Genomic DNA, 339418 nt, shown 5'->3' with positions numbered 1-339418 from the left:
TTTATTCAGAATCGGTTTTTCGTCATAGAACAAGGCCCTCGAAACGACTACACGTTTCGAGGGCCTTTCGTTTGTGAAACTGAGTTATGTCCCAGCCTCTTGTTTTTTTGTTAATCGGCATAAAAAAAGACGAACCTGGATTACTCCAGATTCGTCTAACAGAAATTATTTTTTGATATCGAATGTCGTGCTGAGGAAGTCGACGACTTCTTCTGCTGTATCCATATCAAGCACTTGCTCGACGATTGCTTCACATTCTGACTTGTTGAGGCGTGTCATCAAGCTACGTGCGCGAAGGACAGATGAAGCAGACATCGAGAACTCATCAAGACCAAGCCCAAGAAGGATTGGGAGTGCCAATTCTTCTCCTGCCATCTCACCACACATGCCGACCCATTTGCCTGCTTTGTGTGCTTCTGTGATGACGTTGTTCAAGAGGTTCAAGATTGCAGGATTGAACGGTTGGTACAGGTACGATACTTTTTCGTTCATCCGGTCTGCCGCCATCGTGTATTGAATCAAATCGTTCGTTCCGACAGAGAAGAAGTCGACTTCTTTTGCGAACTGACGAGCCATGACCGCAGTTGCTGGGATCTCGACCATCATACCGACTTCGATGTCTTCTGATACAGTGACACCTTCACCTTGGAGATTTGCTTTCTCTTCAAGGAGAAGTGCTTTTGCAGCACGGAACTCTTCGATTGTTGCGATCATTGGGAACATGACAGCGAGTTTACCGTATGCACTTGCACGAAGAAGTGCGCGCAATTGTGTACGGAACAAGTCTGTTTGATCGAGACAGAGACGGATCGCACGGTAACCGAGGAACGGGTTCATCTCGTGTGGGAGATCAAGGTACGACAATTCTTTGTCGCCACCGATATCGAGCGTCCGAATGACGACTTTTTTATCGCCCATTGACTCGAGAACTGTTTTATATGCTGTGAACTGCTCGTCTTCCGTTGGGAATGTCTCTGCATCCATGTAGAGGAATTCTGTACGGTAGAGACCGACAGCTTCTGCTCCGTTTTCAAGCACGCCTTTGACATCGTTTGGTGTACCGATGTTTGCAGCGAGCTCGACGTGGTGACCGTCAGCCGTCATTGTTTTTTCGTTCTTGAGTTTTTTCCACTCTTCTTTTTGTGCGATGTATGCTGCACGTTTTGCTTCATACTCAGCGACTTGCTCTTCACTTGGGTTGACGATGACATCACCTTCCGCACCGTCAAGGATGAGAAGATCGCCGTGTTTAACGTCCGTCAAGACAACTTTTGTTCCGACGACTGCTGGGATTTCGAGTGAACGTGACATAATGGCAGAGTGCGATGTCCGGCCACCAATGTTCGTTGCGAAACCTTTAGCATACTTACGATTCAATTGTGCCGTATCTGAAGGAGTCAAGTCTTCCGCGATGATGATGACTTCTTCGTTAATTTGAGCTGGAGTGACGAACGTGATACCGAGAAGGTGAGCCATCGTCCGTTTCGTGACGTCGCGGACGTCCGCTGCACGTTCACGCATGTATTCGTTATCCATTGATTCGAAAATCATGACCATCATGTTCGCGACTTCATCGAGTGCTTTCGCAGCATTTGCTTGCTCGTCCTCGATTTTTGCGTTCACCTGACTAACGATTTCCGGATCTTCTAGGATTAGAAGGTGAGCCGAGAAGATCTCCGCTTTATCTGGACCTAATTCTTTTAAGGTATTTTCACGAATGACTTCGAGTTCCGTCTTCGATTTTGCGATTGCTGCTTGGAAACGTTCTTTTTCCGCAGCCGCATCCTCGATTTTGTGCGATGGAATCTCAAAGACCGGTGTTTCCATCACGAATGCCTTTGCAATCGCGATCCCTGCAGAAGCGCCAATTCCTTTGATGTGTTGTGCCATGTGCATTACCCTCTTTTCAGTAAGTTTTTTTAACGCGACGACTTCGTTTCTTAGCTATCTATAGATACCCATAAACGCCTCTCTCTTAACGAGCCTTCTGCGCACTCTCCCTTGAATGAAAACGTAGACATTTCCCGGAACAGCAAACGCATCGTTTCTTGAAGTGTCTCAATATTTCACCTGTTTAATCCTATCATATTGTGAAACGGGCAACAATTGTTTGAAACCAAGCATTTCGACAAATTGGCAAACAAGAATCGTGTAAGCGTTTGCGATTCGTTGAGAGGCTATCAGTTGGAAAATGACTGAAAACACTTCATACTAATAGGTATTAGATAAAGGGGGAATTTTTATGCAAACGAATCAACCCGTAGACGTACTGATCGTCGGGATATCAGGGAATCAACCGCTTGATGAACGATTACAAGCACTGTATGGTGACAAACTAGAAGAGTGGGTCCGTCAAGGTGATATCTCAACGAAACGGGGAGAACTTCGTCTGTTGCCGACGTTATCGGGAGACGTCGCACGTGTGCTGTTCGTCGGACTTGGGAAAGTCGATCAACTCTCGCAAGACAACTTGCGCCGTTTGCTCGGAAAAGCCGCACAACATGTCAAAGCACGCCGCTTAGAACAGGTGACAGTCGACGCGACGACGTTTCCAGGTCAACCGGTCGAACTGATTGCTGAGACATTCACCCTCGCTACATATGAGGTCAAACATTATAAAACATCTCCTTCTAAAGCGTACACGCTTCATCTGACGGTCTTACCTTCTGAAGACGAGGCAGTGCGTCGCGGAACAGCCTTAGGGGAAGCAACGAACTTGGCGCGACGTCTCGTAACGATGCCGGGAAATCTTTTGACGGCGCCAGCGCTTGCGGACGAAGCACACTTCATCGCGGAGCGTCATGGACATGATCTCCGAATCATCGATAAGGAAGAGATGGAAGCACTTGGCATGGGTGCCTTGCTTGCCGTCAATCAAGGATCGGTCATTCCGCCGAAGTTGATCGTCCTTGAATACAAAGGCTCAGTAGAAGCACCGATTGCTGTCGTCGGAAAAGGTGTCACGTTCGATACAGGTGGTTATTCGATCAAACCAAAAGACGGGATCGTCGGGATGAAAGGAGATATGGGAGGCGCAGCAGCAGTTCTTGGTCTGTTTGAAGCACTCGGTCAACTCAAACCTGATGTTCACGTCATCGGCGTCATTCCGGCAACGGATAACATGATTTCTGGTGATGCTTTCAAACCGGATGATGTCATCACATCGATGGCAGGAAAAACGATTGAAGTCTTGAACACGGATGCAGAAGGACGACTTGTCCTCGCAGATGCAGTCACGTACGTGAAAGAGTACCAGCCGAAAGCCATCATCGACCTCGCAACATTGACAGGTGGTGTCCTTGTCGCCCTTGGAACAGAAATCACAGGTGCGTTGACGAATGATGCGTCACTTTACGAACGCTTTGAACAGGTGACGAAAGAGACGAACGAGATGGTTTGGCAAATGCCATATGTCGATGCGTTCATCAAACAAGTCCGCCGCTCAGATGTCGCAGATTTGAATAACTCACCGGGACGCATGGGACACATGATCTTCGGTGGTGCGTTCGTCGGGGAATTCGTCGGCGACACACCATGGTTGCACCTCGATATCGCGGGAACATCGGAACAGAATCAAGCGTCTGAGATTGGTCCAAAAGGAGCAACGGGTGTCATGGTTCGTAGTCTGTATCGATTCGTCGAGCAAGAAAAATGAGACGTTGGAATCTACTCGGCGTCTTGTTGACGATTCTTACCGTCGTCTGGTACTTGGATGCACGAGATCGTCTATCGCTCGGTCTTGCGACATTTATCGGTATCTTCACGGTCTTATCACTACTGCGTTCTTTCCGGGAGAAGACGAATGCACGTCATCGGGATTGATGCGGCAAAGGCAGGATGGGTCGTCGTCAGGTACGAAAATGAGACGTACTCAGGATCAATCGAACCGACGCTTGGACAGATCCCGCCAGCCGACCGAATTTGGATCGATATGCCGATCGGTTTGATGGAAGGACGACGCGAAACAGATCAGCTGTTGCGACAGGAACTGCGCCCCGGACGAACGAGTAGTGTCTTTAATGCACCATTTCTCAGTGCGTTGACAACATCAAGTTATATGGAAGCAAATGATTTAGCGAAACAACATGCTGGTATCGGACTTTCGAAACAAGCGTGGTATCTATTGCCGAAAATCCGAGAAGTCCGTCATGCGTATCGATCTGAAATGATCGAATCACATCCGGAAGTCTGCTTTGCACGCCTCGCCGGTCATCCGGCACGTTTTTCCAAGAAAACAAAGGAAGGCATCGCGGAACGAATCGAATTACTTGAACAATACGATTGTCCCCCGTTATGGGAACAGCGTCAGCCGAACGTCGCGATTGATGATTGGCTTGATGCTTGTCTGCTTGCGACCGGTGCACGTTTTCCATGCGATTACTTTCCAGCAAGTCAACCAGTGGACACGGAAGGGTATCCTTTATATGCCGCTGTACCCAAAAAATCACCCTCACCGAAATGGTGTGGGTGATCCTTTCACGAAGTCCCAGATGTAATGGAAAATCTGTGCATTGTAGAGTGCTTTTAAGATGACGGCAATCAATGGTCCAAGGATTAACCCGAAGACGCCGAAGAATTTGATCCCGACGAACAACGCAATCAATGCCGTAATCGGTTGAATGCCGATGTTATCGCCGACGATCTTCGGTTCCATGATGTTGCGCTGGAGAATGACGATGGCGTACAAAATGCCAAGTCCAATCGCAAGCGTCGTATCTCCAGTAATCACCGAGTAGGCGATCCAAGGCAGGAAGACGGAACCGGTACCGAGATACGGTAAGATGTCGAAGAAGGCAGCGATGAAAGCAACTGCGAATGGATGATCGACACCAATGATGAACAAACCAATCAAGACGATGAAAAACGTGATCGTGATCAACGTGAGCTGCGCTTTAAGATAGCCAAATAAGGCAGATCGTAAGCTCAAGAAGACCGACTCGACACGAGCGAACCAAGGAAGCATCTCGTAGCGCTTCAATCGCATTTCGTACTGGTGCCAATCCTTTGCGATAAAGAACCAAGCGAGTAAGACGATGACGAAAATCAACGCAATCGATGGCAAAGTCGCAAGAACAGATTGAAGCATCATCGCAACACTTTTTGAGCCTTCTCCAATCGCACTCGCAAGCGAACTACCGAGCGATTGAATACTGTTTTGGACCGTATTTTGTTGGGATGGTTCTAATGAACGTAATGCTTCGGACGCATCGTTCCAAATCGGTGCCAGTTTTTCGTTGTATAGCTTTTGAAAATACAGACTCAACTCCTGGATTTGTGCCGGTAATTGATTGGCGACAAATACGAGACCGCGAATCAACTGCATGATGATCAAGGCAAGCGAACCGATCAATAAACCACTGATCAAAATGATGGACAACAACGCACCCCATCCACGATTGATCCGTAATCGCTTTTGAAAGAAATCGACGAGCGGACGGCTGAAAAGAGCAAGCAGAAACGCAAAGACAAACGGGTACAAAATGGACGAGAGGCGGATGAGTAACCATCCAACAGCTACGAAGGCGAAGATCACCGTCAAGAACCGGGCCATTTGCCAAAGACGTTCAGTCGACACAAGCAACACCTCTTACTGGATTATGTAGAATTGATATCATCATATCATGTTTAGGTAGGGAACGAGTCATTCAAAAGGAGGAGAAAGCGATGCGTAAAAGAGAAATCGGATTATTTGCTGCATTGATTGCTGCGACATCCGTTGGAATCCGAGAATGGAAGAAAAATCAGGCGTTTGCCAAACGTGTCAAACAAGAGACGGAGGCGCAAGTACGTCAAGCAATCGTGGAGGATCAGACAGATGGAACAGATGAAGATACTGCAACAAAAGGTTGATGCGACGATTCGTTCACTCGGAGGTTATTTTCGACCGCTATCTGGTCTCGCACGCTTGACAGAAGAAATCGGTGAAGTCGGCGAAGCACTCGAACAAAGAGATCAAGAAGCTCTTCGTTCAGAACTTGTCGACGTTTTGATGATCTCGACGTGTCTTGCCAATCAATACGTGACGGATCTTGCGGTGCAACATGAGACGCTCGGAACGGTAAACGATGATCAGGATGGTTCCTTTTATCGACTTGTGCATGAAGCTGGTCAAGTCGCACGCGTCATGAATGGATACGAAGGGGATAAACCGCCTAAAGCGAAGGATACAATTGTTCCAATCGGTCATTCTATCGCACGTCTGCAACGGGAATTATTTCGTTTAGCACGACCACTTCAACTCGATTTACTGTCGGAAATCGATCGGACGAATGAAAAGAATCTCAAGCGGGATAAAACACGCTTTGCCTTGACACGTGATCCCATTACCGAAAAAACGATTGATCACTTCCGGAGTGCGACAGGAAGTGAGGCACGTCTCTGGGGAGCCCCTGCGTACGAAGAGAATCAAACGCTAAAGGAGAATATGGAGACGGCACTCCCTTCGCTCCGGCGTTTCCTACGTTGTGCAACGATTGAAGGAATCGAGGCGTTCGTCTTCGAAGCACCGATGGAACGCTCGCGTAGTCTAGTTGAAGTCAAAGAGCTGGCGGATGAAATGGGACGTTTGATCAAGGAACGGACACCGCTTGACTTTAAGGACTCACCGTATCGGGTGGAAGTCTTTGCGCCACAACTCGGTCCAGTCTCGCCGTATCATGCGGAAGACGACTATCGGATGTTTCTTGTTTTCTATGTCGATTAAAAATAAGCCGCCTGCTCGTTTGAGCAAGCGGCTTATTTTTAGTGTGAATGAGACGATGTTGTCTCATCCTGAGTCTGCCATTTTTTCATGAAGCGCTGAATGCGCGCGATGGCTTCTTGCAGTTGCTCGATTGAACTCGCGTAACTTGCCCGGACATAGCCTTCACCGCTTGCTCCGAAGACGGATCCTGGAACGACAGCGACGCGCTCAGCGAGCAACAATTGCTCGGCGAACTGCTCACTCGTCAGCCCGGTATGACCAATGTACGGAAAAGCATAAAAGGCACCGCCTGGTAAGTGCGTCGGGAGACCCGCATCGTTTAACGCCTTGACGAAGTAATTCCGGCGTTGGCGATAACTTGTCACCATATCAGGGACCGTCTTATGACGAGAACGGAGCGCTTCAATTCCTGCAAACTGGACGAGTGTTGGTGCACACATCATTCCATATTGGTGGACCTTCAGCATCGATTGCGTGATCGCAGGTGGTGCGCAAGTGAAGCCAAGCCGCCAGCCCGTCATCGCGAAGGCTTTCGAGAAACCATTGATGATGATTGTCCGCTCCCGCATACCAGGAAGGGTCGCAAAACAAATCGCTTCCGTTTCGTAGGATAGCTCCGCATAGATTTCATCACTGATGACATATAAATCATGCTTTTGAACAAGTAACGCGAGGTCCGCTAATTGATCGCGTGTCATCGTCGAGCCTGTCGGATTCGATGGGAAACAGAAAATGATTGCTTTCGTTTTGTCCGTCAGCAACTGTTCGATCGTTTCCGGTTGAATCGCAAAACCGTCTTCTGCGTGACATGCAGCGGCGACAGGAATTCCTCCAGCAAGTTCGATCAAGGGGGCATATGAAACGAACGCCGGTTCAACGACGATGACTTCATCTCCCGGATTGATCAAACTACGAAACGCAAGGTCAAGTCCTTCCGAAGCTCCGGTCGTGACGATGATCTCTTCCGTCGTCGAATAGGAGATGGCGAACTTTTCTTGCATGTAAAGCGCGATTTCCTGACGTAACTCGAGTAAACCGGCGTTAGCACTGTATGCTGTGTAGCCCTGTTCAAGTGCTGCAAAGCTTGCTTCTCGGACGTTCCATGGCGTGACGAAATCGGGTTCACCGACACCAAGTGAGATGACATCTTCCATCGATCCGGCTAAATCAAAGAAACGACGAATGCCGGATGGGGCTAGCTGTTCGACACGTGTTGATAAAGATTTCATGGAGACACCTTCAATCGTTTGTCGTCATCATCCTGACTGAAGAGAACGCCATCGTGCTTATACGTCTTTAAGCGGAAATGGGTCGTCGTCGAGATGACGGAGTCGAGTGTCGATAATTTTTCAGAAACGAATTGAGACACTTCTTGTAGCGATTTGCCATCAAGTACGACTTGTAAGTCATATGCGCCTGACATCAGATACAGGGACGTCACTTCCGGGAAACGATGGATTCGCTCTGCGACTTCATCAAAGCCGCGTCCCCGTTTTGGTGTGACTTTGACATCGATGAAAGCTGTCACGCCGTGATGGGCATGAATCTTTTGCCAGTCAATGACGGCGGTATAGCCGAGTAGGACACCGTCACGTTTGAATGTTTCGATCGAAGCTGCTACTTCTGACGCTTCCCAATCGAGCATCTGCGCAAGTAAGTTTACGTCCATCGGACCATTTTGTGTTAATAGTGCTAATAATTCGAGTTGTTTTTCGGTGTACATGGAATCACTCACTTTCTGTCAATTGACCATTGAAGGTACGGCGTGTCTGTCGCAATCGTGCGCGTCGTTCTTCCTGAACAATATGGAAGTTCTTCATTTCACGTGTCGGAAGTTGATGTTTTTCGACCAGGCGGTCAAAATAGACGCGTCGCGTTGCGTCTTGTCGTGCCGACTCATGATTGCCGGACGGGTTGAAGGCGTACAGGACGGTTGCTCGTGCCGGATGTAACACTAAATGATCCTTACCGACGCGTAAAATCCAGTCCCAGTCCCAGTAGTTGAAGACGTCTTCATCAAACAGACCGAGTTGATCGTGGAGCGATTTACGGTAGAGCGATCCGGACGGAATGTACGTCGAGTCTTCTCGGATCGTCTCCGGATCATACGGGTACGCGAACGGTTCGGAATGGAGTGCAATCCGGTGACCGTCTTCCCAGCGATACGTAAAGAGCTCCGCGTCCGTATACGTTAGATCCGCGCCGGCTTCGAGATCACCGACTGCCTCTTCGAGATGACTCGGTAATAAGAGGTCATCGTCATCATGAAGTAAGATATACCGACCGGAAGCGAGCATGACACCGTGATTTCGAGCACGGACGTGATGATTTTCAGGTAACTCGACATATGTGATCTGCAGACGATCCTGATAGGCAGAGGTCACTGCTGAGACATCGTCGCCATTATTGTTTAGGACGATGACATCGAAGTCCTGATAGTGTTGACGTGTCAACGCTTCTAGCGCTTCTGCTAGTTCGCGAGGACGATTGTATGTCGGGATGATGATGGATACGGTTGGCATCAGCGATCGCTCCTTGAACAAAGACACCTGTTCAGGAACAGGTGTCTTCTTGTTTTTTTACATGTTTGCTTCGATACGTGGTAGCAGCTCATTCCATTCTGCTTCTGGTTCTTTCGTGACCGTCACGAAGTCGCCGTAAGCGAATAGATTATCGATGCCGTCGATCGCGATCAAAGATGCGAGCAACGTATCTTCCGGTGTATCTTCTTTTTTGACACTCGTACTTTTCGCACCGAAGCGCTGTTCCTCGAGCGTGATTTTGACGGAATTCGGGTTTGGTGTGTAATCGACTTGCATAGGTAAGCTCCTTTCAACGTACATACGTATATGCCATATGTCATCTTTTCGTGATAGTTGGATTCAATCCTTCTTCCTCCAAACGGAAGATCGGTACGTTCAGTATATCAGAAAATTCGAAGAGAATATTTTTCTTCTGATAGGAGAAATGACTCATCTTTATTTTAAGGGTTCGCGTGAACTTATAATATGTTTTACTCGCTATCTCAATATATCTCAAAAGGCGTCATGATGCCTTTTTCAAATTGTTTGACCTGAATTTCAAAGCAAGGGGTTATTTTTTTAGATTTCAGTGATAACCTATATCTTGTACATTAACAGGTTTAAAAACGTCTAAAACGTCTATATATAGAGTGATACTTGTAGAGTTCTTTCTATATGTAGGACGTCTTTTTTTAGTTTAGCGTATTTCATCGTGTAATGCGAACCTGTTTAACGATAGAGAATGGGAGTGGTTCATAGTGGCATCTCCACTGAATACAGCACGCATCTTTAAGGGTGCAATGACAATAGAAGACGTATATGTCGTGATTCGACAAGCGACGGAAACGTATCCGGAACTTGATATCGACCGCTATACAGAACGTGCCATCCGAGCGCTTGAAGGGAAGTCCTTACAAGCAGATCAAGTCTATGAACTGTTAACGATGCATGCACTCGATATGTTGAAGGCAGAAGAGCCGAACTGGACATTCGTAGCGACAGCGACTTACTTAAATCGGTTATATCTAGAAGCGGGTGAAAACCGCGGATATGCAGCGGAAGAACGATATGGTTCGCTGTATACATTGATTGAAAAGCTGACAGAAATCGGTATCTTCACGAAACATTTACTGGATGCGTATTCGAAAGAAGACATCAACGAACTGTCGGCAACGATTGATCCTTCCCGCGACCACCTGTTCACATACATTGGCCTTCGGACACTGGCAGACCGGTATCTTGCACGTGATCACGTCAAAAATTTGTACGAGCTACCGCAAGAACGATTCATGGTCATCGCGATGACGCTGATGCAGAACGAACCGAAGGAACGTCGTTTAGAACTCGTCAAAGAAGCCTACTGGGCATTGTCGAACCTCTACATGACGGTCGCGACACCGACGCTTTCGAACGCCGGTAAATCATATGGTCAACTCTCATCATGCTTCATCGATACAGTCGATGATTCGCTACGCGGCATCTATGACTCGAACACGGATGTAGCGACACTTTCTAAGGGTGGCGGCGGAATCGGTGTCTACATGGGGAAAATTCGCTCACGTGGATCAGACATCAAAGGCTTTAAAGGTGTTTCAAGTGGTGTCATCCCATGGATGAAACAATTGAACAATACGGCAGTCAGCGTCGATCAGCTCGGTATGCGCCAAGGATCAATCGCCGTGTATCTTGACATCTGGCATAAGGACATCCTCGAGTTCTTAGATGCGAAGCTCAACAATGGGGACGAGCGACTTCGGACACATGACTTGTTCACGGGCGTTAACTTACCAGACCGCTTCATGCGTGCTGTAGAAGCACGAGAAGACTGGCACCTGTTTGACCCACACGAAATTCGGACGATTATGGGCTTCAGCCTTGAAGATTATTTCGATGAGACAGAACAAGGCGGTAGCTTCACGGAACGATACGAAGCATGTGTCAACGAACCGCGTCTCAGCAAAAAAACAGTCCCAGCGATTGATCTCGTCAAACGCTACATGCGTTCGCAACTTGAGACAGGGACGCCATACATGTTCTTCCGTGACGCCGTTAACCGTGCGAATCCGAATAAACATGCAGGCATGATCTATTCATCAAACCTGTGCTCGGAAATCATGCAAAACATGAGTCCGACCACCGTGACAGAAGAATATACAGAAGACGGTAAAATCATCGTCACGAAGACACCAGGTGACTTCGTCGTCTGTAACTTATCATCGATTGCGCTTGCACGTGCGGTTCGTTCAGATGTTCTCGAACGATTGATTCCGATTCAAATGCGGATGCTTGATAACGTCATCGACTTGAATACGATCGATGTTCCGCAAGCACAATTGACGAATCAAAAATACCGTGCCGTTGGTCTTGGAACATTCGGTTGGCATCATCTGCTCGCGCTCGAAGGTATCCGTTGGGAATCGGTCGAAGCGGTGCAATACGCAGACCGTCTCTACGAGAAAATCGCTTACTTGACGATCGATGCGTCGATGCAACTTGCGAAAGAGAAAGGCGCGTACCGTCTCTTTGAAGGTTCAGAATGGCAAACAGGAGAGTACATCAAACGTCGCCACTACAAAACGACGGATGAACTCGATTGGGATCGTCTCCAAGCCGACATCACGGCGCACGGGATGCGGAACGCTTACTTGATGGCAGTCGCACCGAACTCATCGACGGCGATCATTGCGGGAAGTACGGCATCGATTGATCCAATCTATAAAAAAGTCTACTCAGAAGAGAAGAAAAACTATAAGATCCCAGTTACCGTTCCGGATTTAACACCGGAAACGAACTGGTTCTATAAATCAGCGTTTGAGATTGACCAGTTATGGAGCATTCGTCAAAATGCTTCGCGTCAGCGTCACATCGACCAAGCGATCAGCTTTAACCTGTACGTGAAAAATAACGTCAAAGCAAAAGAATTACTCGAGATGCACATGGAAGCATGGCAACTTGGGATGAAGACGATCTACTACACGCGTTCGACGACGGTTGAGATCGACGAATGTGAATCGTGTTCATCATAAGATAAGGAGGACGATATCATGAAGGCAGCAATCGTATATGCGTCATTGAGTGGAAACACGGAGGAGGTGGCAGAACTCGTCGCGAAGACGTGTTCTGAGATGGGAATCGAGCCGACGATGTTGTTTGCGGACGAAGTGACGACGTATCAGTTAATGCCTTATGATATCGTCTATTTTGGTTCGTATACGTGGGGAGATGGGCAATTACCCGACGATATGCGCGACTGTCTTAGAACGGTTTTGAAGGAGAGCACGCATGCGATTCCGCAGGCAGCTGTTTTTGGAACAGGGGATAAGATGTTCGTCAAATATTGTCGCGCCGTCGATGAGATGGCGTATCACCTCTCGAAATTCGGGGTCCCGCTTGCCGGAGAACTGTTGAAAATCGAACAGTCACCACGCAATCGCCCGCATCTCGTCAAGGAATGGACAAGACGGACCATTCTTCAATTACAGCAAGAAGGAGTCGAAGCACATGGAACAGCTACAAAAAATCAAACTGCTTGATGCACGTCATCCAAATCGCGCGACAGCGATCATCGGTGGCGAAACAAGTGCCATCGTCAACTGGAACGACATTGCGTATCCACAGTTTTACTCGATCTACAAACAACTGTTATCGAACTTTTGGATTCCAGATGAGATTTCAATGTCAAAAGACATGCAACAATGGAATCAATTGAGCGAACGAGAACAAGATGCATTCAAACGAATCATTGGGCTACTCTCGATCCTTGACTCGGTTCAGACACGCTACATCTTGGAATCAGCGATGTTTACATCGGATTCATCCGTTCATGCGATTCTCGCCATCATCGCACAACAGGAAGTCGTTCATAATCAATCGTATAGCTACGTCTTATCCAGCTTAGTTCCATTGGCTGAACAAAACCGGATTTTCGATATCGCGAAAGACGATGACATGGTCATGAAGCGCAATGCATTCATTCTTGATTTATACGAAGATTTCCAAAATGACCGGACTCCAGAAAACTTCGCGAAATCACTCGTTGCTTCAATCGTTCTTGAAGGGATCAACTTCTATTCTGGCTTTGCTTTCTTCTATAACCTAGCGCGCCATCAGAAGATGGTCGGAACATCGACGATGATCAGCTATATTCAACGTGATGAATTGCAACACTCGTACTTCATCAGCCAGTTATTACGTGCTGTCTTGTCAGAGCATCCAGAAATCGATGCAGATGGCTCATTCACACAATTCGTCTACGACACGTTTAAGCGTGCCGTGGATCTTGAAATCGAATGGAGCGAATATGTCTTGCGTGATCTAGACGGTCTGGACGTCAGTGAAATGCGTGACTATGTCAAATATCTTGCGAACAAACGCCTTCGCGTCATCGGTTTGTCGGACCTCTACGAAGGACACGACGAAGACGTCATGCCATGGATTCGGGCATATTCAGATGATTCGATGAACGCAACGAAATCGGACTTCTTCGAACAAAAATCACGTTCATATGCGAAGGTAACGGATGCGAATGGATTCGATGACCTATAATTGATGATTGCTTCTACTCTATATTTCCTTTACGCTAGGACAGGTGAGGTTCTGCTCGACTCGCAGAAAAACAAGTCCTCATGACCCTGGAAGATGCGACGCATCTGAAGCGGCATGAGGGCTTGTCCGCGGAAAGCGAGCAGACCGCGACTGTCCGTTTTTATTAGAGCGTTTTGAAAGTCGCTCACATCACTTTTCGGTATCTGTTTTTTAGGTCAATTGAGTAAAAGAACAAAAAAAGGGCCGAACTCGGAAAGTTCGGCAGAATCAGGGGGAATACTTGAAGTCTTGCTACTAAAATGTTCCCTTGTGAAATAAAAAATAAACAAATTCCAAAAATATTTTTTACGATACAAGAAAAGTGTGTTATTATAAGTTGATGAATTTAGTTAGGGAGTGTATACATTATGGCAAACTTTGAAAAAGACCAAGTCGTTACTGGTAAAGTAACTGGTATTCAAAACTTCGGTGCTTTCGTAGCACTTGACGAGCAAACACAAGGTCTCGTCCACATTTCAGAAATCTCACACGATTACGTAAAAGACATCAACGATTACGTAAAAGTTGGCGATGAAGTAACTGTTAAAGTTCTCGACATCGACGAAGCTAACAAAAAAATGAAGCTTTCGATCAAAGCAACTCAGGAAGCTCCAAAACGTGAAGCACGCGCGAAAGGTCCACGCAAAAACGCTGGACGTCGCGATGCAGGTCCTGCTTTCAAACAAGAAGAAGCACCTGGATTCAACGTTCTTAAAGGTAAATTGGAAGAATGGATTGAAAAATCAAACTTCCAAAAATAAGCCACATGAGAGAATCGACATCGGTCGGTTCTCTTTTTTTTGCGATTGTTACATGCAATAAGCATTAAATTAGATGCGAAAGGGGAATGTGTGGATAATGTAAGGTGTTCATTACTTATTGAGGAGGCAACACAGATGGAAAACTTTGAATATCGCAATCCAACAAGACTTATTTTTGGTGACGGTCAAGTCAGCCAACTGAAACCACAACTCGAAGCACTCGGTGCGAAGAAAGTCATGCTCGTCTTTGGCGGTGGAAGTATTAAACGTAACGGCGTCTACGATGATGTCACACGTGAACTCAATGCGGCAGGAATCGAGTACGTCGAATGCGACGGTGTCGAACCGAACCCGCGCATCGAAACTGCAGAACGCGGAATTAAAATTGCACGTGAAGCAGGCGTTGACGCACTACTTGCACTTGGTGGCGGTTCTGTCATCGACTGCACGAAATTGATCGCAGCAGGTATCCCGTATGAAGGCGAAGCATGGGATCTCGTCATCGGTAAAGCGACACCCAAAACAGTCATCCCATTCGGAACAGTCTTGACGCTTGCAGCGACAGGTTCTGAGATGAACTCAGGATCGGTCATCACGAACTGGAAAACACAAGAGAAATACGGTTGGGGTAGTCCGCTTACGTACCCAACATTCTCAATTCTTGATCCGAAATACACAGTCAGCGTACCGAAAGATCAAACGATCTATGGTATCGTCGATATGATGAGTCACTGCCTTGAGCAATACTTCCACCCTGCACATGCACCGGTTCAAGAACGCATGACAGAAGGTGTCATGAAAGCAGTCGTCGAAGCAGCACCAAAACTCGTGAACGATCTCGAAAACGTGGAACTTCGTGGAACGATTCTCTTCGCTGGTACGATGGCACTCAACGGTGTTCTTCAAATGGGAGCACGCGGCGACTGGGCATCACACAACATCGAACATGCTGTCTCAGCTGTTCATGACATCCCACATGCAGGTGGACTCGCCATCCTCTTCCCGAACTGGATGCGCCACGTACTCGACGAATCAAACGCACATCGTTTCGTCACACTTGGTGAGAACGTCTTTAACGTCGACACGGAAGGTAAATCAGAGATGGAAGCAGCACATGCAACAATCGACGCGATTAGTGCTTTCTGGACATCACTCGGCGCACCAAACCGTCTTGCGGATTACGACATCAAAGAAGATACAGTCGATTCAATCGTCAAGTCAGCAATGACTCGCGGCGACTTCGGAAACTTCAAATCACTCGGAAACGAGGATGTTCGTCAAATCGTGACAGCTGCCCTATAACAACTCGTAACATTTGCTAATCTTTTCACAAAAGACTTGAACGACCTTCCTTCTTGCGTTTTAATGAAAAGGAAGGTCGCATTTCGTTGCGAATGAATAAGGAGGACGATGGCATGTCAACAGTACGTTTTGATTATTCGAAAGCCCTACAATTCGTAGGTCAACATGAAGTAGAACACATGACGGAGACCGTAAAGACGCTCCACCATGCGATTCATGCAGGAACAGGTGCAGGAAGTGATTTCTTAGGATGGGTAGATCTTCCGACGAACTACGATCAAGCGGAGTTTGCACGTATCCAAGCGTCTGCAGAAAAAATCAAGTCGGATTCTGATGTGTTGCTAGTCGTCGGAATCGGCGGTTCGTATCTCGGTGCACGTGCGGCAATCGAGATGCTTGGACACTCATTCCATAACTTGTTATCAAAAGACGAGCGTAAAGCACCACAAATCATCTATGCAGGGCATAATATCTCATCAACGTATCTGCATGATTTATTTGAAGTACTTGAAGGAAAAGATGTATCGGTCAACATTATCTCGAAATCAGGTACGACGACAGAACCAGCAATCTCGTTCCGTCTCTTGAAAGCATTCATGGAAGAAAAGTACGGTAAAGCAGAAGCGAAACACCGGATTTACGCAACAACGGACAAAGCCCGCGGTGCATTAAAAACACTCGCAGATTCTGAAGGATACGAAACATTCGTTATTCCAGATGATGTCGGCGGACGTTTCTCTGTGTTAACGCCAGTTGGTCTATTACCGATCGCAGCAGCAGGAATTTCGATCGAAGAGTTAATGCAAGGGGCACGTGACGCACAAGAGCGCTACGCGAGCGAAAACCTAGCTGACAACGAAGCGTACCAATACGCAGTCGTCCGAAATGCATTGTATGCGAAAGGGAAAACGATTGAGCTACTCGTCAACTACGAACCAGCACTTCATTACGTATCAGAGTGGTGGAAGCAATTGTACGGCGAATCTGAAGGAAAAGACTTCAAAGGTATCTTCCCAGCAGCAGTTGATTTCTCGACCGATCTTCATTCAATGGGACAATATGTCCAAGAAGGTCGTCGTGATCTGTTTGAGACAGTCATTAAAGTCGGACAAGCGCGTCACGCGTTGACGATTGAAGAAGACGCTCAGGACCTTGATGGATTGAACTTCCTCGCAGGACAGTCGATTCAGTTCGTCAACGATAAGGCAGCAGAAGGCACATTGCTTGCGCACACGGACGGACAAGTTCCGAACCTGACAGTCGAACTTCCAGAGATGACACCGTATCACCTCGGATTCCTGTTCTACTTCTTCGAAAAAGCATGTGCGATGAGTGGTTACCTCCTTGGAGTAAATCCATTCGATCAGCCAGGCGTCGAAGCGTACAAGAAAAATATGTTCGCTCTTCTTGGAAAACCAGGATTCGAAGCAGAAAAAGCAGAACTCGAAGCACGTTTGAAGTAATACAAAACGACAGTCGATTGTTCCTTAGTGGAACATCGGCTGTTTTTTTTACGTTCACGAGATGAGGACGAGTAATCATTTTCCAGATTTATAGGCAATCCTAGCGTTTTCACTTTTAGAATACCCGTGAAACAGGTAAAGTGAAGTTAGAAGAAGAAATGAGGTGCACGTACGTGATTACATTCTTGGATTATTATCAAAATCAAGTGGAGTTAAGTTTTGAGGACCATCCGTTCTCGGATCGCCCTCTACATGTGTGGGTCATTGCCGTGTACGAAGGGAAATGGTTGCTGACCCATCATAAGCAACGCGGATATGAATTTCCGGGTGGGAAGGTTGAACCGGGTGAAACGGCAGAAGAAGCCGCACGTCGTGAAGTGATGGAAGAGACAGGCGGAAAAATCGATTCCTTGAAGTACATCGGGCAATATCGTGTTGCCGGAAAAGGGGATACGATCATTAAAAATATCTACTTCGCGCAAATCGAATCGCTGTCATCCCATTTGGCTGTAGATGAAACAGATGGTGCTTTTCTGTTCGAGGAACTCCCTGATCGTCTCGATACGAACCGACAATACAGTTTCATGATGAAGGACCGCGTCCTTCCAGAGACACTCCGTGTACTTAGCGAACGCCGATTGGTTTGAACTTCCGCGGCAAGGTCCGTTTCGGACGTTTCGGATGTTCTATACGACGACAGACGGGGAGCGCGTCGGTGCCTATATCGTACTTCCGCAAGTCGCGAACGGACAGGGGATTCTCTACTTGCGAGGTGGCACACGATCTATCGGAATGGTTCGACCGACACGGCTGCTCGCGTTTGCGCAGGCTGGTTTTTTCGTCATGGCACCTTTCTATCGGGGAAACTTAGGCGGAACAGGAAAAGAAGATTTCGGACATCGGGATGTCGAAGACGCATGCAGTGCTTTCGATTGGTTGCAACAACGTGTCTCGCATGTTCATGCATTCGGATTTTCTCGTGGGGGGCAAATGGCATTACTCCTGGCTCATCATCGTCCAGTTTCGCGGACGGTGTCGTGGGCAGGCGTGACCGAGTTGACATGGACTTACGAGGAGCAGAAGACGATGCAAAAAATGTTGCGTCGCTATACGGGGGGGACACCAGACACCGTACCTGAGGCGTATAAGGTGCGCTCGCCGCTTCATGTCGCTCCTCAAGGTGAAGTATTATTGATTCACGGTGCGTATGATGAGAACGTTCGTTTACGACATGCGACGGCTTATGCTGCACGTCATCCCGACCAAACCCTGCTTCAGACTTATGCGTATGCACATCAGTTCCCGATCCATGAAAAATTACGTGTGACGCGTGATATTTTGACTTGGTTCGAGACAGGCATTTGGAACCGATATGATACATGATTCAAGCAATACGACGTTTGTCGTATTGCTTTTTGTATTTTGGAAGATGAAGCATAGAGATTGAAAAAACAGACCATTGATACATTGTAAAAAACAATAATCTCCTAAAAAGTAAACTTTGATATAATAGAAACCATCTGAGGACAATGGAGGGGGCAGGAGAACGATGGATATCTTATTAGCACGTCAACCCATCGTTAATCGAGTTGGATCAATTGATGCATTTGAATTATTGTATCGTTCGATTGAACAAATGACTATTTTTGATGGGGATTTAGCGACGATGGATGTATTGACGAATACACTCGTCCATATGGGGGTGGAACATGTCGCGGAAGGAAAAAAACTTTTCGTCAACTTTACGTCAGATTTGTTGAAAAGTGATCTGATTCATTATTTAGATCCTAACCGATTCGTCATTGAAATTTTAGAGACAGTTGATATTGATACTGAAATGTTGTCTGTTCTGCATAGTTGGAAAGAAGCAGGCTTCACATTAGCACTTGATGATTTTGTGACAGATTTACTTCGACAGCACGGAGCGGAATTGTTTGCGTTGATCGATTTAATTAAAATCGACATCGAGGCAATTTCCCCTCGCGAGCAAAGTGCCATTTTGCATATCGTTCGACGTAATTATCCTCATATTAAGATGCTTGCTGAACGTGTCGAGACGCACGAGGACCATACACGTTGTCTTGATATGGGGTATGACTGGTTCCAAGGCTATTTTTATGCTAAACCGATGCTGATGAAAGGGAAAGCTGTTCCACCACAATTGCCGGTGTTGTTAAAGATGCTGAAGTGGCTTGATACGGATGAGAAGTACGATGAAGTCATTGATGAAATCGAAGCCAATCCGTATATCAGCATCCAGGTATTACAACTAATCAATTCTCCGGGAGTGGGATTACGCAATACAGTTAGTTCCGTTCGTCAAGCGATCTCACTACTTGGCTTCGCTCAACTTAAAAGCTGGATTTCGTTGATTGTCTTACGTGAAATGAAGCTCGCAAGTCCTTATGAATGGTCGAATGAGTTGCTGCGTTCTTCCTTACATTGCGCAAAGCTCTGTGAGTTGTTTGCAACAGAAACAAGGACGCTGCAACAAGAGAGTGCCTATATGATCGGCTTGTTATCGCATATCGATGCGTTATTGTCCGTTGATATTGACGACATCATCGATCAATTGCCAATCGAGGATTCCTTGAAGATTGTCCTCCAAGGAAAAGACCATCCGTTCCGGGATTGTCTAGTGCTTGCGATCAGCGCAGATCGCGGTGATTTCGAACAGTTCGAATTGCTCAGTCAACGGTTAGGTGTATCACTTTCGCGAGCATATGCGTTACTGACGGAAAGTCAGGAGTGGCTTATGCAAAAAGAGATGCATCTTCAAGAAGAGACAGATGCCATTCTATAAAAAAAAGAGCCCTGAGGCTCTTTTTTTTATAGACATGGACCTGCTGACTTGATCGCATCCGTCGCACTTTCGAAACGAAGGAAATTATGTTGGAATTTCTCAGCAAGCGAACGCGCTTGTGTGTTGTATTCGTCAGGATTTGACCAGACGCGTACCGGATTGAGTAATTCACTTGGAACACCAGGAACTTCAAGTGGCATATGAAGTCCGAAGATTGGGTGCTCTTCTGTTGGAATCGCTGCAAGTGTTCCGTTGACGGCAGCGTTGACCATCGTCCGTGTATACGATAGCTTCATTCGACTACCTGTCCCGTAAGCACCGCCTGTCCAGCCTGTGTTGACGAGATAAACGGTCACACCGTGACGATCAATCAGTTCTCCGAGCATCGTCGCATACTTTTCAGGTATCAGTGGAAGAAATGGTGAACCGAAGCATGTCGAGAACGTTGCTTCCGGTTCCGTGATACCACGCTCTGTTCCAGCAAGTTTTGATGTATAACCTGATAGGAAATGATACATCGCTTGTTCTTTCGTCAATTTACTGATCGGAGGCAAGACGCCATACGCATCAGCCGTCAAGAAGACAATCGTCTTCGGATGACCAGCCCGTGATGGAACAGCGATGTTATCGATCGCTGTGATCGGATAAGCAGCACGTGTATTTTCTGTCAACGATGTGTCATCGTAATCAGGATGACGAGATTCATCGAGCACGACGTTTTCAAGGACAGTTCCGAAACGGATCGCATCAAAAATTTGCGGTTCTTTTTCGCGTGACAGATTGACCGTCTTCGCATAACATCCACCTTCAATGTTGAAGACGCCGTCATGCGACCAACCATGCTCATCGTCACCGATCAATTGACGGCTATCGTCTGCTGACAGGGTGGTCTTACCAGTACCGGATAGACCGAAGAACAAGGCGACGTCGCCTTCGTGTCCGACGTTTGCTGAACAGTGCATCGAAAGGACATTTTCTTGTGGTAAGAGGTAGTTCATGACGGAAAAAATCGATTTTTTGATTTCGCCCGCATATTCGGTTCCGCCGATCAAGACGATCCGGTGTTCAAACGACATGGCGATGAATGTCTCGGAATTCGTTCCGTCAACGGTAGGATCTGCTTTGAAATGTGGCGCGTAGACGACCGTGAACGGTTCGAAGGCAGCCACTTCAGGATACTCGCGTAAAAAGAGTTGTTTGGCAAACAGGTTATGCCAAGCGTATTGTGTGAGCACACGAACCGGAAGGGTGAAGTGCGTATCTGCCCCAGCAGCAGCTTCTGTGTAGTAGAGCTGATCGGCTTCGTTCATGTAACGAAGAACCTTTTGTAACAATTGTTCAAATTTGTCTCCATCCATCGGTTGGTTAACATGACCCCAATCGATGTGAGACTCGCAGGAAGAATCACGGACGATGAACTTATCTTTTGGTGAACGACCTGTAAATTTCCCCGTTTCTACAGATAGTGCGCCGTTCTCAGCAAGGACACCTTCTTCGTTTCGAATCGCATGTTCGACAAGTTCAGCAACAGATAGTTGTTTGAACACATGCTCTTTCTTGAGTAGTTCTTCGATATTCAGGACCGTCATCGGCATCCTGACCCCACCTTTCCCCTACGTTGGTTTTGGCTCACTGCATTTAGTATGACACATTCATTATATATGACATACTAAAGGGAGCGCAATCATTTTCTGGTGCTGATTTCTATTTATCTGGAAACGCTTTCAGCATTAATAGTTTAACATCTCTTTTAAAAAGTTTCGACTAGAATTTGAAACCTTGCTTGACAGAGTAGGTACAACTTTATATCATGTAATTCGTAACGGATACTCTTATTCTGAGCAGGTGGAGGGAACAAGGCCCGAAGAAACCCGGCAACCGTCCTACATTAATTCATATATTAATGAGGGAAAAGGTGCTCTCCTGAAGCGAAGTAAACACTTCGAACGATAAGAGGGTAAAGGAAGAACGCACAACCTTTCCCTGACCATTTTTTGGACTTGGAAAGGTTTTTTTCATTTTACCGTCCCACTCAACTAGGGGAAATGAGTACACCGTCAAATTCTTTTTTGGGAGGGTCATACATGACAAACCTTAATCGCCGACTATTCACGTCGGAGTCAGTCACTGAAGGTCATCCAGATAAAATCTGTGACCAAATTTCGGATTCAATCCTCGATGCGATTCTTGCAGCGGATCCAAACGCACGTGTTGCGGCAGAAACTTCTGTTACAACAGGTCTCGTTCTCGTTGCAGGTGAGATCACGACATCCACTTACGTCGACATTCCAAAAGTCGTTCGTGAAACGATTCGTGAAATCGGCTACACACGCGCGAAATACGGTTTCGATGCGGATACATGTGCTGTATTGACATCGATCGATGAGCAATCAGCAGATATCGCTCTTGGTGTCGACCAAGCGCTTGAAGCACGTGAAGGTAGCATGTCTGATGCAGAAATCGATGCAATCGGTGCAGGAGACCAAGGTCTTATGTTCGGTTACGCAACGAAAGAAACACCAGAACTCATGCCACTTCCAATTTCGCTTTCGCACCGTCTCGCACGCCGTTTGGCAGAAGTGCGTAAAAACGGTCAACTCGACTACCTTCGTCCGGACGGAAAAACACAAGTCACGGTCGAATACAACGAGAACAACGAGCCGGTTCGTGTCGATACGATCGTCATCTCGACACAACATGCGGAAGAAGTTACGCTTGAGCAAATCCAAGCTGATTTGAAAGAACACGTCATCACACCGGTCATCCCGGCTGAATACATCGACGCAGCAACGAAATTCTTCATCAACCCAACTGGTCGTTTCGTCATTGGCGGACCACAAGGAGATGCTGGATTGACTGGTCGTAAGATCATCGTTGATACGTATGGTGGATACGCACGCCACGGCGGTGGAGCATTCTCAGGTAAAGATCCAACAAAAGTCGACCGTTCAGCTGCATACGCAGCACGTTACGTCGCGAAGAACCTCGTTGCTGCAGGTCTTGCAGACAAAGCAGAAGTTCAACTTGCGTACGCAATCGGTGTCGCGCACCCTGTATCAATCGCAGTTGATACATTCGGCACAGGAAAACTTCCTGAAGCACAACTCGTCGAATTGGTTGCTGAAAACTTCGATCTTCGTCCAGCTGGAATCATCAACATGCTTGATCTCCGTCGTCCGATCTATCGTCAAACAGCTGCATACGGTCACTTCGGTCGTACAGATGTTGAGCTTCCATGGGAGCAAACAGATAAAGCAGCAGTTCTTGAAGAACAAGCAAAACGTTTCGCATAATCAAAAAGTCCGGAAATCCTATGTGGGTTTTCGGGCTTTTTTGTTTCCGCGGAACTTTGCAGGAAACGAATGTTTTTTCTAGAAAAGGGTAAAAGTACATGAGTCGATTTGTATGAGTATAAAGGGGGGGTCCGATTATGGAAATACGCGAAGCTATTCCAGCTGATGCAGGACGTATTCATGACATTGCTATCACATCTTGGTTGGATACGTATGAAGAAATCTATTCCGAACGTTCGAAAGCGCATTTCGTGCAGGAGGCGTATCCGCAAGAAGAAGTCGTTCGTGCGATCCGGACGGCGGAAGAAGCACGGGGAGAGTATTTTTATGTCGGAATCATCGACGAGGAAATCGTCGGTTTCATTCATGCTGTTGATGTCGAAGGAACATGGGAAATCATTCGGCTTTACGTCTTGCCGGAATATCAGCAAAACGGAATCGGAAGACGTCTGATTCGTGAACTCGAACGACAAGGAGCCGTCCCACTCGAAGTCTACGTGGAAGCACGTAACTATAAAGCGCGTCAATTCCTGACCTCATTTGGTTTTGAAGAACTTAGTGAGATGACGGAAGAAGTGTTTGGGCAAGCGGAATCAGTCGTTCGTCTTCGCCATGTTGCCTCGTGAAATCCGTCTCGGGACGGTTTCGTTTGCGTTTGAAATAAGGTATCGTGAAAAGGAAGTATGAAGTGAAGAGGTGAGTTTGTGGTTGAACAACCAACAGGAATCATCGTATTAGTCTATCCGTTACAACTGCGTGCCCGTCCGAGTGAAGCTTTGATTCGAGTACTCGAAAGAGAGTATGAAGTGCTACTCGTCGACGCACCACGTCGCATTTCGTTTGAAGAGCACGGTCAACTGTTAAAAGAAGCATTACGCGAAGCAGGAAAACGAAAGCTACCGATTCATATCATCGCCTGTAGCATGGGGGCACTCGTCGTCAATCGTCTGTTGCAAGAATATGAACTACCAGTCGCAAGTCTTGCGTTCGTTTCACCATTGTTTGATTGGCATCCGTCGAAACAACTCGGAGGTGTCAAACAAGTCTTCGCGAGTGCGTTTGATCGTTTCCGTCCTGATGCGCCACTCGGTACGTTGCCGTTTGGTCAAAGTACGGAAGATACCGTTCGCATCGGTGAACTGACGTATGCGCAGTACCGGGAAATCGAAGAAGAGATCGTCGTACATGACGAGGAACGAAAAAAACTGCCTCGTGTAAACTTGGCTTGTTTTTATGCACCAGACGATCAGTTCGCAGACGTCAAACTGACACTCGAAGTATGTCGGAAAATGGGTGGCGATCAGATTTACTTACAACGTCTACACGGTTTCCCGCATTTCAGCTTTGAACGGTTGAATACACGGTTTGCGGAAAAATTATTGTTGTTTTTTAAATTAGTCGAAGAATGAAAAAAGTGATGGTTTCCATAGCGGAAGCCATCACTTCTTTATTTCTACTGTCAGCGCACTTTTTTCTCGATCGCGATGATGAACGGTGGATGATTCTGTTGATTCAAGAAGCGGTACTGAAGAACGGCATAACCTTGCTGATCAAGGGCTGTGACGTAATCTAGGACAGCATCGCGTTCCCGTTTTCCTTCAAGATGACCGTGATAGACGACAAGGACGACAAGACCACCAGGTGCAAGTACCGGGAGGAGAGCGTCGAGTGCTTCAAGCGTCTCTTCACCTGTCGTCGTGATCGATTTATCACTTCCAGGCAAGTATCCGAGATTGAAGACGCCGGCACGAACAGGCCGTCGTTCGTCCGAAAGACGCGCACCAACATGGATGTGACTTTCGTGATAAAGATCGACACGTTCTAACATTCCGGCTTCGTCGAGACGTCGTGTCGATTCCTCGATGGCTTGAGCTTGGACGTCGAACGCAAGGACTCTACCTTCTGGACCGACGCATTCTGCTAAGAACTGCGTATCATGTCCATTTCCGGCAGTCATATCGACGACGCAGTCACCAGGTTCGATGACGGACTCCAGTAATTGTTTCGTATAAGGTAGTACACGGGCAAGTGACATGGCATAGACTCCTGTTCCTATGGGCTGTTTTTCTCTTTATACATGATCATCGTATGTATGATTCCTCCTGCATTATACCATCTTTTGAGTCATTGACGAAAAGTGAAGTGGCTTGACAGGCGTGGGAGGGATTGCGTAAAGTGGCAAGGTTGAGAATGAAATAGGAGGACCAAAGGTATGCCAAAATTACCAAAAGCGGTCTGGATCCTCGTCCTTGCGATGGCCATCAATACGACGGGATCCTCTTTTTTATGGCCGTTCAATACATTATATATTCATGAATATTTAGGGGAGTCGATGACAAAAGCCGGAATGGCGTTATTCGTCAACTCAGCCTTAGCAATCGTTGGGAACTACTTAGGCGGAAAAGCGTTTGACCGACTCGGTGGAAAGAAAACGCTTGTCATCAGTGTCATCGGACTTGTCCTGTCTTCCGTCGGCTTGTTGCTATTTCATCAGACGTATATTGGATACGTCGCGATGCTTGGATTGATTGGATTCGTCGGTGGGATGGTTTTCCCAACGATCTACGCAATGACGGGCGTCATCTGGCCGGAAGGCGGACGCCGCGCCTTTAATGCGATCTATGTCGCGCAAAACGTCGGTGTAGCCCTCGGGACAGCTGTTAGTGGTCAAATTGCTGCTTTTTCGATTCAGTACATCTTCATCGCCAATCTCGTTCTCTATATCGTCTTTGCCATCATTTTGTTTGTCGGTTTGTCCTGGATTCAGGCGCCAGCGCGGATGCATGCGGCACATGACGAGATCGAAACGACACGCACACCACTTTCGCGCGGATCCGCACGGACGATGTTGCTCGTTTCGATCGGTTATGCCTTACTTTGGTTCGTTTATGTGCAATGGCAAGGGACCTTTGCTGTCCATACGAAATCGCTCGGTGTCACGATTTCCGAGTACTCGATTCTTTGGACAATCAATGGAGCGCTTATCGTGTTCGCACAACCTTTATTAACACCAATTCTTCGTTGGTTTGGAGATGATTTGAAACGCCAACTGATGACCGGGACAGGGATCTTTCTTCTCTCTTATCTAATTGTTCCGTTTGCAGGCGGCTTCAAGATGTTCCTCGTGGCGATGATCATTCTGACAATCGGTGAGATGTTCATCTGGCCAGCGGTTCCTGCAATGGCGGCGCGACTTGCGCCAATCGGAAAAGAAGGAGAATTCCAAGGATACGTTAATATCGCTGCTTCAGCAGGACGGATGATCAGTCCGACAGTTGGAGGTTTGATCTACGATTTATCAGGTATGTCAGCAGTTTTCTTGACCTTAATTGGATTGATCCTGTTAGCAGGAGTTGTTTTCCTTCGTGCTATTCCTAAAACCACATCATGAGCTTTATTTTGTGAGACAGCGGACAATAGATCAGCTGTCTTTTGTTACATCATTCGTTCGAAAATTATAAAACAAACATTTAATAATATGGAATATTTCGGCAAAGAAACGGGTACTTTCTAATCAAGAACTTGAAAAGAAAGGTCATATGAACGTTGCTTCTTTTTGACTGGAGGTGCACGGATGGAAAGGTGTCAATTCATCACAGATGCCGCAACTTGGACGACACACGTACAGAAACAGCCTCTTGATATCTTCTATAGTCACCAATACGTCACGCTCAACGCTAGACCGTCTGAGCAAGCGGTATTATTTCTTTATGAAGGTCATGCAGGAACACTGTTTTATCCTTTTTTGAAGCGTCGTATTTTTGATACGCCTTATTCAGATCTCATTACCCCGTACGGCTATGGCGGACCGGAAATCATCGGTCGACTGACTGCGTCCGAGATCCAGCAGGCTCGTTTATCCTTTGAGAGGTGGGCGGAGCAAGAATCGATCGTCTCGGAAATGATCCGCTTTAATCCATTAACAGGTAATGAACGGTTTATGCAGGACTGGACAAAAGTTTCCTTCATCCGTCATACGACGAGTATTGATTTGCGTCCTTCACTTGAAGATATCATGCAGACATTTCATAAGAAGACGAGAAGCATGATTCGTAAATCGCTTGCTTCACCCTTAACCGTCAGAACAGGAACACGGGACGATCTACCTGTTTTTTTAGCGTTGTATCATGAAACGATGGACCGGAAGAATGCCTCGGCTCATTATTATTTTACCGCGACGTATTTTGAGCAATTGATGGAGACGAACCCACTTTGTGAGCCCTTATTACTGATGGCGGAAATCGACGGAAAAGCGGTTGGGGGATACTTCGTATTGCTTGGAAAAGAATACGCCCACGGTCATTTGATCGGCTGTAAGCGGGATGAAGCGAAGATGTTCCCGAATCAGCGACTTGAGTACGAAGCAATTCTTCAGGCAAAAGCACGGGGACTCGTCGAACAACATCTTGGGGGCGGGTATCAAGAACGGGATAGTCTTTTTGAGAGTAAATGCCGTTACACTGGATATCGACTATTTGAGTATCATCAAGGAAAATCCATCCTGCAGCCATCACTATATGATTTGCTCTGCGTACGATACGGATCAAATGCTGATTCCGATTATTTTCCGGCGTATCGACAAGCTGGTATTCAGGTGGCAACTAGTTAAATAGATAATGAGAGTATGAAAACGACTACATCGTGTAGTCGTTTTTTTGATATGCTGAAGTCAGGATCGATCAATAAAGGGGGAGTTATCGTGAAAAAACGCGGTCTGATTTTTGATATGGACGGGGTTATCTTAGATAGTGAGATTCGCTACTTTGAAGTGCATCAACAGATGTTCAAAAGGTTATCGATTCCGCTTGATCCGGTTCAGTATGCGACGTTCATGGGAAAAACAGGAGATGAAATGTGGGAAGAACTCGTCGCCCAGCATCAGCTGAAAGAAACAGCTAGTGCGTTGCTTGAGGAAGAACATCGCTTGTTTCAAATTCATGCAAAGCCGGAAGAGTGTGGATTAAAAAAAGGCGTCACACAAGTCATCGAACAAGCGGCGACTCTTGGTTACGATATCGGCATTGCTTCTTCGAGTTCACTTCAGAAAATCGAACGTGTCATCCGTCATTATGGGCTTCCGATCACGCACTACGTCAGTGGAGAAGAAGTCATCCGTTCGAAACCGGATCCCGCGATTTTTCGACTTGCGGCAGAGCGGATTGGACACGCACCCGAGAACTGTCTCGTCATTGAAGACGCTGCGAACGGGATGATTGGTGCGAAAGCAGCAGGCATGGAAGTGATTGCGCTTCTTGATGACCGGATGCCAACGCAACGCTTAGAGCAAGCGGATCATGTCGCGCAATCACACGCAGAAATCGAGGAAATTTTACGGAAGCGTTGACGCTTGAGGAAGAAACAGATTACACTAGAAAAAGATAGTCAAATGCATGGAACTGAAGTAGTAGGGGAAAGGTGCCGTCAAGAGAGCTGGTGGAAGGTGCGAACCAGTCGGTAACAACCGTGAACTCGTCAGGGAGCACGATTCGTGAAGTCGTAGTAGCGAATCCGGTCTTTCACACCGTTATCCGTGAATCAAGCGGTCTGTCATAGACAGACAACGTGGGTGGTACCGCGGAAGCCAAACCGGTCTTTCGTCCCTTTTCTTAGGGGCGGAAGACCGGTTTTTTTAGATTAGAGGAGGAAAAGACATGCCGTACAATCATCGCGAAATTGAACCGAAATGGCAGGCGCGTTGGGATCAAGACAACGCCTTCGTCACGACAGAAGATCCAGAAAAAGAAGGGTTCTATGCCCTTGATATGTTCCCGTATCCGTCAGGTGCTGGACTCCACGTTGGTCATCCGGAAGGTTACACAGCAACGGATATCCTCGCACGGATGAAGCGGATGCAAGGATACAATGTCCTTCACCCAATGGGATGGGATGCGTTCGGATTACCAGCAGAACAATACGCGCTCGATACAGGAAACGATCCACGCGAATTCACAGCGAAAAACATCGAGACGTTCAAGCGTCAGCTTAAAGAACTTGGATTCTCGTATGACTGGGATCGTGAAATCAACACAACGGATCCAAAATACTACAAATGGACGCAGTGGATCTTTACGAAGTTGTATGAAAAAGGACTTGCCTTCGTAGACGAAGTCGCAGTCAACTGGTGCCCGGCACTTGGAACTGTCCTTGCGAATGAAGAGGTCATCGACGGATTATCCGAACGCGGAAATCATCCGGTTGTGCGTGTTCCGATGCGTCAATGGGTCTTGAAAATCACGGAATATGCGGATCGCCTTCTTGAAGATCTGGATGATCTCGATTGGCCGGATTCTGTCAAAGAGATGCAACGCAACTGGATCGGGAAATCTGAGGGTGCTGAGATTGATTTCACGATTGATGGACATAAAAAACAAGTCACGGTCTTTACGACACGTCCGGACACGATCTTCGGTGCGACGTATCTAGTACTTGCACCGGAGCATCCATTCGTAGCTGACATCACGACAGCGGATCACAAGGAAGCCGTCGATGCGTACATTTCGCAAGTCCAAACGAAGTCAGATCTCGAGCGAACGGATTTAGCGAAGGAAAAAACGGGTGTCTTCACGGGTGCTTTTGCGGTCAATCCGATCTCAGGCGATCGTCTTCCAATCTGGATCGCTGATTACGTCCTTGCTTCTTACGGAACAGGTGCGATCATGGCTGTTCCAGGACACGATGAGCGCGACCACGAATTCGCGAAACAATTCGACTTACCGATCGTTGAAGTCGTCGCGGGTGGAAATGTCGACGAAGCAGCCTACACAGGAGAGGGCGAACACGTCAACTCGCATATGCTTGATGGACTTGGGAAACAAGAAGCAATCGAGACGATGATCACTGAACTCGAAACGAACCAAGTCGGTCGTAAAAAAATCACGTATCGACTCCGAGACTGGTTGTTCAGTCGTCAACGGTATTGGGGCGAGCCGATTCCAGTCGTTCATATGGAAGATGGTTCAATGAAAACACTCAATCAAGAGGAATTACCGCTTGAACTTCCAATCATTCCAGAAATCAAACCGTCTGGTACGGGCGAATCACCACTTGCGCTTGCTGAAGACTGGTTGGATTACACAGATCCTGAAACAGGAATGAAAGGCCGTCGCGAGACGAATACGATGCCACAATGGGGCGGAAGCTGCTGGTACTACCTTCGTTTCATCGATCCACACAATGAAGAAGCGATTGCGGATCCAGAAAAATTAAAATACTGGCTTCCAGTCGATATTTATATCGGTGGGGCAGAGCATGCTGTTCTCCATTTGTTGTATGCACGGTTCTGGCATAAAGTCTTGTATGATGCAGGCGTCGTACCAACAAAAGAACCATTCCAGAAGTTATACAACCAAGGAATGATCCTTGGAGAGAACAACGAGAAAATGTCAAAATCTCGCGGTAACGTCATCAACCCAGATGAAATCGTCAAGTCGCATGGTGCTGATACGTTACGTTTATACGAAATGTTCATGGGACCACTCGATGCATCGGTTGCCTGGTCTGAGAACGGTCTTGACGGAGCGCGTCGTTTCCTCGATCGCGTTTGGCGCTTGTTCGAACGGACAGCAGACATTCAAGACGTCACGGAAGTCGATGCTGACTTCGAACGGACATACCACCAGACCGTCAAGAAGGTCACGGAAGACTTCGCGAACATTCAGTTCAACACCGGGATTTCGCAACTCATGGTCTTCGTCAACGAAGCGAATAAACAGCCGGTTCTCCCGCGTCACTTCCTTCGTGGATTCATTCAATTGTTAACACCGGTCGCACCGCACCTTGGTGAAGAACTGTGGGAACAACTTGGCTTTGAAGAGACATTGACGTATGCGGCATGGCCAACATTCGATGAATCAAAACTTGTCAGCGATACGATGGAATTCGTCATTCAAGTGAACGGTAAAGTTCGCTCGAAAATCGAAATCAACATCGATGCGACAAAAGAAGAAATCGAAGCACTTGCCTTTGCTGATGAAAAGACACAAGAATGGATTGGCGACAAGACGGTTCGGAAAGTCATCGTCGTACCGAAAAAATTGATCAATATCGTGGCGAACTAAGCCATAACCCCTTTCATTCACTTGATGCGAATGGAAGGGGTTTCTTCATTTCCGTCGCAAGTGCGCTTTTTTTTTGAACGTCCTTCTGCTACACTGAATCAGAAACCGAGAAAGAAAGGCGATTATCATCAATGAAACGATCTTATATAGTCTATACAACGATTTTTGCTGTCGTTTCGGGGTTGATCCTTTGTATACTGCTCGTCTTCTCGAAGCCAGAGACGTTGTCACGTATTCAGGAAACGTTCGCGAAAATCGAGACGCAATCGAAGCATCAGGCAGCTGTCAAACAGGTGCCACCGAAAACGCCTTCAGCCATTCCGAATCCAGAAGAACCGTTAATTAAAAATGTTCAACAGATGTTATATGATGATTCCATAGGTTCGTACCTCGTCGTAACAGAGGACTACCGTTTCTTTGAAATCAGTGGAACTGGAGAACGTATCAATGCGACGTTTCAGTTGGAAGAAGGGAAACTCTTATTGTCTGGTCTTGACGGGATGACACTCGTTGACGGAGAGACAGTCGCTTTATTGACGTCGAATCAAATTCTAGTCACGATTAAACGAAAAGATGGCGTCTGGAGTGAAGAAAAACGCGAAAAAGTACAAGGGACGACGATTCGAGACAGTTTCCATGGTCTTGGATATGATGCGAAGAAAAAAGAATTCTATACAATCAATCAAATTCGCTCGATTGGTCGTGTTGAATTGACTTACTTTGCAATGAAAGAGGACAAAATCAAGATTGATCCAGATGCTTCGGAAAAGAAGAAGCGTGCCTTAAAGAAAAAGCAAAAACCACCGTACTTGTCGATCATCAAACGAGAGAAAATCGAAGCGGCGAGCGGAATGCGAAGTGATGCGAAAAAAGCATTTGAATCCAGATTCCGTCCGATTGGTCTTGCAGAACGGCAAGGTCGGATCTATACGTTAGACTCAGAAGCACTTTATCTTTATTCGATTGATCAGAAAGAGAAAACGATTACGGGGGAGACAGCGAGTCCGAAAGTGTATGGATCAAAAGGAATCTTTGTACAAGATAATGAATTGTTCGCCTTAGTCGTCACGGATAAATTCTCAAGTCGATCGTTCACACCGATTGACTGATGTAGAAAAAAGACCCGATTTCTCTGATTAACAGAGACAAATCGGGTCTTTTTTGTATTAAGAGACAGTGTCACGTGCCATCTCTGCAGCGTGACTACCGGCACAATGCCCCGTCACGAACGCAGCTGTGATATTGTATCCACCTGTATAGCCATGGATATCAAGAATTTCGCCAGCGAAGAATAATCGCTCCGCCTTTTTCGACATCATCGTTTTGGGATCAATCTCTTTAATCGAGACACCGCCACCAGTGACGAAGGCCTTATCGAAATCGAGCGTTCCTGTTGCTTTGAGTGGGAATCGTTTCAATTGTTGCAGGAAGTCCGTCCAGTCCTGTTTCTTTACTTGTGTACAAACTTCATCGCCAAAGCCGATTCGAGCGAACAGGAGTTCAAGCAATCGTTCTGGTACAAAACCACGAAGGGCATTCCGAACCGATTTCTTCGGATTTGCCGCAAGTGCTGCCTGGAAGCGTTCTGTTAATGCACCAAGCGACTCATCCGGGAAGAGATCGATCGATAGATGAACGATCGTCTCTTTCGATCGTTTGCGCTCTTTGATCGTATATTGGCTACACCGTAAAGCGATCGGACCACTTAAACCGAAGTGTGTGAACAGTAGATCACCCGTATGTGTCTTGATTGCTTTGTCCTTTTTACCGTGAACCGTTAAGGCAACGTCACGCAACGACAGTCCTTGTAATGTTTTTTCATGAATGAACGTATCACCTAACAAAATCGGGACTTCCGTTGGGAAAAGTTCCGTGATCGTATGACCCGCTTTTTCAGCCCACGGATAGCCGTCACCCGTCGAACCCGTGTGCGGAACAGATTGTCCGCCGACCGCTACGATACAACTTTTTGCTTCAAGACGCATGCCGTTTTCTAAGATGACAGCTGCAAAAGAACCATCTGGATGGAAGTCGAGCGTAGCGACTTGCGCGTCTGTTTGAATCTCGGCGCCATGTGCACGGATTTGATCGATCAATACACGAACGACGTCTGCCGCCTTATCCGAGACCGGGAACATCCGACCGTTATCCTCTTCTTTGAGTGCGACACCAAATCCTTCGAACAAATCGATGATCGATTCATTATTAAATTGAGAAAAGGCGCTATAAAGGAAACGTCCGTTTCCTGGAATCGACTGGACGAGCTCATCGAGTGGCTTTCGGTTCGTGACGTTACACCGTCCGCCGCCAGAGATTGCGAGCTTTCGTCCTAATTTATTTCCTTTATCGAGCAGGAGCGTCCGGGCTCCGGCTTGTAAAGAGGCGAGCGTCGCCATCAAACCGCTCGGTCCGCCTCCGATTACGATTACATCGTACATAAGGTCACCTCATTCATAGAATTCTGCTTGTTTCACTTTAGCAGAAGTTGCGACTGTAAACAAACCGTCTCTTTCAATTCAAGATAGACAGCGGTATAATGATTTGCAATTGTGTACGAGAGAACTTGTATAATGAGACAGTCACGATTAGAGTGTCGATTTAAAAATTAGAAAGCGTGAGGGATGTTACCATGTCCACAGTCAGTAATAAGCAGTCTACTTCTTCCGGCAATGCAGGATTCGTTCGTGGAACGATGCTCCTGTCCGGTGCGTCACTGATTTCCCGCGCACTGGGTTTGATTTATCTCTTTCCGTTTCAGTTCATGGTCGGTGCGACAGGTATCATGTTTTATACGTATGCCTATAACTATTACACGATCATGATTGGTGTCGCGACAGCGGGGATTCCTGTTGCCGTCTCAAAATTCGTCGCCAAATACAATGCGTTAGGAGAATATGATACGAGTGAACGATTGTATCGATCTGGTCTAAAGATCATGTCCTTGACCGGGGTTGTTTCTTTTCTTGCCTTATTCTTCCTTGCACCGTATTTAGCGCACCGGGCCATTCCGGGCGGTGACGTCGATTCAGCCTCATACGTCGATGCCGTCACGATGACGATTCGAGGGGTTAGTTTTGCGTTACTCTTGATTCCACCGATGAGTATGACGCGTGGATATTTCCAAGGATATCAATCGATGGGTCCAACTGCGATTTCGCAAATCCTAGAACAAATCGTTCGGATCATCTTCTTGCTTGCAGGAGTCAGCATCGCCATCTATTTATTTGATTCTGGGGTTGCATGGGCAGCGACGATTGCAACATTTAGCGCCTTTATTGGCGCAATTGGAAGTATAGCCGTGCTGATTTATTACTTCCGCAAGCGTGCCAGTGGTTTACAGGAACTACGCGCTACACAAACCGTCCGTTCGCCGGATCGCCCGTTAACGGATTTGTATAAAGAGTTGTTAGCATATGCGATTCCAATCGTCATGGTTGGAGTTTCGACGCCGCTTTATCAAGTCATCGATCAGAACACGATGAATGCCGCGTTACAAAGTATCGGTTATACACTCGAAGCTGCTGGAAATGCGACGGCCTATCTGATTGCGGATAGTCATAAGATCGTCTTGATTCCGGTCTCTGTCGCAACGGGCTTATCTTTGTCTGCGACGCCACTATTGACAGCCTCATTTACGCAGGGGGATATGCGAAAGGTACGGGCTCAAATTTCACAGATCTATCAACTCGTATTCTTTATTACGATTCCAGCTGTCGTCGGTATGATTCTCCTCAGTGAAGAAACGTTCCACGTCCTGTTCCCGAAAGATCAGGCAGCATGGGTCTATCTGTTGAGTTATGCACCAAGTGCCTTGTTCCTTGCCCTTTATTCAGTCACGGCAGCGGTCCTTCAAGGGATTAACCGTCAGTACTTTACGATCATCGCAACACTTGCTGGATTACTTGCGAAGTATCTCTTGAATGCACCGTTGATTCATTTGACGGGTGATGGAACAGGTGCTGGATATGCGACGATCATCGGCTATCTCGTTGCGACCGGTTTGATGTTCTTCCGGATCACACAAACGGTGAAGTTCCCATTCAGTACGGTCTTACGCCGGACGTCGTTGATCTTGATCATCAGCGCCTTGATGGGAGCGGGTGTCGCGCTCGTCAAGTGGGGAACGGTATCCATCTTGCCAGAGACGACATGGGCGTCTCTATTGATTCTGATCGTAGGGGCAGCAGTCGGAATCGTGATTTTTGCAGGACTCTCGATTTGGAGTGGCTTAGCAGAAGTCGTATTAGGACGTAAAATTTCATTGAAACGAGGACGAGGTCATGCGTCTAGATAAATTGTTATCCAACATGGGAGCAGGCTCCCGAAAAGAAGTGAAGCTGCTGCTGAAGGCAGGGGCGATTCAAGTCGATGGAGAGATCGTGCGTGATCCGAAACAACATGTCGATGTCGAGACGCAACAGGTTCTGATGTATGGGGAACCGGTTACGTATCAAAAATACATCTACTTGATGATGAATAAACCACCGGGTGTCATTAGTGCAACAGAAGATAAACGAGATGAGACCGTCATTGATCTGTTGTTTGAAGACGTGACGTATTTCAAACCGTTCCCGGTCGGACGACTCGATAAAGATACAGAGGGTCTATTGCTGTTGACGAATGATGGGTCGTTTAATCACGCTTTAATGTCTCCAAAGAAACACGTCGAAAAAACGTATTACGCAGAAGTGACAGGTGTCTTGACGCAAGAAGACATCGAAGCGGTTGCGGCAGGCGTCACGTTAGAAGACGGCTACCGAGCAAAGCCGGGAAAACTTGTCATCTTATCGACGACAGAAACGGACTCGACGCTTGAATTGACGATCACGGAAGGGAAGTTCCATCAAGTCAAACGGATGATGCTTGCGCTCGGGAAAGAGGTCACTTTTTTAAAGCGCCGCTCGATTGGGCGCTTGGAACTTGATCCGGCACTTGCGCTCGGAGATTATCGTGAACTGACGCCAGCGGAACTGTCTTTGTTTGAGTGGCAACCTGAATAAGCAAAACGAAAAGGCGGTGGAATGAGCGTACATTCCATCGCCTTTTGTTATGGGTTTCGATTATTGATTACGCAATGCTTCTGCGATTGGATAAGGACCACTGAGTACTTCGAATACACGAGATTGTGTCGGATGATCGATCAAGTGAACGAATAATGCTGCGATATCATCACGCGACACCTTACGATCTTCGTATGAATCGAAATGCTCTTTCGTTTCGACAGTGCCTGCCGGGTCGTCGTAGCTGAGTGGACCAGGACGTACGATCGTATAATTGAGTCCGCTTTCCTGGAGGTGTGCGTCTGCTGTTGCTTTAGATTCGAGATATACTTTCAATTCACCTTTTGGTTCTTCGGTACCTACTGAACTGAGCATCAGGAAACGATCGATACCGTTGGCTTTTGCTGCATCGATGACTTTAATTGCGCCTTCTTGATCGACGGCGCGCGTCAATTCGTCTGATGCGCCACCAGCACCCGCTGCAAAGATGACGACGTCCGCATTACTGATGACACCACTGACATCCTTCGTCAAATCCCCAAGTCTGACTTCAGATGCACCGAGTGCAATCAAATCGTTGATTTGATTTTCTTCTCGTACGACCGCGATTGCTTGATGATCACCTTGTTTAGCGATCAATTCGACCATCTTGCGTCCGGTCGTTCCGTTTGCTCCAATGATTAAAATATTCATTCTTCTCAACTCCTTCTCCCAATAGCTATACCCCACGTTTTAAAAAAGATAACAAAAAAAGACGCGAAGAATCGCGTCATCGAAAGATATACATAGTGAAACAGTGGATCAACCCGCTTGCTTTTGTTTCTTGCTCGACGTCCATGTACCGCGTCGAGGGCTCACAATGAGATTGTTGTATTCGAGCACGTTCAAATCCCGCTGAACGGTCCTTGAAGTGATGCCAAACTCTTCAACCAACTCTGCTGTCGTAGTAGCTCCGTTCTCTTGGATGTAGAGATAAATCGATTTAATCCGGGTCAACATACGGTCTGTAGAATCTTTCATTGGTATAACCACTCCCCCAATGGATAGAATAGTGTTCTAAAGCTTCGGGTGACAAAAGACAATGCAATATCCAGTTGTTTCGCCTTTAGTATAACGTTTTGATGTTAAATTGCAAGTGATTTAACCGAACGTTTGCATAAAAAACATATTCAAACAGATTGTAAAGTCGATAGTTGGAGTTTTAATATCGTTTAATGTTCGTTATTTAAACAAATAAAAAAGAAAACAGAATTTGGATGTTCGTATCTGAACGAATATTCGCTATACTAGAAAGGTGTATAGGAAACGAATTCAACCCAGAATGAAGGAGCGAAATCAGATGGTGAATTGGAAAGAAGAAGTACTCGCGCGTCGCGAGGACTTATTAGAGGATTTAAAAGAACTACTGCGGATTCCGAGTATACTTGATGAATCAACAATCGAAGAAGGTGCACCGTTTGGTCAAGAAGTCAAACGAGCCCTTGATTGGATGCTCGCGACAGGGGAACGAGACGGATTCAAGACAAAAAATGTTGATGGATACGCCGGACATTTGGAATATGGTCAAGGGGAAGAGTTACTCGGTATTCTTTGTCACTTAGACGTCGTACCAGCTGGTGGCGATCACTGGACATACGGTCCATTTAACCCAACGCTTGTCGATGGGAAACTGTATGCGCGCGGTGCAATCGATGATAAAGGACCGACGATGGCAGCTTATTATGCCTTGAAGATCGTCAAAGAACTCGGATTACCGCTCTCAAAACGTATTCGTTTGATTGCTGGAGGAGATGAAGAGAGTGACTGGCGTTGTGTGAATCATTACTTCAAACATGAAGAAATGCCGACTCTCGGCTTTGCACCAGATGCCGACTTCCCGATCATCAATGCGGAAAAAGGACTGTATGATGGGTTATTGATGCAAGGGAAACCAGCGCAAGCATCTGATACAGGCTACCATCTCGTTCGTTTTGAAGGCGGCGAACGTCCGAACATGGTTCCGGGTCATGCCCAAGCACTTCTTCGTGTCGTCGAATTGGGGACGCTTGAAACGGATTTCCATACGTATCTTGAAGAACAAGGCTTGTCTGGGACGGTCAAGCAAGAAACGGAAGGTCTTGTTCTTGATGTGAACGGTGTCGCAGCCCATGCGATGGAGCCGGATAACGGTAAAAATGCTGCCTTACATTTAGCACGTTTTCTCAATACGCTTCACTTGGATTATAACGGTCGTCGTTATATTCAGCTTGTCACGCACATGTTCCGTGATTCTCGCGGTGTAGCGATTGGTGTCGCTGCTTCAGACGAGACAGGTGACTTAACGATCAACGGTGGTGTATTCCGGTATGCAGAAGAGCAAGGAACAGCGTCGATCAACATCCGTTATCCTTATTCAGCAGACTTCACGGAACGCTTGCAAATCATCAAGGAAGCGGCAGCGGGATATGGCTTCGAGTTACAGACTCGAACACATATGACACCACACCATGTCGATCCGGATCATGAATTGATTCAGACACTGAGTGCCGTGTATGAACGTCATACGAACCAACCAGCTGATCTGATTGCTATCGGTGGTGGTACATATGCACGTTCGTTAACGGCAGGGGTTGCATTTGGACCAGTCTTCCCAGGTGGTCCTGAAGTCGCCCACCAAGTCGATGAATATGTTGATTTTGAAGAACTCTTGCTTGCTGTCGCGATTTATGCAGAAGCAATTTATGAACTCGCAAAATAATGACTGATGATCCCCCGCATCGTGAAGATGGGGGGATTGCTTCTTGAAAGGAAGTTCCGTGTGAAAAATCGTCAAACTTATCATTTCCAAGCGTTATATTTCTTTATTTTCTTTGGACAAGGTGCACTCATTCCGTATCTTGCGCTTTATTTTTCAAGCGATGCGTTCGGTCTGTCCGCTTCAGAGATTGGTACAATCGTTGCGATCGGACCGATTCTCTCTATTTTCTTACAGCCCGTTTGGGGCATCGCGGCAGATCGACTCGGAAAGCCGAAACGTCTCTTACTCGTTGCCATGCTCGCCGCTGGAGTATTTACATTAAGTTACTTACTGACGTCCGCTTATCTACTTTTACTATTGATTTCATGTGTCTGGGCATTATTCCAGTGTGCGCATATTCCACTCGTTGATACATTAGCGATCGAATATACACGAAAACGTAAGGTAGATTATGGCGCTTTGCGTCTTTTTGGATCAGCTGGTTTTGCTTTAGCCGTCTTCATCCTTGGACAAATCACTGAGGAGGGTGGACTTGGTCTGATTTTTTATGCGACCGGTGCAGCGTGGGTTCTTGGTTTTCTTGTGTTGATCGGTATTGAAGAAACGGGGAGCGTACACATTTCACATCAACAACAGGTACCGTTGAAACAACTTTTTTCGAATCGACGTTTCTTATTATTCTTAGCGGGAGGGAGTTTGATCTTCGGACCGATCTTCGCCAATAACTATTACTTTGGCAGCTACGTCACGATTCGTGGAGAGACAACCGCGCTCGTCGGGACCTTGTTCTTCGTCGCCGTTCTGTGCGAAATCCCGTTCATGCGCATCGCTTCGCGTTTATTGTTACGATTCGGAGCGATTCCAGTTCTTGTCTTCATTTCCTTGCTGTCAGCTGCTCGTACGGCGATGATCGCATTAGAGCTTCCGATCGTCATGCTTTGGGTATTGTCTGCGATGCAAGGAATGATCGTCGGATTGTTGATCCCTGTTGCATTAGACTATGTTCGGTCACTCGTTCCAGAGACGATGGTCGCAACAGCTGTCAGTACATATATGGCAACGACGACAGGGCTAGCGACAGCGCTGTTTAACTTGATGAGTGGGTTTGTGCTAGACCAAAGTACAATCTATACCGTCTTTTGGGTATATACAATTAGCAGTATTCTTGGTGCCGTCCTGTACAGTGTCAGTGGTCGAATGAAGGAGTGAAGATACGATGAGACAGGAACGACACTTTTTCGTTGCCTTACCGATTCCTTCTGAAGATTTAGCAAATATCGCTAATCGTTTATCTCTATCTGATTACTTTCGAAATGTCTATACGTTAGAAGAGTACCATTTGACGCTTCGTTTTTTTGGTCCATTGGATGAAAAAGAACAACGATCGTGGAAACAGCAACTGCAGGAGATTGCGCGCACGATCGAACCTTTCGTACTTCGATTAGATCGTCTAATTACCTTTGGACAAAGCGAGCGACCACGTGTCGTCGGATTCGGAACAGAAGCAGAGGAATTGTTTCGATTAGTGCGTCTGATTGATCCAAGTGCGACTAAACCATTCGTTCCGCATGTCACGATCGCGAAGAAGTGGCGCACGGAGGCGGAAGAATGGACGACGAATCCGATACAACCGGTGGAATGGACTGTTCGTGAACTTATTCTGTTTGAAGTACGACCAGGCGTTTCGCCGCGATATGAACCGGTTTACCGGATTCATCTAGGTAAAGAGGAATGAGGTGATCCCCATCGCAATCTTGATGAAACTATATGACTTAGATAGTCGATTTGAAAAAAATCCGCTTGAGATGACAAAACGGTTCGGTGAACATCAGGCGCTTGATTACGCTCATGTCTATCGTAGATGGGAGGCTGGAGAATTATTTCCCGGGGAAACGCTCATCCGTCCGAAGAAGTGGTGGCAAGTGATGAAAAAAAGCGAAGTCATTCAACTTCCGGGTAAACAATTATCTCGAAGAGCGTTTGATAAATGGTACAAAAAACGTCTCGAGTTACAAAAATTATTAAACGTCACTGGTGGAGCGGGCGAAGAGGACATTTGGCGGATTCCGTTAAAACGTCATTTAGACTTTTATCAGATGTTACACCTCTTGAATGAACAGTATGCAATGTTTTATCGCGCCGTCATTCAATATCAAGTCGGGGAAGTCGAATTGAGTCCGTTCGTCGTCGGTCCATCCGCGATTTATATCATGGAATGGCTTGACGGTGACGAAAGTATCTATCATATCCGGCGAGATAAGTTGTGGCGGGAACAACCGTTCAAGGCATCCACAAAACAAATTTTGAATCCGAACATCGGTTTAAAGCGGACGGAAGATATTCTACGAGTCGTACTTGGGCGAGATTATGTCTTGCCGATCGAACGAGTCATTTTAGCACCTTCAGGTTATTTTGATCAGATTCCAAAAGAGACGACGACGACTTACGTCAATAAAGTCGAGTTTCCAAACTGGCTGCAACGAATGAATGCAAGTGCGCCGCATACAAAAGCGTTTCAGATGCGGGTGTGTGAAAAAATCCTAAAAGAGACCGTATCGATCCCGTTTCAAATGGCAATTCTAAGTGAAGGGCAGTCAGGAATTCAAGAGTAGGGGAGGAAGCGACGGCATTGTCGTTGCGAAAGACATGACGAACCAAGAGGTGGTAATACCGGTGATCCGGGCAGAGTTCTCATCGTTTCGAAGCATCCGAGTCGAGGTCGAAGGCAATCCGTCAATCCACTGGTCGCTTGAATGTGATGGGAAACCGCTTGAAATTCAACAGACCGAAATGCATCGAGAGGAACAGTTCGTGATTTATGAGTTAACGGTTCTTGAACCAGTCGAGTTAGAATGCCGCTATGAGGTGTTCGGAGCAGGCAGGTCAATCCGTGTCGTTCCTGATCGATTAGTTCGGACGGAAGCGTTCGAGCGAAAGTACCGTTACGAAGAGAAGCTCGGTGTCTGGGAAGAAGACGATACGTATCATTTTGCTGTCTGGTCGCCTGTCGCAGAGCAAATCGTGTGTATCGTATACGATCAAGATGAACAGGTACTCGGAAGACACAAGATGGAGCGACAAGAGCAAGGTACCTATCACCTTCGACTTGGGCAAGAATCAGCAGAACGATGGTACCGCTATGAAGTGACGACGTACGTTGGCACACATGAAGTCGTCGATCCATACGCTCATGCGATATCGGAGAACGGTCGTTACGGTGTCATCGCCGACGTTGAACAGACGATTTCCGAGTGGTTTCCAAAGCGAGTCGCGCGTCCTCTGTTCGTCAAACCGTCGGACGCTGTCATCTATGAAGCAAATATTCGCGATTTTACGATTGATCGTTCCGCTGGTTCAAGTCATCCGGGACAATATGCAGGGGTGGCGGAACGTGGAACAGTTTCTTCTCGTGGACATGCGACAGGTCTTGATTATCTTCTTGATCTCGGGATTACGCATCTGCAGCTGTTACCGGTCCACTTCTTCGAAACGACCGATGAACGAACAAGGTCGCCATATAACTGGGGATACGATCCGATGCTTTGGTTCGGATTAGCTGGGAGCTACGCGAGTTCGGTCGCACCGCTCGTTCGCGTCCGAGAATACGCGGATATGGTGGAGCGACTCCATGAAGCAGGGATTCGTGTTACGTTCGATGTCGTCATGAACCACGTTTTTGTTCGGGAGCGTTCCTCTCTTGAACAGCTCGTTCCGGGTTATTATTTCCGTTACGAAGTAGACGGCACGCTCTCAAACGGAACGGGTGTTGGAAACGATACCGCATCCGAGCGATTCATGATGCGTCGACTCATCGTTGATTGCTTGACGTACTTTGCTCGTGTCTACCGCATTGATGCGTTTCGATTTGATTTAATGGGCATTCATGACATTGAGACGATGAATGAAGTACGTGCAGCACTCGATGCGATTGATCCTACGATTCTTGTGTATGGAGAGGGCTGGGATCTTGCGACGGCATTGCCGGAACGATTCAAAGCGATGAGCGCCTCGGCTGCGCAAATGCCGCGAATCGCTCATTTTAATGACGTGTTCCGTGATGCCTTGAAAGGATCGACGTTCAGTGCATACGATCGAGGATTTGTTGCCGGAGACGGATGGAAAGAAGGAGAGGTCCGAAACGGGATTGCGGGTAGTGTTCATATCGATAACCAAACGTATGGACGTTTTCCGGAACCGACGTATTCGATCAACTATGTCGAGGCGCACGATAACCATACGCTGTACGACAAATTGAAGATCTCCTGTCCGGAAGCGGACGAACTTCAGTTATTACGGATGAGTCGATTAGCTCAAACGATCGCTTTGCTTGCGCAAGGCATTCCGTTTCTGCATGCGGGTCAAGAGTTCTTGCGTACGAAACAAGGTGTCGAAAACAGTTATAATGCATCGGACGAAATCAACCGAATGGACTGGGAACGCCGGGATGATCATCTCTCACTCGTTACGTATATCAAGACGATTTTACAAATTCGCAGAATGCATGGCGGATTCCGTCTACACCGGTCGAATCAGGTTCGAGAACTGCTTCGTTTCATCAACTTACGTCCGGGTGTCATCGCCTACGAAGTCGAAGCGATCCATTCGTACGATGCGTGGCAACGCACGCTCGTTGTCTACAATACGACGCACGAAATCGTGGAAGTCTCACTCGATCACTCGCGCTGGAATGTACATGTCCAAGGGGATGATGCCTCGGTCGACCCGCTTCTGAAAGGTGTCGATAGGATTCAAGTCCTTCCGTTGTCAACGACGATTGCGACGTGTTAAGATAAGCATTGTGCCTTAGGCAAATCTACTAAAAAAGTTGAGCGGATTATAATGGAAATAGATATTTTAGATGCGCTTGGCGAAGGCTGGACCCTTACGCCAGCAGGTGGAATCACAGGAGAAGCGTACATCGCTTCAACCGGACAATCAAAATTGTTCTTAAAACGAAATTCATCGCCGTTCTTGGCGATTTTATCCGCGGACGGAATCGTCCCGAAATTATTATGGACGAAACGAATCTATAGCGGGGATGTCATCAGTGCGCAACAATTCATTGAAGGCGACGAGTTGGAGCCGGAAATGATGGAACGTCCGGAAGTGGCGCGTTTGCTTGGGAAAATCCATGATTCGAAGGAATTGCTGTTCATGCTACAACAGCTTGACCAACGTCCGATCGAGCCTGATGAGTTATTGCGCCAATGTCACTTATATTTTCAACCAGAAGACTTAGAGAATCCAGAACTGGTAGAACTTGCGATGGATTATCTCGAACGAAATCTGGAGCAAGTAAGAACGGATGAACAAGTCGTCTGTCATTCAGATCTAAATCATAATAATTGGTTGACGGGAGCGGACGGTCAACTCTACCTGAACGACTGGGATGATGCGATCATTGCCGACCGTGCGTATGACCTCGGGATGATGTTATACAGTTATGTCGATGAAGCGGCTTGGCCTGAATGGTTTGAGCATTATGGTCATCCGTTGACGAATGATCTGAAACAACGAATGCATTGGTATGTCGTAGCGCAAGCTGTATTATCCTTGTATTGGTATGAAGATATGCGTCATCCGGATGTCGAGGACAGCTATCATTTTCTAGAACAGTTACTTGAATACTCGAACGACTAAAAAGCGTGTCATTCCGAAAAGGAACGACACGCTTTTTTGATTAACCTTCTGCGATTTTAATCTCTTTTTCAATATCATGACTTTCAAGATCCGCCGACCGATACGCTTCAGTCGTTGGTAAACGTAAATCAAGCTGCGGTTTTTCTTCGAATGTGACGGTGACGTTCTTGACCGTGTAGTCAAAGACATGGCCTCCGCCCGCGCGTTCAGCATCGATGAAATGAAGATGATATCCAGCGACGGCGATACCGTGACCGAACCGTGGTGTGTAGTAACCGGCGAGTGTTCCTTCCGTTTGTTCGAAAGTACGCGCGCTTTGAGAGGCGACAGCTTCCGTGATTGGAACGAACGGTTTCTCTTGACGTGCGACGGTACGTGTCTGCACCTCTGTGAACGTTCCATCAATTCGAACGGCATAAAAACTATTGATCGTCGGTAGTTGTTCATTCAACCAGTGTTCGAATTCCGATTTTGACATCTCTTCTGTCACGGAGAGCGTTTGCTCTGGCACGAAACGGGTCAATGTCGCAAACGGCGTCGTCGTCTCAGGCTGAAGTGGCCGAGCGCTACCGTCTGAACGGAGCTGGTAGAACTGACCATCAAAACCAATCATCTCACCATCCAAGTGGTCGAACGTTCCAATACCAAAATTCCGTTGATCAAGAACGGACGCGTATGTGACTTCACTCTCGAATACTCCGTCGAGCAGTGCCATCATCGTTGAAATCTGGACGAGCGTTTTATCGTGTGTCATGTGAATCCTCCTCAGTTCAATTGATCGAGATGAACTTGTTCTCCGAGCGCGATGTTGTCGCGATAATCAATCGGAACATCGACGATGACTGGTCCTTCTGTCGCGAGTGCTTCATCCATGATTGCGGCTAGTTCAGATGGATGATTGACGCGTAATCCTTTTGCTCCGAAACTCTCAGCATATTTGACGAGATCGACGTCACCAAATGACGTACCGGATTTCCGTTTGTATTTCATCTCTTGTTGGAACGCGACCATGTCGAATCCGCTATCACGCCATACGAAGTGGACGAGTGGTGAGTTCAAACGAACAGCTGTCTCAAGTTCCATCGCCGAGAAGAGGAATCCACCATCACCTGAAATCGAGACGGCCTTCTTACCAGGACGTACGAGTGTTGCTGCGATTGCCCAAGGAAGCGCGACACCAAGCGTTTGCATCCCATTACTAAAGAGAAGGTGACGTGGTTCGTACGAACGGAAATGACGTGCCATCCAAATATAGTGAGAACCAACGTCGACTGTGACCGTGACATCATCCGCAATTTTTTCACGTAACGTCTTCATGAAATAGAGTGGGTGCGTCAACGGAGAATCCGCGACAGGAGGAACATCGCGATCGACAAGACGTTGATGTAATCCTTCAAGGAATTGAGCTGAACTTTCAGGTAATGTGAGTGGTTGCAGGCGCTCGGCGATTGCATCGACCGTTTTCGCCATATCACCGACAAGCTCGCGGTCTGGGCGATAGAAGTGGTCAATTTCAGCACGCATTTGATCAATATGGACAAGCGTCCGGTCGTGCGTCGGTTGGTTCCAGAATTTCGGATCATAGCCAATTGGGTCATAGCCAATCGAGAGGACGAGATCCGCTTCTGCGAGCAGTGCATCTCCCGGTTGGTTACGGAATAGTCCGACGCGTCCATAGAAATTCGATTCAAGCTCACGTGATAATGTGCCGGCCGCTTGGAACGTCTGGACGACAGGAATCGAGACGTGTTTGAGCAGGGAACGAATCGCATGTACGACGTCCGGCTGACTCGCACGCATACCGAGCAACAAGACAGGTAGCTTCGCATCTTGGATCAAACGAGCTGTTTCTTCAACCCAAGCTTCTGGTGCAACACCGAGCTTCGGTGCTTCAACCGCACGGAATGCCGTGACGTTCGCTTCGCTCAATCCGACGTCTTGCGGGATACTAACGAAAGCAGCCCCAGATGTCGTTTCCGCTGTTCGGAAAGCATTGGACAGTACTTCTGGAATATTATCGGCATCTTGCACTTCTGCACTGAAGTTCGTAATCGGTGTAAAGAGTGCCTGATTGTCCATGGACTGATGTGTTCGTTTTAAGCGGTCTGCTCGTGTAACGGCTCCGGCGATTGCGACAACTGGGTCACCTTCAGAGTTTGCTGTCACAAGACCTGTCGCTAAGTTTGATGCGCCTGGGCCAGATGTTACAAGTACAACGCCTGGTTTGTCTGTCAAGCGACCAATGGCTTGAGCCATGAATGCAGCATTTTGTTCGTGACGTGCAACGATGAGTTCAGGTCCCCGATCCTGTAACACATTGAAGACGGAATCAATTTTGGCGCCAGGAATACCAAAAATGTAATCTACACCCTGTTCGATGAGTGAATCGACGACTAAGTCTGCACCTGTTTTCTTCTGTACTAGTTCTTTTGAATCACTGTTTTTATTTTCGTTCATTACAATTCTCCTTTTTACCAACGTTTTTTGGTGTTCGATAGCTGTAATAAATAATCTGTTTCGAAAAAAGTATACATCTGTTTCATGGTAAATCCAACCTAAATTCGTTTAGAGAATAAAAAAAGTACCTTGTGTACGATTACACAAGGTACAGAGATTGCGCTTATTCAACGTCGACTTTTCCGAAAGTCGCCCAGACGAATAAGGCACAGATGCCCATGACGAGAACGATGGGGGAGCCCCAAGCAATCAAGAAGTCTTCCATGGTATAGCCCTCCTTTTTAGTTCTTACGTACCTTTAGTGTAGTAGATTGCTCACTGTTTCTCAAGTGACGAACTGCTGAACATTCTTCAATCGGGATTGAAGAAGTTCTTATATAATTACCCGAATCATGATAAACTTATCTGCGGATAATTTAAGTTTGGAAAGGATGAACGATAGTGCGTTTACGACATAAACCATGGGCACAGGATTATATGAAGGAACAATCCTCGATCTATATAGCAGAACCAGCATCCCTGAAAGGAAACTGGGCGACAGAGTTTAAAAATGATAATCCGATCTACATCGAAGTGGGGTCAGGAAAAGGAGCCTTCATTACAGGGATGGCAAACCAACATCCGGAGATCAACTTCATCGCGATTGAACTTTTTGAGAGCGTAGCAGTGACGATCGTTCAAAAATTAGTAGAGGCTCCACAAGCAAATGTTCGCGTCTTGACGGTCGATGCGAAAGATTTACGTGATTACTTCGAAAAAGGTGAAGTAGCGCGCGTTTATTTGAACTTCTCGGATCCTTGGCCGAAGACACGCCATGCGAAACGTCGTTTGACGTATAAAACGTTCCTCTCAACGTATGAAGACATCTTACCTGCGAAAGGACAAATCCATTTCAAGACTGACAATCGAAAGTTGTTTGAATCGAGTCTGATGACGATGTCGGCATACGGTATGCGTTTTGACTGGATGTCGCTTGATCTACATGCGAATGAACCGGAGGATAACGTCCGGACAGAGTATGAAGAGCGCTTTTCTTCAATGGGTCAACCAATTTATCGGATGGAAGCAACATACCAAAATTAATTTAGACAAAAAGTTTTCTTATTTTCCTGGTATTTCTTTCACACTTTTTTCTTATTAATTGGTACAATGTTGTTGACTGAAGAACTTGTACTTATAGGTAAAGGGGGAATTTGGGGATGTGGCAGAAAAGCTTAGCCTTCGTAACGGCGCTCTTTCTCGCGTTAAGTATCGGTCAATCGGTACTTGCTGCGGTTGATACCTCAGAAATGACAAAAGCATTAAATGAGGAATTACCAACGACGCATTACGATTATAAAAAAGGTTCGGTCAAAATCGAGGATCCGAAGACGTTCACGAACGGAAAAGGAGAAGAAGTCATTGGCGGAATCGCTGTCATCAAGACAGTTCGTGACGGCATCTTCATCACAATCAAACGTGAAATTCACTTCTTCAATGCCGATAGCGGTAAATTGTTGACGAATGCCGACGCTGCAAAAGTTGATGGCGTAAAAGAATACATCGACAGCAACTCGGATAATCTTCATCAAAAAGTCGTTTACTGGTTACCGGTACTCTTGATGTTGTTGATCATCGCTGTACCAGCGATCGTCTTATACATCGTCGTACCACGTTTGTACTCTACTTCGGAATACATGAATCCGATTTATGAGCGCAACGATAACCCGCGCTAATCAAAAAAACCTCTACCCGTTTGGGTAGAGGCTTTTTTTTATGCTAACAACACAAAGATGAAAGCGAGTATGGCGGGTAATCCTTGTTTAAGTAAAATGGAACGATTAGCCGTCAAGGCGCCATAGAGTGCGGCGATGATCACACAAGCTAAAAAGAACAGTTGGACAGCAATATCTTCACGGATCAGACCAAACAGAAGACCAGCAGCTAAAAATCCATTGTAGAGACCTTGATTGGCAAAAAGCGTCTGGATTTGCTTAGATGCGACCGCTTCATCCGTCAGTCCGAATGTACGTCGTGCCGCCTTAGAGGATAAAAAGAACATTTCAAGAGCCATGATATAAAAGTGCTCTAAGGAAACAAGTAAAACGAAGATAGTAGCAAGAATGGACATGAATCATACCTCCTTTATAGGAACGTGAAAAAAAGACCGTACTTCATCGATTGAAGCACGGTCTTCTGATTAAGCGTATTCGAGTAATGCGCCAGTTTCGGCATCGACTGTGAATTGATACGTTTTTTCGTCATCACCTTCAAGGACCGAGATGCCACCTTTATAACTTTGGTAGTCACGTGACTCATATGCGTAAGCCTCCGGTGTTGCAGAGATCCATGCACCTTGGACACGTCCTTTTGCTGAAAATGTGCGTTTCGTGATTTCGAGCGCTTCTTCGGCAGAAAGTTGTTTATTGTCAACGGCCTTCTTCACTGCGAAAGCGGCGACGACAGCTGCTGCCAATCCGATAATCCAATAGCGTTTTTTCATTAAAATTCCCCTCCTTACAGGTTCTATTCCTACTGTACCAAATAATTCGTTCAGAGAGAAACAAAAGGTTAAGTGATTGAAGCAATTTTTTGTATAATGGGTAACAGGAGGCGATACATATGAATGAAAAAACGAGAGAGTTATTTCGAACACTGACGGAATTAAATGGGGCACCAGGGTTTGAACACGATGTTCGTCAGTTCGTTCGCGAACGCATTACACCTGTCACGGATGAGATCGTTACAGATGGACTGGGTTCGATTTTCGGGAAGCGAACAGGGGATGCGACAGGACCGAAAGTCATGGTTGCCGGACACATGGACGAAGTGGCATTCATGGTGACGCAAATCACGAAGAATGGGATGTTACGGATCCAACCGCTCGGTGGTTGGTGGAGTCAAGTATTGCTTGCCCAACGGTTCTCGATCTGTACAGACAACGGTATCATCCCTGGTGTCATCGCGTCGATTCCACCACACTTATTAACAGAAGAAGTACGCAATAAGCCAATGGCAATCAAAGACATGTTCATCGATATCGGTGCGGATTCAAAAGAAGAAGCGGAATCGTTTGGTGTACGTCCGGGTATTCCGGCAGTACCATTTTTCCCGTTCACACCGATGGCGAATCCGAAGAAAATCATGGCGAAAGCATGGGATAACCGCTATGGTGTCGGAATGGCAATCGAATTGTTGGAGGAGACGACAGCAGCGGATCATCCGAACATTTTGTTCTCTGGTGCAACGGTTCAAGAAGAAGTCGGATTGCGCGGTGCCCAAACAGCGACGACGCTTATCGATCCTGATGTGGCGTTCGTCGTCGATGCGTCTCCTGCCAATGATGCGTCAGGAGACAAAACGGAATTTGGTCAACTCGGACAAGGACCATTACTCCGTATTAAAGACAGCGTCATGATTCTTTCGAAAGAGATGACGGATTATGTCCTTGATACGGCAGAATCGAACAAGATTCCGTATCAATACTACGTCGGTGCAGGTGGAACGGACGGCGGTGTCATCCATCGCTCGAACAATGGTATTCCAACAACAGTCGTTGGTTTACCGGCACGTTATATCCATACGCACGCATCGATCATGCATACAGATGATTATGATGCGGCGAAGGAATTGCTACGAAAACTCGTCACGAATCTTGATACGACGACGCTTGCAACATTGCAAGTCAAGTAAATAACGAACGGGGAGGACCATCCTCATGAAATAGACGGCGGACTTATAATCCGTCGTCTATTTTATTGTAGTGAGAACATAATGATGTTGATTGTCTTGTCAGCTGGAAAAACAGCCTAGTCGAATCGAAAGTGGATTTGGTATAATGATACGCGATGTTGAGTAAAGGACGTGACAAGATGTTCAAGCAAAAGGGAATTTCACTTAGCCCTAAAGTATATTTCATCACTGTATTAAGTTATATGGCGCTTGGTTTATTCAGTTCGCTGATCATGGGCTTGATTGTTCAAACAATCGGAGAAGGGTTGGTAGATCGTGGTATCGAAGCAAGGTTTCTTATTCAATTAGGCGAGCAGGCGATTGCTCTGACGGGACCAGCGATCGGTGTCGCCGTAGCGTTTTCGCTTGAAGCACCGCCACTCATCTTATTTGCAGCAGTTGCGGTTGGAGCATTTGGATATGAAGCTGGCGGACCGGCAGGTAGTTACATTGCGACGCTACTTGCAACAGAAATCGGAAAACTCGTGTCAAAAATGACGCGACTCGATATTCTGTTGACGCCGTTCGTCACGTTGCTAGTTGGATTCGTTGCTGGACGTTATGCCGGGAAATGGATTGGAAAAGGCATGACCGATCTGGGTGAAATAATTCGCTGGGGGACGGAACGCGAACCGTTGTTCATGGGTATCTTCATTGCTACTGTGATGGGACTTGCATTGACAGCGCCAATTTCAAGTGCCGCACTTGGAATCATGCTTGGATTGGATGGACTTGCTGCGGGTGCTGCGACGATCGGCTGTGCCGCTCAAATGATTGGTTTTGGTGTCATCAGTTATCGTGATAACGGAATCGGGGGCGTCATCGCACAAAGTATCGGCACATCGATGCTCCAAGTCGGAAACATCATCCGCAATCCTTGGATTCTCATTCCGCCTACGATCGCAGGTGCTATCCTAGCGCCATTCGCGACTGTTCTGTTGATGCTTGAGAGCAACCCAGAAGGCTCAGGCATGGGGACGAGTGGTTTTGTTGGTCCATTGATGTTGTTGAAGACGATGGGGTTTGAAATGGAATACTATGTAGCCGTCATCGTATTATGTTTTATTGCGCCTGGCATCATCAGTTATCTCATCTATCGGTTATTACTTCGACTCGGTCGGATTCAAGATGGTGACTTGAAAATCGAATATTAAGTACAAAAAGCTGATTCTAAAGAATGTGTCTGTTTGACCGAATGGTGGATAAACAAGGACATACCTTTTGAATCAGCTTTTTTTCATTTCATAAAGAGAATCCGAATGAACTCGAATAAAAACTCGTGAAGAAGATGTAAAGATAAACGAGATAGAGGGGTATCAAGTAACGCATGCGCACGACAGGTAATTTCCGAGCAAGTCGTTTTCCGAGTGCTTCGAGTAGAATGATGACCGCGAAACCGACAACTAAATATAAAAAGATTTCGGGTAAGCTCCGTTCGGAATCAATGAAGGAATAGCCGTAACGTAAACAACTCGTCATGCCGATGAAGCCGACGAAGCGTTCGAACGGATGTTTGATTGGTTGATCTGCCATAGTGAAGTCCTTTCAAGGTGTTTTCTAGTTGCAGTATAGCAAACCGAGCACAAAAACGCACAGTCACATTTGAATATGCTATGATGAGGGCAATGACTTCTAGGGAAATTAAAGGAGGAAACCATCATGAAAACATTACAATCCAAACAAGAATTCGATACAGCAAAACAAGGCAAGGCCGTCTTTTTATTCTCAGCAAACTGGTGCCCGGATTGTCGCTTTTTAGATCCGTTCATGCCGGAAATCGAGCAGACGTTTGACGCGTTCGAATTTTACTATGTCGATCGCGACGATCACATTGAAATTGCCCAGGAAATGGACATCTTCGGAATTCCAAGCTTTGTCGCGTTCCGAGATGGTGAAGAAACAGGGCGTTATGTCGGCAAAGAGCGGAAGACACCAGAACAAGTGACAGCATTTTTAGAAACGGTTTAAGAAAAAAGCGAGCGCTGACTCGCTTTTTTTCATGATAGAAAGGATGAAATCAAGTGGAACTACAACAAATCCGAAGAATGATGACACAAACATTCGAAGAAGAAGGTTATACAACGTATTTCGATCGTGAAAAGTCCGTGTTACGAATTGAGCGGAAGCATGATAAATCAGGCGTTGATGTCGGATTGAACCCGCTCGTCGCAAAAGCAAAACGAAGAGGTGTCATCGCAGTCGAAGAGACGATCGAATACATCCGTGCTGTACTCGGACAAACGGATCAAATTTCACTCGTTGGACAAGAACAGAAAATATTCCCTGTCATTCGGGCTAAATCGTTTGCTGATACGACAAAAGAAGGAAAAACGCTTGTCAGCACACCACATACTGGTGAGACGAAAATCATGTACGCACTTGATTTAGGGGCGACATATCGTTTGATTGACGAGGAGTTATTGGCATCTGCAGAATGGACGGCTGAACAGCTGTCGGAAGCTGCACGTTTTAACCTGAAATCGCTCGATGCGCCATTTAAACAAGATGAAGTAGCGGGGAACATCTTTTATTTCTTGAGTCTTGGAGACGGATATGAGGCGAGTCGTGTCTTGAACAAGACATTGTTAGCTGATTACGCGGCGCGAATCGAAGGGGAATTCGCTGTTGGTATTCCACACCAGGATGTCTTGATTTTTGCCGATATCCGCAATGACGCTGGATATGATGTCTTACAACAACTCATGTTTGATTTCTTCTCGAACGGTCGTGTACCTGTTACGGCATTGCCATTCTTATATGAAGATGGCAATCTTGAGCCGGTCTTCGTCCTTGCGAAAAACAAGCAGCCGAAAGAGTAAAGAATCTGATACAATAGGCATTGTGAGAAAGACGGAAGGGAGTCATGGATTGAATGAATGTGTTTTATAATAAAGAGGGCGTCGGTGACGTCTTAATGATCATTTTAGAAGACGCACCACGTGCGGAAGTGACGGCGACTCGTGAAGGAGACGTAGCAACAATCAAGCATGGTGATCGTATTGTTGGTTACAACTTGTTTGAGGCGTCGAATACATTTACGATCGAGTCACAAGGACCGGTTGAATTGACGGAAGAATTGGCAGCACGCATCCAAAACGAACTTGCAAACCGAGATATCGAATTGTCACTCGAACAAGTTGACTATTCTCCGAAATTCGTTGTCGGGTTTGTTGCTTCTTGTGAGAAGCATCCGGATGCTGACAAATTATCGGTCTGTCAGGTAGAGGTGGATAACGGAACTTTACAAATCGTTTGTGGAGCGCCGAATGTAGCGGCGGGTCAAAAGGTCGTCGTCGCTAAACCGGGTGCGGTCATGCCGTCTGGGTTAATCATTCGTCCTTCAGCATTACGTGGCGTACCGTCAAGTGGTATGCTCTGTTCAGCGCGTGAGCTCGGACTTGCCAATGCGCCACAAGAAAAAGGGATTCTTGTACTTGATGATACATCAGCAGTAGGGGAAGCATTCTCAATCGGTCGATGATTCGACCGATTTTTTAACAAGATGGAGGGGTGAACGTATGAGTAATCGTTATGAACAGTCACTAAAGGAGCAGGCTGCCCGAATTCGTCGAGAGCTTGCGGGGGAACGTGAGACAAAGCCGGTAGAGCGTCCGAAAAAAGAGGAGCGCGAAGACCGCTTCGTTTTAACAGATGTTCCTTCACCGATTTATGGATTCCAACGTCCGAAACAATCTGTATCTGAAACGGTAGAAGCTGCGGAAGAAACAAAAACCGTTGAACAGGTTTCAGATGCAGATGAACAGGGAATTACTGATGAGGTTACTTTGACGGAGCAGGAGGCTGTTGCGCCGGAAGAAGTTGTCTTAGACAATGCAGAAGCAGATGCTGGCTTTGTACCGGTGACGGACGTTGAATTACTTGTACCGGAACCTGAAGCCAATCAAGATCACGTAAGCGAAGTCGAATTGCCGACCGTACCTGAAACAGAAGAAACGGTTGTAAAAGAGCGGGTAAGTGAAGCGCCTTCTACACGTGAAACCGTAGAAGAGCAAACTGTTCCGATGGATACATCGAGCGAGGCACTTCTTGATGATCAAGAAGCAGAGAAGCAACAATCGGAAGAAGTCACTTCGATTTTGGATCCATCTGTTGCTGAAGCGGAAGCAGTAGCACCCGTTCAGTCGGAAGTGAAAAAGCCGGTTGGACCGCCTGTCAATGTCGTTATGACGACAAAAGACTTGATGGCGATGTATCGTGCGCGTCGAGAGCAAAATAATTTACATGGTAAAAAATAAATCGGTTTGCTATAATGGTACAGGTTTTGTACCCGAGCCCGATGGTACGGACCGGAACGTGAATTGGAGGGCTTTTATATGACAAAGTATCATTTTGTTGGAATCAAAGGAACAGGGATGAGTGCGCTCGCCCAAGTACTACATGAGATGAATCATGAGGTACAAGGTTCAGACATCGAAAAGCACATTTTTACTGAAGACGCGTTACGGGCTAAGGGAATTCCATTTTTCCCGTTCAATGCGGATAACATCAAAGAAGATTATGTCATCATCCAGGGGAATGCCTTTGGAGATGATCATCCAGAAATCGCACGGGCAAATGAACTTGGTTTAACGATCCATCATTATTACGATTTCTTAGGACACTTAGCAAATGAATATCGTTCGGTCGCCATTACAGGCTCACACGGAAAAACGTCGACGACAGGTTTGCTTTCACACGTCTTGAGCGGTATTACACCGACGGCCTTCTTGATCGGAGACGGAACAGGGGCAGGAGTAGAAGATGCGAAGGCATTCGTCTTCGAGGCATGTGAATACAAACGTCACTTCTTATATTACAAGCCGGATTACGCTATCATGACGAACATCGACTTCGATCATTCGGATTATTTCACGGGAATCGATGATGTCGTTTCGGCTTTTCAAGAGATGGCGATGCAGGTCAAGCAAGCAATCGTTGCTTGTGGAGATGACGAACATCTTCAAAACATTCAAGCGAATGTACCTGTTCTTTATTATGGATTCGGAGAAAACAATGATTTCCGAGCTGAAAATGCGACATCAACGCCAGACGGCACATCGTTTGATGTCTATTTACGTGATGATTTCTATGGCACGTTCCTGATTCCAGGATTCGGTCGTCATCATGTCTTGAATGCATTATCTGTCATTGCGATCTGTCAGTACGAAGGATTGAGTAAAGAAGACGTTGCTGAACGTTTAGCAACATTCGGTGGAGTGAAACGCCGCTTCAGTGAGTCAGAATTTGGCACACAAATCTTAGTAGACGACTACGCACACCATCCAAAAGAGATCAGCGCAACGATCGAGTCGGCACGGAAGAAATATCCGGATCGTGAAGTCATCGCGATTTTCCAACCGCATACGTACACACGCTTGAAATCATTCATGGATGATTTTGCGACATCTTTACGTGAAGCAGATGCGACATATCTATGTGAAATCTTTGGTTCAGCACGTGAGCAGGAAGGGCAAGTTCGAGTCGAAGATTTGCAGGAGAAAATTCCGCAAGCTTCTATTCTGACGCGCGACAACGTTTCTGTCCTACGTCAGCATGAAAATGCTGTGCTTCTATTCATGGGAGCGGGCGACATTCAAACGTATCAGCATCAATATCAAAGTGTAAAATAAGTGAGAACCAAAAGTGTCACTCGATTAGAGTGGCATTTTTTTGTCGTAAATTTGAATTGTGATAGTAAAATCAAAAAACTGATAGGGAAAATCTAAAATAGGATTGCATCTTGAAATAAAGTTTGAAATAGTGTGTATGTGTTGAAGTTATTATAGAGAGGAAAGACACCATGGGACAGATTTTACTCATCTTATTGCTCCAGTTGATTTACGTTCCTGTTTTGACATTGCGGACGATCATGCTTGTTAAAGGACGGACCGTCATTGCCGGACTCTTTGGGACGGTCGAAACATTGATTTACATTTTTGCACTAGGAATCGTGTTCCAAGACTTAACGACACTTGGTATGGTCGTTTATGCACTCGGATTCGGACTTGGTATACTCATTGGTGGATATGTCGAACGAAAACTAGCCATCGGTTACAATATGATCCAAGTACACACACAAGAATTTCCGGCAGAACTCATTCAAGTCATCCGTGATAATGGTTTCGGTGTGACGCATTATCAAGGACAAGGTCGAGACGGTGTTCGTTACCGATTAGATGTCCTTGCGGCACGAACACGTATGAAAGTGCTCCGTAACCTCGTCGAGGAGTATGAACCGAAAGCATTTCTCGTTGCCTTCGATTCCGTCGACTTCAAAGGCGGATATATGCTAAAGGGATTAAAACGTCCGCGATAATCCAATCTTCCTGAAAATGATGTTTATCCTTTGTTATTTAAGGATAAAGATGAATTAGAACATCAGGAAAGGGGAATATCAGATGATCAGTAATCATGCAAAATCAGCTTTGAATCAACAGGTCGCAAACTATGGGGTCCTATTCGTTAAGCTCCATAACTACCATTGGTATATTAAAGGTCCAGACTTCTTGACGCTTCACGAGAAGCTTGAAGAACTCTATACATGGGTGTCTGAGCAGTATGATGTCGTTGCGGAACGTCTCTTGATGAATAACGGGACACCTTCAGCGACGCTAAAAGAATATTTAGAACAAACGACACTCGAAGAAGCAAAATCAGGTTTGTCAGCAGATGAGATGATCGATTCGGTCATTAAAGACTTCCAACAAGTCCGAAAAGAGATGCTTGATGCGATTGAACATCTTGAGGCACAAGACGTAACAGTGGAAGATGATCTGCTTGGTCAAGCGAAGGAAATCGAAAAACAAATTTGGATGCTTCGTGCGACATTGAAAAAATAAGATATAGAAAACGGATGCCCCTGTCCTATGAAGGACGAGCCATCCGCTTTTTCTTATTTCAGGTTTTCAGGATTGAGGACTTCGAGTTCAGGAAGGACGAAACGACCGTCTTTACGGATCAATACGTCGTCAAACCAGATCTCCCCACCACCGTAATCAGGGCGTTGGATGTTGACGAGATCCCAGTGAACGGATGAATCATTACCGTTGTAGGCTTCTTCGTAAGCTTGACCCGGCGTGAAGTGGAAGCTGCCATCGATTTTCTCATCGAACAGAATATCTTTCATTGGATGCTGGATAAAGGGATTGACGCCAATCGCAAATTCACCGACGAAACGAGAACCCGCATCTGTATCGAAGACTTGGTTGATACGATCCGTATCGTTCGCCGTCGCTTCGACAATTTTACCGTCTTTGAACGTCAGTTTGACGTTTTCAAACGTGAATCCTTGATACGGAGATGGTGTGTTATATGAGATGACACCGTTGACGGAATCTTTAACGGGTGCCGTAAAGACTTCACCGTCCGGAATATTGGCATTTCCGGCACATTTGATTGCTGGGATGTCTTTGATCGAGAACGAAAGGTCCGTTCCTGGTCCGACGAGACGAACACGATCCGTCCGGTTCATCAAATCGACGAGCGGTTCCATCGCTTGTCCCATTTTTTCGTAATCAAGCGTACAGACATCGAAGTAAAAGTCTTCGAATGCTTCTGTCGATTGATTGGCAAGTTGAGCCATCGATGCTGTCGGGAAGCGAAGGACGACCCATTTCGTTCCTTTGACGCGATCCTGTGTATGCATCTTACCAATCGTTTGACCGTACAGTTTCATTTGTTCAGCTGGTACATCCGATAGTTCATTGATGTTATCACCAGCTCGTAATCCGATGTATGCATCCATCGCCTGCATCTGCTTACGTTCGATGTCTGCCATCAATTGGAGTTGCTCTTCTGAAGCATTTCGGTATAATTTTCGTAGGATACGATTATCCTTAAGTAAGACGAACGGATGACCGCCAGCCGCGTAGGCAGCTTCTACGAGTGCTTCGACTAGTTCACGTTCGATACCGAAATTTTCAATCAATACTTTTTCACCAGGTTCAAGGGCAACCGAATAGTTGATCAGATTCGTTGCCAGTTGAGTAAGACGTGGGTCACGCATGAAATTTCCCCCTCGAAATGGATGATGTAGGTTTCAATTATCATTGTAACGGAAATAAACCATTTGGAGTAGCAGGAACGACTTGCTACATGTCGAACTAACAACAAAAGACTACGCAAAAAATTGGAGGCAAGAACCATGGAAATCACATTAGGCGGAATCGCCGGATTAGTCGCTGCGATCGCATTCGTAGTACTCGTCATTTTCCTTGCCCGTGTACTAAGTGCTGCAAGTAAGACGCTGAACAATGTAGCCAACACGACAGCAGGACTTGAACGTCAATTGGACGGTATCATGATGGAGACGACAGCGTTGTTACATAAGACGAATCGTCTTGTCGATACGATTGAAGAAAAAACCGAGTTGCTTGCACCTGTTGCAAACTCGATCGAAGAGCTTGGTACGTCCTTGAATAAAGTAACAGATTCTGTCCGGACGGTATCCGATACGGTCGCTGGTGCGGCAGATACGAATAAAGACCAGATTGCACAAGCAGTCCGTTGGGGCTCAGTCGCTGTAGAATTATTCAAAAAAAATAAACCGGCAGAAACAACAGTTTCAAATCATACGACAGCAACGACGACAGTCGAGAAAAAACCACGTCGTCGATTCCGGAAAAAAGCAGAGACACCGGTTACACCGGAAGTCGTATCCGTCCCGGACGTCGAAAGCATTCCAGATGAGTTGAAAGGAGATCGTAAATCATGACGAAACAACACCCATATCAAACACAAGATTCTTCTAAAGGAGGAGGTTTCCTCGCGGGAATCATCGTTGGTGGATTGATTGGTGCCGCGGCAGCTCTCCTTTCTAGTCCGAAATCAGGTCGTGAGATGCGCGACTTAATCGACGAGCGTACGGCTCCTGCACGTCAACGTTTGACAGAACAGACGCAAGTTGTTCGCGAAAAAGCAGAACCACTCGTAGGAGAATGGATTCAACTGGCAAAAGACAAAGCAGCACCTGTCATTGAAAAAGCGAAGAATAATTCGACGGTTCAAGAAGCGGCACAATACGCTGGTTTTGAGAAGGATCAGGCAAGTATCGATGCAGCTCTCGCAGAAGCAGAACAGCTTGTACGTGACATCGAGCGTGAAATTGGGGACGAAGTCGATGGCGCATCCGTGGCAGAAGAAATCGATACGGAAACGGTCGTTGATCTTTCAGAGCTACGGGAACAGTTAGCGGAAGAGCAAGAGGAAGACAATGACCCACAATCTGATGTGAATCATAAGAAATAAGAAGTGAATACGGAGCTCTCATCATGAGGGCTCTTTTTCTATGTTTCTTTATAGAGAAAACGTAGAAAAAATTATATGAAAAAACGTAATTTATTTTCATATTTTAAGAAATCATGCAGCTTCTTTATGTACAACATGGAAAGAGTTCGTTATAATTAGTTGCTATTACGAGCTATATGCTGATTAGGGAGTGGTAGGACATGGATCAACACGCAGAATTAAAAAGATTACGGGATGAACTCGATTTAGTGAATGCAGAATTATTGGAATTGATGAACCGACGTGGTCAAATTGCTGTCGAAATCGGAAAAGTCAAACGAGCACAAGGGCTTGACCGTTACGACCCTGTTCGGGAACGTCAAATGCTCGAATCAATTGCTGCTAATAACCATGGACCTTTTGAAACAGGACGCCTTCAGCATGTATTTAAAGAAATTTTCAAAGCTTCTCTTGAATTACAAGGAGAAGATCGGACTCGGAAATTACTCGTATCACGGAAACAAAAACCGACGAACACGATCATCCGAATCGGAGATGCTGTCATCGGAGATGGTTCTCAACAATTGATTGCTGGACCATGTGCGGTCGAGAGCGAGGAACAAGTATTCGAAGTCGCGGAACAACTCGCGAAACACGGCGTGAAGTTCATGCGAGGTGGAGCGTACAAACCACGCACATCACCTTACGACTTCCAAGGTCTTGGACTCGAGGGTCTAAAAATGTTGAAAAAAGCAGCGGACGCGCACGGTTTGCATGTCATCACTGAAATCATGACGCCGAGTGCGGTTGAATCTGCTTTACCATATGTCGACATTATCCAGGTTGGCGCACGCAACATGCAAAACTTCGATTTACTAAAAGAAGTCGGTCGTACAAATAAGCCGGTTCTTTTAAAACGAGGACTTGCTGCAACACTCGAGGAGTTCATGTACGCGGCTGAGTACATCATGGCAAGTGGTAACGATCAAGTCATTTTGTGTGAGCGCGGCATTCGGACATATGAACGTGCAACACGGAACACGCTTGATATCTCAGCAGTTCCAATTCTGAAGCAAGAGACACATCTTCCTGTCATGGTCGATGTGACGCATTCGACAGGACGGAAGGATCTTCTGTTGCCAACAGCGAAAGCGGCTTACGCGATCGGTGCTGATGCTGTCATGGTTGAAGTCCATCCGTTTCCGGCACTCGCACTATCTGATGCGAACCAACAACTTGATTTCCAAGAATTCGATACGTTCGTCGAAAACTTGACGACTACCTTTCCGGCACTAAACGTTCAATGATTTTCGAAAAAGGGTGACCTAAAGCGAATGAAAACGTTTTACAATGAAGGAAGAATGGGAAAAGAAAACTATCTTTTCCTGTCTTCCTTTCGTGTTGCCTAAAAATGAAAACGAAATGAAAACACTTGAGATGGATCATACTAAAGGAGGAATTTGTTTTGAATAGTAATATTACGATTTATGACGTCGCACGAGAGGCGGCTGTCTCGATGGCGACCGTATCGCGTGTCGTCAACGGGAATCCGAACGTTAAACCATCCACACGAAAGAAGGTCCAAGATGCAATCGAACAACTGGGTTACCGCCCAAACGCTGTTGCTCGTGGACTTGCAAGTAAAAAAACGACGACTGTCGGTGTCATCGTACCCGATATCTCGAACATCTTTTTTGCGGATTTAGCACGGGGGATTGAAGATGTTGCGACGATGTATAAATATAACATCATTCTTTGTAACTCCGACCAAAATCGAGAAAAAGAAATCCATTTGCTCAATACATTACTTGGAAAACAGGTTGATGGGATCATCTTCATGGGTGGGCGTCTACATGAGGATCTCGTTCGTGAATTCAAGACATCACCTGTGCCCATCGTTCTCGCTGCGACACTAAATCAAGATTATGACCTTCCTGCCGTCAACATCGATTACGAAAGTGCTGCACATGACGCCGTCAAATCATTGATTGACCGTGGACATGAACGGATCGGGTTCATCACTGGTCCACTTGAACAGCAAATCAATGGCGAAAAGAAATTTGCTGGTTATCGTCGAGCGCTCGAAGAGGCGAACCTTCCATTCAGCGAACAAAACGTCGTCCTTGGAAACTATACGTATGATTCAGGAATGAAGGCGATGAACCAGTTGCTTGAACTTGGAGAAGATTGCCCACGTGCGATTTTTGCTGGAACAGATGAGATGGCTCTTGGTGTCATCCATGCCTTACAAGATGCCGGACACCGTGTTCCAGAAGACTTTGAAGTCATCGGACACGATAATACACGTCTTGCGACGATGATTCGTCCGAAACTGACGACTGTCGTTCAGCCGATGTATGATATTGGAGCAGTCTCGATGCGTCTTTTGACAAAGATTTTGAACAAAGAAGAAATCGAAACGAACGATGTCACGTTACCACACCGAATCGAACAACGGGATTCGACACGCCCTTAATCGAAAAAGCGTCTCTTCTCTCAAGCAAGCTGCTTGAAAAAAGAGACGCTTTTTCATTTTGTGACGGTGATGAGTTCATCTTGGTGATGGTGGAGTTGATCATTTTCGACGTGCAGACGCACCGTCGTCTGACCGGGGGCGTTCAATGTGACTTTTCCGCTGTATGCATCACCTTTTTTAGTTAATGGAACATAATTATGTTTTTCAATACCGGTTTCAATGACTTCGACTTGAACGTTCGCCTTTAATGGTTTTCCATCGAGAAAAACGTGAAAGGAGACAGGGAGGTCAGCACCAGCCTTTACTTTCGTCGCACCCATATAATGGACAGACAGACCATCGACGGCTTCGTGTTCATGCGATGCTTCCTCTTTTTCATGTGAATGATCCATGACGACAAAAGAGATCTTATCCATGTGATGGAGTCCTTTTTTATCATTAATATGATAGAGACCTTCGTATTCACCTTCAGCAAGTTTGGCTTCTGCTTGATAGAAACCTGTCTTTTTCAAGGTTGCTTTGAATTTTTGATGTGCCCCATCTTGTTTTCCAGCTTTCCAAACTTCAAACGTCACGTCCTCAAGGTTGACGGGCTTTTTCTTTTCGACCGCGGATGCTTTAAAGACGACGGCATCTTCATCCATTGTCTTTGCTGGGATATCGACAGTGACGTCGACGGTCGGTTTTCCGGCCCCTTGCATGTTATCGTGATCCATTGCCTGCTTTTCATTCCCACATCCTGCAAGTACGATCCCTGTCGACAGAATGAGACCGGAGTAAAGCCATGCCTTTTTCATGATGATTCCCCCAACTATTCGTTTACTAAGTAAAAATTCCATATTTAGTATAGCAACAAGATGTGAACTCCGAACGAAATAAATGTGAAGATAAAAAGTCAATTAATCAGCGGAATAGGGGGAAATCGCTGTCAGTTGTTTTTTACGTTCATCGTTTACGAATGGCCAAATCAATCGTTTGACGGTCTCCCAATTTTTTTCTTCAATTTCAGGACGTCTTGGAATTGCGGGATAAAGTGGTGACGGATCATGCCAGTGCGTGGGTGGCGCTATTTCCTGTCCGCCCCATCGTTCTTGCCATGCAATTGGAATTTCCCCGTGAAAAGGATCTTGTCCTGTCATGGCAGCAAAAACCTGACTCCACGCGCGAGGAACGACACGATACCAATCATAACCACCGCCGCCTAAAGCAACGATTTTTCCATCTGTATACTTTTCTGCCGCAGCCACAGCGATTTGAGGAATCTTTTCATAACTTTTCATCGTTAAGGATAGATGCGTCAATGGGTCAAGCACGTGCGCATCAGCGCCATTTTGTGTGATGATGAGATCCGGTTGAAACAACTCGCATGCCTCAAAGAGTGCCGTCTCATAAGCAAGTAAAAACGAATCGTCTTCCGTAAAAGCATCCAGTGGTACATTCCAGCTAAAACCGTATCCTTCTTCAGATCCTCTCTCCGTTACCATCCCCGTTCCTGGAAATAAGTAGCGCCCCGTTTCATGGAGAGATAGTGTCATGACATCATTTCGATTATAAAAGGCCCATTGCACACCATCCCCGTGGTGAGCATCCGTATCGACATAAAGGATTTTACAGTGATATTTTTCAATCATCGCCGCCATGGCGACAGCCGTATCGTTATAGACACAAAACCCTGAAGCACGTCCGCGGAACCCGTGATGTAATCCACCGCCGATATGAAAGGTGCGTTTATACTGACCAGATAAGACGAGGTCACATGCTTCAATCGTTCCGCCGACAAGGAGGGAAGCACCCGAATGCATGTCTTGAAACAAGGGAGTATCTTCCGTACCAAGACCGTACATCTGTGCCTTGAGTGGTGATAATACTCCGGTTCCGGCTGCTTTGACAGCAGCAATATAATCCTGATCATGAACGAGTGCCAATTCTTCATCGGTCGCATGACGTGGGGCGATACAAGGGATGTCATCTAATTGATGCATCGATTCAAGCAAGGAAACGGTTAATTCGAGACGGATTGGGTTAAATGGGTGGGTCTCGGAAAATCGATAGGTTGCTTCTTCAGGACTATACAGATAAGCAAAATCCTTCATCTGCTCACATCCGGTCCAAGTACATCGAATCCTTCTTTGCGTAACTTCTCGATGATCCGAATTGGATTCATCGTCTGAACACGAAACGCAACAATCCGGACATAAGGATCGTCTGTTGGATACACGAGTACATTTAAAATATTAATATTCGTTTTAGCAAGCAGTGCGGAAATCTTCGCTAATGTACCTGCTGTATTCTCGACACGGATCTCGATTTGGGAACTTGGTTCGAGTGCACCCGTCAACTGAACGAATGTCCGTAACAGATCCGTTTCCGTGACGATACCGACAAGACGTCGACCGCGGACGATTGGCAGGCAGGATAAGCGATATTCATAAAACAGCACAGCCGCATCTTCTAGAAAATCAAGCGGATGGGCCGTGACAGGGCTTTCGATCATAATGCTTGAAACGGGATACTGTAGGTCTTGTTTTGCTGTGTCCGGATGAAAGATGCTACTCGCGCTTTGAATTTCCTTTAGTCCGACAAGACCGACGAGTTCATGACGGGCATTAACGACGAGAATATGACGAATCTGATGACGTTGCATGAGTTCAACCGCATGCGCGATGGAATTCGTCGGTTGCATCGTGATGCACGTCGTATTCATGATTTGTTCGATTAACATGACGATTCCTCCTCGAGCTCAGTCATACATGAAGCGTCTTCTCAAGCGTAGCGCATCAAAATGAGCGACGACTTCAGGTGAGACGTGTTTTCCGATACGTGCCATCAGGCAGTTAGCAGGGTGGGAGGCGATTTCCGGATCATCGGTCGGGAAAAAGACAAGACCACCATGGTTCATCATCTTCTCCATGATCTTCCGGTAATCCCACACTGATAGTCCACTCCCTTTTAAGTCCCAATGCCAATAATATTCAGTCGTTAGAATTAAATAATGTTCCATGGCAGGATCTAGCATGGAGATTTCAAGCAATTTTTTACCAATCTGTTGTCCGCGGAACCGAGAGGAGACTTCAATCGCCCCGAGTTCCAAGATGTACGGATTGTTTCCCTCACTCCATGTTTCATAGGGATCAGGATATAAGTAAGTCACATAACCGATGATTTCCGTTCCTTGACGAGCGACGATGATCCGTCCTTCTTCAAGGTCTGCGATCTCAACGAGCGCTTGATGTTGTTCAGCGGGTGGACGAAAAGCCGTTAACCCTGAATCGAGTGTATACGTTGCTAGTGTTTGACTCGGTACGGGACCTTCGATGTCAACAGGACCGAGTGATGTTTCATGCGTCCGATGATTGAATTGTTTTTCAAACATGTAAGCGTCACCACCTTCCTACTCATTATAGACGAAAGCGCTTGAGTAAAGAGAGGGATTTTTTAACAAATTGACGGCAAATGGATTGAACTGACGGATAACTAGCTTATAATAAAGAGGAAAACATAGAAGGGGAGGAACGAGACATGAAAGTTTTGAAAGCGCTTCCGGGGAAGCATTGGTTAGCAGAGTATGATGAAACGAACACGTACGACTGGAAAGATGCTGAGCAGTACTTTTCATGGGCGACAACGGGGAAAGTCAACATGGCCTATGAAGCAATAGACCGCCACGCAGAAGGCGAGCGGGCGAACAAGGATGCGCTGATCTATTTCGATGGAATGACGGAACAACGATTCACCTATGCAGACATGAAACGATTGACGAATAAAGCGGCAAACGTATTAGTCGATGCAGGAGTCAAAACGGGTGACCGGATTTTCATCTTCATGCCACGCTCACCAGAACTGTACTTTGCCCTACTTGGTGCACTGAAAGTAGGGGCGATCGTCGGTCCGTTGTTTGAAGCATTCATGGAACAAGCTGTTCGTGATCGTTTAGTTGATTCTGAAGCGAAACTACTCGTGACAACGAAAGCGTTGCTCCCGCGTGTTCCAGTTGGGGAACTGGAATCACTTGAAAAAGTAGTACTCGTTGATGAAGGCGTTGAAGAATCAGAAACATTACTTGATTTCCGAAAAGCGTTCAAACAAGCATCCGATGTATTCGAACCGGTCTGGTTGGATCGTGAAGACGGATTGATCTTGCACTATACTTCAGGATCGACAGGGAAGCCAAAAGGTGTCCTCCATGTTCAAAATGCGATGATTCAGCATTTAATGACAGGACGTTGGGTACTCGATCTACAAGAAGACGATGTCTACTGGTGCACGGCTGATCCAGGGTGGGTCACAGGAACAAGTTACGGTATCTTCGCACCGTTCTTAAATGGGGCAACGAACGTAGTTGTCGGTGGACGTTTCAATCCAGATTTCTGGTATAGTGTTATCGAGAAGTATAACGTAACGGTCTGGTATAGCGCGCCAACTGCTTTCCGGATGTTAATGGGAGCGGGGGCGGACGTCGCGAATCACCATGATCTTTCAAGTCTTCGTCATGTGTTGTCTGTCGGAGAACCATTGAATCCAGAAGTTATTCGTTGGGGAAAAGAAGCATTTGACCAACGCATTCATGATACATGGTGGATGACAGAAACGGGCGCGATGATGATTTGTAACTACAAGTCGATGGACATTAAACCGGGATCGATGGGGAAACCAATTCCAGGAACCCAAGCTGCGATCATTGATGATCAAGGAAACGAGTTACCACCGTTCCGGATGGGTAACCTTGCCTTGAAAACACCGTGGCCATCGATGATGCGTCAAATTTGGAACAATCCACAAAAATATGAATCCTATTTCTTTAAAGGATGGTATGTGTCAGGCGATTCTGCCTATATGGACGATGAAGGCTATTTCTGGTTCCAGGGGCGTGTTGATGACGTCATCATGACCGCTGGAGAACGGGTCGGTCCGTTTGAAGTTGAAAGCCGTCTCGTTGAGCACCCAGCAGTCGCGGAAGCCGGAGTCATCGGGAAACCAGACCCGGTGCGAGGCGAAATCATTAAGGCATTCATTGCCTTACGTGATGGTTATGAGCCAACGGATGAATTAAAACAAGAAATCCAAGCATTCGTCAAGGAAGGTCTAGCTGCTCACGCGGCCCCAAGAGAAATTGATTTCCGAGATAAGTTGCCGAAGACACGAAGTGGTAAAATCATGCGCCGTGTTCTGAAAGCATGGGAGTTGAACTTGGAAACGGGCGATTTATCGACGATGGAGGATTGAACATGAAAAAAGGATGAATCACCGAAACAGGTGATTCATCCTTTTTGTTAGTTTTCAGAAGCAGCATCTTTTTTCTTTTCATCTTGTTTCTTTTGTTGCTCTTGCTGTTTCTTCGCATCTGCCTCTTTTTTCTTAGCGTCCGCTTCAGCTTTCTTTTTTGCATCGGCTTCAGCTTTTGCTTTTGCATCGGCTTCAGCTTTCTTTTTTGCATCGGCTTCAGCTTTTGCTTTTGCATCAGCTTCGGCTTTTGCGTCGGCTTTTGCTTTTGCGTCGGCTTTTGCTTTTGCATCGGCAGCACGTTTTGCGTCATCTGCTGCTTTTTTCTTTGCCTCAGCATCTGCTTTTTCTTTAGCTTGATCTTGTTGTTTTTGTTGATCTTCTTTCTTCTGTGCGTCTGCCTCTTTTTTCTTTTCTTCTACTTCTTTCTGTTTCTTCGCTTCGGCTTTTTTCTTTGCTTCTTCTGCTTTTTTCTTCTTATCTTCTTCTTTGAAGCGACCACTGTTTTGGAAGTCATTTGCTGTTACAGAAGATGGTTGCGTGAAGCGGGCACCAGATTTGAAGTAACTGCTGTTCGCACCATACGATGCATTCGCCATCTGTGACCAGAGCGTCTGCGTACGTTGGTAGTACGTTGACGGACCGATGAGTGAGTTGTTCTGGTCGTGTCCTGTCCAGACGGCAAGGGTTACACCAGGAGTAGAACCAACAAGATAAGAGTCTTTGACATCGTTGGTCGTACCCGTCTTACCGGCCCAATCTCCCGGTACGTTCAATCTAGCTTTAGCGAACGTCGCTGTACCTTTCGTGAAGACACCACGCATCATATCAAGTGTCAGGTAAGCTGTTCGTGGTTCATAGATCCGTTTTTTCTTCGGTTTTGCTTTATAGATATCTTTTCCGTCTTTCGTGATTTTCGAGATGATGTACGGTTGGACGAATTCACCATAGTTGGCAAGTGTCGCGTAAGCACCTGCGAGTTCGACAGGTGTGATTTCCATCGTTCCGAGTGCCGCAGAAGGGGCATAACGGATCGCATCAGGTACTTCAACTCCCATATCGACGAGTTTTTGAATCGAATTCGACATGTTCATCTTCTCGTAAATCTTAACGGCCGGTACGTTCAATGATAGTTCTAATGCCGTACGAACCGTTACATTACCACGGTAACGTCCACCTTCGTTCTTGATCGGACGGTCGCCAGGTTGACGTGGTACAGTCTGGTAGTAGTACTCCTCATCATTAACGGTAGACCCTGGTGTGATCAAGCGATTTTCAATCCCGTTCGAGTAAACGAGGATTGGTTTTGCCGTTGACCCGATTTGACGTTTGGCTTGGAATGCCCGGTTGAAATCGTCAGCTTTTCCATCCATATACCGTCCGCCGACGAATCCGAGGATACGTCCCGTTTCATTTTGAACCATGACTGCTGCTGTTTCTTCTGGATCCTGTTTCGAAACGCTTTTTTTCGTTTTTGGATCGACGACTTGTTTGTATTGCATGCTTCCTGGGAAGTTCGCACTGTTCTTCGCAGGTTGTTGCATCGCTTCATGAATTTTTTTATCAAGTGTCAAGTGAACTTTGTAGCCGCCTTGGCGCAGTGCAACAAGTGCTTGATCTTGATAGTTGGCACGCACTTCTGCCAGTTCAGACGGTTTCACTTCATCTTCTTTCACGCCATCTTGTTTCATCAGATACTTTGTCATGATTTTCGTCGCTTCACGTTCGGCTAAATCGTAGACATACGGATACGTATCACGAGAACGTTTTGATTGTTTCGCGAAATCTTTCGTAATATCATGCTTGATTGCTTTTTCGTACTGTTCCTTCGTGATGTTTTTCGCGACATACATCCGCTTCAATACTGTTTTCATCCGGTTGACGCTTGGCGTCAAGTCCTTTTTGACAACGCCACCTTGAAGGTAAGGGGTGTAGTAATAAGGGTTTTTAGGAATCCCAGCGAGAAAAGCTGCTTGTGGTAACGTCAGTTTTTTCGCGGATTTGTTGAAAACTCCTTGTGATGCAGCCTCGATCCCAGCGATGTTACGACCGAGTGAATTGCGACCGAATGAGACGACATTCAAATACGCTTGTAAAATTTCATCTTTTGACATCGCGTTTTCAAGGCGCAATGCTAAAAGAATTTCTTTCGCTTTCCGTTCGAATGAGACTTCGTTCGTCAAGATTTGGTTTTTGATTAATTGTTGTGTTAGCGTACTTCCGCCTGTGCGCGACGCAGAATTCGTTAGTTCTTGTAGAACTGCTCGTAATGTCGCTTTTGGAACGACACCATCGTGTTGATAGAAGTCTACATCTTCCGTTGATAAAAGCGCATCGATCAAGTAAGGAGAAATCTTCTTGATATCGACAGGCTGACGTTCTTCATCTGTTGAGATGTTCGTCAGCTTTTCACCACTTCCCCAATAAATTTGGCTTGTGACGGCATAGCTGTTGACTTGTTGTTTCATTTCAGTCAATGGTGGTGCTTTTGTGTCCTTGACGAGCGAAGCGAAATAGCCGCCCGCTGCACCAACAGAAAAACTACCGACGAGTAAGACAGCTATGATGAGGAACAAAATGATGTTCCATGAAACATCATATGTGATATTTGACCAGTGCCGAACGGCTTTCGTCCGGGGATGATTCCAAAACTTGAACCAGTTCTCGCGCATAAATGATCTCCTTTGCATCTTAAACTTAGGTGTAAATTAATATTAAATCACAGATAGACGTATTATACCATAAATCTACTAATGAAATCGGACTTGACAGCGGATTCGCCTTCGACGTATCATGAAACCATCTTATTTTCGTATATTGCGCTAAACCATGATCGGAATATAGTAGTAAGTCACTCCCTGTGACAGAGACCTAGTGGTGCTGCGAACTAGGACACAGTGAACTTATGAATTACGCTTCCAGGAGTTTCTTGAGAAATCAAGCGGTCCGTCCCGTTATCGACGAACCAAGTGGTCCTTTTACACAAAAGGACAATTAGGGTGGTACCACGGAATATTCCGTCCCTTCGTTTTAGACGAAGGGACGGTTTTTTTTGTTAATAGTGAACTTTAGGAGGAGAAACAATGACGTTATTAGAGGATTTAGAATTTCGCGGGTTAATTAACCAAATGACAGATGAAGAAGGGCTGAAAACACTACTCGAGAATCCGACGACGCTTTACACAGGCTTCGATCCAACAGCAGATTCACTTCACATCGGACACTTGTTGCCGATTTTAGTCTTAAAACGATTCCAACAAGCGGGTCACCATGTCGTAGGTCTCGTTGGAGGGGCAACTGGGATGATTGGGGATCCGAGTGGTCGCGCAACGGAACGGTCATTGAACACATCGGATATCGTCGAAGAGTTCGCGAATCGGATTAAAGATCAACTGTCACGTTTCTTACCACTTGAAGGTGAAAATCCGGTCACGATCGCCAATAACTTAGACTGGACGAAAGATTTGACAATCATCGATTTCTTACGTGATATCGGAAAACACTTCCCGGTCAGCTACATGCTTGCGAAGGACTCTGTTGATTCACGTCTTCAAAACGGTATCTCATTCACTGAGTTCTCATACATGTTACTTCAATCGTTTGACTTCTTGAAACTTTACGAAGACAAAGGATGCCGTCTTCAAGTAGGAGGTAGTGATCAGTGGGGGAACATCACAGCAGGAATGGAGCTGATTCGTCGTGCTGGTCATGAAGAAAAAGCATTTGGATTGACAGTACCGCTCGTTACGAAAGCGGATGGTCAGAAATTCGGTAAGACAGCTGGCGGTGCGGTCTGGTTAGATGCTGATAAAACGTCACCGTACGAGTTCTACCAGTTCTGGTTCAATGTAGACGATCTCGACGTCATCAAGTTCTTGAAATACTTCACGTTCTTGACGCACGAAGAACTCGATGCACTTGCAGAAGAAGTCAAGGCAGCACCAGAGAAGCGCGTCGCACAACGTCGTCTTGCAGAAGAAATGACGGTTCTCGTCCACGGTGAAGAAGGTCTGACACAAGCACAACGTATTACGACGGCACTCTTTAGCGGAGATATTAAATCGTTGCAAGTCGAAGATATCGAAGATGCCTTCAAAGGCATGCCACGCTTTACACTTGGCGAATCAAACAACCTCGTCGACGTGCTCGTTGAGGCGAAGATTAGTCCGTCAAAACGTCAGGCACGTGAAGACGTCACGAACGGTGCGATCTACCTCAACGGAGAACGCGAGCAAGACTTAACGAAAGAAATCACTGAATCAGATGCAATCGGTCGCTTTACGATTGTACGTCGCGGAAAGAAAAAATACTTTGTCGTCGAGCATGCTTGATGATATACGAAACGCTCTCTGCACATAGATGCAGAGAGCGTTTTATTTTTTTTAAGCTGTCCGGAATAAGCGGAGTGGTAACAAACGAACGGCGATCGTCGTGGCAATGACGGCCTTGATCGTATCCCATAGGATGAAGGGGTAGTTGATCGCAAAAGCATCTTTAAACGACAGATCGAGTACAGCCATCAGACCGAATGTTCCGAGCAGGTAAACTAAACCAAGTCCGAAGACGATCATTCCAATGAAGAGGGGAACGAAGCGATGCGTTTTTTCAGCAACCAGTCCAATGAAGAAGCCTGCAATCGGAAAGGCAATCAAATAACCGGCAGTTGGTCCGACGAATGGAGCTAGTCCACCTTTTCCGCCGAGAACAGGTAGACCAGCTGCTGCGAGCAATAAGAAGATCAAGACAGCAAGTCCACCACGTTTTCCACCGAGGATCGCACTGACCGTCATGATGGCGAGCATCTGGAGTGTGATCGGAACAGCACCGACGAGTTGGATTTGTGGCATAGAACTGACGGCTGCAATGATGGCAGCACCGAGGGCGATGAACGTTAAATCTCTTGTTTTCATGAATGAAGTCCTCTTTTCTATTTGTGTTAACTATGTATGTTTATAGGTTAACACAAATAAATAATTGGCGTCACTCTTTTTTTAAGACCAGGTATACATTTTCATGATATGTACAAAAAAAGCACCCACCGAAGTGAGTGCTGGAACAATCGATTAACGTGAGTAGTACTCGACGACGAGTTGTTCTTGGATTTGATCGTTCAATTCAGAACGCTCAGGAAGACGGACGAACGTTCCTTCGAGCTTCTCAGCATCGAAAGTAACGAAGTCTTTAGTTGCTGGAGCAACTTCGAGTGCTTCTTTGATAACGACAAAGTTCTTCGATTTTTCGCGAACTGAGATCGTTTGACCTGGTTTCACGCGGAACGACGGGATGTCGACGCGAGCGCCATCAACTTGGATGTGACCATGGTTGACGAGCTGACGAGCAGCACGACGTGTACGAGCCATACCCATACGGTAAACGACGTTATCAAGACGTGTTTCAAGTAAGAACATGAAGTTCTCACCGTGGATACCAGGCATTTTGCCAGCATCGTTGAACATACGGTTGAATTGGCGTTCGTTTACTCCGTACATGTGACGAAGCGTTTGCTTCGCTTGAAGTTGAAGACCGTACTCAGACATTTTACGACGGCTGTTACCGTGTTGTCCTGGAGCGTACGGACGTTTTGCGATTTCTTTTCCTGTTTCAGTAAGTGAGATACCGAGACGACGTGAAAGTTTCCAAGCTGGACCTGTATAGCGAGCCATAATAAGACTCCTCCTTAGTGTTCGTTATTATTTGCATAAAAATAATAACGCCATCAAACCCACGTTACGCCCATTTCATGATGTGGCACCCTCGCTTGATAGCAAAGTTACACGATGCCCCTCCGGTTATTCACCGAGTCATGAAATGTGATACGTAAGCGATTTGACCGCTATCGTTATCATTTCTGCACTTTTACAAGTATACGGTGTGGACAATCGACTGTCAATCAGAATTACAGATGACGAAGTAGTGTCGTACAGAATGCTTCTAAACCAGCTTGATCGACTTCATCGAAACGGTTGAATTCTGGACTGTCGATATCAAGTACACCGATCGTTTGGCCGTCTTTGACGAGTGGGATGACGATTTCTGAATTCGAAGCCGCGTCACACGCGATATGACCTGGGAACTGATGAACGTCTTCGATGCGTTGTGTCGTTTGTTCGGCTGCTGACGTTCCGCAGACACCACGACCGAATGGAATACGAACGCATGCTGGAAGTCCTTGGAACGGTCCGAGGACGAGTTGGTTTTGTTCCATATCTGTCAAATAAAAACCGACCCAGTTGATGCGGTCGAGGAATTGGTTGAGTAACGCACTTGCATTCGACAAGTTCGCGACTTGATTATCTTCTCCCATTAATAACGCATCCAGTTGTTTTGACAGCATGTCATATTGTTTCGTCCGGTCACCTTCATATGTCTTTGTTTCGAACATAATAAAATTCCTCCCGTGAAAAGCGTATTTTTTTTAGTTTAACGAGTTTTCATGTAGCTGACAAACAATTGATTTTTGGACAAAGGATTCAAAACAGCGGAAGAAATCAGGAAAAGCCTCTGTAAATCTATGCAAAACGGTTGCGCTATACTATTATAAGGATAAGATTATTGCGATTTAGAGAAAATCTAAAGTCGTACGACAGAGTGGAGGTCGTGACAAATGTGGGCATGGGTGATCGGAGTCATCGTCATCGTATTACTCGTCATGCTATTTAGCATGATCAGTCGAAAAAAATACTACACGAAAATCGATGAACTTGATATGCGAAAACAAGGCATCGTCAGTGCATCGATTCCAAAGGAGTTGCAGGACTTAAAGCAACTACCGATGGCGGGTGAGACGGAGACGAAGTTCAGCTCCTGGCATCAAGCGTGGGAAGAATTACTAACGGTCCATGTCGCCCAAATCGATGAAACACTTTATCGAGCGGAAGAAGCGCTTGATAAATATCGGTTCATCGCCGTCAAGAATGACCTCGAAGTAACGGAACAATTGATTGCAGAACTCGAAGGGTTGATCGATGAGATGCTTGTCGAGATGTCGACGTTCAAAACGAATCAATCGGTTCTAGCAGAATTGAAAGCGCAAGGGGAGGCCGATTCAGGGCAAGTTCGGAAATCATTACTGATTCAAGCGAATTCATTCGGTCCGGCACTCGGGCGTCTAGAAGAACGAAGTGAACAAATTGATGCGCATTGGAATGAGATGTGCCAATACGAAGCTTCAGGCGAAGTGACGAAGGCGTACGAAACAAGCTTGTTGCTTGAACAAGAAGTAGCAACGACACGTCACCTTGTCGAGCTCGTACCGAAACAATGGAAGATTCTCGCTCATGAATTGCGTCAACGGATTGATCAGCTCGGAGCGGGTTATAAGGAAATGTCGTTAGATGGGTATCCACTTGAGCCCCTCGGTCTCCAATCCGAGATTAAACGGTTCGAGGAACAACGCCTGAGTCTTGCTGAAAAAATCGAGAGACTTGAAGTCGATGGTTTGGAAGAGGCGATTCAACAGTTATCAGCCGACGTTGATCAAATGTACGATACGTTCCGTCGTGAAGTTGATGCACGTCATCAAGTGAAAAAAGAAAATCAATCCTTGAAACAAAAAGCATTACGGATGCGCGAACGGATTCATCAGTTAGCACAAGAGTTCAGTATTTTACGTGAAAAGTATGAAATCTCAGCAGATCTTGGAATTCACTACGAAACGATTCAGCGTGACGAAGAGCTACTATTTGAAGCGGCAAAAGATCTCGATGAGTCGATTGCTGGGAAAATCATTCCGTTCAGTATGCTCGAAGATCAAATGCGCGATGCGATTCGCTTAGAGGAACAGTTGATGATTCAGTACGAACGCTTTACGGTCGAACTTCAAGCGCTTCGAAAAGAAGAGACAGAAGTGCGCGAACGGATCGTCGAATGGCGTCATCAGCTCTCGCAAACACGTCTTCGTCTGAAACGACTTGGATTACCGAACTTACCAACGGAAGTCGAAGAAGCACTACGGAATGCGAATCGTTCGCTACAGACGCTTGAGACACGGCTCGAAGAGTTACCGTTTAATGTCCGATCGATCGTTGCACAAAGTCAAGACGTCCAAGAAACGTTTAAACATGTGCAAGAACGGTTAGATACATTAGTGTTCGAAGTCACGTATGCCGAACGGCTCGTCCAGTATGCGAACCGATACCGTCGCCACGACAATGAGATACATATGTCGCTGACGATCGCGGAAACGAAGTTCTTAGCGGGAGACTATGAACGTACGATCGTCTTAGCGGAACGTGTCCTAAATGAATACGATCCGGACGCGATCGAACGCATTAAACGATCGTGTGCACCAGAGGAAACGTTGCACGTTTAAATCAGGATCGACAATTCAGGGTGACCGTCATGGTCACCCTATTTTTGTAAAAAGAGGAGTGATTAGAATGGGAACACTATACGTAAACGGATTGATTCGAACGATGGCACATGAAGAGGACGTCCATTCAGCGATGTTTGTCGAGAAGACGCGGATCATCGCAATGGGGGAGGAAGGAAAACTACGTCGACGTTTCGGTAGACGTATTGATCAGATTCAAGACTTGAACGGAAAAGCTGTTTATCCAGCCTTCACAGACGCACATATTCATCTGATTGGCTACGGGGAAGCGATCAACCGTGTCGATGCCTCGCGTTATACGACGCTTGAAGCATTAGGACAAGCTTTCCTCAAGGCAGAACCAATCAATGGGATTCACGTGGCGGAAGGATATGACGAAACGAAACTTGACCGTGCGCCGACAAAAGCATGGCTGAATCAGTTGTTCCCGGACGCTCCTGCCTTATTAAAACGGACAGACCGGCATACCGCACTTGTCAACGATGTTTTATTCCAACAGCTCGGCTATAAAGCATCGACTGTCATCGATGGTGGAAAGATCGGCTTATCGGATAACGGCGAAGCTGACGGATTTTTGTACGATGCGGCGCTTGAACCTTTGTATGCGTTACAAGCTGGAAACTTAGAACGAAATAAATCGTCACTCCGATCAGCAATCAAGAGTTTGTATCAATACGGCATCATTGCGGCACATACAGAAGATTTATCGTATCACGGAGATGTCGCGGAAGTCCTCCAAGCATATAAAGAAGTGACAGAAGAGACAGGCTTCCATACACATCTACTCGTTCATCATCTTATCATCGATGAGTTCGTGCAACAGCAACCAATTTTGCCATCAACGATGTCAATTGGTGCGATGAAACTATTCGTCGACGGCGCACTCGGAGGACGGACAGCTCTTCTCGGTCGTGGTTATTCTGATGATCCGACGACACGTGGTATCGAAGTGCATACACCAGAACAACTCGAACAACTCGTCAAGCGTGCACGTAGTTACGGGTTTACAGTTGCGGCACATGTCATCGGTGATTTAGCGATTGAACGATTCGTACAGGTGCTCGAGAAATATCCAGCACCAAAAGGCAAGCGGGATCGGATCATTCATGCGACGGTCGTTCGACCAGAAACGCTTGCACGAATTCGGAAGTTACCGGTCTTGATTGACGTTCAACCGGTCTTTTTACTGGATGACGCAGACTTTATCGTCGATCGACTCGGATTGAACCGCTTAGACTGGAGTTATCGTTTACGTTCGTTAGCTGAGACCGGCGCATTATTATGCGGTGGGGCAGATGCGCCGATCTCTGACCCCGATGTCCGGCGTTCCCTGTATGCAGCGACGGAAGGAACAGCGGGACGTGTCAATAAGGCGAATGAGACGTTATCGATGTACGAAGCCTTGTTACTCTTTACGAAAAATCCACATCTCGCGACCGAGACACATGGACGCAAAGGATTACTCCTACCAGGATACGATGCCGATTTCGTCATCTTTGAAGAAGACTTCTATCGCTTGCGTGGTGAAGCCATCTTGAATAACCGTTTAGTGAAGACTGTCCAAGCTGGTAAAATCGTCTATCAGGCAGAAGCAACCTTAGTTTGATGTTGCTTCTGCATAGTGCGAAATAGCTTCTGAATAAAAAGAAGATAGTCCAGGTGCATACGCATCGTAATAAGCGCGAAACCGTTCGTCGGACACGTACATCTGACCGAGTGACTCAAAAATAGATAACTCACATGGGTAATAGTACGTATCGATGAAGTCATGTTGTTCTTTCACGATTTGTTGAATGTCTGGATCTGTCGCCTTGTGCCCGTCGCGGTAGAGAGTCGTCAAGCGCTGATCGAGTTGCTTGTGCATGGCACTAAGTCTTTCTTTCTCATTTGGGGTACGTTGTTTTTGTCTTTTTGCACTGATTCGATATGCGTCGGTGTCACCGTAGTGTTCCTCGACTTCCTCTGCATGTTGCTTTTCGTGCATGACGATCTCTTCGTGACGTAAACCGCGGAATAATTGTTCATCTTTCATGGGGAGTCCTCCTATTAAAGTGAGTAATGTTTGTTCAGCGAGTTGAGCGAGCATCTGATAATGCGAAGCTTTTTCTTGAAGTAGTACAATTTGTTTTTTCAATATCGTGTGATGACTGGAGTCAGATTGTGTAAGTAATCTTTGGATTTCTGACAGCGGAAAATCAAGAGAGCGATAGAGAAGGATTTGTTGTAAACGTAAAAGATCCTCACTGCTATAATATCGGTGACCGGCATCGTTGCGCTTTGGCACAAGGAGACCGAACGTCTCATAATGATAAAGCGTTCGTTTTGTGACGCCGGTAAGTTTGGCGATTTCCTGAGTGGAATACATCATCTGTGTACCTCCTTTGATTGGAGTATAAGGGGTGACGTAACGGAAGACGCAATAAAAAAATCTGCCCTGAGGAGGCAGATTTTTTTATTGTCATAAGAATGAGCGTTGAATCTTATGCCAAAATGTATTGTTCGTCAATTTGACGGTTTTAAGTTCTTTTTCAGAGAGCTGGATATCGACTGAATCCGTTCGTGTCAGGCTGAGTGCTTCGTTATCCATCCCGATGATCGGATAATCGTTTCCGTCCTCAATGATGCGTAACGAGAGTTTCCGTCCGCGGTTCAATAGGAAAGCAGAACCGAGTGTCCGGTACCGGTTATTGTTAACGGAAGCGATCTCGCTGACTTGAAGACAGTGGATCAATGGATCGACGATCGCACCAGAAAGTGACTTGTTATAAGCCGTAGATCCCGTCGGTGTTGAGATGACCATTCCATCCCCGCGGAATGTCTCAAACAGGAAGTCATCGATATAGACTTCGATTGCGAGTGATTTGATGATGCTCGACTTTACGGAACATTCGTTCAGACAGAGCATCGGTGGTCCACCGTTGATGGATGCTTCAAGTAGTGGATAACGACGTACTTCGATTTCGCCATCCGAGACACGATTGCCCGTCTCTTTAAAGATTGCTTCGACCGCAGAAAGATCATTGATATCAAAGTCACAGTAGAACGAGTTTGGTCCTTCAGCGAATCCGACATAGATCGCATCATCACGGAAACCTGTGAAGCGTGCCGCCTGCAAGAAAGCCCCATCTCCACCAATCGAGACGATGATGTTTGCTTGTCGATGATCTTGGACGACATTCAGTCCGTATCGTGTACCGACATCAATCAACTTTCGCACCTGCGTCTCGTGTCTTTGTGTATTTCGGTAGTACAGGTAGACATTATTTCGAGCCATGGTCAATTCCCCCTTGAAAGCGTTTCATGAACTCTTTTATTATACCTGTTTTTTAGAAAGACGGGTACTGAAGTCCATCAATTATGGCAGAATACTTGCCATCTTCGCAGATCATTCCTATAGTTAAATAGAAAATACAGTATATCCAATCAGGGGAAAAGGGGAATTCATATGGCAACGTTTAAAGGAAATCCAATCACACTTCAAGGTACAGCGGTTCAAGTCGGACAAACAGCACCGGACTTTCAAGTGTTAGCTAACGACTTATCGCCCGTAACACGTGATACATACCAAGGTGTTCGAATCATCAGTGTCGTCCCATCAATCGATACAGGGGTATGCGATGCGCAGACTCGTAAATTTAACGAAGAAGCAGCTAAAATCGAAGGTGTGACGGTCATGACGATCTCAAACGACCTTCCGTTCGCGCAACGTCGTTGGTGTGCGTCAAGTGGTCTTGATCAAGTCGTGACATTGTCTGATCACCGTGATCTTTCATTCGGTACACAGTACGGCGTGGCAATCGAAGAATTACGTCTGCTTGCTCGCTCTGTCTTCGTCTTAGATTCGAACAACGAAATCACGTATGTCGAATACCTCGAAGAATCAACGGATGAGGTAAATTTCGAAGCAGCACTCGCTGCAGCACGTGAAGCGAAGTAAGAATGGTTTACAAACGACGCTGAAGCGTTACAATGGAACTAATGATAGAAACGGCTCCCGCTCTACGGGGGGCCGTTTCGTTTTGGAGAGGATGACGTACATGGAGCCGTTAGAAAAGTTATATAAGGAATTAACACGTCAAACAAAACAAATCGAACGTGATCTTGATATGCCTTACCTAGAAGCGTTGACGACTGTGATTGACCGGTTGAACGATCGCCATACTGAAAATGTAGACAAAGAGGTCATTCGAAAGGCAGTATCGCTTGCTATTTTAGAAGGGATGAAACAAGCGCAACCGAACCATTTGCCGACGCCAGACAGCGTCGCTTTGTTTGCTGGTTATCTAATCGGGAAATTGGTAGGTAAGGAGGACATCCGACTACTTGAATTAGGAAGTGGAACAGGTGGTATGTTACACGCTGTCTTGAGTCAGCTTTCGACGGGCACATCTGCTGAAGCAGTTGAGGTAGATGAGACGTTAATTCGTTTATCGGCAGCGGTAACGGAATTACTCGACTATCCTGTTACGTATACGCATCAAGATGCGTTACGACCTTTGTTGCTAGATCCAGTTGATCTTGCGATGGCTGATCTCCCAGTCGGTTATTATCCGGATGAAGAGGCTGCTGCTTCTTACATCTTGAAGCGAGATGAGGGTATGAGCTATAGTCATTTCTTATTGATCGAACAAGCGATGCAATACGTCAAACCAGGTGGGTTCGGTGTTTTTGTCATTCCGAACGGTTTGTTCCAGCATGATACGGAAGGCAAGTTGAAACAGTACTTTGAATCAAAAGCGCACGTCATCGGCATTTTACAATTGCCGTTAACCATGTTCAAACAAGAACAGGCAGCAAAAAGTTATTTGATTGTCCGTAATCATTTAGCCGGTATGAAGATGCCAAAACAAGCGTTACTTGCTGAACTACCATCTTTCACAGATGCCCGTGCGTTTGGTGGTATGGTGAAACAGATTGATGAATGGATTAACACAGAATTAAAATGAATTACGCAAAGTGATTGAAATCTGTCGTTAATTTGACTATTCTAGTTGTAGAACAGAAATAGAAGAAAAACTAAACAGATGTGAATGTTCATTGGATTCAAATGGAAAAGGGGAAAAATCATGGCAAAAATTATGGCGGTAAACGCAGGTAGTTCGTCTTTGAAGTTCCAATTGCTCGAAATGCCGAACGAAACGATGATTGCAGTCGGACTCGTTGAACGTGTCGGTAAAGACGATGCAATCTTTACGATTAAATATGGTGAAGGACAAAAGTATACAGATGTCCTCCCGCTTGCAACACATAAAGAAGCAGTCGAGTTATCACTCGAAAAATTAATGGAGTTCGGAATCATCTCGTCTTACGATGAGATTAAAGGTGTCGGACATCGTGTTCTTCATGGTAAAGAAAAATATGCAGACTCTGTATTGATCACGGATGAAGTCATGCAAGATATCGAGTCGTATACAGAACTCGGACCACTTCACATTCCACCAAACTTGATCGGAATCCGGGCATTCCAAGCATTGCTTCCGGAAGTGCCGCAAGTGGCGGTCTTCGATACGGCGTTCCATCAAACGATGCCAGAAGAAAACTTCCTTTACAGCTTACCGTATGATTACTACACAGAATACGGTATCCGTAAATATGGTTTCCACGGTACGAGCCACAAATATGTTACGGAACGTGCATCTGAATTACTTGGTCGTCCATTAAAAGACCTTCGTTTGATCTCATGTCACTTAGGTAGCGGAGCATCAATCGCAGCAGTTTCGGGTGGCGAATCAATCGATACGACGATGGGCTTCACACCGCTTGAAGGAATCACGATGGGAACACGTTCTGGTTCACTTGACCCAGCTTTGATTCCATTCTTAATGGAGAAAACAGGGAAAACAGCGGAAGAAGTCTTGAACGTCATGAACAAAGAGTCTGGAATCTACGGACTCTCAGGTCTTTCAAGTGACTTGCGTGACGTCCAAACGGCTGCGAAGGAAGGAAACCACCGTTCAGAGATGGCACTCCGTATCTTCGCGAACCGTATCCACGGATACATCGGGCAATATGCTGCTGAGATGAATGGTGTTGATGCCATTATCTTCACAGCTGGTGTTGGGGAAAACTCAGATTCAATCCGTGAGCGTGTCCTACGTGGTCTCGAATTCATGGGCGTTTACTGGGATCCATCACTCAACAATGGAGCTCATGGAGAAGAACTCTTCATTAACTACCCACACTCACCAGTCAAAGTCATTATCATTCCAACGAATGAAGAATTGATGATCGCACGCGATACAGTTCGTGTTGGTGGATTGGTTGCTCAAAACGCATAATTTTTAAAAAGGACTGAATCGTTAATACGACGATTTAGTCCTTTTTTTGATGAAATCCCAGAAAAGTGATACGCGAACGTATGATCTATTGTTACGACGTTTGTCATACAACGAAAAAAGAAGCGTCATCATCGTAAAAATAAACCTAAAAAAGGGTCATTTCTTAAAAAAATGAGTCTTTTGTAACATAACGGTAATAGTACAGACATATTTTTGTGGTCTATATGTAACGGCACTACTTGCTTTTGTCATGTATATTAATCTCAGTTAACAAACACGAAACAATGATGGAGGAGAAAATACATGATGAAACGAATGCTCGCAAGTGTTTTAACGGTCGTGTTAGCACTCAGTTCGTTCGCAGGTCTTCAAGCAGAGGCTGCAACTAAGAAAAGCGTCAAGTCAACAGTCGATAGCCTAGTCATTCGTCAAAAAGCTACTACTTCTTCGAAGAAACTCGGTCTTCTATATAAGAACCAAACGTTATCGTACAAAGCAAAAACAGGGAACTGGTACAAAGTAAGCTACAAAGGTAAGACGGCTTATCTTAGCGCGAGCTACTCGAAGGTCGTGACGTCAAGCGGATCAAAAAAACAATCTACGGGCGGTTGGAAAACAGTCACGAACGTGAGTGCGACAGCCTATACACCGTATGATCCAGGCAGTGGTAACCTGACAGCAATCGGTTGGAACATCAAAAGCTCGAAAAAGAAAGTCGTAGCTGTTGATCCACGTGTCATTCCACTTCGTTCGACAGTCAAAGTGTATTATAAAGGGAAGTTGAAAGGGACATATACAGCTGCTGATACTGGCGGTGCCATCAAAGGTAAGAAGATGGATATCCTTTACTACTCTCGTTCAGAAGCATTCAACTGGGGTCGTCGTACCGTTACAGTAAAATACAAATGATTTCAAACCATCGGACATCGGTTCGATGGTTTTTTGTTTAAGCAGGTCGTCAAAAAGCCTCTCTTCCTTTGAGATGAAGGGAGAGAGGCTTTTGTTTGATAGAAGAGTGGTTCATAAACGAACGATCAAGACGTCACATTTTGCGTAACGCGTAATGCTTTCAGAGACACTACCGATGAAGAAACGCTCAACAGCGTTTAAGCCGGTCGCGCCACAGATGATTAAATCAGCATCGTGATTAGGAGCAAGTTTTTTGGCAATCGTGACTTTTGGAGAACCGTATTCAATTGCAACTTCGACTTCCTGTACACCGCGGTCTTGAGCGGTCTTGACATATTCGTCTAGCAATTCCTTCGCGTAAGATTCAGCACGTTCCGTGATGGTACGGTCATATGCTTCTACTGTTGCGAACGTCCGTGTATCAATGACGTGTGCGATGATCAATTTTGCATCATTTCGCAATGAAACATCGATTGCCGTCTCGAAGGCACGTTCTGCCTCTTTTGAGCCATCTACTGCTACAAGTACATTATGATAGACGATTGCCATGATGAATCCATCCCTTCGTAATCGATATGATGAGTACACCCTAATTATACCATTCTCTTACTGGAAGCGGACGAAACATTCAACGAGTTCTAAAAATTGTCCTACCTTTCCATTCCGTCGTAAGATGGAGTCAGTGAAAGGGGGCGATGCCAAGATGAGGCACGCGTTAATTACAGCAGGTACAAAAGGACTGGGAGAACGAGTAACACGCCAGTTATTGGAAGAAGGATGGAAAGTAACAGCGTTCCATCGTTCTGAACCCGAGTTTACACATCCGAATCTTGTGACGATTCAAGCAGACGTGACGAACCAAGAAGAAGTGGAACACGCAGCTCAACAAGCGATTAACGAGCAAGGTCGGATTGATGCGTTGATACTTAATGCAGGACCATATATATTCGAGCGGAAAGCATTAGTAGATTATAGCGATCAAGAATGGAATGAAGTCATTACCGGGAATCTGACCGCTAGTTTCTGGTTATTACGTCAAGTATTACCCGTCATGCGTAAGCAAGCCTATGGTCGAATCATCACGTATGGTTTTCCGGAAAGTGCGACAGCGCCAGGATGGGTGTGCCGGGCGGCGTTCGCTGCTGCTAAAAGCGGGATGGTGAGTTTGACGAAGAGTGTGGCGCTTGAAGAGGCAGAGCACGGCATTACGGTCAACATGGTCAATCCGGGGAACATCGTCGGTGATAACAAGACGAAACGGATTTCCGAAGCAGAGCAAGATGAAGAAACACCAGTCGGAAGAACGGGTGTCGGGGAAGATATCGCTCGCGCCATCTCCTTCTTACTCGCAGAAGAATCAAGTATGATCACAGGTGCGATTCTTGATGTGACAGGGGGCGTCAATGTCGTCCATCAATCCCGTAAGTAAATAAAAAACACCTAATCCATCGCTTGGATTAGGTGTTTTTACTGATTTAAGATGATGGAATCGATTGAAGGTGTTTTGGTGTGCGAGTTAACGCAACCGGACCTTCCGCAGTAAGATGGATATCATCTTCGATCCGGACGCCGCCGACTCCGGGAACATAGATACCTGGTTCGAGCGTGTAGACGATACCAGCTTCAGCCGTCAGTAAGTTGTTCGAAGCGAGGGACGGGAATTCGTGAACCTCGATTCCGAGTCCGTGACCAACGCGATGTGTGAAGTACTGACCGTAGCCAGCCTCTGTGATGACGTCGCGGGCTGCTTTATCCAACGAGCCGAGTGTCGTACCGATCTGACTCGCTTTTGTCGCGGCTTCAAGTGCTTGGCGGACCGTTTCATAGATTTTCGTCTGTTCTTCGCTTGCCTGACCATAAATGAAGGTCCGTGTAATGTCTGAACAGTAGCCTTTCCAAATGACACCGAGATCGAATAGGACGAAATCGCCTTCTTGGATGACGCGGTCACCTGGGACACCGTGTGGATCAGCACTGTTTGCACCAAATAGGACAAGCGTATCGAACGACATCTCGCGGACGCCTTTTTTCTTCATTTCATATTCGATTTCCGCAATGACTTCGATTTCCGTGATACCTGGACGGATCGCTTGTTTACCGATTTCGATCGCTTCATCCGCAAGTGCTGCTGCTTCTTGAAGGATAGCAATTTCTTCCGGTGTTTTCTTCAAGCGAAGCGCTTGTAAGGACTCACCAATATCAAGAATGGCTGCATTTTCAAGATGTGAGCTCAGTTCTTGATATCGACTAAACGTCATATGTTCACCTTCAATACCGATCCGATTGTTTGAATGTTCAAATGTCTTGAATAATTCAGCTAAACGATCGAATGGATTTTCATGATCCTCATACGTGACGACGTCTCCTTCCCAAGGACTCGCTGCAACGATACTTGCTTCGAGTGCCGGACAGAATAATACATGTTTGCCGGTTACATCAACGAGGACTGCCATGACACGTTCGTGTGGTTCTGCGTAGACTCCTGAAAAGTAAAAGACATTCGCCTTTGAAGTAATGACGGCTAAATCGATTCCTTGTTCTTTCAAGAAAGCACTAATGTAATTCGTACGTTCGCTCATATGTGACTCCACCTCTCTACTCATTTTCTACATAAGTATACCATCGTCCGATTCGAAAAACATTTATCGTAAATCAGACTAGTACACGTTTTCATCTTTGGAGTAGTACAGTATAATGACAGGAGAGTAGAAAAAAGGAAAAGAAGGGATACAGTATGCCTACGAAACACGAACAGATCATTCGACATATCGAAGATCTTGATGTCGGAACGAAGATTTCCGTCCGACAAATCGCGAAGGACTTGACCGTATCCGAAGGAACGGCCTATCGCGCCATCAAGGAAGCGGAGAATCTTGGGTTCGTCTCGACGATTGAACGAGTCGGAACGATTCGAATCAAAAAGAAACAAAAAGAAAATATTGAGAAGCTGACATTCGCGGAGGTCGTGAATATCGTCGATGGTCAAGTTCTCGGTGGAAGAAACGGATTACACAAGACATTGACGAAATTCGTCATTGGCGCAATGAAGCTTGAAGCGATGATGCGTTACATCGATGTCGACAGTCTCGTCATCATCGGGAACCGTGAAAAAGCACACGAACTTGTGCTTGAAGCAGGGGCCGCTGTATTGATCACCGGTGGATTTGATACAACGGAGGATGCAAAACGATTGGCGGATGAGATGGAGTTACCCATCATTTCGACGTCATACGATACATTTACGGTCGCAACGATGATCAACCGAGCGATTTATGATCGATTGATCAAAAAAGAAATCTTACTCGTCTCGGATATCTTGATCCCTTTACATGATACGTTCTATTTACAGACGACGGATCCAATTTCACGTTGGCACGAGTTGAACGAACAGACGAAACACAATCGTTACCCTGTCATCGATGAACAAATGAAGGTCGTCGGTGTCGTGACGGCGAAGGACATCATTGACCGTCCACATGACTGGGCTGTTGAAAAAGTCATGACGCGGCATCCAATTACGGTCGGCATTCGAACGAGTGTCACGAATTCTGCGCATCAGATGGTATGGGAAGGCATCGAAATGTTACCGGTCATTGACCAGTATGGGCGATTGCTTGGGATCATTAGCCGTCAAGATGTCCTCAAGGCGTTGCAACTGGCGAATCGCCAGCCGCAGGTCGGGGAGACGTTCGATGATCTGATCACAGGGCAGATTAAAGCGGCAGAGGACGAACGGGGACCGTACTTATCCCTTGAGGTTTCTCCACAAATGACGAATTTCATGGGGACTGCTTCAAGTGGTGTATTGACGACGCTTCTCGTCGAAGGGGCGACGCGAATGTTGCGTCACATGAAGAAAGGTGACCTTGTCATTGAAAACGTCAGCATCTATTTCATTAAACCTGTTCAGATCGAGAGCACGGTAACGATCCGGGCCAATGTCTTTGACGTTGGTCGGAAATTCGGGAAAGTCGATGTCGAAATGTATCAAGGTACACAAATCGTTGCGAAAGCACTCGTGACTTCGCAACTCATCGATCGTTAAGTGAATACAAAAAGAACCGAAGTCGATTGACTTCGGTTCCTCTGAATCTCGCTCAGGATTGCTCCATCTCACGGACGACATATGGATAAATCTTTTTGTAACGGATGAATCCAGCGATGAATGAAGCAACACCGACGATGATTAAAATAGAACAGACAACTTTTCCGACGAGTGTCGTTAATCCGTTCCCGGAAACGAACTGATTGACGGCAAATAGGATGACGAACAGACTCAACCAAATGCTCGCTTGTGTATTGAACAAGTATTTTCGGTTCGTACTTTTCGTATGGAACGCGCGGCGTTTTGCTAACAAATACCCACCAAGCGAGAAAACGATGAGGGCGATGAGGATGAATTGCATGTTAAAAGGACCTCCTTTTTGTCTTCATCTAGTATCATATCAAGATTAGAGGAGCTGTGCACAGTGAAAGAGCAAATCAAACAAATGATTGAAGCTGCAAATACGATCATCATTCATCGTCATGAACGACCAGATCCCGATGCACTCGGTAGTCAGTTCGGCTTACAATTGACATTGCAACACCAGTTTCCTGAGAAAACAGTCTTGTCGGCAGGTGAGATGGCGACATCATTGTCATTTATGGGGAAGCTTGATCGGGTAGAAGACGAATTATACAAAGAGGCGTTAGTCGTGATTTTGGATACGGCGAATCAAGCACGGATTGACGGGAAGATCGCGATGACAGGAAAAGACGTCATTAAAATCGACCATCATCCCGATGAGGATCCATACGCGTCAGTGCAACTCGTCGATACGACGATGAGTTCGACATCGGAACTGCTCGTTCATCTATTGAATGAATGGGGATACGACATTCCGGCATCAGCTGCTATTCAATTCTATGCGGGAATCGTCGGTGACACGGGACGTTTTCAATTCCGTGGTACGACGAAACGAACGTTTGAAGTCGCGGCGCAATTGATTGATGTAGGGATTGATACAGATTGGTTGTATCGCAATATGTACCAAACAGAACTGGCGGCGCTTCATCTACAAGGATATGTTCTTCAACATCTCCAATTGACGGATCAAGGCGTCGGTTATGTCGTTTTGACACAGGATACATTGAAGCAATTTGGAGCAACGGTCGAACAAGCATCGTTACTCGTCAATAGTTTTGCCGGTTTACAAGGAATGAAGTGCTGGGCGCTGTTCCTCGAAACGGATATGGAAGTTCGCGTCCGAATTCGCTCGAAGGGTCCAGTCATCAATGAAGTAGCAAAAGAATTCAATGGCGGTGGACATCCAATGGCGTCTGGTGCGACGATTGAACAGTTAAGTGAAGTCAAACGTGTCGTTAATCGTCTGAATGAGGTCGCTGCGAACTTCCAGTTTTAAATGGAAAAAAGGCTGCTCGGTCTCATTCCTCTCATGAGGAAGTGGAGCGAACAGCCTTTTTATGCTTATTTCGTTTTTGTTTCTTCTTGCGGAATGAACCATACGCCACGATCTGTGTGGTCTTCAATGACATTCAGTTGAAGTTCAGCGACCGACTTGCGAATCTTCTCAGCGATTTCTTCCGTTTCAGTAAAAGCAGTAACACCTAACTTGAGTTGTTCAACCTTTTCACGTGCGATTTGACTACGATTCAAAATCATGAGAAATGCTCCTTCCGTACCCGTCATGATATTTCTATACTTATTGTAGCGAATAATAAATCAGATGGCGAGTACTTGAGTTAGTTAGATATGAATGTTCTGAAAACTTTTTAAGCTTTCATCAGAAGAGAGAGGAGAATAGAAGATGCACTTAAATGTCCGGACACAATATAGTCCCTTACAAAGTTTGATTCGAATCGAGACGTACCTCGATGAGCTTGTTCATCGTCAGCTTGGACGAGCGATCATCTGTGAAACGACATTAACCGGAGTTCCGGCATTCATCGAGGCGTGTCAGCATCGACAGTTACAACCGGTCATTGGCTGGGAACAGCGAATCGAGGAAGAAGACTGTTGTATCTTGTGGTTTGCTTTTTCTTCTGATGGCTTACGGCAATTGTACCGATTAGCTAGTGAACAACCGGTTATTGAAGCCTCATCGCTCATTGCGGTGCTCGTTCCGCTTCGTCAGGCATCGGAAGATATGACACGTCTACGTCGTTCCGTCGTGCAGTGGATGGGACACGTTCAAGGGGCGCGTACATATATGGGAGTGACTTCGAGTCGCTCGACGGTCGAGCGAGAGAGTCGCATGCGTTATCGGGAAGTAGCCGCATCACTCGGTGTAGAGACAATCCCGGTCGATCCTGTCCGTTATCTTCATCGAGCTGAAGCCCCAGCTTATCAAGCAATACGTGCGATCCGTGAAGCAACGACGTTCCAAGATCAAAAAACAGATCGTCTGATGCATTTAAAGACTCGAGAAGAGTTACTCGAAGACTTTACGGAGCGAGAAATCACGATGGCTGAGCAATTTGCCGCGACATCTGAACGCTTAGAATTACCGTTCCAGCAACGTCCATTACCACGCGTCGCAGAAGATTCGAATGCGATGCTGCGGACGCATGCTGAAGAAGGATTACTGGCACACGGTCATGAAAGTAAAGAGGCGGAGGAACGTCTCGCCTATGAACTGTCCATCATCGAACAAACCGGATTTGCTGATTATTTCTTGATCGTCGAGGAACTTATTCGACGAGCAAAGGCGAAAGGCATTCATGTTGGACCTGGTCGTGGGTCGGCAGCAGGCTCTCTCGTTAGTTATGCGCTTGGAATCACGACGGTTGATCCGTTGAAATATGGATTACTCTTTGAGCGGTTTTTGAATCCAGAGCGGATTTCGATGCCGGATATCGATATTGATATCGAAGATGAACGACGCGAAGAGGTATTAGAAGATCTCGTAATGCGTTATGGAAAAGACCATGTCGCCCAAATCGGAACATTATCAACGCTTGGTGCCAAAGCCGCTCTGCGAGATGTCGGACGAACGCTGGAGTTTTCAAAAGATGAACTGGATGCTGCAGTCAAACAACTTGGGAAATCGACGACGTTACAAGGAATCGAACAAAATAAACAGACGTATCGCTGGTTCTCTGGAAGTGAAAAACGTCGACAACTCTTACAGCTAGCGCAAGCAGTCGAAGGTCTCCCGCGACAACGTTCGGTTCACGCAGCCGGCGTCGTCATCGGGTCAGAGAATCTCGTCGAGACGACACCCTTAGAGACAGGACCGAACGAGCGATACGTGACGCAGTTCCTGATGCAAGCATTAGAACGTCAAGGATTACTGAAGATTGACTTGCTGGGACTGCGCAATCTTAGTCGTTTGCGTCGGATGGAAGAATTGATTCGAAGAGAACACCCCTCTTTTACGCTCTCGCAAATTCCAGAAGAAGATCGTGCGACGTTCCAAGTCTTTGCCCGCGCTGAGACGGATGATATCTTCCAATTCGAATCACCAGGCATGAAACAAACATTGCGAGAAGTGAAACCGAATCGATTTGAAGATTTGGTCGCCACGATGTCGCTCTATCGTCCAGGACCGATGAAATTCATTGATCTGTACGCAAAACGAAAAGCCGGTCAACCTTATCAGATGGTACATCCTGTATTAGAAGAGGTGCTGGCGTCGACATATGGCATCATCGTCTACCAAGAGCAAGTCATGGAAATCACACGGCGAGTGGCTGGTTTTACGCTTGCTCAAGCAGATATATTACGACGTGCGATTTCCAAGAAGAGTACGGATTCACTCGAACAGGAACGTCTCCATTTTTTAGAAGGTGCACGAACGAATGGATTCGATGATACAGTAGCACATTCACTTTATGAACAAATCGAACGTTTTGCCGGATATGGATTTAACCGAAGTCATGCAGTCGCCTACTCAAAGATTAGTTATGCCCTTGGGTATATCAAAGCGCATTTCCCGCAAATTTTCTTTCTCGTTTCGGTGGAACAACCGGAACGCCTCGTCCGGTTGATGCGCGAACGACGTCTCCCTGTCCTATCACCGGACGTCTGGATTTCCGATTATCGTTCTTCACTAGAGGGAAAGGGGATTCGACTTGGAATCCATGTGATTAAAGGTATTTCCGAGCGAGAGTTCGAACGGTTAAAAGAAGCGTCGAAGCACACGGCGACGATCGCCGATCTATTGACTCATGTCGGATGGGGTAAAAAGGAACGAGCAAAAATCGAATTACTACTTTATAGTGGCGCATTAGACCGAGCGACGCACGGCGATCGTGGACTCGCTGAACAAGAGGTGCTCGAGTACTTCACGGAATCATCGAATACCTTATTACCGGACGAACTGGCAATCCTCGGGAAACGCCGGACACAGAAGTCATCGAAACGAAGCGATTCCGACTGGGCACGCCTGGAACGAGATGCACTCGGATTCTGGTTAACGTATTCTCCTTTGACGACAGCGATGAAAGCACCGGTCGAATCTGCTTATTTTCATGATCTTAGTGTCGGAGCAGACACGCATTATTTAATCTGCTATATTGATCAAATCCGAGAATTCAAGACGAAACGCGGTCAAGAGATGGCGGTCATTCAAGCGGTCGATGGGTATTCAAATGAAGAAGTCGTCGTATTCCCAAGTCAGTATGAGCGGTTCCGTCGTTCTCTTTATTTAGGGAATGTCTTATTGATCGAATTGAAGGTTCAAGATCGTGAAGGGGAGCGCCAATTCATTTTGGAACGGCTCCGGCCACTCGGACAAGATGTATTGTTCGTCAAGCTAACATCAAAAAATGAGCTAGCCACACTCGAACAATTGTTAGAAGCTGCGCCGGGCGATATTCCAGTCGTCGTTCGCTACGCTGATTCACGCGAGACGAAATCGTTACCGCCACTTTATGCGGTTCGGCATGATGAGGAATTATTAGCTCGTCTACGTATGCAGTTTGGTGAGGATCATGTTGTCCTGAAAAATGTGCCTCGCTCAAACTAGTAGTAGGTAATAAGATTTGTTATAATAAAGGGTAATTGGTCTGACCAATGCCACCGATTAAAGCAACCGACTGAAGGGTCAGAAAGGTGGTGCCGTATCGATATGGAGAAGAAACGAAATGCGTTTGAAGCCAATATCGCGGCGATTAAATTGATGATCGAACAAGATGGATTAGTTCCAGGAGACCGAATCCCATCGGAACGGGAACTGGCAGAACGACTATCCATCAGCCGACCGTCCGTACGAGAAGCATTACGGACGCTCGCTTATTTAGGCATCGTCGAGACACGGCACGGAGGCGGAAGCTTTCTGTTGAACCGTGACGATCATACCTATATTCAAATCATCGCTCAATTCTTAGTGACTGGCGATTCGAAGTTCGAAGACTTGGCAGGAACGCTCCGCTTGCTTGAGCAAGCAGCGCTCGCGCAGCTGGATGACCTTTCGGTGCTTGCACCAGTCGTTGCATCCGATGCAGCGTTTCGTGAGACGTTGATTCAGGCGGTCGATAACGATCTGTTTGAACGAATCTGGCGACAAGTCAATGCCTTCCATAAAAGCTTCGGTCAAGGGGAACTCTATACGCAAGTGGAACGGGAACAACTCTTGAACCGCCCATAGATGACAAGGGGGAACTGAACGTGCAAGCATTTTTTCGAAAACCTAAAAAGTTCGTCACGTTGACTTCAAAGGAGCAACGTGTCGATGTGCCTGTTGGCTTAATGACAAAATGTCCGAAATGTAAATTGATCCAATATACGAAACAACTAGAAGCGAACCTACGCGTCTGTTCATGTGGATATCATCATCCATTGACTGCGCAAGAACGTTTTACGCAATTATTTGATGAAGGTTCGGTAACATATTTTGATCTGCCGGCAGTTCAAGCGGATCCCCTCGGATTTGAGGACTATCCGGAAAAATTAAAAGGAGATCAAGTCAGAACGGGTCTTAAGGAAGCGATCGTCTGTGGCGTCGGGAATGTGAATGGTCACCCACTCGTCGCTTGTGTCATGGATGCGCGATTCCGGATGGGCTCGATGGGAGCTGCCGTTGGTGCTGCAATTTCTGAAGCTGTTCGTTACGCGACGAAACATCGTCTACCTGTCACGATATTCTCTGCTTCAGGTGGGGCACGGATGCAAGAAGGAATGGTCAGTCTCATGCAGATGGCAAAATCAAGTCTCTTTTTAAAACAGCATTCAGATGCAGGGTTACTCTATATTTCTTGTATGACCCATCCGACAACCGGTGGTGTATCAGCAAGTTTTGCGATGCTCGGTGATTTCAACATTGCTGAACCGGGTGCGTTGATTGGATTTGCGGGTCGTCGGATCATCGAACAGACGATTCGTGAAAAACTACCGGAAGATTTCCAAACAGCAGAATTCTTATTGCAAGCAGGTCAACTGGACGATGTCGTATCACGACACGATCTGAAGACGTACTATACGCGAATCTTAAAGCTACATGCGGAGGGAACGAACCATGCAACCATTTGACCAACCAGTCATCGCGTTACGCGAAAAAATTCTTGAGCTTCATGACATGGCGGAAACGCAAGGACTTGACTTCAAGGAAGAACTGCAACTTCTTGAAGAACGCCTTCATCGGTTAGAACTCGATATTTACGGGAATATGAAAGCGTGGAATCGTGTTCAGTTGGCACGTCATCCAGAACGTCCAACGACACTCGATTACATTGAATCGATTTGTGAAGATTTCATCGAACTGCACGGTGATCGTCATGGGTATGATGATGCAGCAATCGTCGGTGGAATCGGAACGCTAAATGGTCGTCCCGTGACGATCATCGGTCATCAACGCGGAAAAGATACAAAAGAGAACATTCGTCGTAACTTCGGAATGCCACATCCAGAAGGGTACCGGAAAGCACTGCGTCTCATGCAACAAGCGGAAAAATTCAACCGACCGATCATTACGTTCATTGACACGAAAGGAGCATATCCAGGACGTGCGGCAGAAGAACGCGGTCAAAGTGAAGCCATCGCGAAAAACTTGTTTGAGATGGCTGGGATGACTGTGCCAATCATCTCGATTGTCATTGGTGAAGGCGGTTCAGGTGGTGCTTTAGGAATCGGCGTTTGTGATCAACTCTTGATGCTTGAGAACTCGACGTATTCCGTTATCTCTCCTGAAGGTGCTGCAGCATTATTGTGGAAAGATGCGAGTCTTGCGGAAAAGGCTGCAGAATCGATGAAAATCACAGCACCTGATTTGTTACGCCTTGGAATCGCGGATGCTATCATTCCTGAAGTCATCGGAGGAGCACATCTTGATGTGTCATTACAGGCGGATAAATTAAAATCTGTCTTGGTACAGAAGCTCGAAACTTTGGTTCATCTGACCAAGGAAGAGCTCCTCGATCAACGGACCGAAAAATATCACCAAATTGGCACATAAGCACCATGTAATCGCTATCATGATTGATATTCCTCATTTCCGGAATTGATGATGAAAAAGATAGTGAAAGTTTATGCAATCTGCCCTGTTGTAAAACAAGAAAACAACGTGCTATTTTAGATTCAGATTAATGGAGAGGTGATTAACGTGAGTTTAAAACGGATTGCTGTCTTAACGAGTGGCGGCGATGCACCAGGTATGAACGCCGCGGTGCGTGCTGTCACGCGTAAAGCGATTTTTCATGGCTTAGAAGTATTCGGTGTCTACAACGGGTATCAAGGATTAATCAACGGGGACATCGTCCAGTTGAACCTTGGATCAGTCGGTGACATCATTCAACGAGGTGGAACGTTCCTACGTTCAGCACGTTGCCCTGAGTTCCGTACAGAAGAAGGACGAGCAAAAGCGGTCGTCAATCTTAAGAAATTTGAAATTGATGCACTCGTCGTCGTAGGCGGAGACGGGTCGTATCGTGGTGCCCAAAAATTGACTGGACTTGGCTTCCCGACAATTGGACTTCCAGGTACGATCGATAACGATATTCCTGGAACGGACTATACGATCGGTTTTGATACAGCGCTCAATACGGCGCTTGAAGCGATCGACAAAATCCGTGATACAGCATCGTCGCATGAGCGGACGTATGTCATTGAAGTCATGGGACGCGATGCGGGTGATATCGCATTATATGCAGGACTTGCTGGTGGAGCAGAATCGATTCTTGTTCCTGAACGTCCTGAAGATTTAAAAGAAGTCCTCGATCGCATTCAAAGTGGTGTCAACCGCGGTAAGAAACACTCGATCGTCATCGTCGCTGAAGGTGCAGGTCGTGCTCAGGACGTGGGAGACGCTATCGCAAAAGAAACAGGTCTCGATACACGCGTCACGGTTCTTGGTCACGTTCAACGTGGTGGAGCACCGACGGCAGCGGACCGTGTACTTGCAAGTCGGATGGGGGCACATGCCATCGAAATCCTACTTCAAGGAAAACAAGGACGTGTCGTAGGTGTACGTGGTGGCAAGATGATTGATCTCGATATCGATGAGGCACTCGACGCAAACAAACATGAGCTGGATCTTGAAATCCTTGAGCTTTCAAAACAGCTTTCGATTTAACGAACGTCGATAGGATTGGAATGGGCAAGAGAACTTGGCCAAACACCGTAGGAGGTTTATGGAATATGCGCAGAACTAAAATTGTATGTACGATCGGACCGGCGTCAGAAAAACGACTCCCAGAAATGATCGAAGCAGGTATGAACGTCGCTCGTTTGAACTTCTCACACGGCGATTATGAAGAACACGGTGCACGAATCACAGATATCCGTCGTGCAGCAAAAGAAGCAAACAAAATCGTTACGATTCTTCTTGATACGAAAGGTCCAGAAATCCGGACGCATACGTTCGAAGAGGGAAAAGCACTTCTCGTACGTGGACAAGAAGTCATCGTCGTCAGTGGTGACGCAAACGAAATCGTCGGAACAAAAGATAAGTTCTCTGTTACGTATGAAGGACTTTATGATGACGTCGAAGTTGGTTCGATGATCATGCTTGATGATGGTCTCATCGGTCTTCGTGTCGTTGAAAAACTTCCAAACCGTGAACTTCGTTGCTCTATCGAAAACGAAGGTGTCATCAAAACGAAAAAAGGTGTCAACTTGCCAAACGTGAAGGTTAACCTTCCTGCTTTGACAGATAAAGACGTAGCTGATATCGAATTCGGAATCAAGAGCGATGTCGACTTAATCGCACCATCATTCGTACGCCGTGCGTCTGACGTCGTTGCGATTCGCCAATTGCTTGAGAAAAACAATGCGACTCACATCAAAATCTTCCCGAAAATCGAGAACCAAGAAGGCGTCGATAACATCGAAGAAATTCTCGCGATTTCAGACGGTTTGATGGTAGCGCGTGGCGACCTCGGTATCGAGATCCCGACAGAGGACGTAACACCAACTCAAAAAGACTTGATCAAGCTTTGTAATGACTTTGGTAAACCGGTCATCACAGCAACACAAATGCTTGATTCAATGCAACGTTTCCCACGTCCAACACGTGCTGAAGCATCAGACGTTGCGAACGCGATTCTTGATGGTACGGATGCAATCATGCTTTCAGGTGAGACAGCAGCAGGGGACTACCCGATTGAATCTGTCAAAATGATGCACTCGATCGCAAAACGTACAGAAAAAATGCTCGACTACAAACTCTTGTTGAAAGATCGTCAAACTCGCAGTGAGCACACAGTAACGGATGCGATCGCTCAAGCCGTTACGCACACAGCGATCAACTTGGATGCAAAAGCAATCTTGACACCGACACAATCGGGCTACACAGCATCACGTATCTCGAAATACCGTCCGGAGCCGAACATCGTCGCTGTTACACCAAGCGCACGTGTCGCACGTCAGTTAAACATCGTATGGGGTGTGTATCCAATCGTCGTCGATCATCTCTCAGACAACACGGATGATATGTTGACACTTGCTGCAGATACAGCGAAAGATGCTGGTTTTGTTACAGACGGTGACCTCGTCGTCATCTCGGCTGGTATCCCTGCTTTGACTGCTGGTACAACGAACATGCTAAAAGTTCACATCGTTGGTAAAGAGATCGCAAACGGTCGCGGAATCGGCGAACGTGGTGTTGTTGGTGAAGTCGTCATCGCAAACAATGCTGAAGAAGCAAATGCGAAAGCGAAACCAGGCATGATCCTCGTTACGAACTCAACAGATCGTGACATGATGCCTGCAATCGAATTGGCTGCAGCAATGATCACAGTAGATGGTGGATTGACTAGCCATGCTGGTATCGTTGGACCATCACTCGGTAAACCGGTCATCGTTGGTGTTGAAAATGCATTGACAGTCTTCAAAGACGGTCAAATGATCTCAATCGATCCATTGACAGGTAAACTGTATAACGCATAATTCATTCATGACGGACGTGACTTAGGTCATGTCCGTCTTTTTTTCATGAGGAGGACGTATGGAAGCTTATCTATTTTTGATTGCCCTCGTCTTCATCGGGGTCATCGCACAAAATAAATCATTGATCATCGCTGCTGCTTTCCTGTTGATCGTCAAGGCGATCGGACTAGATGGTCGATTATTTCCATCCTTGCAGGCAAAAGGAATCACGTGGGGTGTCACATTGATTACGGCTGCGATTCTTGTACCGATCGCAGCAGGGGATATCGGATTTAAGGAACTTATTCAAAGTATTCGGGGGCATATCGGCATCATCTCATTTTTATCAGGAATCTTCGTTGCGATCGTAGCGGCACATGGTGTTGGTCTGATGAAAGAAGACCCACTTGTCACGACGGCATTGCTTGCCGGAACGATTCTCGCAGTTGGACTCTTTCGGGGAGTACCCGTTGGTCCGCTAATTGGTGCTGGGATTGCTGCGCTTGTCATCGGAATGTGGGATATCATCGCAAAAACGTTCACGGGATGAGCAGGATCAGCAAAGAATACGAATTAATTTTTTGATAATAGTATGCAAGTTCATTCACTTTTTGGGTAATTTTGTTTATACTAAGAACAGAAACAAGATGGTCTATTCAAGAGTACAGCGGTACAAGCATGGGGAACGACTCTTGAGTGGACGTCTTTTTTTCAATACGGAAATGAAAGCGTTTTAAATTTCTGGGGAAAAAAAGGGGGATTATTGTCATGACGCAAACTAAAGGTTTAGAAGGAATCGTCGCGACGACATCGAAAATCAGTTCGATCATCGATAGTCAATTGACGTACGGCGGTTATACAATTGATGATTTGGCGGAGCACGCCTCATTTGAGGAAGTCGTCTTCTTATTATGGAACGACCGTCTACCAAAAGAAGAGGAATTGAAGCAACTGTCGGAAGCACTCATTTCCGAAGCACCAGTTGCGACTGCCGTTCTCGAGACGATGAAGGCAGCACCAAAGTCGGCGAATGCGATGGCAATGATTCGAACAGCGCTCTCTCAACTCGCGCTTTACGATGAAACATCAGAAGATATGTCGACAGAGGCGAATTACGCTAAAGCCATCAAATTACAAGCGCAAATCGCAACACTTGTTACGGCTTACGCGCGTATTAAAAAAGGGCAGGAACCAATCGCACCTAAAACAGGTCTTTCTTACGCTGCAAACTTCCTGTTCATGTTGACAGGCGAAGAGCCGACAGAAGTGGCTGAAAAAGCGTTCAACCAAGCGCTTGTTCTTCATGCAGACCATGAGTTGAACGCTTCGACATTCACGGCACGTGTTTGTGTTGCGACACTCTCTGACGTCTACTCAGGTGTGACAGCAGCGATGGGTGCATTAAAAGGACCTCTTCACGGTGGAGCGAATGAAGCCGTCATGAAGATGCTGTTAGAAATTGATTCGGTTGAAAAGGTTGACGAGTATGTTCATAATAAACTTGAGAACAAGCAAAAAATCATGGGCTTCGGTCACCGTGTCTACAAGGACGGCGATCCACGTGCGAAGCACCTTCAGGAAATGAGTCGTCAGCTGACTGCTCAAATCGGGGAACCGAAATGGTATGAGATGTCAGTTAAGATTGACGAGATCGTCCAGTCGGAAAAAGGATTGAAACCAAACGTTGATTTCTATTCCGCTTCTACGTACCATGCACTTGGACTTGATACAGAACTTTTCACTCCAATCTTTGCGGTAAGTCGAATGTCAGGTTGGTTGGCGCACATTTTAGAGCAGTATAGCGATAACCGTCTGATTCGTCCACGTGCAGACTACACGGGTGAAACGCACCGGACATATGTGTCCATCGAAGAACGTTAAAAGGACGGAGAGGAGTAATCCTCTCCTGATTTTTGATGTAGATTACAATTACTTAAGGGGGATTTTTAGACATGGCTACACTTCAAGGCGAAAACATCACAGTAACGAACGGTACACTTCAAGTTCCAAATGCTCCAATCATTCCATTCATCATTGGTGACGGAACAGGACCTGACATCTGGAATGCTGCGGTACGCGTATTTGATGCAGCAGTTGAAAAAGCCTATAACGGTGAGAAGAAGATTGAATGGAAAGAAGTCTATGCTGGCGAAAAAGCATTCAACAAAACAGGTAACTGGTTACCAGAAGAGACACTCGATCTCATCCGTGAGCACATCATCGCAATCAAAGGACCACTTACGACACCAGTCGGCGGCGGTATTCGCTCATTGAACGTTGCATTACGTCAAGAGCTTGATTTGTACACATGCCTTCGCCCAGTTCGTTACTTCACAGGTGTTCCTTCACCGGTTAAACGCCCAGAAGATACAGATATGGTCATCTTCCGTGAAAATACTGAAGACATCTACGCAGGAATCGAATATGCAGAAGGTAGCGAAGGCGTTACAAAACTGCTTGAATTCCTTCAAAACGAAATGGGTGTCAACAAAATTCGCTTCCCTGAGACATCTGGTCTTGGAATCAAACCGATTTCAAAAGAGGGAACAGAACGCCTCGTTCGTGCAGCAATCGAATACGCACTTGAGCACAAGCGCGCTTCGTTGACACTCGTTCACAAAGGAAACATTATGAAGTTCACTGAAGGAGCTTTCAAAAACTGGGGTTATGAGCTTGCTGAGCGTGAATACGCAGAGCACGTCTTCACTTGGAACCAGTACGATCGTATCAAAGAAGAAGAGGGAACTGAGGCTGCGAACAAAGCACAAGCAGACGCTGAAGCTGCTGGTAAGTTAATCGTAAAAGACTCAATCGCTGATATCTTCTTACAACAAATCTTGACTCGTCCAAAAGAGTTCGATGTCGTTGCGACAATGAACTTGAACGGTGACTACATCTCGGATGCACTTGCTGCACAAGTGGGTGGTATCGGAATCGCACCTGGAGCAAACATCAACTACATGACTGGTCACGCGATTTTTGAAGCAACTCACGGTACAGCACCAAAATACGCTGGACTTGATAAAGTAAACCCATCATCTGTCATCTTGTCAGGCGAAATGATGTTCCGTCACCTCGGTTGGAACGAAGCAGCAGATCTCATCATCAAATCGATGGAAACATCGATCGAAGCAAAAGTCGTCACATACGACTTCGCACGTCTCATGGATGGTGCGACTGAAGTGAAGTGTTCTGAATTCGCGGACGAACTCATCAAAAACATGTAATCCGATCAGGAGGAATGAGTCGATGAACAGACGGAAGAAGATCGCAGTCATAGGAAGTGGCTTTACGGGCGCGACGACGGCACTTTACCTTGCCCAGCAAGAGTTAGGTGATATCGTCCTCGTCGACCGACCAGAGCAAGAAAATCCGACGAAAGGAAAGGCGCTTGATATGCAAGAAGCAGCGCCGATCCTCGGATTTGATGTTTCGGTAAAAGGGACATCGGATTATGCAGATATCAAGGACGCAGATATCGTCGTCATCACTGCCGGCATTGCTCGAAAGCCGGGCATGAGCCGCGAAGACCTTGTCAGTACGAATGCTGCCGTCATGACAGCTGTGACGAAGGAAATCGTCGCGCATGCACCAGAATCGATCATCATCGTTTTGACGAACCCGGTCGATGCGATGACGTATACGGTCTATCAAGCATCTGGTTTTCCGAAGGAACGTGTCATCGGTCAGTCCGGAGTCCTCGACACGGCGCGTTTCCGGACATTTCTAGCAGAAGAACTCAATGTTTCTGTGAAGGACGTATCAGGGTTCGTGCTCGGTGGACACGGAGATGATATGGTACCGCTACTGCGCTATTCTCAGGCAGGAGGAATTCCGATTGAGAAGCTCATATCGAAAGAACGACTCGATGCGATCGTTGACCGGACCCGTAAAGGGGGCGGTGAAATCGTTCAGTTACTCGGAAACGGTTCCGCTTATTACGCGCCAGCAGCGGCAATTGCTCAGATGGTCGAAGCGATTTTGAAGGATCAGCGACGTATTCTTCCGGCAATCGCTTATCTCGAAGGCGAATACGGATACAACGATATGTACTTTGGTGTACCGGTCATTCTTGGTGGGAACGGTGTCGAGCACGTCTACGAACTCGAGCTGACTGTCGATGAACAAGAAGCATTGAACCGCTCTGCGTCTACCGTCCGTTCGGTACTCGACTTATTAAAATCCTGAATCTAAAAAAGACGAACCTGTCACTTTCGACAGGTTCGTCTTTTTCGTCTCGTTACAGTAGGTGTTGCGAGTTTTGACAATGCGGACAGGTCAGCCGATCACATCAAACGATAGATTTTTCGAGAAGACCATTTTTGAGACAAACGGTGCATCGGGCCATGATATAAGCTTCTTTTACATATAAATGTGTAAAGTAAAATGGTTAGTTCACACCATGTGATCCATGTAGTATAAAAGTTCCAATTTTAAAAAACATGTAGAATAAATGCTTGTATTAGGGTAAGGACAAAGGTACGTCATTTTATTCCACTAAGGGGGATTTTACATGCGCGCCGTAACGTACCAAGGAACAAAAGATGTTCAAGTCAAACAAGTACAGGATCCATCGATTGATAAAAACGATGACATCATCGTAAAGATCACCTCGACTGCAATTTGTGGTTCGGATCTACACATTTATCAAGGGAATATGCCGGCTCACAAAGACTATGTCATTGGTCATGAACCGATGGGCATCGTTGAAGAAGTTGGACCAGGAGTGACGAAGGTCAAACGGGGAGACCGCGTCGTGTTACCGTTTAACGTTGCTTGCGGTCACTGTTTCTTTTGCGAACATGATATGGAAAGTCAATGTGATAACTCAAACGGAAATCCGCATGTCGATACAGGTGGATATTTTGGTTTTACAGAAGAGTTTGGTGGACATCCCGGTGGTCAGGCGGAATATTTAAAAGTACCATTTGGAAATTTCATGCCGCTCGTAATTCCTGAATCGTGTGAACTAGAAGATGAAGCGTTGTTGTTCTTATCTGACGTTTTACCTACAGCATATTGGAGTGTCCTGCATGCTGGTGTGAAAAAAGGGGACACGGTCGTCGTACTCGGATCGGGACCTGTCGGACTGATGACACAAAAATTCGCATGGATGCAAGGTGCGAAACGGGTCATTGCGGTGGATGATCAAGTCTATCGATTAAATCACGCCAAAGTGACGAATAAAGTCGAGACCGTGAATTTTTCAGATCATGCAGAAAGTGGTGCCTACATCAAAGAATTGACGCAAGGTGGGGCAGATGTCGTGATTGATTGCGTCGGTCTTGATGGGAAGATGTCACCTGTTGAAAAAATCGAACAAAAGATTGGTTTGCAAGGGGGAACGTTGAGTGCCATTGATATTGCGAAGGATGCTGTCCGGAAGTTTGGTACCGTACAGTTGACGGGTGTCTATGCGAAAAAATATAATCAATTTCCACTCGGCGACTTTTTCACTCGGAATATCACACTGAAAATGGGACAAGCACCCGTCGTCCATTTGATGCCGGAACTGTTCCAGAAAATCATCAATAAGGAATTTGATCCGACGGACATCGTGACGCATCGAGTGGCACTCGATGATGCTGCTGCAGCCTATCAAACCTTCAATGATCGAACAGATGGATGCATCAAGGTCGTTCTAAAACCATAAGTCACTTCACATGCAAACAACCCATCCAAAATCGGATGGGTTGTTTGCATTAAAAGAAGAAAACTGGCCACAAGATACCGACAGCTAAACCGAGTAAGAGACCAACGAATACTTGAAACTCAGTGTGACCGACGAGTTCATTCAGAAGAGGGGTCTCATGACGAATTCCCTTAAAATAATCATTGAGTAATTTTGCCTGAACACCAACAGCTTGTCTGACACCCGTCGCATCATACATGATGATTGTGGCAAATATGGCAGCTAGTGCGAAGAGCGAAGATGAGAAACCTTCCTGAAAACCGATGACCACGGCTAACGCGACGACAGTCGAGCTATGTGAACTAGGCATACCACCGGAAGCAAACATGATCTCCAGGTCGAACTTTCGGGTCCGTACCAAACTCGTAACAAGCTTCGCTGCTTGAGCGATGAACCATGCCGTGATGGCTGCAAAAAGGGGATGATTCCATTCCATACATTCTACCTCCTACGATTGACGATATGTATTGATTCCCCGTTTTTATCGCTTTTACACGAATGATCAAGAGGGATTCATCGTCTCCTTTAAAGATTATGTAAAGAAACAGCAGAAAGATTTGTGATTTTCCAGTAAAAGTCGGTAAGATGAAGACAGACGAAGCGGATTCCACGGAATTCCTCATTCGAAAGAACGAAACTTGAGGGGGATGCAAGGTTTGAAAGATAAAATTATCGTGGTAGATGATGAATTGTCGATTGCAACACTATTGAAGTTTAATTTAGAGCAGGCTGGTTTTGTCGTCGAAACGGCACATGATGGAATGTCAGGTTTGAAATTAGCGGAAAAACAAGATGCCGCACTGATCGTACTGGATCTTATGTTGCCGGAACTCGATGGTCTGGAAGTATGTAAACGACTACGTCAACAGAAAATCAATACACCGATCTTGATGCTGACGGCAAAGGATGATGAGTTTGATAAGGTGCTCGGTCTAGAACTCGGTGCGGACGATTACCTGACAAAACCGTTTAGCCCACGCGAAGTCGTTGCCCGTGTAAAAGCGATTTTACGACGGATGAGTCATCAGACAGCATCCCCGGATGAGGTCACGGACGGAACGATTCTGATTGGTGACGTCAAAATCGTTCCGGATAACTACGAAGCTTTCAAAGCAGAAGAACGTCTTGAACTTACTCCTAAGGAATTTGAATTGCTCGTATATCTCGCTAAAAATAAAGGACGTGTCTTGACACGAGATCAACTGTTATCCGCGATTTGGAATTATGATTTCGTCGGCGATACGCGTATCGTGGATGTGCATATCAGTCACGTCCGTGAAAAAATCGAACCGAATACGAAAAAGCCGATTTATATCAAAACGATTCGCGGTCTCGGGTATAAGATGGAGGAGCCGAAACCAGAATGAGTAAGTATCGGAAACGGTTCATCTTTAAAATGATTTCTTTCATTAGTTTGGTGCTGGTTGCACTCGGTTTTCTACTTGGACAATCATTTAAGGAATTCTATGTTCAAAATGAAAAAGAAAAACTGATGGATGAAACCTCGCTTGTCGAGACGATCCTACAAGGGCGCGAAGTTTCTGATATGGCACAGTACGTGAATCAATTGTATGCCGAATCCAATTTTGACATGATCTTATTTAACGGACGTGGGGAAATCATCGCAGGTACCCCTGTTGATGTCACGAAACTGAAAGTAGCAACGCTCAATTTCTCAGCGATTCCCAAAGATGGCACGTTTGAATCGAAGACGGATGACAGTGTCGTCCAGTTCACGAAGCCTGTTCCAACAGCAGATGGTGGAGAAGTGTACGTCAGTTTCATTCGTTATGCTAAAGATTTGAATATTATCTATTCACGGATTTGGACGGTCATTTTCTTCTCACTCCTTGCTTCGCTCGTAATCATCTTTTTGACAATCTATCGTTCAACGAAACGGTTCCTACGACCAATTGCGGAGGCGACCGATGTGTTGCACGAACTGTCACATGGGAATTACAAGTCACGCGTCTACGAGTTAGCGGCACCAGATGAATCACGTGATTTAGGACGCTCGATCAATCTCCTCGCACGAAATCTAGAGAATGCATCATCCGGTGAAGCGATGCAACGGGCACGACTCGAATCCTTGATCGAATACATGGGAGCCGGTCTCATGCTGATTGATGAAAAGGGTTATGTACTACTTGTTAACCGTACCTATCGGGAGATGTTCCATATTCACGAACCATCTAGTGGAAAATTATATTACCGCGTACTTCCGAACGAAAAGATGAGTCAGGTGATTGAAGATGTCTATCTGACAGAAAAACCGAATCGCAAACAATCGAGTGTCCGTTTCGGCATCAACAGTCGGACGTTTATGGTCAGTGCCGCACCGATTTTTGATAAGAACGGTCGCGTGCAAGGAACGACCGTTGTCTTCAACGATATTACGGAAATTAAAAAGCTGGAACAGATGCGCAAAGACTTCGTTGCGAATGTCAGCCACGAATTAAAAACACCACTGACGTCCATCAAGGGGTTTGCAGAAACGTTACTCGATGGTGCGCAAGATGTTCCGGAAATCCGGGAACAATTTTTGCGGATCATTCATGATGAATCAGAACGAATGCAGACATTGGTCGAAGACTTGCTCGAACTATCGCGACTGGAACAAGACAACTATCAGCTTGAGACAGCAATCGTTGATGTGACGAGTCTCGTTCGCGAAACCGCTGAGCTGTTGCATCGACGAGCAGCGGAAAAAGAGATGATGATTCATATCGAAACGGAAGAGGAAGTCTTCATCCGGGCAGATTTGAATCGGTTGAAACAAGTCGTAGTCAACTTAGTTGCGAATGCGTTGAACTACACCCCGAACGGTGGTAACGTCTGGATTCAACTCGAGGACGGAGAAGAGTCTGTCCAACTCATCATCAAAGATGATGGGATTGGTATTCATCCGAAGGAGACGCAGCGTATCTTCGAACGGTTCTATCGTGTCGATAAGGCGCGAAGCCGTAATTCAGGTGGAACGGGTCTCGGGCTGGCCATTGTTAAACACATCGTTGATCTTCACCATGGGGAAATTGATGTCGAATCGGCGGAGCAACAAGGAACGACGTTTACGATTCGTTTACCAAAACATGGCTGAATTTCACAGTGGATTCACAATTCCTTAATAGATGTATCTTATGATGAAAGTACCTTCTTCATCATCTGTATGGCGACTGGATCAGCTCCCATGTCGTCATGCCCTTGGCGGTTGACTCTCCTTGAGTCAATCGTCTTTTTTTGGTCATTTTTAGCGAACAAATGTGTGCAGAGTGATACAATAGGGACAGAAAATCGATTAAAGGGGCGTAGATGATGGAAAATAAATTGTTATTGATTGATGGGAACTCATTGACTTATCGGGCGTTTTTCGCTTTACCACCAATGACGGACGCGCAAGGACGAAATACGAACGCAGCCTATGGCTTTACGATGATGTTATTGAAGTTGCTTGAAGAAGAGCAACCGACACATATGCTCGTTGCCTTTGATGCTTCGAGTGAAACATTCCGTCACGATGTCTATCAGGAGTATAAAGGAAGTCGGGAAAAAACACCGTCCGAACTACGAGAACAATTCCCGATCGTCCGAGACATCTGTGAAGCACTCGGTATTCAAATGATGGAACTCCATCGCTATGAGGCAGATGATTTGATTGGTACGCTCGCACGGACAATGCCAACGGATCGGACGCGGATTGTCACAGGAGACAAAGATTTACTTCAACTTGTCACGGATAAGGTCGAAGTCTTGATCACGAAGCGTGGGATCACGGACGTCCAGTGCATGACAGAGGAACTGTTTGCTGAGACGTATGGTGGTCTAAAGCCGATTCAAATGATTGATTTGAAGGGGTTGATGGGTGATAAATCGGATAATATTCCAGGGATTCCTGGGATTGGTGAAAAGACGGCTGTTAAATTGATTTCGGCATACGGTTCTGTTGAAGGACTGTACGAACATGTCGAGGATTTAAAAGGGAAGCAGAAAGAAAAAGTCATCGCGAACGAAGAGCTCGCACGACTGTCGAAAGAACTCGCGACAATCAAGGTGGATGTCCCGCTCGAGACGACGCTAGATGATTTGCAAATTCGCAATGTCGATACCCAAGTTCCTTATTCATTGTTCCAGTCACTTGGCTTCAAGTCATTGACGAATCGATTCGCCCCTGTCGTCAAAGAAGAGGATAAAGAACAATTAAACGTCGTGACGATCACTTCACTTCCTAAAGACGTCACGGATGCCGTATTGATTGCAGAACAGCTTCGAGAAGATTACATGGAAGAAGACATCATTGGATTTGCGATAGCAACGCCTGACACGATCTATGTTGCTGCTCCGACGCTCGTCGAGGATCCAGCATTCCGTCAATGGATCGAGTCGGAACATCAAAAGATTTGTCTCGATGCGAAACAAGTCGCATTTGCATTGCGTAAACACGGCTTGACATTGAACGGGTACGAAGATCTGTTATTAGCAGGCTATTTGTTAAACTTAAGTGGCGGTACAACACTCGCTTCGATCGCTGGTCATTATGCATTAATGGCGCCGAATGAGGAAGCAGTACTCGGTAAGGGGGCGAAACGTCTCGCGCCAGAAGATGAAGCTCTTCATCCTTATTTAGCTGAGAAAGCACGGATGGTTGAATTGCTGTTCCCAAAAGTCCGAGAAGAACTGAAGGCGAATCAACAATACGATTTATATGAAACGTTAGAGCGTCCACTATCAGGTGTCCTCGCTGAGATGGAATGGACTGGGATTCGCGTAGACGTCGCGACGCTCCAAGAGATGCAAGCGGATCTTGCTGGGCGTTTAACAGAACTTGAGACATTGGTCTTTGAAGCAGCAGGTGAGTCGTTCAATATTAATTCTCCGAAACAACTCGGTGTAATTTTGTTTGAAAAACTCGAACTCCCTGCCTTTAAGAAAACAAAGACGGGCTACTCGACTGCCGCAGATGTCCTTGAAAAACTGCGTCCGCTGCACCCAGTCATCGATCACATCATGCTTTACCGAGAACTGCAAAAGTTGCAGTCGACGTATGTTGAAGGATTGCAAAAAGTCATCAAGGAAGATGGAAAAATCCATACTCGTTTTGCTCAGACAATCGCTCAAACAGGTCGTTTAAGTTCGGTCAATCCGAACCTTCAGAATATCCCGATCCGGATTGAAGAAGGACGAAAGATTCGAAAAGCCTTCGTTCCGAGTCAAACAGGCTGGTCATTGTACGCTGCTGATTATTCACAAATCGAATTACGTGTCATGGCCGATATGTCGCAGGATCAGACGCTTGTCGATGCGTTCCTCCATGATGAGGATATTCATACTCAAACGGCAAGTAGTGTCTTCGGTGTCGAACCGGAAGATGTCACAGGAAACATGCGGCGTCAGGCGAAAGCCGTCAACTTTGGAATCATTTACGGAATCAGCGATTATGGATTGTCTCAAAACTTGAACATCACACGCAAAGAAGCGCAATCATTCATCGATCGTTATTTCGAGTTGTTCCCGCAAATCAAACAGTTCATGGATACAGCAATCGAGACGGCACGAGCAAATGGATTCGTCGAAACGTTGATGAACCGTCGCCGCAATATTCCGGATATCAATTCGAAAAACTTTAACTTACGTGGTTTTGCTGAACGTACTGCGATCAATACACCGATTCAAGGTTCGGCTGCAGATATCATTAAAAAAGCAATGCTTGATGTTCATGCTGCTTTGAAAGCATCTAATCTGAAGGCACGCTTGTTATTACAAGTACACGATGAATTGATTTTTGAAGCACCAGACGAAGAACTCGACGCTTTACAAGCACTTGTCAAACAAGCGATGGAGCAGACCGTCGAACTATCCGTACCGCTACGCGTCGATGGGGGCGCAGGGCATACGTGGTACGAAACGAAGTAAGCAAGGAGGAATAGATGTGCCTGAATTACCTGAAGTCGAGACCGTTCGCCGCAGTTTAGAACGTTCGGTCTCTGGAAAGACAGTCTCTTCCGTCAAAGTCTACCATCCGAAAATGATTCGGGGGATGGAAGTGGCGCCATTTGCAGATGCCTTACATCAAGAAAGGATCGAACGCGTCGAACGTCGCGGAAAGTTCCTGCTCTTTGATTTTGATCGTTTTTATCTCGTCAGCCATTTGCGGATGGAAGGAAAGTACTTCCCATATCCACAACCGGTTGAACGGGATAAACATACGCATGTCGTCTTCCGTTTCACGGATGGTTCGGAACTTCACTATAATGATGTTCGGAAGTTCGGAACGATGGAATTACGTGATAAGCAAACAGCGATGCAGACTGCTCCACTGGCACAACTGGAGCGTGAACCATTTGATCCGGAATTTACAGCAGAAGTGTTAGCGGAGAATTTAATTCGTAAAAAGAGAAGTCCAATCAAAACGGCACTGCTCGACCAGTCCATCTTCCTTGGTCTCGGTAACATCTATGTCGATGAGACCCTTCATGCTGCACGCGTCCACCCGTTGACGAAAGCCGGCGCCTTGACACTCGACGATATCTCACGCATTCATCAAGCCGGTGTCAACGTTTTACGACAAGCGGTGGAAGCAGGGGGAAGTACGATCCGGAGTTATGTCTCGCCGTCAGGAAAAGGTGAATTCCAGCTTCAACTTGCGGTATATGGTCAAAAAGGGGAACCGTGTCCTCGTTGTGGTACAGCCATCGAAAAAATCAAAGTCGGTGGACGGGGAACACATTTCTGTCCGACGTGCCAACAGGTTGCCTTATGAGAGTCGGTCTGACAGGGAGTATCGCAACCGGTAAAAGTACGGTTTCTAGCTATTTAAAACAAAAAGGAATAGCGGTCATCGATGCGGATCTCATTGCGCGAGAAGTCGTTGAGCCGGGAGGGCGAGCATATGATGCAGTCCAACTGGCATTCCCAGAGGCGTTTGAAAAAGGACGTCTTGTCCGTCCAAAGCTCGGGCAAATCATTTTTCAAGATAGTGAAAAACGACAACAATTGAATCAGTTGATGCACCCGAGTATTCGACAACAGATGCTCGAAGCAGCAGATGCCTATGAACGTTCAGGACATTCTCTCGTCGTATTTGATATTCCGTTACTGCTAGAAGGGGATTGGCGAAACCTGTTCGAACGCGTCGTTGTCGTCTATTGCCCAGAAGATATGCAGTTAAGAAGATTGATGCAACGTAATGATTTATCAAAAGCAGAAGCGTATGCACGTATCCATGCGCAACTCGGCATCGAACAGAAAAAAGAGCTTGCAGATGATGTATTCTTCAATGACGGTAGTATTGATTCGTTATACCAACAAATCGATGAGTGGTTAAGTCGGTATGGTGATTGATGCAAATGATGACAAGTTATGAAAAACATGAAGTGAGAGAAGTTTCCATCTTCTCTCACTTTTTTTAGAGAACATAATGAAATCGCTTACATTTCATGATATAGTTCTATCTGTAAACGGAGCTACATCCGTCACATTGAAGGGGGATCCGCACATGGGAGTCAAGGTGGCAGTCAATGGTTTTGGTCGAATTGGTCGAATGGTCTTTCGACGTCTGATCGCTGAGGGGAAAAGCGAAGTCGTAGCAATTAATGCGAGTTATCCAGTCGAAACACTCGCGCATTTAATCAAGTATGATACGGTACACGGAAAATTCAATTATCCGGTCGACATCATCGATGGGGCGTTGATGGTTGACGGAAAAGAGATTCAAATCGTCAGTGAACGCAATCCTGAGCTATTGCCGTGGGGGGAACTCGGCATCGATATCGTCGTCGAAGCAACAGGGAAGTTCAATTCGGATACGGGCGCTGCGAAGCATTTAGTGGCAGGAGCAAAAAAGGTCGTCATCACGGCACCTGCTAAAGGGGATGTTCGGACGATCGTCATGGGTGTCAATGATGACATGTATGATCATGAAACGGATGATATCGTTTCGAACGCATCGTGTACGACGAACTGTCTCGCACCTGTCGTACAAGTCATCGACCGTGCATTCGGAATCGAATCCGGTCTCGTCACGACGGTTCATGCGTTTACGAACGATCAAAATAACATTGATAACCCGCATAAGGATTTACGGCGCGCCCGGGCATGCGGCTCATCGATCATTCCGACGTCGACAGGCGCGGCAAAGGCGATTGCGCTCGTCTTGCCACATTTGGAAGGGAAATTAAATGGACTCGCGCTTCGTGTTCCGACACCGAACGTATCACTCGTCGATCTCGTCGTCGAAGTCAGTCGGGATACGACGGTCGCTGAAGTGAACGAAGCCTTCACGAAAGCAGCGGACGGTGCGCTTGATGGCATTCTCGGAATGACGATGGAACCGCTCGTCTCAATCGACTTTAACGGAGAAGAACGTTCGACGGTCGTCGACGGGCTCTCGACGATGGTCATGGGTGGTCGTCAGGTGAAGGTCCTCGCTTGGTACGATAATGAGTGGGGTTACTCATGCCGCGTCGTCGATCTCGTACACCTCGTCTCGGCACACTTAGAGGCGATGGAAACCGTTGAAAAAGAACTTGAATTAAATTAATTATAATGGGCAGATCCCAGCAATGACGGGGGCTGTCCCGTTTTTTTTCTTAAAATATATTAATTTTTGAAATTTATCCTTGTGTATCTTTTTGATACTCGCTATAATTCAAATCGTGAACTTCAATCGGTCTGGCAATCGCAGCTTAAAGGGTTAGGACCTCTCTGGACTAACTTTCCCCCGTGGGTGCGAACGACTCAGGCGCAAAGTAAGTGATCAACTACTTTGAAGACCATTGAATGTAGGGGGGATCCACAAATGGATACTATGGGAAGACACATTATTGCAGAACTTTGGGATTGTAATCCTGAAAAATTGAACGACATGGAATTCGTTGAACGACTTTTCGTTGACGCAGCACTTCAAGCAGGTGCAGAAGTACGAGAAGTAGCATTCCACAAGTTTGCACCACACGGCGTCAGTGGCGTCGTCATTATCTCTGAATCGCACTTAACGATTCACAGTTTCCCAGAGCACGGGTATGCATCGGTTGATGTCTTTACTTGTGGGGATCGGATCGATCCAGCCATCGCAGCGAACTACATTGCTGAAAAGCTCGATGCGAAAATCCGTGAAAATGTCGAAATTCCACGTGGTATGGGACCTGTTCAAGTTCCAGCGGCTACTGTCCAGCACGTCAACTGACAATACACACGAATTCGTCAAGCCCTCGTCGTTCAGACGAGGGCTTTTTAATATGTCTGACGTCTGTTATTCTTAATAGTAGAAGAAACAAAGAAAAGAGGATGACCATGGGACTGAAGGAACGTTTGCAAAAACAGCTAGAGACATCCGATACACATAAAAACGAAAACCTACGCACACACTACTACGCAGCAACTGTGGAAATGTTATTTGCTGGTTTAGAAAATATCTTAAAGCAAGATGGCGGAACGGTTCGTCGTGTTGACGCGGAACGTGGAGAACTCGCTTTTACCTTAAAAGAAGTCGATGGACTTGCGACAGTCATCATGGTGGCAGGCGGACGTACTGCCGTCGATCTCTTCTTACACCGTGAAAGTCTTCTCGGACCTGATCTCGAGAAACAAATTGAGCGAATCTATGCATCACTTGATGCAGGGTATCGATTAAAGATGATTGGAACAAAAGAAATCACGTGAACGGAGGTACGGCATGCGCTGTCCAGCCTGTAATTTTAACGGAACAAAAGTACTGGATTCAAGACCAGTCCAGGATTTCGGTTCGATTCGAAGAAGACGTGAATGTGAGTCTTGTGGCTATCGTTTTACGACATTCGAAATGGTCGAGCAGACCCCTTTAATCATCGTAAAGAAAGACGGAACGCGTGACGAGTTCAATCGCGAGAAAATTCTACGCGGATTAGTGCGTGCCTGTGAAAAACGACCGATTTCGATTGAACAGCTAGAAACAGTCGTCAGTCGGGTCGAAAAGGCATTACGAGCGACAGCTCAGCATGAGATTCCAAGTGAGCAGGTCGGACGTCTCGTATTAAATGAACTAGCATCCGTTGACGAAGTGGCATATGTCCGCTTTGCGAGTGTTTATAAACAATTTAAGGACATCAATGTCTTTTTCCAAGAGCTCTCTGAACTGATGGAGCGACATCAGGAAAATGACCGTGAGAATTGAACGTGATATAAGAGAGGTCGTCTGTCCGGTCAGCGCACCTCTCTTTTTCTCCCTAAGGAAAGGACGAGTCAGATGGTAGAACGTGAACTTTCCGGTACCGACCTTTGCTTAGTGATGAGCAATGGTGTCGTCGACCGTGAAGCTTATCAATCTTTATATTATTTATACCAGCCGATTATCGGTGTTAAAGCGCTTGGGCTCTATCAAACGTTTTGGAGTGAGATGATCCCAGGGAAAACGAAATCCCAGTATATTTCCCATGCGGAACTCGGAACACTACTCGGGTTTTCCGTCGATGAGTTCAAGGAAGAGTTATTTAAGCTAGAAGGGATCGGGTTGATTCGAACGTTCGAAGCGCGCCAAGCCGCTTATCGTTACATTTATCAAATCCGGGTTCCGCTCGCGCCGAACACCTTCTTGAATGACGGGGTGTTATCGAGTCTGCTGTTCTATCGCGTCGGTGAAATCCGGTTCCGGTCGTTACAGCATCGTTTTCGGACGGAGCCGCTTCCGAAGAACATCGTTGATCGGACGGTTCGATTTGATCAAGTGTTCGACGTAAAAGCTGGTCTTGCTTCCGCTCATCAGCCGAAAGCTTATGCGAAACAGGAACGTGCGGTATATGAATTCGACTATTCGTTTGATCTAGAAGAGATGAAGCGACAGACCGATCGTTTCCTGCCACGAACATTTTACTCAAAGGCAATCGATCATCTGCTCGTGAAGCTTGCTTACGTCACGCAGTCGAATGAAGCATTGATGGCGGAACTGTTGAATGCCCGTTTCCGTCACGAAGCGTACTTGCCGATGACCGATGCTGAGAAGCAAGAACGCTGCAAACAGATGATGTTGTCAGCGAAACAAAAACTCAGCCGGGAGAAAAAAGCGAAGGTCGCCTCACTAGACACGATCGAGGTCGGAGACATCGAAGCGACGGAGACGATGGAAAGCACCCATCCGAAGCATTATGTAGCGAAGTTGCGAAAGGTCAAAGCGTTGTCTGAACGGGATGAAGAATTGATCCAACAATTGATCATCGATTATGAGATGTCGTCTGGGATCGTCAATGCTGCGTACTACTATGCGCTCGTCATCAAAAAAGATAATCGCTTCAGCAAGAACTTCCTCTTATCGATCGTTGATGATTGGAAACAGAAGGGATACGTGACGGCATCCGAGGCACTAGCGAAGACGCAGGAGCAGGATGAGTTGATTTCAAAAAAGCAGGAGCAAAAACAAGAACGTGCGCGTCAAACCGTTGGTGGTCGCCGGGGACGGACAAGCAACACGAATGGCGGTCCGAATCCGAAGTGGTTGCAAGAAGAGAAAGCAAAACAGCAGCAGTACGAAGCCTCTAAAAAAGCGAGTTTCGAAGCAGATGTTCCAGATGATGAAGAAATGGAACGGATCTTACGAGAACTGAAGGGGAACTAAAGGAGTCGAGACATGGAACATATCCAATCATCTATCGAAAAAATATTAAGTCGACCGGACGTCGCAGAATCGGTTCGAGCGATTCAACAACGAGTGTTGTCTCATCCAGGTGTCGTTATGTTCTTGCGGACACATCCGGAAATCGATCAACGGATGATCGAGCGGGGCATGCTCAAATTGAATGAATATGCGGAACAGATGGACGGAAATCGACTGATTGAAAGTAAGGCAGTCATCGAAGGGTACCAGCCGATCCTGCACGTCGAAAAAGGACAGATCGTCGTCTCGTATGAGAAGTCGCAAGCGTTAAAAGACCGAGAGGATGAACGTGCGCTTGAGAAGAAATTTAAGAGCCTGTTCCTGCCGGATGAAGTCCGCGATGCGAACTTCAGTGATTTTGACTTATCGACGACGGACCGTAAGCTTGCCTTGCGTGCGGCGTCTCAGTTCCTCAATCATCTCCGCTCGAAGGAGACGGTCAAGGGATTATACCTTCATGGTAGCTTTGGTGTCGGGAAAACATACCTCTTGGCTGCGATCGGGAATGCTTTGAAAAAAGAACGGATTGCAACGATCCTTGTTCATGCCCCTGGGTTTGTCGCTGAAGCGAAACGGCGGATTCGGTCTGACTCATTCGATACATTCCTCGAAGGATTTCAAACGATTCCAGTCTTGTTGATTGACGATATCGGTGCTGAATCGATCAGTCCGTGGGTACGGGATGAATTGTTCGGGATCATTTTGCAGTATCGCATGATGCATCGTCTGCCGACATTATTCAGCTCGAACTTATCTTATGATGAACTCGAGCTCCATTTCGGAATCACAAATGATCAAGGCGATAAATTAAAGGCTGCACGACTGATGGAACGAATCCGGACGACGACGCAACCAATCGAGTTCCTTGGTGAAAATCGACGTCGCTACTAATTTTTCTTGTCAAGGAAGCAACGAATTCGTTATACTAATGACACGTCAATAGACGATGCAACGATTGAGGATATGGAGTATGAAATGAACCAAACTAGCGAGAGAAGAACGGTGGAAGCTTCTCATGGCATCATTCATGTCTTTACTCCCTCATAGCACGAACGGGGCTAATCCGTTTGCGCCTCACGCCCGTTAACGCGTGTTCGAGCCGAACCAGTGCATGGTCCGGGAACGAGGGTGGTACCACGAGATTAAGACTCGTCCCTTTTTAGGGATGAGTCTTTTTTATTTTGTAAAAGGGGGAAACAGTCATGTCAAACATCGCACTTACATTTCCAGACGGCGCCGTAAAGGAATTTGCAGCCGGCACGACAGCTGAAGAAGTGGCAGCTTCGATCAGCCCAGGTCTTCGTAAAAAAGCCTTTGCTGCTAAATTGAACGGGCACGCCATCGATTACCGTCGTCCAATCGAAGAGGACGGTACAATTGAATTGATCATGCCGGATTCAGAAGAAGGACTCGACTTGATTCGTCACTCATCAGCTCATTTGATGGCACAAGCCATCAAACGTCTGTATCCGGATGAAACGATTCATCTTGGAATTGGACCGACAATCGAGAATGGTTTTTACTATGACATCGATATGGAACGTCGTCTGACAGAAGAGGACCTTCCAGAAATCGAGAAGATGATGAATAAAATCGCCGGTGAAAACTTGCCGATCGAACGAGAAGTCGTCTCGCGTGACGAGGCACTCGCCATCTATAAAGAACTCAATGATCCGTTGAAGATTGAATTGATCGAGTCGATTCCTGCTGATCAGGATTTGACGATTTACCGTCAAGGCGAATTCTTCGATCTCTGCCGTGGACCACACGTTCCAGCGACAGCGAAGCTACAAGTCTTCAAATTGATGAGCATTGCTGGTGCTTACTGGCGTGGTGATTCGAAAAACAAGATGTTACAACGGATTTACGGTACAGCATGGGCAACAAAAGATCAGTTGAAACAACACCTCCACTTCCTCGCTGAAGCAAAAGAACGGGATCACCGGAAACTCGGGAAGGAACTTGGTTTATTCTTCACTTCTCAAGAAGTCGGTCAAGGACTTCCGATGTGGTTACCAAAAGGAGCAGCGATCCGTCGGACAGTCGAGCGTTATATCGTCGATAAAGAACTCGAACTTGGGTATGAGCACGTCTATACACCGGTCCTCGGTTCAGTCGATCTATACAAGACATCGGGGCACTGGGATCACTATCAAGATGACATGTTCCCGAAAATGGAGATGGACAATGAAGAACTTGTTCTTCGCCCGATGAACTGTCCACACCATATGATGATCTATAAGAACGAACCACGTTCGTACCGTGATTTACCACTTCGTGTCGCGGAGCTTGGTGGCATGCACCGTTACGAAATGTCTGGTGCCTTGACTGGTCTTCAACGTGTTCGTTACATGGTTCTTAACGATGGACATACGTTCGTCCGTCCTGACCAAATGAAAGATGAGTTTAAAGCCATCGTTCATCTCATTCAAGAAGTCTATGCTGATTTCGGGATCACAGATTACAAGTTCCGTCTTTCATACCGTGACCCAGCGGACAAAGAGAAGTACTTCGACAACGATGCGATCTGGGAAATGGCGCAACGTGAGTTGAAAGAAACAATGGATGAGCTCGAACTCGAATACTTCGAAGCAGAAGGCGAAGCCGCATTCTACGGACCAAAGCTTGACGTTCAAGTTCGGACAGCGCTTGGTAAAGATGAGACGCTCTCAACAGTCCAACTCGACTTCCTCTTACCAGAGCGATTCGAATTGACATACAAAGGGAACGACGGACAAGATCACCGTCCAGTCGTCTTACACCGAGGTGTCGTATCAACGATGGAACGATTCGTTGCTTACTTGATCGAAGAATACAAAGGCGCATTCCCAACATGGCTCGCACCCGTTCAGGTGAAATTGATTCCGGTTTCTGGTGTTCATGAAGACTATGCTCGTGAAATCAAAGCGATCCTGTTGAAAAAGGGAATCCGCGTCGAAACAGATTTCCGTGACGAGAAACTCGGTTATCGTATTCGTGAAGCACAAGTCAATAAAGTACCGGTCATGCTCGTTTTAGGTGACAAAGAAGTTGAATCACGCGAAGTCAACATTCGTCGTTACGGTTCAAAAGACTCGAGTAATGCATCACTCGAACAATTCATTGCAGATTTAGAGCAAGAAATCGCAAATCGTTCAAAATAATTCATGTATACAAAAACAATCCGCCCTGCTGATGTAGGGCGGATTGTTTTTGTGATGGGATGCTTGAAAGAAACCAATTTCATACCGATGAAACAGGTAGAACATCCAACTGAATCTATCTAAAATGACCAAATGTCATTTTTCCTTTAATTGGATAAATGCTATAATAGACCTTCAGTGGATGAAATGTTTTGAATAATAGGAAGGAAGTTACAGATTGAAGAAAACAACCCTCGCTGTATTCATCGCTTCTTCACTTTTAATCGGTATTCATCCGAGCGAAGCGAAGGCGACAACGATTAAAAAAACATACCGGATTACACCAAAAACAGAAGCGATTGACCCAGCAATCCGTAAATATACGACCTATAATGCAAAGACACGCAATCATTATACGATGCGTTCTTATTTGGAACGACTTGAAAAAGAAGGGGGAGGCACCCTCGTTCTAACAAAGGGAACGTATCTGTCCCCGTTACGTGTTGGTATCCCGTCCAATACGACGGTGATCCTAGAGGATGGTGTCATCATCAAAAAGACGACAGAGACAGGGACGACAAAGATTAGTTCGACGACGAGTGTCTTTGATTTCGTTGCGCCATCGGTTTTACGTCTGAATAAAAAAGTTGGCAAATATAACGGTTCCCAGAATGTTAAACTCGTCGGTAAGGGGAATGCACAGATCGACTTGAATCAATATGCGCGTGGTTCGGCTTTCGCTATTGCCCATAATCAAAATTTGTACATCGGCGGTATTACGGTACGGAATCAAAAGGGTTCACATGCGATGGAACTTGATGCAACGAAGAAGGCAGTCATCGAAAACATGAAATTCGTCGATGCCGTCATGATACCGAATACAGGTCCGAATGAATCGATTAATCTCGATACCCCAGATCCAATCACGAAGGGTTTCAACTGGAAGTGGTCGAATCAAGATGGCACTCCAAATGAAGATATCACGATTCGTAATAACTTATTCCGTAACATCAATGTGGCAATCGGCACACATCAATACACGGAAAACAAATTACACACGAATGTCCGGATTGAAAAAAACACGATTGACGGAACGAAGGATTATGCGATTTCGATGATGAACTGGGAGAATCCAACGCTCCGCTACAATACGATCCGAAACGTGCATCGAGCAGATGGAAAAGCGATGACGATTCTCGGTAGAGGAGTTGTCGGAGGGACAATTCGCTACAATCGATTGGAAGACGCGGATCGCGCGATTCAAATGCAACCGTTCCAAAGTAACGGCTATGCTCCAATCTATAATACGTTTACAGCAGATCAAAAACGGTACATGCAACAAAATACAGTCAAGCAGGTTGGACTCGATCAAATCGTCTTATTCAAAAAACTGAACGAGTTCACGTATAAAACGGCAGAGCGTTACGATTTTATTCCATACTAAGACACAAACAAGCACCCAAGACTAGTGTCGAGGGTGCTCGTTTTGCGTTATGAACGCATTTGTTGCAGGAACGGTTCGATATTGACTTGAAGCGCTTCTGATAGCTTCTGACCGAGTGATGCATCAGCACGATAGAAGTTACAGATTGCGAGCAGGACCGTATTTTCATGACGGACTTGCTGAAGGTCGTTGACGAGGTTCTTCAGAAGAGCTGCTTGCTCTTCTTCTGTCAGACGACGGTATACTTCTCCGGCTTGACCAAAGTTATTCGTCTTCTCGATTTCGAGACGACCGTGTTTATCATCAAGCAACGGTTGATTTTCTTCCGTATACTCGGGTGTTTCTTTTGGTTCTTCTTGATAACGGTTCGGTTCGTAGTTGACCGGACTCGTTTGCTGACCGACCGGCATTGCACCGTCACGTTGGTAGTTGTTCACTTGTGCAAACGGACAGTTGATTGGAAGTTGTTGATAATTCGTGCCAATACGGTAGCGTTGTGTATCTGAGTAAGAGAACAAGCGACCTTGTAGTAACTTATCTTCAGATGGCAACATCCCTGGAATCAAGACACCTGGGTTAAAACCAACCGATTCTGTTTCAGCAAAGTAGTTGTCGACATTTTTGTTCAATGTCATTGTACCAACGTGTTGGAACGGAATGACATCCTCAAACCAATCTTTTGTCGCGTCGAGCGGATCGAAATCGAACTGATCGACGTCAGCCGGATCAAGTACCTGTACGAACAGATCCCATTCCGGGTAATCGCCATCTTCAATCGCTTGGAACGTATCGTTTGAAGCATGGTTGAAATCTTTTCCTTGAATCTCTGTTGCTTCTTCAGCTGAGAGATTATGAACACCAGCTTTTGGTACCCAGCGTAGTTTCACATAAACCGTATTACCGTGTGCATTCACCCATTTGAACGAGTGAACGGAAGAACCACGCATTTTACGGTAGCTTGCAGGAATACCCTCATCCGTGAAAAGGTGCATGAGCATGTTCGTCGATTCCGGACGAAGTGTCATGAAGTCCCAGTAACGGTCAGGATCTTGAATATTCGTGCGTGGATCTGGTTTGAGAGAATGGACCATATCCGGGAATTTCATGGCGTCACGAATGAAGAAGACAGGAAGGTTGTTCCCGACGAAATCCCAGTTTCCTTCTTCTGTATAGAACTTGACAGAGAATCCACGTGGATCGCGGAGCGTCTCTGGAGAATGCGTGCCGTGAATAACAGTCGAGAAGCGGGCGAAAACAGGAACTTCTGTCCCTTCTTCTTGTAAAAACGCAGCTTTCGTGTACTTTTTCATCGAATTTTTGACAGTGAAGACACCGTGAGCACCAAAGCCACGAGCATGTACGACGCGCTCAGGTACACGTTCCCGATCGAAATGGGCCATCTTTTCAATTAATTGATAGTCTTCTAATAAAGTTGGTCCGCGACGTCCAGCCGTACGTGAATTCTGGTTGTCTCCGATTGGTACACCTTGATTGGTCGTTAATCGTTTTTCAGTCATCTGTTATTCTCCCCTTTATGTAAGATTAAATTAATTATAAAACAATAATCATTCTAAATAAACAGTTTTGCTTGCGAATGTTCTGAATCTTTTTTCATGTTATGAATGTACCCGTGAAAAACAGGTTAGAAACTTCTTGCTTATCCGTAAAAGGATTGCTATTATAATCAAGTATGTGAGCAACGTTCTGTAAGAACATAGAAAGCGGCTTGACATCACGGGAAAACAAGTGCTATGATAGCAAAGTGAAATGACAACAAAGCAGAAGCATCCCGCTTCTCACCATGTATGATAACTCGTACTGGTTCATCATGAAGATACGCAATGTATAGCAAATGCTGTGCCTTGGCGTTCCTTATGAGTGTGGGCGGGAAAAACTGCCGACGCTTTTTTTATAGCGTTTTCTATCATTCATTTTTCGTGCAATGCACGATGGAGGTGCTAACCATTAGCAAAGATCTGTTAATCAATGAAAGCATCCGTGCCCGGGAAGTTCGTCTTATCGGAGCGGATGGTGCTCAACTAGGTGTCCAATCACGCAACGAAGCGCTACGTCTCGCAGAGGAAGCGGAACTTGACCTCGTCATGGTCGCTCCACAAGCGACACCGCCAGTTTGTAAGATCATGGACTATGGTAAATACCGTTTCGAGATGCAAAAGAAGGACAAAGAAACTCGGAAGAATCAGAAAGTGATTCAGATGAAAGAAGTTCGTCTTAGCCCGACGATCGAGGAGAACGACTTCCAAACGAAATTCCGTAATGCGAAGAAATTCTTGGAGAATGGTAACAAAGTGAAAGCGAGTATTCGTTTCCGCGGTCGTGCCATCACTCACTCGGAAATCGGTAGACGCGTTCTCGAACGCCTCGCAACGGATTTAAGTGAGTTCGGTGTTGTGGAACAGAGACCGAAGATGGAAGGACGCAGCATGTTCCTCGTGCTTGCTCCTAAGAAAGAAGACTAATCGAATCGAAGTAGGAGGGAATCTCTCATGCCTAAAATGAAATCGCACCGCGGTGCTTCTAAACGTTTCAAACGTACTGCTTCTGGCAAATTGAAACGTGGTCGTGCTTACACAAGCCACTTGTTCGGTAACAAATCAACAAAAGCGAAACGTAAATTACGTAAAGCTAGCATGGTATCTACGGGTGACTTCAAACGCATCCGTCACATGATCGCGAAGTAATTTATCCAATCGTATACAGATTTAGGAGGGAATTTATATGCCACGCGTAAAAGGCGGATATACGACTCGTCAACGTCGTAAAAAACAACTCAAATTAGCTAAGGGCTACTACGGCTCGAAACATACACTCTTCAAGGTTGCGAAACAGCAAGTCATGAAATCTCTCATGTACGCTTACCGTGACCGTCGTCAAAAGAAACGTGACTTCCGTCGCCTCTGGATCACTCGGATCAATGCGGCAGCACGTATCAACGGTCTTTCTTACAGCCGCATGATGCATGGTCTTAAATTAGCAGGTATCGACGTTAACCGTAAGATGCTCGCTGACCTCGCAGTTACAGATGCAACTGCATTTGCTTCACTTGCTGACACAGCAAAAGCAAAATTGAACGCTTAAGTTCTACAATTCGTCGGGGAATTTAATTCTCCGACGTTTTTTTCGATTTAATGATAAAATAAGAAGGCACGTCGATGAGACGGTCATATGATTTTTTTAGATAGAAGGAGAATTAAAGATGGATTGGTTGACACTTTTTGAGATGCAAGAACAGTTGGATAAACGGATTCAGTCAGAACATCAATTAACAGGCAATCAATTCGACGAGCGTCTGCTTGCCTTATTGGTCGAACTCGGTGAACTTGCGAACGAGACACGTTGCTTTAAGTTCTGGTCGAACAAGGGACCATCCGCTCAAGTCACAATTCTTGAGGAATATGTCGATGGCGTCCATTTTCTACTCTCACTAGGTCTAGCGCTTGAGTACAAGAAGAGTCATTTTACAGAAGGTGACTTCTATTTGACAGCAACAGATGCTTTTTTAGACGTCTATAACAAAACGAATGTTTTTGCAATTTCGCGGACGGAACAAAGTTATGATGTTCTGATTGGTGCATACCTTGCATTAGGTGCTACACTAGGCTTTACACAGGATATGATTTTCAAGGCTTACATTTCTAAAAATGAAGCAAACCATGTGCGACAAGACAACGGTTACTAAGGAGGAAATCAGATGAACGAACAATTACATATGCTAAAACGTCTCACGGACGCAACAGGTGTACCGGGAAACGAAAAAGAAGTCCGGAGCCTCATGCGTGAATATTTAGAACCTCATGCAGAAGCATTCCACCAGGATGGTCTCGGTAGTCTGTTTGCTGAACATAAAGGCGCAGGCGAAGATGCACCACGTGTATTGATTGCTGGTCACATGGATGAAGTCGGATTCATGGTCACGAAGATCGATGAAAAAGGATTCCTTCGTTTCCAACCACTCGGCGGTTGGTGGGGTCAAGTCCTCTTGGCACAGCGTATGAACATTGTAACGTCATCTGGTGAAGTCATTCCAGGTGTAATCGGTGCAAAACCACCTCATGTTTTACCACCGGAAGCGCGCAATAAGCCGGTCGACATTAAAGATATGTTCATCGATATCGGTGCTTCATCAAAAGAAGAAGTCGACGGTTGGGGAATTCGTCCGGGTGATACGGTCGTTCCACATTGCGAATTTACTGTGATGAAAAATGAGAACTTCTTGATGGCAAAAGCGTGGGACAACCGGATTGGTTGTGCCATCGCAATCGAAGCAATCAAACGCTTAAAAGCAGACGGTCATCCGAACACGATTTTCGCAGGAGCGACTGTTCAGGAAGAAGTCGGGTTACGTGGGGCTCAAACCGTCGCACACCTGCTGAAACCATCAATCGCCTTTGCAGTCGATACAGGTATCCCAGGTGATACGCCAGGAATGACCGATCGTGAAGCATTGTCTAAATTAGGTGAAGGCGTTCAAGTCATCATGTTCGATGCAACGATGATCGCACATCGTGGATTGATCGATTTCGTGACGAAAGTCGCAACAGAAGAAAATATCAAGTATCAACTGGACTTAACGCCAGGTGGCGGAACGGATGCAGCAAAATTCCATTTGTCTAATACAGGTGTTCCATCACTTGCATTGACTGTACCGATCCGTTACTTGCACACGAACGTCTCAATCATGCATAAAGCCGATTTCGAGGCAGCTGTCGATTTAGTCGTTGCTGTCACAAAACGTCTTGATGCGGAGACCGTCCAAGCGATCTACGAGGGGTAATAAAATAATGAAGCACATCGCATCAGCAAAGAACGAAATCGTTAAACAATGGAAAAAACTCTTAACGAAAAAAGGACGTCTGCAGACGAACCGTTTCTTGATCGAAGGAGAACATCTGATTGAAGAAGCTGTTCGCGCTGGAATCGTCAAGGAATTGATCGTGCGTGAATCGTACCAAGTACCAGGTTCTTGGAAAAGAAATGCCGATGTCTTTACGATCGATGAAGCCGTCATCAAAGTACTGGCTGAGACGGAAACGTCGCAAGGCATCTTCGCTGTCTGTGAGATGAAACAAGCTTCGGCACAATTAGAACGAGGACGCTATTTGTTGCTCGATCGTCTACAAGATCCAGGGAACGTCGGGACGATGATTCGGACAGCTGACGCAGCTGGATTCGATGGTGTCGTCGTCGGACCGGGAACAGTTGACGTCTATAACGGAAAAGTCATCCGTGCGACCCAAGGATCGCTGTTCCACCTACCTGTCATCTCCATGCCGCTCGAAGAGGCAGTCAATGCACTGCACGAGCAAGGAATTGCGGTAATCGGCACGGCGTTAGAAGGAGCGACGTCTTATCAAACGATCGCACCGATGGATGCACTTGGTTTGATCATCGGGAATGAAGCACAAGGCGTTGCGCCAGAATTGCTCTCTTACTGTGATGAGCGTGCTTACATCCCGATTCGTGGTAAGGCAGAGTCATTGAATGCAGCAGTAGCAGCAGGCATTTTGCTCTATCATTTTGCAAGCGTGGATTGAAACCGACAGGCGTTCATGCTAAAGTGAACATCAGGAATACATCACGGACGTTGATGGAACAGAGTACGTTAGGGAATGATTCAATCAGGGAGAGGCAGTCATAGACTGAAAACTGCTTCGTGAATCTGCTAACCGAATTCACTCCGGAGTCGCACGAGAGATCGTGACGGGATGCGCCCGTTATCGCGCAATTGGAGGACTTTTCGATTGAAAAGTCAAACAAGGGTGGTACCACGGTGTTTACATCGTCCCTTCGGCATTTGCCGGAGGGACGTTTTTTTATATCTTCAACTAAAGGAGTGGGAAAGATGCGCGAGCAATTAGAAGCATTACGCGATGAAGCGTTGACATTAGTCGATCAGGCAACAACACAAAAAGATCTTAATGACGTCCGAGTCAAGTATCTCGGGAAAAAGGGACCAATCACAGAAGTATTACGAGGAATGGGAAAGTTATCAGCGGAAGAACGACCAGTCGTCGGTGAGATCGCTAATACGGTCCGTCAAGCGATCCAAGAGCAACTCGAACAACGTCTGACAGCTGTTAAACAGCAGGAGATGGATGCGAAACTGGCAGCGGAAGCGATTGACGTCACTTTACCAGGTCGTCCGAAAAAGGTCGGTCATGCGCACCTCTTGCAACAGGTGTCAGATGAGATCGAAGACATCTTCGTCGGACTCGGTTATACGATTGCGGAAGGTCCAGAAGTCGAGCAAGATCTTTTCAACTTCGAGATGTTGAATCTGCCGAAGGATCACCCAGCACGTGATATGCAAGATTCATTCTACATCACGGAAGAAATCTTGATGCGAACGCATACGTCGCCGGTCCAAGCACGGACGATGCTCGCTTCTAAAGGGGAACCGATCCGCATTCTCTGCCCAGGTAAAGTCTATCGCCGGGATGAAGATGATGCGACGCACTCGCATCAATTCATGCAAGTCGAAGGACTAGTCGTCGGAGAATCGATTTCGATGGCAGACTTAAAAGGAACGCTTGAAGCCTTCGCGAAGCAGATGTTCGGTGAAGCACGTGAAGTCCGCTTACGCCCAAGTTTCTTCCCGTTCACGGAGCCGTCCGTCGAAGTCGACGTCTCGTGCTTCAAATGTGGCGGTAAAGGATGTAACATCTGTAAACAGACGGGATGGATTGAAATTCTGGGCGCTGGAATGGTTCATCCTCACGTTCTCGAAATGGCTGAATATGATAGCACGAAAATGTCAGGTTTCGCATTCGGAATGGGTATCGAACGGATTGCCATGTTGAAATACGGTGTCGATGATATTCGCCACTTCTATACGAATGACGTTCGCTTCAGCGAACAGTTTTAAGGGGGAACGCAGATGTTAGTCTCAAAACAATGGTTGAACGAATATGTGGATGTCAGTCACACATCAGGACAAGATTTGGCTGATTTGATTACAAAGAGCGGAATCGAAGTCGAAGGCGTCGATGTCCGGGATGAAGCGTTGAACAACATCGTCGTCGGACGTGTATTAACGAAAGAAAAACATCCAGAAGCAGATAAATTGAATGTCACGACGGTCGACATCGGGCAAGACGAACCGGTCCAAATCGTGTGTGGTGCACCGAACGTCGAAGCCGGACAAGATGTCATCGTCGCACGCGTCGGAGCTCGCCTGCCAGGTATTAAAATCAAACGTGCCAAATTGCGAGGTGTCGTCTCAGAAGGGATGATCTGTTCACTCGAAGAACTCGGATTCGAAAAGAAATATATCCGAGAAGATGAGCAGGACGGAATCCATACGTTCCGTGAACCAGTCACACCAGGACAAGACGTTTTGGAGTTACTCGGTCTACGCGATGAAATCCTCGAGCTTGGATTAACACCGAACCGTTCGGACTGCCTCAGCATGTATGGTGTCGCATACGAAGTGGCGGCGCTTTACGATACGACACCGACTTTCCCGGTCGTTGAAGTCAACGAAGCAGAGCCAGCGACGGCAGTCGACGTGACGCTTGATTCAGAGGACTGCCCGTTCTACGCGGCACGAGAAATTCAAGGCGTGACGATTCAAGAGTCACCGACTTGGTTAAAAAACCGCTTGATCGCGAACGGCATTCGTCCGATCAACAACGTCGTCGACGTTACGAACTTCGTCTTACTTGAGACAGGTCAACCGCTTCATTCATTTGATGCTGAAAAACTCGGAAAACGGATCGTCGTGCGTCAAGCGCACGCAGGAGAGTCGTTCACGACGCTCGACGAAGTAGAGCGAATACTTGATTCTTCGATGCTGGTCATCACTGACGGTGAACACCCGGTCGCGCTTGCTGGAGTCATGGGTGGAGCAAATACCGAAGTGGACGGTAATACGACATCGATCATTTTAGAGTCTGCTTATTTCGCACCGATTTCTGTCCGGAAGACGAGCCGTGTTCTTGGACTCCGTTCTGACTCGAGTGCGCGTTTTGAAAAAGGTGTCGACCCACGTCGTGTCTTGTTAGCACTCGATCGTGCTGCAGCTTTGATTGCTGAACTCTCGGGTGGAACGGTTCAAGCCGGTGTCGCTCAAGCCGGAACGCTCGAGCTTGACGATCATTTGATTGAAGCGAGTGTCTCGTACATCAATCATCGTCTTGGTATGGAAATTGAAGGAACGGTCATGCAAACGTTACTCGAACGTCTTGGTCTCGGTGTTGAATTATCGGGGGATGCCTTGACGGTCAGCGTACCGACTCGCCGCCAAGATTTGAAAATTCCGGCTGATTTAGCGGAAGAGGTCGCACGTCTCTATGGATATGATGCACTGACTTCAAGCTTACCGTCTGAAGCGAGCCGTGGTTTCTTACCAAAACGGAACATCCATCGTCGTCATTTACGTCGGACATTGCAGGGAGCGGGTCTCTCACAAGCGATCACGTATTCATTGACGAGCGAGCAACGTGCGATGCAATTCAATGAACGGGAAGATCTGCATCCAGTCAAACTGGCGATGCCAATCAGTGAAGCACGTTCGACATTGCGGACATCACTCATTCCGGGACTCCTTGAAGTCGCACAACATAACGTCGCTCGACAGCATGCAGATGTCGCATTCTATGAACTCGGTAGTGTTTATCTACAACGAGATGCTTCACTTGAGACACTTCCAATCGAACAAGAAATGATTGGTGGCGTCGCAGTTGGTGTATCAGAACAACACCGTGCTCATGGCACACTTGTTAAAACAGATTTCTTCGTCATGAAAGGAATCGTCGAGACACTCGCATCTGCGTCTGGTATCACGTTGACGTTTGAGGCAGCGAGCATTCCATCGATGCACCCAGGGCGGACGGCACGTATTCTGCTTGATGGAGAAGCAATCGGATTCGTCGGTCAAGTGCATCCTGGTCTGTCAAAAGAACAGTATGGTCTAAAAGAAGTGTACGTCTTCGAGTTAGAGGCAATGGCATTGCGTTCGAAGGAAGAACAGGTCTACTCGGAAATCTCACGTTTCCCATCGATGACACGTGACTTAGCAATCGTCGTTGAGCGATCAGTGACGGCACAATCAATCGTCGATGTCATGACGGAGGCGGCCGGTCCACTTCTACAGGCAATCGAATTATTCGATGTCTATACGGGAGAGAACGTTGGAGAACATGAAAAATCGTTCGCCTTCTCTCTTCGTTACCAAAACAAAGAACGGACGCTCGTCGACGAAGAGATTACGACAGCGCAACAGCGAGTCGTTGATGCAGTGAAAGAAACTTTCAATGCGGAACTTCGTGCATAATCAGAATGAAAAAAACAGCCGCTTTCCTCTTAGAGGAAGGTGGCTGTTTTCGTTTGACGAGATAGATTTAAGAAGCTAGTTCTTCTGCTTCAGATGATGTAGCTTGTCGTTTCGTAAAGATAAAGTACAGTAGACCACTTACGAGAACGATTAGACTACAGGATAAGAACATATTCGAATAGCCGATACCGCTTGCGACTGTGGCGAGAATCAAGGCACCGATTCCGAAGCCCGTGTCGTAAGCAAGGAAAAAGGTCGAGATGGCTTTCCCTTTCTGTGCGGGAGGTGCGAAATTCAAGAGGACGGTTTGAAGACCCGGGAAGATAGATGCCGAACCGACACCAATGATGACGGCAGCAGTCAATAAACCGGCAAAAGAAGGATACATGCCGAGAATGACAAAGCCAATCATATAAAGAACAAACGATGGCAATAACACGAATGCGGCACCCCGCTGGTCGAACAGTTTTCCGGCAATTGGTCGAATCCCGACCATTCCAAGAGCAACTAACGCATAAAAATAAGAAGCATATGCCACATGTCCGATCGAGTCCGTATACAGTGAAATGAACGCTGAAGTACTAGAAATTGCAACGCCTGCCAAAAGGGTCGCTACTAACAAAAGTGGACGCGATAAAAAGAGAGACTGGCTTAAACGAAATGCGGATGTGCTTGGAATATGTTGGCTTGTTAGTGGCAGACGCATCATTAACAATAAGGCGATGATGGCTAAGGCAGCAACCGTGACGAAATAAAGAGCAAAGGCTTTTTCTTGAATAAAGGTTAGACCGATGACAGGACCAAGAACGGATGCCAAGTTCATCGATAGTACAAAATATCCCATACCTTCGCCTTGACGTGTTTTTGGGATCAATGTCGTGACAGCGAGACTGATTGAAGAAGACAACATCCCAAAACTAAAACCATGAATGATACGGATGATGATCAAATAGAAGAATGATTCCAGTGGTAGGACGAGCAGGTAACAAATGCTCATCATTGTAAAGAGAGTCGCAGAGATCATCAAGACGCGCTTCAAATCGTAACGATCCAACCAGTGACCAATCAATGGACGAGAACAGACCGTTGCCAGGATGAAGCTAGTCACAATCCATCCGAGTGCTGAAGCAGAGACTGGAAACTGCTTAGCAGCCAGTAAAGGCAGTGAGGCATTGAGTAGGTAAAACGTGATGAAGAGCAATAGATTGATGACCAACGTCATGACGTAATGACGTGAAAATAATCGAGTGGTCATGAGGATTCCTCCTGTCGATGTAGAGTGAGTAAGTGTGTCATCCATTCACCGAGTTGTTGCTGATCGGTAAGGGGGAAGGTGGCAAGTAATCGTTGATGTGTCTCTTGGACAGCAGCGTCGATTTGGTCGAACCGTTCGATGGCTAAAGGTGTCAACGAGACGAAGTGTGTTCGTCCTTCTTTCGTTCGAGTGATGAATCCGAGTGTCTCAAGACGTGAAACAGTTTTTGTCACAGCTGGTTTTTCGATGATCAAATAATGTGCCAATTGAACTTGTGAAACAGGTTGTAATAACGCAACTGCTTTCAATAGCGCCCATTGACCCGTATGTAAGGAATATGGAGCTAAGGTAGCATCAACTTCTCGTTTGACGAGACGTGATACTTTGGATAATTGTCCGAGGACATCTTCTTGGGTATAAAGCATTTTTATTTCTCCTTTAGTTAACTAGTTAACCTTAAGAGTGTATCAAAGCTGGGTGAGAGGTGCAAGATGAAAAAACTTCTTGCATGTATTAACAGGAATGAGGTTCTTAAATGAAAAAGATTAAGCAATGCTCGAACGGGGTATGTTCCGTAAAAGGGTATTTGTTCAACTTAAAACATCGAGTGCTTACTCTTACGATAAGTTGACTGTACTATTTGGACATAGAGAGAAGAAAGGAAGAGTACATCATGAATCGACTAGCGAAGCTTCTGACTGAATTATTGCCAATTCCTATAAATGAAGCAATCAATCCATTGATCACGAATATCGCCACCGATTCACGTCAAATCAAACTGAATGGACTGTTTATTTGTATCAACGGTTACACCGTTGATGGTCACGATTATATCAATCAAGCAATCGAAAATGGAGCTGTGGCGATTTTGGCTGAACGCCCGTTTCCCGACTGTCCAGTTCCTATCATCATCGTACCGGATACAAAACGACTTGCAGGTCAAGTCGCGAATCGCTTTTACAACCAACCGAGTCAAAAAATGCGTGTTTATGGTGTAACAGGAACGAACGGAAAAACGACGACAACGAAATTAGCGTACGATCTCTTTCGGGCGACTGGTGTGAAAGCCGGCATGATCAGCACGGTCGGTGCACGGATCGATGAAGAATTCATCGAGACGCCAAATACGACGCCCGAAGCGATCATTCTGCATCGATTATTGTTCGAGATGGTTGAACAAGGCGTGACGGATTGTATTATTGAAGTGTCTTCTCATGCGCTCGCTGAAGGGAGAGTCGAGGGAGTTTCCTTCCATTCGGCAGCCTTTACGAATTTATCGCATGATCATCTTGATTATCATCATTCGATGGAAGAGTACGCCAAGACGAAAGCTTTGTTGTTTCAACAAGTTGCTGCGTCAAACGGACAGACCATCGTCTTAAATCGAGAAGACGGTTGGAGTCGTGTCATGCGAGATGCCGCACCTTTGCAACCAGTTATTTGGTATACGACGCAACCACACCGGACGTCACAAATCGCAGTCGAATGGCTGACCGACACCATCAATGTCCGGATCGATGAGACGACGACACGTGTACCGACAGCTTTACTTGGTGAATTCAATGCGGCGAATTTAGCGGCAGCAATGGGATTATTGCGGGCAGGCAATGCCAATCTGTATGCACTGATTCGTCATATTCCAGAACTGGAGTTACCGAAAGGACGACTTGAACGACTGGAATGGACTTCTTGCGAAATCTATCTCGATTATGCGCATACCCCAGATGGTCTAGAAAAATGTTTACAGGCACTTACTTATATAGGCGAGTCGCTATCGATTGTCTTGAGTGCAGCTGGAGAGCGTGACCGATCAAAACGAGCGGAGATGGGACGAATCGCAAGTAAATATTGCGAACATATCATAGCAACTGTTCATGATGCGAGATCAGAGGCTCCGAATCAGATCATCGATGAGTTAATTGTTGATGTTCCGAAAGAGCGGTTAATTGGGTGTCACACGTCTCGTCATGAAGCACTCGTACAAGCCGCGCATCTCGCACATCGAGGGCAACGCGTCGTCATTGTCGGAAAAGGGCATGATGAGGTGGAACGAATCGGAACTAAAACGATTCCATTTAATGAAAAACATATACTGCTTGCGGAACTAGAACGGCTGTCTGAAGGAGAATCCGTCATTTAAAAACCGACCATTCCGCAAGGGTCATGGTCGGTTTCGTTTCGTAGCTAATTGTTGTGCCTTTTTTGTATTCGCAAAATGAGCTTTCGCCCAGTCACGCAGTTTGTCAGAGCCATAACGTAAAATCAGTGAAGCCGCGACTTGGTCAACCTTGGCGCCAGCACCTTTAGGAATGACGACACCTGTTGACTCACTTAACTTGTCCATTTCCTTGAGAAAAATCGCACGAGCGATGATGGATGAAGCAGCGACGGCGACATGAAGTTGTTCCGCTTTAGTCGAGAAGTAGACATTTTCTCGAACAGGATTCACGACACCAGATAGGTGTTTATAATAGACACTTTTTTCGGCGAACTGATCAATTAAAATCGCTTCTGGTTTCGTCTCCAGTTGGTCAAGAAGCCGCTCGATTACATCATTATGCATCAGGGCAGTCATCTTTCCTTGAGTCATCGACCGTTGCATCTGATTGTATTCTGGATTATGTAGAATACGATATGTGTACGGAATGACAGCATGGAGATCGCGAGCAATTCGACGAATCTCGATATCGTTCAAATGTTTGGAGTCTCGGACACCGAGTTCGTGAAGAAGTGCAATCTGCTTTCGATCAACAAAGGAAGCGGCGACGACGAGTGGACCAAAGAAATCGCCTTTCCCGACTTCGTCACTACCAACGACGGACCATTCCGAAAAACCATTCGGTAACGTTGAAACAAGTGGTTCTTTCGACTTAGTCGGCGAAGCCGTACCGAAACGTGTAGCGATAGCTTCGGCTTGCGGTCCTTGAAACATCACTTTTCCAGAATTATAAATCGTGATGACACAACCAGGAATCTTAGCAGCAAAACGGGCATACGGAGGAGACTTCGTCTCGTTCTGTTTGAAGTTCTGTATGACTAAGTCCTGTTTTTCTTTAGATAAGCGTAAAACGGTCGTTCCCATAGGCTAACCTCCCTTTCCGGGATTAAGCATACCATCCTTAAGACCGATGGGGGACTTCTTTTCCTAAAACGAAAATGATGGTACTATATGAAAGAAGCAAAGTATGAGGAGGACAGAAAAATGGCTGATTCAGAAGGGTTGAACCGGACGACGATTCATATCGCAGGCAATGATTATACGATTGTCGGAACGGAGTCGCCAGAACACGTACGCGAAGTGGGTCTCCTCGTAGATACGAAGATTCGAGAAATCCGAGAACAAGCACCACAACTCGACGTTCGTCAAATCGCCGTCCTAGCGGCGCTTAATATTGGTAGTGATTATGTAAAAATTAAAAAGAATTTGGGTGAACTATAAACTATGATTTCTCTCGTTATCTTATTACTTCTCGCCTTAGGTGTCATGACAGGGGTCCGAAGGGGAGTTGTGTTGCAGGCCGGTCATTTGCTCAGCCTGATCATTTCCTTCATCGTTGCACTGTCGTTCTATGAGGAACTGGCTACGAAATTCCGATTGTGGGTACCATATCCGTCTACACTGGATGATGCGGGAATCGATTTGACGATGTTCGCGATTCCAAGTTCAGCACGACTCGATGAGGTGTTCTACAAAGCCTTTTGGTTCGTCGTCCTGTTCTTCGGTACAAAAATCATCTTATCGATCTTATTGTCGATGTTTGATTCGTTGACGAATGTCCCGATTCTAAAACAAGTCAAAGGGTTATTAGGTGGCGTCTTTGGTTTCATCGAGATGTACATCTTCATCTTCCTGCTCTTGTTCTTAGCGGCATTCGTTCCAATCCAATCGATACAGGATGCGATCGCGGACTCGAGTTTAGCAAGCTTCATTATCCAGCACACCCCGCTTCTTGCGAACTGGCTGATGGATCAAGTTGGATTGATAAAATAAACAGGCTCCCACGATTGGGAGCTTTTTTTGAGGGGAGAACTGCACATGCGTACGATTCAAGATGCGATGCGTCATTTGGAACGGATATCGGTCTACCTAGAGGTCAAAGGGGAAAATCCATTTAAGATTAATGCTTTTCGGAAAGCAGCAAGTATTCTCGAAGCATCCGATGCTGACTTCATGGCGATCGAGGATTTCACGGCGATGAAGGGGATCGGGAAAGGAACGGCTGCTGTTCTAGAGGAATATCGGGAAACGGGAACGAGCACGGCACTGACAGAACTCGAACAAGAAGTGCCAGAAGGATTGATCGCCTTATTGAAGATTCCGGGTCTTGGTGGAAAAAAGCTCGCTAAACTGCATGAAGTCGGCGTCATTGATGCAGATTCCTTTGCAGAGAAATTAGCAGATGGTACAGTCGAAGCGATGCCTGGATTCGGCAAGAAGACGGTCGAGAAGTACGTTAAAGCACTTGAAACGTTTGAAACACGACCGGAGCGATTACCATACGGTGTCATGCGAAAGATCGTCGCTGAATTGAATCAGACACTTGCATCGTTTGAGGCAATCATTCGTTTTGAAGTTGGAGGAAGTTTCCGTCGAGCAGAAGAGACGTGTAAGGACCTTGATTTCATTCTCTCAACGGATGAACCGGAACGAATCAAGGAGCAGCTTCTAGAACTGTCGCTCATCGATGAAGTCATCGCAGCTGGCAGCACGAAAGTATCGCTCATCTTAAAACGAGACGTTCATTATATCGCGGTTGATTTCCGAATCGTGGATGATGCGGCGTATGCATCTACATTACATCACTTTACGGGTTCGAAGGATCACAACGTCCGGATGCGCCAACTCGCAAAAGAGCGAGGAGAGAGTATTTCTGAATATGGTGTCGAGACCGAGCAAGGATTAGTGCAACCGAACACAGAAGAAGAATTGTTTGCGCGATATGATTTACCGTTCATCGCGCCTGAATTACGAGCGGGACGTCATGAATTCGAGCAAGATTTATCACGTCTCTTGACGGAACAAGATATTCAAGCCGATGTTCATATGCATACGACATGGTCAGATGGTACGTTGTCTGTTGAAGAACTAGTCGATGCCTGTGCTGCACGCGGATATACATGGATGGCGATCACGGATCATAGTAAATATATGAAATTCGTCAATGGATTAACGGAAGAACGTCTGCGTGCACAACGTATTGAAATCGAAGCGGCACGCGAGAAACATCCCGATATGACAATTTTATGTGGTGTCGAGATGGATATCTTGCCCGATGGATCACTTGATTATGAAGATGAGTTCTTAAAAGAAATGGACTATGTCATCGCCTCGATCCACTCGAAGTTCGATCAGACGGAAGAAGAGATCATGCAGCGGCTCGAGAATGCTTGTCGTAATCCTTATGTTTCCTTGATTGCTCATCCGACGGGACGAATCATTGGAAGACGAGAAGGATACGCCGTCAATGTCGATCGATTGATCGAACTAGCAGCAGAGACAGGAACAGCGCTTGAGATGAACGCGAATCCAGCACGTTTTGATTTAACGGCAAGTTCGCTTGCGAAAGCGAAGGCTGCCGGCGTGAAGATTTTAATTAATACGGATACACACCGACCAGAAATGTTAGAAGATATGAAACTTGGAGTCCTCCATGCTCGTAAAGCTTATTTGGAGGCGTCTGATGTCATCAATACGTGGTCTGTTGAAGAAGCACTCGAATTCTTCGGTCGAAAACGTTTAGGAGTGGATTAAATGAATGCCAACGCATTACGCGTTTTAGAATATGAGAAGTTAAAAGAAAACATGCTCGCCTTCACGGCTAGTTCACTCGGAGCACAGTTCGTCCGGGCAATGCGTCCGGCGGAAGACTTCGAGCAGGTCAAGGAACTGTTAGCTGTCACGACGGAAGCAACGACGGTCTACCGGTTGCGTGACCGTTATCCGTTCGGTGGATTGACGGACGTCCGAAGTGAAGTCAAACGGGCAGAGATTGGCTCTGTCCTCTCGACGAGTGAACTTCTAGCCGTCGCAGACGTCGTCTACTCGGGACGTCAAGTGAAGGCGTTCCAAGAACGGCTACACGAAGACCATGCGGATCTACGATTACCGCGCCTTGATAGTCGAATCGAGCAAATCACGAAGCTCGTCGAGATCGAACAGGGGATTCGCCATGCCATCGACGATCAAGGGACTGTCCAAGACTCAGCGAGTGATAAATTACGAGCGTTACGCAGTCAGTTACGCTCGCTCGAAGGACAAGTTCGTTCAAAAATCGATAACGTCTTACGTAGTAAAGCGAAGATGCTGTCTGACGCCATCGTGACGATGCGAAACGATCGTTATTGTGTACCGGTCAAACAAGAATACCGTCAAGCGTTCGGCGGAATCGTCCACGATCAGTCGGCTTCTGGAGCAACGTTGTTCATCGAACCGCAAGCTGTCGTCTCTGCGAACAACGAAATTCAAGAAGCGCGTTTGAAAGAACGGGCGGAAATCGAACGAATTCTTGCACAACTATCGGCACTTGTCGGTAGCGTTGGTGATTCGCTACGCATCAATCTGGATGTATTAGCAGAACTTGATTTCATCATGGCAAAAGCATTATACGGTCATCAGATTGGAGCGGTCGAGCCACGCTTGAACGAAAACCGCCATATCATTCTGAAGGAAGCACGGCATCCGTTCATCCCGAAAGAGGAAGTCGTACCAATTACCGTATCACTGGGTGGGGATTTTACGTCACTCGTCATCACCGGTCCGAACACCGGCGGTAAAACAGTTACCTTAAAGACGATCGGTCTTTTGCAATTGATGGTGCAATCGGGACTATACGTGCCAGCTGCAGATGAGACGGAGCTCAGTGTCTTTGATGCGATTTATGCCGATATCGGGGATGAACAGTCGATTGAACAAAACTTATCGACGTTTAGTTCACACATGACGAACATCGTCTCAATGATGGAAAAAATCGATTTTATGAGTCTAGTACTGTTCGATGAGTTAGGTGCGGGAACGGATCCGACAGAAGGGGCTGCCCTAGCAATCGCGATTCTTGATGAAGTGAAGCGACGCGGAGCACGTGTGGCAGCGACGACGCACTATTCAGAATTAAAAGCGTACGGCTATAACCGAGAAGGGGTCGTCAATGCGTCGATGGAATTCGATGTCGAATCACTCAGTCCGACCTATCGCTTACTCATCGGTGTACCTGGACGCTCGAATGCGTTCGAGATTTCAAAACGTCTTGGACTCGAAGGCCGGATCATCGACGCGGCACGTGGTCAAATCGGTAGCGACGCACAGTCTGTCGAGACGATGATCGAACGATTAGAAGAAGCGAAACAGCGGGCTGAAACGTTAGAGGCACAGTTGTTAGAAGAGAAAAAACGACTTGTCGAAGAGAGAGAGCAGTTCGAGCAAGAACAAGCTGAGATCCAGGAAGAGAAAAACGAAATTCTGGCAAAAGCGGAAGAAAAAGCAACACGTGCGGTCGAACGCGCTCAAAAAGAAGCAGAAGGCGTCATCAAACGTCTGAAGGAATTACGAGACGCTGGTGCCGTCAAAGAGCATGAACTGATCGAGGCGCGGAAGCGACTCGAAGATGCGAAGCCGAGTCTGCAAGAGAAGCGGATAGCTAAAGTAAAAGCAAAATACGACCAAACGCCGCGATTTGATAAAGGCGAAGAAGTTAAAGTCACGACCTTCAATCAAAAAGGCTACATTATCAACCAACAGGCGAACGGCGAGTATACCGTCCAAGTCGGCATCATGAAGGTGAACGTCAAACCGGAAGATCTCGCGAAGGTTGGCAGTACACCAAAACGTCCACAAACGAAAGGGCGCTCTGGTGGAACGAGTGTGACGAAACAATCGACACCTTCGGCTGAACTGGATTTACGTGGCGTGCGTGTCGAAGAAGGGTTGTCGAAGCTCGAACGCTTCATGGACCAAGCCTTGTTATCGAACTACGACCACATCCGTGTCATTCATGGCTTGGGTACGGGAGCGATGCGACAAGGTGTCCAAGAATTCTTGAAAGGTCATCGTCACGTCAAAGGTCACCGGTTAGGTGGTCAAGGTGAAGGCGGACACGGTGTGACGATCATCGAACTGAAATGAGGAAAGCAAGATGAACATTTTTGAGAACGTCTATGTCTATACGACAGCGCTCTATTCGGTCGCGGGATTACTGATCATTTTGGGGCTTGCACTTTTTGAGTTGACAACCCGGTATAAAAACTGGGAACATATCAAGAGTGGCAACATCGCTGTTGCGTTAGCAACAGGTGGAAAAATCATCGGACTCGCCAATATCGTTCATTTCGCTGTTCAAGGGGGAGAACGAGTCGGGTCGATATTTCTTGAAAGTGCCTTTGGCTTCTTATTGTTGATATCGACATATTGGATCTTTGAATTCCTGACACCGAATTTGCCGGTAGACCGTGAAATCGAGAATGGCAACATTGCTGTCGGTATCATTTCATGCGCTTTATCGATCGGCATGTCCTACGTCATCGGATCAGCGTTAGTGGGGTGAATCCGTGTTAGAACGTTTAGCGAAAATCATGTTCGGGGTTTCGATCGCCTTTTTGGTTGTCGGTATCCTCTGGATTGTATTTAATTAAAAGAACCGGTCTTACCGTGTGATCATTCCGTACTGACATCGTTTCAGTACGGAATTTTTATTGAGCCACGCCTAATCAAAAAAGGAGGAACGCATATGAACGTACGAAAAACATCAACAACGACAGAAACGAGACGCCGTGCTTTCGAGGCGATGCAATTGATCTCTTGGAAGGACATCTTCTGGGTTATCATCGGGTCGTCGATTCTCGCCTTTGGAATCAACTACTTTACGATTCCAAATGATCTCTCAGAAGGTGGATTGATTGGGATCACGGTCATTTTCTACTATCTTTACGGTTGGGATACGGGACTTGTCTCCTTACTTGCGAACGCTTTGCTGTTCGTTGTCGGTTATCGATTCCTTAGCCGGAAGACGATGCTTTACTCAGTCATCTCAGTCGCCGTTACATCGTTTGTCCTCTCTTCGACAGCAAACCTTGCGACATCATCGGATAGCCGTTTGATTGGTACGGTCTATGCGGGTATTTTGATTGGTGTCGGAATCGGACTCGTCATTCGTGCGGGAGGAACGACGGGCGGTGGTGTCATTATCGCTCGACTGATGAATAAATACTTGAATCTCAGTATCGCAGTCTCGATGTTCATCATCGATGTCGCTGTTGTCGGTGCGTCAGGTTTTCTATTTGGAGAAGAGACGATGCTGTACACGTTAATTGCGATTATCATCGGTTCGTATTTGATTGATCTCGTCAGCGAAGGATTGAATGTCCGCGAAGCGGTCACGATCATTAGCCATCGCCAAGAAGAAATCGCGACGATTCTGACGGAGACGCTCGGACGTAGCGCAACTGTCATCCACAGTCATGGTCATTTCACGAAACAAAAGAATGACATGTTGTATATGATCGTCGATAAACGACAACTGGCACCGTTGAAACAAATCGTCGAAGCAGCGGATCCCCGCGCCTTCGTCGTCATTCATAAAGTGCGAGAAGTCATCGGGGAAGGATTCACATATCCCTCCCGGTAATATGGATTCAAAAGTAGCACCTCTCTTTTTCGGAAATCGAGAAAGGGAGGTGCTGCTTTTTTAGTATTAAAATTTTGATTGAAATAACCAAAAAAACAAGCAGATTCAATTTCTTTTTTTGGATTTTACTGGCATGTCGAATTCAAATCAACGTATAATGAAAATGAATAGTAATTCATTATCAGGGAGGGAAACGTATGGAATCCGTTTGGTTATCTGATTATCCAAAGCAAGTACCCGTATCGATTGATTACCGAGAAATACCTCTTTATCAGGCACTTGATGAGGCAGCGACTGATTTTCCAGAACAACGTGCCTTAAGTTTCTTAGGGAAACGTATGACGTTTCGTGAAGTGTGCGACGAAGCACATGCACTCGGAAGTTTACTTCAAGAGCATGGCCTCAAAAAAGGAGATCGTGTCGGACTGATGTTACCGAACTGTCCCCAGTATATGATCAGTTATTATGCTGTCCTCTATGCTGGTGGAATCGTCGTGCAGGTGAATCCGCTCTATACGGACCGTGAACTCGAACAGATCCTCATCGATTCAGGTGCACATCTGCTCGTGACCCTCGACCTACTTTATCCGAAAGCATCTCGCGTCAAAGCGGCGACGGCACTCAAAACGGTCGTGACAACAAGCATCGCGGATTATCTTCCCTTCCCTAAAAATAAACTGTATCCCATTAAAGCACGGAAAGATAACAACATCGTCATCGATACGACGGGTTCGATTCCATTTTTATCGCTACGTGGTTATGAACCGATTACACCGGTTGCGATTCAACCGAAAGAAGATGTCGCGGTTCTTCAATATACGGGTGGAACGACAGGTGCTCCAAAAGGTGTCATGCTGACGCACTATAACCTGAGTGCGAATGTCGAGCAAATCGACAAATGGTTTTATAAATATGAGCGGGGAGATGGACGAAAACTGTTAGCTGTCGTTCCGTATTTCCATGTCTATGGCATGACATGTAACCTCAATTTCGGTATTTTTAATGCCTATGAGCAAATCATCGTTCCAAAATTCGACATCGAACAAGTATTGAAAATGATTCATAAGGAAAAACCAAATCTGTTCCCTGGTGCACCGACGATGTATGTCGGTCTGTTGAACCATCCGAAGCTAAAGAAATATGATCTGTCTTCAATCGAAGCTTGTATTTCAGGTTCAGCTCCACTGCCGGTCGAAGTCCAGGAAAAATTCGAAGCATTAACGGGCGGACGAATCGTTGAAGGATATGGTTTGTCTGAGACGAGTCCGGTGACTCATACGAACTGTATCTGGGATCGCCGGATTCCTGGAACGGTTGGTATTCCGGTACCCGATACGCAAGCGAAAATCGTCCAAGCGGATGGAGAGACACCCGCAACTCCTGGTGAGATCGGTGAGATCATCGTCACAGGTCCGCAAGTCATGAAAGGATACTGGAAACGACCAGAAGAGACGCAAGCTGTTCTTCGAAACGGTTGGTTGCACACGGGAGACCTTGGCTATATCGGCGAAGATCATTACTTCCGGATCGTTGATCGGAAAAAGGATTTAATCATTGCTTCCGGATTTAATATTTATCCACGTGAAGTCGAAGAAATCTTGTACGAGCATCCGGCCGTCAAGGAAGCCGTCGTCATCGGTGTTCCGGATGCCTATCGTGGAGAGACCGTCAAGGCGTTCATCGTCGTCAAGGATGAGATGACGGTCACAGAAGAAGAGCTTGATCAATTCTGTCGTAAACAGTTAGCGTCATTTAAAGTGCCAAAGCAGTACGAATTCCGACAAGAGTTACCGAAGACGTTCGTCGGGAAGATTCTCCGTCGTGTTCTTGTTGAAGAAGAACGTGCCAAACAACTCGAAGAAAGCAGTTGACAGGACAAAATGGCATGATAGAATAAATATGAATGAACCATCATTCATTTTATGCGTTAGGAGATAGTGGAATGAAACGAACAATGTCAAAGAGTGACCGCATCATTGATGCCGCCGTAAAAGTCATCGCTAAAAACGGCTACCATGGAGCGAAGGTGACCGCCATCGCAAAGGAAGCCGGTGTTGCGGATGGAACGATCTATCTGTACTTCAAGAATAAAGAACACCTGCTGATTTCGCTATTCCAAGCGAAAATGGGAAGTTTCATCGAATATTCCGAAGGACAAATCGCGAATCACACGTCAGCGACAGAACAATTGGCCGCATTGATCGAGGCACATCTTGAGCAATTATCCGTTGATTATGATTTGGCTGTCGTCACGCAAATCGAGCTACGTCAATCCAATCAAGACATGCGCCAAAACATTGCCGCCGTCTTGAAACCGTACCTGCATCTGATTGACCGTGTCATCAAGCACGGGATGACGACAGGCGAGTTTTCAAACGAACTCGATTATCGATTAGCGCGTCAGATGATCTTCGGAACAATCGATGAGGTCGTGACGAGCTGGATGGCAAGTGGATTCAAATATGAGTTGCTTGAGACACGCGACGGGATCCATCGGATGTTGATCAAAGGGCTGAGTTAAGCCCTTTTCATGACAACAATTATGTAAGCGGATACAAAGAATGATGGTGAATAGACGATAAGGGGGAGCATGAGATGGAAATCTATGTACTGTTGAAACGCACATTCGATACGGAAGAAGCAATCCAACTCGAAAATGGTCAAATCGATGAGGATGGGGCTGAGTTCATCATTAACCCATATGATGAATATGCGGTAGAAGAGGCGATTCGTGTCCGTGATGCACAAGGGGGAACTGTGACGATCGTGACGGTCGGTCCGGAAGACGCGGACAAAGAATTACGAACAGCACTCGCAATGGGAGCGGATCAAGCAGTACGCATCTCGATTGAGGATGACATCGAAGAGGCGGATCATTTCACGATTTCTGAAGTACTTGCTGGTTATTTAAAAGAACAGACAGTCGATCTTATCATCGCTGGAAACGTCGCAGTTGATGGCGGAAGTGGTCAAGTGGCACCACGCGTCGCAGAATTGCTCGATATTCCTTACGTGACGACGATCACAAAACTCGAACTCGACGGCACGAAGGCTGTCGTGACACGTGACGCTGAAGGGGATACAGAAACGATTGAAACAACACTTCCGTTACTCGTGACTGCGCAGCAAGGACTGAATGAGCCACGCTATCCAAGTCTTCCGGGGATCATGAAAGCGAAAAAGAAGCCGCTTGAAGAACTCGAACTCGATGATCTTGAACTCGATGAAGATGAACTCGCACCACGTCTAGAGACGATTGAACGTTTCTTACCACCGAACAAAGCAGCCGGTAAGATTCTCGAAGGTGAACTAAACGAGCAAGTCGCGCAGCTCGCATCATTATTACGTAACGAAGCAAAAGTGGTCTAAGGGGGAGAAACGAATGACAAAAGCATTAGTACTCGCAGAATCACGGGATGGTAGTTTACGGAATGTGTCGTTTGAGGCAATCGCAGCAGCGCGACGTGTCGCGGATGAAGTCATCGCGGTCCTGATTGGACACGATGTCGCAAAGGATGCCGACGCATTAGCATCACGCGGAGCGGACCAAGTCCTCGTCGTCGAGGATGAGCGTCTTCTACACTACACGCCAGACGGTTATGGACAAGTCTTCCTCGAGTTGATGAACCGGACGTCACCCGACGTGCTCGTCTTCGGTCATACGTCGCTCGGTAAGGATTTATCACCGAAGATCGCGGCAAAACTGCAAGCCGGTCTAATCAGTGATGTGACGGCGATTGAAGGGGAAGGCGCGGAAGCAACTTTCATCCGACCGATCTACTCAGGGAAAGCATTCGAGAAAGTCAAAGTCGCAGAAGGCAAGACACTCTTTACGGTCCGTCCGAATAACATCGATCCGCTCGAAACGGGGAGTTCACAAGGAACGGTCGAGTCGGTTACGGTTGAACTGAAGGATTTACGGACGATCGTCGCAGACATCGTACGCAAAGCAACAGGCGGCGTTGATTTGTCAGAGGCAAAAGTCATCGTCGCAGGTGGACGAGGCGTCAAGAGTTCGGACGGCTTCGCACCGTTACAAGAACTAGCAGATGTCCTCGGAGGAGCAGTGGGTGCTTCGCGTGGTGCTTGTGATGCAGACTACTGCGATTATGCGCTTCAAATCGGTCAGACGGGGAAAGTCGTTACACCAGACTTGTATATCGCGTGCGGGATCTCGGGTGCGATCCAACACTTAGCAGGGATGTCGAATGCCAAAGTGATCGTTGCGATCAATAAGGATCCAGAAGCGAACATCTTCTCTGTCGCGGACTACGGGATCGTCGGAGATTTGTTCGATGTCGTACCGTTATTGACAGCTGAATTCAAAAAAATGCTCGTTCACGGATAAGTTTGAAGACCGGTGCCATTATCATGGTGCCGGTTGTTTTTGCGGATTTTTCGCGTGAGCAGTTTCGTTTGTTGGAAGAGACTGCTATGATATACTCGAATCAATAAAGAGATCACCCATTTTTTTACCGGGTGGATCTACTCATTAGGAGGTTATGATCAATGGCAATCGTACACGCAACTAGCCAATCATTTAAAGAAGAAACACAAGAAGGACTCGTCCTTGTTGATTTTTGGGCAACATGGTGTGGACCATGTCGTATGCTCGCACCAGTTCTTGAAGAACTCGATGCTGACATGCAAGATGTAAAAATCGTTAAAGTTGACGTGGATGCAAACCCAGAAGTAGCTGGAGCATTCCAAGTTCAAAGTATCCCGACGCTCGTTCTCTTCAAGGATGGACAACCTGTCAACAAAACAATGGGCTTCATGCCAAAAGACGCACTTAAAGAATTCGTTGAAACATCTAACTAATTCTTTCTTGCATATCAAAACAGACCGTTCTGCACAGGCAGAACGGTCTGTTTTTTTAGATTACATAGGTGTGCAAAGTTCGATGAGGTGACCATCCGGATCAAGCACGTACGCAACGACTTGCCCCCATGGTTTTTCAACAGGCGTGAGTACGGTCTTGTATCCGGCAGCTTCCACCTTTTGAAAAAGCGTAGGGACGTCATCCGTGACGAAACCAATCTCTAACGTCTGCTGCGCTTTTCCGCTTGGGATCGTGTAATCCGGAATCAACCGTTGCACGTCTTCACGAGTATTGAAGGCAAGTGTTGTCTGACCGGTCTCGAACTCAATGTAGCTTCCGTGCTCCGCTTTGACGGATAAGCCAAGAACGTTTCGATAGAATGTCAGCGTCCGTGCAGTGTCTTCAACGTATAAAATCGTATAGCCGTATTGAATCATCAAAAAGCCTCCTATCAATCCTCGAATAACGAAGCAATGTCTGAAGCAGGTGTCGGGTAAGCAAATCCAGTCTGTTGCATCGAAGTACTAGGGATCCGGTGTTGCATCGCAAACGAGAAATAGTTTGCGAGTTCCGCCGCATTGACACCAATGAAGTGTGCGCCTAGTACTTGATCATCTTCCCCAACGAGCACTTTCGCCCGAGCAAAACTATCCTTGATGCGTGCGTTCGTTTGCCAAGAGGACGTATCAATCAAGCGACCACGGTACGGAATACCTGCTTTTTTTAAGGAAACTTCCGTTTCACCGACGAGGGCAAGGTTCGGCGCAGTGAATACGACGCTAGGTACAGGGAGCAGTTCCAGTTTCCGGTTATTCCCTTCGAGCATGTTATCGGCAGCGAGTCGTCCTTCGGTTCCAGCAAACGGCGTCAACGCGGGATTCCCGCTGACAGCGACATCTCCTGCGGCATAGATATGTTCGACAGAAGACTGCAGGTACGCATTGACATGGATTCCTTTTTCATTATGGGAAACACCGATTTCTTCGAGTCCGAGTTGGTCGATACTTGCGACACGTCCAGTCGCATTCAAGACGACGTCCGTCTTCAACACGTCACCGTTCGATAAACGAAGTGATTCCTCTTCGTAAGCGACGACCTCTGCTTCTTTGATGATCGAGATGCCAAGTGCTTGCGTAGCATCGAGTAAGACATCGACGAGTTCACTCTCGAATTGTTTTAAGGGGTTAGAACGTAGAACAATCGTGACGTCTGCACCAGCAATCCGAGCAAGATGCGCGAACTCGAACGAGATGTACCCGCCACCAATACAGACGAGTCGACGTGGGAGGTCTTTTAGTTCCAAAAATTCATTACTCGTTATAAAACGTTCACTACCGGGTACAGATAACTCGCGAGGGCGTAAACCAGTTGCGATCAGGAATTGTTTCCCTTCGATTTCTTCTTCACCAATTTGGAGACGGTGTGAAGAGACGAAGCGGGGTTCGCCGTGGAAATAGTCGATGTCCGTTTCCTCGTATCGTTTTCGTGTTTGTTCCGGAATGGCGCGCGTGTATTCATTCTTGCGCTCCATCAACTGGCGCCAATCGATTGAAATTAATCCCTTTACGCCATATCCGAGCAAGCGCTCGACCGCATCCTTCGTCTCACTACCCGTCAGCAGAATTTTTTTAGCGTCACACCCACGTTGGGCACATGTGCCCCCTGGCGTGAAATTTTCAACGATGGCAACACGTAGTCCTTTTTCAGCAAATTTATAAGCCGCTTGATTTCCAGCGGAACCTGTTCCAATCACAATGCAATCATATGTACGCATTTTTCATCCTCCGTATGTCATAATCAATGTATGGTATTTACCCGAACGAATAAAACTAAAAACGGTGAAAGGAGACATTTATTTGGGACATCAAGAACATATCAAAGCGAAATTATCCCTTTTGCCTGATGAGCCGGGATGTTATCTACACAAAAATGAATTTGGTGAAGTCATTTATGTCGGAAAAGCAAAAAATCTCAAGAACCGTGTCCGTTCCTATTTCACAGGAGCACATGATATCAAGACGGAACGCCTCGTTGCGGAAGTTCGTGATTTTGAATACATTATTACAGCGAGTGAACTAGAAGCGTTATTGCTTGAGATGACGCTTATTAAGAAACATGATCCGAAGTACAATATCATGTTGAAGGATGACAAATCCTATCCTTATCTGAAGATTACGAATGAGACATATCCGCGCTTGATTACGACGCGTAAGTTGAAGAAGGATGGCGGACATTATTTTGGTCCTTACCCGAATGCATATGCAGCGAACGAAACGAAACGTCTGTTAGATCGTTTATATCCGCTACGCAAATGCCAGCCGATGCCGAAGAAGCTCTGTCTGTATTACCATATCGGTCAGTGTCTCGGTCCATGCGAAATACCGAATCTCGAGTCGGAACAAAAAGCGCTCGTTTCGGAAATTCGACGTTTTTTGTCCGGAGACACGAAGGAACTCGTCGAAAGCTTGAAGCACAAGATGGCGGAAGCAGCTGAGACGATGGAATTCGAGCGTGCCGGAGAATTACGGGATCAGGTCCGAGCCATTGAGTCGATCATGAACAAGCAAAACATGATTACAGCAGATTTGACATCACGCGATGTATTCGGGATTCACGTTGATAAAGGCTGGATGTGTGTCCAAGTCTTCTTCCTCCGCGGCGGAAAGATGATTGAACGTGATGTCTCGCTCTTCCCAATCTACGGAACACCAGCAGAGGAACTCGAGAGTTTCATCGTCCAGTTCTATGAGAAGAACATCAAACCAAGTGAACTGTATGTACCACCACTCGTTAATCAACTTCTGCTCAAAGAGGCGCTCTCGATCAAAATTCATGTTCCGGTCCGAGGATCAAAACGGAAATTACTTGATTTAGCAACGAAAAATGCTGAAAACGCGATTTCGGAACGTTTCGAACTACTCGCGCGGGATGAGAAACGGACCGTTCAGGCAGTAGAAGAACTCGCTGATGCAATCAATGTTCATCCATTGTCCCGAATCGAGATCATCGATAATGCGAACATCCAAGGAGCGGATGCCGTTTCGGCGCTCGTCGTCTTTGAAGACGGTAAACCACTGAAAAAAGAATACCGGAAGTTCAAGATTCGGACGGTTCAAGGACCGGATGACTATGAATCGATGCGGGAAATCGTTCGTCGGCGTTATCGACGCTTGTTACTTGAGGGAGCGCGCCTTCCGGATCTCGTCCTGATTGATGGAGGAGTCGGACAGTTGAATGCTGCTTTAGAAGTCATTCAAGATGAACTCGGCCTATCCCTGCCGGTCGGCTCATTAAAAAAAGATGACAAACACCGGACGAGTCAGTTGTTGTTTGGAGAGGATGCGCGATTGATCGAACTCAGCCCTCGCTCAAGTGCATTTTATTTACTTCAGCGTATGCAAGATGAGGTCCACCGATTCGCGATCACATTCCACCGCTCGCTTCGTTCGAAAGGGATGACCCGTTCCTTGCTCGATGAGATACCAGGAGTCGGACCAAAACGACGCCAACAGCTGATCCGTCATTTCGGGTCGATGCGTAGTCTAAGACGTGCGACGATCGAACAGTTGGCTGAGGCAGGATTGCCTGTGAAATTAGCGGAAACCGTTGCTGAGTATTTAAGCCAAGCGAATGAAGAATGAAAAAAGGCCGTCCTCGTGAAGAGAGCGGCTTTTTTTATGGCATTAGTTGTTGATGTACTTCTCGTAGTACGAACCGAAATCACGCTGGTTCCACTGATGGTAGTGACCTTGAAGCCACTCGAAGGATTGTTCAGACAACTCCTTGAATGTTTGCGGAACATTCATGTCGCCTTGGCGAAGACCACCGAGAATCGTGACCGAATGATTTAATGAGCTATTCGCGAACTCGAGCATCTTTTGTCCTTCGTATTGTTTTTCAGCGATGGCAAGTAATGTCTTATACAGATCCTTTACATGCTCCAGTTGTTTTTTATCAACGTCGATCGAATAATGTTTGCCACCAATCTCGAACTTGATCTCGACATCGAGGTCGACTGTTCCGGCCGTTTCGAACATGACGTGGCGAATTGGATAATGTGCATATGGATAGCGGTAGAGTACACGTTTTGAACTGACAGCACTTTCTCCATCAAGGTGAATCAAGGCTAAGTTCGTAAAGCAATACTCGTCAGATTTGGACTTGATCAAGAAATAGATTTTTTCGCCGTCTTCATGTAAAACATAATCGTCAGCGGCTGCCTTGTCGAAATCATCAGGATGAATGACTTGTCCGATATCACTGAATCCCGTTAAATCTGCTGCTAGTTTTTTGAACATGTAAAGTTCCTCCTCGCAATTTGTGTACGCATGATTTTACGATCACTTGCTACAAAAAGTTTCATGAATCTATTTCGATGTTGAAAATAAAGATTCCTGTCACATTCTATGTAAAGTTCAACCGATTGGTTCGAGTGGATCTTTTGGATCAATTTGGACCGTGATTTGAACAAACTCTTTACTCGTCTCAGCATATCCTTCCGCAACACATCCGTTAAAACGAGAAAACTGTTCAGCGAGGAAACCGGCTTCGAGTTGAAAGTAGCCTTGTGGCCGTTCATCTCTCGTCGTATCAGGAGGAGACAGTACGAACGAGATGACCGTTCCTTTACGTTTCTTGATTTCGAGCATTCCCCAACCGGCTTGTTCAAAGAATGAGGCCAATTCAGATTCATCCACGACAGGGAATTGACGCGCGAGACGTTTACCTGCCCAGTAGATGACTTGCCGATAATCCGATCCTAGAAGATCGGTTAACACATAATCCCGGATCAGTTCGATTCCGAAAAGTGGTGTTTGGTTTGGTGTAACATCCATCATGATTCACTCCTATCTGCCAACCATTATACCGAGATGATTCTAGCAGGTCATTGTTTTCCTGAAAAAATTTGCAGTTAAATGCAACGGCTCGGGTTGTCTTCTAAAAAGGACAGGAGTAGAATAAGTGATGAAAAGACGAATTTCCTTATGAAAGCGCTTTTCTACCAAAATGCGCCAACGGTTGATTGGCAAACAAAAGGGGGGATTTGGATGGCGAATCATCGTGATTTCGTGAGTCGTAAAATACACTCACTGCTCGGCGTCATTCCAATCGGGTTATTTTTACTTTCGCACTTAACGACGAACTACTTCATCGTACGTGGTGAGGAAGACTTCAATAAGGCCGCGGAATTTGTGGGGAGCGTTCCGTATCGATTGTTCTTAGAGATCTTTGTCATCTTCATTCCAATCATCTTGCATGGTGTCTACGGTGTTTACATCGCATTCACGGGTTCTGCGAACACAGGACGATATACATATTTCCGGAACTGGATGTATGTCTTGCAACGGTTTAGCGGAGTGTTCCTCGTCGTGTTCATCACATGGCACGTTTGGGAGACTCGGATTGCCGCTGCGATGGGAACAGAAGTTGATGCGAGCATGATGCAGAACATCGTCGATAACGGATTCATGTTAGCGTTCTATATCGTCGGGATCTTGGCAACGACATTCCACCTCGCGAACGGACTATGGACGTTCTGTATTACTTGGGGAATCACGCAGTCACCAGCATCTCAACGGGCGATGTCTTACGTGGCAGCACTCGTATTCATCGGTTTATCGTTTGTAGGCGTACGCTCGATCTTAACGTTTGCAGGCGTGTTGTAAGGAAAGGGGAACTGACAACATGGCGAACAAGAATCTTGTCATCATCGGCGGAGGGCTTGCCGGTCTGATGGCTACGATAAAAGCAGCAGAGCAAGGCGTACCAGTTAAGTTATTCTCACTCGTACCCGTCAAACGCTCACACTCTGTTTGTGCACAAGGTGGCATCAACGGAGCAGTCAATACGAAAGGGGAAGGGGATTCACCATATCAGCATTTCGATGACACGGTATACGGTGGAGACTTCCTCGCAAATCAACCACCTGTTCAAAAAATGGCGGAAGCAGCACCGAAGATCATCCATATGTTCGACCGCATGGGTGTCATGTTCAACCGGACACCGGAAGGGTTACTCGACTTCCGACGCTTCGGAGGAACGTTGCATCACCGGACGGCATACGCTGGAGCGACGACGGGGCAACAGTTATTGTACGCATTAGATGAACAGGTTCGTAAGTTCGAAGCGCAAGGTTTGGTAGAAAAATATGAAGGATGGGAATTCCTTCGTGCCATCATCGATGACAATGGCATCTGTCGTGGAGCGGTTTGTCAAAACCTCCGGACGATGGAAATCGAGGCATTTGCCGCGGATTCTGTCATCCTCGCGACAGGTGGTCCTGGGGTCATCTTCGGAAAATCGACGAACTCGGTTATCAACACAGGACAAGCGGCAGCAGCTGTCTATCGTCAAGGTGCGATCTATGCGAACGGTGAGTTCATCCAGATTCACCCGACAGCGATTCCTGGGGATGATAAATTACGTCTCATGAGTGAATCAGCACGTGGAGAGGGCGGTCGCGTCTGGACGTATAAAGACGGTAAACCTTGGTACTTCCTTGAAGAGAAGTATCCGGCATACGGAAACCTTGTCCCACGAGATATCGCGACACGCGAGATTTTTGACGTCTGTGTCAATCAAAAACTCGGCGTCAACGGGGAGAACATGGTTTATCTTGATCTATCACATAAAGACGCAAAAGAACTCGACGTCAAACTCGGTGGAATCCTTGAAATCTACGAAAAGTTCGTCGGTGATGATCCACGAAAAGTACCGATGAAAATTTTCCCGGCTGTTCACTATTCAATGGGTGGACTATGGGTCGACTACGATCAGATGACGAATATTCCTGGACTATTCGCAGCAGGCGAATGTGATTATTCGATGCACGGAGGAAACCGTCTCGGAGCGAATTCACTTCTTTCTGCGGTATATGGCGGAATGGTCGCCGGACCGTCAGCGATCGCGTATATGAGTGAACTTGAGACATCGGTTCATGAGATGAGCGAAGACGTCGTCGAAGCGCATAAGATCGAAGAAATCAATCGTTTTAACGATATCTTATCGATGGAAGGTACAGAAAACGCGTATCAGATCCACCGTGAACTTGGAGAAATCATGACGGATAATGTCACGGTCGTCCGTTATAACGATAAGCTCGAAGAGACACTCACGAAAATCAAGGAACTTCGTGATCGGTTCACGCGCATTTCGGCAACGGACACAGCGCGTTGGAGTAACCAAGGAGCATCGTTCATCCGTCAGCTCGATCACATGCTCGACCTAGCCGAAGCAATTACGCTCGGTGCCTTAAAACGTGACGAGAGTCGCGGGGCGCACTACAAACCGGACTTCCCGGAACGTAATGATGAACAGTTCTTGAAGACGACGATGGCTCGTTATACGAATGGTCATCCAGAAATCTTCTATGAAGATGTCGACACGTCGTTGATTCCACCGCGGAAACGCGACTACAGTAAGAAGTCGAAGAAAGAGGTGAAAGCATAATGGCGACACCACTCGAATCATCTACTACGCAAAAATCGGTTCAATTCATCGTTCAACGTCAAGATGGACCTGATGGTAAACCGTATGATGAAGCGTTTGAAATTCCGTACCGTCCGAACATGAACGTCATCTCTGCTTTAATGGAGATTCGTCGTAATCCTGTGAATGCAGCCGGTGAAAAAACGACACCGATCAACTGGGATATGGGTTGTCTAGAAGAAGTATGTGGCGCTTGTTCCATGGTCATCAACGGTACACCACGTCAATCGTGTACGGCACTCGTCGATAAACTCGAACAACCGATCCGCCTTCAACCGATGCAGACATTCCCAATCGTTCGTGACCTTCAAGTCGACCGTCAGCGCATGTTTGATGCGTTGAAAAAGGTTAAAGCATGGGTTCCGATCGATGGAACGTACGACTTAGGTCCAGGACCACGGATGCCAGAGAACAAACGTCAATGGGCGTATGAGTTATCGAAATGTATGACATGTGGCGTGTGTCTCGAAGCATGTCCGAACGTCAACGATCGTTCGACGTTCATCGGACCAGCATCGATCTCACAAGTTCGTCTATTCAACTCGCATCCAACAGGTGCCTTCCATAAGGAAGAACGTCTTGAAGCGTTGATGGAAGATGGCGGGATCATGCAGTGCGGTAATGCTCAAAACTGTGTCGAGGTTTGTCCGAAAGGCATTCCGCTGACGACTTCGATCGCAGCGATGAACCGTCAAACGACACTTCACTCATTCAAGAAGTTCTTCGGTAGTGACGAAGGACGGACAGGTGAAGCAGTTAGTTCATAAGTTATTAAAGAAGGAGCCTGCTCCTTCTTTTTTCATTCAGACAGGAGGAACCGATTGTGCGCGTACCAGCTTATATTCCAGAACTCGAATCATGGCTTGAACAAATGAAACATGGAACACGACTCGACGTCGCTGTTCGTTTTGCAGAGACGGATGCCTATGGTCATATGAATAACCGGGTACCGTTCGTCTATTTCGAGGACGTTCGGACATTGATGTTAGAGGAGACCGGATACTCGCTTGCAGAAGACGGGATCATCGTCGTTGCGGATGCCCAGTGTAATTACATTCGCCAAGTGTATCCACGGACACGTCTCGCCGTCTATGCGTACCCAGTACATGTCGGAAGTGCATCGTGTGACGTCCATTATGCGGCATTTGATGAGCAGGGTGAACTGATGTTCACAGGACGGACATCGATGGTACAAATCAATCGTGCCGGGAAAGCATTCCCATGGAGTGAGACATATAAAAATTCCTTGCAGAATCGATTCGAATCCGTTATCATTTGATAATGAGTTCACATATTCGAAAACGACTCACTAGTACGTTATTAGTGAAGGGAGATTTCTTAATCATGGAAAAAACATTCAAAGTCATCGCGGATTCAGGCATTCACGCTCGTCCCGCTACTCAGCTCGTCAACACAGCTTCTAAATTCCAATCAGACATCAACTTGGAATACAACGGAAAGACTGTCAACTTGAAGTCAATCATGGGTGTTCTTTCACTCGGAATCGCGAAAGATTCAGATATCAAAATCGTTGCAAACGGTGACGATGCTTCTGAAGCAATCACGACTCTTTCAGATATGCTGACTAGCGAAGGTCTTGCTCAGTAATCCTGTAATCGTACATTCTCGGACGCCGGTCTTGCACCGTCGTCCTTTTTTGTTACCATAAGATTGAGAGAAAGAGGTGGAGAAGAGTGAATCGAGCGATTGGAGTACTGGATTCCGGAGTCGGTGGATTGACGGTCGCACGTGAATTGATGCGACAGTTGCCCCATGAGCGAATCATCTATGTCGGGGATACACTACGTTGTCCGTATGGTCCACGTCCAGAAGAAGAGATTCGTGAGTTTACGTGGGAGATGATTGATTATCTCGTACAACAAGATGTGAAATTGATCGTGATCGCCTGTAATACAGCTACGGCTGTCGTCTTAAAAGAAGCGCGAGAACGTTTAAATATACCTGTCATCGGTGTCATCGATCCGGGTGCCCGTGCAGCAGTCAAGGTGACACGTACGAAACGAATCGGTGTCATCGGAACGAAGATGACGATTACAAGTAATTCCTACGAGAAGGCGTTACGACATGTCGAAGGACAAGTCGTCGTTGAATCGTTAGCGTGCCCGCCATTCGTTCCGCTCGTCGAGTCGATGCAGACGGATGGCGCATACGTCGAACGTGTCGTTGCGAATACGCTACGACCTTTGATGAATTACGATATGGATACACTAATACTCGGGTGCACCCATTATCCGCTCTTAGCAGATGTCATTGGACGGGTCATCGGACCAGGCGTTCAACTCATCTCTTCAGGGGATGAAACCGCACTCGAAGTAGCAGCACTACTTGACTACAACACGATTTCAGCAGATGTGACACAAACACCAGAACATCGTTATTACGCGACAGGCGATATCCGCTCATTCGACCAAATTGCAACGGACTGGCTCGATCAGCCCATTCATGCGGAGCGCATCGTCCTTGGAACGGAGGAAGATTAAATGCGGACAGACCAACGAACGGCGGACGATCTCCGTCCAGTACAGTTATCGGTTGACATCAATAAACACGCGGAAGGTTCGATTTTGATTGAACTGGGTGATACGAAAGTCCTCTGCACGGCGACCGTCGAGGAAAGGGTACCACCATTTCTGCGTGGAAAACGCCAAGGCTGGATCAATGCGGAATATTCGATGTTACCGCGGGCAACCGCTCAGCGGACTGCACGAGAAGCCGTTCGCGGCAAACAGACGGGACGGACGATGGAAATCCAACGTCTCATTAGCCGATCGCTTCGGGCGGTCGTCGATCTAGAAAAACTTGGTGAACGGACGATCTGGATCGATTGTGACGTCATTCAAGCTGATGGCGGAACACGAACAGCATCGATCACCGGTGGATTTTTAGCACTCGTTCGAGCTATCGATCAACTGATTCAAGCGGGAAAACTGACCGATACACCAATCAAAGAGGGCATCGCCGCCATCTCAGTTGGAATTGTCGAATCGAATGCCTTACTTGATTTATGCTACGAAGAGGATGCTGCAGCTGAAGTCGACTTCAATCTCGTCATGACCTCATCCGGTAAAATCGTCGAGATGCAAGCAACAGGAGAAGAGTCGACCTTTTCCCGTCAAGAGATGCTCGAAATGCTCGAACTTGGGGAAAAAGGTATTAAGGAACTGATTGAAGCCGGTCGCGAGGCACTCGGTGTTTCGTGGTGGTATGTAGGAGAAGAAGTGGGGGAACATAAATGAAAGTCATCGTCGCAACACATAACGCTGGTAAAGTGAAGGAACTCGAAAGCATGCTTGGGCGTCTCGGCTATACAGTCGAGTCGTTACTCGATCATTCGGATGCTAAAGAAACGGATGAGACAGGTGAAACATTCGAGGAGAATGCACTCTTAAAAGCAACAGAAGCAGCAGCCTACTTTGGTCACGCAGTACTTGCTGACGATTCAGGTCTTGAAGTCGATGCTTTAGATGGCGCTCCAGGTGTCTACTCGGCACGCTTCGCGGGTCTTGAAAAGTCGGATGCAGCGAACAACGCTCTACTACTTGAAAAGTTAGAAGGTGTTCCGGAAGAGGAGCGGACGGCACGCTTCGTTTGTGTACTCGCGCTAGCAAAACCAACAGGCGAAACATTGACGGTACGCGGAACAATGGAAGGGCGAATCGGTTTTGAAGCAACGGGATCGAACGGTTTCGGTTATGACCCATTGTTCGTCACGGCAAGTGGACAAACGGCTGCTGAGTTGACGAAAGAAGAAAAAGCGATGATCAGTCATCGTGGCAATGCATTGCGCAAGCTCGAACAGGACTTAACTACTTTCCTAGGAGTGTGATGAAAATGAGAGCGTTGATAGTTAGTGATAGCCATGGACTAGAACAAGAACTGCTTACGATATTCGAACGGCATCAGGACGTGGATTTGGCTTTTCATTGTGGAGACTCTCAATTGACGCGCGACATTGAATCGTTATATCCATATCGTGTTGTACGGGGGAACTGTGATTATGGACACGATTTCCCGGAAGAAGTCACGTCGGAAATGGACGAGCATAAGGTCCTCTGTGTCCACGGGCATCGTCAGGACGTCAAATATAGCCTAGATGTCTTGCAACATCATGCGAACGAAAAGCAAGCTGATATCGTTTTGTATGGTCATTCTCATGTTGCGAAGGCGGAGTATCGGGATGGTGTGTTATTCATCAATCCAGGATCGATTCGGATGCCACGCCATCGTCCAGACAAGACGTATGCGATTCTTGAAGTAGAACAAGACCGCTATTCTGTCGATTTTCTTGACGTGAACGGGGATCGCGTCAATGCACTTCACCTCGACGGAACATTTTTGTAATAAAATAAATGCAATCTTTGTAATGTGATTGACACGAAAGAATTGTTCTAGTATAGTTTATTCGTGTTGACACGTCCCAATAGCTCAGCAGGATAGAGCAACGGCCTTCTAAGCCGTCGGTCGGGGGTTCGAATCCCTCTTGGGACGCTATAATTAAAATAGAGACTGCCCTTACGAGGGCGGTCTCTTTTTTTTATTTCAATTTTCGTTTATAATTAAGGTATCATGAACTCGAAAGGGATGAAAGCGATGTGGAAGAAAGTTGGTACAGTCCTGTTACTCAGTACGTTTCTTGTAGGGTGTAGTGAGATTTCAAATACAGTTGATGATGCAAAACAACAGGTCAACGATGTGAAAAATAGTGTCGATTATGCTGGAGAACTTCAAGGGATTGCGAAAGATACGGCACAAGTCACGTCCGACTTATCTTCTTCTTTGAATGAAGCGGCTGCGAAAGCACGCGAATCCACGAATCCGGAGCAAGCGCTCGACCAACAAGTCGAAAAGTTAAAGGAAAACGGAACGATTGATCAGTTCAATCAAGAGCTGGACCAAATCGACCAACGATTGGCGGGACTTGAAAATCCACCGCAAGAGTTACAAAATTTAAGTGCAAAGCTCGAGCAATTCGTGAATCAATCAGAAGATATCACACGACTTCTTGAAACAGACGTCTCTCTCGATACATTAAATCGTCTTGGCATCGAACAAGCAGGGAAATTACAAGAGGCGATCACGAACTGGACATCATTGCTTGATCCATTCACAAACTGAACAGTGAATTAAAAGGAGTGTCGGAAAATGGGGACATCCCGCTGGATGGAACACGAATTAGAAGCGGAACGAGTGCGCATCCTCCGTTTGCCCGCATCTGAACAGGAACGGCTGGTCAAGGAATTAGAGACTGACCAATTGACAGGAGAAGACGTATTATACCGACTCTATGTCATTCAACCGCTATTACTGCATGACCGTGAACGATACGAAACTGTAGCAGAACGTTTTCTTGAAGTCGAGGGTGTGGAGCAAGTGCTCGCACTCTTTCTTTATGAACTCGGAGAACGGTATCCAATGAAGCTCGCTCTACGCTCGGCGTCACCGTATCTGCCGTATGGACTTGCGCTTCGGTTAGACGAGATCAAACAGCGGATGACGGTGCGAGAACAAAAGACGACACCGGTTCAAAAAAACAATGTTACTCAGAGTACTGTAACTTCCGGAACGGCGTTGATGCATGTGTTGCAACATGGAAGCTGGGTCGAACAAATGCGCCATTTGGCTGGTGCTGAATTCGAACGGACACCTGCGCTCTTTGACTACATCACACACAAGTATCTTCGTGCTCAGGATACAGAACATCAAAGCCTACTCGTCATCGATCAGTTATTAGGAAGTGTGATTGAGCATCTGTCCTATCCGGCAGACATTTATGTGCCACATTTAGATGTACACTGGACGATCTCGACGCGTCAAGATTTAGAAGAAGTGCTGATTGCGCATCAACAGGAACAACAAGCGTTACTCGCATCGATGCATACATTAGAAAAAATGGATCCTTTTCGAGCCTTGCTCGTCTTACGTTCGGACCAGTTGATTCATCTTGAAGAACGAGAAGCAATCGGGTCGGATATGGAGAAGTGGCTTCTCGCATGCGAAGAACTAGCCGGTCTGTCGTTTGAAAAAGAAGAGCCGGAACGTGACTTGAGTCCGCTAGCGAAGCGATTATATCAGGGGGTGCATATCCTCTATCCGGAAGTCATCGCATTCGAGCAGATTTACTTCGATTGAGACATCTGGAAACGATTCGTTCAACAGTGGTAATCGTCAGAACGATTGTGCTATAATGTGACTTGTTGTACACACATGTACGCTAATTGACAATTTTGGAGGGACTCAGCATGACTGCAAAATGGGAAAAACAATCAGGTAGCCTCGGCGTCCTCACGTATGAAGCGCCTGCTGAAGCATTTGATAAAGCGGTAGACCAAGCGTTCAAGAAAGTCGTTAAGACTTTGAACACACCAGGTTTCCGTAAAGGAAAAATGCCACGCGCAATGTTCAACAAAATGTACGGTGAAGAAGCACTGTACCAAGATGCACTCGATATCCTTTATAAGGACACAATCGAAGGTGCAGTCGTCGAATCAGGAATCGAGCCAATCGCGCTTGAAAACATCGACGTTGAAACACTCGAAAAAGGCAAGCCAGTCGAATTCAAAATCACGTTCGTCATCGAGCCAGAAGCTACACTCGGTGAGTACAAAGGTCTTGAGTACACAGCAGTTGAAACGAACGTTACTGACGAAGACGTCGACGCTGAACTCAAAACATTGCAAGAACGCGGTGCAGAACTCGTCGTTAAAGAAGATGGCGTCATCGAGAATGGCGATACAGTCGTATTCGACTTCGCAGGTTTCGATGGGGAAAACCAATTCGACGGCGGAACTGCTGAGAACTACTCACTCGTCATCGGTTCTGGAAACTTCATTCCTGGATTCGAAGAGCAAATGGTCGGTTTAAAAACTGGCGAGCAAAAAGATCTTGAAGTGACATTCCCAGAGGAATACCACGAAGCATCACTCGCTGGAAAACCAGTTACATTCAAAGTAACAATCCATGAAGTCAAAGCGCAAGAGCTCCCTGAATTGACAGATGAGTTCGCAAAAGAGATGGATGAAGAAGTTTCTTCCCTCGACGAGTTGAAAACAAAAATCCGTACGCGTCTCGAAAACACACGCAAACAAGAAGCTGATGCTTCAATGCGCGATGAGTTAGTCGAAGCGGCTACGAAAAACGCGACAGTTGATCTTCCAGAAGTCATGGTCGAAAACGAAGTCGAGCGTATGGTTCAAGAGTTCACACAACGTATTCAATCACAAGGCATCGACCTCAACATGTACTTCCAGTTGACTGGAACGACAGAAGAGGCAATGCGTTCTGAAATGAAAGAGCAAGCGGAAGAGCGCGTTAAAGCACGTCTCGTCCTTAAGCAAATCGTTGCTGACGAAAAAATTGAAGTAACAGACGAAGAAACACAAACTGAACTTCAATCAATGTCAGAACTCTACAACATCCCTGCAGATCAACTTGAAACGATGCTTGCACCACAAGGTGGTCTTGAAACGCTTAAAGGCGATCTTCAATTCCGTAAAGCTATCGATGTTCTCGTCGACAACGCAAAAGCAAAATAAGCCATTTCATGGTTTTCGATCGACTTCAAGCCCAATTTCTGGTCTTGGAGTCGATTTTTTTGTACGATAGGTCAAACAAGGACAAACAATCCTTGGTTCAGGACATCAAACTGTAAATCGTTCGTCCAGGATTTGAAAGACTTTCCTTGTTCATGCTACAATCATAAATAGTAAAACGTGAGACGGGATGCTACAGGCATCCATACAATTTCCACGTTAAAGGGGTGGACCTTTATGTTTAAATTCAACGAAGAAAAAGGTCAGCTAAAATGTTCTTTCTGTGGAAAGACACAAGAACAAGTACGCAAACTTGTTGCTGGACCTGGCGTTTACATTTGCGACGAGTGTATCGAACTCTGCAATGAAATCGTAGAGGAAGAACTCGGTACAGAAGAAGAAGTCGAGCTGAAGAATGTTCCAAAACCGCATGAAATTCGTACGACACTTGACGATTATGTCATCGGTCAAGAAAAAGCGAAAAAATCGTTATCTGTAGCGATGTATAATCACTATAAACGAATCAATGCTGGTGGTCGCGCAGATGATGTCGAGCTCTCAAAATCAAACATCGTCATGATCGGTCCAACAGGTAGCGGTAAGACACTTCTTGCCCAAACGATGGCACGTATCTTAAACGTACCGTTTGCGATTGCAGATGCAACAAGTTTGACGGAAGCCGGTTATGTCGGTGAAGACGTCGAGAACATCTTGTTGAAACTCATCCAAGCAGCGGATTACGATGTCGAGAAGGCTGAAAAAGGAATCATCTACATTGATGAGATCGATAAGATCGCTCGTAAATCAGAAAATCCGTCAATCACACGTGATGTTTCTGGTGAGGGTGTTCAACAAGCCTTGCTGAAGATTTTGGAAGGAACTGTTGCAAGTGTACCGCCACAAGGTGGACGCAAACATCCGCATCAAGAATTCATCCAAATCGATACGACGAACATCTTGTTCATCGTTGGTGGAGCATTCGATGGTATCGATCAGTCGATCAAACGTCGTCTCGGTAAAAAAGTCATCGGCTTCGGAAACGATTCAGAGAACCGTAACCTCACACAAAAAGAAATTCTAGCAGCCGCATTGCCAGAAGATCTTCAAAAGTTTGGTTTGATTCCTGAGTTCATCGGTCGTTTGCCAGTCATGGCAACACTCGAGCCACTCGATGAAGAGGCACTCGTTCAAATCTTGACGAAACCGAAAAACGCCCTCGTGAAACAATATAAGAAAATGCTTCAACTTGATGATGTCGAACTCGACTTCACGGAAGATGCACTTCTTGAGATTGCAAAGCTCGCAATCGAACGTAAAACAGGTGCGCGTGGTCTTCGTTCAATCATCGAAGAAACTATGCTAGATATCATGTTCGAAATTCCATCGCGTGAAGACATCGCGAAAGTCATCATTACAGCAGAAACGTTGACTGGTAAGCGCGGTCCAACGCTTGAGTTGAAAGATGGTACAATTGAACATGGGAAAGAAAAAGAAACGGCGTAACACCGTGACAAATCGGCTCGGAGGCTACTTGTACGCCTTTCCGAGTCTTTTTGTTTAGGAGGAATTCGAATGAAGAAAAAACAATATCCACTTTTACCGTTACGCGGTGTCGTCGCGTATCCGTTGATCGGATTGACGATTGATGTCGGGCGTCCGGTATCCTTAAAAGCCTTACTTGCATCAAAGGAACACGAGATCGATCTCGTCGTCGTCACGCAACGTGATCCAGAAGCAGAGCCGTCTGTCGACGGGTTGCATCAGGTCGGTACACTTGTTCAAATCGCGAAGATGAGTGAACTTGGGAATGATACAGTTCGTGTTCGTGTTATCGGGAAGGAACGCGTCCGGATTGAAAACGTTGAGGAGACGGACGAAGGATATCAAGCAGTCATCGAACCAATCGAGAAGATGGACATCAAAGGGGCGAAACAAGAAGCGCTCGTTCGTCTAATTAAAGAACAGTTCGGTCAACTCGTCTCTCGGATCAAAGGCATCGGAACAGATGAGCGTCGCCGGTTCGAGACCTATGAACGTCTCGACTCATTGACGGACTATATCACGTCGAAGTTACCGATCGATATCTCGAAGAAACAGGAGTTCCTCGAACAACAGGATCCGGTCGAACGGGGATTGATGTTGCTTGACGTCATGAAACATGAATATGAAGTCGTCGAACTCGAACGTGAGATGCGTGAACGGACGAAGAAGACGATTGAACAATCGCAACGCGAGTATTACTTGCGGGAACAATTGAAGACGATTCAGCAAGAACTCGGTGGCGAGTCGGCATCCGTTGAAAGCGATGCGACGAAATATCGAGAGCAACTGTCCATGCTTGATTTACCGGAAACGACGGTTGCGAACGTCGAGAAGGAAATCAGTCGTTTAGCTGTCGTACCAGCAACGAGTCCCGAACATGGGGTCATTCGTAACTATCTCGAGTGGTTCTTCTCGTTACCGTGGAACGAAGCAACGGACGATTTCTTGAACGTCTCAGCAGCTTCGGAACAGCTCGACGAGGACCATTATGGTTTAGAAAAGGTCAAAGAACGAATTCTTGAGTATCTCGCCGTTCGTCAATTGACGGATTCGCTACGTGGTCCGATTCTTTGTTTATCAGGTCCTCCGGGGGTCGGGAAAACGTCGCTTGCTCGTTCGATCGCAACAGCGCTCGAGCGGAAGTTTGTCCGCGTCTCACTTGGTGGCGTGCGCGATGAAGCGGAGATCCGTGGACATCGCCGGACGTATATCGGTGCGATGCCAGGTCGAATCATCCGCGGTTTAAAACAAGCAGGAACGAACAACCCGGTCTTCTTACTGGATGAGATTGATAAGATGTCAAATGACTTCCGTGGTGACCCATCGTCCGCGATGCTTGAAGTTCTTGATCCGGAACAAAACAACAGCTTCTCCGATCACTACATCGAAGAACCGTTCGATTTATCAAATGTCCTCTTCATTGCGACAGCAAATGATGTCTCGAACATCCCAGGACCGTTGCTCGACCGAATGGAACTGATTCAGATTGGTGGCTATACGGAACAAGAGAAGACGGAAATTGCCGTTCGTCATCTATTATCGAAGCAACTTGCTGAACACGGTCTGAAAAAGAGTCAATTGACGGTCAAAGCAGACGCGCTAGAAGAAGTAGTTCGTCGTTATACACGAGAAGCCGGTGTCCGAAATCTTGAACGTGTCCTCGGCTCACTTTGCCGGAAAGCAGCAAAACAAATCGCGATGGGTGAGAAGAAGCGGGTGACGGTGACGAAGCGTAATCTAGATGATTTCCTAGGTAAACCGATCTATCGTTATGGTCAAGGCGAGCTAGAAGATATGATTGGCGCAGTGACTGGTTTAGCGTATACTGCTTTTGGGGGCGATACGTTGACGATCGAAGTCAGTCTTGCTCCGGGTAAAGGGAAACTGCAGTTAACCGGGAAACTCGGTGACGTCATGCAAGAGTCCGCTCAGACTGCGTACAGCTTCGTCCGAGCAAATGCGACGTCCCTTGGCATCGAACCGAACTTCTACGAAACGCAAGACATCCACATCCACGTCCCTGAAGGTGCTGTACCAAAAGATGGTCCATCTGCTGGTATCACACTGGCAACAGCACTGATTTCCGCCTTGACGAAGCGTCCGGTTCGCCGGGACGTCGGGATGACAGGTGAAATCACACTACGTGGACGGGTCTTACCGATCGGTGGACTAAAGGAAAAGTCACTCGCAGCACATCGTGCGGGCTTGACGACCGTTCTTCTACCACAAGATAATACGCGGGACATCGATGATATCCCGGAAAGCGTCCGCGCAGGAATGGAATTCATTCCGGTCGCGACGATGGAGCAAGTGCTCGAACATGCATTAAAAGGAGAGTAACATGAAAATTTATAAAGCTGATTTTATTACGAGTGGCGTAAACCCGGAACATTATCCGGAGCCATTGTTGCCAGAAGTGGCACTCGCAGGGCGATCGAATGTCGGAAAGTCCTCTTTCATCAATAAACTGGTTCAGCGAAAAGCACTCGCGCGGACATCTTCGAAACCAGGTAAAACGCAAACTTTGAACTTCTTTAACATCAATGATGAAGTCATGTTCGTCGATGTACCGGGTTACGGGTATGCGAAAGTCTCGAAGACGGAGCGTGAAGCGTGGGGCAAGATGATGGAGAAGTACTTCACACAACGTGAAATCCTCAAAGGTGTCGTACAGCTCGTCGACATCCGACATGATCCGTCTGCGGATGACGTGACGATGTACGATTTCTTGAAGTATTACGATCTACCGGTCATCGTCGTTGCGACAAAACTCGATAAAATCAAAAAGAGTCAACGTGATAAACATATCGCGGCAATCAAACGTAAATTGCAATTTGATGGTCAAGATACCTTAATTCCTTTCTCATCTGAGACAGGAGAAGGCGTCGATGCCGCATGGGAAGCGATTTATCGTCTTCTGTAAAAAATGAAACGTTTTGTTCTCCTATAATAGGAGAACAAAACGTTTTTTTTATGAGGGTTTAAAGTAATCTAAAAATAGTATCTAATTATTTCCTTACAACATTTTTGATTTCCATTATATGAACATCATTTGATTCACGTTACAATGATAGGAACAAATTGTTCTAGTGGGAGGCTATGCCAATATGAGGCGTTATAAATGGACGTTCGCAATCGTCGTCTTACTCGTTCTGACACCATTTGCCATTTGGTTCTTGAAGCAGGAAAAGACATTAAACATTGCGCTATTCGATTACACGAACGGAACGGAAGAGCGAGAGCATGCCGGAACGACGTGGTTATTGAATCACTTAAAGATCCGAAATACGCAAGGGCAAGATTATACGTATTCGGACTACATCAACCGTTATGATGGTACACAAGGTAAAAAAATGTTACAACAAGCCTCTAAAGCAGATGTGCTGTTGTTTACGGATACGTACGGAAAATCATATGACGTCAACGGGAAAAAAGAACATCGTGGTGGCTTGACGACAGAAGACGTCGAGCTCGCAACTGAAGCGATTTCGCAAGGGAAAACCGTCGTGGCGGAATTTAATACAGCAGCAAGTCCGACGTCAGTCGAGCGGTCCAATGCGTTTCGACAATTATTCGGGACGGCTTGGACAGGATGGATCGGTCGATTTTTCCCAGATTTAACAAAACTGCAAGGTCTTGAGAAAAACGTCGTAGCTCAATTAAAAACACAAGCGAAAGAAAAAGAGTTCAAACTATCAGGTCCGGGTTATGTTTTTATTAATGATTCGACCGAAAAAGCTTTTTTCGTCAATGATGACACTCCTTTACTTTACAAGTGGGATCAAAATAAGGGGAATGCAAAAGATGAGGTCCGTTATAACTACTGGTTCGAGATTCTTGAACTAGATGGCGGGAAACAACAAGCGCATTTCTCTTGGAACCCTTCGAAACAGACACAAGCAATGCTTCGAAAATACCAGTTGCCGCTTGAGTTTCCAGCGTATGTCACGCAAGGAAGTGGTCACTATTTTGCTGGTGATTATACGGACGTCGCGGATATCCCACGTTATTATCGATACAGTGGTCTCGATTGGTTCCGCAAACAGTTCATCCTCGATAGTGCGGAAAGTGAATCAGCGTTCTTCTGGAAGATTTACGCCCCGACGCTGACGCGGATTCTTGAGGATACGAAACGGATCTCGACACAAACTGCGAAGGTCAAACCACTTTCACAAACGAAGGTCGGTAACCAAGAGTTGCGGACCCGAGCTCGTGAAGGACAGGACACACTTGAGATGTATCAAGATGGTGAATGGAAGCCGTACTTCGTTAAGGGTGTCAACATTGGACTTGGTCGACCAGGTGCATTTCCTGGGGAACATGCCATCAGCCGAAACGAATATGATCGTTGGTTGAAGGAAATCGGAGCGATGGGGGTCAATACGATTCGTGTGTACACGTTGCACCCTCCTGCTTTTTACGATGCATTAAAAGCTTACAACGAACAGGCGAAACAACCGATTTATCTCATGCAAGGCATGTGGGTCGAAGAGAAGCCGTTCGAGGAACTAAAAAATGCATTCGATCCAAAGTTCATGAAGATGACAGATACGGAAGCAAAACGAATGGTTGATGTCATTCATGGAAACGCAGTCGTTAAAGAAGTTGTTGGTCATGCTTCCGGAACATACACTTCAGACGTCTCGCAATACGTTTCAGCATTCGTCTTCGGAATCGAATGGTTACCGGAAGCTGTCGTTGAAACAAATAAAAAGAACAAAGGAACACGTTTCGAAGGACAATACGTAACGACGACGAAAGAAGCGTCTCCTTTCGAATCGTGGTTAGCAGGTCGGATGGATACGGCGACTGCACACGAAATCAAAGAGTACGGTACAACACGACCAATCGGTTCGACGAACTGGCCGACGACGGATCCGTTGAAACACCCAAAAGAGATTGAGGAAGAACAGGACCTCGTCTCCATTGATTTCAATCACTTAAAAGCAACGAAGGATTTCCCGGGTGGCTTGTTCGCGTCTTACCACATCTATCCGTACTATCCTTCGTTCATCAAGGAAGAGTACAGTCAAAAAACGGACAAAGGATCTGAATCGTATGCCCGTTACTTGAAGAAGATGAAGGATTATCATGATATGCCGCTACTTGTATCAGAATTCGGAATTCCGAGTTCTCGCGGGAAGACGCACCTCGGACCAAATGGTTTCGATCAAGGGCATGTCAGTGAGAAGAAACAAGGCGAACTCGTCGCACAACTCTATCAAGACATTAAAGACGTCAAAACAGCCGGTGGACTCGTCTTCATCTGGCAAGATGAATGGTTCAAGCGGACGTGGAACACGATGGATTATGATGATGCCAATACGCGTCCCCGTTGGTCGAATGTCCAGACGAGCGAACAACATTTCGGTATGCTTGGTTTCCTGCGTTCAGATATCGTCATTGACGGGAAATTGGATGATTGGAAAGGGTATGCACCAGTCGCTGAAAATAAGGATCAAGCGATATATATGACATCCGACGAAGCCTATCTCTATTTGCGTATCGACCGGAAAAAAGTAGAGCCGACGACACTTGCGCTATCGACGAAACCAAACGATGGGAATACGAAAGTCGGTCCGTTGATGCTTGATGAAGGAGCGGAATATCGCCTGACGATCGATCAGAAGGCGCGCATCGATGTCGATGCTCGTTATGATATCTTCCGTTATCACTATGGTCTCAAGATGCCGTTTGAGATGGTAAAACCACCGTCTGATCAAAAAGACAGCGGTAAGTTCGTTCCAATTTATCAAATGCTCGATTATGCAAGACGCGACCCGGTGACGAAAAAAATCGTCAAACCAGCCGTCAAGTGGGACACGGGTGTTCTACATGAAGGAGAACCAGACGATATCTTGACAGATATCTCAGATATCACGAAACCAACCGTAGAGCTCCGTATTCCATGGATGGTCTTGAATATGCGAGACCCTAGTAAACATGAAATCATCGGTGACTTCTGGAAAGATGGATTAGAAGCGAAGATGATTACGGAAGGAATCGAAGTCACAGGTCAAGTCGGTGAGACACGTATCCCTGAAAAAGATCGTGGTTTCTACAACTGGGCAGAGTGGACGAATCCGCAACAGCGAGAAGAACTGAAACCTGTCTATCGGACGATGAAAAAAGCATTCACTGAGGGAGGAAACTAAATGCGACGTGAAGAGATGTGGAAATTAATCAATCAGTCGTTTGAATCAACAAGTCAAGATCGTGAGGTCAGTTCGACGATTGAATGGACGGAAGAAACCGTCCGGCAATCGTCGACGAATACCTTGTTCGTGCACACAGTCGGACAAATGCCGGAGGCGGTCAACGGATTGATTGAAGAGGGATGGTGCGTGCGGACGGACATTTCTTATGCCGATGTCGTTCTCGCAAGCGAACCTGTCATCGAGGAACGAATTCCTGTCGTGTATTTTAATACAGAGACTTCTTTCTATGGTTTAGAAAATGCGCGAGAAATTCTACCGGCGACACTATCGCGGGAGCTTGTCCTTGACCGGCTAGCGCGTTATAAAAAAATCCATCATATCGCGGATGTCGTCGTCGTAACGGAAGATCCGCATATCCGTCGGATGATGGAACGGGAACTGACGGAACGCTTCGAACGGTTCGTAACATTCGAACGAGCAGAAACATTCCTTGACGAGTACGTAGCATCCCGTCCGTACTTACTCGTGTTTACGTCAGCATTACCACGAGCAGATGGGCTGGAATTACTACTGCGAGCAAAACATCAGAGTGTCGCACCGTTCCAATCGATGATGATCTCGATGTACAACCGTGAACGCGATCATGTTCTTGCGATTGACCGAGGTGTTGATTACATTATGACCCTTCCGTTAAAAATCGAAGAATTCCGCGCGTGGATCCGAAAAGTTGAGGATGGCCGATGATGCAGGCGATTCTAGTATTTATCGTTGTACTCGTTTTCTTACAAGGTGGAGCATTGGTCTATCTCGTCGTTCAAAAACGAAAACGTGCCAACCGCGAGCATGCCCGTAGCGATTGGCAACTTGTCTTTCGAGATGACATCTACGACTATGCGACAGGTGAACGTCAGGACATGCCGACGGTTCAAAAAGGAAACGAGGATTTAGCTGAGCTTGAACTCTTCGCACTATCCAACTTAACAGCAACACCGGCACATCTCGAACGAGTGCAAGCTTTTGTCGCTGCTAATATGCATGCCTATTACGAACAACAATTGAAGCATCGCCGGATTGACCGTCGCTTGAACGCTTATGAGGCCGTCTCTCAATTCCGTTTGGTAGCAGTCGCACCGATGATTCATGCGCGTTGGGGAAACACGATTGAAAAAGAAGAGAGCGATGTCATCGTTCGGACCCTCGTCTCACTATCACCGCAAGATGCGATCGCCATCGCCAAGCAAGAAAATGGGATTAGTTTCTTCGGTGCGATTCTTGCGGTCGGTCGTAGTCAAGACTTAGAGGAATGGGTGGCTGCGTTTGAAGAATTGACACTGTCCTTTAAGTTAGCGATCCTTCAGTTGATCTTTGATCGCGATGAGACACGTTATATCGCACTCGTTCGTGACAAGACGACAGATGAAAATCCGGAAATCCGAAAACGTGCCCTTCGTGCGCTCACGCGAATCGGGCTTGAGGAGGACTGGAAGTTATATGTGCCTTACTTGGAAGAAGAATCAAGTTGGGTTGAGCAAATGCTTGCCCTTCGTTTCCTAGAACATGTCGTTCCAGCCGATGCGATACCAGCGATCTTACCGTTTGTCGGTAGTCGATCGTGGTGGGTCCGGACGGCTGCCTTTGATGCGCTGCTTGCTTGTGGCGGGATCGAACAATTGGCAAAGGTATCAAGTACACACCCCGACCGCTATGCGCGTCAAAAAGCTACAGAACGGTTGGCAAAGGAGATGAAACATCATGTCGTCTGAGACAATCCAAGCCATTATTGAAGTCCTTTCATGGACAGTGTTGATTTATATGTTACTCGTCATCGTGTTCTATTCGATGCTTTACCTGATTTCAGCTCAAATGGTGCGACGGCAACGCTTCCGTCGGAAAGAGAGCTCTTACTTGCCACTGATGCGCTCTCTCTATACACGGCCGGTCAGTATCCTTGTACCAGCGTACAATGAGGAATATACGATCGTCTCGAGTGTCCAAGCTTTGCTAGCACTTGACTATCCGGAGCATGAAGTCATCGTCATCAATGATGGTTCAAAGGACGGAACGATGGACGAATTGTTCCGATCGTATGAGCTGGAGAAGGAAATCCGCTATCCGAGGATTCTAATTGGTTCGAAGCCGGTCAAACAAGTCTACCGTTCGCGGATCGATAGTCGTTTGATCGTTATCGATAAAGAGAATGGTGGAAAGGCGGATGCCTTGAATGCCGGTATCGACCATTCCAGTTATCCGTATTTCTGCTCGCTTGACGCGGATTCGATTTTAGAGCGGGATGCCCTATTAAAAGTCATGAAACCGATCGTCGAGTCCGACGAAGAGGTCGTCGCGACATGCGGTTCAATCTTCCTCGTCAATGGCTGTACGATTGAAGGTGGTGAAATCGTCGAGATTCGGACACCAAAACAACGGATCGTCTTGATGCAGATGATTGAATATTTCCGAGCATTCTTATTTGGTCGCCTTGGACTTAGCCGTTTCAACATCTTATTGATTGTCTCTGGTGCGTTCGGTCTGTTCCAAAAGAACATCGTTGTCCAGGCAGGTGGATACAAGGAAGGACTTGTCGGTGAGGACATGGAACTTGTCGTTCGTTTGCACCGATACATGAAGGAAAATAAACTCGATAAACGCATCGAGTACGTTCCGGCACCAGTCTGCTGGACGCAAGCTCCGGAGTCAATGGAAGTGTTACGGTCACAACGAACACGTTGGCACCGTGGGCTAGCTGAGACGCTCTGGACCCATAAGCGCATGATCGGTAATCCGAAGTATGGTTCTGTTGGTGGCGTTTCGATGCTATATTTCTTTTTGATTGAATTACTCGGACCTATCGTTGAACTGATCGGATATTTCATCATTCCGCTCAACCTGCTCGTCGGGACGCTTAACTTTGAATTTGGTATCGTCTTATTGGTCGTCGCTTTACTCTATGGTTCCTTATTATCAGCAGGTGCAGTATTATTGGAAGAGTGGACGATGCACCGATTCAAGAACGTCAAAGAATTGATTCGGTTGTATTTATGGTCCTTGACCGAGTCGTTCTGGTACCGTCCGATTTTAGTCTTCTTCAAACTAGGTGGATTGATTCAATTCTTGACTGGTCGAGGAAACTGGGGACAGATGGAGCGCCAACGTCTCGAAGACGTCACCGAGGAAAAAGTCGGCTGACGAATAGGTATGAGGAGGATATGCTAGGTGGATTTGTTACGAAACAAATGGTTTAAAGCATTAATTTGGGTATTAGTGATTTTTCTTGTCATCTGGGTCGGTACAAAGATCTCATTTTTATTCCAGCCGATAAAAGTCATGCTGGCATTGATCTTCCCACCGCTCATTATTGCGGGTATTTTCTATTACTTCACGCTTGGGATCGTAGATGCGTTGCAAAAACGAGTCAAGAAACGTGGTCTTGCCGTGTTGATCGTTTTACTTGGTTTCATCACGATCCTGACGATCGCAGTCGCTTCAATCGGACCGATCTTAGTTGAGCAGGTGACCGATTTTGCAACGAGCATTCCGACGCTCGTCATCGAATTGCGTGATCAAACGTTAAATTTACGCGATCAGCTGATGGACAATCGTTTTATCTCGACCTGGGTACATGAGAATACAGATTTATTTGATAAGTGGACGAATGAAGCAACATCGTATGTCGGTACCGTCTTCAAGTCCGTCTCAACGTCCGTTGGAACGATTTTCGGTGTCATCTCTTCGACGGTCTTAATCATCGTCTTAGTGCCGTTCATCTTAGTGTATATGTTGCTTGACGGGTATAAATTCCCTGACTCCGTCGTGAAATTGTTACCGCGTAGCTACGAAACGGAAACGCGTAAAATTCTGCACGACATGCACGTGACAGTGAAGCATTACGTCAACGGACAGGTCATCGTCTCAATCTGCGTCGGTGTGATGTCCTTGATCGGCTTTTTCATTGCTGACATTCAATATGCGTTATTACTTGCCTTATTCTGTACGGTGACGAACATCATCCCGTATCTTGGACCTTACATCGGTGCCGTCCCGGCAGTCATTGTCGGATTCATTGATGATCCGATCAAAGCGGTCTATGCGATCATCACGATCGTCGTCGCGCAACAAATCGAATCGAACTTGATTTCTCCTTACGTTCAAGGAAAAACACTCAAGGTCCATCCCTTGACGATCATCATCGTTTTGCTCGTTGCCGGGAAAATCGGTGGCATCATCGGTGTCATCTTGGCAGTTCCGACCTATGCGGTCTCAAAAGTCGTCATTCAGAACATCGCTCGGATTTATCGTTTACGTCAGCAACGTCTCGACGTACCGGACGTGACGGTATCACCTGAATCGTTGAAGTAAAGTGTAACCCTCTGCTCTTTTTAGGAGCAGAGGGTTTGTGATTTTTACGGGAGAGGGATAAGGTAGAAGAAGAGAAAAAATGAAGAAGATTTCACAACTTCGACTCATTTTAGTTTATAAATTGATTGGAATCTTTTTTATAATGGTTATAATGTAGGATAGAGAACGAAAAGATAGATCGGAACGAAATCTTTGGACGTAAGGGGTAGAGCGCATGCATATCGTAGTGGTCGGCTTGAATAACAAAACAGCGCCTGTATCAATACGCGAACAAGTCTCATTTGGGGAGCATGAGATGAAGGGAGCGGTCGTCGCATTGCGCGATGAAAAAAGTATCTTTGAAAGTGTCATCGTCTCGACATGTAACCGGACGGAACTGTACGTCGTGACGGATCAGCCACATACAGGACGGTATTATACAAAACGTTTCCTTGCAAACTGGTTTGGTTTGACGATGGAAGAGCTCGAGCCGTATCTCTTCATCCATGAAGGATTCGATGCGATGAAACATCTGTTCCGCGTGACAAGTGGTCTTGATTCAATGATCGTCGGTGAAACGCAAATCCTTGGTCAGGTCAAGACAAGCTTCTTCATGGCACAGAAGCTTGAAACGACAGGAACGGTCTTTAACAAACTCTTCAAAGAAGCGGTCACGCTCGCCAAACGGGCTCACGCAGAAACTGGAATCGGTGAAAATGCCGTTTCTGTCAGTGCTGCTGCCGTCACGCTTGCCGAACAGTTACTCGGATCGCTTGAAGATAAATCGATTGTCGTCATCGGTGCGGGAGAAACTGGCGAATTGACGACGCTCAACTTATATGAAGCAGGAGCTCGTGACATCACGGTCTTTAACCGGACGCTCGCCAAAGCAGAAGAGGTCGCGAATCGGTTCGAAGGATCAGCGCATTCGATTAATGAAATGCAGTGCGGTTTGCTTCGGGCAGACATCGTCATCTCTTCAACAGGTGCAAAACGTGCCATCATCAAACGGGAAGACATCGCAGCAGCACAGCTGTTCCGTCACGATCGTCCATTCTTGTTGATTGACATCGCAGTACCGCGCGACATCGAACCGACCGTTGGTGACTTGCCAGGCGTTCATTTATATGATGTCGATGATCTGACATCGATCGTCCAGCAAAACATGGCGGAACGGATGAAGGAAGCGGCGAAAATCGAACAACGAATCGAAGCGGCAATCGCTGAGTTCGAAGGGTGGATGACGACACTTGGTGTCGTGCCGATCATCACGGAATTACGAGACCAAGCATTGCGGATTCAACAAGAGACAATGCAAAGCTTGGAACGGAAATTACCGGAGATGTCAAAACGTGAAAAAACCGTCATTGGTAAACACATGAAATCCATCATCAATCAATTGTTGCGTGAACCGCTATCTTACATCAAAGATGCGGCAGCGAAACCGGATGCTGATGAGCGGATTGCGCAGTTCATGGATACGTTCGCATTAAACGAAGACTTGTTTGATGGGCTCGAAGATGAAATCGTGACGTCAGAAGAGACGACACCTTCAGCAAAAGCTGTGAACCGGTGAACAAAGTACGATTTGTGTTACAATAGAAAATGCATGGGGCGGACTTGTGCCGCCCCTTTATCATTGTACAGGGGGATTTTAGCATGCGAAAAATCATTGTTGGATCGCGAAGCTCGAAGCTAGCGATGACACAAACGAAATGGGTCATTGACCAGTTGAAACAAGCCGGCGCGCCGTATGAGTTCGAAATCAAGAACATCATCACAAAAGGAGACCGCATTTTGGATGTGACGCTCTCAAAAGTCGGTGGTAAAGGGTTATTCGTAAAAGAGATCGAACAGCAGATGATTGACGAAGAAATCGATTTTGCTGTTCACAGCATGAAGGATTTACCGTCTGAACTACCGGATGGTCTCATCATCGGTGCCACACCGGCACGTGTCGATGCGCGTGATGCCTTGATCACGAAAACAGGAGAAGGTCTTGCTTCCTTGCCAGAAGGTGCGGTTGTCGGCACGAGCAGCTTACGTCGTGGATCACAATTGCTAAAACTCCGCCCTGATTTAAAAATCGAATCGATTCGCGGGAACATCGATACACGACTTGATAAATTAAAAAATGGTCCGTTTGACGGGATTCTGCTTGCAGCAGCTGGTTTAAAACGGATGGGTTGGTCTGAAGATGTCGTTTCGGAATATCTTTCAACAGAAGACATGATTCCAGCTGTCGGTCAAGGAATCCTCGGTATCGAATGTCGCGAACATGATCAAGAAGTACGTGATCTCCTGCACCTGATCCATGATCAGATGACAGAAAAAGTGGCATACGCAGAACGCGCTTTCCTAGCAGCCATCGAAGGTAGCTGTCACGTTCCGGTCGGTGGATTCGCGACGATTAACGAAGACATGTCAACGACACTTGTCGGATTCATCGGATCCGTCGATGGGGAGCAAATTCTAATCGAGCGCGAATCAGGTCTTGACCCGATGCATCTCGGTCAAGACGTTGCCGAACGTCTGCTTGCTTCGGGCGGTCGTGAGATTCTCGCAACACTTCCGGATGACTTGTAAGCAGGTATTGTTCACGGGAAGTCGACCACCGACGAACGAGCAGATGGCGCGACTGCGTGACGTCGCAATCGAGTCGGTGCATTATCCGGTCATTGAAACGCGACCTGTTTCGTTTACGTTGCCGAAGGGAATTGATTGGCTCATCGTGACGAGTCCGAATGGCGTCCACCGGGTTGCTGATGCATTGCCTGAATTAGCAGAAACGCGTATCGCGGTCGTTGGACGAAAGACAGCAGATGCACTTGCGAAGTATGGTCGAACAGCCGACTTTTGTCCGTCAACCTTTACAGGAGACGCACTCGTCGCAGAACTGGGACCATACTTGTCTGACGGCGATCATATCGTTTTTGCGCGAGGGAACCGATCGCGGCAAGCACCGGTCGATCAGTTACGAAAACTGAATCGATATACGATCGAGGATATCATCACCTATGAAACCGTCACCCGTCGACTACCTGAAGCTCTTATCAGAAATGCCACCTATATTGGACTGCAGAGTCCTTCCGCTGTCGAAGCGATTGCTCCGCTAGACCTGAAGACGACCTTCATCGTCATCGGGACGATCACGGAGCAAGCAGCAAAAGCAGCCGGACTTCAACCGATTCATGTCGCCCGTGAATTCACGGTGGACGGCATGATTGATCGTATCATTGAGGAGGAATCAGCATGAACACATTAGAATACGCACGTCACCGTCGTTTACGCCATACCGCATCACTCCGGTCACTCGTCCGCGAGAACCAGTTGCATAAATCGGATTTGATTTATCCGATCTTCGTTGCTGAAGGCGAAGATATCAAACGCGAAGTCAGTTCGATGCCAGGCGTCTTTAACTTATCACTCGATCATCTGACGGCTGAGATTGAAGAAGTCGTCGCACTCGGAATCGAATCTGTCATCTTATTCGGTGTCCCGCACGACCACTTAAAAGACGAACAAGGATCAGGTGCGTTTCACGATCACGGGATCGTTCAAGAGGCAACACGTCTCGTCAAAAAAGTTGCTCCGCAGCTAACGGTCATTGCCGACACATGCTTATGTGAATATACGTCGACAGGTCACTGTGGAATCGTCGCTGACGGAACGGTCGATAATGATGCGTCATTACCGCTTCACGTCAAAACAGCCATCTCACAAGCTCAGGCGGGTGCCGATGTCATCGCTCCATCATCAATGATGGACGGATTCGTCGCAGCGATTCGTCAAGGGTTGGACGAGAACGGCTTCAGCCATATTCCGGTCATGAGCTATGGCGTTAAATATGCATCTGCTTATTATGGTCCATTCCGTGACGCGGCAAACTCGGCACCAGGAGAAGGCGACCGGAAAGGCTACCAAATGGACCCAGCAAACCGTCGCGAAGCGTTCCGAGAAGCAACAGCGGACGTCGATCAAGGAGCTGACTTCATGATCGTCAAACCTGCGCTTGCGTTCATGGACATCATTCGTGATGTGCGCGAGCGGATTGATCTACCAATCGTTGCGTATAACGTATCGGGTGAGTATGCGATGGTCAAAGCTGCAGCCCTGAACGGCTGGATCGACGAAGAACGAATCGTCCTTGAGACGATGCTTGGCTTTAAACGAGCAGGAGCTGATTTAATTATCACCTATTTCGCAAAAGACATTTGTCGTTACCTGGAGGGGTCGAAATGAGCTTAATTAACCAGAACTCAAAATCAAAAGAAGCGTTCGAGCGGGCACTCCCGCTCATGCCGGGTGGTGTCAACAGCCCAGTCCGTGCTTATAAATCAGTTGGGATGACACCAATCTTTGCAGATCATGCGAAAGGATCAAAGCTCTATGATATCGACGGAAAAGAGTATATCGATTACGTCCTGTCATGGGGACCGATGATTCTCGGTCATGCCGATCCAATCGTCACGTCAGCGATTCAAGAACAAGCGACGCGTGGCTGGAGTTACGGGACACCAACAGAAATCGAATCAGCGATGGCGGAAGTCGTCATCAGTCGTGTACCGTCGGTCGAAGTCGTCCGGATGGTCAATTCGGGTACAGAAGCGACGATGGCTGCCCTTCGTCTCGCGCGCGGCTATACAGGTCGGACAAAAATCTTGAAGTTCGAAGGCTGTTACCACGGTCATGGGGACTCACTCTTGATTAAAGCAGGTTCAGGTGTCGCGACACTTGGACTACCGGATTCACCAGGCGTTCCAGCGCAAATTGCGAGCATGACACTGACGGTTCCTTACAACGATTTGGATGCTGTCCGGATCGCGTTTGAAAAACACGGCGACGATATCGCTGGTGTCATCGTCGAACCGGCTGCTGGGAACATGGGCTTCGTGCCACCAGAACCAGGATTCCTTGAAGGCTTACGGGAAATCACATCAGAAAACGGTGCGTTATTAATTTTTGACGAAGTCATGACCGGTTTCCGTGTCGGATTCCACTGTGCGCAAGGACACTTCGGTGTCACGCCGGATATCACGTGTCTCGGTAAAGTCATCGGCGGCGGAATGCCAGTCGGTGCTTATGGCGGACGTCGTGACATCATGGAACAGATCGCACCACAAGGTCCAATTTATCAAGCAGGTACGTTATCCGGGAACCCACTTGCGATGGCAGCGGGTCTAGCGACACTGACGCAATTGAAACCCGAGCACTATGAAGAGTTCGACCGGAAAGCGAGCCGTCTGTCTGAAGGCTACCTGAATGCTGCGGCGAAATATAACATTCCACTGACGACGAACCGTGCGGGTGCGATGTTTGGTGTCTTCTTCACGGATGAACGTGTCACGAACTTCGAAAAAGCGAAAACATCGAACCTTGAGATGTTCCGTTCGTATTATCAAAAGATGGCGGCGCGTGGTGTCTTCTTACCACCATCACAATTCGAAGGTCTCTTCCTCTCGATTGCCCATACGGACGAAGATATCGAACAGACGATTGAAGCCGTCGAATTGACGTTCAAGGAACTCCAAGTTGAGTTCGATCGTTAAGCAGTTCTTGACGATTGCTTAAACTCTCGGCTAAAATGAATAAAGAAGAAAATGGCAACAGCGATGACGGGAAGAGTAATCCTGTATTCGTACCGGCGTAGAGAACACATCCTTGGCTGAAAGATGTGACGGACGAACAGGAGGAAGGTCACCCCACGAGCTGGTATCGTGAGTCTTACGAGCGATATCCGTCCTCCACACGTTACGTGGCTCGAGGGCATCCGATGTTGGATGAACTAAGGTGGTACCGCGGAAAAAAGCAACGGCTTTCTTTCGTCCTTAGCATAGGACGAGAGAAGCCGTTTTTATTATGGACAAAAAGGGAGCGATCAGGATGCAGGAATTATCAATGCCAACGAAATATGATCCGCAGGCAACGGAAGAAAAATGGCACGACTTTTGGTTAAAGGGAGAGTACTTTAAAGCTGATCAAGATCCGGAGAAAGAGCCGTACACGATTGTCATTCCACCACCGAACGTCACAGGTAAATTACACCTTGGTCACGCTTGGGACACAACATTACAAGACATGCTGACGCGGATGAAACGGATGCAAGGGTTCGACGTCCTGTATCTACCGGGAATGGACCATGCTGGTATTGCGACGCAAGCAAAAGTCGAACAAAAACTGCGAGCAGAAGGGAAATCACGTCTTGAAATGGGTCGTGAGAAATTCCTCGAGCAATCTTGGGCATGGAAAGAAGAGTATGCGTCAACGATCCGTGCACAATGGGCAAAACTCGGTCTTGGACTCGATTACTCGCGTGAACGCTTCACGCTCGACGAAGGGTTGTCGGAAGCAGTTCAAGAAGTCTTCGTTAAACTTTACGAAAAAGGCTTGATCTATCGTGGCGAATACATCGTTAACTGGGACCCAGCGACGAAAACAGCGATCTCGGATATCGAAGTCATCTACAAGGATATCGAAGGGGCGTTTTACCACCTCAGCTATCCACTGACGGACGGTTCAGGTCATGTTGAACTAGCGACGACACGTCCTGAGACGATGCTTGGTGATACAGCGATTGCCGTGAACCCGAAGGATGAGCGTTACGCTCACCTCGTCGGAAAAACGATCACGTTACCAATTGTTGGTCGCGAGATTCCGATTGTTGCGGATGAATATGTCGACATGGAGTTCGGTACAGGTGTCGTGAAGATTACACCTGCACACGACCCGAACGATTTCGAAGTCGGTAACCGCCACGAATTACCACGTGTCCTCGTCATGAATGAAGATGGAACGATGAACGAGAATGCAGGTAAATACGAAGGCATGGATCGTTTCGAATGCCGGAAACAAATCGTTGAAGATTTAAAAGCAGAAGGTGTTCTGATCAAGATTGAACCACACTTGCACTCTGTTGGTCACTCGGAACGTTCAGATGCAATCGTCGAGCCGTATCTCTCATTACAATGGTTCGTCAAAATGGAACCACTCGCGCAAAAAGCACTCGAGGAACAACAAGGACCAGACAAGGTCAACTTCGTTCCACAACGCTTTGAAAACACATATGTACGCTGGATGGAAAATATCCGTGACTGGTGTGTTAGCCGTCAACTATGGTGGGGACATCGCATTCCGGCTTGGTACCATAAAGAAACAGGCGAAGTATACGTTGGCAAGGAAGCACCAGCCGATCTCGAGAACTGGGAGCAAGACAACGATGTTCTCGATACATGGTTCTCTTCAGCCCTTTGGCCGTTCTCAACAATGGGTTGGCCGAATACGGACGCAGCGGATTATCAGAAATACTTCCCGACATCGACACTGGTTACAGGGTATGACATCATCGCGTTCTGGGTATCACGGATGATCTTCCAATCGTATGAATTCACGGGACAACGTCCATTCCAAGACGTCTTGATCCACGGATTGATTCGTGATTCGGAAGGACGAAAAATGTCGAAATCCCTCGGAAATGGGATTGATCCGATGGATGTCATCGAGAAATACGGTGCTGATTCACTGCGTTGGTTCTTAACGACTGGATCGACACCAGGCAACGACCTCCGCTTCTACTGGGAAAAGATTGAAGCAACGTGGAACTTCTCGAATAAACTGTGGAACGCAAGCCGTTTTGCCTTGATGAACATGGATGGTTTAACATTTGATCAGATTGATTTGACAGGCGAAAAATCACTCGCAGATAAGTGGATCCTGACACGTTTACAGACGACGATCGATGACGTGACACGTCTATCGGATAAATATGAGTTTGGTGAAGCAGGACGTATTCTCTATCACTTCATCTGGGAAGACTTCTGTAACTGGTATATCGAGATGGCGAAGTTGCCGCTCAACGGAGAAGACGAAGCAGCGAAACAAACGACGCGTTCGGTTCTTGCCTATACACTCGACCGGATCATGCGCTTAATGCATCCGTTCATGCCGTTCATCACGGAAGAAATCTGGCAACACTTACCGCATGAAGGTGAGACGATCACACGTGCCGCATGGCCGACACGCGAGGCGTCACTCGACTTCCCGGAAGCTGTTCCAGCATTTGAAGCGGTTCAGAACGTCATCCGTTCGGTTCGTAACATCCGCGCGGAAGTGAACGCACCGATGTCGAAACAGATCCAACTATTCATCTCGACGAATGACGCACGTGTTCAAGACGACTTGTCGTCAAACAGCTCGTACTTGCAAAAGTTCACGAACGCGTCTGAACTCCGGATTGAAGAGCAAATGCCAGCCCCAGAAAAAGCGATGAGTGCGATCGTAACGGGAGCAGAATTGTTCATCCCGCTCGCAGACTTGATCAACATCGAGGAAGAAATCGCGCGCTTGAATAAAGAACTCGTTAAGTATACGAAAGAAGTCGAACGGGTCGAGAAAAAACTCAACAACCCTGGCTTCGTCGGCAAAGCACCAGCACATGTCATTGATGAAGAAAAAGCGAAGGCACTTGATTATACGGAAAAACGTCAAGCTGTCGAAGCACGCATCAACGAACTCTCACACTAATTACAGCAGTGGCTCAAGTCTCCTTGAGCCACTTTTTTTAAAGGAGCGAACAGCATGAGGACGCGAGAAGATGTATTGGATTGGTTATCGAGCTTACTAGCATTCGGCGTCAAACCAGGTCTTGAACGGATGCAGGCGATGTTACTGGAATTACAGATTGACCCGGACGCGATTCCGACGATTCATGTCGCCGGAACGAACGGAAAAGGATCGACGGTCGCGTTCTTGCGTGAGATGGGGGTTGCGGAAGGATTGCAAATCGGGACATTTACGTCACCGTACATCATTCAGTTTGAGGAACGAATCATGTTGAATGGGGTACCGATCGCAGAAGACGATCTCGTTACAGCTGCCATCGCGGTTCAAGATGCCATCAGGCACATCGATCCGGCACTCGGTACAGTCACTGAGTTCGAAGCATTAACAGGACTTGCTTTCTATTATTTTGATCAGATCCGTCCGGATTTCGTTATTTATGAAGTCGGACTCGGTGGACTGTATGATTCAACGAACGTCTTCAAAAAGCCGGTCGCAGCAATCATCACATCAATCGGTCACGATCATCAAGCGATTCTCGGAGATACGCTCCAAGAGATCGCCTTACAGAAGTTCGGCATCATCAAACAAGGGACACCGGTCATCGCCGGGAAACTGCAAGAAGAACTGACTGTACCGTTAATGGCATATTGCGGTGACCGGAATGCGACCTTGAAATGGAGCCAGGAAGCAATCATCCGTTACCGGTTAAAGGAAACCGGGACCTGGGCGACGTACGACGGGATTCCAGAGACCCGCTTAGGTCTTGAAGGCCATCATCAAGTTCATAATGCGGCGAACGCCGTCATTTGTGCGCGACGTCTCGGATGGTCGAAAGCGGCGATCCGAAAAGGGCTACGAGAAGCGAAACATCCAGGTCGGTTTGAAACCATCTCGCGCAAACCACGAATCATTCTCGATGGTGCGCATAATCCGGAAGGCATCACGGCACTTGTTGAACGGTTAAAGGAAGAATCAAAACCCGTGACGTTGCTCTGTTCGATTTTGCGTGATAAAGACCGGTCGGCGATGCTTGCGCAGCTACGCAACGTTACACCAGATATTTACGAGACGACATTCGATTTCCCGCGAACAAGGACACTCGATGAGTTACAACAAGACGGGGCTAATGTAACGACGGTCGAAGAGTTCTTCGATCAATTGGAGATGGACCGGACATACGTCGTGACGGGATCACTCTATTTTATTAGTGAAGTGCGTCATTATTACGCTTCCATTTTTACAAAAAAGGGAAAATCCTGATTCTCTCGTTATAATGAAATGGGGGAGTATAGTCCCATATTTTGATGACACGATGAGGAGACGATAAATGATGAAGCAGTGGATCCGTCTAGCCTTAGCTACCTTACTGATTTTTTCAAGTTTTACGTATATACAGGAGCCACATTCTATAGCCGCAACGGGTGAAAAGTTTAAGATTTTAGAGATTCGCGATGAATGGTCAATAACAAATCGAATTAATCCGAATGCAGATATCACTTCGCTATTAACCGGACTTGATTCAGCGCGTTTTGATGTTAAGAAGATGACCGTCAAGGAACTTAACGCCTCACGTTTTCCGTTAGATGGAGCGTTTGATGCAATTGTTTTTGATCCTTCAATCAATAGTAATGATCAAGAGAAATATTCAATTAAATTATCTGAGTTTGATAAAAGAAATCATAATACAAGTAAAATCGAAAATGATATTACACGACTAAAAAGTAATGAAATCCTCAATGCATATGTTCGAAAAGGACTACCAGTGTATCTGCATAAAGATATCTTCACGCATGATCAAAGTAATTTCTCAAAGGTCTTGAAAAACTATATATCGACACAAGCAACTGTTTCTTACGAAAATATCAATGATGTCATTAACTCATTGAAGCAAAAAATCAACGTGCGTCCCCGTATCTCGAATGTGACGGTAAAGCAAGCAGGAAACACATTGTCGTCTATCGGTTCGATAGCGGTTCCGAATCGACCAATTGAGTTTAGTTATACTCTTGATCAGTCGATAACTGATACTACAGCGACACTTTATATCGATTTTGACAGTAATGATCAGTTCGATGAATCAGAAAAAGTTGATGAATTACCAGCCGCAGCTAACGGGAAACTTACCTATACATTTGACGTTCCGAGTTATACAGGACCACGACAGTGGATGATTCGAATCAATAAAAGCAATGGATTGTCAGACTATAAGACAGGTAGTTTTTTAATGAAAGATCAATTAGCTGAAGCAAAAGTACTTCAGGTTCTTGGAACGAGAGGAACTGGTTCTCTTCTAGATAATCTAAAAGGAGAAAATTTAAGTAAAAATGATTTTTATAATTTTAATTTAAATGTCATAGATTCAGCTAAATTTTCGAGTGAAGTAACTTCAAAAGATTTAAATGCTTCATATGATATGTTGATTTTCGGATTCCAAGATTCTTATGGTACTGCTAGTCTTACTGACCTGGCATTTGATAAAGTTAAGTCATTTACGAATACGGGACAGGGACTCATGTTAACACACGATACCATCTTTAGATCAAATGTAAAAAATGCTCCAACTCGCTGGGAAGCAGACTACGCTAAAGCATCGGGTCAAACCTACTATACAAATATGGGATTTGCAGCACCTAAAAAATCCACGAAAGCCATTCGACAAAATGAAGGGCAAATGACATCATTTCCTTTTACGTTAGACAATGAGATTTCGATTGCGCAAACACACAATCAATATTTTGCTCTTGATTTAGAACAACCGGATTTAATACCTTGGTATAACATTAAGGAAATAGAAGCAGATACGGAGACTGGTAGGACAGTAGGAGATGCTCGAAATCACTACTATATGTATACTAAGGGAAACATCACGTATTCAGGTGCTGGACATACCTCTTCTTTTACTGATGTAGGGGAGCGGAATTTATTTACGAATACGATGTATCGTGCCTTTATTGGTGCGAACCATAAACCTTTAATCAAAAGTCTTTTACCATATGACAAATCAAGTTATCTTGAAAATGAGCCTTTAGCAATCTCATACCAAATAAACGACTACGATTTACAAGATCGTGAGTTAAAGACGCGCATCTATATTGATGATGAGAAAGTGTTTGAAAACAATAAGTTGAAAAACAACTCATTCGTCAGTCAATCGTTTGAATCGAAACTTAAAGGAAAAACGAGTGTAACGATCCGAATTGAAGCAGAAGATCAACGGGGAGCAAAAACGATTGAGACACGGACCGTTCAAGTCGTGCGTCCGGCTGCATCCGCACCATTCGTCCTGTCCCGTTCGATTGATCCAGCAACGATCCCAAAAGGGGAAACAGCCGATATCACCTATACCGTCAAAATGTCTCCGATGATGCAAAAGGATGCCATCGGAAATAACGGATACATCATGGGTCAGTTCTCGGTGACGATGGAAAATATTCTGTTTAACGAACAATTCCCGAGTAACCTTGAAATCTTATCGGCGACGGGGCTGACTGGGACGAATATTACCGGTCAGACGATCAAAGGAAATCTTCCGGACATCGAATATGATGAGGCAATTGAAGGCGTTCATAAAGGGGAATGGATCGCGAATCAATCGGAAGTGACGTTTACTGTCAAAGTACGTGCGAAAGATGCCGCAGGAGTTCATTTACTCGATAAAAAAGACAACACGTTGACATCAATAAAAAATATATATCGTGATAAAAAGAATGGGAAAGATAAATCGACGACCGTCGCAAATGATCCACAAGCTTTTCCGACGATTGGTTATGCACTGACACCATCCTTTGCGACAAGTGTGAAGATTCCGTCCGTTAAGATGGATATCACGACACCATCTTATAAAGTCTTGCCAGAAATTAATCCTTTAGGCAGTCAATATGGCGCATTAAAATGGTCGATTGTGGATTCGGAAATCGCATCGATTGATGAAGCTGGTGTCATCAAACCGAAAAAAGTCGGAACGACACAGATTAAACTCGTCGTACCAGTCGGAAACGGAAAAGAGTTGACAGCGACTTCAGAACTCGTCATCAATGATGTATTTGGAGAGTTAACCGTTCAAAATATACCGGATACATTATATGTGGGAGAGACAAAATCAATGTCAGGAATTGCTTCGATGGTATCGGGACGAAACACACCGATTCAATGGATCATCACGAACGATTCTCGTGTGACGACGAATGGCTTAACTAAAAATACGTTGGAGCTGACAGGAAAGACGCCAGGAATGGTCACGGTCAAAGCGGTTGTACCTGCAACAGCCGGAAGCTCAACTTATCTTGCTCAGTCACAAGAGTACACGATCCAAGTCAAGTTACCGGAACTATCGGTCTCTCCAAGTAATCTGGAATTATGGGTCGGATCGAATCAAGACGTGACAGCGACGTTTAAACCAAACTACCCATTATCATTTACGGCATCAACTGTAAGTGGTGCGATTGAGTTGAAACAGACGGCGTCAGGTTACGCGATTACAGGTAAAGCCGGTACACCAAATGGACCAGTCGAAGCGTTACTAACGTTAACTGATTTCCCGGATACAGTCGCGAAGACGCTCGTACGGGTACGCGAGAATCCAATCAATCTGACAGCTGATGATATCGCGATGACGATGAAAGATGATAAGAAATCACCGGTTCTGCGCTGGTTCCCAGTGACGGCGACGGAGCGATTCTATCGCTTGGAAGTCCTTCAAGGTAAGGAATACGTCAAAATTGATGCAACAGGGCAAGCATTGCAACCGTTGCGTCCAGGTGTGGCACGTATCAAGGTAACGGCATTAAAAGAGAATAAAGAGGTGCTCGAAGTCGTGAAAGATAATCAAAAAACACCACTAACGACGACATTTAAGGTAACAATTGGTTCTGAATCAGGAACATCAGACTTGGATGGAGATGTTTACTAAGAAGTGGGGACGCGAGATATGAAACGCAAACGAATCATTGCCGTCCTCTTGATTTTAATTATCATTGGAATCGGGGGGGCGGTATACGTCACAAAAGCAAATCAACACGCAGCACTTGAACAAGGACTACGTTCGGAAAAGCCAGAACGACTTGCTACAGCGTTAAAGGATGCCTCTTTATCGACAAAGGAGAAAAATCGTTACATTCGTCGATTCCAAGAAACACTCGCCTTTGACAAGGCGAAGCTTCTCCTTGACGAACAGACCGTCCAAAATAAAGCGAACTGGTTTTATGCAGCGCAATTCACACCGCGTAGTACGGTAGCTGAATGGTTGGCACAAGGTGCAAAAATCAGTCAACTGAATGCGCAAGGTCAGTCGGTCCTTCATGTCGCGACAAGTGTGAATCGATCGATTGATGTCTATACGCTTCTCGTGAAAAAAGCTTCAAAAAAAGAAATCAATCGGATCGATGACTTCGGACATACACCACTCTTTTATGCCACACTGGATCAAAACGATGCGGCGATTAAACTGTTATTGCAAGCAGGAGCTGATCCGAATCGTGGGAAAGAGCAACCAGTCTATGAAACGGTTAAACAAAATCGAAAAGATTTGTATGTGATGTTACAACAGAATGGTGCAACGGTAGAAAAGAACAAGGTGAAAAAGCTTGTTAAACAATACCGAGCAACGAAATTTTAATCAAAAAAAGAGTCGTTCGTCGCTGACGAATGACTCTTTTTCATGCTCCTTATGGTTGAATACGTTTTGGTGTTTCAACATACAATTGGACGGCTCGGTTGAGTGGAAGTAGTGCCGTAGGGTTTTTCAATACTGTCGCATCATACGCCATGCGTAAACGGGAAGCTTCGAAGTCCGGTGATTTGTTGGCGACCATCAGTTTTTCGAGCTCCGTCACGTTTGCAGGGAACGCATTTTCAGGTAAACTCAGTTTCCCACGGTAAGCATTGACTTCGAGTTCTCCTTTCGTGAAGATTCCTCCACGTACATTCATCGTCGAACCAACAGAATAAATCGTATTTTTTTGATCGTCGTCACTATATAGAAACGCATTTAAATCAGGTGTAGTCGTCTGAGGCGTCGAAAATTTATTGACGCGGTTAATGACAAGATTTCCTTTACTAAGTAAAATCAATGTATTTTGTTTCGCAGTTGAAGTCAGCCCTTGAATGTTTGCGTCATCTAGACGACTCGTTCCAGTCGCATAAATCGTCGTTGCAAATCCAACATTTCCTCGAATCAGTAAGTTGCCAAGAACAACGAGAGGACGCTTGATCTCAAGCGGCTGGGTCAAAGGGTTCAAAGAAGAAATCGTTAAATTTCCGTTAATGATTAAAGGTTCGAGTGTTTCTTGAACAAGATCATCTGTCAATGTCACAGTATTGCCTGTGTTTAATGCTGGACTGATCATTTGTCGCTTCGTATCAAGTTCTGTTAAAAATGGTCCCGTTAATATAGATTGTGGAATTGAAGAATTTTTTAATGCAGAAGCCACTTGCGTAAAAGGCGTATTCACTGGTAATTTCAAAAAATCGTTCAACGCATAGTCGAAATCGAACGGAACTAATGTTTCTTTCGTTGATACTAGCTCCGTTGCACCTTTCGGATCAAAAATCGTTTTATCACACACGAGGTAATCCCCACACTTCAATAATGGCTGAGTCTTCTCTTGGAAAACGCGTACCTGACCTGCGATGTAGGGAAGTGCTTTAGTATTAGTGAAGGTACCATCCTCATTATTGTATTTGAATATCGGGGTCGCAGTTGCTTGCAGGGCGTTGCGGGAAAAAATATTACCTTCGATCAAGGGAGCACCATTTAAGATGACTTGATCATCTGAGCCTAACGTATAGTACAAAAAACTAGGAATGGCAGATAAATAGACACGTTGTCGATACGTTTTTTTTATTGTCGGCTGGTCGCCTTTTTGTTTTGAAACTGTCGCTGTTAAATCAAACGCTTTGACCCGGACGTTTGATGCGGTTTCATTCAGCTTGACGGTCACGTTCGGAACAATTGATTTTAAGGGTAAAACGATAGAATTATCGAGATTCTCAAACAATGCTTGAGAAGAAGTCGTTGGTGAAGTCCCGGTCGTCTTAGAGACGATGTTTTGCAGGGAGGCGACTGCTAAATCAAGATCATTTTGTGTCGTCGTCTCGACATCGATATCTGTCTCACGGATTTCAGTTAAGCGATTCGACTGTAAGCTGATACCGATCGTCGCAACAGCGAGAACGGACAGGACTGTTAAAGTCACAAGAACGAAAAGTAATGTATAGCCTTCTTCGGATTTACGCATACCGTGTTCCTTTCTGAGTTAAAATCCAATCGTACTCGTGAAGGTCTGAACTTCCTCATGATCTGTCGATTGAATTGTAGTTGTAATCGTTAAAATACCGTGAATGACGTAGCGACCCGGATACGTTCCTGATGTAATGGTTTGATACTCCGGACTCGATAACTTGAAAGTCTGTAGTAATTCAGTTTGGTCGTCGATTGACTGTGTCGCTGATTCATACGTTAGTTCGGTACTGTCCAATGTTTGTTCTGCAAATGTATAACGGACTGGTCTCGCTTTCTCTTCTGAAGAAGATGATTCTTCTGTTGCGTCAAAAGGTTCGAATCCACTGGCGCGTTCAAGTAATCCAGTATCGGCGTTCAAGACAGGAAGTGATCTTTTATAAAACGATAATTGTTTTGCTTCATCGACCCGAATTGCATCAAATCCACTGATTTCATTTAAGATGATACCGACTCGACTATCAGCTTCACTGCGTAGTTCACTGATGATCCCAGTTGCCCGAAAGCTTTTCGTACCCGAAATGAATACGGTCAAAATGACCGCACTAAAGATCGAGGCAATGACGATCGCAACAAGCAATTCGACAAGTGAGAATCCATCATTTTGTTGTCGGAAAACTTTGATTGAGCGTCGCATTCGTAATCGATCCTTTCAATGACGTAATCGGTTCAGATGTACCTTCTATATAGACGAATACATGTAGGTCAAGAAGATTTGGATTAACGACTCCTTCTATCTTCCGAGGTGTCACACTGTATTTGACGTCAAAGGCAATATTATTGATTTCAGGATTAGTAAAGATTGATGTACATATAGCCGATAGTCCACAAGAAGGAGACGTGGGCTCGGGAATGACATAGTTTCCATTTAGATAAGTGGCTTTGTCTGCTTGTGTAGATAGAGAACTAAAAGCGAATGGTTCGTCACGTGTCGCTTCTAAAGCTTCTCGCTTGATATAAGATGTTGCATTTTTTGCCAGATAATTCGCGAACGTCAACTCTGTACTGTCACGCGAAGCAACCAGGGACTGAGAAAAAATACTGATAAGAGATACCGATATGATAGATAAAATCGTAATACTGACTAGTACTTCGATTAGCGAAAAACCGCCTTGCTCGCGATGCATGGATTCACCTCTACTTCATGATAGATGAGGATGAAAGATCCTCAATGATTTTTCTAGAAAATCAAAAACAGCACCTATTCACAGATCATGAAAGGATTTGTCAGGATAGGACTTATGTTTCATCATAATATTCATTATAATGGAAATACTAGGCACCTGAAATGATTAAATTCATACAGAAAGGAAACAGATGATGATTAATCCGAAGCGTTTTGTTATACATACACTCTTATTACTTGTACTTGTAGCCCTGATTTACGTACCATCGTTTGCCTTGATTTCCTTTACCGGTAAAGCAACGGCACCCACGACATTTTCTGAGACAGCACGTATTGGATCGGTTCCAGTCAGTGGCATGGATCGAAAGGAAGCACAATCGAAAGTCGAGAAAGCGATTACGGAGTGGACGAAGAAAACGCCGCTGTCAACTGGAACGGGAGAAGAGACGACACCGATTCCAACAGAAGTCGTGAAAATCAACGCTGATGACTCTGTTAAAAAAGCTTCTTTGAAAAAAGGCGGAGACTTGATGGTTGCGATAGACGAAGCGGCTCTTGAGAACTTTCTGGCGTCACAGCCGATTAGTTACTCGGATGAGCAACGCCTTGCTTTTAAGACATGGTTAATTGATACGAGTAAAACGTTACAGGAAGGGAACTTTGATCCTGCTCAATCGGAAGCTGCAGTCGATCCGGCAGGTGAGGTCGTATCGACAGTATCATTCTCGACGCGGTCTGCCGCTGAAGAACAGATGATCACGGCAATGATGAATGTGGAGATCAAGCCGGGACAATTGATGAATGTCAAGACGTACGGCATGGATGCAGTCGCAGGATCGTATGTCGGTAGCAAACTATACGAACTGTTCGCAAAGACTCCATTTGAAATCGTCGAACGGATGCCACATACGTCATTACCAGACGGCATCACACTAGGATATGATGTCAAAATTGATGAGAAAACAGATTTTGCCGTTCGTAATACACAAGCATCGATCTATCGTATCATTGCGACACAAAACGGAAGTGATGTCACACTTGAATTGCAAGGCACGCCGTTCAAAGAAACGGTTACGACCGTCCTTGAAGGCGAAAAATCGATTCCGTTCCGGACGATTACACGTTATTCTGCAACGCTTACGGCAGGAACGACAAGTGATACTCAAGCGGGAGAGGACGGAAAGTCAATCGAAGTCTATCGCGTGACGAAGACGACTCAAGGTGAGAAAAAGCAGTTATTATCCCTTGATTTCTATGCAGCAATCCCAGCAATCATCACAAAGAGTAGTCAAGAAGAACAAGCACCTGTCGTCGTACCTGAACCGGAAGACGACACGAACTCTGATGATTCGAGGGATACGAATGATTCCAATGATTCAACGAATACAGATGAGACAGACGATCAAACGACGGATGAACCGCAGACGGACGGAGTTGAGACACCGGATACACCAACGTCTCCGACAAGTCCGACGACACCCGACACACCGGATAGTAATGAAACGGGTGACCCTGCTTCACCAGTAGAAGGTGAAACAACAGGGGAACCTGTCGGATAAGAAGGAGGAGAAGAGATGAACTGGACGACGATAGCAATTGAACTCGGTATCATTATCGGTCTAGCGACGATCATCTGTGGACTGATGTTTGCGGTGACGATTCCTTATGTGACGACGGTGACGACGAAAGCGATTTTATCTGTTGCGGCGATTTTGATCGTGACGTTGATCTATTTCAGTATTCAACTCGACTGGATCACGAACCCACTCGTTCTCACGGGGATTGTCGTCTTATGTCTGTTGACGGCAGTCGTGACAAGTGTAGTTGATGAAAAACATCAAAAACCGGATGTGTTAGAGGAAGAAGAAACATGGCACGCGGAAGGATGACTCGTTAAATGGCAATGAAACGAAAACGTTTAGGGGAAATGTTGATCGAAGAAAGCCTTGTGACGGAACAGCAAGTCGAAGAGGCGTTGACGGTCAAACGATCGACCGAAAAACTCGGCGATGCACTGCTTCGACTCGGGCACTTGACGGAACAACAACTATTAGAAGCACTGCACCATCAATTGAAGATTCCGATCATCCAGCTATACAACTATCCAGTTGACGTAGCTGTCACGAAACTAATTTCAAAAGACTTGGCACAGCGGCACACGCTCGTTCCGGTTTATCGGGAAGGAAACCGTTTATTTATTGCCATGGCAGACCCAATGGATTTAATCGCGATCGATGATTTACGTATGCAGACCGGTTTATCGATTGATGTCGGAATCGCGACACGTGACGAAATCAGACGAACGATCCTGAAGTATTATGACATTGATTCGTCGTTACGGGAGCTACTAGAATCCGATGACATGATGGAGTCGGATCAATCTCGTGATGTCGTAACGCGTGAAGATGCACCCATCATCCGGCTCGTCAATCAAATTCTAGAGAACGCGATTGCCCAGCGTGCATCGGACATTCATATGGATCCGCAGGAAACTTCGATGACGATCCGAATCCGGATTGATGGAGAGTTGCGGACGGAGAACAATTATCCGAAACAGATCCAAAGCATTCTGACGACCCGGATCAAAGTCATGAGTGAACTTGATATCACCGAGTCACGCTTACCACAGGATGGACGGATTAAATATGTCTTTAACGGGTTACCGTATGATTTCCGTGTCTCGACCTTGCCGACTGTTTACGGTGAGAAGGTCGTTATCCGGATTCTTGACAGCTCCAACTCGAACATCTCGATTTCAAAAATCGGTTTTAGTTCACGAAACGAGTCACAGTTCCGGGAGATGCTGAAGCGCCCGAACGGGATTATCTTGATCACCGGTCCGACTGGGTCCGGGAAATCGTCGACATTGTATGCCGCGTTAAATGAGTTGAATGACGAGTCACGCAACATCATCACTGTTGAAGATCCGGTCGAGTATCAAGTCGATGGAATCAACCAAGTTCAAGTCAACGCGAAGATTGGGTTGACGTTTGCGAGTGGTCTTCGCTCGATTCTTCGTCAGGATCCGAACGTCGTCATGGTCGGGGAAATTCGAGATATCGAGACGGCTGAGATTTCGATTCGCGCCTCGCTGACAGGACACTTGGTTCTTTCGACCTTGCACACGAACTCTGCCGTTAGCTCGATCACGCGATTGATTGACATGGGAGTCGAACCGTTCCTTGTTGCCGCTTCAATCAGTGGATTGATTGCACAACGACTCGTTCGCCGTGTCTGTCGCGATTGTGGCGAAGTTCATCCGATTTCAACACGAGAGCAAGAGTTATTTGATCAAGAAGGAATCGAAGCGACGACGGTCATGCGTGGACGTGGTTGCTCGTCTTGTAACATGACGGGGTACCGCGGACGGGTTGCGATTCAAGAAGTCATCATGATTGATGAAGTGTTACGCCGAATGATCATGAATCAATCGACGGAAAGTGACATCACAGCGTACGTTAAGGAGCAAGGACAACGATTCCTACTTGCAGATGGTCTATCAAAAGTCGCGGACGGGATCACGACGACAGAAGAGATTTTACGGACGGTGATTTCAGAATGAACAGTACGATGGAACGGGCACAAATCGAAGATATTTTACGCTCCTCAAAAGAACGAGGAGCGTCAGATGTTCACTTGACGGCGGGATCACCGCCCGTCTTTCGGATCAACGGGACGTTGACACCTTTTGGGACGGAGAAGATGAAACCAATCATCATTGATGGATTTGTGCAGTCATTGATCACGGAAGAGATGTATCAACAGCTGAAACAGGACCGGGATATCGATTTTTCGTTCGGTGTGACCGGTGTCGCTCGGTACCGGGTCAACTGCTTTTATCAACGGGGTGCTTTGTCAATGGCGTTTCGGACGATTCCGACTGAGGTACCAACGCTTGAGCAATTAGCGTTGCCTCCTGTTTTAAAACGATTCTTAACAAAACCACACGGCTTGATTCTCGTCACGGGTCCGACTGGTTCTGGAAAATCGACAACGCTTGCAGCGATGATCAATGAAATCAATCAGACGATGTATAAACGAATCATTACGCTCGAAGATCCGATTGAATACTTACATAGTCATCATAAAAGCCTAATCGATCAGCGAGAAATCGGGATCGATGCGCCACGCTTTGCAACCGGCTTACGTTCAGCGCTCCGTCAAGATCCAGATGTCATTTTGCTTGGGGAAATGCGGGACCTTGAGACGATTGCGACCGCCGTGACGGCAGCGGAGACGGGTCACCTCGTCTTTGCGACAGTTCATACATCGACGGCTGCCTCAACGGTTAGCCGAATCATTGATGTTTTCCCGTCAGAGCAACAAGATCAGATTCGAGCTCAACTGGCGAACGTCCTTGCGGGTGTCATCTCGCAGCGCTTGATGCCGCGTTCGGATGGAACAGGTCGCGTCGCAGCCCTCGAAATCATGGTCGATACACCAGCTGTCTCGAACTTGATTCGGACCGGTAAGGAATATCAGATTCAATCCGTCCTGCAGACGGGTAAACAATACGGCATGCAGACGATGCAGATGGCATTGCAGGATCTCGTCAGTCGGGGATTGATTCCGGCTTCTGCTGCATCACCGTACATATCGGGGTGAACACATGGCAGTATTCATTTATGAAGGTCGGACGATGGCCGGCAAACGAAAGAAAGGCAAGATTACAGCACTAACGAAACGAGAAGCCGCAGAACGATTACGAACGGATCAGATTGCTGTGACTTCGCTTCAAAAGCAAGAGTCGAAAGGATTAAACACCGAGATTACGTTTCTCAGTGCAAAACCGAAAATTGAACATCTCGTCATGTATGCCCGTCAGTTCGCGACACTTGTGCGGTCCGGTGTCTCAATCGTCAAGGCGACGGAAATTCTGCGGAAGCAGACGGAGTCGAAACCACTCGAACGGGCGCTCGTTGAGGTCGAAGATGACTTACGGAGTGGGATTCAGTTTTCGCAAGCGATTGAAAAACACCCACGGGTCTTTGATACATTCTTCGTCAGCATGGCGATGGCGGGAGAAGCGAGTGGGAATCTCGAGGAAGCACTTGATAACATCGTCACCCAACTTGAAAAACAATATGAAATCAAACGGAAAGTCATCTCGGCATTGATCTACCCAGCGGTCGTTTCACTCGTTGCCGTGGGGGTAGTCGTCTTCTTGATGATGAACGTCGTACCAACGTTTGCATCGATCTTTGATCAGCTTGGTAGTGAGTTGCCTTTGATCACGAAGCTCGTCGTCGCCGTATCGGATTTCTTCGTCGCGTACTGGTGGGTCATGTTGTTAATTGCTTTTGGATTAATTGGATTACTGTACTTTAATTTAAAAAACGAACGCCAACGACTATTTTTCGATCGCTTTTTATTAATTATTCCCGTTTTTGGTCCCCTGATCCAAAAGTCGCAGATTGCCTTGATGACCCGGGGGCTGTCCGTCCTGCTTAATGCTTCCGTCCCAATTTTAGCCTCACTCGACATCACGGAGCGAATCGTCACGAATCGGATCATCCGGAAAGGGATTGCGGGCGCCAACGAAGCGATGGCACGTGGCATTCCAATGCACGAACCACTTGAGAAAAACAAATATTTTCCACCTCTCGTCACGCAGATGATTGCGATCGGGGAAGAGTCAGGACGTCTTGATACGATGCTGACGGAAGTCGCGAACTTCTATGAGACAGAAGTCGAGACGACGACAGACCGTTTAAAGTCAATTATTGAGCCACTCTTGATCGTTGTCTTAGCAGCAATAGTTGGTGTCATCGTCATTGCCGTCGTCGTACCGATGTTTAAAATTTACTCGGATATACAAGCGAGTTGACAATTGTAAAAACATTTACCTGATGTGAAAAAAAGACATATTCTACAAAAAATATGGTGCTACTATAATAGTATTCATCTGGATAGTATTACCTACTAACCAAGAACAGTGAAAAAGTACTAGGAGGCATAAAGAAAATGGTAGAACGTTTAAAAGAAATCTGGTTAGATGCAAAACAAATGCGCGATGAGCGTGGATTGACGTTGATCGAGTTACTCGTCGTCGTCGTTATCTTAGGAATCATTGCAGCAATCGCTGTCGTCGCAATCGGTGGATTGATTGAGAACTCACGTAAGGATGCCGTTGTTTCGGATGCGAAGCAATTAGTTGCAGCAGCAAAACTTTATACATCTTCAAATCCTGTCCAACCAGGTGAAACAGTGAAAGTTGGAGTTAATGACAATAACAACGCTATCGAGGCTAATGATGTTTCTAAAGGTACTGCAGCAGCACCGCGTACTGACACTTTGAAAAAATATATTGATGATATGAAGGATGCATTAAACTCAGATGAAGATTACAAAAATTCATATGTAGTCGTCACTGAGAAAAATGGTTCTTACACATATGCAGTTACGTTAACTAGTAAATCAACAGATTATACTTATTTCAATGCTTCAGCTCCTTCAGCATTGAAGCGCGGTGGAGTACAAGAAAAGAAATAATTACCACCCCCTCCTCGGGGGTTTTTTTCTGAACTTTTTTGAAAGGGAGGTCGTGTCATGACGATCGTCTTCACGGTTTATTTTTTCTTGTTAGGCTTACTTATCACGTCGTTTACGAACGTTGTCGGTCTGCGCGTCCCGGTCGGGGAGTCGGTCGTTCATCCGCGCTCCCATTGTCCAACGTGTGGCCATGTCTTAGGACCGCTCGAACTGACGCCAGTGCTCGGCTATGCTCTGCTCGGTGGGAAGTGTCGTTCTTGCGGACAATCGATTTCAATCAAGTACCCAGCTCTTGAATTACTCGGAGGGATTCTTTACGCCTATGCCTTTTGGCAGTTCGGCTGGTCGATGGAACTGGCGTTGACGCTCGTCCTGACGAGCTTGCTGTTTATCCTGACAATGTCGGACTTAGCCTACATGCTGATTCCGAATAAAATTTTACTTATCTTTTTGCCAATTGCCTTGATTGTGCGCTACCTTTCTCCACTCGAAAACTGGTATAATCCAATTATTGGTGGAATCGTCGGGTTCGTTCTATTATTCGTCATCTTTCTTGCTTCCCGGCGTGGTATGGGGGCAGGGGATGTCAAGTTGTTCGGACTACTCGGAATCTTCCTTGGACCGCTTCACGTCGTCATTGCCTTGTTCGTCTCGGCATTCGTTGGTTCCGTCCTTGGCTTAACATTACTTGGACTCGGACGCGTGAAACGGAAACAACCCATTCCCTTCGTTCCGTCAATTGCCGTCGGAACATTACTGACATATTATTTTGCGGATGATTGGGTATCGTGGTACCTCGATTTACTGCTTTAAGAAAGGAAGAACGTACATATGGCGCAACGGCGTAAAGGGACTTATATCTACTTTAATTTCACCGATGTTGCAATTTTCGGTGCAGTCGTCAAAAAAGGCGTCATCAAGCGCCGGGCAGTCGTCGCGCTGCCACCAGGAACACTGCAAGGGGGCTGGTTGCAGCCGGAAGCCTCGCTTGATTTCATCTTTGACGGGTTACTGACGAAACTAAAAGTACCGCGTGGTTCGCAAGCGGTGCTCGCGCTCGATGGTTCACTCGTTCTCGCCCGGAAACTTGATATTCCGGAGACGATCGAGACGAATCAAATCCGTGGCTATTTGTTTATGGAGATCGGACATAGTATCGTCTTACCGTTTGAAGAACCATATTTTGATTACACGGTTCTTGAAGAAGACGGCAAGCGGGAAATCATGCTCTATGCCGCTCCAAACGAAGCGCTAAAGCAATACACGCAACTGTTCAAACAAAAGCATTTGCGACTGGTCGCAGCTGAACCTCAACCGCTTGCGACCTACTTCGGGATTGAATCTCATCACCCAGTCGCGACGGAAGCTGATACGTTATTGATCTGGAATGCGAATGCGACGAATCACCAGCTGATCATTATCGAAGATCACGTGCCACGTCTGATTCGCTCGGTCGACACGTTTGCGGCTGATGCGTGGGATGTTGATGTCATCGATGATCAATTGCATTATCGTTACCGCTCGGATGATCCGACGGTCGAACTCGTCTTAGATGAGATGTTGCTCGAGTTCTCGCGTGTACTCGATTTCTATCGTTTTTCGCTCGCGCGCGAAGGACGAGAGATCACGAATGTCGTCCTTGCGGGGGACTTCCCGTTCCGTGATGAACTGGCAACACGTTTCCGGTCGAACTTTGATTTGAGTCTCGATGAAATTCCAGATATGATGACGATCGACGGACAGTCAATTCCACGAGCGTACTTACCGCTCGCTGGTCTTGCTTCACCGCGAAAAGACCGCATCAACTTATTACCGGAAAACGACGAAGCACCGAAATATCCGCTTGTCGCTTCACTCATTCTGTTGTTGTTCGGCGGACTCGCTGGTGGTTATCTCTACTGGCAAACCGATCAATTCGCGGATCGCGTCGAATCGACGAACGATCAAATCCGGATCGTCCGTCAGTTGCAGTCGGAATCGGATCAATCGGCAAAGCAGGAAGTCGCGCAACTCAAACAGACAGTCGAAGGACTCGAGACGACGCCACGTCCTGCCGTACCGACGCTTGAACGGATTACCCGTTATCTCCCGGAACGCGGTTATATTCTTCAATTCGCGTATGGTGCGGATCATGCCGTGACGATGACGACCCAATTCGAGACGCTTGATGAACTAAACGATTTTTATCGTGAATTGTTGACGGATAAAGTCTTTTCAGGAACGAACCTTGCGAGTGTGACGACACGGACGATGAATGAAAAGGCGGATGTCGTCACGACGACGACGGTTGATCCGACGACCGGGCAAGAAATTCCGACGACGGAAATCACACCGTCGGATGATGCGAAATCTGAAGAACCCCGTTATATCGGACAATTTTCATTGAACGTTAACCCGACGGAAGTCGTCAAAGGCGAAACGAACGAAGCTGATCCGGCAGTACCAAAAGAAGATCAGCCGTCTGAATCGGAAACGGATAGCTCGACGGAAGCGACTCCTTCAACCGATCCGACGACGGAGACGACTGATCCGAATGTAACGACTGAAATCGAGGAGGTGCCGGACAATTGAAACGTTATAGTAGCTTCATCCTCCTCGGTCTAACGATCTTGATCGTTCTCGGTGCGGTCGGTTACTTCGGTTATACGACGTATACGACACACCAAACGTTGCAAGAAAAAGAAGCGACGTTGAAACGGGAACAGATGGTGCTCGAGCAAGCGAAAGCGAACGAACAGAAAGTCGACGTCGCTGAGTCGAGCTTCCTGCAACAAAAAGTCCCGGTGACGGCAGCGAACGATGACGTCATCGATGCGATTAACGCGTCGAGTCAGATTGCCGGTGTCAAAGTCCAGTCGATCACGTTTGGTCAGGCGACCACAACGCCACAGTCACCGGTGACATCAACGCCTGCCGTTGACGGAGCAATGGCGACGGAGTCTGATCAAGATCAAGCGACAACAGCTGCGGCGACAGGAACAACCACAGCGAATGCGACGCCACTTCCGGCGTCATTGACGGTTGAAGCCCCGTCGTATCTTGAATTGATGGCATTCTTAAAACAAATCGAGCGGACGGATCGAATCACGGTCTTACGCCAAATTCAGTTATCGGGACCGGAAGAACCGGGTCCGAGTAGCGGAACGCTTTTGCTTGAGGATGAGATGCTTTCATTCACAGTCGAGATCGAATCGTATTATCGTCCGGACCTGACGAAGTTGACGCCGGATAAACAAACGCCACTCGAGGAGAAGACGCCGAAGTCGGATCCATTTGTCGATGTGACAGGAAATTAAAAGAAAACAAGCGGTTCCTATGCTGTTAGGGACCGCTTGTTTTTTGTTAGACTATTCGATGACTCGAATTATCCGATTCGAAATTAATGGGAAAGAACGTGATACTGATGATAACGCAACCACACTTGATTCTCGCCTCGGCTTCACCGCGCCGGACGGAACTCTTGCAACAAATCGGAATCGTTCACGCAGTCGTACCAGCGAATGTCGTCGAAGAAGCGCCGTACCCGATGTCCCCGCATGAATATGTCCGTCATCTATCGCAAAAGAAAGCGCGAGCGATTACAGCGGACGGTGTCATTCTGGCAGCTGATACAGTCGTTGCAATTGACGATATGATTCTCGAGAAGCCGGCAGATAGGGGAGAGGCACGGGCAATGCTTGCCCGTCTATCGGGACGCGCACATGAAGTCGTGACAGGAGTAACGATTCGCTTTGGTGAGAAGGAAGAGACATTCGACGTGACGACACACGTTCGTTTTGGTGCATTGCCAAACGAATGGATCGAAGGCTATATCGCGACGACCGAGCCCTACGATAAAGCGGGTGGGTACGGTATTCAAGCGATGGGTGGCCTGTTCGTCGAAGCGATCGAGGGCGATTACTATAATGTTGTCGGATTGCCGATCCACGAAATCACGAAACGTCTCGCGTCCTTTGCGATCAAGCCGATGTTTGCGTAATCCTGAAACAGAGAGGTCGGATGCTGTGATTGAATGGCCGAAGGATATGGTTCAGTTGAAAGGCTTAGCACAAGCGACGACAGTCGAGTTACTGGCATGTCTTGTCCGAAGCGGAACGCGCGACCGGACACCGCTTGAAATCGCGGAAGAATTACTGCACATCTATCCTTCACTGATCGAACTCGAGGCAGCTGGAGTCGGTGGACTCGAGAAAGCACCAGGTGTCGGGAAGGCAAAGGCGTTGCAAATCATGGCGGGACTGGAACTCGGTCGCCGTCTCGTCACGGAACCGAAGTGGGTTCGACCGACGATCCGTTCACCGGAAGACGCGGCGGAGCTGTTGTTAGAAGAAATGCGTCTCTATCAACAGGAACATTTCATCTGCCTGTATTTGAATACGAAAAATGAGGTTGTCTCGAAAAAGACGTTATTCATTGGAGGATTGAACACGTCAATCGTCCACCCGCGAGACGTCTTCCGGGAAGCGATTCGCTGCTCGGCTGCGAACTTCATTGCCGTCCATAATCATCCGTCCGGTGATCCGACGCCAAGTCGGGAAGATATCGAGGTATCCGAGCGACTTGTTGAGGCAGGACGACTCATTGGAATCAGTTGTCTTGACCACATCATCATCGGGCATGGACAATTTATTAGTATGAAACAGCGCGGATTTATGTAAGAATAACGTCTGAAGGGAAAGTTTCGTTTCTTTCCGTCAGACGTTTTTTTGTGTGTTTTCTAAGGCGAACTGTAAACAAGCTGTAACGTTTTAACGCTTTCCAATGAAGGCTTTTCCGTTATAATTAGTGAAGTGTATTCTCAGAGAGGGGTTTTTTGAATAATGTTTGGATCATTCAGCCGTGAAATCGGCATTGACTTAGGTACGGCTAACACGCTCGTGTATGTAAAGGGGCAAGGAATCGTCGTCCGTGAACCGTCCGTCGTTGCTTTCCGTACGGATACAGGGAAAATTGAGGCGGTTGGTAATGCAGCAAAAAACATGATCGGTCGTACGCCGGGTAACGTGACTGCACGACGCCCGATGAAAGACGGGGTTATCGCGGATTATGAAACAACCGCTACGATGATCAAATATTTCATGGATCAAGCTTCAAAGAAAAAAGGCTTGTTCTCTTCTAAGACGAACGTCATGATCTGTGTACCAAGCGGTATTACATCGGTCGAAAAACGTGCGGTTGAAGATGCAGCGAAACTTGCGGGTGCGCGTGAAGCATATACAATCGAAGAGCCATTCGCAGCAGCAATCGGTGCAGGTCTTCCGGTTTCAGAACCAACAGGCTCGATGGTCGTCGATATCGGTGGTGGTACGACAGAAGTTGCTGTCATCTCACTCGGTGGTATCGTCACAAGCCAATCGATCCGTGTCGGTGGTGATGAGATGGATGAGTCTATCATTCGTTACATCAAATCGAAATACAACTTGATGATTGGGGAACGGACAGCTGAGACGTTGAAAATGACGATCGGTTATGCTCGCATCGATGAAGAATCAGAGAACGAAACGATGGAAATCCGTGGACGCGACCTCGTCACAGGTCTTCCGAAACAGATCGAAGTCACAAGTGCTGAAATTTGTGACGCACTTTCAGATACGGTCGAAGCGATTCTTGCAGGTGTTAAGCACACGCTTGAGCAGACACCTCCTGAATTATCAGCAGACGTCATGGACCGCGGTATCGTCTTGACAGGTGGTGGGGCGCTCTTGAAGAACCTTGATGCTGTCATCGAAGACGAAACACGTATTTTGACACTCGTTGCGGAAAACGCACTTGATTGTGTCGCAATCGGTACAGGAAAATCACTCGAGATGATGAATGTCCTTCGTTCGAAATCAGGCATCTCGCAAAAAAGATAAGGACGGGATGAGCGATGAAGCGATTTTTAAATAATCGAAAACTGCTCATCACACTCCTTAGTTTTCTCCTTTTGGTGATCTTGATCGGGATTTCGCTACAAGGGCGTAACCAATCCCACTGGTATCAAAGCTTCGTGCGCGATACCGTGGGCGTCGGTCAACGCCTTTTCGCGACACCGATTGGCTGGATTGATGATACGGTCACTTCGATTAAAGAAGTGCGTGACGTGTACAAAGAAAATGAACACTTGAAATCACGATTGAACGACTATGCCGGCAATGCCGTTAAAGTCCGTGATCTTGAGCGTGAGAATAAAGAATTAAAAGACATGCTCGACCTCAAAGGTTCGATTCGCGACTATAAACTGTTACCGGCAGAGATGATCGGGCGGACATCGTCCGAATGGCAACGGTTCGTCACGATTAACATCGGCGAACAAAAAGGTGTCAAACCGAACATGGCCGTCGTAACAGCAGATGGATTGATCGGTCGCGTCATCCAGGCGAGCGCCTATACGTCCCTTGTGCAGTTGATGTCTGATACGAGTCGGACGAATAACGTCTCGGCAACGGCAGACGACACGAAAGGAAAAGGAGTCTTTGGAACGATCGAAGGCTTCGATGAAGAGACGAAACTACTCAAGTTCACGAAAATTCCGAACGACGCGAAGTTGAAAAAAGGGCAGACCGTCACGACGTCCGGTCTTGGCGGAAAGTATCCGAGCGGGATCGTCATCGGAAAAATCGAAGAAGTGAAATCCGATCAGTATGGGGCTTCGAAAATCGCATACGTCAAACCGGCAGCAGACTTCGAACAGTTCGGTCATGTCTTCGTGATTGAACGCGAAGCGAAGGAACCTTTCGCTGAGACCGATAAGGGAGGGGACACTCGTGAATAACGTTAAGTTGTTTTTCGCCGTGTTCCTTCTTTTTATCTTAGAAGGAACGTTGTTCGCGGGACCGCTTGGAGATGGTTCGCCGTATGTCATTCATACGACCTTGATCGGTCTGATGTTCCTCGGTCGGTACGGGAAGCTTGAACAAGCACTCGGATTCGGACTCGTTTTCGGATTGCTCTATGATTTCGTGTACTCGGATATTATCGGGATTTACTTATTTGCGTTATCCGCCATTCCGCTTTTTAGTAGCTTCGTGCTAAAATATGTAAAGGAGAACGTATTGACGATTCTCGTCACGTTCACGTTCAGTGCCATTTTGTATGAACTCGATATATATTTCTTCACGGCTTCGGTCGTTGGTGTCGGGGTTTCCTTCCAAGAACTCGCGACACAGATCATTCCAAGGAGTTTGGTTGCCCAGTTGATCGGGATCATCATCCTGTATTATCCGATGACCCGACTCGTGCAGTCGACCCTTGACGAGAAAAGAGGATGAGTCATGATTGAGCGTAAACGTTATGTAACGATGAAAGGCCATCGTGGTGGCCTCGCCGTCTATGTGAATGAAAGGTGCAGTGTGGATGAATTTCTTGACGATTTAGAGTTGACGCTTGCGGACAAATCCGTCGAGAACGGACGCGCCGTACCCATCACCTTCTTCTTCGGTCGACGTTATGTCGATGAAGGGGTGTTGACGGCCGTCGAATCTATCGTCGCGCGACATGATTCCTTTTCTTTCAAAGGCTATGACAGTGAGTGCATCACGAAAGACGAGGCAAAAGCCTTATACGGAGAGCGGACGTTTCATTATTTTGGTGGAACGGCACGCAGTGGGCACGTATTAGACGTTGAAGGTTCGATCGTCATCATCGGAGATATTAATCCGGGAGCGGTCGTCCATGCGACAGGAAGTATCTATTGTCTCGGAGCTTTGCGTGGTACCGTTCATGCAGGTAAAGGTGGTAATAGGGAAGCAGTCATCGCTGCAAGTGTGTTGCAACCGAAATGGGTCGCGGTCGCTGGAACCGTCCATGAGGAGCCGGATGACGCACCGATTCCTGCTCTCGATATGGGCTGTGCATTTTTAGGCGAAGACGGGGTGGAATTCTCCCGCCTTCAAACCGTTCCGCTTGCGCGGATGGATCAGTTTGCGATTGATAGTGAAAGAGGGTGACGGATATGGAACAAGTGAAAGAACAGGTACATATGGAGGCGAAGACGAATATGGGACGCGCCATCGTCGTCACATCCGGTAAAGGCGGCGTCGGTAAGACAACGACGACGGCGAACATCGGAACAGCACTTGCATTGATGGGGCATTCGGTTTGTCTCGTCGATACAGATATCGGGTTACGCAATCTGGATATCGTGCTTGGTCTCGATAACCGGAGTATCTATAACATCGTTGACGTCGTAACGGGACAATGTAAATTGCACCAAGCGCTCGTCCGCGATAAGCGTTTTGAAGAGATGTATCTGTTGCCTGCTGCTCAATCAAAGGATAAGTCCTCCGTCACACCCGAACAGGTGAAGGCAATCATCGATACGCTGAAACTTGAATACGATTTTGTATTGATTGACTGCCCGGCAGGAATCGAACAAGGATTCATGAATGCGATCGCTGGAGCGGATGAAGCTGTCGTCGTAACGACACCGGAAAAAGCAGCCGTCCAAGATGCGGACCGGATCATTGGGATGCTCGAACGCTCAGAACGAAACATCGTTCCAAAACTCGTCATCAATCGGGTGCGTTCGCACATGATGGCATCAGGTGATATGCTCGATATCGATGAGATCATGCGTATTCTTTCAATCGATCTGCTTGGTCTGATCATCGATGATGAAGAAGTCATCGCCGCTTCGCACCGCGGTGTGCCTGTGACGATGAATCCGGATAACCGGGCTGGACTCGGCTACCGGAACATCGCCCGCCGGATTCTCGGAGAATCCGTGCCACTGCTTGATTTAAATGAACAACCGCAAAAAGGGTTCTTCGTCAAATTGAAGAAGATGCTTGGGATGAAATAAGAATGGGAAATTAGACTAGGACGACATCGTCGCGCCTAGTCTAATTTTTTTGGAGGGATCAGTATGCGATGGATTAGTGAACAGACCGCTTCACTCGAACGATTGGCGTTGGTCGAAGGCGGTCGATTGATTGAATATCACGAACGGATGCGTGACGAGATCCGGGTCGGAACGTTCGTTTATGCCAAGGTCGACCGGTTGCATCCGACGCTCGGAGCAGCCTTTTTGATCGCGACTGACGGTACGCCGCTTTACTTACCGCTTAATGAAACGGTGGAAGCACTTCGTCGCTATCCGGACGTGCCAACGATCGGACAAGCCGTCCAGGTCGGGCAGACATTGCTCGTTCAGGTCGTCAAGGAAGGGGTCGCACCGAAGCAACACAAGGTGACGCAGAACATCACTTATGGTGGACGTTATCTTGTCTATTTCCCGTACGGTCGCCGCGTCCGTTTCAGTCGGAAGTTGGATCTCGTCGTCCAGCGTCAACTGGCGGAGCAATTGACGACGACGGAAGAAGAAGGGATTCTTTACCGGACGGAGGCAGCGAAAGCATCAATCGACGAATTGAAACAAGAGTTACAGTCATTACGGATACGGCATAAAGAACTTTTGCAGGCGCCGCGTCTTGAGCAAGACGAGGCATTGATCGTCCAGGAAGCGAAGCGACTTCCGCATGTCACCGATGCGCTCGTCATGACGCGTCAGGAAAAAGAACGACTCGAATTACTCGGTCTGTCCGTTGAACGATCGCTACGAAAAGGGCGCTTACCTGAGATGGAAGCCATTGATGGGGCAATCGAAAAAGCGATGCAACGGGTCGTTTGGCTCGACGGAGGAGCGTATCTCTTGATTGAAGAAGTCGAGACGATGACTGTCATCGACGTCAACAGCGGGAAGATGATTTCCGTCAAGGAACAAAAGCGGACGTTTGACCAGATCAACGAAGCGGCTGCCGTCGAAGTCATGCGGCAATTACGGTTACGTAATATCAGCGGGATGATTGCAATCGATTTTTTACGTGGCTCAAGTAAAGGTCAGACACGGGTGACCCAACTTCTCAAAGAACGAGCCGCACTCGAGACGAAACAAATCGAAGTGTATGGATTTACGAAGATGGGCTTATGCGAACTGACGCGACAACGACACGGAAAATCATTGCAGGAACGATCGCAGGAATCCGGTCAATGGACACGATTAAGCGTCTATCGGTTGATTGAACCGAAATTGCTTGAGATTGCGACCTATGCGGAAGCGGTCGTGATTCGCGCGCCGCGTCACTTGTTACAAGACGAATTCATCTCTCGCCAACCACTCGAGGTGCACGTGTTAGAAGGCGATCCAGCCGTCCTATTCACTGGGTCGTCACAGGACTGTCTCGATTTCATCAAGCGATCGGAATAATCCTTCAGAACAGCATTGACAAGGTGGAAGAACGTTTGGTATTCTGAATAACGTTAGTTCGTTTGGAAGCACCCAAATGACTACAACCGCACAGACCGGGTTTTAAAGCATCTGCTGCCCGTGATGGCGAGTCTGAGTTCCTAAGAGGAGGTGCACGTAATGTACGCAATTATCAAAACTGGTGGTAAACAAGTCAAAGTCGAAGCTGGCCAAGAAATCTACGTTGAGAAATTAAACGCAGACGTCGACAGCACAGTTGAATTTGGTGAAGTATTGATCCTTGGTGGTGACGATGTTAAAGTCGGCGCTCCACTCGTAGAAGGTGCGAAGGTCGTAGCAACGGTCATCAAACACGCTCGCGCGAAAAAGATCACTGTCTTCAAAATGAAAGCGAAAAAGAACTACCGTCGTAAGCAAGGTCACCGTCAACCTTACACGAAGGTCCGCATCGAGAAAATCGAAGCGTAAGCCATGATACGTGTCAAGATTCGACGAGATGAAGCGGAACTCGTCCGCTCCATCGAAGTGACAGGACATGCCGAGTTTGCAGAACCAGGTCTCGACCTTGTCTGTGCCGGCGTATCGTCGGTGATCTTCGGGGCATACAATGCCATAGAAGCATTACTCGGGCAGGTCCTGCTCCTTGAAATGGCAGAACAACAAGAAGGTGGCTACTTTTATGTAGAACCGTATGCTGACTTAGCACCGGATGTCAGTGAACGCACCCAATTGTTACTGGAGGCGACTTTGGTCCAGCTTGGTACCATCGCTGAAAGTTACGGTGAGTTTATCCAACTTGAACAAGTATAGGAGGTGGATTCCACATGTTGAAACTTAATCTTCAGTTCTTCGCATCGAAAAAAGGGGTAGGTTCGACAAAGAACGGTCGTGACTCGCAATCGAAACGCCTTGGGGCGAAACGTGCAGACGGTCAAACTGTTTCTGCTGGTTCAATCCTCTACCGTCAACGCGGTACGAAGATTCACCCAGGTATGAACGTCGGACGTGGTGGCGATGATACACTTTTCGCAACTGCAACTGGTGTCGTTCGTTTCGAACGTCTCGGACGCGACAAGAAACAAGTCAGCGTTTACCCAGCATAAGGATCGACGAAGCAGACTCTAGCCACTTTCGAGGGTTAGGGTCTGTTTTTTTTAGGAGGGAACGACCGATGGAGGAACAACAGGTACTTGATCTTTTAAAGACTCTTCGTCACGAGTGGTTGAACCGGATACAACTCGTCCGTTCGTATGGCGCGATCGGAGACGAACAAGCAGTCGAGTCGATCTGTTCGGCGTACCGGGAGCAAGCATCTCGGGAAGGACGTCTAGCGCGAATCGGATTGCCGAAAACCGCACTGGCGTTGCTGCAAGCTGAATGGTCAGGCAAAACTGTGACGTATGATGTCATCGGAGCACCCCACATGGAAGATGAACGGCTGAAGCAACTCGTCGAAGCAGCCATCACCATGATTGATGTAGGAGTAGGAGAAGTATCCGTGACCTTCCACGAGGGCGTGACCATCGAGATCTATCGGGATCTACTAGATATGTCGCGCCTTAAGGATCTAGTGACGCCGATGGAAATCGAGTCGCAGACGGAAAATGAGTGTGTGATTGAGATTGAAAGTCTTCCATTTGAGGAAGAGAAGTAAGAGGAGGGATCCGACATGTTTGTCGATCAGGTAAATATTTATGTAAAAGCAGGTGACGGAGGACGTGGACAAGTAGCGTTCCGTCGCGAGAAATACGTTCCGGACGGCGGTCCTGCTGGCGGTGACGGTGGTCACGGAGCTCACGTCGTCCTTGAAGTCGACGAAGGACTTCGGACATTGATGGACTTCCGTTACAAACGTCACTTTAAAGCGGTTCAAGGTGAAAACGGAATGTCAAAAGGGATGCACGGTCGTAAAGCTGAGCATTTAATCGTCAAGGTTCCACCAGGCACGGTCGTCTATGATGATGATACGAACGCGGTCATCGCTGACCTCGTCCATCATGGACAACAAGCGATCGTCGCAAAAGGCGGACGTGGCGGACGTGGAAATACACGTTTTGCGACACCAGCCAACCCGGCACCTGAACACGCGGAAAACGGTGAGCCAGGGGAAGAGAAGTACTTGAAGCTTGAACTGAAGATGCTAGCAGACGTTGGTCTTGTCGGCTTCCCGAGTGTCGGGAAATCAACGATGTTATCTGTCGTTTCAGCAGCACGTCCAAAAATCGGCGCGTATCACTTCACGACGATCACACCGAACATCGGCGTCGTCGAAACGGAAGATAGCCGTAGCTTCGTCATGGCTGACTTGCCAGGATTGATTGAAGGCGCAAGTGAAGGCGTCGGACTCGGTCACCAGTTCCTGCGTCACGTCGAGCGGACGAAAGTGATCGTCCACGTCATCGACATGAGTGGGATGGAAGGACGCGATCCAATCGAAGACTACAACATCATCAATAAAGAACTCGCGGACTATAATCTCCGCTTGACAGAGCGTCCACAAGTCGTCGTCGCGAACAAGATGGATATGCCGGATGCGGCAGAACACCTTGAAGCCTTCAAGGAAGCTTTCCCAGAGCTTGAAGTATTCGAAATTTCAGCAGCAACACGCCAAGGATTACGTGATCTCTTATTCCGAATCGCTGACCTCGTTGATGCGACGCCAGAATTCGGTCTTGAGGAACTCGAAGAGAAAACAGCGACACCACGTGTCGTCTACGGTTATGAAGCACCTGAAGCCGGCTTTACGATTTCGAAAGATGAAGACGACTGCTTCGTCATCAAAGGACCACGAATCGAAAAACTCTTCACGATGACGAACTTCATGCGTGAAGAATCGATTAAACGTTTCGCTCGGACACTGCGTCAAATGGGTGTCGACGAAGAGTTACGTCGTCTTGGTGCAATCGACGGCGATGTCGTTCGAATCCGTGATTTCGAATTTGAATTCGTTGAGTCATCCTTCTAAGCGGTTCATTCCATTAAGAAACGGAGTGTGAAAGCATCGTGGACCCATTGCCCATGATTTCATTCGTTTGGTTAATTCCGATTCTCATCTTATCCGCGTTCTTTTCCTCAGCCGAGACAGCACTCGCGAGTGTCAATCGGTTGCGGTTGTTGCACCAGTCTGAAGCAGGGGACGCGCGTGCGTCCCGTGTGTTTCGGTTGCTTCAACGTTATGAGGAGACATTGACGTCGATTTTGATCGGGAATACGCTCGTCAATGTCGGCTTCATCTTGTTTGGCGGCTGGTGGATCATCCAGTTCGCCGAGACAATCGCAACGCAGACCATTGCCTTTCTTGGGCTGTTCTTTCTGTTGCTGTTGTTTGGAGAATTGATTCCGAAATCGTATGCCCGTGAGCATACGGAACGTTACGTGTTATTGATCGGACGTCCACTGCGCTTCTTCTTACTGTGCTTTCGACCGCTTGTCTTCCTGTTACTCCGCTTACGCCAGTTTGCGCTTCGATTGATTGGGGCCGATCCGAAAGGGCCACTCGTGACCGAACAGGAACTCAAGGCACTCGTCGATATCAGTCAGGAAGAGGGAATCATGGGAATCGCTGAAGCTGAACTTGTCCACCAGGCGGTTGATTTTCAACATGCAACGGTAGAGAATGCTTTGACGCCACGCATGGATATTCAAGCGATCGATATCGATGCGCGGCTCGAAGACATCCTTGCAGAAGTACAAAAAGGCGGCTATTCTCGTCTACCGGTCTATAAAGATTCGATTGATCACGTCATTGGTGTCTTATCGGAGCGGGACTTTCTGCGTGCATACGTGAAGAATGGTTCCGTCGATATCCGGGAATGGATTCGACCGGTATCGTTCGTCGTACCACAGACACGATTGATGGATTTATTGCCGGAACTCAAAGTCAAGCAGTCCCATATGGCAGTCGTACTCGATGAGTTCGGAGGGACGGCAGGTCTGATCACCCTTGAGGATATTTTAGAAGAAATTGTCGGGGAGATTTGGGATGAACACGATGAATCATTGGAATACACGAAACGGATTGGTCCAGAACAATTCGAATGTCTAGCGGAGTATGACATTGAAGACTTCTGTCAGCAATTTCAATTGACGATGCCGGACACCGATGCCCAGTCACTCGGGGGATGGATCATGGAGGAAAGCGGACAACTGCCGGACGTCGGAACGGCGATGCGTTATGAACGTGTCACGTTGACGGTCTTGCATATCGAGAACCGCCGCGTCCGGAAAGTCTTAGCGACGTTTGATCCTCCCGCTATGATGCCAGAGCTCCCGCTTGAATCGATGTAACAATAAAAACCGCTCATTCCTTAGGAATAGGCGGTTTTTTGATGTTCAGACATCGAGTTCCGAGACGAGGATTCCAAGATGGTCAAGTTTTGCGATAGCTGCTTCTAGTGCGTCTTCATGATCCGCTTCAAGCGTATGGATATGGACTCCGTCGGTCAAGCTCGACAGTGGAGTAGCTTGTGTCTCCTCTAGCTGTTCAAGCAGTACACGGACATCTCGGCGGCTTTTTAGCATCAACTCACCTGTAATGAAGCCGTAGACAGGATGCTCGATGATGACATCCCGGATGACGACGCCTTCGTCAACGATGGCATCACATTCATCCTTTAATTGCTCGATGCCGTGGCGACAGACGATCTTGCGGCGTAATTTCGAACCGTCGATTTCAGGGTCATTGATCAAATACCCACGAGCTGTCGCAATGACGGGATATCCTTTTGCTTTTAACAATGATAAATCCTGCACGATCACTTGGCGGCTGACGCCTGCTTGTTTCGCCAGTGCTGTTCCCGTAACAGGTTGTTCACTTTCCTCAATCATACGAAGTAATGATTTCCGGCGTTCTTCTCCGGAGATGCGTTTCCCCATGATGTCTCCTACCTTTCTCCAGTGTCATGAGATCGTGTTCAACACATCAATGCACTGTTCGATTTCTTCGTTCGTCGTGTGTCTTCCAAAACTGAGTCGGATCAATCCATGAGCCGCCGATTCATCGAAGCCGATGGCGCGTAATGTCGCATTCGGACCATTTTCTCCAGCCCGACAGGCACTACCGGCGGAAACGGCGATTCCAGAACGATTCAAGGCGAGCAACGCGTGTTGACCGTCCCGTTGTTTCGTATGGATGGCACAGATCGAAGCCAGTTGCGTTGGAGATTCAACGATCAGATAACGAGACGAAGACAATGTTTTTTTTAGCATACCACGAAATACCTGACTGGATGCCTGGATTCCTGGATTTTCTAAGCGCGACGCCTCACAGGCAGCGATGAAGGCGGCAATTCCCGGAACATCGACTGTGCCTGGGCGAATCCCGAACTCATGATGTCCTTCGTAGTATGGACTAAAGAGCGGTCGTCGCAAATACAGAGCACCTAACCCTTTAGGACCGTAGACTTTATGGCTACTCATCGTGTAGGCGTCAAAGGAGTCAATGGTAACATCATCTTTTAAAAATCCTTGAACCCCATCGCAATGAAACAAAATCCCGCGTGATTGACAATATACTGCAATTCGTTCGACTGGGAACCGAAAACCGGTATCCGAATTGACGTGTTGAATCGAGACGACACCAACCTCTTCCGTACAAGCCGTAACGAATCGATCCCAGTCGAACGTTCCGTCCGGCAGTAGAGAAAGATGACGTGTTTCTTGTGCCCAACGCGCAAGTGGAAGCAAGACCGAGTCGTGTTCACATCGAAGTGTCAAGACAACTGATTTGTTACTCTGTCGTATCAAGTGTGTCAAAGCGATGTAATTTGCTTCTGAACCGCTTCCTGTAAAGATGATAGATCCTTCTTTTTGAGCTAATTGTTGCATCAGGTACTGTCGTGCTCGTTGAAGCAGGCGTTCTGCATCCCCACCGATGTCATGAAGAGAAGAACTGTTGCCGTAGAACGATTGAGCGGCTTGTTGATAATGGTCGAGTGCTTGTGGATGCAGCGGAGTAGTAGCTGCGTAATCGAGATAGATCATGAAAAAATCCTGTCCTTTCGTCTTGTCACTCAGCTAAAAGTATGCCAAACTTATTGTCAAGTCAATAGTAAACATTTAGATATAGAGGTGTAAAACATATGTCTTTACATAAAAGGCTTGAGACGGATGTATTGATCATCGGAACAGGGCTTGCTGCGATTTCGGTCGCCTTGCATCTTCCGCCTGGAACTGAAGCGTTGCTTGTCACAAAAGGCACGCGATTTGAGACCAACTCTGTCCGAGCACAAGGTGGGATTGCTTCTGCTTATGCGGAAGTTGATCATCGTGGTCATTTTGAAGATACGTGTCAGGCGGCAAAAGGGCGCATCAATCCGTCCACTGTTGATTATGTGACCCGATCAGGAGCCGAGGCAATGGAATTCTTGTTACGACAAGGTGTCCTGTTTGATCAATCCGAGGGAGAGTTCTTGCTCGGTCGAGAAGGTGCGCACCGTTTGCCGCGGATTTATCACTCTGGCGGGGACGAGACTGGCAAACGAATCATGGAGACGTTAATGCCGCGAGTGCCTTTTCCGATTCTTGAGCAGACGTGTATCACGGAATTGATTCAAGTAAATGGACAGGTTGTAGGTGCAGTTGGATATAGCCATGGAGAACCGATCGAGATTGTGGCGCGAGCAACGATTCTCGCTACTGGTGGGGTTGGTGGAATATTCGCGTCGTCGACGAATGATCCATCGATTCAAGGAAATGGGATTGCACTAGCTTTTGAAGCGGGAGCGAGGATTCGTGATCTCGGCTATATCCAACACCATCCGACGGTACTTGTTCATGCAGGTCGCTCAGAAGGTTTGATTACGGAAGCACTACGCGGAGCAGGAGCCATTCTTGTGACGAAAAGCGGGGACCGGATCATGGCAGATCATCCGATGCAAGATTTAGCGGCGCGCGATGAAGTCGCAAAACGAATCCATGAGGTGCGAAAACACGAACCGGTCTATCTCGACACGTCAAAAGTCGTCGACCGGACAAAACGGTTTCCAACGTTTGTTGAAAAATGTGAAAAACTGAACATAAATCCGGATTTCGTTGAAATTGCACCAGGTATCCATTTCTTGATGGGTGGAATCGAGACGGATCTGACAGGGCAGACGAATGTCGAAGGACTTTACGCGGTCGGCGAGACAGCATTGATCGGACTGCACGGTCGAAATCGTCTGGCGTCGAACTCGCTTCTTGAGTGTGTCGTCATGGGGAAAGCAGTAGCAGAACAGCTCGAGTTGTTACCGGGACTATCAGTAAAACAAGTGAAACGACGTCCAGGAACACTTCGTTCCGTAACAGACCGTTTATCGCAGGTCATCGGTGTCGAAATGGATATTAGGCAGGTACAAGAATGTCTGGATGCGTTAAAAGGCTGGGCATTAGAAGAATCCGGACAGGAAGCAGAAGAAAATCGATTACGTTACGTGACAGCATGTCTATTGCTTGAAGGGGCGCGAAGTCGGTTGACAGGAGAGGATGAGAACATTGAACAAGTGGCAGTTACGGCAACAACTGGAGGCATTTTTAATCGAGGACATCGGACAGTGGGATATCACGAGTGAAGGATGTCTGACGGGACAAGAACGCGGAACCGGTCGTTTTTTAGCAAAGGAAGACGGTGTCTTCTGTGGAGGAGACATTATTCGTGAGATGGCGCATCTGTTACAAGTCAACGTGACGATTTATATAACAGAAGGGACGGTCGTCACGCGAGGAACGCTCCTTGCTGAGTGGTCTGGTTCGTTACAGGATATTTTAAGCGGAGAACGCGTCGCTTTGAACCTTGTGCAACGCTTATCTGGGATTGCGACGCAGACACGTCAAGCGGTCGAGGTAGTAGCAGGACGAATCCGAATCACGGATACACGGAAGACGACTCCTGGATTACGGATGCTAGAAAAACACGCCGTTCGCGTCGGTGGTGGCTATAGTCATCGCGGACGACTCGATGACGCGGTCATGATCAAAGATAACCACATCACGGTCGCGGGATCGATTACGGAAGCGGTGATGCGAGCAAAACGAGTTGCAGGTCATACGACACCAATCGAAGTCGAAGTTGAGACGGAAGCGGAAGTGCTTGAGGCAGTGGCTGCAAAAGTCGACATCATCATGCTCGATAACCGGACACCAGCAGAAATCAAACAGCTCCGGCAATTGATTCCACCACATATCACGGTCGAACTATCCGGCGGGATTACGATAGACACGTTATCAGACTTCGTGGATAGCGGAGCAGACGTCATCTCACTCGGTGCGTTGACGCATTCAGTAACAGCACTTGATATTAGTATGAAAATCGAAGGAGGAAAAAAAGATGTCATTTGATCTATTACGTCACGAAGGGATTCCGGCGTCATACTTACAGCAATCAGAAGCAGAATTGATTGCGATCATCGAAGGGGTCAAAGCACGGATGGGCAGTCGCTTATTCTTACCTGCCCACCACTATCAAAAAGACGAAGTCGTCCAGTTCGCGGATGCGACGGGAGATTCGCTCCAGCTTGCACAAGTCGCGAAGCAGATGACAGAAGCCGAATATACGGTCTTTTGCGGTGTTCACTTTATGGCGGAGACGGCAGATATGCTGACCGATGCGTCACATACGGTCGTTTTGCCTGACATGCGTGCTGGCTGTTCGATGGCAGATATGGCGAATGATATACAAACGGAGCGTGCCTTTACGATCTTGACGGAACGGTTCGGAGATTCGATCTTACCATTGACGTATGTCAATTCGACAGCAGCCATCAAAGCATTCGTCGGTCGTCACGGTGGGGCGACGGTGACATCATCGAACGCTGTCCAAATGGTCGAGTGGGCGCTTGCTGAACGAGACATCTTATTCTTCCTGCCGGATCAACATCTCGGTCGCAATACGGCACATGCGCTCGGAATTCCGTTAGAGCAGATGGCGATTTGGGATCCGATTCGCGACGAACTCGTTTTTGACGGGGAGGACCAAGACGTCCGCGTCATCTTATGGAAAGGGCACTGCTCGGTGCATGAGAAATTCACAGTCGGTCAAATTGAACAGTTCCGTAAGACGGATCCGGAGCGAAAGATTCTCGTTCACCCGGAATGTTCGCATGAAGTAGTAGCAGCGTCTGATCTCAATGGATCAACTGCGTACATCATTCAACAAATCGAACAGGCTGCTCCTGGAACGAAGTGGGCGATCGGAACAGAGATGAACCTCGTCAATCGACTCGCGACGACTCATCCGGATCTTGACATCGTGTCGCTCAATCCGTTCATGTGCCCGTGTCTGACGATGAACCGGATTGACTTGCCGCATTTGGCTTGGGCGCTCGAACAGGTCGAAGCAGGTGAGCCGGTCAACATCATTAAAGTCGACGCAGAGACGACGCGGCATGCCGTATTGGCGCTCGAACGAATGCTTGAGCGTTCGTAAAATAGAGAGTGAGAGCGTGGTCGTGCAAACGATCACGCTTTTTGTCTTCTGATTGAGAGAGCGAACGTATGTATTGATTTTTGCTGAAGAACGCTTTGAAGCCAAACGAAGATGTATGCTACAATAACACGAGAGTTTGTTTATAGATGGGAGCGTTCCACATTGATAGAATTCGTACGCGGCGAAGTCGCTTATGTCTGTGCGGAATTCGTGACGGTAGAAGTTGGCGGGATTGGCTACAAGATCGTAGCACCGAACCCGTTTTTTTATCGGACCGGAGACGAACAGATCATCGTATATACGTATCACTATGTCCGTGAGGACCAAGAAGTCTTATTCGGATTCCGTTCCCGGCGTGAGCGTGCCTTGTTCACGAAGTTGCTCGGTGTGACAGGGATCGGACCAAAAGGAGCGCTTGCAATCGTCGCATCAGGGAATGTCGATGCGCTTGTTGAAGCAATCGAACAAGAAAAGGAAAGTTATCTCGTCAAGTTCCCAGGTGTCGGCAAAAAGACAGCAAAACAAATGACACTCGACCTAAAAGGAAAGTTAGCAGAGCTCGCGCCAGACTACGTACCGAGCGAAGGCTTGTTCGCACAAGGTAACGCAGAGCTAAACGAAGCCTGTGAAGCTCTGACGGCGCTCGGTTACAGTGATCGAGAAGTCGAAAAAGTCAAAAAAGCGTTGCAGGCAGAAGTCCTGTCAACGGATCAATATGTTAAACGGGCACTCCAGTTGTTATTGAATGTGAGGTGAGGACATGGAAGAGCGCATTTTGTCAGAATCCGCCCATGCGGAAGATCAAGAAGAGTGGAGTCTGCGTCCTCAGACGCTCGAGCAATATATCGGGCAGGAGAAAGCAAAAGGAAACTTAAGTGTCTTCATCGAGGCGGCAAAAATTCGTCAGGAAACACTCGATCACGTTCTTCTCTACGGTCCTCCAGGTCTTGGTAAGACGACGCTTGCGACAATCATCGCAAACGAGATGGGGGTCGGCATCAAGACGACAGCCGGTCCTGCGATCGAACGACCAGGTGATCTGGCGGCAATTCTCTCATCACTTGAGCCGGGAGACGTCCTGTTCATCGACGAAATTCATCGGTTGAGTCGATCGATCGAAGAGATTCTATATCCGGCGATGGAAGACTATTGTCTCGATATCGTCATCGGTCAAGGGGAACTCGCGCGTAGCGTTCGGATCGACTTGCCACCATTTACACTCGTCGGTGCGACGACGCGTGCCGGGATGCTGTCGGCACCGCTACGTGATCGTTTTGGCGTGACGCTGAAGCTTGAATATTATACGATGTCAGAGTTGTCTGCCATCGTGACCCGGACATCACGTCTGTTTGGATTCGAAGCGGATCGTCTCGCAGCAGAAGCGATCGCCCTTCGTTCACGCGGAACACCACGTGTCGCGAACCGGTTGTTACGGCGTGTCCGTGACTTCGCTCAAGTTGCTCATCAAACTGAGATCGATGCCTCGCTTGCGACAAGTGCACTTGATCGCTTGCATGTCGATGCGCTCGGACTCGACGATGTCGACCATCGTTTACTACGATCGCTTGCAGAACGGTTTGCCGGTGGTCCGGTCGGTCTTGAGACGATTGCAGCGACAATCGGAGAAGATGCGCAGACGATCGAAGATGTGTATGAACCATATCTGTTACAACAAGGCTTTTTACAACGTACCCCGCGCGGACGTGTCTTAACATCGTTCGCCCGCCAACATTTAGGACTGAAAGAAGGAAATTGAACCAATGGATGTAAACTTATTTGATTTTCATTTACCAGAAGAACAAATTGCTCAAGTGCCATTGCTCGATCGGACGAGTTCGAAATTGATGGTCCTCGACCGGGAGACAGGTGCGATTCAGCATCAACACTTCCATGATATCGTCGACCACTTCCGGGAAGGCGATACACTCGTCATCAACGATACGAAAGTCTTACCAGCACGTCTCTTTGGTGTAAAGGAAGAGACAGGTGGAAAAATCGAATTGTTGCTCTTGAAGCAGACGAGTGACGATGTTTGGGAAACGCTAGCAAAACCAGCAAAACGAGTCAAGCCAGGTACAGTTCTGTCGTTTGGTGACGGATTACTCCGTGCTGAGTGTGTCGAAGCACTTGAAGACGGGGGACGGATTCTGAAGTTTTTCTACGACGGGATTTTCTACGAAGTGCTCGATCAACTTGGAACGATGCCATTGCCGCCGTACATTCATGAACAACTAGAAGATCAAGATCGTTACCAGACGGTCTACGCTCGCGAACGTGGGAGCGCCGCGGCACCAACAGCGGGTCTTCACTTCACACCGGAATTGCTCGAAGCGCTTCAAGCGAAAGGTGTCCGGATCGCACCGTTGACGTTACATGTCGGACTTGGCACATTCCGTCCTGTTTCGGTCGACGACGTCGATAATCACAAGATGCATAGTGAGTACTACGAATTGCCGGAAAGTTCAGCGGCACTGCTACGCGAAACACGGAAACAAGGCGGACGGATCATCGCGGTCGGTACGACGTCGACGCGAACGCTTGAAACGGTCATCCGTGATCACGGTGACTTCGTCGAAGCAAAAGGTTGGACGGATATCTTCATTTTCCCAGGTCAGGAAGTCAAAGGGATCGATGGATTGATCACGAACTTCCACTTACCGAAATCAACATTGATCATGCTCGTGTCCGCGTTATCGACACGGGAACACATTCTGCATGCCTACGAAGAAGCTGTCGCGAATGGCTATCGTTTCTTTAGCTTCGGTGATGCGATGTTCTTAACGAGAGAGGAACGAAACTAATGACAAAACACGCGGTAACATACGAACATATCAAAACATGTAAACAATCCGGAGCGCGGTTAGGAATCGTCCATACGCCGCACGGTAGTTTTGAGACACCGGTCTTCATGCCGGTCGGAACACAAGCGACGGTCAAGACGATGGCACCAGAACAAATCAAGGATATGAACGCGAACATCATCCTCGCGAACACGTATCACCTATGGGTGCGTCCGGGACACGATGTCATCAAGGAAGCAGGCGGTCTGCATAAATTCATGAACTGGGATGGCGCGATTCTCACGGATTCAGGTGGCTTCCAAGTCTTCTCACTCGCTGATCTCCGGAATATTTCGGAAGAAGGCGTTCATTTCCGTAACCATTTAAACGGTGACAAACTGTTCTTATCACCGGAAAAAGCAATGGAAATCCAAAACGCACTCGGTTCAGACATCATGATGGCGTTTGATGAGTGCCCACCATATCCTGCTTCTCACGAGTACATGAAAGCATCTGTCGAACGAACAAGCCGCTGGGCAGAACGTTGTCTTGCAGCGCACGAACGTCCGCAAGACCAAGCACTGTTCGGAATTATCCAGGGTGGCGAATACGAAGACTTACGTCGCCAAAGTGCGAAAGATCTCGTAGCGCTTGATTTCCCAGGTTATGCGGTCGGTGGTCTCTCGGTTGGTGAACCGAAAGATGTCATGTACCGAGCACTCGAATTCACGACACCACTCATGCCAGAAGATAAACCACGTTATTTAATGGGCGTTGGTTCACCGGATGCATTGATTGAAGGCGCGATTCGCGGAATCGATATGTTCGACTGTGTCTTACCGACACGGATTGCACGCAATGGTACATTGATGACATCACAAGGACGTCTTGTCGTCCGAAATGCGAAATATGCACGTGATTTCCGTCCACTCGATGAGAAATGTGATTGCTACGCATGTAAGAATTACTCGCGTTCGTACATCCATCACTTGATCCGCGCGCAAGAAACGTTCGGACTACATCTTTGTTCGACACACAATCTTCACTTCCTCGTCAAGTTGATGGAAGGCGTTCGCCAAGCGATTCGTGAGGATCGTCTGCTTGATTTTAAAGAAGAATTTTTCGAAGAATACGGTTACAATTTACCGAACGCAAAGAATTTCTAACAAATCGTCTGACAAATCAATCCTTTCACGGTATAATGAACGTGATTTGAATGATAAAGGAGTTGGTACAAATGGGAAGTAATATCCTTGCATTCCTCCCGATGATCTTGATCTTCGTGGTGTTCTATTTCTTGTTGATCCGTCCACAGAACAAACGCCAGAAGCAAGTGCGTCAGATGCAAACTGAACTTTCACGCGGCGATTCGATCGTAACGATCGGTGGTCTTCACGGGGTTGTCCAAAAAGTTGACGACACGACGGTGACATTGAAGTCAGGAAACGCACAATTGACATTCAACCGAAGTGCTGTGGCAGAAGTGACGAAAAAATCAACAACTGTCATGGGCGACGAAACGGTCGAATAAGGCATTGAAAAGACGCTTTCCGGATTCCGGAGCGTCTTTTCTGTTTATATATGAGAAAAACGTTTGCTAAGATTACCATTTCTTTTGTAAGCTAGGGTAGGAGAACAAAGTTGTCTGAAAATATACTGGGAACTAGAGAAAGGACAATGTAGCATGATCAAGAAAGGGAAACTTGCCACATTCTTCATCGTCGTCATCGCGTTGCTCGTGCTAATCGGTACGACATCGTCATGGTTGCTGAAGGATACGAAGCTTGGCCTTGACCTTAAAGGTGGCTTCGAAGTCTTGTATGAAGTACAACCACTGAAAGAAGGAGACGTCATCGACCAAAATGCGATGAGTGCCACATTGACGGCAATTGAGAACCGTGTCAATGTTCTCGGTGTCTCTGAACCGGATATTCGGATCGAAGGTAACAACCGGATTCGTGTTCAACTTGCTGGCGTCAAGGATCAGACGGAAGCGCGTCAAATCCTATCTTCGACGGCACAATTGTCATTCCGTGACATCAACGATAAGTTGTTGCTTGACGGTTCAGACTTAAAAGCTAAAGGAGCAAAAGTCGGATATGATCCGAATACGAATGAACCACTCGTCGAATTGACGATGAAGTCAAAACAGAAATTTTATGAAGTAACTCAAAAAGTCTCACAAATGCAAGCACCGGCGAACCGCCTTGTCATCTGGCTCGATTACGAAAAGGGTGATACGTACGAAAAAGAGATTCAAAAGAAAAATTCGAAAATCGTTTCGGATGCATCGGTCACTCAACCAATCAACTCGGATAAGGCAATCATTTCCGGTGGCGATATCGATGCCGAGTATGGTAAACAATTGTCCTCAATCCTTAACGCAGGAGCACTGCCGGTCAAACTCGAGGAAATCTACTCGACGTCGGTCTCGGCTGCTTTTGGACAGGATGCACTTGATCAGACACTCTTCGCGTCAGCGATCGGTGTAGCTGCTGTCTTCTTGTTCATGCTAGTGTTCTACCGGATCTCTGGATTAGTTTCGATTATTACCTTGTTGTTCTACATCTATCTCGTCATGATCTTCTTTAACGGGATTAATGCCGTCCTTACATTACCGGGGATTGCGGCACTCGTTCTTGGTGTCGGTATGGCGGTTGATGCGAACATCATCACTGCAGAGCGGATCAAGGACGAATTACGAAGCGGCAAATCCGTCTTATCCGCATTTAAAGCCGGAAACCGTCGTTCGTTCGGTACGATTCTTGATGCCAACTTAACGACATTGATTTCTGCTGGTGTCTTGTACTACTTCGGTACAAGCACGGTCAAAGGATTCGCCATCATGTTGATGGTCTCAATTGCCGTCACTTTCGTCACGAATGTCTTTGTCTCACGTTACCTGATGCAACTCCTTGTCAGTAGCCGATGGTTCGATAAGAAGAAATCATGGTTCGGTGTAAAGGAGAGTGAAATCCGTGAGCTTTAATCCTACGAAATTCGATTACGTCAAACATCGCAAAATCTATTTCGCGATCACGATTGCCCTCGTCATCATTTCGGTACTTTTGCTGTCGTTCCGCGGTCTTAACCTTGGGATCGACTTCTCGCAAGGTACACGCGTCGAGATTTCTTCTGAGAATCAAATCAAGGAAGCCGATGTCCGCTCTGTCATTGAAGAGTCAGGCATTGATGCTGCGGAAATCGATGGCATCCAATTTGCTCAAGGTGGAAAACTAGCGAACGTCACGTTCGTTGGGGAATTCAGCCAAGATCAAATCTCTAAAATGAAACAAACGATTGAAACGGAATATAAGAAAGAACCGAGTATCTCGACGGTTTCGGCGCAAGTTGGTCAAGAAATCGCGCGTAACGCGATTTATGCGGTCTTACTCGCGTCACTTGGGATCGTCATCTATGTCTCGTTCCGATTCCAACCGTTATACGGGATTGCGACAGTGCTTGCACTATTGCATGATGCGTTAATGATCGTCGCCTTCTTCTCGTTGTTCCAAATTGAGGTCAACTTGTACTTCATTGCAGCGATCCTGACGATCATCGGGTATTCTGTCAACGATACGATCGTTACGTTCGACAGGGTTCGAGAAAATCTCGGACTTGCCGAAAAAGGGGGACGAAAAGTTTCGTTCGATGAGTTGGCGCATATCGTCAATGAATCGATTCAACAAACAATCGTCCGTTCGATCAACACCGTCGTGACGGTCATCATGACGGCAGCAGCGCTCTACATCTTCGGTAGCGAAGCGATCCGTGGATTCAGTCTTGCGTTGCTCGTCGGGTTGATCATGGGGATGTTCTCTTCGATCTTCATCGCTGCTCAGCTCTGGCTCGTCATGAAGGGTCGGACACTTGGTCGGACAAAACGTGCTTCCTAAAAGAGTATCCGCATCAGCTATCGCTGATGCGGATTTTCAATTATAATGGGGAAGTTGATTGGAGGGTTTGAGATGTACCATGCTAAAAAAACATGGCTTGATAAAGTCATTGATCCAGAACAAATCGAACAATTGACGGCGGATGGCTCGATCTCTCCGCACGTCGCACAACTACTTGTCCAACGGGGGTTCACGACACGTGAAGCAGCCCGTGAATTTCTAGAAACCGATCAAATGGCATTCCACGATCCATTTGCTTTTAAAGACATGCCGAAAGTCGTTGAACGGATTCAACGTGCCGTAAACGAAGGTGAGATGATTTTAATTTACGGTGATTATGACGTCGATGGTGTGAGTTCCGCGGCGATTCTCTGGCACGCCTTGATTGAAATCGGAGGGATGGCAGAGTGTTATATCCCAAACCGATTCACGGAAGGCTATGGACCGAATGAAGCAGCATTTCGCTGGGCAGCGGAAGAAGGGTTTAGTCTCGTCATCACCGTCGACTGTGGGATTTCCGGTATCCACGAAGCAGATGTCCTGAAGGAACTCGGGGTCGATTTAATCATCACCGATCATCACGAAGCAAAAGAAACGTTACCCGATGCCTTTGCCTTGATCCATCCAGGTGTCGATCCGGCGTATCCGTTCTCGAAACTCGCAGGCGCAGGTGTTGCCTTTAAAGTCGCACATGCTCTCCTTGATCGTGAACCAGTCGAATTACTCGATCTTGCCGTGCTCGGAACGATTGCCGATCTTGTCCCGCTCGTCGGCGAAAACCGCTTGCTTGCGATTCGTGGCATCGAAGCACTGAACGCAAGTGAACGTCCAGGTATCCTTGCGTTACGTGACGTCTGCAGTTTAACTGAGGACGAACTAACGGAAGAGTCGGTCGGATTTGCGTTCGGTCCACGGATCAATGCAGCAGGTCGTCTCGATTCTGCGATGCCAGCGCTCGAGATGTTGCTAGCAGAAAGTAAAGATGAAGCACTTCATCTCGCGAAACAGCTCGACCAACAAAATAAGCAACGTCAAGATATCGTCAAGCAGATTGCGGAAGAAGCAACGGCGCTTGTCGAGGAACGCTTCAAGGATGACCGCGTCCTCGTCGTCGATGCGGCAGACTGGAACCCAGGTGTCGTCGGGATCGTCGCCTCGCGACTCGTTGAAAAATATCATCGCCCCGTCATCATGCTGTGTCATGATGCTGAAAAAGGAACAGCCAAAGGTTCTGGGCGATCGATTCCAGCCTTTGACCTCTTCGCTGAGCTGACGAAGTGTGAAGATATCTTGCCACACTTCGGAGGACATCCAGCTGCGGCTGGGATGACTTTATCTTCTGATGACGTTGAGACGTTACGTCAACGCTTGAATGAACAAGCGAGCACGTTACCGGATGACGCGTTCATCGCGACAATCGATGTCGACCTACGTCTACACGTTAGTGATGTCTCGATTCAGTTGATTGAAGACATTCAGCGATTGGCACCGTTCGGGATGGGAAACCCCGCGCCACGGATCGTCATTGAGCAGGCGAAGATTCGCGATATGAAACGGATCGGTCGTGATCTGACGCATGTCAAGGCACTCCTATCAGACGACGGGAAGGAACTCGATGCAATCGGCTTCGGCTTCGGCGACCTCGTCGATGAAGTTTCAACCTTATCGGAGATTCACTTGATGGGCAGTCTGAACATCAATGAATGGAATGGTTTCCGTAAACCACAATTGATGATTCAAGACGTCGCTGTCGAAGATGTTCAAGTGTTTGATTACCGTGGAGGTAAGCGGCCGCTGAGCGATCTATTCGCCTTACCGCACGAGACGACGACATTCGTCGCCTTTACCGATGAGGTGAAGGAGAAATACACTGAACGTTCGTTGAATGGTCCGATTCGACAAAACATCGTCTTTCTTGACCTGCCGGAAGAGGAAGTTGCATTTTATCCATACGTACAACAGGCAGAGCGGATTTATTGTGCCTTTAAGGATGAAGGCTATTATTTCGAGACGATTCCATCGCGTGAGGACTTCAAACAGTACTTCCAGTATTTTGCGAAATGTCCACGGGATGAGCTCCGGATGGGTCTCGTACGTTTGTCGAAATCGCGAAAATGGACGAAACGATCGATTAACTTTATGCATTCGGTATTCTCGGAACTTGATTTTCTTGTTACAATGGAGGACGGGCTGCCGGGTGTGAACCCAAATGCTGCAAAACGAGATCTGACGGAAGCACCGACGTACCAGCGTCATGAAGCGCGTCAAGAGCTCGAGCAACAATACATTTATTCGTCACTCGCTCAGTTGAAAGAGCGTTTTGATACTTTGGTAGAAGCGGCGAAGCAGGAGGAAAAGACATGGAGTTCAAACAGCATATAAAAGAGGTCGAGAATTGGCCGAAAGAAGGAATCAGTTTCAAGGACATCACATCACTCATGCAAAACGGACCGGCGTATAAACAATCGGTCGATGCGCTCGTTGAGTATGCACGTAGTAAAGGCGCAGATGTCATCGCAGGTCCAGAAGCACGTGGATTCGTCGTTGGTTGCCCAGCAGCTTACGCGATGGAAATCGGATTCGTTCCTGTTCGTAAAGAAGGAAAATTACCGCGCGAGACAGTCCGTGTCGAGTATGGTCTTGAGTACGGAAAAGACGTCTTGACGATGCACGAAGATGCAATCCAACCGGGACAACGCGTCGTCATCCTTGACGATTTGCTTGCGACAGGTGGTACGATTGAAGCAACGATCCAAATGATCGAAAAATTAGGCGGAACAGTTGCCGGAATCGGATTCTTAATTGAACTCGATGGTCTTGGCGGACGTGAGAAACTCGAAGGATATGACATTCTTTCATTGATTCGCTACGAAGACTGAAGACACTATACTCTCTTGGTACTTGATGACCAAGGGGGTATTTCTTTTTATTTTGACATCTTCTCAAGATTTCACGATAATAAGAATTATATATTAGGGATTCCGTTGCAGACGATCCCGGGGACTGGGTGAGGAAAAGGGATGACAAATAAACAAATCGTAAATGTAGAAGACCTTCTCGCTCGATGTGCGGAATACATGACGCAAGTTGAAGTCAAAGACATCGAACGTGCTTACCAATTCGCGAAAGACGAACATGATGGGCAATTCCGCCGTTCAGGGGAACCGTACATCATTCATCCGGTACAAGTTGCCGGTATCTTAGTCGATATTGGTTTGGATGCAACGACGATCGTCGCTGCGCTTCTTCATGATGTCGTCGAAGATACGGACATTACACTCGAAGAATTATCCGAACGATTCGGATCTGACGTTGCGATGCTCGTCGATGGCGTCACGAAACTCGGGAAAATTAAATATAAATCGAAGCGCGAAGAGTTAGCTGAGAACCATCGGAAGATGTTCATCGCGATGGCGGAAGACATTCGTGTCATCTTGATCAAACTGGCTGACCGTTTGCACAATATGCGGACGTTGCAACATATGGTCAAGGAAAAGCAAGTGCAAAAAGCAGAAGAGACGCTTGAAATCTTCGCGCCACTTGCGCATCGTCTCGGGATTTCGACGATCAAATGGGAACTCGAGGACATCAGTTTGCGCTACATCAATCCGCAACAATACTACCGGATCGTTTCGATGATGAAACAAAAACGGACGGAACGAGAAGCGCTCGTTAGTTCGGTTATTGAAGAGGTCAATGAAGTACTCGATGATGTACAGATTGCAGCGGAAGTCGATGGACGTCCGAAGCATATCTATTCCATTTATAATAAGATGCAAAACTCGAAAAAAGAGTTCAGTGAAATCTATGATTTGATGGCTGTGCGTATCATTGTTGACTCAATCAAAGATTGTTACGCTGTACTCGGAATCATTCATACGCAGTATAAACCGATGCCGGGACGTTTCAAGGATTATATCGCGATGCCGAAGCCGAACATGTATCAATCGCTGCATACGACGGTCATCGGACCGAAAGGCGAGCCGCTCGAGGTCCAAATTCGGACGCGAGACATGCATTTCATTGCCGAGTACGGGATTGCCGCTCACTGGGCGTATAAAGAAGGTAAGGAACAGGAAGCAAAATCTGGGTTTGAGGATAAGATTGCTCACTTCCGCGAGATTTTGGAGTTACAGAAGGACACGGCAGATGCCGAGGAATTCATGGAATCGGTCAAAGTCGACTTCTTCAGTGACATGCTGTACGTCTTCACACCAAAAGGCGACGTCATCGAGTTGCCGAAAGGTTCTGTTCCGATTGATTATGCCTACCGAATTCATACGGAAATTGGTCACCGGACGATCGGAGCGAAAGTCAACGGACGGATGGTACCGATCGACTATAAGCTAAAGACAGGTGACATCATCGAAATCGTCACGTCGAAGCATAGTTATGGTCCAAGTAAGGATTGGCTCAAGATTTGTGTGTCGAGTCAGGCGAAAAATAAAATCCGTCAATGGTTCAAACGTCAGCAACGCGAAGAGAACGTCTCAAAAGGACGGGAACTGATCGAAGCAGAAGTGAAGAAGCTTGGCTTTGAGCCGAAAGAAGTCATCAATGAGAAGACGCTCGAAGACGTGACGCGGAAGTTCAACTTCTCGCAAGAAGAAGACATGTACGCTGCTGTTGGCTATCATGGTCTGACTGCTGCCCAAGTCGCGCATAAATTAACGGAAAAATTACGCAAAGACAAAGAATCCAAAAATCTAGAACTGAACGAAGCAATCAGTGAGATGAAGACGTTCGATCGTCCGAAAAAGGAAAATCCGGAAGGGGTTCGGGTCAAAGGCATCGATAACATGCTCGTTCGCATGAGTCGTTGTTGTAATCCGGTTCCAGGGGACGATATCGTCGGATATATCACGCGTGGGCGTGGCGTCTCAATTCACCGGACGGACTGTTTGAACGTCATTCACGAACAAAATCCGGAACGTCTGCTCGAAGTCGAGTGGGAACATGAAGGTAAAGCCGTCAAGAGTTATAACGTCGAAATCGAAATTTCTGGATTTGACCGGGCAGGATTGTTGAATGATGTCTTGCAGTCGGTATCTGCGACAAATACGAACATCGTCGCTGTCAGTGGGAAGGGCGACGACAGTAAACAAGCCAAAATCACGATGACGATTGCGATCAATAACGTCAATCATCTACAGAAAGTCGTCGATCGAATTAAACAAATCTCTGACGTGTATGCTGTACATCGCGTCATGATGACGTAAGGAGCGGATGAGTCATGCGAGTCGTACTACAACGAGTCAAAGAAGCGAGCGTCACAGTCGATCAGGAGGTCATCGGACAAATCAAGCAAGGATTTCTCTTGCTCGTCGGTGTCACGCACGAAGATACGATCGATCAGGTGAACTGGTTAGCTGATAAAATCGCAGGACTCCGTGTGTTTGAAGATGAGGAAGAACGGATGAATCGCTCGTTACAGGATGTCGACGGTCAGATTCTATCCGTCTCGCAGTTCACGCTGTATGGTGATGTCAAAAAAGGACGTCGTCCAGCCTTCACGGAAGCGGCGAAACCGGATGTTGCCAATGAGTTGTATGAAGCGTTCAATGAACGTCTTCGTGCGCAAGGACTGACGGTCGAGACAGGTCAGTTCGGTGCCATGATGGATATCGCGCTCATTAATGATGGACCTGTAACGTTGATTCTTGAAAAAGAAGCAAACGCTTGACAGGAACCGAGAGACGAGGCAAAATTAGACGTAACCAAATGATTCATACGACCGAAGACGAAGAGGAGTAATCAAGACCTCGTCTGCTTAGAGAGTCGCCCCTTGGCTGAAAGGGCGAACAGACGAACTCGATGAAAGACCCTTCCGAGGTATCTTCCTGAACTGAGAGTAGGGAAGGTCGTACGCAGGCGTTAACTGCACCGAGTGGTCAAATGTGATTTGACAACCAGGGTGGTACCACGGGATCTTCAAGTTCTCGTCCCTTTGCGGACGAGAACTTTTTTGTATTCAAAAAAGGAGGAATTTGAGATGAAATTACCACGCGGTACGTTTGATGTCCTTCCAGGAACAGTCGAACGTTGGCAGTACATCGAACAACAATTACGTGAAATTAGTAAGCGTTACAACTATAAGGAAATCCGGACGCCGATTTTTGAGGAGACAGAACTCTTTAAACGTGGCGTTGGTGAGACGACGGATATCGTTCAAAAAGAGATGTTCATGCTTGAGAAACGTGGAAAAGACCAGTTGACGTTACGCCCGGAAGGAACGGCTGCCGTCGTTCGTTCATTCGTGACAAACAAACTGTTCGGTTCACCGAACCAACCAACGAAATTATTCTACATCGGACCGATGTTCCGTTATGAACGTCCGCAAGCAGGACGTTTCCGTCAGCTCCACCAATACGGAGTTGAAGCACTCGGAAGTGAACAACCGGCCATCGATGCGGAAGTCATCAGTCTCGCGATGAGCATCTACCGTTCATTCGGATTGAAGCATCTTAAACTGGTCATCAACACGCTCGGGGATAACGAAAGTCGCGCCGCACACCGGGCAGCACTCGTCGAACACTTTAAGCCAGTCGTTCACGAATTATGCCAGGACTGTCAAAATCGTCTCGAAACGAATCCACTTCGTGTCCTCGATTGTAAGGTCGACCGCGATCACCCGAGCATGGCAACAGCACCATCGATTCTCGATTACTTAAACCCGGCATCAAAAGCGTACTTCGACGAAGTGTTGCTTCACTTAGATGCACTCGGTATCGAGTACGTCGTTGATCCAACGCTTGTTCGCGGAATCGACTATTACAATCACACGGCGTTCGAAATCATGTCAGAAGCAGAAGGTTTCGGAGCAATCACGACACTATGTGGTGGTGGTCGTTACAACGGTCTCGTCGAACAGATCGGTGGACCGGCAACACCGGGAATTGGATTCGGAATCGGTATCGAGCGTTTATTGATGGCGCTTGAAAATGAGAACGTCTTACCAGCAGTCGACGATCAAATCGATGTCTTCATCGTCGCGCAAGGCAGTGACGAAGTCGAAAAGACAGCGACACGACTCCTACAATTAATGCGTCTTGAAGGACTTGTCGCGGATCGGGATTATCTCGGTCGGAAGTTCAAAGGACAATTTAAGGCAGCAGATCGCTTGAAAGCACGATACACGGTCATCCTCGGGGATGAAGAAGTCGAGCGTGGTGCAGCTGCCCTCAAAAACATGGCTACAGGGGAACAGACGGACGTTCCGTTATCAGCAGTCGCTGATACGATCGTCGCGAAATTAAAGGAGGAAGCACAATGATCGGACGCACGCATATGAACGGACAGGTGACAGAAAAAGTCATCGGACAACACGTTCAACTTAAAGGATGGGTTCAAAAACGACGTGACTTAGGAGGATTGATCTTCCTTGATCTCCGTGACCGTAGTGGCATCGTCCAAATCGTCTTCCAACCGGAAAACGAGCAGGCACACCGTCTTGCCGAATCGATTCGTTCGGAATATGTCCTCGATATTAAAGGACATGTCATCGCACGTGAGAATCCGAACCCGAACATCCCGACTGGACAAGTCGAGGTCGTCGCGGATGAAGTCGTCATCTTAAACGCAGCGAAGATGACACCGTTCCCGATCAGTGAAGAAGCGGAGCAGACGTCAGAAGATTTACGTCTCAAATACCGTTACCTCGACTTGCGTCGCCCATCGCTCCAAGAGACATTCCGTCTCCGTTCGAAAGCATCGAACATCATGCGGAACTTCCTCGATGAGCAAGACTTCCTTGAAGTCGAGACACCAATCTTAACGAAATCAACGCCAGAAGGCGCACGTGACTATCTCGTCCCAAGCCGTGTTCACCCGGGCGAGTTCTACGCCTTGCCACAATCTCCACAATTGTTCAAACAATTGCTGATGGTGTCTGGTTTTGAGCGGTACTTCCAAATCGCACGTTGTTTCCGTGATGAAGACTTACGGGCAGACCGTCAACCTGAATTCACGCAAGTCGACATCGAGACAAGCTTCATGGACATCGAAGACTTGTATGCAATGATGGAGTCGATGATGACACGCGTCATGAAAGAAACGCTCGGAAAAGATATCGTAACACCGTTCCCGCGGATGCCGTATGCAGAAGCAATGAGCCGGTATGGTTCGGATAAACCGGATACACGCTTCGGTCTCGAATTGATCGATGTCGCGGATGCCGTCAAAGGAGCAGGATTCAAAGTATTCGATATGGCACTTGAAGCAGGTGGAGAAGTCAAAGCATTGAACGTCAAAGGTGCAGCTGAACGCTTCTCACGAAAAGACATCGATAAGTTACAAGAATTTACGGCGATTTACGGTGCAAAAGGTCTCGCATGGGTCAAAGTGACAGCGGACGGATTGAATGGTCCAATCGCGAAGTTCTTCGACGAAGAAGCAACCGCTCGCTTGACAGCGGCGACAGATGCGGAAGCAGGCGACTTGTTGTTGTTCGTCGCAGCAAGAGCATCGATCGTAGCAGACAGCTTAGGTGCGCTCCGTCAGAAGTTGGCGAAGGAACTCGACTTAATTGATGAGTCGGTCTTCAACTTCCTTTGGGTGACAGACTTCCCACTTGTCACGTACGAAGAAGAAGATGGTCGTTTCTATGCGAACCACCACCCGTTCACGATGCCGCGTCGTGAGGATCTCGAATTGCTCGAGACGGATCCTGGCAAAGTCCTCGCAGTCGCGTATGACCTCGTCTTAAACGGATATGAGCTCGGCGGTGGATCACAACGGATTTATGAACGGGATATCCAGGAGCGGATGTTCAAGTTGCTTGGCTTCTCAGAAGAAGAAGCAAACGAGCAATTCGGCTTCTTGATGGAAGCATTCGAATACGGAACACCACCACATGCGGGGATCGCACTTGGTCTAGACCGTCTCGTCATGTTACTCGCAGGGCGTTCGAACTTGCGTGATACAATTGCCTTCCCGAAAACAGCATCAGCAAGTGATCTGTTGACGGCAGCACCAAGCCCAGTCTCGGATGCGCAATTGAATGATCTCTCGATTCGTACAGCAGTCAAACAATCTTAAGTCACGACAAGCGAATCTTCCGGTATGGGAGGTTCGCTTGTTTCATGAAGGAGGGCGAACGGATGGAACGACACTTTTTTGAACGGTCTCCGGTTGAAGTCGGACCAGACTTCTTAGGAACACACATCACGGTCGATGAGGTGACGATGCGAATCGTCGAGGTCGAAGCCTATCTCGGTCCTCACGATCAAGCGGCACACTCGTTTTCCGGTAAACCGACGAAACGAACGGCACCGATGTTCGGTCCACCCGGACATTTATATGTTTATTTCACGTATGGTATGCATCACTGTATGAATATCGTTTGTGGACATGAAGGGGAAGGATACGGACTGCTGTTACGAGGTGCCGAAATCATCAGTGAGCACGATCTTGTCGCTGAACGCCGTTTCGGTTGTTCCTACGCAGAATTGACTGCGATTCAACGACGAAATCTCGTCAATGGACCGGCAAAATTGTGCCAAGGATTCGGTCTAACGACTGCTGATTCAGGTCAGGATCTTTATCAAGACCGGTTTCGACTCGTTGCCGACCCAGTCGATGCAATCGTCCAGACGACACGCATTGGTATTCCAAATGCTGGAGAAGCGACGGCCTATCCATGGCGTTTTTATGTCGACGCGAGTGAAGGTGTCAGTAAACGTTAAAAAATGGACGCTCCGATCAGGAAGCGTCCATTTTTTATTTAGGATTGTTGATTGATTTTTTAGCTTGTTGTTTTTTATAGAATTTATAAACGATTGGTCCAACCGTCGTTACAAGCGTCACTAATGTTCTGAGTTTACCGCGTTTTGCAGCCATTGATCCATTCACTCCTCTGATTTGTTGTAGTAATCATATTCCACGAAAACAACGTCTTAAAACCTCGTCGGCACATCGATTGGTTTTCTAAGTCCCTTGGTCGGGTCATAGTATAAGAGAAGGGAGCCGATCAATATGGGAGCAGTCGTCTGGTACCGCAATGATTTGCGTGTCGATGATCATGAAGCACTTCGGAGCGCATGCGAAGAACAAGATACGATTCGGGCAGTATACGTTAAAAATCATAAGGAACAGCTGTTTGAAAGAGGCGCGCAACAAACGAAATTCGAAGAAGAAACATTAGTGAATTTAGCCGATCATTTGTCTCAAATCGGAATTGCATTAGATATTTTAGAGGGGAAGGTGAATGAGGCACTTGATTCTTATCTACAAACGGATGATACAGTCTATTTCCATAAGATGACTGGAACAGAAGAAGCGGCAAGTGAGCAGTATGTCAAAGACAGATATACAGTCCGTTCTTTTGAGACACAGACACTACATCGCCGGGAAGATATCGGAAGTGACGAACTGAAGCGCGTCTTTACAGCGTTTCGAAAACGTGTCGAGGCGAAAGGAACCTTCTACGATCCACTTGATCCACCAACGGGTATTCGATTAATAAGGGAGGAATCAGTCAAAGCGGATCCAGAGATTGCGTTCCCGTTCCGTGGTGGAGAATCAGCGGGGAGAGCACGTCTTCAAGAATACTTTGCTGAGCCTGTATTCACCTATAAAGAAACACGTAATGGTTTTTTGCGAGATGATTCTTCGAAGTTATCTGCCTGGCTAGCGAACGGATCGCTGTCACCGCGTCGCGTCATGGCTGAATTGCAGAAAGCCGAGCGAAAAAAGGGAGCAAATGAATCGACGTACTGGTTGTATTTCGAACTGTTATGGCGTGACTTTTTCCATTTAACGATGCGTGAGACAGGAAGTCGTCTGTTTCGATCGAATGGATTAAAGGAAGGACAATACACGTGGAAGACGGATCAGCTAGCTGTCGAACGTTGGATAAAAGGAAAGACCGGTGTACCGTTCGTTGATGCCTTTATGAACGAGATTCGCGAGACGGGATGGATGTCGAACCGGGGCAGGCAGATCGTTGCTAGTTATCTCATTCATGAATTAAAACAGGACTGGCGCATCGGAGCACAGTATTTTGAACAACAATTGATTGATCATGACGTTGCTTCGAACTATGGCAACTGGGCATTCATCGCAGGGGTCGGGAATGCGACACGGACGCCACGATTCGATCCCGTGTTCCAGCAACAACGATATGATCCGAATGAGGAATTCACGAAACGTTGGACTTAAAAAAGCATCTTTTTCTGGAGTGGGAAGTAGTTGCATTTCAGAGGGGAGGATGCTATATTAAATGCATCAGATGGGGTTCCTGAATTGTACGAGAGCCGCCTTTTATCTTTGAGCCACTCTTTTTTGATAGGGAGTTTGACGTTCCAACTAGTAGTACATGCCTCGTAACACAGCAGGAGGACGTACGAATAGGAATCGGATAAGACACCCACCTGCACAGCAGGTTCAAAAATAAGGTATCGACACGGCACTTCGGGTCCCATCGTCTTATTATTTTATTGTTTGACACGTCGCATGACGTTTTTTTTTATGATATAATTCCGAGTAAAACAGTATGAGTATTGTGAGGTTATGAGATGTTACATCAATTTTCGCGTAATGAACTAGCAATCGGTAAAACTGGACTTGACGCATTGGCATCCAAGTCTGTCGCTATTCTGGGAATCGGTGGTGTTGGATCGTTCTCGGCAGAAGCGCTTGCCCGTAGTGGTGTAGGTCGTTTGATTCTCGTTGATAAGGATGATATCGACATCACGAACGTCAACCGACAAATTCATGCCCTGCTTCCGACGGTCGGTCAGCCGAAGGTCGATGCGATGGCAGAACGTCTTGCGTTAATCAATCCAGACCTTGAAATCGTTCGTTTAAAGATGTTCTACAATGAAGAAACATTCGAGTCGTTCTTTGAACAGCAGCCGGATTATGTCATTGATGCATCGGACACGGTCTCGTTCAAAATTCACCTGATTCAAGAATGTAAGAAACGTAACATCCCGATTATCTCGAGCATGGGGATGGCGAACAAAATGGATCCGACACGCATCAAGATCGTTGACATCAAAGATACAAGTTATGATCCATTAGCGAAGGTTATTCGGACGAAACTCCGGAAAGCCGGCATCCATAAAGGTGTTCCTGTCGTCTTTTCCGATGAACCACCCGTTAAGATCATTGAAGAAGTCCGCCAAGTCGTCGGAAACGATGCCGCTGCGATTCGTAAAGCGAAGATGCCACCGAGTTCGAATGCATTTGTTCCATCTGTCGGTGGACTGATTGCAGCGAGCTACGTCATCAATGAGATTGTCCGTGAAGCTGGCGTGACGATCGAACGCGTTCGTTAAAAAAAAGCGACCTTATGGTCGCTTTTTCTGATGTGTGGCTGTTTGTTTGTTCCAAAAATCAAGTCGAGCTTGCAGTTGTTTCTCAAAACCGCGCGGGCTCGGGCGATAAAAGACCGGCTTTGTTCGGGCCAGGTTCTCGGGCCAGTAATTTTGTGGCACATAGGCATGCTCGAACTCATGAGGATATTGATAAGTGACACCATTCCCGAGCGCCGCTGCCCCCGGATGATGGGCATCGCGCAAGTGCGGCGGGACGGGTCCGCCGTCCGAACGACGAACGAGCGTCAATGCTTGATCGATTGCTGAGATGACAGCATTCGATTTCGGTGCCGTCGCGAGATATAAGACCGTTTCAGCAAGCGGGATCCGTGCTTCCGGGAAACCGACGTACTCGCACGCGCGTGCGCAGGCATCGACCATTAATAACGCTTGCGGATCAGACAGACCGATGTCTTCTGCCGCATGGACGTAGAGACGACGGACGATGAAACGTGGACTTTCGCCCGCTTCAATCATGACAGCGAGCCAGTAGAGCGCGGCGTCGGGATCGGAACCACGAATCGATTTAATGAAAGCGGAGATGACATCGTAATGACGATCGCCGTCCTTATCGTACTTCAATGCCTTTTGCTGAATCGATTCCTCCGCGACAGAAAGATCGATCGTGATCTGACCATCAATTTCTGGCGTCGTTAAGACGGCAAGTTCAAGTGCATTCAATAATGCCCGGTAGTCGCCGTCTGACAACTTGACGTAATGATCGATTGCTTCATCCGTGATCGTGATTGGATATTTGCCAAGACCACGCTCCGTGTCCTTCAGGGTCCGATCGAGGACGATCCGTAAATCATCTGCCGTCGGGGGTTCAAAACGAAAGACCGTTGCCCGCGATAAGAGAGCGGCGTTGACCTCAAAACTCGGATTTTCCGTCGTCGCCCCGATCAATGTGATCGTACCCGCTTCAAGCGCTGGCAGTAAGGCGTCTTGCTGCATCTTATTGAACCGATGGATCTCATCGAGAAAAAGGATCGTTTTTTGATCCTCGAACTGAAGACGAGCTTCGGCTGCTTTTAGAATTTCCCGTAATTGTTCCAGTTTCGCCGTGACCGCATTCAATTGCTCGAATGCTGATTTCGTATAACTGGAGATGACACGTGCGAGCGTCGTCTTACCGGTACCGGGTGGACCGTAAAAAATGACGGTTCCGAGACGATCGGCTAAAATGGCACGCCGCAGGAGCGTTGTCTCTCCAATCAGATGACGTTGTCCGACGATTTCATCCAGATTCTGCGGACGCATTCGATTCGCGAGCGGTCCGGCAGGAGACTGGGATTCAAATAAATGTGCCATACACATACGCTCCTTCCACTTTTAGCTACTACTATACTAGAAAGGATGATCCTTCGCATGATGAAAATCTCAACGAAAGGGCGATATGGTCTGACGATCATGATCGCACTCGCGAAAGAAGCTGAATCTAAACCATTGTCCTTAAAGAAAATCGCGCAGATGTATGACTTATCTGAACACTACCTCGAGCAATTGATCGCACCACTTCGTAATGGTGGTCTCGTCAAAAGCGTCCGCGGCGCTTATGGCGGATATAAGCTCGGTCGTGAAGCGCAAAGCATCACGGCGGGTGAAATCATCCGCTTACTTGAAGGACCACTCGTTGTCGTTGAAGGTGATGCGTGTGACGAGGTCACGAAACGCAAACTGTGGGATAAAATCCAACAAGCAGTCGATCAAGTACTCGATTCAACGACGCTACAAGACTTAGCGGAAGAAGACGATACAGGATACATGTTCTATATTTGAGAGGTGAAAACGAATGAATTACTTTGACCATTCGGCGACGACGCCGATGCGTCCGGAAGTCCTTGAGGCGATGACGCCTTATTTGCTCGAACAGTATGGTAACCCATCGAGTGTCCATGCGGCTGGTCGGTCTGCTCGTGCAGCGATTGACAAAGCACGTCGGCAGATCGCACAAGAATTGAACGCGAAACCAACCGAACTGATTTTCACAAGTGGTGGAACGGAGTCGGATAACTATGCCATCTTTGGTGCGGCAGAGGCAGCGCGTGAAAAAGGACATCATCTCATTACGACACGTTTTGAGCATCATGCCGTGCTCCGCGCCTTCGAAGAGCTCGAAAAACAAGGCTATGACGTCACGTATCTTGATGTACCAACGACAGGCGTCGTCTCATTGGATGCCTTGCAAGAAGCTGTCCGGGAAGATACGACACTTGTCTCGATCATGTTCGGCAACAATGAAGTCGGGACGATCCAGCCGATTGCGGCAATTGGTCAATTCTTACGGGAACGCGGTATTTTGTTCCATACGGACGCGGTGCAAGTGTTCGGAAAACAAGCAATTGATGTCGAAGCGTTACAGATCGATCTTTTATCCGCGTCTGGTCATAAAATCAATGGTCCAAAAGGAATCGGGCTATTATATGTACGGACAGGTGTGAAATTAGCGACGCAGACGTATGGCGGAGAACAGGAACGCAAGCGTCGCGCTGGTACGGAGAACGTACCGGGAATCGTCGGTTTAGCGAAAGCGCTCGAACTGATGATCGCAGAGCGCGATCAACAGCAGGACCACATCAAACAACTGCGTAGCGTTTTGCTAACACGCTTGGATGAAAGTGGCATCACTTACGAAGTCAACGGTGTTGAAGGATTGCCGAATGTCCTCAATCTTTACTTCCCGCAAATTGAAATCGAACCGTTCTTGATCATGCTTGATATGCGCCAGATGGCTGTATCGAGCGGGAGTGCATGTACGGCAGGATCCGTCGAGCCTTCGCATGTCTTGTCGGCGATGTATGGTGAAGATGAACGGACACGGGCATCGGTTCGGATCAGTTTTGGTCACGGAAATGAGCTCGCGCAAGTCGAACTACTCGCACAAGCCTTGCAAGATGTCGTAAAATCGTTTCAGAATTAACTAAGAGGTGAAATGAATGAATACACGAGCGAAAGCCCCGAGTGAAACGACAGTCGTCGTTGGGATGTCGGGCGGTGTCGATTCGTCTGTGACGGCTCATTTATTAAAAGAGCAAGGCTATAACGTCATCGGGATCTTCATGAAAAACTGGGATGACACGGATGAGAACGGCTTTTGTACGGCGACGGAAGATTATGAAGACGTCATCGCCGTAGCCAATCAAATCGGCATTCCGTATTATGCGGTCAATTTTGAAAAAGAGTACTGGGATAAGGTCTTCACGTACTTCCTCGATGAATATAAACTCGGTCGGACACCGAATCCAGACGTCATGTGTAACAAGGAAATCAAGTTCAAAGCCTTCCTCGATCACGCGATGCGTCTTGGTGCCGATTTCGTCGCGACAGGTCATTATGCACGTGCTGTCTATGAAGATGGAGAACATAAATTGCTTCGTGGTGTCGATGCAAATAAGGATCAAACGTATTTCTTGAATCAATTGTCGCAAGAGCAAATCGCGAAGGCGATGTTCCCAATCGGTCACATGGAAAAATCAGAAGTGCGCCGGATCGCAGAAGAAGCGAACCTTGCAACAGCTAAGAAAAAAGACTCGACCGGTATTTGCTTCATTGGCGAGCGGAATTTTAAACAGTTCCTCGGTCAATACCTACCGGCACAACCCGGTGAGATGCGGACGCTTGACGGCAACGTCATGGGTCGTCACGATGGATTGATGTACTATACGATGGGGCAACGCCACGGGCTTGGTATCGGTGGCGACGGAGAACCTTGGTTCGTCGTCGGAAAAAACCTAAAAGAGAACATTCTCTATGTCGATCAAGGATTCCATAACGAATTATTGTATTCGGAAGGATTACTTGCTTCAGATGTCAGTTGGACATCTGAACGTCCAGTCGGTGAGACATTCCGTTGCACAGCGAAATTCCGTTACCGTCAACAAGACACAGCCGTCACGGTTCGTGTCCTTGAAGATGGACTCGATGTTTCGTTTGACGAACGTCAACGGGCGATCACACCAGGACAAGCGGTCGTGTTCTATGATGGAGACATCTGCCTCGGTGGTGCGACAATCGATGCAGCCTATAAAGCAGGCGAACGCCTCGCTTATTTAGCGTAAGGAGCAAAAGAAGATGAACTATAATGAAGTAGGGTTCCGGCATCTAGAAGCTGGAAATTATGAATTAGCAGCGCAAGCTTTTAATGATGCGATCGAACAAAACCCAAAAGATCCGACGGCGTACGTCAATCTTGGAACATTACTCCAATCGATGAACGACGCTGATCGTGCCCTTCGTTTTTATGACCGGGCACTGATGATTGATAATACGTTTGCGAGTGCCTATTATGCGAAAGGCGCTCTGTTCTTTGCTGCCGACAAACTCGTCGAAGCAGAGGAATCATTGCGGGCAGCGTTGTTATATGGACTTGACGACGCGGATCTCCATTTCATGCTTGGGATGACGTATCAAAAACTCGGTGATCCAGTACGCGGCTTACCTCGTTTACAGCGTGCGTCAGAACTAAACGGTGTCGATATCGAGATCGCATTTCAATACGGACTTGCCTTAGCGCAAAACGAGAAGTTGGAAGAAGCGGTCGAGATGTTTGAGCATGTCTTGATGCTTGACGAAACGCATACAGATGCACGATACAATTATGCGATTGCTCTTGCCTTCCTCGGTCAACAGGAAGCCTGTTATGCAGAACTTGAAGCCGTTCTTGCCTATCAGCCGGAACACGCGCTTGCACGAGATGCAAAAGCGAAGATGGATGCGTTATTAAAACAAGCAGATTGATCTAAAAAAAGACGATTCCAGGAGGAGTCGTCTTTTTTGTATGGTATTTAATTCCCGACTTCACGGATGACACGAAGCGGAGGTCCGGAAAAGTCTTCATAGGCTTCATCCATGTTTTTCGTATACAGTTCGATGACGTTATTTTCTGTATCCTTGAAATAAGCGGAATACTCTTTTTGGTTCGAGGTCTCCTGTTCATCCCATTCTCTGAGCTTCACGGTGATTGAAGCTTCCCGAAGCTGATTTAAGGCTTGCTGGAACTCGTCCTTCTCAACGTAAAAGGCGCAGTGGACATGGACTCCGCCTTCATCGTACAACGTATCCCATTCGGAGACCGGTAAATGTTTAACGGTTCGTTCTTCCATCGTGAAGTCCCGTTTCAGCCAAAGACCGAGTCGGGTGTTGCCGCCAATGTAGAGCCACGTTGCCCAGACCCCATCTTGTTTAGATTGTTCTTTGCTCGGCTCAGCATCCTCAGGTGCCCATTGCTCGACAATCGGAATACCAAGTGTCCCATTCCAAAAGCCAAGGGCGCGATCCATATCCTCGACTTCAAGTACTAATTCACACAATCCTGCAATCGGTAAACGTGCCATCCTTGAACTCCTCCTCTTAACGAAATGTTTCACGGTATCTTTCCCTGATTTAAAATCCGGTAAACGAATGCTATGATGAAAGCAGCGAATGAAAAAGAGAGAAAGAAGGTGGAGTGATGGAGCACCCCCATCAAGTCGTCGGGCGCGTCAAACGTGTGCTCTTTTCTTCTGAAGAGGAAGCACACTCCATTGTACTGGTCGCTGTCAAAGAAAAGAACTTTGAATTAAAAGAGACCGAGCTCGTCATTACGGGTACAGGAGTCGGAATCGAACTCGGAGGGACGTATCAAGCATTCGGTCGTCTCGTTGATCATCCTCGCTTCGGAAAACAACTGAAGGCGGAGCTGATTCGCCGATCGGTTCCGATGACTAAACATGCGACGATCCGCTTCTTGACGAATGGTTCGTTCACCGGCATTGGTCCGAAAACAGCGAAAAATATCGTCGATGCTCTTGGAGAAGACGCAGTGGATCTCATATTAAAGGATGAACGGGTACTGAATCAGGTGCCTGGGTTAAAACAAAAACAAGCAGACATCATATTGAATCGACTCGCGACGCTATACGGTGTCGATCAGTTGATGCTGTTCTTAGCACCGTTTGATGTCACACCGAAGCTAGCGGCAAAGATCTATGCCGCGTACGAGGGCGACGCCATGGCACGGATTCGGGAGAATCCGTATTCCTTGATGTATGAAGTAAACGGGATTGGCTTTAAGACAGCCGATCATATTGCCGCGCACCTCGGACTTGTCGGATTACACCCGGAGCGTGTCGCTGCTTCGATCATGCATATATTAGAACAAGAAGCGGGCGAGGGACATGCCTTCGCGACGGTCGACTCGCTATTGCAACGGGCACCCCGTCTGCTAGGGGAGGATCCGGGAGAGCGGCTAGAACAAGCGATCGAACTGTTGCTCGCTGAAGATAAGGTCAAGCTTGAAGAAGGTTGCTTGTATTTACCGACGATCTTTTATGCGGAAGTCCGCGCGGCGAAGGAACTAGCACGCGTCATGGCAAACGGTGCCGAACAAGAAGTCGATGTCGCGACGATCCTTGAAGCAATTGGTCACCTCGAAGAACAGTTTGGCATGGAATATGCTGCGCAACAGCGAGAAGCGATCGAGTTAGCGGTCAAAGCACCGCTGATGGTCTTGACTGGTGGACCGGGTACCGGTAAGACGACTGTCATCAAGGGAATTTTACATGCCTTGCAAGAAATTCATGACTGGCCGCTTGAGAAGAGTCGCGTCAAGACAGGGGATGTCTATCCATACGTCCTTGTTGCACCGACGGGACGTGCCGCTAAACGTCTATCGGAAGCAACAGATGTACCGGCGATGACGATTCACCGTCTCTTAAAGTATGACGGAACGAACTTTCAACTGAATGAGGATCAGCCGATCACGGGAAAAGTACTGATCATCGATGAATCGTCGATGATTGATATCTACTTGTTATCGAGTTTGCTTCGCGCCGTCCCGAACGGCATGAAGATCTTGTTCGTCGGTGACCGCGATCAATTGCCATCCGTCGGTCCAGGACAGGTGCTGGCAGACTTGATGGATACGGAAGGAATTCCCGTCGTCCGTTTGAACGTCGTCCATCGTCAAGCAGAAGATTCTTCGATATTGCGTCTTGCGCACGATTTGAAGAACCGGACGACGTCTGCTGATTTGTTATCACCCCTTGCGGATCGCCGCTTCTACACTGCGTCTCCGCAAGAGACGTTACGGGGCATCTCGGCCTTCGCGGAAAAAGCGCTCGCAAAAGGCTACTCGAAATTCGATGTCCAGGTACTCGCGCCGACCTACCGGGGTCAGGTCGGGATCGACGAATTGAATGTCGCCTTGCAACGCGTCTATAACCCGGAGGAACCGAAGAAACGGGAAGTCAAACAAGGGACGCGGATTTACCGGACCGGGGACAAGATTCTCCAGCTCGTCAACAATGCGGAAGAAAACGTCTATAACGGAGATATCGGCGAAATCGTCAATATCTTCTTCGCTAAAGAGAATGTCGATAAAGTCGATAAAATCATCGCCCGGTTCGATCAGACGGAGGTCGAGTACAACCGGAGTGATTGGGATCAATTCACGCACGCCTATGCGATTACGATCCACAAAGCGCAAGGATCTGAGTTTCCGATCGTCTTGATGCCAGTCTATTTCACGGGGGCGTTCAAACATTCCCGAAATTTAATTTATACGGCAGTTACTCGGGCAAAATCAAGTTTGTTATTATTCGGTGATCCGCGTGCGTTCCATAAAGCGTCGCAAGAAGAGGAACCCCGGCGCCGAACACGATTGATCGAACGACTCGGTGGGGTGACAAAGACTTGACGGATGCTGTTCGATAGGTAATAATCACGATAGATGAATGGACGTAACACGTTGATGGAAGATAAGTAAAAGGAAAACTCGAGTCCAGAGAGAAGTGAGTCTGCTGCAATCACTTTCTCGAGTCCCTTTGAAGCTCCTTCCGGAGTCGGGTGTAAACACCTGCGGGTCATCCCCGTTATCAGATGTTCGAGGTAGGCAATAGGTTGCTTACGAACGAGGGTGGTACCACGGAAGCGATGCTTTCGTCCCTTTTCAGGGATGAAAGCATCGCTTTTTTGCGTCCAAATAAAACCAATGGAGGTAACTGTTCATGAAAGCTCTAAAACCATTAACGGGTGCACAAATCCGTCAGATGTATCTTGATTTCTTCCAAAGCAAAGGGCATGCGATCGAACCGAGTGCTTCACTCGTGCCGGTCGAGGATCCATCGCTCTTGTGGATCAACTCGGGTGTTGCAACACTCAAGAAATATTTTGATGGTCGTGTCATTCCTGATAATCCACGTATCGTCAACGCACAAAAATCAATCCGGACGAACGATATCGAAAACGTCGGGAAAACAGCGCGTCACCATACGTTCTTCGAGATGCTTGGAAACTTCTCTGTCGGTGATTATTTCCGTGAAGATGCAATCAAATGGGGTTGGGAACTCTTGACGAGTGATGACTGGTACGGTCTTGACCCAGAACGTCTTTCGGTCACGATTCATCCGGAAGATGATGCAGCGCGTCAAATCTGGCTTGAACTCGGCGTACCGGCTGAGCGGATCATTCCGCTTGAAGATAACTTCTGGGAAATCGGTGAAGGTCCATCTGGTCCGAATACGGAAATCTTCTTCGATCGTGGTCCAGCTTTCGGAGACGATCCGAACGATTCAGAACTTTATCCAGGTGGCGAAAACGAACGCTATCTCGAGATCTGGAATATCGTCTTCAGTCAGTACAACCACGACGGACACGGCAACTACACGGAACTTCCGCGTAAAAACATCGATACTGGGATGGGACTCGAACGGATGGCGTGTGTCATGCAGGACGTGCCGACGAACTTCGATACGGATCTGTTCATGCCGATCATTCATAAGACAGAAGAAATCAGCGGCAAGATCTACCGTGATGATTCGAAACTTGATGTAGCATTCAAAGTCATCGCAGACCACATCCGTACTGTATCATTTGCGATCGGTGATGGGGCTCTTCCTTCGAATGAAGGACGTGGATATGTCCTTCGTCGTTTACTACGCCGTGCGGTTCGTTATGCGAAGATGCTTGGGATCGAACGTCCGTTCATGTATGAACTCGTTGATACGGTTGGAAATGTCATGGTCGACTTCTACCCACAAGTTCCGGAAAAAGCGGACTTCATCAAACGCGTCATTAAAAACGAAGAAGAACGTTTCCATGAGACGCTTCATGACGGTCTTGCAATCTTGAACACGGTCGCTCAGACGTCTAAGGCAAACGGTGAGCACATCATCAGTGGCGAAGATGCGTTCCGTTTGTATGACACGTATGGTTTCCCACTCGAATTGACAGTTGAGTATGCGGAAGATCATCAGATGTCTGTTGATGAAGAAGGCTTCAAACAAGCGATGGACGCGCAACGTCAACGTGCGCGGGCAGCACGTGAAGAGAGCGGTTCGATGCAACAACAATCGGAAGTCCTCTCGACACTAAAAGATAAAAGTACGTTCGTCGGCTATACCGACCTTAAGGCGGATGCAAAAATCATCGCATTGTTGCATGATGGAGAACGAGTCACAGAAGTGGCTGCTGGTGAAGAAGCGCAAGTCATTCTCGATATCACGCCGTTCTACGCTGAAAGTGGTGGTGAAGTAGCGGATACAGGAACAATCGAAGGCAAAGACTTCGTTCTTGATGTCAAAGATGTTCAAAAGGCACCAAACGGTCAAAACTTGCATACGGTCATCGTCCGTACAGGAATCGCAACGGAAGCTGCAGACGTCGTTGCAAACGTCGAAGCAGCAGAACGTAAAGCCGTCACGAAAAACCATACGGCAACACACTTGCTTCATAAAGCATTGAAAGACACGCTCGGAACACACGTCAACCAAGCGGGATCACTCGTTTCTCCAGAACGTCTCCGCTTCGACTTCTCACACTTCGGTGCAGTGACACAAGAAGAGTTGACAAAAATCGAACAAGACGTCAACCAAGCGATCTGGGCATCATTACCGGTTGATATCGAAGAGATGAACATCGCTGATGCAAAAGCAAAAGGCGCGATGGCATTGTTCGGTGAGAAGTACGGGGAAACGGTCCGTGTCGTCTCAGCAGGCACATACTCGATTGAATTGTGTGGCGGAATCCACGTCGGAAACACTGCAGAGATCGGTCTGTTCAAGATCGTCTCAGAGTCTGGGATCGGTGCAGGTACACGCCGGATCGAAGCCGTGACAGGTGCAGGCGCGTATCGTGTGATGAATCAACACTTAGAAACACTCGAACAAGCAGCAGCTGTCTTGAAAACGAAAACGACGGAAGTTCCAGTTCGTATCGAAGCACTGCAACAACAACTTCGTGAGACGGAACGGGCGAACGAATCGTTGCAAGCAAAACTTGCGAACATCGAAGCTGCTTCACTAAAGGACGATGTTGAGGAAATCAACGGCGTACGTGTGCTTGCGAAACGTGTCGACGTCTCAGATATGGATGCCCTTCGCGGTATGATGGATGAGTTGAAGAGCTCACTCGGATCAGCAATCATTGTTCTCGGTAGTGCGCAAGGTGAAAAAGTCAATCTCGTCGCAAGCGTTTCAAAAGATTTAATCGACCAAGGCTATCATGCTGGTAAATTGATCAAGGAAGTCGCAACACGCTGCGGTGGTGGCGGTGGCGGTCGCCCTGACATGGCTCAAGCTGGTGGGAAAGATGCGTCGAAATTAGAAGAAGCACTTGCGTACGCTTCACAATACGTGCAATCACTGGCATAATAGAAACGTAGTGTATATGAAAGAGGTGATGAACGTGAGTCAGATGGATCAAACGATGAAATTCAACTTTCCAGAAGACGATAACAAAGCAGCGACACGGGATGTGTTGTTGACGGTCTATCATGCTTTAGAAGAAAAAGGATATCATCCGATCAACCAAATCGTCGGCTATCTCCTATCTGGAGATCCTGCTTACATTCCTCGTCATAATGACGCACGTAACTTAATTCGTAAGATTGAACGTGACGAATTGCTCGAAGAACTCGTGAAATCTTATTTGGCGGAGAGTGGAAATTCAAAATGAAACGTGCAATGGGACTAGACGTCGGTTCGAAGACGATCGGGGTAGCGGTCAGTGACTTGATGGGCTGGACGGCGCAAGGTGTCGAGACGGTCAAGTGGACGGAACCGGATTACCCAGAAGCCTTCAAACGGCTCGATGTCATCATGGAGACATACAATGTCGAAATCCTTGTCATTGGTCTTCCGAAAAACATGAACGGTTCCATCGGTCCCCGTGCGGAGGCGAGTGAAGCCTTTGCGAAGGAAATCGAACAGCATACTGGGCTTGAAGTCGTCTTCATGGATGAACGGTTGACGACGATGCAAGCAGAACGGATGCTGATCGATGCCGATGTCAGCCGCAAGAAACGAAAACAAGTCATCGATAAGATGGCTGCCGTCATGATCCTGCAATCGTATTTGGATCGGGCGAATCGATGAAGGGGGAGAAACCGATGGCTGAAGAAAAACGTCAGTATCTCTTTCCAGATGAAGAGGGCGGCGAACATCTTTTCGAAGAATGGTACCGTTACTCGAGTGAACGGACAGGAAAAACCTATCTATTTCTTGAAATGATCGGTAACCCTGACGAAGGAGCGGATGATCTAATCATCTGTGAGATCGATGAATATGGAGAAGGCGAAGATGATTTTGAATTGAGCCTGATCGATGAAAATGATGAGCAAACTTGGGATGAACTCGAGCTTGCGTTAAAGGAGCGGATCACTGATGCAACAGAATGAGCCAACACGTTACGTAATTCCGGACGGCGAAGGAAATGATTTCGAATTCGTAGAACGTCTGCGTTATGAAAGCCCACGTTCGAGCAAGACATACATCTTCCTCGAGCCAATCGGAGCAGATTATGACGAAGCAGAAGAAGTCGATATCTTCGTTTACGAACTCGACGAATACGGTGATGGAGACAACGACTTCAACCTCGTACCAATCGACGAAGACGATACAGCGACTTGGGATGAAATCGAAGAAGTCTTTAACACGCTCGAAGATCAGTTAGACTAACCCGACTCATGACAGGTGACGTCGTAAGAGACTTTCTCTTACGGTGTCACCTTGTTTTAAGAGAAGAAGGAGGAACCGATGGAGAACGAATGGAAACAAAATGCTGAAATCGAAAAAAGGCGACGCCGGACATCACGCCGGATCACGCTGATCATCCTTTCTGTATTGTTGACGATTTTTCTAGTTACCAGTGCGGTCATCTATGTCTTTTTGAAAAATGCGCTTGAACCGGTCGATGAAGCAGCGACGAAATCCGTCAAAGTCGAAATTCCTTTAGGCGCAGGAACGAGTACGATCGCTTCCTTACTAAAGGAAAAAGATTTGATTGCAAACGAGACGATTTTCCGTTATTACGTCCGTTATAAGAATGAATCGTCATTCCAGGCGGGTACATATACCCTGTCACAAGCCATGTCCCCGGATGAAATCATCAATGAATTGAAAACGGGAACGGTCATGAAGGCAGCGGATGTGAAAATCACGTTACCTGAAGGCATCACGATGGATCGTCAAATTGATTTAATCGCGAAAGCTACGAAGTTCAAAGAAGAGACGATTCGTAAAGAATTGACGGATGCGATGTTCATCGATGCCATGATTGAAAAATATCCGATGTTGACGGATGAAGTGAAGAAGAATGGCGTCTTGTACGCACTTGAAGGATATCTCTTCCCAGCAACGTATGAGTTCGATAAAGGAAAAAGCATTGATCAAATCGTCGAGACGATGCTCGACGAGACAGAAAAAGTCTACGATGAAAATGAGGATGCCATTCGAAAGTCAGGCATGACCTTCCATGAAGTGCTCAGTCTCGGTTCAATGGTCGAGCGTGAAGCCGCGACACCGAAGGATCGTCGTGAAATCGCAGGCGTCTTCAAAAACCGTTTAGATGATGGCATGAAACTTCAGTCGGACCCGACGGTTTGGTATGGTACAGGCGAGAATACGGCATTGACGACGCTGAAGGATCTTGAGAATAACTCGAAGTACAATACGTATAAGTACGAAGGAATTCCGATTGGTCCGATTTCAACGGTCAGTAAGGATTCCGTATTAGCTGTCTTGAACCCGAATAAAACAAAATATGTCTATTTCTTCGCCCGTCCACCAAGTGATACACATCCACGAGGACAGATTCTTTACGAAGAGACATATGAAGAACATCAACGAAACGTCGTTAAGTATAAACCGGAATGGGTGGAATACGAAGCGAGTAAAGAGCAATGAGCAACGGGTTGGGTTGAAGCGGAAATGACGCTTCAAGTCAACCTGTTTATGCGGAAGAGGGAGTGAATGGCGTGAAGGATTTCACGACCTATGTCGAATCGATGATTCATCCTCGTGATGCCCTACTAGAAGAAATGGAGCGTTATGCGGAAGAACATCATATACCGATCATCGAGTTGACCGGTTCCGAAGTCTTGTTGTCGCTCCTGCGATTACAGCAACCGAAGCGTATTTTAGAAGTCGGAACAGCAATTGGTTATAGTGCGATCCGGATGGCACGCGCGTTACCGGATGCGCGTATTACGACAATCGAACGGAATGCAAAGCGGTATGAAGAAGCAAAAACCTTCATCGCCCGGTCAGATGTGGCGGATCGGATTGACATCATTTTTGGTGATGCAGTAGAATTAGCCGAAACGCTTGAAGACCAGTTTGATGCAGTCTTCATCGATGCAGCTAAAGGACAGTATAAAAAATTCTTTGCGGGATATGGGCGACTCATTCCAGAGGGTGGCGTGCTTTATACGGACAATCTCTTCTTACACGGAGATGTCCTTGAGCCTGACCCGAAGACGTTCGATCGAAGAAGACGTCGGCTCGTGCGTCTCGTCAAAGAATTCACGGTCTGGATGATGGAACAAGAACAATATGATACGACGATTTTTCCGCTCGGTGACGGTGTATCCGTCAGTCGGAAAAAGTCGAAATGATGGAGGAACGAATGACATGCAAAAACCGGTAGTAATAGGCGTAGCGGGCGGAACGGGTTCAGGGAAGACGACGGTGGCACGTTCACTTGTCGATGCGTTCCCAAGCGAATCAATCGTCATGATTGAACAGGACGCATACTATAAAGACCAAAGTGAATTATCAATGGAAGAGCGATATCAGACAAACTATGATCATCCATTTGCTTTCGATAATGGTCTTTTGATCGAACACATTCAAGCGCTCCGCGAAAACATTGCCGTTGAAAAACCGGTATATGATTATGTCGCACATACACGTGCTCAAGAAACGATTCGTCTCGAACCACGTGATGTCATCATCGTAGAAGGAATTTTAGCGCTTGAAGACGAACGGTTACGGGAACTAATGGATATTAAGGTGTTCGTCGATACGGATGCGGACGTTCGCATTCTTCGTCGGATGCAACGTGATATCAACGAACGTGGGCGTTCAATTGATTCTGTCGTTGAGCAGTACACGAATGTCGTCCGTCCGATGCATCTGCAGTTCTGTGAACCGACAAAACGTTATGCGGATATCATCGTACCAGAGGGCGGCGAAAACCACGTGGCAATCGATTTACTCGTAACGAAAATCCGAGCGATCCTTGATTATCGTTCGGCACTTGATCAAAGAGGATATTGATTCCAAAAAAGATGTGAATATACTATACTAGTGGAATAAAAAGGAGCGTGACAAAAATGGCAGAAAAGCAATACTACATGACGCTTGAAGGTAAAGCGAACATTGAAAATGAATTGAATGAATTGAAGTCAGTCCGCCGGAAAGAAGTCGTCGAGAACATCAAGATTGCCCGTTCGTTCGGTGACCTTTCAGAGAACGCAGAGTATGATTCAGCAAAAGAAGAGCAAGCAATGGTCGAAGGCCGGATTGCTCAACTGGAAGAGATGCTTCGCAACGTTGCCATCATCTCGGAAGAAGAGAAGGATATCTCAGTCGTCGGTATCGGAACGACAGTCACTTTCTTGAGTGTCGAAGACAACGAAGAAGATACGTATACGATCGTTGGTAGTGCCGAAGCAGATCCGTTCACGGGTAAAATTTCGAACGAATCACCAATCGCAAAAAGTTTAATGGGGCACCAAGTCGGAGATCAAGTCTCTGTACCAGCACCAGGCGGCGAATACGCAGTAAAAATTACATCGATCAAATAAAGAACACAGGAGCCGGAGCAATCCGGCTTTCTGTTTGATGGAGGAATGGACCATGCCAATCGCAATCATCGGCGCAATGGAAGAGGAAGTCAACTTATTGCGCAACGAGTTGTCAGAACGTAAAGATACAGTCATTGCAAACTATCATTTTTATGAAGGACTCTTGAATAGCGTTCCTGTCGTCATTTTGAAGTCAGGAATCGGGAAAGTGAACGCTGCGATCGGTACGACATTATTGCTTGACCACTACAAACCAACTGCTGTCATCAATACCGGCTCAGCAGGCGGATTTAAAGAAGGCTTAACGGTTGGGGATGTCGTCGTCTCAACAGAAGTACGTCACCATGACGTAGACGTGACAGCGTTTGGTTACGAATATGGTCAGGTACCTGGAATGCCAGCTGCCTACCAAGCAGATCCAAAGCTCGTAGCAACAGCAGAAGCTGTCATCGAGCGCATGGATGCAATTCGTGTCGTTCATGGATTGATCGCGACAGGTGACTCCTTCATCCATGATTCAGAGCGTTCTGCTCAAATTAAGGCGCACTTCCCAGAAGTCGCAGCCGTCGAGATGGAAGCTGCGCCAATCGCACAAGTCTGTCATCAGTTTGGTGTTCCGTTCGTCGTGACACGTTCGATTTCAGATAGCGCTAATGAAGAAGCGTCACTCTCGTTTGATGAATTCCTCGAGATTGCGTCAATCAATTCCGCTAAAATGGTCATGGAAGTCGTTCGGACGTTAGCAGAATGAGGTAGAAGGAAGGGCACGGGAGACCTTGCTCTTCCTTTTTTCTTTGACAAAAGCAAATTAACGCTTTATATTAGTACCAGATACTAATAACAAAAGGGGATGCCTTATGAAGATCGGGATTGTAGGATTAGGAACGTCTTTGCCATCACGTCGCGTAACGAATGATGAGCTAGCAACGACGCTCGACACAAGTGATGAATGGATTCGGACACGAACAGGAATCGGGGCACGACGAATTGCAGCCGATGATGTGGATGTAACAGACTTAGCGACGGAAGCGGCTCAGAAGGCACTCGATGATGCTGGATTGACAGTAGAGGACATCGGTTTGATCGTTGTCGGAACGGCAACAGGACGTGCGTTCCCTTCTACAGCCTGTATCGTCCAAGAGCGCCTCGGAGCACGAGGGGCGACCGCTTTTGATATCAGTGCGGCCTGTAGTGGATTCATCTTCGCATTACAAACAGCTGCAAGCATGTTATCAACAGTCGAAGGAAAACATGCACTGGTCATCGGTGCCGAAAAAATGTCGAGTATCGTTGACTGGTCAGACCGGTCGACAGCGATTTTATTCGGGGATGGTGCAGGAGCAGTCGTCATCGGAAAAACTGAGCAAGAGGGATTAAATGCTTTTGAACTCGGAACAGACGGACGTGGAGCCCATCTGTTGTTTAAGGATATCGATGGACCAATCGAGATGAACGGTCGCGAAGTCTTTAAGTTCGCTGTTCGTAAATTACCGAAAATCGTTGAGAAAGTCATTCAAAAAGCAGACAGCACGCTTGAAGATGTCGATATCTTGATTCCGCATCAGGCGAACCTACGCATCATCGATGCAGCGTGCGAACGACTGCATATTCCGCAAGAAAAGGTCATCGTTACAATCGATGAGCATGCGAATACATCTGCTGCTTCGATTCCACTCGCACTCGAAGAAGCACGTAAGCAAGGTCGTCTGACACCAGGTACGAAACTTGTACTTGCTGGCTTCGGTGCCGGATTGACTTGGGGAGCAGCATACATTACTTGGACTAAAGGAGAGAACACATAAGATGATGAGAAAACGCGTTGTAGTCACAGGAATCGGGGCATTGACACCAATCGGGAATGATGCGAATACATTCTGGGATGCATTAAAAGAAGGAACGAACGGAATTCGTCCGATGGAGCGTCTTGATATCGATGAGTATCCAACGAAGGTTACGGGCGAATTACAGAACTTCGATGTCACAGAATTCATCGAGGCGAAAGAAGCACGTAAAATGGACCGCTTCGTTCATTATTCACTTGTCGCAAGCATGGAAGCTGTAAAAGATGCTGGAATCGACATTAAAGAAATTGCAGAACGCGCTGGGGTCTGGATCGGATCTGGAATCGGTGGCGTTGAGACGATCGAGAAACAAGCGAAAATCTACTTTGAACGTGGACACCGTCGTGTCAGCCCATTCTTCATTCCAATGATGATCCCGAATATGGCAAGCGGTCAGGTATCGATTTATACTGGAGCTAAGGGACCAAATAACTGTTCCGTCACTGCATGTGCTTCAGGAACGAATGCCATCGGAGAAGCACTGCGTGTCATCGAACGTGGTGACGCGGATGTCATGATTGCTGGTGGTGCGGAAGCTCCGATCACGAACTTAGCATTTGCTGGTTTTTGTGCCAACAAAGCGATGTCAACGAACCACGATCCTGAGACGGCAAGCCGTCCATTTGACGAAGGACGTGATGGATTCGTCATGGGAGAAGGAGCAGGAATCTTAATTCTTGAAGAATATGAGCATGCAGTAGCTCGTGGTGCGAAAATCTATGCAGAGGTCAGTGGGTATGGATTAACAGCTGATGCGTACCACATCACGGCTCCGGATCCAGACGGAGACGGTGGAGCACGCGCGATGGCGATGGCGATTCAAGATGCGGGCATTACTCCGGAGGCAGTCGGATACATCAATGCTCATGGAACGAGTACACCAATGAACGACATCCTTGAAACAAAAGCGATCCACAGTGTCTTCGGTGAACAAGCGAAACAACTCGTCGTCAACTCGACGAAATCGATGATCGGTCACTTACTTGGTGGAGCAGGTGGCGTCGAGGCAATTGCGACGATTAAATCATTACAAGAACAAACAGTTCACCCGACGATTCATCTCAAACAGCCGAGCGAAGGCTGTGATCTCGACTATGTGACAGAAGGTTCACGTCACGTCGAAATGACTTATGCGCTCAGCAACTCGCTTGGGTTCGGTGGACACAACGCATCACTCGTCTTCAAACGGTATGAAGCTTAAGCTCAAGCGACTCCCTTGAAACATCAAGGGAGTCGCTTTTTTGATGAAATTCTGATTCAATAGAGAAATGCGTGTTTGACGCAGAAAGGAGTCGTTTATGGCTAACATCACGAAAAAGACATCGATCATGGCACTGCTCCTATTTTTACTGATTGCACTTAGTGGCATGCTCATATATCGTCTGTCGTCGTCTCAAGAAACTAAAACAAGTAACGAAACAAAAACAGCAAAAGTCGAACTGATTGAATCATCGCTTCCGAAAACGTCAGATATTGCGCTGGCGACAGATAGTCGTTCACAGACACTTTTAGCGCAATTGTATGAAGGATTATATGTCTTTACTTCCGGAACATCGGTCCGTCGAGGTTTAGCGCAGGATATGTCAGTCTCGAAAGATCGATTGACGTATACGATTCAACTCAAAGAAACGAAGGATGCCAATGGTCAGCCGATTACGGCGCAGCAGTTCGTCGATAGTTTTCGGCGTATCGCTGCTAATCAAACCAATTCACCGTATGGTTTCTTGTTTGAAGTATTTAAAAATGGACGCGCCGTCAATGATGGAGAAATGAAACCACAGCGTTTAGGGGTCAAAGCCAAAGGACGCAATCAACTCATCATCACGTTGAATCAGCCAGTTTCGAATCTAAAGGAATTACTTGCGATGTCCGTCTTCTATCCACAACCGAAATCAAAAAAGTGGGAAGATCTTGTTGGAAATGGTGCATTTACACTAGAAAAGATGTCGAAAAGCGGATATACGCTTAAGAAAAATGATCAGTATCATCAGCAAAACGTTGTCACAGTAGCGAAAATAGAAAGCCGTATCATTCCCGATCATCAGACGCAATGGATTTCGTATGAGAAAAGCAAGGCGGCTATCCTTCCATTACAAGAGAGTGTCGAAACACAAGGTGATCAGGTTTCACGACCGACCTATCAAAAAAAGCGGAGTGGTGTCTTTTATATCGCCTTTAATCAAAAAAACGACACGTTCCGCGATAAGACACTCAGAAAGCGGATTGCTCACGCCTTGATGGAAAAAGAATCGGTTCAACTTCCTTTAGGGTATGCAGGTATTCCGACGAATCGATTCGTCGTCACGGATACGAACGTATTGATGTCAGAATCCGTTCAAGAGAAACCTGAAAAATCACAAGTACAAAATAAACAACAAATTGAGATGCTTAATTTTGATGATCCACAAGCAAAACGGATTGGGGAACAACTCGAAACCTATCTTGAGAAACAAATACCTGAGATTGATATCATTCTTAAGCCAGTCGCGATTGAAGAAAAAATCGACAAAGAACAATCATCACGATATGCGATGACTTTGACTGGCTGGATGCCAGATTATCCAGGACCGCTATCCTATTTAAATCAATTCGTCTCAGACAATCCTTTAAATTCGGTGAATTATCAATCAAAGGTATACGACCAGACAGTTGAAAAAGCACGACAAGAAAAAGAGATAAAACGAAAACAAGCACTCTATCATCAAGCCGAAGAACGGTTAATCCATCAGGATGCTGTCGTCGTTCCTTTGTATCAGACGACTCAGAAATTATATGTTTCTGATACGATTCAAGGAATTGAAGTACCGATTTATGGACCGGAATACCTACTCCGATCGATGAAAATTTTAAAATAATCACTTAACTGGGACCATTATTTCTTAAGGTCCCAGTCTTTTTTGAAAAAATATTTAGAAAAATCGGATAAAAGGTTTGCAAAATTATCAGAACATTGTAAACTATTTGTAACGAAGGGTTTGATTCGAATATAGTAATTCTTTTTTTTTCGGTCAAAAACCTGACAGTATCATTTTTTTAGAAACCTAGGGGGGTCATCGTAACATGAAGAAGAAAAGCTTTGCTTTAGCTACATCGGTAGCACTCGTATCAAGTGCGTTCCTCGCAGCTTGTTCGACAACGGATTCAGGCGACAAATCGGGCGACACAGGTTCAAGCAAGAAATCAAATGATCAAACACTTAATTTGATCGAAGGTTCGGATATTCCGACACTCAACCCGACGACTTCAACAGACTCAGTTTCATTTAACGTATTGAACAACACGATGGAAGGTCTTTACCGTCTTGATGACAAGCAGCAGCCGACTCCGGGTATCGCTGAAAGTCACACGGTTTCAGATGACAAATTAACATACACGTTCAAATTACGTGATGCGAAATGGTCTGACGGTACACCAATCACGGCAAAAGACTTTGAATATGCATGGAAAGAAGTTCTTAATCCAGAGAACGCTTCACAGTATGCATATGTCTTCTACAATATCGAAGGTGCAGAAGAGTACAACACGAAGAAAGGTGATCGTGATGCTATCGGCGTTAAAGCAGTAGATGACAAAACGCTCGAAGTTAAATTAAAAGCCCCTGCAGATTACTTCCTCGGACTCACTGGATTCGGACCATTCATGCCGAAATCAGAAGAACTCTCGAAGAAAATCGGGAAAGACTTCGGTTCGACTGCAGACAAATCGCTTTACAACGGACCATTCAAGTTAACAGAATGGACACGTGAGCAAGGCTGGAAAATGGTTAAAAACGATAACTACTGGGATAAAGATGCCGTTAAACTCAAAACAATCAACGTTAAGGTCGTTAAAGAGACAGCGACAGGCGTTAACTTATATGAAAAAGGCGACATCGATCGTACAGGTCTAACTTCTGAGTTCGTTGCCCAGTACAAAGACAATAAAGAGTTCAAAACAAAAGGTGAATCAACGATCTTCTACCTTTACCTCAACACAAAGGTAAAAGCACTTGATAACGAAAAAATCCGTCGCGCAATCGACATGGGTTACAACAAAAAAGGGATCACGGATGTCATCCTTGCAAACGGATCACTTCCAGCGAACTACCTCGTACCAAAAGATTTCGCGAAAGATGCTGACGGAAAAGATTTCCGCGACAAGTATCCGGCATTCAACGAATACAATGCCGACGAAGCGAAAAAACTTTGGAAAGAGGGTCTCAAAGAAATCGGTCAAAAATCGGTTGATCTTGAGCTCTTGAACTATGACAGCGACGACTCGAAAAAAATCGGTGAGTTCTTGAAAGGGGAACTTGAGAAAAACCTTCCAGGTATGAAGGTTACGATCAAGCAACAACCATTCAAAAACAAACTTGATCTTGAAAACAAAGGTGACTTCCAGTTCTCACTCGCAGGCTGGGGTCCTGACTACCAAGATCCAATGACGTTCCTCGATCTCTTCGTCACGGGCGGACCATACAACCGTGGTAAATGGTCGGACAAAGAGTACGATAAACTCATCAAAGATGCACAAACTCAAACAGATGCAGCAAAACGTTGGTCTGAACTACAAGAAGCTGAAAAAATCCTTCTTGATTCAGCAGCAATCTCACCTGTTTATCAGCGTGGACGTGCATTCCTCGTTAAACCATACGTTAAAGGAGTCGTCGAGCATAACTTCGGCGCAGACTTCTCATACAAATGGGCTTCAATCGAAGGAAAATAAGCAAAATAAAAACGGCTTCCGATTTGATTCGGAAGCCGTTTTTTATTTGTAATATATAAAAAAGACCGGGACATCCCGGTCTTTCGCGTAGAGGACGAATTATTTTTTTACTTTCGCACGTTTCCGTTGTAAGCCCATTGCCTTTTCAATTTTCGCAAGTTTTTTGGCGGCAACTGCTTCTGCGCGATCACGTCCAGCGTCGAGAATTTGATCAAGCTCTTCAGAGTCAATCAATTCATAATAGCGCTGTTGAATCGGTTCGAGTTCCGCAATGATCGCTTCCGCGACATCTGCTTTGAATGTTCCATAATTCGAGCCCTCGTATTTTGCTTCAAGAGCTGGAATCGAGATACCAGCGAGTAGGGAATAAATCTCAAGTAAATTCGACACACCTGGTTTGTTTTCTCGATCGAATTTTACGATGCCTTCTGAGTCTGTGACAGCTGATTTCACTTTTTTACGAATGACATCCGGTGCGTCAAGCATCGAGATGAAGCCTTTCGGATTTTGATCAGATTTCGACATCTTTTTATCGGGCGTCGTCAAACTCATGATCCGGGCACCTGATTCAGCAATGATCGGTTCTGGTAATGTGAACGTCTCATAATAGCGGCTATTAAATCGTTGCGCTAAATCCCGCGTTAACTCAATATGTTGTTTTTGATCGTCACCGACCGGAACGAGTTCTGCGTCGTAGAGAAGGATATCAGCTGCCATGAGTGTCGGGTAGACGAACAATCCTGCACCAATCCGCTCTTTTCCTTGTGATTTATCTTTATATTGCGTCATGCGTTCTAGTTCACCCATACCGGAAAGACATGTCAACATCCAGCCGAGTTGCGCATGCGCTTTGACTTCTGATTGAACGAAAATCGTTGATTTTTCTGGGTTCAGACCACTTGCGATATAAAGAGCAGCAAGGGCGCGTGTATTATTCATCAGTTCAACACGATCGATATCGACCGTGATCGAATGCAGGTCGACGACGCAATAATACGCATCATGACCATCCTGTAAGTTCACGAAGTGCTTCATGGCACCTAAGTAATTTCCGAGTGTGACCGTTCCTGTTGGTTTGATACCTGAGAAAATCGTTTTCATAATGAAATCCCTCCAAATAATAAAATCAAAATAAAAAACGCCCCTTGAAAATCAAGGGACGAGTCATCGCGTTGCCACCCAAGTTGCTATTTACATAGCCGCTCAATTTGCTGTAATGGGCAAACCCATCTGACTCTACTTGTTTCGAATCAGCCACTCGAAAGTCCATTCACTTAGGCATCACCTGTCCATTTTCAGCACCATGGACTCTCTGAGAGGAGTGGATCTAAGTTACTACTCTTTGTCGTCGTGTTTTCTTGTTTAATTAGCTTGAGTTTATCATACCTTAGGTAAAGCGTCACGTTGATTTCGTTTAAAAATATGAGATGATCAGTGAGACGACGATGAAGATGATACCGCTTGAGACATAGGGTTTCGTCCGTACTGAAGCACGGTGTTGCTTTTTGCGAAGCACTTCTTCCTCCTCGTCTTCATCTTCGTAATAATCGCCATCAATCTCTCGCAACTTCGCTTCCCGCTGCTTTTTGAATCCAGCTGTCATGCCACGGAAGAAACCGTTAGCAGACATATTCGAGAAGAATCCTACTGCAACTAACAAGAATCCTGCTATGAATAAACCACCAGACAGATGATACAAGATACCATGTGTCGAATCCGTCATAGTTGCCCAAATCGTGTAAAGCAGAACAAGAATGACCGCAATGATGACCGGTCGGAAATACGTCGATCGCATGAAAATCCCCCTTTGCGTACATAGATACCCTTAGTATACGAAACTTTTAATGCTGTTACGAATCGGTAACAAATGAATGATGCAAAATAGCAAATAGTGTGACTATTCACTTGACGTTAATGCTATTCTCACATAAAATCAATTTATCACTTCGTTTAAGTTTTTGAAACTAGGTCAATGCATTTTGGGGAATACATTGCAGTTTCGACGGGACGTTATTGATGTCATACGCATTATGGCAACTTGAAAATTGAAAAGGAGATGACTTACCGATGAAGAAAAAAACAGTCGGTCTCGCTTTATCAGTCATGCTTGCAGGAAGCGCTGTGCTTGCTGGATGTTCGACAGGTGGCGGAGACAAAGATTCAGGTTCGACAGACGGCAAGAAAAATCTACGTTTAACGGACACTTCGGACATCACGACAGTGGACCCAGCGAAGGCTACGGATGCCGTCGCTTTCAACATGATCGGGAACACGATGGAAGGTCTTTATCGTTTAGACAAAGACGGAAAAGCGATTCCAGCACTTGCAGAAAAAACGGATATCTCAAGCGACAATTTGACGTATACGTTCACACTTCGTGATTCGAAATGGTCAGACGGTACACCCGTCAAAGCACAGGATTTCGAATTTGCATGGAAACGTGCTGCTGATCCAAAAACAGGTTCTAGTTACTCGTACATCTTTGACACGTTAAAAAACGGCTCTGATGTCACGCAAGGTAAAAAGCCTGTTGGTGAACTCGGTGTTAAAGCAATCGATGATAAAACGTTAGAAGTAAAACTCGAGCGTCCAGCTCCGTATTTCCTCTCACTGACGTCATTTGGTACATATACACCAATCAGTGAAGACTTCTATAAGAAAAACGAGAAAGACTTCTCGCTTAAACCAGATAAATTGCTTTATAATGGGCCTTTCGTTTGGGAAACTTGGAAAACGGATTCAAAACGTGTCCTGAAGAAAAACGATAACTACTGGGATAAGGATGCTGTCAAACTCGACGAAGTTACAATCAGTGTCGTTAAAGATAATTCAACAGTAGTAAATCTTTATGATTCAAATGATGTCGATTACGCAGTTTTGACTTCAGAGCAAGTTGAAGCTTACAAATCGAAGCCTGAATTCAAGACAGCGCTTCGTTCTTCGATCGCTTACTTGAAATTCAATAACGAAGATGCAACGATGAAGAATGTCGATGCACGTAAAGCAATCGCTCGTGCGATCGATCCAAAAGGTATCACGGATACACTTCTTGCGAACGGTTCGATTCCGACGACAAGCTTTATTCCAAAAGACTTCGTCAAAGATGCATCAGGCAAAGACTACACGAGCGACATCAACTGGTTCGACCGTGATGGAAAAGAAGCAGCAGATCTTTGGAAAAAAGCAAATGGCGATAAGAAAACGACGATTGAATTGCTTTCGTTCGATAGTGAAGATGCGAAGAAAATCGGTGAGTACATGAAAGGTCAAATCGAGAAGAATCTTCCGAACGTCACTGTCTCAATTAAGCAACAGCCGTTCAAGAACAAACTCGATCTTGAAGCAAAAGGAGATTACCAAATCTCTTACTCACTTTGGGGTCCGGATTACCAAGATCCAATGTCTAACCTTTCCATCTTCGAATCAACGAACAGCCAAAATGACGTGAAGTACAAATCAGCTGCGTATGATAAATTATTAAACGCGGCAAACGACGAGTCAGATTTGACGAAGCGTTTAGATTTGTTCAAACAGGCTGAGGCACAATTGATTGAAAAAGATCAAGCCATCGCACCAATCTATCAAGCGGGTTCTGCATACTTGAGCCGTCCGTCGGTTAAAGATTTCAACCGTCAATTGTTCGGAGCAGATTTCCAATACAAATATGTTGATGTGAAGTAATCGAGAACGGGAGCGTCCCTAAGTCAGTTCGGGTGCGCTCCTGTTTTATACTACTTTGAATGAACGGAAACTCATTTTTAGCGGAAATGTGAAATTTTCGTAAAAAAATGGTTCTAATTACTTTGTTAGCAAAGTATAATGGAATCAAACGAAAAATTCTGACTATTGGACGACATTAAAAAAAGCGTCTGATCGAACATCGAATCAAAGCACAATTAAAAAGAATTTTAAATTTTTATAACAAAATTCTTGAATGTTCCGACAATTGTGGGTCATACTGATTTTATTGATGTTTCGAAAAAAACAGAAAATCTTTATAGGGGGTGCCATCTTATGGGCCGTTATTTAGCTCAACGCCTGGTTTACGGCGTACTGACGTTTTTACTCATCGCTTCGTTCACTTTCTTCCTGATGGATCTGCTACCAGGTTCACCATTCCAGAACCAGGAGAAACTTTCTCCTGAACAGTTGAATATCCTTCGGGATAAGTACAATTTGAATGATCCACTACCACAACGCTATGCAGCGTACATGGTTAACTTATTCCAAGGAGACCTTGGTGTATCGTTCAAATATGACAGCCGTCCAGTTACAGATTTAATTTCTGAACGAATTGGACCATCGGCTCAACTTGGAGTTCAAGCACTCGTACTTGGTGTACTCTTAGGTCTCGTACTTGGTGTAGTTGCTGCACTTCGTCACAACACAGTTGTCGACTACGGAGCAATGTTCATCTCGGTTCTCGGGATTTCAGTACCATCTTTCGTATTCGCCTCACTCCTTCAGTATTATGTCGGCGTGAAATGGGGCGCTTTGCCAGTAGCGTTCTGGGAAAGTCCGGCGCATACGATTCTACCAACGATTTCGTTGTCTCTTGGGGTCACCGCCTCGATTGCCCGATTCGTAAGGACGGAAATGCTTGAGGTTACAGGTCAGGATTACGTCACGTTAGCTAAAGCAAAAGGCCTAGATGGTCAATCAATCACTTGGAAACACATGGTTCGGAATGCATTGATTCCTGCTATTACGATTCTTGGACCTATGACTGCTGCATTGATCACAGGTACATTTGTCATCGAAAAAATCTTTGCTGTACCTGGGCTTGGTGAGTTGTTCGTATCGTCAATCACACAAAATGACTATACAGTTATCATGGGTACGACGCTGTTCTTCTCGGCAATCTTCATTCTCATGATTTTAATCGTCGACTTGCTATACGGTGTCGTTGATCCACGGATTCGTTTGGGGGGTAGTAAATAATGGCTGAACAAAATTCAAATGCAAAAGCGGAACAGTTCGATTCATCATTGTTTCAACAAGTTGAGTTCAATGAACAAGCCGGTGAACGAATTGCCGGTAAAAGCTTAAACTTTTGGCAGGATGCTTGGATGCGCTTGCGTAAAAACAAAGCAGCGATCATTTCTCTTGTCTTGATCATCGTGATTGCCATCATGTCATTAGCGGGTCCTGCAATCTCTGGTAAAGATGCTTATACCCAAACAATCACTCAAGCTAAACTTCCACCTAAAGTAACAGGATTAGAGTGGGCTGGCTTTGATGGTATGGCAACACTTGGTGAGACACCAATCGATTTTTATAAACAAAAACAAGTAAAAGAAAATTATTGGTTTGGTACGGACCACCTTGGTCGTGATCTTTGGTCACGTGTCTGGGAAGGGACTAAAATTTCACTCTTCATCGGTTTGATGGCAGCGCTTATTGACGTTCTCGTCGGTGTCACATACGGTGGTATTTCAGCTTATTACGGCGGTCGCGTCGATAATATCATGCAACGGATCGCGGAAATCCTGACAGGGGTACCGAACTTAATCCTGATCATCCTCTTCATCTTGATTCTTGAACCAGGAATCACGACGATCATCCTCGCGATGACGATTACTGGTTGGATCGGGATGAGTCGACTCGTTCGTGGTCAGATCCTGAAACTAAAGAACCAAGAATTCGTTCTCGCAGCACGTACACTTGGTGCTTCTAGCGCACGTTTAGTCTTCAAACATTTGATTCCAAATACCTTGGGTACAATCATCATCTCGCTCATGTTCACGATTCCTGGGGCAATCTTCTTCGAAGCTTTCCTAAGCTTCATCGGTCTTGGGCTTGCACCACCGCAACCGTCGCTTGGTACACTGATCAATGAAGGGTACAAAGAACTTAAGACGTTTCCTTTCTTGCTCGTCGTTCCATCGACAGTGCTCGTACTCCTCATGATCAGCTTCAACATGTTGGCAGATGGATTACGTGATGCGTTCGATCCACGTCTACGTCGCTAACAAATATTAGATTAGAGAGGAGCTCATCCAAAATGGAAACAATCTTGTCAGTCCGCGACCTGAATGTCGCTTTCCATACGTACGCCGGGACGGTTCAAGCCGTCCGCGGAGTATCGTTCGATTTAAAAAAAGGTGAAACACTCGCAATCGTTGGTGAGTCCGGTTCTGGTAAATCGGTTACTTCAAAAGCCATCATGCGTCTGATTCCAAATCCGCCAGGTGAAATCACAAAAGGTGAGATCTTATTCGAAGGTCGCGATTTGGTTAAGCTTTCCGATAAAGAAATGCAAAAAGTACGCGGTCGTGATATCGCAATGATCTTCCAAGATCCAATGACATCACTTAACCCGACAATGACGATCTACAAACAGATTGCCGAAGGTTTAAAACGTCACCAAGGATTGACAGGTGATGCTGCTAAAAAACGTACGCTTGAATTACTGACGCTTGTAGGGATTCCAAACCCAGAAGCACGTCTGAAACAATATCCACACCAATTGTCTGGTGGGATGCGTCAACGGATCGTCATCGCAATCGCACTTGCTTGTAATCCGAAAGTCTTGATTGCCGATGAGCCGACGACAGCACTCGATGTTACGATTCAAGCGCAAATCCTCGAGTTGTTGAAAGACATTCAACAAAAAACGGGTACAGCGATCATCTTTATCACGCACGATTTAGGTGTCGTAGCGAATATGGCCGATCGTGTAGCGGTCATGTATGCAGGTAAATTAATTGAGAAGGGTACAGTCGATGAGATTTTCTACGAGCCACGTCATCCATATACTTGGGGACTCCTTGGTTCAATGCCACGTCCATCGGATGACCGTTCACAAGATTTACCGGCGATTCCAGGAACACCACCTAACTTACTTCATCCACCAGTCGGTGACGCGTTTGCACCACGAAATAAATATGCAATGAAGATTGATTTTGAAAAAGAACCTCCTTTCTTCAAAATTACAGATACTCACGAAGCGGCGACATGGTTGCTCCACCCACAAGCACCGTATGTTGAGCCACCACTTGCAATTCGGGATCTGGCGTTGAAATACCGCCCAGATAGCGTATTCGCGAAATCGCTTCTGAAAGGCGGTCTGAAATAATGGAAAACCGTAATAAATTACTTGAAGTAAAAAACTTGAAGCAACACTTCAACATTGGACGCGGACGTGTCGTTAAAGCGGTTGATGGTTTATCATTCGATATCTATGAAGGCGAAGTACTTGGTCTTGTAGGTGAATCGGGTTGTGGTAAATCAACGACTGGTCGCTCAATCATCGGATTGTATGAGGCGACAGACGGCGAAGTCATGTTCAAAGGTGAAAACGTTCATGGTAAAAAGTCGCGTAAAGATAAACTGAAGTTCAACCGTGCGATGCAAATGATTTTCCAAGACCCTTATGCGTCACTTAACCCACGGATGACAGTCGGTGATATCATCGCTGAGGGAATTGATATTCATGGTCTAGCAAAGTCGAAAGACGAGCGGAATAACCGTGTGTACGATTTACTCGAAACAGTTGGTTTGACGAAAGAACATGCGAGCCGTTACCCACACGAGTTCTCGGGTGGTCAGCGTCAACGGATTGGAATCGCGCGTGCGCTTGCTGTAGAACCGGACTTCATCATCGCGGATGAGCCAATCTCGGCACTTGACGTATCGATTCAAGCGCAGGTCGTCAACTTGATGAAAAAACTGCAACGTGATCGTAGTTTGACTTACTTGTTCATCGCCCACGACTTATCGATGGTAAAATATATCTCGGATCGTATCGGTGTTATGTACCAAGGTCACCTCGTTGAACTATGTAGTGCGGATCGCTTATATGAGAATCCGGTCCATGCTTATACGAAATCGCTCTTGTCTGCGATTCCTCTTCCGGATCCAGAGCACGAGCGTACGCGTAAGCGGATCGTTTATGATCGTCCGACGAGTGGACCTGTTGGTAAATCAGATGAAGATTCAAGCATTCCACCACTTCGTGAAATCGAACCAGGTCATTTTGTTTCGATGACGGATGCAGAACTGGAAGCATATCAAGCGCAACTCGTATAATTGTTTAAAACAAAAGGCATTTCCACGTTGATCGTGGAAATGCCTTTTAATTTTCTGATGCAATTCGTGGAAGATGCGCGAAGCGATGAACGACAGAATCAATCGCATCAAGACGGCGCATGGCTTCATCAAAATCGATTTTTTCATAGTGATGTAGTCCGCCTGGTTGTTCTTCCAGCGTATCCGCATCGTGCACAAGTTGTTGAAGTGGTGTCCGGTTGATTGCACCAGGTGGAAGATACGAATCCGTATGCAAGAGAACGGCAAGTGCGATTTCTTTGGCACGAGCTGGTTCTTCACCAAGGCGAATCAAAAGTTTATGAGCGCGTTCAGCCCCTTTAATGGCATGAATATCATTTTGACGATAGAGATCATAGTTCCAAGTGCCATCGGTATACCATTCGTAATGCCCGATGTCATGGAGGAGTGCAGCTTTCGTAGCTGTATCCGCATCTAAACCTCGCTTCGTAGCGAGCGTCAGTGCGCGTTCAGCTACTGAAATCGCATGATTCAAGCCAGAACGGGATAAATATTTTTGAGCGATCGGATGATCGAGAATAGTGACGAGTGTTAATGACATGAATGAAAAACTCCTTCCTGAGCGTTGATATTTCTATACACTCTACAGAAAATTGAAAGAAATTGCAACTATTTTTCATTACTTAATCGACAATCTCACATATTTAATTGCTTAAAGTAGGAATAGATTTTTGATATACGTGGTATAATTACTAATGTAGAAGATGATTATTTTGCTTTCGTAGGTTGTTAGTTCTGTTTCGGACCGATTGGGGTGTCGGAATATGAAAGAACGTGACAAAAAGAAAAAGCTGAAGAAGCGCCTTTTGCGGGATATTTTAGAGAAAAAACTAAAAGAAATGAAACTTCCTAAAGCAAAAGAAACGATTTCTCAGCCATTTGATCACACGCCAGCTTGTTAAAGCCACGTGGTGGCTTTAACAAGCTTTTTTACGAAAAGTTCTTTCATCTTTATAAAAAAGCTAGGTTTTCTGCTTTATTAGATGTAAACTGTCAAGTAATAGAACCATCATCGATATCTATGTATTCACTTAGGTGTTAAATGATGTTAAATCAGGGGGAGGATGTTTTTCAATGGTAACACTCTATACTTCACCAAGTTGTACTTCTTGTCGGAAAGCACGCGCGTGGCTTGAAGAACATGAAATCCCGTTCGTAGAACGTAATATTTTTTCAGAACCATTATCGCTCGATGAAATCAAACAGATTCTTCGAATGACGGAAGATGGAACGGACGAGATTATCTCAACGCGTTCAAAAGTCTTCTCGAAACTCGATGTTTCCGTTGAAAACTTATCGTTGCAGCACCTATACGATTTAATTCAAGAATATCCTGGATTATTGCGTCGTCCGATTTTGATTGACGAAAAACGTCTTCAAGTAGGATATAACGAGGATGAAATCCGTCGATTCTTACCACGCAAGGTGCGTACATTCCAACTTTTGGAAGCACAGCGTCTTGTAAACGAGTAATTTTAAAAAGCACGCTGCTTCGTGAGCAGTGTGCTTTTTGTTACCGATAAAAAAGGTTAAAATAAAGACAACAAAGGAATAGAAATATATCCTTCGGATTCGAAAGTGTGAATCCAAGTCATGTCCTCGTTCGTATTCTAGATAAGGAACGAGAAGAAAGGAGTGGACAGATTGAAAATCGAACGCGTCAATGACAATACGGTCAAGTTCTTCATCACTTATACTGACATCGAACGCCGTGGTTTTGCCCGAGATGAGATTTGGTATAATCGGGAACGGGGAGAACAGTTATTCTGGCAGATGATGGACGAAGCGAATGAAAAAGAGTCCATCTCCTTCGAAGGTCCACTATGGATACAAGTGCAAGCTTTTGAAAAAGGTCTTGAAGTCACTGTAACGATCGCAAAAAATGCAGTCGATGGTGAGCAAGTCGATGAAGACGAACTCGATTCACTTTTACGATCAGCGATGTCTGAGACAGAAGATAAAGATACAGAATTAAGCCAGGATGTCTTATTCGAAACTCATGATTTCGAGCATATCATTGCGCTTAGTCAATATGCGAATGCTCCTGTCTTCGCAGAACTTGAAACAGCGCTTTACCAAAAGGATGGACTCTATCTACTACATGTTCATTTCGAAGATGATGTGAATGTAGAAGCACAAGAAAATGTCATGAGTTTAATTGCCGAATATCTTCATTTCAGCGAACAAACGATTCATCCTGTCGCTGAATATGGAAAACAAATCATTGCTTCAGACGTCTTTGCCTTTATTCGGAAATACTTTCCGAATTAAAGGAACTAAAAGTGCGAGTAAAAGGAGGATCACGAATCGTGATACCTCCTTTTATTCTGACATTAAGTGAGGGTATAACCACCGTCTACGATAAGGGCTTGCCCATTGATGTAACTCGCTTTATTCGAGAGTAAGAAACAAACGACCTCTGCGATTTCAGAAGGTTGTGCAGGTTCGCCACGAAGATGATGCTTCATCGCAAGATCAAACTTATCTTTCCCGCCATATAATGCGTGGCTCAATGATGTGTCGACCGGTCCCGGACAAATGGCATTAAAACGATACTTGCCATGGAAGCGGGCAGCGTATGTCTTTGTCAGTGTCAATAAAGCGCTCTTAGACGATGCATAGGGTAAGAGCATGGCGGGAAACTTGACGTGACCGACGATCGCGCTATTATTGACGATAGAGGCACCTTTTGAGAAACGTTTCGTCGCGAGCTGGATGATTCGTTCAGGGGCATGATAATTCACTTGGAACACTTCTTTTTGTTGATCGGAGATTCTCTCGGGTGCGACGGGTTTTCCAAATGTCCCTGCATTATTAAAAATCCCGTCGATTTCTGGAAAATCTTCGAGTGTTTCTTCAAAGAACCTGTCGATGGCAGAGGAATCAGTCAAGTCGACAGGGAAGAAATATAAACGTCCTTCTCCGCTAGATTCAAGAGAAGCTCCTTTGTCTTGATTACGACCAATGGCAAGAATGGTATGACCTTCTCGAATCAGTTGGAGGGCAGTTGCTTCTCCGATTCCACTTGTTGCACCAGTAATGATATACGTACCCATTTAAACGCTTCCTTTCTGTCATGAGTTCTTAACTACAATTTTTACAACATACATAAAAGGAGGGGGATTCATGCTACGACGTGTACAACTTCTCATGACCCTCATCTTGACCATCGGTTTAATCGCCTTTTTATCCTACTATTGGAGCGTCTATATGGTAGGCTGGCTGTCCATCGTCATCATTTTGGTCGTCATGAGCGTGTTCGTCATCATTTTGCTTGAAAATCGTAACCCAGAACGAACACTCGTCTGGGCACTTGTCATGATGGCACTACCTGTTGTCGGCGTGTTTGTTTATTTTACGTTTGGTCAGAACTACCGCCGGAAACGAATGTTTCGATTGAAAGCAATGCTTGATGAAGAGTCTTATATTAAATACCGTACCCAGTTTAAAACAGCAGTACACCAATCAGTGTTCCAAGAAGGACATTATGGAAAAGTTGTCACACTTATCGATTCGATCAGTCGACTTCCGATTTCGTATAATACACATACAAGAATTTTGACGAATGGTCAGGAGAAATTTCCGATTCTTTTAGAAGAGATTCGTCAAGCACAACATCATATCCATTTGGAATACTATATCGTACGGGATGACGAGCTCGCATTGCAGTTACAGGAAGTATTGATTGAAAAGGCACAACAAGGAATTGAAGTCCGTTTTCTTTATGATGCCGTCGGGTGTTTTTCGACAGATAAGCATTATTTCAAGAAGATGCAGGAGGCAGGTGTTGAAGTTCGGGCATTCTTCCCTGTCGTATTACCGTTCATTTCGAGTAAGTCCAACTACCGAAATCATCGGAAGATCGTTGTCATTGATGGAACAGTTGCTTTTACGGGTGGAATTAACGTTGGGGACGAGTATATCGGTCGCGATCAGCATTTTGGATTTTGGCGTGATACGCATCTTCTTGTACGCGGAGAAGCTGTTTCTGAACTTCAATTGATTTTCCTCCAAGACTGGTACTATATGACGGGGGAACGCCTGTTTACACCGTTTTATATGGAACCACTGGAATATGTCGATGAAGCAACGGGAGGCGTTCAAATCATTGCCAGTGGACCTGATGAGCCACATGAGGCAATGAAGTCACTTTACTTCGGACTCATCACAGAAGCGCGTGAATCTGTTTACATTGCATCTCCATATTTAATACCAGATGAAGATTTGATGACAGCACTAAAGACAGCCGCTATGTCTGGAATTGATGTTCGTATTCTTCTGCCAAGCTTTCCGGATCATAAAATCGTATTTTATGCGAGTCGCTCTTACTTTGATGATTTACTCCAGGCTGGTGTGAAAATCTATGAGTATAACAAAGGATTCATGCATTCGAAAGTCATCGTCGTGGATGACGCCATCGCAACGATTGGAACAGCAAATATGGATTTACGGAGTTTTCATTTGAATTTCGAGGTAAATGCTTTTTTATATGGAACAAATTCGGTTCATCAATTAACACGTGATTTTTATGAGGATTTTAGCCAGTCTACACAAGTTGATGCTGATTTGTTTCATCGTCGTCCATTACGCCGCCGTTTAGTTGAATCAATTTCACGCTTATTCTCACCGCTACTCTAGCAAAAGGGGACGATGCTGATGTTTGAAGCCATTGATGGGTCAGGTAAACGCATTCTGATTCATAGGTTTTCTGTCCATGAATTAAAAGCGATGTCCTTACGTTGTCCGTATTGTCTGAAGCCATTGCGCGTCAGGCAGGGACGACGACCACATTTTGCACATATCTCAGCATGTTCAGGAGAAAGTAGCTTACATGTATCTTGGAAACGACGAATTGCAGATTCGTTGATGAATGCAGGCGTTCGCGTCGAGACCGAATGGACGATTGGACAGCGACGCTTCGACCTGTGGATTCCGGAAAAAGAGATTGGGATTGAAATTCAGCGTTCTCCGATGTCGGCAGATGAATGGATTAGACGAGCAAGACTTGATGCGAAACAAGGACAAACGGTTCGTTGGATTGGGTTTCATCCGTCACATGGTGTCACATTTCGTTTACAAGGATGGATGCGTCAAGCCTTCTTAGAAAATGAGTATTTGGACTTGATTGTTGACAATCAAATCCGACGGTTTCGACATCCGCTCCCTTTTGCGAAACATTATGTCTATTGTACCGTTCAATCCCTTTCATTATCCGACTTCCTTTCGACGGAACTTCCGTCATTTCCTCGGAAATTTTCAATGGCTCGATGGCAAGGAATCGTCTTGCGCTATCGACATCGTCCTTTTTATCCTTCGTTACCTCCACGAATGCTTAAACTTCCATTATATGAGGCAGGGTTTCATCTTCTGAATCTGCCGTCATCGGTCTTTCTTCCGATCAGTCACTTATTATCGTATCCCGTTCATCCTTTTGAGTTTCAAATGGCAGTCTTTTTGCGGTTAAAAGGGGTTTATTCCTCTACTGCTTTAGAACAGGCCGTCTTTCATTTACTTCATCGATTGGATATCCCGTTTGAACGACCGATAATCGATTTACTTATCACGGAATGGTTAGAGCGGATCGAGGAGGCGAATCGGCTGTTTTAGCAGGAGCAATTCGATTGTTTGTCGAAAAGAAAACAGGTATAACTGAATTAAAGGAGTGAGGGAAATGGCAGAAGTATTAACACGTCAAGATGTTGACGTTTCAGAAACTTGGAATCTAGAATCGATTTATGCATCAAACGAAGCGTGGGAAGAAGAATTTGAATCGGTGAAAGCGATGCTTCCATTACTCGTCGAGTATAAGGGTCGTCTTGGACAAAGTGCGGACACACTCTATGAAGGGTTACAGTTACGAGACGAAGTCTCAAGACGTCTTTATAAGCTCTATACATACGCGCACATGCGTTACGACGAAAATACAGCGGATAGCTTCTATCAAGCCATGAACGACCGTGCTCGGACGCTTGCGTCACAAATCGGAGCCACACTTGCTTTCATGACACCGGAATTGTTAGCTGTACCTGAAACAACGATAGAAGCGTATCTTAATGAGAATGCAGACCTTGCGATGTACCGTCATGCATTTGATGAGTTGAACCAAGAACGCGAGCATGTGTTGACGGAAGCGGAAGAAGCGATTCTAGCGAAGGCGGGAGAAGTTCTCGGTCAATCCGGTACGACATTCGGTATGCTGAATAATGCAGATTTGACATTCCCGAAAATTAAGGGGGAAGACGGGGAAGAGACAGAATTGACACATGGTCGTTTCATCACATTCCTTGAATCATCTGATCGTTCGGTGCGTGAAGCCGCATTTAAAGCGATGTACGGAACGTATGCGAAATACACGAATACGCTCGCCTCAACTCTTGCTGGGTCAGTTAAGAAAGACAACTTCTATGCAGATGTTCGGAAGTTCCCTTCGGCACGCGCGGCAGCCTTACATGGTAATGCAATCCCTGAATCCGTTTATGATGGGTTGGTTGAAGCGGTACATGAGCACTTACCATTGCTTCATCGCTATGTTGCCTTACGTAAACGGGTCCTCGGTCTTGATGAGTTACACATGTACGATATGTATACCCCCCTCGTTTCTGAGGTCGAGATGAAGGTCTCTTATGAAGAAGCGAAACAATTGATGGTCGAAGGGCTCGCGCCGCTTGGAGCAGAATATAAACATATTCTCGAAGAAGGGTTGTCTGAGCGCTGGGTTGATGTCCGGGAAACGCGTGGTAAACGGAGTGGAGCATACTCTTCTGGTGCTTACGATACACAACCATTCATTTTGATGAACTGGCAAGATAACATCAATAATCTCTTTACGCTCGCACATGAATTCGGACATTCGGTTCATAGCTACTACACGCGGAAATCTCAACCATATCCATATGGCGATTATTCAATCTTCGTCGCTGAAGTCGCTTCAACGACAAATGAAGCGTTGTTAAACGACTATCTATTGAAGAAAGTGACGGATCGTAAAGAAAAACTTTATCTATTAAACAATCAACTTGAAACATTCCGCGGTACATTGTTCCGACAAACGATGTTCGCTGAGTTCGAACATGCGATTCATGATGCGGCGCGTCTTGGACAATCGTTGACACCAGAATTCTTGACGTCAACGTATTATGCCTTGAATCAAAAATACTTCGGAGAAGAGATTGTATTAGATGAAGAGATTGGTTTGGAGTGGGCTCGGATTCCACACTTCTATTACAATTACTATGTCTATCAGTATGCAACAGGCATTTCGGCTGCTGCTGCTTTGACGGATCAAATCCTAGAAGAAGGACAACCGGCTGTAGAACGTTACATCAATAATTTCTTAAAAGCGGGATCAAGCGATTATCCAATCGAAGTACTAAAAGCTGCTGGTGTTGATATGACAACAAAAGCACCAGTTGAAGCAGCACTTCGTCAATTTGAACGTGTCCTAGATGAATTCGAAGCTTTATTAGCAGAGTGACATCTTTGTGACAAAGTGAACAAAGTGTGGAAAAGAAAAAAGACTCACGGTATACTTATATTGTGAAGAGGGTCACATTCCCCAGTCGATTCTCTTTTTCCCCCATCCAATGGTCAAAAGAAGAAGTCCTTCTCGTCATGAAGGACTTCTTCTTTTTCTATGAGTGAATACCAAAAAAGGACAGTGAAGCTTGCTCCACTGTCCTTTTTGTATTAAGCATGTGCTGAATCTTTTAAATGACGCCATACTTTTCCATCACAGTACGATAGAGAAGCACATTTCTGTTGTAAGACCAGTTTTTTTAGTTCGTGTTCAATCTGGGATTCAGGAGCGTCATAAATAAAGGCGATTTCAGCCGTAGTTGCTGTTTCATACCGTCTCAAGAATTGTTCAAGTGGTGGCTTCGGTTGTTTTTCAATCGTATGATCTAGCAGTTCACTTAAGATCGATACATAGACCAAATACTCATAAGGACCTTCTGCCTTAATGGCTTCCTCATCTCCAACGAAAGCGAGTGTCGGAAGAATTCGGACATCCCATTCCGTGACCAGTTCAGTCTCTTTCTCGAGCATTTGCTGAATCGTATCCGACGAGACATCACGGTGGAATTCATCTAAATCCAAACCATACTCTGTCAATGCTTCGGCTAACCGCATCAATGATGGCCGACTATAAGCACTTTCTCCTTCGACGTTATGAAGCATTCGAAGGCGTCGCATGAATCGCATACCAAACGTTTTTCCTTGAAGCTCAATTGCTTTTAGAATGACGAGTGGTGACATGTCACATGCGGATCGTGATGGAGCACATGGAATCGTTGCAATCGTCCGAAGACGGAACAGATGACCATATTCTAGTTCTAACTTCTTGAGAACGGGTATCAACCGTAAACCATCCGTTTGTGTCACATCTAGAAAATGATAGATTTCCAGAGGTTTCGTCGGTTGTTGAATCGATGGTTCGTCCAATGAACAATAAGATCCGTTACATTGTGCGTGTTCCATCCGTTCACCCCTTCCTGTTGTTATCGTTACCCTATTTTAGCAACGAAAAAAAAGAAAGAGCAAAGGTTTTGCTTGTTCATTCTTACACGAAAAATCAAGAAAGCGCTTTACGTTCCATGAAGCGAACGATTTTATTTTTTGTTTTGCGCTGTGGAATGTCGTGTTCTGAAAGAATTCGCTCGAAATCCTTTTGCCCTTGTTCGAAGTTGCTGACCTCAAACTCTAACTCATAATCGGTATGTCCGAGATAGCGACTTTTATCAAGGACGAGTAAGCCTTCTGGAAGTACCGTCTCGATGCGTTCGGTTTCTAAACGTCCTAAATGTTCCAACGAACCTTGCAAGTCAAAAGACGACAACTGGTGATTCATCTCTTCGGAGTGAATCAGACCGTATTTGAATAGATCTTCCGCTTCACTTGCTGATAGTGTGACATGTGTTTCAAGCAATCCATTTTCATGAGGTTGTTTTAAAGTAAGGACGAGTCCTTGTTTTTTTTCACGTATCCGTAAGGCAGCACCTTTTTTTCGAAGTTCGAAATCAGGCGTATCAAAATAATCATTTGCTTGCCAAATGGGTTGTTTAGTTGACGCATAATGGGTAAATAACGATAGATATTCTTGTTCAGACAATAAGTTCTTGAATTCGATTTCCAATTCTTGTCTAATCGGAATCACGCCTTTCTAGTTGAATGTCTGAAAATATGATAACATGAATGAGGTAGGAACAGGCACTGAACCAATACTATTCGATTAAAAGTGGTGACAAATCAGATGACAAAAGAAAATTGGGATTTATTTCTTGCGCCGTATCAAATCGCGGTCGATGAGTTGAAAGTAAAGCTAAAAGCGATTCGTAAACAATTTCAGCAACGGGGAGAGCATTCACCGATTGAATTTGTCACAGGACGGGTCAAACCTGTAAAAAGCATTCTTCAAAAAGCAGAACGAAAAGCAATTGCGCGTGAATCATTGGAACAAGATATGCAGGATATTGCCGGATTACGCATCATGTGTCAATTCGTCGATGATATCATTCATGTTCTTGAACTATTACGTTCGCGCGGTGATTTTAAAATCGTCGAGGAACGTAACTACATCACTCAAAAGAAGGATAGTGGTTATCGATCGTATCATGTCATCATTGCTTATCCAGTACAGACGATCGAAGGTGAAGTACCGACATTAGTCGAGATTCAAATTCGTACGCTTGCGATGAACTTTTGGGCGACGATCGAACACTCGTTAAATTACAAGTACCAAGGGAACATTCCGGAAGAAACACGGGAGCGCCTGCGGCGTGCGGCAGAAGCGGCATTTTTGCTTGACGCGGAGATGAGTCAATTGAAAGTAGAAATTCAAGACGCGCAACTCGTCTTTCAACGCGACGCTAAGGCGTCGGAACGATTAAAAGAGTAGGGGGATGACCATGCGTTTTGCAATCACGGCTCGTGATGATGAGCGTTCTCATGCGCTAAAACAACAACTCGAGCAGGCGTTGACGGAGCGGGGATGTGTGCTTGATGTCAGTCAACCGGAAATCGTCGTTTCAATCGGGGGGGACGGGACAATGTTACAAGCGTTCCATTCGTATCTCGATCAAGTAGAGACGATTACCCTTGTAGGGATTCATACAGGGCACCTTGGTTTTTATGCGGATTGGCGTCCTGAAGAGATGGATGAGTTGATTGATCATATCGCGAAGCAGGATTTAGCGACGGTCGAATACCCGCTGCTTGAACTATCAATTGACTATGCGGATGGCTCGCATAATCAACTGCTTGCTTTGAACGAGTGTACGATCAAAAGTTTCAATCAAACACTCGTCTGCGATTTATCGATTCGAGGCGACTATTTCGAAACGTTTCGAGGTGACGGGTTATGTGTATCGACACCCTCTGGTTCGACAGCGTACAATAAAGCACTCGGCGGTGCGATCGTCCACCCGGCACTCGAAGCGATCCAAATCACAGAAATGGCTTCGATCAATAATCGTGTTTACCGGACGATCGGCTCACCGATGTTGTTACCGAAACATCATGATGTCGAAATTCGTCCCGTCAATCCGATTGATTTTCAGATGACCTATGACCACTATGCTTCGATTGTCCATCAAAATGTGACATCGATCCGGTGTCGGGTATCAGATAAAAAAGTGAAATTTGCTCGTTTTCGTTCTTTCCCGTTTTGGCAACGGGTGCGGGAATCTTTCCTAGCAGACGAAAGACGTTGACGCAGTATGTAAAGGAAATGGAAACATGAATGGATTTCAGCTACAACAGACGGTTACTGATATCGAGGATGGCTGGCGCGTCAGTCATTTTTGTACGACCCGTCTAGGTATCTCACGAAAAATGTTAGTATCAATCAAAAATCATGGAGATATCACGCGGAACGGTCATCATGTCAACGTCCACGACGTCTTGTGCGCGGGTGACCGTGTCCACGTCTTCTTCCCGGAAGAAACACCAGCACCGGACATGGTAGCGACAGAAGGGGAACTCGATATTTTGTTTGAAGATGATTGGTTACTCGTCGTCAATAAACCACCAGGGATGGCATCGATTCCGTCACGATTGCATCCGGAACACTCATTGTCGAATTATGTTCTTGGTTATTATCGAAAACAAGGAATTCCGTATGCGATCCATATCGTCAATCGACTCGATCGAGACACGAGTGGTCTCGTCTTATTCGCAAAACACGGACTTGCCCACCACCGGATGAGTCTCATGCAACGATCGAACGAATTAGAGCGGCATTATTTAGCCTATGCACCCGGACATGTGCCGGTACAAACGATTAATCAACCAATCGGTCAAACCGATCATTCCTTCATGGAACGAATGGTACGACCGGATGGTCAACGGGCCATTACGCATATTTTAAATAGTCGACGGGTCCAAGCCTTGGATCGAGAGTTTTCCTTACTAAATATTCGACTAGAGACGGGACGGACGCACCAAATTCGTGTCCATCTTGCCTTTTTAGGACATCCTTTGATTGGAGATACGATGTATCAGGGTGAACCATTGCTCCCGCGTCAAGCACTCCATAGCGCATCAGCGACGTTCCTTCACCCTGCGACAGGAGAACGTGTCCGATTTGAAGCGCCGCTTCCCGAAGATCTTCGATTAGAATAATGGACATACGAGAAAAGGCAGTGGAGTTAATCCACTGCCTTTTCTCGTATGCGATTAATCTTCATCAAACATGGAAATCCGAGACTGAGAAGCGATTGCCATAATTAATCCTAGACCGACGAGGTTTACGATCATCGTTGATCCACCATAACTGATGAATGGTAGGGGAAGACCTGTGATCGGTAAGACACCGATCGTCATTCCGATGTTCTGGAAGATTTGGAACGTGAACATGGCGACATACCCTGTCACGATATAGGTACCAAATGGATCTGCCGTCTCAAGAGCAATTTGAATTAAGCGATAGACGAATAGGAATAAGACGATCAATACGATGGCAGCCCCGATGAAACCATAGTGGGAGGCAATCGTCGTAAAGATGAAGTCCGTATGCAGTTCCGGAACGAATACCTGCAGTTTTCCGTATCCAACCCCAAACATTTGACCAGAACCTGTTGCATTGATTGCTTGGACGAGCTGATACGAGAGATCATCCGCATATTCAAAAGGTTGCAACCAAGCCATGATCCGGTTCATCGCGTGACCTGGAAAAAACGTTGCGAGTAAGTCGTTGTGGAAATAAAACAGGTAAAAGAAGATGATGACAGAACCTGCGAACAGGGCAAACATCGTCAAGAGCCATTTCCAGTTCAGTCCAGATAACAACATGGCACATGCAAGAATGACACATAAGATCAAACCGATCCCTAAATCGGGTTGGATGATAATGAGACCAAGTGGCAAAGCCGTGACAGCAACCATTTTAACGAGCAATAAGAAGTCGCGTTCGTGTTGAACATAACGGGCATTGTGCTCGGTGATGACAGCTGCCAGCGAAACAATCAAAAAGAATTTCATGAACTCAGCCGGTTGAACTGTACCAATGACCGGGAATTGATACCACCCGTATGCCCCTTTGATTTCAGTAACGACTGGAGTGTTTCGAAGAACAACAAGACCAATCAATGACAGGATACCAGCTCCGTATAAAAACCAGTGGAATCGCTTCAACTGTTCATAATCGATGAAAATGACGACGGATAACGCCATGAAACCGATGACATACCACTGAATTTGTTTGGCGGAGAAGTTGATGGCACTGATGGCGCCTTTAAGCGAAGGTTGGGCCGTGTAGATGGCGATGACGCTGATGACCATCAGACAGGCGAGTAAAAACAACAACGTATGATCATAACGTTGTGTAAATGATTTGAATCGATTCATTTCATCCCTACTTTCTATCACTTTATATATTACCGTAATTTATCAAATCCGCAATATCAAGAGCGATGGTTGACAGAAGCGTTACGTTTTTGTAACCTGAAGATAGGTTTTATTACCAGGTACTAATTCAAGGGGGACTTTATCATGAATATTTATCCTTCACTCGAAGGCAAGACGTACGTCGTCATGGGCGTCATCAACCAACGTTCGATTGCATGGGGCATCGCACGTGCACTCGACGCTGCTGGAGCAAGCCTCGCATTTACATATGTCGGGGAACGTTTCAAAGCACCACTTGAAAAATTAGGACAGGAATTATCACGTCCGGCTTCTTATTATACGTGTGATGTCACGAGTGATGAAGAAATCGAACAGGTCTTCCAGACGATCCATGCGGATCACGGTAAGATTTCAGGAATCGCTCACTCAATCGCATTCGCGGATAAAGAAGCACTTCGTGGTGAATTTTCTGGTGTGACACGTGAACAGTTCGCGCAAGCACTTGATATCTCTGCCTACAGTCTGACGGCAGTCGTCAAGGCAGCGAAAGACTTCTTTACAGAAGACGCATCTGTCATCACATTGACGTACCTTGGTGGTGAGAAGATGGTTCCGAACTACAACGTCATGGGTGTTGCGAAAGCAGCATTAGATGCTAGCGTTCGTTATCTCGCTGCTGAATACGGACAGCAAGGTGTTCGTGTCAATGCGATCTCTGCTGGTCCGATCCGGACAGTTTCAGCAAAAGGTGTTGGCGATTTCAACTCAATCCTTGATAGCATCGAAGAACGCGCGCCACTTCACCGTAACGTTACGACGGAACAAATCGGTCAGAGTGGATTATTCTTACTTTCGCAAATGTCGAGTGGTGTAACAGGAGAAATCCTTCACGTCGATAGTGGATTCCACATTCTGTAATAGGTGATTTAGTGAACCGGGCTTCCCTTAGGAGGGGAGCTTGGTTTTTTTTGTGCTTAATCGGGGAAGTGTCAATTATAAACAACGTTAGAATTAGAAGGGGAGAGGAAGTGCAGAGGATGAACGCAATCGATTTTACGGTCGTACAATATGTGAATCGTCAAGTACGAGTCGACCCACAACTGAAAACTGAACCGGTCGCAAGGGTTCAACCGATACGCCCAGTCGATCCTTATCGAGAACATGAAACGCAAGATTTTTTAGAAGAACAGGCGAATGCATATGGAGTGTTACCAGAACTAAAACTTCCCGGTCGAAGCTTCGACCGGGAAGTTTAATCATTCATTGACCTGTAAAGCGGAATGTCTCGTAGACACTCCAAGCTCCATTTTCCAGTTCATACAATAAAGCCATTTTCGTGACATCTTCTTGGAAACGGATATCTTCCATCTTGAGACGTTCTAGTACATCGAACAATTCGACATCCGACAGTTCTTGACCAATCGTGATATGTGGCAAGAAATCGTATTTCGGATTATGTGCGAGTGGTCCTGTATGCAAGGCGCGATGTAATTGTTCTAACTCATCCGATGGCATTACTTTAAGGAACAAGACATTGTTCGTCGGATGGAACGACCGTGCTCCTTGGATGTGCAGATTGACCGGTTTCGTTTCAGACGCGATTCGATTTAACTCTGTCACGATGTGATCTAATTCTGTCTCATCGACTCCCATCCGCTCTCGTAACGTGATGTGCGGTGTGATCAGTGAATACTTCGAGTCATATCTCTTTCGGTATGAATTGGCAAAATCTTGAACGCGTTTCGATGGAAACAATACAACCCCGATGTTCATCGAAAATCCCCTACTTTCCCCTGAAATGATAACGCTTTACAAAATAATCATGACGGATTCTGGCGTCGATGTCAAAGAAGTTTGAGAGGAGCTTTAGAATCCGTGTATACTAATGAAGTACTTTGTTGGAGAGGTGGATACAGTCATGAAGAAAACACATTCAAAAGAGGTCAAACAAGCAGCAATTGACAAGTTACATGAACGCGGGGTGACGATTCATGCGATTGCTGAGATCGTTTACCAAATGCAAGCACCATACACAGTGGATCTGACAGTAGAAACATGTGTCAGTTCGGTTGAACGAGTTCTTGAAAAGCGTGAATTACAACATGCGATCCTTGTCGGGGCAGAATTAGATATTCTTGCTGAAAAAGGATTATTATCAGAACCACTCTTGTCCATCATCCAAAGCGATGAAGGATTATTTGGCGTAGATGAAACGATCGCGATTGGTGCTGTCAATACGTACGGTTCTATCGCTGTTACGACATTCGGATATTTGGATAAGGCGAAGGTTGGGATCATCAAAGAACTGGATACGAAGCTCGGAGACGGAAAAGTCAATACGTTCATGGACGATATCGTTGCAGCCATCGCAGCAAATGCATCAGGGCGTTTGGCGCATCGTTTGCGGGATAAGGAAGATTATTCAGCAGAAGAATTAGAAGAACGTAAGGGGACATACTAATGCGGGGGGCAAGAGCGGCGTGGGTGGGTGCATCCATCGCTGTCGTCTTGTTCGTGATCATCGCCGTCTCGATTCGAATGACGGGCTATTTTTTATTTGACGCTCAATTATCGTCGTACATGTCTCAACATGTTCCAGGGGACTATGTCTCTTGGTTCACTCAACTAGGCTCTGGTCCTGGGGCGATGACAATGACGGTGTTACTTGGAGTAGTGAGTTATGTCTTATGGCGAGATCGTATCGCAAGTATTTGGTATGTATTGATGGCAATCTCTGTAGGAGCGTTGAATCAAGTCGTCAAATTTGCCTTCGTACGAGAACGTCCTTCATTGAATGAGTTAGTTGGTGGTGTTGGCTATAGTTTTCCAAGTGGTCATTCCGCGATGGCATTCGCTGTATATGTAGGATTTCTTGTCGTCGCTTTCCGGCATTTAAAAACGACTGGCAAAGTAATCGTATCGGTGTTGACGATTGGGTTATTTCTTGCCATGGGAGCTTCCCGCATCATTTTAAACGTTCATTATTTTTCAGACGTCATCGGTGGTTATTGTTTTGCAGCGATTCTTTTATGTAGCTCCTATGCATTCATCGTCTCCCGCAGAAAAAAAGGAGTGTCTTAATGCTAGTATTAGATGTAGATCATAGTTTATTATTTGATGAAGAAACGATGCGTTCTATTGATAAACCGACCTTGCTTGTTGAGCGAGTCGCCGGACGACCGCGATTCATGACGATGCGAGCGCATCTTAGATTAAAACGATTGGTCTCAATCAACGGTGTCATTCCGGTGACGAAACGAACGATGGAAGAATATCAGCAGTTGGAACTTTTCCAAATCGATGCGCCGCCTAAATGGGCAATCATTGCTAGTGGAGAGATATTGCTGAAAGAAGGAAAAGTAGATCGTCGATATGAAAACTGGCTTCGTCAATTTAAAAAGGAAAGCTCCCTTGATTCTATCCTTGAGTATCTTATTGAGATGGAACAAGTGTCGTTTGATGTATATCCTTCCGACACATTATCGAATCAAATCGCACTTCCGCACGAACCGATTCATCGTACGTTGGACGAAGCGATGTTGCTAGAAGAATTATTTCGTAAATACGAAACAAAATAAAGAACCGGACGGTCTTTTTAAGACCGTCCGGTTCTTTATTTTTTAATGTTAGGTATCAAGTTGTAGGTAGAGAAATGTCGTCGAACCAGAACACGCCGACCGTCTCAGCACCAGCATGTGCCAAGATGGAAGGACCGAATTGCGTGATACGAACGTTGATTTCAGGATGTTCCGTTACAATCAAACGTTTCAATTCTTCAGCAGCAGTATGAGCGAGCGTATGACCGATATATAGTGTTCGATCGTAGACTCCTTGTGCTGTCATTTTAGAAGTGATCTCGGTTACCATTTCCTTAAATGCTTTTTTGATCGAGCGTACCTTCTTGAAAGGAACAAGCTGTCCTTCTTCATTAAATTGAACGATCGGCTTGATGTTGAGCATGTTCGCTAATAAAAATTGACTTCCTGAAACTCGACCACTACGTCGCATCGTCTCCATATTTCCAATAATCAGATAAAAATGCGATTTGTGTTTAAACGTTTCAAGTGTCGACATGACTTCCTTTGGATCTTTACCAGAAGCTACTAGTCGCTGTGCGATCCGGACAAGTTCTTGTTGATTGGCAGCACCCGTGTATGAATCAATCGCATACAGCGGGAAACCGACAGCCTCAGCTGCAGCGACCGAACTGGAGTAGGTACCACTTAAGCCACTCGTGATGTGAATCGCATATCCGTAATCATAACCGTCTTCGAGTAACTGTTCATATAGAGTTACGAAGTCACCAAAAGACGGTTGCGAAGTCGTAGGTGAAATTTTCGAATCGTCCTGCATTTTTTGATTCAATTGTTCAATCGAGATATCGACATACTCCCGGTAAGACTCCCCGTTCAAGATGAGTAATGTCGGTATCACATGGACTCCGATTTTTTCAGCCTCTCCTGGCTCGAAAAAAGCCATGCTGTCGGTAATCCAAGCAATCTTATCCATGTATATGACGCCTCCATTAATATAACCATTTTGTTCATCATACCATAGCTATGAAAACGGAATCACTAGCTAGCGCGTTTTTGTATGACGGAAGGGGTGGAAACGTGTCCAAACCATGAACTGAGACCAAAGGCGATAAGTGTCGGAAATAACCATTCTAAACTTTGATCCACTAAAGGAAGTGATTGATAGAAGGTTTTGAGATTTCCCGGGAAAAGAGAAAGTTGGTTTAACGCACTACAAAGTGAGAAGAAAATCGTTACTCCAAGAGTGAACTGATAAACGACCGACTTACGACGGAACAGATGACGCATGAATGTTAATGCGATTAAGACGATGACGATTGGATAAAGGAACATCAACACGGGAACGGCAATTGATAACAATGTCTGTAATCCGACAATAGATACCGTGAGACCAAGAACAGTCGTGAAGATACTTGCTGTTTTTAATGTGACACGTGTTGAAAGAGTCATCATATATTCTGCAAATGCAGTGACGAGACCAACTGAAGTCGTCAAGCAGGCAAGTAGGATCGCAAGACCAAGTACAGCTAAACCAATTGAACCGAATGCTGTATTCGCATAATGCTGAAGAAGGGTCGGACCATCGACTTTTCCGATTGCGGCAAATGTATTACGTCCGATCATTCCGAGTCCGATATAGACGAGAGTCAAAGCAACCGCAGCAATCGTTCCAGCACGAGTGACGACTTTAAATTGTGCTGTTCGTTCATGAACGCCTCGACTTTTTAATGTATGAAGTACCACGACACCGAAGACTAAGGCGCCGAGTGCATCAAGCGTTAAGTATCCTTGAAGAAAACCTTGGATGAATGCTTGACCTGTCGTCTCATAGGCTTTGCTTGGTGAAGCGACACTTGAAAGTGGTGAGACGATGCTACTGATGCTTAACGCAGCAAGTGCAATCAGCAATAAAGGTGTGATGAAACGTCCGATGATTTCAAGTAATTTACCAGGACGCAATACGAGGTAAAGCGTAGCAATGAAAAAGAGACTTGATGAGAGAACTAATGTCATTTGTGAAGGCGCACCGAGAAATGGTACAACACCGAGCTCATACGTGACAACCGATGTCCGAGGGATTCCGAAGAAAGGTCCAATGGCAACGTAGAGAGCAAACGTCAAGGCAGCACCTACAAAACGAGGGAGAGGAGCAGCAAGCGTTTTGATACCGCCTCCGATAGATGCGACAGCAAGTAAGCCGAGCAACGGAAGACCCACACCTGTCACGATAAAGCCGAGGATGGCTGGGAGGAATTGTTTACCTGCAAGGGCGCCGAGTTCTGGTGGGAAGATTAGGTTACCCGCACCGAAAAATAATGCGAAGATCATAAATCCTAAAGCGAACGTATCTTTTGTCTTAAACATGTGTTGTCCTCCATTCCTTCTAATTTCAATAAAAAAAGCCTCATCCACGATGTGCGTGGATAGGCGTCGTGTGATCAGACGCCTTGTCGAAATGACGAAAAGGGCCTGGTCTTCATCTTCTCAATCGAGAAATGAATCTTCAGTCCCTGGTCCTAATCACAATCAGTCGTACTGGGATAAGCGATGTATATGTCATGTTTAAAACCTCCTGCTTGAATTTTTCTAAGGATAACATGAAGAATCTAAGAAAACAATATTTTCTGAAAATTTATCACCGAGACTTTTAAACAGAAAAAAACCCTTAACTCATGAATGGAAGTCTTGAGTTAAGGATTTTCATACAAATGTCAGCTTGTCGCAATCGAGCGTATTTTTTTATGGCGTTTCAATTTATGGAGAAGCCAAGCGTGAACGACCTCACAGGATTGACGTGGTAACGTCAGTTCAACAAGCGATTCCTGCTGTTGCCCTTTAATGACGAAAAGTCCATTTTCTTCATCGACAGGGGCGATGGTCATTGAACTCGCTTCATTCAGCGACAGTTTCACTTCACCGAGTGTCGCATCCTTTAATTTGAGGATGTTCCCGTTCGTCGCAAATTTCGTGAATGAGCCAATTCCGTTCACTTTTAACTGATCCATATTGAATTCCTCCTTCTGCTGATTCCAGTACCATCCCTACAAAAAAACAGGTCTAACTTCTATCTTAAAAAGGTTATCCTCATTATAGCGAAGTCCTCACAAGATGCTAGTCTTATTTTGTGTGAAAATTCGAAAAATTTTTTAACGATATTGTCACATTGTCCATAATAACCGTAAAGAAGGAATCATCATTTAAAATTCAAATAGAACAAAAGCATCCTTTTCTAAAAGAAAAAGATGCTAAAGGTCAATCTAACTCAAAACTCCATTTCTTTTTTCGACACACAAGCGTTCCACGTCTAAGAATCGATTCTTTCTCGGCTTCAAAATCTTCATGTAATACGCTCATGTCTTCATAACGGCCAGCCACGTAGACAGGAATCGTAATATTTCTTGAAAAAACAGATCGCTTTGCGCTTTCGAAATCAATCAGGACCCCTTCTCCGAGAAAATGACGGATATGGATCATGATTTCAGCTGTTAAAGCAATAGAGGCAACGGATCGTGCGTGCTGTCGGAATTTTCGTTGCACAAGATCAGCAATCAATTGTTCGACGCGTGCCCAGTCTTTTAAGTAAACGGAAGCATGAAGTCCGTCATGCTCGCTAAAATAGACCAATTCATTTTCAATCGAATCAAGGAAGGGAAGTGGCATTCCACGTTTCATATGCATTAAAAATAACAACTCTGCGATCTCGACATCCGTTAATACGTCGAGTGAATGGGAGGAACGAATATCGATAGCAATCAATGGATGACGCTGCACATCCGTGGATTGTGAAAACTGTTCGATTTCATGCGCTTCGATATAATGTAGCATTGTCCGAAACGATTGTTTCGTCTGCTTGAAATCACTTCCTGAAATAAGCAAAGGACGCTTCAAATCGACGGCTGCGGCGAAATCAGAGAAATGCACCCCTGACATCGTCAAGCGTTGATTTTCCTCGTCCTCATATAAGTAAAGTAACGCACTTGACATACCACTTCGCTTCCTTTCCGTGACTAACTCCTTCATAATTCAATAGTAGCAAAACTTCGAATTGCCTGAAAGGATATTTACTCCTGAAAACGGGCATACTACATAGAGAAGCATAAAGAGAGGTGATGGAGCATGTGGGGCTTGCGAAAGCCATTCCCGGAATTGCGAACCGAGCGCTTCGTATTACGTGAGCTCGAAAACCGTGACGCACGTGAATTGTTTAAAATCCTATCAGATGATGAAGTCATGTACTATTACGGATCAGATCCGCTTGTGACAGTCTATGAAGCAAAAAATGTCATCAGTTACTTCAAGGAACAGTTTACACAAGGTAAAGCGATTCGCTGGGCAATTGCTGATGCAGAAACGAATCAATTGATCGGTACGATTGGTTTTCATAACTGGCTCTCCCAATACCATCGAGCTGAAATTGGCTTTGAAGTCAGTCAAGAGTATTGGCAACGCGGAGTGGCTTCCGAAGCGGCTCGAGCTGTTCTGACTTACGGATTTGAGGAATTCGCTCTCCATCGCATCAGTGCTCTCGTAGCACCTGAGAATCTTGCTTCCAATGCATTGGTGCAAAAATTAGGGTTTCAAGCAGAAGGATTATTAGAAGATTATGCATATAGTCATGGTCGTTTCATGAACTTGACGATGTACCGTATGCTCGCATCTGAGTGGAAGGGATGAGGTAGTCAATGGAAAAACAAACACTTGTACTCCTACATGGATTTACAGGAGGGACAGATTATTTTAATCGGGTAGAGGCAAATTTACGACATTCTTTTGAAGTTTTACCGTTGAGTTTACCAGGACATGAAGGACTGGATGTCGGACCTGATACGATTGAGGGATTCGCAGAATGGGTCATGGATGATCTAGAGCGACGTGGTGTTGAAAAGCCAATCATCGTTGGTCACTCTTTTGGCGGGTACATCACGGCTGCAATCGTGGAAAGGTATGCCGAACAAATCAGTGGATATGGTCTCGTTTACTCAACGGCGAAAGCAGATGATGAACAAGCGAAACAAAAACGAAATCAAAATATCACGCGCGTCGAAGAAGTTGGTGTAAGAGAATTTGTCAATGGTCTTGTTCCGTCCTTATTTGCGGAAGGAGCCGATGAATTCGCTGTTGCTGAAGCACTTGAAATTGGGTATATGATGACCGTCGAAGGAGCCATCCGTGCACTCTCTGCGATGCGAGATCGTCGGGATATGACGAAAGCTTTAACGAAAGCAAACGTAAAAGGTGTCATCATTCATGGTACGAAGGATCCATTGATCTCAGAGGAAAGTGCGTTTGCACCAACAAATGATCATCTCATACATCGGTCAACAGACAGTGGACACATGGGGATGCTTGAGACACCGGATGCTTTCGTTGCAATTATCGAAGAAGCATTCAAGTAAGTTTTTGCCCTACGGTCATTTCTGTAGGGCATTTGCTTTGCATTTCAGATTAGATATCTGAAATGATAGAAGTGGAGGGGATACACATGAAAATCGTAGCGATTGAACCAACACCAAGTCCAAATAACATGAAAGTCATCGTTGATGAGGTCTTTTCGGAAAAGGGGCAGACATTCGAGCATGCCTTTGGCGCACCGGAACACATTCAGCGATTACTTGAAATACCTGGCGTTAAGTTTGTTTATCAGGTCAGTGACTTTTTATCGATCGAGCGTTATCCGAAATATGATTGGCGTTCGCTTGTCATCGATATACGACGTGCGTTCGGTGAAACGTTAAATGACGTTGAACAGCACGAGACAGATGCTGAGTATGAGCCAGTCCATTTATTTGTACAGTTCATTTTAGGCGTACCAATGCAAATCAAAGGTGTGAAAGGATTAGAAGAAAAACGAGAAGGGTTGCCAGAACGATTCCGAGAAGCAGCGCTATTCGTCCAACCATTCGTTCAGAATGTCATTAGCGATCGACGCTGGGTGGAACAAGCACCTCGATACGGTGACCTTGACGAAAGTTTGCGTGAAGTAGCGAATGAGATTGAGATCGCATATCCAGTCGAACGTATCGAACGTCTCAAGTCGCTCGCAGCAGGGGAAGATATCGCCTTTAGTGGTCAAGCTATTCGTTCGTCTGATTGGAAAGAACGATTTGCGGCGCTTGATGAACTGCCTGTTGAAATGGAATGGGTTCCGGCGTATGCACGATTATTACAGGATGAAAAAATGCAAATTCGTCGTCAAGCAATCGTAAAGCTTGGGATGTTCGAAGAACATCGGGAAGAATTATTAGAGTATCTGACAAGTGCACTCCATGATCCATCAGGTATCGTACGACGAACAGCAGGTGATACGATTTCGGATTGGGCGATGCCAGAGGCTGAACCAATGATGATGGAGGCTTTGACGGATAAAAATAAACTAGTACGTTGGCGGGCTGCTCGATTCCTGTTCGATGTTGGAACAGAACAGTCGATTCCAAGACTGCGTGAAGCGAGCCGAGACCGAGAATATGAAGTCGCTTTACAGGCGGAACTCGCCTTGACTCGAATCGAAAGTGGGGAAGAAGCACTAGGGACGGTCTGGCAACAAATGAATCGAATGATAGATGAAAGTTCATGAGAACTCAAAATAATATTGTGTGAAAGAATCATTCGACAAAATGAGCCATCGATTGTCTAGGTATATTTTCCCTGTTATCTAAAAATGATGGTAAAATAATCAAAATCATGTTGTCATCTTTTTGAAATCGAAATGAAATGTGTTGGAAACGCTCGTAAAAACGCTTGCATGCAACAACTATATAGATTATTCCAAAATATCCCTATTTGAACTGGAATATTGTTTTGAAATGAAATGTCGAATGACTATTCTCTTCTTTTTTCATCTCTTTGATACAGTAAACCTACAATAACGAATTCGAAGCATGTAGGTCATCTTTTGGCTTGGCATATGAATGAGAAAAGGGGAGAATCGGGGATATGTTACTTTTCGCTGAAACTGATTTAGCAGTAGGATACAAGGAACGGACAACAACAGGGGTATATGTCACGATCGAAACAATTGACAGTCGTACGATTACATTGGTTGCACCAGCAAACGCGGCAGAAGATATTTGTGACGAACTGTTTGCGACAGGTTTAGAGCAATTGTTTTCATTCAAGATGAATCCATCTACTTTACCTGTAGCATAAGAGATGAAATGTGCGAGAGAGGAAATCCTCTCTCGCTTTTTTTTGTGATAAAATTGATTAGATAAAAGGAGGGATGAAATGAAACGTCTCGTTTTCATTCTGTTGCTGCTTACTGTTTGTTTAGCAGGTTGCCAAGAAAAGAAACAACAGGCAACAAAAACCATGAACGAACCGATTCAGATTGCAGTCAAAACGACAAAGCAAGACAGTATGATGCAATTAGACATTTCCTTAACGAATCCAAATGATCACAGTGTAAACGTGACATATCCTTCCTCGCAACGATTTCAGGCTCAATTGATTGATGCGAAACAACACGTAACGTATGATTTTGAGAAAGAGCAAGTATTCACGCAAGCGATTGAGAAGGATACGTTCACAAAACGCGAAACGAAACAGTACACGGTTGAATTACCGATCTCCTCTTTAGGTGATAGCAAGGAAGTTCGCGTATCGACAATCCGCCAGTTCAAAGGAGCAAATGCAAAACAAACGACGGATCACCAAATGATTGATTCAAAATGACGATTAAAACGATGTGAAGGAGTGAATTTATTCATGCAACAAGAAATCATCCAAGTAACAGGCGTTAAACCTATCATTGATCCAGCCCAAGAAGTAAACGAGCGGGTAGCCTTCTTGAAGGCGTATCTCAAGCATACAGGGGCGAAGGGATTCGTATTAGGCATCTCCGGGGGACAAGATTCAACGCTCGCAGGTCGTCTATGCCAACTGGCAGTTGAAGAGTTGCGAAAAGAAGAGGGACAAGATGTCTCATTTTATGCGGTCCGCTTGCCTTACGGTGAACAACAAGATGAAGCAGACGCACAGGCAGCCTTGACTTTTATTCAACCGGATCATTCGCTTCGTGTGAATATCAAACCAGCGGTCGAAGCATCGATGCGGGCATTCGAAGAGGCGACAGGTGCAGAACTTTCAGACTTTAGCAAAGGAAATACGAAAGCGCGAGAACGAATGAAGAGTCAATATGATTTAGCCGCTCATTATGGCTGTTTAGTCGTTGGAACGGATCATGCAGCCGAATTCGTGACGGGATTCTACACGAAACATGGGGATGGTGCATGTGATTTAACACCATTATCGGGACTGAATAAACGGCAAGGGAAACAACTCTTACGTTACTTGAACGCCCCAGAAGTCTTGATTGAAAAAGTTCCGACAGCAGACCTTGAAGAAAATCGTCCGGCACTACCAGACGAAGTGGCACTCGGAATGACATACGAAGAAATTGATGATTATTTGGAAGGTAAGTCGATTTCAGAAGCAAGTCAAGAAAAGTTAGAGACGCAGTATAAACGTGTTGGACATAAGCATCATATGCCCGTCTCACCACTTGATGAATGGTGGAAAGCATAATCAAAAATAAGGAGATATGATTTCATGATTGAAATCATGTCTTTTTTCATGTTCTTCGATTCTTCTCCGGTCGTTATGGGAAAAGAAGAGAAACGATGGTTGAGGAGGCGAGAGTATGACGATTGGGATCATAGGTGGAGGGTTATCCGGATTGACAGCAGCGGCGTTATTTGCAAAGCAAGGAACACCGGTCACGCTCTGGGATGCTGGATTACTCGGAGGACGTGCCACCTCTCAAACCGTAAAGGGCTTTACATTTAATTACGGTGCCCATGCGATTTATGGACGCGATCAATCAATTCTTCGCAAATTAACGAAACAACTCGGTATCGAAGTGACGTGGCTTGATTTTTCAGCGAGTCGTGCGAAATATGAGTTTTCAGGTCATTTGACGGCTGTTCCTGCGAATGCCTGGGGACTACTGAAAACAGAAGTCATCGAAGGAACGAACAAAGTACGTTTTACATGGGAGATTATTAAAACGATTTTACGAGTCGAACGAGGGAATCCGCAACAATCCATCGGGCAATGGTTAAAAACAGAACGCGTCGATGAACAAGTGGCACAGTTGATGCTTGATTTGGCATCAACGAATTTTTTTACGGCAGAACCAGAAAAAATTCCATCAGATGTCTATTTCGAGTATTATCAAAAGCTTTTTCGGACGCGAAAGCCTGTCTCATACATCGAAGGGGGCTGGCAAGGGTTAGTACAGGAATTGGAACGGATCATCCTAGAGAATCGCGGAGAGATCTTGAAAAAAACAAAAATAACAGCAGTCGAATTGACTACGACAGGATTCTTGGTACGTGATCGAAAAAAACAAGAATGGAATGTGGAACGGATCATCTTTGCCGTACCACCACGTGAAATCTTAAAAATGGCGACTCCAACGACGATCCAAAAATTCGTGACACCGCATGCGAGTCATGAACCCGTCGAAGTTTTCGTGTATGATCTCGGACTTCAGCCTTATATCCAAACACCGTATTCATACATCTACGACCGTTCGCATCGAGCGTTCATCACGGATTTATCGCATTATGATGCAAGCCTCGCACCAAAGGATGGTCAAGTCCTTCAAGCAATCGCTTATCTTGAACACGATCGACTTGAGGATCCTGATTATATCGGACATGTTCGAACGGGAATCGAACAGATGCTTGACGTTCATTTCACAGACTGGAGAGAACGTATCGTTGCAGAACGAACGATTAAACGAGCAGTCGTACAAGAAATCAAATGGAAAATGGGGCAAGGTCCTCTTGCGACTCAAATTCCGGGACATGCAGGTGTTGCTTTCGTCGGAGACTGGTGTGAAGGGACGGGACAACTCTCAGAGCTTGCGTTCTCAAGCGCCGTAAGTGTTTTCAATCGATGGACGTGATGTAAAACGACAAAAGAAGGAGAAGCCGAATTGACTTCTCCTTCTTTGTATTGACCAATGATTCATATCTTACGCTTCATTGTTCGAACGTGCTGGATAGAACGCTAGAATCAAGAGTAATGTAAAGGCAATGAGACTCATCATCGGAATCGTCAAGAAACCGAAATAGTTGACCCATTTGATGAGACAGCCACTCGAACATAACGCTTCGCCATCGGGTAAACGCTCAAGGATGACATGGTACAAGGCGACACCAAAGCCGGCAAGCACATATAGGCGTACAAAGAGTGGATCGATCGTTTTCGACCGGAACAAGGATATGAGCAAATAAAAGGCTGTCGTATACATGAATAGTCGTTGCCACCAACAGAGAGGGCAGGGAATGAATCCACGAATTTCACTAAAATAGAGACTGCCAAGCGTTGCAATCGTTGAGATGATGAACATAAAATGATAGCGTGTCATATGTATCGTCCTTTCTAACGTGTTAAACTAATGCCATCTTATATCATGAGGAGTCGAATCTCACATTGCAAGTGTCGGAAATGGAAATGTTGATCACTTTATCGGAAGAATTGAATATGAGGCGAGCTGCTGAACGATTATTCGTTTCACAACCTGCGCTTAGTCAACGTCTTGTTGCGATTGAGAGACGCTGGGGAACCAAACTATTCATTCGTTCATCGCGTGGCTTAAGCATCACACCGCAAGGAGAAAAAGTGATTGGTCTCGCAAAAGAGATGAATCGGAAGGAACTCGAACTAAAAAGTGAATTGACGGCAGAAGAGGGTGCCGTTTACGGAACGCTTCGGATTGCTGTCGCCTCCATCATGGGACAATACTGGCTCCCGCGTGTCTTAAAACGATTCGTCGAGCGTTATCCGCATGTGCGTGTCCAGTTGGTCACCGGATGGTCAAGTGAGATGATGCGTCATATGTTAGAGGAACACTTTCATATCGGGATCATTCGTGGAAACCCGGACTGGAAAGGTGTTAAAGAGCGCCTTTTCTCAGACCCGCTCTATCTAGTTGATAGTGAGTTGACGTCGATTGAACAATTGCGTGTGACGGATCGCCCGTTCATCCAGTTCAAAAGTGATTCGACGTACTATCAAGAAATTTTAGAGTGGTGGCAAGATCGGTTCGCAAGTCCACCCTCTCGGACTTTGGTCGTCGACCAAATCGAGACATGCAAACAGATGGCGTTACATGGCATCGGTTTTGCTATCTTACCTGAGTCGACGATTCAGCAATCGAATGAAGTCATGCAGCTTCCGTTGAAGACATCATCCGGAAAAGTACTGAAGCGAGATACTTGGATCTTGTCCACGGAATCGATGCTTGAATTAAAACAAGTCCAAGCTTTTTGGGACATCGTAAAAGAAGAAGGAGGAAGTCAGTCAGATGGAATACGCCATTGAGATGCGGCGCGCGCTTCATAAAATACCGGAACCAGGGTTCAAGGAATTCAAGACGCAAGCTTTTATATTGGAACAAATTCGTGCATATCCGCCAGATCGTGTCACATATGACACATTTGAAACAGGTGTTTTCGTTCGAGTGAAAGGATTGACTGGAAACCGAACGATCGGGTATCGCGCAGATATTGATGGGTTACCGATTGAAGAAGCGACAGGGCTTCCGTATTGCTCAGAACACCCAGGGTTCATGCATGCGTGTGGTCATGACATGCATGCCTCGATTGCTTTAGGGTTGATGAAACGGATCGTTGAACTACCAGTCATGGATGATGTCGTCTTTTTATTCCAACCGGCAGAAGAAGGACCGGGCGGGGCGGAGCCGATGATTAAAAGTCCATTGTTTGAAAAATATCGTCCGAGTGAGATGTATGGTCTTCACGTTGCACCGGAATATCCAGTCGGTACGATTGCTAGTCGTCCAGGCGTACTGTTCGCGAGTGCTCGAGAAGTTCATATCACGATCTATGGTCAAAGTGGTCATGCGGCTTTTCCTCATTTGACGATTGATACAGTTGTTGCGCAAGCAGCCTTGATCATGCAATTGCAAACGATCGTCAGTCGATCCATTAATCCGATGAATTGTAGTGTCATCACGATTGGGAAAGTGGATGCAGGTATTCGTGAGAATGTCATTGCCGGTAGAGCGGTTCTTGACGGAACGATGCGTGCGCTAAACGGCGAAGACATGGAAAAACTCGAACGTCGTGTCCGTGACATCATTCGAGGAATCGAAGCTTCGTTTGGTGTTAAAATCGATCTGCAATTCGGTAATCGCTATTATGAAGTCGTCAACGACCGGCAAATCGTGGATAAATTCTCATCATTCGTAAAGATGAATGCCAACTATATCGAATGTGACGCGGCGATGACAGGGGAAGATTTTGGTTTCATGCTGAAAGAGATCCCAGGGATGATGTTCTGGCTCGGCGTCGATAATCCGACATCTGGTTTGCATCAACCAACATTAAACCCGGATGAATCAGCCATTCCTTTTGTCATTGATTTACTTGACCATTATTTCCGAGAGTATGTTTAAAAATTTTTATGAAATAATAAAGGATATAAAGCTTTCCCTTTCGAATTCAGGAATGGGAAAGTTTTTAATATATGTAGGAATAAGAGTTTTCGAACATTTTGTGAAAAAAATCACGTGTATATGTGAACAATTTGTTACATCAAACATTATAAACAGACACAAAGGGTTATGTTCTCTATGATACGGTTATAGACCATATAGAGAAGTATGTTTTAGGAAGAGGGGGCTAAATACATGTTCAATGATCCCGTAGTGCTCAGTCGATTGTTGACAGGGCTCACACTAGCGTTTCATATTATTTTCGCGACGATTGGTGTCGGAGTACCGCTCATGGTACTGGCAGCTGAATTCATCGGTCTGAAACGCAAAGATCCAGATTATATCTTATTAGCAAGACGGTGGACGCGTGGATACGTCGTTACCGTAGCAGTCGGTGTCGTAACAGGGACGGCAATCGGCTTGCAACTATCATTACTTTGGCCGTCACTCATGCAAGTAGCGGGTCAAACAATTGCTTTGCCACTATTTATGGAAACGTTCGCGTTCTTCTTTGAAGCGATTTTCCTTGGTATTTACTTGTATACGTGGGACCGGTTCAAAAATCCATGGTTGCACTGGTTGATTGGGATTCCAGTCGTCATTGGTGCGACAGCATCAGCGTTCTTCATCACGACAGTCAACTCCTTCATGAACTCACCAGAAGGATTTAAGATCGTCAATGGTACGTTAACGCAAATCGAACCATTAAAAGCAATGTTTAATACAGCGACACCGACGAAGGCGACACACGTCATCGTTTCAGCTTACTTGACTGTTGCCTTTATCTTGGCAGCAATCGCGGCGTTCCATTTGCTTCGCAAAAAGACACTCTCAGCAGCAGAGACGGCATATCATAAGAAAGCTCTTCGTCTCACTGTCATGGCTGGTCTGATTTTCGCGTTCTCGACAGCACTTGTCGGTGACTTCTCAGGGAAATATTTAGCGAAATACCAGCCAGAAAAACTAGCAGCTGCGGAATGGCATTTTGATACGACAAATGAAGCAGAATTGATTTTTGGTGGGATACTTGATCAGCAAGAAGACGGCAGTTATGAAATCAAAGGAGCCGTCAAAATCCCATATGCGCTCTCAATTCTTGCAGGTGGGGCTCCGAATACGGAAGTCATCGGTTTAAACGAATTCGCAAAAGAAGATCAAGCACCACTGATCGTCCACTATTTCTTTGATATCATGGTATCGATTGGGATGTACTTGACTGCTATCTCTGCTTTGTTCATCTTGGCATTCCGATTGAAAAAATTGAATCCATATAATAAGTGGATTTTACGAGGGGTGTTCATCGGTGGTCCGTTAGCGATGATTTCAATCGAAGCGGGATGGATGTACGCTGAGATTGGTCGTCAACCTTGGACGCTTTACGGTATCATGCGAACAGCGGACGCGGCGACGACTTCAACAGCGGTTGGTCCGATGCTCATTTTATTCAGTGCATTGTACTTGTTGCTTGGTACGATTTGTACGGTCGTCTTATTACGGATGTTTAAGAAAAACACGGTTGGAAAAGAACTTCAAGAACTTGCTGAAAACCACCATGCACGCGGTGAAGCAATGTTCGTGGATGATAACAAGTAAGGAGGGAACGATTTGGACGTTCAAACACTAGGGATCACGGTCCTTTGGACTTTCCTGTACGGATATCTCATCGTTGCCTCAATTGACTTCGGTGCTGGATTTTACGCCTTTTATTCAAAATATACGAAGCGGGATCATCTGACGAATCGATTGATTCTTCGTTACCTCTCTCCTGTTTGGGAGGTAACGAATGTCTTCTTCGTATTCTTCTTCGTAGGACTAGTTGGGTTCTTCCCAGACTCCGCTTATTATTTCGGTACGGCACTACTCGTACCAGCGTCAATTGTTCTTGTCTTGATTGCGATTCGTGGTAGCTTTTATGCGTTCGCCAACTATGGATCAAACGACAGCATGTTCTACACATTTTTATATGGAGCGACAGGGTTGCTGATTCCTGCTGCGATGTCGACGACATTGACAATCAGTCAAGGTGGTTTCATCCGCAAAACGAATGATACAGTTGAGTTTTTAGGAACGAAATTATTTTCGAACTTTTACTCGTGGACGGTCGTAGCGCTCGCTATCGTATCTGTCTTATACATCAGCGCGATGTTCCTCTTATTCTACGCGGATAAAGCGAAAGATGAGGGAGCTACGCCGCTTATTCGGAAATGGGCACTCTTTTGGAGTGGACCAACAATCCTCGTCTGTGCGCTCGTCTTCTTTGGACTGAAGAACCAAGCGGCATGGCATTATGAAAATATCCTAAACGGCAACTGGTGGTGGTTCGCTGCTAGTTTCTTATTTTTCCTCATTGCCGTGACACTCGTCTATATGAAGAAGAACTATGGCATCGCGTTCGTCGCGGTCATGTTACAGTATGCAGTCGCGTGGTTCGGTTACGGATATACACACTTGCCGTATATCTTGTATCCATATATCGATATCAACAAAGCAGTCGTAAACGAAACGATGGCTTCCGCACTCGTCGTCGTTTTCATCTTCGGACTTTTACTCTTAATTCCGGCGTTGTATTTGATTTTACGGCTCTTCTTGTTCGATAACGATTATGTACGTGGAAAATCATCAAAATAATGAATGGATAAACGCCTCTGCGATTCGCAGAGGCGTTTATAGTATTTTTAAATTGAATCGGGTACACTACTAATGAAGAGCGATTGTGAAGGAGAGTTGTGAAAATGAATGGAGAGTTTGCAGTAATCGGACTAGGGCGTTTTGGTGGCTCGATTGTCCGCGAATTATCGAAAAACGGCTATGATGTCTTGGCAATTGATTCCGATGAGGAACGTGTCAACGAATTCATGGGGATTGCGACACATTCTGTCATTGCCGATACGACCGATGAGAACGTTTTAAAAAGTTTGGGGATTCGAAACTTTGATCATGTCATCGTCGCTATTGGGGAAAACATTCAAGCGTCTATCTTGACGACGTTGATTTTAAAAGAGCTCGGTGTGCAATCGATCACCGTCAAAGCAACGAATGATTACCATGAAAAAGTATTGCGAAAAATTGGAGCGGATTTCATCGTTCACCCTGAGCGGGATATGGGGGTTCGGATTGCGAACGGATTGATGAGTTCGAATATCCTTGACTACTTAGACTTATCACAAGAATTCTCAATCGTTGAGATTAAAGTCAGTGATCGGATGGCAAAACAAACCTTGATTGATCTCGACTTACGAAGTAAATATGGAGCAAACGTTGTCGCCATCAAACGGGGTGAAAATGTCATGATCTCCTTGCAGGCAGATGAAGTCATTGAAAAAGGCGATTATCTCGTCGTCATTGGTGAGAATGAAGATCTTGATCGCTTAGAACGCGCGATTCATAAAGTAAAGAACTAAAAAAAGCTGAGGCGTGCCTCAGCTTTACATCTATCTATTAGATGAGTTGGAATTCTTTGAGTCCATGTGCGATACCGTCTTCAAGAATTGGTTTCGTGACATAATCGGCAGCGGCTTTTGTTTCCGGAAGCCCATTGCCCATTGCAATACCGGTTCCGACATAGCGTAGCATTTCAAGGTCATTGAGAGCATCTCCAAAAGCGAAGGTATCCTCGCGGCGAATGTTTGTCAATTTCAAGAACTGTTTGATGCCTTCTGCTTTCGAGGATCCAACGTTGATGACATCCATCGCATGGGGATGCCAGCGAATGAAATCAAAAGCATCGTAACGTTTGATGTAATCTGCTTCTTCTTCTGCCGTGCAGTAGACAAGCGTTTGAAACACATCGTGAGACAAGAAGGCTTCTTCATCGTGAAGCGGTAACGGCATGTCGAGATCTCCGAGCGAATCAACGACATGAAAATCATTTGATTTCGTTGTAAAACCTTTTGTTTCGCCAAGATAGACAAGCGTATGTCCGTTTTCCTTTGCTTGTTGCGTCAAATGTGTCAGATCGACTTTAGGTTGTGGACGTTTGTAGATGATTTCGTTTTGATGAACGACAATTTGCCCGTTGTAACCGATGATCGTATCAATGTTGAGCAACTCACGAATCCCAGATAACATTGCGGGACCGCGTCCAGTCGCGAGCGCTACATATACACCGTTTTCTTGAAGTTGACGAATTGCCTGTTTTGTTGATTCCGGAACGAAATGACCATCATGCAATAAGGTTCCGTCGATATCGAAAAAGACGACTTTCTGATTTGCCATGGTTTCACCTTCTCTTTTTAATTGGTCGAAATGACCTGTTCATGTGAAAGTATAGCATAACCAAAAGCGTGTTGCCGGAAGGGAACATGCGGAATAAGGATGAAAAATAGTCCATGTATCGTGTATACTGTACTAAGGACAAAAAACAATGTACTGATAAGGAGTTGCTAGACATGATTTTTAAAGTATTTTACCAACCGCTTCGTTCGGAAGCACCTGTTCGTGAACGGACAGAAACGATGTATGTAGAAGGGGAAAGCATTCGTGACGTGCGATCAACGATTGACCACCTCAAAGAGATCAACATTGAGTTCATCCGCGAAGTTAGTGGAGAATTTTTGACATACGAGCAACAACATCCTGACTTCAAGGTTGCGACGTTCGAATGAAGTTCGTCAAAAACCATCAAGCCGCCGTCTTCGCACTCGGTGGACTCGGGGAAATCGGAAAGAACACGTATGTCGTTCAATTCCAAGATGAAATCATCGTCATCGACGCGGGTGTCATGTTCCCTGAGGATGAATTACTCGGGATCGACTATGTCATTCCGGACTACACTTATTTGATCAAGAACAAAGATAAGGTCAAAGGGGTCTTCATCACGCACGGTCACGAAGACCATATTGGCGGTCTTCCTTTCTTGCTTAAACAAGTAAACTTACCGATTTACGCTGGAAAAATTGCAATGGGTCTCATTAAAGTCAAACTAGAAGAACACGGTTTGCTTCGGAATGCAGAACTTCATGAAATCGATGAAGATTCGATCATCAAGTTTCGGAAGACGAGTATCTCGTTCTTCCGTACGACACACTCGATTCCGAACTCGTTCGGTGTCGTCGTCAAGACACCACAAGGCAATATCGTGCATACAGGGGACTTTAAGTTCGATTTCACACCGGTCGGAGAACCTGCTGATTTAGCGAAAATGGCTGAACTTGGTAAGGAAGGCGTCTTGTGCCTCTTATCGGATTCTACGAACGCTGAAGTGGAAGGTTTTACGATGAGCGAACGTGTCGTTGGGGAAACGATTTCAGACATCTTCCGTAAGGCGGAAGGACGAATCATTTTCGCGACATTCGCATCGAACATCTATCGTCTCCAACAAGTCGTCAATGCTTCTGTTGAAGCAGGACGAAAAATCGTCGTTTTCGGACGTAGCATGGATAAGGTCATGATGATTGGTCAAGAACTTGACTTCATCAAGGCACCGAAGGGTACGATCATCGAGCCGAACGAGATGAAGCGTTATAAATCAAACGAGTTGACGATCCTTTGTACCGGTTCACAAGGAGAACCGATGGCGGCCCTTAGCCGTATCGCAAACGGAACACACCGTCAAATTTCAATCATTCCAGATGATCTCGTCATCTTCTCTTCGTCACCAATCCCAGGAAACGTCGTTTCTGTCGGAAAGACGATCAATCAGCTATATAAAGCTGGCGCAGATGTCATGTACGGTAAACTGAATGATATCCATACATCAGGTCACGGTAGTCAACAAGAGCAGTTGCTCATGTTACGTCTATTGAATCCGAAATACTTCATGCCGATTCACGGGGAATACCGGATGCTGAAGAAGCATATGTCGCTTGCGATGGATGCTGGTGTACCGGAAGAGAACTGCTTCGTCATGGATAACGGTGAAGTACTGGCATTAGATGCGAATGCAGCCGCTATCACTGGGAAGATTCAAGCGAATGCCGTTTATGTCGATGGAAAAGGAATCGGTGATATCGGTAACATCGTCTTACGAGACCGCCGTATTCTCTCAGAAGAGGGACTTGTCGTCGTTGTCGTGACGCTTGACTCTAAAACGAATCGTCTCGTCTCAGGACCGGATATCATCTCGCGTGGTTTCGTCTACATGCGTGAGTCAGGTAATTTGATTAAAGATGCTGAACGTCTACTTAAGCGTTCGCTTGATCAATCGCTTGCGAACCGTAACACGAAATGGACGGACATCAAACAAGTCATCAATGATACGCTCACACCGTATTTAACTGAAAAAACACAACGTCATCCGATGGTCATGCCGATCATCATGGAAGTCTGATTCGAAAAAATCCTCGTTTCCGGAAACGGAAACGAGGATTTTTGTATTATGTGGCAGGACCATATTCCTTGAATGGTTCTTTTTTATCGATCCGATCATAGAACATGACACCATCCAAATGATCATATTCGTGTTGACAGACGATTGCTTTCATACCTTTTAAACGTAATTTTACAGGATTTCCGTTATGATCGATGCCAGTTAGGGTAATACGCATATAGCGCGGTACATGTCCTTCGACTTCACGGTCGACGGACAGACATCCTTCGCCGCCCGTTAAATACGTCTGCTCGACGGAATGACTGATGATTTTTGGATTATAGATACCAAATTCCAGCAAATCATCACCATCCGGTAAGCGGATTGCGAACATGCGCTTGTTGACACCGATTTGTGGTGCTGCAAGTCCAATGCCGCTTCGTAAATCGTATTTCTTCGCAATTTCATCATCTTGACTGTTGGCGAGGAACTCGCGCATGAGTCGCATCGTTTCCTTATCCTCATCGCTGAGAGGGAAGGTCACTTCTACTGACCGTTCGTGAAGAGCAGGAACGTCTTCGCGTACGATTTCATTCATGGTGATCATGAACAACACTCCTTTCGTCTACAAAAAGTATAGCATAGGAAAGTGGGGAATGATGACAACTAACACAGTAGGAAAATATCGAATGATACAGAAGATGGAATATTCTAGTTTTGTGATTGAATTCACAATATGAAACGCGAAAAAAATAAAACATTTCCTTTGATTTTAAGGTGTTACAGATTTATACTTGTAACGTAATGAACAAGACACTATAACGTGTCGATTCATGATAATACAGTTTACTCAACTGAATAGGTACACAGACACATGTTCAAAGGATAGTCACACGGGACTTCGTTTTTTGGACACTATTGTCATGTGGGCAAATCAGTCAGAGGAATATTTCGCTGAACGCAGTGAAAGGATGAGGTGAAAAGATGAACGTAAACATGTTTAAAAACGTGGAAGAAAACTTTGAAACGTTCCGCATTCTTGACGAGAAAGGTGAAGTCGTCAATAAAGACGCTATGCCAGACCTCTCGGATGAAGAGCTTACGGAATTAATGCGCCGTCTCGTATACACACGTATCTGGGACCAACGTGCAATCTCACTTAACCGTCAAGGACGTCTTGGTTTCTACGCTCCAGTAGCTGGACAAGAAGCGTCAATGATCGGTACGCAATTCGCTTTGGATAAAGATGACTGGATTCTTCCTGGATACCGTGATATTCCACAAATGGTCTTCCATGGCTTCCCACTTTACAAAGCATTTTTGTTCTCACGCGGTCACATCACAGGCGGTCAGATTCCTGAGGGTGTTAACGTCTTAATGCCACAAATCATCATCGGTGCGCAGATCGTTCAAGCGGCTGGTGTTGCTCTCGGTCTTAAGAAAAGCGGTAAAGAACAAGTAGCGATCACTTACACAGGTGATGGTGGTTCTTCACAAGGGGACTTCTATGAAGGTATGAACTTCGCTGGAGCTTTCAAAGCACCTGCAATCTTCGTCGTTCAAAACAACCGTTTCGCAATCTCGACACCTGTCGAAAAACAATCTATGGCGAAAACAATCGCTCAAAAAGCTGTTGCTGCTGGTATCAATGGTATCCAAGTCGACGGTATGGACGTTCTTGCTGTATACGCAGCTACGAAACAAGCACGCGTAGAAGCACTTAACGGTGTTCCGACATTGATTGAAACATTGACTTACCGTTATGGACCACACACACTCGCTGGTGATGATCCAACACGTTACCGTACAAAAGACATGGATGATGAGTATCAAGCACAAGATCCACTCGTCCGTTTCCGTGCTTTCATGGAAGCAAAAGGTCTTTGGAACGAAGATAAAGAGAACGAAGTCATCGAGCAAGCTAAAGCTGACGTTAAGGAAGCACTTGCACAAGCTGACAAAGAACCAAAACAAAAAGTTACAGATTTCATCAACGTGATGGCTGAAAAGCTTCCACTAAACCTGCAAGAGCAGCTTGATGAGTATACAGCAAAGGAGTCGAAATAACCCATGGCACAAATGACGATGATCCAAGCGATCACTGACGCAATGCGCGTCGAGATGAAACGCGACGAACAAGTTCTCTTGTTCGGTGAAGACGTCGGTAAAAACGGTGGGGTATTCCGTGCGACGGAAGGTCTTCAAGATGAGCTCGGCGAAGACCGTGTCTTCGATACACCACTTGCGGAATCAGGTATTGGTGGTCTTGCTGTCGGATTCAGTCTGACAGGATTCCGTCCAATCATGGAAATCCAATTCTTCGGATTCGTATTCGAAGTATTCGATTCAGTTGCAGCACAACTCGCGCGTCTCCGTTACCGTTCAGGTGGCACATACAATGCACCTGTAACAATCCGTTCACCATTCGGTGGCGGTGTTAAAACACCGGAACTTCACGCAGATAACCTCGAAGGACTCATGGCTCAGTCACCAGGACTTAAAGTTGTCATTCCTTCAACACCATACGATGCAAAAGGTCTCTTGATCGCGTCAATCCGTGATAACGACCCAGTCGTATTCCTCGAGCACATGAAACTCTACCGTTCATTCCGCGGTGAAGTGCCAGAGGGCGATTACACGATCGAACTCGGAAAAGCTGATGTAAAACGTGAAGGTACAGATGTAACAATCGTCACTTACGGTGCGATGGTGCACGCTTCACTTAAAGCAGCAGAAGAGCTCGAAAAAGAAAACATCAGCGTCGAAATCATCGACTTGATGACGATCAGCCCGATCGATATCGATACGATTCTTGCTTCTGTCAAGAAAACAAACCGTGTCGTCGTCGTTCAAGAAGCACAAAAACAAGCGGGTATCGCTGCAATGGTTGCAACTGAAATCCAAGAACGTGCAATCCTTGACCTCGAAGCACCGATTCTTCGTGTTGCTGCTCCAGATACGATCTTCCCATTCGCACAAGGTGAAGACGTCTGGATCCCGGATCACAAAGATATCGTCGAGAAAGTCAAGACTGTCTACAATTTCTAAGAGCATTTCGGAAAATAAGGAGAGGGGTACATTCTCTCCTTGCTTCCGTTTTTACAGATAACAATCGACTAGAAGAGTGAACTAAAAGGAGGCATATTCAAATGGGTTTATTTGAATTCAAATTGCCGGATATCGGTGAGGGTATTCATGAAGGTGAAATCGTAAAGTGGTTCGTAAAAGCGGGCGACACTGTCAAAGAAGATGATGTTCTTCTTGAAGTACAAAACGATAAAGCAGTCGTTGAAATTCCATCGCCAGTTGATGGTACTGTTAAAGAAGTAAAAGTTGACGAAGGTGTCGTAGCTGTCGTTGGCGACGTCCTCATCACTTTCGAAGTCGAAGGCGAAGGTTCTGCTCCTTCTGAAGAAGCAGAGCAACCAAAAGCTGAAGAAAATGCGAAAGACGTTCAAGATACGGATCAAAAAGTGGAAGACAAACCAAACGAGGTTCAAATCCATAAATCAGAACGCGTCATCGCGATGCCATCTGTCCGTAAATATGCACGTGAAAAAGGTGTCGACATCCGTGAAGTCCAAGGTTCTGGAGACAACGGTCGTGTCGTTAAAGAAGACATCGATGCATTCGCAAACGGTGGACAAACTTCTGATGCACCAGCAACTGAAGAAAAAGCACCAGCTGCTTCTGCACCAAAAACAGAAGTGAAGCCATACGTTGCTGCTCAACCTGAACTTGAAACACGCGAGAAAATCAAAGGAATCCGTAAAGCGATTTCGAAAGCAATGGTTAACTCGAAACATACAGCTCCACACGTAACACTCATGGACGAAGTGGATGTTACGAACCTCGTTGCACTCCGTAAAAACTTCAAAGAAGTTGCGGCTGCTCAAGGTACGAAATTGACTTACCTTCCGTTCGTCGTAAAAGCATTGACTGCTGCTGCTAAAAAATACCCGGCAATCAACGCATCAATCGACGATGTAAACGAAGAAATCGTCTACAAAAACTACTTCAACATCGGTATCGCTGCTGATACAGACAACGGTCTTGTCGTACCAGTCGTCAAAGATGCAGATCGTAAATCGATCTTCGCACTTGCTGACAACATCAATGACCTTGCTGGTAAAGCACGTGACGGAAAACTTTCTGGCGACGAGATGAAAGGCGGATCAATCACGATCACTAACATCGGTTCTGCTGGCGGTCAATGGTTCACACCAGTCATCAACCACCCAGAAGTTGCAATCCTCGGTATCGGCCGTATCGCTGAAAAAGCGGTCGTCAAAAACGGCGAAATCGTTGCTGCACCAGTTCTTGCACTTTCATTCAGCTTCGACCACCGTCTCATCGATGGTGCAACTGCACAAAACGCGCTTAACTTAGTTAAACGCCTATTGAACGACCCACAACTTCTCATCATGGAGGGATAAGCAATGGTAGTAGGTGAATTCGCACAAGAAACAGATTTACTCGTAATCGGGGCTGGCCCTGGTGGTTATGTTGCTGCAATCCGCGGCGCGCAACTTGGTATGAAAGTAACAATCGTTGAACGTGAAAACGTCGGCGGTGTCTGCTTAAACGTAGGATGTATCCCATCAAAAGCCTTGATCACTGCAGGACATAACTTCCAGCACGCTAAAGGTTCAAGCGATATGGGGATCACTTCTGAGAATGCAACTGTCGATTTCTCGAAAGTTCAATCTTGGAAACAATCTGTCGTCAACAAATTGACTGGCGGCGTTAGTGGTCTTCTTAAAGGCAACAAAGTCGAGACTGTCGTTGGGGAAGCTTACTTCCAATCAGAAGATACAGTTCGTATCATCAACGAAGATTCTTCGACTCCTTACAAATTCAAGAAATGTATCATCGCGACTGGTTCGACTCCAATCGAACTTCCAGCTTTCAAATGGTCAAAACGCGTTCTTTCTTCAACAGGCGCATTGAACCTTCCTGAAATCCCGAAAAAACTCATCGTCATCGGTGGCGGATACATCGGGATGGAGCTTGGTACAGCGTATGCGAACTTCGATACAGAAGTCGTCATTCTTGAAGGAACAAAAGACATCCTTTCTGGTTTCGAGCCTGCTATGACACAAGTAGTCAAGAAAAAGCTCAAACAAAAAGGTAACATCACGATCCACAACGAAGCACTTGCACAAAGTGTGGAAGAGTCAGAAGATGGTGTTAAAGTAACATTCGAAGTCAACGGTGAAGCACAAACAGTTGAAGCGGACTACGTCCTCGTCACTGTTGGTCGTCGTCCGAACACAAGTGATCTTGGTCTTGAAATGGCAGAAGTCAAAGTCAGCGACCGTGGTCTTGTTGAAATCGACGATCAGTGCCGTACTTCAAACGAAAACATTTACGCAATCGGTGATATCGTTCCAGGACCACCACTTGCGCACAAAGCTTCATTCGAAGCTAAAATCGCTGCTGAAGCAGCTGCAGGACACCCTGCATACCTCGACTACAGCGCGATTCCAGCGGTCGTCTTCACAGACCCAGAACTCGCTACAGTCGGTTACACGGAAGCACAAGCGAAAGAAGAAGGACTCGACTATGTCGCGTCTAAATTCCCTTACGCTGCGAATGGTCGTGCACTTGCACTCAACGAGCCAGACGGCTTCTTGAAAATGATTACTCGTAAATCAGATGGTCTCTTGATCGGCGCGCAAATCGCTGGTACAGGCGCTTCTGATATGATCGCTGAAATGGGACTCGCAATCGAGTCTGGTATGACAGCTGAAGATATCGCACTCACAATCCACGCGCACCCATCACTTGGTGAAATCGCAATGGAAACTGCTGAAGTTGCAATCGGTAGCCCGATCCATATCATTAAATAATTCCGAAACACCTCATGCACGGGGAGCCGACCGTGTATGAGGTGTTTTTTTTTGTTTTGTCTTGATTCAAAAAAGGAAAAGAATAAAAAATGGAGAGGGTGGACGCATATGGAATCCGTGACTGCCTTAGAGGAGCTGTATTACGTATCAGAGATGGATAAGGTTCGCTTTGTAGGCTGGACGACCGCATTCGCTCGCTATGATTTCGCTGTCATCTGTACAGGACAATTTTTTGGGAAAGTACTCGTCGTTAGTTTAACCGGTGGTCAGTCAGCGTTATTTGATCAACAGGATGTGTTAAATGGAGAAGTTTTAGCTCGTACTTTTGCAATTGAGCAAGAGGATGTTGCATTAATTGGTGAAGCATTAGCGGCATTCATTCCTTGTTCGCCAAACGATGAATATGCAGAATGAAACGATCCAATTAAAAAAGCAGTAATCCTCATCTAGTAAGGATTACTGCTTTGTTTTGTCTTCACCGAATTGCATTCGATTGCTGAATGACTTTGATCGTCTCGAGCGAATGATCCTCAAGACCTTGAACCGGAAGACCAGCTTCAATGTTTTCTTTAATATAGGCAAGATTGTCTGCCGTGATCATTTCGCCAGGAATAAAGATGGGAATACCAGGAGGATACACCATCATGAATTCAGCTGAAATCCGTCCGACCGCATCGACTAACGGAATTGTCTCTGTTTCTTCATAGAAAGCATCACGTGGGCTGAGAGCGAGCGCTGGAATGTCTGGAAGGACGATTGAGTGATCAATCGTTTCAGCGCCATTATTCTGATAGCGTGCAACAAGTAAAGACATCGCATGTAGGAATGCATCGATTGTCTCTTCCGAGTCACCAGAAGTGATGATGACAAGGATATTATTTAAATCAGAAAGTTCAACTTCGATCCGATGTTCTTCACGCAAAAACTCTTCGACAAGGTGACCAGAAATACCAAGTCCCTTAACGGAAACGAGCACTTTCGTTGGATCAAAAGCGAACGTCGCACTTGAATGAAGATCGGATTCGCCGAAAACGGCGAGATAAGGAAGCTTCGCTAATCCGAAACGCATCCGTGTCGCGAGTTCGAGTGCCCGACGATTCATCGCTTCACCGTTGATTGCAAGATGGCGCCGTGCGCAGTCAAGAGAAGCAAGCAGTAGATAGGATGTTGAAGTCGTCGTCAACATCGAGAGTACCGCTTGAACCTTATCCGGAGAGACAAGACCCCGGCGAACGTTTAAAACAGAGCTTCCAGTGAGTGATCCACCGAGTTTATGGACACTCGTTGCTGCGAGATCAGCTCCTGCTTGCATTGCAGATAATGGCATATCTTCGTGGAAGGCGATATGGACGCCGTGTGCTTCGTCGACGAGTACCGGAATACCCTTACTATGGGAAAGTTTGACGATGCTCTCCAAGTCGCCAGCAACGCCGAAATAGGTCGGGTTGATGACGAGCACTGCCTTTGTATCAGGATGAAGTGCAAGGGCACGTTCTACCGCGCTTGGTGTGATACCGTGTGCGATACCAAATGTCTCATCGAATTCAGGATGAATGAAAATCGGGTGCGCACCAGAAAGAACGATAGCTGACATCACCGATTTATGAACATTTCGAGGAACGAGAATTTTATCATCAGGTCCGACGACGCTCATGATCATTGCCATGATTGCGGTTGACGTTCCTTGTACGGAAAAGAACGTTTCGTCGGCATGGAAGGCTTGAGCTGCCAATTGATGAGCTTCCTTAATGATTGCCTTTGGATGATGAAGATCATCAAGGGGAGCGATATTGATTAAATCGATATCGAGCGCATTCTGACCGATGAACGATCGAAAGGCTGGATCCATTCCTTGACCATTTTTATGACCGGGAATATGAAATTGAATTGGTTGACGTTTCGCATGCGCGAGTAGCGCATCGAATAAAGGTGTATCGAGCTGTGTTAAGCTTTTTGTTTGCACCAGATTTCCCCCCCTTAAAACCGAATAAAAATACAATCAAACAAGCTAACTATAACAAGTTTTCGGACGGTTGCAACTGTTTTATGCTTCTTTTCCGTGTAAAATAGAAAAGTGCAGAAAGGAAGTGGGAATGATGGCATTGAATTATCCGCTCAATTCCGATTGGTCGACGGAAGAAATTGTTAAAGTCATCGACTTTTTCAATTTAGTCGAACAAGCGTATGAATCAGGTGTAGAACGACAACGTTTGCTCGAGGCATATCGGGAATTTAAGCAAATCGTCACCTCGAAATCCGAGGAAAAACAGTGGGATCAGTTTTATATGGAAGAGACAGGTTGCTCAAGTTATCGGACGATGCAACAGGCAAAACGCCAAGAAGATCCAATCGTGCTCATGAAAAAATAATGACATCATAAAAGATAAGACTCCTATGCGATCGTATAGGAGTCTTATCTTTTATACGGACTGGAAATGTGCGGAAAATGATCATCATTTGTTTAAAGTGGAAGGGAAGCGGCTATATACTACATACAAGACGTTATCCTTACAAATATGTGAAACTGTATTTTTTAAAATTAGATGCTTTACATCTAAGTTGAATCGTACTATTATTGATTCAATCCACTGATAAGTCGCAATTGTCTGACAAATTAAACTTCTGTTTATCCCGCGAAGGAGTGTGGTTACTGTGAAACAAGTGATAGAAGCATACAAGAGAAAAGATGCAGAAAAACGCATTCCTGTATTGCGTCTCGAAATCGACTATGAGCTTGCTACATTACATGATGCGATGGTGGCAAGTGACGCAGAAGCTGTTGGTGCAAGTAAAGAGCGCCTCGAAAAATATCGTCAAGAGATGGTACGTCTTGAAGCTTGATTTCAACGTCCTTTTCTCTACCTTATAATAAAATATCACCACTTCAACCAGCGAATCGTTCGCTGGTTTTCTTTTTTTGTTACTATAGAAGAAGCTGGAAACGATGATGAAGGAGTGAAGGAAGATGCAAATCGAGTTGGATGCGATAGACTTGATCAAGCGAGCAGGGAAATACATTCGCGAAAAGATTGATGTGTCGTATCACATTGAACAGAAAACCGGAAAAAGTGATTTAGTGACGGAGATTGATCAAGCCGTCGAGGATTTATTGATTAAAGGTATTCTAGATCGCTATCCGGATCATCATATTTATGGTGAAGAGGGGCGCATCGCTCGACCCGATACACTCGAAGGTACGATTTGGTTCGTTGATCCGATCGACGGAACGATGAACTTCATCCGTCAAAAGCGAATGTTCGCCATCTCAATTGCGATCATGATGGAAGGGGAACTACGGTACGGATTTGTTTATGATGTCATGGCTGACGAGCTATTTCATGTCATCAAAGGACAAGGGGCTTATCAAAACGGTATTCGGTTACCTCAACTGACAGAACGGAGCGTTAAGGAAGCGATCATCTGTATGAATGCTACTTGGGTGACGCCGAACCGTCGAATTAACACGGATCGTCTTGCGCCGCTCGTGCGACACGCAGTAGGTGTACGAGCGATTGGTGCAGCTTCCCTTGAACTCGCATGGACGGCTGCCGGACGCGTTGATGGATATATCACGATGCGTAACATGCCTTGGGATTATGCAGCCGGTCAATTATTGATTGAAGAGCTTGGTGGACGTGTCGGGACGATTACCGGAGAGCCGATGTCGTTTCTCGAGCAAACGAGTGTATTAGCAGGGAGCCAGACATTCGTTGAAGATGTATTGACGTTTGTACAAACACAAGAGGATTGAAAAAAGGTCCTTTCGTTTTAAACGAAAGGAACCTTCTCAGTCATGTTTGTTTGCGCAAACGTGCCTTTAAAACGAATCCGGCACCCATCGCAACTATCATCAAGACGACAGAGGCGATCGTCATCGGTACGTTTTGTTCCGCGATGAAAATGCCGATGCCTGCCATGGATCCTACTGCAAGCATGGCAAGTAACAAAAATAGTAGACGCATGTTTTTTCCCCCTCTACCCGTGAGTACGTTAACAGTGTAGCGTGAATGAAGAATAATGAAAAGGCTTTCGAGATGATGTCGAATCTTAGTCATTGCCAATTAGGACTCTACCTGTGCTATACTCTTAAAGTTGACCGAAAGTATGATAAGATTTATTTAAATGAATAGAAAGAGGTACACACCTATGACAACATTAGTACGAAATGATTTACGCAACGTTGCGATCATCGCTCACGTTGACCATGGTAAAACAACATTAGTCGATGAGCTTTTAAAACAGTCTGGTACGTTCCGTACGAACGAACAAGTCGAAGAACGCGCAATGGACTCAAATGACATCGAGCGGGAACGTGGAATCACGATTCTTGCGAAAAACACTGCAATCGACTACAAAAACACACGCATCAATATCGTTGATACGCCAGGACACGCCGATTTCGGTGGAGAAGTTGAGCGAATCATGCGTATGGTGGATGGCGTCATCCTCGTTGTCGATGCACGTGAAGGCTGTATGCCACAAACACGTTTCGTTTTGAAAAAAGCACTCGAGCAAGGACTTCAACCAATTGTCGTCGTCAACAAAATCGACAAACCGATGGTCCGTCCTCTTGAAGTCGTCGACGAAGTCGTGGATCTCTTGATCGACCTCGGAGCTGACGAAGATCAACTCGAATTCCCAGTCGTTTATGCATCGGCAGTCAACGGCTCAAGTTCATTCGAACCTGAATTAGATAAACAAGAAGATACAATCACGAACGTTCTTGATTTAATTCTTGAGCATACACCAGCACCTGTCGATAACACAATGGAGCCACTTCAGTTCCAAGTTACGATGCTTGACTATGATAACTACCTCGGACGGATCGGTGTTGGTCGTGTCTTCCGTGGCGAAATCAAAGTTGGCGATAGCGTTTCACTTTCAAAACTTGACGGTTCAACGAAGAACTTCCGTGTCACGAAGTTGTTCGGTTACTTCGGTCTAAAACGTGTCGAAATCGAAACTGCAAAAGCAGGAGACTTGATTGCGATCGCTGGTATGGAAGACATCAACGTCGGTGAAACAGTTTGCCCAACTTCACACGTTGATCCACTCCCATTATTACGTATCGATGAGCCAACGCTTCAAATGACATTCATCGTCAACAACTCGCCATTCGCTGGTCGTGAAGGGGATCTCGTTACTTCACGTAAAATCGAAGAGCGTCTTGAAAAAGAACTCGAAACAGACGTTTCACTTCGCATCGAAAACACAGACTCACCGGACCGCTGGATCGTTTCTGGTCGTGGGGAACTTCACCTCGGGATCTTGATCGAAAACATGCGCCGTGAAGGATACGAAATTCAAGTATCGAAACCGCAAGTAATCATCAAAGAAGAAGAAGGCGTCAAAGTCGAGCCATTCGAACGCGTCGTCATCGATACACCAGAAGAGTACACAGGTTCTGTCATGGAATCGATCGGTCTCCGTAAAGGTGAATTGACGAACATGCAAACAATGGACAACGGTCAAACGAAGATGGAATTCATCGTTCCTTCACGTGGTTTGATCGGTTACCGTAACGAATTCCTTTCTGCTACACGTGGATACGGAATCATGAACCACACATTCGAAGAATACCGTCCGTTCATCCAAGCGGACATCGGTGGACGTCGTAGCGGTGTTATGGTCTCAATCGAAACAGGTAAAGCAACTGCTTACGCGATCTCAGCTCTTGAAGACCGCGGAACGATCTTCATCGAGCCAGGTATTGAAGTATACGAAGGTATGATCATCGGCGAATGTAACCGTGATGTCGATCTCGCTGTCAACGTCGTTAAAGCAAAACAATTAACGAACATGCGTGCATCTGCAAAAGACTCAACGAACGTTCTTAAACGTCCACGTGTCTTCTCACTTGAAGAGTCGTTGACATTCTTGAACGAAGATGAGTACTGTGAAATCACACCACAATCGGTTCGTCTCCGTAAACAAGTCTTGAACAAGAACGAACGTGAAAAGCAAGAAAAACGTCGTCGTCTAGGTAAAGATTAAGTCTTGAACGAATAGGGGGACTGGCAATGAATGCACAAGCTGCCGTTGCTTCTGATTTCTCGAAATACGATATTCCGTTCATCGCGAAACTTCTCGGTATCGGAAGTGATCCGAATAACATCGAAGCGGGATTTTATCCTTTAATGATCACCGTCGTCATCTTGACGCTTGTCGTCTTTAAGTTAGGATTTGCTAAGGAACTAGCATGGTGGAAATCACTGATCGTCTATCTCTTGCTCGCCGTCTTCTCGGCAGCATTGACGCTTGTCTTCTGGACATGGCCGATTCCTGAAGTACTCTTAGCGATGGTCTTCGTACTTGGTATTTATCGCTTCCGGATGTGGATGGTCAAGCGTGAACGTGAACGGACAGCTTCTTGACGGAAGCATGTCATGAATCAAAAGAACGAATCTCTTCGGAGGTTCGTTCTTTTTTTGTGCTAATTCAGATGCATGATTTAAAGCGTAGCGGGAACAGGGATACTAAAAGGGGGGAGAAAACAATGAAAATAAGGTATGTCATACCCCTGCTGTTAGCGGGTATTCTGATCGGCTGTACACAAACGTCAGAAGAATCGTCAACAAAGGAAACCAATCAGAAGACACAAAAAAACAATCAACAGGATTCAGGTAATCAAGAAGATACGCAATCATCACAAACGAAAGAAGGAGTCGTATTTAAAGAGCTAAACGCCCCATGGAATATCGTTCGCGAAGGAGAGACTTTTTATATTACAGAGCGCGAAGGAACAATTGTCAAAGGAAAACAAGGTGATTATGAGAGGATGCGCTTGCAACTGAAGAAAGATGTAATTGCTGAAGGAGAAAGTGGATTACTCGGTATGGTACTTGACCCTGATTTTAAGAACAATAAGACGGCATACGTCTATCATACGTATGCAAAACAAAATCAAGTGACCAATCGTGTCATTGCAATCAAAGAGGAAGGCAATCAGTGGGTCGAAGAGCGTGTGTTACTCGACGATATTCCGGGAGCGACGATTCACAACGGAGGACGACTTGAGTGGGGACCAGAAGGTGCACTCTACGTCACAGCAGGAGACGCAGCAAATCCTGAACTGGCGCAAGACATCGATTCACTTGCAGGAAAAATTTTACGCATCACACCTGAAGGAAAACCGTTCAAGGGGAATCAAAAAGGCTATGTCTATAGTCTTGGTCACCGAAATCCACAAGGGCTTGTTTTTGTCGATGACCAACTGTATGCAAGTGAGCATGGTCAAAGTGGACACGATGAAATTAATCGAATTGAACAAAAAAACTATGGATGGCCGACGATTGAAGGGAAAGAACAAGCAAAAGGACTTGTGACACCGTGGTACGAAGTAGGAGAGCGATCCGTTGCACCAAGTGGGATTGCAGAAGCGGATGATACGTTGTATTTTGCAACACTTGTAGGTCAACGATTACAAGCGATTGATCTAAAGACGAAACAGGTCAAAACGATTGTCGAAAATCAAGGGCGGATTCGCGATGTGTGGATTGATGAGACGTCAATTTATTATATTACGAACAATACAGATGGTAGAGGGAATCCGTCGACCGAGGATGATCGATTGGTTCGAATCAAACGGTGAAAAATAAAAGGTCTGCCAGGGAAATTTCCTGCAGACCTTTTATTTACCAGTGTTTTCGTTTTGTTTCCCAAGTAGGGTATAAATGAAATTGTCCAGAGGCATGGCGTTCGAGTGTCCGTTCTTCTACACGAGATCGACACTCATCACATAGATGGACACGAACTGGTTTATTGCGTAATCGCTTCGCTGTGAAGGACCAATCATCAATCGTCTCACGCTTATCGCAAATCGTACATTTCACTCGCATGTCGGGTCCTCCCTTTTTTTCTTAGTATATCATATTAGAAGATTATTCAGATGTAAAAAAGGGAATCGAGAAGTATGTCTCGAAATATCATCACTAAGTCATAGAGGAGGTGATGTCATGGCAAATAAAGTAGAGCAAAATCTCAGCTCACATCAACTAGATGCGTTATCACAATTACCACTTGTTTTTTTGATCACGCATGATCAATCCAAACATTGGCCGATCACACATGCAATTAGTTGGGTATATGCGAAGGATTCACAAACGGTTCGTTTTGCGATCGAAGCAGATTCTCATCTCGTCAAAACGTTACGAGAACATCCGGTTTTCACCTTGATATTCTTTGCAGAGCAGTCGACACACAGCTTAACGTGTACGGACGTCAAGTCGTTTACGCCGCAAGAACCACTTCCACTTTCGCTCTCTTTTTATGAGGGGCGCGTCGAAGAGGTACGTGACATCTTATTTTACGGAGCAGCTGTCACACAACGACCGACCATTGAAAAAACATACGATGAACAGGCAGCTGAACGGTTGGATCAACTTGTTCATCGCATCCTAAAAGCGTAACATTCATCACAAACTCGACTCTAAAGGGGCGAACGATGGAATGAAAAAAATATACGTACTTGATACCAATGTCATGCTTCACGATCCACTTTCTCTCTTTCAGTTTCAAGAGCATGATGTCGTCATACCAGCGATCGTACTAGAAGAACTGGATGGAAAAAAACGCAACATGGATGAGGTGGGGCGCAACGCACGAGAAACAGCTCGCATTTTAGACCAATTGCGGGAAACCGGTCAGCTTCATGCGGGAGTTCCGCTTGGTAACGGTGGCATTCTTCGCGTCGATATCGGTGACTCCATTTACGAGGGCTCGCCGTTTATCCATGAATCGAACGATAATAAGATTATCGAGCTCGCATGGTCGATTCATCGTGAACAACAAACTGAAGCGACGCCACGAGATGTCATTCTCGTCTCAAAAGATATCTTAGTCCGCGTTAAAGCGGATGCGTATGGATTAGTCGCTGAGGACTATATGACGGATCATATCGCTGACTTGACTGGTCTTTATACAGGATTCATCGAAGTGACCGTCGATCAGGAATATATCGATGCTTTCTATCAGGATAAACGACTTTCAGTTGATGTATTGCCGGAAAAAGTGCAACCGAATGAATTCATCATTCTAAAAAGTAACATGTCAAAAGCCTCTGCCATTGCTATCGTTGATCAGAATTTGCCGATCATCCGGGCACTTTCGATCGATGTCGATCAAGTCTGGGGTGTTATTCCCCGAAACGTTCAACAACGGATGGCGTTTGAGTTATTACTTCGAGACGATGTACCGCTCGTTACACTCGTTGGGAAGGCAGGTACCGGAAAGACATTACTTGCACTCGCTGCGGGGCTCCTGCAAGTAGAAGACGAGCATAAATATAAAAAACTTGTCGTTGCTCGTCCAGTCGTGCCGATGGGAAATGATATTGGCTACTTGCCAGGTGAGATGGAGGAAAAGCTTCGTCCGTGGATGCAACCGATCTACGATAACCTCGAACATCTCTTTAATACGGGATCAGGAGACGAACTTGGTAACATTCTCGCGGGAATGAAGACGATTCAACTGGAAGCGTTGACATATATTCGAGGACGGAGCATGCCGGGGCAATTCATCATCATCGATGAAGCGCAGAATTTGACGAAACACGAAGTCAAGACGATTTTAACACGTGTCGGTGAAAACTCAAAAATCGTGTTAGTGGGTGATCCGCAACAGATCGATCACCCGTATTTAGATGAATATTCGAACGGTTTATCCTACGCCGTAGAACGCCTTAAAAATGAGAAAATGACGGGACACGTCAAACTCGTCAAAGGGGAACGCTCGAATCTGGCGCGCCTCGCAGCCGACTTATTATAAAAAACGTGGTGCGTCTATTCAGGCGCACCACGTTTTCCTTATATGACGGTAACCGTGTGAACAGATTTGACGATCCGTTGTCCGTGCAAGAGGTGAACGGGTCCATCTGCTAACACTTTGCCGTCTTGTGAGAACTGCAGGTACACTTCGTCGAGTTGCTCAAGTGGAAGTTCGACCGTTTCTTCACCTTCGAAACGAATAGCGGTCGCTTCCGGTAAGAGTTCAGCATTCCGGATGAACGGTGCGAGCGCCATGGCGAATGACCCTTGAAGCGCGGCTTCTTTTTCAGCGCGTGTCATCGGACGATTATGATCCGTACGACTGCCTTCCATGATGCCTTTATCCCACGCTGCCCCCATTTTCGCGTAGTACGCCTCTTGTTCGCTCGTATCTGCTGGTTGGCCAATCTTCTCGATCGCAACCTTTCGTTCATCAAAGATCCAAACTGTCGGATCAATCGTCAACTGGTGCCGTACTTTACCGTTAATCGGAAAAATCATTTGTTATACCCCCTAAATGTGTAAGTCCAACAAATCCATTATACCGAAACGTTGAATTGTTGGCGAAAGTAAGGTAAAGTTTAGCTATAACAGGAACGCGTCATTTGATGAGGAGGGATTGGATTGTCAACTGAAATCGAGACAGTTCATCGCCAGCGCGCTCTTGAGCTACTAGAAGCGGATGCACAAAAAATCCGCCGGTTGATCGAGGTCCAGCTTGCGAATTTAACGATGCCACAATGTCCTCTTTACGAGGAAGTATTGGATACACAAATGTTCGGATTGTCCCGTCAGATTGATTTTGCGGTACGTCTTGAACTGATTGATGCGGGTGAAGGGAAACAGTTGCTCGAATCACTTGAACAGCAATTATCTGATTTACATGATGCGGAGACGTGCTGATTTTCTACTCAAACGTGAAATGCGGCGTTTGGGTATTTTTTTTTAGAAAACGAAAAAAAGGACGTGTACATATGTTAGCGAAGTTTAAAGAAAAACGAGCATTTTTTGACTACGGTCTCTTCTTTACGATGCTCATCCTCATGGCGATCAGTACAGTCATGGTCTATAGTGCCAGCGTTTGGAACGGTGGCGATTATGCGAATACGTCCTTCTTTGAGAAGCAGTTGATGTTCGATGCGATGGCCATCGTGCTGTTCCTTTTAGTTTCGCAAGTGAATCATGAAGTATTTCGTGGACCAGTCATTCGTTTACTCTTGTACGCGATTACATGGTTGATGCTGATGGCAACACTATTTTCGGCTCCCCTAAACGGAGCTCGCGCCTGGTTGAACTTCGGTATCTTCTTAATTCAACCAATCGAGCTTTGTAAATTCGTGCTCGTCGTCGGGCTTGCCAGTTATTTTGATCAAAAGCACAAAGGAAAGATGGATGGCGTGATTGGGATTGTCCATCACTTCATCCATCGTCAAATTCCAGCGACGTCCCCCGGAAAACGGATTTTACTTAGTTTCTCGGACTGGATCTTGATTCCAATGCTTGTGTTACTTGCACCTTACGCGATCATCATTCGTATGCAACCGGATGACGGCGGATTATTCATTCTGTTACTCATCACGGCGATGATTTTATTTGCAGTAGGATTACCGAGTGGTTACATCATGTTATGTGTCGTTACCGTTCCGATCATCTTCTTGTACGCATGGAACAATTTTTCGGATAATCAGATGCAACGGATTCAAGCGAGTTTGAATCCCTTTCTTGACGCAGAAGGTAAGGGATATCAGCTCATCAACTCCGTCATATCGATTGCCCATGGGGGATTGTTCGGAGTGGGTCTTGGGAATAGTTTTCAAAAGTATGGTTATCTGCCAGAGCCTGAAACCGACTACATCATGTCGATCATCTCGGAAGAACTCGGCTTCATCGGGGTCCTTGTCGTACTCGGTCTATTGTTTTACCTGATGATTCAAGGGGCGATCATCGCTAACCGGTGTGTCTCACTTTATTCGAGCATGCTCGCACTTGGGATTTCCGGTATTATTTTCATCCAGACATGTATCAATATTGCAGCCATGTCTGGTCTGTTTCCAGGTACAGGTGTCACCTTGCCATTCATCAGTTACGGTGGGTCATCGTTACTCGTCATGAGTACGATGCTTGGTGTAATGGCAAACATTTCTATGCAAAACAAATATCGGGTGGCTTATCATAAAGAAGTGCAAACTGCACGTTCGATGAGTGCCACGAGCTCATTAACTAAAGGGGGAGCATCAGTTGACTAAAATCCAGAAGATTCTCGTAGCAAACCGCGGGGAGATCGCGATTCGCGTTTTCCGTGCAGCGACAGAACTCGGTATTCGTACCGTTGCTATTTATTCACGAGAGGACATGGGTTCTCTTCATCGTTATAAAGCCGATGAAGCGTACCGGATCGGAGAAGGAAAAAAACCGATCGAAGCCTACCTCGACATTGAAGATATCATCGCAACAGCGAAAAAAGCCGAATGTGATGCGATCCATCCTGGTTATGGATTCCTCTCTGAGAATATTGAGCTAGCCAAACGTTGCCGCGAAGAAGGAATCATCTTCATCGGGCCGCAAGAAGATCACCTGTATAAGTTCGGAGATAAGGTACGGGCACGGACGACTGCAATTGAAGCGGGTCTTCCTGTCATTCCAGGAACAGATGGTCCGATCTCATCAATTGATGAAGCGTATGCGTTCGCAAAAGAAGCAGGCTATCCACTCATGGTCAAAGCATCGCTTGGTGGTGGTGGACGTGGTATGCGTGTCGTCCGGACAGAAGAAGAGCTTCCAGACATGATTGAACGAGCGAAATCTGAAGCTTTAAAAGCATTCGGTTCGGATGAAATTTACGTTGAAAAATTAATCGAACGACCAAAACATATTGAAGTCCAAATTATCGGGGATGCACATGGAAACATCATTCATTTGTTTGAACGAGACTGTTCCGTACAACGACGTCACCAAAAAGTCGTCGAAGTGGCGCCATGTGTCACGCTTTCAGAAGAAGGGCGTAAAAAGATCTGTGACGCGGCTGTCACGTTGATGAAACATGTCGGATACGAAAATGCGGGTACGGTCGAATTTCTCGTCACACAAGATGAATCGTTCTATTTCATCGAAGTCAACCCACGTGTACAAGTCGAGCATACGATTACGGAGATGATCACAGGCGTTGACATCGTTCAGACTCAAATCCGTGTTGCTGAAGGCGAATCGTTACATAGCGACCTTGTCGGCATTCCACAACAAGAAGAGATTAAGATGCTTGGTTTTGCGATCCAGAGCCGAATTACTTCAGAGGACCCAGAGAACGGCTTCTTGCCGGATACAGGTAAGATTAAAGCGTACCGTTCACCAGGCGGCTTTGGTGTACGTCTCGATGGTGGGAATGCCTATGTCGGAGCAGAAATTTCACCGTATTATGACTCGTTGCTCGTTAAAATCTCGACGCACGGTTTGACGTATGACCAAGCGGTCGCGAAAATGCGTCGAAACTTAAGTGAATTCCGGATTCGTGGTATTAAGACGAACATCCCATTCTTGAGCAATGTCTTGAAACACCACGCGTTCGTCAGCGGCGATTACAATACATCGTTTATCGATGATACACAAGAATTATTCATCTTCCCAAAACGTCAAGACCGGGGAACGAAGCTGTTGACGTACATCGGAGAGGTTTCCGTCAATGGATTCCCGGGAATCGGAAAACTGGACAAGCCACTTGCGCGTGACGTCCGAATTCCAAAAAATCTTCCGGCAGACTACACGCCAGGCGCAAAAGCGATCCTTGATGCAGAAGGACCGGAAGCTGTCGCGAAATGGTTGAAAGCACAAGACAACGTTTTGTTAACGGATACGACATTCCGTGACGCTCATCAATCGTTACTTGCGACACGAATGCGGACGAAGGATCTCGTTGCGATCGCAGAGGCGGAAGCGAAACTGCTTCCTGAATTGTTCTCAGTCGAGGCATGGGGAGGGGCAACGTTTGATGTCGCGTATCGATTCTTATCAGAGGATCCATGGGTTCGTCTGATGAAATTGCGTGAAAAGATGCCGAACGTCCTGATTCAGATGTTACTTCGCGGTGCGAACGGCGTTGGTTACAAGAACTATCCAGACAATGTCATCCATACCTTCGTCAAGGAAGCGGCGCAAGCGGGAGTCGATGTCTTCCGGATTTTCGACAGCTTGAACAACCCGGAATCAATTCAACTCGCCATCGATGCGGTCTTGCCAACAGGTAAAATCGCGGAAGCAGCTGTCTGTTACACAGGGGATCTGTTCGATGCGAATCGTCCGAAATATCATCTGCCGTATTACGTCAATCTGGCGAAACAACTGGAAGAGAGCGGTGCTCACATCATTGCCATCAAGGATATGGCGGGTCTCTTGAAACCGGAAGCAGCCTATGCGCTTGTATCGGCACTTAAAGATGCAGTATCGTTACCAATCCATCTTCACACCCATGATGCGAGTGGAAACGGGATTTATACGTATGCGCGTGCAATCGATGCCGGGGTCGACGTCGTTGACGTCGCGGCATCAAGTATGTCAGGACTGACGAGTCAGCCAGCGGGTGGTAGCTTGATTCATGCCCTAAGTGGTCATCCACGTCAACCACTCGTCTCAGCACAGAAGTTCGAACAGATTTCGGACTATTGGCAGGACGTGCGTCATTTGTATCAAGCATTCGAACTTGATATGATCGCACCAAATCCAACCGTCTACGATCATGAGATGCCGGGTGGGCAATATTCGAACTTACAGCAACAAGCAAAAGCGGTCGGGCTTGCGGATCGTTGGTCTGAAGTCAAAGAAATGTATGCGCGTGTCAACATGTTGTTTGGCGATATCGTTAAAGTCACACCGTCGTCGAAAGTCGTTGGAGACATGGCGCTCTTCATGGTCCAACATCATCTGACGGAAGAAGACGTACTGCACCGAGCAAGTGGACTTGATTTCCCGGATTCAGTCGTTGAACTGATGAAGGGCGAACTCGGAACTCCGCCGGACGGTTTCCCGCAAGAAGTACAACGTGCCATCTTGAAGGGAGCTGCTCCGTTGACGGAACGTCCTGGTAAGATGATGCAACCACTCAACTTTGATGCAATAAAAAATGAGTTGTTTGAGAAACTTGAACGACCAGTCACTGAATTTGATGCTCTCGCTTACGCGCTCTATCCAAAAGTCTTCATGGACTACAGTTCGTATGTCGCGCGATATGGCGATATCTCGGTTCTTGATACGAATACATTCTTCCACGGTATGCGCCTAGGCGAAACGATCGAGGTCGAAATTGAACGAGGGAAGACACTATATCTCAAGTTGATTCAAATCGGTCAGCCAGACGATCACGGGATGCGGACAATCTATTATGAGATGAATGGTGTTCCTCGTGAAGTCGAAGTCAAGGACATCAGTATTAAGGAAAGTTCATCAAGCCGTCCAAAAGCAGATCGAAGTAACGCAAAACAGATCGGTGCGTCGATGCCGGGTAGTGTGCTGAAGGTACTCGTTGAGACAGGCACTCGTGTCCGTAAAGGAGAACAACTTCTCGTTACGGAAGCGATGAAGATGGAAACGACGATCCAAGCACCAGAAGACGGTGAGATCAAAGCCGTCCATGTTAAAGAAGGCGAAGCTATTGCGAGTCAAGACTTATTGATTGAATTCGTATAAGGTCACAATGAAAAACAGGCGCACGCTCGGCGGGCTGCCTGTTTTTCATTCAATATGTAATGGGAGAGGATACGGTTGAACATTATTTGTTGGATTCGAAGCGATTTTCGATTACAAGACAACCACATGTTGGCACGTGCGATTGAATTACTGAAGGAAAATCCAAAAGCGACAGTCGAGTTCGTCTTTTGGCTCAATCCAGATTACATTGGAGAATACGAAGCGCGGCAACAATATTTCTTTCAAGCGCTCGAATTGTTTTCAGATGATTGTAAAGAAAAAGAGATGCCGATTCGCTTCATCGAAGGCGATGAACAAGCTTTCTTAGATGCAACCAATGATGCGGACGTTCTGTTATTCAACGCGGAATATGTCGAACCATTCAAGGCGCGGGATGAGGGAATCATCAAAAAACGTAAGAAACGACAAACGGAGCGCTTGTTAGACCGGCATCTGCTCCATCCACATGACATTAAAAAACAGGATGGAAAGTTCTATAAAGTATTCACGCCGTATAAGAATGCGTTCATGAAAAAAGAAATTCCAACACCCTATGAAGTGAAGTGGCAAACGCTACGGGATCATTATCATAAGCGCCAGCACACTAATAGTTTCATTGATGCCTATTTTAAAAAGGCACAGTCTGATGCGGCATTTCATCCGGGTGAGAAGCAAGCGAAACAACGCTTAAAGAAATTCATCGAGCAATCGCTTGAAAACTACGAAGAGAATCGCGATCTTCCAGCGATGGACGGTACGAGTTTACTCTCACGTTATCTACGGACCGGTGAGATCGGGATTCGAACGGTCTATGCAGCTATTCAAGATGCAAAAGAGTCGAAAGGGAAGCAGACGTTCATCACCGAACTCATCTGGCGTGAGTTCTATTACATGATTTTAATGCACTTCCCGGAATCGAAACGACAAGCGGTCAACACCCAGTACCGAGAAATCGAGTGGGAAGAAAACGAGGACGGATTCAAGGCTTGGTGTGAAGGGAAAACCGGCTATCCGATCGTCGATGCAGCGATGCGTCAATTGAACCAAACCGGTTGGATGCATAATCGTCTGCGGATGATCGTCGCGTCGTTCCTGACAAAAGATCTATTGATCGATTGGCAAAAAGGGGAACGTTATTTCCAACAGAAACTCGTCGATTATGAAGCGGCTTCGAACATCGGTGGTTGGCAATGGGCGGCATCGGTCGGGACGGATGCCGTACCGTACTTCCGAGTCTTCAATCCGACGACACAATCAAAGAAGTTCGATAAGGACGGAGAGTTCATTCGGCAGTATGTCACGGAAATCAAAGATCTGTCGAAGCAATATATTCATGAACCGACGCAGCAACAACGAGAAGACTCTGGATACCCAGAACCAATCGTTGCACATGATGAAGCGCGAAAGCGTGCAATCGCTCGATTCAAATAATGAAAAAAGGATATTCCTCAGCGGAGGAACATCCTTTTTTTTACGACCTTATTGAAGACGGCTATTTGCTTTACGTGTTCGGAATGCATGATACGTCAAGTAGGATAAGACACCGAAATAACACGTAATCAAGAAGGCGTGCAGTAACGGTACATATGTTGCATGTCCACCGAGAACGATCCAAGCACCTGTAGCAACTTGACACGAGATGAAGAACGTCGCGAATGCCATGCCGATTTTCGTCGTCCGGTGTTTTAAGCGAATGGCTGTAATATGAACGAACAACGTATAGAGGAATAATAGCCCAGCCATGATTCGGTGAATCATTTGGACCCAGGCTTCGAACGTCATCGACGGTTGGGAACAAACGGGCCAACCCACACACGCATATGTAGCGCCAACATGGCGAACGTAAGCACCAGTATAGACGACGATCAGCGTGTAGACGAGCAGACCGTACAAGAGCTTACGCAAGAATGCTGGGACAGATTCCCTGAATTCCTGACCAGGACGCTCCATGATCAATATCGTTAAAATCAATAAGGCAGCAAAGGAAATCAAGGAGATACCAAAATGTAACGCCATGACGAGATCTGATTGTTGCCAAACGACAGCTCCTGCTCCGACGATGGATTGAATCAACATGAAGATGAAGGCAAGAAATGCAAAAATCTTCGTATCTAATCGATCCTTAAAGGCAACGAGCGTCCAGAGACATAAGGCGATGATTAGGAGTCCAACGACTCCGGTCACAGCGCGGTGACTATATTCAATCATCGTTTCAACACTTGGGTTTGTCGGGATGAGTTCCCCATGACAGAGTGGCCAATCTGTTCCGCAGCCATCTCCCGAGTCCGTTTTTGTGACTGTCCCACCCATCAGCAAGACGATCATCATCGTAAACGTGACGAAGGCTGAAAACATCGAAAGCTTTCGATTCAAGATTTGGACACCACCTTTCTAAAAAATACGAAATACATGGATTTCCATAGGACTAGTATCGCATAAAAAGTCTCGAAACGCTTGCAATCTTTTAGAACAACGCTATTCTAGTATTAGGTAAATATGGTGAACTGTGATGAAAATCACATAGATTTCACATTTTGTTCATTATGTCGAAAGTATTTTCATACGTCACGGTCCTAAATATGTGGTATCTTTTATAGAGAAAAGGACGTTTCGTGGCATGTCTGTGTTATTTCTGTGAAGAAATTACGTGAAGCCTAGGTGCTACACGGAAGCAGATGGTGAAAAGGAGGGAACAGCATGGCGAAAGTTACTGGAGAGGCACTGGATATGGCAATCGAGCAGGCGGATCAGCCCACATTCAAGGACTATATCACCCTAGCAAAAATGGGGATTGTCCGTGCCAATCTGATTACGGTCTTCGCAGGGTATGTCGTAGCGGCATCGTACATAACGGATGATGTCCTATTGTATCTATGGCAAACCAAGTGGATGTTACTGTGGACGCTTCTCGGGAGTGGATTAGTCATTGCCGGAAGTTGCTACCTCAATAACTACATTGACCGGGACATCGATTATAAGATGGAACGGACGATGGGAAGACCAAGCGTTACTGGGAAGATGGATGGACAGCGAATACTCGCGCTAGGACTCGGGATTCTTGCGACCGGTACGGTATTGTTGTTGATCGTCAACCATGTGGCGGCAGTGTTCGGATTGATCGGATCATTCGTTTACGTCGTGATTTATACGATGTGGTTAAAGCGAACACACACGATCAATACAGTCGTAGGTGGTATATCAGGAGCTGTGCCACCAATCATTGGATTTGCGGCAGTCACTCCGACGCTTCACATTGATGCGTGGATTTTATTCCTCATCATGTTCGTGTGGCAACCACCACATTTCCTCGCACTCGCGATGCGACGGACAGAGGAGTATCGGGCAGCAGGTATCCCGATGTTACCTGTCGTAAACGGATTCGCGATCACGAAACGACAAATTGTATGGTGGATTGCAGTACTTATTCCATCATCACTCCTCTTAGCACACTATGGCATCATCTACATGATCGTCATGGCATTGCTCGGTGGATATTGGCTCTATATGGGACTGAAAGGTCTGAAGATCCAAGATGAACAAGCCGAAATCAAATGGGCGTCGAAGATGTTCTTCTTCTCACTGTTTTATTTCACGGCTTGGATCGTGACGGTCGTACTCGTTTCTTTCTAAAACGATTTGACATAATTCACGTACACCATTACGAAAGACAAAATTGGGGACAAAGAAAGTGGGGATGGTTGTGAAAAAATCAGTAAAAATGCTCTTCCGGCTTCTTCCAATCGGCTTGATGGCACTCATGTTATCAGGTTGTGGAATTCCGGAATTGTCTGCGCTACAGCCTCGCGGAGAAGGCGCTGAAATGCAACTTGAGATCATCAAGCTTAGCTTGTGGGTCATGTTGTTCGTCCTTGCGATCGTAGCCGTCATTTATATTTACGTACTTATGAAATTCCGTCGTAAATCAGGTGATAACACGGTTCCGAAGCAAGTCGAAGGGAACCACACGCTTGAAATCATCTGGACAGTTATTCCGATCCTTCTCTTGATCGTTCTTGCAATTCCGACGATCAAAACAACGGTTGAACTTGCGGATGCAAAAGAAGCGAAGAAAAACGAACAAATCAACGTTACAGCGAACCTTTACTGGTGGGAATTCGAATATCCAGACAAAGGTGTTTCGACAGGACAAGAACTTGTCATCCCAGTCGGTAAACGTGTTGCGGTTAACTTGACGTCTAAAGACGTCATTCACTCATTCTGGGTACCGGCTCTTTCTGGTAAGACAGATACAAACCCAGGTCTTGATAACGAAATGTGGTTACAAGCAAAAGAAGCAGGCACGTACTACGGTAAATGTGCCGAGTTGTGTGGTCCTTCTCACGCATTGATGGACTTTAAAGTCGTTGCGATGGAGCAGGATGACTACGACAAATGGTTGAAAGACATGAAATCTGCAAAAGAAGCAGAAACAAAACAGCTTGATAAAAAGAATGAAAAGAACTGGACGACTGGTGAGCAAGTCTACGCCCAGAACTGTCTCAGCTGTCATGGCGGCGGGAAAGTCGCACCTAGCTTGACGAACTTCGGTGATCGTCAGCGTATCGCGGGTTACCTCAAGCATGATAAAGAAAACCTCGAAAAATGGATTCGCGATCCACAAAAAGAGAAACAAGGTACAAAAATGCCTGGATTCTCTGAAGATAAGATCAGCGATGAAGAATTGAGCGAATTGGCAGATTATCTATTGGACAAAAAGCTCCAATAATTTTTTAAGGGGGAATCATAGTGGGGACACATACTATGGGTATGCCGCAGAAAAAAAGCGGCATCATGGACTGGCTAACGACAGTCGACCATAAGAAAATCGGGATTCTCTACATCATCTCTGGATTGTTCTTCCTTCTAGTTGGTGGCGTAGAAGCCCTAATGATTCGTTTTCAATTGATTAAACCGATGAACGATTTCGTCAGCGGTGAACTTTTTAACCAATTGATCACGATGCACGGTACGACGATGATCTTCTTGGCAGCGATGCCGATGTTGATCGGTTACATGAACGCAGCAGTACCGCTTCAAATCGGAGCACGCGATGTTGCGTTCCCATTCTTAAATGCACTTGGTTTTTGGTTGTTCTTCTTTGGTGGAGTCTTACTGAACCTTTCATGGTTCTTCGGCGCTGCGCCAAACGCAGGGTGGACAGCTTACGCACCACTCTCGACAGTACCAGAGTCGCTTGGTGTTGACTTCTACTCACTCGGGTTACAGATTTCTGGTTTCGGTACACTTATGGGGGGGATCAACTTCCTCGTTACGATTTTGAACATGCGTGCACCAGGTATGAAACTGATGCGGATGCCGCTCTTCACATGGACAGCATTCGTTGCTTCTGCCTTGATCGTTTTCGCATTCCCACCACTTACGGTTGGATTGTTCCTCTTGACGTTCGAGCGACTCTTCGGAGCGCATTTCTTTGACCCGGCAGCGGGCGGGAACATCGTCATCTGGGAACACCTCTTCTGGATCTTCGGTCACCCGGAAGTTTACATCTTGATTTTACCGGCATTCGGTATCTTCTCTGAAATCATCCCTACGTTTGCTCGTAAACGTCTCTTCGGATACACGACGATGGTCTTTGCGACGATGTTGATCGGTTTCCTCGGATTCATGGTATGGGTTCACCACATGTTCACAGTCGGTCTCGGTCCGGTTGCGAACGCGATCTTCGCAGTAGCGACGATGGCGATCGCTGTACCGACAGGGGTCAAGATCTTCAACTGGCTCTTTACGCTATGGGGCGGGAAGTTGACGTTCCCAGTCGCGATGCTTTATTCGGTCGCCTTCATTCCATCATTCCTTGTTGGTGGTATGACAGGGGTCATGCTTTCAGTAGCACCTGCCGATTATCAGTACCACGACAGTTATTTCGTCGTTGCCCACTTCCACTACGTTATCGTTGGTGGGGTCGTCTTTGGTCTCTTCGCAGGTCTTTACTACTGGTTCCCACTCATGTTCGGGAAACAACTCAACGAGTTCTGGGGTAAAATTCAATTCTGGTTGTTCTTCATCGGCTTCCATTTGACATTCTTCCCACAACATATTCTTGGTCTTACAGGTATGCCACGTCGTGTCTTCACGTACTTGCCAAACCAAGGCTGGGAAACAATGAACTTACTTTCTTCAATCGGTGCAGCCTTCATGGGTGTGTCGACGATCATTCTCGTCATCTCGATCGTTGCCGCATTGATGTCAAAAGAATATGTAAAACGCGACGTATGGGGCGATGGACGTACGCTTGAGTGGACACTTCCTGTTCCAACTCCAGAATACAACTTCGCACAAATTCCACTCGTCAAAGGTTTAGATACGTACTGGCTCGAAAAAATGGCAGGTAACAAAACAGTCTCTGTTTCGGAAGAAGTCGGTGATATCCACATGCCGAACAACTCGATCTTGCCGTTCGTTATGTCAGTCGGTCTGTTCCTTGCAGGTCTTGGATTCATTCTTCGCCTAGATTACGGTACTGTCGGTCTGGTCATTGCCTTGATCGGTCTTGCGATGACATTCATCGCGATGTTCTTCCGTTCTTGGATCGACGATGAAGGATACTACATCCCGAAATCAGTCGTCGAAGAAGATCTACGCCTTGAAGCAGAAAAGGAGGCGAAGTAAGATGGGTCATCATTCAGTACCAAACAACCCGATCACGGGTATTCCGGATCATGTTGAAAAAGCAACACTTGAGGGTAAGAATAAATATGTAGCCTTCTGGTTCTTCCTTGGAGGAGAGACGACTTTGTTCGCCTCTCTCTTCGGAACATACATCGGACTTCATAACTCCGGTGCTAAAGAAGGTCTACGCAGTTATGACATCTTCGAAATGGGTCTCGTCTTCATCATGACGATGCTCCTCTTGACAAGTTCGTTGACAAGCGTTCTTGCAATGATGGCAATGAAACGTAACGATGTGAAAAAGATGAAGCTTTGGCTCATCATCACATTGCTTCTCGGTCTTGGATTCTTAAGTGGTGAGATCTATGAGTTCAATCACTACTACCACATCGGTCATACGTTTACGTCGAGTGCATTTGGTTCTGCCTTCTATACACTCGTTGGGTTCCACGGTGGACACGTCTTATTTGGTCTTCTTTGGATCTCGACATTGTTGATCCGGAACTGGAATCGTGGCATTACAGTCGTGAACGCGCCGAAGTATTATGTTTCAAGTCTTTACTGGCACTTCATTGACGTCGTCTGGGTCTTTATCTTCTCAGTCGTCTACCTCATGGGGATGGTGAAATAAGATGGAAAAACACGAACCGCAATTAACACGCAATCAAGTCGAACTCGAAATGAAAGCAGAACGTGGTCGTGAGACTCAACTGCAACTCATCAGTTTCGCACTCATGATTTTCTTGACGCTCATCGCTTTCGGTGCAGTCATGGCAGATCTCATGCCTCACTGGGCAGCTGGTGGATTCTTGATCATCATGGCAATCGTTCAAGTTTATCTCCAGCTTTATATGTTCATGCACATGAACAATAAAGGCAACACATGGATCAAAGTTATGATGGGTCTTGGTATATTCGTCGCCTTGACGATCGTCGCAACGCTCCGTCTGTTAATCTGGTAAGAAATGTGACCATTCTGCTAACGTTTAGCAGGATGGTCTTTTATTTTGGAATCGTTTTATGAGAAACCTTTACAATGAAATAGGGGAACGGTAATCTTAGTTTGTAAGAGAAAGGAACGGGGTGAAGAAATATGTTAGGCAATTTAAGGGGAGCACTTTCGCAATTCGAATGGACTGTCTTATGGAGTCCGTATTATGCGTTGATACTCGTTGGATTGTATATCCTATATGCTGTCGTGACAGAAAAGCTGCGTCGTCCGGACGAGCCGGAAACAACGCTCGGACAAAAATTTTCGATGCTCGCGGCATTGGTCGTTTTTTACATCGGTTTTGGAAGTCCGTTAGACCTGCTAGCGCATATCACCTTCTCTGCACATATGTTGCAGATGGTATTCGTCTATATGGTCGCACCGCCGCTCTTGTTGATTGCACTACCAGAGTGGCTTTATAAGCGCTTGTTCAATATACCGTATCTTGGGAAGATTCTTCGTTTCTTCGTCAAGCCGTTGATTGCACTCGTCGTCTTTAATGCCTTGTTTACGTTTTATCATATGCCATTTATTTTTGATTATGTCCTGACGAACTATACCGTTCACCGTCTGTTCCATGGAACACTTATTTTCTTGAGCATGACGATGTGGTATCCGATCATTGCACCCGTCAACGAAAACGATAGTTTGTCTGACCTGAAGAAGATGGTCTATATCGTCGCGAACGGTGTCTTATTGACACCTGCTTGTGCGTTCATGATCTTCAGTCAAAGTTTCCAGTATCAAGCGTATCAGGATCCAGCGACGTTCGCGAAAGTACTCGCTTACTGTATGCCGAACAATGATTTGAGCGGGTTGAATCTGGAACGATTGCTTGGAACGACTGATGACTTACTAGAGGATCAACGCTTCGGTGGTGTCCTGATGAAGCTCGGTCAAGAACTCGTATACGGTCTATTCTTCGGATTGACCTTCTTTACATGGGTACGCCGTTCGAAAAGTACTGCCGTGGATGAAGGCATGTCCTTCACACCAAAAGCGGATTAAATTGGAGGAAGTTGGAACATGAGTTATTTGCCGTTGATTTGTGTATCGCTGATTGTCATCAGTGCGATTTTCGTAGCGATTGGCTGGTTCTTGATTGCTCAGACACGTCGCAACATGAAAGCTCACCAAACCGTGATGACAATCGCTGCTGCACTCGCTTTACTGTTTTTCATTATGTACGCCTTACGGACGATTCTACTTGGTAATACCGCTTTTGGTGGTCCTGCATCCGTCAAGCCATATTACACAGGATTCTTGATTTTCCACATCCTACTTGCGACATCCGGTGGGGTGCTTGGATTGATGGCGCTCTATCATGCCTATAAGAAGAACTTTGTGCGTCATCGTAAAATCGGACCAGTTGCTTCGATCATTTGGTTTTTGACGGCAATCACCGGCGTCATTGTCTATTGCTTATTATATGTCGTCTACGATCCTGGTGAGACGACGAACGTATTCCGGGCGATCTGGAGTCATTAAGGGGGAGCCAACTTGAAAAAAAATAGTTACTTGACGGTTGCTGCCGTTGTCCTCATCTTAGTTGCGGCAGCCGGGGGATATTATTATTTCTTCATGAAAGAAAAATTGCCTGTTATCGCTGAGCCGACACCATTTGAATTAACGAACGCCGTGAACGGTAAGTCGTTTAACTCGGAAGATGGAAAGGTCAAGGTATTGACATTCTTCTATTCGAACTGTCCTGATATTTGTCCATTGACGCTAAATGATTATCGGAAACTAGAGAAAAAGCTTCGTAGCGAAGAGCTATATGGAAGTGACGTCGAGCTCGTTGCAGTGACAGTCGATCCGAAAGTCGATACACCGAAAGTCTTAAAAACGTATGCTTCCAACTTCGAAGCAGATGCTGAAGGATGGAGAGTACTGACAGGAGACCCAGTCGTCATCGATCGTCTGACACGTCAGTTGAACTTCTATTATTCAAAAGCAGAAAGCGGCTTAGTGACACACGGGACACAAATGTTTATTTTAGACCGTGAGAACAAAGTTCGGGCGATCTCTTCGATGGCGAAGACACCGGACGAACCAGTCGACTTGGAAGAAGTCATGTCTTCAGTCACACAACTAGCGAAGGAGTGAAGGAAGATGACTTATGAAGATTACATGCAAGGAGATGTGATCGTCTCTGTTCAAGCAATCGAGGAGTTACTCGCTTGTACGATCGAAGATTACGGGGTTCGACACTATCGGATTAAACGGATGGACTGGGAAGAGATTGCTTTTAGTGTAAAAGTGGATGTCTCAGCGACGTCACTGCATGCGCTCTATCAACATGTACGTCAACAACTTAAGATTCAACTCGGCGATGACGTCGTGTCTTACGTACAATTCGTCACGCGCTAAGATAAAACACACGAACGCTGCGCAATCACTATACAGATAGGTAATAAGCCGATGACTTCATAAGTAGTACGAAGTCATCGGCTTTTTTATTGGAAAAAAGACCGAAAAAAATAGAGGTCCCGATTGGAACCTCTACGTGTAGCTTATTTTTCAAGTGTTTCAAGCAGTGCTGCTAAACGACGTTCGCAGTCCTTGACGATTTCCGGTGGGAACGTCTCATCATACTCGACGCCGTGTGGATAGTAATGTTTCCCTAGAAGTGGTGTCATCATACGGACGACAGCGTGACGGTCTTCGATCTCACCTTGGATCGCATAGACTGGAACACGGAGATAGAATACTTCGCCTGTTGATTGTTTTTCGTATTTCATGTCGTACATCGCACGTTCGTAATCCCATTGTCCTTCGCGAACGAAACGGTGATGATCCATAATTGTTTCAAGAAGACCGAACTTCAGTTCCTTGCCTTCGATGCCATATTGTTCAAACTTCATGTTTGAATCCCCCTATACCCCAGTTTGCTAGTAGATACTAGTCTTTCCAAACTATCATACCATAATGAATGAAACGATGACGTAAAAGTTGTGAAGTCATTTTGAAGAATTCATGAACTTCCGTATTTTCGTTCAACGTACTCAAGGATCGTATCTGGTGCATGAATGCCGAGGTGATTAAGTCCTTCACCACCAAAGAAGACGTTGAACTCGAGAACGTACCATTGTCCGTCGCGGATGATAAGATCAAAACCAGCGTGATCGATATCAAGCTGTTTCGCAAGCGCGAGCACGAAATCAATTGCACCTTGTGGCACATCATCGAAATCAAGGACGCCACCTTGAGCGACGTTATTTAAGAACTGTGCACCACCGACGCGCCAATACGCCGCGAGGACTTGATCACCGACGACGACGACACGTAAATCCTTTTCGTTCGGAATGTACTCTTGGATGTAGAACGTCTCGTGTGTATCCGTGTATTTCTTCCAGTCCGCTTCATTTTTGATGAGATGGACACCTTGCCCCATCGAGCTACGGACTGTCTTAGCGACGAACGGAAACGAAAATTCACGTAAGACTCGATCGACCGTGAACTCATTTTTCCCGTAGATGCCTGTCCGAGGGATATTGTCCGGAATGACGGTCTGAAAAATCCGAGTCATCTCGATTTTGTCATGACCTAGGTGGAACGTAGCGGCAGATGGAAAGATCGGCTTCTTCATTCCATAGATGATCGAGTGGATTTGCCAGTATTCCGGGAACAAGACGACGTCCGCCTGTTCAATCTTTTTCAAGGAATCAAAGTGATAATCTGATTTGGCATGTTCCGTCTTGATTCCAATCGTCCGGAACATATTAAAAGAGAGCAGTTGCATAAAGTTCATTCCTTCCTTCTGAACAAATTATACACAATTCAACGGGCTAGGAGGGAGAGAAATGTTATGATAAGATGGTAAAGTTAAGGAGGAGATTCGTTGTGATATATACCGATAAGACGATTGACCTCATCAACGCAGCGGAAGACCTCATTCGATCTCTCGCTCAAAGTGAAACGGGGCAAGCATATAGATGTGCGAAACAAGCACAGCAAGAGTCAGTGGAGGCACAGTCCTTCATTCGAGACTTTCATCAAGTCAAAGAAGATTACGAGCTCGTGCAACGATTTGGACGGTACCATCCGGACTATCAGACGATCACAAAAAAGGTCCATGAAGTCAAACGTCGACTTGATCTACAAGAGGAAGTCGCGCAGTTTAAAAAAGCAGAAAAACAACTCGAGACGCTACTTGGACAAATTAGTCTGAAACTCGCTGGTGAAGTATCACCGCAAATCAAAGTACCAACGGGGAATCCATTCTTTGACCAAGGATGTGCCGGAGGCTGTTCGACCGGTGGAAGTTGCAGTTGTAGCGGATAATGAAGATGAAGGGGGTAGGCTGGCGTGATCAAGGAACGAGTGGGACTCATCGTCTATGTCAATGCGATGAAAGCATCCCGTCAATTACGCCGTTACGGGAACGTCTACTTTACGTCTAAACGTGAACGATACGTGCATCTGTATGTCGATTTAGATCAGCATGAACAGGTGATGGAAGTCATTTCGACTCTTCCGTTCGTCGAATCGATCAAACGTTCAGAACGACCGTTCATCACGGAGACGTTCGCGAATAAAAAAGGTAAAATGCAAGAAGAAGCATAATCCAAGGAGCGATGAGGACATCCTCGTCGCTTCTTTGTTGAAAGGAATGAAGGAAATGCGAGTCATTTCAGGGGAACGGAAAGGAACGCGGCTAAAAGCAGTACCAGGGGATCAGACACGACCGACGACGGATAAAGTAAAAGAATCGTTGTTCAACGTCATCGGTCCCTATTTCAATGGAGGACGAGCGCTTGATCTGTTTGCGGGTAGTGGTGGTCTTGGCATCGAGTCTCTTTCGAGAGGATGCGATGAGGCGGTATTCGTCGACCAACACCATAAAGCCATTCAGACCATTCAAGATAACTTGCAGACGACGCACTATACGGATCAAGCACGTGTGTTGAAAAAAGACGTTACGATCGCCTTGACGGAACTAGCCTCCGAAAAGCCATTTAAATTAATTTATTTAGACCCTCCCTATGCAAAAGAACGACTGACGGAACACGTCACGTACATAGAGCAACACGACATGCTGACAGACAATGGTGTCATCGTGTGTGAACATGACTCTGCTGTTGTATTACCGGACCGGATCGGACGGCTAGAGGTCGTTCGTCGACTTCGTTATTCCGCTGTCATCTCAATCACGTTATATGAATTTATGGAAGCGGAGGAAGACCACGTATGAAACGAATCGCCATTTGCCCAGGGAGCTTTGATCCAATCACGAACGGACATTTAGACATCATTGAACGGGCTGTTCCGATTTTTGATGAGATCATCGTTGCCGTATTGAACAATTCTTCGAAGCAACCGCTCTTTTCTGTTGAGGAACGGATGGAGTTGATTGCAGATGTGACGTCGCATCTACCACATATCAAGGTCGATTCCTTCAATGGTTTGCTCGTCGATTACGCAGCGGAAGTCGGCGCAACCGCGATCGTCCGTGGTCTACGGGCGGTCTCGGACTTTGAGTATGAAATGCAGGTCGCATCCATCAACAAAAAGATGAACGATCAAATCGAGACACTGTTCATGATGACGAATAACCAGTATTCCTTCTTAAGTTCTTCGATCGTCAAGGAAGCGGCCAAATACGGTGCTTCCGTCGTTGATCTCGTGCCATCTTCCGTCGAAGAGGCGCTACGTCAGAGATATACGAGAGGAGAACTGCGATGAAAGCTTGGAAACCCGCCTTAGCAGCGGTCATTGCTGCCTTGCTCGTGTTTTTCGTGCCACTTCCGTATTTTATCTCCTATCCAGGTGATGCGACATCGACTGAAGATTTGATTGATGTGTCTGGGGGTGACAAGGAGCCAGGCGATTTGATGATGCTGACGATCGCCCAACGTCGAGCAACCCCTTACTTCCTCGTAGAAAGCCTCTTCCTACCGTTTTCCGAAACGTCGAGCGTAAGTGATTATTTGTACGACGGAGAGTCAGATGCACAGTATGAAACACGTCAGAAACTATACATGGAAGAAGCACAACATAATGCGACGATCGAGGCCTATGAATTAGCTGATAAAAAGGTCGATATCGACTTTAAAGGGGTCTATGTGTCCGGTGTCATTCCAGGTGGTCCAGCCGAAGGGAAACTGAAAGCTGGAGACCGGATCACGGGCGTCGATGGGAAATCGATTACGTCATTTGATGGCTTCATGAAGACGATTCAATCGAAAAAAGCAAAAACAGCCGTTCCAATTCAGTTCACGCGTAAATCGGAAATCAAGAAGACGACGATTCGAGTGGATCAGTTGTCGAAAGAAGTCAAACGTGTCGGACTTGGTATTTATGAACCATTACCGATCTCAAACGTAACGACGGACCCCGCTATTAAGTTTCAGATCGAGGATGTCGGTGGTCCTTCTGCAGGAATGATGTTCACGCTTGAAATCTATGATCAATTGACGCCGGGTGATTTGGCGAAAGGACATAAGATCGCCGGTACAGGGACGATTGAAGAAGGCGGTAAAGTTGGACCGATCGGTGGTGCGTGGCAAAAAGTAGTCGCTGCTGACGAGGCAGAAGCAGAAATCATGTTCGTACCAGCAGGAGAGAACTACAAAGAAGCAAAACCATCCATTAAAAAACTCGGAACGAACATGAAGCTCGTTCCGATCAAGACAGTTGAAGATGCGATTGATTATTTGGAAGAACTTCCAGCGAAATAAGGAAAACGACGGTGTTCGAGCAACGCGTCGTAGCGAGCCAAGGGCAGTGCGTATGCAGCTGTCACTTGGCTTTCTTTTGTTAGCCAAGGATGGCTCGTGAACGTACTTAAAACAGGGACACGCGTTTTGATACTCTTAAGTGCCAGTCGTCCTTGTTCTGAAAAAGCGAGGGGACGAACGAAATCAACATGATCATAATCAATCCGTGCGACCTCTTCCGTTGTCGTTGAAGTCAACAGATAGACAATGGCACGCTGCAGGCTTGTACGCGTATAACGACGTGTTTTGACGTGATTTAAAAAGAAATCGAACGTCTCTGCTTGTTTGGCACCTTCGATGAGACGAGGAGCTAGTGAAGCATCAATTCCGGCGATTCGTATCAACTCAGATACGGGAGTCGTCAATAGGCGTTGTCGAATCCATGGATAATAGTGCGAAAAATGAGCGAAAGAAGCGTTTGTAAGGACGTCCTTCGTCTGTTCGGGAAGTGCGAGCAGCTGACCGTGCGTCTGGTAATGGGCGCGTATCGCAGTGGCGCTCATGATAGCTCCGGTTGATAGGTCATGATAGCCACTTCCAATTCGTTTTGTCGTATGAAGCGAAACGGTCTTCGCGGCGCGAGCATAATAATAACCAAGTGTATTGTTCGGTTGTGTCAAATCAAGCGTCTGTGAGACACTCTTGAACGCTTGACTAGCAGCGTGAGCAGAAGAAAGACCAGCTGTTAATCCGTCACGTAACGCTTGCTTATATGCAAGAGTCTCTTCAATTTGTTCCGATGCCGCATGCAAAAAGGGATGGATGTCTCCACATTCGCTTCCGAACGAAAGTGACTCACAACCAATCGTCTCAGCGATCGTCACCCCACCGAGCGCAAACCGATCTGCGCGTTGGACGGCAAAATAAAAGGGGAGTTCAAGAACGAGATCAACGGCACCACTTGCGACTGCTGCTTGAGCACGTGTCCATTTGTCTGTAAAAGCGGGCTCACCACGTTGCATGAACGTCCCGCTCATGATGGCGACGATGACGTCGGCATCCGTTTCCCGTCGTGCTGTCGTCGCTTGATAATAGTGTCCATTATGAAACGGATTGTACTCTGAAATGATAGCTGTCATCCTCATGAAAACTTTCTCCTTTGCAAACCGAATTAAGTGCGGTAATATGGATAAAGACGTCCAAAAGTGTTCGTTCTCTAGCGATTTCAGTGTAAAGAAAAAACATTGACAAAACAAGATGTCCTCTCTATAATTCATATTGTTGCAATTGAGGTGATTCGGATGAAATGGTCCCTGATGCAATTGAATAAATTGCGCAATCTGGGTCAACTTCAGGTTAACGAGACGATCGAGCTCAATGAGCTAGTCGCCCTCCATCCGGATATCCGGGCGGTGCAACCTGTGCACGTTCGTGCAAATGCATCGTTTACATCGAATCAATTAATATTCAATCTCCGGATTACCGGCGAAATGACGCTTCCGGATGCCCGGACGCTAAATGACGTCGCTTATCCATTCGAGATTGAATCCATCGAGCCATTCCTGCTCGAGGTTGATGCTGTTTCGAACGAAGCAGATGACATCAACGTGCCGATCGGGAATACGGTCGATCTTCGACCGCTCGTGCAAGAATTGATTTTACTTCATGTGCCAGTGCAAGTGCATGGGGATGATGAAGAGAATCAGTTGGTTGAGGGGGAAGGCTGGACGATTCTTTCTGAAGAGGATCCAGAGGAAACCGAACCAAAAATCGATCCGCGACTCGCGGGTCTCGCTCAGTTCTTTAAAAAAGATCAGGATTCCTGATTTCTGAAGTAAAGGCGAGTGTATTTTTTCAAGGAGGTGGACAACGATGGCAGTACCATTCCGCAGAACGTCGAAAACACGCAAACGTCTTCGCCGTACTCATTTCAAACTCCGTGTACCAGGTATGGTCGAGTGCCCAAACTGTGGTGAAATGAAACTTTCACACCGTGTTTGTAAAGCATGTGGCTCGTACAAAGGTAAAGAAATCGTCAGCAAGTAAGCTGATTGATCGGTATAAAAGCGACCTTCGAATCGAGAAATCGGTTTTGGGGTCGCTTTTTTCATGAAAGGGGAAATGATGAAGATGAACGTTGGAATCATTGGCGCGGGAGCCATCGGTTTATTGCTTGCCTCTTATTTATCGGAAGAGCATGCAGTCACGCTCTATACTCGACAAGAACAAGAAGAGGAACGTTCGATCATTCGCGATGGACAGGCAAGTCGACTTGTACGAATCCGGAAGATTGATCGACTCGAGTCAGAAGACTTGGTGTTTGTAGCGACAAAGTCGTATGATATAAAAAGTGTGATTCCATTCCTCAAACGGCTGACGTGTCCCGTCATGTTCCTGCAAAATGGAATGGATCATTTGAAATGGAAAGAGCAATTGCCGCAAGTCTTATTCGGTGTCGTCGAACATGGAGCCATGCGCACTGCGCCGTTTGAAGTCAGGCATACTGGACAAGGACGTATTCGATATGGAAATCAAGAAATTTCGAACTTGTCGTCAATACAGCTCCGTTTTGAATTCGAGTCGGATATGGAAGCGGTCTTATTGACGAAACTGTTCATCAACGTCGTCATCAATCCAGTGACGGCATATTACGGTGTTGAGAATGGATCCTTGTTAGAAATGCCTTATCGACAAGAAGCACGTCAATTATTTGACGAAATGCAGACGATTTTTCCGAATCATAGCATTACTTATTCCGAAATCGAGCGAATCATGGAGAACACGAGTAAAAATCGTTCTTCGATGTTACGAGATCTTGAGCAAGGACGCCAAACAGAAGTGGAACCGATACTTGGATACGCGTTACGTCAGGCGACGACTGCGACGCCACGTTTATCTTTTTATTATGAACAGATCAAACAGAGGGAGGGTCCGCAGTGACGGTCTTCATCATTTTTCCTTTATTCAGCCTACTTGCGTTGTATCTCATCTTTTTACTTCTGTTTCGAAAACACGGGAAGGCAGTCCGATTCGCACTCGACGTTGGGACATTCATTGTTCTATATGCCATTCATGTCGCATTGATTGCCTTGACCGGAACAAATTACTTAGGATGGATCGTCATCGTCGTGTTGGTAGTGTTTGCGTTGAACGCGCTCTGGCAACGGATTCGGCAACTTGATGTCGATTTAAGACAAATGATTCGGCACAGTTGGCGGATCATCATCTTGCTAGCGTTACCCGTTCATTTCGTGTTGTTCGTGCTCGGTATACGTCAACTGTTCATCAGCTGACGAGTTAGGTAAGAAAGAAGGGATTTTGTTTGAAGGTACAACCATTTGAAGCCTTATATGATGACAACTCGTTGATGCATCGTGCTTCACGAGAAGAATTCTTAACATATGTCGATCACCTCGGAACGAGTGGTTTAGCGTCGAGAAGCCGCTTACTTGAAGAGCGTCACTATCCGCATCTTGCGGCGCTAACGGACGAACTCGAACGCCAAAATCCAAATATGACGGAGCGATTGCGGGAGCGTGTCGCGAAACTTCGTACAGGTGAGGCACAAGCTGTGGTCACAGGGCAACAAACCGGCATCTTTGGCGGACCATTATATGCCATCTATAAACTGTTGACCTGTCTTAAGGTCGCGCAGCAGGCGGAAGCGACACTTGATCGCCCTGTCGTTCCGATTTTTTGGCTCGCGACCGAAGATCACGATTTTGATGAGATCAATCATGTTTATGTTCCGACAGCAGATTTTCAAACGCGAAAAATCGCAGTCGCCCCTGCGGAAACGATTGCCCGCTCGGTCAGTCGCTTGTCTTTTGATCAGCCGGCACTTCTAGAAATCATTGAAGAAACGTTCCGGGCAATGCCGGAGACGATCCACACGAAACGATTAGTTGCGCGGCTGAAACAACTCGTTGAAGAATGTACATCGTATGGCATGTTTTTCTCACAATTAATCGGCGAATTGATCGATTTCGATATCGTCTTCTTTGATGCTGATACACACCCTGTCCGTGAACTCGAGATTCCGTTTTTTGAACGATTGATTCAAGACAATGCGGAATTCAGACAGGCATTGACGGACGGAATAACACAGACGAAAGAATTACCCGACACATTCTTGAACGAGGAGGCCGCGCATCTTTTCATCGATGATCACGGTCGTCAGTTGCTTTATCCGACAGCAAGCGGATTTGAGACGAAACAAGGGAAGCAGTATACAGAACTTGAATTAATCGCGTTACTGTACGCCAGTCCGGAACGATTCTCAAACAGTGTCGTGACCCGACCATTGATGCAGGATTATCTGTTCCCGACGCTTGCCTACATTGGTGGACCGGGAGAATTAGCTTACTGGACGCGCTTACGCCCACTGTTTCACCATCTGAAGTGGACGATGCCGTTATTAATCCCTCGTATGGGCGGATTACTCGTGCGTCATAGCGATGAAAAACGGCTTATGAAACTCGACGTATCACTCGAAGAGATCGTCCGGTCAGGCGTTCCGATTCCCGTCTATTCGGAAGAGCAGATGACAGGGCGCCTGCAGACGGCAGCGATGCTGAAAGATAGCTTCGTCTCCGAGTTTCTTTCGCTCGAACATCAGCTACTGCGAACTTCGAGTAAGAGTGAGAAAATCGAGAAACAACTCGAACAATCGATTGCTAGTTTGTTAGCAGAAGATCGACGTCAATTTGATCGACAGACGCGACAGTATAAAGAAACGGCCTATCATTTGCTACCGGATGGAGCGCCACAAGAAAGGATTCACTCCATCTTACCGTGGTTGAATCATCATGGTCCTGATTTTGTTCGGGACTTAAGGAACGCTTATGAGGCAAATGCGGCTGAACAACTGAAAATTTTCCTTTAAACCTGCTGAAACAAGCAGGTTTTTTTGATTTTTTAGCGAAAATTACACAAAAGTTAAATAAATCAAGGAAACTGTCTCATTTTCGTAACGTTTTCATGAGAGAATGTGATACATTGAAAAAGAGTAACGTCCTTCAAGGACAGTGAAAGGTGAGGCAGGACATGTTTGAGCATGAAACGGTATTGAAATGGGAGTCAATCGAAGGACTCGCGATTAAACCCGACGGTATTTACGTCGATTGTACATTAGGTGGAGCAGGACATAGCGAAGAGATCGTCAAACAACTGACGACAGGTCATCTATACGCATTTGATCAAGATGATGTCGCCCTTGCTCATGCAGCAGAACGTCTCGCGGCGTATGAAGGTCGCTTTACTTTAATAAAGAGTAATTTTGCTTATCTAAAAGAGCAATTAGCAGCACATGGCGTCGAGAAAGTAGACGGCATCTTATTCGATCTCGGTGTCTCTTCACCACAATTA

Annotated in this window: 329 protein-coding genes, 1 tRNA gene, 1 other RNA gene, 1 pseudogene, 1 riboswitch and 7 other annotated features (1 of these 340 only partly in view); of the genes and pseudogenes, 262 read left to right on the top strand and 70 right to left on the bottom strand. The window is 46.3% G+C overall.

All coding sequences use genetic code 11. The annotated features are described in order from the left end of the window. Window positions 1-165: 165 nt before the first annotated feature. Window positions 166-1890 (bottom strand): phosphoenolpyruvate--protein phosphotransferase, encoded by a 1725-nt coding sequence (gene ptsP, locus ASG02_RS09290; protein ID WP_056062784.1) that lies wholly within the window; start codon window positions 1888-1890, stop codon window positions 166-168. A gap of 352 nt (window positions 1891-2242) precedes the next feature. On the opposite strand from ptsP, the gene ASG02_RS09285 reads away from it, so the two are divergent. From ASG02_RS09285 to ASG02_RS09280, 3 genes are read left to right on the top strand one after another with little or no spacing between them, the layout of a single operon-like run. After that, window positions 2243-3655: a leucyl aminopeptidase gene (locus tag ASG02_RS09285; RefSeq protein ID WP_056062781.1), complete on the top strand. Its 1413-nt coding sequence runs from the start codon at window positions 2243-2245 to the stop codon at window positions 3653-3655. Beyond that, window positions 3652-3822 (top strand): hypothetical protein, encoded by a 171-nt coding sequence (locus tag ASG02_RS15600; protein WP_156358998.1) that lies wholly within the window; start codon window positions 3652-3654, stop codon window positions 3820-3822. The genes ASG02_RS09285 and ASG02_RS15600 overlap by 4 nt, the downstream gene beginning before the upstream one ends. After that, window positions 3803-4471, top strand: a complete 669-nt coding sequence (locus tag ASG02_RS09280; protein ID WP_035406068.1) for a DUF429 domain-containing protein — start codon at window positions 3803-3805, stop codon at window positions 4469-4471. Before ASG02_RS15600 ends, ASG02_RS09280 begins: the two co-directional genes overlap by 20 nt. On the opposite strand, the gene ytvI is transcribed toward ASG02_RS09280, so the two are convergent. Further along, window positions 4451-5575, bottom strand: coding sequence for a sporulation integral membrane protein YtvI (gene ytvI / locus ASG02_RS09275; protein WP_056062778.1), 1125 nt, complete (start codon window positions 5573-5575; stop codon window positions 4451-4453). The genes ASG02_RS09280 and ytvI overlap by 21 nt on opposite strands. 89 nt (window positions 5576-5664) lie before the next feature. Here ytvI and ASG02_RS09270 point away from each other — a divergent pair, with 89 nt between their 5' ends. Both ASG02_RS09270 and ASG02_RS09265 read left to right on the top strand, forming a co-directional pair. Then, entirely contained in the window at window positions 5665-5850 is a 186-nt protein-coding gene (locus tag ASG02_RS09270) for a hypothetical protein (RefSeq protein WP_056062777.1), read from the top strand. Next, complete coding sequence (locus ASG02_RS09265; protein ID WP_235514020.1) at window positions 5816-6703, top strand: MazG nucleotide pyrophosphohydrolase domain-containing protein; 888 nt, start codon at window positions 5816-5818, stop codon at window positions 6701-6703. Before ASG02_RS09270 ends, ASG02_RS09265 begins: the two co-directional genes overlap by 35 nt. Before the next feature lie 38 nt (window positions 6704-6741). Here ASG02_RS09265 and ASG02_RS09260 read toward each other — a convergent pair whose 3' ends face one another. From ASG02_RS09260 to ASG02_RS09245, 4 genes are read right to left on the bottom strand one after another with little or no spacing between them, the layout of a single operon-like run. After that, on the bottom strand, window positions 6742-7932 hold the full coding sequence (locus ASG02_RS09260; RefSeq protein WP_035406082.1) for an aminotransferase: 1191 nt from the start codon (window positions 7930-7932) through the stop codon (window positions 6742-6744). Then, a complete protein-coding gene (locus tag ASG02_RS09255; protein WP_035406085.1) occupies window positions 7929-8426 on the bottom strand; it encodes an Lrp/AsnC family transcriptional regulator in 498 nt (165 codons plus the stop codon). Before ASG02_RS09255 ends, ASG02_RS09260 begins: the two co-directional genes overlap by 4 nt. A 4-nt stretch (window positions 8427-8430) precedes the next feature. Next, a complete protein-coding gene (locus tag ASG02_RS09250) occupies window positions 8431-9225 on the bottom strand; it encodes a glycosyltransferase family 2 protein (protein WP_035406088.1) in 795 nt (264 codons plus the stop codon). A gap of 57 nt (window positions 9226-9282) precedes the next feature. Then, window positions 9283-9522: a NifU N-terminal domain-containing protein gene (locus ASG02_RS09245; RefSeq protein WP_035406091.1), complete on the bottom strand. Its 240-nt coding sequence runs from the start codon at window positions 9520-9522 to the stop codon at window positions 9283-9285. A gap of 461 nt (window positions 9523-9983) precedes the next feature. Between ASG02_RS09245 and ASG02_RS09240 the strand changes: the two genes are divergently transcribed. The 9 genes from ASG02_RS09240 to ASG02_RS09200 all read left to right on the top strand — a co-directional run bounded on the left by ASG02_RS09240 (window position 9984) and on the right by ASG02_RS09200 (window position 20138). After that, window positions 9984-12251, top strand: coding sequence for a ribonucleoside-diphosphate reductase subunit alpha (locus tag ASG02_RS09240; protein ID WP_056062774.1), 2268 nt, complete (start codon window positions 9984-9986; stop codon window positions 12249-12251). Between the two features lie 18 nt (window positions 12252-12269). Further along, window positions 12270-12758 (top strand): flavodoxin domain-containing protein, encoded by a 489-nt coding sequence (locus ASG02_RS09235; protein ID WP_056062771.1) that lies wholly within the window; start codon window positions 12270-12272, stop codon window positions 12756-12758. After that, complete coding sequence (locus tag ASG02_RS09230) at window positions 12727-13770, top strand: ribonucleotide-diphosphate reductase subunit beta (protein WP_035406099.1); 1044 nt, start codon at window positions 12727-12729, stop codon at window positions 13768-13770. Before ASG02_RS09235 ends, ASG02_RS09230 begins: the two co-directional genes overlap by 32 nt. Before the next feature lie 407 nt (window positions 13771-14177). After that, a complete protein-coding gene (yugI, locus tag ASG02_RS09225) occupies window positions 14178-14570 on the top strand; it encodes a S1 domain-containing post-transcriptional regulator GSP13 (protein WP_012371159.1) in 393 nt (130 codons plus the stop codon). Between the two features lie 135 nt (window positions 14571-14705). Next, on the top strand, window positions 14706-15872 hold the full coding sequence (locus ASG02_RS09220) for an iron-containing alcohol dehydrogenase (RefSeq protein WP_056062767.1): 1167 nt from the start codon (window positions 14706-14708) through the stop codon (window positions 15870-15872). A gap of 113 nt (window positions 15873-15985) precedes the next feature. Continuing rightward, a complete protein-coding gene (locus tag ASG02_RS09215) occupies window positions 15986-17335 on the top strand; it encodes a glucose-6-phosphate isomerase (protein ID WP_035406105.1) in 1350 nt (449 codons plus the stop codon). Between the two features lie 173 nt (window positions 17336-17508). After that, window positions 17509-17982: an RNA deprotection pyrophosphohydrolase gene (gene ytkD, locus ASG02_RS09210; protein ID WP_035406108.1), complete on the top strand. Its 474-nt coding sequence runs from the start codon at window positions 17509-17511 to the stop codon at window positions 17980-17982. Continuing rightward, complete coding sequence (locus tag ASG02_RS09205; RefSeq protein ID WP_052018981.1) at window positions 17954-18718, top strand: S9 family peptidase; 765 nt, start codon at window positions 17954-17956, stop codon at window positions 18716-18718. The genes ytkD and ASG02_RS09205 overlap by 29 nt, the downstream gene beginning before the upstream one ends. A gap of 166 nt (window positions 18719-18884) precedes the next feature. Beyond that, window positions 18885-20138 carry an EAL and HDOD domain-containing protein gene (locus tag ASG02_RS09200; protein ID WP_056062764.1) on the top strand — a complete coding sequence of 418 codons (1254 nt, stop codon included), beginning with the start codon at window positions 18885-18887 and terminating at the stop codon, window positions 20136-20138. 26 nt (window positions 20139-20164) lie between these two features. On the opposite strand, the gene pckA is transcribed toward ASG02_RS09200, so the two are convergent. After that, the gene (gene pckA, locus ASG02_RS09195; RefSeq protein ID WP_197026209.1) at window positions 20165-21733 is read right to left on the bottom strand and encodes a phosphoenolpyruvate carboxykinase (ATP); all 1569 of its coding nucleotides are present in this window, start codon (window positions 21731-21733) and stop codon (window positions 20165-20167) included. A 234-nt stretch (window positions 21734-21967) separates the two neighbouring features. After that, window positions 21968-22094: riboswitch (SAM riboswitch) on the top strand. Between the two features lie 128 nt (window positions 22095-22222). Here pckA and metK point away from each other — a divergent pair. The 3 genes from metK (at window position 22223) to ASG02_RS09180 (ending at window position 24840) form a co-directional block, all read left to right on the top strand. Continuing rightward, window positions 22223-23431: a methionine adenosyltransferase gene (gene metK / locus ASG02_RS09190; RefSeq protein ID WP_023469108.1), complete on the top strand. Its 1209-nt coding sequence runs from the start codon at window positions 22223-22225 to the stop codon at window positions 23429-23431. A 137-nt stretch (window positions 23432-23568) separates the two neighbouring features. Beyond that, window positions 23569-24057 (top strand): GNAT family N-acetyltransferase, encoded by a 489-nt coding sequence (locus tag ASG02_RS09185; protein WP_035406114.1) that lies wholly within the window; start codon window positions 23569-23571, stop codon window positions 24055-24057. Between the two features lie 78 nt (window positions 24058-24135). Further along, window positions 24136-24840 carry a serine aminopeptidase domain-containing protein gene (locus tag ASG02_RS09180; RefSeq protein WP_035406117.1) on the top strand — a complete coding sequence of 235 codons (705 nt, stop codon included), beginning with the start codon at window positions 24136-24138 and terminating at the stop codon, window positions 24838-24840. Between the two features lie 50 nt (window positions 24841-24890). On the opposite strand, the gene ASG02_RS09175 is transcribed toward ASG02_RS09180, so the two are convergent. Next, window positions 24891-25487, bottom strand: a complete 597-nt coding sequence (locus tag ASG02_RS09175; RefSeq protein WP_255344364.1) for a class I SAM-dependent methyltransferase — start codon at window positions 25485-25487, stop codon at window positions 24891-24893. A 156-nt stretch (window positions 25488-25643) separates the two neighbouring features. Between ASG02_RS09175 and ASG02_RS09170 the strand changes: the two genes are divergently transcribed. From ASG02_RS09170 to ASG02_RS09150, 5 genes are all read left to right on the top strand, one after another. Continuing rightward, on the top strand, window positions 25644-26822 hold the full coding sequence (locus tag ASG02_RS09170; protein WP_056062761.1) for an MFS transporter: 1179 nt from the start codon (window positions 25644-25646) through the stop codon (window positions 26820-26822). A 183-nt stretch (window positions 26823-27005) separates the two neighbouring features. Beyond that, entirely contained in the window at window positions 27006-28040 is a 1035-nt protein-coding gene (locus ASG02_RS09165; protein ID WP_056062759.1) for a peptidoglycan bridge formation glycyltransferase FemA/FemB family protein, read from the top strand. 90 nt (window positions 28041-28130) lie between these two features. Then, window positions 28131-28775, top strand: a complete 645-nt coding sequence (locus ASG02_RS09160; protein ID WP_035406128.1) for an HAD family phosphatase — start codon at window positions 28131-28133, stop codon at window positions 28773-28775. A 38-nt stretch (window positions 28776-28813) separates the two neighbouring features. Next, window positions 28814-29036: a binding site (T-box leader), on the top strand. Window positions 29037-29082: 46 nt separating this feature from the next. Then, a complete protein-coding gene (gene leuS / locus ASG02_RS09155; protein WP_056062755.1) occupies window positions 29083-31488 on the top strand; it encodes a leucine--tRNA ligase in 2406 nt (801 codons plus the stop codon). 131 nt (window positions 31489-31619) lie between these two features. Further along, a complete protein-coding gene (locus tag ASG02_RS09150; RefSeq protein ID WP_035406133.1) occupies window positions 31620-32597 on the top strand; it encodes a hypothetical protein in 978 nt (325 codons plus the stop codon). Between the two features lie 57 nt (window positions 32598-32654). On the opposite strand, the gene ASG02_RS09145 is transcribed toward ASG02_RS09150, so the two are convergent. Next, window positions 32655-33926, bottom strand: a complete 1272-nt coding sequence (locus ASG02_RS09145; RefSeq protein ID WP_035406136.1) for an NAD(P)/FAD-dependent oxidoreductase — start codon at window positions 33924-33926, stop codon at window positions 32655-32657. A 191-nt stretch (window positions 33927-34117) separates the two neighbouring features. Between ASG02_RS09145 and ASG02_RS09140 the strand changes: the two genes are divergently transcribed. Beyond that, entirely contained in the window at window positions 34118-35782 is a 1665-nt protein-coding gene (locus ASG02_RS09140) for a polysaccharide biosynthesis protein (protein ID WP_056062752.1), read from the top strand. Continuing rightward, window positions 35769-36488 carry a pseudouridine synthase gene (locus ASG02_RS09135; protein WP_056062750.1) on the top strand — a complete coding sequence of 240 codons (720 nt, stop codon included), beginning with the start codon at window positions 35769-35771 and terminating at the stop codon, window positions 36486-36488. The genes ASG02_RS09140 and ASG02_RS09135 overlap by 14 nt, the downstream gene beginning before the upstream one ends. Window positions 36489-36548: 60 nt before the next feature. On the opposite strand, the gene ASG02_RS09130 is transcribed toward ASG02_RS09135, so the two are convergent. Beyond that, window positions 36549-37181, bottom strand: a complete 633-nt coding sequence (locus ASG02_RS09130; protein ID WP_035406145.1) for an SDR family oxidoreductase — start codon at window positions 37179-37181, stop codon at window positions 36549-36551. A gap of 108 nt (window positions 37182-37289) precedes the next feature. After that, window positions 37290-37508 (bottom strand): DeoR family transcriptional regulator, encoded by a 219-nt coding sequence (locus ASG02_RS09125; protein WP_023469095.1) that lies wholly within the window; start codon window positions 37506-37508, stop codon window positions 37290-37292. 319 nt (window positions 37509-37827) lie between these two features. On the opposite strand from ASG02_RS09125, the gene pepV reads away from it, so the two are divergent. The 6 genes from pepV to ASG02_RS09095 all read left to right on the top strand — a co-directional run bounded on the left by pepV (window position 37828) and on the right by ASG02_RS09095 (window position 44865). Further along, the gene (gene pepV / locus ASG02_RS09120) at window positions 37828-39225 is read left to right on the top strand and encodes a dipeptidase PepV (RefSeq protein WP_056062745.1); all 1398 of its coding nucleotides are present in this window, start codon (window positions 37828-37830) and stop codon (window positions 39223-39225) included. A gap of 60 nt (window positions 39226-39285) precedes the next feature. Beyond that, complete coding sequence (locus ASG02_RS09115) at window positions 39286-40434, top strand: MFS transporter (RefSeq protein ID WP_056062742.1); 1149 nt, start codon at window positions 39286-39288, stop codon at window positions 40432-40434. A gap of 7 nt (window positions 40435-40441) precedes the next feature. Next, window positions 40442-40960, top strand: a complete 519-nt coding sequence (gene thpR / locus ASG02_RS09110) for an RNA 2',3'-cyclic phosphodiesterase (RefSeq protein WP_056062739.1) — start codon at window positions 40442-40444, stop codon at window positions 40958-40960. A gap of 1 nt (window position 40961) precedes the next feature. Continuing rightward, entirely contained in the window at window positions 40962-41837 is an 876-nt protein-coding gene (locus tag ASG02_RS09105; protein ID WP_235514019.1) for a hypothetical protein, read from the top strand. 61 nt (window positions 41838-41898) lie between these two features. Beyond that, window positions 41899-44013, top strand: a complete 2115-nt coding sequence (gene pulA, locus ASG02_RS09100; RefSeq protein ID WP_235514018.1) for a type I pullulanase — start codon at window positions 41899-41901, stop codon at window positions 44011-44013. A gap of 51 nt (window positions 44014-44064) precedes the next feature. Further along, complete coding sequence (locus tag ASG02_RS09095) at window positions 44065-44865, top strand: phosphotransferase family protein (RefSeq protein WP_056062733.1); 801 nt, start codon at window positions 44065-44067, stop codon at window positions 44863-44865. A 40-nt stretch (window positions 44866-44905) separates the two neighbouring features. Here the strand turns inward: ASG02_RS09095 and budA are convergent, their stop codons facing one another. Further along, window positions 44906-45619 (bottom strand): acetolactate decarboxylase, encoded by a 714-nt coding sequence (budA, locus tag ASG02_RS09090; RefSeq protein ID WP_035406157.1) that lies wholly within the window; start codon window positions 45617-45619, stop codon window positions 44906-44908. 11 nt (window positions 45620-45630) lie between these two features. Further along, window positions 45631-47322 carry an acetolactate synthase AlsS gene (gene alsS / locus ASG02_RS09085; RefSeq protein WP_056062730.1) on the bottom strand — a complete coding sequence of 564 codons (1692 nt, stop codon included), beginning with the start codon at window positions 47320-47322 and terminating at the stop codon, window positions 45631-45633. 441 nt (window positions 47323-47763) lie between these two features. Between alsS and trmB the strand changes: the two genes are divergently transcribed. Together trmB and ASG02_RS09075 are read left to right on the top strand one after the other, a co-directional pair. Then, window positions 47764-48405, top strand: a complete 642-nt coding sequence (gene trmB / locus ASG02_RS09080) for a tRNA (guanosine(46)-N7)-methyltransferase TrmB (RefSeq protein ID WP_035406161.1) — start codon at window positions 47764-47766, stop codon at window positions 48403-48405. Between the two features lie 116 nt (window positions 48406-48521). Beyond that, entirely contained in the window at window positions 48522-49037 is a 516-nt protein-coding gene (locus ASG02_RS09075; protein WP_035406163.1) for a hypothetical protein, read from the top strand. A gap of 38 nt (window positions 49038-49075) precedes the next feature. Here the strand turns inward: ASG02_RS09075 and ASG02_RS09070 are convergent, their stop codons facing one another. Both ASG02_RS09070 and ASG02_RS09065 read right to left on the bottom strand, forming a co-directional pair. Next, window positions 49076-49432: a DUF1304 domain-containing protein gene (locus ASG02_RS09070; protein ID WP_035406166.1), complete on the bottom strand. Its 357-nt coding sequence runs from the start codon at window positions 49430-49432 to the stop codon at window positions 49076-49078. Window positions 49433-49501: 69 nt separating this feature from the next. Further along, the gene (locus ASG02_RS09065) at window positions 49502-49804 is read right to left on the bottom strand and encodes a PepSY domain-containing protein (protein WP_012371126.1); all 303 of its coding nucleotides are present in this window, start codon (window positions 49802-49804) and stop codon (window positions 49502-49504) included. Window positions 49805-49923: 119 nt separating this feature from the next. Here ASG02_RS09065 and ASG02_RS09060 point away from each other — a divergent pair, with 119 nt between their 5' ends. Both ASG02_RS09060 and ASG02_RS09055 read left to right on the top strand, forming a co-directional pair. Beyond that, window positions 49924-50994, top strand: coding sequence for a M42 family metallopeptidase (locus tag ASG02_RS09060; protein ID WP_056062727.1), 1071 nt, complete (start codon window positions 49924-49926; stop codon window positions 50992-50994). A gap of 179 nt (window positions 50995-51173) precedes the next feature. Further along, on the top strand, window positions 51174-52187 hold the full coding sequence (locus ASG02_RS09055; protein WP_056062724.1) for a PTS transporter subunit IIC: 1014 nt from the start codon (window positions 51174-51176) through the stop codon (window positions 52185-52187). An 88-nt stretch (window positions 52188-52275) separates the two neighbouring features. On the opposite strand, the gene ASG02_RS09050 is transcribed toward ASG02_RS09055, so the two are convergent. Beyond that, window positions 52276-52566, bottom strand: a complete 291-nt coding sequence (locus tag ASG02_RS09050; RefSeq protein ID WP_056062721.1) for a hypothetical protein — start codon at window positions 52564-52566, stop codon at window positions 52276-52278. Between the two features lie 126 nt (window positions 52567-52692). On the opposite strand from ASG02_RS09050, the gene ASG02_RS09045 reads away from it, so the two are divergent. The 7 genes from ASG02_RS09045 to ASG02_RS09015 all read left to right on the top strand — a co-directional run bounded on the left by ASG02_RS09045 (window position 52693) and on the right by ASG02_RS09015 (window position 57872). Then, window positions 52693-53001, top strand: coding sequence for a thioredoxin family protein (locus ASG02_RS09045; protein WP_035406177.1), 309 nt, complete (start codon window positions 52693-52695; stop codon window positions 52999-53001). 53 nt (window positions 53002-53054) lie between these two features. Beyond that, window positions 53055-53852: a DUF1444 domain-containing protein gene (locus ASG02_RS09040; protein WP_056062718.1), complete on the top strand. Its 798-nt coding sequence runs from the start codon at window positions 53055-53057 to the stop codon at window positions 53850-53852. Window positions 53853-53905: 53 nt separating this feature from the next. Then, on the top strand, window positions 53906-54514 hold the full coding sequence (gene ytpR, locus ASG02_RS09035) for a YtpR family tRNA-binding protein (RefSeq protein ID WP_056062715.1): 609 nt from the start codon (window positions 53906-53908) through the stop codon (window positions 54512-54514). A gap of 37 nt (window positions 54515-54551) precedes the next feature. Then, the gene (locus ASG02_RS09030) at window positions 54552-55289 is read left to right on the top strand and encodes a hypothetical protein (RefSeq protein WP_056062712.1); all 738 of its coding nucleotides are present in this window, start codon (window positions 54552-54554) and stop codon (window positions 55287-55289) included. 78 nt (window positions 55290-55367) lie between these two features. After that, window positions 55368-56663, top strand: coding sequence for a UDP-N-acetylmuramate--L-alanine ligase (gene murC, locus ASG02_RS09025; protein ID WP_035406189.1), 1296 nt, complete (start codon window positions 55368-55370; stop codon window positions 56661-56663). Between the two features lie 170 nt (window positions 56664-56833). After that, complete coding sequence (locus ASG02_RS09020; RefSeq protein ID WP_035406192.1) at window positions 56834-57349, top strand: DUF2179 domain-containing protein; 516 nt, start codon at window positions 56834-56836, stop codon at window positions 57347-57349. A gap of 82 nt (window positions 57350-57431) precedes the next feature. Then, a complete protein-coding gene (locus ASG02_RS09015) occupies window positions 57432-57872 on the top strand; it encodes a DNA starvation/stationary phase protection protein (protein ID WP_023469073.1) in 441 nt (146 codons plus the stop codon). A 53-nt stretch (window positions 57873-57925) separates the two neighbouring features. On the opposite strand, the gene ASG02_RS09010 is transcribed toward ASG02_RS09015, so the two are convergent. Beyond that, window positions 57926-59038 carry an aminopeptidase gene (locus tag ASG02_RS09010; RefSeq protein ID WP_035406195.1) on the bottom strand — a complete coding sequence of 371 codons (1113 nt, stop codon included), beginning with the start codon at window positions 59036-59038 and terminating at the stop codon, window positions 57926-57928. A gap of 138 nt (window positions 59039-59176) precedes the next feature. On the opposite strand from ASG02_RS09010, the gene ASG02_RS09005 reads away from it, so the two are divergent. The 4 genes from ASG02_RS09005 to ccpA all read left to right on the top strand — a co-directional run bounded on the left by ASG02_RS09005 (window position 59177) and on the right by ccpA (window position 62734). Further along, a complete protein-coding gene (locus tag ASG02_RS09005; protein WP_035406198.1) occupies window positions 59177-59746 on the top strand; it encodes a DUF948 domain-containing protein in 570 nt (189 codons plus the stop codon). Continuing rightward, entirely contained in the window at window positions 59743-60279 is a 537-nt protein-coding gene (locus ASG02_RS09000) for a YtxH domain-containing protein (protein ID WP_056062709.1), read from the top strand. Before ASG02_RS09005 ends, ASG02_RS09000 begins: the two co-directional genes overlap by 4 nt. Window positions 60280-60479: 200 nt before the next feature. Next, entirely contained in the window at window positions 60480-61565 is a 1086-nt protein-coding gene (locus tag ASG02_RS08995) for a bifunctional 3-deoxy-7-phosphoheptulonate synthase/chorismate mutase (RefSeq protein ID WP_035406204.1), read from the top strand. 158 nt (window positions 61566-61723) lie between these two features. Next, window positions 61724-62734: a catabolite control protein A gene (ccpA, locus tag ASG02_RS08990; RefSeq protein ID WP_035406207.1), complete on the top strand. Its 1011-nt coding sequence runs from the start codon at window positions 61724-61726 to the stop codon at window positions 62732-62734. Window positions 62735-62787: 53 nt separating this feature from the next. Here the strand turns inward: ccpA and ASG02_RS08985 are convergent, their stop codons facing one another. The 4 genes from ASG02_RS08985 to ASG02_RS08970 form a co-directional block, all read right to left on the bottom strand. Then, window positions 62788-63531 (bottom strand): FixH family protein, encoded by a 744-nt coding sequence (locus tag ASG02_RS08985; RefSeq protein WP_155960138.1) that lies wholly within the window; start codon window positions 63529-63531, stop codon window positions 62788-62790. A gap of 102 nt (window positions 63532-63633) precedes the next feature. Continuing rightward, window positions 63634-64827 carry an acetoin utilization protein AcuC gene (locus ASG02_RS08980; protein WP_056062706.1) on the bottom strand — a complete coding sequence of 398 codons (1194 nt, stop codon included), beginning with the start codon at window positions 64825-64827 and terminating at the stop codon, window positions 63634-63636. Then, the gene (locus ASG02_RS08975; RefSeq protein WP_035406212.1) at window positions 64824-65456 is read right to left on the bottom strand and encodes an acetoin utilization AcuB family protein; all 633 of its coding nucleotides are present in this window, start codon (window positions 65454-65456) and stop codon (window positions 64824-64826) included. The genes ASG02_RS08980 and ASG02_RS08975 overlap by 4 nt, the downstream gene beginning before the upstream one ends. An 18-nt stretch (window positions 65457-65474) precedes the next feature. Next, window positions 65475-66107: a GNAT family N-acetyltransferase gene (locus tag ASG02_RS08970; RefSeq protein ID WP_023469064.1), complete on the bottom strand. Its 633-nt coding sequence runs from the start codon at window positions 66105-66107 to the stop codon at window positions 65475-65477. A gap of 146 nt (window positions 66108-66253) precedes the next feature. On the opposite strand from ASG02_RS08970, the gene acsA reads away from it, so the two are divergent. Continuing rightward, window positions 66254-67957: an acetate--CoA ligase gene (gene acsA, locus ASG02_RS08965; protein ID WP_056062704.1), complete on the top strand. Its 1704-nt coding sequence runs from the start codon at window positions 66254-66256 to the stop codon at window positions 67955-67957. A gap of 47 nt (window positions 67958-68004) precedes the next feature. Here acsA and ASG02_RS08960 read toward each other — a convergent pair whose 3' ends face one another. Then, window positions 68005-70626, bottom strand: a complete 2622-nt coding sequence (locus ASG02_RS08960; RefSeq protein WP_056062700.1) for a transglycosylase domain-containing protein — start codon at window positions 70624-70626, stop codon at window positions 68005-68007. Between the two features lie 148 nt (window positions 70627-70774). Further along, window positions 70775-70982, top strand: a binding site (T-box leader). 55 nt (window positions 70983-71037) lie between these two features. Here ASG02_RS08960 and tyrS point away from each other — a divergent pair. Continuing rightward, on the top strand, window positions 71038-72285 hold the full coding sequence (gene tyrS / locus ASG02_RS08955; protein WP_035406219.1) for a tyrosine--tRNA ligase: 1248 nt from the start codon (window positions 71038-71040) through the stop codon (window positions 72283-72285). Window positions 72286-72336: 51 nt separating this feature from the next. Here tyrS and ASG02_RS08950 read toward each other — a convergent pair whose 3' ends face one another. From ASG02_RS08950 to ASG02_RS08940, 3 genes are all read right to left on the bottom strand, one after another. Then, window positions 72337-72864 carry a biotin transporter BioY gene (locus ASG02_RS08950; protein WP_056062697.1) on the bottom strand — a complete coding sequence of 176 codons (528 nt, stop codon included), beginning with the start codon at window positions 72862-72864 and terminating at the stop codon, window positions 72337-72339. Between the two features lie 153 nt (window positions 72865-73017). Then, a complete protein-coding gene (rpsD, locus tag ASG02_RS08945; RefSeq protein WP_035406229.1) occupies window positions 73018-73617 on the bottom strand; it encodes a 30S ribosomal protein S4 in 600 nt (199 codons plus the stop codon). A 233-nt stretch (window positions 73618-73850) separates the two neighbouring features. Further along, window positions 73851-74336, bottom strand: a complete 486-nt coding sequence (locus tag ASG02_RS08940; RefSeq protein ID WP_056062695.1) for a GAF domain-containing protein — start codon at window positions 74334-74336, stop codon at window positions 73851-73853. A 222-nt stretch (window positions 74337-74558) separates the two neighbouring features. On the opposite strand from ASG02_RS08940, the gene ezrA reads away from it, so the two are divergent. Continuing rightward, a complete protein-coding gene (ezrA, locus tag ASG02_RS08935) occupies window positions 74559-76265 on the top strand; it encodes a septation ring formation regulator EzrA (RefSeq protein ID WP_056062692.1) in 1707 nt (568 codons plus the stop codon). Between the two features lie 67 nt (window positions 76266-76332). Next, complete coding sequence (locus ASG02_RS08930) at window positions 76333-77892, top strand: amidohydrolase (protein ID WP_056062689.1); 1560 nt, start codon at window positions 76333-76335, stop codon at window positions 77890-77892. Here the strand turns inward: ASG02_RS08930 and ASG02_RS08925 are convergent. After that, window positions 77884-78654, bottom strand: coding sequence for a MerR family transcriptional regulator (locus ASG02_RS08925; protein WP_056062686.1), 771 nt, complete (start codon window positions 78652-78654; stop codon window positions 77884-77886). The genes ASG02_RS08930 and ASG02_RS08925 overlap by 9 nt on opposite strands. A 90-nt stretch (window positions 78655-78744) precedes the next feature. Continuing rightward, window positions 78745-79560 carry an NAD kinase gene (locus ASG02_RS08920; RefSeq protein WP_023469054.1) on the bottom strand — a complete coding sequence of 272 codons (816 nt, stop codon included), beginning with the start codon at window positions 79558-79560 and terminating at the stop codon, window positions 78745-78747. Between the two features lie 165 nt (window positions 79561-79725). Between ASG02_RS08920 and tpx the strand changes: the two genes are divergently transcribed. From tpx to ASG02_RS08900, 4 genes are all read left to right on the top strand, one after another. Continuing rightward, a complete protein-coding gene (tpx, locus tag ASG02_RS08915; protein WP_155960139.1) occupies window positions 79726-80223 on the top strand; it encodes a thiol peroxidase in 498 nt (165 codons plus the stop codon). A gap of 100 nt (window positions 80224-80323) precedes the next feature. Beyond that, window positions 80324-81232, top strand: coding sequence for a class I SAM-dependent methyltransferase (locus tag ASG02_RS08910; RefSeq protein WP_023469052.1), 909 nt, complete (start codon window positions 80324-80326; stop codon window positions 81230-81232). Window positions 81233-81352: 120 nt separating this feature from the next. Beyond that, entirely contained in the window at window positions 81353-82564 is a 1212-nt protein-coding gene (locus ASG02_RS08905; RefSeq protein WP_035406240.1) for an acetate kinase, read from the top strand. A 303-nt stretch (window positions 82565-82867) separates the two neighbouring features. After that, window positions 82868-83473 carry a 3D domain-containing protein gene (locus ASG02_RS08900; RefSeq protein WP_035406242.1) on the top strand — a complete coding sequence of 202 codons (606 nt, stop codon included), beginning with the start codon at window positions 82868-82870 and terminating at the stop codon, window positions 83471-83473. 111 nt (window positions 83474-83584) lie between these two features. Here the strand turns inward: ASG02_RS08900 and ASG02_RS08895 are convergent, their stop codons facing one another. After that, window positions 83585-84022 (bottom strand): universal stress protein, encoded by a 438-nt coding sequence (locus ASG02_RS08895; RefSeq protein WP_029342342.1) that lies wholly within the window; start codon window positions 84020-84022, stop codon window positions 83585-83587. A 154-nt stretch (window positions 84023-84176) separates the two neighbouring features. Between ASG02_RS08895 and ASG02_RS08890 the strand changes: the two genes are divergently transcribed. Further along, window positions 84177-84902, top strand: coding sequence for an SDR family oxidoreductase (locus ASG02_RS08890; protein ID WP_035406245.1), 726 nt, complete (start codon window positions 84177-84179; stop codon window positions 84900-84902). Window positions 84903-84948: 46 nt separating this feature from the next. Here the strand turns inward: ASG02_RS08890 and ASG02_RS08885 are convergent, their stop codons facing one another. Next, complete coding sequence (locus ASG02_RS08885; protein WP_035406247.1) at window positions 84949-86052, bottom strand: Xaa-Pro peptidase family protein; 1104 nt, start codon at window positions 86050-86052, stop codon at window positions 84949-84951. Between the two features lie 155 nt (window positions 86053-86207). Here ASG02_RS08885 and ASG02_RS08880 point away from each other — a divergent pair, with 155 nt between their 5' ends. Next, on the top strand, window positions 86208-87518 hold the full coding sequence (locus tag ASG02_RS08880; protein WP_023469046.1) for a DRTGG domain-containing protein: 1311 nt from the start codon (window positions 86208-86210) through the stop codon (window positions 87516-87518). Window positions 87519-87570: 52 nt separating this feature from the next. Here the strand turns inward: ASG02_RS08880 and ASG02_RS08875 are convergent, their stop codons facing one another. Beyond that, a complete protein-coding gene (locus ASG02_RS08875) occupies window positions 87571-87879 on the bottom strand; it encodes a YtpI family protein (RefSeq protein WP_056062684.1) in 309 nt (102 codons plus the stop codon). A gap of 63 nt (window positions 87880-87942) precedes the next feature. Here ASG02_RS08875 and ASG02_RS08870 point away from each other — a divergent pair, with 63 nt between their 5' ends. Then, the gene (locus tag ASG02_RS08870) at window positions 87943-88878 is read left to right on the top strand and encodes a bifunctional oligoribonuclease/PAP phosphatase NrnA (protein WP_056062681.1); all 936 of its coding nucleotides are present in this window, start codon (window positions 87943-87945) and stop codon (window positions 88876-88878) included. 65 nt (window positions 88879-88943) lie between these two features. On the opposite strand, the gene ASG02_RS08865 is transcribed toward ASG02_RS08870, so the two are convergent. Continuing rightward, complete coding sequence (locus ASG02_RS08865; RefSeq protein WP_035406258.1) at window positions 88944-89138, bottom strand: hypothetical protein; 195 nt, start codon at window positions 89136-89138, stop codon at window positions 88944-88946. A 145-nt stretch (window positions 89139-89283) separates the two neighbouring features. On the opposite strand from ASG02_RS08865, the gene dnaE reads away from it, so the two are divergent. The 11 genes from dnaE (at window position 89284) to ASG02_RS08810 (ending at window position 103431) form a co-directional block, all read left to right on the top strand. Then, entirely contained in the window at window positions 89284-92445 is a 3162-nt protein-coding gene (gene dnaE, locus ASG02_RS08860; protein ID WP_056062679.1) for a DNA polymerase III subunit alpha, read from the top strand. Window positions 92446-92547: 102 nt separating this feature from the next. After that, window positions 92548-93066, top strand: coding sequence for a FadR/GntR family transcriptional regulator (locus ASG02_RS08855; RefSeq protein WP_056062676.1), 519 nt, complete (start codon window positions 92548-92550; stop codon window positions 93064-93066). Window positions 93067-93086: 20 nt separating this feature from the next. Next, window positions 93087-93947 (top strand): acetyl-CoA carboxylase, carboxyltransferase subunit beta, encoded by an 861-nt coding sequence (gene accD, locus ASG02_RS08850; RefSeq protein WP_056062672.1) that lies wholly within the window; start codon window positions 93087-93089, stop codon window positions 93945-93947. Continuing rightward, on the top strand, window positions 93934-94869 hold the full coding sequence (accA, locus tag ASG02_RS08845; protein ID WP_035406271.1) for an acetyl-CoA carboxylase carboxyl transferase subunit alpha: 936 nt from the start codon (window positions 93934-93936) through the stop codon (window positions 94867-94869). Before accD ends, accA begins: the two co-directional genes overlap by 14 nt. A 147-nt stretch (window positions 94870-95016) precedes the next feature. Beyond that, on the top strand, window positions 95017-95985 hold the full coding sequence (pfkA, locus tag ASG02_RS08840; RefSeq protein ID WP_035406276.1) for a 6-phosphofructokinase: 969 nt from the start codon (window positions 95017-95019) through the stop codon (window positions 95983-95985). Between the two features lie 65 nt (window positions 95986-96050). Beyond that, window positions 96051-97799, top strand: coding sequence for a pyruvate kinase (gene pyk / locus ASG02_RS08835; RefSeq protein WP_056062669.1), 1749 nt, complete (start codon window positions 96051-96053; stop codon window positions 97797-97799). Window positions 97800-97857: 58 nt separating this feature from the next. After that, window positions 97858-98328: a DUF441 domain-containing protein gene (locus ASG02_RS08830; RefSeq protein WP_035406282.1), complete on the top strand. Its 471-nt coding sequence runs from the start codon at window positions 97858-97860 to the stop codon at window positions 98326-98328. Between the two features lie 218 nt (window positions 98329-98546). Next, entirely contained in the window at window positions 98547-99659 is a 1113-nt protein-coding gene (citZ, locus tag ASG02_RS08825; protein ID WP_056062666.1) for a citrate synthase, read from the top strand. A 71-nt stretch (window positions 99660-99730) separates the two neighbouring features. After that, window positions 99731-101005: an NADP-dependent isocitrate dehydrogenase gene (gene icd, locus ASG02_RS08820; protein WP_056062664.1), complete on the top strand. Its 1275-nt coding sequence runs from the start codon at window positions 99731-99733 to the stop codon at window positions 101003-101005. A 22-nt stretch (window positions 101006-101027) separates the two neighbouring features. Then, window positions 101028-101966: a malate dehydrogenase gene (mdh, locus tag ASG02_RS08815; protein WP_056062660.1), complete on the top strand. Its 939-nt coding sequence runs from the start codon at window positions 101028-101030 to the stop codon at window positions 101964-101966. Window positions 101967-102291: 325 nt separating this feature from the next. Beyond that, window positions 102292-103431 (top strand): zinc-dependent alcohol dehydrogenase, encoded by a 1140-nt coding sequence (locus ASG02_RS08810; RefSeq protein ID WP_035406295.1) that lies wholly within the window; start codon window positions 102292-102294, stop codon window positions 103429-103431. 49 nt (window positions 103432-103480) lie between these two features. On the opposite strand, the gene ASG02_RS08805 is transcribed toward ASG02_RS08810, so the two are convergent. Beyond that, window positions 103481-103906 carry a divergent PAP2 family protein gene (locus ASG02_RS08805; protein WP_035406299.1) on the bottom strand — a complete coding sequence of 142 codons (426 nt, stop codon included), beginning with the start codon at window positions 103904-103906 and terminating at the stop codon, window positions 103481-103483. 211 nt (window positions 103907-104117) lie between these two features. On the opposite strand from ASG02_RS08805, the gene ASG02_RS08800 reads away from it, so the two are divergent. The 13 genes from ASG02_RS08800 (at window position 104118) to ASG02_RS08740 (ending at window position 119653) form a co-directional block, all read left to right on the top strand. Beyond that, window positions 104118-104837: a response regulator gene (locus tag ASG02_RS08800; RefSeq protein ID WP_369792024.1), complete on the top strand. Its 720-nt coding sequence runs from the start codon at window positions 104118-104120 to the stop codon at window positions 104835-104837. After that, the gene (gene pnpS / locus ASG02_RS08795) at window positions 104834-106567 is read left to right on the top strand and encodes a two-component system histidine kinase PnpS (protein WP_035406301.1); all 1734 of its coding nucleotides are present in this window, start codon (window positions 104834-104836) and stop codon (window positions 106565-106567) included. The genes ASG02_RS08800 and pnpS overlap by 4 nt, the downstream gene beginning before the upstream one ends. A 212-nt stretch (window positions 106568-106779) precedes the next feature. After that, entirely contained in the window at window positions 106780-109377 is a 2598-nt protein-coding gene (gene polA, locus ASG02_RS08790; RefSeq protein WP_056062656.1) for a DNA polymerase I, read from the top strand. Window positions 109378-109393: 16 nt separating this feature from the next. Beyond that, window positions 109394-110224 (top strand): DNA-formamidopyrimidine glycosylase, encoded by an 831-nt coding sequence (gene mutM, locus ASG02_RS08785; protein WP_035406306.1) that lies wholly within the window; start codon window positions 109394-109396, stop codon window positions 110222-110224. Next, window positions 110221-110805 carry a dephospho-CoA kinase gene (gene coaE, locus ASG02_RS08780; RefSeq protein ID WP_056062653.1) on the top strand — a complete coding sequence of 195 codons (585 nt, stop codon included), beginning with the start codon at window positions 110221-110223 and terminating at the stop codon, window positions 110803-110805. The genes mutM and coaE overlap by 4 nt, the downstream gene beginning before the upstream one ends. Window positions 110806-110959: 154 nt before the next feature. Then, a complete protein-coding gene (locus tag ASG02_RS08775) occupies window positions 110960-112003 on the top strand; it encodes a glyceraldehyde-3-phosphate dehydrogenase (RefSeq protein ID WP_056062652.1) in 1044 nt (347 codons plus the stop codon). A gap of 258 nt (window positions 112004-112261) precedes the next feature. Next, window positions 112262-112648: an adenosylmethionine decarboxylase gene (speD, locus tag ASG02_RS08770; protein WP_023469024.1), complete on the top strand. Its 387-nt coding sequence runs from the start codon at window positions 112262-112264 to the stop codon at window positions 112646-112648. Window positions 112649-112755: 107 nt separating this feature from the next. Beyond that, a complete protein-coding gene (locus ASG02_RS08765) occupies window positions 112756-113124 on the top strand; it encodes a hypothetical protein (RefSeq protein WP_035406312.1) in 369 nt (122 codons plus the stop codon). A gap of 13 nt (window positions 113125-113137) precedes the next feature. Further along, window positions 113138-113614, top strand: a complete 477-nt coding sequence (gene nrdR, locus ASG02_RS08760; protein WP_035406313.1) for a transcriptional regulator NrdR — start codon at window positions 113138-113140, stop codon at window positions 113612-113614. 72 nt (window positions 113615-113686) lie between these two features. Beyond that, complete coding sequence (locus ASG02_RS08755; RefSeq protein WP_056062648.1) at window positions 113687-115048, top strand: replication initiation and membrane attachment family protein; 1362 nt, start codon at window positions 113687-113689, stop codon at window positions 115046-115048. 12 nt (window positions 115049-115060) lie between these two features. Beyond that, window positions 115061-115978 (top strand): primosomal protein DnaI, encoded by a 918-nt coding sequence (gene dnaI / locus ASG02_RS08750; RefSeq protein ID WP_035406319.1) that lies wholly within the window; start codon window positions 115061-115063, stop codon window positions 115976-115978. Window positions 115979-116289: 311 nt separating this feature from the next. After that, window positions 116290-118230 carry a threonine--tRNA ligase gene (gene thrS, locus ASG02_RS08745; RefSeq protein ID WP_056062646.1) on the top strand — a complete coding sequence of 647 codons (1941 nt, stop codon included), beginning with the start codon at window positions 116290-116292 and terminating at the stop codon, window positions 118228-118230. Window positions 118231-118447: 217 nt separating this feature from the next. Then, window positions 118448-119653, top strand: coding sequence for a right-handed parallel beta-helix repeat-containing protein (locus ASG02_RS08740; RefSeq protein ID WP_056062642.1), 1206 nt, complete (start codon window positions 118448-118450; stop codon window positions 119651-119653). 47 nt (window positions 119654-119700) lie between these two features. On the opposite strand, the gene ASG02_RS08735 is transcribed toward ASG02_RS08740, so the two are convergent. Beyond that, window positions 119701-121170, bottom strand: coding sequence for a catalase (locus ASG02_RS08735; protein WP_035406325.1), 1470 nt, complete (start codon window positions 121168-121170; stop codon window positions 119701-119703). 432 nt (window positions 121171-121602) lie between these two features. Between ASG02_RS08735 and infC the strand changes: the two genes are divergently transcribed. From infC to pheT, 8 genes are all read left to right on the top strand, one after another. Continuing rightward, entirely contained in the window at window positions 121603-122133 is a 531-nt protein-coding gene (gene infC / locus ASG02_RS08730; protein ID WP_035406328.1) for a translation initiation factor IF-3, read from the top strand. Window positions 122134-122160: 27 nt separating this feature from the next. Next, a complete protein-coding gene (gene rpmI, locus ASG02_RS08725; RefSeq protein WP_023469015.1) occupies window positions 122161-122355 on the top strand; it encodes a 50S ribosomal protein L35 in 195 nt (64 codons plus the stop codon). A 37-nt stretch (window positions 122356-122392) separates the two neighbouring features. Beyond that, window positions 122393-122752 (top strand): 50S ribosomal protein L20, encoded by a 360-nt coding sequence (rplT, locus tag ASG02_RS08720; protein WP_012371057.1) that lies wholly within the window; start codon window positions 122393-122395, stop codon window positions 122750-122752. Window positions 122753-122870: 118 nt separating this feature from the next. Then, complete coding sequence (locus ASG02_RS08715; protein ID WP_035406331.1) at window positions 122871-123353, top strand: dUTP diphosphatase; 483 nt, start codon at window positions 122871-122873, stop codon at window positions 123351-123353. Window positions 123354-123365: 12 nt separating this feature from the next. Then, complete coding sequence (locus ASG02_RS08710; protein WP_029342316.1) at window positions 123366-124448, top strand: M42 family metallopeptidase; 1083 nt, start codon at window positions 123366-123368, stop codon at window positions 124446-124448. A gap of 7 nt (window positions 124449-124455) precedes the next feature. Then, entirely contained in the window at window positions 124456-125208 is a 753-nt protein-coding gene (locus tag ASG02_RS08705; protein ID WP_050677644.1) for an RNA methyltransferase, read from the top strand. Between the two features lie 308 nt (window positions 125209-125516). Further along, entirely contained in the window at window positions 125517-126539 is a 1023-nt protein-coding gene (gene pheS / locus ASG02_RS08700) for a phenylalanine--tRNA ligase subunit alpha (RefSeq protein WP_056062640.1), read from the top strand. Between the two features lie 12 nt (window positions 126540-126551). Then, window positions 126552-128948 (top strand): phenylalanine--tRNA ligase subunit beta, encoded by a 2397-nt coding sequence (pheT, locus tag ASG02_RS08695; protein WP_056062637.1) that lies wholly within the window; start codon window positions 126552-126554, stop codon window positions 128946-128948. A 67-nt stretch (window positions 128949-129015) separates the two neighbouring features. On the opposite strand, the gene ASG02_RS08690 is transcribed toward pheT, so the two are convergent. Together ASG02_RS08690 and ASG02_RS08685 are read right to left on the bottom strand one after the other, a co-directional pair. Beyond that, a complete protein-coding gene (locus tag ASG02_RS08690) occupies window positions 129016-130203 on the bottom strand; it encodes an MFS transporter (RefSeq protein WP_035406338.1) in 1188 nt (395 codons plus the stop codon). After that, window positions 130200-130628 (bottom strand): MarR family winged helix-turn-helix transcriptional regulator, encoded by a 429-nt coding sequence (locus ASG02_RS08685; protein ID WP_035406341.1) that lies wholly within the window; start codon window positions 130626-130628, stop codon window positions 130200-130202. The genes ASG02_RS08690 and ASG02_RS08685 overlap by 4 nt, the downstream gene beginning before the upstream one ends. Window positions 130629-130876: 248 nt before the next feature. Here ASG02_RS08685 and ASG02_RS08680 point away from each other — a divergent pair, with 248 nt between their 5' ends. Then, window positions 130877-132343: a UDP-N-acetylmuramoyl-L-alanyl-D-glutamate--2,6-diaminopimelate ligase gene (locus ASG02_RS08680; protein ID WP_056062635.1), complete on the top strand. Its 1467-nt coding sequence runs from the start codon at window positions 130877-130879 to the stop codon at window positions 132341-132343. Between the two features lie 21 nt (window positions 132344-132364). Here the strand turns inward: ASG02_RS08680 and rnhC are convergent, their stop codons facing one another. Further along, window positions 132365-133285 (bottom strand): ribonuclease HIII, encoded by a 921-nt coding sequence (gene rnhC, locus ASG02_RS08675; RefSeq protein WP_056062633.1) that lies wholly within the window; start codon window positions 133283-133285, stop codon window positions 132365-132367. Window positions 133286-133405: 120 nt separating this feature from the next. Between rnhC and zapA the strand changes: the two genes are divergently transcribed. The 11 genes from zapA to trxA all read left to right on the top strand — a co-directional run bounded on the left by zapA (window position 133406) and on the right by trxA (window position 144641). Further along, window positions 133406-133642, top strand: a complete 237-nt coding sequence (gene zapA, locus ASG02_RS08670; protein ID WP_029342308.1) for a cell division protein ZapA — start codon at window positions 133406-133408, stop codon at window positions 133640-133642. A 3-nt stretch (window positions 133643-133645) separates the two neighbouring features. Then, window positions 133646-134194 (top strand): CvpA family protein, encoded by a 549-nt coding sequence (locus tag ASG02_RS08665; protein WP_035406349.1) that lies wholly within the window; start codon window positions 133646-133648, stop codon window positions 134192-134194. A gap of 45 nt (window positions 134195-134239) precedes the next feature. Next, window positions 134240-135955 carry a DNA polymerase/3'-5' exonuclease PolX gene (gene polX / locus ASG02_RS08660; RefSeq protein WP_035406352.1) on the top strand — a complete coding sequence of 572 codons (1716 nt, stop codon included), beginning with the start codon at window positions 134240-134242 and terminating at the stop codon, window positions 135953-135955. Beyond that, the gene (locus tag ASG02_RS08655) at window positions 135956-138322 is read left to right on the top strand and encodes an endonuclease MutS2 (protein WP_056062631.1); all 2367 of its coding nucleotides are present in this window, start codon (window positions 135956-135958) and stop codon (window positions 138320-138322) included. Between the two features lie 10 nt (window positions 138323-138332). After that, window positions 138333-138740 carry a DUF350 domain-containing protein gene (locus ASG02_RS08650; RefSeq protein ID WP_035406358.1) on the top strand — a complete coding sequence of 136 codons (408 nt, stop codon included), beginning with the start codon at window positions 138333-138335 and terminating at the stop codon, window positions 138738-138740. Between the two features lie 183 nt (window positions 138741-138923). Continuing rightward, the gene (locus ASG02_RS08645) at window positions 138924-139820 is read left to right on the top strand and encodes a YitT family protein (protein ID WP_035406360.1); all 897 of its coding nucleotides are present in this window, start codon (window positions 138924-138926) and stop codon (window positions 139818-139820) included. 197 nt (window positions 139821-140017) lie between these two features. Then, the gene (locus ASG02_RS08640) at window positions 140018-141691 is read left to right on the top strand and encodes an AMP-binding protein (protein ID WP_056062630.1); all 1674 of its coding nucleotides are present in this window, start codon (window positions 140018-140020) and stop codon (window positions 141689-141691) included. A gap of 71 nt (window positions 141692-141762) precedes the next feature. Continuing rightward, window positions 141763-142341, top strand: a complete 579-nt coding sequence (locus ASG02_RS08635; RefSeq protein ID WP_052018985.1) for a TetR/AcrR family transcriptional regulator — start codon at window positions 141763-141765, stop codon at window positions 142339-142341. 74 nt (window positions 142342-142415) lie between these two features. Further along, complete coding sequence (locus tag ASG02_RS08630) at window positions 142416-143189, top strand: electron transfer flavoprotein subunit beta/FixA family protein (RefSeq protein WP_035406369.1); 774 nt, start codon at window positions 142416-142418, stop codon at window positions 143187-143189. A gap of 13 nt (window positions 143190-143202) precedes the next feature. Then, window positions 143203-144168 (top strand): electron transfer flavoprotein subunit alpha/FixB family protein, encoded by a 966-nt coding sequence (locus tag ASG02_RS08625; protein ID WP_035406372.1) that lies wholly within the window; start codon window positions 143203-143205, stop codon window positions 144166-144168. Window positions 144169-144329: 161 nt separating this feature from the next. Further along, complete coding sequence (trxA, locus tag ASG02_RS08620; protein ID WP_023468994.1) at window positions 144330-144641, top strand: thioredoxin; 312 nt, start codon at window positions 144330-144332, stop codon at window positions 144639-144641. 60 nt (window positions 144642-144701) lie between these two features. Here trxA and ASG02_RS08615 read toward each other — a convergent pair whose 3' ends face one another. Then, a complete protein-coding gene (locus ASG02_RS08615; protein ID WP_056062627.1) occupies window positions 144702-145082 on the bottom strand; it encodes a VOC family protein in 381 nt (126 codons plus the stop codon). A gap of 11 nt (window positions 145083-145093) precedes the next feature. Continuing rightward, window positions 145094-146416, bottom strand: a complete 1323-nt coding sequence (locus ASG02_RS08610) for an NAD(P)/FAD-dependent oxidoreductase (protein WP_056062624.1) — start codon at window positions 146414-146416, stop codon at window positions 145094-145096. An 82-nt stretch (window positions 146417-146498) separates the two neighbouring features. Here ASG02_RS08610 and uvrC point away from each other — a divergent pair, with 82 nt between their 5' ends. Continuing rightward, entirely contained in the window at window positions 146499-148283 is a 1785-nt protein-coding gene (gene uvrC / locus ASG02_RS08605) for an excinuclease ABC subunit UvrC (RefSeq protein WP_056062620.1), read from the top strand. A gap of 42 nt (window positions 148284-148325) precedes the next feature. Here uvrC and ASG02_RS08600 read toward each other — a convergent pair whose 3' ends face one another. Then, window positions 148326-148940 carry a PH domain-containing protein gene (locus ASG02_RS08600; protein WP_023468990.1) on the bottom strand — a complete coding sequence of 205 codons (615 nt, stop codon included), beginning with the start codon at window positions 148938-148940 and terminating at the stop codon, window positions 148326-148328. Window positions 148941-149057: 117 nt separating this feature from the next. Then, complete coding sequence (locus ASG02_RS08595; RefSeq protein ID WP_056062616.1) at window positions 149058-149477, bottom strand: YslB family protein; 420 nt, start codon at window positions 149475-149477, stop codon at window positions 149058-149060. A 213-nt stretch (window positions 149478-149690) separates the two neighbouring features. Between ASG02_RS08595 and ASG02_RS08590 the strand changes: the two genes are divergently transcribed. The 30 genes from ASG02_RS08590 to ASG02_RS08445 all read left to right on the top strand — a co-directional run bounded on the left by ASG02_RS08590 (window position 149691) and on the right by ASG02_RS08445 (window position 185888). Beyond that, window positions 149691-150308: a succinate dehydrogenase cytochrome b558 subunit gene (locus ASG02_RS08590; protein ID WP_035406385.1), complete on the top strand. Its 618-nt coding sequence runs from the start codon at window positions 149691-149693 to the stop codon at window positions 150306-150308. Window positions 150309-150327: 19 nt separating this feature from the next. Continuing rightward, on the top strand, window positions 150328-152091 hold the full coding sequence (gene sdhA, locus ASG02_RS08585; RefSeq protein ID WP_056062614.1) for a succinate dehydrogenase flavoprotein subunit: 1764 nt from the start codon (window positions 150328-150330) through the stop codon (window positions 152089-152091). Continuing rightward, window positions 152091-152897 carry a succinate dehydrogenase iron-sulfur subunit gene (gene sdhB / locus ASG02_RS08580; protein WP_023468986.1) on the top strand — a complete coding sequence of 269 codons (807 nt, stop codon included), beginning with the start codon at window positions 152091-152093 and terminating at the stop codon, window positions 152895-152897. The genes sdhA and sdhB overlap by 1 nt, the downstream gene beginning before the upstream one ends. 56 nt (window positions 152898-152953) lie before the next feature. After that, window positions 152954-153409 (top strand): thioesterase family protein, encoded by a 456-nt coding sequence (locus ASG02_RS08575; RefSeq protein WP_035406388.1) that lies wholly within the window; start codon window positions 152954-152956, stop codon window positions 153407-153409. Window positions 153410-153474: 65 nt separating this feature from the next. Continuing rightward, window positions 153475-153738, top strand: coding sequence for a phosphocarrier protein HPr (locus ASG02_RS08570; protein WP_012371023.1), 264 nt, complete (start codon window positions 153475-153477; stop codon window positions 153736-153738). An 86-nt stretch (window positions 153739-153824) separates the two neighbouring features. Continuing rightward, window positions 153825-154631, top strand: coding sequence for a glutamate racemase (gene racE, locus ASG02_RS08565; protein ID WP_035406391.1), 807 nt, complete (start codon window positions 153825-153827; stop codon window positions 154629-154631). Then, entirely contained in the window at window positions 154632-155387 is a 756-nt protein-coding gene (gene rph, locus ASG02_RS08560; RefSeq protein WP_035406394.1) for a ribonuclease PH, read from the top strand. After that, window positions 155384-155977: an XTP/dITP diphosphatase gene (locus tag ASG02_RS08555; protein WP_056062611.1), complete on the top strand. Its 594-nt coding sequence runs from the start codon at window positions 155384-155386 to the stop codon at window positions 155975-155977. Before rph ends, ASG02_RS08555 begins: the two co-directional genes overlap by 4 nt. Window positions 155978-155982: 5 nt before the next feature. Then, entirely contained in the window at window positions 155983-156492 is a 510-nt protein-coding gene (locus ASG02_RS08550; RefSeq protein WP_056062607.1) for a metallophosphoesterase family protein, read from the top strand. A 73-nt stretch (window positions 156493-156565) separates the two neighbouring features. Next, window positions 156566-156639: transfer RNA gene (locus ASG02_RS08545), tRNA-Arg, on the top strand. Between the two features lie 102 nt (window positions 156640-156741). After that, window positions 156742-157266, top strand: coding sequence for a hypothetical protein (locus ASG02_RS08540; RefSeq protein ID WP_231496831.1), 525 nt, complete (start codon window positions 156742-156744; stop codon window positions 157264-157266). A 27-nt stretch (window positions 157267-157293) separates the two neighbouring features. Then, window positions 157294-158280 carry a hypothetical protein gene (locus ASG02_RS08535; RefSeq protein ID WP_056062604.1) on the top strand — a complete coding sequence of 329 codons (987 nt, stop codon included), beginning with the start codon at window positions 157294-157296 and terminating at the stop codon, window positions 158278-158280. A 110-nt stretch (window positions 158281-158390) separates the two neighbouring features. Then, window positions 158391-159683 (top strand): trigger factor, encoded by a 1293-nt coding sequence (gene tig / locus ASG02_RS08530; RefSeq protein ID WP_023468978.1) that lies wholly within the window; start codon window positions 158391-158393, stop codon window positions 159681-159683. Between the two features lie 234 nt (window positions 159684-159917). Continuing rightward, on the top strand, window positions 159918-161183 hold the full coding sequence (gene clpX, locus ASG02_RS08525) for an ATP-dependent protease ATP-binding subunit ClpX (protein WP_023468977.1): 1266 nt from the start codon (window positions 159918-159920) through the stop codon (window positions 161181-161183). Between the two features lie 69 nt (window positions 161184-161252). Next, on the top strand, window positions 161253-163562 hold the full coding sequence (lon, locus tag ASG02_RS08520; RefSeq protein ID WP_056062601.1) for an endopeptidase La: 2310 nt from the start codon (window positions 161253-161255) through the stop codon (window positions 163560-163562). Window position 163563: 1 nt separating this feature from the next. Then, window positions 163564-164145, top strand: coding sequence for a ribosome biogenesis GTP-binding protein YihA/YsxC (gene yihA / locus ASG02_RS08515; protein WP_023468975.1), 582 nt, complete (start codon window positions 163564-163566; stop codon window positions 164143-164145). Window positions 164146-164329: 184 nt separating this feature from the next. Continuing rightward, window positions 164330-167377: a hypothetical protein gene (locus ASG02_RS08510; protein ID WP_235514017.1), complete on the top strand. Its 3048-nt coding sequence runs from the start codon at window positions 164330-164332 to the stop codon at window positions 167375-167377. Then, window positions 167378-168124, top strand: a complete 747-nt coding sequence (locus tag ASG02_RS08505) for a response regulator (RefSeq protein WP_035406415.1) — start codon at window positions 167378-167380, stop codon at window positions 168122-168124. Continuing rightward, window positions 168121-169143, top strand: coding sequence for a HEAT repeat domain-containing protein (locus ASG02_RS08500; RefSeq protein WP_156358997.1), 1023 nt, complete (start codon window positions 168121-168123; stop codon window positions 169141-169143). Before ASG02_RS08505 ends, ASG02_RS08500 begins: the two co-directional genes overlap by 4 nt. Next, window positions 169133-170566, top strand: coding sequence for a glycosyltransferase (locus tag ASG02_RS08495; RefSeq protein WP_056062594.1), 1434 nt, complete (start codon window positions 169133-169135; stop codon window positions 170564-170566). The genes ASG02_RS08500 and ASG02_RS08495 overlap by 11 nt, the downstream gene beginning before the upstream one ends. A gap of 27 nt (window positions 170567-170593) precedes the next feature. Then, window positions 170594-171736 (top strand): AI-2E family transporter, encoded by a 1143-nt coding sequence (locus ASG02_RS08490; protein WP_052018986.1) that lies wholly within the window; start codon window positions 170594-170596, stop codon window positions 171734-171736. A 214-nt stretch (window positions 171737-171950) separates the two neighbouring features. Then, window positions 171951-173291, top strand: a complete 1341-nt coding sequence (hemA, locus tag ASG02_RS08485) for a glutamyl-tRNA reductase (protein ID WP_035406423.1) — start codon at window positions 171951-171953, stop codon at window positions 173289-173291. 83 nt (window positions 173292-173374) lie between these two features. Next, entirely contained in the window at window positions 173375-174301 is a 927-nt protein-coding gene (gene hemC / locus ASG02_RS08480) for a hydroxymethylbilane synthase (protein WP_056062591.1), read from the top strand. Then, entirely contained in the window at window positions 174267-174971 is a 705-nt protein-coding gene (locus ASG02_RS08475; RefSeq protein WP_235514016.1) for a uroporphyrinogen-III synthase, read from the top strand. Before hemC ends, ASG02_RS08475 begins: the two co-directional genes overlap by 35 nt. Beyond that, window positions 174968-175957 carry a porphobilinogen synthase gene (gene hemB, locus ASG02_RS08470; RefSeq protein ID WP_035406433.1) on the top strand — a complete coding sequence of 330 codons (990 nt, stop codon included), beginning with the start codon at window positions 174968-174970 and terminating at the stop codon, window positions 175955-175957. Before ASG02_RS08475 ends, hemB begins: the two co-directional genes overlap by 4 nt. Beyond that, complete coding sequence (gene hemL / locus ASG02_RS08465) at window positions 175954-177264, top strand: glutamate-1-semialdehyde 2,1-aminomutase (RefSeq protein ID WP_056062584.1); 1311 nt, start codon at window positions 175954-175956, stop codon at window positions 177262-177264. Before hemB ends, hemL begins: the two co-directional genes overlap by 4 nt. Window positions 177265-177318: 54 nt before the next feature. Continuing rightward, window positions 177319-177548: a binding site (T-box leader), on the top strand. Window positions 177549-177598: 50 nt separating this feature from the next. After that, window positions 177599-180235, top strand: a complete 2637-nt coding sequence (locus ASG02_RS08460) for a valine--tRNA ligase (protein WP_056062581.1) — start codon at window positions 177599-177601, stop codon at window positions 180233-180235. Window positions 180236-180289: 54 nt separating this feature from the next. Further along, on the top strand, window positions 180290-181534 hold the full coding sequence (locus ASG02_RS08455; RefSeq protein ID WP_056062577.1) for a folylpolyglutamate synthase/dihydrofolate synthase family protein: 1245 nt from the start codon (window positions 180290-180292) through the stop codon (window positions 181532-181534). Window positions 181535-181604: 70 nt separating this feature from the next. Next, window positions 181605-185183 carry a DUF5057 domain-containing protein gene (locus ASG02_RS08450; RefSeq protein ID WP_056062803.1) on the top strand — a complete coding sequence of 1193 codons (3579 nt, stop codon included), beginning with the start codon at window positions 181605-181607 and terminating at the stop codon, window positions 185181-185183. Window positions 185184-185201: 18 nt separating this feature from the next. Continuing rightward, entirely contained in the window at window positions 185202-185888 is a 687-nt protein-coding gene (locus ASG02_RS08445; RefSeq protein ID WP_056062574.1) for an ankyrin repeat domain-containing protein, read from the top strand. 49 nt (window positions 185889-185937) lie between these two features. Here the strand turns inward: ASG02_RS08445 and ASG02_RS08440 are convergent, their stop codons facing one another. From ASG02_RS08440 to ASG02_RS08430, 3 genes are read right to left on the bottom strand one after another with little or no spacing between them, the layout of a single operon-like run. Beyond that, window positions 185938-187509, bottom strand: coding sequence for a hypothetical protein (locus ASG02_RS08440; protein WP_056062571.1), 1572 nt, complete (start codon window positions 187507-187509; stop codon window positions 185938-185940). A gap of 18 nt (window positions 187510-187527) precedes the next feature. Continuing rightward, window positions 187528-188148, bottom strand: a complete 621-nt coding sequence (locus ASG02_RS08435) for a PilW family protein (RefSeq protein ID WP_056062568.1) — start codon at window positions 188146-188148, stop codon at window positions 187528-187530. Then, on the bottom strand, window positions 188111-188638 hold the full coding sequence (locus ASG02_RS08430) for a prepilin-type N-terminal cleavage/methylation domain-containing protein (RefSeq protein WP_056062565.1): 528 nt from the start codon (window positions 188636-188638) through the stop codon (window positions 188111-188113). The genes ASG02_RS08435 and ASG02_RS08430 overlap by 38 nt, the downstream gene beginning before the upstream one ends. A 190-nt stretch (window positions 188639-188828) precedes the next feature. Between ASG02_RS08430 and ASG02_RS08425 the strand changes: the two genes are divergently transcribed. The 23 genes from ASG02_RS08425 (at window position 188829) to ASG02_RS08315 (ending at window position 209602) form a co-directional block, all read left to right on the top strand. Beyond that, window positions 188829-190196: a G5 domain-containing protein gene (locus ASG02_RS08425; protein WP_056062562.1), complete on the top strand. Its 1368-nt coding sequence runs from the start codon at window positions 188829-188831 to the stop codon at window positions 190194-190196. Window positions 190197-190211: 15 nt separating this feature from the next. Continuing rightward, window positions 190212-190526: a hypothetical protein gene (locus ASG02_RS08420; RefSeq protein ID WP_035406455.1), complete on the top strand. Its 315-nt coding sequence runs from the start codon at window positions 190212-190214 to the stop codon at window positions 190524-190526. 8 nt (window positions 190527-190534) lie between these two features. Then, the gene (locus ASG02_RS08415; RefSeq protein WP_056062559.1) at window positions 190535-192199 is read left to right on the top strand and encodes a GspE/PulE family protein; all 1665 of its coding nucleotides are present in this window, start codon (window positions 190535-190537) and stop codon (window positions 192197-192199) included. Next, entirely contained in the window at window positions 192196-193242 is a 1047-nt protein-coding gene (locus tag ASG02_RS08410) for a type IV pilus twitching motility protein PilT (RefSeq protein WP_035406460.1), read from the top strand. The genes ASG02_RS08415 and ASG02_RS08410 overlap by 4 nt, the downstream gene beginning before the upstream one ends. Window positions 193243-193246: 4 nt before the next feature. Continuing rightward, window positions 193247-194464: a type II secretion system F family protein gene (locus ASG02_RS08405; protein ID WP_035406463.1), complete on the top strand. Its 1218-nt coding sequence runs from the start codon at window positions 193247-193249 to the stop codon at window positions 194462-194464. Window positions 194465-194601: 137 nt separating this feature from the next. Continuing rightward, complete coding sequence (locus tag ASG02_RS08400; RefSeq protein ID WP_056062556.1) at window positions 194602-195129, top strand: type II secretion system protein; 528 nt, start codon at window positions 194602-194604, stop codon at window positions 195127-195129. A gap of 57 nt (window positions 195130-195186) precedes the next feature. Then, window positions 195187-195942 carry an A24 family peptidase gene (locus ASG02_RS08395; protein WP_056062553.1) on the top strand — a complete coding sequence of 252 codons (756 nt, stop codon included), beginning with the start codon at window positions 195187-195189 and terminating at the stop codon, window positions 195940-195942. 18 nt (window positions 195943-195960) lie between these two features. Then, a complete protein-coding gene (locus ASG02_RS08390; protein ID WP_056062549.1) occupies window positions 195961-197700 on the top strand; it encodes a hypothetical protein in 1740 nt (579 codons plus the stop codon). After that, window positions 197697-198425 carry a hypothetical protein gene (locus ASG02_RS08385; RefSeq protein ID WP_056062546.1) on the top strand — a complete coding sequence of 243 codons (729 nt, stop codon included), beginning with the start codon at window positions 197697-197699 and terminating at the stop codon, window positions 198423-198425. Before ASG02_RS08390 ends, ASG02_RS08385 begins: the two co-directional genes overlap by 4 nt. A 107-nt stretch (window positions 198426-198532) precedes the next feature. After that, window positions 198533-199108 (top strand): nucleoside triphosphate pyrophosphatase, encoded by a 576-nt coding sequence (locus ASG02_RS08380; protein WP_056062542.1) that lies wholly within the window; start codon window positions 198533-198535, stop codon window positions 199106-199108. A gap of 46 nt (window positions 199109-199154) precedes the next feature. Beyond that, the gene (gene radC / locus ASG02_RS08375) at window positions 199155-199787 is read left to right on the top strand and encodes a DNA repair protein RadC (RefSeq protein ID WP_050677672.1); all 633 of its coding nucleotides are present in this window, start codon (window positions 199155-199157) and stop codon (window positions 199785-199787) included. A 162-nt stretch (window positions 199788-199949) separates the two neighbouring features. Next, window positions 199950-200984: a rod shape-determining protein gene (locus ASG02_RS08370; RefSeq protein WP_029342258.1), complete on the top strand. Its 1035-nt coding sequence runs from the start codon at window positions 199950-199952 to the stop codon at window positions 200982-200984. 14 nt (window positions 200985-200998) lie between these two features. After that, window positions 200999-201883 carry a rod shape-determining protein MreC gene (gene mreC, locus ASG02_RS08365; protein WP_056062539.1) on the top strand — a complete coding sequence of 295 codons (885 nt, stop codon included), beginning with the start codon at window positions 200999-201001 and terminating at the stop codon, window positions 201881-201883. Further along, window positions 201876-202379: a rod shape-determining protein MreD gene (mreD, locus tag ASG02_RS08360; protein ID WP_035406481.1), complete on the top strand. Its 504-nt coding sequence runs from the start codon at window positions 201876-201878 to the stop codon at window positions 202377-202379. The genes mreC and mreD overlap by 8 nt, the downstream gene beginning before the upstream one ends. A gap of 3 nt (window positions 202380-202382) precedes the next feature. Further along, a complete protein-coding gene (locus ASG02_RS08355; protein ID WP_056062536.1) occupies window positions 202383-203057 on the top strand; it encodes a septum site-determining protein MinC in 675 nt (224 codons plus the stop codon). Window positions 203058-203107: 50 nt separating this feature from the next. After that, window positions 203108-203911: a septum site-determining protein MinD gene (gene minD, locus ASG02_RS08350; RefSeq protein ID WP_029342255.1), complete on the top strand. Its 804-nt coding sequence runs from the start codon at window positions 203108-203110 to the stop codon at window positions 203909-203911. Window positions 203912-203974: 63 nt separating this feature from the next. Continuing rightward, entirely contained in the window at window positions 203975-205315 is a 1341-nt protein-coding gene (locus tag ASG02_RS08345; RefSeq protein WP_056062534.1) for a ribonuclease E/G, read from the top strand. Window positions 205316-205389: 74 nt separating this feature from the next. After that, window positions 205390-205459: a sequence feature (ribosomal protein L21 leader region), on the top strand. 15 nt (window positions 205460-205474) lie between these two features. Then, window positions 205475-205783: a 50S ribosomal protein L21 gene (rplU, locus tag ASG02_RS08340; RefSeq protein WP_012370978.1), complete on the top strand. Its 309-nt coding sequence runs from the start codon at window positions 205475-205477 to the stop codon at window positions 205781-205783. Between the two features lie 3 nt (window positions 205784-205786). Then, window positions 205787-206125 carry a ribosomal-processing cysteine protease Prp gene (locus ASG02_RS08335; RefSeq protein WP_023468945.1) on the top strand — a complete coding sequence of 113 codons (339 nt, stop codon included), beginning with the start codon at window positions 205787-205789 and terminating at the stop codon, window positions 206123-206125. A gap of 14 nt (window positions 206126-206139) precedes the next feature. Continuing rightward, window positions 206140-206418 (top strand): 50S ribosomal protein L27, encoded by a 279-nt coding sequence (gene rpmA / locus ASG02_RS08330; protein WP_012370976.1) that lies wholly within the window; start codon window positions 206140-206142, stop codon window positions 206416-206418. Window positions 206419-206486: 68 nt separating this feature from the next. Further along, the gene (locus ASG02_RS08325; RefSeq protein ID WP_056062530.1) at window positions 206487-206969 is read left to right on the top strand and encodes a Spo0B domain-containing protein; all 483 of its coding nucleotides are present in this window, start codon (window positions 206487-206489) and stop codon (window positions 206967-206969) included. Between the two features lie 15 nt (window positions 206970-206984). Then, complete coding sequence (obgE, locus tag ASG02_RS08320) at window positions 206985-208280, top strand: GTPase ObgE (protein WP_023468943.1); 1296 nt, start codon at window positions 206985-206987, stop codon at window positions 208278-208280. Between the two features lie 53 nt (window positions 208281-208333). Beyond that, entirely contained in the window at window positions 208334-209602 is a 1269-nt protein-coding gene (locus ASG02_RS08315) for a hemolysin family protein (RefSeq protein ID WP_069201482.1), read from the top strand. Window positions 209603-209647: 45 nt separating this feature from the next. Here the strand turns inward: ASG02_RS08315 and ASG02_RS08310 are convergent, their stop codons facing one another. Next, window positions 209648-210190, bottom strand: coding sequence for a transcription repressor NadR (locus tag ASG02_RS08310; protein ID WP_056062524.1), 543 nt, complete (start codon window positions 210188-210190; stop codon window positions 209648-209650). Window positions 210191-210214: 24 nt separating this feature from the next. Beyond that, window positions 210215-211297, bottom strand: a complete 1083-nt coding sequence (locus ASG02_RS08305; RefSeq protein WP_056062518.1) for a cysteine desulfurase family protein — start codon at window positions 211295-211297, stop codon at window positions 210215-210217. Between the two features lie 98 nt (window positions 211298-211395). Here ASG02_RS08305 and ASG02_RS08300 point away from each other — a divergent pair, with 98 nt between their 5' ends. The 19 genes and pseudogenes from ASG02_RS08300 to ASG02_RS08215 all read left to right on the top strand — a co-directional run bounded on the left by ASG02_RS08300 (window position 211396) and on the right by ASG02_RS08215 (window position 233672). Further along, window positions 211396-212865 (top strand): L-aspartate oxidase, encoded by a 1470-nt coding sequence (locus ASG02_RS08300; protein ID WP_056062515.1) that lies wholly within the window; start codon window positions 211396-211398, stop codon window positions 212863-212865. After that, window positions 212789-213631, top strand: coding sequence for a carboxylating nicotinate-nucleotide diphosphorylase (nadC, locus tag ASG02_RS08295; RefSeq protein ID WP_056062512.1), 843 nt, complete (start codon window positions 212789-212791; stop codon window positions 213629-213631). Before ASG02_RS08300 ends, nadC begins: the two co-directional genes overlap by 77 nt. Continuing rightward, the gene (gene nadA / locus ASG02_RS08290; protein ID WP_056062507.1) at window positions 213621-214718 is read left to right on the top strand and encodes a quinolinate synthase NadA; all 1098 of its coding nucleotides are present in this window, start codon (window positions 213621-213623) and stop codon (window positions 214716-214718) included. Before nadC ends, nadA begins: the two co-directional genes overlap by 11 nt. 162 nt (window positions 214719-214880) lie before the next feature. Next, a complete protein-coding gene (ruvA, locus tag ASG02_RS08285; RefSeq protein ID WP_023468936.1) occupies window positions 214881-215474 on the top strand; it encodes a Holliday junction branch migration protein RuvA in 594 nt (197 codons plus the stop codon). Window positions 215475-215478: 4 nt separating this feature from the next. Continuing rightward, complete coding sequence (gene ruvB / locus ASG02_RS08280; protein ID WP_056062504.1) at window positions 215479-216474, top strand: Holliday junction branch migration DNA helicase RuvB; 996 nt, start codon at window positions 215479-215481, stop codon at window positions 216472-216474. Window positions 216475-216478: 4 nt separating this feature from the next. Continuing rightward, on the top strand, window positions 216479-217519 hold the full coding sequence (gene queA / locus ASG02_RS08275) for a tRNA preQ1(34) S-adenosylmethionine ribosyltransferase-isomerase QueA (protein ID WP_056062501.1): 1041 nt from the start codon (window positions 216479-216481) through the stop codon (window positions 217517-217519). Beyond that, window positions 217519-218664 carry a tRNA guanosine(34) transglycosylase Tgt gene (tgt, locus tag ASG02_RS08270; RefSeq protein ID WP_035406513.1) on the top strand — a complete coding sequence of 382 codons (1146 nt, stop codon included), beginning with the start codon at window positions 217519-217521 and terminating at the stop codon, window positions 218662-218664. Before queA ends, tgt begins: the two co-directional genes overlap by 1 nt. Window positions 218665-218735: 71 nt before the next feature. Further along, on the top strand, window positions 218736-219029 hold the full coding sequence (yajC, locus tag ASG02_RS08265; protein ID WP_056062498.1) for a preprotein translocase subunit YajC: 294 nt from the start codon (window positions 218736-218738) through the stop codon (window positions 219027-219029). A gap of 156 nt (window positions 219030-219185) precedes the next feature. Further along, window positions 219186-221394: pseudogene (gene secD, locus ASG02_RS15815) on the top strand (protein translocase subunit SecD). A 72-nt stretch (window positions 221395-221466) separates the two neighbouring features. Further along, window positions 221467-223776: a single-stranded-DNA-specific exonuclease RecJ gene (recJ, locus tag ASG02_RS08255; protein ID WP_056062495.1), complete on the top strand. Its 2310-nt coding sequence runs from the start codon at window positions 221467-221469 to the stop codon at window positions 223774-223776. After that, a complete protein-coding gene (locus ASG02_RS08250; RefSeq protein ID WP_035406521.1) occupies window positions 223755-224273 on the top strand; it encodes an adenine phosphoribosyltransferase in 519 nt (172 codons plus the stop codon). Before recJ ends, ASG02_RS08250 begins: the two co-directional genes overlap by 22 nt. Before the next feature lie 141 nt (window positions 224274-224414). Further along, window positions 224415-226613 carry a bifunctional (p)ppGpp synthetase/guanosine-3',5'-bis(diphosphate) 3'-pyrophosphohydrolase gene (locus tag ASG02_RS08245; RefSeq protein WP_056062492.1) on the top strand — a complete coding sequence of 733 codons (2199 nt, stop codon included), beginning with the start codon at window positions 224415-224417 and terminating at the stop codon, window positions 226611-226613. Between the two features lie 14 nt (window positions 226614-226627). Beyond that, on the top strand, window positions 226628-227077 hold the full coding sequence (dtd, locus tag ASG02_RS08240) for a D-aminoacyl-tRNA deacylase (protein ID WP_056062490.1): 450 nt from the start codon (window positions 226628-226630) through the stop codon (window positions 227075-227077). Between the two features lie 45 nt (window positions 227078-227122). Further along, window positions 227123-227344 (top strand) — a binding site (T-box leader). Between the two features lie 42 nt (window positions 227345-227386). Then, entirely contained in the window at window positions 227387-228667 is a 1281-nt protein-coding gene (hisS, locus tag ASG02_RS08235) for a histidine--tRNA ligase (RefSeq protein WP_035406530.1), read from the top strand. Beyond that, on the top strand, window positions 228664-230430 hold the full coding sequence (gene aspS / locus ASG02_RS08230; RefSeq protein WP_056062487.1) for an aspartate--tRNA ligase: 1767 nt from the start codon (window positions 228664-228666) through the stop codon (window positions 230428-230430). The genes hisS and aspS overlap by 4 nt, the downstream gene beginning before the upstream one ends. A 62-nt stretch (window positions 230431-230492) precedes the next feature. Continuing rightward, the gene (locus ASG02_RS08225) at window positions 230493-231077 is read left to right on the top strand and encodes a DNA-3-methyladenine glycosylase (RefSeq protein ID WP_056062485.1); all 585 of its coding nucleotides are present in this window, start codon (window positions 230493-230495) and stop codon (window positions 231075-231077) included. A 289-nt stretch (window positions 231078-231366) separates the two neighbouring features. Next, window positions 231367-232551 (top strand): DASH family cryptochrome, encoded by a 1185-nt coding sequence (locus ASG02_RS08220; RefSeq protein ID WP_056062483.1) that lies wholly within the window; start codon window positions 231367-231369, stop codon window positions 232549-232551. A 73-nt stretch (window positions 232552-232624) separates the two neighbouring features. Next, window positions 232625-232814: non-coding RNA, 6S RNA (gene ssrS, locus ASG02_RS15425), on the top strand. A 93-nt stretch (window positions 232815-232907) separates the two neighbouring features. Then, the gene (locus ASG02_RS08215; protein WP_023468920.1) at window positions 232908-233672 is read left to right on the top strand and encodes a ThiF family adenylyltransferase; all 765 of its coding nucleotides are present in this window, start codon (window positions 232908-232910) and stop codon (window positions 233670-233672) included. 12 nt (window positions 233673-233684) lie between these two features. Here the strand turns inward: ASG02_RS08215 and ASG02_RS08210 are convergent, their stop codons facing one another. After that, window positions 233685-235022, bottom strand: a complete 1338-nt coding sequence (locus tag ASG02_RS08210) for a replication-associated recombination protein A (protein WP_056062480.1) — start codon at window positions 235020-235022, stop codon at window positions 233685-233687. Between the two features lie 60 nt (window positions 235023-235082). On the opposite strand from ASG02_RS08210, the gene cymR reads away from it, so the two are divergent. Genes cymR through ASG02_RS08190 form a run of 4 tightly spaced genes read left to right on the top strand, consistent with a single transcriptional unit; the run spans window position 235083 to window position 238448 of the window. Beyond that, window positions 235083-235490 carry a cysteine metabolism transcriptional regulator CymR gene (gene cymR / locus ASG02_RS08205; protein ID WP_056062801.1) on the top strand — a complete coding sequence of 136 codons (408 nt, stop codon included), beginning with the start codon at window positions 235083-235085 and terminating at the stop codon, window positions 235488-235490. Between the two features lie 13 nt (window positions 235491-235503). Then, window positions 235504-236631 carry a cysteine desulfurase family protein gene (locus tag ASG02_RS08200; protein WP_056062477.1) on the top strand — a complete coding sequence of 376 codons (1128 nt, stop codon included), beginning with the start codon at window positions 235504-235506 and terminating at the stop codon, window positions 236629-236631. 16 nt (window positions 236632-236647) lie between these two features. Next, a complete protein-coding gene (gene mnmA / locus ASG02_RS08195; RefSeq protein WP_029342234.1) occupies window positions 236648-237769 on the top strand; it encodes a tRNA 2-thiouridine(34) synthase MnmA in 1122 nt (373 codons plus the stop codon). Window positions 237770-237782: 13 nt separating this feature from the next. Beyond that, window positions 237783-238448: a lipopolysaccharide assembly protein LapB gene (locus ASG02_RS08190; RefSeq protein WP_056062473.1), complete on the top strand. Its 666-nt coding sequence runs from the start codon at window positions 237783-237785 to the stop codon at window positions 238446-238448. Between the two features lie 47 nt (window positions 238449-238495). On the opposite strand, the gene ASG02_RS08185 is transcribed toward ASG02_RS08190, so the two are convergent. Beyond that, window positions 238496-239044 carry a VOC family protein gene (locus tag ASG02_RS08185; RefSeq protein ID WP_035406551.1) on the bottom strand — a complete coding sequence of 183 codons (549 nt, stop codon included), beginning with the start codon at window positions 239042-239044 and terminating at the stop codon, window positions 238496-238498. A gap of 116 nt (window positions 239045-239160) precedes the next feature. On the opposite strand from ASG02_RS08185, the gene ASG02_RS08180 reads away from it, so the two are divergent. From ASG02_RS08180 to ASG02_RS08110, 15 genes are all read left to right on the top strand, one after another. Continuing rightward, complete coding sequence (locus ASG02_RS08180; RefSeq protein ID WP_056062464.1) at window positions 239161-241386, top strand: ATP-dependent RecD-like DNA helicase; 2226 nt, start codon at window positions 239161-239163, stop codon at window positions 241384-241386. Between the two features lie 42 nt (window positions 241387-241428). Then, window positions 241429-241639 (top strand) — a binding site (T-box leader). A 57-nt stretch (window positions 241640-241696) separates the two neighbouring features. Then, window positions 241697-244339: an alanine--tRNA ligase gene (gene alaS, locus ASG02_RS08175; protein WP_056062461.1), complete on the top strand. Its 2643-nt coding sequence runs from the start codon at window positions 241697-241699 to the stop codon at window positions 244337-244339. A 34-nt stretch (window positions 244340-244373) separates the two neighbouring features. Continuing rightward, window positions 244374-244643: an IreB family regulatory phosphoprotein gene (locus ASG02_RS08170; RefSeq protein ID WP_029342229.1), complete on the top strand. Its 270-nt coding sequence runs from the start codon at window positions 244374-244376 to the stop codon at window positions 244641-244643. Continuing rightward, the gene (ruvX, locus tag ASG02_RS08165; RefSeq protein ID WP_056062458.1) at window positions 244640-245062 is read left to right on the top strand and encodes a Holliday junction resolvase RuvX; all 423 of its coding nucleotides are present in this window, start codon (window positions 244640-244642) and stop codon (window positions 245060-245062) included. The genes ASG02_RS08170 and ruvX overlap by 4 nt, the downstream gene beginning before the upstream one ends. Before the next feature lie 14 nt (window positions 245063-245076). Beyond that, window positions 245077-245364, top strand: coding sequence for a DUF1292 domain-containing protein (locus ASG02_RS08160; RefSeq protein WP_023468909.1), 288 nt, complete (start codon window positions 245077-245079; stop codon window positions 245362-245364). After that, window positions 245351-245644 carry a DUF1292 domain-containing protein gene (locus ASG02_RS08155; protein WP_023468908.1) on the top strand — a complete coding sequence of 98 codons (294 nt, stop codon included), beginning with the start codon at window positions 245351-245353 and terminating at the stop codon, window positions 245642-245644. Before ASG02_RS08160 ends, ASG02_RS08155 begins: the two co-directional genes overlap by 14 nt. A gap of 78 nt (window positions 245645-245722) precedes the next feature. After that, window positions 245723-246871, top strand: coding sequence for an endolytic transglycosylase MltG (gene mltG, locus ASG02_RS08150; RefSeq protein WP_035406563.1), 1149 nt, complete (start codon window positions 245723-245725; stop codon window positions 246869-246871). A 71-nt stretch (window positions 246872-246942) separates the two neighbouring features. After that, a complete protein-coding gene (locus ASG02_RS08145) occupies window positions 246943-247581 on the top strand; it encodes an O-methyltransferase (protein ID WP_081780346.1) in 639 nt (212 codons plus the stop codon). A 16-nt stretch (window positions 247582-247597) separates the two neighbouring features. Further along, window positions 247598-248245: a uridine kinase gene (gene udk, locus ASG02_RS08140; RefSeq protein ID WP_035406565.1), complete on the top strand. Its 648-nt coding sequence runs from the start codon at window positions 247598-247600 to the stop codon at window positions 248243-248245. A gap of 56 nt (window positions 248246-248301) precedes the next feature. Beyond that, a complete protein-coding gene (greA, locus tag ASG02_RS08135) occupies window positions 248302-248775 on the top strand; it encodes a transcription elongation factor GreA (RefSeq protein ID WP_029342224.1) in 474 nt (157 codons plus the stop codon). 52 nt (window positions 248776-248827) lie between these two features. Next, window positions 248828-249526, top strand: a complete 699-nt coding sequence (gene mtnN, locus ASG02_RS08130; RefSeq protein WP_029342223.1) for a 5'-methylthioadenosine/S-adenosylhomocysteine nucleosidase — start codon at window positions 248828-248830, stop codon at window positions 249524-249526. 106 nt (window positions 249527-249632) lie between these two features. Beyond that, entirely contained in the window at window positions 249633-250577 is a 945-nt protein-coding gene (locus ASG02_RS08125) for a beta-ketoacyl-ACP synthase III (RefSeq protein ID WP_056062457.1), read from the top strand. Between the two features lies 1 nt (window position 250578). Beyond that, a complete protein-coding gene (gene fabF, locus ASG02_RS08120) occupies window positions 250579-251817 on the top strand; it encodes a beta-ketoacyl-ACP synthase II (RefSeq protein ID WP_056062450.1) in 1239 nt (412 codons plus the stop codon). A 97-nt stretch (window positions 251818-251914) separates the two neighbouring features. Continuing rightward, window positions 251915-253471 (top strand): peptide ABC transporter substrate-binding protein, encoded by a 1557-nt coding sequence (locus ASG02_RS08115; protein ID WP_056062447.1) that lies wholly within the window; start codon window positions 251915-251917, stop codon window positions 253469-253471. Between the two features lie 205 nt (window positions 253472-253676). Beyond that, on the top strand, window positions 253677-255320 hold the full coding sequence (locus tag ASG02_RS08110; protein WP_056062443.1) for a peptide ABC transporter substrate-binding protein: 1644 nt from the start codon (window positions 253677-253679) through the stop codon (window positions 255318-255320). A gap of 99 nt (window positions 255321-255419) precedes the next feature. Here ASG02_RS08110 and trpS read toward each other — a convergent pair whose 3' ends face one another. Further along, window positions 255420-256421, bottom strand: a complete 1002-nt coding sequence (trpS, locus tag ASG02_RS08105; RefSeq protein WP_056062436.1) for a tryptophan--tRNA ligase — start codon at window positions 256419-256421, stop codon at window positions 255420-255422. 51 nt (window positions 256422-256472) lie between these two features. After that, window positions 256473-256678, bottom strand: a binding site (T-box leader). A 56-nt stretch (window positions 256679-256734) separates the two neighbouring features. Beyond that, on the bottom strand, window positions 256735-257115 hold the full coding sequence (locus ASG02_RS08100) for a DUF3899 domain-containing protein (protein ID WP_056062433.1): 381 nt from the start codon (window positions 257113-257115) through the stop codon (window positions 256735-256737). Window positions 257116-257387: 272 nt separating this feature from the next. On the opposite strand from ASG02_RS08100, the gene ASG02_RS08095 reads away from it, so the two are divergent. The 5 genes from ASG02_RS08095 to ASG02_RS08075 all read left to right on the top strand — a co-directional run bounded on the left by ASG02_RS08095 (window position 257388) and on the right by ASG02_RS08075 (window position 263351). Beyond that, window positions 257388-259001, top strand: coding sequence for a peptide ABC transporter substrate-binding protein (locus tag ASG02_RS08095; protein ID WP_056062429.1), 1614 nt, complete (start codon window positions 257388-257390; stop codon window positions 258999-259001). 333 nt (window positions 259002-259334) lie between these two features. After that, complete coding sequence (opp3b, locus tag ASG02_RS08090) at window positions 259335-260261, top strand: oligopeptide ABC transporter permease (protein WP_035406592.1); 927 nt, start codon at window positions 259335-259337, stop codon at window positions 260259-260261. Then, window positions 260261-261292 (top strand): oligopeptide ABC transporter permease, encoded by a 1032-nt coding sequence (gene opp3C / locus ASG02_RS08085; protein WP_035406596.1) that lies wholly within the window; start codon window positions 260261-260263, stop codon window positions 261290-261292. Before opp3b ends, opp3C begins: the two co-directional genes overlap by 1 nt. 32 nt (window positions 261293-261324) lie before the next feature. Beyond that, complete coding sequence (locus ASG02_RS08080) at window positions 261325-262398, top strand: ABC transporter ATP-binding protein (protein WP_035406599.1); 1074 nt, start codon at window positions 261325-261327, stop codon at window positions 262396-262398. Further along, window positions 262398-263351, top strand: a complete 954-nt coding sequence (locus ASG02_RS08075; RefSeq protein ID WP_035406602.1) for an ABC transporter ATP-binding protein — start codon at window positions 262398-262400, stop codon at window positions 263349-263351. The genes ASG02_RS08080 and ASG02_RS08075 overlap by 1 nt, the downstream gene beginning before the upstream one ends. Before the next feature lie 46 nt (window positions 263352-263397). On the opposite strand, the gene ASG02_RS08070 is transcribed toward ASG02_RS08075, so the two are convergent. Further along, on the bottom strand, window positions 263398-263931 hold the full coding sequence (locus tag ASG02_RS08070; RefSeq protein WP_035406605.1) for an HD domain-containing protein: 534 nt from the start codon (window positions 263929-263931) through the stop codon (window positions 263398-263400). 223 nt (window positions 263932-264154) lie between these two features. Between ASG02_RS08070 and ASG02_RS15705 the strand changes: the two genes are divergently transcribed. From ASG02_RS15705 to mecA, 3 genes are all read left to right on the top strand, one after another. Continuing rightward, complete coding sequence (locus ASG02_RS15705) at window positions 264155-264292, top strand: hypothetical protein (protein ID WP_023468890.1); 138 nt, start codon at window positions 264155-264157, stop codon at window positions 264290-264292. Window positions 264293-264464: 172 nt separating this feature from the next. Next, window positions 264465-264863: a transcriptional regulator SpxA gene (gene spxA, locus ASG02_RS08065; protein WP_012370920.1), complete on the top strand. Its 399-nt coding sequence runs from the start codon at window positions 264465-264467 to the stop codon at window positions 264861-264863. A 171-nt stretch (window positions 264864-265034) separates the two neighbouring features. Next, entirely contained in the window at window positions 265035-265661 is a 627-nt protein-coding gene (gene mecA, locus ASG02_RS08060; RefSeq protein ID WP_035406608.1) for an adaptor protein MecA, read from the top strand. 62 nt (window positions 265662-265723) lie between these two features. Here the strand turns inward: mecA and ASG02_RS08055 are convergent, their stop codons facing one another. Continuing rightward, complete coding sequence (locus ASG02_RS08055; RefSeq protein WP_035406611.1) at window positions 265724-266446, bottom strand: SDR family NAD(P)-dependent oxidoreductase; 723 nt, start codon at window positions 266444-266446, stop codon at window positions 265724-265726. Between the two features lie 70 nt (window positions 266447-266516). Between ASG02_RS08055 and cls the strand changes: the two genes are divergently transcribed. The 3 genes from cls to pepF all read left to right on the top strand — a co-directional run bounded on the left by cls (window position 266517) and on the right by pepF (window position 270864). Then, a complete protein-coding gene (cls, locus tag ASG02_RS08050; protein WP_056062426.1) occupies window positions 266517-268028 on the top strand; it encodes a cardiolipin synthase in 1512 nt (503 codons plus the stop codon). An 18-nt stretch (window positions 268029-268046) separates the two neighbouring features. Next, window positions 268047-268997: a competence protein CoiA family protein gene (locus ASG02_RS08045; RefSeq protein WP_056062423.1), complete on the top strand. Its 951-nt coding sequence runs from the start codon at window positions 268047-268049 to the stop codon at window positions 268995-268997. 64 nt (window positions 268998-269061) lie between these two features. Further along, complete coding sequence (gene pepF / locus ASG02_RS08040) at window positions 269062-270864, top strand: oligoendopeptidase F (protein WP_035406619.1); 1803 nt, start codon at window positions 269062-269064, stop codon at window positions 270862-270864. A 212-nt stretch (window positions 270865-271076) separates the two neighbouring features. Here the strand turns inward: pepF and ASG02_RS08035 are convergent, their stop codons facing one another. After that, entirely contained in the window at window positions 271077-271868 is a 792-nt protein-coding gene (locus tag ASG02_RS08035) for a DsbA family protein (protein ID WP_050677567.1), read from the bottom strand. Window positions 271869-271962: 94 nt separating this feature from the next. Then, on the bottom strand, window positions 271963-272544 hold the full coding sequence (locus ASG02_RS08030; RefSeq protein WP_231496835.1) for a CYTH domain-containing protein: 582 nt from the start codon (window positions 272542-272544) through the stop codon (window positions 271963-271965). Window positions 272545-272640: 96 nt separating this feature from the next. On the opposite strand from ASG02_RS08030, the gene ASG02_RS08025 reads away from it, so the two are divergent. From ASG02_RS08025 to ASG02_RS08015, 3 genes are read left to right on the top strand one after another with little or no spacing between them, the layout of a single operon-like run. Further along, window positions 272641-273285, top strand: a complete 645-nt coding sequence (locus ASG02_RS08025; protein ID WP_035396676.1) for a GTP pyrophosphokinase family protein — start codon at window positions 272641-272643, stop codon at window positions 273283-273285. Window positions 273286-273295: 10 nt separating this feature from the next. Further along, window positions 273296-274099, top strand: a complete 804-nt coding sequence (locus ASG02_RS08020) for an NAD kinase (RefSeq protein WP_056062419.1) — start codon at window positions 273296-273298, stop codon at window positions 274097-274099. Between the two features lie 25 nt (window positions 274100-274124). Next, on the top strand, window positions 274125-275009 hold the full coding sequence (locus ASG02_RS08015; protein ID WP_056062417.1) for an RluA family pseudouridine synthase: 885 nt from the start codon (window positions 274125-274127) through the stop codon (window positions 275007-275009). 54 nt (window positions 275010-275063) lie between these two features. On the opposite strand, the gene ASG02_RS08010 is transcribed toward ASG02_RS08015, so the two are convergent. Next, on the bottom strand, window positions 275064-276233 hold the full coding sequence (locus tag ASG02_RS08010; protein ID WP_056062414.1) for an FtsW/RodA/SpoVE family cell cycle protein: 1170 nt from the start codon (window positions 276231-276233) through the stop codon (window positions 275064-275066). Window positions 276234-276377: 144 nt separating this feature from the next. Between ASG02_RS08010 and fabI the strand changes: the two genes are divergently transcribed. Then, window positions 276378-277151, top strand: a complete 774-nt coding sequence (fabI, locus tag ASG02_RS08005; protein ID WP_029342212.1) for an enoyl-ACP reductase FabI — start codon at window positions 276378-276380, stop codon at window positions 277149-277151. A 119-nt stretch (window positions 277152-277270) separates the two neighbouring features. Next, entirely contained in the window at window positions 277271-277489 is a 219-nt protein-coding gene (locus ASG02_RS08000) for a hypothetical protein (RefSeq protein WP_035406634.1), read from the top strand. 4 nt (window positions 277490-277493) lie between these two features. Here the strand turns inward: ASG02_RS08000 and ASG02_RS07995 are convergent, their stop codons facing one another. Continuing rightward, the gene (locus ASG02_RS07995) at window positions 277494-278006 is read right to left on the bottom strand and encodes a YjcG family protein (protein ID WP_056062411.1); all 513 of its coding nucleotides are present in this window, start codon (window positions 278004-278006) and stop codon (window positions 277494-277496) included. 145 nt (window positions 278007-278151) lie between these two features. Here ASG02_RS07995 and ASG02_RS07990 point away from each other — a divergent pair, with 145 nt between their 5' ends. Genes ASG02_RS07990 through ASG02_RS07980 form a run of 3 tightly spaced genes read left to right on the top strand, consistent with a single transcriptional unit; the run spans window position 278152 to window position 279811 of the window. Continuing rightward, window positions 278152-278694 (top strand): phosphatidylglycerophosphatase A, encoded by a 543-nt coding sequence (locus ASG02_RS07990; protein ID WP_035406640.1) that lies wholly within the window; start codon window positions 278152-278154, stop codon window positions 278692-278694. Continuing rightward, window positions 278694-279314 carry a phosphatase PAP2 family protein gene (locus ASG02_RS07985; protein WP_052018989.1) on the top strand — a complete coding sequence of 207 codons (621 nt, stop codon included), beginning with the start codon at window positions 278694-278696 and terminating at the stop codon, window positions 279312-279314. The genes ASG02_RS07990 and ASG02_RS07985 overlap by 1 nt, the downstream gene beginning before the upstream one ends. After that, window positions 279314-279811, top strand: coding sequence for a hypothetical protein (locus ASG02_RS07980; RefSeq protein WP_035406643.1), 498 nt, complete (start codon window positions 279314-279316; stop codon window positions 279809-279811). Before ASG02_RS07985 ends, ASG02_RS07980 begins: the two co-directional genes overlap by 1 nt. A 55-nt stretch (window positions 279812-279866) precedes the next feature. On the opposite strand, the gene ASG02_RS07975 is transcribed toward ASG02_RS07980, so the two are convergent. The 4 genes from ASG02_RS07975 to ASG02_RS07960 all read right to left on the bottom strand — a co-directional run bounded on the left by ASG02_RS07975 (window position 279867) and on the right by ASG02_RS07960 (window position 283753). Next, a complete protein-coding gene (locus ASG02_RS07975) occupies window positions 279867-280742 on the bottom strand; it encodes a DegV family protein (RefSeq protein ID WP_056062408.1) in 876 nt (291 codons plus the stop codon). A 65-nt stretch (window positions 280743-280807) separates the two neighbouring features. Continuing rightward, a complete protein-coding gene (gene brnQ, locus ASG02_RS07970; RefSeq protein ID WP_035406647.1) occupies window positions 280808-282133 on the bottom strand; it encodes a branched-chain amino acid transport system II carrier protein in 1326 nt (441 codons plus the stop codon). 347 nt (window positions 282134-282480) lie between these two features. Continuing rightward, window positions 282481-282774 (bottom strand): hypothetical protein, encoded by a 294-nt coding sequence (locus tag ASG02_RS07965; RefSeq protein WP_035406649.1) that lies wholly within the window; start codon window positions 282772-282774, stop codon window positions 282481-282483. Between the two features lie 247 nt (window positions 282775-283021). After that, window positions 283022-283753, bottom strand: coding sequence for a hypothetical protein (locus tag ASG02_RS07960; RefSeq protein WP_056062405.1), 732 nt, complete (start codon window positions 283751-283753; stop codon window positions 283022-283024). Window positions 283754-283885: 132 nt separating this feature from the next. Between ASG02_RS07960 and ASG02_RS07955 the strand changes: the two genes are divergently transcribed. The 7 genes from ASG02_RS07955 (at window position 283886) to ASG02_RS07925 (ending at window position 289679) form a co-directional block, all read left to right on the top strand. Continuing rightward, window positions 283886-284443, top strand: a complete 558-nt coding sequence (locus ASG02_RS07955) for a GNAT family N-acetyltransferase (RefSeq protein ID WP_035406655.1) — start codon at window positions 283886-283888, stop codon at window positions 284441-284443. A gap of 8 nt (window positions 284444-284451) precedes the next feature. Next, a complete protein-coding gene (locus ASG02_RS07950) occupies window positions 284452-285165 on the top strand; it encodes an alpha/beta fold hydrolase (protein ID WP_056062403.1) in 714 nt (237 codons plus the stop codon). Window positions 285166-285251: 86 nt separating this feature from the next. After that, complete coding sequence (locus tag ASG02_RS07945; protein WP_056062400.1) at window positions 285252-286343, top strand: conserved virulence factor C family protein; 1092 nt, start codon at window positions 285252-285254, stop codon at window positions 286341-286343. Between the two features lie 359 nt (window positions 286344-286702). Further along, window positions 286703-286915, top strand: coding sequence for a hypothetical protein (locus ASG02_RS07940; protein ID WP_035406663.1), 213 nt, complete (start codon window positions 286703-286705; stop codon window positions 286913-286915). A gap of 78 nt (window positions 286916-286993) precedes the next feature. Further along, a complete protein-coding gene (locus tag ASG02_RS07935; RefSeq protein ID WP_035406667.1) occupies window positions 286994-287440 on the top strand; it encodes a BsuPI-related putative proteinase inhibitor in 447 nt (148 codons plus the stop codon). Between the two features lie 33 nt (window positions 287441-287473). Next, on the top strand, window positions 287474-288292 hold the full coding sequence (gene nadE / locus ASG02_RS07930; RefSeq protein WP_056062397.1) for an ammonia-dependent NAD(+) synthetase: 819 nt from the start codon (window positions 287474-287476) through the stop codon (window positions 288290-288292). A 115-nt stretch (window positions 288293-288407) separates the two neighbouring features. Further along, entirely contained in the window at window positions 288408-289679 is a 1272-nt protein-coding gene (locus ASG02_RS07925) for an FAD-dependent oxidoreductase (RefSeq protein WP_056062395.1), read from the top strand. A gap of 69 nt (window positions 289680-289748) precedes the next feature. Here the strand turns inward: ASG02_RS07925 and ASG02_RS07920 are convergent, their stop codons facing one another. Further along, on the bottom strand, window positions 289749-290144 hold the full coding sequence (locus ASG02_RS07920) for a disulfide bond formation protein B (RefSeq protein WP_035406674.1): 396 nt from the start codon (window positions 290142-290144) through the stop codon (window positions 289749-289751). A 65-nt stretch (window positions 290145-290209) separates the two neighbouring features. Here ASG02_RS07920 and ASG02_RS07915 point away from each other — a divergent pair, with 65 nt between their 5' ends. The 5 genes from ASG02_RS07915 to ASG02_RS07895 all read left to right on the top strand — a co-directional run bounded on the left by ASG02_RS07915 (window position 290210) and on the right by ASG02_RS07895 (window position 295636). Then, a complete protein-coding gene (locus tag ASG02_RS07915) occupies window positions 290210-291100 on the top strand; it encodes a LysR family transcriptional regulator (RefSeq protein ID WP_023468861.1) in 891 nt (296 codons plus the stop codon). Further along, complete coding sequence (locus ASG02_RS07910; RefSeq protein ID WP_056062392.1) at window positions 291084-292196, top strand: N-acetyldiaminopimelate deacetylase; 1113 nt, start codon at window positions 291084-291086, stop codon at window positions 292194-292196. The genes ASG02_RS07915 and ASG02_RS07910 overlap by 17 nt, the downstream gene beginning before the upstream one ends. Before the next feature lie 234 nt (window positions 292197-292430). After that, window positions 292431-293828, top strand: a complete 1398-nt coding sequence (locus ASG02_RS07905; RefSeq protein ID WP_035406678.1) for a cytochrome ubiquinol oxidase subunit I — start codon at window positions 292431-292433, stop codon at window positions 293826-293828. Window positions 293829-293840: 12 nt separating this feature from the next. Then, the gene (locus ASG02_RS07900) at window positions 293841-294863 is read left to right on the top strand and encodes a cytochrome d ubiquinol oxidase subunit II (RefSeq protein ID WP_035406681.1); all 1023 of its coding nucleotides are present in this window, start codon (window positions 293841-293843) and stop codon (window positions 294861-294863) included. 104 nt (window positions 294864-294967) lie between these two features. Next, window positions 294968-295636: a TrkA family potassium uptake protein gene (locus ASG02_RS07895; RefSeq protein WP_035406684.1), complete on the top strand. Its 669-nt coding sequence runs from the start codon at window positions 294968-294970 to the stop codon at window positions 295634-295636. 37 nt (window positions 295637-295673) lie between these two features. On the opposite strand, the gene ASG02_RS07890 is transcribed toward ASG02_RS07895, so the two are convergent. Then, entirely contained in the window at window positions 295674-296450 is a 777-nt protein-coding gene (locus ASG02_RS07890; protein ID WP_035406686.1) for a Cof-type HAD-IIB family hydrolase, read from the bottom strand. 173 nt (window positions 296451-296623) lie between these two features. Here ASG02_RS07890 and ASG02_RS07885 point away from each other — a divergent pair, with 173 nt between their 5' ends. Continuing rightward, window positions 296624-296839, top strand: coding sequence for a DNA-dependent RNA polymerase subunit epsilon (locus ASG02_RS07885; RefSeq protein ID WP_029342182.1), 216 nt, complete (start codon window positions 296624-296626; stop codon window positions 296837-296839). Then, window positions 296836-298503 (top strand): ribonuclease J1, encoded by a 1668-nt coding sequence (gene rnjA, locus ASG02_RS07880; RefSeq protein ID WP_035406688.1) that lies wholly within the window; start codon window positions 296836-296838, stop codon window positions 298501-298503. Before ASG02_RS07885 ends, rnjA begins: the two co-directional genes overlap by 4 nt. A gap of 46 nt (window positions 298504-298549) precedes the next feature. On the opposite strand, the gene def is transcribed toward rnjA, so the two are convergent. Beyond that, window positions 298550-299089: a peptide deformylase gene (def, locus tag ASG02_RS07875; RefSeq protein ID WP_023468853.1), complete on the bottom strand. Its 540-nt coding sequence runs from the start codon at window positions 299087-299089 to the stop codon at window positions 298550-298552. Between the two features lie 377 nt (window positions 299090-299466). Here def and pdhA point away from each other — a divergent pair, with 377 nt between their 5' ends. The 5 genes from pdhA (at window position 299467) to ASG02_RS07850 (ending at window position 304748) form a co-directional block, all read left to right on the top strand. Further along, entirely contained in the window at window positions 299467-300549 is a 1083-nt protein-coding gene (pdhA, locus tag ASG02_RS07870) for a pyruvate dehydrogenase (acetyl-transferring) E1 component subunit alpha (RefSeq protein ID WP_035406689.1), read from the top strand. Window positions 300550-300552: 3 nt separating this feature from the next. After that, entirely contained in the window at window positions 300553-301530 is a 978-nt protein-coding gene (locus tag ASG02_RS07865; protein ID WP_035406692.1) for an alpha-ketoacid dehydrogenase subunit beta, read from the top strand. A gap of 101 nt (window positions 301531-301631) precedes the next feature. Next, on the top strand, window positions 301632-302918 hold the full coding sequence (locus ASG02_RS07860; RefSeq protein ID WP_035406694.1) for a dihydrolipoamide acetyltransferase family protein: 1287 nt from the start codon (window positions 301632-301634) through the stop codon (window positions 302916-302918). Window positions 302919-302921: 3 nt separating this feature from the next. Next, complete coding sequence (gene lpdA / locus ASG02_RS07855) at window positions 302922-304334, top strand: dihydrolipoyl dehydrogenase (RefSeq protein ID WP_056062389.1); 1413 nt, start codon at window positions 302922-302924, stop codon at window positions 304332-304334. Between the two features lie 108 nt (window positions 304335-304442). Further along, a complete protein-coding gene (locus ASG02_RS07850; protein ID WP_035406699.1) occupies window positions 304443-304748 on the top strand; it encodes an SAV0927 family protein in 306 nt (101 codons plus the stop codon). 61 nt (window positions 304749-304809) lie between these two features. On the opposite strand, the gene ASG02_RS07845 is transcribed toward ASG02_RS07850, so the two are convergent. Beyond that, a complete protein-coding gene (locus tag ASG02_RS07845) occupies window positions 304810-306297 on the bottom strand; it encodes an aminotransferase class I/II-fold pyridoxal phosphate-dependent enzyme (RefSeq protein ID WP_056062388.1) in 1488 nt (495 codons plus the stop codon). 133 nt (window positions 306298-306430) lie between these two features. Here ASG02_RS07845 and ASG02_RS07840 point away from each other — a divergent pair, with 133 nt between their 5' ends. The 3 genes from ASG02_RS07840 to ASG02_RS07830 all read left to right on the top strand — a co-directional run bounded on the left by ASG02_RS07840 (window position 306431) and on the right by ASG02_RS07830 (window position 308085). Then, window positions 306431-306703, top strand: coding sequence for a UPF0223 family protein (locus ASG02_RS07840; protein WP_056062384.1), 273 nt, complete (start codon window positions 306431-306433; stop codon window positions 306701-306703). Window positions 306704-306986: 283 nt separating this feature from the next. After that, window positions 306987-307175, top strand: coding sequence for a hypothetical protein (locus ASG02_RS07835; RefSeq protein ID WP_023468845.1), 189 nt, complete (start codon window positions 306987-306989; stop codon window positions 307173-307175). Window positions 307176-307299: 124 nt separating this feature from the next. Continuing rightward, window positions 307300-308085, top strand: a complete 786-nt coding sequence (locus ASG02_RS07830) for an inositol monophosphatase family protein (protein WP_035406708.1) — start codon at window positions 307300-307302, stop codon at window positions 308083-308085. Window positions 308086-308125: 40 nt separating this feature from the next. On the opposite strand, the gene ASG02_RS15665 is transcribed toward ASG02_RS07830, so the two are convergent. Further along, window positions 308126-308296 carry a DUF5325 family protein gene (locus ASG02_RS15665; protein ID WP_162236131.1) on the bottom strand — a complete coding sequence of 57 codons (171 nt, stop codon included), beginning with the start codon at window positions 308294-308296 and terminating at the stop codon, window positions 308126-308128. Window positions 308297-308480: 184 nt separating this feature from the next. Between ASG02_RS15665 and typA the strand changes: the two genes are divergently transcribed. The 3 genes from typA (at window position 308481) to ASG02_RS07815 (ending at window position 311925) form a co-directional block, all read left to right on the top strand. Then, a complete protein-coding gene (gene typA, locus ASG02_RS07825) occupies window positions 308481-310328 on the top strand; it encodes a translational GTPase TypA (protein ID WP_035406711.1) in 1848 nt (615 codons plus the stop codon). 26 nt (window positions 310329-310354) lie between these two features. Continuing rightward, window positions 310355-310708 carry a YlaH-like family protein gene (locus tag ASG02_RS07820; RefSeq protein WP_023468841.1) on the top strand — a complete coding sequence of 118 codons (354 nt, stop codon included), beginning with the start codon at window positions 310355-310357 and terminating at the stop codon, window positions 310706-310708. Between the two features lie 122 nt (window positions 310709-310830). After that, window positions 310831-311925, top strand: coding sequence for a sorbosone dehydrogenase family protein (locus ASG02_RS07815; RefSeq protein ID WP_056062381.1), 1095 nt, complete (start codon window positions 310831-310833; stop codon window positions 311923-311925). Between the two features lie 43 nt (window positions 311926-311968). On the opposite strand, the gene ASG02_RS07810 is transcribed toward ASG02_RS07815, so the two are convergent. Then, complete coding sequence (locus ASG02_RS07810; RefSeq protein ID WP_035406716.1) at window positions 311969-312172, bottom strand: YlaI family protein; 204 nt, start codon at window positions 312170-312172, stop codon at window positions 311969-311971. A 117-nt stretch (window positions 312173-312289) separates the two neighbouring features. On the opposite strand from ASG02_RS07810, the gene ASG02_RS07805 reads away from it, so the two are divergent. Next, entirely contained in the window at window positions 312290-312742 is a 453-nt protein-coding gene (locus ASG02_RS07805) for a hypothetical protein (protein WP_056062378.1), read from the top strand. Window positions 312743-312782: 40 nt separating this feature from the next. Further along, window positions 312783-314099, top strand: a complete 1317-nt coding sequence (locus ASG02_RS07800) for a PhoH family protein (protein WP_056062377.1) — start codon at window positions 312783-312785, stop codon at window positions 314097-314099. A 38-nt stretch (window positions 314100-314137) separates the two neighbouring features. Here ASG02_RS07800 and ASG02_RS07795 read toward each other — a convergent pair whose 3' ends face one another. Beyond that, on the bottom strand, window positions 314138-314599 hold the full coding sequence (locus ASG02_RS07795) for a hypothetical protein (protein ID WP_056062372.1): 462 nt from the start codon (window positions 314597-314599) through the stop codon (window positions 314138-314140). A 123-nt stretch (window positions 314600-314722) separates the two neighbouring features. On the opposite strand from ASG02_RS07795, the gene ASG02_RS07790 reads away from it, so the two are divergent. From ASG02_RS07790 to ASG02_RS07775, 4 genes are all read left to right on the top strand, one after another. Further along, window positions 314723-315001, top strand: coding sequence for a YlaN family protein (locus tag ASG02_RS07790; protein ID WP_023468835.1), 279 nt, complete (start codon window positions 314723-314725; stop codon window positions 314999-315001). 71 nt (window positions 315002-315072) lie between these two features. After that, window positions 315073-316344 (top strand): FtsW/RodA/SpoVE family cell cycle protein, encoded by a 1272-nt coding sequence (locus ASG02_RS07785; RefSeq protein ID WP_035406728.1) that lies wholly within the window; start codon window positions 315073-315075, stop codon window positions 316342-316344. Then, window positions 316337-319771 (top strand): pyruvate carboxylase, encoded by a 3435-nt coding sequence (locus tag ASG02_RS07780; RefSeq protein WP_056062369.1) that lies wholly within the window; start codon window positions 316337-316339, stop codon window positions 319769-319771. The genes ASG02_RS07785 and ASG02_RS07780 overlap by 8 nt, the downstream gene beginning before the upstream one ends. Window positions 319772-319846: 75 nt before the next feature. Beyond that, the gene (locus ASG02_RS07775; protein ID WP_035406733.1) at window positions 319847-321202 is read left to right on the top strand and encodes a deoxyribodipyrimidine photo-lyase; all 1356 of its coding nucleotides are present in this window, start codon (window positions 319847-319849) and stop codon (window positions 321200-321202) included. Window positions 321203-321250: 48 nt separating this feature from the next. On the opposite strand, the gene ASG02_RS07770 is transcribed toward ASG02_RS07775, so the two are convergent. After that, window positions 321251-322144 carry a heme A synthase gene (locus ASG02_RS07770; RefSeq protein WP_056062367.1) on the bottom strand — a complete coding sequence of 298 codons (894 nt, stop codon included), beginning with the start codon at window positions 322142-322144 and terminating at the stop codon, window positions 321251-321253. Window positions 322145-322468: 324 nt separating this feature from the next. On the opposite strand from ASG02_RS07770, the gene cyoE reads away from it, so the two are divergent. From cyoE to ASG02_RS07725, 9 genes are all read left to right on the top strand, one after another. Then, complete coding sequence (gene cyoE, locus ASG02_RS07765) at window positions 322469-323401, top strand: heme o synthase (RefSeq protein WP_035406737.1); 933 nt, start codon at window positions 322469-322471, stop codon at window positions 323399-323401. Window positions 323402-323465: 64 nt separating this feature from the next. Beyond that, the gene (gene coxB / locus ASG02_RS07760; protein ID WP_081780348.1) at window positions 323466-324497 is read left to right on the top strand and encodes a cytochrome c oxidase subunit II; all 1032 of its coding nucleotides are present in this window, start codon (window positions 323466-323468) and stop codon (window positions 324495-324497) included. Between the two features lie 35 nt (window positions 324498-324532). Beyond that, window positions 324533-326401, top strand: a complete 1869-nt coding sequence (gene ctaD, locus ASG02_RS07755; RefSeq protein WP_052018991.1) for a cytochrome c oxidase subunit I — start codon at window positions 324533-324535, stop codon at window positions 326399-326401. Between the two features lies 1 nt (window position 326402). Continuing rightward, on the top strand, window positions 326403-327032 hold the full coding sequence (locus tag ASG02_RS07750; RefSeq protein ID WP_035406743.1) for a cytochrome c oxidase subunit 3: 630 nt from the start codon (window positions 326403-326405) through the stop codon (window positions 327030-327032). A 1-nt stretch (window position 327033) separates the two neighbouring features. Further along, complete coding sequence (locus tag ASG02_RS07745) at window positions 327034-327363, top strand: cytochrome C oxidase subunit IV family protein (RefSeq protein WP_035406746.1); 330 nt, start codon at window positions 327034-327036, stop codon at window positions 327361-327363. 131 nt (window positions 327364-327494) lie between these two features. Beyond that, window positions 327495-328400 (top strand): cytochrome c oxidase assembly factor CtaG, encoded by a 906-nt coding sequence (gene ctaG, locus ASG02_RS07740; RefSeq protein WP_035406749.1) that lies wholly within the window; start codon window positions 327495-327497, stop codon window positions 328398-328400. Between the two features lie 18 nt (window positions 328401-328418). After that, on the top strand, window positions 328419-328880 hold the full coding sequence (locus tag ASG02_RS07735) for a DUF420 domain-containing protein (RefSeq protein WP_035406752.1): 462 nt from the start codon (window positions 328419-328421) through the stop codon (window positions 328878-328880). A gap of 12 nt (window positions 328881-328892) precedes the next feature. Further along, window positions 328893-329498: an SCO family protein gene (locus ASG02_RS07730; protein WP_035406755.1), complete on the top strand. Its 606-nt coding sequence runs from the start codon at window positions 328893-328895 to the stop codon at window positions 329496-329498. 6 nt (window positions 329499-329504) lie between these two features. After that, the gene (locus ASG02_RS07725) at window positions 329505-329762 is read left to right on the top strand and encodes a hypothetical protein (protein WP_035406757.1); all 258 of its coding nucleotides are present in this window, start codon (window positions 329505-329507) and stop codon (window positions 329760-329762) included. Between the two features lie 143 nt (window positions 329763-329905). Here the strand turns inward: ASG02_RS07725 and ASG02_RS07720 are convergent, their stop codons facing one another. Both ASG02_RS07720 and ASG02_RS07715 read right to left on the bottom strand, forming a co-directional pair. Beyond that, on the bottom strand, window positions 329906-330256 hold the full coding sequence (locus tag ASG02_RS07720; RefSeq protein WP_035406760.1) for a YugN family protein: 351 nt from the start codon (window positions 330254-330256) through the stop codon (window positions 329906-329908). Window positions 330257-330366: 110 nt separating this feature from the next. Then, window positions 330367-331143 carry a RimK family alpha-L-glutamate ligase gene (locus ASG02_RS07715; RefSeq protein ID WP_035406763.1) on the bottom strand — a complete coding sequence of 259 codons (777 nt, stop codon included), beginning with the start codon at window positions 331141-331143 and terminating at the stop codon, window positions 330367-330369. A gap of 92 nt (window positions 331144-331235) precedes the next feature. On the opposite strand from ASG02_RS07715, the gene ASG02_RS07710 reads away from it, so the two are divergent. The 5 genes from ASG02_RS07710 to ASG02_RS07690 are packed head-to-tail and all read left to right on the top strand — an operon-like array spanning window position 331236 to window position 334072. Further along, complete coding sequence (locus ASG02_RS07710) at window positions 331236-331676, top strand: YlbF family regulator (protein WP_056062365.1); 441 nt, start codon at window positions 331236-331238, stop codon at window positions 331674-331676. 24 nt (window positions 331677-331700) lie between these two features. Next, window positions 331701-331958, top strand: a complete 258-nt coding sequence (locus tag ASG02_RS07705) for a YlbG family protein (RefSeq protein ID WP_035406768.1) — start codon at window positions 331701-331703, stop codon at window positions 331956-331958. Window positions 331959-332004: 46 nt separating this feature from the next. Then, the gene (rsmD, locus tag ASG02_RS07700) at window positions 332005-332586 is read left to right on the top strand and encodes a 16S rRNA (guanine(966)-N(2))-methyltransferase RsmD (protein ID WP_081780349.1); all 582 of its coding nucleotides are present in this window, start codon (window positions 332005-332007) and stop codon (window positions 332584-332586) included. Then, on the top strand, window positions 332583-333077 hold the full coding sequence (coaD, locus tag ASG02_RS07695; RefSeq protein WP_056062364.1) for a pantetheine-phosphate adenylyltransferase: 495 nt from the start codon (window positions 332583-332585) through the stop codon (window positions 333075-333077). Before rsmD ends, coaD begins: the two co-directional genes overlap by 4 nt. Beyond that, window positions 333074-334072 carry a SepM family pheromone-processing serine protease gene (locus tag ASG02_RS07690; RefSeq protein ID WP_056062362.1) on the top strand — a complete coding sequence of 333 codons (999 nt, stop codon included), beginning with the start codon at window positions 333074-333076 and terminating at the stop codon, window positions 334070-334072. The genes coaD and ASG02_RS07690 overlap by 4 nt, the downstream gene beginning before the upstream one ends. Here the strand turns inward: ASG02_RS07690 and ASG02_RS07685 are convergent. Further along, entirely contained in the window at window positions 334045-335196 is a 1152-nt protein-coding gene (locus tag ASG02_RS07685; protein WP_056062354.1) for a nucleotidyltransferase family protein, read from the bottom strand. The genes ASG02_RS07690 and ASG02_RS07685 overlap by 28 nt on opposite strands. Before the next feature lie 156 nt (window positions 335197-335352). Between ASG02_RS07685 and ASG02_RS07680 the strand changes: the two genes are divergently transcribed. The 6 genes from ASG02_RS07680 to rsmH all read left to right on the top strand — a co-directional run. Beyond that, window positions 335353-335877, top strand: coding sequence for a DUF177 domain-containing protein (locus ASG02_RS07680; protein ID WP_023468813.1), 525 nt, complete (start codon window positions 335353-335355; stop codon window positions 335875-335877). Between the two features lie 46 nt (window positions 335878-335923). Next, window positions 335924-336097 carry a 50S ribosomal protein L32 gene (gene rpmF / locus ASG02_RS07675; protein WP_012370841.1) on the top strand — a complete coding sequence of 58 codons (174 nt, stop codon included), beginning with the start codon at window positions 335924-335926 and terminating at the stop codon, window positions 336095-336097. Between the two features lie 84 nt (window positions 336098-336181). Next, window positions 336182-336991: a ketopantoate reductase family protein gene (locus ASG02_RS07670; protein ID WP_035409503.1), complete on the top strand. Its 810-nt coding sequence runs from the start codon at window positions 336182-336184 to the stop codon at window positions 336989-336991. Continuing rightward, entirely contained in the window at window positions 336988-337344 is a 357-nt protein-coding gene (locus ASG02_RS07665; RefSeq protein ID WP_035406782.1) for a DUF3397 family protein, read from the top strand. Before ASG02_RS07670 ends, ASG02_RS07665 begins: the two co-directional genes overlap by 4 nt. Window positions 337345-337373: 29 nt before the next feature. Then, window positions 337374-338936, top strand: a complete 1563-nt coding sequence (gene bshC, locus ASG02_RS07660) for a bacillithiol biosynthesis cysteine-adding enzyme BshC (RefSeq protein ID WP_056062352.1) — start codon at window positions 337374-337376, stop codon at window positions 338934-338936. A gap of 161 nt (window positions 338937-339097) precedes the next feature. Beyond that, window positions 339098-339418 carry the 5' portion of a 16S rRNA (cytosine(1402)-N(4))-methyltransferase RsmH gene (gene rsmH, locus ASG02_RS07655; protein ID WP_056062348.1) on the top strand. It continues 618 nt past the right edge of the window, so the window shows 321 of its 939 coding nt (coding positions 1-321); its start codon is at window positions 339098-339100; the stop codon falls past the right edge of the window.

Origin of the sequence: Exiguobacterium sp. Leaf196, from assembly GCF_001423965.1 — a bacterium.
Lineage (GTDB): Bacteria > Bacillota > Bacilli > Exiguobacteriales > Exiguobacteriaceae > Exiguobacterium_A.
Note: the sequence above shows the minus strand (reverse complement) of the source record. Positions and strands in the feature narration are given on the sequence as shown.

Coding starts and splice junctions, on each gene's coding strand:
- ptsP (WP_056062784.1), bottom strand. CDS start 1,890: ATGGCACAACACATCAAAGGAATTGGCGCTTCTGCAGGGATCGCGATT.
- ASG02_RS09285 (WP_056062781.1), top strand. CDS start 2,243: ATGCAAACGAATCAACCCGTAGACGTACTGATCGTCGGGATATCAGGG.
- ASG02_RS15600 (WP_156358998.1), top strand. CDS start 3,652: ATGAGACGTTGGAATCTACTCGGCGTCTTGTTGACGATTCTTACCGTC.
- ASG02_RS09280 (WP_035406068.1), top strand. CDS start 3,803: ATGCACGTCATCGGGATTGATGCGGCAAAGGCAGGATGGGTCGTCGTC.
- ASG02_RS09270 (WP_056062777.1), top strand. CDS start 5,665: ATGCGTAAAAGAGAAATCGGATTATTTGCTGCATTGATTGCTGCGACA.
- ASG02_RS09265 (WP_235514020.1), top strand. CDS start 5,816: ATGGAACAGATGAAGATACTGCAACAAAAGGTTGATGCGACGATTCGT.
- ASG02_RS09260 (WP_035406082.1), bottom strand. CDS start 7,932: ATGAAATCTTTATCAACACGTGTCGAACAGCTAGCCCCATCCGGCATT.
- ASG02_RS09255 (WP_035406085.1), bottom strand. CDS start 8,426: ATGTACACCGAAAAACAACTCGAATTATTAGCACTATTAACACAAAAT.
- ASG02_RS09250 (WP_035406088.1), bottom strand. CDS start 9,225: ATGCCAACCGTATCCATCATCATCCCGACATACAATCGTCCTCGCGAA.
- ASG02_RS09245 (WP_035406091.1), bottom strand. CDS start 9,522: ATGCAAGTCGATTACACACCAAACCCGAATTCCGTCAAAATCACGCTC.
- ASG02_RS09235 (WP_056062771.1), top strand. CDS start 12,270: ATGAAGGCAGCAATCGTATATGCGTCATTGAGTGGAAACACGGAGGAG.
- ASG02_RS09230 (WP_035406099.1), top strand. CDS start 12,727: ATGGAACAGCTACAAAAAATCAAACTGCTTGATGCACGTCATCCAAAT.
- yugI (WP_012371159.1), top strand. CDS start 14,178: ATGGCAAACTTTGAAAAAGACCAAGTCGTTACTGGTAAAGTAACTGGT.
- ASG02_RS09220 (WP_056062767.1), top strand. CDS start 14,706: ATGGAAAACTTTGAATATCGCAATCCAACAAGACTTATTTTTGGTGAC.
- ASG02_RS09215 (WP_035406105.1), top strand. CDS start 15,986: ATGTCAACAGTACGTTTTGATTATTCGAAAGCCCTACAATTCGTAGGT.
- ASG02_RS09200 (WP_056062764.1), top strand. CDS start 18,885: ATGGATATCTTATTAGCACGTCAACCCATCGTTAATCGAGTTGGATCA.
- pckA (WP_197026209.1), bottom strand. CDS start 21,733: ATGCCGATGACGGTCCTGAATATCGAAGAACTACTCAAGAAAGAGCAT.
- metK (WP_023469108.1), top strand. CDS start 22,223: ATGACAAACCTTAATCGCCGACTATTCACGTCGGAGTCAGTCACTGAA.
- ASG02_RS09185 (WP_035406114.1), top strand. CDS start 23,569: ATGGAAATACGCGAAGCTATTCCAGCTGATGCAGGACGTATTCATGAC.
- ASG02_RS09170 (WP_056062761.1), top strand. CDS start 25,644: ATGCCAAAATTACCAAAAGCGGTCTGGATCCTCGTCCTTGCGATGGCC.
- ASG02_RS09165 (WP_056062759.1), top strand. CDS start 27,006: ATGGAAAGGTGTCAATTCATCACAGATGCCGCAACTTGGACGACACAC.
- leuS (WP_056062755.1), top strand. CDS start 29,083: ATGCCGTACAATCATCGCGAAATTGAACCGAAATGGCAGGCGCGTTGG.
- ASG02_RS09150 (WP_035406133.1), top strand. CDS start 31,620: ATGAAACGATCTTATATAGTCTATACAACGATTTTTGCTGTCGTTTCG.
- ASG02_RS09145 (WP_035406136.1), bottom strand. CDS start 33,926: ATGTACGATGTAATCGTAATCGGAGGCGGACCGAGCGGTTTGATGGCG.
- ASG02_RS09140 (WP_056062752.1), top strand. CDS start 34,118: ATGTCCACAGTCAGTAATAAGCAGTCTACTTCTTCCGGCAATGCAGGA.
- ASG02_RS09135 (WP_056062750.1), top strand. CDS start 35,769: ATGCGTCTAGATAAATTGTTATCCAACATGGGAGCAGGCTCCCGAAAA.
- ASG02_RS09130 (WP_035406145.1), bottom strand. CDS start 37,181: ATGAATATTTTAATCATTGGAGCAAACGGAACGACCGGACGCAAGATG.
- ASG02_RS09125 (WP_023469095.1), bottom strand. CDS start 37,508: ATGAAAGATTCTACAGACCGTATGTTGACCCGGATTAAATCGATTTAT.
- pepV (WP_056062745.1), top strand. CDS start 37,828: ATGGTGAATTGGAAAGAAGAAGTACTCGCGCGTCGCGAGGACTTATTA.
- thpR (WP_056062739.1), top strand. CDS start 40,442: ATGAGACAGGAACGACACTTTTTCGTTGCCTTACCGATTCCTTCTGAA.
- ASG02_RS09095 (WP_056062733.1), top strand. CDS start 44,065: ATGGAAATAGATATTTTAGATGCGCTTGGCGAAGGCTGGACCCTTACG.
- budA (WP_035406157.1), bottom strand. CDS start 45,619: ATGACACACGATAAAACGCTCGTCCAGATTTCAACGATGATGGCACTG.
- alsS (WP_056062730.1), bottom strand. CDS start 47,322: ATGAACGAAAATAAAAACAGTGATTCAAAAGAACTAGTACAGAAGAAA.
- ASG02_RS09075 (WP_035406163.1), top strand. CDS start 48,522: ATGTGGCAGAAAAGCTTAGCCTTCGTAACGGCGCTCTTTCTCGCGTTA.
- ASG02_RS09070 (WP_035406166.1), bottom strand. CDS start 49,432: ATGTCCATTCTTGCTACTATCTTCGTTTTACTTGTTTCCTTAGAGCAC.
- ASG02_RS09065 (WP_012371126.1), bottom strand. CDS start 49,804: ATGAAAAAACGCTATTGGATTATCGGATTGGCAGCAGCTGTCGTCGCC.
- ASG02_RS09060 (WP_056062727.1), top strand. CDS start 49,924: ATGAATGAAAAAACGAGAGAGTTATTTCGAACACTGACGGAATTAAAT.
- ASG02_RS09055 (WP_056062724.1), top strand. CDS start 51,174: ATGTTCAAGCAAAAGGGAATTTCACTTAGCCCTAAAGTATATTTCATC.
- ASG02_RS09050 (WP_056062721.1), bottom strand. CDS start 52,566: ATGGCAGATCAACCAATCAAACATCCGTTCGAACGCTTCGTCGGCTTC.
- ASG02_RS09045 (WP_035406177.1), top strand. CDS start 52,693: ATGAAAACATTACAATCCAAACAAGAATTCGATACAGCAAAACAAGGC.
- ytpR (WP_056062715.1), top strand. CDS start 53,906: ATGAATGTGTTTTATAATAAAGAGGGCGTCGGTGACGTCTTAATGATC.
- ASG02_RS09030 (WP_056062712.1), top strand. CDS start 54,552: ATGAGTAATCGTTATGAACAGTCACTAAAGGAGCAGGCTGCCCGAATT.
- murC (WP_035406189.1), top strand. CDS start 55,368: ATGACAAAGTATCATTTTGTTGGAATCAAAGGAACAGGGATGAGTGCG.
- ASG02_RS09020 (WP_035406192.1), top strand. CDS start 56,834: ATGGGACAGATTTTACTCATCTTATTGCTCCAGTTGATTTACGTTCCT.
- ASG02_RS09015 (WP_023469073.1), top strand. CDS start 57,432: ATGATCAGTAATCATGCAAAATCAGCTTTGAATCAACAGGTCGCAAAC.
- ASG02_RS09010 (WP_035406195.1), bottom strand. CDS start 59,038: ATGCGTGACCCACGTCTTACTCAACTGGCAACGAATCTGATCAACTAT.
- ASG02_RS09005 (WP_035406198.1), top strand. CDS start 59,177: ATGGAAATCACATTAGGCGGAATCGCCGGATTAGTCGCTGCGATCGCA.
- ASG02_RS09000 (WP_056062709.1), top strand. CDS start 59,743: ATGACGAAACAACACCCATATCAAACACAAGATTCTTCTAAAGGAGGA.
- ASG02_RS08995 (WP_035406204.1), top strand. CDS start 60,480: ATGGATCAACACGCAGAATTAAAAAGATTACGGGATGAACTCGATTTA.
- ASG02_RS08985 (WP_155960138.1), bottom strand. CDS start 63,531: ATGAAAAAGGCATGGCTTTACTCCGGTCTCATTCTGTCGACAGGGATC.
- ASG02_RS08980 (WP_056062706.1), bottom strand. CDS start 64,827: ATGAAGGATTTTGCTTATCTGTATAGTCCTGAAGAAGCAACCTATCGA.
- ASG02_RS08975 (WP_035406212.1), bottom strand. CDS start 65,456: ATGTTAATCGAACAAATCATGAATACGACGTGCATCACGATGCAACCG.
- ASG02_RS08970 (WP_023469064.1), bottom strand. CDS start 66,107: ATGTTTGAAAAACAATTCAATCATCGGACGCATGAAACATCACTCGGT.
- acsA (WP_056062704.1), top strand. CDS start 66,254: ATGAAAGTTTTGAAAGCGCTTCCGGGGAAGCATTGGTTAGCAGAGTAT.
- ASG02_RS08960 (WP_056062700.1), bottom strand. CDS start 70,626: ATGCGCGAGAACTGGTTCAAGTTTTGGAATCATCCCCGGACGAAAGCC.
- tyrS (WP_035406219.1), top strand. CDS start 71,038: ATGACGTTATTAGAGGATTTAGAATTTCGCGGGTTAATTAACCAAATG.
- ASG02_RS08950 (WP_056062697.1), bottom strand. CDS start 72,864: ATGAAAACAAGAGATTTAACGTTCATCGCCCTCGGTGCTGCCATCATT.
- rpsD (WP_035406229.1), bottom strand. CDS start 73,617: ATGGCTCGCTATACAGGTCCAGCTTGGAAACTTTCACGTCGTCTCGGT.
- ASG02_RS08940 (WP_056062695.1), bottom strand. CDS start 74,336: ATGTTCGAAACAAAGACATATGAAGGTGACCGGACGAAACAATATGAC.
- ezrA (WP_056062692.1), top strand. CDS start 74,559: ATGTGGGCATGGGTGATCGGAGTCATCGTCATCGTATTACTCGTCATG.
- ASG02_RS08930 (WP_056062689.1), top strand. CDS start 76,333: ATGGGAACACTATACGTAAACGGATTGATTCGAACGATGGCACATGAA.
- ASG02_RS08925 (WP_056062686.1), bottom strand. CDS start 78,654: ATGATGTATTCCACTCAGGAAATCGCCAAACTTACCGGCGTCACAAAA.
- ASG02_RS08920 (WP_023469054.1), bottom strand. CDS start 79,560: ATGGCTCGAAATAATGTCTACCTGTACTACCGAAATACACAAAGACAC.
- ASG02_RS08910 (WP_023469052.1), top strand. CDS start 80,324: ATGGAGCCGTTAGAAAAGTTATATAAGGAATTAACACGTCAAACAAAA.
- ASG02_RS08905 (WP_035406240.1), top strand. CDS start 81,353: ATGGCAAAAATTATGGCGGTAAACGCAGGTAGTTCGTCTTTGAAGTTC.
- ASG02_RS08900 (WP_035406242.1), top strand. CDS start 82,868: ATGATGAAACGAATGCTCGCAAGTGTTTTAACGGTCGTGTTAGCACTC.
- ASG02_RS08895 (WP_029342342.1), bottom strand. CDS start 84,022: ATGGCAATCGTCTATCATAATGTACTTGTAGCAGTAGATGGCTCAAAA.
- ASG02_RS08890 (WP_035406245.1), top strand. CDS start 84,177: ATGAGGCACGCGTTAATTACAGCAGGTACAAAAGGACTGGGAGAACGA.
- ASG02_RS08885 (WP_035406247.1), bottom strand. CDS start 86,052: ATGAGCGAACGTACGAATTACATTAGTGCTTTCTTGAAAGAACAAGGA.
- ASG02_RS08880 (WP_023469046.1), top strand. CDS start 86,208: ATGCCTACGAAACACGAACAGATCATTCGACATATCGAAGATCTTGAT.
- ASG02_RS08875 (WP_056062684.1), bottom strand. CDS start 87,879: ATGCAATTCATCCTCATCGCCCTCATCGTTTTCTCGCTTGGTGGGTAT.
- ASG02_RS08865 (WP_035406258.1), bottom strand. CDS start 89,138: ATGATTTTGAATCGTAGTCAAATCGCACGTGAAAAGGTTGAACAACTC.
- dnaE (WP_056062679.1), top strand. CDS start 89,284: ATGCACTTAAATGTCCGGACACAATATAGTCCCTTACAAAGTTTGATT.
- ASG02_RS08855 (WP_056062676.1), top strand. CDS start 92,548: ATGGAGAAGAAACGAAATGCGTTTGAAGCCAATATCGCGGCGATTAAA.
- accA (WP_035406271.1), top strand. CDS start 93,934: ATGCAACCATTTGACCAACCAGTCATCGCGTTACGCGAAAAAATTCTT.
- pyk (WP_056062669.1), top strand. CDS start 96,051: ATGCGCAGAACTAAAATTGTATGTACGATCGGACCGGCGTCAGAAAAA.
- ASG02_RS08830 (WP_035406282.1), top strand. CDS start 97,858: ATGGAAGCTTATCTATTTTTGATTGCCCTCGTCTTCATCGGGGTCATC.
- citZ (WP_056062666.1), top strand. CDS start 98,547: ATGACGCAAACTAAAGGTTTAGAAGGAATCGTCGCGACGACATCGAAA.
- icd (WP_056062664.1), top strand. CDS start 99,731: ATGGCTACACTTCAAGGCGAAAACATCACAGTAACGAACGGTACACTT.
- mdh (WP_056062660.1), top strand. CDS start 101,028: ATGAACAGACGGAAGAAGATCGCAGTCATAGGAAGTGGCTTTACGGGC.
- ASG02_RS08810 (WP_035406295.1), top strand. CDS start 102,292: ATGCGCGCCGTAACGTACCAAGGAACAAAAGATGTTCAAGTCAAACAA.
- ASG02_RS08805 (WP_035406299.1), bottom strand. CDS start 103,906: ATGGAATGGAATCATCCCCTTTTTGCAGCCATCACGGCATGGTTCATC.
- ASG02_RS08800 (WP_369792024.1), top strand. CDS start 104,118: ATGCAAGGTTTGAAAGATAAAATTATCGTGGTAGATGATGAATTGTCG.
- pnpS (WP_035406301.1), top strand. CDS start 104,834: ATGAGTAAGTATCGGAAACGGTTCATCTTTAAAATGATTTCTTTCATT.
- polA (WP_056062656.1), top strand. CDS start 106,780: ATGATGGAAAATAAATTGTTATTGATTGATGGGAACTCATTGACTTAT.
- coaE (WP_056062653.1), top strand. CDS start 110,221: ATGAGAGTCGGTCTGACAGGGAGTATCGCAACCGGTAAAAGTACGGTT.
- ASG02_RS08775 (WP_056062652.1), top strand. CDS start 110,960: ATGGGAGTCAAGGTGGCAGTCAATGGTTTTGGTCGAATTGGTCGAATG.
- speD (WP_023469024.1), top strand. CDS start 112,262: ATGGATACTATGGGAAGACACATTATTGCAGAACTTTGGGATTGTAAT.
- ASG02_RS08765 (WP_035406312.1), top strand. CDS start 112,756: ATGGGACTGAAGGAACGTTTGCAAAAACAGCTAGAGACATCCGATACA.
- nrdR (WP_035406313.1), top strand. CDS start 113,138: ATGCGCTGTCCAGCCTGTAATTTTAACGGAACAAAAGTACTGGATTCA.
- ASG02_RS08755 (WP_056062648.1), top strand. CDS start 113,687: ATGGTAGAACGTGAACTTTCCGGTACCGACCTTTGCTTAGTGATGAGC.
- dnaI (WP_035406319.1), top strand. CDS start 115,061: ATGGAACATATCCAATCATCTATCGAAAAAATATTAAGTCGACCGGAC.
- thrS (WP_056062646.1), top strand. CDS start 116,290: ATGTCAAACATCGCACTTACATTTCCAGACGGCGCCGTAAAGGAATTT.
- ASG02_RS08735 (WP_035406325.1), bottom strand. CDS start 121,170: ATGACTGAAAAACGATTAACGACCAATCAAGGTGTACCAATCGGAGAC.
- infC (WP_035406328.1), top strand. CDS start 121,603: ATGGAGGTGCTAACCATTAGCAAAGATCTGTTAATCAATGAAAGCATC.
- rpmI (WP_023469015.1), top strand. CDS start 122,161: ATGCCTAAAATGAAATCGCACCGCGGTGCTTCTAAACGTTTCAAACGT.
- rplT (WP_012371057.1), top strand. CDS start 122,393: ATGCCACGCGTAAAAGGCGGATATACGACTCGTCAACGTCGTAAAAAA.
- ASG02_RS08715 (WP_035406331.1), top strand. CDS start 122,871: ATGGATTGGTTGACACTTTTTGAGATGCAAGAACAGTTGGATAAACGG.
- ASG02_RS08710 (WP_029342316.1), top strand. CDS start 123,366: ATGAACGAACAATTACATATGCTAAAACGTCTCACGGACGCAACAGGT.
- ASG02_RS08705 (WP_050677644.1), top strand. CDS start 124,456: ATGAAGCACATCGCATCAGCAAAGAACGAAATCGTTAAACAATGGAAA.
- pheS (WP_056062640.1), top strand. CDS start 125,517: ATGCGCGAGCAATTAGAAGCATTACGCGATGAAGCGTTGACATTAGTC.
- pheT (WP_056062637.1), top strand. CDS start 126,552: ATGTTAGTCTCAAAACAATGGTTGAACGAATATGTGGATGTCAGTCAC.
- ASG02_RS08690 (WP_035406338.1), bottom strand. CDS start 130,203: ATGACCACTCGATTATTTTCACGTCATTACGTCATGACGTTGGTCATC.
- ASG02_RS08685 (WP_035406341.1), bottom strand. CDS start 130,628: ATGCTTTATACCCAAGAAGATGTCCTCGGACAATTATCCAAAGTATCA.
- ASG02_RS08680 (WP_056062635.1), top strand. CDS start 130,877: ATGAATCGACTAGCGAAGCTTCTGACTGAATTATTGCCAATTCCTATA.
- rnhC (WP_056062633.1), bottom strand. CDS start 133,285: ATGGGAACGACCGTTTTACGCTTATCTAAAGAAAAACAGGACTTAGTC.
- zapA (WP_029342308.1), top strand. CDS start 133,406: ATGGCTGATTCAGAAGGGTTGAACCGGACGACGATTCATATCGCAGGC.
- ASG02_RS08665 (WP_035406349.1), top strand. CDS start 133,646: ATGATTTCTCTCGTTATCTTATTACTTCTCGCCTTAGGTGTCATGACA.
- polX (WP_035406352.1), top strand. CDS start 134,240: ATGCGTACGATTCAAGATGCGATGCGTCATTTGGAACGGATATCGGTC.
- ASG02_RS08655 (WP_056062631.1), top strand. CDS start 135,956: ATGAATGCCAACGCATTACGCGTTTTAGAATATGAGAAGTTAAAAGAA.
- ASG02_RS08650 (WP_035406358.1), top strand. CDS start 138,333: ATGAACATTTTTGAGAACGTCTATGTCTATACGACAGCGCTCTATTCG.
- ASG02_RS08645 (WP_035406360.1), top strand. CDS start 138,924: ATGAACGTACGAAAAACATCAACAACGACAGAAACGAGACGCCGTGCT.
- ASG02_RS08640 (WP_056062630.1), top strand. CDS start 140,018: ATGGAATCCGTTTGGTTATCTGATTATCCAAAGCAAGTACCCGTATCG.
- ASG02_RS08635 (WP_052018985.1), top strand. CDS start 141,763: ATGAAACGAACAATGTCAAAGAGTGACCGCATCATTGATGCCGCCGTA.
- ASG02_RS08630 (WP_035406369.1), top strand. CDS start 142,416: ATGGAAATCTATGTACTGTTGAAACGCACATTCGATACGGAAGAAGCA.
- ASG02_RS08625 (WP_035406372.1), top strand. CDS start 143,203: ATGACAAAAGCATTAGTACTCGCAGAATCACGGGATGGTAGTTTACGG.
- trxA (WP_023468994.1), top strand. CDS start 144,330: ATGGCAATCGTACACGCAACTAGCCAATCATTTAAAGAAGAAACACAA.
- ASG02_RS08610 (WP_056062624.1), bottom strand. CDS start 146,416: ATGCGTACATATGATTGCATTGTGATTGGAACAGGTTCCGCTGGAAAT.
- ASG02_RS08600 (WP_023468990.1), bottom strand. CDS start 148,940: ATGTTCAAAAAACTAGCAGCAGATTTAACGGGATTCAGTGATATCGGA.
- ASG02_RS08595 (WP_056062616.1), bottom strand. CDS start 149,477: ATGGATGTTACACCAAACCAAACACCACTTTTCGGAATCGAACTGATC.
- ASG02_RS08590 (WP_035406385.1), top strand. CDS start 149,691: ATGGCGAATCATCGTGATTTCGTGAGTCGTAAAATACACTCACTGCTC.
- sdhA (WP_056062614.1), top strand. CDS start 150,328: ATGGCGAACAAGAATCTTGTCATCATCGGCGGAGGGCTTGCCGGTCTG.
- sdhB (WP_023468986.1), top strand. CDS start 152,091: ATGGCGACACCACTCGAATCATCTACTACGCAAAAATCGGTTCAATTC.
- ASG02_RS08570 (WP_012371023.1), top strand. CDS start 153,475: ATGGAAAAAACATTCAAAGTCATCGCGGATTCAGGCATTCACGCTCGT.
- rph (WP_035406394.1), top strand. CDS start 154,632: ATGCGGACAGACCAACGAACGGCGGACGATCTCCGTCCAGTACAGTTA.
- ASG02_RS08555 (WP_056062611.1), top strand. CDS start 155,384: ATGAAAGTCATCGTCGCAACACATAACGCTGGTAAAGTGAAGGAACTC.
- ASG02_RS08550 (WP_056062607.1), top strand. CDS start 155,983: ATGAGAGCGTTGATAGTTAGTGATAGCCATGGACTAGAACAAGAACTG.
- ASG02_RS08540 (WP_231496831.1), top strand. CDS start 156,742: ATGTGGAAGAAAGTTGGTACAGTCCTGTTACTCAGTACGTTTCTTGTA.
- ASG02_RS08535 (WP_056062604.1), top strand. CDS start 157,294: ATGGGGACATCCCGCTGGATGGAACACGAATTAGAAGCGGAACGAGTG.
- tig (WP_023468978.1), top strand. CDS start 158,391: ATGACTGCAAAATGGGAAAAACAATCAGGTAGCCTCGGCGTCCTCACG.
- clpX (WP_023468977.1), top strand. CDS start 159,918: ATGTTTAAATTCAACGAAGAAAAAGGTCAGCTAAAATGTTCTTTCTGT.
- lon (WP_056062601.1), top strand. CDS start 161,253: ATGAAGAAAAAACAATATCCACTTTTACCGTTACGCGGTGTCGTCGCG.
- yihA (WP_023468975.1), top strand. CDS start 163,564: ATGAAAATTTATAAAGCTGATTTTATTACGAGTGGCGTAAACCCGGAA.
- ASG02_RS08510 (WP_235514017.1), top strand. CDS start 164,330: ATGAGGCGTTATAAATGGACGTTCGCAATCGTCGTCTTACTCGTTCTG.
- ASG02_RS08505 (WP_035406415.1), top strand. CDS start 167,378: ATGCGACGTGAAGAGATGTGGAAATTAATCAATCAGTCGTTTGAATCA.
- ASG02_RS08500 (WP_156358997.1), top strand. CDS start 168,121: ATGATGCAGGCGATTCTAGTATTTATCGTTGTACTCGTTTTCTTACAA.
- ASG02_RS08495 (WP_056062594.1), top strand. CDS start 169,133: ATGTCGTCTGAGACAATCCAAGCCATTATTGAAGTCCTTTCATGGACA.
- hemA (WP_035406423.1), top strand. CDS start 171,951: ATGCATATCGTAGTGGTCGGCTTGAATAACAAAACAGCGCCTGTATCA.
- hemC (WP_056062591.1), top strand. CDS start 173,375: ATGCGAAAAATCATTGTTGGATCGCGAAGCTCGAAGCTAGCGATGACA.
- hemB (WP_035406433.1), top strand. CDS start 174,968: ATGAACACATTAGAATACGCACGTCACCGTCGTTTACGCCATACCGCA.
- hemL (WP_056062584.1), top strand. CDS start 175,954: ATGAGCTTAATTAACCAGAACTCAAAATCAAAAGAAGCGTTCGAGCGG.
- ASG02_RS08460 (WP_056062581.1), top strand. CDS start 177,599: ATGCAGGAATTATCAATGCCAACGAAATATGATCCGCAGGCAACGGAA.
- ASG02_RS08455 (WP_056062577.1), top strand. CDS start 180,290: ATGAGGACGCGAGAAGATGTATTGGATTGGTTATCGAGCTTACTAGCA.
- ASG02_RS08450 (WP_056062803.1), top strand. CDS start 181,605: ATGAAGCAGTGGATCCGTCTAGCCTTAGCTACCTTACTGATTTTTTCA.
- ASG02_RS08445 (WP_056062574.1), top strand. CDS start 185,202: ATGAAACGCAAACGAATCATTGCCGTCCTCTTGATTTTAATTATCATT.
- ASG02_RS08440 (WP_056062571.1), bottom strand. CDS start 187,509: ATGCGTAAATCCGAAGAAGGCTATACATTACTTTTCGTTCTTGTGACT.
- ASG02_RS08435 (WP_056062568.1), bottom strand. CDS start 188,148: ATGCGACGCTCAATCAAAGTTTTCCGACAACAAAATGATGGATTCTCA.
- ASG02_RS08430 (WP_056062565.1), bottom strand. CDS start 188,638: ATGCATCGCGAGCAAGGCGGTTTTTCGCTAATCGAAGTACTAGTCAGT.
- ASG02_RS08425 (WP_056062562.1), top strand. CDS start 188,829: ATGATGATTAATCCGAAGCGTTTTGTTATACATACACTCTTATTACTT.
- ASG02_RS08420 (WP_035406455.1), top strand. CDS start 190,212: ATGAACTGGACGACGATAGCAATTGAACTCGGTATCATTATCGGTCTA.
- ASG02_RS08415 (WP_056062559.1), top strand. CDS start 190,535: ATGGCAATGAAACGAAAACGTTTAGGGGAAATGTTGATCGAAGAAAGC.
- ASG02_RS08410 (WP_035406460.1), top strand. CDS start 192,196: ATGAACAGTACGATGGAACGGGCACAAATCGAAGATATTTTACGCTCC.
- ASG02_RS08405 (WP_035406463.1), top strand. CDS start 193,247: ATGGCAGTATTCATTTATGAAGGTCGGACGATGGCCGGCAAACGAAAG.
- ASG02_RS08400 (WP_056062556.1), top strand. CDS start 194,602: ATGGTAGAACGTTTAAAAGAAATCTGGTTAGATGCAAAACAAATGCGC.
- ASG02_RS08395 (WP_056062553.1), top strand. CDS start 195,187: ATGACGATCGTCTTCACGGTTTATTTTTTCTTGTTAGGCTTACTTATC.
- ASG02_RS08390 (WP_056062549.1), top strand. CDS start 195,961: ATGGCGCAACGGCGTAAAGGGACTTATATCTACTTTAATTTCACCGAT.
- ASG02_RS08380 (WP_056062542.1), top strand. CDS start 198,533: ATGATAACGCAACCACACTTGATTCTCGCCTCGGCTTCACCGCGCCGG.
- radC (WP_050677672.1), top strand. CDS start 199,155: ATGGTTCAGTTGAAAGGCTTAGCACAAGCGACGACAGTCGAGTTACTG.
- ASG02_RS08370 (WP_029342258.1), top strand. CDS start 199,950: ATGTTTGGATCATTCAGCCGTGAAATCGGCATTGACTTAGGTACGGCT.
- mreC (WP_056062539.1), top strand. CDS start 200,999: ATGAAGCGATTTTTAAATAATCGAAAACTGCTCATCACACTCCTTAGT.
- ASG02_RS08355 (WP_056062536.1), top strand. CDS start 202,383: ATGATTGAGCGTAAACGTTATGTAACGATGAAAGGCCATCGTGGTGGC.
- minD (WP_029342255.1), top strand. CDS start 203,108: ATGGGACGCGCCATCGTCGTCACATCCGGTAAAGGCGGCGTCGGTAAG.
- ASG02_RS08345 (WP_056062534.1), top strand. CDS start 203,975: ATGCGATGGATTAGTGAACAGACCGCTTCACTCGAACGATTGGCGTTG.
- rplU (WP_012370978.1), top strand. CDS start 205,475: ATGTACGCAATTATCAAAACTGGTGGTAAACAAGTCAAAGTCGAAGCT.
- ASG02_RS08335 (WP_023468945.1), top strand. CDS start 205,787: ATGATACGTGTCAAGATTCGACGAGATGAAGCGGAACTCGTCCGCTCC.
- rpmA (WP_012370976.1), top strand. CDS start 206,140: ATGTTGAAACTTAATCTTCAGTTCTTCGCATCGAAAAAAGGGGTAGGT.
- ASG02_RS08325 (WP_056062530.1), top strand. CDS start 206,487: ATGGAGGAACAACAGGTACTTGATCTTTTAAAGACTCTTCGTCACGAG.
- obgE (WP_023468943.1), top strand. CDS start 206,985: ATGTTTGTCGATCAGGTAAATATTTATGTAAAAGCAGGTGACGGAGGA.
- ASG02_RS08315 (WP_069201482.1), top strand. CDS start 208,334: ATGATTTCATTCGTTTGGTTAATTCCGATTCTCATCTTATCCGCGTTC.
- ASG02_RS08310 (WP_056062524.1), bottom strand. CDS start 210,190: ATGGGGAAACGCATCTCCGGAGAAGAACGCCGGAAATCATTACTTCGT.
- ASG02_RS08305 (WP_056062518.1), bottom strand. CDS start 211,297: ATGATCTATCTCGATTACGCAGCTACTACTCCGCTGCATCCACAAGCA.
- ASG02_RS08300 (WP_056062515.1), top strand. CDS start 211,396: ATGTCTTTACATAAAAGGCTTGAGACGGATGTATTGATCATCGGAACA.
- nadA (WP_056062507.1), top strand. CDS start 213,621: ATGTCATTTGATCTATTACGTCACGAAGGGATTCCGGCGTCATACTTA.
- ruvB (WP_056062504.1), top strand. CDS start 215,479: ATGGAAGAGCGCATTTTGTCAGAATCCGCCCATGCGGAAGATCAAGAA.
- queA (WP_056062501.1), top strand. CDS start 216,479: ATGGATGTAAACTTATTTGATTTTCATTTACCAGAAGAACAAATTGCT.
- tgt (WP_035406513.1), top strand. CDS start 217,519: ATGACAAAACACGCGGTAACATACGAACATATCAAAACATGTAAACAA.
- yajC (WP_056062498.1), top strand. CDS start 218,736: ATGGGAAGTAATATCCTTGCATTCCTCCCGATGATCTTGATCTTCGTG.
- recJ (WP_056062495.1), top strand. CDS start 221,467: ATGTACCATGCTAAAAAAACATGGCTTGATAAAGTCATTGATCCAGAA.
- ASG02_RS08250 (WP_035406521.1), top strand. CDS start 223,755: ATGGAGTTCAAACAGCATATAAAAGAGGTCGAGAATTGGCCGAAAGAA.
- ASG02_RS08245 (WP_056062492.1), top strand. CDS start 224,415: ATGACAAATAAACAAATCGTAAATGTAGAAGACCTTCTCGCTCGATGT.
- dtd (WP_056062490.1), top strand. CDS start 226,628: ATGCGAGTCGTACTACAACGAGTCAAAGAAGCGAGCGTCACAGTCGAT.
- hisS (WP_035406530.1), top strand. CDS start 227,387: ATGAAATTACCACGCGGTACGTTTGATGTCCTTCCAGGAACAGTCGAA.
- aspS (WP_056062487.1), top strand. CDS start 228,664: ATGATCGGACGCACGCATATGAACGGACAGGTGACAGAAAAAGTCATC.
- ASG02_RS08225 (WP_056062485.1), top strand. CDS start 230,493: ATGGAACGACACTTTTTTGAACGGTCTCCGGTTGAAGTCGGACCAGAC.
- ASG02_RS08220 (WP_056062483.1), top strand. CDS start 231,367: ATGGGAGCAGTCGTCTGGTACCGCAATGATTTGCGTGTCGATGATCAT.
- ASG02_RS08215 (WP_023468920.1), top strand. CDS start 232,908: ATGTTACATCAATTTTCGCGTAATGAACTAGCAATCGGTAAAACTGGA.
- ASG02_RS08210 (WP_056062480.1), bottom strand. CDS start 235,022: ATGGCACATTTATTTGAATCCCAGTCTCCTGCCGGACCGCTCGCGAAT.
- cymR (WP_056062801.1), top strand. CDS start 235,083: ATGAAAATCTCAACGAAAGGGCGATATGGTCTGACGATCATGATCGCA.
- ASG02_RS08200 (WP_056062477.1), top strand. CDS start 235,504: ATGAATTACTTTGACCATTCGGCGACGACGCCGATGCGTCCGGAAGTC.
- mnmA (WP_029342234.1), top strand. CDS start 236,648: ATGAATACACGAGCGAAAGCCCCGAGTGAAACGACAGTCGTCGTTGGG.
- ASG02_RS08190 (WP_056062473.1), top strand. CDS start 237,783: ATGAACTATAATGAAGTAGGGTTCCGGCATCTAGAAGCTGGAAATTAT.
- ASG02_RS08185 (WP_035406551.1), bottom strand. CDS start 239,044: ATGGCACGTTTACCGATTGCAGGATTGTGTGAATTAGTACTTGAAGTC.
- ASG02_RS08180 (WP_056062464.1), top strand. CDS start 239,161: ATGGAGCACCCCCATCAAGTCGTCGGGCGCGTCAAACGTGTGCTCTTT.
- alaS (WP_056062461.1), top strand. CDS start 241,697: ATGAAAGCTCTAAAACCATTAACGGGTGCACAAATCCGTCAGATGTAT.
- ruvX (WP_056062458.1), top strand. CDS start 244,640: ATGAAACGTGCAATGGGACTAGACGTCGGTTCGAAGACGATCGGGGTA.
- ASG02_RS08160 (WP_023468909.1), top strand. CDS start 245,077: ATGGCTGAAGAAAAACGTCAGTATCTCTTTCCAGATGAAGAGGGCGGC.
- ASG02_RS08155 (WP_023468908.1), top strand. CDS start 245,351: ATGCAACAGAATGAGCCAACACGTTACGTAATTCCGGACGGCGAAGGA.
- mltG (WP_035406563.1), top strand. CDS start 245,723: ATGGAGAACGAATGGAAACAAAATGCTGAAATCGAAAAAAGGCGACGC.
- udk (WP_035406565.1), top strand. CDS start 247,598: ATGCAAAAACCGGTAGTAATAGGCGTAGCGGGCGGAACGGGTTCAGGG.
- greA (WP_029342224.1), top strand. CDS start 248,302: ATGGCAGAAAAGCAATACTACATGACGCTTGAAGGTAAAGCGAACATT.
- mtnN (WP_029342223.1), top strand. CDS start 248,828: ATGCCAATCGCAATCATCGGCGCAATGGAAGAGGAAGTCAACTTATTG.
- ASG02_RS08125 (WP_056062457.1), top strand. CDS start 249,633: ATGAAGATCGGGATTGTAGGATTAGGAACGTCTTTGCCATCACGTCGC.
- fabF (WP_056062450.1), top strand. CDS start 250,579: ATGATGAGAAAACGCGTTGTAGTCACAGGAATCGGGGCATTGACACCA.
- ASG02_RS08115 (WP_056062447.1), top strand. CDS start 251,915: ATGGCTAACATCACGAAAAAGACATCGATCATGGCACTGCTCCTATTT.
- ASG02_RS08110 (WP_056062443.1), top strand. CDS start 253,677: ATGAAGAAGAAAAGCTTTGCTTTAGCTACATCGGTAGCACTCGTATCA.
- trpS (WP_056062436.1), bottom strand. CDS start 256,421: ATGAAAACGATTTTCTCAGGTATCAAACCAACAGGAACGGTCACACTC.
- ASG02_RS08100 (WP_056062433.1), bottom strand. CDS start 257,115: ATGCGATCGACGTATTTCCGACCGGTCATCATTGCGGTCATTCTTGTT.
- ASG02_RS08095 (WP_056062429.1), top strand. CDS start 257,388: ATGAAGAAAAAAACAGTCGGTCTCGCTTTATCAGTCATGCTTGCAGGA.
- opp3b (WP_035406592.1), top strand. CDS start 259,335: ATGGGCCGTTATTTAGCTCAACGCCTGGTTTACGGCGTACTGACGTTT.
- opp3C (WP_035406596.1), top strand. CDS start 260,261: ATGGCTGAACAAAATTCAAATGCAAAAGCGGAACAGTTCGATTCATCA.
- ASG02_RS08080 (WP_035406599.1), top strand. CDS start 261,325: ATGGAAACAATCTTGTCAGTCCGCGACCTGAATGTCGCTTTCCATACG.
- ASG02_RS08075 (WP_035406602.1), top strand. CDS start 262,398: ATGGAAAACCGTAATAAATTACTTGAAGTAAAAAACTTGAAGCAACAC.
- ASG02_RS08070 (WP_035406605.1), bottom strand. CDS start 263,931: ATGTCATTAACACTCGTCACTATTCTCGATCATCCGATCGCTCAAAAA.
- ASG02_RS15705 (WP_023468890.1), top strand. CDS start 264,155: ATGAAAGAACGTGACAAAAAGAAAAAGCTGAAGAAGCGCCTTTTGCGG.
- spxA (WP_012370920.1), top strand. CDS start 264,465: ATGGTAACACTCTATACTTCACCAAGTTGTACTTCTTGTCGGAAAGCA.
- ASG02_RS08055 (WP_035406611.1), bottom strand. CDS start 266,446: ATGGGTACGTATATCATTACTGGTGCAACAAGTGGAATCGGAGAAGCA.
- cls (WP_056062426.1), top strand. CDS start 266,517: ATGCTACGACGTGTACAACTTCTCATGACCCTCATCTTGACCATCGGT.
- ASG02_RS08045 (WP_056062423.1), top strand. CDS start 268,047: ATGTTTGAAGCCATTGATGGGTCAGGTAAACGCATTCTGATTCATAGG.
- pepF (WP_035406619.1), top strand. CDS start 269,062: ATGGCAGAAGTATTAACACGTCAAGATGTTGACGTTTCAGAAACTTGG.
- ASG02_RS08035 (WP_050677567.1), bottom strand. CDS start 271,868: ATGGAACACGCACAATGTAACGGATCTTATTGTTCATTGGACGAACCA.
- ASG02_RS08025 (WP_035396676.1), top strand. CDS start 272,641: ATGACAAAAGAAAATTGGGATTTATTTCTTGCGCCGTATCAAATCGCG.
- ASG02_RS08020 (WP_056062419.1), top strand. CDS start 273,296: ATGCGTTTTGCAATCACGGCTCGTGATGATGAGCGTTCTCATGCGCTA.
- ASG02_RS08015 (WP_056062417.1), top strand. CDS start 274,125: ATGAATGGATTTCAGCTACAACAGACGGTTACTGATATCGAGGATGGC.
- ASG02_RS08010 (WP_056062414.1), bottom strand. CDS start 276,233: ATGAATCGATTCAAATCATTTACACAACGTTATGATCATACGTTGTTG.
- fabI (WP_029342212.1), top strand. CDS start 276,378: ATGAATATTTATCCTTCACTCGAAGGCAAGACGTACGTCGTCATGGGC.
- ASG02_RS08000 (WP_035406634.1), top strand. CDS start 277,271: ATGAACGCAATCGATTTTACGGTCGTACAATATGTGAATCGTCAAGTA.
- ASG02_RS07995 (WP_056062411.1), bottom strand. CDS start 278,006: ATGAACATCGGGGTTGTATTGTTTCCATCGAAACGCGTTCAAGATTTT.
- ASG02_RS07990 (WP_035406640.1), top strand. CDS start 278,152: ATGAAGAAAACACATTCAAAAGAGGTCAAACAAGCAGCAATTGACAAG.
- ASG02_RS07985 (WP_052018989.1), top strand. CDS start 278,694: ATGCGGGGGGCAAGAGCGGCGTGGGTGGGTGCATCCATCGCTGTCGTC.
- ASG02_RS07980 (WP_035406643.1), top strand. CDS start 279,314: ATGCTAGTATTAGATGTAGATCATAGTTTATTATTTGATGAAGAAACG.
- ASG02_RS07975 (WP_056062408.1), bottom strand. CDS start 280,742: ATGGATAAGATTGCTTGGATTACCGACAGCATGGCTTTTTTCGAGCCA.
- brnQ (WP_035406647.1), bottom strand. CDS start 282,133: ATGTTTAAGACAAAAGATACGTTCGCTTTAGGATTTATGATCTTCGCA.
- ASG02_RS07965 (WP_035406649.1), bottom strand. CDS start 282,774: ATGGATCAGTTAAAAGTGAACGGAATTGGCTCATTCACGAAATTTGCG.
- ASG02_RS07960 (WP_056062405.1), bottom strand. CDS start 283,753: ATGTCAAGTGCGTTACTTTACTTATATGAGGACGAGGAAAATCAACGC.
- ASG02_RS07955 (WP_035406655.1), top strand. CDS start 283,886: ATGTGGGGCTTGCGAAAGCCATTCCCGGAATTGCGAACCGAGCGCTTC.
- ASG02_RS07950 (WP_056062403.1), top strand. CDS start 284,452: ATGGAAAAACAAACACTTGTACTCCTACATGGATTTACAGGAGGGACA.
- ASG02_RS07945 (WP_056062400.1), top strand. CDS start 285,252: ATGAAAATCGTAGCGATTGAACCAACACCAAGTCCAAATAACATGAAA.
- ASG02_RS07940 (WP_035406663.1), top strand. CDS start 286,703: ATGTTACTTTTCGCTGAAACTGATTTAGCAGTAGGATACAAGGAACGG.
- ASG02_RS07935 (WP_035406667.1), top strand. CDS start 286,994: ATGAAACGTCTCGTTTTCATTCTGTTGCTGCTTACTGTTTGTTTAGCA.
- nadE (WP_056062397.1), top strand. CDS start 287,474: ATGCAACAAGAAATCATCCAAGTAACAGGCGTTAAACCTATCATTGAT.
- ASG02_RS07925 (WP_056062395.1), top strand. CDS start 288,408: ATGACGATTGGGATCATAGGTGGAGGGTTATCCGGATTGACAGCAGCG.
- ASG02_RS07920 (WP_035406674.1), bottom strand. CDS start 290,144: ATGACACGCTATCATTTTATGTTCATCATCTCAACGATTGCAACGCTT.
- ASG02_RS07910 (WP_056062392.1), top strand. CDS start 291,084: ATGGAATACGCCATTGAGATGCGGCGCGCGCTTCATAAAATACCGGAA.
- ASG02_RS07905 (WP_035406678.1), top strand. CDS start 292,431: ATGTTCAATGATCCCGTAGTGCTCAGTCGATTGTTGACAGGGCTCACA.
- ASG02_RS07895 (WP_035406684.1), top strand. CDS start 294,968: ATGAATGGAGAGTTTGCAGTAATCGGACTAGGGCGTTTTGGTGGCTCG.
- ASG02_RS07890 (WP_035406686.1), bottom strand. CDS start 296,450: ATGGCAAATCAGAAAGTCGTCTTTTTCGATATCGACGGAACCTTATTG.
- ASG02_RS07885 (WP_029342182.1), top strand. CDS start 296,624: ATGATTTTTAAAGTATTTTACCAACCGCTTCGTTCGGAAGCACCTGTT.
- rnjA (WP_035406688.1), top strand. CDS start 296,836: ATGAAGTTCGTCAAAAACCATCAAGCCGCCGTCTTCGCACTCGGTGGA.
- def (WP_023468853.1), bottom strand. CDS start 299,089: ATGATCACCATGAATGAAATCGTACGCGAAGACGTTCCTGCTCTTCAC.
- pdhA (WP_035406689.1), top strand. CDS start 299,467: ATGAACGTAAACATGTTTAAAAACGTGGAAGAAAACTTTGAAACGTTC.
- ASG02_RS07865 (WP_035406692.1), top strand. CDS start 300,553: ATGGCACAAATGACGATGATCCAAGCGATCACTGACGCAATGCGCGTC.
- ASG02_RS07860 (WP_035406694.1), top strand. CDS start 301,632: ATGGGTTTATTTGAATTCAAATTGCCGGATATCGGTGAGGGTATTCAT.
- lpdA (WP_056062389.1), top strand. CDS start 302,922: ATGGTAGTAGGTGAATTCGCACAAGAAACAGATTTACTCGTAATCGGG.
- ASG02_RS07850 (WP_035406699.1), top strand. CDS start 304,443: ATGGAATCCGTGACTGCCTTAGAGGAGCTGTATTACGTATCAGAGATG.
- ASG02_RS07840 (WP_056062384.1), top strand. CDS start 306,431: ATGGCATTGAATTATCCGCTCAATTCCGATTGGTCGACGGAAGAAATT.
- ASG02_RS07830 (WP_035406708.1), top strand. CDS start 307,300: ATGCAAATCGAGTTGGATGCGATAGACTTGATCAAGCGAGCAGGGAAA.
- ASG02_RS15665 (WP_162236131.1), bottom strand. CDS start 308,296: ATGCGTCTACTATTTTTGTTACTTGCCATGCTTGCAGTAGGATCCATG.
- typA (WP_035406711.1), top strand. CDS start 308,481: ATGACAACATTAGTACGAAATGATTTACGCAACGTTGCGATCATCGCT.
- ASG02_RS07820 (WP_023468841.1), top strand. CDS start 310,355: ATGAATGCACAAGCTGCCGTTGCTTCTGATTTCTCGAAATACGATATT.
- ASG02_RS07815 (WP_056062381.1), top strand. CDS start 310,831: ATGAAAATAAGGTATGTCATACCCCTGCTGTTAGCGGGTATTCTGATC.
- ASG02_RS07810 (WP_035406716.1), bottom strand. CDS start 312,172: ATGCGAGTGAAATGTACGATTTGCGATAAGCGTGAGACGATTGATGAT.
- ASG02_RS07805 (WP_056062378.1), top strand. CDS start 312,290: ATGGCAAATAAAGTAGAGCAAAATCTCAGCTCACATCAACTAGATGCG.
- ASG02_RS07800 (WP_056062377.1), top strand. CDS start 312,783: ATGAAAAAAATATACGTACTTGATACCAATGTCATGCTTCACGATCCA.
- ASG02_RS07795 (WP_056062372.1), bottom strand. CDS start 314,599: ATGATTTTTCCGATTAACGGTAAAGTACGGCACCAGTTGACGATTGAT.
- ASG02_RS07785 (WP_035406728.1), top strand. CDS start 315,073: ATGTTAGCGAAGTTTAAAGAAAAACGAGCATTTTTTGACTACGGTCTC.
- cyoE (WP_035406737.1), top strand. CDS start 322,469: ATGGCGAAAGTTACTGGAGAGGCACTGGATATGGCAATCGAGCAGGCG.
- coxB (WP_081780348.1), top strand. CDS start 323,466: ATGGTTGTGAAAAAATCAGTAAAAATGCTCTTCCGGCTTCTTCCAATC.
- ctaD (WP_052018991.1), top strand. CDS start 324,533: ATGGGTATGCCGCAGAAAAAAAGCGGCATCATGGACTGGCTAACGACA.
- ASG02_RS07750 (WP_035406743.1), top strand. CDS start 326,403: ATGGGTCATCATTCAGTACCAAACAACCCGATCACGGGTATTCCGGAT.
- ASG02_RS07745 (WP_035406746.1), top strand. CDS start 327,034: ATGGAAAAACACGAACCGCAATTAACACGCAATCAAGTCGAACTCGAA.
- ctaG (WP_035406749.1), top strand. CDS start 327,495: ATGTTAGGCAATTTAAGGGGAGCACTTTCGCAATTCGAATGGACTGTC.
- ASG02_RS07735 (WP_035406752.1), top strand. CDS start 328,419: ATGAGTTATTTGCCGTTGATTTGTGTATCGCTGATTGTCATCAGTGCG.
- ASG02_RS07725 (WP_035406757.1), top strand. CDS start 329,505: ATGACTTATGAAGATTACATGCAAGGAGATGTGATCGTCTCTGTTCAA.
- ASG02_RS07720 (WP_035406760.1), bottom strand. CDS start 330,256: ATGAAGTTTGAACAATATGGCATCGAAGGCAAGGAACTGAAGTTCGGT.
- ASG02_RS07715 (WP_035406763.1), bottom strand. CDS start 331,143: ATGAACTTTATGCAACTGCTCTCTTTTAATATGTTCCGGACGATTGGA.
- rsmD (WP_081780349.1), top strand. CDS start 332,005: ATGAAGGAAATGCGAGTCATTTCAGGGGAACGGAAAGGAACGCGGCTA.
- coaD (WP_056062364.1), top strand. CDS start 332,583: ATGAAACGAATCGCCATTTGCCCAGGGAGCTTTGATCCAATCACGAAC.
- ASG02_RS07690 (WP_056062362.1), top strand. CDS start 333,074: ATGAAAGCTTGGAAACCCGCCTTAGCAGCGGTCATTGCTGCCTTGCTC.
- ASG02_RS07685 (WP_056062354.1), bottom strand. CDS start 335,196: ATGAGGATGACAGCTATCATTTCAGAGTACAATCCGTTTCATAATGGA.
- ASG02_RS07680 (WP_023468813.1), top strand. CDS start 335,353: ATGAAATGGTCCCTGATGCAATTGAATAAATTGCGCAATCTGGGTCAA.
- rpmF (WP_012370841.1), top strand. CDS start 335,924: ATGGCAGTACCATTCCGCAGAACGTCGAAAACACGCAAACGTCTTCGC.
- ASG02_RS07670 (WP_035409503.1), top strand. CDS start 336,182: ATGAACGTTGGAATCATTGGCGCGGGAGCCATCGGTTTATTGCTTGCC.